This window comes from Bacillus sp. NTK074B, assembly GCF_017303375.1.
Taxonomy (GTDB): domain Bacteria; phylum Bacillota; class Bacilli; order Bacillales; family Bacillaceae_B; genus Rossellomorea.
Genome location: NZ_JAFKOH010000003.1, coordinates 1 through 405,918, shown reverse-complemented (window position 1 = coordinate 405,918; position 405,918 = coordinate 1). Strand labels below are relative to the sequence as shown.

Sequence of the window (405,918 nt, the reverse complement as noted above, 5' to 3'; positions counted from 1 at the left end):
ACATATGGAATACCATGATCTGTTAGAAAAGCTGCGAGATTCATCCAGTAATGGCCGGTAGGCTCAAAACCAACGATAACTTCCTTTTTATTATGAATACTCATTAGCTTTAAGATAGTCGCGTAAAAGCTTTCAAATCCTTGAAGAGATTGGCGGATGACAAAGCTTTTCTTGAGTTCACGTCCACGCTCATCTACGGCACAGGCGTAATGATTCCGCTTGGCTATGTCAATACCAACAACCAGTGTAGTTTCAGAAATTTGATTAATACGTTGATTTCGATTATCATGCATGTGAAGATCCTCCTAGTTATGAGCGATTGGTTAGCACCTGCATCATAACGGAGGGTCTTTTTTTATGCAATAGATGAATTCTCACCTCACAGGAATAGCTCCTGCGGGAAAAGCGGAATAGGTGAGACCCCGCAGGAGCGTCAGTGACGAGGAGGCTCGCCTTCCGCCCGAGGAAAGCGAAGTCTTGCACGGAAATCAACAGCGGTGTAACACGTAATCTTATTGTTCATCTTTAGAGTGTATAAATTTAGTTATGTCCCAGCATCTTTGTACAATTAAAATGGATTCGTCGCCCACTGAAGGGACTGTTTGATAAAGATTCTGGGATGCAGTTTCAGCTGTGATACCATATGCTCCGCCAGATCTTCAGGCTGCATGTATTTTTCCATATCAGCTTCATCGATGTGATCAGAGGTCAGATCCGTCGCCACCAGGCTTGGGTTCAAGGTCATGACACGGATATTATGTTTTCGGACTTCCTGCATGAGTGCTTCTGTCATCCCCTGGACAGCAAATTTCGACCCACTGTACGCCGTGCTTCCTGCCGTGCCTTTCAATCCGCTGCTGGAAGAGATATTGATAATGTCGCCTCGGTCCTTCTCCATCAACTGGGGCAGGACGGCACGTGTGACATAATAGGTTCCGAATACGTTGACTTCAAATGTGCGCTTAAAGTCTTCTGGATCGATTTCAAGAAATGATCCGTACGTTCCGATACCGGCATTATTGATCAAGATGTCGGCAGATCCCAATTCTTTACTGAGTTTGGCCACAGCTTGATTGACCTGGTCCATTTTGGAAATGTCCGCAACAGCCACACTCGCTTTCACACCAAGGGAACGCGCTTCCTCCGCTACTTTTTCAAGAGTGCTTTCTGTACGGGCAATCAACCCGACATGGACGCCTTCCCGGGCAAGTTCCAATGCCGTCGCTTTTCCGATCCCCCTTGCTGCACCTGTAATATAAGCCGTCTTGCCTTTGATCGATTGTGCCATTTTCATCATCCTTTCAATGGGTTCTATCGTAAGTGTAAAGTGATGGACAATGGTAGGCAACTAATATACCTGATGGGTCGTGACGAAAAAACTTCGGGAGCCCCGGAGCGTTCTCATTCACTTTTTTGTCTCAAGTACCTTTTGTCGTTCATGAATAAACTCCAGAAATAGACAAACCCGGGGAACAGGATAATGAACCCGACGATATAGGTGATGAATACCGCCTTAAAGGAATTGGGGTCTGTAAATCCAGACTGAATCGTGACTTCGGGATAGATGATATAGGGCAAATGTGCTTTACCGTATACATAACTCGCCAGTACATATTGAAAGGTTACGGCGATGACTGCGACCCGCGGCATCCCTTTCATTCCCTCTTTATTCGTCGGCAGGAATAAAGCACCTCCTGCAACGAGGAATCCGAGAAGGGAAATCAGTAAGATAGGCAGGTCTTCCATCATCCTGTCATAAATCCATGCGGCCTCATTTTTCATGGTGAACATAATAAGAAAGGCCATGACAACCGAAATGGGACCGATGATCAGAGCGTCACGCCGATACACCTTGAAGGCTTCAAATTCCTTTGAAGCTTTGGAGTAATCAGCTAGAAGCAAGGATGACAGAAACAATGTACTTGCGACGGCGAATCCGAAGAAAGCATATTCATGGGGACTACTGAACAGTTTCCCAAGGAGAAGGGTCTGGCCGTCTTCAAAGTCGATATAAGGTCCGTGAGAGATAGGTAGAACACTGATAAGCAGGCCCGGGATCAACAATCCGGTGATCCCCGTTACGTAAGTCAGCGGTTTTCTGTAATCATCCGCCACATGGGAGAATACAAGAAAGGCACTCCGCAGGGCCAGGAGCAATAGAATCAGACTTCCAGGAACGAGTAATACTGTCCCTAATGAATAGGCAGCGCCCGGGAACATACTGTATACGGCTACTACGAGGGCGACGATGAATGTGTTTGTCACTTCCCAGGTAGGAGACAGATACCGATTGGCGATATTCGTTGCCTTCGTTTTGTCATGGTTGATATAGATCATCGACCAAAATCCCGCCCCGAAATCCATCGTAGCCATGACAGCATAGATAAAGACAAATCCCCAAAGGATCGTGATGGCAATCAAAGCTTGTGTCATATCTTCACCTCCAATTCCTGCTGTTTAAGTTGATAGGGGAATATCCTTCTGATTCGATTCCGCTTTGTTAATATCCTTTTCCGGAGGATTCCGTTTAAAGTAATACAGGAGAACCAGTACGACGGAAACGGCCAAAATCGCATATACAGAGACGAAGAGAATGAAAAGGGTCCCTAAGTTACCAGAAGTGGTAACTGAATCTTCCGTGCTCAGGATGCGGTAAATCGTCCACGGTTGCCGACCTGTACAGGCGAAGATCCATCCAAACTCAATGGATAAGATCGACAACGGCCCACTCGCAACAAAAGCCCACATCAACCATTTCGGGAAACGGTCCTTTTTCAGTAACTTGTTCCATACATAAGCGACGAGGGAAAGAAGAATGAGCAGCGACCCCATCCCAACCATTGCGTTGAACAAAGTATGAACGAACAGGGGTGGCCAGTACTCTTCAGGGAAGTCGTTCAAGCCGATGACTTCTGTATCAAAGCTGTTCCCGGCCAGAAAACTGAGGGCCCATGGAATTTCAATCCCCCACTTCACTTCTTGCGTAGCAGGATCAGTGAATCCTCCTACAGAAAGAGGTGCATGTGTCTGTGTTTCGAATAGCCCTTCGGCGGCAGCCAACTTCTCCGGCTGGTATTCATGAAGCTTTTGAGCAGATTCATGTCCATTAATCGCTGTGAGAAAGGCGAAGACTCCTCCGACTAATAGGTTAATCATGAGCGATTTCCGATGAAATGTATAAATTCTTGAACCAAACGAAGATCGTAGCATTTTAAATGCGGAAACGGTGGCGATGGTAAAGGCGCCCGCTACATACGCAGACAGTGCCACGTGTCCGGCCGTCACGAAGAAGCTTGGATTAAAGAATGCTTTCCAGGGATCCACATTGGTGATTTCCCCATTGATGATTTCAAATCCGGCCGGCGTCCCTTCAAAGGCGTGGACATTGGTGATCAAGACCGCTGAAGCAAGTCCCCCTATAGCGACTAAGATTAGACTGACAATCCTCATCCAAGGGGCAATCCGATTGGCCGCATACACATAGATGGACATAAATAATGCTTCCACAAAGAAAGCGTAGATTTCAATCTGAAATGGCAGTGCCATGACGCGCCCGATGACTTCCATGAATCCGGGCCAAAGGAGTGATAATTGAACGCCGGCGATCGTCCCAGTCGGGATACCCACTCCTAACAGAACCGCGAAAGCCTTGGTCCAGCGCTTCGCCATGACGGAATAATCAAGATCATTGGTCCGTTGAAACATAATTTCTGCAACAAGAATCATTAACGGTATACCCACTCCAAGTGTGGCAAAAATAATATGAAATCCCATTGTAATCCCAAACATGGAACGAGCAATTACTAATTCATCCATTCTCAAATCTCCCTTACTAGTCTTTAACATTTCCTTATTGTCCACTTAATGGAAAATAATATGCATCATTTTTAGGAGAAAGAGAAGGTTGGATACTTATTTTAAGGAGTTGATAACATAAGTGGGGGAGTCATATATGTGCTGAAGCCGATAATATAACGCTTCTATACGTGCATAAGCGTTGAAAGATACTGCCCTGTCAGAGGTGTGATGGTGGGTTTTGAAAATACAATGATTAGTTTTGAAAATAAAGAGTCCGGATTTGATAATAAATCATTCTTTTTGATAATAAGTTGCCATTTTTGAAAATAAGTGTGGAAGAGCCCCTTACTGACCACAAAAAAGAGCAGCCACTGAGGCTGCTCTATTGCAAGGCTTGTTTCAACGTATTGATATTCCGTTCCATCAATGAAAAATAATCCTCATCCTTTTTCCGATCCTCTGCTGTCAGGACAGATAAGTTGTGCAGAGTCAGCGACTTCGCGTCAAGTTCATTTTGGACGACCTCTGTCAGACGGGAAGAGACGTTTTGTTCAAAGAGGATGTATCGAACATTGTCACTTTTCCCTTTTTCAATGATTTTTTTCAGCTCCTGCTGAGACGGTTCGTCTGCTGAATTCAGCCCGGCGATGGCTTCCTGATGCAATCCGTAGCGGTCTTCCCAATAGCTGTAGGCTGCGTGGGAAACGTAAAAGGTTTTCTTCGGCGCATTGTCCGCCATGCTTTTGAACTCAGCGTTTAGTTCGTCTAGATCACTGCTTAACGCTTCAAGATTCGCCTGGAATTCATCTTTATGTCCGGGCATTTCTTTTGAAAGAGTGTCGGCGATATTCTTTGCCATTTCTTTCGAATAAACGGGATCTAACCAAATGTGGGGATTCACATCATGGTTATGCCCATCAGCGTGTTCGTGTCCATCCCCGCTTTCGTGAGGCACTTCGATTCCTTTGCTTGTAGGTACTACGGCAACGTCTTCGTTTTCCAACAATGATTTGGATTTCTCAACGAATCCTTCAAGGCCCATTCCAACGTAGAAGAAAACATCTCCATCAGCCATCTTCATCATGTCTTTCTGGGAAGGTTCGAATGTATGTTCATCCGCACCGGGAGGGTAGATGCTTTCAACCTCCACATACTTTCCGCCGATTTTTTTCGTAAAGTCCTCTAATGGATAGACCGTGGTGTATACCTCTAATGTATCTTTCTTTTTGTCCCCATCCTGGCCGGAGTCGGTTCCACAGGCAGATAAGACGAGAATGAATGATAATAGCAAACTCATGCGAATATAGTTCAAGAGGAAGCCTCCTTTTTAACAAAATGATTTCATAACTGTAATGATTACGATTTAGCACAAAGGTTATTTTACTACCGATATGGGGAATAAGCAAGATAAATGGGATGGTTTTATAAAAAAAGTTGTTTTCACAAAGATTGTTGCTATCCGCATCCAAACTAAGATTTAGGATGCTCTGTCATTTAAGTTGTGGTGCAGGGAGGGGGATGGGAACAGTCCCTCTTTCAACGGACGTTCGGCCGAGCCTCCTCAGGAAAAACCGCTTCCGGGGCGCCCGTTTTCCGTAGGAGTCTACGCAGTTCCCTTCACCCTCTACAGTAGTAAGTAGGTGACTAGCAAAATGGTTTTTTGACCATCAGTTTAAAAGGATTAAAGGACGATTAAATAAACTCAGTCACTGCACGTGAATGAAAAAGCAGTGGTATACGCGATCTCCACATTTCTTATGTGATCGTCAAACTTTTCGTCTGTCTAGTCGATTGTAGCGGAAAGCAACCGCCACTCGCTACATCCAAAAGCAACAATGTATACGAAAACAGCCTAAAAAAAAAGACTACCTCCCGATTTGGAGCTAGTCTGAATCAGTCATCTTTTCACGCGGCCATTCATCTGGCACATGGTCGACACCACCAGGATGGAATGGGTGACATTTGACAATCCTCTTTATCGTTAACCAGCCGCCCTTTAGTGCACCGAAACGGCTTACTGCCTCGACCCCGTAATGGGAACATGTAGGGTAAAACCGGCATGTAGGGGGTTTGAGGGGGGAGATGACGCGCTGATAGAACTTGAATAGTAATAACAAAACCCTTTTCATGATCTGTCTCCTAAAAGAGATTTTCTTTTACTATATCAGAACCTGTACGGGTATTGAAAGGGATCGGCTTCTAGAAGATGAGGATAGGAGTGGAAAACTGGTTTTTTGCCTAATTCATATTAAGTTGATGAAATAACTATGAATTTACGTTATACTATGAAGTAGAAACTAAATGGGAGTGATTTTAATGCCTTCAGTAGAAAGCTTTGAACTAGATCATAATGCAGTGAAAGCACCATATGTCAGACATTGCGGTGTCCATAAAGTAGGTAGCGACGGACTTGTGAATAAGTTTGATATCCGGTTCTGTCAGCCGAACAAGCAAGCGATGAAGCCTGATTCCATTCATACTCTTGAGCATTTATTAGCCTTCACGATCCGTAAATATGCTGAGCCGTATGCTCATTTCGATATTATTGACATTTCCCCAATGGGTTGCCAAACGGGCTATTATTTAGTCGTAAGCGGTGAGCCCAAAGTGGAAGAAATCATCGACCTTTTGAATGCTACCATGAAAGAAGCGGTCGAAATCGAAGAGATCCCGGCAGCCAATGAAAAACAATGCGGCCAGGCGAAGCTCCATGATTTAGAAGGTGCCAAAAAATTGATGCGTTTCTGGCTCAGCCAAAGCAAAGAAGAATTGAAACAAGTATTCGCATAAGCACAAAGAAAATCCACCGGGAGCCGGTGGATTTTCTTTGTGCTTATTTTTTCTTTTCCTCTTCTTGCTTCATCTTTTCAAGATGAGGATTATTTTCAAGTGGATCGACTGTATGCTTAACGGTTGTATAGGCTTTGGAGGTAGTAAGGGCACTTATGAAAATCACCAGAATGCATATCACAACCGCGATGATCAGGACAAGAGTCACGGACATCATGCAACCCCCTTTTTTTCACTATTTTACCATAGAATGCTCAGACGTTCATGGAGTAAAAATAACAATATTATGTCGTTTCCTATGATTTCCAATGGATGTTTGTTAATCTGAATACAAGGAATGAATTTATTTTAGTATGCACCAAACTTAACAATCGAAGCGAGGGGGAAGTTCCCATGGAAATCTCTTCTATGATGGGAAAGCAGGTTGCTGAACTTCAAAGGACTCTCAGTTTGAATCTGCTGAAGAGCCAGATGGCGACTCAAGCTGCACAAGTCACGGTAATGATGAAGGATATGCAGCCCGCTCCGCATCCGAGTAAAGGACATGCAGTGGATGTGAAAGGATGAAAAAAGCGTTGCTCGTGGTATTCGGAGCAACGCTTTTTTTATTGTCCAGCCCCAGAGCAAGCCCCCGGACCATTTCTTAATGCAGACTCTTCTTCTCAAGTCTTACCCGTTCTTCACTGTTGGACCATTTTTCTTTCAATGTTTCGAATATGTATAGGCGGAAGAAGTATTGTAATTCTTCTGTTTCCATTTCCTGTATGAGTTCTAATAATTCATTCCTAGAGGTATCTTCTAAGATTGTAAGGGCAATGAGGTCTAAGTCTTCGTCGGTACCTTTGATTCTTCCACGGTACATTTCATAAATCTCTTCGATCAACTTCATGCGCTTCACCTCCCTTTCGTTTCATTTTACCATGAACGTTTATGAATTTCTCTACATATTATGCTAGGACAACTGTTATTTGTCTTTACCCTTTATCGTACTTTTTAACCACGGGAAGGTGTTCCGGGGTGTTTTTGATTTAATCATCCAATACCGAGGAAGGGATTGTCAAATCAATACCAACCATTAGGAAAAGGAGATGCTTTATATGGAGAAAAGCACGCTGTTCGTTGGGTCGGGTCTTAGTGCCATTATTCTTAACCTATTCGGTGAATGGGACATGCTGATCACATTTCTGTTGATTGCCGTGACCCTCGATTATGTGACAGGGATGATTGCGAGCGGTATAGAAGGCAAGCTGTCCAGTAAATTCGGAGTGAAAGGGATCGGCAGGAAAGTGCTGATTTTTTCCCTCGTTACGGTTGCCCACCTTATTGATACTATACTAACAAATCATCACTTTATTCGTAATGCCACGATTATTTTTTATTTATGTAATGAAATGATTTCGATCATTGAAAATGTCGGCCGGGCGGGAGTTCCGGTTCCGGAATTTTTAAAGAAAGCGGTTGAAGTATTAAAGAAAAAAACGAAGTGAATAGAATTTCGTCAATTGAGGAAAATGAAGGATAAGGAAAATGAAGGAGTGGGAAGATGAGCGAAGAACGTCACGATTATTATATAGAAGTAGCGACAGGTGAAATTTCCAGAAGCTCGACTGATTCCGAATGGAATTTTAAAATTTCTGCAACGGATGAAGAAATCACCCAGCTTCGGGAAGTGTTCGACTCCAATCATTCCGTCGATTGGCAGAATTTCTACAGGGCTCATGTCCCGTATGTTCAATATCATTTCGACCGGGAGAATGATGCCTATGATGAAAACCTGCAGCAGGTGTACGGGATGCTGCATCGCCTCGGGGATGAAGAGGTGAAGAAGTTCATTGAAAGTATCGGCATTCTAAATGATCACCCTCATGAAAACAGTGAGTAAGAGCGAAAAGTGTTGGTTCAGAAGTGATTTCTGTGGACCAGCGCTTTTTATGTATGGTTAGATGGAGTAAAGAACGTACGCAAGGGGTGAAGTCAGATGGAACGGTTTGTAGATGAACACGGAAAGACAGTGGAAATGTCATTTGAAAACGGACGGTTTCGCCAGGAATCAAATCATGTTCTTGTGCTATGCCGCTATGAGGGACATTGGTTGCTGACCCGGCATAAAAAAAGGGGGCTCGAGTTTCCCGGTGGAAAGCGGGAAGAGGGGGAGACCCTTACGGAAGCTGCGATACGGGAAACATATGAAGAGACGGGTGGGATCATCAAGGAACTAGTATTCATTGGAGAATATAAAGTGTATGATGACCCGCCGTTTGTCAAAACGATTTATTTTGCGGAAGTAGTAAAGCTCATCCCCAAAGAGGATTATATGGAGACAGAAGGTTCGGTCCTTTGGAGTGGGGATTTTAAAGACATTCAAGAGGATCCGTCTTTCAGTTTTATCATGAAGGATCAAGTGGTGGAGCTGGCAGTAAAAAGGTTAGCCCATCTAGATGTTAAGATTTGATCCATTTCTTCTCAAGTATTTCCACCAGTTTATACATAATCGTGGCGAATACGGCAATCACCAGGAGTGAGAGCAGGACAAGGGTAAAGTTAAAGACCTGGAAGCCGTAGATGATCATATAACCAAGTCCTTTGGCGGAAACAAGGAATTCACCCACGATGACTCCTACCCAAGACAGCCCTACATTGACTTTCAAAGTCGAGATGATTGTAGGAAAGGAGGCGGGGAGAATGACTTCTTTGAACATCTGGCCCCTTTTTGCCCCGAAGGTCTGCATCACCTTTAAGTAATTGGGATCCACTTCCCGAAAGGATGTATAGACGACGATAGTGGTGATGATGACGGAAATGACGGTCCCCATGGCAATGATCGAAGTGAAGCCCGGGCCCAGTCCCACGATCAATATCGGGCCGAGTGCCACCTTGGGCATGGCGTTCAGGATGACGAGATACGGATCCAGTACTTTTGAGAGAAACGGTGACCACCATAACAAGGCGGCAAGCATGGTACCAAGGAGAGTGCCGAGGATGAAACCTATCACGGTTTCACCAAGGGTGACGGACAGATTGGCTAACAGGGTCCCGTCTCCCATTTTCACAATGAATAATCTCCCTATTTTCGAAGGGGAACTGAAGATGAGGGGATCCACCCAGCTGTTTCGACTGGCTATCTCCCATAACGAGAAAAACACGGTGAATATGAGAGCTTGATAGAACCAAACCCACCGCTGCTCTTTTTTCAGTGAATGGATATATTCCCGATGCTTTTGATTAATGCGTTCGTGATTCAAGTTTTTCAAGCTCCTTCCAAATAGATTGGAAAAATTCCGGGTATGCTGCATGGTTCCGGACTTCAAAGGGCATCATTTCTTTTAATTGTGATGGTACTTCGAAAATGCTGTGGATATGACCCGGTTTCGTGCCGAATAAAATGATCCGGTCACTCATGGAGATGGCTTCCCCGATATCATGGGTGACGAGGATGGCTGTTTTACCGAAAGACTTCAAGGTGGAAAACACCAGATCCTCCAATTTTAATTTCGTTTGATAATCAAGAGCGGAGAAAGGTTCATCCAGGAGAAGCAAATGAGGTTCGGTGATGAGTGTACGGATCAGCGCGACCCTCTGCCTCATCCCTCCGGAGAGTTCCCGGGGATAGGATGATCCAACCCCTTCAAGCCCCATTTCGTTCAATAGCGAGTGAGCCTCGCTGCGCTTTTCCTCAGTCAGGGTGCCCATGATGGTCAACCCCAACAAAATATTCTCTTCGATTGTTTTCCAGGGAAACAGATAATCCTGCTGCAGCATATAACCCAGTTTCTTTTTCATCGTTCTTATGGGCTTATTCCTTAACGTTACCGTTCCTTCTGTCGGCTTAATGAGTCCTGCGACAATGGAAAGTAAAGTCGTTTTGCCGCATCCTGAGGGACCAATGAAAGAGACGAATTCTCCTTCATCTACCTGTAATGTGATGTCTCTGAGGGCATGGGTGGCTGTTTTCGGTGAAAAATAGGTATGGTGGACAGAATCAATTCTTAGAAAATTCACTATGATAAGCCTCCATTCTCTTTTTTTACAAGGGAAGGGCTGACGTGTGAAGTCAGCCCCCCCGATATTACTCTGCCGCTTTTTCAGCGATGGATGTGTTTACAAGCGTTTCGTGATCGACGGTTTGGGGGAGTTCTCCTGCTTCATCCATGATGGCTTGGAGATTGTTCCACTCGTCTTCGTCAAGAATCGGATCAGTGGCATAGGAACCTTGTGATTTATAGCGGTCCACAACGGTTTCAATCAAGTCCAGTTCCGTGTCTTCAAAATATGGTTGAATTACCTTGGCGATGTCGGCTGCCGAGTTTTCTTCCACCCATTGCTGCGCTTTGTATAAGGCTTTCGTGAACTTTTCCACTGTTTCTTTGTTCTCTTTCATATAGCTGTCTTTAGACATGAAAGTGGTGTAAGGAACATGGCCTGATTCCGTGCCAAAAGAAGCGACGATATGCCCTTTTCCTTCTTGTTCAAAGATGGAAGCTGTCGGTTCGAATAATTGGACGTAATCTCCAGTACCGGATGCAAAGGCGTTGGCAATGTTGGCGAAATCGATGTTCTGGATGAGATTTAAATCGTTTTTAGGATCGATGCCGTGATTCTTTAACACGAACTCACCGACCATTTGCGGCATTCCGCCTTTCCGCTGACCGAGAAAGGTGGAACCCTTGAGCAGATCCCATTCAAAGTTCTCGACTTTTTCCCTTGAAACGAGAAACGTTCCGTCGGTCTGGGTCAATTGGGCAAAGTTGATGACAGGATCATCGGACCCTTGAGCATGGACATAGATGGAGGTTTCCGAGCCGACCAAAGCAACGTCCGCACCACCCGATAATAAGGTGGTCATGGTCTTATCCCCGCCCCACGTAGTGGTCAGTTCAATGTCGATCCCCTCGTCTTTGAAGAACCCTTTTTCTATTGCCACATACTCAGGTGCGTAGAAGATTGAGCGTGTCACTTCTGCTACCCGGACCTTTTGCATGGTTTCTTCTTTTTCTCCACAGGCGGTCAAGCCGATCGTCAACGTGAAAATAAGGAGTATACCTAAACCAGTTTGAAGCCATTTTCTCAATTCAATCTTCCTCCTTTAGTTCTAGCGGATAATCAATAGTTGGGATGAGTGCAGCTGTTGCCTTGTTTATCTATCAGGCATTAGGGTAGGATGATCATAAAGCTGTTGCCTATTCAATTGGCTAAAGTATTCTATGTAAAGGATGAAAAATGTGTGATGACCCAATGCACGTTTTGAAAGGAAGAGAATATGAGAGACGGAAGTATTGTGAAAAAAATATTGTTTCCCTCTCCAAATCCACGTGTGGAATTGTATGAGGTCACTTATATATCGTCTGGGCTCAGGGTGAAGGGATTGCTCGCGGAACCTGTTCTGAAGGGGAAGCATGATGCCTTCCTATATTTAAGAGGGGGAATTAAAGGGGTGGGAATGGTCAGGCCGGCACGGATCGCCCAGTTCGCCTCCCACGGCTTCATTGTCTTTGCTCCCTATTACAGAGGGAACCTCGGTGGTGAAGGGAATGAAGACTTTGCGGGGGATGACCGGGAAGATGCACTTTCCGGGGTGGAATTGCTTAAGAACCATCCGCGCACAGACAGAAACCGCATCCATGTATTCGGCTTTTCCAGAGGGGGTGTCATGGCTCTCATGACGGGAATCGAGTGCAGCGACATCACGTCCATCGTCACATGGGGAGGCGTGTCGGATATGTTCCTTACCTATGAGGAGCGAAGGGATCTCCGCAGGATGATGAAGAGAGTGATCGGGGGCAGCCCCAATAAAGTTCCTGAAAGGTATGAATGGCGAACGCCTCTCTATTCACTCGAGAAGTTAGAGGCACCGGTATTGATCATTCACGGTGAAAAAGATCAGAACGTTTCTGTGGAGCATGCATATAGATTAGAAAAAAGACTGAAGGAGCTCGGAAAACCGGTCACGTCCCATTACTTCAAAGAGTTCACCCACTATTTTCCGCCGAGAAAGAACCAACAGATCGTTTCCCTGCTCTGTTCCTGGATGAAGGACCAATAGTCAGTGGTGTATGTTGAGATTAAAAAGGATTGAGGTCATACAAGATGGGCATGGGCTTAGAGCTTAACACGATGATTGTGACAAAAGGGAAAGAAGAAAGAAGAGAAGGGAATCTCTTTCAACTTCAAAAATCAGGATATCGTCTATTTCCGATGCATATCCCCGTTGATGTGAGAAAGTCAAAACATAGTGATCCGATCGGCTTCGGAAAGATTGAGAAGATGGAGTGGAAGGATGGGGTCACGACGATCTTCTACCGGTTGATCTCCCTGAACAGGACGAATTAACTAAAACGAGTGGCTGCAGGCAGCCACTCGTTTTAGTTAATTTTCTCATACAACAGGTAACGGTTATCCTTCGTTTGAGCAATAAGATAATCTTTATGGTCCTTCACACTATAAATAGGTGTTCCTTCTGCTAATGTATTTGCCGTAAAGTCCTTCACCGGATGATACTTGGTTTCGATCTTTTCTTTGATGGACCCGATCTTTTTCTCGAGGGTCAGCTTCTTCTCTATGGATACCTTCACATACTCCTTGTCGTTCACCACCATCATATCCCCATATCCGCATAGCTCATAGGATGCAGGCTTTTTTTCTCCGCACGCACTCAATACACATACGCATAATAGCAATACAATCAGACGTTTCATATTTCTCCTCCTTCACTGTGCACATATTCAAAAGATATTCAGGCTTGTACGTGAACATGTTTCTTTTTTTAAAAGTGTTTGATATTCCTTATGTGGGGTTTAAGAGGGAAAAAGGGTTGCAAGAAAAGGCGAAGGAGTCCGTTGAAAAAGGATCAAACCTCTACCGGTAATGATGGTTCGTATATTCTCATGTTTTAGAAAGAAATGTTGATTCTGCACGAAAGGATCATGGATCTTGAGAAAGAAGTGAAGAGCATTCAGGCCCAGTGCAAACATGTCCTCTATGAAACGGAAGCGGCGTGTACATGCATTAAATGACATTACGCAGAAAGTACCTACTATTACTATTAAGGAGATGGGACAAGGGTGATAATTCCTGTTGGCAGCCTTAATCAGCTAATATTGCCATGAAACTTATGACAAGAAAAAAAGATATGAAATATATATGCCCCGAATAATAGAAAACAATGGGTGTAAACAAAAATTAAACATTTTCTTCCCCAATGCCTTTGTTATGTGTTAACTTATTGTTATATGTAGTTTACATACAATAGGGGGATAAGATGATGAATGGAGAAAAATTACGGATGATCATCCACTGTGCCATCTTTGCAGCGATGACAGGGATTTTCGCACAGATTGAAATACCACTGCCACTCGTACCCATCAGCGGGCAGACACTGGCTGTCGGAATCACGGCTACGATCCTTGGTAGCAGATATGGAGCATTGTCATTGATTTGTTATGCGGCACTCGGTGCTGTCGGAGTACCTGTGTTTGCAGGGTTCAGCGGGGGAGCACAAGTGCTTGTCGGACCGACAGGCGGCTATATCTTCGGCTTTATCGCAGCGGCTTTCTTTACAGGTCTTATTCTTGAGAAGACGAAGTTCACCATCCCTATGGCGATGATCGCCAATACGGTTGGAATGATCATTACATTGATACTGGGCACCATTCAACTGAAATTCGTAGCGGATCTCGGCTGGAGCCAGGCGATGGCAGCGGGGGTTTATCCGTTTATCGTAGTCGGTTTGATCAAAGCGTTCCTGGCAAGCTGGATAGGAATTACGGTCAGGAAGCGGTTAGTTCAGGCGAAATTGATTCAGAATCGGAAAGTGGCCGCATAAGTAAAAGTGGATTCCTATTTTTAGGAATCCACTTTTATTATTTAGAATTTATACATGGACCAGTAACCGATATCCTTAAATCCAATCCGTTTATATATCTTTCCTGCTTCAGGATTATCATAGAAAAGGCAAAGCTCTTTTCCTTCGTTTAATACGTCTCGGCAAAGCTTCGTCATGCACTCTGTGGCATATCCCTTTTTCTTATATTCGGGGTGGGTGCAGACAGCGACGATCATGGCGGACATGCTATTTTCTGCCGTAGTGGACGCGGAAGAAACGAACTGTCCATCCTTTTCCACAAAGTAGCTGCGGGCAATCCCTTTTTCCATCCCGTGCTTTCTTTTCTCCACTGTAAAACTTCCTCCGCTGAATTCAGGGATGGCGTTTAGAAGCGCTACCAGTTTTGGTAAATCAGAGACAGTGGCCTCTTTCACATGGGGCAGGTCGTGGTCATCCATGGAAGAGGTACTGTCGCATTTGGCATAATACATATGTCTCTTCGAATCGACCCTTCTTGATAAGTAGGGTTCAACTGCAGTGACAATCCGTTTCAAACCTGAAACGATGCTGTAGTCTTCCGTCCCGTTGATAATAGTGGCGAATCCTTCCGCATCAAATTCTCCCATGGAATATGGAATGAAGTTTTCCCTGTATTTAAGGAGGATCCCCCTTAAGTTCCCTTCCTCATCAAAATCTCCCCAGATTTTCTGGAAATCCTGCTCATAGCCGAATGCTTCAATATCCCCGATGATGAATAAATTCTCAGCAGGCTGCTGCTGAATGAGCTGCTGGCATCCGTCATGATCTTTTTCTGTAAGCTGTCTGATCATCTTGATTCCCCCTGTAAAATTTAATCATTATCATACCAAAATTAGTAATATTTAGTAAAGTGTTATTTTTGAGTAAAATCAGAAAACAGAATAAGGAATTGGTAATGGTTTTAAAACCCGACTATTAGGGAAACTTAGGAGCAAGTACAGTTTTAAGGAGGAGCACATATGCTTTGGACCATCATCGGAATTTTATTAGTTCTTTGGTTACTGGGATTGATCTTTAAAATCGGTGGAGCCGTCATCCATGTTCTACTGATCATCGCCGTTGTGGTATTCTTATTCAACAGAATCACCGGCCGGAAAAAAGGGCTATAACCATAACAAAGGTCCGTCCCTCAATTTTGAGGGACGGACCTTTGTATGTCAGGTTGATTTATTTAACGGTCGGGCCGCCTTTTTGTTCGATGTCAGAAGGAACGTTCGAGAATTTCTTGAAGTTCTCGTTGAACTTGTGAGCAAGTTCTTTTGCCTTCGCTTCATAAGAGGATTCATTGGACCAGGTCTTCTTAGGCTGAAGCACTTCGTCTGGAACACCAGGGACGTGAATCGGAATGTTCAGGCCGAAGATTTCGTCTGTCGCTGTTTCAACATTGGTCAGTTCGCCTTCCAGTGCGGCTTGAATCATGGCACGGGTGTAAGAAAGCTTCATACGGTTTCCGACACCGTATTCTCCACCCGTCCAGCCAGTGTTCACTAAGAATACCTGTGCACTGTGCTCATCGATCTTCTTACCAAGCATTTCTGCGTAACGAGTGGCAGGAAGCGGAAGGAATGGAGATCCAAAGCATGTTGAGAACGTGGCTTGGGGTGACGTGATTCCACGCTCTGTACCTGCAAGCTTTGATGTGTATCCACTTAAGAAATGATACATTGCCTGTTCTTTGGTCAGCTTGCTGATCGGAGGTAACACCCCGAATGCATCAGCTGTTAAGAATACAATCGTATTTGGGTGTCCTGCGATACTCGGCTCCACAATGTTTTCCATCGCTTGAAGGGGGTAGGCAGCACGCGTGTTTTCTGTTAAAGTGTTATCATCATAATCCGGGATTCGGGACATGTCATCCAGAACGACATTTTCAAGCACGGAGCCGAAACGGATCGCATCGAATATCTGTGGCTCCTTCTCACGTGTTAACCCGATACATTTAGCATAGCAGCCGCCTTCGATATTGAATACACCGTTCGGGGACCATCCGTGCTCATCATCCCCGATCAAACGGCGGTTAGGGTCTGCGGATAAAGTCGTTTTACCGGTACCCGATAATCCGAAGAACAACGCCACATCGCCTTCACGTCCAACGTTTGAAGAACAGTGCATGGACAGGATATCGGATTCAGGAAGTACATAGTTCATCACTGAGAAGATCGATTTCTTCATTTCACCGGCATATTCCGTTCCGCCGATCAATACGATTCTTTTTTCAAATGAAACGATGATGAACGTTTCAGAGTGAGTGCCATCTACTTCCGGATCAGCCTTGAAGTTCGGTGCTGAAATGACGGTGAATTCGGATTGATGATCCTTTAACTCTTCTGTTTCCGGGCGGATGAATAATTGGTGGGCAAAAAGATTATGCCAGGCAAATTCATTGATCACCTGGATCGGTAGTCTATGTTTCGGGTCGGCACCTGCAAACCCTTTAAATGAAAATACTTGTTCTTTTTCTTTTAAGTATTCGATGACTTTCGTATATAATTTATCGAATGATTCCGATGAAATCGGCTGATTGACCGAACCCCATTCGATTTTATCTTTCGTCGTCGGTTCTTCTACAATAAATTTATCCTTAGGAGAGCGTCCTGTGTATTTACCAGTTTCTGCTCTGATTGCACCTGATGAAGTTAAAACGCCTTCATTTCGTTGAAGGACCTTTTCGACTAGTTGAGAAACAGATAATTGTTCCTGGATGTTTTGACCGTTAAGTAATTCCGTTAATTCATTAGATATGCTCACTGAATTCATTAGAACCCTTCCTTTATATAAATTTATTTAAATGGAATCGTTTACTTTACAAAAATAGTATAACACAATCGAGCTATTAGTCTATACTATTTATTTAATTTTATAATGTGTCTTCATTTTGTCACATTTTCCTTCCCGAAATAGCTTGTTTCTTCTTATATATATGTAAATGTGAAAGGAATGTTTAGCCTCATGGATGAATTAGGCTATTTTTAGACGGGCTTTGACTATTCCGGGACAGCCTCGATAGCTGGTTAAACCTGTCATTCGAAAAAAAGTTGACACCCTTTGTCCTAACCGTTATCATTGTTCCTTGAACGGATACTCTTATCCTGAGCTGGTGGAGGGAGCAGACCCTATGAAACCCAGCAACCTGCTAAATAGTGAATGGATCTCCATATCTTAAAATGATCCGATTAAGCGAAGGTGCTAAACTGAGGCAAGGTCTCTAAAACCTTGAACGATAAGAGAGAAAAGGCGCGGCTATGATCTGAAACCTTTCCTCTGAAGCTTTTCCCCGAGGAAGGGTTTTTTCTGTTTATAGTGGACCATATGCACATAAATCATGATTGATTGATAAATGAATCATGTTTACTTCATACTACTTAGGGAATGAGTACCGTATCTGTTTACTGCTTTGTTGGAATTCATTCCGACAAATATGCTTAAGGAGGAACCTTGATGTCAACTAAACGTCGTCTGTTTACATCTGAGTCCGTAACCGAAGGACATCCAGATAAAATTTGTGATCAAATCTCTGATTCAATTCTTGATGCAATTCTTACCAATGATCCGAATGCGCGTGTAGCGTGTGAAACATCTGTTACAACGGGTCTTGTTCTGGTTGCAGGTGAAATTACAACAAATACGTATGTCGATATTCCGAAAATCGTCCGTGAAACGATCCGTGAAATCGGTTATACTCGTGCAAAATACGGATTTGATGCGGAAACGTGTGCCGTTCTGACTTCCATCGATGAGCAGTCTGCCGATATCGCTCAAGGTGTGGACCAGGCGCTTGAAGCCCGGGAAGGTCAAATGTCCGATGAAGAAATCGATGCTATCGGTGCAGGAGACCAGGGATTGATGTTCGGATTCGCTTGTAATGAAACGAAAGAGCTTATGCCTCTTCCGATTTCCCTAGCGCACAAAATCTCCCGTCGTTTAACGGAAGTTCGTAAAGAAGAGATCCTTCCTTACCTGCGTCCGGATGGGAAAACGCAGGTAACCGTTGAATATGATGAAAACGATAAGCCTGTCCGCATCGACACGATCGTTATTTCCACTCAGCATCACCCAGAAGTGACGCTTGAGCAAATCCAGCGTAACTTGAAAGAATATGTCATTGATCCCGTTGTACCGAAAGAATTGATCGATGAACAGACAAAATACTTCATCAACCCGACTGGCCGTTTCGTAATCGGCGGACCACAAGGTGATGCGGGACTTACAGGACGTAAAATCATTGTTGACACTTATGGCGGATATGCTCGTCACGGTGGTGGTGCATTCTCTGGTAAGGACGCAACCAAAGTGGACCGTTCAGCGGCTTATGCAGCACGTTATGTAGCAAAGAACATTGTGGCAGCAGGACTTGCTGAAAAATGTGAAGTGCAATTGGCGTATGCAATAGGGGTTGCACAGCCGGTATCGATCTCCGTTGATACATTCGGAACAGGTAAAGTATCAGAAGACGTTCTAATTGACGTTGTTCGTAATAACTTTGATCTGCGCCCGGCAGGAATCATCAAAATGTTAGACCTTCGTCGTCCGATTTACAAGCAGACAGCTGCTTACGGACACTTCGGCCGTAATGACCTTGATCTTCCTTGGGAACGCACAAACAAAGCAGAAGTTTTAAAAGCAGAAGCTTTGGCTGAATAAGGCGAGATGGAAAAGACCAACACCTTGAAAGGTGTTGGTCTTTTTAGTGATGAATAGACCTGAGGGATTTGTCGATTTTACTCGAATGGTACATAAACCTTCAAATCGTTACAACCCAACCCTCTTTACAAGAAAATATTCCATGAGTAATCTAGGGATGGATGGGGTATCCCAAGTATAGGAAGTTAAAACGGTTTGATGTTCTTATAATACTGTCCTTTTTCTGCGTATTCCCTTGAAATGCGCTTCATTTCACTAATATCGTGTTCGTTGAGTTCCCTCACGACCTTTGCCGGCCGTCCGAAAGCAAGGGTATTAGGCGGTATGACCTTACCTTGGGGGACCAGGCTTCCTGCGCCGATAAAAGCCCCTTCCCCTATTTCTGCATTATCGAGGATGATCGATCCCATTCCGATCAATGCCTTTTTTCTTATTTTGCAGCTATGCAGAATCACCCCGTGCCCGACAGTGACTTCATCTTCAAGGATAAGAGGGTTATTTGGACTCTGATGAAGAATCGAGTTATCCTGTATATTTACTTTATCGCCGATCTTAGTGGGGGCAACATCCCCCCTGATGACAGTATTGAACCAAATACTTGATTCTTCACCAATCTCCACGTCCCCGGAGATGGTTACATAATCGGCAATAAAAGCCGACTGTGCGATGACAGGTTTTTTATCATAATATGGATAGAGCATTTTTTACTACCCCTTTCACTAATATTTATTATAATAATGGTAGCAGAATTCATTCATGGAGAGAACTACAAAGGAGGATTTGCCATGTGGAAATGGGAATCAGATCAAGAGGCAAAGGCAGTCATCGTCATTATTCATGGCGCAATGGAGCATCACGGCAGGTACGGTTGGCTCATTGAAATGTGGCGTGCATCGGGGTTTCATGTCGTCATGGGCGACCTGCCAGGTCAGGGGATGACGTCCAGAAGCCAGAGGGGACATATCGACTCCTTTGATGAGTACCTTGTAGAGGTGAAAGATTGGATCCAGGCAGCCTATCAGTTTGAATTGCCTGTCTTTGTGATTGGTCACAGTATGGGAGGGCTCATCGCCGTCCGTTTACTTCAGGAATCCCACGTGAACCTGGCGGGTGTGATCTTATCGTCACCATGTTTAGGATTGGTGAACACTCCGGCGAAACCTGTTGAGTTATTGTCACACGCTTTAAACAAAATCGCTCCTATGGTAAAGTTCCCTTCTGGACTGACTGTCGATATGGCTACCAGGAATGCAGATGTTCGTGAAATTGACAGCAATGATACCCTCTATATTACAAAAGTGTCAGTCCGCTGGTACAGAGAACTTTCCCTGGCGATGAAAACGGCTTTTTCTAATTTGGAGAAAATGCCTGATGTCCCACTACTGGTCCTGCAGGCAGGTGACGATCAAATCGTTGATAAAAAAGTCGTGAAAAAGTGGTTCAATGAATTGTCATTATCCGAAATGCATTACAAAGAATGGCCAAAATGCTATCATGAAATTTATAATGAACCTGAAAGAGAAGAAATCTTCGAGTATTCGAAGAACTTTATAGAGAGTCGGTTGAAAGCGCTGGGTTACATTTTGTAAAAGAGGTGATGGAAATGTCGATACCAAGTGATCCCTTTTCATTGATGACAAGAGTATACCGCAATGTCTTTCCAATCGTTCACCGAGAATTGGACGGCTGGAAGAAACGGGCTGAAGAGATACCCAATCAGGAACTGAGGAACCAGGCACTTGCAAGCATCGAGCATAAAACATTCCACTGCGAGGGAGGGGCGATCCTTTCCCTTTTAGCTCTGGATAAGAAGGCTGAGACGATCCGCTTCATCGTCGCCTATCAGACAATCAGCGATTATTTGGATAATTTATGCGACCGGAGTGTATCACTGGATCCGGAAGACTTTGCTTTACTTCACCGGTCCATGAGAGATTCATTGACAGCAGGGGCGGAACCTGTAAATTATTATGCGTTGAGAAGCGATCAGGATGATGGAGGGTATCTAAGGGACCTGGTTTTGACCTGTCAATCTGTTCTCGCTGATGTAAATCACTATGACAACATCAAAAAAGATCTCTTGGAACTGTGTGAGTACTATTGTGATCTTCAAATACATAAACACGTGAAGGAAGAAGAAAGAGTAGGAAGGCTTCAGGACTGGTTTGAAACCCATCGTCCCAATCTGCCTGAGATGAATTGGTATGAATTTTCCGCCTGCTCCGGTTCTACCCTGGGCATCTTTTGTTTAGTATCATACGCGTGCCGTCGGGACTTCCAGCCCTCTTATACAGAAAAGATAAAACGGGGCTATTTTCCCTACATCCAAGGTTTACATATTCTTCTGGATTACTTCATCGATCAGGATGAAGACCGGCAGGGAGGGGATCTGAATTTCTGCTTCTACTATGAGGATGACGAGCATCTGAAAGAACGGCTGCTCCATTTCCTGGCCAAAGCAGACGAACATACCCAAGAGCTTCCCCACGCTCACTTTCATCGCCTGATCAATAAAGGACTCATAGGAGTCTATCTATCAGACGATAAGGCTAGAAAACAAGCAAACGTCCAATCCTTCTCCAAACAATTCATCGGAGAAGCAGGCTGGATCACCCGATTCTTCTACATGAACGGTAAAATCTATCGGAAATGGAGAAACCGGAAAAAAACGTCATAAATAGAGTGAAAAAGAGGGACGGACCTTCGAAATATTTTCGAGGTCCGTCCCTCTTTTTGTCTTTTTCATCCATCTAAAGTCGGGCAAAGTTTTTCTAAATACGACCTTTACTACCATATTTATACATAATAATTTTGTTGAATTATTTGTAGTTATGTCAATAGTCCTGTTATCTTGTCCATTTCATATAGTTATATTTAACTGTATTCCGGTTATTTCGTAATCCTAAATAACTAATTGCCATCTGAATATATTTACTTTTCAGAATAGTAGAGTATATTGTAATTAGTGTAAATATTTAGTACATATTTAAAGGGGGAACCGTGTTTGAAATCTCGTAAAGTATTATCGATGGCCATGGTTGCGGCTCTTAGTGTAGGGGCATTTGCTGTACCTGCATCAGCTGCAACTGTAGGACCTGAGAATGTGTTAGCAAAGCCGACGTTGAAATATGATCATAAACATGGGGGGGCTTTCGATTTAGGAATCGCGAATGATGATCGCCTGATCGAGATGCTGAAGAAAGAAGGTAAGATCAAGAAGAATGCTACAGCCGCAGAAGCACAAAAGGGACTGCAGAAATTCCTTGAAGCCAAAGCAGAATCGGCTGAGAAACAAGCAGGCGAAGCTGAAGGCGACCTTCATAACGAAGAAGCAGAAGCGAAAGCAAAGCTTCAAAAATCCATGAAAGACAATGGCGTAAAGAATGGTAAAGGAAATAAACTGGGACATGCCAAGAAGGACTCTCCGGATCCAGTAAAAGAAGAAGCGTATGATGGTGAAAAGCGTACCGATGAAGTATTGGTCCTTCTTGTAGACTATCCGGACAAGCCTCATAATTCTATGACGACTGATGAAACGGATATGTATTATGAAGGGGACGATGCCTATTCCCGAGAGCATTACCAAGACATGCTATTTGGAAAAGGTGGTTGGAAAGGTCCTGACGGCAAGACATATGTTTCAATGAAGCAGTACTACGAGCAGCAATCTGGTGGAAGCTACTCAGTGGATGGGGATGTGGCAGGCTGGTATACAGCAAGTAAACCGGCAGCAGCATATGGCGGTAACGATCCACAGCCGGACGGCAGTGATGTCAATGCACGCGGCCTGATCAAAGAAGCCCTTGCTCAAGCAGCTGCGGACCCGAACGTTGATCTTTCGGAATATGACAAATGGGATCGTTATGATCTTGACGGTGACGGGAATTACTTAGAGCCGGACGGACTTGTCGATCACTTAATGGTCATTCACTCTGGTGTAGGTGAAGAAGCAGGTGGAGGATCTTTGGGATCTGACGCTATCTGGTCTCACCGCTGGAATCTTGGCAAAATCTTCCCGATTGCGGGATCTCCTACTCCTGAAGTTGATTACTTTGGTAAAGGGACGATGTACGCGTACGACTACACAATCGAACCTGAAGACGGTGCAGTCGGAGTTATGGCCCACGAATTCGGACATGACTTAGGACTTCCGGATGAATACGACACCCAATACACTGGAACAGGTGAACCGGTGAGCTACTGGTCCATCATGGCAAGTGGAAGCTGGGCAGGGGATATCCCAGGTTCAATGCCTTCCGGATTCAGTCCTTATATGAAAGAAATGCTGCAGGCCTCTGCTGTAGTGGACAATGAAGGAACTCAAGGTAATTGGCAATCTGGTGAAGAAATCAATGCAGAAGATGTTACCCGAAAAGGTGAAGAATATCTATTGGATGAAGCAGCAACAAAGGGTACCAATAACGATGTTGTAAAAGTGAATCTTCCAGACAAAGAGGTACAAGGAATCCTTCCTGAGTTTGGTGAAAAGTACTATTACAGCACAAAAGGAGACGACCTTAATACATCACTCGTTTCTCCTGAATTCGATTTAACGAATGCAACAAATGCTACATTCAGCTTCAAAACCTTATATGATGTGGAGTACGATTTTGATTTCCTTCACGTGACGGCTACAACGGAAAGCGGCGAGGAAGTAGAAATTGACACAATCGGTAACGACGATACTGATGGAGACGGCCGTGCTGAATCTACCAAAGGTCAATGGGTTGATAAGTCTTATGATCTAAGTCAATTTGCAGGCGAAAAAGTAACCCTCACATTTAACTATGTGACAGATGGTGGCCTTGCCCTTGATGGCTTCGCTTTAGACAATGCAACTTTAACGGTCGATGGAAATGTTGTATTTGAAGATGGTGCTGAAGGTAAGCCTCAATTTGCAACAAACGGCTTCGAAGTATCAAACGGAATTTCGTATAAAGAGCATTACTACCTTCTTGAATGGCGCAGTCACAATGGTGTGGATGAAGGCCTTGCCAACATCCGCCGCGGTGCAAGCTTAATGCAATTCGATGATGGTTTAGTCGTATGGTATGTGGATAAATCATACAGTGATAACTGGACAGGAACTCATCCAGGAGACGGTTTCGTCGGGGTTGTCGATGCTGATCAAAAAACCAACTACTGGAGCGACGGTTCTGTAGGATCTACACGCTACCAGGTTCACGATGCAGCATTCAGTTTGGACAAATCAGAAAAAATGTTCCTGGATTACACTGAATTACTGGGGCTGACAATGAAAGACAACCACACTGCACGTAATCCACTATTTGACGATAGGAAGGATTACAGCAACAAAGGTATGGTAGACGCTGGACGTAACGTACCGAACTACGGATTGAAATTCCGTGTAACCGGTCAAAGTTCTGACAGATCAGTCGGTAAGGTGCTAATCTACAAATAATAAGCAACCAAAGGGTGGTGGCCATTCAGGCCGTCACCCTTTAAGCATGTTAGTGGACATTTTTTTCATCAGAATTGATAATAATACACACATCAATTAAAGGAGATGTCCACTTTGAAGCTAAGTGTCTTAGATCAGTCACCGATTGCCGAAGGAATGAGCCCTCAAGAGGCTTTGAATCATACAGTGAAATTAGCACAGCATACTGAGAAATTAGGGTTTGAACGGTTCTGGGTATCAGAACATCATGATTCCACGAGCCTGGCCGGTTCATCACCGGAAGTCTTGATTGCCCATCTTGCACAAAATACATCAAGGATCCGTGTAGGTTCCGGCGGCGTCATGCTTCCTCATTATTCTTCATACAAAGTAGCGGAGAATTTCCGATTGCTTGAAGGATTGAATCCGAATCGAATCGATTTGGGATTGGGAAGGGCTCCCGGCGGAATGCCGATGGCCACAATGGCATTACATGACGGGAAGCCGAGGGATGTGAATCGTTACCCGGAACAAATAGATGACTTACTCGGCTATTTGACGGATTCCCTGCCTGATGCTCATCCATACCAGGGACTAACGGCTGCCCCAATAATCAAAACCATGCCGGAAGTCTGGATGCTCGGCTCAAGTCCATCCAGTGCCATGCTTGCAGCACAAAAAGGACTGCCTTATACATTTGCCCAATTTATCAACGGGGAAGGCGGACCTCAATATACTCAAGCCTACCGCAATAACTTTGTTCCTTCCGAGTACCTGAAGGAACCGAAGAACATCGTTGCCGTATTTGCCATCTGTGCCGAAACGGATGAAGAAGCGGAAAGAGTCGCCTCAAGCATTGATTTATCCATCCTCATGATCGAGCAGGGCATGCGCTCGAACGGAACACCAAGCCCTGAGAAAGCGGCGGCCTATCAATATACGCCGTTCGAAGCCATGAGAGTGCGTGAAAACCGCAAACGCATGGTCGTCGGAGGTCCAGAGAAAGTAAAAGAAAAGCTACTCGCACTAAGCGAGCAGTACCAAACCGATGAAATCATGCTTGTCAGCATCACGTATGACTTCCAAGATAAACTCAAATCATTCGAGCTGATTGCGAAGGAATTATTATAAAAAAAAGAGGGACGGACCTCCGCGGAGGTCCGTCCCTCTTTTATCTCTTCTCCAATGCCACGATAAATGGCGGGTTGTTAAGCTGGTTCATAAATTGATATCTCAGTACATGAACATAGTTTTGATCCAGTCGTTCAACGTAGCGAAGGATGTAATCCCGTTCCACTGCGCCTTCAGGATGGCCATGATAGATCACAAGAACAAGGATCCCTTCAGGGGCCATCATTTCTAATATCTGATTTAGGGCAAGTATGGTTGTTTTCGGACGGGTAACGATATCCTTGTCACCACCTGGTAAGTATCCGAGATTAAAGACAGCCCCCGTCACTTTGCCGTAATGCAATGGGGGGATGACGTTCATGACGGTCTCATGTCCCTGATGAAAAAGGGTCACCCGATGGGCCAAATCATGGGTATTGAGCTGTTCCCTGGTGTTTTCGATGGCTTCTTCTTGAATATCAAAACCATATACGCGTCCGTTATCTCCAACCAAGCGAGCGAGAAACAGGGTATCATGCCCATTCCCGAGAGTTGCGTCTATCGTGATATCTCCCGGTTTGACAGCCCTTTCCAGCAGCTCCCTTGCAAAGGGTAGTATTCGGTCTATTTTCATGCTTTCACATCCACTTTATAGAATTTTCCCTGCCAGCTGTCCCGGCGTTTCAGTTCATCATCAATGGCGTTTAGTACGCTCCATTTATTCACACTCCACATCGGCCCGATCATGAGGTCGATAGGTCCGTCCCCGGTTATGCGGTGAACGATCATTTCAGGAGAGATCACTTCTAATTGATCGCAGACGAGTTTGACGTAATGATCGAAGTCCATGAGGTCCACTAGTCCTTTTTCGTATTGCTTGACCATTGGAGTGCCTTTTAATAAGTGCAACAGATGGATTTTAATTCCTTGGACGTCAAGTTTTGCAACTTCCCGTGCGGTTTCCATCATCATTTCCTCATTTTCCTGGGGAAGACCGTTAATAATATGGGAACAAACACGAATTCCATGCCGGCGTAATTTATTTACGCCATCTACATAGCATTGATAGTCATGTGCACGATTGATCAGCCCCGCCGTTTTTTCGTGAACGGTTTGTAGTCCCAGTTCCACCCAAAGATAGGTTCTTTCATTTAACTCTGCCAAGTATTCAACGACGTCGTCAGGAAGACAGTCTGGGCGGGTGGCGATGGAAATGCCTACTACGCCCTCTTGTTTAAGGACAGACTCATATTTTTCCCAGAGTACTTCAACAGGTGCATGAGTGTTCGTGAATGCTTGGAAATACGCCATGTATTTTCCGTCTTTCCACTTCATGTGCATTCTTTCCTTGATGTCATTAAATTGTTTTTCTAATGGATCCACCCTGCTTCCGGCAAAGTCCCCGGAGCCTGCAGCACTGCAAAAGGTGCAGCCTCCATGAGCAACCGTACCGTCCCTGTTCGGGCAATCAAAGCCGCCGTCTAAAGCAACCTTAAACACTTTATGCCCAAAATGGTTCCGTAAATGGTAGTTCCACGTATGATATCGCTTTGAATCTGAGGCATATGGAAATGGGTTTGTCCCGATGACAAACACCTCCTATATTTCAATGTGTAAAATCCTATGTATTCGGGACGTTCAAAAAGATTTTATCATGAACAACGGGTAAAATGTATCCTGCAGAGAGAAATAGGCGAAGATTACCACTTCTGAAACAGGCAATCAAGTTCAAACTAAGATGGAGGAGAGGAAGGATAGGACCTTCCCCTTCTTGATTCCATATGTCAGGGAGGTAGTCGAAATGGCAACAAGAAATTCAATGGATGAATGCATTCAAAAGTGTGAAGATGCCATTCGTTACGCTCAAGAACAATATAAATCAGGGGCACAGCAGGAGCACTATCATGATGTAGAGTATACCCAGGCCATGCAGCAGCTGGAAGAGGCAGTGAACAACGTAGCTCACATGGCGAACAGCGCGAACTCCCAACAGCGTGAGCAATTGCATCGCATGCGACTTCAGCTTCAGACTTTGCAAAATGAGATGATCTTGTTAGATCATGACCCGAACGTCGTAGGAGGTAAATTACATTGAGTACACGTTCTGATCAAAACAATCCTGAACAAAAGACCCGGAGTGATTTCCGTAAACTGAATACTGAATTCGGTGCTGAAAAAAACCCGGTTAAAGAAGCCAAAAAGCGTTACGAAAAGCAGGGTCAGCCTGTTAAATCCAATCATCATAACGGGAAATAACCGTCACTGGCCAGGTGCTCTCCATGAGTGCCTGGTTATTTTTTTTGATTCTAAGAAATAATTCTTGCCCCCTATCCGCAAAAGGAGTAAAATCCTTTTGGGACTCGAAATAAAAGGATGGAAAGGGGGCAGAAAAATATGCCCAAATCATTATGGATGCTTGTCATAGGAATGATGGTGAATGTGACAGGTGCCTCTTTCTTATGGCCGCTTAATACCATTTATCTTCATGAAAATTTAGGGAAGTCACTGTCCGTTGCAGGAATCGTGCTGATGCTGAATGCAGGTGCAAGTGTCATCGGTAATCTGATCGGAGGAAGCTTATTCGACCGTTTTGGTGGTTATCGCTCCATCCTATCAGGGATTTCGATTACATTATTGGCCCTGATCGGCATGAATATTTGGCATGGATTTTCTTTCTATGTTGTTTTCTTGATGATTGTTGGATTTGGCTCGGGAGTTGTTTTTCCTTCCATGTATGCCATGGCAGGTTCTGTATGGCCGGAAGGCGGAAGGAAAGCATTCAATTCTGTCTATGTCGCCCAAAACATCGGAGTGGCCGTTGGAGCCGCATTGGGTGGATTCGTGGCCTCATTTTCCTTTAACTATATATTCCTGGCAAATCTCAGTATGTATATCGTCTTTTTCTTCATTGCGTTGTTTGGGTATCGGAAAATCTCGGTTGCAGGTCATCAAACATCCGTGCTGAATGAATCAAAGGTGATAAAAGATAAATCAAAATTGAAAGCCCTGCTGTTTATATGCGTGGCTTATCTATTATGTTGGATGGGGTATGTTCAGTGGCAGTCCACCATTGCGACCTACACGCAGGAAATCAATATATCTTTAAAACAATACAGCTTATTGTGGACCATCAATGGAGCCCTGATCGTTCTTTCCCAACCCCTATTATCCAAAGCGATCAAGCGTTTTGAGAACAATTTGAAGCTTCAAATCATGATCGGAACCGTTATCTTCATGATCTCGTTCGGCGTTGCATCGATCTCTGATCAATTTCAATGGTTTGCAGTTGCCATGATCATTTTGACCGTCGGTGAAATGCTCATATGGCCGGCGGTTCCGACCATCGCGAACTCACTCGCTCCCAAGGGCAGGGAAGGGTTCTATCAGGGGATAGTCAACAGCACGGCGACAGGCGGAAGAATGATCGGACCGTTCATCGGAGGGGTGCTGGTGGATCTCTTCAGCATGCAAGTGCTGTTTATGACACTGATCGGATTCTTCATTGTATCATTATTGATCACCAGTCAATATGACAGGCCGTTGAGGAAGAAAAGCACTGTACCGGTATCGATTCAACATTAAAGAAACCCCCGATGAGGAATCATCGGGGGTTTTCTCCATATAAAAAGGGCTCCCATTTCCTATGGAAGCCCACTTGCAAAAAAATTGAGGCGGATAATCAGCAAACGCCACATCGTTTGTTGTCACAGGGACGTGATCACCGACTTACACAATTCAGCTCATCGCTCTAATAGAATAGCACAGGACCTTAAAGAAAACAAGCCAATTGGTATAAATAATCATTATCTTCATAATGAACTGTTTTAAAAAGTAAGGATAGCTGTTTCTAAGAAGCATTGCTATAGAGAAACAGGAAAGAATTCCCTTTGAAATTAAGAGGACGCAGAACAGGTTTGTATCATTTCTTCAGCCAGTATTTCACCAATGGTCCGCTATCTCCAAACACTGGATCTGTTGATGGAAGTGGAACGTTTTTGATTTCAATGAGCACGCTCGGCCGTTCCTGCATGGAACCTTTTTTTACATTATAATCGTCTCCGTTCGGATAGGCGCCGGCTACTTTAAAGTCGGGGCTTGCATTCAACTTCTTGTGTCCAGTCCCGGCTGGCAGGATCAGCACATCGCCCTGACGGACCGTCACTTCTTCCCCAAGCTCCCCGCCTAATTGGACGGTTGCTTCACCTTGCATGACACCCAAAGCTTCATGGGCGTTACTATGATAATGATGATAATCATAAATGCCGTTGGTCCAGCTATTCAGCCATTGATTTCGATTGAATAACCTCTCAGCTTCATTTCCCTGATCCAGGGCGTTACGATAAATGAGTACTGGCAGGTCTGGATTATTCGGGATGATTCCATCGTCTTCGAAATAAAATAGTTTCAATTCTGCGATTTTCATCCTTTCATTCCTCCATTCATTGTTAAGAAGATTCCCTAATACTAAGGGAATTAAACCGATTGTGAACAGGTCATTGAAATTATTGACAGAAGTGATTTCTTTTCATAAAGAGGTGGCGTGAATGTGCTACTATGAAAGTATATGTTCTCTAGTAAACACGGGGGAGGCAGAAGAAGATGAGCAGCTTATTAAAAAAAGTATCGGTGGAAATGATTGAAATCATTCTTGAGAACGCTTTCGAATGGTTAGTCGTCGTTGATAACGAAGGGATCATCCTTTACATAAATGATAATTATTGTCGCTTCCTCGAGGTGGAAAGGGATAGAGCGATAGGTTCACATGTGACAAATGTGATTGAAAACACACGAATGCATCTTGTTGCAGGCAGTGGAAAAGAAGAAGTAGCGGATCTTCAGTACATAAAGGGAAATTACATGATCGCGAATCGGATCCCCATTTCTGTGGACGGCAAGGTGATCGGGGCATTCGGGTCCGTCATTTTCCGGGATACAAGTGAATGGATGCAAATGAGTTCGCATGTGAAAAATATGATGTCGAAGATTCAAAGTTACATACAGGATATCAATACCGGGGTGAAATACTCTCTGAATGATATCATCGGAGAATCTCCGGGCATGAATGAATTGAAAGACAAAGCCCAAATGATCGCTCCAAGTGACATTTCCATCCTGATCAGGGGCGAAAGCGGGACGGGAAAAGAACTGTTCGCTCACAGCATTCACCAGCTGAGTGAAAGAAGCGGCCAGCCATTCATTAAAGTGAACTGCGCGGCGATTCCGGAACACCTACTGGAATCGGAACTTTTTGGTTACGAAGAAGGAGCATTCACCGGGGCTAAAAAGGGCGGGAAAAAAGGGAAGTTCCAGCTTGCCCACAAAGGGACCCTGTTCCTTGATGAAATCGGGGATATGCCCCTTAATATGCAGGCGAAGCTTCTCAGAGTGTTGCAGGAAGGGGAAGTCGAGTCTGTCGGTTCAACACGCATTCAGCATGTGGATGTACGGATTATCGCTGCCACAAACCGTCCCCTTGAAAAAATGATGGAAGAAAAGCGATTTCGAAGTGATTTGTATTACCGTATTAACGTTGTACCTTTTCAAATCCCTCCCCTGCGTGAACGGAAAGAAGATATCGAAACTCTGGCTTCCTTCTTCCTGGAGAAATCCACAAAGTCCTCGGGAAAACGAATACAGGGGTTTGAACACGAAGTGATGCAGATTTTTCTTTCCTATAGCTGGCCGGGAAATCTGCGTGAATTGGAGAATGTCATCAACGCGTCGACCTATTTGTCCAACGGAAACGAGATCTCTCTCATATCAATCCCTTCGTATATGAAAGCTGGTAATGTATATGATGTAGACTCCAAAACGTTAAAAGAAATCCTCGAAGAAACAGAGAAATCTGTGTTGGCTCAAAGTCTTCAGACCCATCAACATGATAAACGAAAGGCAGCCGAATCCCTGGGGATAAGTAGATCAAGCATCTATGAAAAGTTAAATAAATATGAGCTGTTGTAAGATGATGATGAACAGTCCGGAAATATGGAAAACAGTCCATATTTCCGGACTGTTTTTCTTTGTGAGGAATTATGAACATTTCGTGTCTGAAATCATCTGTTAGTCCAGGATCTCGGAATATCAATGGAAAAAAAGAATGAATGAACCGTAATCTGAAAGTTGGCACAATTATTGCATGTAAAATGAATGAACGCACAATTATGAAAGGGGAACAATCAAATAAAAATGTAAGCGTCATCATCTTTGGAGAACAAAGGGGGAAATATCATGTTAAGCATGATCGGTCTTATTGGAGGACTCATTTTATTGATCTTTTTAACGATGAGGGGCATGAACATCCTGATTGTTGGTCCCATATCGGCATTATTCGTCGCAATTTTAAGCGGCATGCCTCTCTTCCCGCAATTAGCCGGTGAAGGGGAAGCGGATCTCGTCACGAACTATATGTCAGGATTCACAAGCTTTGTTGCTGCCTGGTACCTGATGTTCTTACTGGGGGCCGTTTTCGGGAAGGTAATGGAAGACAGCGGTGCCGCCGATAGTGTGTCCCGTTTTGTAGTAGAGAAACTGGGGATGAAATACGCTGTATTCGCCATCGTGCTTGCTTGTGCGGTGTTGACTTACGGGGGAGTCAGTCTCTTCGTAGTAGCATTCTCCGTATACCCAATGGCTGTCAGCTTGTTTAAGCAAGCTGATTTGCCGCGTCGCTTTATCCCGGCGGCACTGGCTTTCGGTTCTGTCACATTTACCATGACCTCGGCCGGTTCACCGGAGATTCAAAACTGGATCCCGATCGAATACTTAGGTACAACACCTTATGCAGGCTGGGAAGTCAGTTTAATCGTAGCTGTGTTTATGGCGGTGTTCGGTTACTGGTGGCTTAAGCGTATGATCACAAAAGCGGTGAACAAAGGAGAGAAATTCCGTTCCCGTGAAGAAGATCCGGTCATCGATGAAGGAAGACCGCTTCCAAACCCGTTCATGGGGCTCATTCCATTATTAGTCGTACTCATTCTTGCCTTTTCATTCCACGATTCTTTAAAGCAATCAGCTCTAATCATTGCCCTATTAGGCGGCGTGATTTCAGCATATGTGTTAAACCGTAAATATTTCAAAGGCTTCTGGGGTGCTGTTTCTGAAGGGACGGTGGGTGCATTGATCGCCATCGGGAACACTGCCGCCGTCGTTGGATTCGGCGGAGTGGCGAAAGCCGTTCCTGCCTTCACAACAGCCGTTGATGTCATGACGAATATTCCAGGTTCACCTTTAATCGGCGGAGCGATTGCCGTCAGTGTGATTGCAGGTATGACCGGTTCCGCTTCGGGTGGTCAGGCGATAGCACTGCCGATCCTTGCCCCGCATTATATGGATATGGGGGTAAATCCTGAAGCCCTTCACCGGGTAGTCGCAATCTCTTCAGGAGCTCTTGACAGCTTGCCGCACAATGGGTATGTTGTGACGACTATTCGATCGATCTGTAATGAAACACATGGGCAAGCGTATGGTGCTGTAGGTGCCTTGACAGTCATCGTTCCTCTCATTGGATTGGCACTTGCCATTGTATTATTCAGCTTGGGAGTGGGGATTTAAGTAAATGGTAGAAAATAAAGTGATATTCATAACAGGTGCTGCCCAGGGGATCGGCTACCAGATCGGCAGGGAGTTTGCGGGCGGTGGAGCGAAAGTCGTACTGACGGACCTGCAGGAAGACAGCGTACGTGAAGCTTCAGATGCACTGAAAGAAGAAGGACTTGAAGTTCTGGGACTCCGCTGTGATGTTACCTCGGAATCCGAATTAAACGAAGCAATCAGGAAAACAGTGGATCACTTCGGGAAACTGGATGTCTTGATCAATAATGCTGGACTTCAGTATGTTTCCCATATTGAAGAGTTTCCTACTGAGAAGTTCGAGCTTCTTGTCAAAGTCATGCTGACCGCGCCGTTTGTTGCGATCAAGCATGCCTTGCCCCATATGAAAAAACAAGGATGGGGGCGAATCATCAATATGGCGTCCATCAATGGATTGGTCGGCTTCTCCGGTAAAGCCGCCTATAATTCTGCGAAACATGGAGTCATCGGTCTTACAAAGGTTGCTGCACTGGAAGCGGCAGAGCATGGAATCACGGTGAATGCCGTTTGTCCGGGTTACGTAGATACGTCCTTGGTCCGAAATCAGCTGGCAGATCTTGCAAAGACCCGTAATGTTCCTTTTGAGAGGGTGATCGAAGAAGTCATTTATCCTTTGGTCCCGCAAAAAAGGTTGCTGGATGTGAAAGAAATAGCTGATTATACGATGTTTCTGTGCAGTGATGCAGCGAAGGGGATCACCGGTCAGGCTGTCGTTTTGGACGGTGGGTATACGGTTCAATAAAGTGTAGTGGAGGAACGGCCTTTTGGGGGTCGTTTCTTTTTTATGTGTGGAATTGAAATGATGTAGGGGCTGATATGATTTTTTATACGATATGGTGATTGGTTGGATTTACACTCCGAAAGGGCAGGGTTCTGTTTGAGAACAGTGCCGTAAATCTCAAACAAATGAAAAGAATCTTACTCGTAAACCAATAATTAGGCTTGCGCTTCTGTATATTTTTCACTAAAATAGTGAATACATATAATGTTTAGCTATATTAGAACGTTGATCGGGAGTAGTAATGAGAGTTTTCTGCCATAGAGAGTTGACGGGTGGTGAAAGTCAACCAGAAGCATCATGAACTCGCCCGCTGAGTTGCAAGTGTGAAGTAATAGTAAGGCTTGCCGTTTTCCGCGTTAAGGATGAATGAAGCTGAGTGCGCGTACACTAATGTGGGTGGTACCGCGGGAGAATGTACATACAAACTCTCGTCCCAAATATTTATTTGGGATGAGGGTTTTTTTGTTTTTTTAAAGAAAGACATAGGACAATCAAAGGAGGATCTCACAATATGAGTTTTAATCATAAAAGTGTTGAGACGAAATGGCAGCAGTATTGGGAAGAGAACAAGACGTTTAAAGCGACGGAAGACGAAGGGAAATCCAATTTCTACGCGCTGGATATGTTCCCGTATCCATCAGGTGCAGGTCTTCACGTAGGACATCCGGAAGGGTTTACGGCGACAGATATCCTCTCCCGTATGAAGCGCATGCAGGGGTATAATGTCCTTCATCCGATGGGCTGGGATGCATTCGGTTTACCGGCAGAGCAATATGCCCTGGATACTGGGAATGATCCGGCAGAATTCACTCAAAAAAATATCGATACGTTCCGACGTCAGATTAAGTCACTCGGTTTTTCTTATGATTGGGACCGTGAAGTCAATACGACAGATCCGGGCTACTATAAGTGGACACAATGGATCTTCACGAAGCTTTATGAAAAAGGATTAGCCTATGTGGATGAGGTTGCCGTGAACTGGTGTCCGGCACTTGGAACCGTGCTTGCCAATGAAGAGGTCATCGACGGAAAGAGTGAACGCGGAGGTCATCCGGTAGAGCGCCGTCCGATGAAGCAGTGGATGCTGAAGATTACGGCTTATGCCGATCGCCTTGTGGAAGACCTTGAAGAGGTTGACTGGCCTGAAAGCATCAAGGACATGCAGCGTAACTGGATCGGCCGATCTGAAGGGGCGGAAGTGAATTTTGCCATCGACGGACATGACAAATCATTCGATGTGTTCACGACTCGTCCTGATACGATCTTCGGTGCGACTTACGCGGTTCTTGCTCCTGAGCATCCGTTCGTAGCAGAAATTACGACAGAAGATCAGCGCTCGAAAGTGAATGAGTACATCGATAAAATTAAGTCGAAAAGCGATCTTGAACGGACAGATCTGGCAAAAGAAAAAACGGGTGTTTTCACAGGCGCTTATGCCATCAATCCCGCTAACGGCGAGAAAATGCCAATCTGGATCGCCGATTATGTTCTAATGAGCTACGGTTCCGGAGCTATCATGGCCGTTCCTGCCCATGACGAAAGGGATTATGAGTTTGCGAAAGAATTCGATCTTCCAATCGTGGAAGTTGTTGCGGGTGGCATTGTTGAGAAAGAAGCGTATACAGGTGACGGTGATCATGTGAATTCCGGTTTCCTTGATGGACTTGGAAAAGAAGAAGCGATTGCCAAAGCTATTTCATGGTTAGAGGAGAAGAACATCGGAACGAAGAAAGTCACATACCGTCTTCGTGACTGGCTATTTAGCCGCCAACGTTATTGGGGTGAACCGATTCCAGTCATCCATTGGGAAGATGGTACGACAACGACTGTTGCAGAAAGTGAGCTGCCGCTAGTTCTTCCGAAGACGACTGAAATCAAACCGTCCGGAACAGGTGAATCTCCGCTTGCGAACATCAGTGAATGGGTGAACGTCGAGGATCCTGAAACAGGCAAAAAAGGACGTCGCGAAACGAACACGATGCCACAGTGGGCTGGAAGCTGCTGGTACTATATCCGCTATATTGATCCACATAACGAAGAGGCCCTTGCCGATGCGAAGAAAATGCAGGATTGGCTGCCGGTGGATACGTATATCGGAGGAGCCGAGCATGCGGTACTTCACCTGCTTTATGCCCGTTTCTGGCATAAGTTCCTTTATGATATCGGCGTAGTTCCGACGAAAGAGCCGTTCCAGAAGCTATTCAACCAGGGGATGATCCTTGGGGAAAATAACGAAAAAATGAGTAAATCAAAAGGGAATGTCGTGAATCCGGATGAGGTGGTAGAATCTCACGGTGCCGATACTCTTCGTCTATATGAAATGTTCATGGGTCCACTGGAAGCATCCATTGCATGGAGCACAAACGGACTTGACGGAGCCCGCCGCTTCCTTGACCGTGTATGGCGCCTGCTTGTTGAAGAGGATGGCACGCTTTCCTCTAAAGTGACGGAAGTACCGAACAGTGACCTGGATAAAACGTATAACCAAACTGTTAAGAAAGTGACGGAGGATTATGAAGGTCTTCGTTTTAATACAGGGATTTCCCAGCTCATGGTATTCATCAATGATGCCTACAAAGCGGAAACCCTTCCTAAAAATTATGTAGAAGGATTCATCAAGCTTCTGTCACCGATTGCACCACATATGACAGAAGAGCTTTGGAGCAAGCTTGGTCATGAAGGAACGATCTCCTACGAAGCATGGCCGACATTCGATGAATCGAAGCTTGTGGACAACGAAGTCGAAATCGTCCTTCAAGTGAACGGTAAAGTGAAAGCGAAAGTCATGATCCCACGCGACATGACCAGAGATGATCTAGAAAAAACAGCGATGGAAAACGACGAAATCAAAACACAAATCGAAGGCAAAACCATCCGCAAAATCATCGCCGTACCAGGCAAACTAGTCAACATCGTAGCCAACTAATAATGGTGAGGGACGGACCTCGAAATCGGCCGGTTTTGAAGCGTGAAACGCTTTAAATCAGTATTTCGTAGAGGTCCGTCCCTCTTTTTGAGTCTGATGTTTTTGTTTGGGGGACAGGCTTTGGTATAATCGTGTTGAATAATGATTGAATGTAGAAAGGAAGTTGTGAAGGATGGATAGTATTAAGACGATTACGACGGATGAGTTAGAGCAGAAGTTGAAGAACGGTGAGGATCTCCTTTTGGTGGATGTCCGCGAAGATGAAGAAGTGGCAGAGGGTATGATTCCGGGAGCGAAGCATATCAAAATGGGTGAAATCCCAGAGTCATTGGATCATTTTGATAAGGACAAAGAATATATCTTCATCTGCCGTTCAGGCAACCGCAGCGGAAATGTTGCCCATTATATGCAGGAACAAGGCTATAAAGTGGTAAACATGGAAGGCGGCATGATGAACTGGGCTGGAGATACGGCAGCGAAGAAATAAGCAGTTTTTTTAGTGGGAAAGCATATCCTTTTTTATAGAAGGGTGTGCTTTTTTTTGTATTCAGAGTGAAGCGGATGGAAACCGGGCTTTTCTAAAGAGCCGAACTTGGATGGCGAAGACATGTATCGGCGAAATATCAAATTTATCGGCGAAATTTTCATTTTATCGGCGAAATTTTCATTTTATCAGCGATAATCCAAATGTATCGGCGAAACCACCACAACACCACCACATCCCCAAAACCAAAAATCAACCATCTGCGTTTAAAAATATAATATTCTGACAATACTACTACCAACTAATAATCCGGGAGGGGACCCTATGATCCAGGTAAAAGTCTTCGACTATGAGCACGAAAAAGATTTAGAGAAAGATATGAACCATTTTCTTAGTAAAATGGATGATAAAAAGATTGTCGATATTAAATATCATGTTGCAGCAATGTCGGAGGAAGTGGAGGATCAGATCTACTGTTTCTCGGCCATGGTAGTTTATAGAAAATAAAAAGGTTGATCGCTCATAGGAGGATCAACCTTTCTTTTTGCCCATTACACTTTTGCAGCATTGAATCCGGCAAGCCGACCTGTGACAAGTGCAGAGGTAATATTGTAGCCTCCCGTGTATCCGTGGATATCCAGCACTTCGCCGCAGAAAAACAAACCGTTCATTTTCTTAGAAGCCATCGTTTTCGGCTCGATTTCTTTGACGGAAACCCCGCCGCCCGTTACGAACGCCTTATCGATAGATAATGTTCCATTCACATTGAAAGTGAACTGCTTCAAGAGTTTGGCAAAATGACGGACATTCTCAGAAGAGATGTGGTCCCCTTTCTCATCTTGATCGATTTCTGCCCGCTCGAGTAAGAATAACAGGTATCGTTCAGGTACCAAGCCTTTGAAGATATTCTTCGCCGCTTTCTTACCTTCGTCCTTCACCTGTTTATAAAGAGATTGGAAGAGCTGCTCTTCGTTTTGGTCCGGCATGGAGTCGATTTGCATGGTCACGTGGGTCAGATTCCATTTCTTCATGGCCTTGACCACGTATTGACTGCATCTAAGAACAGCAGGTCCGGAAATGCCGAGATGAGTGAAGATCATGTCCATTTTATGCGTCACGATTTTCTTACCCTTAGGATTCAAGACGCTTAAATCAACACTCCGTAAAGAAAGTCCCTGCAGCTCTTTCTTCTTCACAAAAGGCTCATCCGACGTAAGGGGAACCTCTGTCGGAAACAGATCCGTGATCGTGTGCCCTGCCTTCGTTGCCCACGGGTAACCATCCCCCGTCGAACCCGTGTGAGGGACGGACTTCCCGCCGACGGCGATCACGACAGCGTTAGCAAGGATGGTTTCCCCGTCTTTTAAAAGAATGCCCACAGTCTGTCCATTTTCGTAGAGTACTTCCTCGACGCTTGTGCTTGTCCTGGTGTCGACTTCCAATTCCTTCATGCGCTTCAGAAGAGCTTCTACCACGTCCATGGCCCTGTTAGAAACAGGGAACATCCTTCCGTGATCTTCCTCTTTTAACTGAATCCCGAGGTTTTCAAAGAATGAGATGATGTCTTCATTATTAAACTCAGAAAACGCACTGTATAAAAAACGTCCGTTCCCAGGGATATGCTTAATGATTTCCTCTACAGGCAGCCGATTTGTCACGTTGCAGCGTCCGCCTCCTGAAATGGCCAGCTTTCTGCCAAGCTTTGTTCCTTTATCTACAAGGAGGACTTTCGCTCCGTTTTCACCGGCAGCGATACTGGCCATTAAGCCCGAAGGTCCTCCGCCTATGACGATGACATCGTATTTTCTTACCATTTTTCCACCAACTTTTAATATTCGCTTCAGAAATGAAGTTTCACCTTATTTTAAATGGGATGTGTTTTAAATACAACATTCGAAAAAAATTGTCATTCGATTCGTACAGTAGTAAACTACGTATAGTGTGTAAATTTCTTAGTTCATATTTATTTTGCTTGTTTAACGGGCAACAGGATATATAGAGAGGGATACTATGTCATCTAAATTAATAAGAGGAACGTTTATCTTAACGTTAGGGACCTTTATTTCGAAGTTTTTGGGTCTTTTTTATGTTATACCGTTTGATGATTTGTTGAAAGGTCATGAAGAAGGGGCATCCCTTTATCAATATGGGTATGTGCCTTATACGATCTTTCTGACTGTAGCGACTGCCGGAGTGCCATTGGCCGTTTCAAAATTCGTTTCAAAGTATAATGCCATTGGGGAATATGCCGTGGGGCGGAAATTGTTTAAATCCGGACTGGTGCTGATGACCCTGACAGGGGTCGTATCATTCCTGATTATGTATGCATTCGCACCGATTTTTGCCGAAATGACGATTAAAAGCGATGAGCAGGTCATTTCCGTAGCGCAGGTGACCACCGTCATCCGGGCAGTGAGCTTTGCACTGATTATCATTCCGTTCATGAGCTTGATCCGTGGATTCTTCCAGGGACACCAGTCCATGGGACCGACGGCGGTTTCACAGGTCATTGAGCAAATCGTCCGGATTGTCTTCCTTCTTGGTGGGATTTATGTTGTCTTGAACATACTGGACGGCACCGTGACAACGGCGATTTCCGTTGCGACTTTCGCGGCGTTTGTAGGGGGACTTGCAAGCCTTGGAGCCCTGATCTGGTATTGGTATAAGAGGAAGCCGCATTTAGATGTGCTGCTTGAAGAGGATCGTGGCAACGAAGAGATTTCGTTAAAAGCGATGTACAAAGAAATCATTGCCTATTCGATTCCATTCATATTCGTAGGTCTCGCCAATCCGTTGTTTCAACTTGTAGATCAGATCACTTTCAATACCGCCATGGCGGATATCGGGAACGCGAAAATTTCCGACCATGCTTTTGCCGTATTGAATTTCTATACGCATAAGCTTGTCATCATTCCGGTCTCATTGGCAACAGCCTTTTCCATGACGCTCATTCCGTTGATTACGACATCGTACACAAGTGGCGACCGGAAAACGATGCGCAGGAACATTGACCAGACGTTCCAGATACTATTGTTCCTGACTGTGCCGGCAGCGTTGGGACTGGCCCTTCTAGCCGAACCGATGTATACATTGTTCTATCACAGTGATGCTCTCGGAACATCGATTTTACGTTCGTATGCTCCGGTTGCCATCCTGTTCGCATTATTTGCGGTCACGGCAGCGATCCTTCAGGGGATTGATGAACAGAAGTTTACGATCTTCAGCCTACTTGTCGGCTTGCTTCTGAAGCTTGTCCTGAACATCCCGCTGATCCGCCTGTTTGAAACCCAGGGAGCCGTACTTGCGACAACAATCGGTTACACAGTGGCCATTCTGATCAATCTTTATGTGATCAAAAAATATGCCAGATATCAATTCCAATTGATTTTAAGAAGAACGCTGTTTATCGGAGCGCTGAATGCCGTCATGGCCGGGGTCGTATGGGTTCTGTATCACTTCCTTGTCAAATTCCTCAGTCCGGAAGCGGGATTCCAATCAATCGTCCTTGTAGCCATCTGCGGTGGAGTAGGAGCCCTCGTATACTTCTACCTAAGTATGAGAAGTAAACTTGCAGACAAGCTGTTCGGTGATAAAATAACCAAAATCCGCAGTAAGCTGCGTATAGGGTAGGGAAAAAGGGATGATGCATGCCGATCATCCCTTTTTCTTATTGCAAAGACACTATCGATTAGAATAACCCAGCTGTCTCTCAAGGCGTTCTACTTTTCTCTCTAAGCGGTTTACTTTGCGGTCGAGCCGTTCGTACTGCCGTTCAAGCCTGTCTAATCGATCGTTTATACCGCCACCACCATAGCCTTGACCTGGATAGCCCTGATACTGTCCCTGGCCGACGCCTGGAAGTGGAATCGGGATCAGAATGCCTCCCGACCCTTGCTGTCTATAAGGATACATAGGTTCACCTCATTTGTATTGATGAAAGTTGCTTATCATTAGTAGCCTATGTTAAGAATAGAAAGATGAGTGGGTAACAGCCCATAAAGAGACCGAACGTTATAAAAGTAAAATAGAATGAAAAACTGACGGAGCGTGAATGAAATGAGAATAGATAAAATGCTTGCGAATATGGGCTATGGAAGCCGCAAAGAAGTGAAGAAATTATTAAAGGACGGCGGGCTCCAAGTGAATGGGGAAGTCATCAAGGACGGGAAAGTCCATATCAATACAGAAAAGGATACGGTCATGTTGTACGGGGAACAGGTGGAATATCGCGAATACATTTACCTGCTGATGAATAAACCCCCTGGTGTCATCTCCGCCACTGAAGATGGGCAGGATGAAACCGTGATTGATTTGCTACAGCTGGAAGACCAAATTTTCAATCCATTTCCAGTAGGGAGACTTGATAAGGATACAGAAGGTTTCCTCCTGATCACCAATGACGGCCAATTATCCCACCAGCTCCTTTCACCCAAAAGGCATGTGCCGAAGACGTATTTCGCCGTGATCGACGGGGAAGTGACGGAAGCGGATGTAGAAGCGTTCAAAAGTGGAGTCACATTGGACGACGGCTACGAAACGAAACCAGGAGATTTAACGATCCTAAAATCGGGTCTCACTTCAGACATCGAGTTGACGATCACGGAAGGGAAATTCCATCAGGTAAAGAGAATGTTCGAAAGTGTCGGGAAGCGTGTGATCTATCTGAAGCGCCTGACAATGGGGCCGCTCGAGCTTGATGAAGATTTAGAGCTTGGTGAGTACCGTGAACTGACGGAAGAGGAAGTAACCCTTCTTAAAGAATATAAGCCGGAATGAAAAACAGGACAGCACCTTACGATAAAGGTGCTGTCCTGTTTTAGTGTGTATTAGTATTACAAGTCTGTTATTCGTTCTTTTTCAATTAAGCGGAAGCCGCCGTTGTCTATTTAAGAGGTCATTTTCACTTTTTTCTGAGTAGTTGTCCACTGACCCCGACTCGGGCTTTGTACCAAGTCATTATAGGCTAACACGTTGAGATCTCTTTGTATGGTTCGAGGAGTAATGCCAAATTCGTCTACAAGATCTTGAGTTGTTACAGTACCCTTCTGTTTGATGTACATGTATACAGCTTTGATTCTAGTGAGCATACGATTGGTTGAAGGTTTCAAAAAACCACTCCCTCATCATTTTTCCAAAGGCAAAAGACTACAAGCGTCGTTTGTGCACCTCACGTGCTACCATATGTACTATGCGCTTTAGACAACCCCTTTTCTACTTATAAAGTTATTCTAGATGTCAGACAATTACATTGTACTCCTAATCCGACAAAATTTCTAGAATATTGTCCAAATTTACAAACTATTAACGTAGTAACTTGCTGCCTCTATTCCTAGAATATGAAGAAAATGCTAAAATTATGTATTTTTTATAGTCATCCTTTTTGCGAGCCCCTGAGGTGAGAGAATGAGGTGGTCTTTACCGGTCGTCCTTGTTTGGATTTCTCTGCAAAAGAGTATAAAATGGGAGGGGAAGAAAATACATATAAAGCAGGTGGAAGTGTATGAGTATCAATTGGACAAATGAAGTCGATAAACGGAAAGATGATTTGCTTAAAGACTTGCAGAAATTCCTTCAGATTAAAAGTGTACTTGATGAAGAGAATGCGACAGAAGATGCACCTCTGGGAAAAGGGGTGAAGGAAGCCCTTTCGTACCTGCTGACACTTGGGGAGAAAGACGGTTTCACTCCTAAGAACGTCGATCATCTGGCCGGTCATTTAGAGTTCGGGGAAGGGACGGACCTCCTCGGTATCCTCTGCCACGTGGATGTCGTGCCGGAAGGGGACGGCTGGAGTGTCGACCCTTATGGCGGTGAGATTAAGGAAGGGAAGATCTATGCACGTGGAGCGATCGATGATAAAGGGCCGACGATGGCTGCCTACTATGCCATGAAGATTGTAAAAGATCTTGATCCGACCTTCAACAAGCGGATCCGCATGATCATCGGGACCGATGAAGAAAGCGATTGGAGATGCGTGGACCATTATTTCAAGAACGAAGAAATGCCGACAATGGGATTTGCCCCTGATGCGGATTTCCCGATCATCCATGCTGAAAAAGGGATCGCGGATTATGATTTGGTCCAGGTGAAGCCTGAAGAGGTGACGGAAACAGGGATCAAAGTCCTTTCCTTCGAATCGGGGCGCCGCTACAACATGGTTCCTGACTATGCAAAAGCGATCCTGGTAGTGGATGAGGATCATACGAAATGGGTGCAGAACTTTGAAATCTTCACGAAAGAAGAAGGTGTCAAAGGAAGCTATTATATTGAAAACGGAGAGTTAGTATTCCAAGTTGAGGGTGTGTCTTCACACGGAATGGAGCCTGATAACGGAAAAAACGCCGGGCTTTATTTAGCCGCTTTCCTTTCGAAACTGCCATTATCCTCTCAAGGTAAAGAGTTCTTTGACTTCACGACAAAGCACTTCTTCAAGGATTCCAGGGGGATTCAGCTCGGAGTCAGTTACACAGACGAGATCACAGGGGACCTCACCATTAACGTCGGAAAGCTTCGCTATACAGAAGCAGACGGAGGACGTCTAGGTTTGAACATGCGTTATCCTGTGACGTTCGATATGGAAAAAGGAAAGAGTATCATTGATAATGTTGAAGGGTATTCTGTAGAGAATTTCACGGACAGCAAGCCTCATCATGTGTCGAAGGATGATGAACTGGTACAGACCCTCAAGAAAGTATATGAAGACCGGACTGGTGAAAAAGGCGAGTTATTAAGCATCGGTGGAGGAACTTACGCAAGAAGTCTTGAAGCTGGAGTAGCCTTTGGAGCGCTGTTCCCGGGCCGTGAGGATATTGCCCATCAGAAGGATGAATATATGTATATAGAGGATCTCCTTAAAGCTACGGCCATTTATGCTCAGGCTATTTATGAATTGGCATGTGAATCATAAGAGATAGAGGGGGGAGAGCAGAGGATGAATACAGTATTTGTTAACGGGGAACTGATCGATCGTGATGAAGCAAAGATCGACATCGAGGATCGGGGCTATCAATTTGGAGACGGTATCTACGAAGTGATCCGGGTGTACAACGGAAAGACGTTTACCATGAAGGAACATATGGAAAGACTGTATCAAAGCGCTGAAAAGATGAAGCTGTCCATTCCCTATAAAGCGGAAGAATTCACGGCGAAACTTCTTCAGTTGATCGAACTTAACGGGGTGAAAGACGGAATTGTTTATCTGCAGGTGACGCGGGGCGTCTCACCACGTCAACATCACTTTCCTTCTGAGGACGTATTGGGAAGTGTCGTTGCCTATACAAAGGATTTCCCTGTTCCCGCCGGGCAAATGGAGGAAGGCGTGACAGCCAAGCTCGTGGAGGATATCCGTTGGCTCCGCTGTGATATTAAGAGCTTGAATCTCCTTGGCAATCTTCTGGCGAAACAAGAGGCGGCATCAGAGGGGCACTTTGAAGCGATCTTGCATCGAGGCGATACGGTGACGGAAGGTTCTTCTTCCAATGCCTTCATAGTGAAAGACGGCGTCATCTATACTCATCCCGTTACAAATCTGATCCTTAATGGAATCACGAGGAGAGTCATTGAAGATTTGTGTAGAAAAGAGGGTATTACATTCCAGGAAGAGACTTTCTCCGTTTCTGAGCTAATGGGCGCGGATGAGGCATTCATTGCCAGCACCACTTCAGAAGTGATGCCAGTCATCAGGATTGATGGACAGAAAATCGGAGAAGGAAAACCGGGTGCCGTCACTAAAACGCTTCAGGCGCTCTTCAGTGACAGAAAAGGAATGGAAGCTCGTTAAACTAGTTGGAGGCATGATATGTTGATTTGTTCACAGCCATTTATGAAGACAGAACGAAGAATAGAAGACAACCAGCAATTCACGGTAGAGACGGAGGAGCATCTGTATTTGTACAATGATCGAATCGTCACTCCTACGAAGAGCTTCACCATCAAAGATGTGATGGACATGACAAGCAAGCCATTGTCCGCATACTATACATTCTTGTATCTTCATACCATCCAAGGGGTCTGGACGTTCGTCGTAAAATCTTCTCCCGAACAATTCATCTCACATTATCATCAGATCAAATGAACATAGGAAAGAGGCTGCTCCGTCAATAGGGGCAGCCTTTTCTCATTAAAATCTGAACAGGTCACTTGATAGATAGCGCTCTCCTGTATCGCATGCGATACATACCACTACATCTCCAGGTGATAATTTCTTCGCCACTTCAATGGCAGCGTAACAGGCAGCGCCTGAAGAAGGTCCCACTAAGATTCCTTCCTCGCTTGCCATTCTCCGGGCGGTATCGTAGGCCTGTTCGTCTTCAATTTTATGAATTTCATCGTATACACTCGTATTCAGGATATCCGGTACAAATCCGGGACTCGTCCCCACGAGCTTATGCTTGCCGGGTTTTCCTCCTGAGAGTACGGGAGACCCCGCGGGTTCCACAACATGGACAGCGAGTTCAGGATAATGGTCTTTCAGCACTTCGCCTGTCCCTGTAATCGTTCCCCCGGTTCCTGCGGTTGCTACAAATGCAGATAAAGGTTTTCCTAGTTCCTTCATGGCTTCGACGATCTCAAGGGCCGTTGTTTTCCGGTGGGCATTTGGGTTTGCATCGTTTTCAAACTGCATAGGCATGAAACTGTTGGGGGTTTTCTCCGTCAGTTCCTTGGCTTTTTCGATGGCACCTGGCATTTTTTCGTCCCCTGGCGTCAATACCACTTCTGCTCCATACGCCTTGAGAAGGTTGATACGCTCTTGTGTCATCGTATCAGGCATCACGAGGATGGCGCGGTAGCCCCTTGCGGCAGCATTCATGGCGAGTCCGATACCTGTGTTTCCGCTCGTTGGCTCGATGATGGTCGAGCCTTCTTTCAATAAGCCCTCTTTTTCTGCTTCCACGATCATCTCGTAGGCCGCTCTGTCTTTGACGCTTTTACTCGGATTGTAGAATTCCAGCTTCACATACACGTCTGCACCGTCAGCAGGGTTTAATCGATTTAATTTTACGAGAGGGGTATCCCCGATCAGATCGGCGATATTCTGTACAACTTTCATGATCAACTTCCTTTCAGAAAACATTCTCTTTCTATCGTACTAATTCAAATAAATCTTATCAAATAAATAAGCTTTGTATTTCATTTTTATTGCAATTCTCACTAGTCATTCTTTCTCAAGACACATTTTGCTAAAATGAAGATAATAATAGATGACTTTTATTTTTGGCTTGTGTATAAGTGAGTAGCAGTTGATTTCCAATCAACGCAGGCTTTTTAAGCCTTACTAAACTAATACATAGCTTTTTGCAAATCAATTTACAACCCAAAGGTAATACGACAAGCAAAATAGAAAGGACGGGGAGTATGTTAAAAACTCACTATTTCTTTGCCCTTTCCCTGCCAAGTGAAACAAAACGATATTTAGATGAATGTATGCATCTGATGGAGGCTCAGAATTCTTTTAAGAAATGGGTTCATCCAGAAGACTATCATCTGACTCTCGCCTTTTTGGGAAGTGCGGAGAAACTCGGGCCGGTACTCGAAAAGGCCGGCAGTCTGCAGCTTCCCGCCTTTCCCCTGACACTGGAAAGGTTCGGTACGTTCGGGAAAAGTGATTCTCCGAGAATCCTGTGGATGGGTATCCTCTCATCAGACATGCTGCACAATGTCAGGGGCCGTGTGTATGGTGCATGTGAAGAGACGGGATTTCAATTGGATAAGAGGCCATTTTCTCCTCATATCACAGTAGGGCGGAAATGGAATGAGCAAACTCCCTTTACTGACGAGTGGCTGAATGGATTCCAACCTGCTGCGAGTCATACGTTCACAGCAACAGAAATGGTTTTATATCAAACTCATCCTGACCGGACGCCTAAGTATGAAGCCATATACACCATACCGTTTCAGGCAAATTGATCGTCACGAAAGGACCGATTCATATGGCACAGCTGATTAAGCTTCAAGATTACGTTTCACGATACGAAACGGATTTATATAGATATCCTTCCCAATTTGTCCGATTAAAAAAGCAGCAATGGGAAAAAATGAAACAACATTGGGAAAACATGGATCTGCCCACGGCGCCTCCCTCATCTGTAAAGGAGGAGGAAGAGAAAGATTCCATGAAGGGAAAGCTCTTTTCCCTTTTTAAAAAGAGAGAGGCCGGAGAAGAAGATTCTGTGCCTCAGTCCAGTGATGAAGAAATACTTTTTGAGATGGAGGGAAATCAGGATATCCACTCAGAAGAAGAATTGAAGGTTTCTTTTCTAAATCTATTATTTGATTTTCAACTGAAGTGGGCAAGCTCAACGATCATGGAGAAGTCGTATGTGGATAACAGTTATCGATATGATGAGCGGTTACGTTATCTACTCCAGCGCTTCCCTGATAATATATTTGTGATGTACAATCCCGTCCTGAAAATAAAAAATGCACCTGTTGAACTGGAAACCATTCTGATCACCCCGACAGGGATATGGTGTTTAACCTTTCTTGAATTCGAAGAGGGAACCGCCTATATCGGTTCAGGAGAACGATTCTGGGTGAAAAAATGGGGCGACATGGAAGCAAAAGTACTGAATCCCCTCATCGGACTAAAAAGGATGGAGCGCATCATCCACCAAATCATCCGGTATGCAGGGGTGGACCTTCCCATCTATCAAGCCGTCATCAGCAGGAACGGTTACATAGATTACCCACAGTCGCCGGCAGGGATCCAGTTTTTAGATAAACGGATCCATCATCAATGGTTCCAGCAACAGAGATCAAATTCTTCTCCCATTAAAAGTATGCAGCTAAAAGCGGCTCAGGCCATCATGGAGTATTGTCAAATCACTTCATTTAAAAGACTTCAGTGGGAGGAAGAACAAGGGGTATCGGATGGGGATTAAGTATAAGGCCGTCTGCATCAGCCGGTTTTGACCAGCGGGTTACAGGGTATATTCCCACTATGAATAGGGCGTCTTTGGCCTAACCAACATCAAACAAGCATATACCTTAATAGAGCAACGATAAATGAACTGGGATGCCGGAAAGGTCTTGGAGGATCTTCCCCATAAATGGCGGACCAAATGGGCATAGAGTGAATAATATAAGAACAGGATGGCGGCTCCCTTGCAGCTTATTAAACAGGAGATAGGCAAGGTCCGTTGAGTCGGAAAATGTTAAACAGAAGTAGGTGGCAGAAGTGTTAGTCATTAGCAGGCAGTATGATGCATTTTTGGATACGTTTAATACAATCACAATGATCCTTCCTTATCATTATCATGATGGGAATTCGAGCCATTTCACCCTGGTCAGGGAAGAGGAAAAGATCGCTCTTCACATCGAAGAAAAGATTCCCCTTCATGATGCCATGAAATATGTTACGACCGTTGTAAGCGAGAAGATCGTGTTAGGTGAGTTCTATGAAGTTGTAGATGAACATGATACAAAGACGGACCTTCAGACAGGGGCTGTAATACGAACAGAAGAATTTGATCAACGATACTACTACGATGGAGATGACCTGGGTGTTACATACCAGGATGGAACTACGGTCTTTAAAGTATGGTCACCAATTGCAACCGAGATGCGTTTGAAGCTCAAGTCGCCCGGGGATGAAGAAATACAGTATCCGTTTACAAGAATGGAAAACGGAGTGTGGGAATGCCGTGTGAATGCGAATGTTGAGGGATATCTGTACACGATCCTTCCGTGTATCAATCTGGTGTGGGATGAGGTGATCGATCCATATGCGAAAGCAGTCTCATTGAATAGTGAATGGGGATGTGTCGTCAACCTGGGGAATACAGATGCGAAGCCGCTCCCTCCACTTTCTTCTCCCACAGATGCTGTCATTTACGAATTGAACATCAGGGATTTTTCCGCCCAACAGGAAAGCGGAATGAAGTTCAGGGGGAAGTACCGCGCCTTTACGGAAAAAGGAACCTCCACAGCAAATGGATTTTCGACAGGGATCCAGTATTTAAAGGAACTGGGTGTCACCCATGTTGAATTGCTTCCTGTAAATGATTTTGATGGCGTCACGGATAGTCCTTCTGATACCAGTTATAATTGGGGATACAATCCTTTATTTTTCAATGCGCCAGAAGGGAGCTACAGCTTAAAGCCCGAAGATCCATATGAGCGGATCCGGGAATTGAAAGCCGTGATACAGAGTCTGCATGATGAAAACATCAGGGTCATTCAAGATGTAGTGTACAACCATGTCTTCATCCGTGAAAAATCATCGTTCGAAAAGCTCGTGCCGGGCTATTTTTTTCGTCACGATGAAAACGGCTTACCATCAAACGGCACAGGAGTAGGGAATGATTTCGCCTCTGAACGCCTCATGGCAAGGAAATTCATCGTCGATTCGGTCCTTTACTGGTTGAATGAATATGGAGTTGACGGCTTCCGTTTTGATTTAATGGGAATCCTTGACGTCGGTACCATGACCGCGATCCGTGAAGAAGTGGATAAAGTATTACCTGGGGCCATCTTGATAGGAGAAGGTTGGGATCTGAATACACCTCTTCCTCCACATCAAAAAGCCAATCTGAGAAATGCACACCAGCTTCAAGGTATCGGCCAATTCAATGATTGGTTCAGGGACACAATTAAAGGCAGCACATTTAATTTATATGATAAAGGGTTCGCTCTCGGTCATGGCCATTTGGAACAGAAGGTGGAACTTGTCCTAACGGGCAGTATCGGTTTGAAGAGCGGGGAACGGGGACTTTTTAAAGAGCCTGCTCATTCCGTCAATTATGTGGAGTCCCATGATAATCATACGTTGTGGGACAAAATGAAAGCGTGCATGAATGAAGACGAAGAAACCCTTAAGGCCCGTCATAAACTGGCGACCACAATGGTCATCTTGTCTCAGGGGATTCCCTTCCTCCATGCAGGGCAGGAGTTTTTCAGAACCAAAAAAGGGATCGAGAACAGCTACAACTCCCCCATTGATATTAATCAATTGGACTGGATCAGAAGAGAACAGTACGATGATGTGGTTCAATACGTCAAAGCCCTGATTCAGATCAGGAAAAGCCACGGGGCCTTACGGTTTCATACGTGTGAGCTGATCCGTGAGCATGTAAAGGTGTCACACAGCCAGGCAAACCTGATCCATGTTTCCTATCAAAATGTCCATCCGTACGGCCCGTGGGATGAAATACTCCTGGTCTTTCATTCGGATACGAAAGCATGTGAGCACTCCCTGCCTGAAGGGAAACAATGGAATTGTTTATCTAATGGCCACCAGGCAAGTGTAAGCGGCCTGTATGATGTAAAGGAATCTTCGATCACCCTTGAACCGGTCTCTTCCTATGTACTTGTAAGGTGACAGTTCATTCCAGTGCTTGACGAAAACGCAAGATGACGATAAAATCGTAAACAGATGGCTATTGATTTGTATTGCCCAATAGCTGTCTTTTTTATTTTATAAGACCTCATATACACATTGAAATGAAATGATACACATGAACATATAAACATGACAAAGGACCAATAGAAGGTGAATAGATTGGAACACTTATTTGACCAAGATTGGGAAATCGTCCCCGCAGGCGGTGCAACCGGAGAAGCGTTCTTTGCTCAATATCAGGAGCAAAGATTATTCCTGAAGCGTAATTCTTCCCCTTTTGTAGCTGTATTATCAGCAGAGGGCATTGTGCCTAAGCTTGTTTGGACTAAACGAATGGAAAACGGGGACGTCATCACGGCACAACACTGGTTAAATGGGAGAGAATTAAAGCCCGAAGAGATGAAGGATGAGCGGGTGGCGAGGCTGTTGAACAAAATCCATTCCTCGAAGCCTCTTTCCACCATGCTTGAGCGGTTGGGGAAAGAGCCGTTCCAACCGGAGCATATGCTGACGGAAGTGGAGACGGGTCTCGAGTTCGATCTTCTTTCACTGCCTGTCATCGGGGAAGCGCTTTTGTTTCTTCAAAAAGAACTCATGGAAGTTCAGCAAGAAGAATATGTCGTATGTCACGGAGACGTCAACCATAACAACTGGCTGTTATCTGATTACAACCAGTTGTATTTAATTGACTGGGATGGAGCGATGATCGCTGATCCTGCATTTGATGTAGGGTTACTGTTATACTGGTACATCCCTGAAGATCAGTGGGAAAACTGGCTGACGCAATATGGAGCCGAGCTGACCGATAACTTGAAGCTGCGGATGAAATGGTACGTCGTGGCTCAAACGATTTTATCCATCCAGTGGCATAAAGGGAAAGCCCGTTTCCACGAAATGAACCACTGGATTCAATACTTGCACAAAGTGATATGAATTAAGAGTGACTGTTCATATCCGTGACCCATTGGGACAGATTATCCTTATTCGTTGTAATATGGCTGGAAAGATCTGATGACGAAATCCCGCTCTGGCTGTATTGATAAATTTCCTGTAAAACGGGTTTGACGTTTTCATGGATATCAGCATTGACCATCAGCGATTTGACTAATCGTTCAACCTGCTCACATTCGGAAACCGAACCACAGCAATCCGTTGAATGATTGCTTAATATATCAGATAATAACTGCATTTGATTCTGTGAATTTAAAGGCATGGAAGTACACCCTTTCATTTTCGTAAGTTTAATGGAACCACGTACCGTCAGATTGTCCTCTAAATGACCAGAGCTGAAAAGGTAAAAGGAATTCACTGTTAGTGTGTGAATTCCTTTTTCAATTATGCGCCCTTTTTTGAGGGACGGACCTCTAGAGGAGCATTTGATTATTTGGCTCTTGCATAGGACCGAGAGTCATGGTATGTTTTTTTCGATAATAAAAAATGAGGTGTCTACATGCGTTTACGTCATAAACCATGGGCTTCTGAGAAGATCAGTGATCATCCACAGTATGTTGTGGCAGAACCCCAGGAGAAAAAAGGTCAATGGAACAAAGAATTTGGCAACGATAACCCTCTCCACATAGAGGTCGGAACAGGAAAAGGCCAATTCGTCACGGAAATGGCCAGAGCCAACCCCGACGTTAATTATATTGGAATCGAGCTTTACGAAAGTGTCATTGTCACCGCTCTTGACCGTCTGATTGAAGCTGAGCTTCCGAATGTCAAGCTGTTGAACGTCGATGCAAGGAATCTGACGGAGTATTTCGACTCTGGGGAAGTGAACAGGGTATACTTGAACTTCTCTGATCCATGGCCAAAAAACCGCCATGAAAAACGCCGCCTGACCTATAAGGACTTCTTGTCCATGTATGAAGAGATCCTGATTAAAAAAGGGGAAATCCACTTCAAAACAGATAATCAGGGGCTATTCGAATACTCACTACAGAGTTTCTCATGGTACGGCCTGCATCTGAACTTCCTAAGCCTGGATCTTCATAACAGCGACTTCGAAGGCAACATCATGACCGAATACGAAGAAAAATTTTCTGCTAAAGGCCAAAGGATTTACCGAGTCGAAGCACAGTTTCAAAATGAATAACTGATGAATCTTTCAGCCCTGATATATTTGGGGCTGTTTTTATTTATTTAAATTCCCTTTATTTAAATTCCCTTGCTATGTCATAAGAAATGATGAATCATTTTTTAAATTTCGGAATGCCCTTTAAATTCAGGCAGTTTTCGCACTGCTTAATATATCCAATCAGGTGTGTAACTTTGTGGGAAGATGCGCTCTTTATAATAGGCTGTTTTCGTAAACATTGTTGTTTTTGGATGTAACGAGTGGCGGTTGATTTCCGCTACAGGTACTCTTTTTAAACGGATGGTCACAAACCAATTTGCTCTGTCAACTACTTACTACTTTAGAGGGTGAAGGGTACTGCGTAGACTCCTACGGAAAACGGGCGTGCCGAGACCCCGGAAGCGGTTTTTCCTGAGGAGGCTCGGCCGAACGTCCGTGGAAAGCGGGACTGTTCCCTTCACCCTCTTGTACCAGAACTTAAATGACAGAGCATCGTAAATCTTAGTTGGTATGCGAATAGCAACAATCTTTGCAAAAACAGCCTTATAATAAATTGTTGTCCATTCTCTATTTCATATAAAGAGAAGGGATAGAAGTAGTCATATGATATTTTAAGTCATAGTAATAACTTAAGCCCCGTTAGTTTGTTCTCGCTGCAGGTACTGTATCATTGATCAGGCATACACCTACAAGTTGTCCACCTATTCTGATAAAATAAAAGGGTATGAACAAAGGAGGAATAAGGATGGAAACGTTGAAAGTAGGAGATCTAACGATACACTGGCTGAATGGCGGCGTGACCCACATGGATGGGGGAGCAATGTTCGGTGTTGTACCAAAGCCTCTTTGGTCAAAAAAATATGCCGTAAATGAACTGAATCAAATTGAATTACGAACCGATCCGATGTTCTTTCAGTGGAAAGGGAAAAATGTATTAATCGAATCAGGTATTGGCAAAGGGAAACTGACTGACAAACAAAGGCGCAATTACGGTGTTCATGAAGAGTCGGATGTCGAAGCTTCCCTCGCTGCCCTTGATATCTCACCAAACGATATCGATGTGATCCTGATGACTCACATGCATTTCGATCATGCGTGCGGACTGACAAAATATGAAGGAGATGATCTCGTATCAGTCTTTCCGAATGCTACCATCTATACTTCACAGGTGGAATGGGATGAAATGAGGAATCCCAATGTTCGTTCCCAAAATACATACTGGAAAGAAAACTGGGAGAGCATCGCGTCCCAAGTGACAACCTATAAAGAAGAAATGGAAGTCCTTCCAGGAATCAAGATGGTGCACACCGGCGGTCATAGTGACGGACATTCCATCATTATCATCGAGCATAATGGGGAGAAATTCATACACATGGCAGATATCATGCCGACTCACGCCCACAAAAATCCACTTTGGGTACTTGCCTACGATGATTATCCCATGGCGTCCATCGGGGCAAAAGAAAAATGGATCACCCAGGCGGTCGAAGGAGAATATTGGTTTCTCTTCTATCATGACGCGGTTTATAGAGGGATCAAGTGGAATAGAGATGGAGAAATCATTGAAAAAGTAATCAGGGAAAAATAAGAAACAGGATGGTCCCGGAACTAGCGGGACCATCCTGTTTTTTTAAGCTAACGGGTATACATCCACAACGGTTCCGGTATAAGCGTCGGCAATGAATTCATACTGCTCGAGTTCCCCGTCTTTTCGCCTGGATATACCGCCTTTATATACCTTCGTGTTCACGGAGTGTTTCCGGTAGTCTTCAGGCTTCATTCCAATCCATGATCCATCGATGTTTCCTTCTTTTTTGAAAGATAGTTTGACGTCTTTCAAAACCTTTTCGGCAGAAACCAGGCGTGAATCGTCGAGTTTCTCTTTAAGAAGGTAACCGCCGGCTGCTCCGACTCCAAGTCCAAGTATGAAAGATTTCCAGTTCATCTGTTAGTCCCTCCAAAGGCCATTTTTACATACCGGCAGTCAGGATCTATCCCTGATAAACTCCCGGCAATGATCGATATTTTTTTATCCTTAGGTACATTCTATCAAAGAAAACATCAAAAAGAGAAATGCTTTTATCTCAATTGGTGGTAAGGCGTGTGAAAGTTCTGTAAAATAAGATGATACATACTCTAGATTTTATATAAAAGGGGCATTAGACATGAAACAAGATACGTTGGAATTATTCAAGACTTTGACGGAATTGCCTGGAGCGCCGGGTAATGAACATGGTGTTCGAAAGTTTATGAAGGAACAGTTATCCCGATACTCCGATGAAATCGTACAGGATCGGCTGGGCGGGATATTCGGATTGAGAAGAGGCAGTGAACAGGATCCGACAGTCATGGTGGCAGGGCATATGGACGAAGTCGGCTTCATGGTTACATCGATTACGGATAATGGCATGCTCCGATTCCAGACCCTAGGTGGATGGTGGAGCCAGGTGCTCTTGGCCCAGCGGGTTCAAATCATCACAGACAACGGCCCGATTACCGGTGTGATCGGCAGCATCCCTCCTCACTTGCTGGGAGAAGAACAGCGAAGGAAACCGATGGAAATCAAGAATATGCTCATTGATATCGGTGCTGATGACCGGGAAAATGCACGTGAAATCGGAATTAAACCGGGTCAGCAGATCGTACCAATCTGCCCGTTCACTCCTATGGCAAATGAGAAGAAGATCCTGGCCAAAGCCTGGGACAACCGTTATGGATGCGGATTGTCCATTGAATTACTAAAAGAGCTTCAGGGTGTGACCCTTCCGAATACCCTTTATTCCGGGGCGACAGTTCAGGAGGAAGTCGGGTTGCGAGGTGCCCAGACGGCAGCCAATATGATTAATCCTGATATTTTCTTTGCATTGGATGCGAGTCCTGCCAACGATATGTCAGGTGATAAAAATGAGTTTGGGCAGCTTGGGAAAGGAGCGCTTCTTCGAATCCTCGACCGTTCCATGGTGACTCACAGGGGCATTAGGGAGTTCGTACTGGATACAGTTGAATCCAATGACATTCCTTATCAGTACTTCGTTTCCCAAGGCGGAACAGACGCCGGACGAGTGCATATGTCCAATGAAGGGGTCCCAAGTGCAGTGGTGGGGATCTGTTCGAGGTATATCCATACTCATGCATCCATGATCCACGTAGACGATTATGCAGCTGCGAAAGAGCTGATCGTCAAGTTAGTGAAGCAATGTGACCGCACGACCATTGAATCCATCAAATCGAATAGCTGATTTTTTAAAAAATGGCTGTTTTCCCAAAGATTGTTGCTATTCATATACAGACTAAGATTTGGGAATGCTCTGTCTTATAGGGTGTGGTGCAGGAGGGTGAAGGGAACAGTCCCGCTTTCCACGGACGTTCGGCCGAGCCTCCTCACAAAAGCCGAGGAGGCTCACCGCCAGCCCCGCGGAAAGCGAGCACCTGTAGCGGAAATCAACCGCCACTCGCTACATCCAAAAGCAACAATGTATACGAAAACAGCCTGAAAAATAGAGTAAAGCTGTCTCATTCAATTGCTGAGACAGCTTTTTTATAAAGAGATAAGAGGGCAAAAGTGCGCCCGACGAGAAGAGAGGTATGATTTTGTTGAAAGTAGCAATCGGAACCACCAACCCCGCAAAAGTACAGGCTATTCAAAAAGCTTTTAAGGGGCAATACGGCGAGGTTCACTTCGAGTGCCTCAAAACGGAGTCACATGTAAGCGAGCAGCCCATGTCAGACCAGGAGACGATAGAAGGAGCATTAAACCGTGCCAAAATTGTCCTTAAAACCACGGGTAGTGATGTGGGGATAGGGCTTGAAGGTGGAGTGAGTGAGTCCCTCTATGGGATGTTCGTCTGTAACTGGGGCGCACTTGTAGACCTGAATGGGACTGAAATCATCGGTGGCGGTGCCAGGATTGCCCTCCCGAAGGAAATCAGCCATGAAATAAAAGCCGGGAAAGAACTCGGCCCTCTGATGGATGAGTACACTCAAAGAACGGGAATCAGGAAGAAAGAAGGGGCCATCGGCGTGTTCACCAATGGTCTTTTAACGAGAGAGGAAATGTTCCGTCACGTTGTCGGGCTTCTGATCGGTCAGTGGCAATACCAAACAAAATAATCTTAAAGTGATTTGCCCCGGAAGGGTACTTGGCCCATACCAAATTCACCGGTCCTTCATAGGATGGAGTATATCAGACTTTCTATTATCTGATAAATTCTTTCTAAGGAGGTTAGAATTTATGGGATGCAACTATTGTAACGACCGGGTTGGCGGACGTCGCGATGATGATCACCGGGATGATTGCCGTGACAACCACTTCTGTTGTGACTGGGATAAATTCCTGTTTGGGGACAGAAGGAGATGCAACTTATTTGGTGCGAATGATGATCGCAGAAGATGTGGCTGCGGCAGGGACAACGTCAGAGGGACAGGATGCAGAGGCAGAAGAGGCGACGAAGATAATCGCAAAAGATGCGGATGCAAAAGACATAAGCGCTGCGGCTGTGGCTGCGGACTTTTCTGGTAAGAGTAGTGGAACCCCGTGTTGAATGGGGTTCTTTTTTAATACAAAAAGATCCCCTGAAATGCTTCAGGGGATTCGATTAACTATTTTACACCTTTCATCGCACGTTGGATGATTGGCGAAATGAGGAATAAAATGACCGCTAACGCGATGGCCATTCCACCGATTGAACCAAAGTAAAGTGTTTCATTTTCCGGTGAATAGAAACGGACAAGCTGAGCGTTCAGAGCCTGTGCACCGGCAGAAGCAAGGAACCAAAGACTCATCGTCTGAGCTGAGAATGCTTCAGGTGCAAGCTTCGTTGTAGCTGAAAGACCAACCGGCGATAGGCATAGTTCCCCAAGAACAACGATGAAGTAACTTAGCACGAGCCAAAGTGGATTAACAAGTGAATCTTCTCCCCCCATTTGGGCAGGTAACAGAATCACTAAGAAAGATAATCCGGCAAACAAAAGACCGAATGAGAATTTCTTCGGTATGGATGGCTGGCGGTCACCCAATTTTACCCACATCCAAGCAAATACAGGAGCTAACAGGATGATGAATAGTGGATTTAATGACTGGAACCATGCAGGAGAGATGGAAATCCCAAGGAAATCAAGCTGTGTACGCTTGTCCGCATATGCGGCAAGAATAGTGGATCCTTGTTCCTGAATCGACCAGAACATAACCGCAGAAATAAATAATGGAATGTATGCAAGTACTCTCGAACGTTCCGTCGCCGATGTTTTTGGACTATAGTACATCACAATAAAGTAAATGGTTGGAACGACGATACCAAAAATTCCGACAATATTGATGAATACCTTAAGTGTAAATAAACCAGCTGGAATCGTAGTCCCTAAAATAATAGCCAAGGCTACTGCGACAGCCCCTACGATAAGACCGTATTTTTTCTTTTCGCGGGCATTAAGAGGGTTTGGCACATATGTACCAGCAAGACCGAGGTTCTTTTTCTTTGTCAGTAGGAATACGACAAGACCTAAGAACATACCGATCGCGGCAGTTGCGAATCCCCAGTGGAAACCTTTTGATTCCATAAGACTACCTACGATCAGTGGCGCAATGAATGCACCTAAGTTGATACCCATGTAGAAGATACTGAATGCCGCATCACGACGGGGATCATTTTCACTGTACATTTCACCTACAACTGTAGAAACATTCGGTTTTAATAAACCTGTTCCGATAACAATCAATACCATTGAAACGAAGAACAGAGATAAGCTCCCTGGAAATGATAAAGCAATGTGACCAAACATGATGAATATTCCACCGAAGAAGACGGCTTTCGAAGTTCCGAATATCCTATCAGCCAACCAGCCTCCGATGACCCCGGACATATACACGAGTGAACCATAAATGGACATAATGGCTAAAGCCGTGTTTTCCTCTAGACCCAGTCCACCTTTTGAAACCTCATAGTACATGTAGAATACGAGGATGGCACGCATTCCGTAGTAGGAAAAGCGCTCCCAAAATTCAGTAAAGAATAAAGTGAATAATCCCTTTGGATGTCCGAAGAATCCTTTCTGAGGGACACTATCCACAATTTTCTGTTTATTCATTGATGACATGTTACTACCTCCCTTATTCTTTTACTATAATATTTTAATATTTTCTTAAAGTCAAAAAAAGTTTGCAAATTGTTAATAATAACATAAAAAGACTATAGATTGCCAATATTAAATTATTTTTAAATAATGAAAATTTTTAGGTCTTTGGAAGGTGTTCGCTTTTTCGGAAAAAAGGCCCTGCAGGATTGATACTGCAGGGCCTTTAGAGAAAATGATCATTCCGTTTCGAAAACATATGAAAGAGCCTTTAGTGCCTGGTCGATGGAAGAAACGGTGACGTTAGCCTTATTTGAAAGCTCTTTCAATGGGTGATGAAGTTTTTCGGGTCGTATGAGGATCAGGGGCTTTTGTAATGCAAGTGCTGTGCTGGCATCCATTGCTGTGTTCCATTGCTTGTATTCTTCGCCGAATAAAGCGACTACAACATCCGATTTTTTCATCAGCAGTTCAGTGCGGAAATTATTAATTTGTGAGGCAGCTTCATCACGGAATATCTTATTAGGCTGTTCACCAAGGATTTCTTCCCCGATTGAATCCGAGCGGTCATGATTTTCCATGGGACCCACGAAATGGATAGGGAGTCTCAGTGCTTTCGCTTTATCTTTCAATTCGTTCCTCCAGGAGCTATGTATCTCTCCGGCTAAATACACGGTAAATTCCATTCCTTTTCACCTTCCTGTTTTTAGTCATCTTATCATAAATACCCTTTCGATGATAATGTAACCACATTTCCCATGAAAAAGGTATAATTTCTTATTGGAAGGGTTGTCAATCGGGACTTTCTGAGGGTATCATAAGCGTAGGTCCTAGGCATGAAGGGAGGAAATAGGAGGATGAAGACGAAAGCATCGATCATTTTCTTTATTCTTATGCTTTTATTAGCAGGATGCAATACGACAATCGATCAAGAAAAAGAGGGGACGGCAAATGCGGTGAAGGATGCTTTGAATTCAAATGAAGCAGCCGATGAACAGGCTGGGAATATCAGCTTTTATCTGCCGTTCGGTGCTGAGATAGAAAAAGAATCTCCTTATAATATCATTATTTCAAAGGATTCTGATACGTTTATACTTTTCACAAACCCTCAAGAGGATAAGGATAGTGAACTTCTATATAAAATGGCCATCAATGACAAAGAAAGTCTCGTAAAGAATGGGACTTTCAAAGAAGACGACCGCTTAGGATACTATGTCATTAAAGAATTGCCAGATACAGAAGAATACGAACTTACCGTTGGGGTGGGCGGAACGAAAGTAACGACTCAATCACAAATGAAAGACTTGGCGGATAACGCTGAAATGATGATGAAAATGGCAGCATCAGTTAAACATAAATAGATAATATAAAGACCGGATCTTTAGTGCTGACGCAGGAAGGATTTGGTCTTTTTTTTTGCGCTACTAACTCCTCATTACGATATCTCCCTGCACAACCATCACTCCAAAATAGAAGAGCAATAGTACTTTAAAAGCAAAAAAGATAGACAAAATAAACATGTGTCTTTACACTAGTAAAAGAAAATGTACATAGAGGAGTGAAGTGCATGAAAGCATATTTAGAGAAGAAAGGTATTACGTTGTCAGCCAAAACGTATTTCATAGATGCATTAAGCTATATGGCACTGGGCCTGTTTAGTTCATTGATCATCGGATTGATCATCAAGACGATCGGAGAACAGCTTCCCCTTCCCGCAGGATTAAGTGAATTTTTCGTAGACATGGGTGGGCTTGCCATCAGCCTGATGGGCCCGGCCATTGGGGTAGCGATTGCCTTTGGTCTCGGCGCACCGCCCCTCGTTTTATTCGCTGCCGTCGTCACCGGTGCTGCCGGGGCAAGTCTTGGTGGACCTGCAGGAGCTTATGTAGCCGCAGTTCTTTCCACCGAAGTCGGAAAGCTTGTCAGTAAAACAACGAAAATAGATATCATCGTTACACCTTTTGTCACGATCCTTGCAGGCTTTACGACCGCCTATTTGATCGGACCGGGAATCGCTGACTTCATGAGCATGTTCGGCAGCTGGATCAGTTGGGCAACGGAACAAAGACCGATCATCATGGGGATCCTGGTTGCCGCCCTTATGGGTCTTGCATTGACGGCGCCGATTTCGAGTGCAGCCATTGCCCTCATGCTTGACTTAAGCGGAGTCGCTGCCGGGGCAGCGACGATTGGGTGTGCGGCACAGATGGTCGGATTTGCGGTCATCAGCTATCGGGAAAACCGGGTGGGCGGGTTATTCGCCCAAGGCATCGGGACATCCATGCTACAAGTCCCGAATATCGTCCGCAATCCCCTTATCCTCATTCCACCGACAGTGGCGGGGATGATTCTCGCTCCCATCGGCACGACAATCTGGCTGATGGAAAACAATGCAGCCGGAGCAGGGATGGGGACCAGCGGATTCGTAGGTCAGATCATGACATACAAAACCATGGGATTCAGCTGGGATGTCACTATGAAAATCCTCCTGTTGCATTTTGTTGGACCTGCATTCATAAGCCTGTTACTATCTGAATATATGCGAAAACTAGGTTGGATCAAGCCTAATCAAATGACGATAGAAACAGGGGGCAAATAATATGCGTAAACTGGAATCAGTAGAAGAATTCCATGAGTTGAAAGAAAACGGAAAGCATGTATTCATGTTTTCAGCAGACTGGTGTCCTGATTGCCGGATCATTGAACCGATCCTGCCGGAAATTGAAAGTCAGTATTCAGACTATACATTCCTATATGTTGACAGAGATCAATTCATCGACCTGTGCATTGAACTCGATATCTTCGGAATCCCGAGCTTTATTGCATACGGTGACGGTCGCGAACTGGGACGCTTCGTAAGCAAGGACCGGAAATCAAAAGAACAAATCGAGGAATTTATGAACACGTTCGCTTCATAATTAAGCAAAAGGGTTCCCTGAGTTCATGGGATCCCTTTTCTTTTTGGGCGAAATGAACAGGATCCTTTTGTAATCTCGCTGTTTTGATGTAAAATGTTATAAGTGAATGACTAACGAAGATTTAGTATCAGTACTTTCTATATAAATGTACCATCAAAGGAGGATCAGATTTGGACATAAAAAAGCTAAAAGGCATACTCCAAGAACGATTAGAGAAACCGAATCGCACGACTACATATGATCGTGATAAAGATTCACTGAGGATTGAAAACACAGAAACGAAAAAAGGCATCACCGTTGCTCTTCCGCCAATTGTATCCAAATGGAAGGAAAACAATAAATCCATCATCGATGAAGTAGTTTATTATGTAGAAGAAGCCTTAAACGTCATGGGGACAGAAGCAGACCTTGGCAACAATCAGAAAAAGGTTTTTCCTGTCATCCGCTCCACCTCATTTGCAACGGAATCCAATGAAGGACTTGCCCTTGTGACCGATGACCATACAGCAGAAACGCGAGTCTACTATGCGGTTGATTTAGGGAAAACCTATCGCTTATTGGATGAAAACATGCTAAAGGCCGAAGGATGGACGCACGAGCAAATGAAGGAAACGGCCCTCTTCAACGTCAGAAGTCTGCCGACAGGCATGAAACAGGATGAAGTAGCAGGCAACGTCTTCTATTTTCTGAACAATAATGATGGATACGATGCAAGTCGCATTCTGAATGAAGCCTTCTTAAAACAAGTAAGCAAGGATATTCAAGGTGAGATGACGGTATCTGTACCGCACCAGGATGTATTGATCATAGGAGATATCCGTAATGAAACAGGTTACGATGTACTCGCTCAGATGACCATGAGTTTCTTTACAACAGGAAATGTCCCGATTACGGCATTATCCTTTGTATATGAAGAAGGAGAATTGGAGCCGATCTTCATTTTGGCTAAAAATCGCAAGAAGGAAAGGGAGAAGAAATAATGAACGTATTTTATAACTTGGAAGGCATTGGTGATACTCTGATCGTTACACTCGATCCGGGATTTGAAGGAGACATTCTTCACGAAAGAAAAGAAGACGCTGTGCGTTTATTTGATGAGAAATCAGGGAAAACACTCGGTTATAACCTATTCCATGCCTCAAAGTATATGAATGTAAGCGAAGTGGGACCAGTCGACATGAATGATGAAAAGCTTCAATTGATCAATGAAGCCATCAAGAAGAACGGTTTCGATGAAGTACTGGAAGCAGACTTCTCACCGAAATTTGTTATCGGCTACGTATCTGAAAAAGAAAAGCATCCAAATGCGGACAAACTGAACATTTGTACAGTCGATGTTGGAGATGAAACACTGCAAATCGTTTGTGGTGCACCGAATGTTGACAAAGGACAAAAAGTCGTTGTCGCCAAAGTGGGAGCCGTCATGCCAAGCGGAATGGTCATCAAGGATGCAGAGCTTCGCGGAGTGCCATCATCAGGCATGATCTGTTCTGCCAAAGAACTGGCACTTCCCGATGCCCCCCAAGAAAAAGGGATCCTCGTTCTTGAAGATACATACCAAGTAGGTCAGCCTTTCACAGCATAAAATGTATACCTGGGTCCGGAGTGTGGGCTCAGGTTTTTTTGTTTATTTTAAATTTGTTTTTATGATTTATGAAAATAGTGGACATTTGAACGATACGACGAATGATTGGGTTATTTTACAGAGTTTCGAAGTATTAATCGATACTTTATAAGTTGATTGAAGCGGAAGGTGCTCAACTCACGCCCCGCGGAAAGCGGGCACCTGGAGCGGAAATCAACCAGCACTCACCCATTTGATAAACCAACGTATTACAATCTCTTTACACCTATGTTTGTTTCGACACAATCCTTTAACAATTCTCTTAATCTATCGAAATGACTCGAATTTTTCTCTTTACCTGATAAAATAAATAGTAAGTATGAAAGAAAGAGTGATGTTTGTGAGCTGGATTAAAAAAATATTTGGTAAATTATCAGATGATGAAGAACAATTTGAAGAGTACTATGACGAAAATGACAATGATGTTCAGCAAATCGAACCGCAAAAGACTGAACGTAAACATATAGCAGGGCCCAATCATTCAAGGGATATAGAAGCCAGGATGACATACCAATATCCAAAAGGGAATTTCCGATTCCCCCTAATATCCGATGGAGAGGCGGGGGAACGTCCTAGAAGGGAACGGAGACACCAGAAAGTAGAAGAGAAACCAAAAGAACAAAAGTCGAAAAGTCAAAACCAATCGACAAGTAAACGTAATTGGAAAGAAGAAAGCCCGGCTCCCACCGTCCACACAAAGAAAACGTTAAAAGTGGAAAAAGGAAACAGCCGACCGTTTACACCAACGGAAATTCCGTCCCCCATTTATGGTTTTAAAAATAGACCGATCAAAAAAGAAGAAAGCGTTGAATACGAGCTAAAGAAATTTTTACATAACGAAGAAGAGAAAAAAGAAGCAATCATCGACCATAAAGCCTTGGAGATAGCAGAGGACTCCGTTCCATTGGGAAATACAACTGACGAGTCAGCTGTCCAAGAAATTCGAGAAGAGCCTTCGGATATTCCTTCCATTCAAGATCAAGTGGTAAAGGGAATTCACGAGAAGGAAGCGGAATATCAGGAACCGTTGGTGCATGAAAACCACGTGGAGGAAATGGATTATCAGAATCGGGATGGGTTACAAGAAATCGGCAAGGAAGAAACGGAACACCATGAATATAAAGAGAAAGAAATGGAAGACAGTTCAAAAACCTCAGGTGAACGCATTACTCTCATAACAGACTTGACGAAAGAAGAACCTGATGTGTCCAGGGACCATGAACAGGTACATGAGGTTGATTCACCTGTTGGAACAAGCACTGATTTGGAAACGACTGATGAGGTGACGGAATCTTCAGCTCCTGAGGAGGAGACCATTGATGAAGAACCTGGTGTGGAGGGAAGTTCTCCAGAGAATGAAAGAGAAGGTGTTGAATCTAAAGAGCCAATCAAGGAAGAACCGCAAAGACGAAAGAGATCACATCTTCCTTTTAATGTACTCATGCTGAAGCAGGATAAGCGCCAGATGGATACACGTAAAGCGACAGCTGTTCCTTTCATGGAAAAGCAGAGAACGGCTGCTGAATCAGAACAGAAATCTCCAGTTCAAGAAGCTCGCCGTGAAACACCCGCGGAGGCCCCTCGTCAGTCAGACGAGAAACCGGCTCAACCAAGTCAGGTGCAGGGGGAAGAAGCGGTCAAGAGCTACAGCGAATTAAGCTCTTCATCCAAGAAAACAAGAGACTACGCCTTTCCCGAAATGGACTATCTGATGCCCCCTGTCTCCAAGGAAATGAGCGAAGAGTGGCTCGATTCTCAAAGACTATTACTGGATGAGACCCTTCATAACTTCAACGTGAAGGCGAAAGTGGTGAATGTCACGCAGGGGCCATCGGTTACGAGGTTCGAAGTTCAACCGGATCCCGGCGTGAAGGTCAATAAAATTACGAATCTGACAGACGACATAAAGTTAAGCCTGGCTGCCAAGGACATCCGGATGGAAGCACCGATCCCGGGTAAGCATACGATCGGGATCGAGGTGCCGAACAGGGAGAGCCGTCCGGTATGCATCAGTGAAGTCATTGCAAGTCCTGCGTTCCAAGAGCCGACTTCCCCTTTGACCGCCGCACTTGGACTGGATATTTCAGGCCAGCCCATCGTGACGGATTTGAGCAAGATGCCCCATGGTCTCATTGCAGGGGCTACAGGATCTGGTAAAAGTGTGTGCATCAACTCGATTCTCGTCAGCTTGTTGTACAAGGCATCACCGGATGAGCTGAAGATGCTTCTCATCGATCCGAAGATGGTGGAACTCGCACCGTATAATCGCATCCCTCACCTTGTGAGTCCCGTGATCACGGATGTGAAAGCCGCGACCGCAGCCCTGAAATGGGCCGTGGAGGAAATGGAAAGGCGATACGAATTGTTCGCCCATACAGGCGTCCGGGATATAAAGCGTTTCAATGAACTCGCAAAGCGCAATGGACAATATAGCGATATGCTACCTTATCTGGTGATTGTCATCGATGAGCTCGCTGATTTAATGATGATGTCTCCTGCAGACGTGGAAGAAGCAATCTGCCGGATTGCCCAGAAGGCACGTGCCTGCGGGATCCACTTGATCATCGCCACCCAGCGTCCGTCAGTCGATGTCATTACTGGCCTGATCAAGGCGAATGTTCCGACAAGGGTCGCATTCTCTGTCTCTTCAAGCGTCGATTCAAGAACGATCATAGATGGCAGCGGGGCAGAAAGACTGCTTGGTAAAGGGGACATGCTCTTCCTTGAAAACGGCTCATCCAAGCCTGTCCGCCTGCAGGGTACATTCGTATCCGATGATGAAATCGATGACATCATCCGTCATGTACGAGAGCAAAGAGAACCGGATTATCTATTCCAGCAGGATGAATTGATCAAGAAAGCCCAGGTCACTGAAGAAGAAGACGAACTATTTTTAGAAGCGTGCGAGTTTGTCGTCGATCAGGGTGGGGCCTCGGCCTCAAGCCTGCAGCGCCGATTCAGAATCGGTTATAACCGGGCGGCAAGATTGATGGAAATGATGGAGAGTAATGGAATCATTTCCGAGTCGAGAGGCAGTAAACCAAGGGATGTCCTCATTTCCGAAAGTGAATTGGAGACATTGGCATAGACTAGTACAAACATTTAATACATGGTATTCTGTTTATATCTGTCCAGGTTAAGGACGCATAAACAGAATACCTATTATTTTTGTGTAGGAAGAGCCATAAGGAGCACTAGAGATGAAAGAGATAGAATTGAAACTTCAAGGAAAACTCAACAGGTTGACCAATCATACATTCAAGTTTGACGAAAGAATCAAGGATGGCTGGTTTTCAGCTGTTTATTTTTTGAAAACAAAAGAAATCGCCAAGAAGAAAAAGCCGGATGCTTATGTCACCATGCAATTCTTCCAGAAGACCCACGCCGTGATATGCGGGACCGATGAAGTCATTGCCCTTTTGCACACGTTCGCTGATAATCCGGAGAATCTTGACATCCATTCTTTAAGGGATGGAGACCAGATTTCCCCATTTGAAACGGTGCTGACCATCAAGGGCCGTTATCAGGACTTTGGTTATTTAGAAGGCATCATCGACGGAATCCTTGCGAGAAGGACGTCCGTTGCGACGAGCGTTTACAATGTCATGAAAGCGGCATCCCTATCTGGTAAACAAAAGCCCGTCATCTTCATGGGTGACCGTGATGATCATTTCACCCAGCAGGCTGGAGACGGATATGCAGCCTTCATCGGGGGATCCACAGCACAGGCGACCCACGCCATGAACGAATGGTGGGGTAAGAAAGGGATGGGAACGATGCCCCATGCCCTCATTCAATTATTCAATGGCGATATCGTCGAGGCAACGAAGGCGTACAAGGAAACATTCACAGAAGACGAGCTCATCGCCCTTGTGGACTACAATAATGACGTCATCACCGACTCCCTGAAGGTCGCAAGAGAGTTTGGCCAGGAATTAAAAGGGGTAAGGGTAGATACATCAAGAATGATGATCGATAAATATTTCCTCAGGAATCAACACGTACTTGGAACCTTTGATCCACGCGGGGTCAATATGCAGTTGATCAATGCATTGAGGGATGCCCTGGATGAAGAAGGGTACAAACACGTCAAGATTGTTGTATCGGGCGGTTTCAATGAAGACCGCATCCGCCGGTTTGAGGAAAATCAGGTACCAGTCGATATGTACGGAGTAGGCAGCAGTCTATTGAAGATCCATGTCGGGTTTACAGGTGACAATGTCGTCATTGATGGTTCGCCTGAAGCGAAGGCAGGTCGAAAGCTTCGCCCGAACCCCCGTCTGGAAAAAGTAGAATTTGAATAGGTGAGAACATGCAAGAGCAGGAAAGCACGTTAGATCTTGAACAGTTCAGGCAGAAAAAGCAGAAAATCGCTGAGGGACACATCGAAGATCTCTATCGGAAAGCGTATGAATATGCGTTGAAGGAAACCAATATAAGGGAAAAAGTACGGGCTAAGATGATATTCACTAAACGCTTTCTTCACCACGATGAAGGAAGGATGAGTCCAGGAGTTGAAAAGCTGTTCCAAGAATGGTTTCTGTTCGATTATAAAACCATCTTGGGACAAACCTTATTCTTTCAATTCCTTCAGAACCATCCGTTGCATGAATCGACTAAGTTTCTTGGTGCTGTCATGTTGACAGCTGCCTGGGAACCGATTCAAGTGGTGGAAAAAGACGATCGGACAATCAATTGCCGGACGTTGATTCAAGGCGATGAGTCTTCGGTTAAAATAAACCATGTTTGTATAGAGATGGAAATTACAGAAGGCCAAGTGTACTTCGTGAGGAAAGTCCCGCTGGTGACACATCAGTGGATCATAGGTCCTGTATTTTCCATGAAATCAAGCGATGTGACACAAAATCTGAAATCGCGTTTTAGTCAAATGAATCAAAAAACTGGGGTATTATGGAGAACATTTCTAAAAGAAGAAGCCCCTCACTTTATTCTCCCCAGTCTTTCGTAGCTTGTGCATGGTCAGGGATTTTAAAAAATGATATAATGTTTCAAGTTGAAGAAAGTTCACTTTCTTCTATACTCAAAATATCGAAAGCTAAAGACCGATGGCAAAATAAATATTCATTTCATATAATGCTTTTAGATAGACGATTGTTGGAGGTTCTATTATGACGATATATCATTTCGTAGGAATAAAGGGGTCGGGCATGAGTGCGTTAGCCCAAATACTCCACGATATGGACTACGAGGTCCAAGGATCTGACGTAGATAAATATTTCTTTACACAGAAAGCCCTGGATGAATCCAATATTAAAATTCTCCCTTTCCAGAAAGAAAACATTGGGGGAGATATGCACGTGATTGCAGGGAATGCATTCCCTGATACACATGAAGAAATCCAAGAAGCAGTGGAACAAGGCCTGCCTGTGACCAGGTACCATAAATTCCTTGGTGACTTTATGCAAAAATTCACAAGCGTAGCGGTAACGGGCGCACACGGAAAAACGTCCACAACCGGATTGCTGGCTCATGTCATCAGCGGCGCAAAGCCAACTTCCTTCCTGATCGGGGATGGGACGGGAAAAGGTGAAGTCGATGCGCAGTATTTCGTATTCGAAGCATGCGAATACCGACGTCATTTCCTATCTTATTTCCCTGATTACGCCATCATGACGAACATCGATTTCGATCATCCCGACTATTTTGCCAATGTGGATGACGTCTTCTCTGCGTTCCAGGAGATGGCTATGCAGGTGAAAAAAGGAATCATTGCTTGCGGTGATGACGAGCAGTTGCAAAAGATCCAGGCTCAGGTACCGGTTGTGTTCTACGGCTTCGCTGAAGAAAATGACTTTCAGGCAAGAAACGTGTCAACGGATCCGACAGGTACATCATTTGATGTATTTGTACGTAATGAATTTTATGCTGCATTCAAAATCCCGACATTCGGTGACCATAACATCATGAATGCTTTGTCCGTCATTGCCATTTGTCACTATGAGGAACTTGATACAGCTGTCGTTCAGGAACGCTTAAGCACCTTCAAAGGTGTCAAACGCCGCTTCTCCGAAAAAGATGCCGGTTCACAGATCCTGATCGATGACTACGCTCATCATCCTACTGAAATCAAGGCAACCGTAGACTCGGCAAGACAGAAATATCCCGATAAGGAAATTGTAGCTGTCTTCCAACCGCATACATTCACACGTACGCAAACCTTCTTGACGGAATTTGCAGAAACATTGAGTCTCGCTGACAAAGTGTATCTCTGTGAAATCTTCGGTTCCGCACGTGAAAACCATGGTAAACTTTCCATCAACGATCTTGCAAGCAAAATCGAAGGATGCGAAATCATAGATGAACAGGACACGACGGCCTTACTCAAACATGAAAATGCAGTGCTAATTTTCATGGGGGCAGGAGACGTTCAAAAGTTCCAGCAGGCATATGAAGAAACGCTTGGGGAGCAAGTGAAAGAAGAAAGTTAAAGTGAAGGACCGGTTCTTTTGGGAGCCGGTTTTTTTGCGTTTGGAGATGGGTTTGAATTGAAGGATTGATAGGGAGGTTCTGGAAAATCCAGGGTGGGAATCAGCTCCAGGACACACCCCAGCTCCCAGCAACTCAACCCTTCCACCCAAAAACTGAAAAAAAACCCACCGCCCAAACCTGGCGATGGTTCAACATTCTTACTTCAAATTCTCCGGATTTAACACGTCAAGCTCTTCAATGACAAATCTTCCATCTTTTCGTATCAAGACATCATCGAAATAGATCTCACCGCCACCGTACTCAGGACGCTGGATCATGACCATGTCCCAGTGGATGTTGGAGTGGTTTCCGTTATAGGCCTCTTCGTAACATTCTCCAGGTGTGAAGTGGAAGCTGCCGTCGATCTTTTCATCGAATAGGATATCCTGCATCGGATGCTGGATGAACGGATTCACACCAATGGCGAATTCGCCTACATATCTTGCTCCTTCATCCGTATCGAAGATCTTGTTGATGCGGTCTGTGTCGTTTGCAGTCGCTTCTACAATCTTACCTTCTCTGAATGTCAACTTCACATTTTCGAAAGTGAATCCATTATAAGGTGAAGGCGTATTGTATGAGATGACACCATTCACGGAATTCTTCACAGGTGCGCTGTACACTTCCCCATCAGGGATGTTCAGTCGTCCGGCACATTTTACCGCAGGGATGTCCTTGATGGAGAAAGTAAGGTCCGTCCCTTCCCCGACAAGTCGGACCTTGTCTGTGTTGTTCATAAGTTCAACGAGGTTGTCCATGGCTTTGTCCATTTTACTGTAGTCCAGGTTGCAGACGTCGAAGTAAAAGTCTTCGAATCCTTCCGTGCTCATGTTGGCAAGTTGGGCCATGGATGAAGTCGGATAACGAAGGACAACCCACTTCTTCTTGGGAACGCGTATTTCTCTATGTACTTTCTTTCCAATCGTCTTACCGTGGATTTTCATCTTGTCGTCCGGCACATCGGACTGTTCGCTTATATTATCACCAGCACGTAAACCAATGTAGGCATCCATCTGCTCCATGACGGTGGCTTCGAAGCCTGCGATCATATCATATTGTTCTTCCTGGGCCCCCATCAATAATGCACGATCGACTGCGTGGTCCTTGATGGATACGAAAGGATATCCGCCTGCAACATATGCTTCCTTCACAAGTGCTGTTACGAGCTCCCGCTGCAATCCGAAGTTTTCAATCAATACTTTTTCTCCAGGTTGCAGTTGTACGGAATACTGAATTAAATTTTTTGCCAGTTTTTCAATGCGTGGATCTTTCATTGTTTTTCCCCCTTGTATATGGTCTATTTTATTGTACCCTAAAATGGAAGCGGATGAGAGAATCAAACGGTCAAATGCTGAAATAAGAAATTTTTTATTTTTTCATGCAGGATTATTCCTGGCGAAGGAGAAATACTAGTATAATGTTTAATTGTTTATCATAAGGGTAAAGAATTTCTATACATGGAGGTGTGTCATATGGAAATCATTCTTTATCTGAGCGTTGCTGTAATAGCCGTTGCATTTTTTATTTTAGTTTTGAGCGTTATGAAGACTTTGAAGTCCCTTGGCTCGACCCTGGACAGTGTATCGACTACATTGACCGGACTTGAAAGCCAGCTTCAAGGAGTAACAAAAGAGTCTACTGAACTACTACATAAAACAAATTTATTAGCTGAGGATATCCAGAAGAAGTCTGAGGATCTGAACACGGTTGTTTATGCGGTAAGGGATGTAGGGCATTCCATCCAGAACCTTAACAACTCGGTGAAAAAGGTGAGTACTTCCATTTCAACTGAACTGGAGCGCAACCAGGGTAAGATTTCACAGGTGGTTCAATGGGGAAATGCATTCATTGAGTTAAAGGACAAATGGAAACAAAGACAGGAAAAACAGCCAACACAACCTGATGTTGCTGATGTAGCTGTTCCAAACCAAGCATCCAAGGAAGTTCGATCTCGAGAAAAATTAGTTAAAAGAGCAAGATCTTATAACAATTAGAGAGGGGAATTTTTACATGACTCAACAGTACAATCAAAACCAGAACCAGAACCAAAATCAGGCTAACGACAGCAATAACATCAATTCAAAGGATTTTATGATCGGAACGCTTATCGGGGGAATCGTGGGTGCGGCAACAGCTCTATTATTGGCTCCGAAATCCGGTAAGGATCTTCGCAACGATATCAATGAGCAGGCTGTCGTGATCAAGGAAAAGACAGGTCAGTGGAAAGACACGGCAGTGGAAAAGAGCAATGAGCTGGCAGCGGTGGCAAAAGAAAAGTCATCTGCCCTAACAAAATCAGTACAGGAGCAATCCAACAATGTGGTTGGAAAGCTGAAAACATACCGTTCCAATAATAAAGAGCTGCAGGAAACCAATGATGAACTGCAAGCTGTTTCAGTAGGGGAGACTTCACCTGCAGAAGAAACAGAAAACGTGAATCAAAAGCTCGAAGAAACGAAAAAAGCGTTTGATGAAACTGAAAAAACATACAATCAATAATTATTGATTCCAGGGACGGTGAAGTGATATGATTACTTCACCGTTTTTTTGTTGAGAAAATAGGCCAGGATTTCAACGGCTGAAGATCACATACAGTTCTAGAAAAGGAAGGATGAACAAGATGAAAAAGATTGAAACCGTCCAGGAGTTTGAGCAGCTATCTGAAACAAATCCACGATTTTTCTTTATGAAGCACAGCTTGACTTGTCCAGTGAGTTCAAATGCATACAGCGAATACCAGTCATTTTTAAACAAGCGAGAAGAGGAAGACGGCTATTACTTAGCCGTGCAAGAGGCTAGGGAATTATCCCACCATATCGCCGAAAAATATGGCATCAAACATGAATCGCCCCAAGCCTTCCTGTTTATCGATGGTAAGCCGGGCTGGAATGCTTCACACTGGAAGATCACAGAAAGTGAATTGGATAAACTCTAAGGAATTGGACTCTGACTTATTCAGGGTCTTTTTTTGTTTTAGGAGAGCCTCTTTGGAAGAGCATTGGCAAATCATAATCAGGGAAGAAGTCATTTTCTATTGAGATTTTTTGGTAAATTCCTCCTATACGTTTATTCCTCTTCTCACAGGGAACGTAACATATAAGATAAAAAATCAAATAAATGGAGGAACAATTCATGACACAGCCTGTACCTTATGAAACCGGAACACGAAACAATACGAAAGTGAACGGTAAAAGAAATGGTAAGCTAGTAAGAGGAATCGTATTGGGAGCCGTCGTAGGTGGAGCCATCGCCATGCTTGATAAAACAACGCGAAAGAACGTGACTTCCCGAACAACTGACATGAAGGATTCCACCATGGGCATGGTTGCCAAGGTGAGAGAGAATCCATCTGGAGTCGTGAATGACTGGCAGGATCGCCTGAAGACAGCGTCCGGCGTGTTGAAGGAAGCCATCAATGATGCGCAGAGCCTGTACGAAAAAGTAAACGATGATGTCATCGATCAAGTCAATCAAATCAAAGATGATTCAACAGAAATGATTGCTACGACGAAAGAAGCGGCAGAAGAATTAAAGGATATCGGAGGCAAAGTGAAAGAGGCGGGAGGAGAAGTGACGGGAGAATCCACTTCCACTCCAACACAGCCAACAAATTCCGTATCCACAGAGGATCAACATATCCATCCAACCAACCGTACGAGCAGTATCCCCGGGCAAGTTGGATCATAATAAAAAAACTGGCATAAATGCCAGTTTTTTTGCTTTCTATCAGCGTGTGGTCTGTGGCCATATAATCTCAAGTTCGTCACCCTGATGGATTTCTTCATGAAAAGTCGTTTCCATACCATTTTTCAAAAGGACGAAACGTCCATTTGAATGAGGGGGCATATCGATTTCCACTTCGTTAAATAAGTCTTGAAAAATAAACGAGCCTGGCAGATGTTCTGTTATTTCGATCGAATCACCGTGGAATACTTGATCATCCATTTCGAGCTTCCTGCCGTTACGTGTGATCCTGGAGCCTTCTTTCTTTAGGGAGATAGCCTCTCCGTTGAACCTTATGCGAATACCGGATTCCAAGTCGATCTGTTTTTTAATGAGAAGATCCTTTACGGTGGGAGTGACAGCGGGTTTGAATGAAATCATATCCCCCTCCTGGATTTTCACAGATAGCTTAGCTTCGACCCCGTTAATGAGTAACTTACCGCTATAAGCCGGGAAGAATGTATCTACCCCGTTCATGGAGAGGCGAAATGGTTTGGTGCTCTCCAACCAATGGTTATAGCCCATGTGGGTAAGAAGATCCATCAGGGTTTCGATCAATTGTATTCGAATCACATCCCGGTCATGTATGTAGTCGTCCACTGACCCGGTCTGATTATTTCTGAAGACAAGGGGTGAGAGCAGATACGGCTTATCGTCTATTACAATTTGTTTTGAAGAAGAAGTATCTACAAGGTCTCCAATCGTAACATGCGGGGAGGAGCCGTCCCTCCCTTTCCGAACTGTGATTCTGTCATGATTCTCAATGGTTTCATCAAGCGCACTTGGCCGGCCGTTCTTCTCAATGAGAGGGGGCTCGCCATGACCACCCGGCAAAGTGATATCCTGCCCATTGACGTTTACGAAATAAGCCTTCCCTGGTATACCATGCCACTTGGTTAACTTCAGGCCAGCAGCAAGAATGCAGTCACCGACAGTCAGATCCTTCACTTCGAACAATCGGACAGGCTGGTCATTCACATGTGCCGTTACGTATTGAACAGGTGCCTGTTTCGCTGCGATGGCGATTCCGATTGGTGTGACGAGCTCCGGACCTTTTGTCACATCATCCGATAAGGTGACATTCTGAATGGCGTCCACGCCCCTTACGGCTACGCGATTGTGAGGCAGCTCCAGGGATGAAGCGAGTCTCATGGGAAGCTCGGGTGTCAAGCTGCCACCACCTACAAGCATAACGGCCTGGGGAGGCTTGCCATTATTTAATCGAAGGATTTCCTTTGAGATTTCACCGGACAGACGGTCCACGGCAGGTGAAATTTTCCCTACCACTTCTTGTGTTGCGACACTCGTTTCAAATCCGAGAATATCGGTTACCGTAATCTCATCAGAGGATCGGAGCTGCCTTTTCACCTGCTCTGCCAATGGAAAGTCGAGGAGTAATTCATGGCTGATGCTTTCCGTTATTTCGTCTCCCGCTGTAGGCACCATCCCGTAAGCGATGACGGTACCCATATTGGTGATCGCGATATCGGATGTCCCCGCTCCAATATCCACAAGAGCGACGTTCAGGCGCCGCATGGACTCAGGGATGAGCACATTGATGGCGGCAATCGGCTCCAGTGTCAGTGCTTCCATTTCAAGATCGGCACGATTCAATGCAGCAATCAGGGACTCCACGACGACACGGGGAAGGAAGGTGGCGATGATCTCTACGCTCGCTTCATCTCCCTGCTGATCGATCAGGCTCCCGATCTCCTCTCCATCCAACCGGTAAAAGAGGACGGAATAACCTACACAGTAGTAATGGTAGCCTTTCGCATTCTCTTGCTGTTCTGCTGCTAATGCCTGTGCCTGTTGAACGGCGCTCAGCTCCAGGTGCAGGATATCGTTTTTCTGAAGAAGGGGTTTTCCCTTTATTGTGGAGGTGGAAAGAGCCGTTTCCGTTTTAAGGGCACGTCCGGCTGCTGCCACACACACTTTCTGAAGGGGACCGTGTTTCTTTTCCAACTGCTTCTTGATGGAAGCGATGACCTCTGCAACAGCAGGAACGTCATGAATCTGCCCATCGAGCATGGCTCTCTTCTTATGTTCTTCTATTAATATATCTGAAACTTGAAATATTCCGTCTATTTCTTCCAAAATGATACCCACAACAGATCGGGTTCCGATGTCTAATGCAAAGATTTTTTGCTTTTTTTTCAATTCGTGTTCACCCACTTTAGCCTATTCTCATACTATACTAAATACTTTAGCGCTTAAAAGCGTCTAATTAATAAAGAATTTTATCGTGACATTTTAGATGTGTTCTATTATAATAAGTTTCAATATCAAAAATGTATCATACTTTCTTAAAACTATAACAGTTTTTACGTATGAACAGGATAAAAAAAGAAAGGGTGCTGTATTGTGAGTAATCAAGAGCTCGATCAATTACGAAAACAAGTCGACGAGATGAACTTAAAACTATTAGACACCATCAATGAACGTGCTAAACTAGTTCAGGAAATCGGGCGTGTCAAGGAGACTCAAGGAGTATACCGCTATGATCCTGTTCGTGAAAGAGGCATGCTTGACTTGATCAAGGAAAATAATGATGGTCCATTCGAACATTCGACCATTGAACATATTTTTAAAGAAATCTTCAAAGCCGGTTTGGAGCTTCAAAAAGACGATCATCGTAAAGCATTGCTTGTTTCCCGTAAAAAGAAACCTGAGGATACGATTGTCAATATCAATGGTGAAGCCATTGGAGATGGAAAACCTCATTTCGTCTTCGGTCCATGTGCTGTAGAATCGTACGAACAAGTGGCGGCAGTGGCGAAAGCCGTGAAGGCTAAAGGGTTGAAATTGCTTCGAGGCGGAGCGTTCAAGCCGAGAACATCACCTTATGATTTCCAGGGCCTTGGAATCGAAGGTCTCAAAATTCTTAAAAAAGTGGCAGACGAATACGATCTGGCTGTAGTCAGTGAAATCGTCAATCCTGCCGATATCGAACCGGCACTTGAGTACATCGACGTCATTCAGATCGGTGCGCGTAATATGCAAAACTTCGAATTGCTGAAAGCAGCCGGTTCTGTGAAAAAACCCGTATTACTTAAGCGTGGGTTAGCTGCTACGATCGATGAATTCATCAATGCAGCCGAATATATCATTTCACAAGGAAATGGTGACATCATCCTGTGTGAACGTGGAATCCGTACGTATGAAAGAGCGACAAGAAACACTCTGGACATTTCAGCTGTGCCTATCCTGAAGCAGGAGACGCATCTGCCGGTTTTCGTGGATGTTACTCACTCTACTGGACGCAGGGATTTACTTCTCCCAACGGCTAAAGCCGCTCTTGCCATCGGTGCAGACGGAGTCATGGCAGAAGTCCATCCTGATCCTGCCGTTGCCTTATCCGACTCGGCTCAGCAGATGGATCTTGATCAATTCGATCATTTCTACCAGGAGCTGTTGAAGGGCAGAACGATAGAGGTATAAAATAATTGAAAGGCTGAATCCTTTTTTGGGGGATTCAGCCTTTTTGACGGTTGAATAGAGGTGCTGGCTAAGCAGACTGATTCGGTTATCGGCGAAATTTCCATTTTATCAGCGAAAATCCCATTTTATCGGCGAAATATTGTTATTATCGGCGAAACCCCATTTTCACTTCCATGTCCACACAAAAAAGCCCAACCCAATTCCCCGCCACTGTGCTATAATAATCTTTTGCACAAAAAGCATTCACATTGCAGGAATATAAAGACTATCGTATGATTATCTACATAATTGCAGATAAATAACCTATATAGACACTAATATGAACATAAATATGTGCATTTTTTAACAAACTATTGTAATCGCTTTTTTCTTTAGGTTTATTTGGTGTAGAATAAGGTAAATGAGTAGAAGAGTAAAGGAGTGTAAGCTATGAACGTGACAATATATGATGTAGCGAGAGAAGCCAATGTATCGATGGCGACGGTTTCCCGTGTCGTGAACGGAAACCCGAATGTGAAGCCGGCAACAAGAAAGAAGGTATTGGAGGTCATTGATCGACTAGGATACCGTCCGAATGCTGTCGCAAGGGGCCTTGCGAGTAAGAAGACGACGACTGTCGGAGTCATCATCCCTGATATTTCAAATATATTCTATGCAGAACTGGCACGTGGGATTGAGGATATCGCCACGATGTATAAATACAACATCATCTTGAGCAACTCGGATCAGAATGTCGAGAAGGAACTTCATCTGTTGAATACGATGCTCGGGAAACAAGTGGACGGCATCCTGTTCCTTGGAGGACATATTTCAGAAGAACATGTCCAGGAGTTCGAACGTTCTCCTGTGCCGATCGTGTTAGCGGGTGCAGTGGAAGAAACGAACAAAATTCCTTCTGTCAATATCGATTACAAGGCGGCTTCCTTTGATGCAGTTTCTGAACTGCTTGAAAAAGGTCATAAGCGCATCGGATTCGTAAGCGGTCCATTCCACGATACGATCAACATGAAGTTCAAGCTGGAAGGATATAGAGAGGCGCTTGCCAAGGCAGGCGTTGAATACAGTGATGACCTCGTTGTAGAAGGCGAATACACATATGATTCTGGCCTTGAAGCATGGCAGAAGTTCTCTGCGCTTCCGGACAAGCCGACAGCCATCTTCGTTGGGAATGACGAGACGGCCCTTGGTGTCGTTCACGGTGCTCAGGATCAGAATGTGTCCATCCCTGAAGAAGTAGAGGTTATCAGCTTTGATAATACAAGACTGGCCCTTATGGTCAGACCTCAACTGACTTCAGTCGTGCAGCCTTTATATGATATCGGGGCAGTAGCGATGAGATTATTGACGAAATACATGAACAAAGAAACAGTGGATGAATCGACGGTTGTTCTTCCTCATCGACTTGAGCACCGTAACTCAACAAAATAAGAAGTTTGTCGATATAATGGATAAAGACAAACAGAACTTATTCTTGTAGGGAGAGTCAAAATGAAAAAGCTTGATGTTCTTACACCAATCGGGGTTGTAGTAGGGTTTCTATTCGTTGCGTTCGCCATCATTTCGAATGCAGGCGTGACCGGCTTCCGTTCCTTCATCGATCTTCCGTCCATGCTCGTTGTCATCGGCGGACTGATTGCGGCCATGTTGGTGAGCTTTTCGATGAGGGAATTGAAACAGCTGGGTAAAGTGATGAGAGAATCCTTTCGTGATGTGGAATATGATCTTCACGATCTGATTCGTACGTTCGTCACATTATCTGAAAAAGCTAGACGTGAAGGTCTTCTTTCACTTGAGGCGGAAGTGGAAATGGTCGAGGATCCGTTTATCAGAAAAGGGGTCTTGCTCGCTGTCGATGGAATCGAGCAGGACGTCATCATCGACATTATGAATGCTGAAATCATTGCATTAGAAGAAAGACATCGCAAAAACAAGAGCTTACTCGATAAAGCTGGGGAATATGCACCTGCCTGGGGGATGATCGGGACGCTGATCGGTCTTGTACTGATGTTGAAAAATCTGAATGATCCGTCGTCATTGGGCCCCAATATGGCAATTGCTTTACTGACGACCCTGTATGGATCGTTACTTGCAAATCTTGTGTTCCTTCCCATGGCATCCAAGCTTGCGATGAAGACAGAGAAAGAAGTATTCATGAAACAAATTGTGATAGAAGGCGTCATCGGGGTACAATCCGGTCAAAATCCGAAAATACTGGAAGAGAAACTAAGGGTTTTCTTATCCCGGGAAGAATTGCAGTTATACTCTCTCAAGGGAAAAGGAGGGGCACTGCAAGATGAAGCGTAGGAGGAGACCGGCATCTGAGCCTAAAGGCGCTCCGAAATGGATGGTTACGTTTTCAGATCTTATCACATTGATTCTGGTATTCTTCATTCTATTATTCTCCATGTCTCAAATCGACATCGTGAAATTCAGGACCATCGCAGATTCCTTTCAGGAGCGGCAGATTCTTGAATTTTATCCTTCTGTTATCCCTTTTGATGATCCGTCGGCAGAGCCGGAAAAGGAATCGGAGGTCTCACAACCGGAGGGAAGTGAGGATGTTCAGGATTTAAACTCTCTGCTTTCAACTATTCAAAGCTATTTGAAAGAAAATAAATTGAGTGACGTGATCGTAGCAACCAGAACGGAACGGGGAGTCGTGCTTGTACTTCAGGAGCAGGCACTGTTTGACTCCGGTGAAGCGACGGTCCTCGAGGAGGCTTATCCGTTCTTGAATAAAGTAGCTGATCTTTTAGCTGAGATCCCGAACTTTGTAAAGGTGGAAGGGCATACGGATAATCGTCCGATTGATACATACCGTTTCCCCTCGAACTGGGAGCTCTCCTCTGCAAGGGCAAGCAGTGTGATCCGTTATTTAACCCGGACCGAGAATTTGGATCCAACACGCTTCATTGCCGTCGGTTATGGGGATACACGCCCGATTGCACCGAATGATACAAGTGAAAATCTCCAAAAGAACAGACGGGTTGAAGTGATCATCACCGATCCCCAATTTGAGGAACAATAAAAAGCAAGGACTTCTATATAATAGTAGAGGTCCTTGCTTTTTTACGTTATTGATAGTTGACGACGGCAGGACTTGGATCCATTTTCAGTACCTCTTCAGGAGTGAGGACAGGCACATCTTTCTCATAGAAAATCTTGAATGCGCCATACTGTGCCGGTTCATCACGAATGTATCTCCGGTAGAGTGCCTGCTTATCCGCAGCTGCTCCCCAGCCGTCAAAGTTAATGGCGACTTCCACATTTTCAGTCGGCTCTATTGCATCTTTATTGAACAGGACGGGGCCGGTGAATTGGTGGACGAGGACCAATTTATCCGGGAGGTTGTTCTTTTCGGCAAGTTCAGAGATATACTCGACTGCCTCTTGAATGTCACGGCCATCCACTTCTCCGAGATCCTCTCCGGGTTTTTCCCCTTGGGCTACGTGGAATTCCGTGTCGATCGCAAGGTGAACATTCGGGTGCTTAAGCCATTTCTCCACCATTTTCACCTGATTCATGACTGTATCCGTTCCAAGCTGAATATCAAGCAAGACGAGGGCATCATGCTTCTCGGCAAGCTTCACATACGTTTCGATATTTTCTTCAGACGTCATCTGAACATAATCTCCATCTTTACCCGGTGCATTCTGGGCCATGGTCGTGATCAATTCAATCGTCGGTACTGCAGGACGCTCGGGGTCCAGGTCTGAATAGACTTGAGCTTGTTCTTTTAGTTTTTTTATGTATTCTTCAGGTTCCAGCTGGCCAAGAATACCCATATGCTTAGACGCGGGTGTCCCGTAATAGGTTACCAGACGATGATCTTTTAAAGGCCCGTCGGATAAATCTTCCATACCGGATGATAGGGTTTCACCATAAGGCACTTTACGCTCGGGCTGTTCCTTTTGCTCCTCCTGATTTGTCTGAGCCTGGGCTTCTTTCGTGAGGGTTTCCTTCAGTGACACGGCACCTTCATTCGGCTCAAGAGGCTTATAAGGCTGTTCAGGCTCTTGTTTCTTTTCTGGTTCTTTTTGTTTCTCTTCGCTGGGCTTCTGTTCTGAAGACGCTTCTTCTTTTTCCTTTTCTTTTTCCTTCGTCGCAGTAGGGGAGGAACAGGCTCCCAGTATGAGCGATACAGTTAACATTATCGGCAAATATTTTTTCATTGCCTCACACATCCTTTTTCTTAGAAGATTATGGAGGAGTTTAACACATTTTCCTTTAGAAGAAAGCTATGTAAACAAATTGATAGATAAATTTAATCAGAAAGTAAGTGCCAAGTCCCTGGCACATTCTGGGGAGCTTGGCACTTATTCTATCATTCTTTCTTTTCTACTGTACATGAAGAAGCCTTGACCTTCAAGGGAACGGCTGCGAGAGGGTGTTCCGTTAGCTGGTTGGCTTTTGTCTCAATGCTTGACGAATCGAATAAAGGGCTTTCTCCACGGTTCGTTTGTTCTTTTCCGTGATTTCCCCTTTTCTGGGAATCGGCTTGTAGATGTCAGGAGCATCGGTCCATTCTGTCGGCAATGGAACACCTGCTTTATTCTGCCACCGTTCGATCCATTTAGCAGGGAAAGAAGAAGTGTGGTCCATCCGCCCCGTCATTTCCATCCAGATCAGACTCCAGGCTCTGGGTACGACTCTCCATATGTCATATCCGCCGCCGCCGACGGCAATCCATTTCCCGCCGCAATACTCATGTGCAAGCTCATGAGCGATGCGGGGGATTTCCCGGTAGATTTCCATCGTAGCTGAGAGATGGGTGAGTGGATCATAGTAATGTGCGTCCGCCCCGTTCTGGGTGAGGATGACGTCGGGTTTGAAAAATTCAATGACTTCACGAAAAGATGTTTTATACGCATTGAGCCACGACTCGTCCTCGGTAAAGGCATCCAGTGGGATATTGAATGAATATCCGTAGCCTTTTCCATGACCGCGCTCATTGATATTGCCCGTCCCAGGGAAGAGATACCGTCCTGTTTCATGGATGGAAAGGGTACAAACATCGGGATCATCGTAAAAGGACCATTGTACACCATCCCCATGATGGGCATCGGTATCGACATAGAGAACCCTGGCCCCGTACTTTTCCTGTAAATAGCGAATGGCCACCGAGCTGTCGTTGTAAATGCAGAAACCCGATGCCTTGCCTTTGAATCCGTGGTGCAATCCGCCTCCGAGATGAAGGGCATGCTTCGCTTTCCCGGTCATGACGTAATCGACTGCAGTTAGCGTACCTCCCACTAAATAAGCACTCGCTTCATGCATCCCTCGAAACATCGGGGTATCCTCTGTACCGATACCAAACCCTTCTGCCTGATCTTGGGAAAGCTCTCCGGCACTTGCCCGCTTGACAGCGTTTACATAATTCGGGTCATGATTAAGGAAAAGCTCGTCATCCGTAGCCATCCGGGGAGGGACGATATCCTCCGGTCGAAGAGCATTCACTTCTTTCAGCAAATCCATCGTTAATGTGATCCGGGTTTGATTGAAGGGATGCTCATCAGAGAACCGGTACCCGAGAAGCTCATCTGAATAGATAAAGACTGCATCCTTGTTCATGATGAAATTCCCGGCATGTTTGGCCATAACACGTCATATCCTTCTTTTTTAAGATCGTTGATCACGTTCATCGGATTCATCGTGCGTACCCGGAATACAAGGATTTTAAATGCTTCGTCTTTTTTATCGGGATAGACGAGGACACTTTGGATATTGGAATTATTCCGTCTGATGATTCCTGCCACCTCATAGAGGATGCCTGCTTTATGAGGGACCTTCACTTCAATCTGAGAGCCGGGCTGATGGGCACCGGTCAATTGGATGAGCGTATACAGGAGGTCCGTTTCCGTAATGATCCCGACGAGCTTATTCTCTTTCAGGATCGGTAGGCAGCTGATGTGGTGCTCATAAAATTGGGCCGCGACCTCCTCGACAAAATCCAGAGGATGTCCTGTGATCACTTCCGTCTTCATGATGAATTTAAGAGGGTTTTGTAACTCGGAAGTACTTGGCCCATCATGAAAAATGGAAGGTGTCCCGTCTTTGACATCACGGTCGCTCACGATTCCGACGACCTCCATATCGTCATTCGTAATCGGGATATGCTTGATTTTCTTATCACGCATCAATCGAATCGCAGACTCTATCGTATCGTCGGCTTTCAATGTTTCAACTTTCGTTTTCATTATTTCTTCTACAATCATGTTCTCCACCCCTTCTAGAAAACTGGTACATTAATACATGAAACGATTCATAAACCGAAGCTGGTCGAAGCGTTGAATGGAATCGGCATCCACCCTTTTCCCGATTCGTGCCATCAGGCAGTTCGCAGGATGGGAGCTGATTTCAGGGTCATCGGTAGCGTAATATTCCAGTCCGCCGGCGTTCATCATCTTTTCCATCACTTTACGGTATTCCCATACGTTCAACCCGGTCCCTTTAAGGTCCCAGTGCCAATAATATTCAGTCGTAATGACGATGAAGTCTTCCATATGATCATCCATCATGGATACCTTTAATAGATTCTTTCCAACGGCCGCTCCGCGGAATTTGGGAATGACCTCGATGGCACCAAGCTCGATCAGATTCTCCATTTTCCCCTGTGACCACCGTTCAAGAGGATCAGGATACAAATATGTAACATACCCGACAATGGTATGGTTGTCCCGTGCAATCAGGATCCGCCCTTCCGGTAAACCAGCTATTTCCACAAGTGCCTTGTGCTGCTGGGCAGGAGGTCTGAACGCGACCAGGTCCTCGTGAAAATCAAGGCGGGATAATTCCTCTGCCGAAATCGGCCCTTCAATAACGATGTTTCCTTTTGCCGTTTTTAATTCTGTAGCATTATAGGTTTTTTTCAATTTCATATGGACACCACCTAAAGATATTCCTCCCTTCCATTATACATGAAATCGAAAATGAGAGAGCGCTTTCACTAAAAATTCAGCCGGTTTGAGGATGAATATTATAGTGGTATATTTATAGAGAATGCTATTCTACCAATGTTTTGAGAGGGAATCATAGGTTTATACTACATGGCAGATTTTTTAAAAAATTGAGAAAATATCTGATTTATACTATAATGAGATTGTAATTTCTTACATAAGGGGGATGCGGTATATGAAAGTGGAAGCGTTACCAGTGACAAAGGGAAACTATAATCTTGAAAGCTATGAAAATACGTACCAGTCATTTGATTGGAAAGATGTCGAGAAAGAATTTTCGTGGGCGGAAACAGGTCGCGTCAATTTGGCACATGAAGCCATCGACCGGCATGCAGTATCTTTCAGGAAGAATAAAGTCGCTCTTTATTACCGAGATGCAGAACGTGATGAAAAGTATACGTATTCTGATATGAAGAAGATGTCGAACAAAGCAGGTAACGTATTAAAGCGTTTCGGGGATGTGGAAAAGGGTGACCGCGTGTTCATCTTCATGCCAAGATCTCCTGAACTATATTTCTCCGTATTGGGTGCGATCAAACTGGGGGCCATCGTCGGACCGTTGTTTGAAGCCTTTATGGAAGGGGCCGTCCGGGATCGCCTGGAAGACAGTGAAGCGAAGGTACTCATCACCACGCCTGAGCTGTTGAAGAGGGTGCCTGTAAGTGAACTGCCGAATTTGAAGCATGTCTTCCTGGTTGGCAGCGATGTGGAGGAAGATGATGTCCATTTGGACTTTATGGCCAAATTTGCTGAAGCAAGCGATAAGCTTTCAGTGGAGTGGGTGGACCGGAACGATGGACTGATCCTTCACTATACGTCAGGATCCACTGGAAAGCCTAAAGGAGTCCTTCATGTTCATAACGCAATGATCCAGCATTACCAAACGTCCAAATGGGTATTGGATCTCCAGGAAGAAGACGTGTATTGGTGCACAGCGGATCCGGGCTGGGTCACAGGGACTTCATACGGTATTTTCGGTCCGTGGCTGACAGGAGCCTCTAATGTCATTGTGGGAGGTCGCTTCAAACCTGAGAACTGGTATAAAACGATTGAAGATTACGGTGTGACAGTGTGGTACAGTGCACCGACTGCCTTCAGAATGCTGATGGGGGCAGGGGATGAAGTCGTAAAACAGTTCGACCTTAACTCTCTCCGTCACATCCTCAGCGTAGGGGAGCCGTTAAATCCGGAAGTTGTCCGTTGGGGGATGAAGGTATTCAACCTGCGCATCCATGATACGTGGTGGATGACGGAAACAGGTGGACAGCTGATCTGTAATTATCCAAGCATGGAAATCAAGCCGGGCTCTATGGGGAAACCTTTCCCTGGCATAAAAGCGGCGATCGTCGATGATCAGGGAAATGAAGTGCCTCCGTACAGGATGGGGAATCTGGCCATCAAAAAAGGCTGGCCATCGATGATGAACCAGATCTGGAATAATCCACAGAAATATGAATCTTATTTCATGCCGGGTGACTGGTATGTATCAGGGGATTCTGCCTATATGGATGAAGACGGATATTTCTGGTTCCAGGGACGTATCGATGATGTCATCATGACGTCCGGAGAAAGGGTAGGACCTTTCGAGGTGGAGAGCAAGCTCGTTGAACATCCGGCTGTTGCTGAAGCGGGTGTCATCGGAAAGCCTGATCCCGTCCGTGGGGAAGTGATCAAGGCATTCATCGCTCTTCGCGACGGGTACGAAGTGACGGATGAACTCAAGGAAGAGATCCGACAGTTTGTGAAGAAGGGGCTTGCTGCACATGCGGCACCAAGAGAAATCGAATTCCGCGACAAGCTGCCGAAAACACGAAGCGGAAAAATCATGCGCCGTGTACTGAAGGCCTGGGAGTTAGATCTGCCGACAGGAGATTTGAGTACGATGGAAGATTAAGAGATGGACGAACCTATGCTAGTTAGGATAGCGGGTTTACTAGAGAGCGGCAAAACGGTCAATCGTAGACCTAGTCAAATAGGCAATCACATAATTTTACTGCTTAGTTCACTATCAGAAAAGCTTAGAGATGCTACTATCTCTAAGCTTTTTTTCAAGAATCCATCTGTAAGTTGTACAAGTTCAGAGATGCTAAAGAGAGATTGATAAATAAGCGGAGAAATTCCTCTTAATTAGTAAATAGTACTGAATATAGCTTAAATAGACGGAAATATTCCGGCTATTAACACAAAAAAAGCCCGATTATGGGTAATTTCACTACACTTAAACGGAAAAACTCCGCCTATTAATCCCGATTCAGCTCTATTCTGAAGGTTAACAGTAATATCTCCGCTTATTCTATCTATCAATATAAGCCATTATGGACGCATTCTCCAATAATCAATTCATCTCCCGTGATTTTCCATGTGAACAAGGAAACGGTCAGTATACAATTAAATCTCTCCAAATGTTGATAAATCAATAGATATGGAGAATTCAAGTGCGTTTTCTTTACATTCTCTGCTCCTATAAAGTAAATCGTTGTCCTTTAGGAGTGGGGGTTATGTGATGAGGGGAAAGGGGGGGAAGGTGAGTGTGTCGAAGGGTGGATGAACCGGAGAAATAGAAGATGAAAATCGCAAGTTGAATGTCCGGCACATACATCCCAAAACTGCCATATAAAACTCCAGATTTGCACGAATAATCGAATAAGAGCACTCATAAAAAAGCGGGAAGCGTCATGAAGACGTTTCCCGCTTTTCAACATTTTTCAGTTCTGCGCTGGTGGATCACCCGGTTCTGTCGGAGGCTCTGTTCCACCGTCGCCACCACCGCCGTCACCGCCCCCATCATCCTCAGGTGGTGGGGGTTCTGGTTTGTCCGGTTTATCCGGTTTTGGCGGAGGATCGGTTGGTTTGTCCTCCGGTGGTTTCGGGTCCGTACCCGGTTTATCGGGCTTTGGTTTAGGGTCGGGTTTCGGTTCCGGCTTTCCGATTTGCACCGCATTGGAACGGGCCGACTCTTTACCGGCCACATCGACTGCAACTACGTAGTAATCGCCATTCCCAACGGACACGGCATAGCTTGAGCCCGACTTGACGCTTCCGACTTGACCGCCGGAAGTGCTGTATACCCGGTATCCGACGACGTCGCCGCTTGCGGATGGGGTCCAGGTAATGGTGTTCCCGCTTCCGCTCGCATTGACGGTTCCAGGAGCGGCTCCGTCATCGGAGATCTTATTTTCCGCGACAAGGACATTTTTAAATCGTTCATCACCATCCGGAATCAGTTTATCTGGATTCCCCGGTACAGCTCCAAAGATGTTTTTCACAAAGTCAGGGTTCAAGATGACGCCCGGCTGTGAAAATTCGGCAGGTGTATTCGGTAAAGCGAGGTATTTCTTTCCGTTTACCATCACGTATCGGCTCATAAGCAAGCTGTCATCCGTTTTGGTCGGGACGAATTTCGCGTTGAATAAATCACTCTTCACGAGTCCTGCCTGGCTGCACGCTTCTGATGGAAGCAGACCTGAGATTGAACAGAAAGATCTTCTGACAATGCCTTCAGGCTGCTGGAACGATGCATCAGGATCGATCAGATCGGGAGCAAGGTCCCGTACATCGTTCAACAGATAAGACCACAAACGGATATTACGTAAACCGTAATGCCCGTATTGAGCACGAGATGCAGCTGTATTCAATGAAGAGGGTGTATCATAACCGAACCAGGTTCCGAAGGTGATGCTTGGATTTGTTGCCACAAACCAGTGATCTTTGTAATCCTGACTCGTTCCGGATTTACCGGCCCAGTCTGAATTGAAGTTCAGGAAGGTTTTCGCGTAACGTCCGGTCCCCAGGTTATGATCCAGGGTATCTCGCATCATATCAATCGTTAAATAAGCGGTTTGAGGACTGAATACATCCACAGGATCTGATTTATGTTCATAAACGACCGTTCCATCCTTCTCGACAATTTTGTCGATCATGAACGCATCGATGAATTTTCCTCCATTGGCGAAGGTAGTGTAGGCATTCACATTTTCTTCAACCGTGACACCTGTCGTCGTAGCTCCAAGAGTAAGGGACAGGTTATTGTCATATCGGCTAGAAAGAGAGTTGAAGCCCATTTTCATCAGAAACTCTTTAAAAGGATTCCGGTTATAAATATTCGCATATGTTCTCACGGCAGGAATATTCAAGGATTCTGCCAGGGCGAATCTTGCTGGGAAAAGTCCACGTTCCCTGAACGAGTAGTTCTCCGGCGTCCAGCCATTGATGTTAACGGCAACATCAGGAATCGGTGAACCTGGTGAAATATAGCCGTATTCCAGTGCAGGAGCATACGCGAGCAATGGTTTCATCGTAGATCCGTTCGATCGATGAGATTGGGTGGCATGGTTGATTTGTTCCAATTTGAAATCACGTCCGCCTATGAAGCTGATGATTCGGCCTGTTTTATTTTCAATCATCACGGCACCTACCTGTACCGGCTGTGGCACTTCTACATTTTCACCTGTTTCAGGATCTTTTTGTGTAATGGTTTTGGTAGGACCGTACATATCATACGCATCCTTCGTTTTTTGCATTTGATCATAAATCTTCTTGTTGATGGTCGAATGGATTTCATATCCGCTTTGCCGGACGTTGCGGTCAGCCAGCGTATGGTACTTGTCTTCGAGTTCATCATTATTCTCAAGATCCTCTTTAGAATATCCATCTTTCTTGGCAAGAACATCTTTCAAGATATCCACTGCCCTGCTTTCAAGTTCCGCTGTAAGCCAAGGATACTGCTCTTGCGGAGACGCTTTCGGCTTCACAAAATCCTTTGAGACGTCATAGGCAACGGCATCATCATACTGCTTTTTCGTAATATATCCTTCCCGGTGCATCCGGTAGAGGACCGTGTTTTTACGGTTCATCCCAGCTTCAAGATTCTCTTTCACTTCACCGTTATTTTTAAATGGTGTGTAAGAGAAAGGAGCCTGTGGAAGACCCGCGATGAACGCTGCCTGTGGAAGGGACAGGTCCTTTGCTTCCACTCCGAAGATTCCTTTTGCGGCAGATTGAACGCCTGCGATGTTTTGACCGGAAGAATTTCGTCCCAGAGTCGCTACATTCAGATAGGCTTCAAGAATTTCATCTTTATCAAAAAACCTTTCCAAGCGAAGAGCGAGAAGGATTTCTTTTGCTTTTCTCTCAAATGATACTTCATTCGTGAGGATTTGATTTTTGATCAGCTGTTGAGTGAGTGTACTCCCGCCCGATTGAGTGGATGAATTCGTGAATTCCTGGAGTACGGCACGCATGATCGCTTTCGGTACGACACCGTTATGTTCGTTGAAGTATTCATCTTCCGTGGCAATGACTGCATGTTGTAAATCCGGTGAAATATCTTTAAGCTTCACTTCTTCGCGTTCAAGATCCGTCCTGAGTTTTCCCAGATAGACGTCATCGGCGAAGTAAAGACGTGAGGTTTCCTCATAGTTGTAGATGTCCTTTTTCATTTGATCATAAGGACGGACCGGTTCTTCCTTGACGAGTGAAGCGAAATAACCCGCTCCTACTCCTCCTGCAAAGGCAAACCCAAGTACGAAAATCACGACCAGGATCAGTGATAGGTTCCAGAATACTCCATATGTAATTCTTGCTCGTTTTTGAAATTTAGTATTTGAAAAGAACCTGATTGCAGGGTCTAATTTATCGAGAAATTTGTTCCATTTTTCCTTCATATATCATTCCCCCCAGAACATTCCCATTATAGCATATTCACAAGAAGGCTGTCGTAAAAAGTCAAATAAAATGGTCTTTTATCATGCGTTTAGTTGACTATTATTTTGGAGTATGGTAAAAACCTATTATAGTGATCGACATGATAATCCGTCATAGCATCGGATTTCTGTACAATAATACATGCAATGAGAGGAATAAGTAGTCTGCCTTCCCTGTTACGAAGAGAGTCAGTGGGTGCTGTGAACTGACACAAATGGCCGATGAATTACATCCTTGAGCTTTTGCCGTGAACGTTAGTAGCGGCAAACGGTGAGAGCCGTTATCTTTATGAGTGAAGGATCTTAATCCTTAATTTGGGTGGTACCGCGCGACAGCGTCCCTGCATATATGCAGGGACTTTTTTGTTGTCTGCACGTTTAATTTGGAGGAGGAATAGAAATGGATTTACTTAAAGATTTGGAATGGCGTGGGATCACGTATCAGCAAACAGATGCAGAAGGTTTGAAGGATTTATTGGATAAAGAGAGCATTTCGATTTACTGCGGAATCGATCCGACAGCGGACAGTATGCATATCGGGCATCTGCTGCCATTTTTGACGCTTCGCCGTTTCCAGAACCAAGGGCATCGTCCACTTGTGCTGGTCGGAGGGGCCACTGGATTGATCGGTGATCCGAGTGGGAAAAATGAAGAGCGTAAACTGCAGACCATTGAAGCCATCCAGGGGAATGTAGAGAGTATTAAAGGACAGCTTCAAAGCATTTTTGATTTCGATGGAGACAATGGGGCCGTAATGGTGAATAACTATGACTGGATCGGAGCGATGGATGTCGTCACTTTCCTTCGTGATTTCGGTAAGCATGTGGGTGTAAATTATATGTTGGCGAAAGATACCATTGCGTCCCGTCTGGAATCCGGTATTTCATTCACTGAATTCACATACACGATCCTTCAGGCAATGGACTTCAATCATTTATATGACAACTACAATTGTAAGCTTCAGATTGGTGGAAGCGACCAGTGGGGGAACATCACGACAGGTCTTGAACTGATCAGACGTACCCATGAAGAAGAGACGAAAGCATTCGGTTTCACGATCCCACTCGTCACGAAAGCGGATGGAAGTAAATTCGGGAAGACAGAAAGTGGAGCGGTATGGCTCGATCCGAAGAAGACTTCTCCTTATGAGTTCTACCAGTTCTGGATCAACGCGGCTGATGCGGATGTCGTGAAGTACTTGAAGTACTTTACATTCCTTTCACATGAAGAGATCGAGACACTTTCGGCTTCTGTTGAAACAGAGCCTCATCTTCGCAAGGCACAGAAGACGCTTGGGGAAGAAATGACGAAACTTATCCACGGTGAAGAGGCACTTGATCAGGCAATCCGTATCACTCAAGCTTTATTCAGCGGCGATATCAAGTCATTATCAGCTTCGGAAATAATGGAAGGGTTCAAAGATGTTCCATCATTCGAACAATCTAAAGGAGAAGAAATCGGATTGATCGATTTACTAGTCAATGCAAAAATTTCGCCTTCCAAGCGTCAGGCACGTGAGGATGTAGGCAACGGTGCGATCTACATCAATGGAGAACGCGTAACGGACCTTCAACATGTGATGGGTGAAGATGACAAGATCGAAGGACAATTTACCATCATCCGTCGCGGAAAGAAGAAATATTTCAGAATTCAATACGTATAATAGCAAATAGAATCCATCAGTACGGTATCCGTTTCCTCCTTTGGAAGCGGGTACCGTGCTTTTTTTGTCTGTGAGGAAAAGAGTCTGAAGATCACAAATAAATGACACTATCTTCTAATTTGACGGAAAATAGTAGATTTGTTGGAGTTGTCAGCTTTGAGAATATGTGGTTTAATATCCTTAATCCTCTATTAAAACGTAACGATTACGATTAATGTTTGTGGGAAGTTCTCATCCGTCCACGTTCAACCATATATCATTCAGCTGCGTGCCAGTTGATATCACCACGAGAACAGGAAAAGAATGGACTTAACGACTTGATAGGTGCAATATGCAATTTAAATCGTAATCGTTACGATATTAGCAAAGTATAAATCGTAATGATTACGCTTTTATGGTGAAAAAGGGGAACTTTAAAAGATAGAGGTGAAGCGTAATGAAGACAAAATATGAACTGCTGTGTGCGCTGCAGGTCCTTGAATTTGAAATTTCTATTCTCGCAGATTATTCAAGAGAGTGTGATGAGTGTTACGAGTTACTGCGGGGGAAATTAGATGACCTATGCGGGTTCATTAAAAGTGAAGAAAATGATAGGAGATGGAAGGAGTGGGGATCCCTGCACGAAATCCAGGAGCTGTCGGAGAAGTTGAGGGAGACGTCTGTGAGCGCATTATGTGATATGGAAAAATATCAGTCGGTTCGTGTCGGTCAACAGAGCTTAGGGAACTATTTATCCGCCCTTTCAGAATCCGTAAGGGAAGAATATCGGCGGCTCCATGTACATGAACATTCCAAGGTGTTGTTCATCGGTTCAGGTGCGTTGCCGACAAGTGCCCTCACGATGGCGCAGGATACCGGTGCAGACGTGATCTGTCTTGACTTCGATCAAGAGGCCATCACGTTGTCAAAAAAAGTAGCCTGTATCACAGGGCTTGAATCCCGGCTGACGTTCCTGCATGGTGAAATCCACCAATATCCTGACTTGAATGACGTTACACACGTGTTTGTCGCATCCCTGGTCAGAAATAAGATGGAAGTGATTGAAGACTTGAAGAATAAGGTGAAAGAAGGCGCGAAAGTAGTCGTTCGATTCGGGAATGGTCTGAAATCCGTATTCAACTATCCTCTGGAGGAGAGGTACATGGAGGGGTGGAGTCAAACCCGTCATCAGGCGCAACACACTGATTCGATTTATGACACACTCTTATTGATCAGAACTAATGAATACGCAGGAAGGCGGTGAGAGGGTGGACCATTCATTGATCATCGGGGCAGGGCCCACGGCCGTTCAAACGGCGGTATTGGCAGGGAAGGTATGGAGGGGAGACATCTCGATTGCCTGCCGTGACAGCATTGGATCCAGGCAGCTGAAACGGTATTTGTATGAGCATCATCACACGCTGAAAGTAGAGGGGAAGGACGGGCACTCCCTTTCCGGAAAAGTGACCATTTCTCATTTTTATGAAGGATTTCATCAGGTGGAAGACCGATATTCCACGATCATTCTATGTACACCTAGTGACAGTTACGAAGAAATTCTAAATGCACTAGAGGTGCAAAAACGTAAAAGGGTGAAAACGGTCATTCTGTTGTCACCTGGATTAGGTGCAAACCAACGTATAAGCAATTTAGTGAATGATGAGAACATGGAAGTGATTAGTTTATCCAACTACTATGCTGCCACAAAATTCAAAGAGGACTCCTGCATCGCCTTTACCAAATCCGTAAAGAAAAGGATTTACGCGGCCTCGAATACGGAAGGGCCTGGATTGGACAAGGTAAGGCTGTTATTAGAATATGCCAATATTGATGTTGTGGTGAAAAACCACCCCATTGAGGCTGAGTGTAGGAATATCACGACCTATGTTCACCCTCCCTTTTTCATCAATGACTTTTCATTGAATGAGACTCTGTCTGATACAAAGTCGCTAAAGTCATTGTATAAGTTATATCCGGAAGGTCCTGTCACCCCCTTAGCCATTTCTGAGATGGTCAAGCTGTGGAAAGAATTATCGATCCTGGTAGAGAGGTTGGGAGGAGAACCTATCAATCTGCTTCAATTTCTTCATGATGATAATTATCCAGTAAAAGAGGAGGCTCTTTCACGCTCTGATATTGAGGGGTTCAGTGGATTCGAAACGACAAAGCAAGAGTATTTGTTGTACATACGTTACGCTTCCCTACTGATTGATCCTTTCTCCGTACCTGATGAAAATGGGAGATACTTTGAATTTTCCAGGGTTCCTTATCCTCAGGTATCACATAGGGAATCAGGCGAGTGGGTAATGCCGAGAATTCCAATGGAGGATTATCTGAAGCTGATGGACATCCGGTCATTAGGCCATGAATCAGGTACGAACATGCCCTTGACAAATCATTTCATACAGAGGTTTGAACAGAGAGTAACAGATTGGCAGTCGCAAACAGGAAGGACAATCAAGGGCTTCTGTAAAGGTGTGGAGGCAAGGGAGGTCCCGTCATGAAAAATGGAGTTTTGTTGGCGGTCCTATCATCGCTGACCTTCAGCATCATGAATGCATTGGTCAAAGGAGTGGGGGACTCCATCCCATCGTCTGAAGTCGTATTTTTCAGGAGTATCATAGGAGCTCTCCTCATTTTCCTTTTCATGAAAAAAAAGAGTGTACCGTTTTCCCGGAGCGGGATCCCGATGCTTATGCTAAGAGGGATGCTGGGTGCTTTTTATTTGCTGGCTTATTTCTACACCATTTCGAAGATCACATTGGCAGATGCAAGCATCTTGGCACACTTGTCCCCCTTCTTCGCCGTCCTGTTCTCCTTTTTATTCCTAAAGGAGAAAGTTCCAAAGGGGGCCCTGACGATCCTTCCACTAGTCGTGTTGGGGATTGCCCTGGTTGCGAAGCCAGGCGTATACAGTTCTTACTCTGTCCACGCATTGGTTGGGGTTCTGGGGGCATTATTTGCAGGAGGGGCAGCTGCAAGTATCCGGTACTTAAGCAAAACCCATCATTCCTATGAAATTGTGTTCTATTTCCTGGCAGCCGGTACGATTGCGGCGCTGCCGATCATGTGGGACAGTTTTGTCATTCCATCCGTAAGAGATTCACTGTTCTTACTGGCGATCGGAGTGGTTTCCCTCATCGGGCAAGTCTTCCTGACAAGGGCGTTCACCCATGAAAGTGTAGTCGTCGTTGAGGTCGCCCGTTACATTGGGATTGTCTTCAATGCCATGTGGGGGTTCCTTTTCTGGACGGAAATTCCGGATATCTACACGATTTCCGGAGGTATCCTGATTGTGACGGCGTGTATATTACTGTCACGAAAAAAACAAGAGAAGAAAACCAGGCCCGTTGTCGTGGCCGCTATATCAAAAAATAAATGATTTACTAAGAGGAGAGAAATGTAATGTCAATTAAGAAGATGGCCGGTTGGCTGATGATTGGATTCATCGTCCTGTTCACTGCCGCATGTTCATCAAATGAAAAAGCCGGTACAGAAGAAAACGAAGAAGCAAAAGAGGTAACGTTTTTATCCAATTTCCCCAGTGATACGATGGACCCGCACTTAAACTATACACCCGTCCGGGCAGGGATGGCGGAAACTTTGGTGAAGATCAATGAAGAGCTTAAGCTGGAACCATGGCTTGCAGAGAAATGGGAAAGCGGGGATGAAGGGAAAACATGGACCTTTACCATCCGTGACGATGTAACATTCCAAAATGGTAAGAAACTTGACGCTTTAGCAGTCAAGAAATCATTGGAACGAAATATTGAAGTAAGTGAAGCCATGAAATCCGCTCTGAAGATTGAAGAGGCAAAAGCCGATGGACAGACCTTGACCCTTTCCCTTGAAGAGGCGCTTCCTGAGCTGCCTTCCGAGCTTGTGCACCCGAATACGGCGATCATAGACGTGGATGAAGAAAAGGTAGATCAAAAGCCGGTCGGTACAGGTCCATTCAAAGTAACTTCCTTTAAAGCGGACAGTAAAGTCGGGCTGGAGCGCTACGAGGAGTACTGGGACGGAAAACCAAAGCTTGAAAAAGCGACCCTTACCTTTAATGAGGATGCCAATGCCCGCACGCTGGCCCTTCAATCAGGAGATGCCGATGTCGTATACCGTCCGGCCTTCGAAAGCATGGACCAACTGAAGCAGGATCACTCCATCCGAACCGATGTGGTACCGGGAATCCGGGCACAGATGCTGCTTTACAACTTTGATGGGATCTTTGGGGATAAGCATATCCGGAAAGCCTTTGATGACATGATCGACAGGGAAGAGGTTGTGAACAGTACACTCGCTGGATACGGACAGCCGGCAGGAGGGCCCTTCGTATCGGAATTGCCATTTGCTTCTAATGAATCAAAAGAATTTGATTTGAAAGAAGCAAAGAAACATCTGACCCATGCCGGTGTGGAATGGAAGGACGGCAAAGCGATGAAGGATGGTAAGGAACTTTCCCTGAAAGTCCTTACGTATTCATATCGTCCAGAGCTTCCGCTGATGGCACAGATCCTGCAATCAAATGCGAATGAACTTGGTATCGAAATCAACATTCAACAGGTTGAGAATATTGATGAAGAAATGGCTTCAAAAAACGATTGGGATATTTCCACATATAGCCTTCTGACCGCTCCGCGTGGAGACGCGAGTTATTTCCTCAATACAGCTTATATGCCGGGCGGTTATCTTTATAATGCCGCCAGGATCGACCACAAGGAATTGAAGAAGAAGATTCAATCACTGAATATGACGGTGGATCAGGAAACCAGGAAGAAACTTGCCATGGAAGCGAGTGACATCATTAATGAAGAGTTTCTCCATTCGTTCATTGTGCATCCAAGCAATGTAGTCGCATACAAAGATCATGTAAAGAACTGGGTGACCAGTAAAAGTGAATTTTATATGTTGACGAACGAGCTGGATGTAGAGAACCGATGAGATTTATCTTCAGGAGGATTATGGAGCTCATCCTGTTCCTGGTCGTTCTGTCTTTTGTCAGTTTTACATTCATTCAACTGGCTCCGGGCGACCCCCTGAATGCTATGTTGCAAACCGATGAGGTGGCTGTCTCAGATGAACAGAAGGAGGAGCTCAAAAAGGAACTCGGACTGAATGAACCGATCTATGTTCAATATGGGAACTGGATGATGAAGTTTTTTCAATGGGACCTGGGCGTATCGTACACAACGAAGCAACCGGTCATGGATGAACTGCTGGATAGGCTACCCGCCACGTTACAGCTGACGTCCATGTCCCTTTTATTCATGACGCTACTGTCTGTACCATTGGGTAGCCTGGCTGCAATTTACCGGAACAGATGGATCGACCAGTTGAACAGGATGTTCGCCCTGCTTGGCGCTTCGATTCCGAGTTTCTGGCTCGGACTGCTGCTGATCGATCTATTTTCTGTAAAGCTTGGAATGCTCCCTTCCATGGGGATGGGGACATTCGCTCATTTGATCCTCCCTTCCGTTACACTCGGACTTGCCATGTCGGCGGTCTACGTCAGAATCTTGCGCTCGAGCTTATTGGACAGTTTAGGGCAGGATTTTGTCCGTGCAGCGAGATCCAGAGGGTTATCAAGGAAACGTGTCTTTTTTGCCCACGCTTTTCGCCACAGTCTTACCCCGGTCATAACCATGTTTGGGGTGAGCCTTGGCAGCCTCTTGGGGGGGACGGTTGTCATTGAGGTATTGTTCGCGTACCCCGGGATTGGAAAACTGGTAGTGGATAGCATCTTGAAGCGCGATTATCCCATCATACAAGGTTACATCTTCTTCATGGGGATTCTTGTCATGATGATTAATCTGACGGTCGATGCTTCCTATCGCTGGCTTCATCCAGAAATCAGACTGAAGGAGGTGAAGCGGCAATGGAACGAACGGGAAAAAAGAGCCGCGGATTGATCGGAGTGATTGGTTTATTTACCATCCTTCTTGCATTGGCCCCAATCTTGAGCCCCTATGATCCGCTGCAAGTAGATCCCGGGAACAGGCTCCAGACCATGAGCAGCGACTATTTATTGGGAACGGACCATCTTGGGAGGGATATGTTATCCAGGATACTTACAGGTGCTCAAACAACAGTGGGAATCAGCTTCCTCATCATGATGATGGTCATGCTAATCGGAGTACCTGCAGGATTGATATCAGGTTATTCCGGTGGCTTGATCGACAGGATATTCATGAGAATCACGGACGCAGTGATGGCGTTTCCAGATTTTATCGTGGCGATTGTATTGAGTGGACTGCTTGGTCCTGGGATGTTGAATCTCATGTGGGCAATCGTTCTGGTGAAGTGGACGAGCTATGCCCGCCTGGTCCGGAGCATCGTCCTGTCCGAGAAGCAAAAGGACTATATGTTGATGGCGGAACTAAACGGGGTGCCTGGGTTCCGTGCGATGAGGAAACATCTTCTTCCCCATGTAGCAGGACACGTACTCGTTCTTTGTACACTGGATCTGGGGAAGGTGATCCTCATGATCGCAGCCCTTTCGTATATCGGTCTGGGGGCACAGCCCCCATCACCGGAATGGGGAGCCATGCTGAATGATGGAAGGGCTTATTTTCATAGTGCCCCGCATCTCATGTATATCCCCGGGTTGGCCATTATACTGGTTGTCCTGATCTTGAATCTGGCAGGTGACAAACTGCGAGACCATTACGATGTTAAGAAGGAGGGGGTTTGATGCTTGAAGTAACGGGATTGACCATCGCCAATAAGGATAGACTCATTGTTGATGGAATTTCCTTTACCATTACACGAGGTGAATGGTATGCCCTGGTGGGCGAGAGTGGAAGTGGGAAAAGCGTCACGGCGTTATCAATTGGAGGTATCCTTCCTGCATCGTTACAACTGAAGGCTGGAAGTATCCTGCTCAAGGGACTGGACATGCTTGAAATGAAGAAAACGTGTCTGCTTGGACACACTATATCTTATATTTTTCAAGATTATCAAAGTTCCTTTACCCCTTTTATGAAAATAGGGAAACAGTTCGAAGAGGTTCTTCGTGCTCATACGTCCTGGACAGCTACTGAAAGAGAAATGCGCTCTCTCGCAGCGCTGAAAAAGGTGAAACTTCCTGAAAAAAAGGTATACCAAAGTTATCCTTTCCAGTTAAGTGGGGGACAGCTTCAGCGTGCTGCCATTGCCATTGCCATGATGCTCAAGCCTTCTTTGCTGATTGCCGACGAAGTGACCACTGCACTGGATAGCGTCACGGCCCATCACATCCTGGAATTGTTGAATGAAATGGTAAGAGAAACAAATTGCTCTCTGCTATTCATCACTCATGATCTAAGGAAAGTAAAAAAGTATGCAGACAGAATCGGGGTTATGGAGGAAGGGAAAATAGTAGAGTCTGGCGTGGCGAGAGAAATACTGACGAAGCCATCCCACCCCTATACAAAACTGCTGCTTCAGTCACTTCCGAATCTGCCTGAGACCCGTCACCGTTTGTGGACCAGAGAAATGGAGGAGAAGGGACAGTGAGTAAAGACGTTTTAATCGCAAAAGAAATGACAAAGTCCTATCATTCCAATCTTATGGTAGTCAAAGAGGTATCCTTCTCCATCAGAAAGGGGGAATGCTTAGGTCTCGTCGGTGAAAGCGGAAGCGGGAAAAGTACGCTTGCCCGATGTTTATTGGGATTGGAGGGTTTGGATAATGGCGAGGTTCAGTTCCTTGAAAGCCCTCTTCAACAATTAAAAGGGAACCCGTTGCGGAAAGCGAGAAGGAAGATGCAGGCCGTTTTTCAACAGCCCGGTGGCTCTTTGAATCCAAAACTTAAGATTATGGAGTCCCTGATGGAACCGTGTGACATGGAGCGGGCCTTGGGGAAGCAGAAGAGAAGGAATACGGCAAAGGACCTGCTGGAAATGGTCAGCCTGCCTTTATGGACACTGGATGCCTATCCCCATGAATTGAGTGGGGGAATGACCCAGCGGGTAAACATAGCCCGCGCCATCAGCACAAACCCCGCTCTCATCATACTGGATGAGCCGACGGCAAGCCTTGATGTTTCAGTTCAGGCATCGATTCTGAATCTGTTCAAGGATCTTCAGGACGAACTGGGTATCGCTTATCTATTTATTTCACATGACCTGGCCGCTACAACATATATGAGTGACAGGATCATGGTGATGAAGGAGGGGCGTATTCTTGACTCGTTTCAGAAAGAAGAGATCCTCCTACCGGAACGAGACCTTTATACACAAGAATTAATCGGGATGTTTTTATGAAAATGAGGAAGAGGTCCGAAAGGGTCTCTTTCTGTGCGTTTGGAGCAGTTGTGGGCATACTCGGAATGACAGCATAAGCCACAAAAAAAAAACACTGCCCATAAAATGGACAGTGTCTCTTTCACAAAGATTAACGAGAGTAGAACTCAACGATAAGAGCTTCGTTAATTTCAGCTGGTAATTCAGAACGTTCAGGAACGCGTGTGAATGTACCTTCTAATTTGTCAGCATCGAAAGTTAGGAATTCAGGAACAAAGCTGTTCACTTCCATCGCTTCTTTGATGATGTCAAGGTTACGTGATTTTTCACGAACTGAGATTGTTTGACCAGGAAGAACGCGGAATGAAGGGATGTCTACGCGAGATCCGTTCACTGTAACGTGACCGTGGTTAACAAGTTGACGTGCTTGACGACGAGTACGAGCAAGACCTAAACGATAAACAACGTTATCCAGGCGGCACTCAAGCAGCGCCATGAAGTTTTCACCGTGTTTACCTTGTAATTTGCCAGCTTGGTCAAATAGGTTACGGAATTGACGCTCAGTTACTCCGTACATGTGACGAAGTTTTTGCTTCTCTTGAAGTTGTAAACCGTACTCAGAGATTTTTTTGCGTTGGTTAGGACCGTGTTGTCCAGGAGCGTAAGGACGCTTTTCTAATTCTTTACCCGTACCGCTTAGAGAGATTCCAAGACGACGGGATAATTTCCAGCTTGGGCCAGTATATCGAGCCATGAATGACTCCTCCTTTATTGTTTTTATTTTGTTGTAAAATAAAAACACCTGTGAATAAACAATTATGTGCATTTTGTTTTCATGTACCTTCGCCCTAGCAGCAGAGGGTTACAAGATACACCTCAAGTAAGTAGAGGAACAAAATACGAGCATAAAGGACTTCACTGAAGCTGCATTATTTTACACAAAGAATATTATATGACGTGAGAGAATAGAAGTCAAGGAAGTATTTCGAGATTCATAAGGACTGACGAGATTCCACAAACAAAATAGTCCATAAGTCATTTGTTGTGCTATAATGAAAGTTGAAAATTATGTTAAAAAGGTGAGCAAATTTGCCAGAATCCAATAGAGAGAAAATTCTACGGTATCTATTGATAGGACTGTGTATGCTGGTCGTTTTGGGAGGTTTCATTTATTCCTCTGACTCATCACAAAAAGTCGAGGGGAAAACACCATCCATCCAAGCTGAAGTATTGTCAATGGGAAGCGAAACTAAAAACCCTGTCATCGCAGTGGCGAAGATGGTGGAAGAGCAGCCGGTCCTTGTCATATATGAACTTGATCGTACTAAACAATATTATTTTAAAGTATTACATAGTGTGCCGTTACATAATAAGGTGAAAACAATGAGCTTGGCAAAGGAACATAATGGTATTTGGGTTCAATTGGAAGAGGGGGATTGGGCGTTATTTTCCAATTCTTTGGAGGTCGTGAAGGAAAGGAAGGATACTCCATCAGCCGTCACAACAAGCCGGAATCCTTTTGCACAGGATAAGAACGGATTCATCAGTATTCCTGGGAATATGCGATTGGACCTTTCAGACAGAAGCGGGGAACCAAACGAGATTCATTCTTTATCAGAAGACGGTTCATTATGGATGGTAGTCTTTCAAAAGGATCTGGTACTGGCCAGGAGCCAATGAAGTAAATAGTGTCACAAACCTTTCAGGTGTGGGTGAGGAAAATGTACGTAATCAAACATGCTTTGCATGAATACAAGTCAAAGTTATTCGATTTAATATATGAAGAAATGTCTCCGGAAGCAGATCAATCTGTTCAATTGCAAAAGTGGCTGACGGTCGTGAAGGATTACCTCGAAATCGATCGGGCTTTTTTGTATTTTTATACCAATTCAACCTACTACCTCTATCAACCTCATCAGAATGGAGAGGCTCCTCTTACACTTGCTGAAGCCAGAGAAGAGTATCATTTGCGTCCGGTCTTAATAGAAAAGGATGAAGTCTCATCTATTAAATTCCATCTCTCGAAGAAAGATGGAAGTCCGCTGGCGATCCTCTTGGTAAAGAAGGAGGGTGCGGGCGGATGGGCAGATGAAAGCTTGCTCCACTCTTTTTGGAAGGCAAGCAATCAGTTCTTACAGCATACAGGCGGTATCCAGACGGTCCTTGAAGACGAACGGAGATATCGGGAATTATTCAAGGTAACGGAAATCTTCCACTCGACGAGGGATGTGCGTACGCTTCTCGTGCAGATCATCGAGACGTTGAGAGAGGTATTTCCTGTGGATGAGTTCCATTTATTATTGTCAAATGACCGGTATGAGTTCGGGGAACTTCCCATCAAGAACTTCGACTTTGATCACGCCAATGAATCGGCCATGCAGGCATTTGTCAATGGTAGCATTGAATCAGGGGAGGAAGATGTCCTCTACGCGCCATTAAAAGGAAAGCAGGGTATCTATGGGGTTCTTGAAGTACAATCCATGTCCCATGCCACCTTTACGGATCATAAGATCGAGTTTATCAGACTGCTTGCTTATACGGCGGGGAGTGCCCTGGAGAATGCCAAGCTATATGAGCAGTCGAAAAGATTGATCACCGACCTGCAGCTCATCAATGAAACGTCTCATCAACTGAATTTGAATTTAAGGTTGTCGGAAACCGTCATGTTCTTAAAGAAACAGATCAAGCGGTCTTTTCATGCATCAGCGATCGGATTCGTCCTCCTTGAAAAAGGAGAGTACACCATATTAGATGAAAGCTCCCCTCTCTTTTTTGAAGAAAAAGGCAGAAACTATATTTCTTACGTAAAAGAGCGCATCGAAAAGGAAAGAGATGCCATCTTTTTGGGTGATGTCAGCGACCGTTTTGAAACCGCCGCCGACTTTCCGTCCATCATGGCAGCTCCCATGATTCAAAATGAAGTCCTGATCGGATTCTGCGTCGTCCTGCACAAGGAACCTTATATGTTCTCATTTGATATGTACAAACTGCTGCAGTCGTTCATCCATCATTCGACCCTTGCCATCACCAATGCAACCCTCCGTGAGAAACTCGAGCATATGGTCATCACGGATCATATGACCAAGCTGTTCGCACGGAATTATTTGGATGATGAAATGGAATCCTCCATGAATAAAGATGATTTGGGAACGCTGCTACTGATGGATATAGATGATTTTAAATCCATCAATGATAACTACGGCCATCAGATCGGTGATGAAGTCATCATAAAGGTGTCCAATCTAATCAAAGGCATTGTCAGCCATCATGGTTTCGTTGCCAGATGGGGAGGGGAAGAATTGGCAGCTTACCTGCCTTCCATGGGAAGGGAAAAAGGCCTGGAAATCGCCCGTCGGATCATAAAAGATATCCCATTGAAAACAAGTCCATCCGTCACCCTCTCCTGTGGATTATCCATCTGGAGGAAGAACGACGACACCTGTCCCAAATCAGTCAAAGAACTGGTGAAAAAAGCAGATGAAGCGCTCTATAGCGCCAAGAACAATGGGAAAAATCAGGTTGTGAACGATTGTGATTAAAGTAGTACCAAATAAAAGATGAATTGGGAAGAGCCATTTTGGTTCTTCCTATTTTTCTTTTCTCCGGAAATCGATCTTTTCATTATTCAAATGGTTGAATCCCTGTAAACTAGGATGTACTACAAGTTGAACACTTGTACCCAAAAATCGAACGATAACAGTCGGTCTTTCTAAAAAATGATAACCCCATTTACATTTAGGGAGTACACGATTGTAAAAGTAAGATACTATATAATACATTTAAAGGAATGTTTAGAAAGTTGATTGGAGCTCCAGGTGCTCGACTCCTGTGGGAAACGCTGGACAGCACGAAAAGCGGAGGCGGCTCGTTCAGCCCCGACAAGCATAAGATGAATGGGCTAAGAAGGCGTTCTTTTGCCTTCTTGGACCATTTAGCTTATGACCTCGAGGGGCTAGCAGCCGTAGCTGGACAGGTGAGACCCCACAGGCGCAGCCGAGGAGGCTCACCGCCAGCCCCGCGGAAAGCGAGCACCTGTAGCGGAAATCAACCAGCACCTCACTACATAAGAAACAATGTTGACTCTACAGGCTTCTTATACGTAAACCACAACTTTCTTTAGCACTTTAGTGTAACCGCTTTCTTTTTCCTCCCGGTTATCATATTCTAGAATAGTAGTTACTTAGACTTAAAGGGAATACTGGGAGGAATACTGAATGAAAGAAGAGAAACGTTTTGAAACACGGGTGATCCACGAGGGGTATCAATCGTCTCAACATTTTGATAGTTTAGCACCCCCTTTATACCAAACTTCTACTTATACCTTTGCAAATGCGAAACAAGGGGAAAATCGATTTGCAGGTGAAGAAGATGGATATATATACTCAAGACTGGGAAATCCGACAGTAGCGATATTGGAAGAACGAATGGCTTCATTGGAAGGTGGAGAGGCTGCCCTTGCATTCGGTTCCGGAATGGCGGCAGTGAGCGCGGTTCTGTTCTCACTCACCAAATCAGGCGATCATATTTTATGCTCTCAAGGGGTATATGGTTGTACGTTCGGCCTCCTTGAGCTCCTCCAAGAGAAATTTGCCATAAGGCATGATTTCTCTTCCATGGATACAGAAGAAGAGATCCGAGGCAAGATCACGGAAAACACCAGTTGCATTTATGTAGAAACCCCGATCAATCCGACCATGCAGCTCATTGATCTGGAGCTCGTTGTGAAGGTTGCAAAGGAGAAGGGCATTCCTGTCGTAGTGGATAATACATTCTGTTCTCCATATCTTCAACGTCCGCTTGAGCTGGGATGTGACATTGTCATCCACAGTGCAACGAAATACATCGGTGGACATGGGGACGTCGTTGCCGGCCTTGTCGTCGGTACACAGGAGAAAATGTCCGAAATCAGAATGACGACACAAAAGGATATCGGTGGAATCATTTCTCCATTCGATGCGTGGCTATTACTGAGGGGGTTAAAAACTCTGGCCGTTCGAATGGACCGTCACTGTGACAGTGCTGAAAAAATTGCCGGTCTTTTAGCCGAACATCCTTCTGTAGAAACCGTCATTTATCCGGGACATGAGAGTCATCCTCAGCACTTGGTCATGAAAAAACAAATGAAAAAACCGGGGGGAATGATCTCCTTTACGTTGAAAGGCTCAAAGGAAGAAGCGCAGAAATTCATGGATGATCTTGACATGATCAAGATCGCGGTCAGCCTGGGAGATGCAGAGACATTGATCCAGCATCCAGCCACCATGACTCATGCCGTCGTACCTGAAGAGTCGAGAAAGAGTATGGGAATCAATGATTCGCTTCTGAGGCTTTCGGTGGGACTTGAGGCACCGGAGGATATTTGGAGTGATCTTCTTCAGGCGTTGGATAAAGCCTAAGAAAAAACAGGGAGGACCCTCAAAAGGTTCCTTCCTGTTTTAGTTTGATTCAATCCTTCATATAAACTTGAGTGGATTTCTTTTCACTTACACTATATAGCTCGAAGATGATGCCGTAAATGAACGTGGTCAAGAAAATCGAGCTGACCATGTCGAGTACGAAGTGTTGTTTGACAAAGAGGGTCGATACAATGATCAACGATCCCATGATGGGCACAAAGACCGAGTGGAAACGGTGTTTATCTTGAATGTTGAAATTGCCCAGGACGATGGCGAAAGTCGTCAGGACATGGATGCTTGGAAACGCATTGTACGGCTGATCATGACTGTAGATCATCTGAACCAGGTCGAGAAACACTCCGCCGCCAGAAAGTTCCGGACGTGGGACCGTTGTTTGAAAATAAAAATAGATGACAAAACAAATCAACTCACCGATGACAATGATTCCGAGTGTTTTAAGGAACGTCTGGACATCTTTATACCAGAAATAGAAAAGGTATCCCAATATAAAGGCGTACCATAAAATATATGGCACAATAAACACCGGGACGAATGGGATCCACTCATCTAGTTGAGTGGATAAAGTGACTGCTTCACGGGTATCCGTATTTAATAACGTGTATATCAAGCCTAGTGCCGGCATCACCAATAAACATAATAAATAGGGTAAGTCTTTTTTCTTGGATTGCATGTTACACCTCTTTTTACCTGGATATTGTATGGGATTAAATTATGTTACGTTCTCATGTTCGTTACTCTTTTCCCTTTTTAGCAGGGAGAAAAACGTGAACTTTTTAACAAGTGCCCGAAATTCTTCCAGCACAAAAAAGCCCCGACGGAAATATCATCCTCCCGACAGGGCTTTGTCCCTATTATACAGTATTAAAGATGTCTTAAAAGCTCATCTGCAAAAATTTCCAAAAACTTCTGATCTTCTTCATCGAATCTTGCTTTCTCCGGACTATCGATATCGAGGACGCCGATCAGTTTCCCTTCTTTTACAAGAGGGATGACGATTTCCGATTCAGAGGCAGCGTCGCAGGCGATGTGACCCGGAAATTGATGGACATCCTCAATCCTCAGCGTCTTCTGATCGCTTGCAGCCGTACCGCAAACCCCTCTTCCTAAAGGAATCCTTACACAAGCAGGCAGTCCCTGGAAAGGTCCTAGTACGAGTTGATTGCTTTCTTCTTCATATAGATAAAACCCTACCCAATTGATGCGATCCATGAATTGGTTCAAGAGGGCGGAGGCATTGCTCAAGTTCGCGATCTGATTCGGCTCGCCTTCCAACAAAGCCCTTAACTGTTTTGTGACAAGACCAAAGCCCTGTTCCTTTGTACCTTGATATTTTTCTGCTTGAAACATCATAAACTCCCCCAATTCTACAGATTATGCGTTATTTCATGTCTAAGCGTTCCCATATAGCCTTCAGCAGAAAGATCCTGTCGAGAAATACTTAAAGGAAATCCATACGAAAACACGAATTCTTAGTGTAAACAATTTATAATAGAAACATCTATTGAACCATTTTTAGCATATTTCTTCATAACCTTCAATGATTTCGTTTTGTTCTGATGAAGTTTTATACAATATTTCTCGTCACTGATTTTTTCATTTGCCTACTATATTCGAAAGAAGGGGAAATATGAAAAAGCTAGATACCTCCAAGTCAACGAAAGAGTCCATTTTCAAGGCAGCTGTGTACCTTTTCTATGACCATGGTTTCGATGGGACGTCCGTCAGGGATATAGCGAAGAGGGCGAACGTGAATCCAGCTACCATTTCCTATTATTTCAAAGGCAAACAGGGTGTGTTGGAAGCGTGTTTCACCCATTTCTTCGAACCATATTTACGCTTTCTCCAGGAAGAGGTCGAAGCACTGAACTATGTCAGTGCGGATCTCTGCCTGAAGCGGGCGGTTTATAAAATATTGAAATTCCAAAGTGACCATCATCAACTGGCCCGTTTCATCTGGAGGGAGGTATCCATTGATTCACAGGTGGTCCGTGAAATCATTTCCTCCTACTTAATGAAAGAAAGGCACTATATGAAACGACTGTTTGAACAGGGAATGAAGGACCATGCCTTGAAGAAACAGCCCGTGAGCTTCCTTGTGATCCAGCTCAAATCCATGCTGACGATGCCGTTTCTCAACAGCCAGCAGTTAAGGGAAGTGTGGCAGATGTTTCCTCAGGAATACTACTTTATCGACCAATATTATAAAAACATTGATCAATGGATTGATCTCCTCCTCGTTTCGGAAGCAAAAGAGGTCATGAAGAAAGAGCTGATCATCTAAAAACAAAAAACTCTTCTCCGTCTGAAGGAGAGTTTTTTTCTTTTTAGATGTCCATCAAGGTCCGTCCCTGATCAAGCCCTTTTGCCTCATGGGCATCAGAACCGTAGACGGTCTTGATCCCTAATGCACGGGCCTCTTTCACGATATTCAGTGGAGGGTAGGACTCACCGCAATGGGGCTTAACAAATCCCGCCCCGTTATAGTCAAGCTCAAGACCTCTATCCGCCATTTCCCGGAGGATGGCGGAAATATCATCCGAAAACGAATGGGAGGCAGGAAACAGCTTCTGGAATTTCTTCACCAGAGTGATGTGACCGATTCTCTTCGGTTTATAAACACTTAAATCAGCCCTGATCGATTTCAAGACCGTCTTATAATACCGTGCATAAACCGCATCCACCGAACCGTAATCATCGACCATCGACCCAAACACATCGTGACTGAAGTCCAGACAATCCCACTTTCCATCATGCTGAAGGAAATGAACAGAAAGAATACCATCATCCATCCGTGGTCCGTAGGTTGACAGGAATTCCCTTGTTTCACTTTCGAATCCTTCAATATAATCAACCTCAAGACCCGAACGGATGAGGATCTGATCCTTATACTTCTCCTTAAGCATGTCCAATGTATCAAAGTACTCCGTAAGAAGGGACGGGTTCATCCCACTATCCTGATCGGGCGTCGTATCCGAGAACCCTTCAGGTAGCGGAGCATGCTCCGTAAACGTTATCGCACGATAATTTAATGACATCGCCCTCTCCACATACATCTCAAACGAATCCTTACTGCCATGTGGACAAAACGGCGTATGAACATGTCCATCAACCTTTGTCATGAGATTTCACTTCCTTTTGCTATAATAATCATTTGTGCTGTTAGAGAATGAACAGAATTGAAGTGAAACTTATAAGGAAAGTAAAAAATGTAAGATTAGTAGCCCCCGAAAAGATAAGTAATTTGAGACTAATAAGTTGATTGGAGTGGAAGGTGCTCGACTCCTGCGGGAAAAGCTGGACAGGTGAGACCCCACAGCCGAGGTGGCTCACCGCCAGCCCCGCGGAAAGCGAGCACCTGGCACGGAAATCAACCAGCACTCACTCATCCAAACGGTGTTGCAGAGCCAGCCCAATCAACACCAAACCCAATAATCCTATCCATTTCCCACTATTTTTGCTAAAATTGACGTTTTATCACTGAAAAATTAGAAATTAATAGTCAAAAAATGTCGTTAACATGGTATCATTATAACAATGACAAAATAGTAATGAAACATTCACATTCATATAGATGTCTAACTGAATAGTTGAACAGGGGGCTTAAGATGCAATACGTCATCGCTGGAATAATACTTATCTTAATCGTATTCCTAATCGGATTTATCTCTAGAAAAAAATATTACGCTGAAATTGATCGGTATGAAGCCTGGAAAATCGATATCATGAACAAGCCGGTTTCAGACGAACTTTCCAAAGTGAAACAACTGAATATGACGGGTCAGACTGAAGAATTGTTTGACGGCTGGAGACAGGGATGGGATGAGATTGTTGCGGTGCAGCTTCCTGATGTTGAAGAACTACTATTCGATGCAGAAGAGTACACCGATAAATTTCGCTTTAATAAAACCAAAGAGGTCCTCTCCAGAATCCATCAGGTTCTGACTGAAACCGAAGAAAAGATCGAACAGATCCTGAAAGAATTGAATGAACTGGTCGGCAGTGAAGAAAAGAACCGAGAAGAAATTCAGGCTCTTCAGGAAGAGTATCGAAACAGTAAGAAACAGCTCCTCGCCTATCGTCATACATACGGTCAAACCGCTAAACACATAGAAAATGTACTCGATAAGCTCTCTGAAAAAATCAATCAATTCAATGAACTGACTGAACAGGGGAATTATCTTGATGCACGGGAAATCGTGCTTAGCCTTGCAGAGGAAATGAAAGAGGTTTCCTACAAAATGGAGACGGTGCCGAAGCTGATCACCGATTGTGAAAACCTGTTGCCTTCCCAATTATCAGAACTAGAAGCGGGTTACATCGAGATGAAGGATCAGGGGTATACCCTTGATCATATCGAAGTGGATAAAGAAGTGGCCGCCTTAAAGGAAACCCTCCTGAACTTCAATAAGAACCTTGAAGAGTTAAAGGTTGTAGAAGTGGAAGCGGGTATACAGGAAATCAAGGTGAAGGTTGAAGACCTATATGATTTATTGGAAAAAGAAGTCCATGCCAAACATTTTGTCCAGCAGTACAGGGATCAAACGACTGAGGGGCTGATCAAGGCCAAGGAAGACAATGATGATATTCAATCGGAAGTCAGCATAGTGAAACAAGGTTACCATCTTCATGATGCTGACCTTAGCACTCCAAGGGAAATCGATAAGAAAATCATTCAGCTCTCAAAACGCCACGAAATGCTCATGAATAAAGAAGAAACGAATGCTGCTTCTTTTTCAAATTTAAGTGATGAGCTGAAGGACATCCGAAACGGTCTTGAAGAGCTGAATCAACAGCAGAGCGAGTTCTCACTCTATCTTCAGAATCTCCGGAAAGATGAACTGGCTACCAGGGAAAAAATTCAGCAGCTCAAGAAAAAGGTTGCAGAAGCAAGCCGGATGATTTCCAAGAGCAATGTACCTGGACTACCGGCGGATTACAAAGATCTTCTTGATGAAGTTCACCGGAAGATCGAGCAGGTGAATGCGAGCCTGACGGAAAAACCTTTGAATATGAAGTTCATTCAGGAGACACTGTTGGGTGCGGAAGATACCGTCGACCATTTCTATACGAAAACGGGGGACCTGGTTGAGAATGTCCTTCTATCGGAGAAAATCATTCAGTACGGAAACCGCTACCGCAGCAAGTACAACTCCGTACGTGAAGGACTCAAGACGGCTGAAGAAGCATTCCGTCAATATGATTATCGCAAAGCATTGGAAGAAGCGGCCACTACCATTGAGAAAGTCGAACCGGGTGCACTGAAGAAAATTGAGAAAATGATGGACCTAGAAGGAAAATGATAAAAAAGGACTGAAGCAGAATGTCACTCTGCTTCAGTCCTTTTTTTTTGCATTAGCGCTAGCTTGCTTCAATTATCCGTTTCGTTTGTCCGGCGAGGCTCGCGATGACGAAACCAATGATGGCTCCGATTATTGCGGGAATGAGCCAGCCGATCCCTTGAGTGTAGAATGGAAGGAATTCAAGTGATTGACTGACAGTTGTTACATCAACACCTGCCGTTTTGATTCCATCGATCAAACTGATCAACCCGGTTGGGATCAAGGCACCTACATATACGAGGGAGTAGCCGTTAAACCCGTTGTGCATGAATGATAGAAGAATCAGTACAATGGCTAATGGATAAATGAAAATCAATACCGGTAAAGATACAGCAATCAACTGAGTCAATCCGATATTGGCAATGATCATACTGAACAAAGAAATGATGATCACTAATTTCGGATAGGATACAGGAAGGATTTTTGCAAAATACTGAGAGCATGCAGAAACGAGTCCGACAGATGTTGTAATGCATGCAAACGTAATGGCAAGTCCAAGGATGATCGTCCCCATTGATCCGAATAAATGGCTCGCTGCGGCTGCCAGAATCGCTCCGCCGTTTGCCTGGGCACCGATGGAATCCGTGCTGCTTGCGCCAATATAGCTTAAGGATAAATAAACAAGAGCAAGTCCGACGGCCGCGATGAATCCAGCGATGATCGTGATCCGAGTCAGACTGGATTTACTGGTAACACCCCGGTCTTTAATCGAATTGATGACCACAATTCCGAACACAAGAGCAGCAATCGTATCCATCGTAAGATACCCATCAATGAACCCTTTGAATAGTGGACCGTCCTGATAAGATTCGTGCGGTGTACCAAATTCGCCCATCGGACTGATGATGCTTTTGACCACTAAGATTGTCAGGATGACAATAAGAGATGGTGTTAATATTTTTCCGATTCTGTCTACGAGCTTCGATGGATTCATGGCAAGCCAAGCCGTCAATCCAAAGAAAATGATCGTATAAATGAGTAAAGCAAGACCATATTTCGCTGTCTCTTCCGGTAGAAAGGGGATGACCCCGATTTCATACGCGACAGTCCCGGTACGCGGTATTCCGAAGAACGGTCCGATCGCCAAGTACATAACAATTGTAAAGATAAGTCCGAAAAGAGGATGTACCCGGTTGGCAAGGGTTTGAAGGTCACCTCCGGATTTAGCGATGGCGATGACGCCGAGTAAAGGTAGTCCTACCCCGGTTATTAGAAAGCCGAGGATTCCGGTCCATACATGTTCTCCAGCCTGCTGCCCCAGAAATGGCGGGAAAATCATATTTCCTGCACCAAGAAAAAGGGCGAAGAGCATTAATCCGATCGTTAAGATCTGGCTGAATGATAGCGCTTTCTCGTTCATATATACCCCTCCGTTTGTAATCGTTGTCATAAGCAAAAAATATCTTATCATAAGTTTGTAGAAAAATGTCGAAAAACTAAATAGTCTTACAATTTAGTATATTTAAATAACTTATGTTTTTATTTCCTTTTAGATTCTCGCAAAAATTCTGTCATTTTTCAATAATAATTTTTGGAAATTCAAAAAAATTTCCGGAATTCCTAAGTATAATATGTTTTTAGTATAATTTATCCAAGGGTAAAAATGAATTTCATTTGGGATAGGGACGATTTATGGTAAGATTAATGATTGAGTATTAAAGTCAGCGTCATTCAAAAGAAGGTGTACATCTTGATATACTTTGATAATAGTGCCACAACAAAGCCATATAAGGAAGTTCTGGACACATTTCTGAAAGTAAATGAAACGTACTATGCCAATCCGTCTTCCATCCATTCATTCGGCGGGCGGGTGGAAAAATTAGTTCAACAATCCAGGGAGCAGGTGGCTTCCCTACTTGGTATAAAAACGAAAGAGGTATTTTTCACTTCCGGCGGAACAGAATCCAATAACCTGGCGATTAAAGGAACGGCTCTGCAATACGGTCATAGAGGCAAACACATCATCACAACTAAGATTGAGCATCCTTCCGTCCTGAATGCTTTTAAGCAATTGGAAGCGTTCGGATTCAGGGCAACGTACCTCGATGTGGATGACCGGGGCAAGGTCCGTCCCTCCGATGTGAAGGAGGCCGTACAGGATGATACGATCCTTGTTTCGGTCATGCAGGTGAATAATGAAATCGGCAGCGTCCAGCCCATAAGGGAAATCGCCATGATTCTAAAAGAGCATCCAAAGGTTCTCTTTCATGTCGATGCTGTTCAGGCATGCGGCAAGGTCCCCCTTATTTTAGACGAAAAGCTCATCGACTTATGCAGCCTTTCCGCCCATAAAATCCATGGCATTAAAGGAACCGGTATGCTGTATGTGAGGGACGGACTTGAACTGTCCCCGATTCTTTCAGGCGGTGAGCAAGAAGGGAACCTCAGGAGCGGGACGGAAAACACAGGTGGTATCGTCTCGTTTGCGAAGGCGCTCAGGATCCATCTGGCAGAAAGTAAGCAGAAGCTGGATATAATGATGGGGAATCAGCAGTTTTTAAGAAGCAGGCTGAAGGAAATCGACGGTGTGACCATTCACACCCCGGTAGAGGATCATGCACCACATATTTTAAATTTTTCTGTCATGGACTTTAAAGGCGAAGTGCTCATCCATGCACTGGATCGCCATGGAGTATACGTCTCGACAACAAGCGCATGCTCATCCAAGCAAAGTAAGCCAAGTCAGACCCTCTTATCCATGGGAGTGCCGGACAACCTTGCCGGTAATTCGATCCGTATCAGCCTGTCGTTCCATAATACAATGGAAGAATGCAGAGAATTTATCGCATTACTCAAAAATGAAATAGATTTATTACACCACACAATGAGGAGATCAAGATGAAATATAATCGCATACTCGTAAGATACGGTGAAATTTCAACTAAAGGACGCAACCGTAAGATGTTCACAGCCAAGCTCCGTGAAAATATTCTGCAGGCACTGAAAGATTTTCCGACGATTTCAGTGTCAGCGAGCAGAGATCGCCTTCATATTCAATTGGGAGACGAAAACGGGGAGGAAATCATTCCGAGACTACAGAAGATTTTCGGGATCCAATCATTCAGCCCCGTTGTGAAAGTTCCTCAGGACATCGAGGAAATCAAGAAAGCGGGACTGTCCCTTGTCGAAAAGAGTTTCTCCCAAGGGAAAACCTTTAAAGTTTCTGCCCGGAGAGCGGATAAAAAGTTTGAACTCGATACAAATGAATTGAATTATGAAGTGGGATCCTACATCCTCCGCAATCTGGACGGGCTAAAGGTCGATGTAAAAAAACCAGATATCCAACTTAATGTAGAAGTGCGAAAAGAGGGAGTCTATCTTTCCTCTGAAATTTATCAGGGATCCACGGGGATGCCGGTCGGGGCGAGCGGGAAAGCGATGCTCATGCTTTCAGGAGGCATCGACAGCCCGGTAGCCGGTTACCTTACAATGAAAAGAGGTGTGGAAATCGAAGCCGTCCATTTCCACAGCCCGCCGTTTACAAGTGAACGAGCAAAGCAGAAGGTCATCGATCTTTCGAAGAAACTGTCTGCCTTCAGCGGAAAAGTCAAGCTGCATATCGTTCCTTTCACAAAAGTACAGCAAACGATCCATGATCAGGTTCCTGAAAATTACACGATGACATCAACGAGACGAATGATGCTCCGGATTGCAGACGCGATTCGTGAGAAGCACGAAGGACGTGCCCTGATCACCGGGGAAAGCCTTGGGCAGGTGGCAAGCCAGACCCTTGAAAGCATGGAGGCGATCAACGCGGTCACCAACACACCGGTGTTACGGCCGCTCATCGCCATGGACAAATTGGAAATCATCGATATCGCCCAAAAAATCGATACCCATGACATTTCCATTCTTCCATATGAAGATTGCTGTACCATCTTCACGCCACCGGCTCCAAAAACAAGACCGAAAAAAGAAAAAGTGGAGTATTACGAAAGCTTCGTTGATTTCGAAACCCTTCTAAAAGAAGCCGTAGACGGGATTGAAACAATCACAATCGATGGTTGCACAGGATCAGAGTCAGAAAAAACCTTTGACGAATTACTCTAAAAATTTAGGATAATTTACCAAAGTAATTCCTTGTATGAAGCCATGTGTTTTTACACAATCTATATTCAACAAGGAGGTGAAAACACATGGCAAACAACAGTTCAAATCAATTAGTAGCTCCAGGAGCTCAACAAGCAATCGACCAAATGAAATACGAAATCGCTTCTGAATTCGGAGTTCAACTTGGTCCAGATGCAACAGCACGCGCTAACGGTTCTGTAGGTGGTGAAATCACTAAACGTTTAGTTCAAATGGCTGAACAACAAATCGGTGGCGGATACTCAAAATAATTAAATACAATGGCTACAAAGGAGCGGGTTTCCCCGCTCCTTTTCTATTTTTTGAGAAATAAACGGTTTTATTATAAGAGGTGAGCGGTAGTTGATTTCCGCTCCAGCTATTCAGGGAGACGAGCACCTGCAGCGAGAATGAACAGAGGTGTCACAAATCAACAAAAATACGTATAAATCATTAATTTATTTTGAAATTATTTCGTTATGTCCCAACCTGATTGTCGATATCCCTCACAATTTGTCGCCAACGAATATAACCAAATAATTTAAAAAATTTAAATTATTTTGTATAATAGAGAAGTAGTACCGACAAACAAGGGGGAGTCAGACGTGAATAGGGAAGAATTGATAGCACCGGAAAAGTACAATTTGGTAGAAGAAGTAGAGAAGTTTGCAAGTGATCAAGAGAAGCTTGCGATCAAATGGGAGAATGAAGAAGGAAGCAAAGAAAACATTACATACACGCAATTATTGAAAGATGTAAATAAAATTGGAAACGTTTTCTTCAAAGAAGGCCTTGAAAAAGGGGATGTCATCCTTGTCATGGTTCCACGCCTGATCGAGGCTTATGCCGTATATCTTGCTGCACTAAAATCGGGACTCGTGGTCATACCGAGTTCAGAGATGCTGCGGACGAAAGATCTTGAATACCGCATCGACCATGGGGATGTAAAGGGAATCGTGGCATATTCACCATTTGTCGAGCAGTTTGAAAACGTGAGGGGGATGGAAAAGCTCAAGAAGTTCGTCGTGGGTGAAAAGCAGGAAGGCTGGACTGCGATTCAAGAAGAAATGAAATCCGCTTCGGACAAGTTGGCATTTGCCGACACGAAACGTGATGACATGGCATTCCTTTCCTACACATCAGGAACGACGGGTAATCCAAAAGGGGTTGTTCACACACACGGTTGGGCGTATGCTCACTTAAGAACAGCAGCCCGGGAATGGTTATGCATCGAAGAAGGGGACACCGTATGGGCGACGGCTGGCCCTGGCTGGCAGAAGTGGATTTGGAGTCCATTCCTGTCTGTCCTGGGTTCAGGTGCGACAGGTCTTGTGTATCAAGGGAAGTTCGATCCAAATAAGTACCTTCAGATGCTTGAAGATAACCTCGTCAACGTACTGTGCTGCACCCCGACAGAGTACCGCCTGATGGCCAAGGTGGATAACCTGGGAACGTATAAGCTGGATCATCTTCACAGCGCCGTATCGGCAGGAGAGCCGTTGAACAGGGAAGTCATCGATGCGTTCCAGAGACACTTTGAAATCGAAGTCCGTGACGGCTATGGACAAACAGAAAATACACTTCTCGTGGGAATCATGAAAGGCATGGAACTGAAACCGGGATCCATGGGGAAACCGACACCTGGAAATCGGGTCGAAATCATCAACGAGGAAGGCTATCCATGTGAAGCAGGAGAAGTGGGCGACATTGCCGTGCACGTTGAAACACCTGCCCTATTCAAAAATTATTATAAAGATCCTGAACGGACAGCCATGCAGTTCAGGGGAGATTACTATATTACAGGGGATAAAGCCAAGAAGGATGAAGACGGCTACTTCTGGTTCGAAGGCCGAGGCGATGACATCATCATCAGCTCCGGATACACGATCGGACCGTTCGAAGTTGAAGATGCCCTGGTCAAACATCCATCGGTTCAGGAGTGTGCGGTCGTAGGAAGTCCTGATGAAGTCCGGGGATTGATCGTAAAGGCCTTTGTTGTATTGCGTGAAGATGTGGATCAGGAGGATCCGGAACTGATTCCTGCCCTTCAGCAGCATGTTAAGGATCTCACAGCTCCTTACAAATATCCGCGTAAGATTGAATTTGTAAAAGAACTGCCGAAAACAACATCAGGGAAGATCAGAAGAATCGAACTGAGACAAAAAGAATTCAGTTCAGTGAAAAACTGATCACGGATAGGGAGCCTATAAGGCTCTCTATTTTTTATGGCTTTTCTATTTCAGAATTTTTCTATAATATGATACATTTGAGAAATAGACTTTTATGAAAGAAGGAAATGCATCATGGGTACTTTATGGAAAAATGGAATCATCTATACAATGCAGCAGGAAGGTCATCAAGTGGAAGCGGTTTTTACAGAGAACGGCCTGATCAAGGGATTGGGCACAACGGATGAATTAGAGCAGAAGTTTACGATCGATTCAGTGGTGGATCTGGAGAAGAAGGTGATGTTTCCGGGATTTGTCGATAGTCATATGCATCTGATCGGTCACGGCGAAACGTTGATGAGGCTGGATCTTTCCAGTATGAACAGCAAACGGGAAGTGCTGGACAGCATCAAGGAAAAAGCCGATGTTCTTGAGGAAGGGAAATGGATCATAGGGGAAGGCTGGAATGAAAACCTTTGGAGTGATGCCGCCGTCCTGACCAGACAGGAGATCGATGCTGTCGTCCCTCACCATCCAGTCCTATTGAAGCGGATCTGCCGGCATGCCATGGTCGTCAACTCACCGGCATTAAGAAATGCAGGAATCGATGAAGACACACCGAATCCTCCAGGTGGTTTGATTGAAAAAGCCGATGATGGATTTCTCAATGGATTACTCAAGGATAAGGCACAGGACCTGATGATCGACGCCCTGCCTTCCATCTCATCCGAGTACCTTGTGGAAGCCCTGACAAAAGGGATCGAAAGCTGCTGGGAAAATGGACTGGTCGGCGGTCACACAGAGGATTTGAGTTATTATGGAAACTTTAAGAAAACGTACAATGCTTTCCTGAAGACCATTAACGAAGGCGACAAGAAGTTCAGGGCCCATCTTCTTGTTCATCATGAAGTGATTGAAGATTGGAAGGAAGATGGCCATCATTTCCTTGGAGGGAATGAATTCATTGAATTCGGTGCCATGAAAATCTTCGCCGACGGTGCTCTAGGCGGCAGGACGGCACTCCTGAGCTACCCGTACGCCGATGATCCAAGCACGCAGGGGGTCAGCATCCACACCAATGAACGGCTTTTGGAACTGGTGAAAAAGGCAAGGAAGTATGAACTTCCCATTGCAGTACATACCATCGGGGATCAGGCTTTCGAAAATGTCGTCGATGCAGTTCTGAAGGCGCCTTCCGTTTACGGTAGACGCGACCGGCTGATTCATGCACAGATCCTTCGGAAAGAATTGATTGATAAAATCAAAGGATTGCCCCTAATCCTCGATATCCAACCAAGATTTGTAGCGTCGGATTTCCCCTGGGTGATTGACCGATTAGGTGAGGAAAACATGAAATATAACTATGCATGGAAGACGCTCCTTGAAGAAGGCATTCCGTGTGCAGGTGGATCGGATGCACCGATCGAACCGATCAACCCGCTTTGGGGCATTCATGCGGCGGTCACCCGTACCAACCCACTTGATCCTGAAAGAACGGCGTATCGACCAGAGGAAAGGCTCACGATGTACGAAGCGATTTCCCTTTTTACAAAAGGCAGCGCCTATGCCTGTCACCATGAAGACGACAGAGGGGTGATAGGTGAAGGTTACACGGCTGATTTCACCGTATTGGATATCGATCCATTCAACGTGGAAGAAGATCAATTACTCGGCAAAGTCGTCGAGATGACCATAGTGGATGAAACCATTGTCTATAAAAAATAAATAATCGTTGCCCCCAAAACTATTCACCGATATAATGAAGATATTTCGGAAATAGAAATAGTTTTGGGGGTGTTTTTTATGAAGCAAGATCAAGCCGGGATCCTGTATACGGCCTTTTCCTATTTTCTTTGGGGGATTCTGCCGATCTACTGGAAGTGGCTGAATCATGTGCCGGCTGATGAAATCCTCGCCAACCGCATTTTCTGGTCGTTCTGGTTCATGCTTCTCTTCCTGTTCGTCAGCAGGCGTTGGAAGGACTTTACCACTTATCTAAAAACATCTCTGACCAAAAAGAAGCAGCTGTTCGCCCTGCTGCTTGCTTCCATTCTGATCAGTACAAACTGGTTCATTTACATTTGGGCTGTGAATACCAATCAGATGGTGGAAGCAAGCCTCGGTTACTATATCAATCCGCTGGTCAGCGTGTTATTGGGTGTGTTCATTTTAAAAGAAAGCCTGTCGAGGGCTCAAATCGTTTCGTTCGGGTTAGCCACCATCGGGGTGCTGATCCTGACGATATCCTACGGGGACTTCCCCTGGATTGCCATCGGTCTCGCCTTCTCATTCGGACTATACGGTCTGGCCAAAAAGCTGATCCAAGTCGAATCATCCATCGGACTCACACTCGAAACGATGACTATCGCACCCGTATCCCTGATCTACCTTGCCTACATGTACAAACAAGGAACCCTGTCCCTTTTCCATGTTTCCGGAGGGACGGACCTCTTACTCATAGGGGCCGGGGCTGCAACGGCAATTCCGTTATTGTTCTTCTCAAAAGGGGCACAGCAGATTCCTTTGTACATGGTCGGATTCTTGCAATACATCGCCCCGACGATCACATTGATCCTCGGCATATGGGTGTATCATGAAGAGTTTTCCATGACCCATCTTGTTTCGTTCATGTTCATTTGGCTGGCATTGACGATCTTTACGGCTTCGCGCGTGCAGTATGCGAGGAAGCGGAGGAGAGAGGCGAGGTTGTCAGCATAATGAAGAACGCTCCAGTTTCAGGACTGGAGCGTTTTTTGGTGTGCGATTTGATGAGAGATGGTGGAAGTGGCGCGAGTTTCGGTCAGACTGGCACAAGTTTAGTGGAAAGTGGCACGAGTTTCTTCAACAGTGCCGCAACGAACGGTCAAACTGCCGCAACAACAGTCCAGACTGCCTCAATCCACCTCAGTCCGAGCACAAACTCACTCATCCGCATCCGGCTCATCCCCCTTCAACCTACAAAAACGATCGCTTCACTTTCTCCCAGAACGAGTTATCCTTCAATTTCACCGTTTTAATCACCTTATCACTCAGTTTGGCTTCAACTTTTTCCACATGTTGAATGCTCAACGCCTCATTGTCCATGCCCATGGCCGGATAGTCATTCCCATCCTGGACGATCTTCAGAACCAAACGGCGCTGTCCGCTCACGATAAAGGAAGATCCAAGGGTACGATAACGGTTGTTATTCAATGAAGCCATTTCGCTCACCTGGATACAAGGAAGCATCGGATCGACGACGGCACCGTTGACGGATTTATTATAAGCGGTACTTCCCGTCGGAGTGGCGAAAATCATGCCGTCCCCCCTGAACGTTTCGAAGTGTTTGTCGTCGATGAAAACGTCCATGACGAAAGTTTTAATGATGCCCGAGCGGATGCTGAATTCATTCAGGCAGTGGAAGGACGTCTGGTTGTCGACAGTCACTTCAATAGTGGGATATTTACGTACTTCGATCTGCTCAGTTGTCATGGCTTCGATCATTTTGGAAGTGTCATCGATATGGAAGTCACAGTACATACTTAATGTGCCGCCAGTGGAGATGCCTGCATAAAGGCAATCCTCCCTGAATCCGGTTTGACGGACAGCCTGGAGGAAGGTTCCATCGCCACCGATGCTGACGATGATATTCGCATTTTTTGAAGATTCTACTATATTGAAATCATAGCGCTTTGCCAGTTCATACAATTGATCGAGTTTTACCTGCATTCCTTCTTGATGCAGAGCATAGAAAAAGATATTTCGACGGTTATTCAACATATGTACCTCCCAGAAAGTTAAAGGATAATTTTTCCCATTTCCATGAAATTTTGCTAGAATCTAACTTAGTGAATATTCTATCATGTTTTCGCGTGAGAATGATATTCATATCCTTACATAAGATAGGGTAAACGAGGGAGGAATATACAGATGAATGCAAAAAGATGGACAGCATTAGGAATAGCTGGCGGATTATTCTTTGTTTCGGTAATCGTCAACTTTGCGACCTCTGCTGTGACAAGCGATGTTAATCAGGCATTTGAAGACATGTTCGGAGGAACGGACACTCCATTTTCCGAAGAAATCATCGATGAAGGAAACACAAATAAACGGATCGCGGTCCTGGAAGTGGAAGGGGTCATCCAGGATACGGGCGGAGCCAGTTCCTTATTTGAAAGCCCGGGTTATAACCATGAGCTCTTTATGGATAAGCTCGATGCCGTTGAAAAAGACAAGTCCGTCAAAGGGATTATTTTGAAAGTGAATTCTCCAGGCGGCGGCGTAGTGGAAAGCGCACAGATCCACTCGAAGCTGGTGGAAATCATGGAAAAGACGAAGAAGCCGATCTATGTATCCATGGGCGGAACGGCAGCTTCCGGAGGCTATTACATATCAGCACCGGCTACAAAGATTTTCGCCAGCAAAGAAACGCTGACAGGTTCACTTGGTGTCATCATGCACAGCATCAACTACTCGGAACTGGCTGAGAAATACGGAGTCGATTTCGTCACGATCAAGAGTGGACCGTATAAAGATATCATGAGTCCGACCCGTAAAATGACCGACGAGGAAAAGAAGATCATTCAATCCATGATCGACAATTCCTATGAAGGCTTTGTGGATGTCATCGCGAAAGGCCGTGATATGTCCGAAGCGGAGGTCAAGAAGATTGCAGACGGCCGTGTGTACGATGGAATCCAGGCGAAGGAAGTCAATTTAATTGATGAATTCGGTTACGTGGAAGACACAATCGCTGCGATGAAAAAAGACTATAAACTAAAAGATGCACAAGTATTTGAATACACTGCAGGTGACCCTTTCTCTGAATTCTTCAGTATGGGTGCAAGGAAAATGATGGGTCAGGATATGGAAGCGGCGGCACTGATGAAGCTCCTCTCAAATCCTGGTTCTCCACGATTGATGTATCTATACTCTGAATAAGGAAGGTGAATGACGTGAGTGAAAGCTTTGAACAAAACGAAACACGGGAACAGATCGAAGTCCGGTCATCCTCCCCTGACTATTCAGGGACAAGCGGCTATTATCTGGCGGGATTCTGGATCCGATTCTGGGCCTATCTTGTTGACTTGATCGTCATCGGCAGCATCACGCGGCTGATCGTGAATCCAATCTTTAAACTATTGGACATTTCCTTATCCGACGGCTCGATGTTTGCACCGATTTCGATTTTGACGAGCATCGTGTTCTACGGGTATTTCGTTTTAATGACGAAATACTTCAGCCAGACGATCGGGAAAATGGTATTCGGTATCCTTGTCATTGAGCTGAAAGGTGGGAAACCTTCATGGGGAACCATCCTGTTCAGGGAACTGATCGGCCGGTTCATCTCCACGACCATCTTTATTTTATATGTGGTGGTGGCGTTTACGAATAAGAAGCAGGGAATCCATGATTTGTTTGCGGATACCACGGTGGTTCAGGAAAAGAAGAAGCTGGAGTTTACTCCGGCCGTGTAAGGTATAGAAGCAAACCTGCTGATGAGGCGGGTTTGTTTTTTTTATGGGAAAATGCGCAATTACGGGTTGAAATGACGCAATGAATAAAATAATGACGCAATCACGGGACGAAATGACGCAATGAATCCCAGAATGACGCAATCACGAATCAAAATGACGCAATCAACCAACAGAATCCACCGACAGAACCATTTTTCACAGCAAATTCCACCCACCCAAGTTTATTTTCCCTCGCAAAGGCCATAATAAGAGGTTGAAGGGTGTGAATTTATGAGCTGGTGGATTTGGACGTTAATCATTATCGCTGCACTTATTATTTTTCTATTAATCATTGCGATCATCACTAAGCTGACCGTCACAATTTCCTTATACCATGGAAATGACAATGATCATTTCAAGGTGAAGCTGAGGGCCTGGTTCGGTTTGATCAAATATACCATCGACATTCCCCTGGTGAAGCTTGATGATGACGGTCCGAATGTCGTCGTGGAGCAGGAGACGAAGAAGGGGAACGAAAGCAATCCTTCTAAGGAAAAGGCGTCGAAAAAGAAAATCACGCCTCATGATTTCATTGCGAGTTTAAATGATACGAAGGAAGTCGTCCTACACGTCCAATCCATGCACCGGATCATCAGGGGGTTCCTGAAAAAAGTCAAACTGGATCAAGTCCAATGGAAGACCCTTTTCGGCACTGGGGATGCGGCATCAACGGGGACACTGACTGGAACGATCTGGGGAATGAAAGGGAGTATCATCGGAATCCTCAGCGGTTATATGCGCCTTCAATCCAAGCCGGTCATTGAAGTGACCCCGACATTTCAGCATGCGGTGATCCAAACACAATTTTCATGTATTATCCAGTTTCGCATAGGGAATGCTATCCTAGTAGGTTTCAAGATACTTCGGTACTGGAGAGGCGGCATAGCCAGATTTAAGACAAAGCCCCTTTCCACCATTTCTGGAGAAAAACATTCAGTTTAACTAGGAGGTCTTCACATGTCAGAACATCCGATTGAAGGTCTGATGACCACGGCAATGGAAAATTTAAAAGAAATGATCGATGTGAATACAATCATCGGTGATCCCGTTGAAACACCCGATGGAAGCGTCATCTTGACCGTTTCAAAAGTAGGGTTTGGATTTGCAGCAGGTGGCAGTGAATTCATCATCGACAGCAAGGGCAAGGACGACAGCGGCAAAGGAGGAGATGGCGGGAGTGACAAGTCATCGCCTAAACAGCAGCCGTTTGGCGGAGGGAGCGGGGGCGGTGTCTCCATTACTCCGATTGCGTTTTTGATCGTCAGTTCGAAAGGAATTAAGATGCTTCATTTAGATGAAAGCACTCACTTGATCGATCGCCTGCTGGACTTAGCACCGGGTGCCATCGAGAAAATTCAGGGTATGATGAAAAAGGATGACAATAAGCAGGATCACAACGGGCAGCATAATCAAAATCATAAGCTGGATCTTTAAAGGACAAAGAGCTTACTCGTCATGAGTGAGCTCATCTTTTTTTCGGGAAGGACCCTATGATTTGCTTTCCCCCTCCCTTTTTCTGTACTATGAAAAGTGTACATACCATTTATAGAGGAGGAACAAATCATGGCAAATATCACGTTCAAGAACAACCCTGTCACTTTATTAGGTAATGAGGTAAAAGTAGGCGACAAAGCTCCCGACTTCACAGTATTAGCTAATGATCTGTCAGAAGTCACACTGAATGATTCCAAAGGCAAGGTGCGTTTAATCAGTGTCGTTCCTTCCATCGATACCGGTGTTTGTGATGCACAGACTCGTAAATTCAATGAAGAAGCAACGAAATTTGATAATGTAGAAGTATTGACGATTTCTGTCGACCTTCCATTCGCACAAAAACGCTGGTGCGGAGCGAACGGAATCGAGAATGTCCAAACGCTTTCTGATCACCGCGATCTTTCTTTCGGTGAAGCATTCGGGGTTCACATCCAGGAACTTCGTCTTCTTGCACGTGCTGTATTCGTTGTAAACAGCAATGATGAAGTAACATATGTGGAATATGTGAGCGAAGCGACTGACCACCCGGATTACGATGCTGCCGTTGAAGCAGTGAAAAACGTAAAGTAATCCTGATTCAACCAGAATATTCTTTAGACATGCTGACCTGACTCTCGGATGGTCAGCATTGTTTTTTTTTACAAACGCCTTTGACAAAGGTAAAATAGATGAATGAAATTGAGATAAAGGAATGAATGCCGATGATTAATTCGCCAGTCGAATCACTATTTGGAATAATCGACGAAACGGCTACCCTGCTGCAGGAAGAACTCGCATGCAGTTATTTAGAAGCCGTTGCCGAAACAGGGGAAAACCTTTTCCAAGGGGACGTCCTTCAGGAAGAGGTCAGTGAACTGACCAAGAAACGCCTGAACAAGAAGTACGATGAAGTAAATTTTTCTCAATTAGAGAATGAAAATATCCGTAAAGCCTTTCAATTCGCGATTTTAAAAGGAATGAAGGAAAACGTACAGCCGAATCACCAAATGACGCCGGACTCACTCGGACTGTTCATCAGCTATCTGGTGAATAAATTTACGGCCGGCATGAATAAACTGACCGTTCTTGATCCGGCGATAGGGACGGGGAACCTTTTAACGACGGTGTTAAACCAAATGCCGGGTAAAGAAACCGAGTCCATCGGGGTGGAAATTGATGAGGTGCTGATCAAGCTCGCGTATGTGGGAGCCGATCTTCAGAAGCATCCATTGCAGCTCTTTAACCAGGATTCATTGGACCCCTTGTTCATCGATCCCGTCGATCTGGTTCTTTGCGACCTGCCAATCGGGTATTATCCCAACGACCTGCGCGCCCAGGACTACGAGCTGAAAGCGGACGAGGGCCATTCCTATGCCCATCACCTATTTATCGAACAAAGCCTGAAACATACCAAAGACGGAGGATACCTATTCTTCATTGTGCCGAACGGATTGTTCGAATCACCGCACAGCGGGCAGCTTCAAGGATACTTGAAAGAGAAAGCAGACATCCAGGGCTTCCTGCAGCTGCCTCTCTCCCTGTTTAAAAATAAAAACTCAGCGAAGAGCATTCTGATCCTTCAGAAGAAAAAGACAGGAATCAAGCCTCCTAAAGAGGTACTGCTTGCTCAACTGCCAAGCCTTTCTAATCAGAGAGCCCTTCAGGACATCTTGTCGAAGATCGATCAGTGGTTGGTACAGAATAAATAATTGACTGCCTTAGGGCGGTCTTTTTTTTTATTGATCTGGTGTTGGGGGTATGAAGGGGAAGAGGAGTTAAGCGACGCACTGCGTATTCTAATTTTTGTGAAAATATTTAATTTAACATGAAAACGATGTCATTTCAAGCTTTTTCTTGAAATAGGGTGGAGTCAGTGATTTAATGAGGAATTGAGAGATAAAAAACGATTCAATGAACAGAATAAAGTAAGAGTCGATAGATCGAAAACAAAAGGAGCGATACAACGTGGCAAAAAAAGTGATTGCAATTAATGCTGGAAGCTCTTCCTTAAAGTTTCAGCTTTTTGATATGCCTGAAGAAACGGTTATTACAAAAGGTCTAATTGAACGTATCGGACTGAATGATGCGGTTTTCAATATAACAGTGAACGATGAGAAACGTGAAGAAGTAACGGATATCCCGAACCATGAAGTAGCTGTTAAAATGCTGCTTGAAAAGTTGACAGGCTTTGGTATCATTGATTCACTTGATGAAATTGATGGAATCGGTCACCGTGTTGTACACGGAGGAGAGGTCTTCAATGATTCTGTTCTGATCACAGACGAAGTGATTACGAAGATTGAAGAACTATCTGATCTGGCGCCACTTCATAACCCTGCAAACTTAACAGGGATCAAGGCATTCCAAAACGTGTTGCCGAATGTTCCTGCTGTTGCAGTATTCGATACAGCTTTCCACCAATCCATGCCTGAAAGCTCATTCTTATACAGCCTTCCTTATGAGTACTATGAAGATTTCGGAATCCGTAAATATGGTTTCCACGGTACATCCCATAAGTATGTATCTCAGCGTGCAGCTGAAATGCTTGGCCGTCCGGAAGAGCAAGTGCGTCTGATTTCCTGCCACTTAGGTAATGGTGCAAGTATCGCGGCCATCGAAGGCGGTAAATCTATCGATACATCCATGGGCTTCACACCACTTGCAGGTGTTGCCATGGGAACTCGTTCAGGTAATATCGACCCGGCCCTTATCCCGTTCATCATGGAGAAAACAGGATCAACGGCTGATGAGGTATTGAACATTCTGAACAAGAAGTCCGGTATGCTTGGTGTTTCTGGATTCTCAAGTGACCTTCGTGACATTGAACAACAGGCTTCAGAGGGTAACGATCGAGCGGAACTGGCTCTTGAAGTATTCGCCAACCGTATCCATAAATACATCGGATCATATGCATCCCGCATGTACGGTGTAGACGCGATTGTCTTCACAGCAGGTATCGGTGAAAATAGTACGCTAGTCCGTGAAAAAGTCCTTCAAGGCTTGGAATTCATGGGCGTATACTGGGATCCGGCACGCAACAAAGTACGTGGAAAAGAAGCCTTCGTCAACTATCCGCACTCACCTGTAAAAGTCATGATCATTCCTACGAATGAAGAAGTGATGATTGCACGTGATGTGGTGGAAAAAGGGAATATCGGTTGATATATGAAACGGGATCACCTTGGAGGGTGGTCCTGTTTTTTTTGTTAAAAGAAGGGGAGTGTTCCTAAATTAGCCGGCGAAACCTCCTCGATTCAGACCTTTAATGGTCCTGTTTTAGCGTGGAATGTAAATTTGGAGAGGGGTTGTGGTTATAAATGGTCAAGGGAGTAGTGGCTGAGATCTCCCTCGTTGGCGAATCATGCGGGAATGGAAGGGAATCATGCCAGATTCACTATATTCGTGCGGGAATTCTGATTTTACGTGCGATATTTTAAATAATCATGCCGCAATGTCGAATTCTCTTTACGACAGGAATTCACTGACTATTCCCACCACTCACCCGAATTCTCCTCCCAGATATGATATACTATACCTAATTCAAGGAATGTAAGGAGTGGGGAGAAGTGAACTGGTCAGAACGGGATAAGCAGGTATGGCAGTCGATCAAGACGTGGAGAGAAGAGTTGTATGAATATGAAGCGAATGATTTGGAACATACATATGTGAAGTGGTTGGATTATGCGTTTGAATCGATTCCTGAAGATGTGCAGGAGCAATTTTTCCAGCGGCTGGATGGCTGGTTGTTTCATATGCACTCTCTGATACAAGGCTCACAGATGCAGAATGACGCTCGTGAACGCATCCTTGTGACGGCTCGGGCGTTTAATCAGGACATTCAGACAGTTGAGGATCTGCATTATTTAACGATTGATCAGCTTCATTACATAGCAGAACAGCATGCAGGACGCCATCGCATCTATTCGTTATTGCAAGGTGGCGTGACGGGGACCGGCGGCTTGGTGGCTCTTGGTTCGGATCTCCCCGCCATGCTCGTCATCAATCTCCGTTCGGTCCAGCTCATCGCCATCACGTACGGATTCGATGTTCAGACGCCGTTTGAAATGATGACGTCACTGAAGGTGTTCCATGCGGCCACCCTGCCGGCAAGGCTTCGCGCTCTTGCATGGGAGGATCTGATGGAGGACCTGAACAAGAAGGATTCCAATTACTTCTATGATGGTTCGGAGCAGCTGACGGACTATACGTGGCTGGAAGGATCCATGAAGCAGGCACTGAAAGCGATGGCGATCACCATGTTTAAAGGGAAGAAGTGGTCCGGTCTGCCCCTTGTCAGCATTGCCATCGGAGCAGGATCCAATTATCAGCTTTCAAGGAAGATCACGGATTTTGCGGAGAAATATTATCAGTACCGCTATTTGCGCGATAAGAAAAATGAACAATAATAAAAGGGGAATGATGTGCTCAACGCATCGTTCCCCTTTTTGTTTTTTCCGGATGGGTCCGGTACCAGAGCCATAAATCATTGATCTCTGAAGCCCGTTCGGAAATTTCATTATTGATCCTGCAGGATTGCTCGAAGTCATCTTCCTGAGCGAGTTCCTCCTGCAGACGCTCGATGTCCCCATCCATTTCCCTGATACGGTCAGGAATCGTGCCACGGACGCGCTCCCACTCAAGAAGGATCACTTCCTGTTCCTCAGAAGAATACATCGGCCATTCCTTCAACATCACAGGAAGAAGGATTCCCAGTCTGCAATCATACGAAAAAAATTCGTTCCTCATCTTCTGGATTCTCCTCACTTTTCGCTCTTCTTTCATCCTACAATATATTCTGCATGAAGCCCAGTGCGAAGCCTATGTCACACGTTGCCCATAAAATAATTATACAAATTTATGAATAAGTATTGATGTATCCCTAGTAAACTGCTAATATAAATTCATCTTAAGGAATAAATATTCATTTATATAGAAAATCAACAGGAGGAGATACGGATGAATAAAAAAGTGGTTTTAGCCTACTCAGGTGGTTTGGATACGTCAGTTGCGATTCAGTGGTTAAAGGAAAAAGGATACGAAGTCATTGCATGCTGCCTGGATGTCGGGGAAGGAAAGGACCTGGATTTTGTACAGGAAAAGGCGTTGACGGTGGGAGCTTCCAAGAGCTTTGTCATTGATGCGAAAGAAGAGTTCGCGAATGACTACGCACTTATCGCTTTGCAAAGTCATGCACTATACGAGGGCAAATATCCACTGGTCTCCGCTCTATCAAGACCATTGATTGCGAAAAAACTTGTTGAGGTCGCGGAACAGGAAAATGCAACGGCCGTGGCACACGGTTGTACGGGAAAAGGAAATGACCAGGTGAGATTCGAAGTGTCCATTGCGGCATTGAATCCTTCTTTAGAAGTGATCGCGCCTGTTCGTGAGTGGAAATGGTCACGTGAAGAGGAAATTGAATATGCGAAAGAAAAAGGAATTCCAATTCCGATCAATTTGGATTCTCCATACAGCATCGACCAGAATCTTTGGGGCAGAAGCAATGAGTGCGGAGTCCTTGAGGATCCTTGGGCTGCACCACCGGAAGACGCATATGACCTGACATCCAGCATTGAAGAATCACCGAATGAAGCGGATGTAGTTGAAATCACGTTCTCAAAAGGGGAGCCTGTGGAACTGAATCACATGGCGTATCCTCTGGAAGAAATCATTGCGAAACTGAATGTGCTGGCAGGTAAGCACGGCGTCGGCCGTATCGATCATGTGGAGAACCGCCTGGTTGGGATCAAGTCACGTGAGGTGTATGAATGCCCGGCTGCTATGACCCTTTTAAAGGCACATAAAGAACTTGAGGACCTTACATTGGTGAAAGAGCTTGCACATTTCAAACCGGTGATCGAGAAAAAAATGACTGAATTAATTTATGAGGGACTATGGTTCTCTCCATTAAATAAAGCGTTGAAGGCATTCCTTGATCAAACGCAGGTGTATGTGAATGGCGTTGTACGCGTGAAATTATTTAAAGGCCATGCCATTGTGGAAGGAAGAAAATCACCGAATTCCTTATATGATGAAAACCTTGCAACGTATACGAAAGCGGATGAATTCGATCACGACGCTGCCGTTGGATTCATTCAACTATGGGGTCTTCCGACAAAGGTGTCTTCCATGGTCAACTCTGAAAAGAAGGAGAAAGTCACTTTATGAGTAAGCTATGGGGAGGACGTTTCACTAAAAAGCCGGAAGAGTGGGTGGATGAGTTCAATGCATCCATCTCATTCGATCAGGAGCTCGTATTAGAAGACATTGAAGGCAGCGTCGCCCATGTGAAAATGTTGAAAAAGTGCGAGATCCTGACAAACAGTGAATCCAATCAGATCCTCGATGGCCTCCAAGTGCTGTATGGAAAGGCTGAAAAGAATGAGCTTCAGTTTTCAGTTGAGTATGAAGATATTCATTTGAATCTGGAGAAGCAGTTGATCGACTTGATCGGTGAGGTCGGGGGAAAGCTTCATACAGGAAGAAGCCGTAACGACCAGATTGCGACGGACATGCATCTGTTTTTAAAAAGACGGGTGGAGGAAATCGTCAAGCTCGTTGAGGACCTACAAGAAGCCATCATCGTGCAGGCGGAAGAGAATGTGGAAACGATCATTCCGGGCTATACTCATCTCCAGCGTGCCCAGCCGATTTCGTTCGCTCATCATCTGATGTGTTATTTCTGGATGCTGAACCGTGATAAGGAGCGACTAGCTGATTCGTTAAAAAGAATCGACATTTCTCCATTGGGTGCCGGGGCGCTTGCCGGAACAACATTCCCGATTGATCGTGAGTATTCAGCTGAACTTCTTGGCTTCGATTCCTGCTATGAAAATAGTCTCGATGCCGTGAGTGACCGTGACTTCATCCTTGAATTCCTGAGCAACAGCTCGATCATGATGACGCATCTTTCCCGTCTGGCGGAAGAGATGATCCTGTGGTCAACGGAGGAGTTCCGATTCATCGAGCTCGATGACAGCTTCACGACCGGAAGCAGCATCATGCCGCAGAAGAAGAACCCGGATATGGCGGAGCTGGTCAGGGGGAAGACGGGCAGGGTGAATGGGAATCTCATTTCGCTTCTCACTGTTTTAAAAGGACTGCCGCTTGCGTATAACAAGGACATGCAGGAAGACAAAGAAGGGATGTTCGATACGGTGAAGACCGTGGTGGGATCCCTTAAGATCTTTACGGGCATGATTGCGACGATGAAGGTGAACACGACAGTAATGAAGGAAGCGGTAGGGAATGATTTTTCCAATGCGACGGAGCTTGCGGACTACTTGGCTACGAAGGGGATTCCGTTCAGACAGGCCCATGAAATCGTCGGGAAGCTTGTGCTGTATTGCATTGAGAAGGGCTGCTATCTGAAGGATGTATCGCTTGAGGAGTATGGTGAGTTTTCTTCCTTGATCGAGGAGGATATTTATTCGATTTTGACTCCGTTTTCGGCTGTGGAGAGACGAAAGTCGTATGGTGGTACTGGATTTGAGCAGGTGAAGGTGCAGATTGGGAAGGGGAAGGCTGAGTTGGGATCTTTGGCTGCTCAATCTGTGTAGAAAAATTTAAAACCTTCACATTAGCGAGTGCTGGTTGATTTCCGCTGCAGGTGCTCGCTTTCCGCGGGGCTGGCGGTGAGCCTCCTCGGGCTTTGCCCTGTGGGGTCTCACCTGTCCAGCGTTTCCCGCAGGAGTCGAGCACCTTCCGCTACAATCAACTTATTGGGTCTGCCGTTTCAATACAGAAATAAGCGATTGGGGTGAATCACTATCCCTCAACCGCTTATTTCTTTTTTTGATGGATTAAAGATAATAAATCAATCTTCCACTTCTTCCGTTCTGACAACCAGTACGTCGCAGTGGGCAGCCCGGGTGATGTGTTCGGAGACGCTGCCGATGAGGAAGCGTTCGACGGCGTTGAGGCCGGTGGCTCCGCATATGATGAGGTCTGCTTTGACGTTTTTGTTTGCTTCTCTTGGGATGATCACTTTCGGGGAGCCATATTCGACATAGGTTTTGACTTTGGTCAATCCGGCTTTGCCCGCTTCTTCTTTGTACTCGTTTAATAATTCTTCAGCATACTTGATGGCTCTTTCACCTACTGTGCGGTCATAGGATTCGATGGCCGCGAAAGAGCGGGTGTCGATGACGTGGATCAGGGAAAGAATGGCGTCGTTCCGTTTGGCGATAGCAATCGCTTTCTTGAAGGCCCATTCTGCTTCCCTGGACCCATCTACAGCTACTAATATGTTGTGATATTTTAAACTCATTGTGATCCCCTCCTTAGATTCATCATACTATATTTTCCCACTTATATCTGTAGCCAATTTTCGAACAATAAAGGAGAATAGACTAATTATTTTTTAGGGGGAATCACCATGAAGAAGAGAGATCCGAAAGAACAGTTCACGTATGATGAAAACGCGAATCAACAGGTGAGCCAGCAGATCATGGATTCGTATACGAGCGGCGTCATTGACACGGAAAATGGTCAGTATGGGACGTATGAAAACGAACAATATAAAGAGTAGGTAAAGGAAAAGCTTGCAGAGACAGTTAATGTTTCTGCAAGCTTTTTTATTACTTAAGCTCCCCTGAATGAAAAGGTCCGTCCCTTCTGCTACAATACTCTTTAGTATAAAAGAGATAGGAGGTCACGGCATGAAGAAACCTGTGATCATTGTCGGGGCAGGCCTGAGCGGTCTCAGGGCCGCTTCCCTTCTCCACTCAAAAGGCGTTCAGTGTGTGGTCCTTGAAGCCCGGGGAAGAATTGGAGGGAGAGTCATCAGCGAGACCATCGGAGGGACGGACCTTGGGAAAGTAGACCTCGGACCGACGTGGTTCTGGCCTGACTATGAGCCTCTCATCACACGTCTTGTAAAGGAGCTCGGTTTACAGACGTTTCTGCAACATACGGAAGGAGCCCTTCTCTATGAGCAGTCAGAAAATGCTGTTCCGCAACGGCATGTGTTACCGGAAGGGGCTGTGCAAAGATCATTCAGGCTGCATGGGGGTGTGAAGTCACTCATTGATGCCGTCCATGATACTCTTCCGTCCGGTATTGTTCAGTTAAATACAACGGTAAAGGCAATCCGGATGGATGACGAAGGAGAAGTCACAGTCGAAGCTGGTGAACAAGGTCTGAAGAAGGAATGGAACGCAGAAGCTGTGATCCTTGCTATGCCACCACGGCTTGTGGCACGGCGTCTTGCATTCTCACCCTCTCTTCCCGAAGAACTCATGCAAAGTCTGATTGAAACACCGACTTGGATGGCGGGACAAGCGAAGGCAGTGGCCGTTTATGAAACTCCATTCTGGCGGGATGAGGGGCTTTCCGGTCAGGTGACGAGCTGGGCCGGTCCGCTTCAGGAAATACATGACGCCTCACCAGATGAAGGGGTGGGTGCTCTATTTGGATTCTCCGGGATGCCGGCTGAAACGCGCAGGGAGCTAGGTCAGGACAAAATAGTGGATCTTGTCTTGGAACAGCTGATACGCTTATTCGGTGAGCAGGCGGGTTCGCCAATCTCCCTTCTGTACAAGGACTGGTCAGATGACCCACATACTGCGGTAAAAGAAGATGCTGAACCGCTGATGAATTTTCCTGAATATGGTCCACTTGGGCATGCAGGTGTGTGGGAACAGAAAATCCTATTTGCCGGAACCGAAACAGCAGCCGAAAGTGGCGGTCATCTGGAAGGTGCTCTCCGGTCGACTGAACGTGCGGTTTCCAGATTGCTGGAGAACCAATATAAATAAAGATAGAGCCATCACATAAACTCTGTGATGGCTCTTAATCTGTCACGCCTCTTCGTATACAACCTCAACGTCCTCTTTATCCTCATGCATCTTGTATAAAGCCCCGGCAATCTTATCCCCCGAGAAATATGTGTCTTCCTGAACGAATCCGTTAATGGTCAGAGTCCCTACATAGATTCCTATCGGGGTCAGTTCCTGATTCAGGCTGTAAGCGAGGTTTCTCAAGCCCGCTTTTCCAACCGATAATGATGCAACGGCTGCACTTGGATAGAGGGCAAGTCCTCCACCTGTCAATAGGATGGATCCTGATTCTTTTTTCATGAAAGGAAGGATTTCCTGAACCGCGGCCAGTGCACCTGCCACGTTCACTTTAAAGTCATAAACGAAATCTTCCACGCTGATCTCAGTCGGTTGTCCAGGTCGGATGGAGGCTGCATTATAAAGAAGGACCTCGATGTCATCTCCAAATGCTGCTCTTACTTCAGAAAGAGCATTTTGTATGGACGATTCGGATGAAACATCTCCTTGAAATCCTTTTGCTGTGATACCATGCGCCGCTATATCACTTTCAAGCTCCTGCAGTGAAGAAAGGGTACGAGAAATGAGTGCGACCTTGTATCCTTTCAATCCAAAATTCTTCGCCGTCTCATAGCTGATCCCTTTACCGGCTCCGATGATGACAATCGTTTTATTCATAATGTATTCCTCCATTTTCATATTTGTATATGCAAATGAATGGGTAAAAATAGAGCGTAAAAACATTCTCACTCTTTTTCAAGCTTTAGACTTGCTTCATGCAGCATCCGGCTCAAATCCAGGCTGAAATCCTTCCCAAGCCTCTCGGAATAATCCTGGAACATTTCTTTGATCGACACACGAAATTCACGGTACAATTCTTCCCCTTCCTCCGTTAAAGAGATGAAGGTTTGCTTACCGGACATTTTGCGAATGACAATGTTCCGATTTTCCAGCTTATCGATGAAACGCGTACTGGTGGAAGGGGCAATGGCCAGCTTCTGACACAGCTCTTTCTGCGTGATTCCCGGTTTGAAGTGAATGACCATGATCATATAAAAGTAAGATGGAGCAAGTCCCCCGGCATCCAGGTGTTTTTCCGCAAGCTTGGTGATGCTGCGTGAAAACCGGCTTGCCGTAAAGTATAAGCAGTGAATCAGAACGTCTTCTTCCTGGTTCATCGTTCAACATCCTTTCATTTGCATATACAAATTATCACAGTGAAGAACGCCTTGTCAACATAAGCGCAGATTATGGCTGCTCTTTAGTTTTTCTATTATACGGATATCAGACTTTTACATTAAAATGAAAAGGAGATAGTGGAAAAGGGGTGTTGTGATGAGAGCAGTGATTCAATATGAATTCGGGGATTCCCATGTCCTTCAGTTAGCAAATGTGGAGACTCCGAAGATAAGTGAAGATGAAGTGTTGATTAAAACCGCATTTACGAGTGTGAATTTTGCTGATATCAAATCAAGAAGAGGCAATAAAGGAAAGGCGAATTTCCCTTTTACACTGGGTCTCGATGCAGCTGGGACCGTCGTGGAAGCGGGGAAATCTCCGGGATTTGACGCCGGGGACCGTGTCATCGCTTTTCCGATAGGTGGTTCTTACGCCGAATATGTGAAAGCCCATAAACAATTGACATTCAAAATTCCCGAGAGTCTTTCCTTTGAACAGGCGGCAGCCATGCCTACTGTGTCAATCCTGTCTTATATCCTGTTACACGAAATCGGCCAGGTGAAGAAGAATGATACGATCGTTGTCCATAGCGGGGCAGGGGGTGTCGGTTCCATGCTCGTCCAATTGGCGAAGCTTGCAGGGGTTGAGAATGTCATAGTAACCGTTGGCAACTTAGCCAAAGAAGGCTATGTCAAGAGGCTGGGAGCAGACTGTGTTTGTACATACGACACGTTTCCAGAAAAAGTGTTACAGCTGACGAACGGCAAGGGGGCACATGTCATTTTCGATTCCGTTGCAGGTGAAGTCACGACGACAAGCCTGGACTGTCTGTCACTTTACGGAACCCTCGTTCAATTCGGCAACAGCAGCGGTAGTGCGGGTCACTTTAAAACGAGCGATGTGCATTCCTCCTGTCGAAATGTAAAAGGCTTTAGCCTGGGGACGACGAGGAAACATCGACCTGAGGTGTTGGCTCCTGCAGCCGGGAAAGTCATAGACTTATTCGCATCGGGAACACTCATGCTTCCCATTGAGAAGATTTTCGATTTAAGTGAGGTGGAACAGGCTCATGATTTAATCGAAAGTCGTAAGTATGAAGGGAAAGTATTGTTACGAGCATAAATGGGGAGCCTGCTTCCACACAAGTGATGATGTACAATAAGAATTAAAGAGAAGGTGTAAAGTCTTCATTTATGTTCAACTGACAGCAGATCGTTTCTGAAAACAGCGATTGCACATAAAAATGGCCGTTCATCCAAGAAGGATAAACGGCCATTTTTGTTGAACTCCTTATAGAATCGGTAGCTCTGGTTTATGAAATAAGAACACCCAAAATTTAAGGGTTTGACTACACAAGGAGATGAAATCATGAATTCTGGACTTGCAGATCTTTTACCATTGCTGGACGCAGTTTATGTAGGAATGAGTGCAGGGAGTATAGTGATGGCCCCTAACATCGGAAAAGACTTTGTTGGTTGGAATCCTCCGAACGGCGGGGATGCAGCGCTGGGAATGGTTGACTCTTCAATATTCCCTCACCTGGACCATGAGATGCTGCCGGAAAACAAGATGTCTGATGCAGAAAAATGGGCAGTGGGCATAAAGGGTCCGGCGTATGCAATCGATGATCAGACGGCCATCAAAGTGGTGGATGGAGAAGTTTAAATCATTTCGGAGGGGAATTGGAGCCTGTTTTCCTCTTCCAAAAGGAATCATTGGGCCAATGATTAATAGGGTAGGAGTAAAGGGGACGAAATCGAAAACAATAGTCTCCGCACTATTATTTGCTGTCGTTGTAACCATAGGTTTTATCTGGACAGAGCATCGTGGCAGGATGTACAGTCTACAATACACTCCAGAGTCGAAGCATGAATTCAAGATCCCTGCACAGGTTCCGTTTGCTGAAATGAAAGTGACCGATGTCTCAGTTGGAGAAGATCAACAGGAAGCGGCCATTTCGTTACTAAACGCTGATAAAAATATAATGGACATCCGAATCACATCATCAAAACCGGAGTATGCAGCAGATAAGGTCAATAGGGTGAAAATCGGAGAGGATATGAACGGGGATTTTATCCCGGATGACTCTGGTAGAAGGGTCCTACCTGGAAGGATGAATGGTACTACGAAATAATCTATTACCCAAAACTAACCCCAAAAGAAGTGAGTAAAACGCAGTTGATTCAAATGGCAGAGTCTTTTTACTAATGAATTTCATGATAGTAATGGGAGGGGTATATATGGCGTTTGTTTCCATTTACACGATCGGCAGGTTGCGTCACCCTTATGACCACCCGTCATCTCGTGAGTTTTATGATAGAGGATTTAGAGTGATGCGTCAGGCACATGTATCAGGTATGATAAGGGAACTTTCATCAGGTGGAGTCACGTTATCTGAAGAAGGGGAAGGGAGTGGTTATCCCGTACTGACGTTAACCGTATGGGAAAGTCTTCACTCTTTATATCGGTTTACCTATTCGGGCAAGCACAGTCAGGCATTACGGAATCGGAATCAATGGATGGAATCGGAATCAAGAGAACCATCTTTCATATGCCATGTGGTGGATAGAAAATCCAGGGGATGTAACCTGGGAGGATGCTTTCAATAGATACCGTCACTTTATTCAACATGGCTCCACTCCTTTTGTTTTTGATTTTAAGAAAGCGTTTGATGAGGAGGGAAAACCGTGTAGCCTGAAATAGATGACTAGATTGAAAGGTTACGAGAGTGTAAGGAACTCGAAAACGGAGCCTCTCGGGTAGACTGAACGACCTCCAAAAAGATCTTTTCTCAATTGGGTGCAAGCTTTATCATGTCTTTCCTTTCCTAACAATTTTCAAAGCCTGTCAGTGGTGAACGTATACTAAAAGAAGGAATACCCGATGAATCATAGAATATTCAAGTAAAGTACTTTTAATAGGAAGTGTGGAAAGGGAGAAGTGGCTATGCTCTTTATGATGATTGTCAAAGCCTCGAGAAATTCGGAAGCGGGTAACCTCCCGAGTCCCGACCTCATGGAAGCGATGATGCAGTACAATAAGGATTTAGTGGAAGCAGGTGTGCGGGTGATGGCCAAGGGCCTTCATCCGAGCTCGGACGGTATTCGAATCTCGTACCCGGAACCAGGGGGAGATCCGGTCGTAACGGAGGGACCTTTTGAAGTCGATGAATTAGTCGCGGGGTTCTTCCTCATTGATGTGAAGTCGAGGGAAGAAGCGATCGAGTGGGCGATGCGCGTGCCGGATCCTCAAGGGTACGGGGAAGGCCAGGTGGAATTGCGTCAGATGTTCTAAGTAAACGATTCAAGAGGGGAGGAAAGAAAAATGGGTGAATTGATTTATCATGTTGCCGTTTCCCTGGATCATTTTATCGCGGATCAAGCATTGATAGACGGGGATATCGAACGTTCCCTGTTTCTATTTGATGGCGATCATGTACCTGATTTCCTGGAAGACATAAAGGACTATGATGCGGTATTAATGGGCAGGAAAACATATGAGTTCGGATTCCTGCTGGGGGCAAAGCCTGGTGAACCCGGGTATAAGGGAATCAAGCATTATATATTTTCAAAGTCCCTTCAATTCGACTCTAACGAAGAAGTAGAATTGATAAAGGAAGACGCCATACCCTTTATTCAGCGACTAAAGCAGCAACAAAAGGGCAACATCTGGCTCTGCGGCGGTGGAGAGTTAGCCGGGGAACTGCTCAAACATCGACTTTTAGACCGCTTAGTCCTGAAGGTCAATCCCATTCTGGTCGGGAAGGGCACTCCATTATTCGGTAGGGAAGAGCCTCGAGTAAACTTGAAGCTGTTGAACGTAAAACCATATTCCAGTGGCGTCATTAAATCGGAATATACGTTTAGTTATTCTTAAATGAAAAGAGAAAAGGAGAGAACATATCATGATCAAAGGCTTTGGAGGAATTTTCTGGAGAACCAAAAATCTGGATGAGATCAAGAAATGGTACAACGAAGTGTTAAAGCTTGATATAGAAGACTGGAATGGGACCATTATTAAATCCGATCCCCAAAATGAAACGATTTTCTCACTCTTTACAGAAGAGGACCCATACTTCCCGACAGAACAGCAGGTCATGTTAAACTTCCAAGTACATGATCTTGAAGAAACGATCGGGCATCTGAATCAAATCGGAGTGCCCCTTGCAAAGGATAAAGAAGTGGGTGAATTTGGTCAGTTTGTTTGGATTAAAGATCCTGAAGGCAGGCTGATTGAGCTTTGGGAGAAATGATGGTTACTGTTAGGAGAGTCGTAGCTTTATGGGATTAACCTCGTCACAGAAGCAGGCAATCGACTATTTTACTGCCTGTGCCCTAAAGCACAAAGCGGAAGCCAAGGCAACCATTCATCATGTCCTTGACATGTCCAATATTTCCGGTGAAGTGTTTGAACAAGCCGTTCATCATATTAAATCCAACGCCCGGATCGGTTTACATTTTCACCCGGATCGACCAGTGTCCATAACGAAGAACGTGGCAGAATCACTCCTGGATCACGGGGAATATAAGAGCCAGTTTGAAACATTGATTTCAAATGGGAAAGTCTCCCCCCATCCAGGTGGTGACCGGGATATGTGGGAGGAGAAAATGTTTGGAGGGGCTTATCAAGTCGAAAGCACATCGATGAGTGAACGGCCAAAGTACGGAGCATTGAACCTGATGTTACACCCGGATGGTCCTTCCCCACGGTTCGGTTCTTGTTACTTCTTGTTATCCCCAAGTGTCTCATCCCGATCTACCTTTACATACATGGATTCTCATCAAAACCCCTTTGAGAAGGGGACGTATCAAGAGTTTGATATGATCCTGGCTGGCCTTTTGGAAGAAATGTTTTTAAGGGATTTTGCACTGGGAGAGAAGGATTTGACTCCGACGAGATTCCTGCAACACGTTTGGAATCACCTTGAATACGGTAGAAAGGAAAGGGTGGCTCATCGAAACCTGAATCATTATATCGAATCCCAGATTCACGGGCCGATTTCTTTAAAAGAAGATGTGGAAGTGCTGGTCGCCGATCCATCTTTTAAGGATACAAAGGTCGGTGATACCCTGGAGGAAATGTCTTCCAAGTATGCCATCGATCTTCAATGGCATATGGGATTTGTCCTTCATGTAAAGGATGTCCCTTCTGATTTCAGGGGACCATCCATGCCGTCCCTGGCAAAGCGGATCGCTTATAAAGACAGGATTGATGCCCACACAATCGGGTCAGCTGTCATGAGTTTGAAACGAGATTGGGATTCCTGGAGTGATCGGGGTACGTATGAAGAGGTGCTGCAGGAATTGAAGCTATTGTGGCATGTTTTGGTGAAGTATGGAAGACCGCTCGGAAAATGATTGAGGTGATACTGCAATGAGAAAATCATACGTGCCGGTATTGGCATTAGGTTTTATTCTGATTTCTGTCTTTTTAAATGATAACTCTCTTCACAAGGTGGAGCAGTCTTGTATTGCCAACGGTAAGACGCCAAACGTTGAGAAGACTTTATTGGCAGTTAATTGGAGTTTTTCCTGTCGATGAATCAGGTCTGACTCATAGTGAGTCAGACCTCAATAATTTTCTTTATACTTACCAGCAGTCAAGAGGGGAAGGATTTAAAAACGGATGGTGTCTCCATCCTTTGGCACAATCAGCTGAGAGGCAATGCCCTTTTCAGCAGCATACTCTTTTAACTCTTCCCTGGACAGGGTCCAGTGATTCACTGCTTCCATATGAACGGCGATGATGGTCGCTTCTGGTGCAGCTTCTGCCGTTTGGAGGACGTCTTCCTTTCCCATGACGAGTGAGCCGCCTTCAAGAAATTGATTGTCACCTGCGTTGACGACGATGATGTCAGGGCGATGTGTGTCGATTTCTTCCCTCACCCCTTCATACCATACCGTGTCACCCGCTACATAAAGGGTTTTCTCGTCCTTATGGGTGAAGACCACACCGCAGACAGATCCGGTAAGGTTCAGGATTTCCCCCCGGCCGTGTTCCCCTTTTGTCTTAGCAAGATGAACGTTCTCAAAGATTGAATCTTCTTTCAGAACTTCGACATGATGGAAACCGTCTTTTCTGACGGCGGCAGCGTCCTCGTCGCTTTGTACGAATAGGGCGATATCCTTTGGCAGTGCTTCTTTGGCTGCATCGTCATAGTGGTCCAAATGGAGGTGAGTAAGGATGACGGCATCCGCACCATGAAGGATTTCCTCAAGGGGTACGGGAAGTCCGGTCAATGGGTTTTGTTGATCCTGACGAAGTGAATTCGGGAACGGAGGGTAGCTTCCTTTTTCCGCAAGGAACGGGTCGATAATGAATTTTTTTCCTGCATATTGAACGATAAGCGTGGCATTTCTGATCAGTTGGATGTTCATAAGTTATTCGCTCCTTTTCTTTATTGATTTCTGTTAACAATGTATAGTTTAAAGCATAAGAGTGAAGGTATACATAACCTGACGAAAGTGTTTTGACCGTTTTACTTTATTTTTGAAAGGAGTTTGCGGGATGCTAGACCAAACAGATTTAAGGATACTGGACGAATTGTCCCTAAACAGCCGGATTTCAATGAAGGAGTTAGGAGAGAAAGTTCATCTGACGGCTCCTGCTGCCTCTGCCAGGGTAGCGAAAATGGAAGACAAGGGGATCATTGAGGGGTATACCATTCGTTTGAACCAATTGAAGATGGGATTTTCGGTCCATGCCATGATCCATATCTATTTAAGGAGCGCCAACCATCAACCATATCTGTCATTTGTAAAAGAAAACTCTGAGAATATCCTTCACAATTATAAAATCAGCGGGGAAAGTTGTTACCTCATCGAATGTAAATTCCAGAACAATGAGATACTTGATGGCTTTCTGACAGAGCTTAGTGAGCTCGTCAGTTACAAATTATCAATCGTGATTAATTAGTAACTATTTTTTGATGTATCAGGACACACTGAAGAGTGATCTGCAGCTGGCAAATCCTTGATTAAATAATATTATCCATCATAAGATGATTCACTGAGATGGCCGACTCCTGTAAGTATCACGTTCCTTCAGTCTTGTTTACTTCGCTCTAACCAACCTAAGTTCTTCCGCCTTCGCCAACACACATTTCTTCTCATCGGAATTCAATTCGACATACTCAGAATCATAGATCCAGAATATGGTGTATACCTCATCTTCGTATTCTACAATATCGCCGAGATTATATTTCATTTTTTCTCCTTGAAGAGGATCGATCCATTCTCAGTGAACAGAGTATATTTTACCATTTCTTTTTTACTATAAAACATCCCTGTTTCTTTCTGAAAGGCGATTGAGATTGAGTTTTGTCATGAAACCGCAGGTCTACGCTGAAATTCATCCTGAATTATTCTTCTAAGAATGAAGAAAGGGGACGGGACCAAATTTTCAAACCGGTCCATTCGGTAGGGAGCAAACGCATGTTTGCCTGTGATATAATGGAAGGACACAACATAATACGGAAGATGGGGTAGCGGCTCACACTCCCGAGTGAAGGGAGGTGATACGCTAATGATTGCTGTAGGAGATGTATTGCAAATTATGATTGCCTTTGGAACATTGATTGTAGCAATTGTCGCAGTTACACAAAAAAAGAAGTAACCATCGTCCCCACCGCTCATGAGGATCATTGATGATTACTTCTGTTTCGATTGACTCTAAGTGAGCCGCTGCACTTTCCATGCAGTTTATGTTGTGGAGGAGTCCTGATTGCCGTCAGGGCTCCTTTTTTAGTGTACTTAACTACTTTTATTATATACATAAGTGGATTCGTTAGTAAAGAATAGTGAATAGATGGATGGAGCAGTGCAATAATAAAATAAAAAACATTGACAAATTCATCCTGTATCATTTACATTTGTTCTAACATATATTGGATCACTTACATTCCATGACGAGAACGAGTAGGTATGGAGTCTGATCTACAGAGAGTTGGCGATTTGGTGGAAGTCAACGTTCAGGTCATATTGAATATCCTCTCCGAGAAGCAAAGCTGAAGGCCCTTTAAGCTTTGACGGGTTTCCGCCGTTACAAGGAACGCGTATGATTGTACGTTGAATGAGCGCTGTCACGTAAACTTGAAATACAGTTTATGGATAGAATCAGGGTGGTATCGCGGGTTACAAACTCGTCCCTAACTTAGGTTAGGGGCGGGTTTTTTTTATTTGTATAAAAGAAGGTGTGATGACATGGAAAAGGTAAATGTAAACGAAAAGTCGGTCGAAAGAGAGAAGCGAATCCAGGATTATTGGAATTCGAATCATATTTTTGAAAAATCAGTGAGGAACCGTGAAGGGGAAAAGACATTCGTCTTCTATGAAGGCCCCCCGACGGCCAACGGTCTTCCACATGCCGGGCATGTCCTGGGACGTGTGATCAAAGATTTCGTCGCCAGGTATCAGACGATGAGGGGATATCAGGTGAAACGTAAGGCAGGGTGGGATACTCACGGCCTGCCTGTGGAACTCGGTGTCGAAAAGAAAATCGGCGTCTCCGGCAAGCAGGAAATCGAGGATTACGGTGTAGAGAAATTCATTGAGGAATGTAAGAAAAGTGTGTTCGATTATGAAAAGCAGTGGCGTACGTTTACTGAAGCCATCGGGTACTGGGTGGATATGGATGATCCGTATGTGACCCTTCAAAATGAGTATATCGAAAGTGTCTGGCACATCCTTTCAAACATCCATGAGAAAGGGTTGCTTTATCAAGGCCATCGGGTCGTCCCATACTGCCCGAGCTGCCAAACGTCCCTCAGCTCCCATGAGGTGGCACAAGGATATAAGGATGTAAAAGATCTGTCCGCGACGGCTAAATTCAAGGTGGAAGGAAAAGAGCAGGAATTTTTTCTCGGCTGGACGACGACACCATGGACGCTTCCTTCAAATGTAGCACTTGCCGTCCATGAAGACGTGGATTACGTGAAGGCGAGGCGTGGAGAAGAAACGTTTATCCTTGCGAAAAACCTTTTGAACGAGGTGTTGGGAGAAGACGTTGAAGTGGTCAGTGAGCATAAAGGTCGCGAATTTGTTGGCGTTTCATATCAACCGCCTTTCAATAATCTCAAGCTTACCCGCGGTCATGAAGTCATTTCTGCAGGATTTGTAACCGACGACAGCGGAACCGGGATCGTTCATCTTGCCCCGGCACACGGGGAAGATGATTACAATGCCATCAAAGAAAGTGGATTGGATTTCGTCAATATCGTCGATGAAAAAGGCTGTTACACCGGTGATTTCAAGCCTCTCCAAGGTGAATTCACCAAAGACAGCGATGTGAAGATCATCAAGATGCTGGCAGACAGCAACCTTCTTTTTTCCAAAGAAAAGTATGAGCACAGCTATCCGCATTGCTGGCGATGTGATTCACCGCTCATCTATTACGCCATGGAAGGCTGGTTCATCAAGACAACCGCTATAAAAGACACGATCATCAAGAATAACCAATCCGTCGAGTGGTATCCGGATCATATGAAAGAAGGCCGCTTTGGGAAGTTCCTCGAAAATATGGTCGATTGGAACCTGGGCAGGAACCGCTATTGGGGAACACCCCTAAACGTCTGGGTTTGCGGGAATTGTGACCATCAATTCGTCCCGGGAAGCGTTGCAGAGCTGAAAGAACATGCGAAAAGCGGCTGGAGAGAAGGTCTCGAGCTTCATAAACCGTATGTCGATGAAGTGATCGTGGAATGTCCATCCTGCTCCCATGAGATGAAGAGGACGAAAGAAGTGATCGATGTCTGGTTCGACAGCGGTTCAATGCCGTTTGCCCAGTATCACTATCCATTCGAGAATGAAGAGTTATTCCAGCAACAATTCCCGGCGGATGTGATCGCAGAAGGCGTGGACCAGACGAGGGGATGGTTCTACAGTTTGTTGACGGTTTCGTCACTCTTCACGGGGAAAGCGCCGTATAAGCGTGTCTTATCACTTGGCCATATCCTCGATGAAGACGGACGGAAAATGTCCAAGAGTAAAGGGAATGTCATGAATCCAATGGAACTCGTCGATAAGTTTGGCGCTGATGCGCTCAGATGGGCCTTGCTCGCAGACAGTGCTCCATGGAACAATAAACGGTTCTCGGAAAACGTCGTCAGTCAGGCGAAGTCGAAGCTTGTGGACACACTGAATAACGTGCATTCCTTTTACACCCTGTATGCGGTGATTGATGGATTCAATCCTGAAAAGCATGAAGCGGGTACTCCTTCCCTGCTTGATCAGTGGATGGTATCACGATTGAATACGGTCATCACAAATGTAACGGAGCATTTAGATGGGTATGACTTTACGGCAGGAGCGAGAGAGTTAACCGTCCTGGTTGATCAAGTGAGTAACTGGTATATCCGCCGGTCACGTGAACGCTTCTGGAGCGAAGGGCTGGATGAAGATAAACTGGCGGCGTACCATACGTTACATCGAGTATTGGTCAGTGTGGGTAGGTTGCTGGCACCGTTCACCCCATTCATCGCAGAAGATATTCATATGAACTTAACGGGTGAAAGCGTGCATCTGGCCGATTTTCCTAAAGCTCAACAAGGTGAGATCAACCCAGCCCTTGAATTGGAAATGGACCATGTGCTACAAGTCGTCGAGCTTGCAAGGTCCGCCCGGAATATGACAAGCATCAAAACGAAGCAGCCCCTTTCAGCACTTACGGTAGTTGGTTCAAAACAAGATACAGAATGGCTTCAGAAGTATGAATACATCATTAAAGATGAAATCAATGTGAAGAACGTTCAATTGCAGGACAACGCGGGAGATTCCGTTCAATATGAACTGAAGCTGAATTTCCCGACTGCCGGTCCGAAACTCGGGAAGCTCGTTGGAGTCGCTCAGAAGCATTTACAAACGTTATCTTCTGAAGAGGCGAACAAGGTTGTAGAACAAGGCTATGTTGAATTTGAGTCTCCTAACGGGGAGAAAGTTTCAGTTGAGATGGATGACTTGATCGTTCAACAAAAGACCCATCAAGGACTGGAAATGGCTTCAAACTCTCAATTCAGTGTGTTCCTGGATACAACGATCACAGAGGATCTGCGGAAAGAAGGGAAGGCCCGTGAGCTGGTTCGCGCCGTCCAGCAGTACCGGAAAGAGTTGAATCTGCCGGTGGAACAGCGCGTGCATCTGGTGTTGGATCTGGATGATTCGATGAAAGAGGTTGTGGAGCAATTTGAAGATTTACTGCAGGGCAGTCTCTTAATCAAGAGCATGGCGTTTGAGAAAAGAGAAAGTATGAAGACAGTCGATTTGGATGGAGACCGATTAGGGATCTTTGTAGGAGTGTAATGCAACGAAGGGCTTACCCAAAACCAGGGTGAGCCCTTTTTTAAGGAAGATTTTTCTTGAGTAACTGGATATAATTTGAAATAATTGGTAGTAAGAAGGGTGTGATTAGGTATGAAGAATTACAAAGCTATGCTATTTGATTTAGACGATACTTTACTCGATCGAAATCAGGCAGTGGATAACATATTTCATATCATGTTGAAAGAGTGTTATGGGAATGTAGAGGATATGTTGAAAACGGAGATGCTGCGTAAGTTCAAGGAGTATGATAATACAGGTTATGGTGTCAGTGATAAAACAACTGTATTTGACTCGTTTTTTGATGAATTCCCACCGATATACCGGTTGCCGGAGCCTCAAGAATTCTGGAATCAACAATTTCCTCAGTGTTTTTCGATCAGTGAGCATACCGTTAATCTGGTGAAGAGGATCCAGGAGCATATGAAAGTGGCCATCATCACAAACGGCACCGTACATAGACAAAAAGCAAAGATCATGAATTCCGGTTTACATGAATGTTTTGATGTTATCTTGATTTCCGAAGAAGTCGGATTGGAGAAACCGGATCCACGCATATTCCAACTGGCTCTGAATAAGCTTCAAGTCCGGCCTGAAGACGCATTATTCGTTGGGGATAATCTGGAGCTGGATGTGGGTGGGCCACAATGTGCTGGTCTCAAGGGTATATGGTTCAATCCAAGTGGAATGGAAAACGATTCTGATATAAAGCCAGATGAAGAGATTCAGTCGCTGGATGAACTGTTACATTATCTTACTCCTAAACAATTCACTTGATGAGGAGGGAACGCCTTGCGTATTCATTATTATCAGTTTCGCTCGTTACCCGAAGACCATACCATGAATGGAATGGGGACATTACATGGATCTATATTTGAAACTTCGAACGATTTGATCACCGAAATGGCCAATAAGCCTGAGATATTAATAGATATAGCGATGGACGATTCCAGAGTCATTGGATATAAAATAGGCTACCAACTGGACACCCACACCTTTTATAGCTGGTTGGGCGGCGTGGATCCGAACTACCGAAAACAGGGCATCGCTGCAGAGTTAATGAAACAGCAGCATCAAACGTTGAAGGAACTTGGGTTTAAGGTGGTGCAAACCAAAACCATGAATAAATGGCGAAGCATGCTGATCCTCAATATCAAGAATGGTTTTGATGTCATCGATACGTATACGAATGAGAAAGGCTTACATAAGATCATTCTGGAAAAAAAGTTATAGCAGAGCGGAGTGGGTTTATGCAAAATAGCTTGTCCACAAATGAACCACTCAATGTGAAGGAAGCAGGATCGGCCATTCGGTTTAAAACTCTATGTATCTATTTGATTCTATTGGCGGTCCCCGGTTTCTTCATAAATAAACTGCATCTTGAGGGTCCTGTATATGAAGGAGTCAAAGGTTTTATATGGTTTACGTATTTTATGGTTGTGACCCTGTCCTACAAGGAAATCAGAACCTTTATCTCTCCACTGTTGAACGTCAAAGCATTCAAGAAGCCGCGAACGTGGTTGTGGATTTTTCTCACCTTTATCATCCCTTATGCCTTATTGCACCTTTGTCTTTATTTTGAAGTGGTCCTCGACAAATACTATATTTTCTACTTCAACAACCATATGCTTCATGCAGGCAGCTGGAGACAGACGATTGACGTGGCAATCCTTACGCCGATTTCTGAAGAAATTGTATTCAGGGGTATTTTGTTGACGCTCCTATTAAGGATCATAAAACCGTTTTGGGCCATCACCATAACGTCCCTTTTGTTTGGACTCGTCCACCCTTCGGAAATTTGGGTATTCACTGTATTGGCTGGCTTCCTTTTAACGTTGACGACTTATAAAACCAAATCCATTCTTCCCGCGATGGTGGCTCATTCACTCTGGAATTTATATATGTTGCAGCTGTTTCTTTATTTTTAGATGACAGGAGGGTAGCGAATAGATGAAAAAAATATGTAGTGTACTTGGGGCCATCCTGCTAGTCGCCATACCTGGACCTAATGGAAAGAGCGTGATATCTTCAAATGAATACAATGTCTATGAATGGAGTAAAAATGATATGACAAACATAAAATGCGAAAACATGACAGATGAAATTATTCAAGACTATCAACAAGAGGGATTTGAGTTGGTCTTCCAGGAATATGTGATGGAACACTCCTTGACCGGCATCCCTCAGATCGAGACATCTTTAGGTTTGACTTTCAAGAGCTGGTCATCATCATTGGAAGAGCCGTTTTATGACATTTATCACGCATCATTCAAGGATCGTCCTGGTTTTCCGGGATGGCCGATGGAAAAATGGGTAGAGTAGACATCTGGAGACTCTGACTTTCTGCCTGACAAGTCTTATATCGTGACAGTCAATGATCAGGCAGTGGGGTTTATTACAGCCGCTCGGGACACAGGGAAGACAGGATTTATCATTCAAGTGGGTGTGATTCCGGAATGGCGCGGGAAGGGGATCGGTGCTGTTTTGACTGCTAAATGCTTAGAAGAACTCCGACAAGATGGGATGAAACCCGTCGGCCTGCACGTGAATCAAAACAACCCAGGGGCCATCAAACTATATGAACGGTTAGGATTCGAGATTGTCCGAAGAAGAGGCACATTCGAACGATCAGAAAAATGACTGAATGGCCTATTCGGCATGACATGACATGAAAGGATACGCTTTTTTAAGAGGGCTAGAATCTTAATGTACAAAAGGAGGTATCCCCTCATGAAAGATCACATCCTCGGCATACTCAAACAAATCGAAATCGATCACAACGTCAAAATGTTATTCGCCTGCGAATCAGGCAGCAGGGCATGGGGCTTTCCCTCTAAGGACAGTGACTATGACGTCCGCTTCATTTATATCCACAAACCTGACTGGTATTTATCCATCGATCAAAAAAGGGATGTGATCGAAATTCCTGCGAGGGATTCCGTCGCGATCCCGATTGACCCGCTATTGGATATGAAGGGGTGGGAGCTGTCGAAGGCACTGAGATTACTAAGGAAATCAAACCCGTCAATCATCGAATGGCTTACATCAACGATTGTGTATTGCCAACCCTACTCTGTTGTTGATCGAATAAAGGAAATGGACCAGAATCTATTTTCACCGGTCTCCAGTCTGTACCATTATGTTAAGATGGCGAAGAGGAATTTTCGAGATCATGAAGAAGGCGGGATCAAGAAATATCTGAATGTGCTTCGTCCCTTGCTGGCTGCCAAGTGGATCGAGAAATATCATTTAATCCCGCCGATTCAATTTCAGAAGCTGGTTGAAGAGCTGTTGCCGGCAGGTGAGGTGAAAGAATCAGTCGCAATGCTGTTAAAACAGAAGGTAGCCGGGGAGGAAATGAACTTAGCGCCAAGGCTCAGTAGTATAAATGAATATGTTTCTGAACAAATCCAACATGTAGAAGCGTATGGGAAGGCGCTTAAGATAGATCGTCCTGACCCAACGGAGGAACTGGACATATTGTTTAGAAATGCGTTGAGAGAGGTTTGGTACGAAGAGTTGGCGGAGTTTGTTGGTGATTCGTGATGATTGTCGTGGGATAATAATGAACCGTTTGTTGAAAAAATAAAAGAAAATAGGGTTAAAGTGAATCTAGATACGTATGAGCAAAGAGTTTCAACACGATGATAGGCTTGAAGCTCTTTTTTAATCGGCTTTGTATCTTCGGAAGAGGACGGATGGAAATAATTGCGTCATTTTCGAGCATGATTGCGTCATTTTTTAAAATATTTGCGTCATTTTCCCGTTAATTGCGTCGTTTTTTTATTTATTGCGTATTTTTCCAATTGGTACCATTTATACACGTCCCATGGCTACTAAATTCTCCTCTTCCCCTTGTCATGAACGTCACATCATATTTCCCGATAAGGAATAACCATTATTTCATTCCCACTACCCAATTTCACCCTTCCAAATCATCAAACTGCGTTATAATGGAAATATATTCTACACCCATATCCAAGATAGGGATGATCCCATGAAATTCACATTTTTAAATATTCTCCGCCTGGTCATGTTCACCATGATCAGTTACATCTATTATTCATCTGTCGATACTCCTTCAACGGCTCAAATCATCTATGTAATCATTGCGGGAATCGGATTCATACTGAATCATTTTCTGCTCGTAACCATCCGGAATCAAAGCTATTATCCTCTTGCCCTTGATTTCATCCTGATTACAGGCTTTGTATTTTTATACCCTGGATCGTCTCTTTACTTGATTCTGTTCGGGATCAATGCAGTGACATTGTTCTTATCGGCAAAGGATAACCGGATTCTATGGGGATTCAGCTTAGCTTTTTTCATTATTTGGGCAGGAGCCATGTACTATACATATCTAGTAACAGACGCGTTCTCTCTCTTGGAGAATCTCATCAATTTCAGCTTGATCGTATTCGAAGCAGTCGTTGGACGTCTCATACATAAATTGTTTCATGCACGGGACAAAATCGAAACCCAGTACGGGGAACTGCAGGAAACGCATACAGCTTTAACCGCGGCTCACGAGCAGCTGCATCTTTACTCAAAGCAGGTGGAGGAGCTGACGCTGATCCGTGAACGAAACCGGATTTCCGGGGAAATCCATGATACGGTCGGCCATAAGATGACGGCGCTGCTCGTTCAGCTTCAGGTAGCGAAAGAGCTGATGGAATCCCGCCCGGACATGAGCAAAGAGAAAATCGAACTCTGTGAGGGTCTGGCGAGGGAAACACTCCAGGAAATCCGCCTGTCGGTGAGAACCTTGAAGGATCATGACCAGCCGAAGTCATTCGTCACCACGATACGAAAGCTACTGGAAGATTATCAGGTGATGACGGGTCTCGTCGCAAGCTTTACAGTCAAGGGGGATGTGACCACCATCCCGATCTCCATCCAGCTTGATCTGACCCGGGTCATACAGGAATCGATCACCAATGCAGTCCGGCACGGAGAGGCGAAGGAATGCAGGGTCATGCTCGAAGTCACGGAATCCAGGGTGGAAATCAGTATTCAGGATAACGGACAAGGAGCGGCGGATATCCACCCGGGATTTGGCTTGAAGCATATGCGGGACAGAATCCACGAACATGGAGGGACCACCGTATTTGAAAGCATGAAAGAAGGGTTCCGTGTAAAGGCAACGGTGCCGTTAATAGAAATGAAATGGCAAATGGGGGAATCATAATGGTCAGAATTTTAATCGTCGATGATCAGGAATTAATGAGGGACGGACTTGCCACAATCTTGGACCTGAGACAGGAAATCGAGGTGGCGGGGGTTGCGTCAAACGGAAAGGAAGCGTTCGAGAAAGCCGGGGAGCTCCGGCCGGACATCGTTTTGATGGATATCCGCATGCCAATCGCGAGCGGAGTGGAAGGGACAAAGCTCATTACAACCGCCTATCCCGACATTAAGGTGCTCATGCTCACGACTTTCAACGACAGTGAGCTCATCTTTGAAGCGCTGGAAGAAGGGGCGAGCGGATATTTACTGAAAGATATGCCGACGGATGCCATCGTTCAGGCAATCATGACGGTTCAATCAGGCGGCATGGTCCTGCCGAAAGAGCTGACTTCGGATATCGTAAAGGAAATGAGACGAAATCAGCCCGCAGAACAGATCAACACAGTTCCTGAAATCGTGAAGGACTTGACGGAACGGGAGCTTGAGGTCCTGAATAAACTTGGGCTTGGATTGAACAACAAAGAGATTGCGGAAGAACTGTATATATCAGAAGGCACGGTGAAGAATCATGTTTCCAACCTTATCAGTAAGCTCGAGTTGAGGGACCGCACCCAGGCGGCGATCTTCGCCGTCCGTTACCATATTACGCATTATTGACCCATGACTTTTAGCATAGTACTCCTGTGAAATACAGCGATCAAAGCTGTATTTTTTTATGTTCAAATTCTATCGCTGGAGGGATTTGGAAAGAGTGGATCCACGCTATACTTTACGTACAGTCAAAGAAAAAAAGGGTGTGGAGATATGTTAGAGGTGAAAGAGCTGAAGAAAAGCTATGGAAATAAAGAGGTCGTGAAGAACGTGTCCTTTACGATCGAAAAGGGGGAGTCGTTCGGACTGCTGGGCCCGAACGGAGCGGGAAAATCGACGACGATCTCGATGATTTGCGGACTTGTGCCGTACGATCATGGGGAAGTACTGGTGGCGAGTCAATCGGTGAAACAATTTCCGGTGCTGATTAAAAAGAAAATCGGAGTGGTTCCTCAGGAGATTGCCCTTTACCCAACCATGTCCGCGAGAGATAATCTTTTATTCTGGGGAAAAATGTACGGACTGACAGGAGCCCACGCAAAGAAACGGGTAGAGGAAGTACTTGATATCGTTGGATTGAAGGACCGGGGAAAAGACCGGATTGAAACTTTCTCAGGGGGAATGAAGAGGAGGATCAACATCGGAGCCGCCCTCATGCACGAACCGGAGCTGTTGATCATGGATGAGCCTACGGTGGGAATCGATCCCCAGTCGCGCAATCATATTCTGGAGACGGTCAAAGCCCTTAATGAAAAAGGCATGACCATCATTTACACGAGCCACTACATGGAGGAAGTCGAGTTCCTTTGTAACCGCGTCGGCATCATGGACCACGGGGAAGTGATTGCTCTTGGGACGAAGTCGGAGCTGTGCAGCCGACTTGCGGGCAGCAGTTACATCCAGTTGAAGGTGGAAAGCTTATCAGATCAGGCGATGGACGTTTTGAAGAAAACGGCAAATGACCAAATGACCTTCCTACAAGAAAACGGCATCATCGAAGTGTTTGCCCCGAATCCCCAGGAAGCCGTCGCATCCATCATCACATCCTCCGTTCAAGCTGGATTGAAGATCGAATCCGTAGAAATCAAAGAATCGAATCTTGAGACGCTTTTCCTGCAGTTGACAGGACGAACGTTACGAGATTAGGAGGAGAAAGAGATGAGCATGTTCACCATTGCATGGAAAGATATCAAGATCCGCCTCAAGGATCGCAAGTCCTTTATCACGCTATTACTCATGCCGATTATCCTGACAGCCATTCTTGGATCGGCTTTAAGCGGGGTGTTCAGTGAAAATGGCTCACTTCCTGACCTGACTGCAGGAGTCGTCGCAACCTCACAGGATGAGCTGACAGACCAATTCCTCCACGACACTCTGCAGGGAAAAGAATTGAAGGAAAGCATCACCGTTAAGAATTTTAAAACGGAAGCTGACTTACGAAACGCCATCGAGGATGGGAAGGTGGATGCCGGCCTTGTCTTCCCTGACCGCTGGGGAGAAGGGTTATTAGATGGGGAGTTCGAACAGGTCAAAATGCTCAAAGACCCCGGCAAAGATCTTCAGTTCTCCATCCTGTCCACCATCACTGAATCTTTCACTAATCGGGTGACGACCGTATCGGCAGCCACTCGGGCCGTAGGGAAGGAACTGACCTCTGCCGTGCTGGTTTCCAACCAAAATCTCGACCTTGCGGGTACCATGAAGGATCTTTCAGGAAAATTAACTGCGGTGGCCGATTCAAACGAAAACGGGGTCGTCTCTGAAAAAGACGGTAAGAAGCCTCTTACGGGCATGCAGTACTACGCAGCCGCCATGGGTGCCATGTTTATCCTGTTCAATACGACCATGGGAGCCAAAACGATCATTCAGGAACGGAACACAGACACATTGGCGAGACTCATGATCAGTCCCATCCGCCACTCATCCATCATAGGAGGGAAGTTCCTTGGGACCCTTTCATTCACCGTCCTCCAGTTCACGGTGTTCGTCATCACCACCCACTTTTTATTCGGGGTGAACTGGGGCAGTAACGTATCGCAACTCGTACTGCTTGGCATCGCTTATTCCATTTCGGTTTCAGGTCTTGCGATGATGCTTGCCGGTTTCATGACCGAAGAAAAGACAGTGGATTCCATCGGTGGAATCGGCGTTCAGGTTCTCGCACTCCTCGGAGGTTCGATGATCCCATTGGCCTCGTTTCCAGAGGCGATGCAGCAACTCGCTGGCATCGCGCCGAATAAATGGGCCCTTGGCGGCTTACTTGACATCATGAACGGAACATCGTGGGATACCATCACCCTGCCAGTCTCAATACTTGTACTGGTAGGCCTTGCCTCATTATGGATCGGTTCACTGAGATTAAAGCTTAGATAAGGAGAGGAATCGAATGAGGAAAATCATCAGCACCGCCCGTTTTGAGATTAAACGACTCTTTCAAAAGCGCCGGACACTGCTGCATTTGTTCGGAATGCCTTTATTATTCACCTTCATCTTCGGGGGTGCCGTAACCGGAAATGGGGAGTATAAGCCTGAGATACTAGTGGTCGATGGGGACCAGTCGGATTTGTTACAGCAATGGATCAACGACATGAAAGCATCTGACGCTTTCACTTTCAAAAAGGGAAGTGCAAAGTCCGTTGCAGAACAATTTGACAACCAGGAAATAACGGGGTACATCTCTTTGGTAAAAGGGTTTGAAGATAAATTACAAAGCGAGGAAACACCCGAAATCGTCTTTGTTTCCTCGCCTTCCTTCGAAGGGGCAGCCCTAGTCGAACAACTCATCAATGACAGCATGACAAAACTGAAGGTCAGCACGGCGGCCGCAGGATTTTTCCAAGATACGACTGGAGAGAATCCAACCGCCATCCAGGAGAAAATTTCAGACGAACTAAAATCGGTGCCGGCAGCGTTTGAAACCGTCTCGGTCACCAAGAATGAGAATCTCCAAACGATGAACAATCTAACCGCACGTTCTGCAGGTTTCACGATCATGTTCGTTATGATCGCCATGCTATCGAGCACAGGAATCTTACTCGAAGCACGACAAACCGGCGTCTGGTATAGGATGATGTCCACACCTGCGACCAAATTGGAATTACTATGTGGATATATGCTGGCCTTCTTTCTCATCGGCTGGATTCAGTTCGGTATCTTAATGACACTGTCACAGAAAATCTTTCACATTGAATGGGGTAACCCGTTCGCCAACATGATTCTCGTTTCCAGCCTGCTTCTCTGCACGATCGGACTTGGCCTCTTCATCGCCGGTTTCGTTAAAACATCCGAACAGCAATCGGTCTTCGGAAATCTGATCATCATCTCCACCTGCATGCTGGCCGGCGTCTACTGGCCGGTTGAAATCATGCCGGACGCCATCCAAAATGTCGCAACATTCCTTCCGCAGTATTGGGGGATGGAAGGGTTTGCTGAGTTGACGGTGCGAGGTGGAGGGATTGCGGATATCGCTGCACCGGTCGGGATTCTGCTTGGGTTTGCGGTTGTGTTTTTAGTGGTTGGTTTGAGGAGGGTGAGGTTTGAGTAGAGTATGAATGGGATTTTAATATTCCCGTTAGACTTTCGTGATTGTGGCGACAGTCTATTCTTTTTTTAATCATCCAATATATACGAATATGGTAAAATATAACTTATAAGAAAAGAGGTGCCACTATGAAAGAAATGTTCCTTTCAATCAATCACTACCGAGTACGAGGTCATGTCTGGTGAGAAAACCATTCGCCGACTATCATTTGTCTACACGGATTAGGAAACACAAGTTTAAGTTTCATAGAGATAGCTGAAGAATTAAAAGAGGAGTTTGAGATCATTTCAATCGATCTTCCCGGACATGGGAAGAGTGATAAATTTGAAACCGATGCAGAATATGAAATGGAGAATATAACCACTTGGCTGTATGAGATTCTTATGAAAATGAATGTAGGGAGATTTTACTTTCTGGCGCACTCATATGGTGCATATAGCACTCCATTTCATGAAAAAGTATGGAGATGTTGTCATCAAAACGTCGCTGCTCGATGGAGGCTATACGACGAAGGATCATTTTTATCAAATAGTAGATGAACTCTCATCAAAACCAGATTGGAAATGGCCGAACATTAACAGTGTAGATAAAGAGATTCAATACACGGCAGAATCCTTTGACTCATTTGAATATCCAAGCTATGAAGCTTTTTATACGAAAGAAGCTACATCATACAGCGATTGGAATCTACATAAAGAGACGGCTTCCAAGGATTATGTGAAAGAAGTGGATGGAAAAGTGAAGCTCATTGTGGATGCTGAAGTTGCGGGGGCAGTCATCAAGTCTATGGCCTTTTCGCCGATTAACGAAATTTATAGTCAATTGGGGGATAATATTTTGTTACTGGTGGCGACCTTACCCCAAGAATTTACGATTATTAATGACAGATTATTAGAAGATGTGAAAAGTCATTCCAATATGGGAGTCAGGTGGGTAGAGGATGCTACTCATATGATGCATTGGGATCAAACGGAAGTGGTTGTGAAGGAAATCAGGAACTACTTTAAATAGTTAGGGAGTCGGTCGCCGATTTGGCTAACCTTACGTGAGCATCCATTCAAGCAGGGATTGATGCACTTTTTGTTGAAGTTAAAGTCAATACCAATAATGATTAAGGAGTTTATGAATGAATAGCCATATAGAAAAATATTTAAGCATAGAAGAACTACTCTCACTACCAACCTTTTCAGACACCACCATAAGCGAAGACGGTCAAAACATAGCCTTCGTCAAACAAACAGCGGACTGGAAAGCCAATACATATCAACACCATATATGGATCTATGAAAAAAGGAAGGATCCATGTTTCCGTATCGACGAAGGGGCGTCCCCATCATGGTCTCCGGATTCCAGACAACTTGCTTACCTTCATTCAGTTAATAAAAAAAATCAGATATATGTAAAGTCATTAGATGGCTCTCCCGCAGTTCAAATGACGGATGAAGGAGAGGGGATAACCCACTTCAAATGGTCTCCAAATGGGCAGGGTTTTTATTACCTTGCACAGTCCAAAGAATCGGAGGAAAACAAGACGCGCAGGGAAAGCTATGGAGATTTCCATCGCGTAGGCAGGGATTATCAGAATCACTGTCTGTATTACATTGAAATCAATGACTCCAGCAGAAAAGCACAACCACTAACGGATGGTCAGGAGTTTCATATACTTGAATATGATCTTTCAAAGGATGGAAAAAAGTGGTTTTACTGACTTCTCCAAGTCCAAACTTGGAAGAAATATATAATAGAAGTCTATCCATACTCGATATAGAAACAGGCGAGCTGCAAAAGTTGAATATCGATAGGTTGCTAGGAGGGAGCGTCTGCTTTTCTTCCGAAGGCAGCCAAATCTGTTACACAGCAAGTATTAGGGAAAAGGATCACTACAAGAACCATATTCAGGACAATACGCTGGAAATCTATGATTTGAAAACGGGGGAGTTCACCCGACCTCTGTCCAATATGGATAGTTCCGTTATTCCGGTACGGTGGACGTCTAAAGGGATACTCATTACGTGGCAGGATCAAACGAACTATTGTATCGGATTGGTAACCGAAAATGGCGTTGCTGTTGAAAATGAAGACGGTTTTGTAAAGGATGCCTCAATCACAGGGGATGGAAATCATCTTACCTATTGTAAGGCAAAACCAAATGAAACCTTCGAAATCTATGTAAATGACCAGAAAATCACAGATGAAAATCACTTTTTCAAAGGTAAGCGTCAAAGTCACAGGGAAGTCATCTCATGGAAAAGCAGCGATGATCTTGATATCGAAGGGGTCTTAACTACTCCCGCAGATTTTGATCCACATAAAGAATACCCATTATTGTTATTCATCCATGGCGGGCCGGGGTGGGCATCCTTCCCCATCCATTCAGGGTGCTTTAATGAAAAATATCCTGTGGAGCCTTTTATTGAAAAAGGTTTTATCGTGTTGGAAACTAACTACAGAGGAAGTTCAGGATATGGCAATGAATTTTTAAAGGCAAACTACCGAAACTTTGGGCTCGGTGACTACGAGGATGTGATATCCGGGGTGGATGCACTCGTTGAAAAGGGTATCGCTGATAAGGAACGAGTAGGGGTGATGGGATGGAGTCAGGGAGGATTTATTTCAGCCTTCTGCTCGATCTATAGTGATCGTTTTAAAGCGGCATCCGTCGGGGGAGCGATTACGAATTGGAGAAATCATTACGTGAATACCGATATACCATACTTTATCCGGATGCATTTAGGAGATACGCCTTGGAATGACCCTGAGGTGTATGCAAAGACTTCGCCCACGAAGTATATCCAATCAGCCTGTACTCCTACTTTGATTCAGCATGGCGACATGGATGCACGGGTCCCCATTTCCAATGCTTATGAGCTTTACCAAGGGTTAAAGGATATGGACGTGGAGACAGAATTCACTATTTTTAAAGGCATGGCCTACAGTCCTGACCAGCCTGGGATGAATGTCGCGATTATGAGAATTTGATGTGGTTTTCACATTATATACTTGGAGAAAGCGGTCGATATGATGACACAGGCTCAATTCGTTGAGGAATTAGTTGGCAGTCTTACGAAGAAAGATATTACGTTTCATGATTGCCTGCTTGAAGATAAACCGGAGACTTTTCATTTTGGGTTGAAGAGCATTCGGAAAAGTCTTCCGGAGCGTTTGTTGAAGACGAATAGGGGATTGATAAGGGATTTGGTTTAGTCAGGAATTGTTGATGGCATATCATCATTTTCATCTTCCTCAAAAAATGGGGGCGTCCATATGTTCGATAAGTTTAATTTCGATCTGATTTACTGTGAAAAAAATGATGTAACCCCTTTGGTGGTCATGATGTGTGGTGTTGCTGGTTCTGGCAAAACCACTTTTTCTAAAATATTGGAGCAGGAAGGCTTTGTCCGTCTTTCGATTGATGAAGAAATATGGACCACCAATGGCCGCTGGGGGATTGATTTCCCAATGGAAAAGATTGATGAATACAAACAAGATGCAGAAGAAAAGTTGCGAAATCAATTGATCAAGTTCATACAAGATAAACAACAGGTCGTGATTGACTTTAGTTTTTGGGACCGTGTAAGAAGGAACCGCTATAAAAAACTGATCGAGGATTCCGGAGGCAAATGGAAACTGATTTATTTAAACGTTCACCACGATGACCTTCGTAAACGACTTACAATACGTAACCAGCGTTTTGATGCAAACTCCTTCCCTATTTCAGAAGAGCTTTTAACATCATATCTGAAGGGTTTCGAGATTCCCAAAGGTGAAGGGGAGATCATAATAAATAACTAATATGGTAAGAACAGAAAGAGGGATTTAGTTGAAAACGCGATTGTTCCCACTATTATTGATCTTTACCATTCTACTCACTGCGTGTAACGCTGGAGAAAATCCCAAGGACCACCTGGGTGAAATATACACCATTGCACTGGATGCTCTCATGGAAGAGGATAAAGCCTTGAACAGTGATATGACATTCATTTCCATTGATATGAGTGATCTTGATGGCGTGGACGAGGAACAGAAAAAAACAATATTACGCCATTTCAAGGATCAATATAAGGTGGAGGTCATGGATTCCACGATGGATGATCTGGAGAAAAAAGGCTATTACAACCCCGAAAAAATGGGGCTGGAGGGTGTACTTCTTCGAATTGAAAAGGTGGATGTTAAATCCAAAGATGTATCACTTGAAGGCTCTAAATTTAAGTCAGGAAAAGGAGCAATTGGAATGAGGCTTGCAGTTGACTATGAAAATGGAGAATGGCAATTGACAGAACGGAATATAAAATGGAAAAGCTAAGGAATGTATCAGTATAAAGTTATTTTGAAGCATTTTAATATGTTTTTCTATGGGGTGTCTTATGGAACTTCTAGCTTTTTTCCTTTTTATTTTACTTATAAACTATTTTGTTATGAAAACAAATCAGATTTCAATTTGTGTTATTTCCATAGTTGTTCTACCGTTAATTCCTTCAATAGGGTTCGTTTGGTTGGCGATTGTAAATAATGATTACGGCTTTTGGCTCCAATTCCTTGAAACTGGCTCATTTATTCTTTCATTGATGTCGCTTCCAGCAATATTGTTATTGATATTTTATTTTGTTTCTATCTATAGTTTGGCCACCACCTTTTTAATAATTGAGTATTTTGTGGTGAGGAGATTAAAAAGAAGGGCCGTTCACTTTAGTAAGTGAACCTTTCCTTTTCTCATTCGTATATTTGGTAATTGGTATAGTGAAGAGCTAACGTAGGTTTTCTACCTTAATGTAAGAGGTAAGTGGTATCAGGCACCAGGCCTCTTGAGTAAATGACTCCTATAGTGGCTAATCCTTGAATGAAAAAGGATTATTGCCAGGGATTTGTACTGTTTGAAGTAATAAGCTTTTCACTTAGTTTATATAAAAATGAGAGGGAAACGTTCTGTGAATCGCCATAGGACGTTTATTATGTGTGTGATCGACTGCAGGAAAAAGCACCGAGGTGGCGATGTACTTTTATATGACTATATGAAGGAAGGATTTCCCCTTCCCTTCTCAGAATACATAGTGAAAAGGAATGAAAGGAGAATAAATATGAATGTTGAGAAACAGATATTAGAATGGTTCACTTCTTTCCACGCTCACCCGGAAGTGAGCTGGAAGGAAGTTGAAACGACGAATAAAATTGCAGGGATCCTTGATGATCTGAATGTGAGCTACAGGAGATTTTCTGATGTGACAGGGTTGATCGCTGAAATAGGTGAAGGAGATGAAGTCACGGCTGTGCGAGCGGACATCGATGCTCTGTGGCAAGAGGTGGACGGGGTGATGAAGGCGAATCATTCCTGTGGTCATGATGCCAATATGTCGATGGTTCTGGGATCGCTTCTTTATTGCCTTCAGGATCCTCCAAAGGATAAGCGGATCCGTTTCATTTTTCAACCTGCAGAGGAGAAGGGGAATGGATCGCTGACGATGATTGAGAAAGGGGCACTGGAAGACGTCCGCTATTTATTCGGGGTTCATTTGCGACCGAAGGAAGAGTTGGATCATGGGTTCTTTTCGCCTTCAGTCCATCATGGGGCAGGCATTTACATGGAAGGGAAAATAAGAGGGATTGACGCCCATGGCGCGAGACCTCATCAGGGGAAGAATAGCATCGATGTGCTGATGGCCATTCATACCTTTTTAAAAACAATCTATTTGTCTCCATTTGAGCCGTATTCTGCCAAACTGACAAAGCTCGCTGCAGGAGGGGAGAATCTGAACATCATTCCTGGAAATGCAGAGTTTGCGATCGATGTACGTGCCCAGAAGAATGAGGTGATGGAAGAGATACAGCGCCGTCTAAACGATGGGGTCGATGGCATCGCCAAGCTGTACGGAGTCACGATTGAGTATGAATGGACAGACTATACACCTGGAGCGGAAGTGTCGGAAGAGGCTGAGAGCATCACGAGGGAAGCGATTCGATCCATCGCCGGTGAAGAAGCATTGGCTCCTCCGGTCATGACTTCGGGCAGTGATGATTTTCATTTCTACACAATCAAGCACCCGGAAGTGAAGGCGGCGATGATCGGGGTCGGTGCGGATTTGACTCCCGGGCTGCATCATCCGGACATGACATTTAATGTTTCAGCGCTGAATCAAGCTGCAAAAATACTAGCGGAGACGTTAAAAAAGGCATAACTCTAATTGTAAACGGTACCAAAAACGGATTGACGACTCCAGATTCTGCCCTTATGATACTCATATAACGACTATTTAGCGACAATTATAAATAGTCAAAAAACAAAGGGATTTCAAGGGGGAATTTGGATGAAGAAAGAAATGTCTTTTTGGCTGGCAATCATACCATTGCTTGTCATGATCACCGTAATGGCCATTACAATTGTCGTGTTGGAGCAGGGGCCGCACATTCCTCTCATCATCGGGACGGTCACGGCTGCACTTGTCGCCTGGTTTGCGGGGTTCAAGTGGAAGGATATAGAGGAAGCGATGTATAAGGGGATTCGTCTTGCACTACCTGCCGTCGTCATCATCATGCTGGTGGGTTTGACGATCGGTGCTTGGATCGGCGGGGGAGTCGTGGCGACGATGATCTATTATGGTCTGAAGATGATCACACCTTCGCTTTTCCTTTTATCGATCGCTGTCATCTGTGCAGTTGTGTCGCTTGCGATCGGGAGTTCCTGGTCAACAATGGGGACCATCGGCGTTGCGGGCATGGGAATCGGCATTAGTATGGGGATTCCGGCTCCGATGATTGCGGGTGCCATTATCTCCGGGGCTTATTTCGGTGATAAGATGTCGCCGCTGTCAGATACAACGAACCTGGCTTCGGGACTGACCAATACGGATCTTTTTGTACATATCCGACATATGCTTTACACAACGATACCGGGCTTTGTGATTGCCCTCGCTGTATATGCTTATTTAGGAAGGAACTTTGGAAAAAGCGGGGTCAATACGGAGGACATTGAAAAAACAATCGGGGTTCTGCAGGACAGCTTTGTCGTTTCCCCATTTTTACTGATTGTACCACTGCTTGTCATTGTGCTTGTTGCGCGGAAGGTTCCGGCCATACCGGCTTTGATCGTGGGGATCATTCTTGGATTTGGAGCACAGGTATTCATTCAGCATGATTCGTTTGCGGATGCTGTTTCGGCTCTTCAAAGCGGATATGTGATCGAGACGGGAAATACGATGGTGGATGATCTGTTTTCCCGTGGAGGTCTCGATTCCATGATGTACACGGTCTCGATGACGATCGTAGCGATGACCTTCGGAGGGATTTTGGAACACACAGGTATGCTTCGTGCCATCGTCAACCAGATCCTTAAGGTGACAAAAACAGCGAAAGGCTTGGTGGCTTCCACTGTGGTCTCTTGTTTTGCCACAAATGCATCATGCTCTGAACAGTATATCTCGGTCGTGGTGCCTTCAAGGATGTATGCGAATGCCTATAAGGAAAAAGGGCTGCACTCAAAGAATCTGTCCCGTGCCCTTGAGGATGGGGGGACGTTGACATCCGTCTTCATCCCATGGAATACATGCGGGGTCTTTATTTTAGGTACGCTCGGCGTCCATGCATTTGATTATGCGCCATATGCGGTGTTGAATTTCGTCGTGCCGATCATTTCCATCATCTATGCCTTCACGGGCTTCAGCATCACGAAGCTGAGTGAAACCGAGATGAAGGCAATGGAGCAGGAGGATGCCACACTTTCCTCCTGATCCGCTCAATAGATGGGGAAGGTCAGTTCATAAATGGCGCGGGGCCTTCCCTGTGCATACGTCATTTCTTCTCCGATGATCTTGGCCGAACCGTTGTCGACCAGTTTTTTCAATATCCGTTCCGTGGAGCGCCGGGTGATTTGCATGTAGTCAGAAAGCTCTGCCGCCGTAAAATCACGGGATGAACGGGATTTGTAGAATTGAATGATTTTGGATAAGTTAGACGGACTTAATTTTAATTGTTTGGCAAGAGACAGCATTTCGGGAGTATCATTTTTCAGATGCTGTTTCTTGCTTTTATCAGGGTAAGGTCCTGACAACTCTTTTTCCTCATTCAGAATAAAGGCGCAGCCTTCATCAACCTTTTTGGCAAATGACAACGCGGTCTGTGCGTTTGCCTCTGCCTCCGCTGCCGTATGACCGTATCCGAAGCCTGCAAGAATAGGGTGTTCAAGGAAGTCGGTGCTGTCCATGAAATGTTCGATGCTCCCCCTATTGCTGTAAATCGTGAAGGAAGCATCGTCCTCATTTTTTTGGAGTGTTCCCTTCATCAAGCGGGCGAGCTCATGAAGACGTTCATGTTCACCATCCCATTCTTGAATGGAAAGACGGGCGGCGGCAATCGTGGCTGCTTTTCGTTTCGAAAGAAGGGATTGGGAATGAGCTTCTTCGATGGCCCGTATCAGCGACTTGGCAGGGTCGATCATTCTCATGCAAGGGATGTGCATCTCGACAAGCCGGTCATAAACCGCATGGATGCTCGTTAATACCAATTCCGTTTTGCCTTCTTGAAATAACTGCCGGTGGAAGTCTGTATAGTCGTTGATGTGAAAGTTGTGGGGGAGGTGCTCTTTATAATCCATCACATATCGGGGCGGATTCTTGAGGTGTAAGTCTGACTGGGCGTGATCGATGAGAGAACGATCCATTAAATCGATGGACACGCGATCTGGTTCAATCTCATGATGGTGCAGGATATAAAGCAGTGATGTCACAAGGGCCGTTTCATCCTGTTCCAGGTAAAGGACCGGGACAGATAGAGTGCGGCAGGCTTGTTCTGAAAAAAAGTAAGGCAGTGCACCGGAAAACAAAACGGCATCACAAGGTGTGAGGTCTTTCATAAGCATGCTTGCTTCCTGGGGTTCATCGTAAATATAGGGGACCAGTTCGATATTGTAAAGATTCGGTGCCACGGACGTCTGGACGTGTTCCATGAATTCTTTCGACCCAATCAGGGCGATTTTCGTTTTCATGACAATCTCCTTTCTGAATTAACGACTATATAACGACATTATACCAAGAGGAGATAAAATTTGTTAGTTTAAGGAGCGTTTAACATATGATCATAAAAAAAATTAACCTGTATGCGATCCGATTACCACTGAAACAGCCATTTATCATCAGTTACCATACCTATGATGATATGCCTTCTATCATTTTGGAAATGGAGACGGACGAAGGAATCATTGGATATGGTGAAGCGGTGGCTGATGAACATGTGACGGGTGAAACGTGGGAAAGTACATTTCAAGTGCTGCAGCATACCCTCGCCCCGAAACTGATCGGGGAGAATCCGTTTCATATTGAACGAATCCATGAGCTGATGGATCAAGCCATTTACAATGCCCCGACAGCAAAGGCGGCCATCGATATCGCTTGCTATGATGCTATTGGAAAAAAAGTGAATCAACCCGTTTATCAGCTCCTCGGCGGCCGTTATCATGACGAATTCCAGATTACCCATGTCCTCAGCATAACAGAGCCGGATACGATGGCAGACGAAGCAGCTAGTATGATCGAGAAAGGTTTTCAATCCTTTAAAATGAAGGTTGGAACCGATATCGACCTGGATATTGAACGAATCCGGAAGGTGAGGGAACGTGTCGGGTTGGACGTGCCGATCCGGGTGGATGTGAATCAGGGCTGGAAGAACAGCAGTCAGACGATGAAGGCCCTGCGGCATCTCCAAGATCTGAACATCGATTGGCTGGAGCAGCCCGTTTTGGCAGATGATATAGATGGGATGGCCCGGATCAAATCGAGGACGGATATCCCCCTCATGATCGATGAAGGGCTGAAAGGCGTACGTGACATGCGTGAGATCATCGGGAAGCAGGCAGCGGATAAAGTGAATATCAAATTGATGAAAAGCGGAGGAATCTACCCGGCCGTGAAGCTTGCCCACATGGCTGAGATGGCAGGGATGGAATGCCAGGTTGGTTCGATGGTCGAGTCATCGATCGCGTCAGCAGCCGGATTCCATGTGGCTTTTTCCAAAAAGGCTATCACTAGTGTAGAATTGACGGGTCCGATTAAATTTTCAAAGGACATCGGAGACCTGCATTATGACGTCCCCTATATCCGACTGTCTGAAAAAGCGGGCCTCGGTGTTAACGTAGATAAAGTTATATTGGAAGAGTTGACGGAGTTTAAAAGTATCGTAGAGTAAGGAGCATGGGATCATGGATCATCTATTTGAAGGGTTTCTTGACAATGAATCATACACTGTCCGTTTGTTAAGTAAAGAAGATATAAGTCAAGTACAGCAGCTGCAGGAGCTTGTCGTGGAGACATTGACGGAAAAGAAGAATCTCCAGCCCCTGACGTATGAGGAATTGGACTATATATTAACTGGAAACGGGCTGATGATCGGGGCTTTTACAGCGAAGGGATTAATCGCATTCCGCGCCTTGTTGATCCCCCCGATCGATGAAGAGCATCTGGGGTTGGATGTTGGACTCGAGGCAGAGGAACTGCCAAGGGTCATCTATCAGGAAATCTCAAATGTACACCCGGATTACAGGGGAAACCGCCTTCAGCAAACACTGGCTCATTTGATCATGCAGGAGCAGGTGAAGCTGGATCAAGGGTTCACCTATGTGGCGTGCACCGTCGCTCCCTTTAATATTCCCAGTTTAAAAGATAAGTTCAAGCAGGGAATGGAGATTGCTGCCCTTAAGATCAAGTACGTCGATCAATTGCGTTATGTGTTCATTAAGCGTCTTGATGGAGAGGATCGAGAGGGAGAGATCTCAGAGATTGCCAGAGTTCCGATGGGGGATGTCGAGGGTCAGCAGGCTTTATTGCAAGAAGGCTGGCGCGGCATTTCGATGGAGGAGGAAGATGATGGCGGGTATAGGGTGTTGTATGTGAGAAGGCAGTCAGTGACCTCTATTAAAATAGCTGAATTGCAGTGAAGGCAGATGAATTCATCCTTCCTTTTGAGTGTCCTCTGATTCATAAGCGGAGTTTCTCCGGTTATCCTGCAAAATAGGGCTAGGTTCGGGGGAAATAAGCGGAGTTTTTCCGTTTAAGGCAAGGGAGGATGGTTCATTTTAAAGCTTTTGGAGTAAATAGGCGGAATATTTCCGGCTATTACTCGATATTTCGCGCAGAATTCCTCCATAAGCGGAATATTTCCGCTTATGTTGGTGGTATATTTTTATAAGACTTATTGTGTATGTAGAAATCGCTGAAAAAATGCTTGGAGCATCTCTCTCCAAGCATTTTTTCTTTATAAAGTCTTCACAGGTTCATTGGACAGGATGCCTGATGGAACTTCCTTGAACATACGAGGTTTTGTCTTCAATAACGAAAACAACACACAACCCGCCAAAACAATCATACTCCCAACAGCCTGAAGCCCATTCATCTTTTCTCCCAAAAAGACAAACGCCAACAAAGCCGTGAAGACGGGATTAAAGTTCAAGAACAACCCCGACGTACTTGGCCCCAGCTTATTCACTCCCACATTCCAAAGCACCATGCAAACCACCGTGGAGATCACACCGGTATACAAAATTGATTGCACGAATGAAGCATCGACATTGGTCACACGGAAATCATGAAGATTGAAAGGCAGCAGGATAAGAAGTCCGAATATCCCTGAGTAAAGAATCGACATCATCGGTGTGACGCTCTTCATCGCCCATTTGCTGCAAACGGAATAGAAGCCCCACATCACAACGGCAGCGAGCATGTATAGATCTCCTTCGTTGAATCGCAGGGAAGAGATCATCTCCATTTTCCCTTTGGACAGGACAAGCAACACGCCAAAGAGGGACATGAACATGGAGGCAAGTTGAAAGGCGTTCATCTTTTCCTTCAGAAAAAGAAAAGAGATTCCGGCAATCGAAAACATATTTAACGTGGAAATCAGGCCAACATTCGTGGCAGAGGTTTTCTCAAGTGCCATGAATTGAAGTGCCTGAAAGAGGGCAACCCCTGTCAGCCCCATCAAACATAATGGGAGAATCGATCGTACAGGTGGAACGAGCTTCTTTTCCTTCCACCAGACCATCGGAAACAGGCAAACGATGGCGATGGCCCATCTTAATATCGTCAACGTTCCCGGGGATGCATGCTCCACAAGGGTTTTCCCTACAATGAAATTGCCTCCCCAGAGAAGACTGGTCAGTAACAATAGATAATGATATTTCACGTCATTTTAGCCCCTTTTCACAGAGCCACTGTGCACAATGACATTTACTATAAGAATAATTTTAACATTTTATCTGATTTTCAAAAGAACATATTGTATAATGATGATAAAACGAAATAATTGAAAGTATAATAGGATTTCAGATTATAAAAATTCATTTATACATCTTTTTATCAGTGGTTTTTGGAACAATTGAAAAGGGTGGTTGAATCATGGAATCAGTTGTAAGCAGGGTATTGGATCAAATGGATCTCAAGCTTTTGGATTTGCTACAAAAAGATGGGCAGTTAAGCAATCTCGAATTATCGAAGCGGGTCAATTTATCGGCCCCGGCCGTTCACGCCCGCATCAAACGGCTCGAGACGGAAGAGTATATTAAGAAACAGGTAGCCATTCTGAATCACGAAAAACTGGGGTTTGACTTACTATGCTTTGTGTTTATGAGTACGAATGAGCACCGGACAGAAAAGCTTGAAGCAGTGGAAGGGACGCTGGAATCCATGGAGGAAGTCCTGGAATGTCATTGCTTGACCGGGGAGTATGATTATCTTCTGAAAGTCGCCTGCAAGGATCGTAAGGGGCTGGAGCTCTTTATTAGAAGGTTGAATGAGATGGGGATTACGAAGATACAGACGAGTTTGGCGTTGAGGGAGATCAAGGATTCGACGGTGCTGCCGATCTTGGGGGATTAATTTAACAATGTCATCAGCATTATTCCCCCCAGGGGGTAATGCTTTTTTATATGAGAAATTCACTTCAAGCGTGACCAGTACATTTCCATTTGCGTCTAAGTGTAGAGGGAAAGGGGGAACAGTTTTGGACCAACAGGAATTAAATGAATGGTTTACCCAATATGGAGAATCAATCCTCACATACATACTTCTAATGGTACGGGATTATCAACAAGCAGAGGATCTAACATAGGAGACCTTTCTGAAAGCTTATAGAAGTAAACAGCAATTTAAACAGAAATCTTCTGTGAAAACGTGGCTATTTTCCATTGCACATAATGTGACGATCGACCACTTTAGAAAGAAGCACCCGCTGAAACACTATCTGGGCCTAACAATGGAGGAGAAAGACGGCATGCCGTTACCTGAACAAATCATCGAGATGAATGAAGAAGCGGAAGAGTTATACAGAGCGATTCAACAACTAAAGACAACGTACAAACATGTCATTATTCTAAGAAAGTTAAAAGAATTCTCAACAGCAGAAACAGCCCATGTGTTGAACTGGTCAGAGAGTAAGGTGAAAATGACGCTAAGCAGAGCGATGGTTGAACTGGAGAAGGTATTGACGAGGGGAGGCGTAATCAATGAAATCCACTGATCCATTTAAAGAATTGGAAAAACAGCTAAAGGTAACAGACGAATCAAAAGATCAGCTTCGAAGTAAAATGATGCAGAGCACAAAGGCAAAGAAGAAGATCCATTTAAAAAAGTATGGCTGGATTGTGGCAGTGTGTATGCTCTTTCTTGTTACATCTCCTTTCTACTCAACGACTATGGCAAGTATTGTGGCAAAAGTGTTACCGATCACAATTACTCCTCAGATTTCAGACGGAGAACCCAATCCCAATTTGACTTCTGACCTTTTTACACTCGTCGAAAAGGAAGGATACAGGGTTAGTTCAGTAGGAACAACACCGTCTCCTTTCACCATTGAAGTGTCACTCGTGTTGGGGGATTCCACATTAAAGCAAGCCAAAGAAGACCTTGAATCCAAGATCACCAATTATTTATATGAAATCGGGTATGATGATTACGAATTAAAGATAACGGAAGCAGCTGAAGTTCCCACTCATAAGGGAAGCGATGGCTTAAACAAGGAATATGATCAAGTACGAGAAATCGTGAAGGAAGTATTCGCTTCCTATGGATATTCCGAAGAGGCTGAATATGAGTTAGCAGGTATGAAGGGGACCGGCGCCTCAGCAGCCGTCACCATTGATATGCCGGACCATATTGAAGAATCAAAGGAAATCATTGCAGACATTGAAAAAGAAATAGAACGACAGGATCTAGATGTGAAAGATGTCGAAGTGGAACTTTCAACTTAAAGCATCGTCAGCAGGATAATCGTTGGTCCATGATCTCTTTATGATGCCATGGCAGGGAAATCGACATATAAATTGGCTGGGCTATCGTACCAGGTGAAGGATGGACACTCTTATGTTTGGATAAAAACAGATCTGGATAAACCACTTCCTCAAGAGCAGATTAAAGAAATTGAAAAAGCAGTACAAATGTATTTGGATTTACCTGAATCGAAAGAGCAAATTCGTGATGATGAGTATACGATTGAATTTTTATTGAAGAATGGGAAGGCGTTTGCGGAGATAACAGATTAATAGTCGCTTCAAATTTAAAGCAGTGGGATAAAATTAAGGGTTCAGTTTTCAGGCTAAGCACCTGATCTGATAAATAGACGGAAAAATTCCGCTTAATTAGTTATTACTATTAAAAATAGCCGAAATAGACGGAAGAATTCCGCCTATTCACCAGGAAATACAAAAATAGTTGGATTTTTTTGTGCATAAGCGGAAATCCTCCGCCTATAGATTCCAAAAACAAGGTCCGAGCTGCTTATAACCGGAAAAATTCCGCTTATAAACTCCCCTAATTTACTACGGCTAGTTCTACATTAAATATTTTTAGGGTTTTAAGGCAAGAGGGCAGTGTAATGTTCCACGAACATCCTCCCCACTAAAAACAGCATTGCGATCATAAAATAATTAGTGTACGATAAAAAGAAAATTTTAACGAACGAATCATAATGGAAAGTATAAAGGGACACTCACAAAGCGAACGGTATGATTTTTTTCAGAATAGGCAGATTCGTTTTGGGTGGGTTCCCTTTTTTGTTTAGGGAGGATGCCATCATGACGCATTACATAAATGAATTAACGGACTTCTTCTGGCAGCATGACATCTATTTCCGAATCGTGGTGAGTGCGGTGTTGGGGTTCATCATCGGATGGGACCGGTCATCTAAGAACAAGCCGGCCGGTTTGAAAACCTATACGTACGTTTCGGTGGCATGTACGTTGATCACGATCGTCTCGATTGAAGGTGCCGAAATGCTCAGTGAGCCGGATAGCGGGAAAATGATGGATCCCCTCCGTCTCGCTGCCCAGATCGTATCGGGGCTCGGGTTCTTGGGTGCAGGGGTGATCCTGAAAGATGGACTGCGGGTGAAAGGGCTCACGTCGGCTGCGATGATTTTCTACGTTGGGGGTATCGGAATCGGTATCGGAGCAGGGTTTTATTCGATTGTCATCTTCGCCACCCTTGTCACCTTCATCATGACGAGGATCGGTAACTTCTTTGAAGAACGGGAGATCAAGGCCATGAGTCTGCCGAAGCTGCGGAAGAAAAATGATGAGAAAGACGACTAAATGCAGGGTGGGAACGGATGATCTGTTCCCGCTTTTTATTTTGTAAAAGATATGTAAATAAGAAGAATTTCATTGCCAACTTTTAGTTAATGTTGTATTATTGTGAATAATCAGACATATATATTAGACAGGTTTTAGTCTAAGGGTAGAGATGCGGAGAATCCCTGTGACCAATAAAATGCATGCCACATTTTTGTGCTGCAGTTTATTGTTCATGGGTTTTTTTATGAAAAAAAAGGGGAGGAAATGACATGAAGATCAGGCTTTTATCATTCGTTTTAGTGTTGATGGTTGTGTTTGCCGGATGCAGCAGCAGTGATACCGCTGGGGGCGAAACGACTGAAATCGATTTCTGGTTCCCGGTAGCGGTGGGCGGGGATGTAGCGAAGGTCGTGGATGGGTTTGTGGCTGATTTCGAGAAAGAGAATCCCGACATCAAGGTGAATGCGAAATACGGAGGCAGTTATGCCGAAACGATGACCCAGGTAATGGCATCGGCACAGGCAGGAAATTCACCTGAGCTTGCCGTATTATTCTCCATCGACCTTTTTACGTTGCTTGAGAATGACCTGATTGAGGAATTGACGCCGATGTTCGATGGAAAGTATCTGGATGATTTCTATGATGGATTCATGGCGAACTCTTCCATCGGGGATAAAGTGTACAGCTTACCGTTCCAGCGAAGTACAATCGTCCTTTACTACAATAAGGATGCTTTCAAGGAAGCCGGGCTTGATCCGGAAGCTCCACCTGAAAACTGGGATCAGCTCGTGGAATACGGGAAGAAGCTGACGAAGAATAGCGGAAAGGACCAGTGGGGTCTTGAAATTCCAAGTACCGGCTATCAGTACTGGATGTTCCAGGCTCTGGCTCTTCAGACAGAAAAGAATATCATGTCCCAGGATGGAAAAGAAGTATATTTCAATGCTCCATATGCAAAAGAAGCAATGGATTTCTGGTTATCCCTTGGGAAGGAACATAAAATCATGCCGGAGGGTGTCATTGAATGGGCGACGGTTCCTTCAGACTTCCTGAGTGGAAAAACGGCGATGATGTATCATACGACGGGGAACCTGACCAATGTGAAGAACAATGCGGACTTTGATTTCGGTGTGTCATTCCTGCCGGCGAATGAGCAATACGGTTCCCCTACAGGAGGCGGAAATATCTACTTGTTCAAAGACCTGCCAAAAGCCAACAAGGAAGCGGCCATCAAGTTCATGAAATTCCTGACTGAACCGGAGCGTGTGGCTCAGTGGTCCATCGATACAGGATATGTCGCCACCACGGAATCGGCTTATGAGACAGACGTGTTGAAGAAATATGTTGAGGAATTCCCTCCTGCACTGGTTGCCCGCGAGCAGCTTGAATACGCAGAAAGTGAACTCGCAACCTATCAAAATGGTGAGGTGCAGAAGATCTTCAATGATAACATTCAATCGATCTTAACGGGTCAAAGTCCTGTGGATGAAGGATTGGATAACGCACAGAAGAAAGCAGAAGACGTGTTGGAGCCATTTCAGTAAAGGGCAACAGGTGAAGCATTGAATGAAATGGAGCTCAAGTGGACAGTGTACTTCCCTTGGGCTCCTTTCACAAGAAAGGTGGGACTGATCGATGACAACGAAGCATAGAAAATTCAGTTCCCGGGCAAGGAATAATCTGTTCGCCTACGGGTTGCTGTTACCTTCATTTATCTTTTTAACCTTGTTTACGTTTTATCCGACGCTCAAGTCGATTCAGTTAAGCTTCTACAGCGGTCCGATGACGAGGCTGCAATTTTCCGGATTGGAACAGTATAAGGAAGTCTTTGGAGATGAAATATTCAGGAAGGTTATCCTGAACAACATCCTCTTCATGATCGGCACCGTACCCACGAGTCTGTTCCTGGCGATGTATCTTGCCATCTGGTTGAATAAGAAAATGGCGGGAAGTGCTTTGCTCCGTACATCCTTTTTCTATCCAACGATCGTACCGCTCATTGCGGTAGCGAATATTTGGCTTTTCATCTACACCCCTCAGTATGGATTGCTTGATAACTTTCTCCATACGTTCGGCCGCGGTGATACAAGCTGGTTGGGGGATCCGGGTACCGTAATGGTGGCGATGATTGTCATGATCATCTGGAAAGATGCGGGTTTCTTTATGATCTTCTATCTGGCCGGTTTGCAGAATTTGCCGAGTGACGTGTACGAAGCTGCTGAGATGGAAGGGGCAAAACCGTTCCAGATGTTCCGGCATATCACGTTCCCACTGCTAATGCCGACGACGCTGTTCGTCATGATCGTGGCAATCACGAATTCATTCAAAAACGTCGACCACCTGTACATAACGACCAAAGGTGGGCCGGATAATGCCAGTAATCTATTACTCTACCATATTTACGAAGCGGCGTTTACGAACTGGGATCTTGGTAAAGCCGCGGTGCTGACCGTGATCCTGATCGTCATCATGCTCGGTATCACTGCCTTCAATTATTTATATCTTGATCGGAAAATCCATTATTAGGAGGGGAAGCGACGATGAAAAAACTGAACTATGGCATCATTATTGTTCTAGGGATTCTTTCATTCATCCCCCTGCTTTGGGTGGTCGTCACTTCTTTCTCTCCGGGGAATCAAGTGATTAATGGAGGCTTTCCGTTCTGGGTCACGAATCCGACGTTTGAAAACTACATCCAGGCGTGGGAGACGGCCCCATTTCTGCAATACTATTTCAATACGTTTGTGATCGTATTTGGCGTGTTGATCGTTCAAATCGTCACGGTTACCCTTGCAGCCTATGCGTTTGCACGGGTGAACTTCACCGGGAAGAATGTGCTGTTCATCCTGTTCCTGTTGCAGCTCATGATTCAGCCTGAAATCCTGCTGTTTCCGAACTACCAGGTCATCAGCCAGCTTGGACTTGTCAATACGAAGCTTGCCGTCATGATGCCGTATTGGGCTTCGGCGTTCGGAGTCTTCCTGATGCGCCAGACGTTCAAGCAGGTTCCATTTGATCTGGATGAAGCGGCAAGAATGGATGGATGTAAATGGTATCAAACCCTGTGGCATGTCTACATCCCATCGGCGAAACCGACCTATATAGCCTTTGCCCTGGTATCCGTCAGCCACCATTGGAGCAACTTCATGTGGCCGTTGATCATCACGGATTCCGTGGAGTCCCGCCCATTGACCGTCGGACTTGCGTTATTTGCACAATCCTATGAAACAGGAGCGCAGTGGGGGATGGTTGCTGCCGGGACGGTCATGGTCATCATGCCGTTGGTCATTGCATTCTTCCTTTTTCAAAAACAATTCGTATCGAGCTTTATGCACTCAGGAATTAAGTAGGAGGGAATCTGATGGACATTCATTTTTTAGGAACGGGGAGTGCGTATCCCGGTTCGGAACGCGACAATACCTCCATTTGCTTCTCGAATGATGAGTATCATGTGCTGGTCGATGTCAGCGGCAATCCTTGCAGGAAGCTGAAACAGTTGCAGATGGATTTGAGGAAACTTGATGCAGTCGTGTTCACCCATTTTCATATTGATCACATTTACGGCTTACCTTCCCTGCTATGGGGGATGTGGCTTGAGGACAGAAGAAACCCTTTAAGGATTCTGTGTGACGAGCGAAATGATAGGAAGCTCCAAGAATGGCTATCGACGATGGAAGCCGATCAATGGCCGATTGCTTTTCCGATTGAAATCGAGACATTTGATGGTGATCGGGAAACGGAAATTCTGTCTGGAGGGGGAATGACGTTTTCCTGTTTTAAGGCCTTGCATTCTGTACCCACTGTCGGGCTTGAAATACGTTGTGCCGGACGGGTGCTCGTATATTCCAGTGATTCGGAAATCAACGCACGGATTGGTGAGTATGACCATATAGATATGTTAATCCATGAAGCAACGTCTGCGAGGAAAGTGGCAGGCAACCACAGCAGTCTTGGTGAAATCGTTGAAAAGTATGACGTGGATAGAATCGGGAAAATCGTTCTTGTCCACCTATCCGACGGCGAACCGTATGAAGAAGAGGTGGAGAAGCTCAAGACTTCAAAGGTCATCATCGGCGAAGATTTGATGACACAGCACATGTAAATGAATAGGTACAAGGATAAAGATGAGGAGATTCCTTGGGTATGACGAAAAATCCAATTGTTCAATTGGAGAAATCGTCATGCTCAAGGGATTTTTTATTGTAATAAGAGAGAATGACTTGAATTTGAGAATTGTCCAGCTTCAGCGCCTAGCCCCCTCGAGACGTTTCGGTCCGAGGGGTGGACAAAGAACGACTTCACTGATCGGCCCAAAAACGTTGGTGGGGGCTGAACAAGGCGCTTGCGCTTTTCTAATTTGGAGGGGTACAGATGAAGAATCTAAAGGGGTATATTTTTGACTTGGATGGGACCGTGTATCTCGGTAAGCAATTGATAGAGGGAGCAGACACCACCATCAATGCACTTCTCAATGAAGGGAAAAAGGTGCTGTTTTTGACCAACAAGACCATTGAATCACGTCAGCGCTATGTGGAAAAGTTGAACGGGTTTAATATTCAGGCTAACCTTGAGAACATTTTGAATCCGACGGTTACGCTGATTGACTACTTACGGGAATATCATCCCCAAGCGACGTTGTATGTGATTGGTGAGCAACCCATCAAGGATGAGCTGACACTTGCAGGATTCCGGGAAGGAATGACACCTGCCGAGGTGGATATCGTCGTGCTGTCATGGGACCGGGATTTTCATTATGACCATTTGAATTTTGCCTACCAGTCGATCAAACTCGGCGCGAAAATGATTGCGACCAATCCTGACAAAACCTGTCCAGTAGAAACGGGCGATGTCCCGGACTGTGCGGGGATGATCGGCGCGGTGGAAGCCGTTGTCGGGAGAAAGATTGATGTGCAGATTGGAAAGCCCTCCATCCTGACCATCAAGGCAGCACTGAAGATATTACAACTGAAGCCGGAAGAATGCGTCATGATCGGTGATCGCTTGGAGACCGATATCCGGATGGGGATCGAAGCAGGGATGAGAACGGCCCTTGTACTGAGCGGGATCACAACGGAGGAGGATTTGAGGGGGACGGTTTGGACGCCGGATTATGTGTTGGAGTCGGTTAAGGGGTTGTTGGCGGATAAAATGATATAAGAAATAGGGAAACTGTTACGCTGGGCACCCAGTAACCAACGAGTTTGAACGTCAAATTCGTTGGTTTTTTGTGCTCCACACCCCCTTTTTGTGTTCCTACAGGGGAACTCAATGTCGTATTAACAGGGGAAGGTTTCTTACACTGCTTTTCGAGTGATTTCAGAAGAAGATCAAATGGAAAAGGTTGAGATGGAACCTCCGACTCTCAATAATTGCGTCATTTTCATTAGGGATTGCGTCATTTTCCGAATAATTGCGTCGTTTTTTTATTTATTGCGTCATTTTCGTTCGCATTTGCGTCTTTTGGAAAATAATAGAAATGAATCTTGCGCACTGAATGTTTAATGGGCTTTGCATAGACTCATTATGACCCAATTACTCAATTTTCAATGTTGTATTTTTTTACGACACTTACTACAATGGCAATCAATAAAACAATCAGGCTATTAATCAGTAAATAGTACCCAACTTGCAGACCATAAAATATGGCAAAGGGATCTCGAATAATGAAGAGTGCTAGTAATCCCCCGATGGCCGCAAATAAAACTGCTAGAAGAAGTATAGTAAAGGCAGCAGAATATAGACTCTTCTTTTTCTTATATGAAATAAATCCAAAAACATTTGATGTTACAATAAAAAGCCCCATAAGTATCATGAAGAATTTTGTCATTTCATTCTCCCTCGTGACTAATATTTATTTCTCTTTAACTGCTATGGACACATTGTCTGTGAATCCGTCATTAATACCCTCAAGAATAGAGTCTCCATTAAAGATAAAGAAGGTCAATGCCAGAATAGACAACAGAATAATAGAACCGAAGATGATGGAAGGGATCATGCCCTTTTTCTTTTCCAATTTTAAACTCCCCTTATCATAGGTTTATTAATTAGACGGAACTCCATTACAGGAAGTTTCAAATTATTCCATCTGTCTATCCTTTTGTGTCCCCACCATAACTCAACCCGCAAAGCAACGAGGGACCGGTTATTACTCTACTCTTTTAGGGGATGGTAGAGGCGGATCCGTCCCTAATTTGTCGAAAGGAAATGATAGAGACGGTAGTCTTCCCCTGCCTTTATTGCTTTTGGCAGTAATGCTCCCGAGTGCGAAAGAGTTTTTGAGAAAGATGTGTTTCGTTGAATCACTAATTTTCATTTAGTTCGCGGATTAATTCTTTGTCTTCCTCCCCAACTTGCTCCATCTTTGATGTTTTCTTTTTCAATGTTTCGACTGAGATGGATTTCTTGCCATCTAATGTAATTTCATATTGCCCATTTAAATCAGTGTATATCACTTGAAGAGATGTAATGTTGTAACTTTCCCCGAGTCTGTCTATTATTTCTTTTGTAAGTATGGAAGGCATTTTAGAACTGTCCTCGGAAGTAATTTTCTTGCGGTTGATGATCCCTAAAAGATACATTTTTTGGTACAGGGACATATTCTTTGAATATTCACCATTTGCTAAAACCGAGCTAAACAAGAATCCAGGGGGCCACTCAATATTTCCCGAGTAAGAATTTATTAATTTGTTATAATGCCCTTGAAAAGTATCATTTATCTCAGCTACTAACTTCTCATCGGTAATTAGATTACTTGAAAGGTCATAGGAGAAGTGGTTTCCTAATTGAGGCAGATGCACTTCATAGGATGAATTTTTTAAGTTGAATTGAGGTTTGGGGACACTTTCATTAAAGCCATAAACTTGCTTCACATAATCAGTGATTTTTGCTTTTGCTATGTAACTACCGAAAGGAATACCATTAAAGAAAGAGTAGATCGATATAAGAAGAAAAGTGAAAATAAATATAAATATAAAGTTGAAAATCCGTTTCTTATTCATTTAAGTCACCCCATACGATAATAGCGTGTGGATCATATATAAACCATCAGACTGAAACAAGCCTGTTAACCTCTTGGGGATTTCTTACACAGGACTGTGTTTATGAAAAGGGATATACAGAAAGAGTCCAACAAACACGAGCATAATCATGGCTAGCTATAATCCTATAAAAGCCAATAATTTTTTCTCATTCCTTTTCTTAAAGGCTAAAAAACTGAATAGCAGCGTTAATGAGATACCGGTGAATTGTAAACCTATAAAATATTTCGGGAAAATGTTCGTTAATAATGGGTGAAAAATCAACAAAGTTCCCAATCTAATAGATGCATAGCTTAACCGAGAATACCTTTTTCCTGACACGATACTCCCCCCTATTTTTATATTATTTTCTTGTTTGTAAAAATATGTATAGTGTAATTATACACTTTATGGATTCATTTACAACTAAAGTTTGGAAAAAAACCGACTCTCCATTACATAGTCGTTGTTATGTCATATTATGATCTACCCACCACCCCCTTTTGTGCTCCCACCATAACTCAACCCACAAATATTTGTGTCCCGAGCACGTTGTTTCCGAGGCGCTATTCCCGTTATAATTTTCTTAAGATTTACATTTCTTCGTTTAATCACCTTGCTCTTGAGGTAACAGTCACTATAAGGAGGTGTTGTAATCATGGAAGCAATCAGTAAGCGTTTTTTCATGTTTCTTTCTCACAATAAGGCATTGGATAAGATGGCCAAACGGTGGGGATCGAAATTTGGGGCTAACAGTCTTGTAGGGGGAGAAACCTTTTTACAAGCGATTCCATTGATTACGCATTTGAACGAGGAGGGATTCCAGGTAACGGTCGATCATCTTGGTGAGTTCGTCGATTCCACAGATGTGGTGCGGGAGAATGTCCAAGGATGTATTCAGAGTATCAGTGCCATCGCGTATCATGGCCTGGACACTGAAATTTCTGTTAAGCTGACCTCCTTGGGATTGGATATCAGTCAAGATCTTGTCTTGGAAAACATGGAGTTGATTCTGTCGAAGGCAAATGAAAGCGGAATCACGGTCACTCTCGATATGGAGGATTCCACGAGGTGCCATGCCATCCTTGACGTTTACAAGAAGCTCCGTCAAAAGTACGACAATGTGGGGACGGTGATCCAATCCTATCTGTATGTTTCAGACAAGGATGTGGATGATCTCAATGAGTATTCCCCTTATTTGAGGCTTGTGAAGGGTGCATATAATGAATCGGGTAAAGTGGCGTTCCAGGAGAAGAAAAAGGTGGATGAGAATTTGAAGCATCTCATCAAGAAGCAACTCTTGAACGGCCATTATACAGCGGTCGCAAGCCATGATGAAGCCATCATCGATTACACCATCGGATTAGTGAAAGAACACAATATCCCGAATGATCGCTTCGAGTTTCAAATGCTTTACGGAATGCGGAACCAACTGCAATCCGACTTATTGAAAAAAGGATATACCGTCCGCATATACCTGCCATATGGCGAGGACTGGTTCGGGTATTTCATGCGACGTCTGGCGGAACGGCCGGCAAACATCGCATTTGCATTAAAAGGAATCTTCAGCAAGTAACATCCAGACAGATTGAAATCAGAAAGGAATGTGAAGAGAATGAGTAACGGAATTTACAACATCCCAACACCTACAAATGAGCCTGGTAATACATATGCCCCAGGTACGAAAGAAAGAGAAACGCTAAAAGCTGAGTTAGAACGCCAAGCTGGTCTTGAGGTTGAGATCCCGGTCATCATCAATGGTGAGGAAATCAAGACAGATACAGTGAAGCAAGTCGTGATGCCACATGATCATAAACATGTGTTGGCTACCTATTCACAAGCAGGTGAAAAAGAGCTACGCGATGCAGTGGAAGCGGCAATGGCGGCGAAGGATTCTTGGTCTAATATGCCATGGCAGCACAGAGCTTCGATCTTCTTGAAAGCGGCGGACTTAATTTCTGGTCCATACCGTGACGTTATCAATGCGGCTACCATGTTAGGTCAATCCAAAACAGCGTACCAAACAGAAATCGATGCGGCACAAGAATTAGCTGATTTCTTACGATTTGGCGTGGATTATGCAAACCAAATCTATCAAATGCAGCCGGACAGCATGAAGAACATCTGGAATCGCCTGGAATACCGTGCATTAGATGGTTTCGTACTAGCAATCTCTCCATTCAACTTCACGGCAATCGGTGGTAACCTGCCGTCAGCTCCTGCAATCATGGGGAACGTAGTCGTGTGGAAACCGGCAACAACGGCTATCCTATCAAACTACTACTTCATGCGTATTTTAGAAGAAGCTGGACTGCCTAAGGGCGTTATCAACTTCGTCCCATCTCGCGGTTCTCAAGTTTCTGAAGTGGTATTAACAGATCCACGTATGTCCGGATTCCACTTCACTGGATCTACAAGCGTCTTCCAAACGATCTGGAAAACAGTAGGGGAAAACATCACTAACTACAAATCATATCCTCGTCTAGTTGGGGAAACAGGCGGTAAAGACTTTGTCTTCGCTCACGAAACAGCACAAGCAGACAAAGTAGTCGCTGCACTTGTTCGTGGTGCATTTGAATACCAAGGTCAAAAATGTTCAGCAGCTTCCCGTGCTTACATCCCGGCAAGCATGTGGGAAGAAGTGAAAAATGGTGTCGTGGAAGAAACGGCGAAGCTTAAAGTAGGTGATGTCCGTGATTTCAGGAACTTCATGGGTGCGGTCATTGATCAACCTGCCTTTGATTCCATCACAAGCTACATCGATTATGCGGCTGATTCTGAAGAAGCTGAAATCATTGCCGGCGGTACGTATGATGATTCTGTTGGATACTTCATTCAACCGACTGTTATCGTGACAACGAATCCAAACTTCAAAACGATGACCGAAGAAATCTTTGGACCGGTATTAACGATCTATGTATATCAAAACGATCAATTAGAAGAAACCCTTACTTCAGTGGATACAGCTTCCATGTACGCATTAACGGGTGCGATCTTTGCACAGGATCGTGAAGCGATCATGCACTTGGAACGCCGTCTATCTGGTGCAGCTGGTAACTTCTACATTAACGATAAACCAACTGGTGCTGTAATCAACCAACAACCATTCGGCGGTTCACGCGGTTCTGGTACAAACGATAAAGCAGGCTCTGTTTTCAACATGATTCGCTGGACCAGTCCTCGTATTATCAAAGAAAACTTTGCGCCAACAACAGACATTACCTATCCATTTATGGATGAAGAATAAATCGAACACGAAAAGCTCTCCCGTTATGGGGGAGCTTTTCATTTTTTATTGGGGGATTTAACGCTATAATAGGAGTCACAAACATTCGTGGAAAGGTAAGATTCCTATGGAAGCAATAGATATCATCCTCCAAACAGAAGACATTCACAAAGCAACGGAATTGATCAGCTCAAAACTGGGCAATCCCGTCATCATAGAAAACAAAAATTTCGAACTGATTTCATACAGTTCTTCTTCTAATAAATTCGATCAAACACAGCTAAAGACTATCCTCACGAAGAAATGTCCGGTCTTCATCATCGATCGACTGAAAAAAGAGGGCATCGTCCACCAACTCGAAAAGCATTCGGATCCGATCCGGGTGCAGGCGATGGAAGAGCTGGGATTCCACCAGCGTGTCGTCATTGCCGCGAAGTACCTGGGGAACACGATGGGATATATCTGGGTTCAGGAATCCAGCCGTCTCCTCGAAAATGAAGAGCTCGCATTCCTTGAAGAAATATCCGCACATCTTGGAAACCTGATCAATGATATGTACGCGAAGGTCAATATCAAAAAGGACAGAAAAGAAGAAGTACTGTGGCATCTCCTGCAGCACGAGTACGGAAGTGAAAGCCAGCTCCGCCATGATGCCTCCCTCGTCAAGCTGACCCTGCCGGAACGGTTCACGGTAGCGGTGTACTCCATCGCATCCTCGGACTATAAGCCTATGCTCGACCAACTGGAGAAGCTCGTCCAGGAATCCAGCTTCAACGCAAAGATTTATTCACTACGAACGGAATACCAGGTAATCCTCGTTCTCTACGGCAAAGCAGACACACCTTCTTCTTCCCTGGAACTAGCGAGAGACCTCGTTGAAAAGGTGAAAGAGCAAACAGGCGAAGAAGAATTCTACAACTTCCTGATCGGAATCGGGAAGGAATACTCTACCTTATATCAAATGAGAAAAAGCTTCCTGGAAGCATCAGAAGTCATTGAAACGGCTAACTTCATCAGCCCGCGTCCTGAATCCATGCCACGGGAATTCGCTCATCTGGGTATTTACCGGTACTTGCCAACGCTCTATGAGAAAAACACATCCAAGGATTATTACAGCGATGATCTGCTCGTATTGATCAAGAACGACGTGAAGAAACAGACCGATCTCCTGAAGACACTTGAAGTGTATTTGGCGAATGACGGAAAGGGGAAACAGACCGCTAGTGAGCTGTTCATCCATCCTAACACGTTGAATTATCGGATCAAGAAGATACAGGAACTGACGGCGATTGATTTTAATGATTTTAATATGAAGGTGTATTTGTATACAGAGTTGCTGCTGTTGAATAATGTTGAGGCTTATTATCAGCGGTATAAGGATGCTTTGAAGGGGATTTGAATTTCTAAGCATATAAACATTTAAAGAGTGGTGTATTTGCAGTGAAGAGGAACGTAAGCGTCGGATATACTGTATTCAAATCAACAGGCGTGAAGGATAGAATTACTAAGGTCGATTTAACAATAAACAAGTAACCGGTGTTATTTTATACAAGGAGATCATCTATATGACAGTACTTGTAGATTTACTTACAGATACATTCAGTGTCGAGGGAAGTATTGATGAATTAGACGGATTGGCGATGGGTTACCATTCTTATAGCGACATGTTTAAGAGCCAGGCAGCGTTTTTTGTGGCAAATCACATTTTGGGTCCGGAAAAATATTATGATGAAATGATCTAATACTTGTTAGAGTAAAGGTATCAAGCGGTTGCTATCAGCAATCGCTTTTTTTTTCTCATTTTATATGAAGCATTGGAGATAATAGTGGATACATTTGAGTAAAGAGGAGGTGTTTTTTTATGAGGTTTATTTCTACATTTATGCTCTTATTATCCTTGTGTATGATTTCCTCCTCAATAGGTTTGGCTAAAGAGATGAAGTATAACCACGACAGCATTACCATAGAGGAAGTAAAGAAAGAGGTTGACTTTCAAGTCCTTATTCCTGTAAAAATCCCTTCAGAATGGAGTTTGGAGATAAAAACATACGAACATAACGATAGAAATATGGAGACCATTAGATTGCATTATATGGATTCAACTGATGAAAACCTCATGCTGGGGATTGAGGAAAGAAAGGTCTCGGAAAATGAGATTAGACGGCTTGAAGAAGAGTTTTCAAGCAGATATAAAATAAATGTAAATGGTGTGGAAGCATATTATCAAGAATGGGCAAACAGTGGAAGGAAATTAAATGGGAAGAGAATGAGCGGTGGTCTTCTCACTTGGATTCAAGGTGAGACATATCTGCAAATGGACAGTTCTTTTTTATCGAAGAATGAGATGGTTGAAATGGCAAGGTCAGTAAGGTGAAAACCCAGGACCCTCAGGCCCGGGGTTTTGGTTTACTCAAACTGGACTCACCTTTCTAAAAGGAGTAATCTTGATTATTTGCTCCTACTCAATCCCCTTATCATCCTTCATCAACTTCTTCATATCAATCTTAAGCATCCGGTCCATCGGGTAGGTGGTGGTGTAGCGGTATTTGTTGGCACCGGATTCGAATACGACGTAGAGTTCTTTTTGTATTTCCACTATTCCCTCAGGCATCGGGATGGCTTCGACGCTCTGACGGGGTTTTGCCGTGTGACCATCCAGGAACCATAATGGAACTTGTTTTCCTTCTACAGTGGCATAGGCATGTGGTTGTTCCTTCAACGGATATTCATAGCGATACAGCACACTGTCGTTTGCCCTGCCATAGGAAGTGCTGAGGGTGACGCCATTTCTTGCTGCCTTCTGCATGATGGCTCCCTGGACTTTTCCTGTCGTCGATAAAACGTAATCCGGCACGGCGTTGACGTCAGGTGAGCCATTCCACTGCTCTTTACTCAGCATGTCGTTGTTTCGTTGTAGATCGTATCCGATCATCCATGCGTAGTGCATGTCTCCGTCCCTGTTTTCAATATGATGGGAGGGGTCGGTCGGGTAGGAGCTTGCTTCATAGAATTCCCCGACCCAGAGGTTGCCTTCATCATAGACGGTGTATGCCGCTTCGACGGGGATGGGGATCTGGTTGGTGAACTGGAATTCCCCGTTGTTTGGTGCATTGACCAGGTCGCTTAAATCGAAGCTGAATAAGTGATTCTCTGAGGCGACCCAGCCGTGATCACGACTGACGGTCACTCCGCCTGCGTGTCCGGTATACGGTGTGCCATCCGTGTTGTAGAGGACAACGGATTTCACTAATTGTCCCGTTCTACGGTCTGTAACGGTTATGGTACCCGGTCGGATCCCATCATCGACGTAGCCGATGGTAAGAAGCCAGTCTTTTTTCTGATAATAGGTCAATCCTTGTGGAACGAGCCCCTCTGATAGTCCGGCGATCACGGGGCCGTCGGTACTGATATCCCACAGGTCTTGGTAGGCGGGGTCTTTCTCATGCTGGGAACGTTCCACCTGGGTGATGAGCTGATGATCCGGTGTGACGGATACAGGATCTGATTTCTCCGATACGTTTCCAGATGTATCCTCTGCGCTTACCTGTAATGTGTATGTTTGTTGACCGACTAGCGTGTGAAGAGTAAAGTCGGTCTGTGATGGTTCGACGGAATATTCAAGCTCTCCATCTTTGTAAATGTGATAGCGATATAGATCGGTTTCGTTGGAAGCATCCCAGGTTAAAACGGCTTCTCCGTTGCCGGCAGTGGCTTCCACGTTGGTTGGTGTTTGCGGTGGTTCCTCATTTGACTCGGGACGATCCGGTGCTTGATCTTCAATGATCCATCCCGGTGTCGGACTTTGACCCGCGGCCACTTTTTCCATCGTCCTGGTATTATCCTTTGGATAGGAATAGGTGACAGTTTGTTTCAGGAAAACGTCCTCTCCTGAATAATCGGCCCTTACGACTTCGCGTCCATCAGGGTCGTAAACGGTCAGAGTATTACCGCTGTTGACCAGGCCGGCGATATCACCGAGGACGATGGTATCCTCTTCCTGAAGATACTTACTCTTGTACCCATAAAAATAGTTATAGTTGAACGCTTCAAGGGAGACCGGGTTGATGCTAGTGTTCCTGGTCCAGATCACCACCGTATCCCAAGGCTTTAAGATATGAGTGTCCCCGATTTCTTCATCCCAGTTATAGGACGCGAACCGATATCCTTTCAAATCGATTGGGTCCGGGCTGTTGTTATAAAGCTCGAAGTATTCAAATGCATCATAACCTGCATAGTTATCTGTATTCGGAATCAATTCCGTAATCAACAGGTTTGGTGTCGGTACGTTTTCACTAGGTCCTGTGACGAGTGGTTTTGTAGGTTCCGATTCGTTTCCGACTAGATCGATTGCTGTAACTTTGAAAGAGTATTCCCTGTTCAATTCCAGAGGGGATACGTTCATGCTCTTTTGGTCAGCAGGAGCGGTCCCGTAAAGCGTCCCGTTGATGTAGACGCGGTATCCGGCAAGATCACTTTCTGGACTGGCATTCCAAAGCAACTTGACATGATCCTTGCCTGGAGTTGCTTTCAATCCGGAAGGCGTGGCTGGGGCTTCACTGTCCACGGTTTCCTGTGGGATGGCCCGGACTTCTTTTGTTGCAGGGGATTCATTTCCTTCTGCGTCCACGGATGTCACCCTGAACGTATAGGCCTTTCCATTCTCCAACCCGTTTATGATTGATGTGGCAGCGTCCGTGGAAGTGTTTGATCCGTCAGATTGGTAGATTTTATAGGAAGCGGCACCATCTGTCGCTTCCCACTCAAGGGTAACCGACTGGTTGGAAGGAGCTGCGGTCAAGTTTGCAGGTGTCGCAGTGCCAGCTACCTGTCCGGTCAGAACGACGCCTGGAGTCGGCTGTTCATCATTGTTAATCTTGGTCATCACATTAGAGCTGGTGGCCTGATACGTGATGCTCCGGTTCGTGATGCCGTCGACTTCTCCATCATTGATAAGAGCGGTACTGAGGAGTGTGCCGTCTGTGTCCGCAATTCCTACCTGACGCAGGCTGCTGTCATGCAATCCCTGACCAGTTGAGGTCAGCTTGACTTCGTATACATCATCTGGCCTAAGGTACATCTCATAGTTGGAGTTAAAGTCCCATAGAGGTACATCAGGATAGGCCAATTTCTTTAACCAAAGGACGAGGGATTCTTTCGGCTGGATGATCTTATCTTCGATTGGCCAGCGGTTGGCCGGGCTTGAGAAGTTACTTGTGAAGTATTGAAGCTGATAGTCTTGCAGATTGATGGCTTCTGAGGTGGTATTATAGATTTCGACGTACTCATAGGGCTGTCCTGACCCTGCAGATTTGGTGACGATTTCCGTAATGATAAGGGGCGGATTGGTTTCTTGCGCACTTGCGTTGTGAACCTGAAGCAGTAGCAGTCCGATGAAAGCCAAAGCAATAAAGGCGGCTAGCCGGGTGATTGAGTGGTTTTTCAAGATCATTTCCTCCTTATTTTCTTGTTTATGTAAAAAAGAAAAGAGCCCCATGGCAATGGAGTGCACGATGACCGTACACACGATTGACACAGGGTTCTCCTCATCTCTACCCACTATATTCACTGTTTAAGTCCATCATACAATGGACCTAATCTTTAGGAAATGGGCATTTTGGTTTAATTTATTATATATTTAGAATTTTTAGATATATTATTGAAATGAAGCGGGAATTGGTGTATGATGAAAGGAATGATGAAGCTTGATAGGAAGAGTAAAAGAGATCCCCTATGAAGCGAATGGTATGATTTTTTTCACAATACTGTGGAGAAATCATGTATTCGTTTTGTGGTGCGGTCTCTTTTTCATTTAAGGAGGAAGAGGTCATGGGGCATTACATGAATGAAGTAACGAGGTTTTTCTGGCAGCATGATATCTATTTCCGGATTGTCGTGAGTGCTATATTAGGATTCATCATAGGCTGGGACCGGACATCCAAGAATAAGCCCGCTGGATTAAAAACATATACGTATGTATCAGTGGCCTGTACCTTGATTACGATCGTCTCGATCGAAGGGGCCGAGATGCTCAGTCAACCAGGGAGCGGAAAGATGATGGATCCTTTCCGTCTTGCAGCTCAGATCGTATCCGGCCTGGGATTCCTTGGTGCAGGCGTGATCCTGAAGGACGGATTGAGGGTCAAAGGACTCACTTCAGCAGCGATGATTTTTTACGTGGGGGGAATCGGAATCGGCATTGGAGCAGGATTCTATTCCATCGTCATCTTCGCCACAATGGTAACCTTCATCATTACGAAAATAGGAAATATCTTTGAAGAGCGGGAGATTACGATCATACGAATTCGCCTCCCGTGGATCGGGAAAAAAAGAAAAGAAGACGACGATGTAGAAAAAAAGGTAGGGACCTAAAAGGACTGGAACTCCGAGGAGTTCCAGTCCTTACTAGTCAAACATCCAGATTCCAAAGCTTCGGATCCCCGGAAGAAATAGCGAGGGCACCGGCACTCAGCCCGTTCAGAATATCCTGCTTATTACTGATCAAGCCACCAGCGATGATGGGCAGGCTCGTCATCGTAGTCAGCCTGTCAATGACAGAAGGCATCAGACCAGGAAGGACTTCAATGGCATCGGGCTTGCAGTTATGGGAAATTTCTATCCCCTTCTCAAGGGCATTGCGATCGATCAGAAAGAGGCGCTGGATCGTCATCAAGCCTTCTTCCTTCGCATACTTGATCAGATTGCTCCTCGTCGTTATGATGCCAGCCGGCTTCCATATTTCTGCTATGTATTTAATGGCACTCTTCGTATTGGACAGTCCATCGATGAAATCAATATGAATAAACGTGGTTTTACCGGCTTCCTTCAGCTTTTTCAGATAGCCGTTCATCGTAATCAAATTGCCCGTAAGGATGAAGACGATGTTGGCGTTTGACTGAATGGCCTTTTCTAGGTCTCTTTCTTCCTTGATGGAAGCGATGACCTGGGATTGAACGATGTCGATAATGTTTGGTTTCATGGACTTGGCCCCTTTTAATAGTCTGAATATTGTTTTTCTTTTAGTATAGCATAGTTATTTTTACGGGGTGAGAGGAAGAGTGGTGAAGGTTCTTACTCTACCTTTGCTTACTAATAAAAGAGGAAGAGAAGAAGGCAGGGATGACTAGTAACACTCGGAGAAGAATCATGTTCACCAGTAAAAAAGCAGAGCCTGGGAAATTCCCTAAGCTCTGCTTTACTTATTTGTTCAATTGATCTTTACGCTTTCACTAAAGATTCCTTGCCATAGAAAGCGGCTTTAAATAGCTCTTTCATTTGTTCTTGACTAGTTTCACGTGGGTTGGTGCCTGTGCATGGATCTTCCATAGCATTTTTAGCCATTATATCAACATGCTTGTTGAACTCCTCTTCGGATACACCGTAGTCCTGAAGGGTGTTAGCAAGACCGAGATCTTTGTTCAATTGATAGATATATTCAACAAGAGAATCAGTCAATTCGGTATCGTTATTTCCTTTCAGGTTCAGACGGCGGGCGATTTCAGCAAAGCGATCTTCCACGACCTCACGGTTAAACTGGATGACGTAAGGCAGGTAAATCGCATTGGCATATCCATGTGGAATGCCGAATGTTGGACCACTTTTGTGGGCAAGGCTGTGCACGTTACCGAGTACAGCGTTGGCAAAGGCCATGCCTGCCATAGCTTGAATGGTGTGCATGTTCTTAGCGGCTTCCTGGTCGCCCTGATAAGAAGCAAGAAGGTTATCCTTGATCACTTCAGCAGCACCAAGTGACAGGATATCCGTATACATAGTACGCGGTTTCGCTACATAAGCTTCGATCGAGTGCGTGAATGCGTCCATCCCTGTATAAGCAGCAATGTGCTTCGGCAGTTCTTTAATCATAACCGGATCGATAATGGCGACATCCGGCGTTAATTCGAAGTCAGCAACTGGATATTTCACGTTCGTGGTTTCATCGGCCAGAACAGAAAGGTTGGATACTTCTGAACCACTTCCGCTTGTCGTCGGGATACCGGCGAATTTCGCTTTATTGCGAAGTCGCGGCAGCTCGAATGGTTTAATGGCATCTTCAAAAGCAAGATCAGGGTGCTCATAATAGAGCCAGATCGCTTTGGCAGAATCCATCGCCGATCCTCCGCCGATTCCGATGATCCAATCCGGCTGGAACTCATCCAGCTCTTTTGCGCCCTTTTTGACCATTTCAAAGGTCGGCTCTGTATTGTAACCTTCCAGTACTTTTGTTTCTATATTGGCAGCTGCCAGGTGTTCCTGTACCTTGGTGAGGTTTCCGTTACGTTTAACAGAACCTCCTCCAATAACGAGTGCGGCTTTTTTACCTTCAAAAGACCGTAACACTTCAAGTGCATTCTCTTCGAAATAAATATCGCGTGGAATTGTAAAACGACTCATAGTAAAAATAGCCTCCTTAAGTTTCATTCATTGATTAATGTTTTTAGTGAATACATTACCCCTGCCGTTCATCGGAGGGCAATGGAATGTAATATTCCCATAAATTAAATGTATAAAACATCTTAGATTGCTCGCAAAATATCTGGAAAGATTCTTAAGGGCTTGTAGTAAGGCCGATTTCACATCTGAATGGGAGGCGGGAATGTCCATGTTACTTGCGACAAACGTAAGATCTCTCCGTTCTTTTTAAGGACGCAAATCAACTATTAGTCTCTTTATCAACCATTGCTATTTATTTATGGTTGGGCAGAATAATGGGGATATAGACGAAGAGACATCCAAATCAGGGCTGTCTTTTTTGTATTGCTCGAGAATGTTCCAATGTTTAACAAAAACACGAAAAGGATAATGAATAAATGAGAGATTGTATCGTAGAAACCAAAGAAAGGAGAATGACATGAAAAAATTACTGATCGCAGGAAATCTTTTTTTCGCCCTCTCGATCCTGGGAGCATGTGGTTCAGAAGAGGCCGAACCAGAAGAAAATACCTCAGGCGATTCGGCAGAAATGAGTGACCAACAGGATTCCCAGAAAATGGACGAGCCGGCAGCCGAATTGTTTGGCAGTGAGAAGCTGCAGGAACGAATCCAAAAGGGGATGGATCTCGATTCTTATTCTGCTGAACTGACAGCGATGGAGGAAAAAGGAGAAACTACCCTCGTCAAGAAATACAACTTGACCGGGAATGAAGAAATAAAAGCACAAATCCTTCAATCCTCAGACGGGTTTGTCGCAGTTGAAACCGACGGACTTGAAGTGACAGACGTTTCAAGCTTCAAAACCATGCAGGAGGTCGAGGATCACCTGAATGAAAAGGATATGGAAGAAGATATGAGTGAGTAAAGGTACTCCCCCAAAAAAAGCATAAGTGAAAACCGAACTAATTTACCTTCAGTGTGTCAAATTAGTTCGGTTTTTTTACGTTGTTGAAAGAGAAGGAGGCTACTTTATTTCTATATTCTGTTCCTTGCTTAAAGGGCATTCTTCCATTAAAGGGCCATTTAATGGAACAAAAGCATTCCTCAAAAAAGCAGACTTTGAAATAATGGGCATTAAGTGTGGGTGGGATACGTGATGCGTAATTAATTATTATTCGCAGTTAACTTGAAATTCCATAGGAGAGATCATTGTATTTGAACTGGTATTATTAAGTGATTTGGGCTTAAATCTAATAAGTGCAATACAAGCACAAAGCTTGGGATGCCCCAAGCTTTGTGTTTGTATTGTATTGCTAATTTACTCGTTAATTTATATCACCAAATCCTTAGTTAAATAGGACAGAAAATATAAATTTTCTGGGTTATTTCTACTACTTATTACTATTCTTTCTCTTTTTTACTCTCTTTTTCCTTTATGGCTTTAATCTTTTCTTTCGCTTCTTTCATTACCTTTTCTTTATTTTTGTGATAATATTCTCCATCCACTTTCATAAAGACTTTACCATTCTTGTCTTTGAACTCTATTTTTCCATCATATATTTCTTGTTTTTTATCAAATTGTTCTTCCGGAATCTCACTCGGATCAAAAGTAGCTGTTGCGTGTTGATAAAGAACAATTCCTGAACTCACTATAGCTAAAATGACACCTGTAAGTATTATTTTTAGTTTCTTCATACTTCTACACCCCTCACTTAGTTAATGTATGTTCTTCCGCCAGATCCTTCAAAAGAAAAATCCGTCAAAGCATCAGTTGTTGAACCGTAATCTCCTCTGATTTGGCTAAATATTTTATGCCCACTCATCTGAGTATTTTCGAAATCCCAAGTCCCTGAAGATTCAGATTTGAAATTCAAACTAAAATATCCCCACTCTCCTTGATCTAAATCTAAATGAGCGATTGCAGCCGTCAAAGTGCCGTCATCTTGAAAAACAAAACTAACCTTCGAAGGCTTAACATATGAAGAGTTGTAGCTTACATTTGGTTGATTCGTATATGCTTCCCGCCACCCTACTTTCCATTGAATACGATGACCGTCTCCTGCGTAATACCAATTACGATTTAATAAATATTCACCTGCATTTGCATATCCATCAATCTCAGTAATTGCTTGATCATCATACTGATTTACCGCATCACTTTGAAATTCACCTGCACTACCGTTCCAGTACAAGATTCCTTCAATATCCTCTGCTTGAACAGCATTCGATATAAAAAAATTCGGTACTAACAATAACGTGGCAATAATTAACTTTTTCAATTGAAGTTCCTCCCCAACATTTATGTATTTGTGTATTGTGCTTAACTCCCCTTCCTTTTTTTTCTAATTAAGCCAAATATAACTTAATTAGTTGTATTCACCGTAACAAAGTAATATTTTTGTAACAATGGGATTGGTGAAATTGGTATAAATTTCTATTAATTTAAAGTTGCCCTTTTACTGAACTTGATGTCATATGATAATTCGATATACACTTAAACTAAATGATTTTTGAAGGGATGGATTATTTGAAAAAATCTATATTGTTTGGCATTTCATTATTTTTATTGACTCTTGTTTATTCACTTGTCCAAAAAGACATATATTTTTTACTTAAGGTTAGTGGTGTAATAGGTTCTGGAGCAATTATAGTTGCTGGATTAATTACGGGGGTTTTTCAAGAGCGAGTTGCACCAGGAGAGAACTATTCTCTTGAAGATAAGAATGTCAGAAACACTAAAACTAAATGGTCTTTAATCGTATTTGTCTTTGGATTACCTTTTATATTTACACTTGTTTTAGCATTAATAATTTTTAGCTTTAATTAATATCTTCATACAAATATATAGGGTATCGTATCTAGGTGCTTTTCGTAGAGAATAATTGTCATAGGTCAGCTTTTTATGAAAACAAGGAGATGTCTTATGAAGCATTCAAGTTAGTACATGACTAATGTTCCTTTAAAGGGCAGTTTAGTTTAACAAGGATATGGATTCAACGAAGTATGTTGGGATCAGGAGGGAAGATACCTTATGCTTCCATTTTTTATAGATGTTTTCATCGGATACTATAATACTATGACTCTGCACTTTACTCTAAAAGAAGCGAAGGGTAGGTTCTTCTGCTTCAAGTTGTATTAAGGCATATACGAATTTACTGTATTACGGAGGATTATTATGTTAAATATATACCTTGTTCGGCATGGAGAAACAGAATGGAATAAAGAAAATAGATTACAGGGGTGGCAAGATTCACCACTTACAGAAAGAGGGGTCAATAATGCACTTTTATTAGGAGCAAGGTTAAAATCTATTGTCTTTTCAAAAGTCTTCTCAAGTCCAACCCAAAGAGCTTTAAACACTGCAAAACTTATCTCCTCAGACGAAATAGTGGTAATTGAGGACTTAAAAGAAATCTCCTTTGGTGGATGGGAAGGGAAAACTCAAGGAGAGATTGAAAAGGATTCTTATCAGGAATACTTCAATTTTTGGTCTAATCCGCATGAGTATAATCATGTCCCACATCAGGGGGAAAGCATTCGTGATTTTATGTTACGCACAAAACAGGCAATGAAATCAATTGTTGATTCCACCCAGAATGGAAATATATTAATAGTGACTCATGGAGCTACCATTAAGGCTATAATGTCTTATTTTTGGGAAATTCCTTTAGAAAAATTTTGGGAACCACCAATTATCCAAGGAGCAAGCCTTTCTTTAATAAAATGGGATGGGAAGGTATTTCATAAAGAGCTATTAGGTGACACAGCTCATATGGAATGAATTTTACAACATGATGATTTGTGAAAACCCGAATTAAAGGGATAAATTATTCTTAACCTCATGTGCTATGATCCAGGAGGATTAAGGCACTTTTTTGTTAAAATCTTCTTATTGAACAAACGGACAGGTTAGTTGAATAAGACAAAGATTTTAGGGTGGTCATTTCTATGTATGGGCTAATAGCTTTATTTGATGAAACAACAGAACAATTGATACAGGATATCTGGAGGGAATTAAAAGAGAGGTCTATTTCTTTTTATGCTTATGAGGTTGAAGATAGGAAGCGTTCTTTCCTCAACTCTGGTGCATTGTTCTTTTCTCCAAATGTTACAAAGGAGTTGTTTGAATTTCACGCAAACCATCATAAAGAATTTGAGAGTTTTAATGAAAATCCACATTCATTATATCTCCCCTGATAATTGGATACCACATTGTACGATTGCGAATAGGTTGTCCCAAGAAAAACTAATTGAAGCTTTTAATTATTGTTCCAAAAGACATAGCAATATACTTAGAAAGATTGTTAAGGTGGCTTTAATTGATGTTTCTAAGAAACACAAAGCACCTATAATTTATTCAAAAGAATTAAAGGATTAGCTTTGTCCTTATTAAACTAAAGGGGGCGTTTGCTGAACAAGCCGCCCTTCCTTGGTTAGGTCAGGGCATCTTCGGCTAACGGGCAGTTTAACGGAATAAAGACTTACAAGAGAATGTTAGAATTAGTTATTATAGGAGGTACTATAATGAAGCTTTATCAATTTAATAAAGATTCAGGTAAGAAAATAACGAAATTCAATTCCGATTTTATAATGTCGCGTATTACCCAAACTCATAAAGCAGCTCATATAGGATGTATGCACTTAGATGAAAACGGAATAATCGGTTATCATCAAGCTGTAGTACCTCAGCTACTTTTAATTGTAAACGGTGAAGGTTTGGTTAGAGGTGAAACAGATGAATTTATTAAAGTTCATAGTGGTGAAGCCGTATTTTGGGAGAAAGACGAGTGGCACGAAACCAAAACCGATACTGGGCTAACTGCAATTGTTATAGAAAGCGAAGAATTAACCACTGCATCATTAATGCCATTATAAATGGAACAGAGAACAAAATAGTCGAAAGATAATGAGCACCTTGTTAAATTAAAGGGGGCGTTTGCTGAAAATAGCAGACGTCCCTTTCTTTGTATAAAAAGTGCGTAATACCTGGAAAGCAGCAGATTGGTATTCGAAACATCCTTTATTAGTTATTGAGCATTTATTAAAATTATTATCTCCCCGACTTAGTGATAATGTTATAATTATCCAAAAGAAAAAATGGAGTAGATAAAATGGTAATTGAGTTAAGAAATTCTTTGATTACAAAGGCTGTTTATTTAACACCCAAGGAGTTAAATGTTTTTAAGAGTGCCATAAACTTTGCAGAACTAGCACATTTTGGACAGAAAAGGGCAACTGGTGAACCTTATGTTTGTCATCCATTTACAGTGTGTGAAATTTTGATGGATTATAAGGCGGATATAATAACTCTTACCGCAGCTCTGCTTCATGATGTAGTTGAAGATACTAATTTCTCCATAGAAGATATTGTAAACAAGTTTGGAGCCCAGATTGCCTTGATTGTAGATGGATTAACAAAGTTTGAAAAAGGTTCCATTAACAAAGATCTCTATAATGCCTCTAATTCTGAAAAGCTACTTTCAAATGCGGCCAAGGATATTAGAGTAGCGATTGTTAAAATAGCAGATAGGCTTCACAACATGAGAACTCTTGGTGTTAAAAAAAGGGAAAAGAAAGTTCCTTATGCAAATGAAACATTAATCTTTTTCTCTCCTCTTTGTGAACGATTAGGGTTATTCGAATTCCAATCGGAACTTGAGGATCTTGCTTTTAAGTATCTCAACCCCCATCGATATTTAAGTATAAAGAAATTAAAAGATAACTATGAAAAAATTCACTCTAACATTTTTAATTATTGTAAAAGAGAGATCATACACAATAATCCAATATCATTCAATGTAGAAATGAATTGGAATTCTGCACCTATCTACGTGACTTATTCAAAGCTACAAGATGGAGAGGCTCTTCCTAATCTTTACACCATGCATGTCATCACAGATACTTCAATAAACTGCTATACACTCTTAGGAATAATACATAATTCGTTCAGACCTGCTCCAAATAAATTCAGAGATGAAATTTCAGGGCAAAGGAAAATATTTGATTGCCATCTTAAAACAGCAGTCTTGGTTAATGATGTTGAAGTTAACTTTGAAATTAAAACTAAAGTCTCAATGAATGTGAGTATATTTAATTTACTTAAAGAAATTTCTGTCACAGAAATAGAAAAGCTCAGCTCCGATCTGTTAAGAGATTCCATTCAGTCAGTTAAGGCGATTTCTAATAGCCCTTTAGAATTCTACGAAATGATATCATTCGAATTATTGCAAGATGATATTACAATTTACACTCCTAAAATGGAAGTGGTTTCCCTACCTGAAGGTTCAACCGCGTTAGACTTTGCATTCTTTTTAGGCCCCACAAGAGCAACCAGGATGTGCTGCGCAAAAGTAAATGGTGAGCCAAAACATCTTTATACAAAATTAAAGGATATGGACATAGTTGAAATCTTGATGGAAGAGCAAGAAACGGTAAAAGAAGATTGGTTGAACCATGTTCAAACCTCTAAAGCAATTAATGAGATCAATAAAAAATTAAGCAACTGATTGTTTAGTACTTTGGAGATCGCTATTCCATAAACGGGCAGGTAAATGGAATAACAAGCGGCGGTATTTTAAAAGGAACCTTCCATAAAACAGAAGGTTCCTTTAATAAAGTAATATTAACCATTTTTGTTTGCCTGCATAGGAGTCTGAAAAAGCTCTTTTATCTCTGCCATAGATAAAAAGGTCAAATTTGCTCCTATTCCATCTGGGTCTTCAATTTTCATTAAATTGATATACTTTGCAAGTGAAATTTTCTTGTTGTCTTCGGCAGTATTTTCGTTTTTAACTGATATTTCAATTCTGTATCTTTTTGAAGGGTCTGGTCTATCGATTACGACTGGTTCCACCTTTCCTTCTTCATCCACGAAAACTGTTGTAATAGTGACATTCTCTTTTTGAGGCTCAACTTCATATGTTTGTATTTTGCCTAAAGGTTGATTTTCTGAATATGGTTGAATAGAAATTGCTAACTCGGTCTTTGGAGGAAGATTGGTCTTATTTCGTATTATTATGTTTGCACTCTTTATATAAACTTTAGCATCCAATTTATATTTTGAATTAGGGACCTCAACTGATTCTTCAAAAAGGATAACTCTACATCCTCCCAATAACAAACTGAAAACACTTAACAAAATAAGTGAATAAAATTTCATATTCCACCCCTTATAATAATTTTTAATATTCAGTTATATATTAACACACAATAACCTTTTTATTTCCTTTAAATTACATTTGTCTGGGGGCATCTTCAATTAACGGGGGCGATAATTAAACATTGCGCTTTTTTTGAATAAATCATTGTAAGAATTAGATGAATTTGAAATAATTGGTATTAAGTTAATGGGCGAATAAAAGCAATGTTTACTAATATATCGTGGGAAGAGGTTTATTGTTGGTAAATATTAATGATTTTCCAATAATTGAAACTGAGAGATTGATTTTGAGACAAGGAACAAATGGAGATGCAAGCAACCTTTTAAAGTACCTATCTAATAAAGATGTAGTAAAGCATATGGGATTAGAACCCTTTAATTCCATAGATGACGCTTTGGATGAAATTTCGTAGTATCATTCGATATTGGAAAAGAAAACGGGAATAAGATGGGGAATAACATTAAAGGATAAAGGAGGGGTAATTGGTAGTTGTGGTCTTTTAAATTTGGTATCAAAGCATTATCGTTCTGAAATTGGTAGTGAGTTAAGTAAAGAATACTGGAATAAAGGGATAGCAAGTGAGGCTTTTGAGGCTGTTATAAGGTATGGATTTGAACATATGAATTTACAACGGATAGAAGGGTGTTAATAGAACCTCTTAATTTACCGTCTTAAAGATTAGCAGAAAGACAGGGTTTATGAGAGAAGGACTTTTGAGAAGTTATGAATTTACTGTTGGGAAATTTGATGATTTATATATGTATTCAATGTTAAAAAGTGATTTAAATGTAAAGTGGTAACTTTGGAATGTGAATGATTACACTTAAAGAAACGGGGGCCATAATGGGAAAATTCACTTTGATCATTTCCTAATCTTTAGACAAGCTACAACTAAAGAGTATATAGGCATCATATAGCTTAAATTTTTTCCTATGTATGTGCCCTTTTTTCTAATAAATCCACATTCCACAACCTCTGGCTTGCACATAGTTTGTAAAATAGCAAATTAATCGAATAAGTGGATTGCTCAATATGATAAGATTTGAAATAATTGGTATTGTAATAGGGTTATTCATTATATATGGAGGTGAAATCACATGCCCAAAACGGACAATATGCTAGCGATTCTCTGGATGCTTCGTTCAGGTGAAAAAGTGACGGCACAACAAATGTCAGAAAAGTTAGAGTTGAATATTAGGACGGTGTATCGTTATATTGATACCATTTCTACAAGTGGCGTACCGATTGTTTCAGAACCAGGACATAATGGTGGATACTCTTTATTGAACCATTTTATTGAGGCTCCGCTTTTTTTTGATATTGAGGAGCAAACGTCCCTATTCCACGCGGCTGTGTTTGCAGAAGAAGCCGGATATTATGGAGGGGAAGCACTCGATAGAGCCATTTCAAAACTAAGTAACCACTCCAATCAAGAGCAGGAGACAAAGGTAAACCTACATGTAACGAGACTTGAAGTCATAAGCCGATCAAGTTCACACTCTATGGATCCTTTTTTAAAGGAGTTGGAACAGGCCGTAGCTGACGGGTACTCAGTTAGCATTCACTATCAAAAAGGTGGCGAAAAGCCATTACATGAGAGACTAGTCGATCCATACAGAATGATCTATTGGAATCAGAAGTGGTATGTGATTGGATTTTGTCATCTTCGGAATGATATCCGCAGTTTTAGAGTCGATCGAATAGAAAGTCTGACGCTGACTGAAAATACGTTTAACCAGCCGGAAGATTTTTCAGCACGGGACTTTTTTATAAAAAACCTTCTTCCCACAATGGAAGATAAAGAAGGGATTATTCCTTTGGTTCTTCATGGTGATAAAAGTGCATTAGATGATATTTGCCAACATTGGTTCTTAGGACATTATGTACAAGAACGGACTTCCGATCAAGCCGTGTTTCTTCTTGAAACAGACATGATCCATACATATGTACCTTATTTACTTTTACCGTACAATACATCGATTACAGTGATGGAGCCAATCAGTCTTAAGGAAAGACTGATTGAAGTTTTGACGGAATTAATAGAATTTCATCAAGTATAATGACTTCCCTGACGCTACCTGTCAGGGAAGTTTTATTATAATAGCTATATCAATGGTGATTGGAGTGTAATTGGATGCAAACACAAAAAGCTTTTCTATATGTATTTGATACAATGTCGGACTGGGAATATGGATATGTAATGGCTGAATTAAACTCAGGTAGATATTTCAAAAAAGATGCAGCACCTGTAAACGTCATGACAGTAGGGGCTACTAAAGAAATGATTACGACGATGGGAGGACTGAGTATAAAACCGGATATGTCCCTTGATGAATGTACTTTTGAGAGTGAAGATCTTTTAATTTTACCAGGAGGGACTACTTGGAGTGAAGATATCCATCAACCTATCCTTGAAAGAGCTGGCCGGGCTTTAAAGAGTGGCACGATTGTGGCTGCCATTTGTGGTGCAGTTGAGGCCCTTGCGAATAGGGGATACTTAGATACTCGAAAGCATACAAGTAATAACTTGGAATATACGAAAATGGTATGTCCCAACTATAAAGGAGAAACGTTCTATGAATCGGGACCTGCGGTAGCTGATGGGAATTTAGTTACGGCATCAGGAATAGCTCCTCTGGAATTTGCCATGGAGGTACTGAAAAAAATAGATGTGTTTACACCAGATACATTAGATTCATGGTATCACCTAAATAAGACCCATCAATCCCAATACTTCTCTCAGTTAATGAATTCGATAAATAAATGAAGGTGCTGAAAAGCTCCATTTCTCTTAAATTGAAATTTGATGAACGAATCAATCCACTCCAATAATCGGAAGCGGCCTCATATTCGTCAACTGATCAATAGACGGAAGAATTCCTCTTAATTGAGTCTGACGGTTAAAAAAAAGCTGAAATAGCCGGAAAAATTCCGTCTAATGACTCAAGAAATACAAATATAAGTGATTTTTCTTTGCGTAAGCGGAAAACCTCCGCTTATTTACTGCTAAAACTAGTTCCATCCTGAATGTAACCGGAAAACCTCCGCTTATTTTCTTTATAACCCTGTTAGGAATTTTGATTCATTTATAGAGATTTTAACGTGATCGAGTAAAAATAGTGCCATCCAAACTGGCAACTATAAAAAACAAAGAGATTCGTCGATTGACGAATCTCTTTGTTTTATCATACTAATTATTAGCTGTTTAATCACTCACCAGTTTGTTATTTTTCAGGAGAGCGTAAAACTGCTTATACTATACGAGAATAATAAGCTACATCGGCAACCCGGCCGTGTAAATGCGATTCAGGCAACACTGCCACCAAAGTAAATCCCAGTTTTTCAATTAACTTTTTTGATGGGATATTTTTATCATCTATAGTAGCAAATAGGCGTGTAAGGTGTAATGTGCTTTTACTATGCTCAATGACCGCGGAAACTGCTTCATACGCATAACCGCCTCCCCAATGCTCTCTCATGAAGCGATAACCGATTCCGCCAAGATAACCTTCTGCTATTTCTGGAATCATGACATCACCGATGAATTCATCCGTATCTTTTAAGGCAACCGTCCATTTTGTTTCAGTGCGATTCCTCACCATTTCTAACATGGAGTGTTCATCACGAGGGGGATTAAGCCCTAGAAATTCTCTTACTTCATCATTGTTCATCATTTTCATCATATTGGGAATGTCTTTTTCCGCTCTCGGACGTAAGGTCAATCGTTCTGTTTGAATGATCGGTGCTTCTTTTTTTTCCATGATGTATTCCAGCCTTTCGTCCATTATATAAATAATCTATCATATGAACCCTCACCGACACTGATTCAAAAAACCTTCATTAGGGGGCTTCATTAAATGGCCACTTTCCTATTTCACCAAATGTTTCTTATCAAGCGAAACATCATTTTTGGTATAAACAATAAGATGTTGAAAACCACTTCAGATATAAACTCTATTAGGGTATCTTTATAGAATTCTTTTCTATTTTGTTTTTTATTTTTCATTTTCTAGCTCCCAAATAATTAATTGATATATTTTCTTATCCTTATTTTACCGCAGGTTATGATATACTTTTCGAATAATTGGAGCTCATTTTAGTGTCGTTTTCTTGTTAAACCAAACGAAGCTTGATATAAAAATTGCGTGATAGCGTCTAAATGAACATGGAGGTGAACGCTTATGAAGCGAATCGTAAACGCTTGTTCTCTTGTGTTCATTTTGATTATGAGTGGATGCAACAACTTCTCCACACCGAAAATTTCAAAAGGGGAAGTATCGATTTGTTAGTTCGTTTCTACCTCTTGAAATAGACCTTATCAAGAATATGAGTGATCTATTAGAAATAATAAAGAGAACCTCTAAAAAGGATCCCCTTAATTTCTAGACTTCTTCTTTTCAATCATTGATAATAACGAATACAAGATAATTCCACAGACGATCATCAGAAGGAAAGCGTTTGTGATAAGGTTAAAATCAAGCTCATGAATGACTTGTTCTACTTCTCCGTTACCACTGACCGTAATGTATTTCCATCCATCATATTCGAGCGTAAAGAAAGAGAGAATCAAGCCTCCTATAATTCCACCGACAATTGACATCCAACCTTTTTTCATTGTTTCACCCCTTAACGTAAGTATAAAGGAACAAAGGGAGAAATATTAGTAAATTCTGTAATATTAATGGATTCCTATTCACATCTGGAAAAAAGTCCCCTCGAACACGTCCATGCCATCCATTTAAAAAGAGAACAAAATAAACAAAACGATTGCAAGCGATTACAAATCTATGTTATTTTATGTGTAACCGGTTACACACTAACCAACCAAACGAACAGGAAGTGACGCACGTGGCAACAATCAAGGATGTGGCGAGTGAAGCGGGGGTGTCAGTGGCGACGGTCTCCCGGGTGCTGAATGATAATGGCTATGTAGGAGCCGGGACGAGGAAGAAAGTGATGGGGGCCATCGAGAAGCTGAATTACAGCCCGAATGAGGTGGCACGGTCCCTGTATAAACGGGAGTCGAGGCTGATCGGACTGCTGCTTCCGGATATCACGAACCCGTACTTCCCGCAGCTGGCGAGAGGGGTAGAGGATGAAGTGAGTGAGGCCGGGTTCAGGCTCCTCCTTGGAAACAGCGACGAGGACATCCAAAAGGAGCTGGATTATATCCAGACCTTCGTTCAGAACAATGTCGTCGGCATGATTTCAGCGACCAATCATGTAGAGCATGATCAGTTATACAGTGAATTGAATCTCCCACTCGTCCTCCTTGACCGGACCACGGACAACTATCCGGCAGTGTACGCGGACGGCCGCAAAGGTGGACGCCTGGCGGCAAAGACCTTAGTGGAAAAAGGAGCGAAGCGGATCACCGTCATGAAGGGACCGGCTCACGTGAAGCCGGCACAGGACAGATTCCGGGGAGCCGTCGAGTACTTAAGCGGGACAGACGTCGATTTCACCGTGATGTCCACAACCTCGTTCTCCTTTGAAGACGCAAAGGGCTGGGCAGAGGAACTGTTCGCCACTTATTCAGATACGGACGGGGTTATCGCAAGCAATGATATCGTCGGGATCGCGATTCTCCATGAGGCATTGAGGCTCGGGAAGAAGATACCTGAAGACGTACAGATCATCGGCTACGATGACATCCCTCAGAGCAGCCTTTCCTATCCGGCGCTCTCCACAATCAGGCAGCCTGCCTACGAAATGGGGAGGCAGGCAGCGGCACTTCTGATTAAACTGATAAAAAAAGAAAAAGACATCGATACAACGGTTCAGTTTCCCGTTGAACTTATACAGCGAAACACAACACGAAAGGGATGAAGAAAGATGAAAAAAGCGAAGATTGCCGTGATCGGCAGTTCATCCATGGATCTGGTGGTCACATCAGCGAAGCGCCCCGGTGCAGGGGAAACGGTACTCGGCGACAGCTTTGACACGGTACCCGGAGGAAAAGGAGCCAACCAGGCCGTTGCAGCAGCAAGGCTTGGGGCAGACGTTTACATGATCGGGTGCGTAGGCGATGATCCTTACGGCCAAGAGATATTGGAAAACTTTAAGAGTAATGGTGTTCATACCGAGTATGTGGAACCGGTTACAGGTGAGAAATCCGGAACCGCTCATATCATCCTTGCTGAAGGGGATAACAGCATCGTCGTTGTAAAAGGGGCCAATGATCTTGTGACACCAGAATACGTCGAGAAAACAGCTGACTTCCTCAAAACATGCGATCTCATCATGATCCAGCAGGAAATCCCGGAGGAAACGGTCGAGTACGTAGCAGAACTGTGCAACAACATTGAAGTACCTCTGCTACTAAACCCGGCACCTGCACGAAAGATTTCACAGAATGTCATCGTTGGTGCCAGCTACCTGACACCGAATGAACATGAAGCAGATGTGCTCTTTAATGGAATGAAGCCGTCAGAGGCGCTGAAACAATATCCTGACAAAGTCATCATCACCGAAGGAGCAGCGGGAGTCCGCTATCATAACGGCACAAAGGAAATCCAGGTTCCTTCCTTCAAAGTGGAAATGGTGGATACTACCGGAGCAGGGGATACCTTTAATGCCGCATTCGGTACAGCTGTCGCTGAAGGACAATCAATGGAAGAAAGCCTCCGATTCGCAAACCGCGCCGCATCACTTTCCGTGACCGGATTCGGGGCACAGGGCGGAATGCCGACAAGAGACGAAGTGGAAAGGAAGCTGGTAGAATGAAACGACATGGCATTTTGAACAGTCACATAGCAAAAATACTAGCCGATCTCGGCCACACCGATACGATCGTCGTGGCCGATGCCGGTCTCCCGATTCCGTCAGACGTTGTGAAAATCGACCTGGCATTGAAACCGGGAGAGCCGTCCTTCCTTGACGTGGTCGAACTGTTAAAGGAAGAAATGGTCGTCGAAACTGTCACGCTTGCTGAGGAAGTGGAAACGAATAAAGGGGTTCAGGAACAAATGACCTCCTGGTTTGACGGGATCCAGTATGTATCTCATGAAGACTTCAAGAAAGAATCCCATAAGGCGAAGGTTGTCATTCGCACGGGGGAAGTTACACCGTATGCGAATTGCATCCTTCACGCGGGAGTCATTTTTTAAAACAAAGGGGGTAGTAGCATGCAGATCAGCATGAAGAATATCCATAAAGCATTTGGGACGAACAAGGTCCTTGAAGGCGTGGACATCGAGATCGGGGAAGGTGAGGTCCATGCCCTGATGGGGGAAAACGGTGCGGGAAAGTCGACCCTGATGAACATCCTGACGGGTCTTCACAAGAAGGATCAGGGAACGATCACCATCGACGGGAAGGACATGACGTTTGATAATCCGAAGCAGGCAGAGGAATTTGGCGTTGCCTTCATCCATCAGGAGCTGAACGTCTGGCCGGAGATGACCGTCCTTGAGAATCTGTTCATCAATAAGGAACCGGTTACACAATTCGGTCTCATCAATACGCGAAAAATGAAAGCGGTTGCGAATGAGCAGTTTAAGAAACTGAACATTTCCATCCCTCTCACAAAAGAAGCGGGACAATGCTCGGTCGGACAGCAGCAGATGATCGAAATCGCCAAGGCCCTCATGACAGATGCAAAAGTTATCATCATGGACGAGCCAACCGCGGCATTGACGGACCGGGAAATTGAAATGCTCTTCACCGTCATCCGCTCGCTCAAGAAAGCCGGCGTGTCGATTGTGTACATCTCCCACCGGATGGAAGAGATCTTCACAATTTGTGACACCATCACGGTCATGCGGGACGGACGCACGGTGGATACGACGCCGATCCCCGAGACGAATTTTGATGAGGTCGTAAAGAAAATGGTCGGACGTGAATTGACAGACCGCTTTCCAAAACGCCAACCAAAGCCAGGGGAAACAATGCTTGAAGTAAGGAACCTGACAAAGAAGGGACTGTTTGAGAAAGTCAGCTTCGAAGTCCGTTCAGGAGAAATCGTCGGCGTATCAGGATTGATGGGGGCAGGTAGAACAGAAATCATGCGCACCATCTTCGGACTCGACGGACGCTATGAAGGCGAAATCCTCGTGAACGGGAAACAGGTCACCATTAAAACACCCGATCAGGCAGTGAAGCTTGGTCTTGGATTCATCACCGAGGATCGGAAGGATGAAGGACTCGTCCTCGACTTTTCCCTGAAGGATAACATCGCCCTACCAAGCCTCTACAGCTTTACGAAGAAAGGCTTGATCAACGATAAAAGCGAACAGGACTTTGTGGAAATGCTCATTAAACGGCTGACGATCAAGACGGAATCAGCCCGGACCCACGCAAAGAACCTGTCCGGCGGGAACCAGCAGAAAGTGGTCATCGCCAAATGGATCGGCATTGGTCCGAAAGTGCTCATCCTCGACGAACCGACGAGGGGAGTCGATGTCGGGGCGAAACGGGAAATCTATCAACTGATGAACGAGCTCACCGACCGGGGTGTCGCGATCGTGATGGTATCATCCGAGCTGCCAGAGGTACTCGGAATGAGCGACCGCATCCTCGTCGTCCATGAAGGGACCATCGCGGGAGAGCTATCAAAGGAAGAAGCCACACAGGAAAAAATCATGACATTGGCGACAGGAGGTCCCGCACATGAATAACGCACTCAAAACGGATCACGTCGGCAATCTGATGCAAAAGCTCGGTCCGCTCCTCGGACTGTTTGTGCTGATTGCGACCGTATCCATCATCAACCCTAGTTTTCTAGAACCCTTGAACTTATTGAATCTATTACGACAGGTCGCGATCAACGCCCTGATTGCCTACGGGATGACCTTCGTCATTTTGACCGGGGGAATTGACTTATCCGTCGGCTCGATCCTCGCCTTATCCAGTGCCCTCATGGCCGGGATGATGGTATCGGGTATCGACCCAATCCTTGCGATCCTGATTGGCTGTATCCTCGGAGCCGTAATGGGAATGGTCAACGGACTACTCATCACAAAAGGAAAAATGGCACCATTCATCGCAACACTCGCAACGATGACCATGTTCCGCGGGTTGACGCTCGTCTACACAGACGGTAACCCAATTACGGGACTTGGCGACAGCTATGCCTTCCAACTGTTCGGAAGAGGATACTTCCTTGGAATCCCGGTACCTGCAGTCACAATGATCCTGACGTTTGCGATCCTGTGGGTCATCCTGCATAAAACTCCGTTTGGCCGAAAAACGTATGCCATCGGTGGGAATGAAAAAGCAGCCCTGATCTCAGGGATCAAAGTACCACGCATCAAAGTGATGATCTACTCCCTGGCAGGCTTACTCGCAGCACTCGCAGGAGCGATTCTGACGTCACGTCTGAACTCAGCCCAACCGACAGCGGGTACATCCTATGAACTCGATGCCATCGCCGCCGTCGTCCTAGGCGGGACAAGCCTGTCAGGCGGACGCGGACTGATCGTCGGAACACTGATCGGTGCACTCATCATCGGAACGTTGAACAACGGTCTGAACCTGCTCGGCGTCTCATCCTTCTTCCAAATGGTCGTAAAGGGTGTCGTCATCATCATCGCCGTTCTCATCGACCGAAAGAAAGCAGCGTAGGAGGGATACTATGAAAAAAGCATGGTTATTACTAATCAGTTTATCACTCCTATTCCTTGGCGCCTGCTCCCTGCAGCCGCCGGAATGGGCCAAGCCAAATAAAAGCTCGAACCCTGAAGACATCAAAATCGGACTTTCTGTTTCAACCCTAAATAACCCATTCTTCGTCTCCATGAAAAACGGAGTAGAAGACGAAGCGAAAAAACAAGGCATGGAAGTCGTCGTCGTTGATGCTCAGAACGACGCCGCCAAGCAAATCAATGATGTAGAAGACCTCATCCAGCAGGGCGTCAACGTCTTACTCATCAACCCGACGGACTCAGCGGCCATCTCAACTGCCGTCCAGTCCGCCAACAGCCTAGGCATTCCCGTCGTCACCCTTGACCGCTCAGCGGAAAAAGGAGACGTCGCCACACTCGTCAGCTCCGATAACGAAAAGGGCGGCGAAATGGCCGGAGAATACCTCGTCGAACAGCTAGGTGAAGGAGCAAAGGTTGCAGAACTTGAAGGTGTCCCTGGAGCATCTGCCACTCGTGAGCGTGGAGCCGGGTTCCACAACATCGCGGATGAAAAGCTGGATGTCGTGGCCAAGCAGACCGCGAACTTTGATCGTACCGAAGGACTAAATACAATGGAGAACCTGATACAAGGGAATCCAGATATCAAAGCGGTGTTCGCTCATAACGATGAAATGGCATTAGGAGCACTGCAGGCGATCCAGAGTTCTGGACGTGACGTTCTAGTCGTTGGATTTGATGGAAATGAAGATGCGATTACTAGCATTCGGAATGGCAACCTGTCTGCGACTGTTGCTCAGCAGCCTGAGAAGATTGGTCAGTTGGCTGTTCAGGCGGGGGCTGATGTGTTGTCAGGGAAGAAAGTGAAGGAGAAGATTCCGGTGCCGTTGAAGTTGGTGACGGAGGAGAATATAGAAGAATCTTCAGAATAGATTGTGGTGGTAAACCTCATTCGTGCATTTTTGCGAATGAGGTTTTTCGTTTGTTGATCCAAAAAAAGATTCACTTACAATACTTCACCAAAGTAAAGCTATCCAGATTACTAATCTGAGAGTTAAGTTCACATGCATGAATCACGTTATTCTCTTCTGCAAACTTATCGTACTGACTTTTCTGAATATCATCCATAAAAATACTATCATCATAGTTAAAATTAGTTATCACTAATTCAAACTCCTTGTATTTCTTATTCATCAATTCCTCATACAAATGATAAGCGTTTTCTTTATCTATATCATTCCCTGTACTGGCAATATAAACAGTAACTCTAATATCTTCATTATCTAACTCCAGTGAACTATTTAAAACATCGGTAAATGGATCAACTTCTAAATAGTATGTTTCCATAGAAAAATACTGTTGAACAGTCTCTCGTATATCAAGAAACAATCCATATTCATCCCTCATCATTCCGTCTTCTAATGAAACATTAAATTTATATCCGGTCTTTTTCGATTCGGCTTTTAATAAGTGGAAGTCAATGGGTGCACTGTAGTCAAGATAGGAAATAATCTGAAACGGTTCGTTGTATTTGGCACTCAATTTATTCACGACCACTTCTTTCACTTCATCTTCATCGTTATTCAATATATTCTGTGCTTGATGGGCTGCTAATAAAAACAGCGGGACAAAGACGATGAAGCCGAAAGCAATCATCATCGGTAAGATAACAAACTTGGTCTTCATTTCCCCCTCCAAAGGTCATGCTTGAGTAGTGTGTTCAGTATCAATATCTTCTACCACTTCTAGCGTTTTCCCTTCTTCTTAATATTGTTTGTTTTCATTCTCATCCATGTATCTTTGACAATAATCTGAAGGTAAGATCCTTAAAAAGCAGAAGGAATGACCCCATTCATAATGAAAACTTTTTTTGCGGTTTTAGATATAAGTAGATGCTCCTTTTGTAATTTTTTGGTAAAATAAAAACAGTACTGGAGCTACCTGTGGATTTCCCTGACTCCAGGGAGGGATTCGAATCTTCACCAGGGTTTTATGTAAGAGATCGTATCCGAAGGTTTAACGAGGATTGCACCATACTTGTTGGGATAGATAGAGCTGCGATATCAAGCTTGGCTTTGTTCTTTATCACTATTGAAACGGAGAGAAAAACATGCTTATCATACCATTATTTAATATATTCTTTGGTATTTTTATTATAGTGTTACTCTCGAAACTATGGGAGAAGCTAGAAGGCTGGTTCTATGGAAAACTATCTCAGAACGTAAATAAGCAAACGCTATTTCTATTCATGACGCTGGTCATCTTCATCATAGATTTCATTTTTCATTATAGCTTTATCAATACGATGTTCGTGGTGTGTTTTGTTTTATTGGTGATTAATTTCTTCTCTCCGTATTATTCAAGTCATATGTTAAACGAAGAGAGAGTATTTATGAGATATGCGATTAAGGTGTCGAAGGATACTCCCGTTACTATCTTCACACTCACTCTTACTCCGTTTTTGATTGCTTCCTTGGGAATGTTTTTGATTATGATCATCCTAACCGTCAAGCTCTATTATTGAGTTTTTACTTGGCCAGGCACTTCACGCGTCAGACCAGAAACTTATATATTTAAACGAGCTTGTCCCGTTAAGGGGCAAGCTCGTTTCCTGTCAACCAACTGATGGACTCTTCATTGAAGAGGCACGTGTTATGCTCATCGCGTGTGAGGCTCGGAACCAGTCTTTGTCGGTATAGAAGGGGATGGTGTGCTCGGTCATGTCGAGGAGCATCGACACTTCTTTGACGGTCAACAAATGAAATCACTCCATATGCGTATGATTTACCTTCGTGTTACTCGAAGGTGGTAACGTAAGAAACAGTTGAGCTCTTTGTAAATTACGTCAAATAAAAGGTAATAAGCTTCCTGGAGAGTGGACGGGGGACCGTTTCTCTTGGAAGCTTTTTTCTATTGTGTAAAGAAAAAGAAGGAATTAGCGAGGGATCGGCCACTGTTTTTCAGAAGTTTAACAGAAACCCATAATCACAAAACCACTTCTAGCGTTCAGCCTTCCTCTTCATCAATACCAACATATTTAAATAAATTTCATCAAAGGGTATCCTTTCCCTGCCAATCTCACTATATAAGGGTTGAATACATAACGAAACAGGAGTGAATCAAATGAGTAGATGGGGAATTTCATTCATTGGTTGTTTGAATGGGATAGATTTTTTCACCCATATGTATGGATTCTGTTGAATGCCATGTATGAGAGCGAAGTTCCGTTAGGGTCTGTGCTGTCTGGTGAAAGGAAATACATTCAGTCGATCGGGGAGTCGGAGAAGAATGGGTATGGGGGCGTCTATAGGTTTATGCCGTTGAGTGATTTCATTTGCCGAGATCATTTCTATTCGATGGGGATGTCTGTAATAAAGAGATGTAATGATTCTGGAATTAATCAACCTGATTCCGGAAGGTCTTCGTGCGGCGAAAAGCATGTGAATCGGGTGCGGAAATAACCTGCAAACAGACTTAAGATCTTATAGAAAGAATAGATATTAGAGAACAACAACATCAACACCACTGCCATTAGAGACACTTAGGATGTAGATAGGGAGAGGCGCTGATTGGACATTTCATTGGCAGGATGGATCATGATATTTGAGTAGTTCATCCGGAGGGATCTGGTTTTGATCACTTGGAAGAGTGTAGAGACTTCAAATCGATATCATCAATGGCTGATAAGGTCATTAGGTTGAAGGTGGGATTTTCCAGATTAATGAAGTAAAGTCGAGTGGGATACGTCCCCGTTTAACCACGTCCCCGTTTAACCATGATTCTGGGATTGACCGGCTTAATGATAAAAACTTAGGGTTGGGTAGAGTGGGGACGATTCCGTCTCTACCTTTTCCTTTAGACGACCCCCACGAATTCACCCAAAAAGTAGAGTAAGAACCGTCCCCGGTTTACACCCGGTTTGCAAGTATCAGTTATCAAGTGAGAAATTATAAAAATAAATTGAATATTCCTAAAAGAATAATTTTTATGTCGAATGTTGTGATATGATAAAAAAGGATTAAATAATATACATATTTTGTAATTTATATGTAAGTAACTTACAAAAAGGTGGGGTTTTATGGATTCAATTAAATTAGAAGATGGGATCTTCCTTCAAAGAAATGAAGGTTTCACAACAATTTTCGATTACAATAATAGTTTGTACTATAGTCTGGATGAGGTAGCTTCAGATATTTTAAAGTATCTGTTGGAAGAAGAAAGTGTGGAAGAAGCAGTGAATCAAATGATATTGACTTATGAAGTAGATCGAGAGAAATTATTGTTAGACTGCAAAAGATTAATAGAGCAGTTAGAAAATGAGAAAATTCTAAGAGTAAGCTATGTTAAATAAAATAAAAATTTACGTACTTTTCTATTACTATCATAAACTCTTAACAAAACAAGGGATGAAACCAGTGTTAGAGGAGTTAAAATTAAAAAAATATCAAAATAAAAATATTTATGAAAATGTGAGTGTAAAGGAATTGATTGATTTCTGTAATAATATAGAAAAAGTAAGAATTAAACATCCATTAAAAGAAAAGGCTCTTTGTCTTCATAAATCAGTTTTGGCATATTCACTTCTCATTCGAAAAGGGATTGATGTGAAATTATTTATAGGTATAGCTCAAGGTGAGTTTGAAGCGCATTCATGGATAGAATATAGTGGAACGGTTTTAAATGATAATCATGAATATGTTAAAAGAAAATATAGAACAATTATGGAAATATAATAAAGGAGTTATTGGTATTGGGCTCTATAACGGGTATAAAGACTAAATCACTTTCCAAATCAGAATTGGAAAAAAATATCGATGTAATGTTAAATTGCTTCAGGCTTAAAAATGAAGGTGAAGTAATATTTGATACTAATGGTTATGTAGGGATGGGTTTTATCAACGAAAGAATTGAGGATGATTCTAATTCAATCTATTATAGGGTAGGCTTTAGTGAAGTAATGATAACACTTGATGGGAAAATTGATAATAGAGAAGAAATCTTTTCTCTGTTAAAAATTTCATCGTCTGCGAAAATAACAGATAATTTATTAATCGCTTTATTATACGATAAGTTTAAAAAGGATTTTCCAAGATACTTAAAAGGTCAGTTTGCAATTGGATTATACGACATAGTTTCAGAAGAGGTATTCTTAACCAAAGATCCTATAGGATTAAAACAATTATTCTATTATATTGATTCTGAGGAAGTCAGGTGGTTTACAGAGATACTTCAATTGAAAGCGATTACAACTCTGGAAGTCAATATGAACTATTTAGAAAATTATTTAAAATCACAGCCTGCAGCATATGTAGAAACGGCTTATCGGAAGCTTTATAGAGTAGAGGCTGGAGAGATTGTGAAAATTTCAAAAAAAATTCATGTTGAACGTGCAAGGTATTACAATTTTCCTGTTGCACCGGTCGTATATAGTAGTGAAATAGACTATATAGAACATTTTCAAGAATTATTTAAAAATGCAATTAAAAAAAGTATACCTAAAAAAATACAGGACATTGGTTTTTCACTTAGTGGAGGATTGGACTCCTCGAGTATCTTTTCTTACGCTCATTATTATAAGTATATCCACCCCTCTAAAATGAATGTATTCTCTTATACTTTCTCAAACAATTTAGATGCAGATGAAAGTGAATATATAGATGAGGTACTTAATAATTATTCAGTTGAAAAAATATATAAGTTTGATTGCAATGATGAATGGTGTTTCAAAGGGGGACTTGATAGTTTTAAAGATTTTGATGAACCTTATCCCCTTTATGGATATAGTCTTTCTTCTATTATACCGAAAGCAGTGGAGGACAAAGGAATTAAAGTACTGATCAGTGGGCATTGTGGAGATCACGTTCTTATGGGGAACTTGAATTACTTATATAACTTGCTTACTACATTTAAATTATCTAGCTATTCAAAGGGTTTAATGAAATGGAGAGAATCATATTCTCTTAAATCATTATTGTTTACCTATTCCAGGAAACCAAAGGATGTCTACTTGAAATCACCTGATTGGTTAAGGTCTTCTCCATCTGAGGGGGAAATGGTTCAAGATGGAGTATGTTGGGATGATGAATCTCGTCGCAAGTACTTTGAAGGAATCGTATATCAGTCAGGCCATGAATGGGTGACACAGTATGTTTCAAAAAGATACGGTATTGAAACTAGATATCCATTTATGGATATCGATCTAATGGAGTTCTTACTGAATATTCCTGTTGACTTGAAAATCAATCCAAAATACGACAAATATATTCTTAAAGAAGCTTCAAAAGGAATACTCCCTAAAAAAATACAATATAGAAAACAAAAAGCTGGTCACAGTAATCTAATTACAAAAGGACTCCGAAAAGAATGGGGAGGGTTCCAAGAACATCTTAATCTCGAGGCGTTAAATGGAGCTGGGCTTGTAAATTCAGATGCTTTCATGAAAACAATTAAGAACTTTTATATGGGAAATATACAATATTATTCAGACATTGTACCGATCACTAGAACGTTGTCTGCTGAAATATGGCTAAAGAATCAATCATAATGACAAATTATTTATAGAGTAGTGGGCACCTACCCAAATTTGGAAGGATTGATACTAATGAAAAAACAATACACAGCACCTACATTCATCTTACTTGGAAGCGCAGTAGAATTGACAAAAGGTGGATTCATTTCTCAATACGCAGAATGCCCGGAAAGCTACTGCGAATTTTATCGCAAAGGTTAATCTCTACCCAAGTTAACTCATAACGCACCATCAATTAACTGTACTTAATAATAAGAATAACATTCGTTAAAAAACAGGTGCCCACTACTGTGTAAATAATTAGGAGAGACAATATTGAGAAAATTTATTATTTACTACTTAAGTTTATATCAAAAACAATGGATAGTGCTAGGTTTTTGTGTCTTATTGACTTCATTATTTCCATCATTCATCCCTCTAATAAATAAATTATTAATAGACAATGTTTTTTTAGACCAACGATATGACCTATTTATTAATATTGCTCTATTATTTTCGGCTTTATTAGTGATTGCATCCTTTTCCAGTTACTACCGTCATAAGACAGTACAAATTCTTAGTGAAAAAATCAAAATCGATATATCTATAGTACTATATAAAAGTATAATGATGAAAAAATTATCATATTTTGAAAAAGGAAAAACAGGTAAGTTATTATCCCTTTTTCAAGCAGATATTCCTCAGATTATACGGATTTTTAAAGACATGATTCCTACGGCTTTGCAAATTGCCTTCCAGATCATCTTTTCATCAGTGGTACTCATGTTTGTGAGTAAGGTTGCTCTTTTACTTGTATTAATCTTCTTACCTATTTCAATTTTGGTATCACAATGGTTCAAAAATAGGATCCGCTCCAGTTCACTAGAATATCAAGAAGCTCTTGAAGATATAAACAGTGACCTTCATGATAATCTAATGGGTGCTAAGGAGATTCTTCTTTATACTAGGGAAAAAGAAAACATAAAAGAAATGAACATAAAATTTAATATAAGCTTAAGACCCACCGAGAAGTTATCTAACGATCTTGGGCTTTCTAATGGCATCAATTTCTTTATTTATTGGGCTTCCTTTTTAGTGGTCCTAATAGTAGGTGGAATATTGACTGCCAAAGATACAATTACTTTAGGATCTTTGATCGCTATGGTTTCTTATTTCATGAGTTTATTTGGTCCCATTAATTTTCTGATTGAATTATATAATTCATTCCAATCTACTTTTGGTGCTCAGTCAAGGTTATCATCAGTTATTGACTATGAAGAACTATCACCTGAGGTTAAAAATAAAGATTATGAAAGAATAGAATCGATTGAATTTAAAAATGTCTCTTTTGAATATGATAGGGGTCAAAAAATATTAAATGATATTAATCTTGTTTTAGAAAAAGGTCAAATGGTATCTCTTATTGGGGAAAGTGGTGTAGGAAAAACTACTCTAGTCAATCTCATATTAAAAAATATAATGAGCTCAAAAGGTGAAATCACTTTTAACAATAGATCGATTAATAATTGGGACCAAACAGACCTTTTAAAAAGAATTTCTTTCTTAAGCCAGGACTATTATCTTTTCAACAAAACAATTAAGGACAATGTAAAGTTAGCTAACGAGGAACTCAAAGAGGAAGAATTAGTATACTTAAGTAAAAAAATAGGAGCTAATCCTTTTATTAGAAAGTTAAAAGATCAATATGCCCAAAAAGTAGGGTTTAATGGTCAAAAATTATCTGGTGGACAGAAACAACGTATTGCATTATTAAGAGCGTTAGCAAAAGACTATGACGTTCTGATTCTTGATGAGGGAACATCAAGTTTAGATGAATCTTCGGCTCAGGAAGTGGTGAATTTTCTAATTGAGCTAAAGCGTGAGGGGAAAATGATCATTCAAATCACTCATGATCTAAGTTTGGCAGCGAAATCAGATGTCATTTATGATTTAAAGAAGGGTTCTTTACATCAATATAGAACAAATAGAGTAGTATCCAATATTTAGTATTTTGCGAGGGGGATTATTATGTCTTTACATAAGCTGACCAGGAGGTTGACAGAACCACTCCTTATAGTTGTTGGTATTATCCTGGTCAGTGCAGGATCAGGTTTTTTTCAAAATCAATTTTTTTCACTGGCATCCTATGGGGAAAGCCTTATAGTGGTATTGGAGGATTTAGCTGCACCTTTGGACCTTATATATATTAATCCGGTATCAGAGGTGGAGAGGAACTTGTTTCCTATTATTTTTTATGCATTTCTAAGCAGTGCTAAAATTGTATTCCTGGGTATTTTGCTTGCTATTATCAGCTCGTTGCTTCTTCTCATTGTGTATGTTTCAGTTGGTAGTAAAGTAAGAAGGGCGATTAAATCAGTGTCAGTTTTGTTTAGTTCGTTGCCTGATATCTTTGTTATCGCAGCATTACAAACATTTGTGATATGGTTCTTTAAGAACACTGGAATATTGTTAATAGATGTAGCTTCTGTAGGTGAAAATGAAGTCATTCTTGTTCCTGCTATTACCCTTAGTATTCTCCCCACCTTTTTCTTCTTGGGTCTCATGGTTTCCTTTGTGCAGGAGGAGGAAAGCTCTTCATATGTCGAATTGGCTAAAAGTAAAGGACTGTCTAAATATCGCATCCTCTTCGTACATATGATTCGTAACATCTTGGTCAGTGTGACCTTTCATGGGAAACAGATAGTGTGGATGATGTTATCGAACCTCTTAATTCTAGAATATCTTTTTAATGTATTTGGAGTGACCTCCTTTTTATTCACATATAATACGCCATCTATATTTGCTATTACTGCGATTCTATTATTTATTCCTATTTTTGCTGTATTAAAAATTCTTCAGTTTCTTATCAAGAGACGGATAGGAAAGGAGATAAAATTGTGACCGCACGTTTAAAATATACCATTTTGGTATCCGTATGCCTGCTTTTTGTTTTAATGATGGTTCTAGGAAGCCTGTACTTTCACATGTCGGACGGAAGCATTCCTCAGACATTGCTTGAAAAGTCAAAAACTGGGGAGATTGTAGGATCTGCACCGTTTTCTCCATCTATAGAATTTCCGTTCGGTACAGACCGGGACGGTTATGATATGTTTTACAAAGTTCTAGAAGGGGCACAATATACCCTTGGTGCTGCTATCGTTATTTCTATTCTTGGTTTTATTATTTCGTTTCTATTCGGTATACTTGGAGGTTTTATAACGTCAACATATTTTGAAGTAACTCAATCGTTATTTACATCATTTTATTTTATCCCTCAATCAATCATTGCTTACAACTTCCTTTTTCCACTATTATGGGAGCCTCCACAGGGGTTTGAAACCACATTTGCTGAGAGGATTTTATGGAGCATAATCACTCTCGCTGTAATTATTGTGCCTACTACGGCTATTCTGATTTCTAATGAAACCAGGGAAATATTACAAAAGGAATTTATCATAAGTGCAAGAGTACTTGGCGGGAGTAAATTTTTCCTTTTCAGAAAACATATCCTCCCTCATCTTCAATTAAGATTATTTATTATTTTTCCTAAAATCACCATTCAAGTATTGCTTATAATGGCTCATTTAGGTTTTTTTCTCTTATTCTTTGGGGGAACAGACGTGTGCTACGGTCCTTTCTGTGACCCGCCGAAGCCCATAGTCAATGAGTGGTCAGGACTTATGGCTATGAACTTCAATGAATTATTCAACGCTTGGTGGATATTCATGGTGCCTATGATGTTCTTCTCTCTCACAATCCTTTCCTTAAATGGGATCACAAAGGGCTTAGAGGGTATATTGCATGCAGACGAGAAATTACTTAGAGAAAAACCAGGGATCCAAGAATTTCTTCATGAAGAAAGTAAATCGGCAGCTGCTTTAAATGAGGAGCACTTTCAGCCGATTCAGAAAAGGATAAGCAGTTAGGTAAGACAAGTAAACATACTTCTTGTAACTAAGGCACAAGCATAAAGATAAATGGTTGTGTCCCTTGCCTCAAAAATATATATCACTCCTGGTGAGGTCTCTGAGGTTTCAACCTCTTCATTGAGCACTCTTTTGTTTCTATCTGTGAAACTTTATGGATAAACCCCAATGTTGAAAATATAGAGATATAGGAATCAGATCCACAGGCATTGCACGACCTTAAAATAATTCCATATTTTAAATAAATAGTATTTACACACAATAAAAAAACTCCTATTGTAGAATGTTGACCTTGTTTTGTTCCCTTAAACAAACAAGTCTTCTACAAAGGAGTTTCAAATGAACAATAAAAGTATAGGTCGTGAAATGCTTATTTGTCAATGCTTATCCCTTTGCCAGTGAGTCAGACCCTTGGTGCGTTGAAGTATTAATGTACTGGGGATCCGACCCCGATTTTTTATAATTACATTGATCTAATAAAAATGAAGTTCCTACTCCCATGGAAGTATTATATTGCAGGGGAATAGGAGCTTTTTTTATTTTAAGAAGATCTTGAAATCTCATCTTGTTTTCCAGGATTACATTTTATCACCTGTATGTGTGGATTCTGTTGAATGCCATGGATGAGGGGGGAGTTCAGTTAAGGTGTGTGGTGATTGGAGAAAGGCCGTATATTCGGTCGATTGGGAAGATTCGAGAGGACCTGTTTTTTAAAGTGCGAATGAGGCCTTTTTGTAAGAGGTTGGAGTCGGAGAAGTATGAGTATGGGGGTGTCTATACGTTTAAGACGATGAATGATTTCGCTTGTGGGGATTATTTTTATTGGATGGGGATATCTGTAAAAAAGGGATGTGATGATTCTGGGATTGACCAGCTTGATTATAAAGCTGATTCCGGAATGTCTTCGTGCGGCGAAAAGCATGTGAATCGGGTACGGAAATAACCTGCAAATAAACTTAAGAATTTAGAGAAAGAAGAGATATTAGAGAACAACAACAACATAGCGACGCTAAGGATGTAGATAGGCTGGTGGCGCTGATTGGATATTTCATTGGCAGGATGGATGTAATCATGATGTTTGAGTAGTTCATACGGAGGAGTTCTGGTTCGAGCACTTGGAAGAGTGTATTTTCTACTAGGTGAAGAGGAGAATACAGGTCTATATCATCAATGGCTGTTAAGGATCATTTATCATTAGTTTGAAAATGCGCTATTCCAGATTAATGTAAAAAGTCAAATTGAACCCGTTCCCATTTATCCAAAAGACTCAGGGTTGGATCAATCACCAAGATTTAAACAAAATTACATTTTACCTCGCAATAAAATAGGTTGTCAACACATAATTTGTATTTTTATCAAAAAAATGCTATAATTATCACCTGTTGATTTTTTACATTGAACGTTTCGTTATCTATCTTATTTATTCCGAAGGGAAATTCAAACAGTTTTTGTGAGCTTTTCAGGCAATGGTACCCGAGTGTTTATACAAGGAGGACTAATATATTGAATTTAATCAATAAGAAAGTTACACATGAGCGGTTTGGTATGGGAAGCGTCGTTAATCATAATGATACGGTAGTTGAAATACATTTCGCCTCGGAAAATAAAAAATTTGTTTACCCGGATGTATTTAGACAGCACTTGAAACTACATGATAAGAGTGCTGCCAATTCACTTGAAAAAATTTTACACGAGCAGGAAATGGAACTCAAAGAGGTAGAAATGCAGAAGCAAGAGGAAAAGGAACGGCAAAGAAAACACCAGGAGCTTCGAGTGGGTCATGAAAAACTTATGAAAAATCATAAACTTCATCCCGAATCGCAGATGGTTTACAGGTGCGATACAGAAGAACAGACCAGCTCCATTTCAGATTGGACGGTTTCCTCTGGTGAAATAAAAAGTGGAAATAATAAGGGTAAGCCAAACAAACCCAGTCGCTTACATCAAAACAGTGCGGTCCTGCTGACAGCGGTCGATCCCGGCATGCCTGAAAAAGACAGACGGATATTAGGTGTCTATATGGTGAAGGATCATTTCATCGGTAAACTTTGTGAAGATGGAAATATTCCTGCCCATTCCCATTACAGACTCCAACTTACAGACGAGGAATCGAAGCAGATGCCTTTTTGGAAGTACTATGCCAATGAAAAATCCCCTCAAAAAACGACATGGAATACAGGTAAGTACCGTTATTTTGATAATTCGTGGATGGCTCAGATATTGCGTGACATCGTTTCATTGAAAAGTGACACGGAAGAACAAGAGCTGGCACAACAATTTCTCGACCACTTCTCTAAGATGAATCAAATAGTAGAGCAGGAGTTAAAAGAGCCAAATGGAGCATTATTGCGTGCTTAGATAAGAACATCGGGGGAACTGGCACATAATAAGGTGAGAGAGTGTGTTAAGTTCACTGCGAATAGTGTTAGAAAGGGACAAGGCGGCCGCCTTGTCCCTTTCGCTTTCCCTTTTAGTGGTTTTTGGACACCTTACTTGTTCCTTCGACTCCCATTTTTACCTCAGACCTCATTTTATATAGGGTGAGTTTAAAACGACTATCTGAGTTTTAATGGGAAAATGTTACTTATTCTCGATTGTTTAAGGAGATCAATCGGTTGCTTAGACTTTTTGTTACAAGACACGGTGAAACTGTATTGAATACCCAAAGGAAGATACAGGTACAGTCTTTGATTAAGCGGTTGGAGTCAGAGAAGTATAAGTATGGGTAGGTGTTTATGTTAAGGTCGACGAATGATTTTGTTTGTGGAAATTGCTTGAATTGGATGGAGATGTCTGTAAAAGAGAACGGTGTGATGATTCCGGGGACGAACAGCTTGATGACAGAGCTGTATCCGGACTGTCTTCACGTGGCGAAAAGGATGTGAATTGGGTACGGAGATGACCTGCAAGCAGACTTAAGAACTTAGAGAAAGAAGAGATCTTAGAGAACAACAACATCAAAACCACCGCCAATAGAGACGCTAAGGATGTAAATAGGCAGGAGTCGCTAATTGTGATTTATAAAAAAACGTTCAATAGTGAATCCATTCTCCGTGAAGTATCTCAAGATTTTCGTTAAAAAACTTCTAAAATAACATACAAAGCCATAAAAAGTTTTACATAGAGATCAGACCTTCGTCACCTTGAAGCGCTAGTTTACGGAAGGTCTGATCTCATTTCTTCATTGCTAATATACATATTATCATCTATTTGTCATTTGAATTTTTTTTACTTTTTACTGAGCTAACATACGACAGGAAGAAAATAAGTATCGCCACACCCAATACTAAAGCCACTTGAATGATAAAATCCATAGAAATCCCACCTTTTTAATACATAATTAATAGAGGTTTACTCTAAAAGAGCTGTGAACTTCCTGAGAGGTATAATCGTCAGAGGTTACTTGATAAGGCTTTGAATGTACTGGGGGTCAGACCCCTATGATTCAGAATTGTTACAGTTAACGTAAATGTACTGGGGGTCAGACCCCTATGATTCCTGAGCAGGCTTCTGTTCTGCCACCCTACTTCTTTTTTTACTAAACACATATATAATAGAAGTCATAATAAAACAACTAAACCCCGGCGAAAACGAATCAGGAATCACCAAATATAACACCATCCCAATCACTAAAACGTACAACGCCTCACGATTAAAATTCAACCCCCCACTCGCAAGTCTCACAAGCGCACTCTCCGAAATCCTCCCTTTCCTAATCACCAAATAATCAGCCACCACAATCGCCGATATCGGAATGATCAGGATCCCCAGATACGAAATATACTCCTGCGCATTATAAACCAGCTGCGGAAACGAACTTAAAATGATCCCAGCGATACTAAATAACAGTGCACTTTGAATCCGCGATAGGGAAGGCAGTGCATTAAGCAGACTGTATCCCCCTGTATACGCATTACTGAGATTAATAGATATCATCGATACCATCGCACAAGCTGTAATCACCAATAGAAGCAGGCTGGAGTCGGTCAGTTGGCCGGCTGCCACGAATGGATTGAGATCCTTGAACAAGCTGGCACTCAATCCTCCAAGGAGTGCGGTCATCATGAATCCGACGACGTTTCCTCCGTACAGTCCCCAGAATCCGTGGCGGTCGCTTTTGCTGTAGCGGGTGATGTCGGAGGATGCGCTGACGCCTGAGATGTATTGGACGAAGACGAGGCTTGAGTAGAATAGGAACGTTCCGATGGAGAAGGGTTCCTGGCCTTGTGTGAGTGTTGGGAGGGAATCGGCTCCTTCTGTCAGGAACAGGTAGAGGATGATTCCCTGGCCGATCACGAGGATCGGGATGAATAGTTTGGTCGCTTTTTTGACGGCTTCGAAGCCGATGAGGGCTAGAAGGGTCATGATGATGGCGAGTCCAATGGCGACGGGGATGAACGGTATTGTGTATGGTGTTACTTTTTCCACCATGGAGATGATGACGAAGGTTCCTCCGATGGTTTGGACGCTGAACCAGTAGAGGGACGTCAGGGACCGGATGGGGGATGCGATGAGCATCGACAGCCGGGTTCCGATGATGGATCTTAGGACGTATTGAGCGGGCAGGCCGTAGCGGGAGCCCGGTAGAGATAGGAATGATACGAATAGGAAGGCGACGCTTGCTCCGAGTACGGTGGCTAGAAATGCTGCCTGGAAGGATAGTCCGCCTTCAAGGACGGCGAGTGCCGGGATGAGGAAGTTTCCTGCATTCACGGAGAAGGCGAGCTGTATGATGAAGTATTCGATCCATGTGGTTGATTTTAATTCAGGCGGGACCTTTTCGAGTCCGAGCCGTTCGATCATTGGTTGTTTCATAAAATAAGTCTCCTTTAGGTATACTAGGATGCATGGTTTCTATTTTAAAGAATTTTTGGAAAAAAGCGAAGAAATAATCATTTATTTTTTTAAAGAAAAATAGAGATATTTCCAAAATTTTTTGTTAGAATGTAAGTGCTTACAGGGTGAGTAATTGCCCTTCGCTATTATATATGAATAGTGTTATATTTAGGAAGTGAATGCTCCAAGGAGCAATAGTGCATTTAGGAGGTTGGCTTAGTATGCGTATTGGTGTACCAACGGAAATTAAAAACAACGAAAATCGTGTGGCCATGACGCCGGCTGGTGTTGTGAACCTTGTTCAATTTGGACATGAGGTTTACATTGAAGCTGGAGCGGGAATGGGTTCAGGATTTACAGATGAAGATTACAAAGCAGCAGGTGGACACATCGTTGATTCTGCAGCGGAAGCATGGTCCATGGATATGGTCATGAAGGTAAAAGAGCCACTTCCAAGTGAGTACTCTTATTTCCGCGAGGGGCTTATCTTATTTACATATTTACATCTTGCTCCAGAGCCGGAATTAACGAAAGCGTTAATTGATAATAAAGTGATCGGAATCGCGTACGAAACGGTTGAACTGAATCGTGCCCTTCCATTACTGACTCCGATGAGTGAAGTGGCTGGACGTATGGCGACTCAAATCGGTGCCCAGTTCTTAGAGAAGATCCACGGTGGTAAAGGTGTATTACTTTCAGGTGTCCCTGGGGTTCGCCGCAGTAAAGTAACGATCATCGGTGGAGGGGTGGCCGGTACGAACGCAGCGAAAATGGCTGTCGGACTTGGTGCCAACGTCACGATCCTTGACCTTAACCCGGATCGCCTTCGTCAGCTGGATGATATCTTCGGCAGCGACGTAACAACGCTTATGTCCAACCCGTTAAATATCGAACAAGCTGTCAAAGAAGCAGACCTAGTGATTGGTGCTGTACTGATTCCAGGAGCGAAAGCACCTAAATTAGTAACAGAAGACATGATCAAAGCGATGACGCCTGGTTCAGTGGTTGTCGATATCGCCATCGACCAAGGCGGAATCTTCGAAACAACCGACCGCATCACAACGCATGACGATCCAACATACGTGAAGCACGGTGTTGTACACTATGCCGTTGCCAACATGCCTGGTGCCGTACCACGTACGTCTACGATCGCACTTACAAACGTAACCGTACCTTATGCGGTTCAAATCGCAAACAAAGGCTACAAAAAAGCGTGCTTAGATAACGAAGCATTATTAAAAGGTATTAACACATTGAACGGATATGTTACTTACCAGGCTGTTGCTGAAGCACATACTGTAGACTACTCAGATACTAGAACACAATTAGAGCAACAATAACAACAGGAAGCCGACTGCATGGGAATGTTAGTCGGCTTTTTTGTGTTTTATCGTAAGTTGACTAGAGTTACTGAAGCAAACTGGATTAAGTTAGTCTTCTGATTGAAGTCAACACCTGCAGCGGAAATCAACCAGCACTCGCTTAAATTTATGAAATTCGGGTATAACATAAAGTAGTATACGAGAGTAAGAAAAATAGATAAGTTTATTTGGAGGAGATGCAAAATGAAGATTTCATATCATGGACATTCAGTAGTGAAAATTGAAACAAACGGCAAAACGATTCTAATTGATCCGTTCATCAACGGAAACGAACTGACGAATCTGAAAGTGGATGACGAGAAGCCTGATGTGATCATACTGACACACGGTCACAATGATCACGTAGGTGACACGGTCGAACTTGCGAAGAAAAACGATTCACTTGTTATCGCCAACCATGAACTGGCGACCTACCTAAGCTGGCAGTTAGTGAAGACTCATCCGATGCACGTCGGGGGAGCGTATGAGTTCGACTTTGGTAAAGTGAAACTGACTCAGGCGTTCCATGGATCGGGTCTTATCACAGACGGTAACGAAATCATCTACATGGGAATGCCAGCAGGCGTTCTCTTAATGATTGAAGGGAAAACCATTTTCCATGCAGGGGATACAGGATTATTCTCTGATATGAAACTGATCGGGGAACGTCATCCGATTGACCTTGCATTCCTTCCTATCGGGGATAATTTCACAATGGGACCTGAAGACGCGGCGACGGCAGCAAGCTTCCTAAAAGCAAAGAAAGTCGTGCCGATTCACTATGATACATTCCCACCGATCAAACAGGATCCGCGGAAATTTATTGAGATGCTTGAGGATTCTGAGGGGCAGGTTATGAAGGCTGGAGATGTTATTGAATATTAAACGTGTCAAATTGATTCCCAATATTTAGGTCGGAGTCAATTACAAACATTTATAATACAGTATAAAAAACGAGGAGTGAATTTCATTGGAATTCACTCCTCGTTTTTATTGTTGTATAAGTAAATATGTAGTTCACATGAAAATTCTCTGAGTTTTCATCTATCTCTTCTACCTTTACATCCATTACGGACCACCCTGTAGACTGTATACGATATATTCTTCTTCGTTTTTCTTAAGGACGAGGAGCGTAGGGACTGTTTTTTGTTCTTCAATTAATTTCTGTCCTTCTTCTCATAGCATTACTTCCATACCATTCACTTTATCCCCGACAGGTTTTACGGGAGCATGCTTTTGATTATATTCTTTTACAGTGTAAGTATTGGGCCCATTATATGACCTTCCATTATACTTTACCATCACTTCTTCACTACAAGAAACTAATAACAACAGTACAATCATAACCAAGATCGTAACACTTATTTTTAATTTCATTGTATTAACCTTTCCGAAGTCTTGCTGAACCTATCAAGCCTTTATCAAGCGTTCAGTACGTTTACTTTATAATGTATTTTAACTTATTTTACCATGTAATTCATGAGAGTGAGCGGGACATTATGGTGAATTACCCGACAATTTCTCATATAACAAAGGTTCTATCAAGACTACAAATTGAATTATTGCACTCCAAATATGAGGTAATCAGGGCATTTGCATCACCCTTTTTCACATGTTTACACAACATCCCCCACCCACTCGCATATACATGATACAAGCCTAGAAAGGAGGGAAATGTTTGAAACAACGTTATATACTCTGTTTACTCATCACCGGGGCACTCATCTACTACGGAGCCCCACGAATGTCCATATTCGCAGAAGGCCTTCAAGGCACCTTCGCCATCGGCTGGCTCATACTGGCCACCTGCGTCATAGCCGGAAACCTCGCCGCCCTGCTTTACACACCTAAAGGAACAGGTAAGGGTAAAAGCAAGAAGTTAAAATCCAAGCCGATTCGCAAAGTGAAAGCACGGTCGTTTGGATGAGTTTTATGAAGAGAGTGGTGCTTTTTATAGGGATAAGCTACAAACCCCATAAGTAGATTGAAGCGGAAGGGGACCTCGAGGGCCTAGCCGCCGGAGCTGGACATGTGGACTACACATAAGCCCGAGGAGGCTCACCGCCAGCCCCGCGGAAAGCGAGCCCCTGCAATGAAAATCAACCAGCACTCTGTCATCAAAAGGTATAATATGCACTCAACCATCAGGGCTTTCACCACCGAAAGCCCTGATTAAATTGAAACACCACGCTTTTCACATTATAATAAACATATAAAGTAGGACGTTACAAAGAAGGGTGAAAAGCTTGGCTACAAAACACGAACAAATACTGGAGTACATAGATACCCTGCCTGTCGGAGAAAAAATCTCCGTCCGCCAGATTGCAAAAGCACTGACCGTCAGCGAAGGAACGGCATACCGGGCGATCAAAGATGCCGAAACCAAAGGCTACGTCAGCACCATCGAACGCGTAGGAACGATCCGTATTGAACAGAAGAAGAAAGAAAATATCGAAAAGCTCACCTACGCAGAAGTGGTCAATATCATCGATGGACAAGTACTCGGTGGACGATCCGGCCTGCACAAGATGCTCAACAAATTTGTCATTGGAGCCATGAAGCTTGAAGCCATGATGAGATACACGGAAGCGGGGAACCTTTTGATCATCGGTAACCGGACCCAGGCACAGGAACATGCCTTGCGTGCAGGGGCCGCCGTCCTGATCACAGGGGGATTCGATGCAGATGAAGATGTAAAGAAGCTCGCAGATGAACTCGAACTCCCGATCATCTCCACTTCCTATGACACATTTACCGTCGCCACCATGATCAACCGGGCCATTTACGATCAGCTTATCAAGAAAGAGATCGTGTTAGTGGAAGACATTTTAACGAAAGTTGATGATACGATTTATCTGCATCTTGATGACACGCTGGAAGAGTGGTACGAGAAGAATCAATACACGTTCCACAGCCGATTCCCGGTAGTGGACCGCAATCTAAAAGTCCACGGAATGGTTACGTCAAAAGACGTCATGGGGCAGGAAAAGTATGCGGGTATTGATAAAATCATGACGAAGCAGCCAATCACCGTCAGCCCGAATACGAGCGTCGCATCCGCCGCCCATATCATGATTTGGGAAGGGATCGAATTACTTCCCGTCGTCAATGAGCAGAACAAGCTTCAGGGAATCATCAGCCGTCAGGATGTATTGAAGGCCCTGCAAATGATCCAGCGCCAGCCACAGGTAGGGGAAACGATCGATGACCTCATCTCAAACGCAGTCGAAGTAGTAGGCGAAAAGAAAGACAACAAAGAAATCTACCAATTCGCCGTCACACCGCAAATGACCACAGGGATTGGGACACTCTCCTACGGTGTATTCACCACCCTGATGACCGAAGCTGCCAACCGTGCACTGAAGCCATACAAAAAAGGCGATCTCGTCATCGAAAACATGACCATCTACTTCATCAAACCCGTACAGATGGAAAGCATACTCGAAATCCATCCCAAAGTACTCGACGTCGGGAGAAAGTTTGGTAAAGTGGATGTAGAGGTATATAACGAAGGCGTACTCATGGGGAAATCCCTGATGATTTGTCAGTTGATCGATCGGCACTAGGTCTTATTATGATTAAGTGATTGAGAGTAAGTAAAATAGCAAAAACTCATGTTGATTGGAGCGGAAGATGCTCGACTCCTGCGGGAAAAGCGGGACAGGTGAGACCCCGCAGGCGCACAGCCGAGGAGCTCACCGCCCGCCCCGCGGAAAGCGAGCATCTGCAGCGGAAATCAACGACTACTCGCTCATAAAACGCATCAAATTACACCAAATAAAAAAGACTAGATAAAACATCTAGTCTTTCATACCTTATTGGTTATCCAGTTCCTTCGCTTCCCTCTGTGCGTAAGGAAGCACATGCTTATACATCTTATATCCAGCCCAGCAGCTTCCAAGTCCCAGCAGGATGAAAAGCGCGCCAATGACATAGGTCAGCGTGCCGGGGAATAAAAACAGCTGATTGATCCCGAACAGGGCAACGAACAGCCCTAGGGCAATGCTTGCTTTCGCCGATAACCATTTCTTTTCCATCGGTCGTCTCGTCCGCACTTGTCTTATTTTATAAAACACATAGAACGTAAACGTAACGACAATCAGTAATGCGAGAAAATACATAGTTTTTTGTCCTCCATCGTTGACTACTCTCGCTACTATTTTACAGATAACAGGGCAGAATGCCAAATATAAATTCCACTACAAAGGAGATTCCCATGAAAGAACAAATCCTGAACCTCATCAAACAATATGAAACCATCATTGTACATAGACATGTCCGACCGGATCCGGATGCATACGGATCCCAGGGAGGACTTGTGGAAATCCTGAAAGCTTCATTCCCGGAAAAGAATATCTACACCGTCGGAATAGAGGAAGAGACTCTTCATTACCTGAATCGCCTTGATGATATCGAAGACTCTGTTTTCGAAGGAGCCCTGATCATCGTCTGTGATACGGCCAACGAAGAACGAATCTGCGACCGCCGCTATAAACTCGGCGACAAGCTTGTGAAAATCGATCACCATCCAAACGAGGATGCCTACGGAGATCATCTTTGGATTGATACAACGGCAAGCTCCGTCAGTGAAATGATCTATGAATTTTACGAGTTCGGAAAAGACAAAGGATTGACCCTGCCTGATTCAGGGGCGAGACTATTATTTGCAGGGATTGTCGGCGATACGGGAAGATTCCTGTATCCGAGCACGACTCAGAAGACGTTTGACATTGCGGGTGAGTTGATCCGCTATGATTTTGACCGAAATGAATTATTCAATAAAATGTATGAAGTTGATTCAAACGTTACGAAGCTTAACGGATACGTGCTGCAAAACTTCGAGATGGATGGGGATGGCTGCGGCATGATGGTCATGACGAAGGATATCCTCGAAGAGCACGCTGTCGTTCCATCAGAGGCGTCACTTCTTGTCAGTACGTTGGGTAATGTAAAAGGCATGAAAGCATGGGTCTTCTTTATCGAGGAACATGATCAGATCAGGGTTCGTCTTCGTTCGAAGGGTCCTGTTATCAACACGATTGCCAAAAAGTACAACGGTGGAGGTCATCCACTTGCGGCTGGCGCATCGATTTATTCATGGGAAGAGAAAGAAGAAGTGATGAAGGATTTACGGGAAGTGTGCAGGAATCATCAATAATACAAAAAAGAGCCGGGGTTGCCGGCTCTTTTATTCGTTCAGATAAGAAACAGCCATTTGAAATGCCCTGATCCTTCTCTAAATGTAGGTCCGCTGTCCGCTTCCAGGCTTTGTCTTCTCAAGAAACCTAGGGAGCATCAATAGTAAACCATCCAATATTTGCTTCGCTTCTAGCAACTCTTCTTGGTTCACATCCAACTCTTTTCCTTCCCGGCGTGCAGTAAGCAAACTTTCACCAATCCTGGCTGCTTTCAACCGTTTTTCAAGCAGTTTTGTCTGTGCCGATCCTGACTTCATCGAAGCAAAGGCATTTTCCGATTTACGGATGACAGACTGAAACGCTTCGATGGACTGCTGCTGTTCTTTCTGTGTCAATTTTCCCATGTTGGCATCACCTCAATTATCTATATGTGAGCCACGGGTGAGCCACGGGGACAGGTCCCTTGGCTCTTTGAATCGGAGCTGCGGTGCCGGTCCCTATTGGCTCTTAAATCATCTCATTGGAGTAGTGATGTTAGATGTTTATTCAGTTGCCTCTTCTATATCTGCCTTCAATTCCTTAAACCACTTTAAATTCACTAAATGGAGAGAACGGGAATTTTCGTTCATGCGACCAAAATAATCAATCTGACCGGGTGATTCCTCAAAGGTAGCTAAGTAGTCATCGAGAAGAGCAATTCTGGCTTCTGTTTGATCAATTTGGGATTGGATTAAGTCTACTAATTTGTTTTTATCGTAGACATCTGCAAAGAGTAATGCCCCATAGACTGGTAAGTTTACATACTCGGATTTGGTACCGTATTTGACCATTAATTTATCAAATTCTTCTCTTCCTAAAGGCGTGATCTTAAAGGTGTGAATGTCACGATTGTTGTTTGGACGTACTTGTTGTGTTTCTTCTATCAACCCTTTTTCTTCAAGTTGTTGCAAATTGTAATAAAATGATCCTTTCGTATAGTTAACGATATATTTGTAATGGCGTTTTTCCATTAAACTTAATAGTTCGTATCCATGAGCGCCGGGGTTTTGAATAAGTAAGCCAAGGATAAGTAAGGGAATCAAGGATGCATCACCTTCGCCATTTGTGCTTCAAATTCAGCGTATGTGATTTTCCCAAGAGCTAAATTCATACTGTGAATATACATTTGTTCCGTTTTCGAATAGGATTGGTTGACCTTGAGTGATTGGTTTTCATCCGGAAGAGGTCCAGTGATATGACATTTTTTCGAATATGCCTCAAAGTAGCGAAACCCGAATTTGCGTTGCGAAACAGCGTTCATATGAATACCATCCGGATTGGACGTTAGGCCATCTGCCGATACAAAATAACAATTCTGCTGCTCATGAGCAAACCGACGTAATGCTGCGTTGATTTCTTGAAACTCTGATGAGTACTTTCCGAAACCTTCTTTCCCTAAGAAATGACCAAGCTCACCAATGATTAATGGTACACTTTGAAGGTTTAATTCTTTCCGTAACGTTTCAATGATATGAGATAGCTTTTCGTAATACGTCTCATGTAGAGAATGCTGGCTGTCACTTTCACCTTGATGCCAGAGGATGCCACAAATTTCACTCGTTTCAAGAGCAAATCGTGCTTCGGACAAAGCATGTCGGAAAAGAGTACCGTCAGGGTGCCAATCATCCAAGGAACTGCCACCTTCCGCACAAGGAATCAATCCAATTTCATCATCCGGGTTGGCTTTCGACCACAGGTCGGAAAAAGAGGCTGCAAGACTTACACCAGCCACAGGACGATCATAATTAATCGGCTCTGTCATCATTTGCCATTGTCCGTTTCGAAGCATTTTAATTTTTTCATTATAGATCGGTTCTACCTCATGCAAGAACCCCCGACCTGCCATATTCGATTGCCCTACCATTAAAAAAGATTTAATCATTAAAATTCATTCCTTTACACAATAGTCTAATTAGACTAAGCTAGTATAGAGTCTAATTGGACTATTGTCAATAGAATAGGGAAGGACTGATGATGTTGAAAAGTGCCAGAATGTTGAAAATCTTGATGTGTGTTGGACTATTAAGTTTAAGCCTCTTTGGACACGGGTTAAAACAGACCGAGGCAAAAGAAAAAGCAGAACAAACACAAGGTACTGGCCATAAGTTCATGCAACTAGAGAAAAAGTTCGATGCCCGCCTCGGCGTCTATGCGATTGACACCGGTACCAATCGCAAGGTATTCTATCGACCTGATGAACGGTTCGCCTACACATCCACCTATAAGGCTTTGGCTGCAGGGGCAGTGCTAAAGCAGAAATCGATGGACGAACTTGATGAGATCATCACCTACTCCAGAGAGGACCTCGTCACGTATTCACCGATTACAGAGCAATACATGGACACCGGGATGACCCTTAGGGAAATTTGTGATGCGGCGATCCGCTACAGCGATAATACCGCAGGAAACCTTTTATTAGAGGAACTCGGGGGACCTGAAGGATTCGAACATGCTCTGAGGCAAATCGGCGATCATGTCACTGAGGCTGATCGCTTTGAGACGGAATTGAACAGTGCTATCCCGGGAGACATCCGGGACACCAGTACAGCAAGAGCACTAGCCATCAACATGAAGGCTTTAACGGTCGACCACGTGCTCCCGAATGATAAGCGTTCAATCCTAACAGATTGGATGAAAGGGAATACTACTGGAGACGAACTGATCCGTGCCGCTGTACCTGAAGGATGGGAGGTAGGCGATAAAACGGGAGCGGGAGCCTACGGAACGCGAAACGATATCGCTATCGTCTGGCCGCCGAATAGAGATCCCATCATCATCGCGATTCTATCCAGCCGCGATACTGAGAATGCCACCTATGATAATGAACTTATCGCAAAGGCGGCTAAGTTGGTACTGAATTCTTTTAAGTGATTTTCCAAGGAGGAATAGCAACTGCATTCTTTGGCATTGCTACTCCTTCAGCCGCGGGGACATCTCCATTGGCTCTTTGAGTAGAAGCCGTGGTGCCTGTCCCCGTCCTCGCTTACTTACCAGAGATGACAGATACACGGAGAAATTCCGCTTATTTCGTCATTACTACATGAAAAGTTTGAAATAGAAGGAAAAATTCCGCCTATTAACCCCAAAAAATACAATATCACATGATTTTTCTGTGCATTAGCGGAAATTTTCCGCTTAATTACCCCAAATACACCTTTCATTCTGAATGTAAGCGGAATATCTCCGCTTATTTTAATTTTGAGAAACGGCTTATACCTTTGCCCAGTGCGTTTAGTAGATATTAACTTCTTTACAAAACCATAACGTTCTATTAAAAATGGGTCAAAACTACTGTGCTACCTTGAAGATGACAAAAGCACAGGGAGGTTTTCCATGTCTTTAAGTAAATGGATGTTGGCAGCAATCGCAGCTGGGGTGTTCTTCATCGGATCATCATTTGCATCATCTTCCACCGACCCTGGAGAGTATATTTCTGTGCAGCTTCTGGGTGTCAATGATTTTCATGGACAGCTGGAAACGGTTCGAACGAGGAATGGAAAGCAGGTAGGCGGTGCTGAATACTTGGCTGCCTATTTAGAAAAGCACCGGCAGGAAAACGAAAATACTTTGTTGGTCCATTCCGGCGACATGGTCGGTGCAAGCTCACCTGTGTCATCTCTTATGCAGGATGAACCTGCCGTCGAATGGATGAACGAGGTTGGATTTGACATCGGGACGTTAGGGAATCATGAGTTCGATGAAGGAACGGAAGAGATGTTCAGGCTCCTTGACGGCGGCAAACATGAGAAAACAGGTAACTTTGAAGGGGCGGCATTTCCATACACAGCTGCCAATGTTATTGATAAAGAGACAGGGAAATCCATTTTACCACCATATTTGATCAAAGAAGTCGATGGGGTGCCCATCGGGTTTATCGGAGTTGTCACGACGGAAACAAAAGATATCGTCCTGCCAAGCGGGATCGAAGGCATTGAATTTACGGATGAAGTCACGGCCATCAATCAAAGTGTTAAAGAATTGAAGGCTAAAGGAGTTCGGTCCATCGTCGTTCTTGGGCATGTTTCCGCCTCTTCAAACGAAGACGGAACAAATCCTGCTCAAGACCTTGCTGAATTTGCCCCCCGCATCGATGATGAAGTAGATATCATCTTCGGCGGTCACAGTCACGGCTTTGCCAATACGTCCGTTGACGGGAAAATGATTGTTCAATCGTACTCCTATGGAACAGCCTTTTCAGATGTAGACCTCCTCATCGACCGGGAGAAGAAGGACATCGTCAATAAGCAGGCAGCCATCATCTCCACCTATCACGATGGAATCCTGCCCGACAAAAAAATCAAAGAGATGGTCGATTCTTACTCGGTAGACAAACAGATGATGCTGGAACAGAAGATGGGTCAGGCCGAAGCTCCCATCACAAAGGACAAAACCGCCAGTGGGGAGCGGTCGATCGGAAATCTTATCGCAGATTCACACCGGGAGAACATGAACACCGACTTCGCATTCATGAATCCGGGTGGAATCCGGGCGAACCTGGATGAGGGCGAACTTACTTGGGGAGAACTGTACACCATGCTCCCGTTCGGCACCCACCTGGTTAAACTATCATTGACCGGCGCCGAATTAAAAGAAGCACTGGAACAGCAGTGGACAGGGAATTTCAAAACCATCATGCAGACATCGGGGCTCCACTACACCTACGATAAAGATGCACCACCCGGCCAAAAAGTCACAGCCATGACTGATAGAGACGGAAACGCCATTCAGTCGGACCAGACATACACCGTTGCTCTCACCAATTATCTTGCAACCGGAGGAGATGGATTCACTGCCTTTACAAAAGGCCATGATCCTGTGGAAGGTCCGCCCACATTGGACTCATTCATTACCTACATCATTGAATCAGGCGGAAGCGTAGCACCCCCTGAGACAGGGCGGATCAAGGTACAGTAAATGAAAAACAGTAGTGTGGGGGGAAATCCCCGCGCTACTGTTTTTATTTTCATTAAAAAAAGCCGCTGTGCCTGTCCCCGTGGCGCTCCCTAACCAAACTCTTATACATGAACCTGGAAAGCCACTAATAAAATATATTATTAGTACTTTTCGGGGGGAGTTCATATGGAGAACACGGTCATAAGAAACGTCAGAGTATTTATCGCCAGTCCTTTCTTCAGCGAGGAACAAGTAGACCGGGTACAAAGGCTTGAACAGTCGCTCATGCGGAATCCGTACGTGTCAGAAATCTTCTCCGCACGATTTCATCAATTCGAACATCTCGAATTCGGTTCAAAAGAGTGGAGGCGGAAAGTATTCCGCAATGATCTGAGGCATTTAAGGCGTTCCGATGTAGTAGTGGGCATCCGCGATTACGAAGGCAAGTACGTGGACAGCGGAACGGCTTTTGAAATCGGGTACGCCAACGCCATGCAAAAGCCCATCCTATTGATCAATGAAAAAAATTCCGTCATGAATTTAATGATGGCAGACAGTTTACACGCTTATTTTACGAAAGTGGAGGAACTGGCGACATATGATTTTCACCGGATGCCGAAAGCTCCTTATGAGGGGCCGGTGATATGATGTGTTGTTAACGGAATAACGAGACATCGCCTCTTTTAGAATGGAGGGAGGTGATCTTTTTCGAACTACGGGAAGACTAGATAGGGAAAGAAGATGAGAATAATGAATCAGAAGATCATGAAAACAACGATTCCAGATAAAAACAGAATCACCATACTCGATAGTTTAAGGGGATTTGCCCTTCTCGGGATTTTTCTGATTAATATAACATCAATTGGAAGTGCAGGGGGTCCACCGACGTTTGAAACTAAACACTATCTATTAGATGAATTATACAACCAATTTCTGTTATTAATGATAGAATCGAAGTTTTTTACCTTATTTTCATTCTTGTTCGGGGTGGGTTTTGCCATCCAGTTGACAAGAGCCAATGAGCAAGGAATCGATATAGTACCAAGGTTTTCGAGAAGATTAATTTGCCTTTTCCTCTTTGGGGCCATACACATTGCTCTGTTTTGGGAGGGCGATATTCTGGTCATTTATTCTGTAGCAGGAGCAGCCCTCTTATTGTTTCGTAAATGTCAGAATAAAACGCTTCTCATTTGGATTGCTTCCTTCCTTATTATCCCTATCGTAGGTGTGACGGGTACAGCCATCACAGTGGACGAATGGCTCTTACTAATTACCTCTTACAATCAGCAATTTGCTCCTATATTTTTTACGACTACGGTTTAGGATTAAAAGGACAGATTTCGTTAACAGGAACATTCATAATGGCAATCTGCATTTATTCTGTTCAATTGATAAGCAGTAAAGTGTGGCTCACTCATTTCCGATTTGGTCCGCTTGAGTGGGTTTGGAGATGTGTCACCTATTGGAAGGTCCAAGCTATTAGAAGGTAGAGGTCATTTTGGCATGATGATCGGAATTCCCGCATGATTTTATTTGAAACTTGCATGATTATGATGGAAGCCGCATGATTTTTCTGAATCCAGCACGATTGTTGTAAATCTCGCATGAATCTTCGGGATATCCCTTTTCAACGGATGATTGATGTTTAAAAACGTCCCTTGGTCTGGCCATGTGACGTTTTTTTGATGAAAGAAGATGGAATTGGGGATCAAGTACTGTTCAATTTCATTTAAGTTATTCATTAACTGAAAGAAACGATTGCTCAACAGGGAAGTATTTGAAATAATTGGGACTATATAGTTTAAATATAATGACAATTTATTCAAGGAGACGATAATGAAACCGAACAATCATCATAAAAACGATGTATACATAATATTAATGCTTACAATCGGCGTTCCGTCGTGCACCATATTACCCCAAGTGGATTTACCACCTTTCGTACTCTATCCCATACTGGCCATTGGGATCCTGCTGATCATGATTGGATTTCCTGCAGCCATTCTGAGACTACGAAATATTAATAGGTAAAGGTTGTTTAACTAGGTGGACCGTAATAGAACGGATAAAAGGAGGATTATGGATGCCTCAGAAAAATATGAAACATCGTGTGGATACTCATTGGGCTGAATTTTTCGGATGTGATGGTACACAAATGATTGCTCCTACTGTGAGTGTAATCCAGCATTCCGATAGATTAAGAGGATATAACGGAATTTACTGTTTCAACAATGGGACCTCCTGTATAATATCTTCTCCTGTTAAATATATAAGGGAGTTAGATAAGGCGGTAAATGGTCTCGGACCCGACCAAGCATTTGATTCTGAATTGCTTGGTCATTCCATTGGTGATGAACATATCAAAATCATAGGACCAGCATTTCAAGGGTATGTAGACAGTGATTCATTTATTAAACAATCTTCAACATCAGTGGTTGAACTACAGACTGAGCAACAGAAAACGTTACTTAAAGAGTTGCGTGAATCATGCACAGAAATCGAGTGGCAACACAGTTCCATAGATGAGGAGATGAGTCCCATTCTATTGCGAATACTCAATGGAAAAGTGGTCGCAGCAGGGTCATGGAGAAAAGGAGAGTCAGGATTTCTAAGTATTGGGATTATTAGCCATCCTGCTCATAGAGGTCAAGGACATGCAAAAGCAATTGTAAGTGCCCTCACCAAGCGAGGAGTAACAACTGGTGCAACGATGCACTATCAAACACTCGAATCGAATACACCATCGGTTGCCATTGCCCAGTCATTGGGCTATGTACGTTTAGGAAGAACGATGGCTATTAGATTGAGTGAATGACCCTAAGATTTTCTTATAACCCAAAGGTTCCTAGAAAGGTATTTTTCAAAAAGTAGGCGGTGTACATTTATGAGTAATCATCCCATTGTAAAACCATATTCAAATGAATATCAAGCTCAAGTCGTAGATTTAATTCTCCATATTCAGCAACAAGAATATAACATTCCGATAACCAGGAAGGATCAACCCGATTTGGTTACCATAGAGAATTTTTATCAGGCAGGTAAGGGCAACTTTTGGGTGGCAGTTTATAACGATAAAGTAGTTGGTACAATCAGTCTTTTAGATATAGGTAATAATCAAGTGGCCTTAAGGAAGATGTTTGTAGATAAGGAATTCCGGGGAGCAAAATTTAAAACGGCCAGTCTTTTATTGGAGAATGCAATTAAATGGGCAGAAGAACATTCAATAAAAGACGTGTACCTTGGAACCACACCGCAATTTCTGGCCGCCCATAGATTTTACGAAAAAAATGGTTTTACAAGTATAGCTATCGAAGAATTGCCTGAGCATTTTCCAGTCTTGCAGGTCGATAAAAAGTTCTATCATTATTCGGTTTCATAGACTAACCAATAAGCGTCTTGATGCTGAAATAAATGGAATGAAGCATGCACTACTATTATAAAGGATGTGTCACGATGGCAGTTGTAGGTCTTCTAGGAATGACTCACGATGAAGAAATGCAAATAAAGTATCATTTCCCGTTGTCACTGTTGGAAGGATTAATAGAAGAATTTAAACCTGATGTCATATGTGGAGAAGTCCACCCTTCAAGCTGGGAGCTCTATCTAAATACAGGTGAACCATTTGGCATTCTTGGGGAGACACAAAATGAGTATCCGCAATTGATATTCCCATTATGTCATGAAAGGGGTATTACATTTGTTCCAGTTAATTGGTTCGAGGAGGACGTATTTGCAGAAGGTCCCTTTGATAGGTATGACGCAGAAACAAAGAGTAAGTTAGAGGCTGAATTGCAGAATTGGAATGATCAAAAGCTGTCGGCATGGAATGAAGGGGAAATCCCGTTTAACTCATTCGAGTACGATGCGATTACGAATGAAATGTATAGCTGGTTACATTCCGTTAACCCTGACGTTCAGAATATTGTATGGAATGCCCGACACTATATTATGGCTGCACGGGTGAGAAATGCTGCTAAAAAGTACCCGGATAAACGAATTCTTTGCATTCACGGAGCTGACCATAATTACTGGTATTATCAATCGTTGAAGGCAGAAGAAGGAATCGAATTGGTTTATCCATTAAAATAATTCAATTCCCCGCGCTCCCTGTATGATAACTCGCTTCTACCCTGATACTTTTTGAAAATTCTATAATTTGGTATGATGTACGTTGTAAGCAGTAAAAGTAGAGTATACAGAGGGAGTGCTAAACAGATGGAATACATCACACTTAATAATGGGCTGGAAATGCCAATGGTAGGTACAGGTACAAATACGTATGGGAAAGAAAATCATGAGTATAACGCGGCGTTAACAAATGAAATTCCTGAACTTCTATCAGCACTTGAGTTAGGGTATCGTTCAATAGATGCAGCCATCATTTATCGAAACGAAGAACTTGTCGGAAGAGTGTTAGCAGAAAGCACAGTGCCACGAGAAGAGTTATTTATTACGACAAAAGTTCCAGGCGATGAAGAATATATTTCTTCAAAGGAAGCGACTCGGGCAGCCATCGATAACAGTCTAAAAAACTTTCAAACCGACTATCTTGACCTGCTTCTTATCCACTTTCCTATTGATGACAAAGGACAACTTCAAAACACGTGGGAAGTCTTTGAAGAATATTACGAAGCGGGGAAACTAAAAGCCATCGGCGTTTCAAACTTTGGAAAACATCATCTGGAAGAATTGAACGCATTCGCTAAAGTGAAGCCGGCGGTTAATCAAATACAAATTAACTTAACAGAACCGAACAAAGATCTCCTTGCTGTATTAAAAGAAGAGGGCATTGCACCTGTTGCGTGGGGACCTATGAAAGCCGAAGCCCATCAAAAAGAAGTTTTAGATGAAATTGGTGAATCCTATAAAAAATCTGGCGCACAAGTCTTGTTAAAATACCAAATCCAACGTGGTGTGATCGTGATTCCTAAATCTCACAACCGCGAAAATCAAGCATCTAATCTAGATCTTTTCGATTTCGTATTGTCTGCAGAAGATATGAAAAAAATTGAAAACCTATAATTCGTTTGTCCTTCATCCTAGTGATAGAGATAATATCGCTAGGATTTTGATTTATGAATAGCAATGAGATTGGTGTAGTACCGCTTTTTACAGAATGGGGATTTAAGAAATATCTGTTCAAGAAAAATTAAGCAGGGGGAACGACTCTTGATTCATTTTATAAGTCTTCTTTAGATGGTGAACTGAAAAAGCAAGGAACATATAGTCATTGGGGGAATTCAAACAGAAGCGTGTGTGGATACAACGTGTAGAAGAGCCTCTAGTTTGGATTATAAGGTCACTTTAGCTTCAGATGCACACAGCACTTTGGATTCGAAAGATATTGCTGTCCAACAAATTATGAACCATCATAATGGAGTGTTACGTTGGATTGCAGATGTATTCCCACGTAAAGATATTACGTTTGAAAGTTGATGGTGCAACGATTAAAATACAATTTTTCTGAAAGAAAGGGCGTTGACTTCCATGCGTAAATTAATCAAAGGTGATAAGGTGGGGATTTTCTCCCCTTCATCTCCAGCAACGGTTACAGCAAGAAAGCGATATGAACGGGCAAAATCATTCCTGGAGAGCAAAGGTTTATGTATCGTCGAAGGGAATTTGACAGGAAAGGCTGAAGGGTATCGCTCTGGTGCCCCTAAAGAGCGCGCAAATGAATTAAACGAGTTATTGAGGAATCCGGAAATCAAAATGGTGATGTCCACGATAGGCGGCACCAATTCTAATAGCCTTTTGCCCTATATAGATTACGAAGCGTTGATAAAGCATCCGAAAATCGTCGTAGGGTACTCAGATGCAACGGCTATACTTCTTGCTCTTTATCATAAAACAAATATCACTACATATTATGGTCCTGCACTCATTCCTTCATTTGGTGAATTCGAGCCTTTGGTTAATGATACATACCAATACTTTGTAAACTACTTTATGACTGAAAGCAGCCTTCCTTATGAAGTTCCCATGCCTCCATTTTGGTCAGATGAACCTGTTAATTGGTTGGACAAAACAAAAGAAAAAACGCTATATCGAAATGAGTGGATAACAAGAAACTCCGGAGTCGCGGAAGGTCGATTAATAGGGGGAAATGTAAATGCGATGTATGGCTTTATTGGCACCGAATATTACCCTCCAATAAAGAATGGGGATGTCTTACTGATAGAGGATTGCACGAAAGATGCGTCTATAGTCGAAAAGAACTTTGCCATGTTGAAAATGCATGGAATCTTTGAAAAGGTGTCAGGGATCATTTTGGGAAAACATGAGGGATATGACGATTTAGGAACTGGTAAGAAGCCAATCGATATTCTGATGGAACAATTAGATGATAAAGAGATCCCTGTTTTGGCTGAGTTTGATACGTGTCATACCCATCCCATGCATCCTTTGGCTATAGGAAAGAAAGTGAAATTAGATATTCAGGCAAAGTCAGTCTCTTGCGTTGAAGAGTGGATCTAGATTTACTTCATTACCATGATGGCGAGTGGTTATCTTTTGAAATCAAGTCATTAAGGGAGCGTTTGCTAAACAGGCAGCTCGCCTTTTTTTAGTGCTGAGTATATGAAACTTAAACCTGTTAGCTTCCGTCTAACCTATTAAGCAAGTATAAATATAGGGGGAAGTTGATGAAAGGGATTAAATTGATTATTTATTGTGCAGTGGGATTCTTTTTATTCACAGGATGCCAATCAAATAAGACCGATAAAGTAGAAGTGAACATAAAGGATAATGAAGAACTAAAGGAGATTGCAGATACTTACACTTATGAGGATTATAAAAAAGTGTTTGAGAAGGCAGTGTCAGAAGCGAGTGACTTTGAGGCAGATAAAGGATTAAACAAGTGGTTAATAAGGATTTTAGCACAAGAAAAATTATCTTACGAAACAGAGCTGACAGATGAACAGGTAATACAGTTAGCCGAAGGAGCAATGGAAGAAGACAAAGTATGGAAGTCAATTGCCAGAGATGATTACGGGGTTACCGTTACTGAAGCAGAAGTAGACAAATATATTAAAGAAGGTCCTGATACTTTAGATCTGCCACAGATGAAGGCATATGCAGATGCTTTAGGCTTATCCATAAAAGAACTTAACCACAATTTCGACAGAGACATTTATGAAAAGAATGCTATTTGGTTAAAGCTCAAACCTGAGCTAGAAAAGAAATACGACATCACTGATAATAATGAACAAGTTGAAAAATACGAAGAGGAAGTTGAAAATCAACTTTAATATCCCTGCTCCACTAAAGAGGCTTAACCAGAAAAGGGTGAGCTTCTTTTTAAAAAAATTGTTTCTTGAGTAAGTTGCCCGATTTTGAAATAATTGGTATGAAAGGGATGCTTCTTGGAGGTTGAAATGAATGAGGGTATATCAATTAATAGATATCGTAAGAAGGGCGTATCCCGATATCCAGATAAATGAAGTAAGGACAAATAACAAGGGGTGGGACAATGACATTCTCATTCTAAATGATCAGGTTGTTTTTAGGTTTCCAAAGACAATAGGAATAGCAGAAAAGGTGAAAGATGAGGTAGCTTTGGTAAGGCAGTTGCATTTGGCAAACCCTTTGGTGCAAATCCCTAGATATGAATCTGTTTACCTGGATGGAGAATTTAAAGGTGTGAAATATGAGTATTTAGATGGTGTAACATTAAGTGATGGTGACGTGATTAAATCCATAAAACCACAAAATGCAAAAAAATTAGGAGACTTCCTTACTAAATTACATAGTATTGACTACCTAAAACTTAAAGATACAAAGATCGTACCTATCCACACCAAAGAATATTGGGCAGACTTATATGCCTCTGTAGAAGCTTTCATTTATCCTTATCTTAAAGAGTCCGAAAAAAGAGAAATCAATTATGTCTTTGAGAATTTCTTTCATAATCCGATTTTCTCAATCCCCGAAAAAGGATTGATCCATGGTGATTTAACGATAGCAAATATCCTATTTAAAAAGGACAAAGGACTTGTCAGTGGTATTATCGATTTTACAGATGCTCAAGTCGGAGACCCCGCCTTTGACTTTGCTGGTTTATACTGGTCGTTCGGTCCGGAATTCACAAAAGAGGTCTTATCTTTTTATCAATCTGATGAAAAAGAACAGATTCTTAACAGAGTACAGTCTTTCTATGGCTTACAACCAATCTTTCATCACTTGCTCCATGCAGTTAGAGAACATCATGATGTGGATTGGGAGACAGTGCTGGACAGATTTTCATACCTTTACTCTGTAAAGTATGGTGGATTTAAATAAACCCAATCCAGTAGTCTAAGTCAGATAAGACTTTAGATAAGGTGTTGAAAGGTTTGTCGTTGAAAATCACACAAGTCTAATAAAATTGGGATATATTCACGTCAATGCAATCGGTATAATAAACAAACGAATTTTCAACAAGATTTCCAATCAGGACCATAAAGGGTCCTTATTTTTTTATGATTATTTTGGTGAATAATGGGACTTTCAGGCAGCGGCAATCGTCTGTTAAGTGAAAAATACAGTTCATGGTGGTGTGATATGACAAACAGTGCAGAACAGAATGGGCATGAAGATTGGTCGATTAGATCCCTTGTCACCCGATATGGGGAGGATGTGAAGAGGCTTATTTACTCCTATGTGAAAAGCTGGAGTGCGGCTGAGGACTTGGTACAGGAAGTGTTCATCACGGTCTTCCAAAAGATAAACACATTAGAGAAGGACACTTCGGTGAAAGCATGGATTTTTTCCATTGCGGTCAATAAGTCGAAGGATTATCTGAGAAGTTGGCATTATAGGAAGTTATTATTCACGAATACATTTTCGGCTAAAACCAATAAAGAGAGCCCTGAACAATTATTGATGGAAAAACAGCAGAAAACGGTATTGAGTGAAGCGGTTTTTGCTCTTCCAGTGAAATACAGAGAGGTCATCATTCTCTTCTATTATCAAGAGTTGAGGATTGAAGAAATCTCAACGATACTTGGCATCAATTCTTCGACGATTCGAACCAGATTGGCCAGGGCCCGTGACCTTTTGAATCAAAAGCTTGGAGGCGATCTAGATGAATACTAAACGAATTCATGATGCGATTCATAAACATTTAGGGGAAGAGAGGACCTTTTCTAAAGAGGAGATGGCTGCATTACTCGCCAAGCTGGAGAACAATCCCATTCCTCCAAAGAGAAGGTGGTTTCCTGAACTAGTCAGTTGGGGCCTTGCAGGTGTAGCGCTTCTCTTGATGATTGGGGTTATTGGGAGCCAAACCGGGCTGATCCCATTTTTAGGCGGGGAGCAGCCTGATAGACTGGATACGTCTCTATTGAAAGAAAGTGAAGTCCATGGTCTTGAAGATATGTCAGAGGAGCAGAGGGAAGAATTTCTAAAGAGGCAACCTAAGGACTATTATGCCGAGACGGTGGAGAATGCTCTTAGGGCATTGCCATTCCCATTGACCTTGCCTGAAAAACTACCCTTTGATGCGAAATTTGTGGTGGAGGGAATCAAGGACTGGCACTTCCCCTCCAATACAGATGGAAAAGACATCTCAGTGAACTTTAGCGCTTCTAATGGTCAACAGTCTATCATGATTGATGCCATTGACTTCGAACAGAATGTCGTAGAAGGGGATAGTGGGGCTGAAATAACCCATGAAGCGGTAAAACTCAAACAAGGGAGTGAAGGCGACCTGAAGTTAGACAGTAACGGAGGTCAAATCGCTTTCAAAAATAAAAATGGGGTTAATATTAAAATCTATTTTTATGATCCCTTAAAGGATTATGATACACGTAACGTATTAACGAACCTTGCGAACCAGATGGTGGTTGAATGACATGCTAGTTGAATTCAGTAAGTTTAGTGTAGTGGCTTATCTTTGATAGGATAAGCTTCTTTTTAGTTATATATTTATCTTGAGAATTTCGCTTGATTTTGAAATAATTGGTATTAAGTTTAGGTCATTTTTATAAAATTTGTAACCACAGGGACAGGTACCGTGGCTCTCAACTGCCGCCACGGTACCTGTTCCCATAGAAATTTTGCTCACAAGATCCTTTAAAAGATCTTTCGAGGAAAATGACGTTCCCGGTAGGACAGATATACCCTTAATGGCTGTTTTTGAATGTAAGGTCCAGGATCATCTTACTGGTTTTATCTGTAAACTCATAGTTATAAGACCCTTTCAAGCTCTCTAAGTCACCGTTCGCTTGGATGATTGTTCCTGGTGAATCCAGATTACCTTTATCAAATATTCCTTGCTCTAAAGCCGTAAAGGTTCCGTGTTTCCCTTTGTAAGTTCCGTGGAAATGCAGGAATCCGGAAATTTTCGAAGTGGCTAAATGACCGTCATCCATAGTCGAGTCTATATAATATAATAAGTATTCAACAAAAGCTTTTCCTTGTAATTCACCCTCAAGATCATATTCGACATGTGCAATCGTAATCGGGAATTCTTTTCTAGTATCGTCTACAGGCTTTTCATCCCATTTGCTTACTGTGAATGTTGTCTCCATGGTAAAACTCCCCTCATAATTAAATAGTCATTCATCTCCAGTATAATATCCAAATAGCACCAGTAACAATGTCAAACAGAAGTGTTTTATTAGGTTTCCTTTACTAACTTTGTGAGATGCGACACATAAAGTAACGGTGGCAATCGCTTTACATACAACCGAACCTTTCTATAGTAAGTAAAGGAAGTCGAGTTAAATAAACAAGTATTTTACGAGGAAGACCGTAAAGCCGACAACTATATCCATAATAGGGGCAGATTGTTTAAGAAGGATATTATCATCGGATGTCGTATTCAGTTAGGAGAGGTCAGCAATGAGGAGGATATTAATGCCAGTGACTAAAGATAATGTAGAATACATCATTCGAAATGTGACAGTAGAGGATGTAAAGGTCCTTTTAGATATTGAGAGATCAGTTATATCAGAAGGGAAATATTTCATCGTGGTTTCAGAAGAAGCAGAGGAGAAGCCATTACAGAAGGAGAGAGAGCGAATACAAAGGATATTGGATAATAGAAGAGAAACTCTTATTGTAGCGGAAGTAAATGGTGTAGTGGTCGGATCGATAGAATTTCGTTCACAAACCAGGAAGAGATTATCACACACCGGCTCTGTGTCAATGTCCATAAGTAAATATTACAGAGACATGGGAATAGGGAAAGCACTTCTAAAAGCATTATTAGACTGGGCAGAAGAAAACCCATTCATTGAAAAGGTAAGTTTAGGGGTCCTATCGACAAATCACAGAGCCATTTCTCTGTACAAGCAGATGGGGTTTTTAGAAGAAGGGCGTTTGATTAAAGAATACAAGTTAGATCATGGTGTATATATTGATGATGTTCTTATGTACAAGCCTGTAATGAAAGGTTAGTTGATTTCCCAAGGACGAATGGGGCAGCCATGGGGACAGGTCCATTGGCTCTCTGGAAAAAAGAGCCGCGGTACCTGTCCCCATGGTACTTTAGGAGACACACTACTCAATTAGAGTGAGCTTATCATAGGCTCTATTTTCCTATGAAGATTTCACTTGAGTAAGCAGGTGGTATTTGAAATAATTGGTATAAATTAAAGGGTAGTATAGTGAAAGTCTTTTAGGGGGATTTGTGAATGTTCATCGTAAATGTAGAAGGCGCCATTCACCGAAACGGGAAATGGCTGTTAATCCTGAGAAGTGAAAAGGAGGAACACGCTGGAGGTACTCTTTCCCTTGTTGGCGGTAAGTGTGATCAGGAAGGGGTGTCATCCGATATTCTGGAAAGGACCGTAATACGAGAAATTTTTGAAGAAGTAGGCATCAAGGTGACAGGACTTACCTATGTAAATAGTTCCTCCTTTGTGACGGAATCGGGCATCCATGTCATAGATATCGTTTTTCTGTGTCACCACAAAGCGGGGGAACCTTACGCGAAGAGCGTGGAAGAAGTCGATGATGTCGTTTGGTTGACGACATCGGAAATTCTTGATCATACGGAACTGCCTGTATATTTAAAGGAAAATATTAAACTTGCGGATAAAATGCTACAAGATCATAACCGTTGAATGTTGTAAGAGAGGGTGAAGACAGATGATCCTGGAACTGGAAAAGTCGGATTTCTATAAATGCAAGGATTTCATTCATGATGAAAGTCTCTTAGAAGCAGTCGCTGTAATCAATGGTGATCATCCTGGTCGCGTATTTGTTGATGACGTGATGGCTCCTGCCTCTGGCTTCATTTGGTTGGGGAGCCAGAATGGTTATATTTTTATGGGGGATGAAGAAAATGAGTAATTCAATGTCGAGTTAAACCATTTTTTTCATACAGTCATTAAACCGGATGCCCACAAAGTTGGTTTAACTGCTTTTGAAGCGATTGGAAATCAACCGAAATGGAATAAGACCCTGAAGAAAGTGTTTGGGGAAAATATCATTGGTTATAACCAAAAGGTTTATGAATTAATAGAGTCAGATTATAGAAAGCAAAATGAACCTGAATTAGAGCAGGGATATAAAGTAGTGGAAATCACCAGGGATATTTTAGAAAACAACAGTGTTTTCGATAATATTGATTATTTGCGTTCGAAGATCTTGGAGTTTTGGCCTTCACTGGAAAGGTTTCTAGCTGTAGGTATTGGGTATGCAGCCATTTATGGAAGTGAGATTGTGAGCGTTTGTTTTTCTGGCGTAGTCGCAGGAAATGTTCATGGTATTGACATTGAGACGTTAAAGCATCACCAGGGAAAGAAACTTGGACAAAGTGTGGCTCATTCGTTTGTACGGGAATGTTTAGAGAATCAACTTACGCCATATTGGGATTGTATGGAGATCAATCACCCTTCTGTTTTGATTGCAGAAAATCTAGGGTTTGAGAATGCAATGAATTATGTTTGGTATAGAGTCCCTTTTGATAAAGAAGATCAGAGTGTTTAAGGAGAAAATACATGATATCTACATATGTGAATTGGGGAGAAACCACAGTGAAATTAACTTGGAAATCTGATCAACAACTCCCGCCTAGAGACAGGATTACCAGCGTTCATGGCTATTGTTTTAAAGATGGTCAACTGCTATTAGTCAATGGAATATTATCATGATTGGAATGAAATCAATCAAGAGATACTTGATGATGCTTTAGGTCGATTGTCGTTTTCCAAATAGGGGGTCTGTAAGGACCATCTCGTATTACGACTTGTAAAATGTAAGAATGATGCTGGTGGACGGGAATGGCGAGACTCTAATCAAGGGAGGTTACATAAATGATGAGAAATAAACCATACAACCTTTCAGAACTATTGGCCAAAGTTAAAATAGTTAAAGGAGAAAATTTTGTAACGATTGAAAACACAAAGACTCTAACAAATTCAGAGTTACTTGAACTTATCCCATATATGATGGACCAGCCATTTATAAAAACGTGTGAAAATGTAAATATCCTTGTTGATCATCAATGCAGCAAAGAGATCTTCACCCTTTTACAAGAATACGAGTTTACGTTACATGACGAAAACGTGACTGTTCACAAAGTTCTGGAGGTTGAATCATCTAACATGAGAGATGGGTTTTTATTGAAAGACTTACACGACATTCCCCTGGCAGAATTTAAGAAGGTCTGGGAAGCTTCTATGGAAGAGTCATTCAATGCACCCTCTTCGTTAAACATCGAAGAACAGATGCGAAGCGTAGAAGTGGAGCTCGGACCGAACTATCAGAGGTCTTGTATGATCGCTTATGAAAATGATGTTCCCATCGGAGTCACCATGCCTCATATAGAGCCAGGAACGGTGGACGAGGGAAGGATTTTTTATTTCGGAATCCTTCCAAGGGAAAGAGGGAAAGGGAAAAGCAAACTTCTCCACCAACAAACGCTGGACATCTTAAAGAAAGACTTTAACGCTTCTTATTACATTGGCTCTACTGGTCACAACAACCTCCCGATGCTTAAAACATTCCAGCATAATGGATGTACGGTTATAGAACAAAATAAAGTGTTTAAAAGGAAGAATTGAATCATTGTGTCTCATTCATTGAGATACCAAATCTGAAAGTATACTGAACAATGATTTTCTAATGAAAAGGAGGTCTAAGCAATGGGCGTTAAAAATTATCTGATCGAAGGCGTTTCCTGCACTGGCAAAACAACGGTCTGTAATGAATTGCAGCGCCGCGGCTATCAAGCCATTCATGGTGATCGGGAATTGGCTTATCAAGGTGATCCGGAAACTGGTGAAAAGACCGATACTGCCTCTCATGAGAAACATATATGGGATGTAGATAAAGTAAAAGCTTTGGTCGATAACAAGAATGAGCCAGTAACATTTTTCTGCGGAGGGTCTCGTAACTTCTCGAAATTTATCGATCTATTTGATAGGGTGTTTGTCCTGGTGATTGATAAAGAAACATTGAACCGACGACTGGACGAGCGACCGCAGAATGAATTTGGCGGGAAGAAAAATGAACGGGAGCTCATAGCTCGTTTGCACGATACGAAAGAAGACATTCCGAAAAATGGAATGATCATTGACGCAACTGTACCGATTGAGAAAGTAGTCGATGCGATCATCCGTCAAACATAAGGGAACCGGCTGATGAATAGCGCAACCATGCATGGCAACCAGTAGGAGGCAAAAGATGCGAACCATTAGAATGGATCATGTCAGTATAAACGTAAACGATCTTCCAAAAGCGAAAGAATTTTTTCTTGATATAGGACTTGAAGTACCTTTGATAAAGAAACAGAAGACAACCCCTGGACGTTTTTCCTGGGGACCGTTCTATCTCTCACAGGATTGTATATGCATATGGTGGGAGCGGTTCATGTTCTCATTCTTTAAGGAGGGAAGGGTAGATGGAATTCATTAATCGCATTCAAGAAATTTTATCAATGGGACTTGCATTTGTTGTTTGTCTTGCCATACCGGCATTTATTATCTATAGAGCGATTAGAAGAAAGAAACTCCCCAGTAATCATTACACCCCTTTTGACGATATCCTCAACGGAAAAGTGAGGGATTCGGAAGAGAAGAATGATCGGAACAGGAAGGAATAGAGACCGGCATTTCACCCTATACCTAAACATTCTGGGATTTTATTGGAATTCAAAGGAAAAGTGAAGATGAAACGCGAATTACTTCATAGCCCATTCAAAAAGGAGAGGAAGATTTGACTACTTCATACATTGAACAAGTGCATTATATGAGGATTCCAGTGAAAAATGTTGAACATTCAGCACACTGGTACAGAGATGTATTAGGACTCCAGTTAGTCAACATGACGGAGGAGCTTGCTGCGATCAAAGTAAATGACGGACCGTTTTTACTCATCCTCATCCCCACTGAAGATGAAACCTTTGCCCATTTTACAGTGAATCAAGAACAGGAATTCAGCATCGGCTTTACAAGTCCAGAGCTGGCTAAGTTTCATCAACACTTGATCGATCAGGGTGTGAAGGTCGATGAGATAAAGGAAGAGAACGGCCATGCCTTCTTCCACTTTTATGATCCAGATGGTAATAAGCTGCAAGCACACTGGTAAGATCAAGCCAATTTCCGAACATAACGGAAATTGGCTTTTTTTAATGGTATTTCTAAAATATGGTTGACTATTCAGTTGAACTGTATTAAATTATTAGTAAGCTGAACTATGTAGTTGAACTGAATAAAAGGGTGAGAATATGAAACATAAATTATTGCCGCTATCTGAAACGATGCATTATATTTTACTGGCACTGCGTGAGCCCCTTCACGGCTATGCGGCCATGCAGAAGATCGAAGAAATGAGCAAAGGCACCGTGGTGTTAGCGGCCGGCACATTATACGGAGCGATTGAGAACCTGAATAAACACGGGTGGATCGAGCCTGTTGGACATTCTGGCCGGAGAAAAATCTATCAGATCACCTCAGAAGGAAACTCCATCTTGAACACGGAGCACGATAGGCTCCTGCACATTGTATCCTTGTACGAAGGAAGTGAATCGAATGAAGAAGGTTAAATGGTTCATCAGCATTGAAAAGGAAGAACGTTGGCTGAACGAGCAACTGCAAAAAGGCTACCGCTGCACAAACATCAGTGGTCTGGGCGTGTACACCTTTGAAAAGACCGACAAGAACTATGTGATGAGACTGGACTATCAGGATTATCTATCCAAGAAAAAGCTGGAGGAATACAAAGGAATCTATGAGGATTTCGGTTGGAACTACCTGAAAGGGTACTGGCTGAGTGGTATACGGTATTGGCAGAAAGAAAGTGATGATCAGAATGAAATCTTCTCTGACCGGGAGTCAAAGAGACATTATTATAAGCGGATCATGGGGTATGCCTTTTGGGTTGGCATGATATTCCTCATCTACTCTTTCAGGTACTACAGAGATCCAGGATTATATCATGACGGTCTTTGGAGTATGGAGAAAGATTTGTTTTGGAAAGCATTTCTCTTTGAAACGCCATTTGTTCTGTTGAAATTGTTTCCTGCCTTTATGTTGATGTTAATGGCTGGAGTATATTATAAGGCTTATCGGAAGTATTCGGTTTTGAAGGAGCAATAGTAGGAAAGGGGCTTGTCCGGGGAGGATGAGCCCTTTTTGTCTGAAAATTCCCCTTGAGTATGATGGGTTAATTTGGAATAATTAGAATGAAGGAGTGTTGTGAGGAATGCGGGGGAGCAGGGTGAAAAGCAAATTTCAGTTGTATATGGGTTTTTTTGTAGCATTCATTTCGTTCATTCAAGCATATAGTCAGTGGGAGGAAAGTAGAGGTTTAGCTTATTTCTTCATTCTGGGGGAGTGAGTATTTTCATCCTACACCTGCTTGCTCTGTACAGGACGGCTTTTTAGTGGAGTCAAAACCCACGGAAAGGCAAGAGCTAGTCAGTAAGGAGGGGAAAGACCTATGAATGCTGACAAACAGGATAAACACCAACAGCAACGAAGGGCGCAGAGTTTATATAGAAAGAAGAAGCATAAAAAGGGTAGAAGAAGTAGTGACAATAAATTATGGGCTGTGTTGATCGTCCTGGCTGTCGTGCTTGCCCTTTGGGTTCTGACTATTACTGAGGTGTACTATATTGATGACGACGGATCAGTCCCGAGGGTTTTACGGAAGTTGGCGGAATCATTTAATCTGATTATTTGGTCGTTTTATTAAACGGAGTAAGCCAATAAAAAAAGGAGTGTATCTACATGTTTGAACGAATAGATTCAATCTGTTTAACCGTGAGCAACCTCGAGCAATCAAGTAAATGGTATCAAGAGTTAGGGTTTAACGTGTCATTTAGTGGAGAAGGTTATCGCATATTTACGGTTGGAAATGGCGGGGTTCCGTTCACGATTGAAGAAGGAAAGGTATCTTCGAAAGATAGTCCGGTTTACCCTATTTTCTTCAGTAGTACTATTGATGAAACCTATGTAAAGCTAAAAGAAAAAGGCATAAAGGTTACGGATATAAAGTGTGATGGGGACAATACCTATTTTGATTTTTACGACTTAGATGATAATAGAATGCAAGTTTGCTATTGGGAGTGACGCACGTCATGTCCATCCATTTTTATGATCTGGGTACGATAAATGAAACGGAGCTATCTTTCGCAGTAATAAGTGCCATTTATAAAGGGAAGTGGGTGTATGTGAAGCATAAGGGTAGAACTTCGTGGGAGATCCCTGGTGGTCAAAAGGAAGCGGGAGAATCCATTGAGGAAGCAGCCGGGAGGGAGTTATATGAGGAGACCGGTTGTAGAGAAGCGGATTTAATTCCCATTTGCGATTATTCCACTGATGGTTCTCACACATATGGAAGATTATTTTTTGGCAGGATACAAGAAGTCGGGCCATTGCCAGATTCAGAGATTCATGAAGTGGAATTATTTGAAGAGCTTCCTACCAGCCTTACCTATTCAGATATCCAACCTAAACTGTTTGAAAAGACCTTTGATTTTATTCGGGATCTTGAACTTGGTTAATAAAGGTATGGCTCCCTGTTTGCACTTAAAGACAGGAGTTGGCCAGTTCAAAGGAGGAGTCATGTGGCAGCGAAAGTACTAACAACAATTCTCATGTTATTTATTGTGCTATATCTTTCATTTTTAGTGAAAAACCTTATCTTCACACTGACATTTCTGATCCTGACAGGTATGTCTATTTATTATTTGTTATATGAAAAAGAAGAGAAAGAGGACTGTGATACCTGAGAAAGTATCATGAATTAATTTAAGCATCGAGGTGATTTTAGCTTGCAAAAATGCGATAAATGTCAGACCCCATTTAGCTGGAAAGCGATTATGAAATCGTTTATATGGACATATAAACCTATCCACTGCACGAACTGCGGGACGGAGCACGATATCACCTTTCATGGAAGACTGGCTTTTGTGCTTTGTACCATACTTCCTGCAGTATTGTTCTTCAACTTCCTATCCCCATTTGAAAATTATTTTTTGACGTTTGGAATCGGTATGCTCATTCTATTGGGAGGTACGTTGATAACACCTTTTCTGGTAACTTATAAAGGTGTTGAATAGAGGCGTTTTCTTATGTTGGGTGAGGCACTCTCTTAAAAGACAAATCTAAAATATCATAAGGGGGTGTCTATGTTGAGTGAATTTCATAAAGCGATCATAAGGTTGTTTGAGAGAGTTGCATTTTTAATTATTGGCTTCCTTTGTCTGTTTCATATCTTGAAACCAGTTTACGAGCGTTTTGGCATCGAGTTCATGGGAAACGTGTGGATCAACTGGTTTGGGATCAGTTATATTCTGTATGTTTTCTATACGTTAATAGCGTCTTTCTTTATCGCAAAGGAAAATACCTTTTTCCAACAAAGGGTCTCATCCTTTGTGTTTTGGATCCTATTTATCGTGGCCAATTATGTAGTTTTTGTTCCTTTTGTGAAAGGGGAAAATCCGTTTTAATACATAAGGATCGGTTGAACATAGGAGGTGTTCTTGTTTAAGTCTTCTAATCTTTAAAGGGTGTAAAAGATGCTTAGAAGAGAGAGGCAACAAAGTTGAGTGGTTAATAATTGAATTCGGGAATAAAATAGGTTATTTACTTTTTATAGTATTATAGTGGTGAAAAGCATGGAGGGAGAAAGGTGAAATGCTGGAAATTAACCATAAGACGTACATTAAAGTACCTTTAGAAAAAGTATATCAAACGATTTCGACCTCTCAAGGTTGGAATGCCTGGTTTACAGATGATGCTAGTATAAATATCAATTCAAATGGAACTGGTCAGATACGGTTGATATGGAGAAGTAATGGACATAGAACGATTGAAGATGGCGGGTCAATAATTGAGGCAATCCCCAACCAACGATTTGCTTTTCAATGGTCACCAGGAGAAGTGATTTCAACTGTAACGTTCAAGTTTGAGCCGTATAAAGAGGGGACTTTGATCATTCTTAATGATAAAGGCTACACACACTCGGTAGAAAGCTTAAAAGCCTGCATGGGTTGTGCAGTAGGCTGGGGCGAAGCATTAACGCTACTAAAGATCTACTTAGAGCATGGAATAGTATACAAGCAGGACTTACTCTTTTTATAGACTGACAGGCCAAACATCTACTTTACAGGGGAATGAAACTTGAGACTTCTAGTATCAGGAAGAAAAAGGCTGCTTCCATGGGGTGATCATTATGTACCGTACATTCGTGCATACTTAGGAGTTATCTAAAGTCATTTTGGAGGTTTTTGGAATGGATTTTAAACAGTGTTTAGGAGTCAAGAGGATAGAAGTTACTACGTCTGATAGATAGATCAATGGCTTAAAATGACAGCGCAACCATTGGAGGAGATAATTGAATTAAACCAGCTTGGCTGAGAGATTTCATACCTTTGCCGATTTAGAATGTGAAGGATTCAGTGAACTGTATAAAAGGTTAGCATCCGAGATCGCCAAATAAATGCCTGGATATCAGACATGAGAGGGAGGAAGAATAGATGATTTTACATACTGAAATATACGGAGAAGGGGAACCTGTTGTCTTTCTCCACACGGGGCTGCAAACGGGGAGTACTGATTTTGTGAAACAAAGAGAAGTACTTCAAAAAAGCAGGAGAGTCATAGTGCCGGATTTAAGAGGACATGGAAAGTCAGTTAGTGATGACATTAGCAACTACTTTGAAAACGCTGCAGATGATTTGAAGGAAACACTTGATCATTTACAAGTGGATGAACTGGATTTGGTAGGGTGCTCACTTGGGGGGTTAGTGGGTTTACGATTTGCAAAGAAATACCCTGATCGATTACGCAGCTTAACCTTGTCTGGTATTACATCTGACAAGCCGGACAATTGGTCGGAAATGCATGCTCAAGAAGTTCAATTCCAAAGAGAGTTATTGGATAATACCGAATTCACCAAGCAACTGGACCTGCAGCACGAATCGGATTGGAGACAGTTCATCTATATGGCTCGAGACGAAGACTGGTACCCTTTTGATGTTACGTGTGACTTGGATTCTATTCTTGTGCCGATTCTTTTTATGGTGGGGGAGGGGAATCAGGCGGAAGTATCGACTGCCGCTAAGTATCAAACCATGCATAAGAACGTGCATGTATGCGTCATTCCGTTTGCATCGCATCTGGTTCATGAGGATAAACCGGATATGTATACGGGAGTACTAGGAGAGTTTCTAGGGAAGTTCAAAATCGTTTAACTGTATAGTCTTACAGCCAGGTGTGATCTTTTGTGGATTGCACCTGAATTTATTTAGCCAGTGAATACTCATTGTTCCCTTACCTGGTACGAAAGGATGAAGCGGATTTCATTCTGATTAAGGATGAAGCTTTATCGGTCGGCTGATACAGTATAGGGAGCATCCGAACAATTTTGATGGAGGGATGAATCATGTTATTTCATTACCATTTCTGGACGCCCCATGTAGAAGAAACAGAAAAGTTCTATGTGAAGAATGGATTTCGAATTTCACTCCGCACAGGGAAATATCGAGGTGATTTTCAAACATTCAATCCCCCTTTGGAGTGGGATGACTTTCGGGATAGAGGGATCAAGTTCAGGATCATCGAAGCGAGGAAAGGGGCTATCAATATTACCTTTGGATACGGTAAGAGAGTGATGTTTGACCATATTGGTTTCTTGGTGAGTCCAGTGGAACTTGATGAGATATGTCAAAGGGCCGGAGGGATGAACTGGAAAGTGAATCGTAATGAAAGGAGAACCTTTATCGGAACACCATACGGTTTCAGGATTGAACTTCAAAGCAATAAAGATGCGATTGACGGCCCCCCGGCTATTGCGAGAATGGAAGAATTAGAGTTAATCATGGAAGATGTCGAATTGGAGAAAGATCTATCCTGTTTACTTAACGAGACAATGAACCATATACAAGTAGGAAAAGGAGAAACTTCTACGATCCACCAGGCAGTGATGAGCGGAGTAGTGCCTTCAAGTCAAAGGGATCCCAATGGAGTCTATGTCGTTGGTATATGAGAGGAGAGCCTGACAGACTTGGACAAAAGGGGCCAAGCCTCTTCATCATAATCAAATGACAGAAGATGTCTTGCCCTTTATAGAACAATTGGCAAAAATAAGCGGAAGTTTTCCGGCTATATTCAGAATAGAACTTGTTTTGGAGGTAAATAAGCGGAGTTTTTCCGCCTATGAACAAAATAACCGCCCGTTTTGAAATTTATGTGCTCGATAGGCGGAATTCCTCCGCCTATTTCAGTTTATTTTAAAGAGTAATGGCTAACTAAGCGGAATATTTCCGGCTATTGATCAGCTCTGAGAATGACTCTGATCTCACACCCGATAAGGGCTTGTCCTCTTTTAATTAGATTTTGGAAAAACCCGCAAACGGGACCCTCTAGAATCAGCTGAAACGTCCCTTTTGTAGAATTTTCCTTGAGTTGGATTTTATCATTTGAAATAATTGGTATTAGGAGGGATGCATTTGTCACATTCACATTAAGACAGACAAGGTAGAGGAAGTAAACGCTGTTTTGGGCAGATGGCTTGAGGATAAACACGGCCGTAAGCCAATCAGGGGGATATTATGTTTTGGATAAAATTTATTTCAATTGCCATCATTATATTCGTTATGATCTCAACCGTTAAATACCTATTAAGAAAACTGTTTAAACTGAAAAAAGTAAAAAGAAACTTCTTTTCCTATAACCATATTAACGAGACCCATCGCAAAGTTGAGAAGTCGGTGAGAGTTTTTACTGCCATCACTTTAATGACTTTATCCTTTCTTATAATCAATCATAAAGATTATATGAATGTCTACCTGTTGGGAGTCGTTGCGTTATTCGGTTTGGACTATTCTGTAAGAGCATTCTTCGAATTAAGATATAGTGAGTACCCTAAACAAGCTATTTTAACAGTAGCTGAGATGGTCATGATGTTAACAGCGGTTATAACCGTGTTTGGATTTTGGATTATGTAGGTGAAAAAGTGCCAGTTATAAAAAGGGGGAGATGTCTATCTGGTGGAATTATTATGGAGACGCAGTCATTTCGGTGGCAGTGCTGACAGCCATTCTGATATTGATTAGCATTCATTTCTTTAGAGCGAAAAGTAAAAGAGGGTTCGGGATTCCCTTAACTATTTTAATAGCAGGCTATCTATCCTATGTTATAGGTATTGTCTTTATCCGGGGATGGAACGGTATGGGATTTATCGTTTATGGCGTGATTATTATGGGGCTTGGTCTTATCTATTACGTTGGATTTGGGGTCTATAGAAAAATCAGGTACCGTTAGCCGGGGCAGGTCCCTAACACATAACAAAATGCATAAGGCAGTGGGTGTATCTATGAGTCAATTAAAAGGAAAAAAGATATTAATAACAAGCGGGGGGACCCTTGAAAAGTGGGACAATGTTAGAGGACACACTAATCTGGCAAAAGGTACGATGGGGTGTTATTTAGCTGAAGCAGCTTTGAAACAGAGTGCAGAGGTCATTTATTTACATGGCTATTTCGCGAAGCTCCCTGAAAATCGCCATAACATGCGACTTATTCCGTTCAAGGGTATTGATGATTTAGGAGAGAAAATGAAAACCATTGTTCAATCTGAACCTGTTGACGTTGTGATCATGGCAGCTGCCGGATCAGATTGGGTGGTTGATAAAGTATTGGACCAACAAGGGAATCTAATACTGGAAACAGGAAAGATGTCCAGTGATGAACCTCCAATCATTCATTTTAAGAAGGCTCCGAAAGTATTATCGAAAATAAAAAAATGGAATCCAGCCGTGTTACTGGTGGGATTTAAGTTAGAGCATACGGATGACCTGGATTATTTATTTCATAGGGCGAACCTTCGAATGGAGACTTCCGGAGCGGAACTTATGGTTGCGAATAAAACTGGTTCTCTTTATGGGGAGGAAGTAGAGCATTTTATCGTGTCAAAAGGTGAATCCCCACAGAAGTATGCCAGCAAAAAAGATGCGGCTGAGGGTTTGATACATATACTTGCGGAATATGTGAACTAAACATTGACATGATAATTGGGACTGAAATTAAGAGACATTTCAATCCAATCAGGCGTGCTTCCAAAGGGAAGTGCGCCTGAAATAATAATATCGTCACAACCAGGCCCTCGCCAGCCGAGAAACCCCGTCAACAATCTCTTCCTCAGTCAGATTCCCCAACCCTATCTGCACATGTGGATAGACAGGCTGCTCATTAACATAGTATCTGGAACATGGATACACGACGGCGCCCTCCTCAAAGGCATCCTCCAGAAGCTGCTCTTCACTTACATCTGTTTTCACTTCAATGATGATAAATATACCTGAGTTACCACCCTTTATAGCAATGGAATCCCCAAAGTGTTTGGTTAATTCATTGAGAAGTAGATTCATCTTCCGTTTATATAAGGCCTTCATCTTCCTTAAATGGGGGTACCAATGTCCTTCATTCATGAAAGAGGCCAGTGTTCTTTGATGAATGGCAGAAGCGGTTTGCTCTAATAAAGCCATTTTCTTTCTGTATTTTGTCATCAGTTCCTCCGGTAAGGCCATGTAACTGACTCTGATGGTTGGGATCAGCGCTTTGGAGAAGGTCCCCATATAGATCACCCTTTGAGTCGAATCGATACTCTGAAGGGAAGGTACCGGTTGGTGGATGTATCGGAATTCACTATCATAGTCGTCCTCGATGATATATCCCCTCACTTCGTTAGCCCACTGGATCAATTCGACGCGTTGGCTGACCGGAAGGGTCCCGCCGTAAGGAAAGTGATGGGTAGGCGTCAGATAGACCAATTGAGTGTCCGCTGAGACTAATTGGTCGACCATGATGCCATCATCTTTCGCGGGGATTGGGTGAACGGAGAAGGACATTAAGCTGAATAACTCTCTTGCCACATCATATCCAGGGTCCTCAACGGCGATTGAACGAACACTATCTTTCAGGAGTAGTGATACTAACACTAATAACTGTTGGGTACTGCCCCCGATAATAATCTGGTCCGCACTCGTTTTGACCCCTCTGGATTGAAACAGATAATCTTCCAATTCCATCCGCAACCATCTATCTCCCTGTTTATTTCCATACGAATACATGTCCTGATCTTTCATGACTTTATTTGTGAGCGTCCTCCATTTTTTGAGAGGGAAATTCGCTTCATCCACTGTTCCAAGCTTGAAATCAATGAGCCCGGGTTTCTTTAGGGCTTCAATAGGAGCAGATTGTTTCTTTGGGTCAAAGGCAAGCATGTCATCGGAAATCATTGCTTCCACATAATAACCCTTCTTGTTTTCACTGCGGATATACCCTTCTGATTGCAGTTGTTCATAGGCAACTTGTGTCGTATTCCGACTTACATTGAGCTGTTCAGCCAAACGCCTGACGGAGGGTAGCTTCGTATTTTTATCTATTTTGCCAGAAAGAATCTGAGTACGCAAATACTGATAGATTTGATGATACATTGGGATCTGGCTTTGCCGATCGATACTGAATAAAAGCTCAAACAACTTGGTTCCTCCAATCTGTCATGTCTGTTTATTGTAAACTGACCCTTTCGGAAATGACAGTGAAAATAAATAATGAGTGGAGAAAACAATTTATGGGGGCAATCATGTGACAAAGTTTTTATTTGGATTCTGTACAATCGTGTGGGGTTTGAACTTTATTGCGGTTAAGATTCAAGGGGATCCGGTCCCTTTAGAGCTATCGTTATTTTACCGCTTGACCATCACAACCCTTCTTTTTATGCTGCTTTTCTCCATAAGGAGACCTATACACATACTAGGGAAGAAAGATTATCTGACAGTCATTCTCTTTGGCTTATGCAATTTCGCATGGAGTTATTTATTCCTTTATTATGGAACGATCATGAGTTCAGCGGCTATCGTCACGATGATCTTTTCATTGAAAGTGGTGATGACACCGGCAGCCCTTGCATTAGTGAAGAAAGAGCCTATGAGCATACGAATAGCCATTGGAGGAGCACTTGGAATCATGGGCGTGTTTCTATTGTTATTTCCAACCCTGATGGAGGCTCCTGAAACGTTATCGGTTAAAGGAATTCTCTTCGCACTGACAGGAACCATCATCAAGTCTATAGGAGATGTATGTTCCTCTATCAATTCTGACAGAGGGATTGATCCAGTTTATTCGAATGTTATCGGATTTACCGCTGCAAGCATCTTCCTTGGGTCGGTGGTGTTTATGCAAGATACCAAGATGACGTTCCCTGTGATCCCTTCCTACTGGATGGCGGTTGTGTATCTCTCATTGTTTGCTTCCTTTTTCGCCTGGCTGTTTTATTTGAAATTGGTGAGCGAAATGGGAGCCGGGAAGAGTGGCTATATGGTGGCGTTATTTCCTGCTGTTGGTGGTGCTGCCTCAGTCATCATTGGTGAGACGGAACTGAACGTATGTTTAGTGGCGGGATGCTTGGTATCGTGCCTGGGGGCTTTTATTGCATTGAAAGCTAATAAGAAACAGACAGAAGGGGGAAATAACATTGGGTGCTATCACCATCAAACAATTAGTAACCGATGAGGAGTGGATACATTCATTTGAGGTCATGAAACAGTTAAGATCAGATTTGACGCTTGAAAGGTATATGGAGCTTGCTCATGATATGAGGAAAGGGGGGTATCTATTGTTTGCATTGTTTGTTCAGGATGACATCGTCTCCTTGGCCGGTGTACGAAAATCGATTAATTTCTATAACAAGCATCATTTATTCGTCTATGATTTGGTTACAAGTCCGACTCAGCGATCAAGGGGTCACGGGGAGAGGTTGTTGGAATACATCCATTCCTATGGGAAAAGGGCTGGAGCAGAGTACGTCGCGTTAGAGTCAGGGATCATGAGAAGTGAGGCTCACCGCTTTTATGAAAACAAGATGGGATATGAGAAGTGGTGTTATTCTTTTAGGAAAAAAATCTAACAGTGTGGTGAGAAATGGATATGTTGGCGAGAGAATAAAATACTGTCTTCTTCTGTAAAGTAATCATTTGTATGGTGGTTTCATACTCTGCTTCATATTGCAAAAAGTAAAAAGGTTTGTAATAATGGGTATTTGTGGAAAGTGAAATTTATTCAATTAATAGGTTGTGAATGGAGGTAAAGGCAAAAATGAAACATTATTTAACAAAGTAAAATTCACGACTGGAGTTGCTTTAATTGTTTGCAATAATAAATTCGCAGACTTAGTACACGGTAATATGAAAAACTAGAATAAGAACCCTTTCCAGTTGAACACTGCTCCAAAAAAAATCATAGAAAGTGGTGGTTTTATGTTTTTACTGGTATCCGCACAATCAACATCCACCATCAATACAGGTGATATTATTTTTCAGATATTTTCTTTTCTATTTCTTTTGGCTATTCCAGCAGTCATTATTTTATTAGTAGTTGTTTTAAGAAAAAAAAATAATAGGCTGAAACGTGTTGAGGAAAAAGCAGATAAACTTCTGAAAGATAAGGAAAGGGATAAACGATAATACTCTGCACACAAAGAATTTCTCCTTCTTGCTAAAAAGACTCGAACATGACGAGTCTTTTTTATTTCATTATTTATTACCTAAGAAATACATCCCCTTCCCCCCAACACCGAATTATATAAGGTAAAAAAATTTTCTTTTTTAAAAACTTTTTTCATATTCCATACGAATATATGGATAGAAGGCAGTGAGAGTATGAACATAGAAGAACGATGGATTAAAAGAATAAAAAAAGGCGGAAGCCAGGATGCGGCTAATGAATTGATTTCGAAGTACTACAGGGAAATGTACGGGTTCGTCTACAAACAGACAATGGACTCGGAACTTTCCTATGATCTGACCCAGGAAATCTTTATCAGTGCCCTTAAATCAATAGGGAATTATGATGCCAAGAAGGCTTCATTCCGTACTTGGCTTTATAAGGTTGCTTCAAACCGTGTGGTGGATTACTTTCGTTCCCGAAATTATCAATATAGGAAACTGACTGAACCGTTGGAGGGGAAGGACCTTGAAGAAAAAGGGGAGTTGACCATTCGACTTGAGTATAAAGAGGAAGTCGAACAAGTTGTAGAGACCGTCAGCAAGCTTGATACGGGTATGCAACAGATAGTCAGATTGAAGTTGTTTGGGGAATATACGCTCAAGGAAATTGCGAATCTCTTGGAAATCCCCCTTTCCACTGTGAAGACGAGATACTATGCCGGGATCAAATTAATTAAAAAAGAAATGGAGGTGCATCTACATGACTAAAGAAAAATTCCGTATTCAAATGCCTGAAGATGAGAGGGTTGAAAGGGAAATCCACACCATCATCCGGTTAGGAATGAAGAAAAAACAGTCCTTTCCCCAGTTTATGTGGAAGATGCAGAAGGAGCTGGGGTTCCGGTATCTGTTTGTAAGTCAGAAGGACGGAATCATCATGACAATGTCCATCATGCTGATCCTCACGCTCTTCGTTTCTATGATGACAGAAGGAGCGGGTCCAGGGGAAAGCATCTATGGAGCGATATTTATGATATCACCGCTGCTCTTTATGGCATTATCCCTATATGATCTTTTTGTGAAAAAGCAGAGCGAAGTGTTTGAAGTGGAGATGACGGCTAAGTTTAACCTTTATCAGGTATCCGCTTTTCGAATGCTTCATTTCAGCATCCTCTCTATCCTGATGAACACACTTATTATTGCTTGCTTGATATGGAGTGGTCACTCAGTTGAAATCTTAAGAGCACTTCTGATTTCTACAGCGTCTTTGTTTTTGTTCTCATCATTTTATCTGGTGGTCTTCATGAAGGGGAATTCAGGAATTTCAGTACTGAAGGTCGTTGCTGGGTGGTTGATCGTCAATATCGTACCAAATGGGATTAATCCCGAAGTATACTGGCAATTTCTAAATTCCCTCCCTGCGTTTGTATACGGAATCGTACTGGCAGGAAGCATTGCCTGCTATTTATATTACTTGAGTAAGCTGGTCCGCATGAGGCCGGTGGAGGGAGTGTTGTGACATGTTAGTCGTGAAAGATGTAAGGAAACAATACGGTGATTTTACAGCCCTGGATGAAATCAATCTTGAATTTGGACGGGGGATTTACGGACTTCTTGCTCCGAATGGTGCCGGTAAAACGACGTTGATTAAAATGCTCGTCACCCTCATTTCCACTACAAAAGGTGAAATTCTTTACAACGGAACAAATATTGTTGAGCTGGACGAAGAGTACCGGGATATCCTTGGATATTTGCCGCAGCATTTCGGCTTTTATAAGCACTACACACCAAAGAAGTATTTAATGTATCTTGCTGCATTGAAAGGGATGGATAAGAAGACGGCCACATCCCGGATTGAGGAGTTGTTGGAAAGTGTGGCACTGAAGGATGTCGGCGATAAGAAAATGAGGAAGTTTTCTGGTGGGATGATCCAGCGAGTAGGCATCGCCCAGGCCCTCCTGAATGATCCGAAGATTTTGATCTTGGACGAACCGACAGCAGGATTAGATCCAAAGGAACGGTCTCGCTTCCGCCGGATTCTGACCAGTCTGTCCAGAGATCGCTTGATCATCATCTCCACTCATATCGTATCTGACATCGAGTCCATTGCGAATCAAGTCATTATGATTAAGAAACAGAAGATTTTATTTAACGAATCTGCACGTGCTATTTGTGAAACCCTGAAGGAGGAAATTTATGAAACGCTGATTTCCAATGAAGAGCTTGAAGCCTTCAGGAATAAGTACGTGCTTCTTGGTGAAAAGCAGGAAGAGGGCAACGTACGGGTGCGCTTTGTACATAAAGGGGAACGTAATCAGGACTGGATAAGCGTCTCACCACACCTTGAAGATGTCTTCTTGTATGAATACCGAGATCGATTGCAGGAAGAAGGATAAGTGTACATGCGAATGATAATGTTGGAATGCAAAAAGGCCCTCTCTTCTCCGATCATCCTTGGGCTACTTCTCCTATTCCTTGGTTGGAACGTCTTTTATATCTTTGACATCTCTGAATTCAAAGAAGAGCTCGGTGTGGTGAATGAAATTTCGGAAACGTACGGTGCCAACATAACGGAGGATTCACTAAAAGAACTCAATCAGGAGATCTCATCTGACTTGGAAGGGTTAAATGCTATTACTCAAAAGAAGTCAGGTGAGAGTTATAAGCATGCCGGCGACTTGTTTGCAGACTTGAATAACGGAGTTCACCCCCTTTACACCGATGATGAACTCCAGTCTTTTTATCTTATTCATCTTAAGGAAATGTATTCGAATCGTGCACGGTTCATGGATCAGTCCTATGCTACATTCGATATTAAAAAGATGGGTGAAAACCAAATCGATGGATTTGGTCTGACGGATGCTGCGGCCAACATGGTGAGGAACGAGTTTGATGCATTCTCAGGTAGATTTGAAGAATTAAAGGAGAATGGAGAATACAAAGAGTGGTTTTTCGAAGGACAGCAATATGCGATCCACGGCCTCCTATTTAAGAAGGTGTTTAGGCATATCATCATTGAGTCTATGATTATTGTTGTCCTTTCAACGGCACTTATTGCCAATTTCGAATTCGAGAATGGAACGGGACTTGTTACTTTTGTAACGAAGAGAGGCAGGAAGTTGATGATCGATAAGCTCAACGCTGCTTTAATGACATCTTCTATCATGACATTCATGATACTGTCCGTGACGCTCGGCACGTACTTTCTCCTATTTGATTATTCTCATCTTTGGAAAAGCTCGATCAACAGCGGCTTTAATTGGGAGACTCAGTTTCCATATGTTTCATGGTGGGATTTGTCCTTTAGCACCTATTTGATTCTGGCCGTCATGGTTACATATGTGTGTATGCTATTGTTCACTGTCCTCACCTTCAATCTTTCCATCAAGTTGAAAAACAGTTATTTCACCATGATTGCTTTCTCAGTCTTCTTCATCTTAATGATACTATTACAAGGCTTCGTTCCGGGTTCCTCCGTATTCAAGATCCTCACGGGGTTCAACTTGTCGGTACTCGTCCTGAATCCACATCAATGGTGGATGGCGACAGGTGGTTTGACGATGTTCAAATACTATGAAGTCCAGACGCTCATGGCGTGGACCGTGTTCATTGCGGTGTTTTGCTATGGTTCCATGAAAAAATTTATGAAGGAAGAGATCTTATAAGGAGAAATGTTATGAACATTGTTTGGATGGAAATAAAAAAAATTTTCAATTGGAAGATCCTACTCGTGCTCATGTTTATTAATGTGGTGCTCTACTATTTTTTGATTCATTTTCATATTGAAGTCTTTCCAAATGGTCGGCCGGCACTGGATTCTTACCGGATTGGGAGCGAAATGGTCGACGAGTACGGACCCAGCATGAATGAATCCGAAAGATCCGACTTTCGAGAGCGATACAAAGTGGAAGTCCAAAAAGCAGATGAGTTTATCCAGACAAGGGAGGATTTCAAAGAAGCAGGAATACAATCGTACGCTGATTTCAAAGAGTATCATGGAAAACTGCATGATAAAATTTTCTTTGAAGAGGGGGTAAACCTGTTCTGGGAGCTTCAGGTGCGGGAATCCTTACTTGAGTTCCAACGTAATCAAGAAATGATGATGAAAAATAAATTCAGCATGGCTAATGCCTCTCAGAAAAAGCAGTTGAGAAGCTTGCAAGAGTCGAGACAGGTTAATCTTTATCCAGAGGTATCTTTAACGAACATGGAAGAAATCTTCAGAGGCATTGCCACCGTTGTTTTGATAAGCGTGGTTCTCGTTGTTTCACCTGTGTTCCTTAGTGACAAAAACAAGAGGATGCCGGAACTTCAGTACACCACGAAGACAGGAAGACACGTGTTCCGAAGAAAAATGGCAGCAGGCATGTTATCGGCTTTCATTGTAATGACTGTTTTACTTGGCGTCTATTTAAGTTTATATTCCTTAAATGATCCTTCAGCTTTTTTTGACATTCCTATCAATTCATTCATTGGCAGCCACTATTGGTATGACATGACGTTTATCCAATACATTGTTCTATCCATTATCGCTATTTATGTAGTAGGATTTATTCTCTCAGTGGTTTCCTTGGCAATATCGAATCTTGTCCCGAACTTCATTAGTCTGATTGGGGTCCAGGTTCCTCTCATATTAGCTCTTCTCATATTTGGATTAAAATATATGATTTCTCTGATAGTGAGCTTGTGGCTCCCCGTGTGGCTGGTCCCGGTACTTTATGGAATCTTTACTGTACTGGCCGTCTTGATTGCCAGGTGGTTATGGTTGAGGGAGAAGAAGGTGGATATTGTGTTATAGGTATGGATTTAACGAAATAGATTGAACCAGGCAGCTGTTTCTAACAGAAGAAAAAATACCTGGAGAATGGGGAATAGCAGTCTAACTTGATATGAGTTAGGCTTGCTATTTTTCTATGTTTAGTAAATGAACAAATAGTTAATCTCTATATAGATAATTGATGATATGATTGAAAATAATGGGTATTCCGTTTGGTGGATAACAAGAGCAAAATATGAAAATCGAAACATTTACAAGTGAAGGAGCGTCTAATGTATAAAGGCTTTAAAAAAGGAGGCTCCATGAAGAGATTAGCGATCATCACGGTAGGTAAAACACATAGCGGAAAAACGACTTTCGCAAAGACTTTAGAAAATAAGTTAAACCATTCATTCATAATGGAACAGGACAATACGGCTGATTTTCTTCATACATATTATCAAAAGCTATTACCCAAACAAGGAGCTAATACTTTAAAACATTCAATCTCTAAGGTGATTGTGGACTACGCTAAAGAATATACGGACTGCCACATTATCGCCTGCAGTGCTAATCGCACCAGAAAAGGGAGAACGTATTTGCTGGAAGACATATATGATAAACATGAGTTTGTCAGGATTCTGGTTCACTTTGATATCCCGGACATTGATCCGGCTAGTGTCTATTTTTAATTATTGCACAGTAGTTTAGTTTAAGTAGGTCAGGGTCCTGTAGTAAAACTTTATAAGAACATCACTGGGGAGATATTAAATGATTAAAGGAATATATGATTTTATAAGTGAAGCACAGTTAAAAAAGTATGCAGAACTTGCTGTGCGAGCTGGCGTGAATCTTCAAAAAAATCAATTATTGATTATTCATAGTGATATACAAAACGCTGCGTTTGCACGTCTAATCCAAACGGCAGCCTACGAGGCAGAAGCTTCAAATGTGTTTATAGATTGGACAGATGAACAGTCTGCCAAAGAATTCTACCTACATGCAGCAGATAGTGTCATCGATCACTTTCCTGATTGGCAGGCTGCCCGCATTAAGGAGTGGGACGATGCAGGTGCTGCTTACATCCATATTATATCTGAAAACTTAGAAGTCTTTAAGGAGGTTGCTACAGAAAGAATAAGTCGTTTTCAGAAAGCTTCCCGCACCAAATTGAAGGAGTATCATGCGAAAATCAGATCACACGAGGTACGCTGGTGTCTTCTGGCTGTTCCGTATGAGGCATGGGCAGCTAGAGTATTTCCCTACCTAAGTACAGAAGAAGCTATACAAGCATTATGGAGATTAATTTTAAAAGGATCTCGTGCAGATGGGGAAAATCCTCTAAAAGAATGGGAGAGTCACCATAGAGCCTTTGAGTCTTGCAAAAAAGTCCTAAACGAGAGCCAATTTAAAGCCTTGCATTTTACAAATAGCCTTGGAACTGATTTATTAGTCGGTCTGCCTAAAGATCATCTTTACATCGGTGGTGGTGTCACAGATAAAAATGGAATTCCTTTCTTTCCGAACATTCCCACTGAAGAGATATTTACTGCCCCACATAAACACAAGGTGAATGGCAAATTGGCAGGTACTAAACCGCTTATCTATGGGGGAAGTGTCATTGATGATTTTTATCTGATTTTTAAAGATGGACGGATTACCGATTATTATGCCGCTAAGGGACAAGAAGTGTTGCAAAATCTCATCGAAACAGACGAAGGTTCACATTATCTAGGTGAAATTGCCTTGGTCTCTAATAAATCCCCCCTTGCTCAGGCAGATACTCTTTTTTACAATACCTTGTTCGATGAAAATACTGCCTGTCATATTGGAATCGGAAATGCATCTCCATCCAATTTTCAAAATGGTATTGACCAATCTGAGGAAGAATTGAAGGCAGCTGGTCTGAATACTTCGCTTTTGTTAGTCAATGTGACCTTTGGTACCGAAGATATGAAAGTAGTGGGAATTAAAGAAGGTGGAACTGAAGTCCTGCTAATGAAGGATGGGGATTTCCAATTCTAAATCGGCTTCAACTTAAAAACAGAGAAAACTAATTTCTGGTGGATTATATACTTAGTGCTAGTTATAGTGAAAACAAACTGTCAGTATTCCTGTAACAAATGAAGATTTAGGGTTATGTTTGTGAAAGGATGTACTTAAACAAACGGGGAATAACCGGAGATGTGTTAATTGTTTAAACTACAGTTCTTATTCAATGGGAGGTTAATTGAATAAAAAAAGAGTATATAAAATAATCTACTATTAATAGAGAGAAGGAAAATAAATGAAAAAAGAGTTTCCGATAATTGAAACCGAAAGATTAATCTTAAGAGAAGTAACTACCGAGGATGCCAACGATATGTTTAATTACTTATCTGATAAAGAAGTTGTAAAGCATATGGGGCTAGAGCCTTTCCAAACAGTTAAGGATGTTTGGGATGAAATTAATTGGTATAACTCTATTTTCAAAGAAGGCACTGGCATTAGATGGGGAGTTACTTTAAAAGATTATGGAAACATGATAGGAAGTTGCGGCTTTCTGAATATGGTTACCAAACATCATCGAGCTGAAGTTGGCTTTGAATTAAGTAAAGATTACTGGGGGAAAGGAATAGCTAGTGAAGCATTAGAATCAGTTGTTAAATGTGGGTTCAGTCACTATCAGTTAGAAAGAATTGAAGCTTTGATAGAACCTGCAAATCTCCCGTCACAAAAATTGGTAGAAAAGCAAAGGTTTACAAGAGAGGGGTTGCTAAGACATTATGAATATTCTTGTAGTAAATTTGATGATTTGTATATGTACTCAATCTTGAAAGGAGACCTAAACCTTAGTTGAATAAGACTTCTTCAAAATTTGAAAAATAGCCGATTCCTGTTTGGGAATCGGCTATTTTTGTTTTTTCATTATTTTATGTTTTCTTCAAACAATTCTTCAAAGTTATCAGGTATGGCGTGGCCCATTCCTTCAATAACTATTAATTTATAAGGAATATTGTATTTTTCAAAAATAGGTAATGCATCCAACACGTTATGATAAAAATAATCTTTATCTCCTGTGATAATTACCAATTTAATCTTTTTTATTTGATGATTTTTCATTTTTTTTTCAAGAGTTTTTAGGTCAGATAGAGTGGGCACTATCGCAATTACTGTATCGTAATGTGTATTGGGTTCTAGGTACATTTTAATCGCTGTATCTGCTCCTTGGGAGGCTCCGAATATAATCCTATTTTTAATAGTCGTTTCAAACCTATCTTTTAGTTCCATTTGTGCATGATCGATATCCGTTTTAGCCTGATCGTAATTATCCCAATGATAGCAGCCATTACTAAACAATTGAGAGGATTGAACGAAGGAAAATAGATATTTGTCCTTTAATTTGTCTGTAACTATTTGCTCTGAAAAGTCTAAGGCATTTGAATTTTTCCAGTGTAAAGCTGTGACAGAAGTTTCAGATTTATTATTTCCTAAAGTATGAAGTAACGATCTTGAATTTCTTTTATGAAAATGATATAATTCTTCGCTTCTTTGAATGATTTCTGCAAACTCTTCTGATTCCTGAATTAAGGACAAATCAGAATCATTTGTTAATATGCTTGGATTCCAGTAAGAACCTTTATTTAATACTTCCTTTAGTTCTGAGAGAGCTTTCTCTTTATTATCTTGTATACAATGAATACCTGCTAGCCAATGTCCTATTCGATCAGCTTTATTTGTAAAAATCTTCTTCGCATTCTCTAAATCCGATATTGCCTCTTTATACTTCTCTTCTTTAATTAAGTCGATTGCAAATTTTTGTAATATTAAAAAGTCTAAAAAAGTATTTTTCATATTTTCTCTCCCCTTTTAATTATAGAGTAATTCAAATTACTCTATAACGCAATGAAAATGTAGATTTCGCCTCAATGAAATAATGTGCGGGAGAATAGTTAAGGGTATCTTTTCACTTAAACTAATGGGACATTAACTGAAGACCAAATTGAAGATAAAGTCGTACAGCCTTTTGCAAGCGGTTTTGAAGTGTGAAATGAAGGAAGAATTTCACAAATAAGAGGAGTACAAACGATATTTCAACCCCTCTCTTTATTCAATTGCACCCTAAACAAGGATTTCCACAATATATTGATTTAACCTACTCGATATTGTTAAAGAATCCAAAGCCAGAATTCATCACTATGAGTATCATTAAGCCTTATATGTTGGGTTCGAGCATCTCAAAACGGAATCCATTAATCGATGCGGTAAGGCTCTTTTATTGGGGGGTCTTGATGAAATTAGAAAAATTTGAAATAATTGGTGTTCGGAGTTAGTGTGATTTATTGAAAGGGGGATTCCTATGAAGCAATTCTCGCTCAACAACGTTTCTCAAATCTTTTTAGGCGTATGCATTGTAGCGGGAGCATGGATGATTTCAGATGCCATATATGAAAACGGCTCCCAAAAGACGAATGAACGAGTTTCCGTGAGCATGAATACAACAGAGCAACCTCAGTTGATGAATGGTTTGGAATTAAAAAGGTACTTAGGCATAAATGACGAGCAATTAAACATGATTTATCCCAGAAAAGAAGATGGTGTAGTGACAAGCAATATTCCTTACATAGAATTGGGGTATGAATACTATTTCCCCGTTAAAGCAATTGACCGATGGTTAGCGGATATGGAAGTGGAAACATTTCGGGATAAGAGGGATTAACCTGTTTAGACCATTCACATGCTGCCGTTTTACAATATGGTGTATATGAATGGTCTTTCATAAGACCGTTTTTCTATCGCTCCTCCTCTCCTTGTTTAAAGATTCACAGAAAGGCTAACAACATTGTTCATGGTAAACAAAAAACAGTTAGAAAAGAGGATGATGACCATTAAAAAAATTGTTTCACTTACTATACTCACACTCATCGCCCTATTGTCCGCATGTTCCAATCCTCCCACCTTTGAAGAATTCTTCGATGATAAAATGGAAGAACTATCAAAGGACCGTGATAATCAAGATGATTATTCCTACTCTCTCGTTCATAAAGAGGAAAGTGTCGTCCAATCAAATGACGCGATTGCCGTATTCACAGAACATAATCCACGTGGGGAGCAGATCTTCATCGCCTATTTTACACAAGAGGATGGCGAATGGGAGTGGAGACATACAAAAGGAGCAGAATGGGATACACCTGTAAAGTGGTCAGCCATGCACCAGGAACCGTATATTTATTCCGGGGCAATTAGTGATTCTTCGATTAAAGAAGTATTTGCAGGAAGAAAGAAAGCCAACATTATCGAAGTGGAAGGTGATAAACGGTTTTGGTATGCCGTCAGTGATGAAAAGGATGTAGAAGTGAAGATGGTGATGGAAGACGGAACACAAGAGGTTGTGGAGGAATTAGATGATGAGATGTTAAAGGAATCGACGGATCGGTCTAATAAAAGGTAAAAGATTAGTAGAGGAGGGGTTCAATGAATCTTAGACTATATCGGCTCATTCATCTTGTCATAACCGGAGTCATCACGATACCCATTACTCTTTTTATGGCAAGTGGAGGGTTAGGGGAGAATTATACCGATCATACATTTCTTTACCCTGGGTTTCTACTCATTATAGGAGTATGGATCATCGGTTCTGTGCTTTCTTTTATTAGAAAATCAGCAGTATTGGGCTTAATCATCAGTGCTTTACCGGCATTGTACTTCATTGGGAACATTCTTTTCATATTCATATAAAGACGATTATTTAAAGATAAACCAAGACGGGTGTCATCATGGAGGAGAATAGATTGAATTTACATATCAGAGAAGCTACCAAAAACGATTATGATGCAGTTCATCGAATACAAAGACAAGTGCACGAAATGCATACAGAGAAAAGACCAGATCATTACCGGATGGCAGACACCACGTTAGACCAGGAGTATTTTAACAGTTTAATGGATGGAGAAAACACGAATGTATTCGTATTAGAAGAAGAACAGCCCATCGCCTATACCATCATCACGGTCAAGAATACCGCTGAAAGGCCTATCCTGATTCCTAAGAAAGTGGTCTATATGGACGACTTTGGTGTGGATCAGACGTTCAGAGGAAAAGGCTTGGGGAAAAGGTTCTTCGGGGAAGTAGTGGAGTACGCTAAGACGATTGGTGCAGATTCACTGGAGTTAGGCGTGTGGGAGTTTAACGAAGATGCGATTAAATTCTATGAATCCATGAATCTAAAGACTAAATCAAGGCTGATGGAAATCCGTTTATAAGATTCTCTCAAGCTTTCAGAATTAGGGGAGGGACTTCAAATTGGGGAGCCAAGGGGACAGGTACGTTGGGTCAATGATGAAAATCGTCCATCCCGTCCCGAGGTTTTCCTGAAATAATATCACGCCCTCAAGATTTCACCCCATACACACCCACCGTATGATACCCACGCGAGATGGGTCCTTCCAGTACGCAAAGATCCTTAAACTTCAATTGTTCCATTAAGGGGATCCATTCATCTCGGATCATCTTCTTGATTGAATCCCAGTCTTCGCCGTCTTTTCCATCGCAAAGGGTCATCAGGACGGTCCCGCCAGTAGTCAGGACCCTGTGTATTTCGTTATATGATTTGAACAGGTCCTCCCAAAAATAAATGGAATGGATACTGAACACGGCTGTGAATTGTTCGTGAGGAAAGGGCATTTCTTCAACCGTTCCGTGAACAAAGGACAATTTCTTTTGTCTGATGGCTTTTCTGTTGCGGAATGCAGCTGACTGGAGAAGGGTTTCTGACAAGTCTAAGCCGGTCATTGTATGACCATTATTCAATGAAGCAATCTGTTTCAATGCAAATCCTGCGCCACATCCAATCTCAAGGATCCGTTCATTCTCCTGAAGCTGTAGTTGTTCAATGGTCCAAAGGGTTTCAGGCTTATGCTGGCGGATCATATTCTCCCCGATCACCCAGCCGAGGACTCCAGATGGCCGGCCGTACTGATGATCGAGGATGTGTTGGAATGTTTCTTTCACATTCACAGTAAATCCCTCCTTTTGTTCACTCTGTCTTTCCACTATAATTTTCTTATACCTATTAAACAATCCTATTTTATATATAGTTGCTATTAAATATTTTTATAGATAAGGAGGGTTAGGATGGAAATCAATCAGCTGATTGCATTTGAGCTCGTAGCGAGGCTCGGTTCATACAGCAAGGCTTCTAGATACCTGGATGTATCACAGCCTACTGTCAGTTTGCGGATAAAAGAGTTAGAGAAAGATGTCGGGGGATACCTTTTTGTCAGGGCAGGGAAACAGATGGTGCTGACGGACCTCGGGAAAGGGTTCCTACCCTATGCCAGGCAGGCTCTTGAAGTGCTGCAGAAAGGGAAAGAAAGGGCGCTGTCCATAAAGGATGGGAAAAGAGGGGAAATCACAATTGGAACCCTTCCAACCTTCACATCCGGACATTTCACTGCGATCGTGAGGGAAATGTACGGTACTTTTCCAGACATTCACATAGCCATCCACACCGGCCATAACCAACAAATCATCGACATGCTCTATGATGGAAGCATCAACATGGGGATGATCACTTCTCCGTTTTTCAATAAAGATCTGAAAAAGCTTTATACGATAAAAGAACCTCTCGTCTTCGTCTCACGTCCTGAGCAGGCGTTGAAGAGTGAATATAACATCGAGGATGTCTTTCTCACAGGCAAACCGTACATCCTGACCGATTGGAGCGAGGAGAGTAAGCATTGGCAGAGAACCCATATGTCATTAGGGAATGACTCCATTGAATTACCGCCTGCCACTGCTCTGGATTTTGTCCGGCATCACAGTGGAACCGCGCTTCTTACGGAAACGATGGTTTCTGCTCATATCAAAGAGGGAACATTGGTCAGACTCGAACCATATGGTATGCCGAATCTCTGCAGGGAGATTGCCTTAGTGAGTCTGGAGCGTGAACAAAACCTGACGCCGGCTGCCCGGCGCTTTCTGGATACAGCGAGATCCGGGTCATGGGGACAGGTTTAGAGCGGGTAACTTCCCCGCTCTATTGGTAAGAATTTAATTCCTCAAATAATCCGACCAGATTCCCGTATGGATCACTGAATGTACACCAGGCTGCGGGTACACCTTCTCGAGTCTGGACTTCCTCTATCACTGCGTTCAGTGATTTCATCAATCTCTCACGTTCAGAATAAATGTCTTGAACACCGAATCGCAAAGGTCCATTTCCAATCGCAGGCTCTCCTTTAGCCACTTGCAGCCAGGTGTTATCCACCATTTCCCACTCGGCAAAATCCTCATGGGGGATGAAGTCAGGTTCCCGATTGAAGAGGGTTGTATACCAACTCAATCCTTCATAATAATTTGTGACGCGAATTTGAAAGGTCACTCCTGTCATTTTATTCATGCTATTTCCTCCCTATCTATTATTATCTTCAATGGTATCGGAGTGATGAAAGACCGTATTGTAAAAATCGGACACTTGAAGCTGAGATGGACTTTTTCCTGTCCGCTTCTTGAAATCCTTTATGGAGTGGGATTGATCAAAGTATCCATCAGTAAGATCCGTTCTGTAAGGATGGTGCACCCACTCGTTCAAAATGGATTGAAATCGTATGATTTGACTGAACTTTTTAGGGCTCAATCCAATGCGTTCTTCAAACATGCGAGTCATCGTTCTGGTGCTGATCACTTCTTTTCTTGCTATTTCCTCGACGGTCTTTGTCCCACGGCCAGACACAATGGTAGAAAGAATAATAGGAAGCGTGGCATCCTGTCTTAAAGGCAATGTATCTTTCAATGCTTTGGAGAAAATATCATCGCAACACGCAATCATCTCTGTTACATGATTTGTATGCAGTAATTGATCTTCAAGTTTTCCTATTAAAGATTGGTTGAGGTGATTCAAATCGATCATCGAACGAGCGGTAACCTTCGCCTTCTCCCTTATAAAGTAAGCAGAGCTCCCCGGATAAAAACGGATGCCGAAGGTGATTTTATTAGGATTATGTTGTTCAGTGGCGTGAAAATATTCATCAAAGATTCCGTAGTACGTTACCGAACTGGTTTGGCTCAGACGATCGTATTCAAATACGATATCGGTACAGCCATCTGGAATGATGTCGTACGAATACCGGGGGACCTGCATCTTATAGGGGAAAGCTAGCCAGTAGCAGCAAATGTAGAGGCGAAGAAACGGTGCCGGTTGGAATTCCTTATATTTCGTATAGGGGCTCGGCATAATCATTGGCCGGAAAAAATCAAAACGTGTCATAGCTTGCACTTCTTCCTTTCCATTCGTCTACTAGTCTTCTATAGTACATTCAAGTAAACGCTCCATTCTCCTGCCATATCTTTCACACCTCATGGCATCTTTTCACCTGGTTAAGAATAAAGTGGAAACAAAAAGGGTGGTTCGGTTTATGAGCAATTTTCGCGAGTTGTGCACGGAATTTGGTAAGATTCTGAATGGGAAAGCAAAGCTGAAGAATGGTGTATGTTCCGTATCCATCGACAGAAATCTGTATGTGACGATTCAAGGAAGGCCAAGCAGAGGCGAGCTGAAGGCGGGGTTCTCATTCGAGTCACTGGATCAAGAAGGTCGTGCATTGAACCTTGGGGAGGTTGTCCTGTTGGAAGAAGAGATCCAGGGATTTTCGAAAGTGCTGATCCAAAACGGATTGAGGATCAGCGCTCTACATAATCATTGTGTCTTCACCCATCCTGTTATCATGTACATCCATTTTCAATCCGTTGACCCTCCACTCCAGTTTGCCCATAAAGCGGCCGAGGCACTTTCCGTTCTAAAAAAATGAAGCGTTCTCCCCGGTTGTTTTTCTCTTTTTCAACACGCCCCTACATTTTCGAAACCTTTCTCGTCCATAAGCCGTATATATACTAGAACAACCGTTTGATGAGTCGGCTCAAATCGGTGCGGCCAAGGATCTGTAGTGGATGACGATCTGCATGATCCCGATTCTATAAAAATATGTAAAGTTGACAGAATAATTGAAACTATTCCAATTTGGTATCCGTCTAATGAATAGTGTATAAGATAAAATATCCAAAAAAAAAACGATACAGACAAAACAGACTGGGGGAAACATGAATGTGGGAACAAAAGCTGATTCAGACAAACCGGGGGAATTTTGAAATCTTTGAAGCGGGTAACGGGGAACCTTTATGCGTGACGCATCTTTATAGTGAGTTTAACGAGCACGGGTATCATTTCGCTGATCGATTTGTCGAGGATTTTAAAGTGTACCTGGTGAACCTCAAAGAAACAGGGAATTCCACTGAAGTGACACACGAAGACGAGCTGAGCATGAGTGAAACAAGCAAAGATTTAGAAGCGATTCGCAAGGCTCTCGGGTACAATCACTGGAACTTTGCAGGTCATTCAACCGGTGGAATGCTCGGGCTGCACTATGCCGCTGATCATCCTGATTCAGTCAAACGATTGATTGTAGGCGGTGCGTCCGCTACAAATGAATACATGGAGCATCAGGACAGTATCTATTGTGACAAGAATCCTGATAATGACCGTTTGAAAGAAATCGTTTCCGTCCTCTATTCTGAAGATGCAAGCAAAGAAGAGAGACTGGAGGCAGGGAAGACGTGGAGGGAAATGTCATTGAATGATCCGGAAAGATACGATGAATACTTGGCCAAGCCGAGCAGTGGCAAAGTGGTTCGAAAACGTCTGGATTACTATTCTAAGACGGAACTTCCGGCGTACGATATTAGAGAAACCATTTCGGAAATCACGACTCCGACAATCATTTTTTGCGGGAGACACGATGCCCAATGCCCGTTTGTGTTTTCTGAAGAAATCTTTCATCTAGTTCCTAATTCAACTTTTTATATTTTCGAGAATAGCAATCATGCGCCTCATGTAGAGGAGCAAGATAAATTCAATGAAATGGTGAAGGATTTCAGCTGTTTGGTGTAAACGTCAATCATTCATCTCGGGGAGTTCTCCATATGAGCACACAGGAGGTTTCAAATGGACAAGCGGGTTTCAGTTTGACTTTGAAATCGACTTTACCAATGGTGGTGGCATTCAAGGAGAGGTGTTTCATCTTGATATTGACGGGGATGACATTCGGATCAAGAACTCGCCCAATACATCGTGGAAGAAAGGAGATTACGAATGGTGGGAGAAGTAAAAATACTAAATAAGAAGATCGTCCGGGAGCAGCATAAACGGACGGTTGAAGAGAATTGACTCATACACATATTGAGTGAAAAGGTGCATTTCTTCATTGTGAAATGCACCTTTTCCATTTAAGTAGGGCTGAATAAAGTAATTGTAGGAATGAACTTTTTTTGAAATAATTGGTATGGAGTTAAAATGGATAAGGGAGTAGAAGCTATGGTGAAACGACCGGAGATAAATGAGTACCCATCGTATTATAAAGAATATGTGAACCATGTACCAGAAGGGGATCTGCTTCAAATTCTTGATATACAACTAAGAGAAACCATGAATCTGTTAAAAGACTTAAGCGGAGATGCAGCAGAGTTTCACTATGCTCCCGACAAATGGACCATCAAGGAAGTCATCGGTCATATAACCGATACGGAGCGTATTATGAACTACCGCCTTCTCTCCATTGGAAGAGGGGAGAAGGAGATGCTGCCTGGCTATAATGATGACGAGTACGTGAAAAGGGCAACATTCAATCGGTTTTCATTGCAAGAATTATTACATACACAATCTCTAGTGCGCCAAAACACTATGAATCTTCTAAGCAGCCTGGATGATGAAGCCTTACTTCAAAGGGGAAAAGCGAACGGCGGAGAAGTGACGGCCCGAGCGATTGGATATATTATTGCCGGGCATGAGCTTCATCATCGGGGCTTGATTGTAGAGCGGTATTTGGATTCGGGTAGATTTAAAGGGAAAGGCAATAAAAATGGCTGAATCATTACTATTTTTTATGAACAGCAGTCGTCTTCTTTGATTTTATAGAGGATTTCTAATTGTACATAAAAAGCGAAAAATGATTAGCCAAGGGAACCGTTCACAACTTTTGAAAATATCAGAATGGAGGAAGGGGGAAGAGGTTAATGATCAAACCAAGTGCTTTACAAAAAGGTGACCAGGTGGCGATTATTGCACCTGCCGGACCACCAGACAAAGACCATCTGATGGAAGGAATAAAAGTCCTTGAGCGGATGGGGCTTCATGTCGTCATTGGACGTCATGTATTTGATACGGAGGAGGACATAGCCGCTCTGGATCAGAAGCGGCTCGCTGATTTACACGAAGCCTTTATGGGTCCTGCTATTCGTGGAATCTTTTGTGCTAATGGAGGGTTTGGTACAGCTAGAATCGCCCCCATGATTGATTATGAAAAGATACAGAGAAATCCTAAAATCTTTTGGGGATATAGCGATATTACCTATCTGCTAAATGCTATCCAAAAAGGCAGTAATCTGGTTACTTTCCACGGACCAATGGTGGCGTCCGATCTAAATGATGGAGTACGAACTGAAGAGACTGAATCTTCTATATCGTCTTTGTTTACGAAGGAGTCGCTAAGTTTCGATTCGAGGAATTCCCCCCTCAACACGCTCGCGGGTGGTACAGGAGAAGGACGTTTGGTTGGAGGGAATCTCACTTTGCTCACCAATGGGATGGGGACGCCTTATCAAGTTCATACAGACGGAGCGATCCTCCTAATTGAGGATGTAGAAGAACCTGCTTTTAGAGTTTATTTGATGCTTACTCATTTAACAAGCGGGTGTTTTCGATGCGGTTGAAGGTGTGGTCATTGGCCATTTCGAAGCGGAATCAGACGAATATGAAAAAATAAGAGCCGTTTCCAGTGAAGACACAGATGGAATAGCGGGTTTACTTGTGAAATCTTATAAAATCAATCCGGCTTATAAACAAATTGGGTCTAAAGAAGATTATATACTGCACGTAAAAGAGTTTTTAGACGAACATAAAAACAACAGCATCATGGATGAGGCTTCTAGAGTGGTTGTCGACGAGAGCACAAACAATATTGTTGGGGTCTGTCTGCACATGGAGTTTGAACAGTATCCTCTGATCATGAGTTTAGTTGTTGACCCTGAACACCAAAAAAGGGGCATTGGACGATATTTGTTAACCCATTCAATCAGCAGCTCGGATAAAGAATACCCGGCTACCCGTTTATCTGTTATCAGGGATAATCATGCCATCAAGTTTTATGAAGATGTAGGATTTATTCGGAATCGGTCTTTAACGGATATGTACCTTTGATACATTTTAGGGTAACCCATTTATAGAAGAAGCCCGGAAAGTGAGAGAATGTAAGATAAATGAAGATACATATGTGGACGACATTCTTATGTATAGGTCGGTTTGATAATAGGAGGAGTCGGCGATGAATTCAGGTTTAGAGATTGCCCCATATGATCAACAGTGGGCAGAAGCATTTCAAACCATTAAACTTGTTATCAGTGAAGCATTAAAAAACTTAGTCATAGATATCGAACATGTAGGAAGCACCTCAATACAGGGCCTTGGCGCGAAACCGATATTAGACATCGATCTTGTCATAGCTAACGATCAACTCTTGCCTGAAGTGATTAGTAAACTTGAAGAACTCGGTTACTTTCACCAAGAAGAATGAAGCTATGAAGGTAGAGAAGCCTTTGGCAGAAAAGACAGCTTTACTCCGTGGGATGGAACAGGTACGCGCTGGATGCATCACCATCTTTATGTATGTCACCAAGATAGTGAAGAACTTGCGAGGCACTTAGCTTTCAGGGATTATTTGCGCAATAACCCAGAGTACATAATCGAATATGAAAAGATTAAAAGGGATTTAACAAGGTCGGTAAGTGATCGACAGGCTTATACGCGAGGCAAGGGGAAATTTATTAATAGAATGTTAGAGAAAGCAACACTTTAAGAAAAAGGAGAGGTCACTTGAACTATTTTATAGGTATCAATCCACCAGAAGAATACAAAAGCAGGATCTCAGCTTTTCGAAATAAATGGAAGAACAATTTCATTGATGACATCGTTGAACCGCATATCACCTTAAAAGCACAGGGCGGATTAAAAGAAGGAACTTCGCCTATTGAAGTTCCTTCTTACAATCATGGAAGCAGAACAAACTTCCAATAAGCATAACAGATAAACGTACAAATCCATGAAACAAACCCAAAGACGGTGACAATAGTGGTTTCAGACCACCCATATTTTATGCCATAGTGATAATGGATCGGGGTAAACCTGAAGATCCGTTTGCCTGTCGTTTTAAACGAGGTCACTTGCAAGATGACCGACAACTGTTCTGCAAAATAGATAAAGAATAAAACGGGAATGAGGATTTCGACTTTCTCAATGACAGCTAGAAAAGAAAGGGAGCCCCCAATCGCTAATGAGCCCGTATCACCCATAAAAGCTTTGGCAGGAAAGATATTATAAATAAGAAATCCGAGTAAGCATCCAATCATGATTAAACAGAAAAGCTTTACCTCACTACTGTCTGAAATCATAAAAAAGAAAAAGTATGTTGGGATAGCGACAACCCCTAACAGCCCGTCCAATCCGTCTGTAAAATTAATCGCATTGGCAGAGGCCACCACAAATAATGTGATGACAATGAGATACAGAGCCATTGGAAGATCAATAGAGAAATCTTGATAGATACCAATTGTCGTATCTATACCCATTTCATTCATCACATAGTAAAGCAGGGCACCTGTGAAAAGAAATTGGAAGATAAGCTTCGTTCTACTTGATACACCGCCAGGGTCTTGACGGGACGCTTTCCAAAAGTCGTCGAGAAAGCCAATGAAGCTGAATAGGATGTAGGTAATGGCCAAGAAAAACATCAATGGGGTAGGTGAAAAAAATAAAGATACGATAATTCCTATAAAGAGAATGATTCCAAACATTAACGGCGTACCTTTTTTTATTTGATGATTGGAAGGAAGTTCTTTTCGTATTGGTTGAAGGAGCTTTAATTTTCTTAGGAGTGCAATGAACAAAGGGGATAGAGCTGAGACTAATACAAAAGCAATCATAGCCGGAATTAATTGATCTCTCACTTCGTATCTTCTCCTATTCTATTTATTAGTCTATACATAAGTTCTATGAATAGTGTGGATATCCTCTAATCTATTCTGGTATTAACTGATATTGCGAGGCGTTTTTTGGTTTCAGCTGCTGATTTTATTGCTGTAATCAGCAGCTGATTATAAGCGAATCTTCAGCAGCTGAATTACTTACAATCAGGAGGTACACCTTGAAGATTTACAATCAGCCATTAAATAAACTACTATCTCTTACCATGTGCAGCTTTTTGGCAAACACCATTTTTATCATGTTTGAGGGAGATTTTGAACTATTAGGATATATAATCTATCTGCCAATCACTTTCTTGACTATGCTCATTGTTGGGCTACCGATATCACTATTTATGGATTGGCTTCTTCTAAAGAGAACTCGTTTTATTTGGAACTCACTTTTGCTGCATTCTATAATGTATTTCTTATTAATATTGGTACCGACAGGAAATCTGAAAGTGATACTTGAATGGGATAGTTACTCATTATTCTATTTTCTACTATTCTCGTTTATACCTGTCCTTTTTTGGATAATAAATTATTCTATCTCACGTTCGGTCATGAGGAAGGTTAGATGAAAGTATCTTTAAGGGATCGATTTGGTTGGATTCAGCTGCTTAAATTATGTGAATTGACAGCAGGTGAATTTTTCAATTAAATCAGCAGCTGAAAATATGCGAATAATCAGCAGCTGAAAAATTCAATCATCCGGTAACTAAATCAAAAACCAAAAGGTGCTTATCCAGAACAGGATAAGCACCTTTTTTTATAATACCCTCAGCGCATCATAATTTTATTACTGAGCGACCTTCTCCTCGCTCTCCAACTGCTGAGCACGTTGCCGCTTAGACTTCCTGAAATACAGCAATTCATAAAACACAGGAACAACAACAAGCGTCAGCACCGTAGCACCTGCAAGACCACCGATGACTACAACAGCAAGCGATTTCGATACGAGACTTCCATCTTCCGTGTGACCGAAGAGAAGCGGTAGCATGGCACAGATGGTCGCAATCGCCGTCATGACGACCGGACGGAGGCGGGTGCCACACGCTTCTAAGATTGCGTCACGTATGATCATCGTCTCCTCATTCTGCTTGACGCGGTCAATCAAGACAATGGCGTTCGTCACAACAATCCCAATCAGCATCAACGCTCCAATAAGCGCAGTTGCGTCTGCAGGAACACGGGCAATGAGCAGTCCGAGGACGGCCCCGATTGAGGCGAGCGGCAAGGTGATCAAAATGGCCAGTGGTGCTTTCAACGTCTTAAATGTTAGGACCATGATCAGGTAGACGATCATGATGGAAGCAAGCATCGTCATGCCTAGGTCCTTAAAGTCGTCTGCCTGTTGGGCTGCTGCGCCACCGGTATCAAGAGAGACGCCTTTTGGTAAATCGATCCCCTTGATTTCGGAATCGATATTTTTCGAAATGACCGATAGTTCTTCAGGATCGACTTCTGCTGTGATCCGGACATATAAGTCTCCGTCTTTATGCAGGACGGTACTTGGTTTCTCTTCTTCCGTGATGGATGCCACTTCTGTAAGAGGCTGGATGCCTTCGTTTGTGGCGATCGTCAAGTCTTTCAAATCGGATGTGGATTCAGGATTGACTCCTGCGTCCAGAAATACAGGTGTCGTTACATCATCCAGGTTGATGGCTCCTATCGGCTGTGGGTTCAATAAAGAACGGATTTGCATCGCCGTTTGCTGGGCATTCGCTTTCTCCGTGTTGACGTTCACGGTGAAGACTGGAGACGTTTTTTCCTGGTTGCTCGAGACTTTCTTCACTCCATCTACATCTTTGATCTGATCCATGATCGTTTTGGACGTGGTCAGAAGTTCATTCGTGTCATTTCCGACGACGTCATAGGTGATGCTGGAGTTGGATGAGCCTCCGAAGATGGACGATGGTGATGCCGTGATGGTCACACCTTTTTCATCCTTTTTCGTGGCATTCACTTTTTCAATGAAGGTTTCCGCATCGGATCCCTCTTTCATGATGACGGTGTAGAAAACCGTGTCTGGGTCACTAACTGCTCCGTATTGAGCATTTTCTTCACTGGATCCGTATTGTGTAATTAAATAGTCGTATCCTTTAAATTCCGAAATGGTGTCTTCGAAGTCTGTCATACGCTGCTTCATGGTATCTTGCGGCGTAGCACTCGGGAATTCCATCGTGACTGCTACAAACGATGCGTCATTCGCGCTCGTTGCTGCTTTCGGTAAAGTGATATAAAGAGCGATGGACCCTCCAAATACAAGAATGGCTAATAGGATCGGAACCCATTTATGATTGAGTGACCATCGCAGCACATTTACATAACGGTGCGGCGTGTGATGTTTTGGCAGAGTTGTATTTTTCAACATGCCACGGCTTAACAATGGCACGACTGTAACGGCTACAAGCAGGGAAGCGAGTAACGAATACGTAACAGTCAAGCCGAACGGAAGCAGGAACGCTTTCAACGATCCGTTGACGAGTCCCATCGGCAGGAACACAGCCACTGTAATCAGAGTGGATGACGTAATTGCACGGGAAACTTCCTGTGTCGCGAGCAGCACATTCTGTTTGGTCAGTTTCTCATTCTGGCTGCGCCTGAATATATTCTCGACGACGACAATGCTGTCATCGACCAGTCGTCCGACCGCCACCGCGACTCCTCCCAGTGTGAGGATGTTCAGTGTGACACCGGATAACCAGAGCAGGAATAGCGTGATACAGAGTGATAATGGAATGGAGACGACGGTAATCAGGGTCGGCTTGAATTTTCTTAAGAATAAAAGAATCACAAGCGTTGCGAACAATGTACCAAGTGCTACTTCGCGTACCATACTGTTGACTGAGTTCTCCACCATTTCCCCTGTGGTGAACAGCGTTGTCGCTTCGACACCGTCATAGTCCTTGTTGATTTGATCGACCGTGTCTTTTACTTCTTCTCCAGCTGTAACGGCACTGGCATCACTCTCTTTGAATAGGACGATGGCCAGGGCCTCTTTTCCGTTTACACGAGTGATGGTGTTTTCTGCTTGCACTTTTTCAATGGTTGCGATGTCTTTCAGTTTGACGACAGGAGCATTCGGGACTTGTAACGGAACGGACAAGTTCTTCAATGCGTCAACGGAAGTCAAATTGTCCGTAACGTTGATCGTACTCTTCTGACCATCGATCGTGGTGCTTCCGGCAGAGGCAGATACATCCTGCCCTTGAAGTACTCCCATCACCGCGTTAACCGGGATATGTAACTTCTCGAGTTTGTCTTGATCAAGATTGATCTGTACCCGGGCACTATTTTCACCGGCTAGAGTTACTTGAGACAAGCCGGATTGATTCTCAAACAGCGGCTTGAATTCGTCATTGACGAGATCCAGGTTCTCTTTCGTCAATCCGTCATCAAATGTCACCGATACTTGGCCGATTGGAATCATCGAGGTATTCAGCTGGGAGATTTGTGGTTCTCCGATTCCCTCGGGCAGCCGTATCCCTTTGATGGCATCCTCCACTTTATTTTTAGCTTCTTTCATGTCGCTTTTTGAATCAAAGTTGATAGTAACCTGGGAATATCCCTCCCCGGTCGTGGACAGGATCGATGTTTTTCCTGAAATGGATGCGACGGCCTGTTCCACGGGTTCCGTGATGTTGGTTGTCATGGAGCCTGCGTCATACCCCTGCCCCAGGGTGACGACTGTTACTTGTGGATTATCCGCTTCAGGCAAGAATTCCATTGGCAGACGGAAATAACTAATAATGCCGATAAGCAACGTGATGATAATAAATAGTGTCATGGCTGCCTTATTGCGGAATACCCAATTGGTTATAGCTTGCATGTGTTTCCCCCCTATTACTGATTTGGTTGTGAACCTTCTTTTCTAAGATACTGTAATACGGACGGTATCACAGCCACCTTCAGGCCAATATTCACCTAGGTCTTGAGACGTAATTCATCGTGCCACAAAATTCATTTTACGGAGGAGCAGGGCAAGGTATTCTTAAATACGTGTAAAAATTATGTAAGGGCCTGCTCTGTGTAAAAATATTCCTGTCACAATATAGTATTATAGTATGAATGGTAGGAAGTGGAAATGGTGAATTTCAAATTGATAAAAGTTTTACAAACCGATTGTCTATTGAAAGAGTTTTTGGAATAATTGGAATAGATTGGATCGAAGAAAAGAGGGACAATGTGAAAAAGAGGAGAAAGGTTTTAACAATAGGTTTACTGGTTGTTGTGGTGTTGTTGGTCCTGCCGCCAATACTTGCTCCAAGGGTCCATCATGCTGATTCACCGAGGTCTGCTTTGAGAGAAGCGATTTACAAGGATGGCCACCCTTATCAAAGCTTCTTTGCCTTCATTAAAAAAGGCGAGTATCAGGATCAAGAATATGGACAGCAATACGATGTGTACTGGTATGACTATAATAGTCCGACTGGTGAGACGGCCACTATTTGTTATACAAAGCTGAAAGAGAGTGAGAAGTATGAAGTGGCTTGTGGGACAGGGCCCTAGGTGGGTGTACATGATTTAAGGGCAAGACGTCATTCACGTTCTGGTGGATGGGGAGCTGCCGTTTTTGGTAGTGTGATTGGGCTTTGAAATTTTTAGTGATGAAATTTGTAATGCGAGGTGCAATGCGGTGGAAGTAAGACTGGCAGAGTCAAAGGACATAGAACAGTTAATCAAGATGAGATGGGATAATACGATTGAATTTGACGAAAGCAAAAAGCATGAGTCGTACGACGAGTTTGCGGAAGAATGCCGACGCTTTTTAGAAGATGCTCTAAGAAATAATCAGTGGTTCATTTGGGTTGCTGATGATCAAGGAACACTGGCGTCACATATTTACATTGAATTGGTCCATAAGGTCCCGAGGCCAGGAAGAATAACGAGACCATTTGCATATATGACAAACGTGTATACGATTCCTGAATACAGAAATGCTGGCGTTGGAAGTAAAGTGGCGCAAAACATAAATACGTGGATAAAAGACAGAGAATACGAGTTTGTAATCGTTTGGCCAAGTGATGAGTCGGTGAATTACTACAAGAAGAATGGTTACGTCCACTGTACTGAGCCTATGGAGTACTTTCCGACATAGGCGGATTTCAATGATTTACTCAAGAAAGGAACAACAAACATGACACAAGCACTCATTTTCGACATGGATGGAACACTCTTTCAAACAGACAAAATATTAGAAGCTTCTCTGGATGATGCCTTTGAACGGTTACGATCATTAGACCAATGGGATGAGGAAACACCGATCCAGAAATACCGGGAGATCATGGGTGTCCCATTGCCAAAGGTATGGGAAACATTGCTGCCCAACCATTCCTCAGAAGAAAGAGCTCAGACCGATGCCTTTTTCCTGGAAAGGTTAATTCTAAATATCAGGGAAGGAAAAGGTGCCCTATACCCTCATGTTCAGGAGGTTTTCAGCCATTTAATAGAGAATGATTACGTCATTTACATAGCCAGTAACGGGTTAGCTGAATATTTGAAAGCGATTGTCGATTACTATGGCCTGGACAAATGGGTGTCTGAAACTTTCAGTATTCAGCATATTGAATCAATGAATAAGTCAGATTTAGTCCGGCGTATTGTAGAGAAATACGAAATGACGAGTGGAGCTGTGGTAGGGGACCGGTTATCGGACATCCACGCTGGGAAGGACAATGGTTTGCTTTCCGTTGGCTGTCGCTTTGACTTTGCCCGGGAAGAGGAGCTTGCTCAGGCTGATGTGGTCATTGAGGATTTATTGGAATTAAAAACGCTGTTTCCTGGAAATAAACAAGGAATCAATTGAAATCGTTGAGAAGAATAATGAAAGATATGGGGAATGTACCGCTTACCGATTTATAATAACACCACCCGAAAAGCAGATTCTCGCATTACCCCGATGATCTTTCAAGACCTCAAACTCAAACCTGCTAGATATGAGTGCAGAGGTGAAGCTACAGTTATGAAATTGAATTTAGATGAATCTGAATGCAGGAATTTCTTTTTAGTGGATTAAATTTATGAATGGAGTGATATAGTGGGGGTTTATTATTTTGCTATTCTTTTTATCGGAGTTTTTCTGATCGTTGGAGCAGTTTTACAGGCGTTTAGGCAGGGGTTCATTCTAAAGCCAAAGGTGTTCTTCTATGGTTTAGTGGGTGCTGCGTTAATTGGATTTTCTATTTTTATGTTTACACCTGGAAGTGCGGATATGGTTGCTGATCTTTTAGGGTTGGCTAATTAATCAGATTAGAAGGGTTACTCACATTCAGCAACACTATAGTAAATAGTTGAAAGGGGTAGATCAACCATGGAAAAAGTCACACCATTTTTAATGTTTCAAAATGGAAATGCCGAGGAAGCAATGAACTTTTATACATCATTGATTGAAGATTCATCCATTACTAATATAGCCAAATATGGTGCAAATGAAAGCGGAGTTGAAGGGACGGTCATGCAGGCGACGTTCACGTTGAAGGGGCAGGAATTTATGTGCATTGACAGTAATGTGAAGCATCAGTTTGATTTCACTCCTTCTTTTTCTGTCTTTTTGACATGCGATACGGAAGAAGAACTTGAGATGATCTATGAGATTGAATGAAGGTGGTCAAGCGCTTATGCCACTTGGAGATTATGGATTCAGTAAGAAATTTGGCTGGCTGAATGACCGTTTTGGGGTATCATGGCAGATGAATTTGCCTAAATGATAAGTGAAGTGGAAGACGTTCTAGTGGAGGATCTTTAATGCTAAAAAGAAAGTTTGGTAACCGTGCCGATTGGAAGCGGGTAACAGAGAGAAAATACGCTCAAACCCGACTTAACACGAAGGAATTCCAAGGGTGCATCACTCTGTTAAATACAGTGAAAGTGAAGGAGCCATTAACCACCCGGTATGGAGACAAAGATATATACATCGTTGATAACGGATATATGTGGCTCCAGCACTTTCCCAGGGGGAAACATCATTCTCTTACTACTATGTTTGATGCGAGTGGGGAGATCGTACAGTGGTACATAGATGTATGCCTGGAAAATGGAGTGGATGATGGTGTTCCTTGGATGGATGATCTCTTCTTGGATATAGTGGTGCTGCCCTCTGGGGAAATCCTTCTGCTTGATGAGGGTGAGCTGGAGCAGTCATTTGAAAACAGACAGATTACTGTAAGCATGTATAATGTAGCTTTGAGAGAAAGTAGAGAGATTATGAAGCAACTGCAAAATGATGAATTTGTGTTGCTAAAACTTGCTCGAGAACATAAGAGAATATTAGAGAAAGAACTTACCTAATAACCTTAAATAGAAAAAGAAAATGGAAGTTAAGAAAGGTTAGCCCCCCTCCTCTAATATAAGAGGGACGGACCTTGATTCTCAATAAAATAGAGGGACGGACCTTGCATTGCAAGGTCCGTCCCTCTTCCTATAGTGGCGGAAGGTCAAATTTCCCTTCTTCAAACAGTTGTTTGAGCATGTGTTTGGTGTAGCCGGCTGCCTGGGAGAATTGGATTTTGGCAGGCATTGGTGCTTCGTCGGCGTCAACGACGACGTCGATGATGCATGGCTTTCTTTGTTGTATGGCTTTTTGGAGTGATGGCAGGATATCCTCCGGGCGTTCGACGCGGTATCCGACTCCACCGCAGGCTTCAGCGTATTTTGCGAAGTCAGGGTTCTGTAGGTTCGTGCCGAATTCGATATTCCCCATTACTTCCTGTTCGAACTTGATCATGGCAATCTTATGGTTGTTTAGAATCACGACGATGATGGGTAAGTCATATTTGACTGCCGTTACGAAGTCGGCCATGGTCATGGCGAATCCGCCGTCGCCGCAAATGGCAAACACCTGTCGATTGGGATAGGCGATTTGACCGGCGATGGCACCAGGCAGACCGCAGCCAAGCGTCGCGAGCCAGCTTGAGATGACAAAGGATTGATTGGTAATTGGGAAGTGTCGCGCCATCCACACCGTTACGTTTCCAACATCCACAGACAGGATGGCATCATCGGAAGCAACTTCTTTCAATGCATGAATCAGTCGCTGAGGCTTGAGAGGAACCGATCCGTTCTCTTCTTGTGCCTCTAGCTTCTCCCACCATTTGTTCGTTCGTTCCTGATTTTTCTCGAGAAATTCCCGATTTTCATTTCTTGCAACATGCTCAGTCAGCCATTTAAGGGAGGTACCGGCATCACCTGCAAGACCGACATCCACCGGGTAGCGCTTCCCGATTTGGGTGGGATCGATATCAATATGAATCGTCTTGGCACTGTCAGGCAGGAACCCCGTGAACGGGAATGAAGTACCGATCATCATGAGCATATCGGCTTCCTGCATGGCTTCATAAGAAGGCTTGGTCCCGATCAGACCGAGACCTCCTAAACAATACGGATGTTTATCAGGGATGACCCCTTTACCAGGGAGGGTCAACACGATCGGTGCCCCGACTCTTTCAGCAAAGGATAATAATGTTTCCCGATGCCCATGAACCCCTTTTCCGGCAAGGATGATCGGCTTTTCAGCTCCCTCAATGATCTCTTTCGCTCTTAGTAAATCCTCAGGAAGCGGTGAGATGTCTTGCTTTACAGCAAAATGGGCCGTTACGCGAGCTTCATTCCCCACTTCAAAACGGGGTATGTCATCCGGAATCGTCAGCACGGATACCCCTTTTTTCGCATAGGCCGTCCGGATTGCTTGATTCACAACGGCAGGGAGCTGCTCAGCAGACATGATGCGCTGATTATAGACGGCGACATCGTCAAACATCCTCTCAAGGTTCACCTCTTGAAAGGAGTCCGTCCCTAACAGGTCCGTTTCCACTTGGCCGGTGATGGCCAATACTGGAGCTTTATCGAGCTTGGCATCATACAGGCCGTTCAGAAGATGGATCGCCCCTGGACCGGCAATCGCCGTGCAAACACCCAGTTTCCCCGTTAATTTTGCATACGCAGCAGCGGCCAATGCCCCTGCTTCTTCATGTCTGACTTGAATGAACTTAATTTTATCCTGTTTCTTCCGAAGTGGTTCAATAATCGAATTGATGGAGTCACCCGGCATACCGTAAATATGGTCGACTCCCCATTCGATCAAGAGTTCAATTAATTTTTCACCAGCGTTCTGTTTAAACATCACACCGTCTCCTCTCCAAAATTGGTTAGTCTTATTTTGGTACAATACTTCCTAAATTACTCAATATTTCTAATCCAACATGCACATACTGAAAAAAACGACCTGGGGTGGTATAGATGAAGAAGCTTGTGTTGATCCGACACGGCGAGAGCCAATATAATCTTGAAAACCGGTTTACCGGCTGGACCGATGTGGATTTGACCGATGACGGCTATAACGAGGCTAGAAAGGCAGGAGCGGTCCTGAAGCAACACGGGTTTGATTTTGATGTTGCCTACACATCTGTCTTAAAACGTGCCGTCCGGACATTGTGGATCACTTTGCACGAAATGGATCTGGTATGGATCCCCGTCCATAAATCATGGAGATTGAATGAACGGCATTATGGTGGTCTTCAGGGACTGGATAAAGATGACGTGACGGAGAAATTTGGAGAAGAACAGGTGCATGAATGGAGACGATCAGCGGATATCCGGCCACCAGTGATTTCAGAAGAGGGTCATCAAGGGAATCTTTCTGATCCCAGATATGCATCTGTACCTAAGGAGGATATGCCCTTATCGGAAAGCCTACTTGATACGGAAAAAAGGACACTTGTCTATTGGCATGAAGAAATTGTCCCGAGCATCCGGAACAATCAGCGTGTCATCATCTCAGCGCATGGAAATACGCTCAGGGCACTCGTTAAATATCTTGATCACATACCTGACGACGGAATCGTCAGCCTCAACATTCCAAATAGCATCCCCCTTGTGTATGAATTGGATGACGAATTGAAGCCCATCAGGCACTATTATCTGGATGATGAGGGAGAGGTACCCCATGAGAGAATTCCTCGGCATATGGATTTGGATGATAGGGAGAATTGGGATTGGATGGGGTGAGTGCATTTGAACGGATCTAGGTACTTGATATGTTCAAAGAAGAAGATGAACGATAAACCAAAAGCGAAATGGTCAGTGGCCCAGGCTGCTGACCGTTTTCTTTATCATTATATAGTCATGTTCCAGCTACCCTTATATTATTATTTTAAATGAAAAAGATCTAACCTTGTCTAAATAAGACTACTTTTGTAAGCGCATTCATTTTTGTGCGACATTGTATTGAAAATTCTGATTATTAACTTATACTGAATATTGTAACAAAAATGATATTCGGAGGTTGATGATTTGAAGAAGTTCCGCCAGGTTTTTATCAGTATGATTTTGCTGTTTGTGATCGTTCCTTGGTTTCCTGCCCCCACTTTAGCTGCCTATGATGGACAAACCCTGGACACCGGTATCTACTGGTTCGGTTCGGGAAATGTTTCGCAAAAATTTATTGATGGGCAGTCGAATGCATACTTCAATGCAAACAGGCCAACTGTCATTTACATTCACGGTTGGCAAAATGGTTCCACCGCATACTTGAAACGTGAGTCATTCAATCCTAAACAAAATGATCCAATCAATGGACCGGACGTAAACACTGTGGACTACTGGGTTTCAAAAGGCTGGAACATAGGGATCTTCTATTGGAGTCAGCTCGCAGACGAAAGTGAAGTGAAGGATGCTGAAGCTAAGATTTGGTCAACCTCCGGCCCACAGGGCATGCGTTGGCGGAAGAAAGACGGAACATACAGCACAGAGGGATCACCAACCGTGTCAGCGGCCCAGGTGTTTGTCAATACGTACAAACAAGCCATGCAGGGCTTCACCGGAAGCGAGGTACGCCTCGCGGGACATTCACTTGGAAGCCAAATGGTCACAAATGGTGCTAAATTGATCAGCGACCAGGTGGACAGCGGTAAGATGGCATCAAACTTGAGGCCGAAGCGGGTAGCTCTCCTTGATCCGTTTTGGTCAAAAGATGGAAAAAGCTATTTAGGCGGTAAATGGACCGGAGAACTCTCCCGTGAATACGTCACGCAGTTGAAAACAAAAGGGGTGGTATTTGAACAATATAAGTCAAGTGCCATCACCGATGTAGGACTCGGAGACAGTAATAACGGTATGACCCAGCTGACGGCGTTCGCCGAGCTGAAGCCCTGGTATGTATCTGCCTTCGACCAAGTCGGCAAGCACGGTGCAGCACGTGATTGGTACTTCTATTCCATGAGCTCCGCGGCACCGCTCGAAACTAGGAATGGTGTAGCCACCGGGCTGACCGGACCTTCTGCCGCCACGGCTACCACTCGCATTCAAACGATGATGAACTCCAATAACAGATGGTACCAGAATGCAGGACAGTACAGTTCCAATCCTGCTGATGATAAGTTCGAGGTGACTGCGCGCTAATCTGAGGTCTACAACTTGTTATGAGAGTCCAATGTGAAAACATGTGGGCTCTTTTTTTGAGAGTTCTTTTATAAGAGGGGTTATGACTGAGTTTATCAGTGAGCATCCATGGACCATCACGATGGGAAAGCCTTCTCCGATGATTTTATGATGAATAGCCATGAAAATCCCCTCCTTCTAATCAATTAAAAGTATATGTTATTTTCTGGATTAATCAAAGGATACTCCGCTATGCTTGTTGAATGCAGTTAAGGATAGTTTTTTCTGGAAAAATTGAAACCAGAATCTGTTTGATTCGTCTTAGCATTAAAGGGAATGAGGTGAGGATCGTGTGAGGAAGGTCAAGAATGCAGAGAACTCAGACCGTGATGCGTGGCTTGAAAGCATCATGGATGAGTACGGAGAACGGCTGACGAAATTGGCTTATAACTATGTGAAAGACTGGAGTCTGGCTGAAGACATCGTGCAGGAAGTCTTCGTTACATGCTTCAGACATTATGAAAAAATAGATGAGATTCATTCATTTAAAGCGTGGATCTATCGACTCGTCATCAATCGGGCGAAGGATGTCCTGAAGAGTTCGGCGTTTAAGAGAGTGGTGATGAATTCGAGCCTGTTTTCTGTTTTTACTTCACAGGAAGCGTTACCGGAAATGAGTTTAGTGAAACGAAGTGAGGAAGAGGTTCTTTCAAAGAGCGTTCTGGACTTACCCCTTAAATATAGGGAAGTGATTATTCTTTATTATTATGAAGAATGTTCCATCGATGAGATACAAGGGCTATTGGGCCTTAACGGAAACACAATCAAAACAAGGTTGAATAGAGGCAGAGGGAAGCTCAAAGAAATAATGGAAAGGTGGGAACAGGATGGAACGTAAGCTTGCTGAGTTAAAGAGAGCAATGGATACTACGACGCATAAAGGCCGGCATTTCACGGATATCCAAAAAAGCAAGATTCGTCATGCCGTTCACAATCCAGTGGCAAATAAAAGCCCAAATCCACTCATTATTTACATCATGACGGCTGTGGCCCTTTGTCTAATTGGCTTCTTTGTTTCAACAGAACTGTGGGTGAAGGAGAGTGGCGGGAGTAACGGGGGTCGGGATCCGTGGAAAGTCCATCACGAGTATAAAGAGAATGACAAAGTTTTATTTAGCATCTTACCTGACCCCGAGCTGCAGGCGGGTAAGGCATATGGATATATTTTTAGTTTCAAAGAACCTTTTGACACGTATAAAGGAAAAGAACTCTCTATTTCTGCGATTCAAAAAAATACAGGAGAACGAGTAGAAGTGGTGGCCCCTCAAACAATCACACAGCCTTCAAAGGGGTACTCAAGCTTGCAGCGCTTCACCACTAGTTTTCAGGTTCCTGATAGCGGGATATGGAAATATGAAGTCTACCTTGACGACAGGGGGTACGGTGAAGTGGTGGTCAACGTAAATGAAAACGTGGAGCCCCATGTCACGTTACCTGATGATATCCCTTCCTACGTTCAAGAGAGTGATGTTGATGCGATCAATTGGGATCAAAAAGCGACCACCTTTGGACAGAATATGATCGGGAATGAAGGGAAGTCCGGTATCATCGGGGCCGATATGCCAAGCCTGTCCGGTCAAAAATGGATGTGGCATCTTTGGAATACGGACGCTTCAGATCTGACTGTTGTTGGTTATCATAAAGACTCAGGTACCGTATACCCCGTATTAGATAATGGTGAGAGTTGGACGATCCGTCTCGGCGGGAAGAATAACGGTGCGGATGTTCATGCTCCGTCGTCTGTGACGATTCCTAAAAGCGGAGAGTGGGCGTTTTTGTTGTATGCTGATGGCGAATTGTTTGATGTGGTTGTGATGGAAATTACTCATTGAGAGTTGAAATTAATGTTTAGTACTCTGTTTTTCCGTTATGATTGTCTGTTTTAGCTAGAAATAGGGGCCGGGACATGCCACAGGGTTGGTTTTTTTATCTTTTATCTTCTGGAAAGGAGAATCATGCGGGTTTTGAAAGAAATCATGCCAAATGAAAGATAATCGAGCGAGATCTGGATTTTTCATGTGAGAATAAGAATAATCATGCGAGATTACAAATAATCATGCCGGGATGTCGAATTTTCTTTAAACGAAAGCACATCCCGCGCAAGATGTTTGAATCAACCTGTGTAGAAAACAACCTTCTCAACATCCCGAATCCATTCCCCAGCTTCAGCCCCATCCGGATTCCCGATCCAAAGATCCCTTTTCATATCAGTAAGAGATGTACCCCTTAACCAAACGAGTTTACCAATGGATGGGATATACTGCGGGGCATAATCACCGAATCCTTCAGGGGGACTCGTAATTTTTATTTGTTTCTTTGAAACCATATTCAAGGTGTAAAGAGCAGGCAGCGGGTGCTTGCTGAAATCGTTTGTCCATGCCTGTTCCTTAAGTCTCGAAACCACAAGCGTCTTATCGGACATCCAGTCAAAATCAAGATCAGCGTAATGAGCGGGTGTATACGTTCCTGAAACCGGCATTTCCTTTACCTTAAGGTCCTTATTTTTAAAACCGAATACGATTCTCCCACCGCCTGCGATGTAAGCTAACGTATCTGTTGAAGGTGACCATTTTGGCTGGCCGACATCCAAAATCATCTCGTCCAACACCTCGAAATTTTTCCCGTCTTTATCAATGGCACACACCATATTGCTGTCCATGGACCACGAAGCGGTTGGAGACACAACGAATGAAATCCACTTGCCGCTCGGCGAATAGGTGAGTTGCTCGGCATAGACCGCAATCAGTTTGTTTTGATCATTTGTACCGATTTCCCGTGGGAGAGTAAAGAATGGCTTCACTCCTCCAAAAAGAACAATATCCTCATAGTTATCGCCGACTTTCTTTATGAACAAGGACGCGCTAGACCATCCATCCGGATTGAGGGTTCCAGATGATGATAGAAGGAATCCACTGCCGTCCGGAAGCCACGTGTAGTCACTGACCCCGGTGGCGATGTTGTAGAATCGGTTGAGGTCTGAAATATCTAAGATTCCGTTCTTTATATAGGAGAGATGGTTTTTATGGGGAGCCCATTCCGCCGAATGGCCGCTATCCGAAATTCTCTTCTTATTACGGGTTTTGAGATTGTATGTCCATAGCTCAGACTGCCCCTCAGTGGAAGCCTCTACTTGATAGGCAAGCCACGTGCCGTCTTTTGACCATTTGGGCGGAGAGTGGATATTTCCTGAATTCGTTATTTGTTTTTCTTTATTATTTTGTAAGATCCACACATCACCATTTCTGATAAAAGCAGCTATTACCTGACTTTCCACAGATGCGGAGGAGGCTGCAGGAAATAAAAGAGTAAGGATAACGCTGATGAGGAGGGCTTTTTTCATTGTGATTCTCCTTTACTGATATTCTCTTACTATTTTCCAGGATGGCTTACATTATGTGTAGCGTGAAATAGAGGAGTTTATTCCTTTATGGTGAAGTACTATTGGTGGAAGATCATTTTGAAGGAGGAAGATGAAAATGACTCGAACGGACCTGCTCTTACGAATGCTCGACACGACATACGACCAGGAAAGCTGGTATGCCCCATTCAAACCGGCAATCGAAGGGCTCACCGCAGAACAAGCTTGTTGGAAGCCGGACGGGGAAGCGACCAAAACGATCTGGGAAAATGTGAACCACCTGATTTACTATAAAGAGAGATTGACGGCCAGGTTGGAAGGGCGTGAATGGACAAACACTCTTGACGGCAATGATACCTTCTACCTGACTGAACAAGTTCATGACGATAAGGAATGGCGCGAAGTCGTTGCACGTGTTGAAACCGCACATCGAGGATTAAGAGAAGCGCTCAGAAAAACAACAGAAGCAAAGATCGAAGAAGATTCTCTCGAAGAAAAGCTTCTGGATATCATGCTTCATGATGCGTATCACACGGGGCAAATCATGCAGTTGAGGAAGATGCAGGGTTCGTGGCCGTCGCAGAGATGAATATGGTTGGAATGCTGGGGATCTAATAAGGATTCTCAGCTTTTTTATATATTAATAATTGTTTTATATCGTTTGTTACGATATAATCTTCATAAACGATATAAGAGGTGTGGCTATGAATGATAAAGCGAAGTTACTAAATCAATATTGGACCGATATTTATTTCCACCTGCACTATCCCCATCAAGATAAGATCTCTCACCAGGTGGTACGTATTCTGCAACTTGTTGACAAGAAATCAGATGTTGGAGTAAATGAAATCTCATTAAGCCTGCAGATCTCTCACAATACTGCATCAGAACATGTAAAGAGAATGATTGGAAAGGGGTATCTAAGGAAAGGGAGAGACCCCCTTGATGAACGAAGAGTAATTCTGAGCTTAACAGAACAAGGTGAAAAAGTCCTACATAGGAATACAAGCTTGGATGAAAAGAAATTGGCAAAGATTCTGGAACAGCTGAACGGCGAAGAAGAGAAGCTTGTAAAAGAGGCTCTTCAACTATTAAGTCAGAGGGCGAAAGAATGTATGTAATGGCAAAAATAATTGCATCTGCAGTCGTGATAGGTGTGGTAACTGAAATTTCCAGAAGATTTCCTTCATATGGCGGAGTGATTGCAGCATTGCCTTTAGTAAGTTTATTAAGTCTAATATGGTTGTACATCCAAGGAGAACAAACCACTGAAATTGGCAAATTTGCATTAGGCGTGCTTTGGGGATTTCCGGCCATCGCGATTCTTTTAGTCATCGTTTATATTGGGGTTCAGCACTCAATTAACTTATTTTTATCTATTGGAATCGGAGTATGTGGGTGGGGGATGTTTTTATTTTTGCAAGACCTTGTGTTGAAAAAAATCTTATAAACCAGTGATACTTAACTAGAGGGATGGACAGACTCTTCACTAAAATAATCTACCCCCTCTAAAAAAGTCACCAACTCATTCAACGTCCCCAACGACTTCAAACCCTTACTTATCTCCGTCATAACGGGAGCAGTCTTTTTCCATTTTGATGAGTTGGTGCCTCTTCATTTCATTCAGTTTGTCCTTTTGTTATCGTGCTCCCTCATCATCAGCTACTCCTTCAGAATGTGGATCGGCACATTATCTTTCTGGCTCGGAAGAACTGGCGGTGGCTTTATCCTGTTTTCGAGTATATGGACGATGGGAAAGTATCCGGTTGATCTATATCCATCGATGATTAAGTGGCTGCTCTATACCCTGGTTCCTGTTGGTATTGTGGCAGCTGTTCCGACGTATGCTCTGTTTCATGGGGTTTCATTGGTTCAGATGGTGGGATTGTTATTGGTGACTTTAATAGTCTCGCTATTTACGAGATTCTTTTGGATGAAAGGGCTGGGGAGGTATTCAAGTGCTACTTCTTGAAGTTACCTATTGTTAGGAATTAGAAATTAATGGATAATGGTTTCAGAGTATATTGAGAACAAGTCCAAGGAGTGGATCAATATCATTATTCGCCCTATAGAATTTCACATTCGTCATCTACCTTATATCATAAGGTCAGCAAGAGAAGAAGATGCTCGGAAACTGTCAGAAGTCCGGCTCCAGGCAGACGGGGAAACCGAAAACATGGACAGGGAAAGAGGAGAGGCGTACATAGATGAAGAGGGCTTCATTCAACTCATCAAAGAAGATTCAGAGAGTCCGAGAAATCTCTTCCTGGTTTGTGAAGTCGGGGACAGGATTGCCGGTTTCTCCAGATGTGAGGGGACAACACTAAAGCGGGTCGCTCATAAGGTAGAGTTTGGGGTATGCGTACTGCAGGAATTCTGGGGATACGCTATCGGGAAAAATCTATTAAAAGAGAGCATGCGCTGGGCAGATGACAACAACATCAAGAAAATGACTTTGAATGTGCTTGAAACCAATGAAAAAGCCATCATGCTTTATAAGAATAACGGTTTTGAAGTTGAGGGAGTTTTGAAAAGAGATAAATTATTATCGGATGGGCGTTACTACGATACCTTGGTGATGGGACGGTTTCATTCGTAAGGAGTGATTATGGTGAATCTGACTTTAAAGGAAATCAATGCTGACAACTGGGAGGAATGTATAACCCTGTCTGTTTCTGAACTTCAAAAGGATTTTGTGGCAGATAACGCTTATTCATTGTTGCAGTCAAAATACGTAGTCGATCAATATCCCCTGGCCATTTATGATGGGGAGGATATGGTAGGGTTTGTCATGTATGGGATAGACCTTGAAAGCAAGCGGATGGAAATGAGCCGGCTCATGATTGATCAGATACATCAGGGAAAAGGGTATGGGAGAACCGCAACACAATTGCTTTTGGAACGGCTGACACTTGCATACGGAAGTATTGAGCTATTCACAAGTGCTGAACCGGAAAATGAGAGAGCGATTGGGCTGTATGAGAGTTTGGGGTTTGAGAAGACGGGTGAAATAATGTGGGGGGAAGTTGTGTTGAAGAGACAGCTTTAGTATTCAGGTATTCAACGTTGTTCATACTCCTCGTTTCTCACCCATAGACACAACTTGAATTCTGTAAAACATTTCGAAGGGATGATAAGCCAATGAAAAAATATAGCCTTCTTTTATTTGACCTGGATGACACGTTGCTTGAAAATACCTCATGGTTTGACGATGGGCTGGTTCAGACTCTTGCCGAACACCCAAAGACAAAGGGAATGGATGAACAACAATTTCTGAAGAAAATAAAACAACCTCCAAGATCTCTAATCGATAAACTTGTAAGTGGTGAACTAACTACATTTGAATTTAAAAGAGAAAGATGGAAGAGTGCTCTTGATTCCTTTGAGGTGAAAGTAGACATTGAGGAAATCGATCAGCTTGAATCACTTTTTCTTAACGCAAGTATGAACTGTATTACTGCCGATGAGCCCGTATTAAATTTGATGAATGAACTGAAGAAGAATTATGAAGTAGGAATTGTTACAAACGGACTTTATGACCCTCAGCAAAAAGTAATCAACATGGGATTAGGGGATATCTTCACTCAAAATAAAATCATTCATGCAGAGCCATTAGGTATTAGAAAGCCTGATTCAAGGATTTATACTATTGCTCTAGAAGCATTTAATAAGAAACCTGAAGAGACGATATTCATAGGTGACTCGTGGACGCATGATGTAGTTGGACCCATGGAGGCCGGAATGGAAGCGATATGGGTCAATTTTAGAGAGGAAGAAAAACCAACGGACCATACTCCGTATGCCATTGTGTCTTCTATTATGGAAATAAGAGATATTTTGGTGAGTAGCAGTGGGCATTCACATAACTTGTAGAAGCAATACGGTTAATGAGATTCGGGTTAGAACAGAGTTGGATTTTTTGATAAGAAAGTATATTTAAAGAATTATTTCTTTACAAGGTTGTCATCATTAACGAATCTGCCTATTATCTCATCATCAATTGGCTCGAACTTAATGAACTTTCTGTATTGCTGGAGAAAAGCGAGTACGAACAAGTAGTGAATTGTTTACAGAGAGATCAATATAGATGGATTTATCACATTGTTGTCTCGATTCACGACGTTATAAAGGAGGTTCTAGATAAGTATGGGATTCATTAGACAAGTCGAAAGGAGAAAAAGATAGTGGTAAATGAAGAACTAAAAAAGAAACTTCAACAACTGGAATTGGATCTCTTAAAACCTGAAATCCGTGCATCCAAAACAGAGCTTACCCGGATTCTTGCAGATGATTTTTTTGAAATAGGCAGTTCCGGTAAGATTCTTTATAAAGATGAGGAAATCAGTGATGGAGGCATAGGGTCAGTACGGATGACAATGGACCACTTCGACATCCATCCCTTATCCGATGAAATCGTATTGGCTACCTATAGAATTTGCAATGAGGAAATGCAGCAACACTCATTAAGGAGTTCCATTTGGAAAGTGATAGATGAAAGATGGCAGATGGTTTTTCATCAGGGTACCAGGGTTAGTAATGAACGTTAATCTATTTATAGGGGTGAAAATATGCTACGTGCAAAGCCAAGATTGGTTTTAAAGGTGGATGATCTTGAACGGTCTCTTTCATTCTATCGTCAAGTATTTGGTTGGAGTGAGGAGTGGCGAAAGGGATCTGTTGCCCAGTGGAATTTTCCAAGTGGGGGAGCTATATTATTTTCAGAGGGTGACAATGTTGATTTCAAGCAGTATACGGATGTTGCGTTTGTAAAACCTGATCCCGGGCAGCGATTTTATATAATGGGTGAGGAAGTGGAGAAACTGAAGGAGACATTCAAGGGAGAAGAGCTTGATTTTGAACTGGAAGTAGATCCCGGGTTTGGTCAATTAATCATGGTAAAGGATCCAGATGGCTACATTGTCTCCCATTGGGAAGAACTGTTTATGGCAGATAAAGAGATACTGTCTCTTTATCAAGATGGAATCGAAAGGATTGATACCGCTCTAAAGGGACTATCTGAAGCTGATTTAGATCTGGTTAGGGCTGAAGGGAAATGGTCCATCCGCCAAACCGTTCTGCACTTCATTGATTCGGATCTCACGATGTTCCATCGCATAAAGTTTGCCCTTGCTGAAGATGGCAGGAATTATAAAAACAATCCATACGATCCTAATGAATGGGAATCGGGTACCCATTATACACATCGATCTATTGAGACGGAAGTTGCCTTGTTTAAATTGATAAGGCACCACATACTCAATCTTTGCGAGAGTATACCTGACCCCCTTAATAGAAAGATTCAAACAGAAGACCAGGGTGAACTCACCGTCAGGAGAATGATCAAAATGGTAGCAGGTCATGCTAAAGGTCATCTTGAACAGATTGAAGAAACAAGGAACATTCATCATGTGTGAGGAGTGGAGAAGCTTATCCCTATCGAAGGAGAAGCTTCTTCTTTTTACAACTAATCATTGAGTTGCTGTCAGTAAACTGGAATAATTGGAATTGTCAGTAATAAGACTGTTGGTACAGGAGGAAACAAATGAAGTACAAAATCGTTTTCTTTGACATCGATGGAACGATTACACACCACGAAACTGGAAACATATTAGATGAAACGAAAGATGCCATACGGACTCTAAAGGACAAAGGGTTCAAACTGGTGGCAGCAACAGGCCGGCCATTATCCATGTGCGGGGAAATAAAAGACTTAGGAATCGATACGTTCATCACAGCAAATGGCGGATATGTGAAACATGGAGAAGAAGTCATTCATAAGGTTCCCATGGACCGGAATCTGGTGAAGGAGATTGTGGGGTTTGCCCATGGCAAGCATGGACTTTCTTTCTATACAGAACGTTTCAGTATGAATGGGGTAGAGGAAGAAGAAATAGCCAGGGCATTGAAGGAAACGTTGTCGTTGGATGAATATCCAGAGAGGGACGATCTTATTGGTGAACAGGATGTCTACTTGATGTGTTTATTTGCACGTGATGAAGTGGTGAAATCCTATCAGCAGAAGTTTCCACACTTAACCTTCAGAAGATGGCACCCATACGTTTTAAACGTATTACAAGAAGACGTATCAAAGTCACTGGCCATAAAAAAAGTATTAGCATACTACGGTCTTCATCCATCAGAAGCCATCGCTTTCGGTGACGGGGACAATGATGTGGATATGTTGGAATTGGTGGGCCTTGGTATTGCCATGGGGAACGGTAGTGACAAATTGAAAAGGGTAGCGGATTATGTGACCAAAAAATCCAGTGAAGATGGAATCACGTTTGCATTGGAGAGGTTTGGTGTTATCTAGTTCATGCCTGCTTAAATGGAGTGGATTGGTTTGATAACCTTATATATTACAAGACACGGAGAAACCGAATGGAATACGGAAAAAAGAATGCAGGGGTGGAGTGATTCAAATCTCACGGTAAAGGGAGGGGAACACGCAGCACTGTTAGGAAACAGACTGAAAGAGGTCTCGTTCGATGCCATCTATTCAAGTCCAAGTAAAAGAACGGAACTGACGGCAGGCTTAATAAAGGGCGACAAGGATATCCGATCACTCTGGATGAGAGACTGAGGGAAATCAATATGGGGATTTGGGAGGGAGAAACGGTTTCACATATTAAGGATCATCATCCAGATGAGTTTCACTCATTTTGGAATACCCCCCACCTATTTCAACCACTTGGTGGGGAACGCTTTGAGGAGGTGAAGGCCAGAGTATTGAATTTCATTAACTCGATTCGTGAGATCCACGGTTCTGGGAATCTCTTAGTCGTTACCCACTCTGTTGTCATCAAGACATTATTAGCTTATTTCAAAAACCTTCCCTTAGAGAGATTATGGGATCCACCATTCATTCACGACAATAGTCTTACGGTCGTTGAGCTATTGGAAGAGGGATGCGAGATTGTGATGGAGGGGGATTTATCACATAGGGAATATTCTAGTTAAGGGGATGAGTATATGCTGAAGAAAATACTTTTCTTAGTTGGAACGATACTTCTCTTAGCAGCCTGCAGCACGAAAGATTTCTCTTTCTCGGGTGAATCTGATCACTGGCAGGCGGACCTGACCGTCAACCAGTCCAGTGATTTTGAAAAACAGGATTTTGTGTTGAAGTACAAAGGGGATGATATTGATTCTGTGGGGAAGGTTGCTTATGACGTAGAAGAAATTGGTGGATTTGGCAGAACGGGTGAGATCCTTGAAGAGAACGGTGTGATCCGCGACAGCAGTGGATCCGGTCCCACCAATGCCAAAATGAGTGAAGATACTGAGGTTGAGGTCACGGTGAAGTGGGATGGTCAGAAGGAAACATTTACTTTAGCAAAAGATTAAAAGAAGGTTGGATTGTATGTCAGAGAAAACGTTTCACATGAGATTGTGGCTGATAGCCGTACTGGGCTCAATCTCCTTGTTTATAGTGACGAAGTGTATCTGGAAAGAAGTGTCGGATGTATTCTTACTGGTTTATTTAATTGTTGGATTTCTGGTGAATGCTGTTATTTCCAAAATCAGAAATCTGAGGGCGGGGAAGCAGTGGTAAAGAATATTCGACAAACAGGTTAAATAATTTTGAATCAGGTTGAATTATGACTATTCCGGATAAATTAGTTTGATAACAAGTTGAATCATTTCAAAGTCGGATAAATAGTTGTTCAAACTGGTCGAATTCGTGTAATTGGCTGGTTTTTTCAAGTCAATTGCACCCTTACTTCGTCATGATTCATGTCATAAGGAGGGAAATCATGAACTACGTCAAAGATCTGCGAAAACTTGTAGGTACCAGACCCTTAATTCTCCCTGGGGCTGTCGTCATCATCCTAAACGAACAGCATGAAGTCCTTCTTCAGCACCGGACCGATGGTGGCTGGGGACTCCCCGGAGGATTGATGGAGCTGGGTGAAAGTTTAGAGGAGACGGCAAGGAGAGAAGTGAAGGAAGAAACTGGTCTTGAGGTCGGGGAGCTGACCCTGGTCAACATCTTCTCCGGACAGGATTATTATTTCAAGGTATCGAATGGGGATGAACTGTATTCCGTCACCGCTGTCTATGTCACAGAGGACGTGAGCGGAAAGATAGAAGTGGATGAAACGGAATCGGTTGCAGTCCAATTTTTCAAACTGGATGACCTGCCGGTAGGGTTAACGGATGAATATAAAAGATATCTCATATCATACATAAAATCAGGGGTGCAAGCATGATTGCTTCAGATAGCATTTTAAACACATGGAACAAGTTTAATGATTTCCCAATGGAGACATTAACGAAAGTCTGGTTTTATCAACAGGGAAGCGTGATGAAACAACGTGATGTCTCTCTCATGCGTGAGCATCGGGAACAGTTCGGGATGTCCGGGAATTGTTTCGATCTTGCACTCTGGTTACTCGATGAGTTTAAAAGGGATGGGATCGAGGCGTACCCAGTTGGTCATAACCTTGGTTCTGAAGAGGCCCACGCGGCCGTCATTGGGCTGAATGAAAAAGGGGAGCGATATCTTTGTGACCTTGGCGATCAATGGTTGAATCCAATATTACTAGATACGAAGAGTCCCCAGTATATTAAAGAAAAATTAGAGGGTTTCTTTCCAGCTGCAGGGGTGCAGGTTCTCGATCACCCTGCAGGAATCGAAATCCATTATCATCGACCGAATGGGAAGGTATCCGGACAAGTTTTCCAGACTGAACGAATTGATATGGATACCTTCCTGAAGGCAGCGGAACATTCTCAACATTTGATAAAGAACCACCCATTACTGGAGTGCAGGATCCCGTACAAATCAGAAATCGCTCACTGGAAATTTTATAACTGGGAGAGTTTTCTGAGTACAACAGAAGGTCTTATGAAGGATACAAAGCTTGAGATGGTGGAAGAATGGGCTGAAAGAATTCATGGGAAAACGGGATACAACGAAATTATTTTAAAAGAAATATTAGACCACTACAGAAGCATTCGAGTTTGAAAGGGAATATGCAAATGAAAACAACACAAGGTCCAAACGTAACATTAAGAGAACTAACAATGGATGATGCAGAAGACCGGTACCTATGGTGCCTGGATAAAGAAGTAACCAAGCACTTGAACATGCCAGCCAAATATCCTCCCTTCAGCCGGGAAGAAACCCTTGCCTGGATTGACATGTGCATCAACAAATCCAATGGATATGAACAAAAAGCAATCATGATGGAAGATGGCAAACACATCGGATGGATCGATTTGAAAAATATTGACCGCTTAAATAAGCATGCAGAACTGGGTATCGCAATCGGGGATAAAAACTACTGGGGCAAAGGTTACGGATTGGGTGCCATGCGTGAAATGCTTCATTGGGGATTCGAGGAACTCGGGATGAACAAGATTTGGCTCAGAGTGGAGATCGATAATGAAAAAGCCATCAAGTCTTATAGGAAAATGGGATATGTGGAAGAAGGCATATTAAGGCAGGACAGGTTGAGAAACGGAGAGTTCGTGGATCGGTTACGTATGAGTATTCTTAGGGAGGAGTTTTTCCATGAAGGCAAATCATCAAAAGTATAATGAATTCATTGAAATTGCCAGGAAGCTAAATGGTATTGGCATTACACCACTACTGATGGGCTCGGTCGGATTGGAAGTGGTCACCGACAGGAGTTGGGACGCACAGGACCTCGACATACATGTGCCCGGTGATAAGAGGGGCTGGGAAGTTCCTGCTGAAACATCCATACATAACTGGAGTGAGATTGTAGAGATCATGGAGTCAATGGGCTATACGCTGATTGATCTGCATGAACATGAATTTTCGAAGGAGGGGCAATCTGTGGAATTCGGAATCATTAACACGTTGCCGGACTTCTCTGGGGTGAGAATAGAAGATTTAGAGATTCATCGAATAGGAGAAGTGAACTATTATCTGTTGAATCCGGAGCAGTATTTACGTGTGTACGAGGCTTCCTCCAAAGACAGCTATCGGGCAGATCAGAATAATCATAAGGATTTGGGGAAGATCGAGTATTTGAAAAACTCTTAAATCATATATGTTACAGTAAATATAAGACAAGTCCTAAATACTGGAGGTTTCTACATTCTTATCTCTTTCTTTAGGTGCACTGCAACCTGCTGCTAATTCCATGACTGACACTAAGATCAATAATGTTATAGCTAGTTTCTTCATACTTAACTCCCCCTTACTTGTCTTTACGGATAGATATGGGAATGGTTTCAATTTTATGAAGCTGAAAATCGCGAACCGGATTTTCAGCTTCTTTTCTATTGTTATGAAAGTAACGGGCCCTATTGCCCCTTTTTATTTCATTGTCGAAAAATTACAAATAATTTACTTTTCATTAAACATTTTCCGTTATGATAAACGTGTCTAATGCTGATGGATTTTAGCGAATGCGAGATTGGGAGGCTTAAAGATGAGGAGATTCAAGAAGAAGGTTTGGCCAGTGGTTTTATCCATTGCCGTCGCGGGAAGCGTCATTTTACCGAATATGGCAGAAGCGTTGGGAGAGTTTGACCTCCAGTCACAGGTAGTGCAGGTTCCTATTAACGAGTACCGTGCTGATCTTGCTCCAGGTGTCATGGAGAAGCATTACAGCTTTGAGGGAAGTGACGGGAAGAAGATTGAGAGTTTTGTAGTGGATGTGGATATACAGAATCCGAGTGTCTCCATTGAAGCGGGAACTCCGAATGACGGGACGGCGTTTGGACTTCAGCCTGTCAGGCAGCGGGGAAGTGCCGCAGATGGGGAGAACCATAAAGTGGTGGCTGCCGTGAATGCCGATTTTTATAATATGGCCACAGGGGAACCCACAGGCATTGTGTTCAAGGATGGAAAGGCTATCAAATCTCAGCTTCGTCAGGGGTGGGGATTCTTTGGTGTGAAAAAGTCCGGTGAAGCCGTCATCGGAAGCACGGCCGAGTATGATGGGGTCAAGGATGATTTGCAGGAAGCCCTCGGTGGGAATGCGATCCTCGTCAAGAACAGTAAAGTCTACCAAACTCCCCAAACGGGAGCGGATAAAGAGCCTCGGACGGCTGTCGGAATCAAGGCTGATGGAGATGTGTTCTTCGCAGTGATCGACGGCAGGCAGGAGCCGTATTCCAGCGGCATCTCCATGCCTGATCTAGCTCAACTGATGATTGATTTAGGGGCGGTTTCGGCTCTCAACCTGGATGGTGGAGGGTCCTCTACTTTTACCACCCGTACACTCGGAGGGGATGATCTCGAGGTTGATAATATGCCTTCTGACCGCGGTGAGAGAAGTGTGGCCAACTCATGGCTGGTAGTGTCAAAGGAGCCTTCGGATCATCTCTTCCATTCAGCCTACGTCTCCCCTTATGACACATCCTTCACTCCTGGATCTACCGTCCAGTTCAGTGCAAAAGGGAGAGATAAGGCGATGGCATCTGCTCCTCTGCCAGACTCTGAGCTGACGTGGGAACTATCAGATCCGTCATTTGGAACCATTGATGAAAATGGGGTCTTCCAATCAAACGGAACAACAGGTCAGTTGCACGTCGTGTTGAAGCATCAAGGGAAAGAGGTGGGTAAAAGCATCATTGAAATGGCCACACCTGATGCCATCTCTTTTTCTTCACCGGAACTGACAGCAGCCAGAAACAGTGACATTCCATTGGGATTGACCACCACATTTGAAAAGCGGGTAGTCGATTGGAACCTTGAGGACATCGAGTTTGATATTCCAGAAGGACTGGGTACGATTGATGAGGAAGGTGTCCTCCACACGAAAGACCAAAGTGCAAAAGGAACGATTACAGCCCGATTGAAAAATACCGACCTGAAAGCTACTGTGAAAATTGCAGTAGGGACGCTTCCAAAAGTGTTGTTTGACTTTGAGAGTGATTTAGGTACGTGGAAGACTTCGACGGCGAATCGGGGAGAGAAGGGGACATTGAATCTATCAACCTATCCTGCTCCGGTCCGATTTGGAGATTATTCATTAAAGCTTGACTTTGATTTCATCGATGCCCAAACCGGAACGACCCTTGGAGTGTATGCCGGGCCGGGAGTGAATACGGAGATTGAAGGAGATCCACAGAGCATTGGAATGTGGGTGTATGGAACACCTGAAGCCGAGGGGTATTGGCTTAGAATGATGATTGTGGATGGAAACAATAAGAATCAAACGATTAACCTTACCGGTGAGAAGCCGGGGATCGATTGGACCGGATGGAAATACATCGAAGCCGATATCCCGGACTCTTTTACAGGGCCTTTTAAACTATCTGGCACGCAAGCAATCCGAATGATGTCCACGAAGTCCGGTATAACAGGACCTATGACAAAGGGATCTCTCTATGTCGATAATATCCGTGCGGTTTACGGAGAAAAAGTCGATGATTTATATCCACCGGTCATCGAGTCCGTTAATGCAGAAGAGAAGGAATATACAACGGGCTCAGTGAATTTAAAAGCAAACGTGCATGAGTATGAAGACGATCCATTCAAAACAGGTATCGATTGGGATAAGATCAAATGGTTTGTGGATGGTAAGGATTACTCCAAGCGAGAGGGCCATTTCTCTTATGACATGGACGGCTCTATGTCCCTGAGCGGATTACAGTGGGCAGATGGTACCCATCAATATACCCTGATGGTGCCTGATAAATTTGGGAACCAGTCGGTGAAGACGGGCTACTTTACCGTGAATACTGGAGCTGCCAAGATTGAGATCATGCAGGATCAAGAAAAAGCACTCTTAGGGGAGGCATTGGAACTGACGGTGAAAGCGACCAATCCAGCTGATATCTCTGAATCGATGTTGAAACTGCAAGTGGATAAAACGTTCCCAGTGGCTGACGTTACATTCGGAGAAGGATTCACGGGAAGTACATTCAACTATGACAGTGAGTCGGGACTTCTTACCATCCATCTGATGAATAACGGGGAAACAGAAAATACAGCCGATGCGGCAAAGATCCACATCTCCATTCCACCATCAACAGGGGAAGGCAGCAAGCTGAACGTAGACATGACACAGGGGGAAATCGCCTATGCCCAGCCTGTTGAAGAGACGTTCATCTCCACCTATTCAATGAAGCCTTTAAGTGTTGAAGTGGACGCAGCGTTAGAAGTGGAAGCAGATCCAATAGTATTAGGTAAACCTACAACGATGAAGGTAATGGATCAGGAGGGGAATCCTGTAAGCGGAGCAGAGATCTTCGCCTCTACCGGAGATGAGCCTTTCTCGCTTGGGAAAACGGGGGAAGACGGATCACTCGTTGTGGATTCCATTACAAATGAAATAAGTGACATCACCCTTTACTCTGTAAAAGACGGTCACTATTCATTTAAGCTTGATACACAAACCTATCCGGCATTAGTGGAAGGAGAAGAGCTGAAAAATATCATCTCGCCCACAACAGAGGATCCTTATAAAGACAAGACGTTCACTTGGATGTCCAGTCCCCTTGGCAATGAAGAAGCTCCTTTCATCCAATATGCCAGGAAAAAGGATTACGACAAAAAGGGGGACAAGAGCCTAAAAACGGAAAAAGGCTCGTGGAGCGATGAGGTGTTCAATGGAGAACTGGACATTACGAAGAATGGCATCGCTCGGGTCAATCAAGTCACCCTGAAGAAACTTAAACAGGACACGACATATGTGTACCGGGTAGGAAACGGAGAAATCTGGAGTGACATGCAGGAATTCACCACGTTAAAACGAAGCCATTCCTTCGAATTTGCCGTACTGGGTGACACACAATCGCCGTCGGACTTGAGTTTGTTTGATCAGATCCTATCGAAGGTCAACGACCAGGACCCGGCGTTTATGATCCACGTTGGCGACATGATCGATGAAGCTTCTAAATTCAATCAATGGGATGACACATTAGGGATTATGAGTCAGTATGAAAACATCCGAACCACGAATCTTATCGCGGCTCTCGGGAATCATGAATACATGGGAGACAATGACGCAAGTCTGGCCAAAGCGATTCTTGGCTCACCTGAGAATGGCCCTGATGCTGACAAAGGTGGTACGTATTCGGTTGATTATCAAAACATGCACATCAGTGTGCTTGGATTTACCAGTGACAGTGAAGTACTGGATCAACAACTTGAATGGCTGAAGACAGACATGAAGAATTCGGATAAGCCTTGGAAAATCCTTGTGACCCATAAGCCTCCTTATTACACTAATCCATTTGGAGGCAATGAAATCATGAAGGAAAAGCTGCCTCCAGTGGCCGATGAACTCGGGATCGACATCGTCTTCTCCGGACACGACCATGCGTACGGCCGGACGAAGAAACTTAAAGATGGCCAAGAAGATGAAAATGGAACCGTCTATGTAGTGGCCGGGACCACCGGCAGAAAGCACTATGATGCAGTGGCAGACGAGAAATTTGAATACGTCAATATGGAAAACATCGCCGTGTATATGAGTGCGAAGGTGGAGAAAGATACCATCACCTTTACGACCCGTACATCCGATGGTGATGTGATTGATGAATTTTCGGTTTTGAATGAGGAGTACTAATCTTGTTAGAAAGCGGGAAATGGTGGGTCAAGCATCCTAAAGCAGGGTGCTTGACCTTTTTGTGTTACATAAAGAAAAGTCGATATGGGGGGATATTATTTGGAAAACAGGGTGATTCCAGATAAAAAAGTACCCGCTAATAATGGATATTTATGTTAAAATGAATGCACTTATTATTTTCTGGAGGAAGAATCATGAACGATGTTTCAAAAGGTCTCCTATTCGTATTAGGAGGGATTGTCTTCATGCTATTATCTTTTATTCTCCCGCTCCCGACGCCACTGTGGGCGGTCGTCCTGAGTGCGAGTATCGTACTAAACTGTACGGGGACTGTGTTTCTGATCAGGTTCAATAAGAGTTCTGATGGGAAGAAGGATTTGGGATAGAGGAGTGAGCTGAGAGGTTCACCCATTTACAGCAGAGGCTCAGTTTTCGGGTGCATTTTTTTAAGGGACAAATTTATGATGATAGACAGTAAGAGTTCGGGAGATCAGGTTAAGTCCTAGAGTTGATCAATAGACGGAGTAATTCCGCTTAATTAGTCATCGCGGTAAAAAAAGGAGTAAATAGACGGAAAAATTCCGCCTATTTCCTTAAAAATACAAAATATCGGAAATTTTTCAGTCCATAAGCGGAAAAACTCCGGTTAATTACCTCAAAACACGTTCCATTCTAAATTTAACCGGAGTAATTCCGCTTATTTCTGTTAGAGGTTCTTCAATAAAAGAGTGCGCTGAAGGATTGTGCATTCCTCATAAAGAAACACGCCAACTGGTGCGAGTTCTATTTTTTTACAATTTCCAAAAAACATCGAACCCTTTTGCTGGTTTGCTAGTAATAATAGTAAATCATTAATAGATAAAGGGGGAGAAGAGTTGAATAAGTATAATTTACTAATCATGTTTGGACTTTTGGCTCTAGTGCTCAGTGGATGTGCTGCTTCAAAAAAAGAGGTGAAAATCGCAGGCTATGTGAAGACGGTCGGCAATACCGTTTCAGTTAACGGGACTAGCATCCTGGAAGCAGACTCAAAGATTAAGATAGAGCTGAAGGATATTGAAACGGATGCCGTTCTGGAGGAAGCTGTGGCAAAAGTGAATAAGGACCATACTTACAGTGCAAGTTTCAAAAGAGATGAAAAAGCCGAAGAACATAAATTAGTTGTCACGTTTAATCCAGATGACCAGCCTGACGCTATACAGAACATTTACGGTCGCCATGGTGAGAATATCCGGGAGGGATCACCGGGCTTGGTAAGAATCCGTAAAGACGGCGATGAATATGCATGCATACAAATGTTTGATTTTATTTATAAGGTTGAGAAAGGGAGTCCGAGACAAAACACCTTCTTGCTGGATTACTTTAATCATCCCGGTGGCGGAGGGGAGTGAGTCTTTGTTTATTGAAGAAGCAACAGCCGAAGAGATTTTCAGAACATATAGAGAGTATGTTTACCGAACAGCGCTGCTTATGACGAAATCCAGGAGTTTAGCAGATGATATCACCCAAGAGACGTTCATCAGACTCTTAAGTCATTACGATAAGTACGACGACACAAAACCAATCAAACCTTGGATCTACACCATCACCATGAATGTGGCCAAGACGGTTATGAACAAACAAAGAATCATAAAATGTTTTTCGTTCTTTTCTGATGACATCCTACATGATCGGGTAGATTCGGTCGAGCAGAGTTTCTTGAAATCAGATGATAACAGAGAACTGTGGAAGATCGTTCATTCTCTTTCATGGAAAAGTAAAGAGATCATTGTCCTCCACTTTTACTCGGGGTTCACGTTGAAAGAATGTTCTCAGATTCTCGGGATACCAATCGGGACAGCGAAATCCAGGTTGAATACTGCACTGAAGCAATTGAGGCGTCTCGAATCGCAAGGGGAAATTGACCTTACAAAGGCGGGATTATATGAAGAATGATAAATTGAAGACATTATTTAATCATGTAGATGTACATGAAAAGTCAACGGTGGAATTTCAAACAGTATGGAGGAAAGCGCATAGAAGGGACTGGAAACTACGAGTCTTCCAATCGGCGGGTCCTAATATTGCCTTTTTTATGATCATTCTGATTATGACCCCTCTTGCAGGATACTACTTCATAACTCCAGAAACGGATACACAACCGGCTCAGTCAATGGTTGATCATGAAGCAAGTTACGAGATGTCAGGGAAGGTGTATAATTTCCCTAACCAAGTCGTTATAAAGGGAGAAGCCTCATTACCGGAAGGGGCAATGCTTGCAATTGAGCAATACAAAAGAGATGGTGTCACGCTTATTAGTAAAGGCAAAGTGACGACAGACTCAGATGGCTATTTTCAATTTACGACTGACCGGCTTCAAAGAGATAAAGAATATATCGTCAAGGTGATGCTCTATCCTCATTTACAAAGTAATTCCATTAAGGGAATAATTGGTGAAAGGGGAGATAAGTTGAACGATTTCAAGAATGGGGAGCTTGCATTCCACTATCGTCATGATGGAATAGAATATTCTGGGCTGAAGTTAGTAGGTTTAGTGAATAAAATGGAGGATACGGACGAAAAAGTGATTTCGGAATTCTTAATGAGCGAAAAAGAGTTTGATGCCCCATACTAAGCTCTTCTTCCTTAGGCAGTTTAACACCAAAAAAATAGCTTACCAACAAAATCAGTAAGCCCAAAAAGGAATTTTTCAATTTACTAAGGGGTCCTAGCTTTAAACCACTTTCTTCAAGATGAAGAATATGTGTTTAGTATACTATTTAATTTAAGTGAGTAAAGGGGTTATGCTTAGATGAATATTTTTTCTCCCCTTTTTTTGTAAGACCCTTATATTAAAATAGCTATGCTTGAATTGAAATTCATTTTTTCAGTGGAGGAATGTGTATGATCATCAGAAAACAAAAGACAGATGAAGAACTTCCAATGGACCTGCTTCTGTTGGCAGATCCTTCAGAGAAGATTGTAAAAGAATATACTTCCAGGGGAGAATGCTATGTAGCGGAGCTTGAAGAGCTCATAATTGGAGTATATGTCCTACTCCCAACAAGACCTGAAACCATCGAGCTCGTAAATGTGGCCGTTGCAGAAGAGAGGCATGGTCAAGGAATTGGTAAACAGCTGGTCATGGATGCCGTGAAGGTTGCAAGGGAGCAAGGGTACAAAACCATTGAAGTCGGGACCGGGAATTCAGGCGTTAGCCAATTGGCCCTTTATCAAAAATGTGGTTTCAGGATCGTTGGGGTAGATCTGGACTTCTTCGTCAGACATTATCCAGAAGAAATAGTTGAAAATGGCATCCAGTGCAGGGATATGATCCGGTTGTCTCAGGATATATAGAAAGAGACCCTTCCGAGTTGGATAGGGACTCTTACAGTTTATTAAGGAATCAATAAAATCTTCCCAGTGCTTTTCCTGCTTTCCAAATACTCATGTGCTTTTGCACCCTCGCTTAAAGGAAAGACCGTTGGTTCAGAGACCTTTAACTTTCCTTCTTGGGTCCAACCGAACAATTCGTGGGAACGGTTCACCCGTTCTTCGTGAGACGTCAATACATTCCATAAGTCCCCGCCGGTCAGGGTTTTCGAGGTGTCCATCAGCATCCGGGGATCTACGGAAACAGGATCGCCTCCTGCCATACCGAAGAAGACGACTGTCCCACCGATGCGAGTTGATTCGAAGCTGTCCATCAGAGTCGAACCGACTGATTCATATACGACGTCCACGCCGTTACCATCTGTCACATCCTGCACGCTCTGTTTCCAGTCTTCATTGTATAAAAACATATGGTCCGCTCCAACAGCCAGCGCTGCCTGTCTTTTTTCTTCCGTAGACGTTAACCCGATGACTGTGCCGCCCAATATCTTAATGATCTGGACAAGCAACTGCCCGACGCCGCCTGCAGCTGCATGGACTAAAACGGTATCCCCACTTTTGATACTATAACTGTCTTTCGTTAAGTAATGAGCTGTAAGTCCTTGTAACAAAAGGGATGCAGCTGTTTCATACGATGTTTCATTCGGCAATGGGATGGCTTTATCCTTCGGGACGGCCACCAGTTCCGCATTCGCATAAGGTACATCGGCAAAAGCGATGCGGTCCCCAACAGCTATTCCTTGCACGTTGGCTCCAATCTCTTTGACGACGCCTGCCCCTTCATACCCACAAATGTACGGTGGATCTCCTGCTAAGTGATAATTCCCTTTTCTTCTATATACATCGGCGAAATTCAGACCGATTGCCTTCATTTCCACTAACATTTCATCCGGTCCTATTTGGGGAGAATCAATCTCCTGATAGTGGAGGACATCCGGTCCACCAAACTTTTCAAATACAAGTGCTTTCATTATGTACTCTCCTCTTTAACATCATTCTCTTTTAGTGTAACCAGTTGTTTGGTTTTTGACTAGGGAAGAGCTTATTCATATAAAGCCCACGACTAATGGGATGTAATGTATAATACTGGAATAGAGCGTCGGTTTAATGATTTACAGCAATTCATAGTTCTCTATTGTTTTAACTTTTATAAAAAAATGAAAGCCAATTCGTCTTTTCGGTTGTCTAATTGATGAAAGAAGATAATAAGGGGTGAAGAACATCGATCGATTAGTTAAGAAAGCTCAAAAAGGCGATGATAAGGCGTTTTTAAAGCTCTTTAAACTTAGAATATGGGGATAAATATGGAAACATTGATTATTCAGAAGTTCCTGCTAAACAGCTGGCTGAATTGAAAAATACTTTATATGAGATACAGCCATTCTTTGATCGACTTAATGGACAGAAATCAAGCAAAGAAGTATTGTCATCAAACGAATATGAAGAATATATCGAAGCAATCATGGTATATGAGCAAACGATGGCCAAAAGTGGAATGAAAGAATCCGATGAAATCGATAAACTTTCTGATGATCAAAGAGCAATTTTTATAGAAGCTCAACATGTACTTAGAAAAGTAAATGAAAAACAATTAGATCAGTAATGTATCTAAATTCAATAAAGCATAATGCTTAGATGATGGAGACAGATTTATAAGCGGAGAAATTCCGGTTAAGGCAGCTGGAGGAGGGTTACAACGCTGATTTAAGCGGAAAAATTCCGCTTAACGGGCTCAATATGGAACAATATTCAACGAATATCGTTCCATAAGCGGAAAAACTCCGGCTAATTATCGTGAAATAGCCAGATTTTCCGGTTTAGACGGAATTTTTCCGCTTATTTTCAAACGCCAGGGGAGCGGTTCTCCGCTGATCGTTAGAACTGATAAAAAAAGCTCGAAGCATAAGGCTCCGAGCTTTTTTACGTGTTCATTTCACTGCTGAAATGTTCTACTGATTCTTCTGAATTTCACTGTGCGAGAAGCAATGCTAATTTAAAGTTTTCACTTTAAAACTAGGGTACTTCCAGGTGCCTATGCCACTTCAAAGTGCGTTCTTCCCAAAAAGTTAGCCAGCCCTCATAATTCAATTTAGCTTTTCAAACGGTACCTGCTTATTTTCATCGAAGAGGTTTGAAAGGCATATAGGCACTTGCGGGTCACTAGGTTACAAAAAAGTACCTACATGACTTTAAAGTGCGTACTTCTCATAAATAGTTGTACCCATTATCATATGTGTACAGAGAAACGGAAGGCGCCTTCGTTTCTCATTTCATTTAAATCTTAAGGAGGAAGTTACGTTATGAGTTCAACTTCAGCTACTATACATCAGTCAAAAACGAAAGGCGGCACGCCGGCGTTACTTGCCCTTGCCATCAGTGCCTTTGGAATCGGAACGACAGAGTTTGTTCCCGTTGGATTATTATCATCGATTGCCGATGATTTATCGATATCGATCACACTCGCAGGATTATTAATTTCGGGTTATGCCATTGGAGTCGCCATCGGGGCACCGGTGTTGACGGCATTGACCAGTAAGATGAGCCGAAAATCGTTGCTCATGTCCTTGATGCTCTTATTCATTGTCGGAAATTCGGTTGCAGCCATGTCCACAAGCTTTGGACTATTGCTCGTAGCCCGTTTTATCACAGCATTTTCACACGGTATTTTCTTCTCGATCGGATCGACGATTGCGGCAGATCTCGTACCTGCCCACAAGCGGGCCAGTGCCATTGCCTTTATGTTTACAGGATTAACGGTTGCGACCGTTACAGGAGTACCACTTGGAACATTCATAGGACAGGCATTCGGATGGAGAGCCACATTCTGGGGAGTTGCCGTTCTCGGTATTGTCGGAATCATTGCCAGTTCCATCCTTGTACCGAAAAACTTGAAAGAAGCACCACCAGCCAAGTTCAGTGAACAATTGAAGATTCTAACAAACGGCCGATTATTATTAGCTTTTGCCATCACAGCCCTTGGATATGGCGGAACGTTCGTCGCGTTCACTTATTTAACACCTTTATTGCAAGATGTAACAGGTTTCAGTGCCAAATGGGTGAGTATCATCCTTCTTGTATACGGAATTGCCGTAGCCATCGGAAATGTTGTCGGTGGGAAAGCTTCTGACAAGAGTCCGTTAAAAGCATTATTCTGGATGTTTGTTATGCAAGCCATCATTCTAGTAGCTCTTACATTTGCAGCACCGTTTAAAGTGGCAGGACTTATCGCGATCTTCCTGATGGGATTATTCGCCTTCATGAACGTGCCTGGACTGCAGATCCTTGTGGTGAACTTGGCAGAGAAATATGTCCCTTCAGCAGTCAATGTCGCTTCTGCCTTGAACATCGCGGCATTTAACGTCGGAATTGCCATCGGTTCCTTCATCGGCGGACTCATCGTGGATGGAATCGGTTTGATTCATACGCCGTGGATCGGTGCCATCATGGTGGCAGGAGCGGTTGCGTTGACCGCATGGCTACGAGGAATTGAACGGAAGACAGTCGGTTGAGGTGATTCCTTATTTTTTGGGGGTTCCCAGATAAATGAAATTAACCATTTAGAAGGCAATCTTCAATTTAAGACGTTAAAAGAAATACAGCTCTTTCATTGGTATGAAGCCTATAGAAAGTAAATGTAAGGAACATTTCAAAAATACGAAATGTTCCTTTTTAAACATGCTATAATATGATTGGATAAAAAAGGGAGTTGTCGTCGTGGAATTTATATCGTTACCGGTCATATCAATTGCACTTTTCATATTAATCATACATAGCATCGAAACACTTGCTTATGCGGTAAGATTATCCGGCGCAAGGGTGAAGTTGATTGCCTCAGGTCTTTCCCTGTTCAATATGATGGTCATTGTGTCACGAATGTCGAATATGATGCAGCAGCCATTTACAGGGGGTCTCACCGATGCTGCGCCTGATGGTCGAAAATTAGAAGTGGTGGAAGAGCAGTTCAGGGTGCTAATCGGTGCCTCGACTTTAGGGACGCTCCTTGGGATCGTGTTACTTCCCACCTTTGTTGCTTTGTTTTCAAGGGGGATTATCCATTTATCCGAGCAGGGAGGTTCTGTGCCAAGGTTAATCAAGCTTGGGTTTAAGAATGATCTATATAAAAGAGGAATGAATCATTTTGCTAAACCAGGTAGAAGATATTTGACGGGAATCAATTTCAGAGCCATTCCAAAAAGGTTGTTTTTCATCAATATGGTCATTACAGCAGTTTACACGATTGGCGTTCTTTCAGCGCTATATGCTGCGCTTCTCGTACCAGATCGATCAGGCAGTGCGACCATGGCTTCAGGCTTGATCAATGGTATCGCAACAATTTTATTGACACTGTTTATTGACCCTAAGATTTCCGTCCTTGCCGACGATGTAGCGAACGGTAAGGGGAATTACCAAGAGTTAAAAGGTCTTTCCATCATGATGGTCATCTCCCGACTGTTCGGGACAGTGCTCGCTCAACTTATTTTCATCCCGGGTTCATATTATATTGCCTGGATGTCTCAATTTTTTGTATAATAGCAAACCGTTTGTAAATCAATTTTAGAATATATAGGGGGAGTCTATGAAACATTCAAAATGGTTATGGATATTTGCCATCATCTTGGTCTTTCTTACAGCATGCAATGAATCCAATCATACCGCAGAACCTACCGCAAAACCTACTGAAGAAAACGATTCTGAACTGAATGCGGATGTAGAGGACATGCATGGCGGGATTTCAGGATTGGATAAAATGGAGAACTATTTTCAACAGGTAGAGAAGCAGAAAAAAGGAGATTTGAGAGTCGTATCTTACACGATCGAGGGAGATCCCATACTCACGGATTTAGCTTACGATGGGAAACAAATAGAGGTAAAACATGACTCAACGAGAGATCAATATGGCAGTGGCGGTGTGGATACCTTTCAATGCGGAAAGCTAAAAAGGGAAGAAAACCCTACCAATCTGTCCTATTATCTGACAGATTGTGAAGGGGTAAAGGGGGGAACATGGGGGGTTCTGGAGACTTCTTATGACGTCAATCGCCAGGATGTTTTTGAAGTGGAGTTAAGGTACGGCCCCAAAGAAGGAGAAAAACAAACGATCAAACTGAAGGATGAGGATAAGCAGGAGGTCTACAAGCAGTTGATGCTGGCGAATTATTTAAACTCCAAGCCAACGAGTGATGAATGTCCTGAAGGAAAACAGGCGGACAACTATTTGATGAAAGTGAAGATCAATGGGGGAAACCGCACGCTTAACTGGAATGCCTGCGGTTCTCATGAAAGCTCCAAGCCGTTCACTGATATTGCAGAGTATATCATCCATGCATCCAAACATCCCACTAAAGCAAGTGAAGATGTCCTCTACGGTTACATTTTAGAGGTGAAGGAAAATCAGATACTGATTGGACAAGATTTGACGGCCGTCGATTTAGTATCGCTGGAAAAGGTAAAAGGGGAAGATTTATCAAATTATGACATTACCTTTTTATATGTAGAAACAGAGGAAGCCCAAGAATTTTCGAAGGGAGACAAAATTGTCATGAAAGTGGATAAAGTGTTGGAGGAAGGTTCTCCTGGAAGGGTCGTGGCAAGTGATATTCAGAAGATAACTGAATAGATATAGGTAAGGATCAACCTTCTCTAATTGTTATCCTACGAACATATTGAGATGTTCAACCGGATTTGAAATAATTGGTACAGGAGATGGGTAGGAATACAGTTGAAAAGGTACATCAAGGATTCTCCATAGGGGGGGATAAAACGAGAGGGATGTTTTATTAGTTTGGATCTTGGTGAAAGGGCGTGTACTTGATGGTACATACAGTTACGAAAGGTGACTTGCGCGGCACGGCTTCCGGTGTTCTATTCATGGCGTTTTTCGGTACTCTATGGGCGTATACAGGTATCATGGGGCTGCAGGGATGGGGGAGTCCCTGGTTATTTCCCGCTGCTTTAGCAGTCGGTTTGGCGTTGGTCATCAGTGGCTTCTCATTGGTCTCCGCGTCTAAGGGGTTTCCCAAAGGGACGTCCAGCCACAGCGGGATTGATGGCAGGAAAATGAGGATGTGGTTTAATATCATTTTCGCCGGTGAGGGGATAGCGATCGGAATTGCGATTGCCGTATGCAATGCCGTTGGTCGCACGGAAATGATTCCGATTGTCATAGCTATCATCGTCGGTCTTCATTTTCTGCCTCTTGCACGACTATTCCGGGTCCGTATTTATTATTATACGGGCAATTTACTATGTGTGGTCCCTGTGATTACCTGGCTGTTCATACCTGAGACCATGACGTTTGGTGGTCATGAGATGAATGCCTATATGGCTGTCGTTGGCTTAGGGTCTGCGTTAATTTTGTGGGTGACGAGCCTGATGATATGGATCACAGGAAGAAGATTGATGGGTCTTGGTACTGGCCCAATGACTTATGATGCTAAATGAGATAAACGACTATTTCGCAGAGGCGGTTACAGAAACCAACCAGGTTTTTTACTTGAATCAAGGGAAATTGAAGGTCGTTACAACGTGTTGAAGATTCCTGATGTACCGCTTGAATATGGAACCGGAAGGAGAGCCCTTTTTATAAAAAAAGGGCTCTCCTTCCAGTTATGGTAATCGATTTCCTTGCACCAATTCAAGAAAAGACTGATAATCAGCATTCACTTGATCCGCGTAGGCCCCTGCTAAATCAACCACAGTCGTCTTAAATTGCGGCCATAAATCGATCGCTTGCAAAGCACCATCCTCGAAGTTGTAGGATATGAATTGGTCCTGATAATCCCGATCTGCACGGGAATGGGCGTAGGCAAGAGCTTGTGCCGAGTATTTTACAAAACTGTCGAGATCTGCTTTACTGTTGAAATCAACAGGATCCAAACCATGCTTCCAAGGCGAGATCCTGCGGACAAGATACGATTTACTTTCACCGGTCATGATGCCCATGTGATCATCCACCTGGTCTTGGAGTCCTTTATAAGCGACCCGTGCAGTATCTGCCGTACCTCTTAGTTGATTATGGTAGATAGAAGCATCCGTAAGGGGATTGACGAACATATTCGGTTTCAACTGTTCTTTGATCTCCAGAAGCTGGTCATCGTTTGCAGCGCTGGTCGGTCCTTCAATTAGCACATAGTATTTCTCTACCCCTAAGCTTCCAAGTCCTGAATGAAGGCGGCGGGCACGATCCTTTACATCGAAATAATGGGTATCCCAGCTGCTTACCTTATCTGAAATATCCTGAAGGTAGGAAGACCAATGTCCTTCCAAATCTAGTAAATCACTTCCGTCGACGGCAGATAAATCAGGATTGGACCAATCGAATTGACGCTTTCCGCTGCTATTGATGACCGTCCATTTATCTAATGCGTGTGAAGCGCTTCGGGTAATGACATCATCCATCTCGTCATCAATGAATCCTGTCACGGTCGCTTTATCCATCTTCACCTGCGTTTCTCCGGCATTTCCGTTCACACTTGTCAGCGTATCCTGATACTCCGTCAAAAACGACATAGCCAGATCATCAGCATCTGCTTGAGACAGGCTCCAATCCAATTGATCCTTCAATAGATAAATGCTGGTCGTATAGCGTAGTAAATCCCAATAGAATGGCCCTATGTACGAATCATCGAAATCATTCAAGTCGAATACAATATCGCCTTCGTCATTATCAAAGAACCCTATATTTTGTGTATGGAAATCTCCTGAAAGCCACGTATTCACATTGTTGGTTGTAGACCATTCATTCGGAATTCCGATTGTCCCGTTATCAAGGTCTTGATAATAGAGAAAGTTCGTGGCGCGGTAAAATGCAAAAGGTGAATCTTCCATCGCCTGGTATTTCTCCGTTTTCACTGCGTCATCTGATATGAACGCATTGGCGTTCGAGATTTCCTGTTGGAGGTGGTCTGTGCGTGCAGAATTGTTTGTCATCGCTAATCCGTTACTGGGTCCGGCCATAAGAATGGCCGTCATACTTATGCATGCTAAGGCACTGCGTTTCATGAAATGTTAGGCTCCTTCTTTATTGATTTCAAATGTATTCAATGAAACCCTATCATAGAAAAAAGCATACATATTTGTATTTACATAATCTTTACCGTATATATGGAAAGCTTTAATATTTCAACTCCACCATATCTCCTGTAAGTGTTCTTTGAAATGAAGTACAGCTTGAAGATTCAAAATATTTATGAAATAATTACCATTATTGATATGAGAAAGGAATGGAACCATGATCCCGATTATTTTCCTGAATCCATTTGATCATTAGGCCTCATTCATCGTGTGGAAACCGCCTTAATAATAGTAAATAACAATCGTTTATTTGCTGAACATTAAAGGAGGATTTTCATATATGAATAAACAATTAATGATTTTATTGACAGGCAGAATCATCACGAATTTTGCGGACAGCTTTTATATGATTGCGACGATCTGGTACGTTAAATCGGTCACGGCTTCGCCTTTACTCATCGGATTGACAAGTGCCGTGGCCATATTGCCTGTCACGATTCAATTTCTATACGGACCGATTATTGACCGGTTTTCAAAGAAGAAGATTCTGTTTGTCGCCATGCTGGGCCAGGGGGCACTGGTCAGCTTGATTTCTATCTTGTATTATACGAATCTCTTATGGCTGCCACTTCTGTTCACATTGATGTTTGTGGCTCTTTCGTTGTCAGAATGTACATATCCGACTGAAAGTGCCCTGATTGAGAGCCTGACTCCCCGTGAACATCTGACAAAGGTGAACTCCATTTTCTCCTTTTCGTATCAAACCCTTGATATTATTTGTGATGCGGTATCCGGGATTTTGATCGCCTTTGTGGGATTGGGTTTGATTTATGTGACGAACAGCGTTTTATTATTGGGGACCGGGCTGCTGTTTTTATTTTATTTAAACGTACCCAAGTCGGAGAGGGAAACGGAAGAACGAACGGGTCATTTTATCACACAATACAAAAATGATTTTATAGATGGCTTTCTTGTTGTGAAAAAACGTCATACTCTTCTAAGCATCGTGTTCGGCATTATTGGGATGAACGTGATGGCAACCATGGGGATTGCCATGCTACCGGTCATCTCGGAATCTTCTGCTGAATACGGATTCTGGCTGACGGCCATGTCGTTAGGCACTCTCGCCGGGACCATTCTGTCCAGTAGATTGGAGAGTATTTCGCTGAATCGCATCCTGCCTCTCCTTTCCCTGTGGTCGGGACTCACCTGGATGCTGGGCTTTGTAGTCAAGGACGTTACGGTACTTCCTTATTTCCTGTTTGCCCTATCCTGGATGGGGATCGGGATCATAGGGATTTATGTCCAGACGCTGATACAGGTCAACCTGCCGAAGGGATATATCGGAATCGGATTTGCCTTCATTTCATCGCTGCTCGGGTCTTTGAGTCCATTGGGGTATCTACTTGGCGGTGTGATCGGCGAGTTCACTTCCGTAAGATTTCCCTTGGTGTTATCAGGCTTCGGTTATCTGGTCTTTGCCGTATACTTCATGGTCAATCCGAGGTTGAGGAGTTTAAACAAGCCGTTAAACGTCCGTTTTGAAGAATTGTGATCTACCAGGCTTCCCATTTCGGGAAGCCTTTTTAAAGCTGAAGAGAGGTGGAAGGATGAAGAAATGGGAAAGAACATTACTGCATACATCTCGTGGAGGATTTGAAGTATTCTTCAAGGGACAGGGAGATCCTCTATGTGTCACTCATCATTATTCAGAGTTCAATGAGACAGGGGACTATTTTGCAGAGACGTTCACACGGACCAATCAGGTTTTCTTGATCAATTTACGGGAAGCAGGTCATTCGGAGAAAGCGAATGAATCCTATCAGCTGAGTATGTTGGAAACCATCTTTGATCTGGAAGCGGTCAGGGACGCATTAGGATTCCGGACCTGGGGATTCGCTGGTCATTCAACCGGAGGGATGTTGGGAGTCCTGTACGGGATTCAAGCCCCGGAAAGCCTCGAATTCACTGTGATTGTCGGCGCTGCAGCAAGGGAATATATGACGTTCTCGGAAGATTGTATCTATAACCCGGCACACAATGATTTTGAAAGAATGCAGGAACTGATTGAAGCGTTGAAGCAACCAGATTTATCCCTTGATAAGAGGAAAGAGCTATCCATAGAAAGAACGACATTATCATTACATATGCCTGAGGACTATCCAGAGCTTTTTAACCTTAGGATCCATAAAGGAATGTCTACTCCACGCATGAACTTTTTTATCCGAGAATTACAAGTGTTTGATGTGACGAGGAAGTTGGGTTTCATATCCGTCCCCTCCCTTATCATGTGCGGTAGGTACGATGTGCAGTGTCCTTTGAAGTATTCCATTGAAATGGCTGAAGGAATACCAGACTCCAGGTTGGTAATTTTCGAGAGGAGTAACCATTACCCGTTTCTTGAAGAAGCAGGCCGGTTTCACGATGAGTATGAGTCATTTCTAGAAAGGAAGAAGTAGAATGAAAGCCAATTATGAAACTAGAATAAGAGAAGTCTATCCGGATTTTTCGATTACTCACTGTGAGGTGAACCAAATCGGTCAGAATAATGATGTTCTGATCGTGAACCGGTCTCTTGTCTTCAGGTTTCCAAAATATATAGAAGGAATCAGGAAACTCAAGACTGAAACGAAAGTGTTGGAAAGAGTAGAGGGGAATCTTTCATTACGTGTGCCCTTTCCCCTTTATCAATCCGTGGAGCATGAGGAAGTCGGGAAAGTGTTTACGGGATACAAGATGATTGAAGGGGAACCCCTTTGGCCGTCAATATTCAAGAAAAATGAAGGGCATAGTCAAAAAATGGCTTCACAATTGGTGGGTTTTTTGACCGAATTGCATTCCCAGTCTGTAGAAGGATTAGAGATTGAGAGAAAAAGTATCAATGAGATCCGTACTTCGATTGTTGATTTATATGATCGGTTTAGGGAAAAGCTCTTTCCACATATGAATGAAAAAGCAAAGATGGAAGTCCGCCTGCATTTCGACTCATTTCTCTCAAATGAAGATCTCCTCGACTTCCAACCTGTCCTCATTCATGGAGACTTTGGTGCTTCAAATATTCTGTGGCATCCAGCACGTCATGAGGTTTCAGGTATCATCGATTTTGGCGAAACGGAGGTTGGAGACCCGGCCTATGATTTTGCAGGACTATTATCCAGCTACGGTGAACGGTTTGTCAGAGATTGCCTGACAATATATCCCGGTGGAGATCAGATAGTTGAAAGAATGAACTTTTATCGAGGAACTTTCGCCTTGCAGGAAGCGCTCCACGGAGTTGAGAATGATGACCGAAAAGCCTTTGAGAATGGGATGAAGGGATATCGATGATTCGCTTTGAAATAAATCACATGGGTCAATGGGAAGTGGAGCAGGGGATCATGAATTCCAATCCGGCTTACAACCGTTTATCCAAAGATAAAGAGACTGTCGAGTATGATGATATTTATTCCGAGCATACAGAAGCTGTAAAACGGGGTATTATCCGCCTCCTTATTATAAAGGACAGTGAATACATAGGACTGGTCGATTATACGTTAAACAATCCAAAAGATCGGACTCCCTGGATCAGTTTATTTGTCATTCATAAAAGGTTTCAGGGCGCAGGTCATTCCAAGGCAGCTCATGAACAGCTGGAGCATTTAATCAGGAATGAAAGTCCAACCAAATTGCGTTTGGCGGTCCATAAAGAAAATGATCTAGGAATCAGGTTTTGGAAAAAACTTGGCTATGAACCGTTTAAAGAAGTGGTGTATGAAGGGAGGTTGCATTGTTGTATGGAGAAGATTTTGTAATGGAGGAGCTCGTATCAAGGGGTATTCATCCTGACATCAAAACCTTATTGTCATATGCAACCTCCCATGAGAACGCAGATGGAGAATATGCTGCTTACCAACACGTCAACAGGCGAAAGCTATTCGGATCGAGAAAGGGAGAGTCCATCATTGGATGTATCGGGATTGAATGCCTGGATGATGGCAGATGTGAAATTAAACATGTAGCCGTGATGCCAGACCGCCGTGGTGAGGGTGTTGGAAGAAGGATGATTGATTTAATCCTCGAGCGTTATCCCTTTTCGAGCATGGTTGCCGAAACAGATCTGGATGCTGTGTTGTTTTATAAGAAGATAGGATTTGAGATTGAGAGTTTGGGGGAGAAGTATCCTGGGGTGGAGCGGTTTAGGTGTGAAAGGGTGTTGGAGGGATGAACATGAAGGAATGGATAGTAACGGTAGAGGACCACACCTTTACAATATATGAAGTAGGTGCCAAACACCTCCCCACTCTTGTATGCCTCCACGGAATGACAGGGGACGCCAGTAGTTTTAATGAACTTGCCGGATATCTCCGCAACGATTTTCATCTCATTCTATTGGACCTTCCGGGACATGGAGAAACCGATACTCTGAAAAGCGAAGAAGACTACCTTTTTTCATCACTTGGGGAACGGATTATGGGTGTCATCAGTAGAGTGACGACTGAACCAGTATATGTATTGGGTCATTCATGGGGAGCAGATCTGTCACTGCATACCGCCAAGCAGTACCCGCATCAAATAAAGGGACTTATTTTAATAGACGGAGGGTATGTGTTCCCTGAAATGGTTGAGGGATACACGAAGGAAAAAGCTCATTCGGATTGGGTGGAATACATAGATTCCAGCAGATATCAATCCTGGACTGATGTAGTGAACATTTATCAGGAGTACACGACAAGACCTTGGGATCCTCAACTAGAAGAGATAATTTCTTCAAACTTTGTAGTTGTGGATGACCATTACCAGTTAAGAGCGGATCGGGACAGTCTTTTGGCGACGATTAAAGCTTTTTATCATGAACCGTGCTCCACCACCTATCAAGAGATTGAGTGCCCTGTGTTATTCTTTCATGCTACGATTCCCGTCTCAGATCCTGCAAGGCAGAAAGCCATCGAGAAACTGCATCAATCGGTCAGGAGGGTGAAGGTAGTCGGGATCGAGAATACGAAACATAATGTGCACTGGGATTCTCCTGAACGGGTGGCGGGAGAAGTTCTGGGGTGGGTGAATGAATAAATCCCCTATATAAGTTCGGCATTCAACTTAAATAGGGGAGAGATCATTTATTCTTTTAAATCAATAACGATGCTGTCGAGTTGAATTTCGCTGTGGCCTTTTCCCGACCCAAGACTGGCGATTTCAACGGGCTCGATTATGAGCTTAGTGGCCCCTTCCTGTATGGTACCGAAAGCCGTTGTTCCTTCCAGCGATTTTCCGTTATCCTCTGAGAATCCGCCGCCACCCGTTCCATTAAGGTAGACATGACCGAGGTCATCCGTCACTTTGAATACTGGTGATACTTCCGGCCACTTCTCGAGAAGTTTTCCTGATACTTCCTGCTCATATGCGATCACCGTCGAAACATCTGTAAGCTCAACGGATTTTAACGTAAAGTTAATATCATGCGTTTTAGTTGTTTCATTTATCAGCCTCACATCTCCATCCAGTCGTTTTAATGAAAAGGCGAAGGACCAGTCCCCGTCAACCTCTAGATCATTGGACGTGCTGTAAAGTGTCTGTGGTTCCCAAGTGACCTCCACCGTTTCCGGAAAATCGCTGCCTTTAAAACTTGGGGTAATGGTGGCCAGGCCGACATACCGGTTATCGCTGATCTTCGTGAGTTGACTGCTTCCACCGCTTCCGTTTGCCCCTTTGACGTCGAACCAATGTCCCCCACTGAGGATGTCTTCCCCGAAGTCTTTATCCGTTTCAATCGCATAGGAGACGGTAATATTCGTGCCGTCGTACACGGCGTTGTCGATCAGGACGGTCACCCCGTTACTCGTTTCTGTCAGACCGATGTCAGTCGAGAACTCGTCAAATTCTTTATAGGTGTCGTCATTGCTGAAGTATTGAATGACATTATCCATAAAAGGGATTTGGTCTGCGAAAGAGGGATAGGCATAGCCTGCAGCAGTGGTTACCCCGATCAGCATGGCAGACGCAACGGCCATATTCTTCCAAATCCCGGTCTTCTTTCCACGTGATTTTAATACATGTTGTTTGACACGCTTTTTCTCCAGGCTTGTCACTTCTTCCAATTCAAGAGAATCAATATCTAACTCTAACCATTCTTTCATACTCATACTAGCCGCTCCTTTAACTTCATGTTAGACGCTAACTTTTTCTTCCCGCGGTACAAGCGGTTATCCACTGCCGCTTTTGAAAGGTTTAACTGATCTGCAATTTCCATATTGGTCAGCCCCAGAAAATATTTCATCATGAAGATGTCCCGGTCCAGCTCCTCCAGTTGACTGATGGCAGCTAATAATTCGTGTTTTTCTTCCTTCTGCAATACGGATGTATCGGTTCCGGGAGTACTCGATTTGGCAAGGAGGGATTCGTCCTGCTGTTCACGGTCGTTTCTTTTTTCTGACTGACGGTATTGATCGATCGCTTTGTATTTCGTGATCATCCCGATCCACTTTTTGAAATCTTCTGCCTCGCCTTTAAATTGATGGGAATTTTGCCAGACGGTGAGGAAGACATCATTGATACATTCATCGACATCCAGACGATTTCGATTGTGTAGAATTTTTGTAGCAATTGTTTTCACAAGTGGCATGTAAGCATCGATGATATATTCCAATGCATCCTCTTTCTTCTTTTTTAACCTGGTGATGAAATTGGTCGGTGAACTTTTCATTTGATTCGCTCCTTATATGGTTGAAAGGCCTTTACATTATGTACAACGAATGGAAGTAGAAAAGATTCTCATCGTTAATGGAATTTTTTTGATTGATACATTTTAGTATACAGTGAAGGCTCACTGAGCGGTGGGTTTTGGACAATTGTGTAAAAAGACGCAATTGTCAGTGGAAATGACGCAATCAAGGTCGGTTTTGACGCAATTATCAAAAAAATGACGCAATAAAATAAATTTTGACGCAATCCCACTGAAAAATGACGCAATCACCTCACGAACGAAGGATGAATCCCATCAAGAAGCCGCTCAGAAAGGCTCACTGAACCGAGATCTCTAAAAAAGAACTCAAAAAAGAACCCGCCACCAGACAGGTTCACCCAACAAATCTAATCATCCTCATACTTCAATTCCAACGTAATCTGCGTAGTCGTAAAAAAGTACATTTCCTTCACTTTCAATCGAAAGTTCTTATCATTCAGCTTGACGGTTTTATTTTCAATGATTTTCTTGATCAGTTCTTTATTTCCGTACACCGATTCCAGGTCCTTGGTCAACAGGCTCCGCAAGTCTTCACTCAGCTTGTCCTCGGTTTCGTGAATGCTGAGCAGTTCCACCTTCGTTTTGGTCGTATTGATGATCTTGATTTTGACTTCTTGTATCACGAGCTCGTTTTCATTTTCATGGTTTAATTGCTTGTATTCTTCCTGTAAGTAGGACAGGGTGTTCTTCAATTTGCTGATATCGTTTTTCTGTTCTTCAATCTTAAGGGCCTGTTTTTCATGCATGGTGCCAAACATGAAGAGGAAGATCATCCAACTGATAATGCCTCCTACGACCATTCCGGCGAAGAACCGCTGCCAGGAGGGGAGCCGGTAAAAGGGTGGGATCCTCATGACGGCATATGCTCCTGCGTCAGCCAGGTGATGATCATGGCAGCCGTGTTGGCCCCTCCAAGAGCAGACAGGATCCACAGGAATTGTTTGAGGAGCTCTTTCGTCTCTCCGTTCAGGAAGCCTTTTTCAAAGCTGTAAACTGTATCGAATGTGCCGCCGATCGCGGCGATGATGGCCCAGATGCGCAGGAAATCGGATAGTCGTCTCATTTCAATGAACAGGGGCTGCCCCATGGCAAACGAGGCCAATCCGCCGAGCAGGGACCCTCCAAGCAGTACTCCCATAGCAATAAAGAAGCTTTTGAATAATTCGGGAAAGAAAGCTTCTGCCATTTCATCATCTCCATCTATTACGTGTCTTTACGATAACTATATGGGATTGGGGGACAGGATATGAGGGAGAACATATTTTCTTTTTTGACGTTTCTTACCTATAATAAAGGTATATTGAGAAAAAGGTTGTGCATAACATGTCATTTGTTCATTTACAAGTAGCAAGTGCTTATAGTCTCTTGTCTAGCACGATTTCGATAAATGGACTTGTACATAAAGCGAAAGAATCGGGGTTTAAGGCGCTTGCCTTGACCGATCGAAATATGATGTATGCCGCCATCCCATTTTATAAGGCGTGTATAAAAGAAGACATCAAACCCATCATTGGATTGACCGCGGATATTGCCTCAGAGGAAGGTTCCCATCCCCTTGTTCTCCTTGTGAAAAATCAAACGGGTTATCAGAATCTATTGAAAATCTCGAGTGCCATCGGGGCGAAGTCGAAGGAGGGACTTCCGTTGAAGTGGCTCGCTTCTTATAGTGATGGACTAATTGCCATCACACCAGGCGTCAAAGGTGAGATCGAACGTCTGTTACTGGAAGGGAGATATGACAAAGCCAAAGAATGCATCCACACGTATCAAAAAGTGTTTGGCAGAGATTCCTTTTATTTGAGTATCCAGAAACATGGGATATCATTTGAAGATACTTTGATCCCATTCCTGCAGCAGTTGTCCGGGGAGACCGGGACGGATATGGTTGCCACCAATGACGTGCAGTATCTCGAGCAGGAAGACCATTTTGCCCATGAGTGCATGGCGGCGATCCGTGACGGGGTGAAGCTTTCGGAGGATGACCGGGATGTGCTTGGCTCAGAGGAGTATTACTTTAAGGGCAAGGAGCAGATGGTGGAGTTATTCCCGGATCACATCACGGCTCTTGAGAATACGATGAAGATAGCGGACCGCTGTCACTTGACCATCCCTTTCCATCAGCAGCTCCTTCCGAAATATCCGTTGCCGGAGGGAGTTACTGCCCTTCAGGAATTGACCCATCTCTGTGAAAAAGGATTAAGTGAGCGGGTGGAAACGATTTCTGATGAGTACATTGAACGTCTCGATTATGAGCTGGACGTCATCGGCAGGATGGGTTTCAGTGATTACTTCCTGATCGTGTGGGATTTCATGAAATATGCGAAGGATAGAGGAATCCTGACCGGGCCGGGACGTGGATCGGCAGCCGGTTCTCTTGTCTCGTACGCGTTGAATATTACGGATGTGGATCCCATCGAGCATCAATTACTGTTTGAGCGATTCCTGAATCCGGAACGGGTATCCATGCCCGATATCGATATTGATTTCCCTGATCACAGGCGGGATGAAGTGATTGAATATGTGGAAGGAAAGTACGGGAGTCTCCATGTCGCCCAGATCATTACGTTCGGGACATTCGCAGCCAAAGCGGCGCTTCGCGATACGGGTCGGGTGTTCGGACTCAATATGAAAGAGCAGGAGCAGGTCTCGAAGCTGGTTCCCAATCAGCTCGGAATCACCCTGAAGGAAGCGTATGAAAAGTCGAAGGGATTCCGCGACTTTGTGACGGGCTCTGATCACTACAAGAAATTGTTTCAGACGGCCCTTAAGCTTGAAGGGCTTCCAAGGCACACCTCAACCCATGCGGCGGGAGTCGTGATGAGTGAAGCACCCTTAGTACAGTGGGTACCGATCCAGGGGAGTTCATCGGGGATTCATTTGACCCAATACTCCATGGATATATTAGAAGAGATCGGCCTCTTGAAGATGGATTTCCTCGGACTTCGCAATTTGAGTATATTGGAACGAATCGTAAAGAATGTTCAAATGGGAACCAATAAATCGTTCTCCATTGATACGATCGCGATGGATGATGCCAAAACCTTCGAACTATTGAGTAAAGGACAGACGAACGGGATCTTTCAGCTTGAGTCTGAAGGGATGCGGAATGTCTTAAAACGCCTGAAGCCGAGCTCCTTTGAAGATATCGTCGCGGTCAATGCCCTGTACCGTCCGGGTCCCATGGAGAATATTCCGACCTATATCAATCGGAAACATGGAAAAGAACAGGTGGAATATCCGCATCCTGATTTGAAGCCGATTCTTGAAATGACGTACGGGGTCATCGTGTATCAGGAGCAGATCATGCAGATCGCTTCGAAAATGGCCGGGTTCTCCCTGGGCGAATCCGATCTCCTCCGAAGAGCCGTTTCCAAGAAGAAAAAGGATGTCCTTGACGAGGAGAGGGCGCATTTTGTATCGGGATCCATCGGTAAAGGCTATAGGGAAGACGTCGCTCACACGATCTACGATTTGATTGTCCGTTTTGCCGATTACGGTTTTAACCGGTCACATGCGGTAGCCTATAGTATGATCGCCTATCAGCTCGCTTACCTGAAAGCCCATTATCCTGCGTTCTTCCTCTCATCACTCCTGACATCCGTCGTAGGGAATGAAACAAAGGTGGCTCAATACATTCGGGAAGCCACACAGTATGGAATAAAGATCCTTCCTCCGTCCATCAACAGCAGTCAGTTTGTCTTTACGGTGGAAGGGAAGGATCGGATTCGCTACAGCATTGGTGCAATCAAAGGAATCGGGGCGGCTGCTTTAAAGGAAATCATCCGTGCGAGAAAAGAAAAGCCGTTTCAGGATTTGTTCGATTTCTGCATGAGGGTGTCTTCGAAGACAATCAACCGGAAAATTCTTGAGAATCTCGTTCTCTCCGGGGCATTCGATGAATTTGGCATTGATCGTGCGACATTGCTTGCTAGCCTGGACGTGGCTGCTCAGCATGCGGAGCTTGTAAACCCCGAAGACGATCCCGACTTGTTCCATGAAGAAGAAGCCTTTATGTTAAAGCCTAAATATGTGGAAGTGGAAGAGATGACCATCGATACAAAGCTTCAGTTTGAGAAGCAGGTTCTCGGACTGTATTTATCGGATCACCCTGTTTCCCCTTATCGCCTTCTATTTAAAGGACTCGGGCTGAAGCAGATAGCCGATCTTCAGAAAGGAACGAAACTCACACTCGGTGGTTATATAACCGGAGTGAAGTCGATCCGGACTAAAAAGGGGGAAGTGATGGCTTTCCTGGAGATCGGGGATGAAAGCGGTGAGATGGAAGCCGTGGTCTTCCCGAATGTTTATAAAAATAATATGCCTCTTTTAAAAGAAGGGAATATTCTCCTATTCGGGGGGAATGTAGAAGATCGCAACGATAAGTTGCAGTTCATCGTAAACCACCTGGAAACGATGGAAGATGTACAGGCACGGGTGAAAGAGAGCAGCCAAAAGCTCTATTTGAAAATTGCATCGGATCAGGATCAAGAGGCTTGTATGGAAGAAATCCAGCGCATCATCAGCCTTTTCAAAGGGAAGAATCCGGTCATCGTTCACTATGAGAATGCCAAAAGAAGTATAAGGCTTCCGGATCACCTGCGCATCAGTCCGTCTCAGGAGGCTCTTAGGGAATTGTACCGGATTCTCGGAGAGGCCAATGTCATATTGCAATAACACACTTTACTAAAACCATATTTTATATTATTGTTTAATAGAAAAAGGTGGTCTGACCACCTCTGACCTTATTATTTTTACTCTATATTTTTACATTTAGAAGATACGCCTGCGGGCGGATCGATCCATAGTCTGTAAAAGAATCAGAAGGAGTGAGTCAATTTGTCATTACGTGAAGAAGCTCTGCATATGCATCGAGTGAATAAAGGGAAATTAGAGTCTAAATCAAAAGTGGAAGTCCGGAACGCGGATGACTTGAGTTTAGCTTACTCCCCTGGGGTGGCGGAACCTTGCAAGGAGATCTATGACAAGCCGGAAACGGTCTATGATTACACCATGAAAGGAAATATGGTTGCGGTCGTTTCTGATGGTACAGCTGTACTGGGTCTTGGAAATATCGGACCGGAAGCGGCTCTTCCTGTCATGGAAGGAAAAGCGGTTCTATTCAAGAGTTTTGCAGGGGTGGATGCATTCCCGATTTGCTTGAATACAACGGATGTGGACAAGATCGTTGAAACCGTCAAGCTTCTTGAGCCGACATTCGGTGGCGTGAACCTTGAGGATATCGCTGCACCGAACTGTTTTGAAATCGAAGAACGGTTGAAGAAAGAAACCAATATCCCGGTTTTCCATGATGATCAGCATGGTACGGCGATTGTAACCGTGGCGGGACTTGTGAACGCTCTCAAGATTGTCGGGAAGAAGATGTCCGAGATCAAAGTCGTGGCAAACGGAGCCGGTGCCGCCGGTATGGCGATCATTAAACTCCTTTACCGCTATGGCGTGAGGGATATTATCATGTGTGATTCCAAAGGTGCGATCTACGAAGGTCGTCCCGAAGGAATGAACGGCACGAAAGACGAAGTGGCGAAATTTACAAATCGTGACCACATCAAGGGCGGTCTGGCAGAAGTATTGAAGGAAGCCGATGTATTCATTGGGGTATCCGTAGCTGGTGCCTTGACCGAGGAGATGGTTTCTTCCATGAAGCAGGATCCGATTATCTTTGCCATGGCGAACCCGGTACCTGAAATCATGCCTGAGCTTGCAAAAGCGGCAGGAGCCAAGGTTGTGGGTACAGGCCGTTCCGATTTCCCTAACCAGGTGAATAATGTCCTTGCCTTCCCGGGGATCTTCAGGGGTGCACTGGATGTCCGTGCGACTCACATTAATGAAAAAATGAAGCAGGCTGCCGTTGAAGCGATTGCCGCCCTCATCACCGAAGATGAATTGAATGCGGATTATGTCATTCCTGCACCGTTTGATAAGCGTGTAGCACCTGCCGTGGCCGCTGCCGTAGCGAAGACGGCAATGGAGACAGGAGTTGCCCGCTTGAAGGTCGACCCTGAGGAAATCCGTAAAAAGACAGAAGATCTAGCGGTTATCGGGAAGAGTGAATGATGGCAGAAGTGAACTCTCTCCATACACACGCTAAGGTATATATTGGAATTGTTCACCAGCTGAGAGAAATGATATCAAAGGACTGCCTCAAGCCCGGAGATAAGATTCCATCCGAGAGGGAGCTGTCCGAACGATTGAATGTCGGACGCTCTTCCGTCAGGGAAGCACTCCGGGCCCTTGAGCTGTTGGGTCTGATTGAAACACGCCGGGGAGAAGGCACCTTTTTGAGGGATTTCAGGGATCATCACCTGATTGATCTACTCGGCATGTTCATCCTCCAGGACGACATGGCCCAGGAAGACATCCTTCAAACGAAAATGATGATTGAAAAAGAAGCGCTGATAGCTTTGTTTGTAGATAAAAGGAATACAAATTCCTTAAAACAGAAAGTGTCCGAATGTGAGAGTCTGGACGACGTATTCAGGGAGATTGTGATGATCAGCTCGAACTTTCTATCACAGCGTATCTGGAATATCCTGAATGATTTTGAAACTTTGATCTGCGGTGAGAAGAAGCTTACTGAAGATATGAGGGAAGAGTTGATCAGGATGCTCCACGGCATCGATCATGGCGAGAAAGAGACTGTGCAAGAGGCATATAGAAGGGTTAGGGAAATTGTCGATGAAGATGCGACAATTTCCAACATCTTTTTTTAAGCACTTCCATTAAACTGATAGTCAAGCAGTTTTATATCATGCATTTACTATAGAGAAGCGAATGGGCAGCTGTCGTGTAAGGGAATATTTCCCGCTGAAGTTAGCTACTGTCATTCGGTAAGGAGGTTTCACCTTGCTAAAGGAACTTTTTAACAAATCGAAAAAGAAAAAATATGCAACGATTCCTTCTGAAGCGGCCAAACATGACGTTCCGGAAGGCATCATGACAAAATGTCCTGACTGCAAAAAAATCATGTATACGAAAGAACTTCAAAAGAACTTAAAGGTGTGCATTCATTGCGGATATCATCATGGCATGAGCTCACCCGAGAGAGTCGATAGTTTTATAGACGAAGGCACGTTCAAGGAGCTTGATCAGGACCTGACTTCCGGGAATCCACTGAACTTTCCTGATTATGAGAGTAAAGTGGAAAAAGACCGTAAAAAGACGGGGATGAATGAGGCCGTACTGACAGGAACCGGGAAGGTGAACGGGATCGAAGTGGTAACAGCCATCATGGATTCCCGCTTCAGAATGGGAAGCATGGGGTCCGTGGTCGGAGAGAAAATCACGAGAGCCATTGAAGAAGCCGATAAACGGAAGGTTCCGTTCATCATCTTCACGGCTTCAGGCGGGGCACGGATGCAGGAAGGGGTCTTATCCCTGATGCAGATGGCCAAGACCAGTGTAGCCCTGAACCGTTTGAGCGAGAATGGGGGACTTTTCATTTCGATCATGACCCACCCGACGACAGGCGGTGTTTCCGCAAGCTTCGCGTCAGTCGGCGACTATAACTTCGCCGAACCGGGAGCATTGATCGGCTTTGCAGGCAGACGGATCATCGAGCAGACGATTCGTGAGGACCTGCCTGAGGATTTCCAGACTTCCGAATTTTTACTGAAACATGGACAACTTGACGGAGTCATCTCGAGACTCGAGTTAAAAGAGAAAATCGGTACAGTACTTGATATACATCAGTGGGACGGTGATCTGCCATGGTAAATGAGATGGAATTTGAAAAACCGGTGGTTGAGCTCAAGAAGAAAATCGCCGAATTGAGGGAGTTCACTCAGAATTCGGACGTCGATCTATCGAAGGAAATCGAGAAGCTTGAGAGCAGGCTGACGAAGCTCGAAAATGATATCTACGAAAACATGAAGCCATGGGAAAGGGTTCAGGTGGCACGTCATCCGAACCGTCCGACCACGCTTGATTATATCAGTTATCTCTTCACGGACTTCATCGAAATGCACGGAGACCGTCTGTATGGTGATGATGAAGCGATCGTATCTGGCGTCGGGAAGTTTCACGGTGTCCCTGTGACAATCATCGGTCACCAAAGAGGGAAAGACACGAAAGAGAATATCCGCCGTAACTTCGGGATGCCTCATCCTGAAGGCTACCGGAAAGCGTTACGCTTGATGAAGCAGGCGGACAAGTTCAACCGGCCGATCATCTGTTTTATCGATACAAAGGGGGCATACCCTGGGAAAGCCGCAGAAGAGCGCGGCCAAAGTGAAGCCATTGCACGGAACCTTGTTGAAATGGCCGGTCTGACCGTTCCCGTCATCTGTGTTGTCATCGGCGAAGGTGGCAGTGGCGGTGCATTGGCCCTTGGAGTGGGAAACCATATTCATATGCTTGAAAACTCCACATACTCCGTCATCTCTCCTGAAGGGGCAGCGGCGATTCTCTGGAAGGATTCGACCCAGGCGAAACGCGCGGCTGAATCCATGAAGATTACAGCACCTGATTTAAAGGAGCTTGGAATCATCGATGAGATCATTACGGAAGTAAAAGGCGGTGCACACAAGAACGTAGAGGAGCAGGCGAAGTATATCAATGACGTCTTGAAGAGCTCCCTGAAAGAATTGATCCCGATGAAAAAGGACGAATTGATCCAGCATCGCTATGAAAAATTCAAGGCGATGGGTGAATATTCCGTTTTAAACGATCGAATCGGGGTAAAATCATAACGTACGATGGACTGACAAATAGGAATGACCTTTTGTCAGTCTTTTTCATTCAAATCGTTAAGAATAAACGGTTTGTGACGATTTATTGAAGGTTTTAACAATTAAAACGCTTCCATTTAATAGAGTATTTCGTCTTTTGCGTTTCCATCCAGTAACTTGTTGAGAACCTTGAACCTTCGTGTTATTTTAGAAATAATCCAAAGTCTATTGGTCCATAATAATGTAATGAATGCAAACCGAGAATTTCTTTTTCTTTGATTTATGTGAAACGATTAACAATACCATTCCATTACATATAAAGGCATATTTCTTAATGAGGTGATCGTAGTGAAAAAAATTGGTGTATTAACAAGTGGTGGAGATTCACCAGGTATGAATGCAGCCGTCCGTGCAGTTGTGCGTAAAGCCATCTTCATGGATATAGAAGTATACGGTATATATCAAGGGTATAACGGATTAATCAACGGGAACATAAAGAAGCTCGAGCTTGGTTCCGTCGGTGATATCATTCACCGCGGCGGAACGATGCTGTATACAGCCCGCTGTGAAGAATTCAAAACAAAAGAAGGTCAGAAAAAAGGGATCGAGCAATTAGAAAAACACGGCATTGAAGGACTTGTTGTCATTGGTGGAGACGGTTCTTACCAAGGTGCAAAAGCCTTAACGGAATGGGGTTACCCATGTGTCGGTGTACCTGGTACAATTGATAATGATATTCCAGGGACTGAGTACACAATCGGTTTCGATACAGCCCTTAACACGGTTATCGATGCCGTCGATAAAATCCGTGACACGGCGACATCCCATGAGAGAACGTTCATCATCGAAGTGATGGGACGTAATGCAGGGGACATTGCTCTTTGGGCAGGACTTGCCGGTGGGGCTGAAACGATTCTGATCCCTGAAGAGAAATTCGATCTTGATGACGTCGTGAACCGCTTGAAAAAAGGACAGGAACGCGGCAAAAAGCACAGTGTCATCATTGTCGCAGAAGGTGTCATGTCCGGGAATGAATTCGCCAACCGCTTCACAGAAGCAACTGGAATGGATACACGGGTTTCCGTTCTTGGTCATATTCAGCGCGGTGGAACGCCGACTGCTGCAGACCGTGTATTAGCGAGCCGCCTAGGGGCTCACGCCGTTGAACTATTAGCTTCTGGTAAAGGCGGAAGAGCGGTAGGAATTGAGAAAAATCAGTTAGTTGATTACGATATTATTGAAGCACTTGCCAAGCCACATGTCATTGATTTAAATATGTACAGACTTTCCAAAGAGCTTTCAATCTAAATTAGTTGTAAGATTTCAGGAGGTAGAGAAAATGAGAAAAACGAAAATAGTATGTACGATCGGTCCTGCCAGTGAAAGTGTAGAGAAGTTATCACAACTGATCGAAGCAGGGATGAACGTTTCCCGCTTGAACTTTTCACATGGTGACCATGAAGAACACGGACAGCGTATCATCAACATCCGCGAAGCAGCTGAAAAAGCCGGCAAGACAGTCGGGATTCTGCTTGATACCAAAGGTCCGGAAATCCGTACGAACAACATGGAAGGTGGGGCTATTGAACTGACTCAAGGTTCAAACGTCATCGTATCCATGAAAGAAGTACAGGGAACAACTGAAAAATTCTCCGTTACATACGAAGGATTGATCGAGGATGTTCACATAGGTTCTAAAATCCTTCTGGATGACGGATTGATCGGTTTAGAAGTTACGGAAATCGACAAAGCGAACGGTGAAATCCACACATATGTTGCCAACAGTGGAACACTTAAAAATAAAAAAGGTGTTAACGTACCTGGTGTATCGGTGAACCTTCCAGGGATCACCGATAAAGATGCCAGTGATATCGTATTCGGTATCGGACAAGGCGTAGACTTTATTGCGGCTTCCTTCGTACGTCGTGCATCCGACGTTCTGGAAATCCGTCAATTATTGGAAGAACACAATGCATCTCATATCCAAATCATCCCTAAAATCGAGAACCAAGAGGGTGTAGACAATATCGATGAAATCCTCGAAGTTTCTGATGGTTTGATGGTCGCACGTGGAGATCTTGGTGTTGAGATCCCTGCGGAAGAAGTACCACTGGTTCAGAAGATGCTGATCAAGAAATGTAATTCACTAGGGAAGCCTGTCATCACAGCGACTCAAATGCTTGATTCTATGCAGCGCAACCCAAGACCGACAAGAGCGGAAGCAAGTGACGTAGCCAACGCCATCTTTGATGGTACGGACGCCATCATGCTTTCTGGTGAAACGGCAGCAGGTTCATATCCTGTTGAAGCGGTTCAAACCATGCATAACATCGCATCAAGAGCAGAAACGGCCCTTGATTACAATGCGATCCTATCTTCACGCAGCAAAGACAGCGAGCACAACATGACGGATGCCATCGGGCAATCTGTCGCTTACACGGCTCTTAATCTTGATGTGAATGCCATCGTCGCTCCTACTGAGAGTGGTCACACGGCACGCATGATCTCTAAATACCGCCCGAAAGCACCAATCGTAGCCGTGACGGGTACAGATTCTGTATCACGCCGCTTGGCGCTTGTATGGGGTGTTTACCCTACTGTCGGACGCAAAGTAACGACTACAGATGAAATGCTTGATATGGCTGTAGAAGAAAGCGTCAATTCAGGCATGACGAAGCACGGAGACCGCATCGTCATCACAGCAGGTGTTCCAATCGGTGAATCCGGAACAACTAACCTGATGAAAATCCACGTGGTAGGCGACATCGTAGCAAAAGGCCAAGGAATTGGCCGTAAATCGGCTTACGGTAAAGCCGTTGTGGCGACATCTGCCGAGGAAGCTGTCAAGAACACGACAGAAGGTTCTGTCCTTGTGACAATCGGCACGGATAAAGAAATGATGCCAGCCCTTGAGAAGTGTTCTGCCCTGATCGTAGAAGAAGGCGGACTTACTAGTCATGCAGCTGTTGTAGGAATCAACCTGGGAATCCCTGTAGTGGTCGGTGTTGACCACGCCACTTCTTTATTCAAGAATGGCCAGGAAATTACAGTGGATGCTACACACGGCGTGATTTATAATGGGTATGCAAGTGTATTGTAAGTAGATATTTGTGGGAAACCAGAGCTTTTTGTGGGCTCTGGTTTTTTTATGTATATTTAGTGGTATGGTGTGGATTGTAGGCTATGGCACAAGTTTTGGTGAGAGTGGAACGAGTTCGGGTAAAAGTGGCACAAGTTTAATGATAATCAGTTGTAACGAATGGTGAAAGTGCCTGAACATAGACTCGAACTGCCGTAAACAGAGCAGAAGCTGCCAGCATAATACATGAAATCTCTAATATGCTATAATAGATAGAAGAAAGCACTCTAAATCAAATGGAGGAATCCATCATGAGATATATGCTATTACTATTGATTATCATACCTGCCCTTGAAATCGGCTTATTGGTTCTTTCCGGACAGGCCATTGGTCTTGTTCCGACAGTGTTGTTGATTATTACGACCGGGATTCTCGGAGCGTACCTTGCAAAGAAGCAGGGAATCGAGACCATCAGAAAGGCTCAGCGGGATATGCAGTATGGGCAGTTGCCTGGAGACGCCATCATAGATGGTTTGTGCATTCTGGTTGGAGGGGTCGTTCTGTTGACGCCTGGTTTCATTACGGACGCTCTTGGTTTCTTATTACTGCTGCCGGCCACAAGGAAATTGTTCAAACCATTTATCTACCGATTATTCAAGCGATGGATCAATAATGGGAATGTCATCATATACAGATAGAGAAAAAGCACTGCCCAGTGATGATAACGGGTTTACTTGTGAGGTGCAATGCGGTAAATTCTTGGCCAAATCAAATAAGGAATCAAATAAAATTCACAACCAAAAAAGCTTAGAGATGCCCATATCTCTAAGCTTTTTTTTAATTTCTTTTTTTCAAGAAACCACCAGTATGTTGTACAAGTTCAGTAGATGCTACATCTAAATAAGCGGAAAAATTCCTCTTAATTAGGAAGTAGTAATGAATATAGCTTAAAAAGCCGGAATATGGGTGGTTTTTCTTTACGTAAGCGGAAAAATCCCGCCTATTTACCCTGATTCAAGCTCTGTTCTGAAGGTTAACCGTAATATCTCCGCTTATTCTATCTATCAAAAATTAGCCACTAACGAAAGCACCAATCATGCACACACTCTCTAATAATCAATTCATACCCTGTAAATTATATTGAGAATTCAATGCCTGCACCTCACAAGTAAAACCGTTGCCAGGGATGAGCAGTGCTCTTCCTACTTTACTCCCATAATGAACTTCCACGTATCTTCAAACACACCTGCACGCTTCAAAGTGGAAAGGATCACGAGCACTACTGGTCCAACAATCAAACCTAAAAAACCTATTAATTTAAAACCGACAAACAGTGCAATCAAAGTGGCAAGGGGATCGAGCCCGATGCTTGAAGACAATACTTTCGGTTCCATGATTTGACGTTGGACGACGACGACCATGTAGAGAACGGACAGCCCGATTCCGAGGCCCACGTTGCCTGTGATGAATTCATAGGCGATCCATGGGACGAATACCGCACCGGTTCCGAGATAAGGCAGGATGTCAACGAGACCTGTCACGAGGGCGATGGTAATTGCGTAATCTACTCTCAAGATGATCAATCCGACGAGGACGATGATTGCGGTGATCGAGATGAGAGTGAATTGGGCACGGATGAAACCGAACAGGGCCCGTTTTAAGTCGATGAATACTTTTCTGCCGCTGCTCATGGCTTTCCCTGGAATGATTTTTTCCGCTTTCGCAGATAATGTATACCAATCCTTACTGATAAAGAACGTGGCCAGTGCGGCGAAGATCAGGACGGATGCGGCATTTGGGATCCACGAGATCAGCTGGGGCAGTTTGGTGAAAAAGTTTTGCAGGAAATCACCTGCAGATGTGGCAATTTTAGTTCCGGCAGTCTGGATATTTTCTAGAATCGTGTCCTGTTGTCCGGCTTCAAGGTTTTTAAATAACCCGGAGAGTTGATTATAAAGCGGGATGACCTGGCCGACAATGATATCCTCTGCATATGTAACAAGGGTTTGAACATGCTTAGGAAGTTCTTCTGCTAAGTAATTGGCACCGGAAACAATTTCAGCAATCAATAATGTGATGAGCCCGGCAAATATGGCGACGATCAGAATGAGGGAAAGGGTCACTGCCCAGATTCTTGGAAGCCACTTTTCAAGTCCGTTCACCAGGGGATTGATCAGTAAGGCTATGGCAACGGCAATGATGAATGGATATGCTAGCTTCCACATGTAATAGAGTGAAATTAATGAGAGAATGATGATCGCTACCACGACCAGAAAGCGGATGGTTCGATAAACATAATCTAAATTCAAAGGCTTCCCTCCTACCGAGTCTAGTACTTCTATTTTATCGGAGACAGGAAATGAAAGGAAGATATATTTACTGTGGTTTCAGTATTTTGTGACAGGTGGATAAAGTTGATATGGTAGGATAATGTTTAGAGTATATAAAGGGAGGGGAGGGGTAGGGTATGACACAGCCGTTCATGTTTTTATTGCTTTTATTGGGAATCGGTTTGATGGCGAAAAACCAATCCATTATTATAGCCGTAGCATTTTTGATTGTTCTTAAGGTACTTGGGATGGATGGAAGAGTATTCGCAACCATTCAGTCGAAAGGGATTAATTGGGGTGTCACCGTCATTACGATTGCGGTACTCGCACCGATTGCAACAGGGGAAATCGGCTTCAGGGATCTGTTGGATTCATTGAAATCCCCTTATGCATGGATTGCTCTCGCGTCTGGTATGGCAGTGGCCTTAATTGCAAAGAACGGATTGATCCTTTTGGAGGATGAACCTCATCTCACGACTGCACTGGTTCTTGGAACCGTCCTCGCTGTGGCTTTGTTTAGAGGGGTTGCAGTGGGACCACTGATAGGCGCGGGCATCGCCTATCTCGTACTGAAAGTGTATGAATTTTTCCTTTGAAGTGCCGCTCGGGATCACACCGAGAGGTTGCTTTTTTGGTATGGTTTATTTTTCTAGAAAAATAATTTTTATAGAAATTGGTGCGTTTTCATTCACAAAAGTCAGATAATTGTTTATAATAGGAAATGTAAGCGCATCCCAAGCTCTCGTGTTATTATTGGAAGAGCCGGGAATCATTTTTTGTATAGGAATTGAGCAATCGCTCAACGTGTTTCGTTACGTTCTTTTTAAACAAGCCTACTAGATTTAATAGATCGTTTTGTAGGGTTTTATACTCATATGAAAATGGGTAAAAGAGAAATACTTAACAAAAGGAGAGGTTATTATGACAGCAACTCGCGGATTAGAAGGAGTTGTAGCAACAACATCATCTATCAGTTCGATCATTGACGACACTCTTACATATGTTGGCTACAACATTGATGACTTAGCAAACAATGCAAGCTTCGAAGAGGTAATCTACCTATTATGGCATCTGAAATTGCCTAACGCATCGGAACTACAGGAATTTACAGAGCTGTTGGCAGCTAACGCTGAACTGCCTAAAGAAGTGCTTGAGCATTTCAAGATGTATAACATCAAGGAAGTCCATCCGATGGCCGCTTTACGTTCTGCCGTTTCCTTACTTGGCTTATATGATGACAAAGCAGACGTGATGGAAGACAAGGAAAACTACTTGAAAGCTGTTCGCCTTCAAGCGAAGATCCCGACGATCGTTACAAGCTTTTCCCGCATCCGCAACGGTCAGGAACCGGTTGCCCCACGTAAGGACCTGGGCTTTGCCGCTAACTTCTTATACATGCTGACAGGTAAAGATCCTGAGCCTATTGAAGTTGAAGCATTCAATAAAGCACTTGTCCTGCATGCGGACCATGAGTTAAACGCCTCTACTTTCACAGCACGTGTCTGTGTGGCAACTCTATCAGACGTCTATTCAGGTGTTACGGCTGCAATCGGAGCTTTAAAAGGGCCGCTACACGGTGGGGCAAATGAGCAGGTTATGAAGATGCTTACTGAAATCGGTTCTGTCGATAAAGCAGAAGAATATATCCTGGACAAGTTAGAGAAAAAAGAAAAAATCATGGGCTTCGGTCACCGTGTATACCGTCAAGGGGATCCACGTGCCAAGCATCTAAAAGAAATGTCCAAAAAATTAACTGAATTAACAGGACAAAGTAAATACTACGAAATGTCCGTTAAGGTTGAAGACGTATTTACGTCAAACAAAGGCTTGCCGCCAAATGTTGATTTCTACTCGGCATCTGTCTACCACAGCTTAGGCATCGATCATGATCTATTCACGCCGATCTTTGCGGTAAGCCGTGTATCCGGCTGGTTGGCGCATATCCTTGAACAATATTCCAACAACCGCCTGATCCGCCCACGTGCTGATTATGTGGGGCCTGGCAAGCAGGAATATGTACCTGTCGATCAAAGAGGGTAATCATCAATATTTACAAATAGTAAAAATATTGGTGTAATAATAAGAGAAGGGGAATGACTCAACATGCTTAACTTATGGGTCATCCCCTTTGATAATGAAAAAATGGAGGTTACATAATGACACAAGGTGAAAAAATTACAAACCAGAATGGCCAACTTAATGTGCCTAACAATCCAATCGTCCCATTCATTGAAGGTGACGGAACGGGTCCAGATATTTGGGCAGCAGCCAAGCGCGTCCTGGATGCTTCTGTAGAGAAAGCATACAAAGGTGAACGCAAGATCTCATGGAAAGAAGTATATGCTGGGGAAAAAGCATTCAACAAAACAGGGGAATGGCTTCCAAACGATACGCTTGAAGCAATCCGTGAATACTTCATCGCAATCAAAGGTCCACTTACGACTCCTGTCGGCGGCGGAATCCGTTCATTGAACGTTGCCCTTCGCCAGGAATTGGATCTATTCACATGCCTGCGTCCAGTACGCTACTTCGAAGGTGTTCCTTCACCAGTTAAGCGTCCTGAAGACACTGACATGGTCATCTTCCGTGAAAACACTGAGGATATCTATGCAGGTATCGAGTACGCTAAAGGTTCTGATGAAGTGAAGAAATTAATCAGCTTCCTGCAAGACGAAATGGGCGTCAACAAAATCCGTTTCCCTGAAACATCCGGTATCGGAATCAAGCCTGTTTCTGAAGAAGGAACAAACCGTCTTGTACGTGCTGCGATCAATTACGCAATCACTGAAGGCCGTAAGTCCGTAACGCTTGTTCACAAAGGGAACATCATGAAGTTCACTGAAGGAGCATTCAAAAATTGGGGTTACGAGCTTGCTGAGAAAGAATTCGGCGATAAAGTATTCACTTGGGCTCAATATGACAAGATCAAGGAAGCTGACGGATTGGAAGCGGCTAATAAAGCTCAATCTGATGCTGAAGCAGCAGGTAAGATCATCGTGAAGGATTCAATCGCTGATATCTTCTTACAACAAATCCTTACTCGTCCAGCTGAGTTCGATGTAGTCGCAACCATGAACCTAAACGGAGATTACATCTCTGATGCACTTGCTGCTCAAGTAGGTGGAATCGGTATTGCTCCTGGTGCAAACATCAACTACGAAACAGGACATGCGATCTTTGAGGCAACTCATGGAACGGCTCCTAAATATGCAGGTATGGATAAAGTGAATCCATCTTCTGTCATCCTTTCTGGTGTGTTAATGCTTGAACACCTAGGCTGGACAGAAGCTGCTAACCTGATCTCTAAATCAATGGAAAAAACAATCGCTTCTAAAGTGGTAACCTATGACTTTGCCCGTCTGATGGATGGAGCAACAGAAGTGAAATGCTCTGAGTTCGGTTCTGCTTTAATCGAAAACATGGAAGCATAATAATGGAAGATAAGGATGGGGTGCTTCTGACAGAGGCACTCCTTCCTTTACATAAAGACATGAATAGGAGGAATCATGATGGCCATTAAACGTAGAAAAGTATCTGTTATCGGTGGAGGTTTCACCGGGGCGACCACTGCACTGATGCTCGCTCAGAAAGAACTTGGAGATGTGGTTTTGGTTGATATTCCGCAAAACGAGGATCCAACGAAAGGGAAAGCGTTGGATATGCTGGAAGCGAGCCCTGTCCAAGGATTTGATGCAAACATCATCGGTACATCCAATTACGAGGATACAAAGGATTCGGATATCGTCGTCATCACAGCTGGAATTGCCCGGAAACCGGGTATGAGCCGTGATGACCTGGTTCAGACCAATCAAAAGGTCATGAAATCAGTCACTCAGCAAATCGTGAAGCACTCACCTGACTGCTACATCATTGTATTAACGAACCCAGTGGATGCCATGACCTATACCGTGTTCAAAGAATCCGGCTTTCCAAAAGAGCGTGTGATCGGACAATCGGGCGTATTGGATACGGCCCGTTTCCGGACGTTTGTCGCACAAGAACTAAACCTTTCCGTAAAAGATATCACAGGATTTGTTCTTGGTGGTCACGGTGACGACATGGTTCCTCTTATTCGCTACTCCTATGCAGGAGGCATCCCGCTAGAGACGTTGATCCCGAAAGACCGCCTTGACGCCATCGTAGAGCGCACCCGCAAAGGAGGGGGCGAGATCGTAGGACTTCTCGGTAACGGAAGTGCCTATTATGCTCCAGCCGCCTCACTCGTCCAGATGGTCGAAGCCATCCTTAAAGATCAGCGCCGGGTCATCCCGGCCATCGCCTACTTAGAAGGCGAATACGGATTCGAAGGCATCTACCTCGGTGTCCCGACCATTCTCGGTGGAAACGGTCTCGAAAAAATCATCGAACTCGAACTGACAGAAGAAGAGAAAGCTGCCCTGGCCAACTCCGCTGACGCAGTGAAAAACGTGATGTCTTCATTGGCTTAATAGATTTAATGTTTTCAGAACTGGCTTCCATTTGGGAGGTCAGTTTTTTTTATGATAGCTTGGATATTTAATTGTAAATAAAAGATTTTAAACAAATTAGAAATAGATTTTACAAAGTTTGTTTTGCTAAAAGAATTTAATATTTATTACTACTTTAAAAGTAGTATGCTCAGAAAGTTGATTGGAGCGGAAGGATGCTCGACTCCTGCGGGAAAAGCTGGAAAGGTGAGACACCGCAGGCGCAGCCGAGGAGGCTCACCGCCAGCCCCGCGGAAAGCGAGCATCCTGGAGCGGAAATCAACCAGCACTCTCTCCGTTTTCAACAGCTACCATCCTAATCCCAAACGAGATTTTAAAGAGAAAATGAAATTGTCTTTCCCTGCGTAAAAACTCTTTGTATGGAAACCCTAAAAATGATAAAATACTAATAGACAGACAATAAAAACAATTTTTATTATTTAAAATTGTAATCGTTTACATACTCGGAGGTGCTTCTTATGCTATTGGGGAAAAAGAGAAAACTTGGAAGAAAAATCGAAGAAATGACCGTGGGTGAAAAACTGACCCTGACAGAAAAAATTGAAGACAACGAACTGCTTCTATACCTTGGGCTCACAAATGACGCCAATCCATTATACATCCAGCACGATTATGCTTCACAGACGCCATTTAAAAAGCCGATCGTTCCATCCATCATGCTGACGGGAATCATTACATCCGCTGTTTCGAAATATCTTCCCGGCCCGGGCTCACATATTGTAGAGCAGAATATTGAATTTCCGAAACCGGTCTATCATTACGCCACGGTACAATTCCTGTTTGAAGTGACAGACGTAAATCCAAGTAACCACTTGGTGACGATTCAAGTTTCGGCCACAAATGAAGAGGATGAAAAGGTAATCAACGGCACCATCAAAGTTTGTCCTCCTCACCGCCTGGAAAAAATGAATAGTCATGCATTAGAGAACTTTTAATGTCGAAAGAGCTATGTGATCATAGCTCTTTTTTTATGCATGCAATTGATAAATAACCTTAGTAAAGCGCATCCTATTAAAGAAATAGTATGAGAGAGAAGAAAACTAAAAAGTGTTAAATCTCTTTAAATGATGGTAAGCCTCAAGATTTATATTATAATGAAAGTACAATTACATAAACGTTTGGATGTTGGGGTTAATTTTCTTTTGTATGGAGGCACATTAAATGAGCAAAAAAATCTTGGTAGTGGATGATGAACAATCGATCGCAACACTCTTAAAGTATAATCTTGAACAATCAGGTTATTCGGTTATAACGGTCCATGATGGTGAAGAGGGAAGGGATGCAGCGATTGAACAATCCCCGGACCTGATCATACTGGATTTGATGCTTCCTACTATGGACGGAGTAGAGGTATGCAAGGATCTCAGACAACGAAAGATCAATATTCCTATTTTGATGTTGACGGCCAAGGATGATGAATTTGATAAGGTTCTTGGCTTGGAGCTTGGTGCGGATGATTATATGACAAAGCCGTTCAGTCCCCGTGAAGTGGTGGCAAGGGTGAAAGCGATCCTTAGACGCAGCCAGGCGATGCAGGAAGCCGCTGAACCGGTTGCACCGGAACCGACAGATTATAAGGAAGTCGGGGAACTGAAGGTGTATCCCGAACAATATGAAGCGTACTTTCAAGGTGAGCTGCTGGAATTGACACCAAAGGAATTCGAGCTCCTCTTATACTTAACGGATAATAAAGGGAGAGTGTTGACGAGAGATCAGCTCCTAAGTGCGGTTTGGAACTATGATTTCGCTGGAGATACGAGGATTGTGGACGTTCATATCAGTCACTTACGGGAAAAAATTGAATCAAATACGAAGAAACCGACCTATATTAAGACCATTCGCGGCCTCGGATATAAATTGGAGGAGCCAAAAACTCGATGACCAAATTTAGAACAAAGCTCCTATTTGCTTTAATTACGTTGATCATCGCTGTTTTGATAGGGCTTGGGCTGCTTTTGGGACAAATCTTCAAGAATTTTTATTTAGATACGTTCAACTCTAGGATCGAAAAAGAGGCAAGGTTGCTGGCCAGCTCCATTGAAGAGAACGGAACACCGAAAGAAATCAATCCGGACATGATCCAGGAATTGAGTGACATATTGGATGTTCGGATCACGATCCTCGATAAAGCAGGTAACGTAGTACATGATACAGAGGCGTTGGAATCGTATGTCGGCCCACAGCAAGAGAGAATCGTAAAGGAAATCCATAATAATTGGGATGTTAAGCATAAGCATAAAAAGCTGGTTACGTCTGAAAACGAATTTAGATTTTATTGGTACCCGTTAAAAGATGCTAATGATCAGATGATGGGCCTCCTCGTCATGAGTGCAGAGGTGGATGCCCTCGAGAAAGGGACCCAGCAAATCTGGTTTGTTCTGTCCATTTCCCTTGGCCTTGCATTGGTCCTCATCATCATCCTGGGATCCCGGATTACAGTAAGATACACCAAACCCATTGAGTCTGCCACCAATGTATCCATCGAGCTGGCCAAAGGAAATTACCGGGCGAGGACCTACGAAGATCGATTGGATGAAACGAGTATGTTAAGTACTTCCATCAATATTCTGGCAAGGAACCTTCAAGAGATGGTGAATGCCCAGGATATGCAGCAGAATCGATTGACGACCCTGATTGAAAATATGGGAAGTGCCCTTCTTTTAATTGATCACCGCGGCTTTGTCGTATTGACGAACAAAACGTTCAGGGATTTCTTTAGTCTAAAGGAAAGTCAATTGAAGAAAGTGCGATATCATGAGGTCATTCACTACCAGGAAGTCAATAAGCTTGTGGAAGAAATATTCATGACAGAAGAACGATTACGTAAACAGATACTCCTCCCCCATAAGCTTGATCGAAAGCATTATGAAGTGTACGGAGCCCCTATCATCGGGAACAATGACGAATGGAAAGGGATTGTCGTTGTATTCCATGACATTACCGAACTTAAAAAGCTCGAACAAATGCGTAAAGATTTTGTGGCGAATGTCTCACACGAGCTGAAAACGCCAATCACTTCGATCAAAGGATTCTCTGAAACGTTGTTGGACGGAGCGATGAATGATCCGGAAACCCTGAAATCATTTCTGGACATCATCCTGAAGGAAAGTGACAGGCTGCAATCCCTCATCAAAGATCTGCTGGAATTGTCCAAGATTGAGAAGCAGGGCTTTGAGCTGAATGTCGAGCAAGTGGAAGTAGCAGGGCTGATTGAAGATGTAATGCCGATATTAAAAGAAAAGGCGAAGCCGAAAGAGATATCACTTCAGTCCGATTTCGATTCAAGAGGACTGGCTGAAGTGGATTCATATCGATTAAAGCAGGTTTTCATCAATTTGATCAGCAATGCCATTGTGTATACGCCTAAAGGCGGTGATGTGTGGATAACTCTTGAGGAAGATCAAGGCAAAGTATATGTTAGAGTGAAGGATAATGGCATGGGAATAAGTCCTGAAGAGCTGCCCCGTATCTTTGAACGGTTTTATCGGGTCGATAAAGCGAGAAGCCGTAACTCCGGTGGTACCGGTCTTGGGCTTGCCATCGTCAAGCATATCATTGAAGCACATGAAGGGGATATTAAAGTGGAGAGTGAATTGAATCAAGGAACGACTTTCACCGTCTCACTGAACAAGCAGTTTTCATCCTGATGTGCTATCTGCAGGAATACTTAGTTTGATTTCACCTATTTTACATTGTTTTTACAATCGCTTTAAATAAAATTTACAATCAGGTGGTACGATACTAAGTGAAACCCCTTCATCCAAGGTGTTAAGAAAAGGCGAGAACCAACCCCGTTCTCGTCTTTTCGCTTTTTTTATTTTTGTTAGCGCTATCATTCTCGTCTTTGTCATCTTCTTTTCATATTGTTGAAACCTTTTTGACATATGTCCGTATATCTTAGTAGGTGAAAAATAAGATATAGAGACAGAAAAGGGAGGGTGCATATGAGTTTGAAGCGTGTTTATACTTTGGCAGGAATGGTGCTTGCAGCCATCATTCTAATAGTTGTACTTTTTACTTCCTGGTATACCGTTGATGAATCAGAGCAGGCACTGGTATTGACGTTCGGGGAAGCGGGGGAGCCTGTTGTTGAGCCTGGACTGCATTTCAAGATGCCTTGGCCGATGCAGTCAGTGGAAGTGTTGTCCAAAGAAACCTTCAGTCTTCAATTCGGATATGAAGAAAAGGACGGAAAGATCAAAGACTTTCCGAAAGAAACCAAGATGATTACAGGAGATGAATACATCGTCCTCGCAGATCTAGTAGTTCAATGGAAGATTACGGATCCGGAAAGCTATTTATTCAACTCCGATGATCCAAAGGAAATCCTTTACGATGCGACTTCTTCTTCACTAAGAAGTATTATAGGCAGCTCATTGATCGATGATGCCTTGACGTCAGGGAAAGCGGAAATCGAGGCGGATGTCAGGGATTTGTTGACAGGATTGATTGATGATTACGATATAGGTATTTCCATCCTTGCTGTGAAATTACAGGATGTTGAGCTTCCGAATGCAGAGGTGCGATCTGCCTTCACAGCCGTAACAGATGCAAGGGAAACGATGAATACGAAAATAAATGAAGCAAAGAAATATCGAAATCAGCGTACAAACGAAGCCCAGGGTGAAAAGGATGCGATCATTTCAGGGGCCAAAGGGGATAAAATTGCCCGTGTTGAGCAGGCGCGTGGAGATGTGGCTGTCTTCGATAAACTGTACAATGAGTATAAATCCAATCCTGAAATAACAAGAAAACGTCTCGTCTTGGAGACATTGGAAAATGTTCTGCCGGATGCAGAGATTTATATCATGAAGGATAGTGGAGAAACGCTGAAATACTTCCCTATCCGACAAATGGAGAATCAGAATCCTCCGGTGAAGCAGGAAGGAAGTGATGAGAATGAGTGATCAAAACGTGTTTGACATCAATACAAAGAAGAAAGAGCCCATCGAGTGGAGACGCTATACTAAATTAGGGATCTTTCTTGTGATTCTCATTGCCGCACTGCTTCTCCTGTTCACGAGCCTTTTCATTGTAAAAGAGGGAGAATACAAAGTCGTCCGTCAGTTTGGGGAAGTGGTCAGAATTGATAAAGAACCGGGGTTGAAATATAAGATTCCGTTCATCCAGTCAGTCACGACGCTGCCGAAGCATCAAATGACGTATGACGTAACAGAAGCCGAAATCAATACCAAAGATAAAAAGCGCATGCTCATCGATAATTATGCCGTATGGCGCATTGAAGATCCTTTGAAAATGATCAAAAATGCACGAACGGTCATCAATGCCGAGACGAAGATGGAAGAATTCATCTATTCGGTTGTCCGGTCAGAACTCGGTCGACTTGAGTATGATGAAATCATTAATGATGAGAAGTCTTCACGTGGAAGCTTGAATGATAAAGTGACAGCTAAAGTGAATGAGTTGTTGAAGCGTGACGGATACGGCATTGTCGTTCAGGATGTCCGCATGAAACGAACCGATCTGCCTGAAGCAAATGAAAACTCCGTCTACACACGGATGATTTCAGAACGTGAATCGAAAGCCCAGGAATATCTGTCCATGGGGGACGCCCAGAAACAAAGGGTTACGGCTGAAACCGACCGTGAAGTGAAGGAGCTTCTTGCAAAGGCCGGGGCGGATGCCAATGTGATCCGTGCCGAAGGAGAAGCAGAAGCCGCGCAGGTGTATAACAAATCGTTCTCGAAAGATCCAAGTTTCTATGATCTGTATAAGACCCTTGAAACGTATAAGAAAACAGTGGATGATAAAACGGTTATCATTCTACCATCCGATTCTCCGTACGCGAGGTTGTTGATGGGGTATACGGAATAAGAGTCAGGAACTCTTGGAGAGTGGCCTCGTCCATTCTTCAAGGGTTTTTTTGGTTTTCTAAGCGTGGGTTGGGAATGTTTTCAGGGCGTTCTCATTTTTCGTCACACTCGGCACGAGTTCCATTAGAAGTGGGACAAGTTATGCCGATCTCATAGAATCTCAATATCAGTGTCCGTTAAGATACAATGGACGCTGATATTGAGACCCCCATCTACTACCCCGATCTCCAATCACTCTCTTCCTCGATGAAATAAGTGCCCCGTTTTTCCTTTCATTCCTCAACGTGATAGAATAAACCTATAGAATCAGAAGCCTTTACAGGAGGTACTTACATGTCCAAAAAATTAGTCTTGATTGACGGTAACAGTATTGCTTACCGTGCATTCTTTGCCCTTCCACTATTAAATAACGACAAGGGTGTACATACAAACGCGGTATATGGCTTCACGACCATGCTGCAAAAAATACTGGAAGATGAAAAACCATCGCATATCCTTGTAGCCTTTGATGCTGGTAAAACGACATTCCGCCATAAGACATTCACGGAATATAAAGGAGGCAGACAGAAAACTCCGCCTGAACTTTCTGAGCAATTCCCTTATATCCGTGAACTATTGGATGCATACGGGATCAAACGCTATGAAAAAGAAAACTATGAAGCGGATGATATCATCGGAACTCTTTCCCTTCAGGCGGAATCGGACGGGTTTGAAGTGAAGGTATATTCCGGAGATAAAGATTTAACCCAGTTGAGCTCGAAAAACACCACGGTCTGTATCACACGAAAAGGGATTACGGATATTGAAGTATATACACCTGAGCATATTAAAGAAAAATGGGAAATCACCCCTGACCGCATCATTGATATGAAAGGCTTGATGGGAGATAGTTCCGATAATATCCCTGGAGTACCGGGTGTCGGAGAGAAAACGGCTATCAAGCTCCTGAAGGAATTCGATTCCCTCGAAAAGCTTCTGGAATCTATTGATAAAGTGGGGGGAAAGAAACTGAAAGAGAAGCTTGAAGATAATAAAGAACAGGCGATTATGAGTAAAGAACTGGCTACGATCCTCCGGGAAGCTCCCATCGAGATAACGGTTGAAGAACTGAACTATGATGGATGGAATGAAGGGAAGCTGAAGGAAGTATACCGGGATCTTGGGTTCAACTCCCTCCTGGAGAAAATGGGTGAGTCCACGATTGAAGAGCCGGAGGAGCTGGATGATATCTCCTATGAAGTGGTGGAAACCATTCAAGAAAAACATCTGTCTAACGAGAGTTCTTTATACATTGAAATGCTTGAAGAGAACTATCACCTCGGGGACATCATCGGGTTTAGCCTACACAATGAAAAGGGAACGTTTTTCTTCAGCCTGGAAACGGCTGTGAATTCAGATGCCTTCAAAAAGTGGGCAGAAGACGAGTCTGCCTTGAAATATGTGTACAATTCGAAGGAGACCGTCGTTGCCTTAAAAAGACAGGGAATCGATATAAAGGGAATCGAGTTCGACCTGTTGCTGGCTTCCTATATTATCAATCCTTCTGAATCAAGCGAAGACTTTGCATCCATTGCCAAAGGGCATGGTCAGCCTTCTATTGAATCGGATGAAATGGTTTATGGCAAAGGAGCCAAGCAGAAAGTGCCTTCCACTGAGGTACTGTCTGAGCATCTTGCACGAAAGGCATCGATTTTGCACGAGTTAAAAGATACATGCATGAAAGAACTGGAAGAAAACGAACTTTACGATTTATATATGAAGTTGGAATTACCACTCGCTTTGATTCTTGCTGAAATGGAATTCACCGGTGTGAAAGTCGACCAGGAGCGTTTGGAAACCATGAAGGAAGAGCTTGCTCATCGTCTGGAAGAATTGGAAAAGAACATTCATGAACTGGCTGGGGAAAGCTTCAATATCAATTCTCCGAAGCAGTTGGGTGTGATTCTATTTGAAAAACTGGGTCTTCCGGTTGTAAAGAAAACGAAAACGGGATACTCCACTTCGGCAGACGTTTTGGAAAAGCTGCAATCGAAGCATGAGATCATTGATCATATCCTTCATTACCGCCAATTAGGGAAACTGCAGTCTACTTATCTAGAAGGGTTATTGAAGGTCGTTCATAAAGATTCGGGTAAGATCCATACCCGTTTCAACCAGGCTCTTACCCAGACGGGCCGTTTGAGTTCAACGGATCCGAACCTTCAAAACATCCCGATCCGTCTTGAAGAAGGAAGAAAAATCCGTCAGGCTTTCATTCCTTCAGAAAAAGGATGGGTCATGTTTGCTGCCGACTATTCTCAGATCGAACTAAGGGTACTCGCCCATATTGCAGGTGACGAGAAGTTGGTAGAAGCATTCAGAAATGATATGGATATCCATACGAAGACGGCCATGGACGTCTTTGGAGTGAGTAAGGAAGAGGTCACGTCCAATATGAGAAGGCATGCGAAAGCCGTCAATTTCGGTATCGTATACGGAATAAGTGATTACGGCTTATCACAGAGCCTTGATATTACACGGAAAGAAGCAGGGGAATTCATTAAGAAGTATTTGGAAAGCTTCCCTGGCGTGAAAGAATATATGGATGATATCGTCCAGGATGCGAAACAGAAAGGGTATGTGACGACTCTGATGAATCGCCGCCGTTACCTTCCTGAAATCACGAGCCGTAATTTCAATTTACGAAGCTTTGCAGAACGTACTGCGATGAATACACCGATCCAGGGAAGTGCAGCAGATATCATCAAGAAAGCCATGATCGATATGGCGGCACGATTGAAGGAAGAAAATCTTCAAACCAAAATGTTATTACAGGTGCATGATGAATTGATTTTTGAAGCTCCTGAAGACGAAATTGAAATGTTGAAGAAAATTGTACCTGAAGTGATGGAGAATGCCATGGAGCTTGAAGTTCCGCTGAAGGTGGATTATTCGTATGGTCAAACTTGGTACGACGCGAAGTAGTACGATTCAGAAGGAGGTGCCCCGTTGCCTGAATTGCCTGAAGTAGAAACGGTCAGAAAGACATTGGAGCTTCTTGTGCTGGGAAAGAAAATCAAAGATGTCAGTGTCTTTTGGCCGAAAATGATTAAAAATCCAATCGAAACGGATGAATTCATTGATAGTCTGAGAGGTCAGGAAATCCTTGAAATGAGAAGAAGAGGGAAGTTTCTCATCTTTTACTTAGATGATGTTGCCCTCGTTTCCCATTTAAGGATGGAGGGAAAGTATAACCTCTCGGATCAAGAGGACCCAATCGAAAAACATACCCATGTCATCTTTCACTTTACGGATGGGACGGAGCTCAGATACCGGGATGTCCGGAAGTTTGGGACGATGCATCTGTTCAAGAAAGGGGAGGAGCTGCTTCACCTTCCCCTTCTTCAACTGGGTCCGGAGCCTTTTCTTTCTGAATTCACTGTGGACTACCTGGCTGGAAAACTTGGCAGGACGGACAGAATCGTGAAGGCGACTTTACTGGATCAGACGATTCTTGTAGGTCTTGGGAATATTTACGTGGATGAAGCCTTATTCCGTGCCGGCATTCACCCTGACAGGAAGTCCAAGTCCCTGTCACAAGAAGAGATGGTACAGCTTCACAGGGAAATCATTCACACCTTGACTGAAGCGGTGGAAATGGGAGGCAGTACGATTCGGTCTTACGTGAACTCACAGGGCCAGATGGGGATGTTTCAACAGAATCTCTATGTTTACAGCAGGAAAGATGAGCCGTGCCGGAATTGCGGTACGCCCATCGAGAAGAAAGTATCGGCCGGGAGAGGGACGCATTATTGTCCCCGATGTCAGCGGTAGAAAGAAGGATTAACATTTGATAAGCCCTTACCATATAGTATTGTAATGATTTTTGGGAGGGCTATTAGATGAGTGAAACAATCTCCTTATTACTGCTGGCGTTTGCTGTGAGTCTCGATAGTTTTAGCACCGGTTTAACTTATGGATTGCGAAAAGTGAAAATCCCTACAAAATCAATCAGCATCATTTCGATCTGTTCAGCGAGCTCATTATTGCTGGCCATGCTACTCGGTCAAACCATCGGGTCCATCATCACCCCGGTCTGGGCAGGGAGGATCGGCGGACTGATCCTTGTCGTGATCGGTGCAGCGGTTCTGTATCAGTTCTTCAGACCGGAAAAGGAAACGATCGTATCACATGAAAAAACTTTGATCAATTTTGAAATTAAATCCATAGGTGTAGTCATTCAAATATTAAGAAGGCCGCTTACGGCGGACTTTGATAAATCCGGTACGATTACGGGCATCGAGGCATTCATGTTGGGGATTGCCCTGTCGCTGGATGCCTTCGGTGCCGGGATCGGTGCCGCGTTATTACATTTCTCGCCAGTCATGCTCGCCCTTGCGATCTTTGTGATGAGCTTTACATTTTTATTTTCCGGATTGAAGATGGGGGAATTTTTCTCTCACCTTCGCTGGATTCACCGGGTCTCGTTCCTTCCGGGCGTTCTGCTCATCCTCATCGGGATCCTGCGGTTTTAATGACTGGTACCTGAAAGGATTCGATTATGGCAGCTATTATAGGATTGACAGGTGGAATTGCGAGCGGTAAAAGCACCGTTTCCACCATGTTGAATGAAAAAGGATATACAATCATCGATGCAGATCTGGCTGCCCGCATGGTCGTAGAGGTCGGCCAGCCGGCCTATCTTGCCATTGTGGAGGAATTTGGTGACAGCATCCTTCACGAAAATGATTCAACCATCAACCGTGAAAAACTCGGTCAAATCATCTTCAACTCCGAAGTAAAAAGGAAAAAACTGAATAGCATCGTCCATCCTGCGGTGAGAGGCATGATGTTGCAGCACAAGGACGAAGCCATAGCGGCTGGCAAACATACAATATTCCTGGATATACCCCTACTATTCGAGAGCGACCTGACGTGGATGGTAGAGCGGACCCTTCTGGTATACGTGAACGAGGAAACACAGCTATCACGCTTAATGGAACGGAATCATTTTAATCGTGAAGATGCAGAAGCACGAATCGCTTCCCAGTTCCCCCTCAAAGACAAAATCAACCTGGCCGACGCAGTCATCGACAACAACGGCTCTCTGCAAGAAACAAAAGAACAACTTGAAGCCCTATTAGCAGAATGGGACCTACAACCATAGCATGTCAAACGACCGACAAGAAGCCTCTTGTCGGTTTTTTATTTTGTCTAATCCAAACGGCATATCTTTATTAGGATTATATGATATTTTAATTGATACGATCATGACACTCATGTCGAGTGCAGCGGAAGGCTGCTCGACTGCGGGAAAAGTGGGACAGTTCGAAAAGCGGAGACGGCTTGTTCAGACCCGACAAGCATAAGATGAATGGAACGGGAAGGCGTTGTTTGCCTTCATGGGCCATTCATCTTATGACCTCGAGGGGCTAGCCGTCGGAGCTGGACAGATGAGACCCCACAGGCGCAGCCGGGGAGGCTCACCGCCCACCCCGTGGAAAGCGAGCAACCTGGAGCGGAACTCAACCAGCACCTGCTCTGTGAGAAAATGGATGAATAGAACCCTGAAAACACGTATGTTTCCAATCCACAAAAATATACATACAATAAGCCTATTTGTCAGAATTATAAAACATTTAAAATCCGCAAAATACTTATTAACTAATTCTCCGAATATGTTATACTATTTTTAGAAAATAAACATATAAGTATAACATTAATATAGAGGGGAGCCGGATTTATGAAGGCGAAAATTGCAATCAATGGTTTTGGACGTATTGGAAGAATGGTTTTCAGAAAAGCAATATTAGAGGAAAACTTAGAGGTTGTAGCCATTAACGCAAGCTACCCAGCTGAAACGTTAGCTCATTTAATAAAGTATGACACAAATCACGGTACATTCCAGGCAGACGTCGTGACAGAAGATGATGCCCTCATCGTCAACGGAAAACGTGTCCTGTTATTAAGTAATCGTGATCCTAAAGCATTACCTTGGAACGAGTTGAATATCGATATTGTGATCGAAGCGACTGGTAAATTCAATTCAAAGGACAAAGCAAGCCTTCATCTAGAAGCTGGAGCCAAAAAAGTCATCCTGACGGCCCCTGGTAAAAATGAAGACGTAACGATTGTGATGGGCGTAAATGAAAGCGCATTAAATATAGAAGAACACAGCGTCATCTCAAACGCTTCCTGCACGACAAACTGTTTAGCTCCTGTTGCAAAAGTGCTGGATGAGCAGTTTGGAATTGAAAACGGTCTCATGACGACCGTGCATGCGTACACAAATGATCAAAAAAATATCGACAATCCACATAAAGACTTACGAAGAGCAAGAGCGTGCGGACAGTCGATCATCCCGACAACAACGGGTGCTGCAAAAGCATTATCATTGGTCCTTCCACAGCTGAACGGCAAGCTTCACGGAATGGCTTTGCGTGTACCGACTCCTAACGTTTCATTAGTGGATTTGGTCGTTGATGTGAAAAGGGACGTAACCGTGGAAGAAATCAATGATGCATTCATCACGGCATCTCTCGGTTCCCTGCATGGAGTGCTTCAATACACGACAGAACCACTCGTCTCAATCGACTTTAATACAAACCCACATTCCGCCATCATCGACGGACTGTCCACGATGGTCATGGGCAGCCGTAAAGTGAAAGTCCTTGCCTGGTACGACAATGAATGGGGCTACTCATGCCGCGTCGTAGACCTTGCTAAATTCGTCGCCAGCAAAATGAACGCCAAACAAGAAGTCAACGTTTGAAAGAACCAACATAAATCATAAAGTGACAAGTTAGAACGTGCCTTATTCAGGTGCGTTCTTTTCTTTTTCTTTACTTTATATAATAATTTGGCATTGGAAAGCTAAAGGTGATAAATCTGGATCCTAAGTCAGAAAGATTGTTTAGAAGTGTATTCATACCTGAAATCTTATTTGAATCTATCTGTCAAACCGTATAACTAATGTAGTATTTCAGAGTGGATTGAAGCGGAAGGCACTCGACTCCCTGCGGGAAATGCGGGACAGGTCAGACCCCGCAGGTGTGAGCGAGGAGGCTCACCGCCCGCCCCGCGGAAAGCGAGTGCCTGTAGCGGAAAGGAACGGTCATCGAAGATAGCGCGATCTCTCTACAAGACACTTTATTTAAAAAGGTGAAAATGATATTCATCTTATAAGGTTAAAAAACTTTATAAAAATTTATTGCAAAAGAGTTTTAAACAAAGTATACTATTTTTCGTGAACTTCTTATTAGCAAATGAATACTGATTTAGCTACTTAAAGGGTTAGGACCTCTTCGGACTAACTTTCCCCCGTGGTAGTTAAGATTTTGCCAAAGGATTCGTTCATTTTGACGAAAAAAATCATGTCAAAGGGGGAAATACGAAAATGGAAACAATGGGACGTCATGTAATCTCTGAATTATGGGGTTGCGATTTTGAAAAATTAAACGATGTAGTTGGAATTGAGAAAACATTCGTAGATGCTGCGCTTAAGTCAGGTGCAGAAGTACGTGAGGTAGCTTTTCATAAATTTGCGCCTCAAGGTGTGAGTGGAGTGGTGATTATCTCGGAATCACATTTAACGATCCACAGCTTTCCTGAACATGGTTATGCCAGTATTGATGTATATACTTGCGGTGATTTAGATCCTAATATCGCTGCTGAATATATTGCAGATGCTCTTGGTGCTGACACACGCGAAACGATTGAATTGCCGCGTGGAATGGGTCCTGTGCAAATGAAAAAGTCTCAGGCTCAAGCCCTTTAATTCATAATAACTCAGAAGAGATGCGTGTTTTATGCATCTCTTTTTTTGTGCCCGTTTTTCACCTGTACACTTTTGGGTTTTTCAATTGTGACATTTCGTGTAAAATAAGGATAACTAAAGGGAGGAACTTGATATGAGTGGAATACGAACCCTATTGAAACGATTTCAATCAGAATGTGAAACATCCGATCAACATGAAGATAAAGAGCTGAAATCCCGTTATTATAAATCCATGCATCAAGGTGCATTTCATGCAGTACTCGGATTATTTTCGTCGTCTGAGTATGAGGTGGTCTCACAGTCGAAGGACCGGGGGGAAATAACGGTCCGGAAAAGCGGGACGCCCCAATTGTTCATCGTGGCCACTGTGATTACAGTGAGGCCCCTCGAAACAGCAGTGGACTTCAAGGTCAGTGCCGATAAAGGAAAGATCTTTGGTACATACACAGTTTTAAAAGCGCAGATCAGCCATTATTATCACCAGCTTGATAGTGAATTGACGAAAGTGAAATAACGGTAAATCCTTCAGATGCTTGTGAAAGTCGCCGCTTTTTTATATGATGAAGGTAATAGTTTGTAATAACGGAGCTGATATTATGAAATGCCCGTCTTGCCAGCATAATGGTACACGAGTAGTGGACTCCCGTCCTGCTGATGAAGGACGTTCAATCAGAAGAAGAAGAGAATGTGAAGTGTGTAATTTCCGCTTTACAACGTTCGAGAAGGTTGAAGAGCTTCCCTTAATTGTGGTCAAAAAAGAAGGGGTAAGAGAAGAGTTTAGTCGAGAAAAGATTTTGAGAGGGCTGATCAAGGCCTGTGAGAAACGCCCTGTGCCCCTTGAAAGATTAGAAAAGATCTCAACAGATATTGAAAAAGACCTTCGGAACCAAGGTGCCTCTGAAGTGGAATCTGTCAAGATCGGAGAAATGGTCATGGATCATCTTGCCAAAGTAGATGAAGTGGCATATGTCCGTTTTGCATCCGTATACCGACAATTTAAAGATATTAATGTATTTATAGATGAATTAAAAGAATTGATAAAAAAAGAGTAGAAGAATGAGCTGAAGATGGTATTCTTTAGCTCTTTTCTCTTTATGTATTGAAAGGTAGAATCCAACTATGATGAAGAAGCATTGGAATGAAATACAGCCGATCGATCACTATTCGGTAGGAACTAATGGGATGCTTCAGGAATATGACCGTAAAATCATCACATTTTTGTACCAGCCTCTGATCGGTTCCGTATGCTACAGCCTCTATATGAGTTTGTGGGGGGAAGTAGAGGAAAACCGCCTATGGTCGACGGATTCCACCCATTACCATCTCATGAACGTCCTGTCCGTCAACCTTCAGGACGTCTATGAAGCCAGGATGAAGCTTGAAGGGATCGGATTGTTGAAGGTGTATGAAAAAAAGGATGATGAAGACCGGCAATTCCTTTATGAACTGCAGCCGCCCCTTTCCCCTCAGGAATTCTTTCATGATGGAATGCTGAATGTATATCTATACCGCAAGATCGGCAGGACCCATTATCTTCGTTTAAAGAAGTTCTTTACAGATGTGTCCGTCGATATGAATCAATACACCAACATTACCCGTTCGTTTCAGGATGTGTTTACGTCGGAACAGATCAACTTCCTTCATCATGATGCCAATGTGGATTCAGAAACCGGCTCTGGTGAACAATATATGAAATACGGTAAAAATGATGGACTTGCCTTGGACGAAGTCGATTTTGATTTTCAACTGCTCCTTGCCGGGTTATCCGAATCCATGGTCCCGCGGAAAGCATTTACACAGAAAGTGAAAGAAACGGTGTTGAAGCTGAGCTATCTATATGGAATCGATCCTCTTCAAATGAAGAATATCGTCTTAAGTTCACTGGATGCAGATGACGCGATCGATATTGAATTACTGCGGAAAACCGCCCGGGACTGGTACGGCATGCAAACGGGTGACCAGCTGCCGGACCTGACGGCGAGGATGGAAGCGAAGAAACCTGCCGTCCGGGATAAACCGCTCTCTCAGGAAGAGGAGCTCATTGACTATCTGGAAACGACATCCCCGAAGGATGTTCTATCGGATATATCTAATGGTGGTTCTCCTTCAAAGGCGGACCTCCAGGCTGTGGAAGAAGTGCTCATGTCCCAGAAGCTCCCGATCGGAGTCATGAACGTGCTGATTCAGTACGTGTTATTGAAGACAGACATGAAGCTGACAAAAGGATACATGGAGAAGATCGCTTCCCATTGGTCCAGGAAAAAAGTGACGTCGGCAAGTGAAGCGATGGAATTGGCGAAGAAGGAACATAAGCAATACCTCGAGTGGGCGGAAGGTAAAAAAGAAACCAAATCGAACAGGCGGAGAAAGCCGATTCGCATTGAAAAGCTTCCCGACTGGTTTAAGGAAGAGGAAACTCCTGAAGAATCCGATTCCTCTTCTGACGGATACGATTTTGAAGCAGAAAAGAAAAAACTCGAAGAAGAGCTTAAAAATTTTCGGAAGTAGGTGAACAAAACGGTGGAAAAAATCAATAACACCTTAAAAAGGTTGGCGACTTCTGGTTCGTTTCAACAACGATATGAGCAAATGAAAAAAGAGATCTTAGAAAACAATGATGTAAAAGATTTTATCCGCAGGAACGAAGGTCTTGTAACAAATGAAATGGTCAACGAAAGCCTGATGAAGCTGTATGAATACATTTCCCAAAGCAAGGAGTGCCGATATTGTCCTTCTTTGCAGGAGTGTAAGAATATGATGGAAGGATATGATCCTCACCTGGTGATCAGGGGCAATACCATCGATATCGACTATCATCGCTGTCCGCGTAAAGCCATCCATGATGAAAGAACGAGTGCCCAGCGTCTGATCAAAAGTCTTTATGTACCCAAGGATATTTTACAAGCATCGTTCCAGACCCTGGACCTTGATTCGAAAAGCCGTCTGGAAGCTGTGCGATTGGCGAAAAATTTCGTGGAGACCTATACAGAAGGAACAAAAATGAAGGGTCTTTATTTTTACGGGAAGTTTGGAGTCGGGAAATCCTATCTGTTAGGAGCCATGGCCAATGAGCTTGCCGAGAAAAAGATTGGCTCTTTGATTGTATATGTTCCGGAGTTCTTCAGGGAGATCAAGCAGTCACTCGGTGATAATTCGGTGAATGAAAAGCTTGAAATGGTGAAGTCAGCACCAATCCTTATGCTTGACGATATCGGAGCGGAAACGATGTCGAGCTGGGGAAGGGACGAGATCCTCGGTACGATCCTTCAATATCGGATGCTTGAGAACCTTCCGACTTTCTTCACTTCCAACTTCAATTTTAATGAGCTTACCCATCACCTGACCTACAGTCAGCGTGGGGAAGAGGAGAAGTTGAAGGCTGCCCGGATTATGGAGCGGATTAAGTATTTGTCCAAGCCTGTGTTGATTGACGGCAGGAATAGAAGAGAATAGATGGATGGAGAGGAAATCCCATGCGGTTTCCTTTCTTTTTTTGTGGAACTGGTTGAGGTGGCGTGTTCGTGATTTACATTTTTTGTTAAATGGCTGGATTTGTAGGATATCGGCTGGATTCTCACAGAAAACCGCTGGATTATGTTAGATTTCGGCTGGATTTTCGTGCTAAACGGCTTGTTTTACAGTGAAATCGGCTGGATTGGTTGTAACGAACGACCGGATCAACGCCAATCCAGACGAGAATGCCTCACTAAACAGACAAATCCACCACAATCCAGACGAGAATACCTCCCGAAGCCTCCGTTATTATCCCAACCAAGATCAACCACTGCATCCCCCAAAATCCCATGACTGAAACGGAAACTTTTACAACCAACACATCTTCAGCAATCTTGCCCCACGGAAAAGAAATTCCCTCATCAACTTCTAATTTAAACAAGCCTCCCATATATATAAATCAGGGAATTGGGTTTAAGGAGGCGAGAAAGTTTGATTGAATTTATTTTCAAGCAAAAAAACGATGCGATAAAGCTTCAGGGATACCTCAATAAAGAATTCATCCAATCATGGTTCCATGAAACGCTCTTTCAACATAAAACGCACTATAATCTGACGATAGACGTTTCCCCCTTCTTTAATGAAAGAGAAAAGCTGTTCAAGGGTGTCTCTAATTTCGTCATCAATGATAAATGCATGGACTGGTCCGAATCGGTCCTCAGGGAAAACTATTTCTATGAAGATGTGGATGAAATCAATCAAATATTAGAAATCGTATCAGAATTGAGATTGGGGGAACGTCCGGAATTAATGGAACTGGTCGGGGAATGGGATGAAGCCGGCTACGTCCTTGACAGCTTGGAACCATTGATGGAAGGGAAGGCCCCCATATCATTCGATTCCTTTAGTAAATTCAGGCTGAAGAAGCTTCAGGAGAGACTTCAGTTGATGGTGGATCTCGCCATAGATGAATACAAGATGGAGCAGGAGTATCAAATGTTCGTTCATATGCTGCGGGAGTATCTGGCATCAAGGGAGCAGAAGATGCGTACGATTCATTTATACTCGACGGGCTTTGGTTTTCGGTTCTTTGATGAAGACATGAAGGAAGTGGCTCGCGGGGATTTGACGAAGCTGATTGATAAGCGTCTTCTCACAAATCACCCGTTATACGTTGATTCGTTCACCATTGCGCCGTTATTATCCCTTGCCCCTGAGAAGATATATGTTTATGGGCAAAGCGACCATCAATTGATCAGGACCCTTCAAAATATTTTTGAAGAGCGGGTCGACCTTTTGCCTGCGAGTTATTTTCCCGACACTCTCCTTTATCCTTCATGGGATATTGCAAATGAATAGGCTTGCTTTTCAAACCATAACCGATTATAATACCTACATAATAAGTCAATAAATAAAGGTTATGATGAGGACAACAATATTTCGATTCCATTCACAGAGAGGGAAGTCACCTGGCTGCAAGCTTCCTAATTCGGTAGTGATATTTACCACCTCGGAACTTCAATTATGAACTGAATCATAAAGGATTCACAGTAATGATTGACGGCTAAATGTCGTTATTCGTTTTCAATGAAGTCATTGTCTTTAATTAAGACAGTGAGAAGTTGGGTGGAACCACGAGTTTACTTATTAACCTCGTCCCTTCAAACGTGAAGGGGCGGGGTTTTTTATGTTTTATAACGATACTTTAAGGAGTGAAATCACATGTCAGAAGTAGTGAAAATGCAATTCCCTGATGGAAATGTCAAGGAGTTTCCTAAGGGGACAACAACTGAAGAAATTGCTGCGTCCATCAGTCCAGGACTGAAGAAGAAGGCGCTGGCTGGTAAAATAAATGGCGAAATGATCGACCTGCGCACAGGGATTCAGGAAGATGGAGCGATTGAAATTGTTACACCTCCTTCATCGGATGCCCTTGAAGTCCTTCGTCACAGTACGGCCCATTTAATGGCGCAGGCCATCAAACGTTTATATCCTGAAACCAAGCTTGGAATCGGTCCGGTTATTGAAGGCGGATTCTACTACGATATCGATTCAGAGCACACGTTCACTCCGGAAGACCTGCCGTTGATCGAGAAGGAAATGAAGAAGATCACGGGTGAAAACCTGGAAGTGGTACGGAAAGAAGTCAGCCGCGACGAAGCGCAGAAAGTGTACGAAGAAATCGGGGATGAGTATAAGCTTGAACTGCTTGAAGCCATTCCTGAAGGAGAGCAGGTTTCCATTTATGAGCAGGGTGAATTCTTCGACCTATGCCGTGGAGTCCATATCCCGTCTACTAATAAAGTCAAAGAATTCAAGCTGTTAAGCATTGCCGGTGCTTACTGGCGTGGAAACAGCGATAATAAAATGCTTCAACGTATTTACGGTACGGCGTTCTTCAAGAAAGAAGACCTTGAGGAGCATCTTCGCCTTCTTGAAGAAGCGAAAGAGCGTGATCACCGTAAGATCGGGAAAGAATTGAACCTATTCATGAACTCACAAAAAGTGGGACAAGGGCTTCCGATGTGGCTGCCAAAAGGTGCAACGATCCGTCGTATCATCGAGCGTTACATCGTGGATAAAGAAGAGCGTCTGGGCTATGACCACGTCTACACTCCAATCATGGGTAGCGTTGAGTTGTACAAAACAAGCGGTCACTGGGATCACTATCAGGAAAACATGTTCCCGGTCATGGAAATGGACAATGAAGATCTTGTTCTTCGCCCGATGAACTGCCCGCACCATATGATGATTTACAAAAACGGCATCCACAGCTACCGTGAGCTCCCGATCCGTATCGCAGAGCTTGGAACGATGCACCGTTACGAATTGTCTGGAGCCCTTTCCGGCCTGCAGCGTGTACGTGGGATGACTCTGAATGATGCCCATATCTTTGTACGTCCCGATCAGATCAAGGAAGAGTTCAAGCGTGTTGTACGCCTTGTTCAGGAAGTATACAAAGACTTTGATCTGAATGACTATTCATTCCGTCTTTCTTACCGTGACCCTGAGGATACAGAGAAGTACTTTGATGACGATGAGATGTGGAACCGTGCACAAGGCATGATCAAAGAAGCGATGGATGAACTGGACGTCGAGTACTTTGAAGCAGAAGGGGAAGCGGCATTCTACGGCCCTAAACTGGACGTTCAGGTGAAGACGGCACTGGGGAAAGAAGAAACATTATCCACAGTTCAATTGGACTTCTTACTTCCAGAGCGCTTTGACTTAACATACGTTGGGGAAGACGGGAAACAGCATCGCCCGGTTGTCATCCACCGTGGGGTTGTTTCTACAATGGAACGCTTTGTGGCATTCCTGATCGAGGAATACAAAGGAGCATTCCCGACATGGCTCGCTCCTACGCAGGTTCAGGTGATCCCGGTTTCTCCGGATGTCCACTTCGACTACGCGAAAGAAGTGAAAGAAAAGCTTCAGGCTGAGGGCCTTCGTGTGGAGATCGATGACCGTAATGAAAAAATCGGCTACAAGATCCGTGAGTCACAGATGAGTAAAGTCCCTTACATGCTGGTTGTTGGAGACAATGAAATCAAGGAAACGGCCGTCAACGTCCGTAAATACGGAGAACAGAAATCAGAAACGATCTCCCTTGACGAATTCATCGCCCACATCACAAAAGAAGCAAACCGATAAAAGCGGAAGAGGGACGGACCTCCAAATGGTCATTAAGGTTTACAATAATCTTTCCGTTGGAGGTCCGTCCCTCCTCCAATAAATTTCAAAAAAACTGTTGCACTCTCCTTAGATGTCTGATATTATGAAATACGTTGTGATATTAAATGATTATTTGACAGCGGTATTGTCATGTGATATAGTATCTAAGGTGAATTGAATACAGTTTGGTACAAGCAGAAGCTACCCGCTTCTCACCTGAATAACGCGTTAAAGCTGTTTACAGGTATGTGATTGACTATTAAAGCTATGGATATATGCTTAATAATCAGGTGCGGGTGTTTCGACACTCGCATCTTTTTTTGTGTGTTGCACTCAAGAAGAGAAGCGAGTACGTCAACCAAAGCCGTGTATTCTTTTAATAAACCTTGGAGGTGGCTAATTATTAGCAAAGACATGATCTTAAACGAAACGATTCGTGCCCGTGAAGTACGTCTTATCGATCAAAACGGTGAGCAACTTGGAATCAAATCCAAGAATGAAGCTCTTGAAATTGCTGAACGTGTAAACCTTGATCTTGTTCTTGTTGCTCCAAATGCAAAACCACCCGTTGCTCGTATCATGGACTACGGTAAGTTTAAATTTGAACAACAGAAGAAAGAAAAAGAAGCACGTAAGAATCAGAAGATCATCAATCTTAAAGAGGTGCGTTTAAGCCCGACGATTGATGAACATGATTTCAACACAAAGCTTCGTAACGCTCGTAAGTTCCTTGAAAAAGGAGACAAAGTAAAAGCGTCAATCCGATTTAAAGGTCGTGCGATTACGCACAAAGAAATTGGTCAACGTGTTCTGGATCGCTTCAGTGATGAGTGTAAAGATGTAGCAACCGTTGAATCAAAACCGAAAATGGATGGTCGCAGTATGTTCCTGGTGCTTGCACCAGTCAACGAAAAATAAAGGACCCGAGGAGGAAAAGCATCATGCCAAAAATGAAAACTCACCGCGGCTCAGCTAAGCGTTTCAAGAAAACAGGTTCTGGTAAACTTAAACGTTCACACGCTTACACAAGCCACTTATTCGCAAACAAATCTACTAAAGCAAAGCGTAAGCTACGTAAAGCGGCTGTTGTCTCTAAAGGAGATTTCAAACGCATTCGTCATATGCTTGACAACCTAAAATAAGAAGTAATAGAAACAGGAGGGAATTATTATGCCACGCGTAAAAGGCGGAACAGTAACACGCAGACGTCGTAAAAAAGTTCTTAAATTAGCCAAAGGTTATTTCGGTTCAAAACATACTTTATATAAAGTAGCAAATCAACAAGTCATGAAATCATACATGTATGCTTATCGTGATCGTCGCCAAAAGAAACGTGACTTCCGTAAACTATGGATCACACGTATCAATGCGGCTGCACGTATGAACGGTCTTTCTTACAGCCGTTTAATGCACGGATTGAAACTTGCTGGTATCGAAGTAAACCGCAAAATGCTTGCTGAGCTTGCGATTTCTGACGAAAAAGCATTCAACCAATTAGCTGACGCTGCTAAAGCTCAACTAAACAAATAATACCTGCTGACGAAAACAGCAGACCAAAAGGACTGGCCACTGGCCGGTCCTTTCTTCGATCATTCACAGTGGAAAGCAGGTAAAAATCATGGATGGATTATCATGGATTTTATATCTATATGCCATTATCATCAACATCATCGGGTTTACGGTAATGGGAAGGGATAAAAGAAAAGCACAGCGGCACGAATACCGTATCAGTGAACGGGTATTGTGGCAGGTTGCCATTTTAGGGGGGAGCGTCGGGGCTTACATAGGCATGAAGGTGTACCGTCATAAAACCAAGCACAAGCAGTTTGCCATCGGCTTTCCGCTACTCGTGATGCTCCATTGCGTGCTGTTCATCTGGTTGAATGCGAACCTCTGAAACCAAAGTTTTCATTCTTTAACCCGTCTATTCTACATACTATATAGAGAGTGTGTAGAAACAGCTTAGAAAAGCAGAAGGAGGTCGCGTTCGCCATGGACGAACGGTTGGTTGCTGCATTCGCCCTGATGGAAGCAAGCGGGTATATGGCTCCTGTTCTGTTTATCTTGTTCCACGTCCTGAGGCAGTTTTTGTTCATTCCCGTCGCCCTTGTCTGCATGGCAGGAGGGGTTCTGTTCGGAAGCCTCTTCGGCACTCTGTATTCATTGATCGGATTAACGCTCTTATCTGTGTCTTTTTATTTTATCATTAAAGGTTTCAAATCGTTTTACGAAAAGCTTCTACGTCTGAAGGAAAAGTGGTTCGGCCGTAACGCGACCCTTACTACAGGGCAAATTGCTGTTCTCAGGCTGATTCCATTTGTCCATTATCAGCTCTTAAATCTATGTCTGCTCGAACGGAAGAAGGAGCTCAAGCCCTTCATCCGTGCCTCCGTCCTTTCAAACATTCCCCTGGCGTTCTTTTACACGGTATTTGGCCAATACATCAAACAATTTTCCCCACCCATTCTCGTCATGATCTTCCTTGCACTCATCGTCCTATTTTACCTATTAAGAGAAAAAGTGCGCGTCATTCAATGGAGAGAGTTTTTTCCCGGTAAATAAAAAATCAAAAAACGACCAGCTGAGCTAGTCGTTTTTTTGTTGGGCGTTTTGAAGGAATTCGTGGATCGGACTTTTCCAGTCCAGTTTGGCATTGGGGTATCGTTCTTTGATTTCGTTCTGCAAGTATTCGAAGTCCTCCCTGGTGAGGCCTTTAAGGGAAGAGACATTTTTCGTCCATACAAAAATCGATACCACGTCGAAGGACTGGTCAGTAGCCCCCAGATATTTTTCCCCTTCGAATCGTGCACCTTTATAGGTTATGTGAAAATTCTTACGGACATTTTCCTGATCATCGAGAAAATAAAAACGTTTCTGCTCTTGGGCAAGCTCGAGTTTTCGCTTTGGGTTCATAATGTATTTCACACTGCTGTATAAAAGATAGATAATAAGGAGAAAAATCACTAACCGAATTAACCAAAGCATAACCATTACCTCCATAGGCATATTTCTTCCACTATTATGTACGATTAAAACAGAAAAAGGTTTCATATTATTTAAAATTTGTTTGAAAATTTGTCATACTAAGAGAGAGTGATATAAATACAGACATCATAAGGGGGAGAATGACAATGAATATTGAGAAGTTATTGGACATGCAGAAGAAACTTGATCAGCATATCGAAAAAGAACATGGTTTAGAAAAGGAAGACCTGGTCGACAAGAAGATCCTTGCTTTACTTGTAGAGGTAGGGGAACTGGCGAATGAAACAAGAAGCTTTAAGTTCTGGAGTACGAAACCTTCTTCCGAAAAGGAAGTGATCCTGGAGGAATTCGTGGACGGTGTACACTTCATTCTTTCACTCGGGATTGAAATCGGCATCCGGCAATTTGATTTAGGGGAGACGAATTATACGAACGATGATGTGACCAAGCAATTCATGGATGTCTTTAAATACGCCAATCATTTTGCCGAAGAACGTTCGGTTGAACATTTCCAGGAATTATTCAGACACTATGTGTACCTCGGGGAACTACTCGGATTTTCCCATGAAGAGGTGTTTGATGCTTATGTGAAAAAAAATGAAGTGAATTATAACCGTCAACAAGAAGGATATTAAGAGAAAGCTTCATCTCTATGAATAGTGAAGAAGATTCAGCAAATTTTGATGAATCACACATGTTTTAGTATAATTGAAAAGTATAATCATTTAGGGGGTCGAAATAATGGCGAAATTAGACGAAACTTTGACAATGCTCAAGGATTTAACCGATGCCAAAGGGGTACCGGGTAATGAACGAGAAGTACGTGACGTCATGAAGAAATACATAGAGCCGTTTGCAGATGAAGTGACAACAGATAATCTTGGAAGCCTGATCGCTAAGAAAGTCGGCGATGAGAATGGTCCCAAAATCATGGTGGCTGGCCATCTTGATGAAGTAGGGTTTATGATCACACAGATCGACAGCAAAGGATTCCTTCGCTTTCAAACCGTAGGAGGCTGGTGGTCTCAAGTTATGCTCGCCCAGCGTGTGACGATTGTGACCAGCACTGGGGAGGTGACAGGTGTGATCGGTTCCAAACCACCCCATATCCTGCCTCCGGAAGCGCGGAAAAAACCGGTTGATATCAAAGATATGTTCATTGATATCGGTGCGTCAAGCCGTGAAGAAGTACAGGAATGGGGAGTGAAGCCGGGAGATATGGTCGTCCCTCATTTCGAATTCACGGTGATGAACAATGAGAAGATGCTCCTTGCGAAAGCATGGGATAATCGGATCGGATGTGCGATTGCCATCGATGTATTAAGAAATCTGAAAGATGAGAAGCATCCTAACATCGTCTATGGTGTCGGTACCGTACAGGAAGAAGTCGGTCTTCGTGGAGCGAGGACGGCGGCAGCGAAGATCCAGCCTGACATCGGATTTGGTGTGGATGTCGGAATCGCCGGCGACACACCTGGTGTTTCTGATAAGGAAGCGTCAAGTAAGATGGGGGAAGGTCCACAGATCATCCTTTACGATGCGTCCATGGTTTCCCACAAAGGTCTTCGCGACTTTGTTACGGATACAGCGGATGAGCACAACATCCCGTACCAGTTCGATGCCATTGCAGGGGGTGGGACGGATTCTGGAGCAATTCATTTAACAGCCAACGGAGTCCCTGCTTTATCCATTACGATTGCAACACGCTACATTCATTCCCATGCAGCCATGTTGCATCGTGATGATTATGAAAACACAGTGAAATTGATTACAGAAGTGATCAAGAAGCTCGATAAAGAGACAGTGGCAAACATTACGTTTGATTGATTTTATTGAGAGGCCCTTATAAAGGGTCTCTTTTTACGTGCATTTAAAAGGTCGTTTCATCCGATAAGGTCGTGTCGTCGGAAAAAGTCTTTTTCATGATGTGAACCCGGAAGGCATAAAACAAGGGCAACCCCTATTCAGGATTGCCCTTGTTTCTAATGCATTTGCTGCAATGATTCCTCTAATGTTTCAAGGACCATTTTTTGTTCCTGCGGATCTGCGTTTTGCCAGAAGACTTCAAGCAGTACACCGAGGCCTGGAAGGGTTTTTTCTTCTCCTCCCTGGATGGCGTCGACGATGGTGTCTCTCAGTTCGTCCTGGTTATTACCAGATACGTTGTGTATGATCGCTTTACGTAAATTAAGATTCATCACACATTTCTCCTTTTTTCTAGGATAAGGAACTCATTGTTATCTTGTCTCAAATTGAATTTATTATGTAGGAAAGTTAAGGTATAATGAGACGTTGAATAGGAATTTAAAGGAGCGGATACGATTGAAGTATATTCAATCCTCAAAAAACCCTGTAGTTAAACAGTGGAAGAAATTATTGACCAAAAAAGAACGGGATCTCACCCGTACATATATCATTGAAGGCTTTCATCTTGTGGAGGAAGCGTTAAAACAGGAAGATACAGTCTTAGAGATCATCCTTGTAGAAGGAGTCGACATCCCTCAGAAGTGGAACGTGGACTCTGTTTCCATCTCGATGGTGTCCGATGAAATCGGGAAAGTCCTGTCTGATACGGAAACCTCACAAGGGATCTTTGCCATCTGTAAGCAAAAAGAGGGTGAGCATATCATCGACCAGGCAGCAACGCTGATGCTCCTCGATGGCCTGCAGGACCCAGGTAACATCGGAACCATCATCCGTACAGCCGATGCAGCCGGGATTGGTATGGTTGTGTTAGGAAAAGGGACGGTGGATCCTTATAATCCTAAAGTACTGCGCTCCGCACAGGGAAGCCATTTTCATATTCCCATAGTCAGGAAAGACCTACACGAAGTCATTCCACTGTTGAAGGAACGGGACATTCCTGTATACGGGACAGCCCTTGAGAATGGCGTAGAATACACTACGGTCAAGCCGCACTCTTCTTATGCCCTCATCATGGGGAACGAGGGAAATGGAATGTCGAATGACCTTTTAACAGAGACCGACCAAAACCTCTACATCCCCATTTACGGTAAAAGCGAATCATTAAATGTAGCGATTGCAGCAGGTGTTTTGCTGTACTATTTCAAAAATGGGCAGTGATTTCCGTGAAAAGGTTTGAAATCTGCCGGGAAATTCACTATAATAATGCACATATAACTTAAAAACGTTGAAAGAGGAAAGTAGCACATGACCTTCTTTAAGGGAGAGGATGCCCTCAGACTGCAAGCATCCTTAAGAAAACATGATGTGAATATTTCACCTCTCGAGTTGGCATCGGGACCATGATACATGTAAAGATGCTCCGGCATAAGCCGTTATCCGAATGAAGTGAGTATATCCATCTGTGGATATGCTTATAAGGGTGGTACCGCGATCTAAACCTCGTCCCTTTTTGGGATGGGGTTTTTTTATTTGTTTAAAATCGGGAATGCGCCCCTTCGGACGATATACATTAAAGGAGGAAGAACAATGGAGGACAAATTACGATCCCTTCAACAAGAAGCCATCGAAAAGGTAAATGAAGCTCAAGACCTGAAAGAATTGAATAACATCCGTGTTGCCTATTTAGGGAAAAAAGGACCCGTAACAGAAGCATTAAAAGGAATGGGTAAACTGTCAGCGGAAGAGCGTCCTAAAATGGGGGCACTTGCCAATGAAGTACGTGGTGCGATTACGGAAACGATTGAAGCGAAGCAGGCCATACTCGAAAAAGAAGCGGTTGAAAAGAAGCTTCAGTCCGAAACGATTGATGTCACATTACCAGGTCGCCCTGTGAAAAAAGGGAATCACCATCCCCTTACGATGATTGTGGAAGAGATCGAAGACCTGTTCATCGGCATGGGTTACACGGTTGCTGAAGGACCTGAAGTTGAAAAAGATTATTACAACTTTGAAGCCCTGAACCTTCCGAAAGGACATCCGGCCCGCGACATGCAGGATTCTTTCTATATAACGGAAGAAACACTGTTGCGTACCCATACTTCACCAGTTCAGGCAAGAACGATGGAACTCGCCAAAGGAAAAGGCCCGATCAAGATTATCTGTCCAGGTAAAGTGTACCGTCGCGATACGGATGATGCGACACACTCACATCAATTTACTCAAATCGAAGGTCTTGTCATTGATGAGGACATCCGCATGAGTGATCTAAAAGGAACGTTGAATGTGTTTGCCAAGAAAATGTTTGGTGAAGACCGTGAAATCCGCTTACGCCCAAGCTTCTTCCCATTCACAGAGCCTTCTGTCGAGATGGATATCTCATGTAAGATTTGCGGTGGAAAAGGCTGTCGTGTATGTAAAGGAACAGGATGGATTGAAATACTCGGCGCAGGGATGGTTCATCCGAATGTTCTTGAAAAGGCAGGATTCGATTCAAAGAAATACACTGGATTCGCATTCGGTATGGGACCGGAGCGTATTGCCATGCTGAAATACGGAATCGATGATATCCGTCATTTCTACACAAATGATACGCGTTTTGTCACACAGTTCGGAACACAAGAGTAATCGAAAATCGGGTAGGAGGTACTAACACATGTTTGTTTCATATAAATGGTTGGAAAATTATGTAGACTTATCAGGCACAACACCTGAAGAGCTGGCAGAGAAAATTACAAGAAGCGGGATCGAAGTCGAAGGGGTCGAACGGATCGGGGAAGAAATCAAAAACGTGGTCGTCGGCCATGTCCTGCAGTGTGAACCACATCCCGATGCGGATAAGTTAAATAAATGCCTGGTGGATGTAGGGGAAGAAGAACCCGTCCAAATCATCTGTGGGGCACCGAACGTAGCACAGGGTCAGAAAGTGGCTGTGGCAAAAGTGGGAGCGGTCCTTCCTGGCAATTTCAAAATCAAGAAAGCAAAGCTTCGCGGTGAAGCATCCCACGGGATGATCTGTTCCCTGCAAGAGCTTGGGGTAGAAGGTAAACTTGTACCGAAAGAACATGCAGAAGGAATTTATGTATTCAGTGATGATGCAGAAGTCGGCCGTAGTGCGGTTGAATTATTGAACCTGGATGATGCAATCCTCGAACTTGGCTTGACGCCAAATCGCTCAGACTGCCTAAGTATGCTTGGTGTCGCGTATGAAGTGGCAGCCATTTTGGATCGTGATGTAAAGCTTCCTGTAACAAATCTATCTGAAACTAGTGAAAAAGCATCGGATTATGTAACGGTTAAGGTAGAAGCCAAAGAAGATAATCCTTTATATGGTGCCAAGATCATCAAAAATGTCAAAATCGGACCATCTCCACTTTGGATGCAAAATGCACTGATTTCAGCGGGAATCCGTCCTCATAATAATGTAGTCGATATTACGAACTACGTGCTGTTGGAATATGGCCAACCGCTCCATGCTTTTGACTATGACCGCTTTGGTTCAAAAGAAATCCTGGTCCGTCGTGCAAAAGATGGTGAAACCTTCGTCACACTGGATGATGCGGAAAGAACCTTATCAAGCAGCCAGCTTGTTATCACCAATGGGACGGAACCTGTTGCCCTTGCCGGAGTGATGGGTGGAGCGAATTCAGAAGTCCAGAACGATACGACCACTGTTCTTCTTGAAGCAGCTTACTTCACTGGAGCCATCGTAAGGGGTGCCTCAAAAGACCACGGGCTCAGAAGCGAAGCGAGTACCCGCTATGAAAAGGGAGTAGACCCCAACCGTGTCCTGAAAGCAGGGGAAAGAGCGGCTCAATTAATGGCTGAATATGCCGGTGGGGAAGTCCTTGAAGGCACTGTCTTGGTGAACGAAATGGATGTAGAACCTGTCAAAGTTGAGATCACACTTGGAAAAATCAATTCTTCACTCGGAACAGATATCACAGTAGAGACAGTGGAAGATATCTTCCGCAGACTTCAATTTGGTATTGAAGTGAACGGAGAAACATTTGCCGTGACAGCTCCTACAAGAAAAGGAGATATCACCATCCCTGAAGATTTACTTGAAGAGGTGGCACGCCTTTATGGCTATGATCATCTTCCTCTTACTCTTCCAGAAGGAGAAGGAACGCCTGGGGGTCTGACACTGCATCAGCTGAAGCGCCGCACGGTCCGTCGTTATCTTGAAGGGGCTGGATTGTTGCAGGCCATCACGTATTCATTGACAAATGATAAAAAAGCAACCCAGTACGCATTGGACATGAGAGAACCTGTCCGTCTATTAATGCCGATGAGTGAAGAGCGCAGCAACCTTCGCTTAAGCATCATTCCGCAGCTTCTGGAAGTGGTATCATATAACAAAGCCCGTCAAAACGATTCTCTTGCCTTCTATGAAGTCGGATCGGTTTTCTTGAATGAATCAGGGGAAGAGCTTCCAAAGGAACAGGAGCATATCGCAGGAGCTCTTACAGGGCTTTGGCATCACCATGCTTGGCAGGGAGAGAAGAAGCCTGTTGACTTTTACGTGGCCAAAGGGATCCTTGAAGGAATGTTCGAAGAAATCGGTGTATCCGAAGCCATCACTTACCGCCAGGCGACTGTAGAGGGAATGCACCCGGGCCGTACGGCTGAAATTCTTTTGGATAACGAAGTGATCGGTTTTGTCGGAGCAGTTCATCCGGAAGTGGAAAAAGAATTGGATCTGAACGAAACGTACGTGTTCGAACTGAAAGCATCACCTGTGTTCCATTATGAAAAGCCGGCCCTAAGCTATACGCCGATCCCTCGTCATCCATCGATCACACGGGATATCGCACTTGTTGTGAATGTGGATGTAAAAGCAGGGGAACTGCAATCCATTATTAAAGAGGCTGGAGGGAAACTTCTGAAAGAAGTGGCCGTCTTCGATCTTTATGAAGGGGAGCGTATGGAAGAGGGCAAGAAATCACTTGCATTCTCCTTGAAATACTTCGATCCGGCGAAAACCTTGACGGATGAGGAAATAGTCAAGGTACACGATAAGGTACTTGCAACCGTGAGAGAAAAAGCAGGAGCCGAATTAAGAGGGTAATTCAATTCCTGGAAAGAGATGTCAGACTGAGTCTGGCATCTTTTTTTGGTTTGTTCGGGGATTATGGAATTGGAGTATTTGGGAGCATTCATGAGGTAAAATAAGGCTGAAATTCAGCAGCTGAATATTTTCCACTATTCAACAGCTGAACAAAACCATATAAATAGCCGCATCGCTTTACCCGATGCGGCTCTTCCTTATTTCCTTGCTAACTTCATTGCCTTCTCGCTATTCGCAAAATGCCATTTGGTCATCGATTTTAATTCCTCGATCCCTTTTCCCTTGATGATCTTGGCAGCGGCGACATCCACATGTTTCCCCGCGCCTTTTGGGATTTCAACGCCAGCTTTTGCACTCAGCTTGTCCATTTCTTTCAGGAATGCATAGCGTGCGATGATCGATGCTGCTGCAACGGCAAGATGGATGCTTTCTCCCTTGGTGCTGAAGTATACCCGGTCTTTTTGAATTTTCTGTTGAGCTGACACGTGCTTGAAGTATGTATTTTTTTCAACAAATTGATCGATTAATATCCCCTCGGGTTGTTCCGGCGCCATTTTTTCCAATAGATTCAGGATGGCTTTGTTGTGAAGGAGAGCTTTCATCTTTCCCTGTGTCATCCCTTTTGCCTGCATATCATTGTATTTTGGATTGTGCAGGATGAGGAGGGAATAAGGAATGGTGGAAATGAGATCCCTGGCAATACTGATGATTTGGGGATCCGATAGATTTTTGGAATCCTTCACCCCGAGTTCTTTCATGAGGGGGATATGCTCTTTCTTCACATAAGCACTGACGACAGTGATCGGTCCGAAGAAGTCTCCTGTCCCGACCTCGTCTGAACCGATGACAGACCAATCGGCAAAGTTCTCAGGCAGATTCGTCGCTCCCTTGGTCGGGGACTTCACCTTCTGCGTCACGGTATTTCCCCAATGACTCGCTTCACCTTCTCCGTTTGCTCCCTGAAACAGCACTTTACCGGATTTATAAGCGGTTACCGTACAGCCTGATGGCTTTGCTACAAATACGGCACCGGGTGGCAGCTTTTCGACCAACACCTTTTGATAATGATCTTTCATTTTCTCGATTGTTCCTTTGGTTGTTTGTATGACGGTATTGGCCATGTTTCTCTCTCCTTATGACAAAAATCTTGAATTTAATAAAAATGTGAGCTATTATGACAAATTCCTTCCATAATCAAAAAGTTTCGTGGTATGATTATGTGTAGGATTCTAATGAATGGGGGGCTTTCAGGTTGTCTGATGAACAAAAAAATCGTACCACTGTAGACATATATGGACAACAATATACGATTGTTGGGACTGAATCCACAAGTCAAATCCGATTCGTTTGTTCGAAAGTTGATGACAAAATGAGAGAGATCAACTCCATGAATCCATCTCTCGACACAAGCAGATTGGCGGTTTTGACAGCGGTGAATGCCGTAAACGATTATCTCAAACTTCAAGAACGGGTTGAAGAGCTTGAACGGGAAATTAAACGGTTAAAGGATTGAAATAAAGATGTTGGACTTAGCTTTGTTAGTCATCCTGGTGATAGGGTTTTTAATAGGATTAAAACGTGGATTCATCCTTCAGGCCATCCACATATTCGGTTTTATCGTTTCTTTCATTGTAGCATACATATATTATGATCAGCTTGCTCCGAAGTTGACTTTATGGATTCCTTATCCTGTACTGGACGAGCAATCCACACTGAATATGATATTTGAATCGACCCATTTGGATCAAGCATACTACCGAGTAATTGCGTTTGCGCTGATTTTCTTCGCAACACGCATCATACTGCAAATCATTGGATCAATGCTCGACTTCGTAGCACATCTTCCACTATTAAAGCAGTTGAATGTTCTTGGCGGGGGGATACTGGGCTTTATTGAAGCATACTTAATGATTTTCATTCTATTATATATTGCTGTATTATTGCCGATTGAGTCGGTTCAATCACTCATCAATCACTCGTTCATAGCACAAGGGATGGTGAAACATACTCCTGTTTTCTCTGATATGGTGAAATCATGGTGGATTGAATACGTAGCCTGATATAGGGCTGACTATAAGTATGCAACTCACATTCGTAAGGGTCCCCTTAACGGATTTGTTCATCTTATAAGTCAGTCTTTTTTCTTTTTATAGCAATTTTGCTACTATAATAGGTGGAGCGTAAAGACCTTATTCATTAATTCTAAGATAGAGGGTGAATCTCTTGAATAAAAAAGATATTATAAAATTATTAGAACAAATTGCAATATATATGGAATTAAAAGGCGAAAATTCGTTTAAAACATCTGCCTACCGAAAAGCCGCTGCGGCCCTTGAGAATGATGACCGCAGCTTACAGGAAATCAGTGATTTCACTAAGCTCCCAGGCATCGGAAAAGGGACGGCCGGTGTTATTGAAGAGTACATAAAAGAAGGGACCTCTTCTGTTCTTGAAGATTTGAAAGAGGAGGTTCCCAAAGGATTGATCCCTCTTTTGCAGTTACCAGGGCTTGGGGGGAAGAAAATCGCCAAACTTTACAGTGAGCTTGGAGTCAAAAATATAGAAGAGTTGGAAGAGGCCTGTAAAGAGGGAAGAGTACAGGCTCTTGCAGGATTCGGGAAAAAGACGGAAGAAAAGATCTTAGCGTCGATCGAACAGGCCGGGAAAAGACCTGACCGTCTCCCAATCGGCTTTATGATGGGGATTGCACAAGAGATTGAAGGGTATCTTGCTGAAATCGACAGCATCCACACGTATTCGAGAGCCGGCAGCTTAAGAAGGATGAGGGAAACCATTAAAGACCTTGATTTCATTCTGTCGACAGAACACCCTCATAAGGTGAAAGAAGAACTACTGAAACTGCCGAATATCATTGAGACCATTGCGGCAGGGGATACGAAAGTTTCATTGACCCTCTCTTACCAATGGGATGTCAGCATCGATTTCCGAATTGTAAAACCGGAAGAATTTGCCACGACCCTCCATCATTTCACGGGATCAAAGGATCATAATGTCCGCATGCGTCAGCTGGCGAAAGAACGTGGAGAGAAAATCAGTGAGTATGGGGTAGAGAATAGTGAAACAGGTGAAATGACAACCTTTGAAACCGAGGAAGAATTTTACCATCACTTCAATCTTCCCCTGATTCCACCGGAGCTTAGAGAGGATGGAAAAGAAGTGGAAGAGTTCAGTAAGGATTATCCTCTTCTTGCGTTGGAAGATATGAAGGGAGACCTTCACATGCACTCCACTTGGTCTGATGGTGCCTATTCGATTGAGGAAATGGTAGAGGCTTGCCGTGCGAAAGGGTATCAATATATGGCCATCACCGATCATTCCCAGTATTTGCGGGTGGCCAACGGTCTTACAACAGAACGGTTATTGAAGCAGATCGAGGAAATAAACGAAATCAATCAGAAGTATGATGATATAGAAGTCCTTTCCGGTATCGAGATGGATATCCTTCCTGATGCGACCCTGGACTATGATGATGACATTCTGGAAAAGGTGGATCTGGTGATCGCCTCCATTCATTCAAGTTTTTCACAGTCTCAGGAGAAAATCATGGAGAGGCTCTCAACAGCCTTGAAGAGTGCTCATGTGGATATCATCGCTCACCCCACTGGCAGGATCATTGGCAGACGGGAAGGCTATGACGTCGATATGGATCTTCTTATTCAGCTGGCGAAAGAAACAGGTACGGCTCTTGAGCTGAATGCAAACCCGAACCGCCTGGATCTTTCTGCTGAAAATATCCGAAAAGCACAGGAGCAGGGTGTGAAGCTCGTTATTAACACAGATGCCCACAGTATCGACCACCTCGAATTTATGGAGGTTGGTGTGGGGACGGCCCGTAAAGGTTGGATCAAGAAAGATACGGTCATCAATACTTGGGATAAAGAGGAGTTCATACAATTTATTAAGCGAAACTGAAAAAAGGTGGAATACATTCCGTGAATTCTAAAGTACTAAAGACATTAGAGTTTGATAAAATTAAAGAATTATTAAAGCAATTCGCAGCGTCTGCACTCGGTCACGCAAGGGTATCTTCCCTCATGCCGTCAGTGGAATATGAAGAGATCACAGCTCTTCATGAAGAGACGGATGAAGCCATGACCATTCTCAGGTTAAAAGGTCACGCACCACTTGGCGGGATCTTTGATATACGTCCTCACGTGAAGCGGGCTCAAATAGGCGGGATGCTTTCACCAGCTGAATTTGTCCAGGTGGCGAGTACGATACGGGCAAGCAGGAAGCTGACACTGTTTGTAGAAGAACTCCTTGAGGAAGAAGTAGAGATTCCACTTTTACAGGAGAAAATGGGGACGGTCATCCCGCTTCCTCAACTGGAGCAGGAAATACGAAAAGTGGTGGATGATAACGGTGATATCCTTGATTCAGCAAGTGAAACTCTGCGTACGATCCGCGCACAGCTCCGCGCTAATGAAGGCCGGATCCGGGAGAAGCTGGAACGGATGATCCGTTCTTCCAACGCACAAAAAATGTTATCAGATGCCATCATCACCATCCGGAATGATCGGTACGTCATACCGGTCAAACAAGAATACAGGGGTCAATACGGGGGGATCATCCATGATCAATCCTCCTCAGGGCAGACGCTGTTCATTGAACCGGAAGCGATCGTTCAGCTGAATAATCAGCTGAGGGAGTATCGATTAAAGGAACAGACGGAAATTGAAAAAATTCTGCAGGAGCTGTCTGAGAAAGTTCAGGAATTTGGGGAAGAACTGCTCCTGATCGTCAACGTCCTGTCAGACGTGGATTTCATGTTTACGAAAGCGAAGTTCGGACGGTCCATCAAAGGGTCTAAACCAACCATCAATAACCAACGCAGGGTGAAGCTGAATAAAGCAAGGCACCCACTGCTGCCCATTGATGAAGCGGTTGCCAATGATATCGAACTCGGGAATGAGTTTTCCTCCATCGTCATCACCGGTCCGAATACCGGTGGTAAAACCGTTACGCTGAAGACACTTGGTTTAACAAACCTGATGGCACAGGCTGGTTTACCAATCCCTGCTCTGGACGGATCCGAAGTAGGCGTATTTCGTACCATCTACGCCGATATCGGGGATGAGCAATCGATTGAACAAAGCTTGAGTACCTTTTCTTCCCATATGGTCAATATCGTGGACATCCTGAAAAAGGTCGATCATGAAAGCCTCGTGCTGTTCGATGAATTAGGAGCAGGGACGGACCCTCAAGAAGGTGCGGCACTGGCGATCTCCATCCTTGATGAAGTCCATGGAACAGGGGCAAGAGTCGTAGCGACCACCCACTACCCCGAGTTGAAAGCATATGGATACAATCGGGAAGGAGTCGTAAATGCCAGTGTGGAATTTAATGTAGAAACGTTAAGTCCAACGTACAAACTTTTACTTGGGGTACCTGGAAGAAGTAATGCGTTTGATATTTCCAGGCGTCTTGGTTTGTCAGATGGGGTCATCCAACGGGCGAAGTCCCATATTGGTACAGACAGTAAAGAAGTCGAGAATATGATTGCCTCCCTCGAAGACAGCAGACGTCAGGGTGAACGGGAGCTTGAGGAAGCTCATGAGCTTTTAAGACAGGCAGAGAAGATGCATAAAGATATGCAGAAGCAAATGATGGAGTACTATGAAAAGAAAGATACCCTTTACGAAAAGGCACAGCAAAAAGCCAGTGAAGTCGTTGAAAAGGCGAAGGCGGAAGCTGAGCAGGTGATCAAGGACCTGCGGAAAATGCAGCAGGAAAAATCCGCCCAGATTAAAGAGCATGAATTGATCCAGGCAAAAAAGCAGCTTGAGGATGCCGCTCCGAAGTTGAAAACGGGACAAAAGAAGATAGCCACAGGTGCAAAACAGGAATTGAAACCTGGTGATGAAGTCAAGGTGTTGAGCTTTGATCAAAAGGGTCATTTGGTCGAAAAAGTGTCGGCAAAGGAATGGCAGGTTCAAATGGGAATTATGAAGATGAAAGTGAAGGAATCAGATCTGGAATTCATCCAGTCCCAGCAAAAGGTTGAAACGAAGCCCCTCGCTACCGTAAAGGGGAAGGATTTTCATGTCAGCCTTGAACTTGACTTGCGCGGAGAGCGTTTTGAAAATGCATTATCAAGAGTAGAGAAGTATATCGATGACGCGCTGCTTGCCGGGTATCCCCGCGTTTCCATCATCCATGGAAAAGGGACAGGTGCTTTAAGACAGGGAGTACAGGAGTATCTTAAAAATCACCGCTCGGTCAAAAACATCCGTTTTGGGGATGCAGGTGAAGGTGGAACGGGAGTAACGGTCGTTCAATTCAAGTGATTGAAAAAAGGATTAAAGGGAGCTTTTCAATGGAGAACTTTTGGGAAAATGAATTTGTTCAAACGGCGGGGAATTACAGTGTGGTCATCCTTTGCCTGGTATTGTTCTTGGCGATTTTTGAACTGGTGACCAAGTATCGGAACTGGGAAGAAATTAAAAAAGGGAATTTGGCTGTGGCGATGGCGACAGGCGGGAAGATATTCGGGATCGCCAACATTTTCAGGCACTCGATCAGCCACAATGATACCATTCTTACCACGATAGGATGGGGTGTTTTCGGCTTCATTTTATTGTTGATCGGATATTTCATTTATGAATTTCTGACACCCAAATTCAGGATCGATGAAGAAATTGAAAATGATAACCGGGCGGTAGGCTTCATTTCGCTGGTCATCTCAGTCGGATTATCCTATGTTATAGGAGCCGGTATATCGTAAGGAGAGGGAATATGGAAACATTGGCAAAGGTTCTGCTTACCCTGTGCGGGGTATTTATAGTGGTTGGGATCATCTACATGCTGTTCTTTACCTGATCAGACCCTACGGACATAAAAAGGTAAATATCATCCCGGAATAATAATAATGTACAAACAGACTGTCATATGGTTGAATAGGCAGTCTTTTTTCTTTTATAAAAGTGATCTTTCACGAAGGGCAAGCTTTACAGAATAGTAAGAAAGTCGGGCCGTCATTTATTTCAAATTGTAACTGGAGTCCCCTTATATTATAATAATAAATAGAAGAAATTTTCTAATAATTTTGAAGGAGGGATTACCATGAATCAACCATGGCTTGCTGAATATCCTGCGGAAATACCAAAGGAGCTTAATCTTGTTGCAAAACCTTTGCAGTCCTATTTGACTGAAGCCGCATCTCTTTATGGCGAAAGGGCAGCGATTCATTTCATGGGCAAAGAGATAGGATATAACGAACTGTATGAATCGGCTCTTACATTCGCCGGCTATCTTAAGACACTCGGGATCAATAAGGGCGATCGGGTGGCGATCATGCTTCCCAATACTCCTCAATCGGTCATCGCCTATTACGGCATCCTTTATGCAGGAGGAGTAGTGGTACAAACCAATCCATTATATATGGAAAGAGAAATTGAATATCAAATGAAAGATTCCGGGGCCAAGGTGATTTTGACATTAGACATCCTTTATCCGAGGGTATCAAAAGCAATGAAAAACACCGACCTTGAGCACATTATTGTAACCGCTATCAAAGAGTATCTTCCTTTTCCCAAAAATCTCATTTATCCATTCATCCAGAAGAAACAATACGGCATCGTTGTGAAAGTGGAACATTCAGGTCGAAACCATTTGTTTACGGAGATCATGAAAACAGCAAAAGGTGAAGTGGTGCCACAAGAAGAATTCGACTTTGAAAATGATCTGGCCCTCCTTCAATACACTGGAGGCACGACAGGTTTCCCTAAAGGTGTCATGCTGACCCATAAGAATCTGGTGGCGAATGCTTCCATGTGTGATGCCTGGCTTTATAAGTGTAAAAAAGGGGAAGAGAAGATGCTCGGAATCCTTCCATTCTTCCATGTCTATGGCATGACTGCCGTACTGATTCTTTCTGTCATGCAGGGATATAAGATGATCCTGCTCCCTAAATTCGATGCAGAAACGACGTTGAAAACAATTCATAAGCAGAAGCCTACCCTTTTTCCAGGTGCCCCGACGATCTATATCGGACTGTTGAATCATCCGGAATTAAAGAAATATGATCTGTCGTCCATTGATTCATGTCTCAGCGGAAGTGCTCCATTACCGGTGGAAGTGCAGCAGCAATTCGAGGAAGTTACGGGTGGTAAGCTCGTTGAAGGATATGGCTTAACCGAATCATCCCCCGTCACTCATTCCAATTTCCTATGGGATAAAGAGAGAATAAAGGGAAGCATCGGTGTACCATGGCCGGGTACAGACAGTGCCGTGTTTTCAATGGAAACGGGAGAACCCCTTCCTCCAAATGAAATGGGTGAAATCGTCGTCAAAGGTCCCCAGGTGATGAAAGGATATTGGAACCGTCCTGAGGAAACTGAACAAACGTTAAAGGACGGATGGCTCCTGACGGGAGATATCGGGTATATGGATGAAAAGGGCTATTTTTACGTAGTAGATCGTAAGAAAGATATGATCATTGCCGGCGGCTTTAATATCTATCCCCGGGAGATTGAAGAAGTCCTATACGAACATCCTGCCATTCAGGAAGTGGTTGCAGCTGGCGTCCCTGACCCTTATAGAGGAGAGACCGTGAAGGCATATGTAGTATTGAAAGAAGGAGAATCCCTGACTGAAGAGGAGCTCAATGAATACTCCCGCAAGTACTTGGCTGCCTATAAAGTACCGAGAATTTATGAATTCAGGAAGGAACTGCCTAAAACAGCTGTCGGAAAAATCCTCCGGAGATCCCTTGTGGAAGAAGAGCGCCAAAAAATAGAAAACCAACAAAAAACAAGTTAATATGATTTTCATTGAGCTTTCTCTTTTTGGATTCGAATGGGACAAGGATCTATTCTTGACAATCCTTGAGAAACCTTTTATTATAAAAATATGAATGAATGGTCATTCATATTTTGTTAAGGCAGGTCAGAACATATGAAACGAAATAAACCTAAATACATGCAAATTATCGATGCTGCTGTCATTGTGATAGCTGAAAATGGCTATCATCAGGCACAGGTCTCAAAGATTGCAAAACAGGCAGGTGTCGCCGACGGTACCATCTACCTTTATTTTAAAAACAAAGAAGACATCCTGATTTCTTTGTTCAAAGAAAAGATGGTTCTCTTTGTCGAAAAAATTGAGGAAGTTATTGCAGGAAAACAGACAGTTTCAGAGAAATTATTAGTGATGATTGAAAATCATTGTAGGATTCTGTCGGATGATCATCATCTGGCCATCGTCACACAGTTGGAACTAAGACAATCCAATAAAGATATCCGTTTGAAAATCAATGATGTATTAAAGGGGTATCTTGAATTAGTCGATAAAATTCTGATCAGTGGTATTGAATCAGGAGAGTTCTCAAGTGACCTGGATGTTCGCCTCGCCCGTCAAATGATCTTTGGAACATTGGATGAAATGGCGACAACATGGGTGATGAACGATCAGAAATATGATTTGGTAGCTCAAGTCCCTGCTATACACAAACTATTACTTCATGGATGTGGCGGCAGGAACTAACTTCGTTTAGGGGGATGAGAGATGGAAAGTTTATCATGGGTCTTAGAAGGACAGGTAGCAACGGTCCTGATTCAAAGACCACCAGCTAATGCACTCGCAAGTGGACTCATCAGGGAGATCGATTCCGTTCTTGATGAGCTTGAAACGAATAAGGATGTCCGGGTCATCTTGCTGAAAGGTGAGGGCCGCTTTTTCTCGGCGGGTGCCGACATTAAGGAATTTACGACGATAGAGAGCGGAGAAGAATTCTCTAAGCTTGCCAAAAAAGGTCAGGACGTTTTCGAACGGATGGAGAATTTCTCAAAGCCGATCATTGCAGCCATTCACGGTGCTGCTCTAGGCGGCGGATTGGAGCTTGCCATGGGTTGTCATATCCGATTGGTGAGTGAAAATGCGAAACTCGGATTGCCTGAACTGCAACTTGGACTTGTTCCCGGATTTGCAGGTTCCCAGCGCCTTCCTAAGCTGGTTGGGAGAGCGAAAGCAGCAGAAATGCTGTTGACGAGCGAGCCGATCAGCGGAACAGAAGCCGTTCAGTGGGGTCTTGCCAATAAGGCTTACCCTGAAGACCAGCTATTCGACAAGGCAAAGGAAATGGCTGATAAGATTGCCAAGAAGAGCCCGGGGGCCATGAAGGCTGCCATTGAGTTATTAAGTTATACGAAAGATGACCGTTTCTATGAGGGTGTTATGAGAGAATCGGATCTATTCGGTGAAGTATTCGTATCCGCTGATGCCAAAGAGGGTATTTCAGCCTTCGTTGAAAAGAGAGAACCACACTTTAAAGGCTAGAATACATTCTAGTAATATAGTAAACTCTTAGTGAGGGGCAGTATTGCATGTCAATGCTGCCCATTCAAAGGGGTTAAATTGTCGAAATCTTTTTAAGGGAAAGAATGTTTACATTATTAGGAGGGACTTACGAATGAACATCTATGTACTTTTGAAAAGAACGTTTGATACTGAGGAGAAAATTTCGATCCAAAACGGTCAAATTGCCGAAGACGGAGCTGAATTTATCATAAATCCTTACGATGAATATGCAGTGGAAGAAGCCATTCAAGTCCGTGATGCACATGGCGGCGAAGTAACAGTCGTGACAGTTGGCGGAGAAGAAAGTGAAAAGCAATTGAGAACGGCTTTAGCAATGGGTGCTGACAAAGCAGTCCTTATCAATACAGAAGACGATCTTGATCATGGAGATCAATTCACGACAGCGAAGATCCTGGCTCACTATTTAAAAGAACAGGAAGTCGATTTGATCCTTGCAGGTAATGTTGCCATTGACGGTGGATCTGGACAAGTTGGGCCGCGTGTGGCAGAACAGCTTGATATCCCTTATGTAACAACCATCACAAAATTGGAAATCGATGGTGAAGCGGTAACGGTCACTCGTGACGTAGAAGGAGATTCAGAAGTCATTGAAACATCCCTTCCACTGTTAGTGACAGCTCAACAAGGGTTGAACGAACCGCGTTATCCATCTCTTCCAGGAATCATGAAGGCGAAGAAAAAGCCTTTAGATGAAGTGGAATTGGATGATATCGACTTAGATGAAGATGAAGTTGAAGCGAAAACCAAAACAATTGAAATCTACCTTCCACCGAAGAAGGAAGCCGGAAAAGTGTTAGAAGGGGAACTGGATGCTCAAGTATCAGAGCTTGTTTCACTTCTTCGCAACGAAGCAAAAGTTATATAAGTGAGAGTCACAGTAATAACTAACATTCAGGGGGTAATTTAACATGGCGAGAAAAGTATTAGTACTTGGAGAAGTTCGAGACGGATCATTACGTAATGTTTCCTTTGAAGCGATTGCGGCGGGTAAAACAGTATCTGAAGGTGGAGAAGTCGTCGGAGTTCTTATCGGGAAGAGTGTAAGCGCTTTAGGTGAAGAGATGATTCAATATGGTGCGGACAAAGTAGTGGTCGTGGAAGACGATAAGCTTGAGCAATATACGTCTGACGGTTATTCACAAGCCATCATTTCAGTCATTGAGGAAGAGAAGCCTGAAGGCATCATCTTCGGTCATACGGCACTTGGAAAAGACCTGTCCCCTAAAGTGGCAAGTAAACTTAGCACAGGTTTGATCTCAGATGCAACAGATCTTGAAGAAGCCGGCGGTAACCTCGTCTTCACAAGACCGATTTATTCAGGTAAAGCATTTGAAAAGAAAATCGTGACAGACGGAGTGATCTTTGCAACAATCCGTCCAAATAACATCGAGCCTTTGGCGAAAGATGAGTCACGTTCAGGTGACGTTACATCTCATTCTGTCGATATTAAAGATTTGCGCACCATTATTAAAGAAGTTGTACGCAAAGCAAGCGAAGGCGTGGACCTTTCTGAAGCGAAGGTCATCATCGCCGGTGGGCGCGGAGTAAAGAGTGAAGATGGATTCAATCCTCTTAAAGAACTTGCCGATGTACTTGGTGGGGCGGTAGGAGCATCTCGTGGAGCTTGTGACGCAGACTACTGTGACTACTCCCTCCAGATTGGTCAAACAGGGAAAGTCGTAACGCCTGACTTGTATATTGCTTGCGGTATTTCCGGAGCCATCCAGCATTTAGCCGGTATGTCCAACTCTAAGGTCATCGTAGCAATCAATAAAGATCCTGAAGCCAATATCTTCAACGTAGCGGATTATGGAATCGTCGGAGACCTGTTTGAAGTAGTACCAATGTTAACGGAAGAATTCAAGAAATTAAAAGTATCCTCTTCTTAATCCTTCCAAGCGTTTAAAGGAACGATTAAAGGGTATTAGAATAATATGAATACAAATAAGGACGTAGCTGAATCACGGGCTGCGCCTTATTTTTTCTCTCAAGGTATATTCCGTTTTCCAAAGGGAATATTACCTACGAGCAGAAAGATAGCATCCAAAAAAAAACGGTGATATAATTACGTTACATTCAAAGATTTTAGGAGGCGCATATAAATGGCAATTACACATGCTACTGATCAATCATTTTCGACTGATACAAATTCTGGACTGGTACTGGCAGATTTCTGGGCACCTTGGTGTGGACCTTGTAAAATGATCGCACCAGTTCTTGAAGAACTTGATAGCGAAATGGGCGACAAAGTGAAAATCGTCAAAGTTGACGTTGATGAAAACCAGGAAACAGCAGGTAAATACGGGGTTATGAGTATCCCGACTTTAGTTGTCCTTAAAGACGGAGAAGTTGTAGACAAAGTAATCGGTTTCCAACCTAAAGAAGCACTTGCTGAATTATTAAATAAACACGTATAAGAGCATACGCGAAACACCGGGGCTGAAGTTCAGCTCCGGTGTTTTTTTGTTGATATAAATGCAATTGCTGTCATGACGAATAGACGAAATATCCGTAAAAAGGGAGGTAGTGCCGCGACGAACGATGAAAGTGCCGCAACAATGCCCGAAACTGCCGCAACCACTTATCATTTTCCCACAACAAAATTAATTTTCAAAATACGTTGACTGTGAGAATCATTCTCGCTATAATTTAAATGGAATTGAAAATCATTATCATTTAATCAGTCGGGGGTATATACATATGAGAAAGAGAGATTTAACGAAAATATTTGCTGCATTCTTATTAACGGGTTCTGTCCTGGCAGGGTGTGGAACAGATGATAAAAACAGCAATGAAAAAACAGCTTCATCAGATGAGTCGAAACAAGTGGAAAAGGAAGATGAAACCGAAGAGGCAACTGTTGATTTCTCTGCTTCATTCGAGGAAGCAAAGGCAGAGCTTTCCAAAGCGAAGGAAGATCAGGATGTCGATTTTGATAAAGTGACTTCCATCTATCAGGACGATTTGCAGGAACTTGTGCAAAAACGTGATCAGGAATTTGAAGATACGGTTGATGAACATATTTCCACTGCTCTTGAAGCAGGGAAGGATGGTTCCCTTGATCAAGTGGTCGTAGCACAATTATTTGATAAATTAATGCAAAAAGTATTTTACACTACCATGAAACATGAATTCACAGAAGTAGCCGAGAACTGGGGCAATACAGAAGAAGTGAATGAAGAAATAGAAGAGGCGAAGGAATTCTATGAAATTCTAGAACCGACTGTTGAAAAGCGGGATCAGGCATATGGAACAAAGATGATCGACGCCATTAATGGTGGATTCTCCGAAATGGAGAAAGCGGTTGAAGAGGATGATGAACTTGGTTTCCAACTTGGAAAACAAGTAGTGGATAAGACGCTCATGAAGACGTTTTATCTTGCTGCAGGGGCCCTTCCGAACGGATATGCCATGAAAGCCTCTGAAGAAGCGAAGGAAGATGCCGAAGCGGCTAAAGCAGAACAGGCAGAAGGATGGGCATTCTATCAATCTCTTGCTAGTTATCTATCAGGCAACGCTCCTGAAGAAGCAGAAATGATCAACAACCAATTCGATTTACAAACGGACGTGAAGACGATCGACCCTGAAGCAGTGAATCATGCTTTCGTTCGCGGATTCTCTAAAATTGCCTTACATGAGTATGAAGAGAGCGAAGAATACTGGGGAGAAGATAAATCTGCAATCACGGCATTGGAAGGTGCTTTGTTTATTGATTTGATCTCTTCTGATATTAAGAGCCTGATGGGTGATGAATCATATGAGTCCTTATCGAACAATGCTCAAAGCTACTTAGAAGCTGTTAAGTCACAAGATAAAGAAAAAGCAGAAGGCTTCCGAAAAGACATTGAAAAAATGTTGAACGATGTGATGGCGAAAGCGAATAAATAGTCATTTGGGTTGACCCTTTATAAGTGTTTGAAGTCCTTCTTTCATCATAGATGGAGTTTCGATCACAATGGGGGTCAACCCTTTTTCACTTTCTCCCTTCGATAAGGTACAATATAGAAGGATTAAATCGGTATGGTACGAGGTGTAAGAAATTGAAGATTATTGTTACAGGCGGTGCCGGGTTCATCGGGAGCCATTTATCAAGAAAGCTTATTGAAGAGAAGCATGAGCTGTTGATCATAGACAGCTTTCACCCCTATTATTCCCCGGAACGAAAGAAAAAGCAGTTATCCTTCGTAAAGGAAATGGGGACATTCAAATTTGCTCAAAAAGACTTGCTGCTGGATGAAGACGAGCTTCAAGAGGTGTTTCACGAATTTAAAGGTGACTGTGTCGTGCATCTGGCAGCAATACCAGGAGTATCGCACTCGTTGAATGCTCCTCACGAATACGTCGATTATGATATTAAAGCGACAATCAATACGCTGAGGATGGCTGGAGAGAGCGGTATCCGTAAGTTTGTCTTCGCATCTTCCTCCTCTGTTTATGGAAATACGAACCATAAACCTTCACGGGAAGAGGATGCGACGGGGGCGGTAGTGTCACCGTATGCAGCAGCAAAGTATAGCGCCGAATCGTTTTGTAAAGCGTATGCGTCCATTTATGGGTTGGAGTTGACGATCCTCCGTTTCTTTACCGTGTACGGTCCTTGGGGAAGACCCGATATGGCCATTTATTCTTTTATCAAAAAGCTTATGAATGGTCAGGAACTTCCCATCTTCGGATTGGAGAACACACGGGATTATACGTACATAGATGATATTGTGGATGGAACATATAAGGCGATCAGAACTGATGAATCAGGTACGTTCAATCTTGGAAACGGAGACCCGATTTCCATGGAACGCCTGATTTATGAATTGAGAAATCATTTCCCATCCCTTAAGCTGAGTGTGACAGATCGGAGACTTGGGGATGTCACATCTACGTGTGCGGACTATTCGAAAGCCCATGGTGTTCTCGGGTATTCTCCCTTGTTTTCCTTTGAGGAAGGAATCAGAAGAACGGTTCAGTGGATGAGGGAACATGAAGAAATCGTACTATAAGTTTGCAAAAAACGGCGTGCGGATCGTATTGACGGGTGTCTTTTTCATCTTACTCTATTTCTATTTTGATAAAGAATATATGATGAAAACCTTACAGCAGGTGCTCCATCATCCCGTCATTGTGTTAGTTGTACTCGGAATCTATTTTTTTTCGTTCTTCCTGAAGGGAATGGCATGGAAACTCTACTTGAATGATGGGGTTCGATTATCGAGTTGTTTGATCGGACTGTTTTACAGTTTGCTGTTTAATCACTTGTTCCCCTTGAAAGTGGGGGACTGGCTGCGGGTCATGGTGATGAATCAACGAGAAAAGCATATTAGCGTTGAAAGGTCCTTTCATTCCGTTGTGGTTCTGAGGGTAATGGATACTTTATTGCTTTTAGTCCTGGCAGGATGCGGGCTTTTCTTTTTCCCCTTCGCATTAAAGCTCCCGGGCTTTTTAACGGTCGGATTGATCATCTTTTTCATAGTGGCCGCATGGGTACTCCTTCTATTCATCTCAACTGAAAGTCTTTCAAGACATCTCGGGATATTGAAGGATGCGCTGTCAGGCGGCAGGGGACTTTTGGTAACGGGCTTCATACTTTTGAGTTGGGTATTGGAAGGGGCCATTCTTTACGGGGTATCCATAATTGTACTCGAGCCTTTATCTATGGGAGCGTCTATTTGGGTCAACAGTGTCACAATCATTGGTCAGTTATTTCAATTTGCCCCTGGAGGACTGGGGACCTATGAATCTGTTATGAGTTATACCTTGCTCTCTGCTGGTATCCCCCTTGGGAAAGGACTATCCATGGCTATTTTGAGTCATGGATTAAAGTTTATTTTCTCATTTGCAGTTGGAGGAATCGTAATCGCCGTATCACCTGTTTCGATCAAGAAAGTGAAACAGTGGGGCAGGATGAAAGGATGAATGAAATGAAAAGCGCATCGAAATTCGAAAAAACGGCGGCAAGATGCTGGAATCTGCTGAACGAAGGGAAGCCATTCACCCCTATTTTTGTTGTAGGGACTATGACGATCTTTCATTTTCAGGGATTGCTGCAAGGGGAATGGTTCGCATTCCTTATTAGCTTGCTGTTTACACTTCCCCTATTTATTTTATATTTCTATTATGATTTTCCTTTGTTTTTACGAAACTATTTATGGATCCCGGTCATAGGGTATCTTCTTCTCTTTGAATCACCGGATTTAGCACTGTGGGCACTTGGGATTGGCCTATATTTCTTCTTTACGGTCTTTTTCTGGGGAACGTTTTATTATCATCTTCGGATTGGGACGGACTGGCTGAATTTCACCCGGTTTTGGAAACTGGTGTTGAAGAACAGTGACTCAACGAGCGGAAATGCCCAGGAACAGCTGCCGAAATTCCTACTCTTGCTCTCGGTATGGGATGGAATGATGACGAATTTGTCCACGGGGGAATTACTTCCTGCGACCCATTATTTCATCTTTTGCGGTGTGGTTTTCGCTTTGGCGTTCATTCTCCACCATTATCTGTTTGACTGGAAGCCGAAGCAGTATGATTCATTTACAGCAGGAGAGACAGGAGGCGAATCACTCAATGATAAAGTGGTTGTCATCGTGATTGACGGGATGAGAAAGGAACGGTTTTATGAAGCAAATACGCCGTATCTTGATGAATTAATGGAGAAGGGAACCGAGTATTTGAATATGGAGACCGTGTATCCTGCGAGAACCGTTGTCTGCTTCTCTTCCATGTTTACGGGGACGTATCCGAAAGAACACGGTATGAAATCGAATATGGTCTGGAAGCTTGGCATCAAGGTGGAAAGTATCTTTGATTCTTTACGTAAAGTAGGGAAAAAAGGGAAAATGCTCGGGATTGCCCACCTGGTGGATTCGTTTGGCAAAGATGTTGAAACGGTCACTGCCGTGATGCATAAAGACAAAGCAGACCGAAATATTATCAATAAAGCAAAAAAAATCATGGGAGAGGAAGATCCTGATCTCTTCATTGTCCAATTAATCGGCACGGATCAAATTGGGCATAGTAGGGGTGTCTTATATGATGAATATATTGAAAAGATTGAAGAAGCGGATCGTTTAATACAGGAATATGTGGAGTGGCTGGAATCTGAAGGGAAGATGGAAAATACGACCCTTATGATATGTGCCGATCACGGACAGGCAGATGGAATCGGTGGACATGGTCATCTTGATGAAGGAGAGAGGTTCGTTCCTTTCTTTATGGTTGGGCCAGGGGTCAAACCTGGTGAGAAGATACAGGAAAAGCACAGTCTTGTTTCCATGGCACCAACGATCGCCCATTTATTAGGGGCTCCTTTTCCGGGAAACAGCAGAGGACCTGTATTAAACGAGGCCCTAAAGGAGAGTTGGAAGCAACATGAATAAACAGAAAGTCATTGTCTTCATGCCAGCCCATAATGAAGAAGAGTCGATCGGGGACGTCATCAGGCGGGTCCCCCGTTCCTTTCATCCTTCCGTTGAGGTGGAGGTGCTGGTCATCAATGATGGTTCAACGGATCGTACGGTTGAATTGGCACAGGAGGCGGGTGCCGATCACATCGTAACATTCAAGCATAACCGCGGTTTGGGGAATGCCGTGAGGGAAGGGTTGAGAGCATCCGTTGAACTGGGTGCCCATATCGGTGTCATGATAGATGCAGATGGAGAATACCCGCCTGAGCAGATTCCGGATCTATTACAGCCGCTTTTCAACGGAGAGGCGGACTATACGATGGGATCGAGATTCCTTGGTACCATCAACGGAATGAAGCTCCACCGACGCTTAGGAAATTACTGCTTTACAGCACTGCAATCTCTTTTGCTCAGAAAGTGGATTTATGATGGTCAATCCGGAATGCGGGCGTTCTCGAAACAGGCGATGGAACATGCAGAAATCATCCATGATTACAATTATGCCCAAGTGCTGACCTTGAATCTTGTACGGAAGGGGTTCAGGGTGAAGGAAATCCCGATATTGTACCATGTACGGACAACGGGACGCTCCTTCATAAAGTTCAAATCTTATATGTCTTCTGTTCTACCTGCCATTTGGAAAGAGATGCAAAAGCCTGTAAGGAAAGTGTATGTAGAAGAGCAGGCCCATTTCATCCCATCTGAAGAAGGAATGAATCATTTCGCTAAATAAAACAGGATAAGGTTTGTCTATATCGTGAAAAATAAGTACTCTCCATGTTGTGAGAGTGCTTATTTTTTATTGACAATACGAATGATAATCATTATCATTGAAAACAGGAGGGAATCATAGATGAAAAAAATATTTATTACCAGTGCACTCATAAGTTTACTACTTAATATTATGCTAACTTCCCAGGCAGCCGCCTATTCATACGGTGACCCAAGTGAAGAGAAAATAGCAGAAGCATATAAAGAAATCATGATCAAGCTAGATGAAAACCCTCCAAATTATTCTGAGTCCAAAAAGATTTATGAAACGGTCCAAGAAGAAGTGGATCAGCATATGGGTGAAAAACCTTCCAAGGTCATTCTTCAAAACCTGGATGAGAAAGAAAAAGAACAAGCTATCGAAAATTTAGATGAACTCCTTGTCCTCAATATTGCGAGAAGACTTGAGAGCATTGATAAAAACTTCTCTGAATATGATACTAGTAAGCGATTACTGGCAAAAGGATTTGCTACATATAAAACGCTGTCTCCCAAGGTAGAAGGGGAAAATCCTGAATTGGATCAAAAAATCCGTACACAGTTCGATCAAGCGTTGGAATCATTGGGGAATCCAGGGTTGTTCGGCGTCGGTACCAAGGAATCCGATCAGAAAGCGTTTAAACAAAGTAAACAGATCATAGTGGATTCTCTTCAAAAAGAATTTAACATCAAGAGTCTTGAAGTAGGGCATTTTGCTGAAAGTGCCACCGAAGAGGCGAGTCAGAAACAGGAGTGGACGGATATTTCCAACCTGAAGAACTGGCTGCCCATCATCATCATTGCGGGAGTTCTGGCAGCTGCCATCATCTATGCAGTCAGAAAACGTAAATAAGTTCAAGAAATCATAAACCGTTTTAGCTGGTAAGGGGGAACTAACGTGGAATTACAAGCTTTGCTGATCACCTTTCGTGAAGTCCTCGAGGCTTTATTGATCATCGGGATCATCACCACCTATCTGAAGAAAACGAACCATGGCCAGTTTACAAAGTATGTCTGGCTTGGAGCTGGGTTAGCGATTTTGGCCAGTGTCGGAGTAGCGATGCTTTTTCAGGTTGTTTTTACCGGATTTGCCGCAATGGGAAGCGAGATGTACTTAAAGATCGGCATTATGCTGGTCTCGTCCGTTCTCCTCACACAAATGGTCTTCTGGATGGCCAATCACAGCCGCGACCTTAAAGGGAATATGGAAGGGAAGATGAATCATTTTATTTCGACAGGAAACATTGTCGGCATGGTGATCCATTCCTTTCTGGTTGTTCTGCGTGAAGGGGTAGAGACAGTCTTTTTCTTCGCAGCCATCACAGGTGGTGATATTGGAGCGGCCATGCAGGGATGGGGAGCAATCACCGGTGTGGTTATCGGGAGTATTGTCGCGTACTTATTCTTTAAAGGCACAATGAGAATTTCATTGAAGAGCTTCTTTAAAGTGACGGGTGCATTCATCATCCTGATTTCTGCCGGACTTCTTGTTCAGGCGATTTCCATGATGCAGGATATTGGATTGATCGGCAGTGTCATTCCACATCTTTATGACCTTACCTGGATCCTCCCTGAGCATCCGATCGACTATGCCCATTTCTTACGTGATACAGGAGCTGCACCGCTACTATCGGGTGACGTCGGGATTTTCCTTAAAGCACTGTTCGGATATTCTTCCATGCCTTCGATTGAAGAGGTGATGGCCTATATCGGATATTTCGTCGCCATCTACTTGCTGACTTCCACTAAGCCTAAAACGGTGAAAGCAAAGGAAGAGGTTCAAGCCGGTGTGAAGGACTTGAGCCCCCAAGCTAAGTAAAAGGATGTAAGGACCAAACATCATTGCCTTAAAGATTGAACACCTTTTTCGAAAGGTGTACACTCTATAAAGGAATGTATGTTTGGTTCTTTTTGTATTAACACGTATGAGGGTGAAGTTGGTGAGAGAGAAGATCAGGAAATATGGAAGTTGGTCAAATGGGATCGGGTCATTGGCCATCATGTCGGTTTTTATTCTTCAGGTAATTTGGGTACCAGCATACGCGTCTACGTGGGATATGGTGGATTTTGCCCTCGGTGTGATTCATTTTGATATGTACCAGATGCAGCCGCATTTTCCCGGATACCCTTATTTTATCCTTGGGGGAAAGGCTTTTCATATGCTGGTAGGAGATCCAGTGCAAGCCCTGAGCCTATTTAATATTTTTATGTACGGAAGTGCCGTCATCCCTCTTATTTTATTAGTCAAAAGGTTGGTCCGTCCTTCCTATTCAGTAGTGGCGGCGGCGTTTATTTACACAAGCAGCTTTACGGTCCTGATGGTGAACCAGCCCATGTCCGAGGGAGCTGCTATGGGCATGATGTGGTGGTATATATGGAGTTTGGTGTGGGCGAATGAAAGATCGCATAACGGATTTCTTATCCTGCCACTGTTCCTGTTCAGCCTGCTTCTCGGTATACGATTATCATATTTGGCCCTCGGATTCGGAATCCTGCTGGTACTGTATACTAGATGGAAATCAGGACTGTTTAAGATCATGGATCTATTCGTTTATAGTCTTATCACGATTCTCTTTCAGCTCGTGTGGGTTGCTGGCATCAGCATGTCAGAAGGTGGTCTTGACAGTTTTCTGCGATTGGCCCTGTCTTTCACGAACGGCCATTTTCAGGAATGGGGCGGAGCAATCGGTGCCTCGGATCTCAGCTTGTTGGACAGAACGGGAAAGCTGCTCTTCGTGAATACGGTATGGGTCGGGGGAGCAGGGGAATCGGTTATCCTCCTATTCCTTTTGGGTGGAAGTTTCATTCTACTATGGAGAGCTAAGCTCGGGAACCGTCAGATGATCATCCTGCTGGTCCTTCTGGCAGTCAGTTACTTTCTATGGGCTTTATTTGCCCAGAATGTGATGAAACCGCGCCATGCACTGCCTTTGATTGGCATATCGTGGTTCTTCATTACGGTGCTGCTGTTTTCGAGAAAAAGGACAATGGCAGGCTCTCTATTCCTGATCTTGTTTCTCCTGCTTCAAGTTTCCCATACAAGTAAGCTATTATATACCTATACGTCGGAAATTCCGTCTGTGTATCAAATGGCCGATTATTTGGAAGAAATAGATCAACCCCTTGTTGTTTACACATGGGAAGAGTCAAGGGTGCTTGAATATCTTGACGTCCCTTTTATTCATAAAAAAGTGCAAACCTATGAGGTGTTTGCCAATGATGCAGGATATTATCCTGATCGGGATATCTATCTGACCGATAAAGTGGTGCAAGGTTTCAAAAACCAGGGGATTTCGGTGAATGATTTTATAAAAATAGAAAAACATTTTCATTCAAGTGAGCTCATCGACCCAATTTATCATGACCTTACACTGTATAAATGGGAGAAATCAAGGAAGGAGGAAGAATGATGAATCAGAATATCACGAATAAACTAGCGCTGCTTCCAGATCAGCCGGGATGTTATTTAATGAAGGACAGACAAGGGACGATCATTTATGTTGGAAAAGCGAAAGTGTTGAAAAACCGGGTCCGCTCTTATTTCACCGGTTCTCATGATGCAAAGACCCAGCGCCTCGTAGGTGAAATCGAGGACTTCGAATACATCATGACATCATCGGATCTGGAAGCCCTTGTGCTTGAAATGAATTTAATCAAAAAATATGACCCTAAATATAATGTCATGCTAAAGGACGATAAGAGTTATCCGTTCATTAAATTAACGAATGAACGTCATCCGCGACTTATCACCACGAGAAAGGTACAGCGGGGGAAAGGGAAATACTTCGGTCCATATCCAAATGTTGGCGCTGCAAATGAAACGAAAAAGCTTCTCGACCGATTATATCCATTGCGGAAATGCTCGACCCTCCCTGACCGTGCCTGTCTTTACTACCATATGGGACAGTGCCTTGCTCCTTGTATTAAAGAGGTAAGCAAAGACACGTACCGTGACATGACAGATGAGATCGCCCGATTCTTGAACGGGGGATACAAAGACATTAAGAATCAGCTGACGGTTAAAATGAATGAAGCATCAGAAAATCTGGAATTTGAAAGGGCAAAGGAATTCCGGGATCAGATCCTTCACATTGAAGCCACAATGGAAAAACAAAAAATGACGATGACAGATTTTACAGATCGTGATGTGTTCGGATATTCCGTTGATAAAGGCTGGATGTGTGTGCAGGTGTTCTTCGTCAGGCAAGGGAAGCTCATCGAGAGGGATGTCTCGCTTTTCCCCCTTTATAATGAACCTGAGGACGAGTTCCTGACATTCCTTGGCCAGTTTTATTCAAAATCCAACCATTTTAAGCCGAAGGAAATTTTCTTACCAGAGGAAATTGATATGGAGCTCGCTGAAAAGCTTCTTGAAGTGAAGATGACTCAGCCGAAACGCGGGAAGAAGAAAGAGCTCGTGAAACTGGCCGAAAAAAATGCGGAGCAGGCACTCGGAGAGAAGTTTGCCCTTATTGAAAGAGATGAAGACCGGACGATTAAAGCCATTGAACGGCTTGGGGAACACATGGGGATATATACCCCATTCCGGATCGAAGCCTTTGATAACTCCAATATTCAGGGATCGGATCCAGTTTCGGCCATGATCGTCTTTTTAGACGGGAAACCGGCAAAGAAAGAATATCGTAAATATAAGATCAAAACCGTGAAAGGTCCCGATGATTATGATTCCATGCGGGAGGTAGTGCGCAGAAGATATACGAGGGTGTTGAAAGACGGACTTCCTTTACCGGACCTCATCATCATCGATGGAGGAAAAGGACAAATCGAAGCCGCGAGGGACGTCATCGAAAATGAATTGGGACTCGACATCCCCATCGGCGGTCTTGCCAAAGACGACAAGCACCAAACCTCGGAACTCCTATACGGGAACCCGCTGCAAATCGTTCCACTCGAAAAGCGGAGCCAGGAATTCTACCTCCTCCAACGGATCCAGGACGAAGTTCATAGATTTGCCATCACCTTCCACCGTCAACTAAGAGGGAAAAGCGCCTTCCAATCCATCCTAGACGAAATCGACGGCATAGGACCGAAAAGGAAAAAACAGCTTCTTAAACACTTCGGATCCATGAAGAAAATGAAAGAAGCGACCATTGAGGAGTTTATAGAGATTGGAATGCCTGAAGCTGTTGCAAAGATATTGGTGGAGAAGTTGAAGTAGGAAGTGTTAGATATAGGAAATATTGATCATTAGGTTTATATAACATGAGAGTACGGGTTATTGGTTGGTTTAGAAGAAACTATTGAAAAAGCAGAGTTGATTGGAGCGGAAGGTGCTCGACTCCTGGGGGAAACGCTGGACAGGTGAGACCCCACAGGCGAAGCCGAGGAGGCTCACCGCCAGCCCCGCGGAAAGCGAGCACCTGCAGCGGAAATCAACCACAGCATGCTCATCCAAAGCATCTTAACAAAAACACAATAAAATGAAAAATTGACTCAATTAAACATTGAATCAACATTTCCCCTATGCTATAATTAACGAAAATTTATATCATTATCACTTTAAAAAGTGGTGATAGAGGTGCGAACTTCAAGAGTACAGGCAAAGAGGAGTATGAGCTCCATTGAGATGCCTGGAAAGGGGAGAGTCGCCGAAGTGGTTATGCTCTCATATCATATCCGCTGGTTCTACGTTTAAGAAATGTAGGATTGTCAAGATGATTCAATCTTGGAGAGCTATCTCACAATGCCGATGAACCTATTTGTATGTTCTGCTGTATGTTCATAAAGCAATGAGATATTATTCTCATTGCTTTTTTTATTATCAGCGCAGGAGTTCCTGTTCTAAGGACGTCTAGGATGATTGTGATTGTACTCTTCATCATCAAAAAGAGTAGCGAATATGCACTCAGAAAGAGGGAGAAGTCGTGAGTATTATTGTTCAGAAATTCGGTGGAACTTCAGTGGGATCTGTGGAGAGAATTCAAAATGTTGCGTCAAGGATCATTGAAGAGAAGGAAAGGGGAAATGACGTGATGGTCGTCGTTTCTGCCATGGGGAAAACGACAGATACACTTGTAGGGCTTGCAAGGGAGATCACCTCGCAGCCGAGCAAAAGGGAAATGGATATGCTGCTCTCAACCGGGGAACAGGTGACCATTTCACTTCTGACCATGGCCCTCATCCAATCCGGACATGACGCAATTTCCTTTACCGGATGGCAGGCCGGGATTGAAACGGAGTCTGTTCACAGCAATGCAAGGATTACCAATATTCATACCGACAAAATGTCTTCTCACCTTCAGGAAGGAAGAGTGGTCATCGTAGCAGGATTTCAGGGGATGACTGAAACGGGTGAAATCACAACTCTTGGCAGGGGAGGGTCAGATACCACGGCGGTTGCCATTGCGGCTGCCCTCAAAGCTGAACGATGTGATATTTATACAGATGTAGACGGGGTATACACGACAGATCCACGTTATATAAAAGGAGCAAGAAAGTTACCGTCGATTTCCTATGATGAAATGCTCGAGCTTGCGAATCTCGGGGCGGGAGTCCTGCATCCAAGGGCAGTGGAGTTTGCCAAGAATTATCAAATTCCGTTAGAAGTCAGATCAAGCATTGAAAGAGTGGAAGGAACGTATATTGAGGAGGAAGCAAGCATGGAACAGAACCTGATTGTAAGAGGTGTAGCGTTTGAAAATGAAATTACAAGGGTCACTGTATTCGGACTGCACAACGCTTTAACAGGACTATCATCCGTATTCACCACGTTAGCTAAAAACCATCTGAACGTAGACATCATCATTCAGACCCAGACAGAACAGAATACAACCAATCTATCCTTCTCCATCAAGGAACAGGATCTTGAAGAAACCCTTGCCGTTCTTGAGCGAAATAAGGAACAGCTGAATTTCACCCATGTCGAGCATGAAAGCGGGCTTGCGAAAGTATCGATCGTAGGTTCCGGCATGATTTCGAACCCCGGAGTTGCAGCGGAAATGTTTGAAGTTTTGGCGCAGCATGACATTGTCGTGAAGATGGTCAGTACTTCTGAAATCAAAGTGTCTACAGTGGTGGATGGGGAGAATATGCAAAAGGCAGCCCGTGTCTTACATACTGCCTTTAACCTAGATGCGGTGAAAATGGAAGAAATCACGTTGTAAAATCATCATAGAAAAGGGTTGCCCTGACATTCAGGGCAGCCCTTCATTAGGAATCAGACTACTCAAGCAGGTCTTTGTCGTCCCATCGTACGACCACTTTAACCGATTGACTCCGTTTATGTAGTTCGTCAGCAGCTTCTGCCACGCATTTTCTTTGCATTTGAATTTGTTCCGCAATAAAGCCGGTTTCCAGTTTGAAATTTACATCCGTTTTCAAAGATAGACGTCGTTCGATCACTGGACCGTTCAGTTCAAATGTCATTTCATTCTTTTTCTGTTCCAGAAGTGTAAGGGAACCCCAGCCGGCCTCATTGAAAAAAGAGGTTATTTCCTCTGTGGACTGCAGGGGGAATTTCCGGGAGAGGTGTTTTCCGCCCCAGTAAAGAATGTCAGGTGTATGCTTCCCTAAAATCTCTGGAATTAATATGTCGCGCAGCATTTCATATCCGAAAATTGGAACGGATGGTTCATGCAGTTCTTCCTTTTTTTGTTCCAAATAAATCCCCTCTTTCTATAAAACTATTATATACATGAAGAGGCGATTTATCATCCCATACTCTGAAAAAATGACCTTGGGATATTTTGGTGATATAATTTTTACTGTATATTTATTAGAATTTTCGAACATATTCATGTGCAAAACCTCGACTTTTTTGTTATCGATATATTAAAAATATTTTTGCGGTATTGTCGAATTTATGTATACGTTTTCTTGACGCTTCCACTCCTTGGGAGTAAAATGAACATGTCACATTATTGTTACGATATAAAATATGTATCGTCGTCTAATACGTTATAAGATTCATTAGAAAACGAATTCATATTTTATCATTAAGGGGGGTAAATCATGGCTGGAAATCGAGAATTTAATTATCGCAGGCTTCATTCATTGCTAGGTGTTATTCCAGTTGGATTATTTTTAACACAACATTTAGTCGTGAACCATTTTGCCACTGGTGGGGAAGAGTCATTCAATCAGGCGGCACACTTTATGGAAAGTCTACCTTTCCGTTATTTCCTTGAAATCTTTATCATCTTCCTTCCATTGTATTTCCATGCGATTTACGGAATTTACATTGCATTCACTTCAAAGAATAATGCAAGTAAGTTTGGATATTTCCGTAACTGGATGTTTTTACTTCAACGTGTTTCCGGAGTGATCACATTCATTTTCGTCACATGGCATATTTGGGAAACAAGAGTCGCGGCAGCATTTGGAGCTGAAGTGAACTTTCAAATGATGGAAAACATTTTATCAAATCCACTGATGCTGGGATTTTATGTGCTGGGTGTACTTTCAACGATTTTCCACTTTGCAAATGGATTATGGTCATTCTGCGTTAGCTGGGGACTTACGGTTACACCACGTTCTCAATTAATTGCTACATATGTTACGATTGGAATTTTTGTAGCGTTATCGATTGTCGGTATGCGTGCAATCTTTGCCTTCGTATAAGCAGAAAATATATACGAGTCTGATAGATTAACTAAGTGCTCTCGAAGTATGGTAGGAAAAGGAGTGAGTCACGATGAGTAAAGGCAAAATCATCGTTGTCGGTGGCGGATTAGCCGGCCTGATGGCCACAATTAAAGCAGCAGAAAAAGGAACGCAAGTCGATTTATTTTCACTCGTACCCGTTAAGCGTTCTCACTCTGTATGTGCACAAGGTGGTATTAACGGAGCCGTTAATACAAAGGGAGAAGGAGACTCTCCTTGGGAACATTTTGATGATACGGTATACGGTGGGGATTTCTTAGCGAATCAACCGCCTGTTAAAGCAATGACGGAAGCAGCACCAGGGATTATTCATTTACTTGACCGTATGGGAGTTATGTTTAATCGTACACCGGAAGGATTACTGGATTTCCGTCGTTTCGGGGGAACACAGCATCATAGAACCGCTTTCGCCGGGGCCACGACCGGTCAGCAATTATTATACGCTCTTGACGAGCAGGTACGTCGTCACGAAGTAGCAGGTTTAGTCAGCAAGTTCGAAGGTTGGGAATTCCTTGGAGTCGTCATTGATGATGAAGGAGTCGCAAGAGGGATCGTCGCTCAAAACCTTCAAACAATGGAAATCAAATCCTTCGCAGCCGATGCCGTTATTATGGCATCAGGTGGACCGGGAATTATTTTCGGAAAGTCTACAAACTCTGTCATCAATACAGGTTCAGCCGCTTCGATCGTGTATCAACAAGGTGCTTACTATGCAAATGGTGAGTTTATCCAAATCCACCCGACAGCCATTCCAGGAGACGATAAGCTTCGCCTCATGAGTGAATCGGCACGTGGTGAAGGTGGTCGTGTCTGGACGTATAAAGATGGTAAGCCTTGGTACTTCCTTGAAGAGAAGTATCCTGCATACGGAAACCTTGTACCGCGTGATATCGCCACACGTGAAATCTTCGATGTTTGCGTAAACCAGAAGCTTGGTATCAATGGTGAAAACATGGTTTACCTGGATCTATCCCATAAAGATTCAAAAGAGCTTGACATCAAGCTTGGCGGAATCATTGAAATCTACGAGAAGTTTATGGGTGACGATCCTCGTAAAGTACCAATGAAGATCTTCCCTGCGGTTCATTATTCTATGGGTGGACTATGGGTCGATTATGACCAGATGACCAATATTCCTGGATTATTCGCAGCCGGTGAGTGTGATTATTCTCAGCACGGTGGAAACCGTTTGGGAGCAAACTCATTACTATCCGCGATTTATGGTGGTATGGTTGCCGGTCCTAATGCCATTAAATATATTGAAGGTCTTGAGAAAACAGTTGAATCCGTTGATTCTTCGGTGTTTGACCGCTATGTGAAACAGGAAGAAGAAAAGTGGAACAACATCATGTCTTTGAATGGCACGGAGAATGCGTATGTCATTCATAAAGAGCTTGGAGAATGGATGACGGATAATGTTACGGTCGTTCGTCATAACGATAAACTGAAACAAACGGATGAAAAGATCCAGGAACTGATGGAACGTTACCAAAATATCAATATCAATGATACCGCTAAATGGAGCAACCAAGGGGCGACATTCACTCGTCAATTGTGGAACATGCTTCAGCTTGCGCGTGTTATTACAATTGGTGCATTAAATCGTAATGAGAGCCGTGGAGCCCATTACAAACCTGACTTCCCTGAACGTAATGACGAAGAATTCCTGAAAACGACGATGGCGAAATACAATGCTGCGACGAACACTCCGGAATTCCATTACGAGGAAGTTGATACTTCACTCATTGCACCACGTAAGCGTGACTATTCTAAGAGTAAAGGGGGAACGAAATGATGAGTGAAAATAAAAAAGTCCGTTTTATCATTACTCGTCAAGAAAGCCCGGAAACTGCCCCTTTCCAAGAAGAGTTCGAACTTGATTATCGTCCGAATATGAACGTGATTTCCGCATTGATGGAAATCCGTCGTAATCCGGTCAATGCAAAAGGGGAACATACCACTCCGATCAACTGGGATATGAACTGTCTGGAAGAGGTATGTGGAGCATGTTCTATGGTGATCAACGGAAAGCCAAGACAATCTTGTACGGCATTGGTCGATCAATTAGAGCAGCCGATCCGTCTTGAGCCGATGCGCACTTTCCCTGTCGTTCGCGACCTGCAGGTAGACCGCAGCCGCATGTTCGACAGTCTGAAGAAAGTAAAAGCATGGATTCCGATTGATGGGACATACGATCTTGGTCCTGGACCCCGTATGCCGGAGAAGAAGCGTCAATGGGCATATGAATTATCAAAATGTATGACTTGCGGTGTATGTCTGGAAGCATGTCCAAACGTAAACAGTAAATCAGACTTTATCGGTCCGGCTCCATTATCACAAGTACGCCTGTTCAATGCGCATCCAACTGGTGCCATGAATCAGGATGAGCGCCTTGAATCGATTATGGGTGACGGTGGACTTGCCAACTGTGGGAACTCTCAGAACTGTGTTCAATCATGTCCTAAAGGAATCCCTTTGACGACTTCGATTGCGGCACTGAACCGTGAAACTACTTTCCAAATGTTCAAAAACTTCTTCGGAAGCGACCATATGGTTGATTAATATTTTCTAATGAAAAGCACTTTCCTTCGGGGGAGTGCTTTTTTTGTTTAAGAAAAAGGTCTATTTGATGAGTGGTCGTTAAAAAAATAGACCGTTCCTTTCCGCTGCAGGCATTTGCTTTCCGCGGGGAGGAAGTCGAGCCTCCTCGGGCTTGCACTGGCCCCATAATATTGGACACTTTATTTCTAAGCAGCTAATTCAGTACTTACTCGATAAGCTACTGGACTT

At 43.5% G+C, this 405,918-nt stretch carries 409 protein-coding genes, 10 pseudogenes, 2 riboswitches and 5 other annotated features; of the genes and pseudogenes, 333 read left to right on the top strand and 86 right to left on the bottom strand.

What is annotated here, in order from left to right; translation table 11 throughout:
- The 6 genes from JI667_RS08040 to yidD form a co-directional block, all read right to left on the bottom strand.
- On the bottom strand, positions 1-293 hold a 293-nt coding region (locus tag JI667_RS08040; protein WP_206851808.1), incomplete at its 3' end, for an IS110 family transposase.
- Positions 294-568: 275 nt separating this feature from the next.
- A complete protein-coding gene (locus JI667_RS08035; RefSeq protein WP_206851800.1) occupies positions 569-1,288 on the bottom strand; it encodes a 3-ketoacyl-ACP reductase in 720 nt (239 codons plus the stop codon).
- Positions 1,289-1,401: 113 nt separating this feature from the next.
- Positions 1,402-2,433 carry a cytochrome d ubiquinol oxidase subunit II gene (locus JI667_RS08030; protein WP_206851798.1) on the bottom strand — a complete coding sequence of 344 codons (1,032 nt, stop codon included), beginning with the start codon at positions 2,431-2,433 and terminating at the stop codon, positions 1,402-1,404.
- A 24-nt stretch (positions 2,434-2,457) separates the two neighbouring features.
- Complete coding sequence (locus JI667_RS08025) at positions 2,458-3,816, bottom strand: cytochrome ubiquinol oxidase subunit I (RefSeq protein ID WP_206851794.1); 1,359 nt, start codon at positions 3,814-3,816, stop codon at positions 2,458-2,460.
- A 364-nt stretch (positions 3,817-4,180) separates the two neighbouring features.
- The gene (locus JI667_RS08020; RefSeq protein ID WP_244668243.1) at positions 4,181-5,110 is read right to left on the bottom strand and encodes a metal ABC transporter substrate-binding protein; all 930 of its coding nucleotides are present in this window, start codon (positions 5,108-5,110) and stop codon (positions 4,181-4,183) included.
- 571 nt (positions 5,111-5,681) lie between these two features.
- Positions 5,682-5,927 (bottom strand): membrane protein insertion efficiency factor YidD, encoded by a 246-nt coding sequence (yidD, locus tag JI667_RS08015; RefSeq protein WP_206851793.1) that lies wholly within the window; start codon positions 5,925-5,927, stop codon positions 5,682-5,684.
- 187 nt (positions 5,928-6,114) lie between these two features.
- Between yidD and JI667_RS08010 the strand changes: the two genes are divergently transcribed.
- Complete coding sequence (locus tag JI667_RS08010; RefSeq protein WP_206851792.1) at positions 6,115-6,588, top strand: S-ribosylhomocysteine lyase; 474 nt, start codon at positions 6,115-6,117, stop codon at positions 6,586-6,588.
- Positions 6,589-6,631: 43 nt separating this feature from the next.
- Here the strand turns inward: JI667_RS08010 and ytzI are convergent, their stop codons facing one another.
- Entirely contained in the window at positions 6,632-6,805 is a 174-nt protein-coding gene (gene ytzI, locus JI667_RS08005; protein ID WP_244668242.1) for a YtzI protein, read from the bottom strand.
- Positions 6,806-6,981: 176 nt separating this feature from the next.
- On the opposite strand from ytzI, the gene JI667_RS08000 reads away from it, so the two are divergent.
- Positions 6,982-7,155 (top strand): hypothetical protein, encoded by a 174-nt coding sequence (locus JI667_RS08000; RefSeq protein ID WP_206851790.1) that lies wholly within the window; start codon positions 6,982-6,984, stop codon positions 7,153-7,155.
- Positions 7,156-7,231: 76 nt separating this feature from the next.
- Here the strand turns inward: JI667_RS08000 and JI667_RS07995 are convergent, their stop codons facing one another.
- The gene (locus JI667_RS07995; protein WP_044340349.1) at positions 7,232-7,477 is read right to left on the bottom strand and encodes a DUF6154 family protein; all 246 of its coding nucleotides are present in this window, start codon (positions 7,475-7,477) and stop codon (positions 7,232-7,234) included.
- Positions 7,478-7,685: 208 nt separating this feature from the next.
- On the opposite strand from JI667_RS07995, the gene JI667_RS07990 reads away from it, so the two are divergent.
- The 3 genes from JI667_RS07990 to ytkD all read left to right on the top strand — a co-directional run bounded on the left by JI667_RS07990 (position 7,686) and on the right by ytkD (position 9,040).
- Positions 7,686-8,075: a phage holin family protein gene (locus tag JI667_RS07990; protein ID WP_206851788.1), complete on the top strand. Its 390-nt coding sequence runs from the start codon at positions 7,686-7,688 to the stop codon at positions 8,073-8,075.
- A gap of 56 nt (positions 8,076-8,131) precedes the next feature.
- Positions 8,132-8,470, top strand: a complete 339-nt coding sequence (locus JI667_RS07985) for a hydrolase (RefSeq protein WP_206851787.1) — start codon at positions 8,132-8,134, stop codon at positions 8,468-8,470.
- Between the two features lie 96 nt (positions 8,471-8,566).
- Positions 8,567-9,040, top strand: a complete 474-nt coding sequence (ytkD, locus tag JI667_RS07980; RefSeq protein WP_206851785.1) for an RNA deprotection pyrophosphohydrolase — start codon at positions 8,567-8,569, stop codon at positions 9,038-9,040.
- Here the strand turns inward: ytkD and JI667_RS07975 are convergent.
- From JI667_RS07975 to JI667_RS07965, 3 genes are all read right to left on the bottom strand, one after another.
- Complete coding sequence (locus JI667_RS07975) at positions 9,030-9,830, bottom strand: ABC transporter permease (RefSeq protein WP_244668241.1); 801 nt, start codon at positions 9,828-9,830, stop codon at positions 9,030-9,032. The two genes, ytkD and JI667_RS07975, sit on opposite strands and share 11 nt — an antisense overlap.
- Positions 9,811-10,587: an ABC transporter ATP-binding protein gene (locus tag JI667_RS07970; protein ID WP_206851779.1), complete on the bottom strand. Its 777-nt coding sequence runs from the start codon at positions 10,585-10,587 to the stop codon at positions 9,811-9,813. The genes JI667_RS07975 and JI667_RS07970 overlap by 20 nt, the downstream gene beginning before the upstream one ends.
- A gap of 67 nt (positions 10,588-10,654) precedes the next feature.
- Complete coding sequence (locus tag JI667_RS07965) at positions 10,655-11,656, bottom strand: ABC transporter substrate-binding protein (protein WP_414635224.1); 1,002 nt, start codon at positions 11,654-11,656, stop codon at positions 10,655-10,657.
- 189 nt (positions 11,657-11,845) lie between these two features.
- On the opposite strand from JI667_RS07965, the gene JI667_RS07960 reads away from it, so the two are divergent.
- Entirely contained in the window at positions 11,846-12,628 is a 783-nt protein-coding gene (locus JI667_RS07960; protein ID WP_206851777.1) for an alpha/beta hydrolase family protein, read from the top strand.
- A gap of 44 nt (positions 12,629-12,672) precedes the next feature.
- Positions 12,673-12,915, top strand: a complete 243-nt coding sequence (locus tag JI667_RS07955; RefSeq protein WP_206851776.1) for a DUF2584 domain-containing protein — start codon at positions 12,673-12,675, stop codon at positions 12,913-12,915.
- Positions 12,916-12,947: 32 nt separating this feature from the next.
- On the opposite strand, the gene JI667_RS07950 is transcribed toward JI667_RS07955, so the two are convergent.
- Positions 12,948-13,280: a hypothetical protein gene (locus JI667_RS07950; protein ID WP_206851774.1), complete on the bottom strand. Its 333-nt coding sequence runs from the start codon at positions 13,278-13,280 to the stop codon at positions 12,948-12,950.
- Positions 13,281-13,846: 566 nt separating this feature from the next.
- On the opposite strand from JI667_RS07950, the gene JI667_RS07945 reads away from it, so the two are divergent.
- Positions 13,847-14,407 (top strand): biotin transporter BioY, encoded by a 561-nt coding sequence (locus tag JI667_RS07945; protein WP_206851880.1) that lies wholly within the window; start codon positions 13,847-13,849, stop codon positions 14,405-14,407.
- 41 nt (positions 14,408-14,448) lie between these two features.
- Here JI667_RS07945 and JI667_RS07940 read toward each other — a convergent pair whose 3' ends face one another.
- A complete protein-coding gene (locus JI667_RS07940; RefSeq protein WP_206851772.1) occupies positions 14,449-15,237 on the bottom strand; it encodes a GNAT family N-acetyltransferase in 789 nt (262 codons plus the stop codon).
- Between the two features lie 168 nt (positions 15,238-15,405).
- On the opposite strand from JI667_RS07940, the gene JI667_RS07935 reads away from it, so the two are divergent.
- Positions 15,406-15,555, top strand: a complete 150-nt coding sequence (locus JI667_RS07935; RefSeq protein WP_106298475.1) for a lmo0937 family membrane protein — start codon at positions 15,406-15,408, stop codon at positions 15,553-15,555.
- A gap of 58 nt (positions 15,556-15,613) precedes the next feature.
- Here the strand turns inward: JI667_RS07935 and pckA are convergent, their stop codons facing one another.
- Positions 15,614-17,203 (bottom strand): phosphoenolpyruvate carboxykinase (ATP), encoded by a 1,590-nt coding sequence (pckA, locus tag JI667_RS07930; protein ID WP_206851770.1) that lies wholly within the window; start codon positions 17,201-17,203, stop codon positions 15,614-15,616.
- Positions 17,204-17,527: 324 nt separating this feature from the next.
- Positions 17,528-17,673, top strand: a riboswitch (SAM riboswitch).
- A gap of 211 nt (positions 17,674-17,884) precedes the next feature.
- On the opposite strand from pckA, the gene metK reads away from it, so the two are divergent.
- Positions 17,885-19,087, top strand: coding sequence for a methionine adenosyltransferase (gene metK / locus JI667_RS07925; RefSeq protein WP_206851768.1), 1,203 nt, complete (start codon positions 17,885-17,887; stop codon positions 19,085-19,087).
- Positions 19,088-19,272: 185 nt separating this feature from the next.
- Here metK and JI667_RS07920 read toward each other — a convergent pair whose 3' ends face one another.
- Positions 19,273-19,788 carry a gamma carbonic anhydrase family protein gene (locus tag JI667_RS07920; RefSeq protein ID WP_206851767.1) on the bottom strand — a complete coding sequence of 172 codons (516 nt, stop codon included), beginning with the start codon at positions 19,786-19,788 and terminating at the stop codon, positions 19,273-19,275.
- An 84-nt stretch (positions 19,789-19,872) separates the two neighbouring features.
- Between JI667_RS07920 and JI667_RS07915 the strand changes: the two genes are divergently transcribed.
- The 4 genes from JI667_RS07915 (at position 19,873) to JI667_RS07900 (ending at position 25,619) form a co-directional block, all read left to right on the top strand.
- Positions 19,873-20,676, top strand: coding sequence for an alpha/beta hydrolase (locus tag JI667_RS07915; RefSeq protein ID WP_206851765.1), 804 nt, complete (start codon positions 19,873-19,875; stop codon positions 20,674-20,676).
- Between the two features lie 14 nt (positions 20,677-20,690).
- Positions 20,691-21,764, top strand: coding sequence for a tetraprenyl-beta-curcumene synthase family protein (locus JI667_RS07910; protein WP_206851764.1), 1,074 nt, complete (start codon positions 20,691-20,693; stop codon positions 21,762-21,764).
- 327 nt (positions 21,765-22,091) lie between these two features.
- On the top strand, positions 22,092-24,509 hold the full coding sequence (locus JI667_RS07905) for an immune inhibitor A domain-containing protein (protein WP_414635223.1): 2,418 nt from the start codon (positions 22,092-22,094) through the stop codon (positions 24,507-24,509).
- A 105-nt stretch (positions 24,510-24,614) separates the two neighbouring features.
- A complete protein-coding gene (locus JI667_RS07900; RefSeq protein WP_206851763.1) occupies positions 24,615-25,619 on the top strand; it encodes an LLM class flavin-dependent oxidoreductase in 1,005 nt (334 codons plus the stop codon).
- A 40-nt stretch (positions 25,620-25,659) separates the two neighbouring features.
- On the opposite strand, the gene JI667_RS07895 is transcribed toward JI667_RS07900, so the two are convergent.
- Together JI667_RS07895 and JI667_RS07890 are read right to left on the bottom strand one after the other, a co-directional pair.
- Positions 25,660-26,232, bottom strand: a complete 573-nt coding sequence (locus JI667_RS07895) for a class I SAM-dependent methyltransferase (protein WP_206851762.1) — start codon at positions 26,230-26,232, stop codon at positions 25,660-25,662.
- Complete coding sequence (locus JI667_RS07890) at positions 26,229-27,185, bottom strand: TIGR01212 family radical SAM protein (RefSeq protein WP_414635227.1); 957 nt, start codon at positions 27,183-27,185, stop codon at positions 26,229-26,231. The genes JI667_RS07895 and JI667_RS07890 overlap by 4 nt, the downstream gene beginning before the upstream one ends.
- 214 nt (positions 27,186-27,399) lie before the next feature.
- On the opposite strand from JI667_RS07890, the gene JI667_RS07885 reads away from it, so the two are divergent.
- The 3 genes from JI667_RS07885 to JI667_RS07875 all read left to right on the top strand — a co-directional run bounded on the left by JI667_RS07885 (position 27,400) and on the right by JI667_RS07875 (position 29,180).
- The gene (locus tag JI667_RS07885; RefSeq protein ID WP_206851760.1) at positions 27,400-27,693 is read left to right on the top strand and encodes a YtzC family protein; all 294 of its coding nucleotides are present in this window, start codon (positions 27,400-27,402) and stop codon (positions 27,691-27,693) included.
- Complete coding sequence (locus JI667_RS07880) at positions 27,690-27,854, top strand: glycogen biosynthesis protein GlgD (RefSeq protein WP_206851759.1); 165 nt, start codon at positions 27,690-27,692, stop codon at positions 27,852-27,854. Before JI667_RS07885 ends, JI667_RS07880 begins: the two co-directional genes overlap by 4 nt.
- 138 nt (positions 27,855-27,992) lie before the next feature.
- Positions 27,993-29,180 (top strand): MDR family MFS transporter, encoded by a 1,188-nt coding sequence (locus tag JI667_RS07875; protein ID WP_206851758.1) that lies wholly within the window; start codon positions 27,993-27,995, stop codon positions 29,178-29,180.
- A 337-nt stretch (positions 29,181-29,517) separates the two neighbouring features.
- Here the strand turns inward: JI667_RS07875 and JI667_RS07870 are convergent, their stop codons facing one another.
- A complete protein-coding gene (locus JI667_RS07870; RefSeq protein WP_206851756.1) occupies positions 29,518-30,021 on the bottom strand; it encodes a cupin domain-containing protein in 504 nt (167 codons plus the stop codon).
- Between the two features lie 176 nt (positions 30,022-30,197).
- Between JI667_RS07870 and JI667_RS07865 the strand changes: the two genes are divergently transcribed.
- From JI667_RS07865 to JI667_RS07840, 6 genes are all read left to right on the top strand, one after another.
- On the top strand, positions 30,198-31,559 hold the full coding sequence (locus tag JI667_RS07865) for a sigma-54 interaction domain-containing protein (protein WP_206851754.1): 1,362 nt from the start codon (positions 30,198-30,200) through the stop codon (positions 31,557-31,559).
- Positions 31,560-31,826: 267 nt separating this feature from the next.
- Positions 31,827-33,149: a GntP family permease gene (locus JI667_RS07860; RefSeq protein ID WP_206851752.1), complete on the top strand. Its 1,323-nt coding sequence runs from the start codon at positions 31,827-31,829 to the stop codon at positions 33,147-33,149.
- Positions 33,150-33,153: 4 nt separating this feature from the next.
- A complete protein-coding gene (locus JI667_RS07855; RefSeq protein WP_206851751.1) occupies positions 33,154-33,930 on the top strand; it encodes a 3-hydroxybutyrate dehydrogenase in 777 nt (258 codons plus the stop codon).
- A gap of 255 nt (positions 33,931-34,185) precedes the next feature.
- Positions 34,186-34,408, top strand: a binding site (T-box leader).
- 72 nt (positions 34,409-34,480) lie between these two features.
- Positions 34,481-36,895 carry a leucine--tRNA ligase gene (gene leuS / locus JI667_RS07850; protein ID WP_206851749.1) on the top strand — a complete coding sequence of 805 codons (2,415 nt, stop codon included), beginning with the start codon at positions 34,481-34,483 and terminating at the stop codon, positions 36,893-36,895.
- Positions 36,896-37,067: 172 nt separating this feature from the next.
- Positions 37,068-37,382: a rhodanese-like domain-containing protein gene (locus tag JI667_RS07845; protein WP_206851747.1), complete on the top strand. Its 315-nt coding sequence runs from the start codon at positions 37,068-37,070 to the stop codon at positions 37,380-37,382.
- 321 nt (positions 37,383-37,703) lie between these two features.
- Entirely contained in the window at positions 37,704-37,886 is a 183-nt protein-coding gene (locus JI667_RS07840; RefSeq protein ID WP_034765594.1) for a sporulation protein Cse60, read from the top strand.
- A 44-nt stretch (positions 37,887-37,930) separates the two neighbouring features.
- On the opposite strand, the gene JI667_RS07835 is transcribed toward JI667_RS07840, so the two are convergent.
- Positions 37,931-39,193, bottom strand: a complete 1,263-nt coding sequence (locus tag JI667_RS07835) for an NAD(P)/FAD-dependent oxidoreductase (RefSeq protein ID WP_206851746.1) — start codon at positions 39,191-39,193, stop codon at positions 37,931-37,933.
- A 196-nt stretch (positions 39,194-39,389) separates the two neighbouring features.
- On the opposite strand from JI667_RS07835, the gene JI667_RS07830 reads away from it, so the two are divergent.
- Positions 39,390-41,009, top strand: a complete 1,620-nt coding sequence (locus JI667_RS07830) for a putative polysaccharide biosynthesis protein (protein ID WP_206851745.1) — start codon at positions 39,390-39,392, stop codon at positions 41,007-41,009.
- 51 nt (positions 41,010-41,060) lie between these two features.
- On the opposite strand, the gene JI667_RS07825 is transcribed toward JI667_RS07830, so the two are convergent.
- A complete protein-coding gene (locus JI667_RS07825) occupies positions 41,061-41,291 on the bottom strand; it encodes a hypothetical protein (RefSeq protein WP_244668240.1) in 231 nt (76 codons plus the stop codon).
- Between the two features lie 144 nt (positions 41,292-41,435).
- Between JI667_RS07825 and JI667_RS07820 the strand changes: the two genes are divergently transcribed.
- Entirely contained in the window at positions 41,436-42,155 is a 720-nt protein-coding gene (locus JI667_RS07820) for a pseudouridine synthase (RefSeq protein WP_206851744.1), read from the top strand.
- A 110-nt stretch (positions 42,156-42,265) separates the two neighbouring features.
- Here the strand turns inward: JI667_RS07820 and JI667_RS07815 are convergent, their stop codons facing one another.
- On the bottom strand, positions 42,266-42,487 hold the full coding sequence (locus JI667_RS07815) for a DeoR family transcriptional regulator (protein WP_206851743.1): 222 nt from the start codon (positions 42,485-42,487) through the stop codon (positions 42,266-42,268).
- 392 nt (positions 42,488-42,879) lie between these two features.
- Here JI667_RS07815 and pepV point away from each other — a divergent pair, with 392 nt between their 5' ends.
- From pepV to JI667_RS07800, 3 genes are read left to right on the top strand one after another with little or no spacing between them, the layout of a single operon-like run.
- Entirely contained in the window at positions 42,880-44,286 is a 1,407-nt protein-coding gene (gene pepV / locus JI667_RS07810; RefSeq protein ID WP_206851742.1) for a dipeptidase PepV, read from the top strand.
- Between the two features lie 24 nt (positions 44,287-44,310).
- Entirely contained in the window at positions 44,311-45,159 is an 849-nt protein-coding gene (gene dat, locus JI667_RS07805) for a D-amino-acid transaminase (RefSeq protein ID WP_206851740.1), read from the top strand.
- Positions 45,160-45,177: 18 nt separating this feature from the next.
- The gene (locus tag JI667_RS07800; protein WP_206851739.1) at positions 45,178-45,453 is read left to right on the top strand and encodes a hypothetical protein; all 276 of its coding nucleotides are present in this window, start codon (positions 45,178-45,180) and stop codon (positions 45,451-45,453) included.
- 45 nt (positions 45,454-45,498) lie between these two features.
- On the opposite strand, the gene cysK is transcribed toward JI667_RS07800, so the two are convergent.
- Complete coding sequence (gene cysK / locus JI667_RS07795) at positions 45,499-46,431, bottom strand: cysteine synthase A (RefSeq protein ID WP_206851877.1); 933 nt, start codon at positions 46,429-46,431, stop codon at positions 45,499-45,501.
- A gap of 302 nt (positions 46,432-46,733) precedes the next feature.
- Here cysK and thpR point away from each other — a divergent pair, with 302 nt between their 5' ends.
- The 4 genes from thpR to JI667_RS07775 all read left to right on the top strand — a co-directional run bounded on the left by thpR (position 46,734) and on the right by JI667_RS07775 (position 51,651).
- A complete protein-coding gene (gene thpR, locus JI667_RS07790) occupies positions 46,734-47,285 on the top strand; it encodes an RNA 2',3'-cyclic phosphodiesterase (protein ID WP_206851738.1) in 552 nt (183 codons plus the stop codon).
- Between the two features lie 23 nt (positions 47,286-47,308).
- Complete coding sequence (locus JI667_RS07785; RefSeq protein ID WP_206851737.1) at positions 47,309-48,259, top strand: nuclease-related domain-containing protein; 951 nt, start codon at positions 47,309-47,311, stop codon at positions 48,257-48,259.
- Positions 48,260-48,555: 296 nt separating this feature from the next.
- The gene (pulA, locus tag JI667_RS07780) at positions 48,556-50,697 is read left to right on the top strand and encodes a type I pullulanase (protein ID WP_206851735.1); all 2,142 of its coding nucleotides are present in this window, start codon (positions 48,556-48,558) and stop codon (positions 50,695-50,697) included.
- 180 nt (positions 50,698-50,877) lie between these two features.
- Positions 50,878-51,651: a phosphotransferase gene (locus tag JI667_RS07775; protein WP_206851733.1), complete on the top strand. Its 774-nt coding sequence runs from the start codon at positions 50,878-50,880 to the stop codon at positions 51,649-51,651.
- A gap of 1 nt (position 51,652) precedes the next feature.
- Here the strand turns inward: JI667_RS07775 and JI667_RS07770 are convergent, their stop codons facing one another.
- Positions 51,653-51,931 (bottom strand): YtzH-like family protein, encoded by a 279-nt coding sequence (locus JI667_RS07770; protein ID WP_206851731.1) that lies wholly within the window; start codon positions 51,929-51,931, stop codon positions 51,653-51,655.
- Positions 51,932-52,168: 237 nt separating this feature from the next.
- Here JI667_RS07770 and trmB point away from each other — a divergent pair, with 237 nt between their 5' ends.
- Entirely contained in the window at positions 52,169-52,813 is a 645-nt protein-coding gene (trmB, locus tag JI667_RS07765; RefSeq protein WP_206851728.1) for a tRNA (guanosine(46)-N7)-methyltransferase TrmB, read from the top strand.
- A gap of 727 nt (positions 52,814-53,540) precedes the next feature.
- The gene (locus JI667_RS07760; protein ID WP_206851727.1) at positions 53,541-54,383 is read left to right on the top strand and encodes a YtnP family quorum-quenching lactonase; all 843 of its coding nucleotides are present in this window, start codon (positions 53,541-53,543) and stop codon (positions 54,381-54,383) included.
- 42 nt (positions 54,384-54,425) lie between these two features.
- Here the strand turns inward: JI667_RS07760 and JI667_RS07755 are convergent, their stop codons facing one another.
- Positions 54,426-54,740: a PepSY domain-containing protein gene (locus JI667_RS07755; RefSeq protein ID WP_206851726.1), complete on the bottom strand. Its 315-nt coding sequence runs from the start codon at positions 54,738-54,740 to the stop codon at positions 54,426-54,428.
- 220 nt (positions 54,741-54,960) lie between these two features.
- Here JI667_RS07755 and JI667_RS07750 point away from each other — a divergent pair, with 220 nt between their 5' ends.
- The 3 genes from JI667_RS07750 (at position 54,961) to JI667_RS07740 (ending at position 57,336) form a co-directional block, all read left to right on the top strand.
- On the top strand, positions 54,961-56,034 hold the full coding sequence (locus JI667_RS07750; protein WP_206851722.1) for a M42 family metallopeptidase: 1,074 nt from the start codon (positions 54,961-54,963) through the stop codon (positions 56,032-56,034).
- Positions 56,035-56,386: 352 nt separating this feature from the next.
- Positions 56,387-56,905, top strand: a complete 519-nt coding sequence (locus JI667_RS07745; RefSeq protein ID WP_306465445.1) for a DUF84 family protein — start codon at positions 56,387-56,389, stop codon at positions 56,903-56,905.
- Positions 56,906-57,069: 164 nt separating this feature from the next.
- A complete protein-coding gene (locus tag JI667_RS07740; protein ID WP_206851721.1) occupies positions 57,070-57,336 on the top strand; it encodes a hypothetical protein in 267 nt (88 codons plus the stop codon).
- A gap of 58 nt (positions 57,337-57,394) precedes the next feature.
- On the opposite strand, the gene JI667_RS07735 is transcribed toward JI667_RS07740, so the two are convergent.
- Both JI667_RS07735 and JI667_RS07730 read right to left on the bottom strand, forming a co-directional pair.
- Positions 57,395-58,888: a peptide MFS transporter gene (locus JI667_RS07735; RefSeq protein ID WP_206851720.1), complete on the bottom strand. Its 1,494-nt coding sequence runs from the start codon at positions 58,886-58,888 to the stop codon at positions 57,395-57,397.
- A gap of 215 nt (positions 58,889-59,103) precedes the next feature.
- Positions 59,104-59,550 (bottom strand): YtoQ family protein, encoded by a 447-nt coding sequence (locus tag JI667_RS07730; protein WP_206851719.1) that lies wholly within the window; start codon positions 59,548-59,550, stop codon positions 59,104-59,106.
- Between the two features lie 171 nt (positions 59,551-59,721).
- Here JI667_RS07730 and JI667_RS07725 point away from each other — a divergent pair, with 171 nt between their 5' ends.
- The 9 genes from JI667_RS07725 (at position 59,722) to murC (ending at position 69,855) form a co-directional block, all read left to right on the top strand.
- The gene (locus tag JI667_RS07725) at positions 59,722-60,225 is read left to right on the top strand and encodes a hypothetical protein (RefSeq protein ID WP_206851718.1); all 504 of its coding nucleotides are present in this window, start codon (positions 59,722-59,724) and stop codon (positions 60,223-60,225) included.
- Positions 60,226-60,431: 206 nt separating this feature from the next.
- Positions 60,432-61,463 (top strand): PTS transporter subunit IIC, encoded by a 1,032-nt coding sequence (locus tag JI667_RS07720; RefSeq protein WP_206851717.1) that lies wholly within the window; start codon positions 60,432-60,434, stop codon positions 61,461-61,463.
- Position 61,464: 1 nt separating this feature from the next.
- Positions 61,465-61,782, top strand: coding sequence for a thioredoxin family protein (locus JI667_RS07715; RefSeq protein ID WP_206851715.1), 318 nt, complete (start codon positions 61,465-61,467; stop codon positions 61,780-61,782).
- Between the two features lie 170 nt (positions 61,783-61,952).
- Positions 61,953-62,762: a DUF1444 domain-containing protein gene (locus JI667_RS07710; RefSeq protein WP_206851714.1), complete on the top strand. Its 810-nt coding sequence runs from the start codon at positions 61,953-61,955 to the stop codon at positions 62,760-62,762.
- Complete coding sequence (gene ytpR, locus JI667_RS07705; protein WP_206851713.1) at positions 62,762-63,367, top strand: YtpR family tRNA-binding protein; 606 nt, start codon at positions 62,762-62,764, stop codon at positions 63,365-63,367. The genes JI667_RS07710 and ytpR overlap by 1 nt, the downstream gene beginning before the upstream one ends.
- Positions 63,368-63,746: 379 nt before the next feature.
- On the top strand, positions 63,747-66,494 hold the full coding sequence (locus JI667_RS07700) for a DNA translocase FtsK (protein ID WP_206851712.1): 2,748 nt from the start codon (positions 63,747-63,749) through the stop codon (positions 66,492-66,494).
- Positions 66,495-66,606: 112 nt separating this feature from the next.
- The gene (locus JI667_RS07695; protein ID WP_206851711.1) at positions 66,607-67,710 is read left to right on the top strand and encodes a nicotinate phosphoribosyltransferase; all 1,104 of its coding nucleotides are present in this window, start codon (positions 66,607-66,609) and stop codon (positions 67,708-67,710) included.
- Between the two features lie 8 nt (positions 67,711-67,718).
- Positions 67,719-68,375, top strand: a complete 657-nt coding sequence (locus JI667_RS07690) for a hypothetical protein (RefSeq protein WP_206851710.1) — start codon at positions 67,719-67,721, stop codon at positions 68,373-68,375.
- A 160-nt stretch (positions 68,376-68,535) separates the two neighbouring features.
- Positions 68,536-69,855: a UDP-N-acetylmuramate--L-alanine ligase gene (gene murC / locus JI667_RS07685; RefSeq protein WP_206851709.1), complete on the top strand. Its 1,320-nt coding sequence runs from the start codon at positions 68,536-68,538 to the stop codon at positions 69,853-69,855.
- A gap of 198 nt (positions 69,856-70,053) precedes the next feature.
- Here murC and JI667_RS07680 read toward each other — a convergent pair whose 3' ends face one another.
- On the bottom strand, positions 70,054-71,169 hold the full coding sequence (locus JI667_RS07680) for an aminopeptidase (RefSeq protein ID WP_206851707.1): 1,116 nt from the start codon (positions 71,167-71,169) through the stop codon (positions 70,054-70,056).
- 198 nt (positions 71,170-71,367) lie between these two features.
- Here JI667_RS07680 and JI667_RS07675 point away from each other — a divergent pair, with 198 nt between their 5' ends.
- The 4 genes from JI667_RS07675 to JI667_RS07660 all read left to right on the top strand — a co-directional run bounded on the left by JI667_RS07675 (position 71,368) and on the right by JI667_RS07660 (position 73,582).
- Positions 71,368-71,889 (top strand): DUF948 domain-containing protein, encoded by a 522-nt coding sequence (locus JI667_RS07675; RefSeq protein WP_206851705.1) that lies wholly within the window; start codon positions 71,368-71,370, stop codon positions 71,887-71,889.
- Positions 71,890-71,905: 16 nt separating this feature from the next.
- Positions 71,906-72,394 carry a YtxH domain-containing protein gene (locus tag JI667_RS07670; RefSeq protein WP_206851704.1) on the top strand — a complete coding sequence of 163 codons (489 nt, stop codon included), beginning with the start codon at positions 71,906-71,908 and terminating at the stop codon, positions 72,392-72,394.
- Positions 72,395-72,515: 121 nt separating this feature from the next.
- A complete protein-coding gene (gene ytxJ / locus JI667_RS07665) occupies positions 72,516-72,830 on the top strand; it encodes a bacillithiol system redox-active protein YtxJ (RefSeq protein ID WP_206851703.1) in 315 nt (104 codons plus the stop codon).
- Positions 72,831-73,027: 197 nt separating this feature from the next.
- Entirely contained in the window at positions 73,028-73,582 is a 555-nt protein-coding gene (locus tag JI667_RS07660; RefSeq protein ID WP_206851702.1) for a YtxH domain-containing protein, read from the top strand.
- 39 nt (positions 73,583-73,621) lie between these two features.
- Here the strand turns inward: JI667_RS07660 and JI667_RS07655 are convergent, their stop codons facing one another.
- Positions 73,622-75,778, bottom strand: a complete 2,157-nt coding sequence (locus tag JI667_RS07655; RefSeq protein WP_206851701.1) for a cell division FtsA domain-containing protein — start codon at positions 75,776-75,778, stop codon at positions 73,622-73,624.
- A 204-nt stretch (positions 75,779-75,982) separates the two neighbouring features.
- Here JI667_RS07655 and JI667_RS07650 point away from each other — a divergent pair, with 204 nt between their 5' ends.
- The 4 genes from JI667_RS07650 (at position 75,983) to motS (ending at position 80,087) form a co-directional block, all read left to right on the top strand.
- Positions 75,983-77,059, top strand: a complete 1,077-nt coding sequence (locus JI667_RS07650; RefSeq protein ID WP_206851700.1) for a bifunctional 3-deoxy-7-phosphoheptulonate synthase/chorismate mutase — start codon at positions 75,983-75,985, stop codon at positions 77,057-77,059.
- A gap of 429 nt (positions 77,060-77,488) precedes the next feature.
- Positions 77,489-78,487 carry a catabolite control protein A gene (gene ccpA, locus JI667_RS07645; RefSeq protein ID WP_206851698.1) on the top strand — a complete coding sequence of 333 codons (999 nt, stop codon included), beginning with the start codon at positions 77,489-77,491 and terminating at the stop codon, positions 78,485-78,487.
- A 60-nt stretch (positions 78,488-78,547) separates the two neighbouring features.
- Positions 78,548-79,363, top strand: coding sequence for a flagellar motor protein MotP (gene motP / locus JI667_RS07640; protein WP_206851694.1), 816 nt, complete (start codon positions 78,548-78,550; stop codon positions 79,361-79,363).
- Complete coding sequence (motS, locus tag JI667_RS07635; protein WP_206851688.1) at positions 79,353-80,087, top strand: flagellar motor protein MotS; 735 nt, start codon at positions 79,353-79,355, stop codon at positions 80,085-80,087. The genes motP and motS overlap by 11 nt, the downstream gene beginning before the upstream one ends.
- A 46-nt stretch (positions 80,088-80,133) precedes the next feature.
- Here the strand turns inward: motS and JI667_RS07630 are convergent, their stop codons facing one another.
- The 4 genes from JI667_RS07630 to JI667_RS07615 all read right to left on the bottom strand — a co-directional run bounded on the left by JI667_RS07630 (position 80,134) and on the right by JI667_RS07615 (position 83,937).
- Positions 80,134-81,231, bottom strand: a complete 1,098-nt coding sequence (locus JI667_RS07630) for a hypothetical protein (protein WP_206851686.1) — start codon at positions 81,229-81,231, stop codon at positions 80,134-80,136.
- Between the two features lie 223 nt (positions 81,232-81,454).
- Positions 81,455-82,630 (bottom strand): acetoin utilization protein AcuC, encoded by a 1,176-nt coding sequence (locus JI667_RS07625; protein WP_206851875.1) that lies wholly within the window; start codon positions 82,628-82,630, stop codon positions 81,455-81,457.
- Complete coding sequence (locus tag JI667_RS07620; RefSeq protein ID WP_206851684.1) at positions 82,627-83,274, bottom strand: acetoin utilization AcuB family protein; 648 nt, start codon at positions 83,272-83,274, stop codon at positions 82,627-82,629. The genes JI667_RS07625 and JI667_RS07620 overlap by 4 nt, the downstream gene beginning before the upstream one ends.
- A gap of 30 nt (positions 83,275-83,304) precedes the next feature.
- Positions 83,305-83,937 carry a GNAT family N-acetyltransferase gene (locus tag JI667_RS07615; RefSeq protein WP_206851682.1) on the bottom strand — a complete coding sequence of 211 codons (633 nt, stop codon included), beginning with the start codon at positions 83,935-83,937 and terminating at the stop codon, positions 83,305-83,307.
- Positions 83,938-84,190: 253 nt separating this feature from the next.
- On the opposite strand from JI667_RS07615, the gene acsA reads away from it, so the two are divergent.
- Positions 84,191-85,909, top strand: coding sequence for an acetate--CoA ligase (gene acsA, locus JI667_RS07610; RefSeq protein ID WP_206851680.1), 1,719 nt, complete (start codon positions 84,191-84,193; stop codon positions 85,907-85,909).
- 811 nt (positions 85,910-86,720) lie between these two features.
- On the opposite strand, the gene JI667_RS07605 is transcribed toward acsA, so the two are convergent.
- Complete coding sequence (locus tag JI667_RS07605) at positions 86,721-89,678, bottom strand: transglycosylase domain-containing protein (protein ID WP_206851678.1); 2,958 nt, start codon at positions 89,676-89,678, stop codon at positions 86,721-86,723.
- 177 nt (positions 89,679-89,855) lie between these two features.
- Positions 89,856-90,063: a binding site (T-box leader), on the top strand.
- A 54-nt stretch (positions 90,064-90,117) separates the two neighbouring features.
- On the opposite strand from JI667_RS07605, the gene tyrS reads away from it, so the two are divergent.
- The 9 genes from tyrS (at position 90,118) to JI667_RS07560 (ending at position 99,599) form a co-directional block, all read left to right on the top strand.
- The gene (tyrS, locus tag JI667_RS07600; RefSeq protein WP_206851676.1) at positions 90,118-91,380 is read left to right on the top strand and encodes a tyrosine--tRNA ligase; all 1,263 of its coding nucleotides are present in this window, start codon (positions 90,118-90,120) and stop codon (positions 91,378-91,380) included.
- Positions 91,381-91,816: 436 nt separating this feature from the next.
- Positions 91,817-92,623, top strand: a complete 807-nt coding sequence (locus JI667_RS07595; RefSeq protein ID WP_206851674.1) for a nicotianamine synthase family protein — start codon at positions 91,817-91,819, stop codon at positions 92,621-92,623.
- A gap of 4 nt (positions 92,624-92,627) precedes the next feature.
- Complete coding sequence (locus JI667_RS07590) at positions 92,628-93,863, top strand: opine metallophore biosynthesis dehydrogenase (protein ID WP_206851672.1); 1,236 nt, start codon at positions 92,628-92,630, stop codon at positions 93,861-93,863.
- Entirely contained in the window at positions 93,860-94,741 is an 882-nt protein-coding gene (locus tag JI667_RS07585) for a DMT family transporter (protein WP_206851670.1), read from the top strand. Before JI667_RS07590 ends, JI667_RS07585 begins: the two co-directional genes overlap by 4 nt.
- A gap of 23 nt (positions 94,742-94,764) precedes the next feature.
- Positions 94,765-96,297: a nickel ABC transporter substrate-binding protein gene (gene nikA / locus JI667_RS07580; RefSeq protein ID WP_244668238.1), complete on the top strand. Its 1,533-nt coding sequence runs from the start codon at positions 94,765-94,767 to the stop codon at positions 96,295-96,297.
- Complete coding sequence (nikB, locus tag JI667_RS07575) at positions 96,294-97,265, top strand: nickel ABC transporter permease (RefSeq protein ID WP_206851669.1); 972 nt, start codon at positions 96,294-96,296, stop codon at positions 97,263-97,265. Before nikA ends, nikB begins: the two co-directional genes overlap by 4 nt.
- Positions 97,232-98,047: a nickel transporter permease gene (nikC, locus tag JI667_RS07570; RefSeq protein WP_206851668.1), complete on the top strand. Its 816-nt coding sequence runs from the start codon at positions 97,232-97,234 to the stop codon at positions 98,045-98,047. Before nikB ends, nikC begins: the two co-directional genes overlap by 34 nt.
- Positions 98,047-98,850 (top strand): ABC transporter ATP-binding protein, encoded by an 804-nt coding sequence (locus JI667_RS07565; protein WP_206851667.1) that lies wholly within the window; start codon positions 98,047-98,049, stop codon positions 98,848-98,850. The genes nikC and JI667_RS07565 overlap by 1 nt, the downstream gene beginning before the upstream one ends.
- A 26-nt stretch (positions 98,851-98,876) precedes the next feature.
- A complete protein-coding gene (locus JI667_RS07560) occupies positions 98,877-99,599 on the top strand; it encodes an ABC transporter ATP-binding protein (RefSeq protein ID WP_206851873.1) in 723 nt (240 codons plus the stop codon).
- Positions 99,600-99,729: 130 nt separating this feature from the next.
- On the opposite strand, the gene rpsD is transcribed toward JI667_RS07560, so the two are convergent.
- Complete coding sequence (rpsD, locus tag JI667_RS07555; protein WP_034765742.1) at positions 99,730-100,332, bottom strand: 30S ribosomal protein S4; 603 nt, start codon at positions 100,330-100,332, stop codon at positions 99,730-99,732.
- Between the two features lie 335 nt (positions 100,333-100,667).
- Between rpsD and JI667_RS07550 the strand changes: the two genes are divergently transcribed.
- The 3 genes from JI667_RS07550 (at position 100,668) to megL (ending at position 104,974) form a co-directional block, all read left to right on the top strand.
- The gene (locus JI667_RS07550) at positions 100,668-101,258 is read left to right on the top strand and encodes a hypothetical protein (protein WP_206851666.1); all 591 of its coding nucleotides are present in this window, start codon (positions 100,668-100,670) and stop codon (positions 101,256-101,258) included.
- A gap of 41 nt (positions 101,259-101,299) precedes the next feature.
- Positions 101,300-103,117, top strand: a complete 1,818-nt coding sequence (locus JI667_RS07545) for a diguanylate cyclase domain-containing protein (RefSeq protein WP_206851665.1) — start codon at positions 101,300-101,302, stop codon at positions 103,115-103,117.
- Positions 103,118-103,792: 675 nt separating this feature from the next.
- A complete protein-coding gene (megL, locus tag JI667_RS07540) occupies positions 103,793-104,974 on the top strand; it encodes a methionine gamma-lyase (protein WP_206851663.1) in 1,182 nt (393 codons plus the stop codon).
- A gap of 49 nt (positions 104,975-105,023) precedes the next feature.
- Here the strand turns inward: megL and JI667_RS07535 are convergent, their stop codons facing one another.
- Together JI667_RS07535 and JI667_RS07530 are read right to left on the bottom strand one after the other, a co-directional pair.
- Positions 105,024-105,665 carry a phosphatase PAP2 family protein gene (locus tag JI667_RS07535; RefSeq protein ID WP_206851662.1) on the bottom strand — a complete coding sequence of 214 codons (642 nt, stop codon included), beginning with the start codon at positions 105,663-105,665 and terminating at the stop codon, positions 105,024-105,026.
- Between the two features lie 191 nt (positions 105,666-105,856).
- Positions 105,857-106,342: a GAF domain-containing protein gene (locus tag JI667_RS07530; protein ID WP_206851871.1), complete on the bottom strand. Its 486-nt coding sequence runs from the start codon at positions 106,340-106,342 to the stop codon at positions 105,857-105,859.
- 280 nt (positions 106,343-106,622) lie between these two features.
- Here JI667_RS07530 and refZ point away from each other — a divergent pair, with 280 nt between their 5' ends.
- Positions 106,623-107,276, top strand: a complete 654-nt coding sequence (refZ, locus tag JI667_RS07525; RefSeq protein ID WP_206851661.1) for a forespore capture DNA-binding protein RefZ — start codon at positions 106,623-106,625, stop codon at positions 107,274-107,276.
- 43 nt (positions 107,277-107,319) lie between these two features.
- Here refZ and hisJ read toward each other — a convergent pair whose 3' ends face one another.
- Positions 107,320-108,114 carry a histidinol-phosphatase HisJ gene (gene hisJ / locus JI667_RS07520; RefSeq protein ID WP_206851657.1) on the bottom strand — a complete coding sequence of 265 codons (795 nt, stop codon included), beginning with the start codon at positions 108,112-108,114 and terminating at the stop codon, positions 107,320-107,322.
- A gap of 486 nt (positions 108,115-108,600) precedes the next feature.
- Between hisJ and ezrA the strand changes: the two genes are divergently transcribed.
- A complete protein-coding gene (gene ezrA, locus JI667_RS07515) occupies positions 108,601-110,295 on the top strand; it encodes a septation ring formation regulator EzrA (RefSeq protein ID WP_206851656.1) in 1,695 nt (564 codons plus the stop codon).
- Positions 110,296-110,353: 58 nt separating this feature from the next.
- Here the strand turns inward: ezrA and brnQ are convergent, their stop codons facing one another.
- Entirely contained in the window at positions 110,354-111,694 is a 1,341-nt protein-coding gene (gene brnQ / locus JI667_RS07510) for a branched-chain amino acid transport system II carrier protein (protein ID WP_206851653.1), read from the bottom strand.
- A gap of 330 nt (positions 111,695-112,024) precedes the next feature.
- On the opposite strand from brnQ, the gene JI667_RS07505 reads away from it, so the two are divergent.
- From JI667_RS07505 to rarD, 6 genes are all read left to right on the top strand, one after another.
- Positions 112,025-113,176 carry a cysteine desulfurase family protein gene (locus JI667_RS07505; RefSeq protein ID WP_206851652.1) on the top strand — a complete coding sequence of 384 codons (1,152 nt, stop codon included), beginning with the start codon at positions 112,025-112,027 and terminating at the stop codon, positions 113,174-113,176.
- Positions 113,173-114,384 (top strand): tRNA uracil 4-sulfurtransferase ThiI, encoded by a 1,212-nt coding sequence (thiI, locus tag JI667_RS07500; protein WP_206851651.1) that lies wholly within the window; start codon positions 113,173-113,175, stop codon positions 114,382-114,384. The genes JI667_RS07505 and thiI overlap by 4 nt, the downstream gene beginning before the upstream one ends.
- 86 nt (positions 114,385-114,470) lie before the next feature.
- Positions 114,471-114,674 (top strand): alpha/beta-type small acid-soluble spore protein, encoded by a 204-nt coding sequence (locus JI667_RS07495; RefSeq protein WP_034765764.1) that lies wholly within the window; start codon positions 114,471-114,473, stop codon positions 114,672-114,674.
- A gap of 333 nt (positions 114,675-115,007) precedes the next feature.
- Entirely contained in the window at positions 115,008-116,591 is a 1,584-nt protein-coding gene (gene mbcS, locus JI667_RS07490; RefSeq protein WP_206851650.1) for an acyl-CoA synthetase MbcS, read from the top strand.
- Between the two features lie 114 nt (positions 116,592-116,705).
- On the top strand, positions 116,706-118,295 hold the full coding sequence (locus tag JI667_RS07485) for an amidohydrolase (RefSeq protein ID WP_206851649.1): 1,590 nt from the start codon (positions 116,706-116,708) through the stop codon (positions 118,293-118,295).
- Between the two features lie 78 nt (positions 118,296-118,373).
- Positions 118,374-119,288: an EamA family transporter RarD gene (gene rarD / locus JI667_RS07480; RefSeq protein WP_206851647.1), complete on the top strand. Its 915-nt coding sequence runs from the start codon at positions 118,374-118,376 to the stop codon at positions 119,286-119,288.
- Between the two features lie 237 nt (positions 119,289-119,525).
- On the opposite strand, the gene JI667_RS07475 is transcribed toward rarD, so the two are convergent.
- Positions 119,526-120,326: an NAD kinase gene (locus JI667_RS07475; protein WP_280515472.1), complete on the bottom strand. Its 801-nt coding sequence runs from the start codon at positions 120,324-120,326 to the stop codon at positions 119,526-119,528.
- A gap of 153 nt (positions 120,327-120,479) precedes the next feature.
- Here JI667_RS07475 and sppA point away from each other — a divergent pair, with 153 nt between their 5' ends.
- The 8 genes from sppA (at position 120,480) to JI667_RS07435 (ending at position 127,944) form a co-directional block, all read left to right on the top strand.
- Entirely contained in the window at positions 120,480-121,490 is a 1,011-nt protein-coding gene (gene sppA / locus JI667_RS07470; RefSeq protein ID WP_206851642.1) for a signal peptide peptidase SppA, read from the top strand.
- Positions 121,491-121,543: 53 nt separating this feature from the next.
- Positions 121,544-122,026 carry an RDD family protein gene (locus JI667_RS07465; protein ID WP_368077890.1) on the top strand — a complete coding sequence of 161 codons (483 nt, stop codon included), beginning with the start codon at positions 121,544-121,546 and terminating at the stop codon, positions 122,024-122,026.
- 270 nt (positions 122,027-122,296) lie between these two features.
- Positions 122,297-123,007 (top strand): DUF2953 domain-containing protein, encoded by a 711-nt coding sequence (locus JI667_RS07460; protein WP_206851639.1) that lies wholly within the window; start codon positions 122,297-122,299, stop codon positions 123,005-123,007.
- A 15-nt stretch (positions 123,008-123,022) separates the two neighbouring features.
- Positions 123,023-123,499, top strand: coding sequence for a GerW family sporulation protein (gene ytfJ, locus JI667_RS07455; protein WP_206851637.1), 477 nt, complete (start codon positions 123,023-123,025; stop codon positions 123,497-123,499).
- 129 nt (positions 123,500-123,628) lie between these two features.
- Entirely contained in the window at positions 123,629-124,129 is a 501-nt protein-coding gene (tpx, locus tag JI667_RS07450) for a thiol peroxidase (protein WP_206851628.1), read from the top strand.
- A gap of 134 nt (positions 124,130-124,263) precedes the next feature.
- Positions 124,264-125,247: a class I SAM-dependent methyltransferase gene (locus JI667_RS07445; protein WP_414635226.1), complete on the top strand. Its 984-nt coding sequence runs from the start codon at positions 124,264-124,266 to the stop codon at positions 125,245-125,247.
- A 256-nt stretch (positions 125,248-125,503) separates the two neighbouring features.
- Positions 125,504-126,700 carry an acetate kinase gene (locus JI667_RS07440; protein WP_206851625.1) on the top strand — a complete coding sequence of 399 codons (1,197 nt, stop codon included), beginning with the start codon at positions 125,504-125,506 and terminating at the stop codon, positions 126,698-126,700.
- Positions 126,701-127,104: 404 nt separating this feature from the next.
- Complete coding sequence (locus JI667_RS07435; RefSeq protein ID WP_206851624.1) at positions 127,105-127,944, top strand: EcsC family protein; 840 nt, start codon at positions 127,105-127,107, stop codon at positions 127,942-127,944.
- A gap of 19 nt (positions 127,945-127,963) precedes the next feature.
- Here JI667_RS07435 and JI667_RS07430 read toward each other — a convergent pair whose 3' ends face one another.
- Positions 127,964-128,284 (bottom strand): hypothetical protein, encoded by a 321-nt coding sequence (locus JI667_RS07430; protein ID WP_206851623.1) that lies wholly within the window; start codon positions 128,282-128,284, stop codon positions 127,964-127,966.
- Positions 128,285-128,494: 210 nt separating this feature from the next.
- Between JI667_RS07430 and JI667_RS07425 the strand changes: the two genes are divergently transcribed.
- Together JI667_RS07425 and argH are read left to right on the top strand one after the other, a co-directional pair.
- Positions 128,495-129,706 carry an argininosuccinate synthase gene (locus tag JI667_RS07425; RefSeq protein WP_211201228.1) on the top strand — a complete coding sequence of 404 codons (1,212 nt, stop codon included), beginning with the start codon at positions 128,495-128,497 and terminating at the stop codon, positions 129,704-129,706.
- A complete protein-coding gene (argH, locus tag JI667_RS07420) occupies positions 129,703-131,097 on the top strand; it encodes an argininosuccinate lyase (RefSeq protein ID WP_206851622.1) in 1,395 nt (464 codons plus the stop codon). Before JI667_RS07425 ends, argH begins: the two co-directional genes overlap by 4 nt.
- 257 nt (positions 131,098-131,354) lie before the next feature.
- On the opposite strand, the gene JI667_RS07415 is transcribed toward argH, so the two are convergent.
- Complete coding sequence (locus JI667_RS07415; RefSeq protein WP_206851621.1) at positions 131,355-131,807, bottom strand: universal stress protein; 453 nt, start codon at positions 131,805-131,807, stop codon at positions 131,355-131,357.
- Positions 131,808-131,915: 108 nt separating this feature from the next.
- Between JI667_RS07415 and JI667_RS07410 the strand changes: the two genes are divergently transcribed.
- Both JI667_RS07410 and JI667_RS07405 read left to right on the top strand, forming a co-directional pair.
- Positions 131,916-132,068 carry a hypothetical protein gene (locus tag JI667_RS07410; protein ID WP_206851620.1) on the top strand — a complete coding sequence of 51 codons (153 nt, stop codon included), beginning with the start codon at positions 131,916-131,918 and terminating at the stop codon, positions 132,066-132,068.
- A gap of 130 nt (positions 132,069-132,198) precedes the next feature.
- Positions 132,199-133,296, top strand: a complete 1,098-nt coding sequence (locus JI667_RS07405; protein ID WP_206851619.1) for a flavin monoamine oxidase family protein — start codon at positions 132,199-132,201, stop codon at positions 133,294-133,296.
- 42 nt (positions 133,297-133,338) lie between these two features.
- Here the strand turns inward: JI667_RS07405 and JI667_RS07400 are convergent, their stop codons facing one another.
- Positions 133,339-133,992, bottom strand: coding sequence for an SDR family NAD(P)-dependent oxidoreductase (locus JI667_RS07400; RefSeq protein ID WP_244668237.1), 654 nt, complete (start codon positions 133,990-133,992; stop codon positions 133,339-133,341).
- 68 nt (positions 133,993-134,060) lie between these two features.
- The gene (locus JI667_RS07395; protein ID WP_206851611.1) at positions 134,061-134,492 is read right to left on the bottom strand and encodes a MarR family winged helix-turn-helix transcriptional regulator; all 432 of its coding nucleotides are present in this window, start codon (positions 134,490-134,492) and stop codon (positions 134,061-134,063) included.
- Between the two features lie 157 nt (positions 134,493-134,649).
- Between JI667_RS07395 and JI667_RS07390 the strand changes: the two genes are divergently transcribed.
- From JI667_RS07390 to JI667_RS07355, 9 genes and pseudogenes are all read left to right on the top strand, one after another.
- Positions 134,650-135,615, top strand: coding sequence for a quinone oxidoreductase family protein (locus JI667_RS07390; RefSeq protein ID WP_206851609.1), 966 nt, complete (start codon positions 134,650-134,652; stop codon positions 135,613-135,615).
- A 252-nt stretch (positions 135,616-135,867) separates the two neighbouring features.
- Positions 135,868-136,158: pseudogene (locus JI667_RS07385) on the top strand (Type 1 glutamine amidotransferase-like domain-containing protein); the annotation flags it as partial.
- A 58-nt stretch (positions 136,159-136,216) separates the two neighbouring features.
- Positions 136,217-136,627, top strand: coding sequence for a hypothetical protein (locus JI667_RS07380; protein ID WP_206851602.1), 411 nt, complete (start codon positions 136,217-136,219; stop codon positions 136,625-136,627).
- A 106-nt stretch (positions 136,628-136,733) separates the two neighbouring features.
- Positions 136,734-137,102, top strand: coding sequence for a DUF3291 domain-containing protein (locus tag JI667_RS07375; RefSeq protein WP_244668236.1), 369 nt, complete (start codon positions 136,734-136,736; stop codon positions 137,100-137,102).
- The gene (locus JI667_RS22665) at positions 137,050-137,196 is read left to right on the top strand and encodes a DUF3291 domain-containing protein (RefSeq protein ID WP_244668235.1); all 147 of its coding nucleotides are present in this window, start codon (positions 137,050-137,052) and stop codon (positions 137,194-137,196) included. The genes JI667_RS07375 and JI667_RS22665 overlap by 53 nt, the downstream gene beginning before the upstream one ends.
- A 243-nt stretch (positions 137,197-137,439) precedes the next feature.
- Positions 137,440-137,787 carry a YciI family protein gene (locus JI667_RS07370; RefSeq protein ID WP_206851601.1) on the top strand — a complete coding sequence of 116 codons (348 nt, stop codon included), beginning with the start codon at positions 137,440-137,442 and terminating at the stop codon, positions 137,785-137,787.
- Between the two features lie 30 nt (positions 137,788-137,817).
- The gene (locus JI667_RS07365; RefSeq protein WP_206851600.1) at positions 137,818-138,369 is read left to right on the top strand and encodes a dihydrofolate reductase family protein; all 552 of its coding nucleotides are present in this window, start codon (positions 137,818-137,820) and stop codon (positions 138,367-138,369) included.
- A 28-nt stretch (positions 138,370-138,397) separates the two neighbouring features.
- The gene (locus JI667_RS07360) at positions 138,398-138,745 is read left to right on the top strand and encodes a VOC family protein (protein ID WP_206851598.1); all 348 of its coding nucleotides are present in this window, start codon (positions 138,398-138,400) and stop codon (positions 138,743-138,745) included.
- A gap of 28 nt (positions 138,746-138,773) precedes the next feature.
- Complete coding sequence (locus JI667_RS07355) at positions 138,774-139,850, top strand: DUF3626 domain-containing protein (protein ID WP_206851596.1); 1,077 nt, start codon at positions 138,774-138,776, stop codon at positions 139,848-139,850.
- A gap of 258 nt (positions 139,851-140,108) precedes the next feature.
- Here the strand turns inward: JI667_RS07355 and JI667_RS07350 are convergent, their stop codons facing one another.
- On the bottom strand, positions 140,109-140,870 hold the full coding sequence (locus JI667_RS07350; RefSeq protein ID WP_206851594.1) for an MBL fold metallo-hydrolase: 762 nt from the start codon (positions 140,868-140,870) through the stop codon (positions 140,109-140,111).
- A gap of 130 nt (positions 140,871-141,000) precedes the next feature.
- On the opposite strand from JI667_RS07350, the gene JI667_RS07345 reads away from it, so the two are divergent.
- Positions 141,001-141,408: an Lrp/AsnC family transcriptional regulator gene (locus JI667_RS07345; protein ID WP_206851592.1), complete on the top strand. Its 408-nt coding sequence runs from the start codon at positions 141,001-141,003 to the stop codon at positions 141,406-141,408.
- A gap of 138 nt (positions 141,409-141,546) precedes the next feature.
- On the opposite strand, the gene JI667_RS07340 is transcribed toward JI667_RS07345, so the two are convergent.
- Positions 141,547-141,699: a hypothetical protein gene (locus tag JI667_RS07340; RefSeq protein WP_206851591.1), complete on the bottom strand. Its 153-nt coding sequence runs from the start codon at positions 141,697-141,699 to the stop codon at positions 141,547-141,549.
- A 318-nt stretch (positions 141,700-142,017) separates the two neighbouring features.
- Between JI667_RS07340 and JI667_RS22660 the strand changes: the two genes are divergently transcribed.
- The 21 genes and pseudogenes from JI667_RS22660 to nhaC all read left to right on the top strand — a co-directional run bounded on the left by JI667_RS22660 (position 142,018) and on the right by nhaC (position 162,842).
- Positions 142,018-142,107 (top strand): putative holin-like toxin, encoded by a 90-nt coding sequence (locus tag JI667_RS22660; protein WP_219927342.1) that lies wholly within the window; start codon positions 142,018-142,020, stop codon positions 142,105-142,107.
- 280 nt (positions 142,108-142,387) lie between these two features.
- Positions 142,388-142,644: a binding site (T-box leader), on the top strand.
- 50 nt (positions 142,645-142,694) lie between these two features.
- A complete protein-coding gene (gene ileS, locus JI667_RS07335) occupies positions 142,695-145,787 on the top strand; it encodes an isoleucine--tRNA ligase (protein WP_206851590.1) in 3,093 nt (1,030 codons plus the stop codon).
- A 111-nt stretch (positions 145,788-145,898) separates the two neighbouring features.
- Complete coding sequence (locus JI667_RS07330; RefSeq protein WP_244668234.1) at positions 145,899-146,582, top strand: HAD family hydrolase; 684 nt, start codon at positions 145,899-145,901, stop codon at positions 146,580-146,582.
- A 15-nt stretch (positions 146,583-146,597) separates the two neighbouring features.
- Positions 146,598-147,038 carry a GNAT family N-acetyltransferase gene (locus JI667_RS07325; RefSeq protein WP_244668233.1) on the top strand — a complete coding sequence of 147 codons (441 nt, stop codon included), beginning with the start codon at positions 146,598-146,600 and terminating at the stop codon, positions 147,036-147,038.
- A 17-nt stretch (positions 147,039-147,055) separates the two neighbouring features.
- Positions 147,056-147,733 (top strand): CPBP family intramembrane glutamic endopeptidase, encoded by a 678-nt coding sequence (locus tag JI667_RS07320; protein WP_206851587.1) that lies wholly within the window; start codon positions 147,056-147,058, stop codon positions 147,731-147,733.
- 22 nt (positions 147,734-147,755) lie between these two features.
- Complete coding sequence (locus JI667_RS07315) at positions 147,756-148,127, top strand: hypothetical protein (RefSeq protein ID WP_206851585.1); 372 nt, start codon at positions 147,756-147,758, stop codon at positions 148,125-148,127.
- 21 nt (positions 148,128-148,148) lie between these two features.
- Positions 148,149-148,445 (top strand): GNAT family N-acetyltransferase, encoded by a 297-nt coding sequence (locus JI667_RS07310; protein WP_244668250.1) that lies wholly within the window; start codon positions 148,149-148,151, stop codon positions 148,443-148,445.
- A 90-nt stretch (positions 148,446-148,535) separates the two neighbouring features.
- Positions 148,536-149,351 carry a nucleotidyltransferase domain-containing protein gene (locus JI667_RS07305; protein ID WP_206851581.1) on the top strand — a complete coding sequence of 272 codons (816 nt, stop codon included), beginning with the start codon at positions 148,536-148,538 and terminating at the stop codon, positions 149,349-149,351.
- A 451-nt stretch (positions 149,352-149,802) separates the two neighbouring features.
- Positions 149,803-150,993, top strand: coding sequence for a sensor histidine kinase (locus JI667_RS07300; RefSeq protein WP_206851578.1), 1,191 nt, complete (start codon positions 149,803-149,805; stop codon positions 150,991-150,993).
- A complete protein-coding gene (locus JI667_RS07295) occupies positions 150,993-151,649 on the top strand; it encodes a response regulator (RefSeq protein ID WP_206851576.1) in 657 nt (218 codons plus the stop codon). The genes JI667_RS07300 and JI667_RS07295 overlap by 1 nt, the downstream gene beginning before the upstream one ends.
- Positions 151,650-151,796: 147 nt before the next feature.
- Entirely contained in the window at positions 151,797-152,729 is a 933-nt protein-coding gene (locus tag JI667_RS07290) for an ABC transporter ATP-binding protein (protein WP_206851573.1), read from the top strand.
- A 12-nt stretch (positions 152,730-152,741) separates the two neighbouring features.
- Positions 152,742-153,956, top strand: coding sequence for an ABC transporter permease (locus tag JI667_RS07285; RefSeq protein ID WP_206851571.1), 1,215 nt, complete (start codon positions 152,742-152,744; stop codon positions 153,954-153,956).
- Positions 153,957-153,969: 13 nt separating this feature from the next.
- Positions 153,970-155,127 (top strand): ABC transporter permease, encoded by a 1,158-nt coding sequence (locus tag JI667_RS07280; RefSeq protein ID WP_206851569.1) that lies wholly within the window; start codon positions 153,970-153,972, stop codon positions 155,125-155,127.
- A gap of 200 nt (positions 155,128-155,327) precedes the next feature.
- Complete coding sequence (locus JI667_RS23145) at positions 155,328-155,663, top strand: alpha/beta fold hydrolase (RefSeq protein ID WP_206851857.1); 336 nt, start codon at positions 155,328-155,330, stop codon at positions 155,661-155,663.
- Positions 155,575-156,135 (top strand): hypothetical protein, encoded by a 561-nt coding sequence (locus JI667_RS07270; protein ID WP_206851567.1) that lies wholly within the window; start codon positions 155,575-155,577, stop codon positions 156,133-156,135. Before JI667_RS23145 ends, JI667_RS07270 begins: the two co-directional genes overlap by 89 nt.
- Positions 156,136-156,250: 115 nt before the next feature.
- A pseudogene (locus JI667_RS07265) lies at positions 156,251-158,168 on the top strand (S9 family peptidase).
- Positions 158,143-158,328: a hypothetical protein gene (locus tag JI667_RS07260; RefSeq protein ID WP_206851564.1), complete on the top strand. Its 186-nt coding sequence runs from the start codon at positions 158,143-158,145 to the stop codon at positions 158,326-158,328. Before JI667_RS07265 ends, JI667_RS07260 begins: the two are co-directional and overlap by 26 nt.
- Positions 158,329-158,388: 60 nt before the next feature.
- Complete coding sequence (locus JI667_RS07255; protein WP_206851561.1) at positions 158,389-158,916, top strand: AAA family ATPase; 528 nt, start codon at positions 158,389-158,391, stop codon at positions 158,914-158,916.
- Positions 158,917-158,944: 28 nt separating this feature from the next.
- On the top strand, positions 158,945-159,427 hold the full coding sequence (locus JI667_RS07250) for a peptide ABC transporter substrate-binding protein (RefSeq protein ID WP_206851560.1): 483 nt from the start codon (positions 158,945-158,947) through the stop codon (positions 159,425-159,427).
- Between the two features lie 772 nt (positions 159,428-160,199).
- Positions 160,200-161,294 carry an amidohydrolase gene (locus tag JI667_RS07245; protein WP_206851558.1) on the top strand — a complete coding sequence of 365 codons (1,095 nt, stop codon included), beginning with the start codon at positions 160,200-160,202 and terminating at the stop codon, positions 161,292-161,294.
- Between the two features lie 129 nt (positions 161,295-161,423).
- Positions 161,424-162,842: a Na+/H+ antiporter NhaC gene (gene nhaC / locus JI667_RS07240; RefSeq protein ID WP_206851556.1), complete on the top strand. Its 1,419-nt coding sequence runs from the start codon at positions 161,424-161,426 to the stop codon at positions 162,840-162,842.
- A gap of 5 nt (positions 162,843-162,847) precedes the next feature.
- Here the strand turns inward: nhaC and JI667_RS07235 are convergent, their stop codons facing one another.
- Positions 162,848-164,095, bottom strand: a complete 1,248-nt coding sequence (locus tag JI667_RS07235) for a transcriptional regulator (RefSeq protein ID WP_206851554.1) — start codon at positions 164,093-164,095, stop codon at positions 162,848-162,850.
- Between the two features lie 86 nt (positions 164,096-164,181).
- Between JI667_RS07235 and JI667_RS07230 the strand changes: the two genes are divergently transcribed.
- Complete coding sequence (locus JI667_RS07230; protein WP_206851552.1) at positions 164,182-165,291, top strand: mandelate racemase/muconate lactonizing enzyme family protein; 1,110 nt, start codon at positions 164,182-164,184, stop codon at positions 165,289-165,291.
- A 13-nt stretch (positions 165,292-165,304) separates the two neighbouring features.
- Positions 165,305-166,039 (top strand): GNAT family N-acetyltransferase, encoded by a 735-nt coding sequence (locus JI667_RS07225; RefSeq protein WP_206851549.1) that lies wholly within the window; start codon positions 165,305-165,307, stop codon positions 166,037-166,039.
- 317 nt (positions 166,040-166,356) lie between these two features.
- On the opposite strand, the gene JI667_RS07220 is transcribed toward JI667_RS07225, so the two are convergent.
- Positions 166,357-167,283 carry a DMT family transporter gene (locus JI667_RS07220; protein WP_206851548.1) on the bottom strand — a complete coding sequence of 309 codons (927 nt, stop codon included), beginning with the start codon at positions 167,281-167,283 and terminating at the stop codon, positions 166,357-166,359.
- Between the two features lie 212 nt (positions 167,284-167,495).
- Here JI667_RS07220 and JI667_RS07215 point away from each other — a divergent pair, with 212 nt between their 5' ends.
- From JI667_RS07215 to JI667_RS07170, 10 genes are all read left to right on the top strand, one after another.
- On the top strand, positions 167,496-167,975 hold the full coding sequence (locus JI667_RS07215; protein WP_206851546.1) for an Lrp/AsnC family transcriptional regulator: 480 nt from the start codon (positions 167,496-167,498) through the stop codon (positions 167,973-167,975).
- A 241-nt stretch (positions 167,976-168,216) separates the two neighbouring features.
- Positions 168,217-168,615, top strand: a complete 399-nt coding sequence (locus tag JI667_RS07210; RefSeq protein ID WP_306465446.1) for an RNA polymerase sigma factor — start codon at positions 168,217-168,219, stop codon at positions 168,613-168,615.
- Complete coding sequence (locus JI667_RS07205; protein ID WP_206851543.1) at positions 168,602-169,345, top strand: hypothetical protein; 744 nt, start codon at positions 168,602-168,604, stop codon at positions 169,343-169,345. The genes JI667_RS07210 and JI667_RS07205 overlap by 14 nt, the downstream gene beginning before the upstream one ends.
- 48 nt (positions 169,346-169,393) lie before the next feature.
- Positions 169,394-169,636: a hypothetical protein gene (locus JI667_RS07200; protein ID WP_206851541.1), complete on the top strand. Its 243-nt coding sequence runs from the start codon at positions 169,394-169,396 to the stop codon at positions 169,634-169,636.
- Between the two features lie 531 nt (positions 169,637-170,167).
- Complete coding sequence (locus JI667_RS07195) at positions 170,168-170,683, top strand: MgtC/SapB family protein (RefSeq protein WP_206851540.1); 516 nt, start codon at positions 170,168-170,170, stop codon at positions 170,681-170,683.
- 251 nt (positions 170,684-170,934) lie between these two features.
- Positions 170,935-172,209, top strand: a complete 1,275-nt coding sequence (locus tag JI667_RS07190; RefSeq protein ID WP_206851537.1) for an ABC transporter substrate-binding protein — start codon at positions 170,935-170,937, stop codon at positions 172,207-172,209.
- A 91-nt stretch (positions 172,210-172,300) separates the two neighbouring features.
- Positions 172,301-173,191 (top strand): carbohydrate ABC transporter permease, encoded by an 891-nt coding sequence (locus tag JI667_RS07185; protein ID WP_206851535.1) that lies wholly within the window; start codon positions 172,301-172,303, stop codon positions 173,189-173,191.
- Between the two features lie 14 nt (positions 173,192-173,205).
- The gene (locus tag JI667_RS07180) at positions 173,206-174,015 is read left to right on the top strand and encodes a carbohydrate ABC transporter permease (RefSeq protein ID WP_034756365.1); all 810 of its coding nucleotides are present in this window, start codon (positions 173,206-173,208) and stop codon (positions 174,013-174,015) included.
- An 11-nt stretch (positions 174,016-174,026) separates the two neighbouring features.
- Positions 174,027-174,767 (top strand): MBL fold metallo-hydrolase, encoded by a 741-nt coding sequence (locus JI667_RS07175; RefSeq protein ID WP_206851533.1) that lies wholly within the window; start codon positions 174,027-174,029, stop codon positions 174,765-174,767.
- A gap of 269 nt (positions 174,768-175,036) precedes the next feature.
- The gene (locus JI667_RS07170) at positions 175,037-175,822 is read left to right on the top strand and encodes an HAD-IIA family hydrolase (protein ID WP_206851532.1); all 786 of its coding nucleotides are present in this window, start codon (positions 175,037-175,039) and stop codon (positions 175,820-175,822) included.
- A 379-nt stretch (positions 175,823-176,201) separates the two neighbouring features.
- On the opposite strand, the gene JI667_RS07165 is transcribed toward JI667_RS07170, so the two are convergent.
- From JI667_RS07165 to JI667_RS07155, 3 genes are all read right to left on the bottom strand, one after another.
- Positions 176,202-176,492 carry a 3-isopropylmalate dehydrogenase gene (locus JI667_RS07165; RefSeq protein WP_206851528.1) on the bottom strand — a complete coding sequence of 97 codons (291 nt, stop codon included), beginning with the start codon at positions 176,490-176,492 and terminating at the stop codon, positions 176,202-176,204.
- A gap of 24 nt (positions 176,493-176,516) precedes the next feature.
- Entirely contained in the window at positions 176,517-176,678 is a 162-nt protein-coding gene (locus tag JI667_RS07160; RefSeq protein WP_206851526.1) for a hypothetical protein, read from the bottom strand.
- A gap of 289 nt (positions 176,679-176,967) precedes the next feature.
- On the bottom strand, positions 176,968-177,663 hold the full coding sequence (locus JI667_RS07155; protein ID WP_206851524.1) for a hypothetical protein: 696 nt from the start codon (positions 177,661-177,663) through the stop codon (positions 176,968-176,970).
- A gap of 676 nt (positions 177,664-178,339) precedes the next feature.
- On the opposite strand from JI667_RS07155, the gene JI667_RS07150 reads away from it, so the two are divergent.
- The 5 genes from JI667_RS07150 to JI667_RS07130 all read left to right on the top strand — a co-directional run bounded on the left by JI667_RS07150 (position 178,340) and on the right by JI667_RS07130 (position 183,281).
- On the top strand, positions 178,340-179,257 hold the full coding sequence (locus JI667_RS07150; RefSeq protein ID WP_206851522.1) for a proline dehydrogenase family protein: 918 nt from the start codon (positions 178,340-178,342) through the stop codon (positions 179,255-179,257).
- Between the two features lie 39 nt (positions 179,258-179,296).
- Entirely contained in the window at positions 179,297-180,928 is a 1,632-nt protein-coding gene (gene pruA, locus JI667_RS07145; protein ID WP_206851521.1) for an L-glutamate gamma-semialdehyde dehydrogenase, read from the top strand.
- Positions 180,929-181,034: 106 nt separating this feature from the next.
- The gene (locus tag JI667_RS07140) at positions 181,035-182,306 is read left to right on the top strand and encodes a PucR family transcriptional regulator (protein WP_206851519.1); all 1,272 of its coding nucleotides are present in this window, start codon (positions 181,035-181,037) and stop codon (positions 182,304-182,306) included.
- Positions 182,307-182,472: 166 nt separating this feature from the next.
- On the top strand, positions 182,473-182,649 hold the full coding sequence (locus tag JI667_RS22585; RefSeq protein ID WP_211201227.1) for a hypothetical protein: 177 nt from the start codon (positions 182,473-182,475) through the stop codon (positions 182,647-182,649).
- Between the two features lie 119 nt (positions 182,650-182,768).
- A complete protein-coding gene (locus JI667_RS07130) occupies positions 182,769-183,281 on the top strand; it encodes a DUF4367 domain-containing protein (protein ID WP_206851517.1) in 513 nt (170 codons plus the stop codon).
- A gap of 84 nt (positions 183,282-183,365) precedes the next feature.
- Here the strand turns inward: JI667_RS07130 and JI667_RS07125 are convergent, their stop codons facing one another.
- Entirely contained in the window at positions 183,366-186,440 is a 3,075-nt protein-coding gene (locus JI667_RS07125; protein ID WP_206851514.1) for a lamin tail domain-containing protein, read from the bottom strand.
- A gap of 305 nt (positions 186,441-186,745) precedes the next feature.
- On the opposite strand from JI667_RS07125, the gene JI667_RS07120 reads away from it, so the two are divergent.
- Positions 186,746-187,276, top strand: coding sequence for an MgtC/SapB family protein (locus JI667_RS07120; protein WP_206851856.1), 531 nt, complete (start codon positions 186,746-186,748; stop codon positions 187,274-187,276).
- Between the two features lie 37 nt (positions 187,277-187,313).
- Here JI667_RS07120 and JI667_RS07115 read toward each other — a convergent pair whose 3' ends face one another.
- Complete coding sequence (locus JI667_RS07115) at positions 187,314-187,883, bottom strand: glycerol-3-phosphate responsive antiterminator (RefSeq protein ID WP_206851512.1); 570 nt, start codon at positions 187,881-187,883, stop codon at positions 187,314-187,316.
- 239 nt (positions 187,884-188,122) lie between these two features.
- The gene (locus JI667_RS07110) at positions 188,123-189,295 is read right to left on the bottom strand and encodes an iron-containing alcohol dehydrogenase (RefSeq protein ID WP_206851510.1); all 1,173 of its coding nucleotides are present in this window, start codon (positions 189,293-189,295) and stop codon (positions 188,123-188,125) included.
- A gap of 457 nt (positions 189,296-189,752) precedes the next feature.
- Here JI667_RS07110 and JI667_RS07105 point away from each other — a divergent pair, with 457 nt between their 5' ends.
- Positions 189,753-190,199, top strand: coding sequence for a hypothetical protein (locus JI667_RS07105; RefSeq protein ID WP_206851508.1), 447 nt, complete (start codon positions 189,753-189,755; stop codon positions 190,197-190,199).
- A 476-nt stretch (positions 190,200-190,675) separates the two neighbouring features.
- On the opposite strand, the gene JI667_RS07100 is transcribed toward JI667_RS07105, so the two are convergent.
- Both JI667_RS07100 and JI667_RS07095 read right to left on the bottom strand, forming a co-directional pair.
- Complete coding sequence (locus tag JI667_RS07100; RefSeq protein WP_206851506.1) at positions 190,676-190,969, bottom strand: hypothetical protein; 294 nt, start codon at positions 190,967-190,969, stop codon at positions 190,676-190,678.
- Between the two features lie 17 nt (positions 190,970-190,986).
- On the bottom strand, positions 190,987-191,553 hold the full coding sequence (locus JI667_RS07095; protein WP_206851504.1) for a hypothetical protein: 567 nt from the start codon (positions 191,551-191,553) through the stop codon (positions 190,987-190,989).
- 248 nt (positions 191,554-191,801) lie between these two features.
- Between JI667_RS07095 and JI667_RS07090 the strand changes: the two genes are divergently transcribed.
- From JI667_RS07090 to JI667_RS07070, 5 genes are all read left to right on the top strand, one after another.
- Positions 191,802-192,101, top strand: coding sequence for a DUF5316 family protein (locus JI667_RS07090; RefSeq protein WP_206851503.1), 300 nt, complete (start codon positions 191,802-191,804; stop codon positions 192,099-192,101).
- Between the two features lie 348 nt (positions 192,102-192,449).
- The gene (locus JI667_RS07085; RefSeq protein ID WP_206851501.1) at positions 192,450-193,055 is read left to right on the top strand and encodes a histidine phosphatase family protein; all 606 of its coding nucleotides are present in this window, start codon (positions 192,450-192,452) and stop codon (positions 193,053-193,055) included.
- A 167-nt stretch (positions 193,056-193,222) separates the two neighbouring features.
- Complete coding sequence (locus JI667_RS22655; protein WP_244668231.1) at positions 193,223-193,471, top strand: hypothetical protein; 249 nt, start codon at positions 193,223-193,225, stop codon at positions 193,469-193,471.
- A gap of 327 nt (positions 193,472-193,798) precedes the next feature.
- Positions 193,799-194,149 carry a cupin gene (locus JI667_RS07075; RefSeq protein ID WP_206851499.1) on the top strand — a complete coding sequence of 117 codons (351 nt, stop codon included), beginning with the start codon at positions 193,799-193,801 and terminating at the stop codon, positions 194,147-194,149.
- Between the two features lie 236 nt (positions 194,150-194,385).
- A complete protein-coding gene (locus JI667_RS07070; RefSeq protein WP_206851497.1) occupies positions 194,386-195,780 on the top strand; it encodes an HD domain-containing protein in 1,395 nt (464 codons plus the stop codon).
- A gap of 116 nt (positions 195,781-195,896) precedes the next feature.
- Here the strand turns inward: JI667_RS07070 and JI667_RS07065 are convergent, their stop codons facing one another.
- Positions 195,897-196,433, bottom strand: coding sequence for a hypothetical protein (locus JI667_RS07065; protein ID WP_206851496.1), 537 nt, complete (start codon positions 196,431-196,433; stop codon positions 195,897-195,899).
- 248 nt (positions 196,434-196,681) lie between these two features.
- On the opposite strand from JI667_RS07065, the pseudogene JI667_RS07060 reads away from it, so the two are divergent.
- The 3 genes and pseudogenes from JI667_RS07060 to JI667_RS07050 all read left to right on the top strand — a co-directional run bounded on the left by JI667_RS07060 (position 196,682) and on the right by JI667_RS07050 (position 199,201).
- Positions 196,682-197,234, top strand: a pseudogene (locus JI667_RS07060) (GNAT family N-acetyltransferase).
- 297 nt (positions 197,235-197,531) lie between these two features.
- Positions 197,532-198,494: a helix-turn-helix transcriptional regulator gene (locus tag JI667_RS07055; RefSeq protein WP_206851494.1), complete on the top strand. Its 963-nt coding sequence runs from the start codon at positions 197,532-197,534 to the stop codon at positions 198,492-198,494.
- A 74-nt stretch (positions 198,495-198,568) separates the two neighbouring features.
- Complete coding sequence (locus JI667_RS07050) at positions 198,569-199,201, top strand: type 1 glutamine amidotransferase family protein (protein WP_206851493.1); 633 nt, start codon at positions 198,569-198,571, stop codon at positions 199,199-199,201.
- 484 nt (positions 199,202-199,685) lie between these two features.
- Here the strand turns inward: JI667_RS07050 and JI667_RS07045 are convergent, their stop codons facing one another.
- Positions 199,686-200,195, bottom strand: a complete 510-nt coding sequence (locus JI667_RS07045; protein ID WP_206851491.1) for a GNAT family N-acetyltransferase — start codon at positions 200,193-200,195, stop codon at positions 199,686-199,688.
- A 614-nt stretch (positions 200,196-200,809) separates the two neighbouring features.
- Positions 200,810-201,049: a hypothetical protein gene (locus JI667_RS07040; protein ID WP_206851489.1), complete on the bottom strand. Its 240-nt coding sequence runs from the start codon at positions 201,047-201,049 to the stop codon at positions 200,810-200,812.
- A 233-nt stretch (positions 201,050-201,282) separates the two neighbouring features.
- Here JI667_RS07040 and JI667_RS07035 point away from each other — a divergent pair, with 233 nt between their 5' ends.
- Genes JI667_RS07035 through rbsB form a run of 6 tightly spaced genes read left to right on the top strand, consistent with a single transcriptional unit; the run spans position 201,283 to position 206,947 of the window.
- Complete coding sequence (locus tag JI667_RS07035; RefSeq protein WP_206851488.1) at positions 201,283-202,263, top strand: LacI family DNA-binding transcriptional regulator; 981 nt, start codon at positions 201,283-201,285, stop codon at positions 202,261-202,263.
- Between the two features lie 6 nt (positions 202,264-202,269).
- A complete protein-coding gene (gene rbsK / locus JI667_RS07030) occupies positions 202,270-203,160 on the top strand; it encodes a ribokinase (protein ID WP_206851485.1) in 891 nt (296 codons plus the stop codon).
- Positions 203,157-203,543 carry a D-ribose pyranase gene (rbsD, locus tag JI667_RS07025; RefSeq protein ID WP_206851478.1) on the top strand — a complete coding sequence of 129 codons (387 nt, stop codon included), beginning with the start codon at positions 203,157-203,159 and terminating at the stop codon, positions 203,541-203,543. The genes rbsK and rbsD overlap by 4 nt, the downstream gene beginning before the upstream one ends.
- A gap of 18 nt (positions 203,544-203,561) precedes the next feature.
- Positions 203,562-205,052, top strand: a complete 1,491-nt coding sequence (locus JI667_RS07020) for a sugar ABC transporter ATP-binding protein (RefSeq protein WP_206851471.1) — start codon at positions 203,562-203,564, stop codon at positions 205,050-205,052.
- Entirely contained in the window at positions 205,045-205,998 is a 954-nt protein-coding gene (rbsC, locus tag JI667_RS07015; RefSeq protein ID WP_206851469.1) for an ABC transporter permease subunit, read from the top strand. The genes JI667_RS07020 and rbsC overlap by 8 nt, the downstream gene beginning before the upstream one ends.
- Positions 205,999-206,008: 10 nt before the next feature.
- Entirely contained in the window at positions 206,009-206,947 is a 939-nt protein-coding gene (rbsB, locus tag JI667_RS07010) for a ribose ABC transporter substrate-binding protein RbsB (protein ID WP_206851467.1), read from the top strand.
- A 70-nt stretch (positions 206,948-207,017) separates the two neighbouring features.
- Here rbsB and JI667_RS07005 read toward each other — a convergent pair whose 3' ends face one another.
- A complete protein-coding gene (locus tag JI667_RS07005; RefSeq protein WP_206851466.1) occupies positions 207,018-207,701 on the bottom strand; it encodes a hypothetical protein in 684 nt (227 codons plus the stop codon).
- A 424-nt stretch (positions 207,702-208,125) separates the two neighbouring features.
- Here JI667_RS07005 and JI667_RS07000 point away from each other — a divergent pair, with 424 nt between their 5' ends.
- From JI667_RS07000 to JI667_RS06965, 9 genes are all read left to right on the top strand, one after another.
- Positions 208,126-208,539, top strand: a complete 414-nt coding sequence (locus JI667_RS07000; protein ID WP_206851465.1) for a hypothetical protein — start codon at positions 208,126-208,128, stop codon at positions 208,537-208,539.
- 1,554 nt (positions 208,540-210,093) lie between these two features.
- Positions 210,094-210,366: a PqqD family protein gene (locus tag JI667_RS06995; protein WP_206851463.1), complete on the top strand. Its 273-nt coding sequence runs from the start codon at positions 210,094-210,096 to the stop codon at positions 210,364-210,366.
- Positions 210,356-210,748, top strand: a complete 393-nt coding sequence (locus tag JI667_RS06990; protein WP_206851461.1) for a lasso peptide biosynthesis B2 protein — start codon at positions 210,356-210,358, stop codon at positions 210,746-210,748. The genes JI667_RS06995 and JI667_RS06990 overlap by 11 nt, the downstream gene beginning before the upstream one ends.
- Before the next feature lie 17 nt (positions 210,749-210,765).
- Positions 210,766-212,559, top strand: a complete 1,794-nt coding sequence (locus JI667_RS06985) for an asparagine synthase-related protein (RefSeq protein WP_206851456.1) — start codon at positions 210,766-210,768, stop codon at positions 212,557-212,559.
- A gap of 57 nt (positions 212,560-212,616) precedes the next feature.
- Positions 212,617-212,745: a hypothetical protein gene (locus tag JI667_RS22880; protein WP_280515468.1), complete on the top strand. Its 129-nt coding sequence runs from the start codon at positions 212,617-212,619 to the stop codon at positions 212,743-212,745.
- Between the two features lie 114 nt (positions 212,746-212,859).
- Positions 212,860-214,530, top strand: coding sequence for an ABC transporter ATP-binding protein (locus JI667_RS06980; protein WP_206851454.1), 1,671 nt, complete (start codon positions 212,860-212,862; stop codon positions 214,528-214,530).
- A 21-nt stretch (positions 214,531-214,551) separates the two neighbouring features.
- Positions 214,552-215,424 (top strand): ABC transporter permease subunit, encoded by an 873-nt coding sequence (locus tag JI667_RS06975; protein WP_206851452.1) that lies wholly within the window; start codon positions 214,552-214,554, stop codon positions 215,422-215,424.
- 206 nt (positions 215,425-215,630) lie between these two features.
- Positions 215,631-216,449, top strand: coding sequence for a hypothetical protein (locus tag JI667_RS06970; protein WP_206851450.1), 819 nt, complete (start codon positions 215,631-215,633; stop codon positions 216,447-216,449).
- Between the two features lie 1,503 nt (positions 216,450-217,952).
- A complete protein-coding gene (locus JI667_RS06965) occupies positions 217,953-218,807 on the top strand; it encodes a malate synthase (RefSeq protein ID WP_206851448.1) in 855 nt (284 codons plus the stop codon).
- Positions 218,808-219,938: 1,131 nt separating this feature from the next.
- On the opposite strand, the gene JI667_RS06960 is transcribed toward JI667_RS06965, so the two are convergent.
- Positions 219,939-221,264 carry a purine-cytosine permease family protein gene (locus JI667_RS06960; protein WP_206851447.1) on the bottom strand — a complete coding sequence of 442 codons (1,326 nt, stop codon included), beginning with the start codon at positions 221,262-221,264 and terminating at the stop codon, positions 219,939-219,941.
- Positions 221,265-221,506: 242 nt separating this feature from the next.
- Here JI667_RS06960 and ald point away from each other — a divergent pair, with 242 nt between their 5' ends.
- The 4 genes from ald to JI667_RS06940 all read left to right on the top strand — a co-directional run bounded on the left by ald (position 221,507) and on the right by JI667_RS06940 (position 226,212).
- Entirely contained in the window at positions 221,507-222,625 is a 1,119-nt protein-coding gene (gene ald, locus JI667_RS06955; protein WP_034756596.1) for an alanine dehydrogenase, read from the top strand.
- Between the two features lie 225 nt (positions 222,626-222,850).
- Positions 222,851-223,531, top strand: a complete 681-nt coding sequence (locus tag JI667_RS06950; protein WP_206851445.1) for a metal-dependent hydrolase — start codon at positions 222,851-222,853, stop codon at positions 223,529-223,531.
- A 793-nt stretch (positions 223,532-224,324) separates the two neighbouring features.
- Positions 224,325-224,573 carry a hypothetical protein gene (locus JI667_RS06945; RefSeq protein WP_206851444.1) on the top strand — a complete coding sequence of 83 codons (249 nt, stop codon included), beginning with the start codon at positions 224,325-224,327 and terminating at the stop codon, positions 224,571-224,573.
- A gap of 319 nt (positions 224,574-224,892) precedes the next feature.
- Positions 224,893-226,212: a DRTGG domain-containing protein gene (locus JI667_RS06940; RefSeq protein ID WP_061809475.1), complete on the top strand. Its 1,320-nt coding sequence runs from the start codon at positions 224,893-224,895 to the stop codon at positions 226,210-226,212.
- Between the two features lie 249 nt (positions 226,213-226,461).
- Here the strand turns inward: JI667_RS06940 and JI667_RS06935 are convergent, their stop codons facing one another.
- Positions 226,462-226,767 (bottom strand): YtpI family protein, encoded by a 306-nt coding sequence (locus JI667_RS06935; protein ID WP_206851443.1) that lies wholly within the window; start codon positions 226,765-226,767, stop codon positions 226,462-226,464.
- 95 nt (positions 226,768-226,862) lie between these two features.
- Between JI667_RS06935 and JI667_RS06930 the strand changes: the two genes are divergently transcribed.
- On the top strand, positions 226,863-227,804 hold the full coding sequence (locus JI667_RS06930; RefSeq protein WP_206851442.1) for a DHH family phosphoesterase: 942 nt from the start codon (positions 226,863-226,865) through the stop codon (positions 227,802-227,804).
- A 78-nt stretch (positions 227,805-227,882) separates the two neighbouring features.
- Here JI667_RS06930 and JI667_RS06925 read toward each other — a convergent pair whose 3' ends face one another.
- The 3 genes from JI667_RS06925 to JI667_RS06915 form a co-directional block, all read right to left on the bottom strand.
- Entirely contained in the window at positions 227,883-228,188 is a 306-nt protein-coding gene (locus JI667_RS06925; RefSeq protein WP_206851441.1) for a hypothetical protein, read from the bottom strand.
- Positions 228,189-228,326: 138 nt separating this feature from the next.
- Positions 228,327-228,866 carry a PadR family transcriptional regulator gene (locus JI667_RS06920; RefSeq protein ID WP_206851440.1) on the bottom strand — a complete coding sequence of 180 codons (540 nt, stop codon included), beginning with the start codon at positions 228,864-228,866 and terminating at the stop codon, positions 228,327-228,329.
- Positions 228,863-229,705 carry a sialate O-acetylesterase gene (locus JI667_RS06915; RefSeq protein WP_206851439.1) on the bottom strand — a complete coding sequence of 281 codons (843 nt, stop codon included), beginning with the start codon at positions 229,703-229,705 and terminating at the stop codon, positions 228,863-228,865. Before JI667_RS06915 ends, JI667_RS06920 begins: the two co-directional genes overlap by 4 nt.
- A gap of 95 nt (positions 229,706-229,800) precedes the next feature.
- On the opposite strand from JI667_RS06915, the gene bla reads away from it, so the two are divergent.
- From bla to JI667_RS06830, 16 genes are all read left to right on the top strand, one after another.
- The gene (gene bla, locus JI667_RS06910) at positions 229,801-230,694 is read left to right on the top strand and encodes a class A beta-lactamase (protein ID WP_206851855.1); all 894 of its coding nucleotides are present in this window, start codon (positions 229,801-229,803) and stop codon (positions 230,692-230,694) included.
- 462 nt (positions 230,695-231,156) lie between these two features.
- Positions 231,157-232,737, top strand: a complete 1,581-nt coding sequence (locus JI667_RS06905; RefSeq protein ID WP_244668230.1) for a bifunctional metallophosphatase/5'-nucleotidase — start codon at positions 231,157-231,159, stop codon at positions 232,735-232,737.
- A gap of 165 nt (positions 232,738-232,902) precedes the next feature.
- The gene (locus tag JI667_RS06900; RefSeq protein WP_206851438.1) at positions 232,903-233,364 is read left to right on the top strand and encodes a nucleoside 2-deoxyribosyltransferase; all 462 of its coding nucleotides are present in this window, start codon (positions 232,903-232,905) and stop codon (positions 233,362-233,364) included.
- Between the two features lie 102 nt (positions 233,365-233,466).
- Complete coding sequence (locus JI667_RS06895; protein ID WP_206851437.1) at positions 233,467-234,039, top strand: DUF418 domain-containing protein; 573 nt, start codon at positions 233,467-233,469, stop codon at positions 234,037-234,039.
- A complete protein-coding gene (locus tag JI667_RS23140) occupies positions 233,973-234,206 on the top strand; it encodes a DUF418 domain-containing protein (RefSeq protein ID WP_206851435.1) in 234 nt (77 codons plus the stop codon). Before JI667_RS06895 ends, JI667_RS23140 begins: the two co-directional genes overlap by 67 nt.
- Before the next feature lie 346 nt (positions 234,207-234,552).
- The gene (locus JI667_RS06885; RefSeq protein WP_206851433.1) at positions 234,553-234,747 is read left to right on the top strand and encodes a hypothetical protein; all 195 of its coding nucleotides are present in this window, start codon (positions 234,553-234,555) and stop codon (positions 234,745-234,747) included.
- Positions 234,748-234,799: 52 nt separating this feature from the next.
- Positions 234,800-235,531: a GNAT family N-acetyltransferase gene (locus JI667_RS06880; protein WP_206851431.1), complete on the top strand. Its 732-nt coding sequence runs from the start codon at positions 234,800-234,802 to the stop codon at positions 235,529-235,531.
- Between the two features lie 69 nt (positions 235,532-235,600).
- A complete protein-coding gene (locus tag JI667_RS06875) occupies positions 235,601-236,095 on the top strand; it encodes a GNAT family N-acetyltransferase (protein ID WP_206851429.1) in 495 nt (164 codons plus the stop codon).
- Between the two features lie 74 nt (positions 236,096-236,169).
- A complete protein-coding gene (locus JI667_RS22650) occupies positions 236,170-236,805 on the top strand; it encodes a hypothetical protein (RefSeq protein WP_244668229.1) in 636 nt (211 codons plus the stop codon).
- Between the two features lie 126 nt (positions 236,806-236,931).
- Positions 236,932-237,738 carry an aldo/keto reductase gene (locus JI667_RS06860; protein WP_206851428.1) on the top strand — a complete coding sequence of 269 codons (807 nt, stop codon included), beginning with the start codon at positions 236,932-236,934 and terminating at the stop codon, positions 237,736-237,738.
- Positions 237,739-237,972: 234 nt separating this feature from the next.
- The gene (locus JI667_RS06855) at positions 237,973-238,152 is read left to right on the top strand and encodes an isochorismatase (protein WP_368077888.1); all 180 of its coding nucleotides are present in this window, start codon (positions 237,973-237,975) and stop codon (positions 238,150-238,152) included.
- A gap of 51 nt (positions 238,153-238,203) precedes the next feature.
- The gene (locus tag JI667_RS06850) at positions 238,204-239,193 is read left to right on the top strand and encodes a S66 family peptidase (RefSeq protein ID WP_206851426.1); all 990 of its coding nucleotides are present in this window, start codon (positions 238,204-238,206) and stop codon (positions 239,191-239,193) included.
- A 167-nt stretch (positions 239,194-239,360) separates the two neighbouring features.
- Positions 239,361-239,966: a hypothetical protein gene (locus JI667_RS06845; protein WP_206851424.1), complete on the top strand. Its 606-nt coding sequence runs from the start codon at positions 239,361-239,363 to the stop codon at positions 239,964-239,966.
- Between the two features lie 130 nt (positions 239,967-240,096).
- A complete protein-coding gene (locus JI667_RS06840; RefSeq protein ID WP_206851422.1) occupies positions 240,097-240,996 on the top strand; it encodes an aminoglycoside phosphotransferase family protein in 900 nt (299 codons plus the stop codon).
- A 261-nt stretch (positions 240,997-241,257) separates the two neighbouring features.
- Positions 241,258-241,791, top strand: coding sequence for a sigma-70 family RNA polymerase sigma factor (locus JI667_RS06835; RefSeq protein WP_206851421.1), 534 nt, complete (start codon positions 241,258-241,260; stop codon positions 241,789-241,791).
- Entirely contained in the window at positions 241,781-242,548 is a 768-nt protein-coding gene (locus tag JI667_RS06830) for a hypothetical protein (protein WP_206851420.1), read from the top strand. The genes JI667_RS06835 and JI667_RS06830 overlap by 11 nt, the downstream gene beginning before the upstream one ends.
- Positions 242,549-242,819: 271 nt before the next feature.
- Here the strand turns inward: JI667_RS06830 and JI667_RS06825 are convergent, their stop codons facing one another.
- On the bottom strand, positions 242,820-243,227 hold the full coding sequence (locus tag JI667_RS06825; protein WP_206851419.1) for a DUF3224 domain-containing protein: 408 nt from the start codon (positions 243,225-243,227) through the stop codon (positions 242,820-242,822).
- Between the two features lie 328 nt (positions 243,228-243,555).
- Here JI667_RS06825 and JI667_RS06820 point away from each other — a divergent pair, with 328 nt between their 5' ends.
- The 22 genes and pseudogenes from JI667_RS06820 to JI667_RS06715 all read left to right on the top strand — a co-directional run bounded on the left by JI667_RS06820 (position 243,556) and on the right by JI667_RS06715 (position 256,152).
- Positions 243,556-244,098, top strand: coding sequence for a GNAT family N-acetyltransferase (locus tag JI667_RS06820; RefSeq protein ID WP_206851844.1), 543 nt, complete (start codon positions 243,556-243,558; stop codon positions 244,096-244,098).
- Positions 244,099-244,334: 236 nt separating this feature from the next.
- The gene (locus JI667_RS06815) at positions 244,335-244,766 is read left to right on the top strand and encodes an NUDIX hydrolase (RefSeq protein ID WP_206851418.1); all 432 of its coding nucleotides are present in this window, start codon (positions 244,335-244,337) and stop codon (positions 244,764-244,766) included.
- A 25-nt stretch (positions 244,767-244,791) separates the two neighbouring features.
- Positions 244,792-245,634, top strand: a pseudogene (locus tag JI667_RS06810) (GNAT family N-acetyltransferase).
- A 326-nt stretch (positions 245,635-245,960) separates the two neighbouring features.
- Positions 245,961-246,710, top strand: coding sequence for a GNAT family N-acetyltransferase (locus JI667_RS06805; protein WP_206851417.1), 750 nt, complete (start codon positions 245,961-245,963; stop codon positions 246,708-246,710).
- Between the two features lie 81 nt (positions 246,711-246,791).
- Positions 246,792-247,277: an AAA family ATPase gene (locus tag JI667_RS06800; protein WP_206851416.1), complete on the top strand. Its 486-nt coding sequence runs from the start codon at positions 246,792-246,794 to the stop codon at positions 247,275-247,277.
- Positions 247,278-247,332: 55 nt separating this feature from the next.
- Entirely contained in the window at positions 247,333-247,563 is a 231-nt protein-coding gene (locus tag JI667_RS22645; RefSeq protein WP_244668228.1) for a hypothetical protein, read from the top strand.
- A complete protein-coding gene (locus JI667_RS06790; RefSeq protein ID WP_206851415.1) occupies positions 247,550-247,750 on the top strand; it encodes a hypothetical protein in 201 nt (66 codons plus the stop codon). Before JI667_RS22645 ends, JI667_RS06790 begins: the two co-directional genes overlap by 14 nt.
- Before the next feature lie 113 nt (positions 247,751-247,863).
- On the top strand, positions 247,864-248,235 hold the full coding sequence (locus JI667_RS06785; protein ID WP_206851414.1) for a VOC family protein: 372 nt from the start codon (positions 247,864-247,866) through the stop codon (positions 248,233-248,235).
- 139 nt (positions 248,236-248,374) lie between these two features.
- Positions 248,375-248,692, top strand: a complete 318-nt coding sequence (locus JI667_RS06780; RefSeq protein ID WP_206851411.1) for a PadR family transcriptional regulator — start codon at positions 248,375-248,377, stop codon at positions 248,690-248,692.
- On the top strand, positions 248,679-249,245 hold the full coding sequence (locus tag JI667_RS06775) for a DUF2812 domain-containing protein (protein WP_206851409.1): 567 nt from the start codon (positions 248,679-248,681) through the stop codon (positions 249,243-249,245). Before JI667_RS06780 ends, JI667_RS06775 begins: the two co-directional genes overlap by 14 nt.
- A 343-nt stretch (positions 249,246-249,588) precedes the next feature.
- Positions 249,589-249,843 carry a hypothetical protein gene (locus JI667_RS06770; protein WP_206851407.1) on the top strand — a complete coding sequence of 85 codons (255 nt, stop codon included), beginning with the start codon at positions 249,589-249,591 and terminating at the stop codon, positions 249,841-249,843.
- A 35-nt stretch (positions 249,844-249,878) separates the two neighbouring features.
- Positions 249,879-250,220, top strand: coding sequence for a VOC family protein (locus JI667_RS06765; protein WP_206851404.1), 342 nt, complete (start codon positions 249,879-249,881; stop codon positions 250,218-250,220).
- 8 nt (positions 250,221-250,228) lie between these two features.
- The gene (locus JI667_RS06760; protein WP_206851395.1) at positions 250,229-250,654 is read left to right on the top strand and encodes an NUDIX hydrolase; all 426 of its coding nucleotides are present in this window, start codon (positions 250,229-250,231) and stop codon (positions 250,652-250,654) included.
- A 63-nt stretch (positions 250,655-250,717) separates the two neighbouring features.
- A complete protein-coding gene (locus JI667_RS06755; RefSeq protein WP_206851393.1) occupies positions 250,718-250,882 on the top strand; it encodes a hypothetical protein in 165 nt (54 codons plus the stop codon).
- Positions 250,883-250,924: 42 nt separating this feature from the next.
- The gene (locus JI667_RS23135; protein ID WP_206851388.1) at positions 250,925-251,212 is read left to right on the top strand and encodes a TIGR04104 family putative zinc finger protein; all 288 of its coding nucleotides are present in this window, start codon (positions 250,925-250,927) and stop codon (positions 251,210-251,212) included.
- A 69-nt stretch (positions 251,213-251,281) separates the two neighbouring features.
- Positions 251,282-251,602: a hypothetical protein gene (locus JI667_RS06745; protein WP_244668227.1), complete on the top strand. Its 321-nt coding sequence runs from the start codon at positions 251,282-251,284 to the stop codon at positions 251,600-251,602.
- Positions 251,603-251,789: 187 nt separating this feature from the next.
- Positions 251,790-252,236, top strand: a complete 447-nt coding sequence (locus tag JI667_RS06740) for an SRPBCC family protein (protein WP_206851387.1) — start codon at positions 251,790-251,792, stop codon at positions 252,234-252,236.
- 395 nt (positions 252,237-252,631) lie between these two features.
- Positions 252,632-253,348 (top strand): alpha/beta fold hydrolase, encoded by a 717-nt coding sequence (locus JI667_RS06735; protein WP_206851386.1) that lies wholly within the window; start codon positions 252,632-252,634, stop codon positions 253,346-253,348.
- A gap of 191 nt (positions 253,349-253,539) precedes the next feature.
- Complete coding sequence (locus tag JI667_RS06730) at positions 253,540-254,142, top strand: VOC family protein (RefSeq protein WP_206851385.1); 603 nt, start codon at positions 253,540-253,542, stop codon at positions 254,140-254,142.
- Positions 254,143-254,707: 565 nt separating this feature from the next.
- Complete coding sequence (locus tag JI667_RS06725; RefSeq protein ID WP_206851383.1) at positions 254,708-255,103, top strand: DUF4181 domain-containing protein; 396 nt, start codon at positions 254,708-254,710, stop codon at positions 255,101-255,103.
- A 31-nt stretch (positions 255,104-255,134) separates the two neighbouring features.
- Positions 255,135-255,419, top strand: coding sequence for a hypothetical protein (locus tag JI667_RS06720; RefSeq protein ID WP_206851381.1), 285 nt, complete (start codon positions 255,135-255,137; stop codon positions 255,417-255,419).
- 52 nt (positions 255,420-255,471) lie between these two features.
- Positions 255,472-256,152, top strand: a complete 681-nt coding sequence (locus JI667_RS06715) for a phosphopantothenoylcysteine decarboxylase (RefSeq protein ID WP_206851379.1) — start codon at positions 255,472-255,474, stop codon at positions 256,150-256,152.
- Positions 256,153-256,245: 93 nt separating this feature from the next.
- Here the strand turns inward: JI667_RS06715 and JI667_RS06710 are convergent, their stop codons facing one another.
- On the bottom strand, positions 256,246-257,637 hold the full coding sequence (locus tag JI667_RS06710) for a PLP-dependent aminotransferase family protein (protein WP_206851377.1): 1,392 nt from the start codon (positions 257,635-257,637) through the stop codon (positions 256,246-256,248).
- Between the two features lie 106 nt (positions 257,638-257,743).
- Here JI667_RS06710 and JI667_RS06705 point away from each other — a divergent pair, with 106 nt between their 5' ends.
- From JI667_RS06705 to JI667_RS06655, 11 genes and pseudogenes are all read left to right on the top strand, one after another.
- Positions 257,744-258,670, top strand: coding sequence for a DMT family transporter (locus tag JI667_RS06705; RefSeq protein WP_206851375.1), 927 nt, complete (start codon positions 257,744-257,746; stop codon positions 258,668-258,670).
- On the top strand, positions 258,633-259,064 hold the full coding sequence (locus JI667_RS06700) for a GNAT family N-acetyltransferase (RefSeq protein ID WP_244668226.1): 432 nt from the start codon (positions 258,633-258,635) through the stop codon (positions 259,062-259,064). The genes JI667_RS06705 and JI667_RS06700 overlap by 38 nt, the downstream gene beginning before the upstream one ends.
- Before the next feature lie 349 nt (positions 259,065-259,413).
- On the top strand, positions 259,414-259,620 hold the full coding sequence (locus tag JI667_RS06695) for a hypothetical protein (RefSeq protein WP_206851373.1): 207 nt from the start codon (positions 259,414-259,416) through the stop codon (positions 259,618-259,620).
- Positions 259,621-259,815: 195 nt separating this feature from the next.
- Positions 259,816-260,370 (top strand): RNA polymerase sigma factor, encoded by a 555-nt coding sequence (locus tag JI667_RS06690; protein WP_206851372.1) that lies wholly within the window; start codon positions 259,816-259,818, stop codon positions 260,368-260,370.
- Positions 260,363-261,121: a hypothetical protein gene (locus tag JI667_RS06685; protein ID WP_206851370.1), complete on the top strand. Its 759-nt coding sequence runs from the start codon at positions 260,363-260,365 to the stop codon at positions 261,119-261,121. Before JI667_RS06690 ends, JI667_RS06685 begins: the two co-directional genes overlap by 8 nt.
- A gap of 1 nt (position 261,122) precedes the next feature.
- Positions 261,123-261,998: an ABC transporter ATP-binding protein gene (locus JI667_RS06680; protein WP_206851368.1), complete on the top strand. Its 876-nt coding sequence runs from the start codon at positions 261,123-261,125 to the stop codon at positions 261,996-261,998.
- A 6-nt stretch (positions 261,999-262,004) separates the two neighbouring features.
- Complete coding sequence (locus JI667_RS06675) at positions 262,005-263,267, top strand: hypothetical protein (protein WP_206851367.1); 1,263 nt, start codon at positions 262,005-262,007, stop codon at positions 263,265-263,267.
- 11 nt (positions 263,268-263,278) lie between these two features.
- Positions 263,279-264,400: a hypothetical protein gene (locus JI667_RS06670; protein WP_206851366.1), complete on the top strand. Its 1,122-nt coding sequence runs from the start codon at positions 263,279-263,281 to the stop codon at positions 264,398-264,400.
- Positions 264,401-264,681: 281 nt separating this feature from the next.
- Positions 264,682-265,023: pseudogene (locus JI667_RS06665) on the top strand (ATP-binding protein); the annotation flags it as partial.
- Between the two features lie 106 nt (positions 265,024-265,129).
- The gene (locus JI667_RS06660) at positions 265,130-266,383 is read left to right on the top strand and encodes an aminopeptidase (protein WP_206851364.1); all 1,254 of its coding nucleotides are present in this window, start codon (positions 265,130-265,132) and stop codon (positions 266,381-266,383) included.
- Positions 266,384-266,645: 262 nt separating this feature from the next.
- On the top strand, positions 266,646-267,197 hold the full coding sequence (locus tag JI667_RS06655) for a GNAT family N-acetyltransferase (RefSeq protein WP_206851363.1): 552 nt from the start codon (positions 266,646-266,648) through the stop codon (positions 267,195-267,197).
- Positions 267,198-267,265: 68 nt separating this feature from the next.
- Here the strand turns inward: JI667_RS06655 and JI667_RS06650 are convergent, their stop codons facing one another.
- A complete protein-coding gene (locus JI667_RS06650; RefSeq protein WP_206851362.1) occupies positions 267,266-268,192 on the bottom strand; it encodes a hypothetical protein in 927 nt (308 codons plus the stop codon).
- Positions 268,193-268,697: 505 nt separating this feature from the next.
- Between JI667_RS06650 and JI667_RS06645 the strand changes: the two genes are divergently transcribed.
- The 4 genes from JI667_RS06645 (at position 268,698) to JI667_RS06630 (ending at position 270,600) form a co-directional block, all read left to right on the top strand.
- Positions 268,698-269,057, top strand: a complete 360-nt coding sequence (locus JI667_RS06645; protein ID WP_206851361.1) for a hypothetical protein — start codon at positions 268,698-268,700, stop codon at positions 269,055-269,057.
- Positions 269,058-269,216: 159 nt separating this feature from the next.
- Positions 269,217-269,789: a hypothetical protein gene (locus JI667_RS06640; RefSeq protein ID WP_244668225.1), complete on the top strand. Its 573-nt coding sequence runs from the start codon at positions 269,217-269,219 to the stop codon at positions 269,787-269,789.
- Positions 269,790-269,812: 23 nt separating this feature from the next.
- Complete coding sequence (locus JI667_RS06635; protein WP_206851360.1) at positions 269,813-270,076, top strand: hypothetical protein; 264 nt, start codon at positions 269,813-269,815, stop codon at positions 270,074-270,076.
- Positions 270,077-270,129: 53 nt separating this feature from the next.
- Entirely contained in the window at positions 270,130-270,600 is a 471-nt protein-coding gene (locus tag JI667_RS06630; RefSeq protein WP_244668224.1) for a GNAT family N-acetyltransferase, read from the top strand.
- Between the two features lie 127 nt (positions 270,601-270,727).
- Here JI667_RS06630 and JI667_RS06625 read toward each other — a convergent pair whose 3' ends face one another.
- Positions 270,728-271,354, bottom strand: a complete 627-nt coding sequence (locus tag JI667_RS06625; RefSeq protein WP_206851358.1) for a class I SAM-dependent methyltransferase — start codon at positions 271,352-271,354, stop codon at positions 270,728-270,730.
- A gap of 117 nt (positions 271,355-271,471) precedes the next feature.
- On the opposite strand from JI667_RS06625, the gene JI667_RS06620 reads away from it, so the two are divergent.
- Positions 271,472-272,356: a LysR family transcriptional regulator gene (locus JI667_RS06620; RefSeq protein ID WP_206851357.1), complete on the top strand. Its 885-nt coding sequence runs from the start codon at positions 271,472-271,474 to the stop codon at positions 272,354-272,356.
- 19 nt (positions 272,357-272,375) lie between these two features.
- Here the strand turns inward: JI667_RS06620 and JI667_RS06615 are convergent, their stop codons facing one another.
- On the bottom strand, positions 272,376-272,738 hold the full coding sequence (locus tag JI667_RS06615; protein ID WP_244668223.1) for a VOC family protein: 363 nt from the start codon (positions 272,736-272,738) through the stop codon (positions 272,376-272,378).
- A 12-nt stretch (positions 272,739-272,750) separates the two neighbouring features.
- The gene (locus JI667_RS06610; protein WP_206851356.1) at positions 272,751-273,605 is read right to left on the bottom strand and encodes a DUF6597 domain-containing transcriptional factor; all 855 of its coding nucleotides are present in this window, start codon (positions 273,603-273,605) and stop codon (positions 272,751-272,753) included.
- A gap of 148 nt (positions 273,606-273,753) precedes the next feature.
- Here JI667_RS06610 and JI667_RS06605 point away from each other — a divergent pair, with 148 nt between their 5' ends.
- The 7 genes and pseudogenes from JI667_RS06605 to JI667_RS06575 all read left to right on the top strand — a co-directional run bounded on the left by JI667_RS06605 (position 273,754) and on the right by JI667_RS06575 (position 278,459).
- Positions 273,754-274,146 (top strand): DUF1259 domain-containing protein, encoded by a 393-nt coding sequence (locus JI667_RS06605; RefSeq protein ID WP_206851355.1) that lies wholly within the window; start codon positions 273,754-273,756, stop codon positions 274,144-274,146.
- Between the two features lie 293 nt (positions 274,147-274,439).
- Entirely contained in the window at positions 274,440-275,282 is an 843-nt protein-coding gene (locus JI667_RS06600) for an alpha/beta fold hydrolase (protein ID WP_206851354.1), read from the top strand.
- A 423-nt stretch (positions 275,283-275,705) separates the two neighbouring features.
- On the top strand, positions 275,706-276,257 hold the full coding sequence (locus JI667_RS06595) for a DinB family protein (RefSeq protein WP_206851353.1): 552 nt from the start codon (positions 275,706-275,708) through the stop codon (positions 276,255-276,257).
- A 146-nt stretch (positions 276,258-276,403) separates the two neighbouring features.
- Positions 276,404-277,099: a S66 peptidase family protein gene (locus JI667_RS06590; protein WP_206851887.1), complete on the top strand. Its 696-nt coding sequence runs from the start codon at positions 276,404-276,406 to the stop codon at positions 277,097-277,099.
- A gap of 4 nt (positions 277,100-277,103) precedes the next feature.
- Positions 277,104-277,586, top strand: coding sequence for a GNAT family N-acetyltransferase (locus JI667_RS06585; protein WP_206851838.1), 483 nt, complete (start codon positions 277,104-277,106; stop codon positions 277,584-277,586).
- 124 nt (positions 277,587-277,710) lie between these two features.
- Positions 277,711-278,241: pseudogene (locus JI667_RS06580) on the top strand (GrpB family protein).
- Between the two features lie 17 nt (positions 278,242-278,258).
- Positions 278,259-278,459 carry a hypothetical protein gene (locus JI667_RS06575; protein WP_206851351.1) on the top strand — a complete coding sequence of 67 codons (201 nt, stop codon included), beginning with the start codon at positions 278,259-278,261 and terminating at the stop codon, positions 278,457-278,459.
- On the opposite strand, the gene JI667_RS06570 is transcribed toward JI667_RS06575, so the two are convergent.
- Positions 278,432-279,364, bottom strand: a complete 933-nt coding sequence (locus JI667_RS06570; RefSeq protein WP_206851836.1) for a phospho-N-acetylmuramoyl-pentapeptide-transferase — start codon at positions 279,362-279,364, stop codon at positions 278,432-278,434. The two genes, JI667_RS06575 and JI667_RS06570, sit on opposite strands and share 28 nt — an antisense overlap.
- 838 nt (positions 279,365-280,202) lie before the next feature.
- Complete coding sequence (locus JI667_RS06565; protein WP_206851349.1) at positions 280,203-283,235, bottom strand: efflux RND transporter permease subunit; 3,033 nt, start codon at positions 283,233-283,235, stop codon at positions 280,203-280,205.
- 356 nt (positions 283,236-283,591) lie between these two features.
- On the opposite strand from JI667_RS06565, the gene JI667_RS06560 reads away from it, so the two are divergent.
- From JI667_RS06560 to JI667_RS06535, 6 genes and pseudogenes are all read left to right on the top strand, one after another.
- Positions 283,592-283,915 (top strand): hypothetical protein, encoded by a 324-nt coding sequence (locus JI667_RS06560; protein WP_206851346.1) that lies wholly within the window; start codon positions 283,592-283,594, stop codon positions 283,913-283,915.
- Between the two features lie 127 nt (positions 283,916-284,042).
- Positions 284,043-284,504 carry a GNAT family N-acetyltransferase gene (locus JI667_RS06555; protein ID WP_206851344.1) on the top strand — a complete coding sequence of 154 codons (462 nt, stop codon included), beginning with the start codon at positions 284,043-284,045 and terminating at the stop codon, positions 284,502-284,504.
- Positions 284,505-284,528: 24 nt separating this feature from the next.
- Positions 284,529-285,212, top strand: a pseudogene (locus JI667_RS06550) (HAD family hydrolase); the annotation flags it as partial.
- Positions 285,213-285,443: 231 nt separating this feature from the next.
- A complete protein-coding gene (locus JI667_RS06545; RefSeq protein ID WP_206851340.1) occupies positions 285,444-285,650 on the top strand; it encodes a hypothetical protein in 207 nt (68 codons plus the stop codon).
- A gap of 66 nt (positions 285,651-285,716) precedes the next feature.
- Positions 285,717-286,113 (top strand): annotated as a pseudogene (locus JI667_RS06540) (VOC family protein).
- Positions 286,114-286,150: 37 nt separating this feature from the next.
- Positions 286,151-286,693 (top strand): DUF402 domain-containing protein, encoded by a 543-nt coding sequence (locus JI667_RS06535; protein ID WP_206851338.1) that lies wholly within the window; start codon positions 286,151-286,153, stop codon positions 286,691-286,693.
- Positions 286,694-286,823: 130 nt separating this feature from the next.
- Here JI667_RS06535 and JI667_RS06530 read toward each other — a convergent pair whose 3' ends face one another.
- Entirely contained in the window at positions 286,824-288,524 is a 1,701-nt protein-coding gene (locus tag JI667_RS06530; protein ID WP_206851336.1) for a pyruvate oxidase, read from the bottom strand.
- Positions 288,525-288,640: 116 nt separating this feature from the next.
- Here JI667_RS06530 and gpmA point away from each other — a divergent pair, with 116 nt between their 5' ends.
- From gpmA to JI667_RS06510, 4 genes are all read left to right on the top strand, one after another.
- A complete protein-coding gene (gene gpmA / locus JI667_RS06525) occupies positions 288,641-289,408 on the top strand; it encodes a 2,3-diphosphoglycerate-dependent phosphoglycerate mutase (RefSeq protein ID WP_206851334.1) in 768 nt (255 codons plus the stop codon).
- A gap of 285 nt (positions 289,409-289,693) precedes the next feature.
- Positions 289,694-290,800 (top strand): hypothetical protein, encoded by a 1,107-nt coding sequence (locus JI667_RS06520; RefSeq protein ID WP_206851333.1) that lies wholly within the window; start codon positions 289,694-289,696, stop codon positions 290,798-290,800.
- A 331-nt stretch (positions 290,801-291,131) separates the two neighbouring features.
- The gene (locus JI667_RS06515; protein WP_206851332.1) at positions 291,132-291,677 is read left to right on the top strand and encodes a sigma-70 family RNA polymerase sigma factor; all 546 of its coding nucleotides are present in this window, start codon (positions 291,132-291,134) and stop codon (positions 291,675-291,677) included.
- Entirely contained in the window at positions 291,667-292,671 is a 1,005-nt protein-coding gene (locus tag JI667_RS06510; RefSeq protein ID WP_206851331.1) for a hypothetical protein, read from the top strand. The genes JI667_RS06515 and JI667_RS06510 overlap by 11 nt, the downstream gene beginning before the upstream one ends.
- A gap of 281 nt (positions 292,672-292,952) precedes the next feature.
- Here the strand turns inward: JI667_RS06510 and JI667_RS06505 are convergent, their stop codons facing one another.
- A complete protein-coding gene (locus JI667_RS06505) occupies positions 292,953-294,179 on the bottom strand; it encodes a PD40 domain-containing protein (RefSeq protein ID WP_206851330.1) in 1,227 nt (408 codons plus the stop codon).
- A gap of 136 nt (positions 294,180-294,315) precedes the next feature.
- Between JI667_RS06505 and JI667_RS06500 the strand changes: the two genes are divergently transcribed.
- The 23 genes and pseudogenes from JI667_RS06500 to JI667_RS06390 all read left to right on the top strand — a co-directional run bounded on the left by JI667_RS06500 (position 294,316) and on the right by JI667_RS06390 (position 312,034).
- Entirely contained in the window at positions 294,316-294,786 is a 471-nt protein-coding gene (locus JI667_RS06500) for a DinB family protein (RefSeq protein WP_206851329.1), read from the top strand.
- 115 nt (positions 294,787-294,901) lie between these two features.
- Positions 294,902-295,318 (top strand): MarR family winged helix-turn-helix transcriptional regulator, encoded by a 417-nt coding sequence (locus tag JI667_RS06495; protein ID WP_206851328.1) that lies wholly within the window; start codon positions 294,902-294,904, stop codon positions 295,316-295,318.
- Complete coding sequence (locus JI667_RS06490) at positions 295,309-295,647, top strand: DUF3147 family protein (RefSeq protein ID WP_206851325.1); 339 nt, start codon at positions 295,309-295,311, stop codon at positions 295,645-295,647. Before JI667_RS06495 ends, JI667_RS06490 begins: the two co-directional genes overlap by 10 nt.
- 156 nt (positions 295,648-295,803) lie before the next feature.
- Positions 295,804-296,169, top strand: coding sequence for an ABC-2 family transporter protein (locus JI667_RS06485; RefSeq protein ID WP_206851324.1), 366 nt, complete (start codon positions 295,804-295,806; stop codon positions 296,167-296,169).
- An 81-nt stretch (positions 296,170-296,250) separates the two neighbouring features.
- Entirely contained in the window at positions 296,251-296,796 is a 546-nt protein-coding gene (locus JI667_RS06480) for a GNAT family N-acetyltransferase (RefSeq protein WP_206851835.1), read from the top strand.
- Between the two features lie 9 nt (positions 296,797-296,805).
- Entirely contained in the window at positions 296,806-297,246 is a 441-nt protein-coding gene (locus JI667_RS06475; RefSeq protein WP_206851321.1) for a GNAT family N-acetyltransferase, read from the top strand.
- 92 nt (positions 297,247-297,338) lie between these two features.
- Positions 297,339-298,070: an HAD family hydrolase gene (locus JI667_RS06470; protein ID WP_206851318.1), complete on the top strand. Its 732-nt coding sequence runs from the start codon at positions 297,339-297,341 to the stop codon at positions 298,068-298,070.
- Positions 298,071-298,378: 308 nt separating this feature from the next.
- Complete coding sequence (locus JI667_RS06465; RefSeq protein ID WP_414635225.1) at positions 298,379-298,744, top strand: DUF4440 domain-containing protein; 366 nt, start codon at positions 298,379-298,381, stop codon at positions 298,742-298,744.
- A 21-nt stretch (positions 298,745-298,765) separates the two neighbouring features.
- Positions 298,766-299,611, top strand: coding sequence for a DinB family protein (locus tag JI667_RS06460; protein ID WP_206851314.1), 846 nt, complete (start codon positions 298,766-298,768; stop codon positions 299,609-299,611).
- A 128-nt stretch (positions 299,612-299,739) separates the two neighbouring features.
- A complete protein-coding gene (locus tag JI667_RS06455) occupies positions 299,740-300,510 on the top strand; it encodes a Cof-type HAD-IIB family hydrolase (RefSeq protein WP_206851313.1) in 771 nt (256 codons plus the stop codon).
- A 15-nt stretch (positions 300,511-300,525) separates the two neighbouring features.
- Positions 300,526-301,157: pseudogene (locus tag JI667_RS23130) on the top strand (histidine phosphatase family protein).
- Between the two features lie 12 nt (positions 301,158-301,169).
- Positions 301,170-301,544 carry a hypothetical protein gene (locus JI667_RS06445; protein WP_206851311.1) on the top strand — a complete coding sequence of 125 codons (375 nt, stop codon included), beginning with the start codon at positions 301,170-301,172 and terminating at the stop codon, positions 301,542-301,544.
- A gap of 16 nt (positions 301,545-301,560) precedes the next feature.
- Positions 301,561-301,752: a hypothetical protein gene (locus tag JI667_RS06440; protein ID WP_206851309.1), complete on the top strand. Its 192-nt coding sequence runs from the start codon at positions 301,561-301,563 to the stop codon at positions 301,750-301,752.
- 202 nt (positions 301,753-301,954) lie between these two features.
- On the top strand, positions 301,955-302,410 hold the full coding sequence (locus JI667_RS06435; protein ID WP_206851307.1) for an NUDIX hydrolase: 456 nt from the start codon (positions 301,955-301,957) through the stop codon (positions 302,408-302,410).
- Positions 302,407-303,168, top strand: coding sequence for a hypothetical protein (locus JI667_RS06430; RefSeq protein ID WP_206851305.1), 762 nt, complete (start codon positions 302,407-302,409; stop codon positions 303,166-303,168). Before JI667_RS06435 ends, JI667_RS06430 begins: the two co-directional genes overlap by 4 nt.
- 14 nt (positions 303,169-303,182) lie before the next feature.
- The gene (locus JI667_RS06425; RefSeq protein ID WP_206851304.1) at positions 303,183-303,743 is read left to right on the top strand and encodes a GNAT family N-acetyltransferase; all 561 of its coding nucleotides are present in this window, start codon (positions 303,183-303,185) and stop codon (positions 303,741-303,743) included.
- The gene (locus JI667_RS06420) at positions 303,718-304,215 is read left to right on the top strand and encodes a phosphoribosylanthranilate isomerase (RefSeq protein WP_206851301.1); all 498 of its coding nucleotides are present in this window, start codon (positions 303,718-303,720) and stop codon (positions 304,213-304,215) included. Before JI667_RS06425 ends, JI667_RS06420 begins: the two co-directional genes overlap by 26 nt.
- Positions 304,216-304,606: 391 nt before the next feature.
- Positions 304,607-308,698 carry a phosphodiester glycosidase family protein gene (locus JI667_RS06415; RefSeq protein ID WP_206851300.1) on the top strand — a complete coding sequence of 1,364 codons (4,092 nt, stop codon included), beginning with the start codon at positions 304,607-304,609 and terminating at the stop codon, positions 308,696-308,698.
- 194 nt (positions 308,699-308,892) lie between these two features.
- The gene (locus tag JI667_RS06410; RefSeq protein ID WP_206851289.1) at positions 308,893-309,084 is read left to right on the top strand and encodes a hypothetical protein; all 192 of its coding nucleotides are present in this window, start codon (positions 308,893-308,895) and stop codon (positions 309,082-309,084) included.
- 489 nt (positions 309,085-309,573) lie between these two features.
- Positions 309,574-310,089 carry a hypothetical protein gene (locus JI667_RS06405; RefSeq protein WP_206851287.1) on the top strand — a complete coding sequence of 172 codons (516 nt, stop codon included), beginning with the start codon at positions 309,574-309,576 and terminating at the stop codon, positions 310,087-310,089.
- Positions 310,090-310,093: 4 nt separating this feature from the next.
- The gene (locus JI667_RS06400; RefSeq protein ID WP_244668222.1) at positions 310,094-310,633 is read left to right on the top strand and encodes an RNA polymerase sigma factor; all 540 of its coding nucleotides are present in this window, start codon (positions 310,094-310,096) and stop codon (positions 310,631-310,633) included.
- Positions 310,623-311,312, top strand: coding sequence for a hypothetical protein (locus JI667_RS06395; protein WP_206851284.1), 690 nt, complete (start codon positions 310,623-310,625; stop codon positions 311,310-311,312). The genes JI667_RS06400 and JI667_RS06395 overlap by 11 nt, the downstream gene beginning before the upstream one ends.
- Before the next feature lie 269 nt (positions 311,313-311,581).
- Positions 311,582-312,034: a GNAT family N-acetyltransferase gene (locus JI667_RS06390; RefSeq protein WP_206851281.1), complete on the top strand. Its 453-nt coding sequence runs from the start codon at positions 311,582-311,584 to the stop codon at positions 312,032-312,034.
- A 41-nt stretch (positions 312,035-312,075) separates the two neighbouring features.
- Here the strand turns inward: JI667_RS06390 and JI667_RS06385 are convergent, their stop codons facing one another.
- The gene (locus tag JI667_RS06385) at positions 312,076-313,041 is read right to left on the bottom strand and encodes a quinone oxidoreductase family protein (RefSeq protein ID WP_206851280.1); all 966 of its coding nucleotides are present in this window, start codon (positions 313,039-313,041) and stop codon (positions 312,076-312,078) included.
- A 323-nt stretch (positions 313,042-313,364) separates the two neighbouring features.
- On the opposite strand from JI667_RS06385, the pseudogene JI667_RS06380 reads away from it, so the two are divergent.
- The 5 genes and pseudogenes from JI667_RS06380 to JI667_RS06360 all read left to right on the top strand — a co-directional run.
- Positions 313,365-313,673: pseudogene (locus JI667_RS06380) on the top strand (DUF3600 domain-containing protein); the annotation flags it as partial.
- A gap of 697 nt (positions 313,674-314,370) precedes the next feature.
- Positions 314,371-315,579 carry an MFS transporter gene (locus tag JI667_RS06375; protein WP_206851278.1) on the top strand — a complete coding sequence of 403 codons (1,209 nt, stop codon included), beginning with the start codon at positions 314,371-314,373 and terminating at the stop codon, positions 315,577-315,579.
- A gap of 205 nt (positions 315,580-315,784) precedes the next feature.
- Complete coding sequence (locus tag JI667_RS06370) at positions 315,785-316,600, top strand: lipid II flippase Amj family protein (protein WP_206851276.1); 816 nt, start codon at positions 315,785-315,787, stop codon at positions 316,598-316,600.
- Positions 316,601-316,646: 46 nt separating this feature from the next.
- Positions 316,647-317,687 (top strand): DUF4362 domain-containing protein, encoded by a 1,041-nt coding sequence (locus JI667_RS06365; RefSeq protein ID WP_206851273.1) that lies wholly within the window; start codon positions 316,647-316,649, stop codon positions 317,685-317,687.
- Between the two features lie 194 nt (positions 317,688-317,881).
- Positions 317,882-318,511, top strand: coding sequence for a DUF7010 family protein (locus tag JI667_RS06360; RefSeq protein WP_206851272.1), 630 nt, complete (start codon positions 317,882-317,884; stop codon positions 318,509-318,511).
- A gap of 165 nt (positions 318,512-318,676) precedes the next feature.
- On the opposite strand, the gene JI667_RS06355 is transcribed toward JI667_RS06360, so the two are convergent.
- Positions 318,677-320,071 (bottom strand): DUF2252 family protein, encoded by a 1,395-nt coding sequence (locus JI667_RS06355; RefSeq protein WP_206851271.1) that lies wholly within the window; start codon positions 320,069-320,071, stop codon positions 318,677-318,679.
- 352 nt (positions 320,072-320,423) lie between these two features.
- Between JI667_RS06355 and JI667_RS06350 the strand changes: the two genes are divergently transcribed.
- From JI667_RS06350 to JI667_RS06325, 6 genes are read left to right on the top strand one after another with little or no spacing between them, the layout of a single operon-like run.
- The gene (locus JI667_RS06350) at positions 320,424-321,638 is read left to right on the top strand and encodes an MFS transporter (protein WP_206851270.1); all 1,215 of its coding nucleotides are present in this window, start codon (positions 320,424-320,426) and stop codon (positions 321,636-321,638) included.
- Positions 321,639-321,693: 55 nt separating this feature from the next.
- On the top strand, positions 321,694-322,542 hold the full coding sequence (locus JI667_RS06345; RefSeq protein ID WP_206851269.1) for an alpha/beta fold hydrolase: 849 nt from the start codon (positions 321,694-321,696) through the stop codon (positions 322,540-322,542).
- A gap of 1 nt (position 322,543) precedes the next feature.
- On the top strand, positions 322,544-323,410 hold the full coding sequence (locus JI667_RS06340; RefSeq protein ID WP_206851268.1) for a phosphotransferase family protein: 867 nt from the start codon (positions 322,544-322,546) through the stop codon (positions 323,408-323,410).
- Positions 323,407-323,874: a GNAT family N-acetyltransferase gene (locus JI667_RS06335; protein ID WP_206851266.1), complete on the top strand. Its 468-nt coding sequence runs from the start codon at positions 323,407-323,409 to the stop codon at positions 323,872-323,874. Before JI667_RS06340 ends, JI667_RS06335 begins: the two co-directional genes overlap by 4 nt.
- Positions 323,853-324,287, top strand: a complete 435-nt coding sequence (locus tag JI667_RS06330) for a GNAT family N-acetyltransferase (protein ID WP_244668221.1) — start codon at positions 323,853-323,855, stop codon at positions 324,285-324,287. Before JI667_RS06335 ends, JI667_RS06330 begins: the two co-directional genes overlap by 22 nt.
- Before the next feature lie 2 nt (positions 324,288-324,289).
- Entirely contained in the window at positions 324,290-325,132 is an 843-nt protein-coding gene (locus JI667_RS06325; protein WP_206851264.1) for an alpha/beta fold hydrolase, read from the top strand.
- 47 nt (positions 325,133-325,179) lie between these two features.
- Here the strand turns inward: JI667_RS06325 and JI667_RS06320 are convergent, their stop codons facing one another.
- The 4 genes from JI667_RS06320 to JI667_RS06305 form a co-directional block, all read right to left on the bottom strand.
- Positions 325,180-326,202, bottom strand: coding sequence for a DUF4179 domain-containing protein (locus JI667_RS06320; RefSeq protein WP_206851262.1), 1,023 nt, complete (start codon positions 326,200-326,202; stop codon positions 325,180-325,182).
- A complete protein-coding gene (locus JI667_RS06315; RefSeq protein ID WP_206851260.1) occupies positions 326,199-326,762 on the bottom strand; it encodes a sigma-70 family RNA polymerase sigma factor in 564 nt (187 codons plus the stop codon). The genes JI667_RS06320 and JI667_RS06315 overlap by 4 nt, the downstream gene beginning before the upstream one ends.
- Positions 326,763-327,148: 386 nt before the next feature.
- Positions 327,149-327,655: a sporulation membrane protein YtrI gene (gene ytrI / locus JI667_RS06310; protein ID WP_206851258.1), complete on the bottom strand. Its 507-nt coding sequence runs from the start codon at positions 327,653-327,655 to the stop codon at positions 327,149-327,151.
- Complete coding sequence (locus tag JI667_RS06305; RefSeq protein WP_206851254.1) at positions 327,652-327,987, bottom strand: YtrH family sporulation protein; 336 nt, start codon at positions 327,985-327,987, stop codon at positions 327,652-327,654. Before JI667_RS06305 ends, ytrI begins: the two co-directional genes overlap by 4 nt.
- A 137-nt stretch (positions 327,988-328,124) precedes the next feature.
- Here JI667_RS06305 and dnaE point away from each other — a divergent pair, with 137 nt between their 5' ends.
- The 8 genes from dnaE (at position 328,125) to JI667_RS06265 (ending at position 339,265) form a co-directional block, all read left to right on the top strand.
- Positions 328,125-331,475 carry a DNA polymerase III subunit alpha gene (gene dnaE, locus JI667_RS06300; RefSeq protein WP_206851253.1) on the top strand — a complete coding sequence of 1,117 codons (3,351 nt, stop codon included), beginning with the start codon at positions 328,125-328,127 and terminating at the stop codon, positions 331,473-331,475.
- A 162-nt stretch (positions 331,476-331,637) separates the two neighbouring features.
- Positions 331,638-332,876: an NAD(P)-dependent malic enzyme gene (locus JI667_RS06295; protein ID WP_206851252.1), complete on the top strand. Its 1,239-nt coding sequence runs from the start codon at positions 331,638-331,640 to the stop codon at positions 332,874-332,876.
- Positions 332,873-333,532: a FadR/GntR family transcriptional regulator gene (locus JI667_RS22875; protein ID WP_206851251.1), complete on the top strand. Its 660-nt coding sequence runs from the start codon at positions 332,873-332,875 to the stop codon at positions 333,530-333,532. The genes JI667_RS06295 and JI667_RS22875 overlap by 4 nt, the downstream gene beginning before the upstream one ends.
- 133 nt (positions 333,533-333,665) lie before the next feature.
- On the top strand, positions 333,666-334,535 hold the full coding sequence (accD, locus tag JI667_RS06285; protein ID WP_206851249.1) for an acetyl-CoA carboxylase, carboxyltransferase subunit beta: 870 nt from the start codon (positions 333,666-333,668) through the stop codon (positions 334,533-334,535).
- Entirely contained in the window at positions 334,529-335,509 is a 981-nt protein-coding gene (gene accA / locus JI667_RS06280; protein ID WP_206851248.1) for an acetyl-CoA carboxylase carboxyl transferase subunit alpha, read from the top strand. Before accD ends, accA begins: the two co-directional genes overlap by 7 nt.
- A gap of 327 nt (positions 335,510-335,836) precedes the next feature.
- Entirely contained in the window at positions 335,837-336,796 is a 960-nt protein-coding gene (pfkA, locus tag JI667_RS06275; protein ID WP_206851247.1) for a 6-phosphofructokinase, read from the top strand.
- Between the two features lie 31 nt (positions 336,797-336,827).
- A complete protein-coding gene (gene pyk, locus JI667_RS06270; RefSeq protein ID WP_206851244.1) occupies positions 336,828-338,588 on the top strand; it encodes a pyruvate kinase in 1,761 nt (586 codons plus the stop codon).
- Between the two features lie 290 nt (positions 338,589-338,878).
- Positions 338,879-339,265: an FxsA family protein gene (locus JI667_RS06265; protein ID WP_206851241.1), complete on the top strand. Its 387-nt coding sequence runs from the start codon at positions 338,879-338,881 to the stop codon at positions 339,263-339,265.
- 504 nt (positions 339,266-339,769) lie between these two features.
- Here JI667_RS06265 and ytvI read toward each other — a convergent pair.
- On the bottom strand, positions 339,770-340,876 hold the full coding sequence (gene ytvI / locus JI667_RS06260; RefSeq protein WP_206851240.1) for a sporulation integral membrane protein YtvI: 1,107 nt from the start codon (positions 340,874-340,876) through the stop codon (positions 339,770-339,772).
- Between the two features lie 158 nt (positions 340,877-341,034).
- Here ytvI and JI667_RS06255 point away from each other — a divergent pair, with 158 nt between their 5' ends.
- The 19 genes from JI667_RS06255 (at position 341,035) to dnaI (ending at position 362,427) form a co-directional block, all read left to right on the top strand.
- Positions 341,035-341,493, top strand: coding sequence for a DUF441 domain-containing protein (locus JI667_RS06255; protein ID WP_206851238.1), 459 nt, complete (start codon positions 341,035-341,037; stop codon positions 341,491-341,493).
- A 325-nt stretch (positions 341,494-341,818) separates the two neighbouring features.
- Positions 341,819-342,937 (top strand): citrate synthase, encoded by a 1,119-nt coding sequence (citZ, locus tag JI667_RS06250; RefSeq protein ID WP_206851236.1) that lies wholly within the window; start codon positions 341,819-341,821, stop codon positions 342,935-342,937.
- 116 nt (positions 342,938-343,053) lie between these two features.
- Positions 343,054-344,328, top strand: coding sequence for an NADP-dependent isocitrate dehydrogenase (icd, locus tag JI667_RS06245; RefSeq protein ID WP_206851234.1), 1,275 nt, complete (start codon positions 343,054-343,056; stop codon positions 344,326-344,328).
- 78 nt (positions 344,329-344,406) lie between these two features.
- Positions 344,407-345,345 (top strand): malate dehydrogenase, encoded by a 939-nt coding sequence (gene mdh, locus JI667_RS06240; RefSeq protein ID WP_206851828.1) that lies wholly within the window; start codon positions 344,407-344,409, stop codon positions 345,343-345,345.
- A gap of 497 nt (positions 345,346-345,842) precedes the next feature.
- Positions 345,843-346,319 carry a MaoC family dehydratase gene (locus JI667_RS06235; protein WP_206851232.1) on the top strand — a complete coding sequence of 159 codons (477 nt, stop codon included), beginning with the start codon at positions 345,843-345,845 and terminating at the stop codon, positions 346,317-346,319.
- Between the two features lie 226 nt (positions 346,320-346,545).
- Positions 346,546-347,265 carry a response regulator transcription factor gene (locus JI667_RS06230; RefSeq protein WP_206851230.1) on the top strand — a complete coding sequence of 240 codons (720 nt, stop codon included), beginning with the start codon at positions 346,546-346,548 and terminating at the stop codon, positions 347,263-347,265.
- Positions 347,262-349,031: a two-component system histidine kinase PnpS gene (gene pnpS, locus JI667_RS06225; protein WP_206851229.1), complete on the top strand. Its 1,770-nt coding sequence runs from the start codon at positions 347,262-347,264 to the stop codon at positions 349,029-349,031. The genes JI667_RS06230 and pnpS overlap by 4 nt, the downstream gene beginning before the upstream one ends.
- Positions 349,032-349,328: 297 nt before the next feature.
- Complete coding sequence (gene hflK / locus JI667_RS06220) at positions 349,329-350,291, top strand: FtsH protease activity modulator HflK (RefSeq protein WP_206851224.1); 963 nt, start codon at positions 349,329-349,331, stop codon at positions 350,289-350,291.
- Positions 350,284-351,219, top strand: a complete 936-nt coding sequence (gene hflC / locus JI667_RS06215; RefSeq protein ID WP_206851221.1) for a protease modulator HflC — start codon at positions 350,284-350,286, stop codon at positions 351,217-351,219. The genes hflK and hflC overlap by 8 nt, the downstream gene beginning before the upstream one ends.
- Before the next feature lie 332 nt (positions 351,220-351,551).
- Positions 351,552-354,182, top strand: a complete 2,631-nt coding sequence (gene polA / locus JI667_RS06210) for a DNA polymerase I (protein ID WP_206851220.1) — start codon at positions 351,552-351,554, stop codon at positions 354,180-354,182.
- Positions 354,183-354,206: 24 nt separating this feature from the next.
- The gene (mutM, locus tag JI667_RS06205; protein ID WP_206851219.1) at positions 354,207-355,031 is read left to right on the top strand and encodes a DNA-formamidopyrimidine glycosylase; all 825 of its coding nucleotides are present in this window, start codon (positions 354,207-354,209) and stop codon (positions 355,029-355,031) included.
- Between the two features lie 68 nt (positions 355,032-355,099).
- On the top strand, positions 355,100-355,732 hold the full coding sequence (gene ytaF, locus JI667_RS06200) for a sporulation membrane protein YtaF (RefSeq protein WP_206851218.1): 633 nt from the start codon (positions 355,100-355,102) through the stop codon (positions 355,730-355,732).
- A 26-nt stretch (positions 355,733-355,758) separates the two neighbouring features.
- Positions 355,759-356,364, top strand: coding sequence for a dephospho-CoA kinase (gene coaE, locus JI667_RS06195; RefSeq protein ID WP_206851217.1), 606 nt, complete (start codon positions 355,759-355,761; stop codon positions 356,362-356,364).
- Between the two features lie 576 nt (positions 356,365-356,940).
- A complete protein-coding gene (locus JI667_RS06190; RefSeq protein ID WP_206851216.1) occupies positions 356,941-357,969 on the top strand; it encodes a glyceraldehyde-3-phosphate dehydrogenase in 1,029 nt (342 codons plus the stop codon).
- A gap of 624 nt (positions 357,970-358,593) precedes the next feature.
- A complete protein-coding gene (gene speD, locus JI667_RS06185; protein WP_098354611.1) occupies positions 358,594-358,974 on the top strand; it encodes an adenosylmethionine decarboxylase in 381 nt (126 codons plus the stop codon).
- A gap of 133 nt (positions 358,975-359,107) precedes the next feature.
- The gene (locus JI667_RS06180; RefSeq protein ID WP_206851215.1) at positions 359,108-359,488 is read left to right on the top strand and encodes a cytosolic protein; all 381 of its coding nucleotides are present in this window, start codon (positions 359,108-359,110) and stop codon (positions 359,486-359,488) included.
- A gap of 82 nt (positions 359,489-359,570) precedes the next feature.
- The gene (nrdR, locus tag JI667_RS06175; RefSeq protein WP_206851214.1) at positions 359,571-360,026 is read left to right on the top strand and encodes a transcriptional regulator NrdR; all 456 of its coding nucleotides are present in this window, start codon (positions 359,571-359,573) and stop codon (positions 360,024-360,026) included.
- Positions 360,027-360,096: 70 nt separating this feature from the next.
- Positions 360,097-361,482 (top strand): replication initiation and membrane attachment family protein, encoded by a 1,386-nt coding sequence (locus tag JI667_RS06170; RefSeq protein ID WP_206851826.1) that lies wholly within the window; start codon positions 360,097-360,099, stop codon positions 361,480-361,482.
- A 12-nt stretch (positions 361,483-361,494) separates the two neighbouring features.
- The gene (gene dnaI, locus JI667_RS06165; protein ID WP_206851213.1) at positions 361,495-362,427 is read left to right on the top strand and encodes a primosomal protein DnaI; all 933 of its coding nucleotides are present in this window, start codon (positions 361,495-361,497) and stop codon (positions 362,425-362,427) included.
- A 253-nt stretch (positions 362,428-362,680) separates the two neighbouring features.
- Here the strand turns inward: dnaI and JI667_RS06160 are convergent, their stop codons facing one another.
- Entirely contained in the window at positions 362,681-362,869 is a 189-nt protein-coding gene (locus tag JI667_RS06160) for a hypothetical protein (RefSeq protein ID WP_206851212.1), read from the bottom strand.
- A gap of 50 nt (positions 362,870-362,919) precedes the next feature.
- Between JI667_RS06160 and ytxC the strand changes: the two genes are divergently transcribed.
- The 7 genes from ytxC (at position 362,920) to JI667_RS06125 (ending at position 368,664) form a co-directional block, all read left to right on the top strand.
- Complete coding sequence (gene ytxC / locus JI667_RS06155) at positions 362,920-363,786, top strand: sporulation protein YtxC (RefSeq protein WP_206851211.1); 867 nt, start codon at positions 362,920-362,922, stop codon at positions 363,784-363,786.
- Between the two features lie 363 nt (positions 363,787-364,149).
- Positions 364,150-366,081: a threonine--tRNA ligase gene (thrS, locus tag JI667_RS06150; protein ID WP_206851210.1), complete on the top strand. Its 1,932-nt coding sequence runs from the start codon at positions 364,150-364,152 to the stop codon at positions 366,079-366,081.
- A 207-nt stretch (positions 366,082-366,288) separates the two neighbouring features.
- Positions 366,289-366,428: a sequence feature (ribosomal protein L20 leader region), on the top strand.
- A gap of 73 nt (positions 366,429-366,501) precedes the next feature.
- Positions 366,502-367,020 carry a translation initiation factor IF-3 gene (infC, locus tag JI667_RS06145; protein ID WP_167562127.1) on the top strand — a complete coding sequence of 173 codons (519 nt, stop codon included), beginning with the start codon at positions 366,502-366,504 and terminating at the stop codon, positions 367,018-367,020.
- Between the two features lie 23 nt (positions 367,021-367,043).
- The gene (gene rpmI / locus JI667_RS06140) at positions 367,044-367,244 is read left to right on the top strand and encodes a 50S ribosomal protein L35 (protein WP_032087387.1); all 201 of its coding nucleotides are present in this window, start codon (positions 367,044-367,046) and stop codon (positions 367,242-367,244) included.
- Positions 367,245-367,272: 28 nt separating this feature from the next.
- Positions 367,273-367,632, top strand: a complete 360-nt coding sequence (gene rplT, locus JI667_RS06135; protein WP_034757014.1) for a 50S ribosomal protein L20 — start codon at positions 367,273-367,275, stop codon at positions 367,630-367,632.
- 88 nt (positions 367,633-367,720) lie between these two features.
- Entirely contained in the window at positions 367,721-367,999 is a 279-nt protein-coding gene (locus JI667_RS06130; RefSeq protein WP_206851209.1) for a DUF1294 domain-containing protein, read from the top strand.
- A 95-nt stretch (positions 368,000-368,094) separates the two neighbouring features.
- Positions 368,095-368,664 (top strand): TVP38/TMEM64 family protein, encoded by a 570-nt coding sequence (locus JI667_RS06125; RefSeq protein ID WP_206851208.1) that lies wholly within the window; start codon positions 368,095-368,097, stop codon positions 368,662-368,664.
- Between the two features lie 24 nt (positions 368,665-368,688).
- On the opposite strand, the gene JI667_RS06120 is transcribed toward JI667_RS06125, so the two are convergent.
- Positions 368,689-369,087, bottom strand: a complete 399-nt coding sequence (locus tag JI667_RS06120; RefSeq protein WP_206851207.1) for a sigma-w pathway protein ysdB — start codon at positions 369,085-369,087, stop codon at positions 368,689-368,691.
- A 146-nt stretch (positions 369,088-369,233) separates the two neighbouring features.
- On the opposite strand from JI667_RS06120, the gene JI667_RS06115 reads away from it, so the two are divergent.
- Complete coding sequence (locus JI667_RS06115; protein ID WP_206851206.1) at positions 369,234-369,722, top strand: dUTP diphosphatase; 489 nt, start codon at positions 369,234-369,236, stop codon at positions 369,720-369,722.
- A 106-nt stretch (positions 369,723-369,828) separates the two neighbouring features.
- Positions 369,829-370,914, top strand: a complete 1,086-nt coding sequence (locus JI667_RS06110) for a M42 family metallopeptidase (RefSeq protein ID WP_206851205.1) — start codon at positions 369,829-369,831, stop codon at positions 370,912-370,914.
- Positions 370,915-371,069: 155 nt separating this feature from the next.
- Here JI667_RS06110 and sspI read toward each other — a convergent pair whose 3' ends face one another.
- A complete protein-coding gene (sspI, locus tag JI667_RS06105) occupies positions 371,070-371,285 on the bottom strand; it encodes a small acid-soluble spore protein SspI (RefSeq protein ID WP_206851204.1) in 216 nt (71 codons plus the stop codon).
- Positions 371,286-371,409: 124 nt separating this feature from the next.
- Between sspI and JI667_RS06100 the strand changes: the two genes are divergently transcribed.
- The 3 genes from JI667_RS06100 (at position 371,410) to pheT (ending at position 376,021) form a co-directional block, all read left to right on the top strand.
- Positions 371,410-372,171, top strand: coding sequence for a TrmH family RNA methyltransferase (locus JI667_RS06100; RefSeq protein WP_206851203.1), 762 nt, complete (start codon positions 371,410-371,412; stop codon positions 372,169-372,171).
- A 58-nt stretch (positions 372,172-372,229) separates the two neighbouring features.
- Positions 372,230-372,464: a binding site (T-box leader), on the top strand.
- A 76-nt stretch (positions 372,465-372,540) separates the two neighbouring features.
- Positions 372,541-373,578: a phenylalanine--tRNA ligase subunit alpha gene (gene pheS, locus JI667_RS06095; protein WP_206851202.1), complete on the top strand. Its 1,038-nt coding sequence runs from the start codon at positions 372,541-372,543 to the stop codon at positions 373,576-373,578.
- A 28-nt stretch (positions 373,579-373,606) separates the two neighbouring features.
- Complete coding sequence (gene pheT, locus JI667_RS06090) at positions 373,607-376,021, top strand: phenylalanine--tRNA ligase subunit beta (RefSeq protein WP_206851201.1); 2,415 nt, start codon at positions 373,607-373,609, stop codon at positions 376,019-376,021.
- A 197-nt stretch (positions 376,022-376,218) separates the two neighbouring features.
- Here pheT and rnhC read toward each other — a convergent pair whose 3' ends face one another.
- On the bottom strand, positions 376,219-377,142 hold the full coding sequence (gene rnhC / locus JI667_RS06085) for a ribonuclease HIII (protein ID WP_206851200.1): 924 nt from the start codon (positions 377,140-377,142) through the stop codon (positions 376,219-376,221).
- Between the two features lie 131 nt (positions 377,143-377,273).
- On the opposite strand from rnhC, the gene zapA reads away from it, so the two are divergent.
- The 21 genes from zapA to JI667_RS05980 all read left to right on the top strand — a co-directional run bounded on the left by zapA (position 377,274) and on the right by JI667_RS05980 (position 401,630).
- Positions 377,274-377,534, top strand: a complete 261-nt coding sequence (gene zapA, locus JI667_RS06080; protein ID WP_206851199.1) for a cell division protein ZapA — start codon at positions 377,274-377,276, stop codon at positions 377,532-377,534.
- Between the two features lie 7 nt (positions 377,535-377,541).
- Positions 377,542-378,081 (top strand): CvpA family protein, encoded by a 540-nt coding sequence (locus JI667_RS06075; protein WP_206851198.1) that lies wholly within the window; start codon positions 377,542-377,544, stop codon positions 378,079-378,081.
- A gap of 163 nt (positions 378,082-378,244) precedes the next feature.
- Complete coding sequence (gene polX / locus JI667_RS06070; RefSeq protein WP_206851197.1) at positions 378,245-379,954, top strand: DNA polymerase/3'-5' exonuclease PolX; 1,710 nt, start codon at positions 378,245-378,247, stop codon at positions 379,952-379,954.
- Between the two features lie 20 nt (positions 379,955-379,974).
- Positions 379,975-382,329, top strand: a complete 2,355-nt coding sequence (locus JI667_RS06065) for an endonuclease MutS2 (RefSeq protein WP_206851196.1) — start codon at positions 379,975-379,977, stop codon at positions 382,327-382,329.
- Between the two features lie 29 nt (positions 382,330-382,358).
- Positions 382,359-382,766 carry a DUF350 domain-containing protein gene (locus tag JI667_RS06060; protein WP_098354631.1) on the top strand — a complete coding sequence of 136 codons (408 nt, stop codon included), beginning with the start codon at positions 382,359-382,361 and terminating at the stop codon, positions 382,764-382,766.
- Positions 382,767-383,104: 338 nt separating this feature from the next.
- The gene (locus tag JI667_RS06055; RefSeq protein WP_211201225.1) at positions 383,105-384,802 is read left to right on the top strand and encodes an AMP-binding protein; all 1,698 of its coding nucleotides are present in this window, start codon (positions 383,105-383,107) and stop codon (positions 384,800-384,802) included.
- 135 nt (positions 384,803-384,937) lie between these two features.
- The gene (locus JI667_RS06050) at positions 384,938-385,525 is read left to right on the top strand and encodes a TetR/AcrR family transcriptional regulator (RefSeq protein WP_206851195.1); all 588 of its coding nucleotides are present in this window, start codon (positions 384,938-384,940) and stop codon (positions 385,523-385,525) included.
- Between the two features lie 21 nt (positions 385,526-385,546).
- On the top strand, positions 385,547-386,317 hold the full coding sequence (locus JI667_RS06045) for an enoyl-CoA hydratase (RefSeq protein ID WP_206851194.1): 771 nt from the start codon (positions 385,547-385,549) through the stop codon (positions 386,315-386,317).
- A 133-nt stretch (positions 386,318-386,450) separates the two neighbouring features.
- The gene (locus JI667_RS06040; protein ID WP_206851193.1) at positions 386,451-387,224 is read left to right on the top strand and encodes an electron transfer flavoprotein subunit beta/FixA family protein; all 774 of its coding nucleotides are present in this window, start codon (positions 386,451-386,453) and stop codon (positions 387,222-387,224) included.
- 43 nt (positions 387,225-387,267) lie between these two features.
- Positions 387,268-388,248 carry an electron transfer flavoprotein subunit alpha/FixB family protein gene (locus tag JI667_RS06035; protein WP_206851192.1) on the top strand — a complete coding sequence of 327 codons (981 nt, stop codon included), beginning with the start codon at positions 387,268-387,270 and terminating at the stop codon, positions 388,246-388,248.
- Positions 388,249-388,461: 213 nt separating this feature from the next.
- Positions 388,462-388,776 carry a thioredoxin gene (gene trxA, locus JI667_RS06030; protein ID WP_201716625.1) on the top strand — a complete coding sequence of 105 codons (315 nt, stop codon included), beginning with the start codon at positions 388,462-388,464 and terminating at the stop codon, positions 388,774-388,776.
- A 283-nt stretch (positions 388,777-389,059) separates the two neighbouring features.
- Complete coding sequence (locus JI667_RS06025) at positions 389,060-390,247, top strand: hypothetical protein (protein ID WP_206851191.1); 1,188 nt, start codon at positions 389,060-389,062, stop codon at positions 390,245-390,247.
- Positions 390,248-390,399: 152 nt separating this feature from the next.
- Positions 390,400-391,353 carry an NAD-dependent epimerase/dehydratase family protein gene (locus JI667_RS06020; protein ID WP_206851190.1) on the top strand — a complete coding sequence of 318 codons (954 nt, stop codon included), beginning with the start codon at positions 390,400-390,402 and terminating at the stop codon, positions 391,351-391,353.
- Positions 391,334-392,266: a lysylphosphatidylglycerol synthase transmembrane domain-containing protein gene (locus tag JI667_RS06015; protein WP_206851189.1), complete on the top strand. Its 933-nt coding sequence runs from the start codon at positions 391,334-391,336 to the stop codon at positions 392,264-392,266. Before JI667_RS06020 ends, JI667_RS06015 begins: the two co-directional genes overlap by 20 nt.
- Positions 392,267-392,271: 5 nt before the next feature.
- Entirely contained in the window at positions 392,272-393,729 is a 1,458-nt protein-coding gene (locus JI667_RS06010; protein WP_206851822.1) for an alkaline phosphatase family protein, read from the top strand.
- Positions 393,722-394,489, top strand: a complete 768-nt coding sequence (locus JI667_RS06005) for a glycosyltransferase family 2 protein (RefSeq protein WP_206851188.1) — start codon at positions 393,722-393,724, stop codon at positions 394,487-394,489. The genes JI667_RS06010 and JI667_RS06005 overlap by 8 nt, the downstream gene beginning before the upstream one ends.
- A 120-nt stretch (positions 394,490-394,609) precedes the next feature.
- Positions 394,610-395,359 carry a hypothetical protein gene (locus tag JI667_RS06000; RefSeq protein ID WP_206851187.1) on the top strand — a complete coding sequence of 250 codons (750 nt, stop codon included), beginning with the start codon at positions 394,610-394,612 and terminating at the stop codon, positions 395,357-395,359.
- Positions 395,360-395,404: 45 nt separating this feature from the next.
- Entirely contained in the window at positions 395,405-396,325 is a 921-nt protein-coding gene (locus tag JI667_RS05995) for an FTR1 family iron permease (protein ID WP_206851186.1), read from the top strand.
- Between the two features lie 121 nt (positions 396,326-396,446).
- Entirely contained in the window at positions 396,447-397,916 is a 1,470-nt protein-coding gene (locus tag JI667_RS05990; protein WP_206851185.1) for a hypothetical protein, read from the top strand.
- Positions 397,916-399,685 carry an excinuclease ABC subunit UvrC gene (gene uvrC, locus JI667_RS05985; protein ID WP_206851812.1) on the top strand — a complete coding sequence of 590 codons (1,770 nt, stop codon included), beginning with the start codon at positions 397,916-397,918 and terminating at the stop codon, positions 399,683-399,685. Before JI667_RS05990 ends, uvrC begins: the two co-directional genes overlap by 1 nt.
- Positions 399,686-400,032: 347 nt before the next feature.
- Positions 400,033-400,211, top strand: a riboswitch (Lysine riboswitch).
- A gap of 180 nt (positions 400,212-400,391) precedes the next feature.
- Positions 400,392-401,630 (top strand): aspartate kinase, encoded by a 1,239-nt coding sequence (locus JI667_RS05980; RefSeq protein ID WP_206851184.1) that lies wholly within the window; start codon positions 400,392-400,394, stop codon positions 401,628-401,630.
- Between the two features lie 58 nt (positions 401,631-401,688).
- On the opposite strand, the gene JI667_RS05975 is transcribed toward JI667_RS05980, so the two are convergent.
- On the bottom strand, positions 401,689-402,126 hold the full coding sequence (locus JI667_RS05975) for a YslB family protein (protein WP_244668220.1): 438 nt from the start codon (positions 402,124-402,126) through the stop codon (positions 401,689-401,691).
- Between the two features lie 351 nt (positions 402,127-402,477).
- Here JI667_RS05975 and JI667_RS05970 point away from each other — a divergent pair, with 351 nt between their 5' ends.
- From JI667_RS05970 to sdhB, 3 genes are all read left to right on the top strand, one after another.
- On the top strand, positions 402,478-403,086 hold the full coding sequence (locus tag JI667_RS05970) for a succinate dehydrogenase cytochrome b558 subunit (protein ID WP_034757098.1): 609 nt from the start codon (positions 402,478-402,480) through the stop codon (positions 403,084-403,086).
- A gap of 73 nt (positions 403,087-403,159) precedes the next feature.
- Positions 403,160-404,923 (top strand): succinate dehydrogenase flavoprotein subunit, encoded by a 1,764-nt coding sequence (gene sdhA / locus JI667_RS05965; protein ID WP_206851183.1) that lies wholly within the window; start codon positions 403,160-403,162, stop codon positions 404,921-404,923.
- Entirely contained in the window at positions 404,923-405,690 is a 768-nt protein-coding gene (sdhB, locus tag JI667_RS05960) for a succinate dehydrogenase iron-sulfur subunit (protein ID WP_060671328.1), read from the top strand. The genes sdhA and sdhB overlap by 1 nt, the downstream gene beginning before the upstream one ends.
- Positions 405,691-405,918 lie beyond the last annotated feature (228 nt).

Bases quoted from the DNA above. Each gene is read 5' to 3' on its own strand.
- JI667_RS22880 (WP_280515468.1), top strand. From the start codon at position 212,617: ATGAAAAAACAATACACAGCACCTACATTCATCTTACTTGGAAGCGCA.
- leuS (WP_206851749.1), top strand. From the start codon at position 34,481: ATGAGTTTTAATCATAAAAGTGTTGAGACGAAATGGCAGCAGTATTGG.
- JI667_RS06720 (WP_206851381.1), top strand. From the start codon at position 255,135: ATGTCTATCTGGTGGAATTATTATGGAGACGCAGTCATTTCGGTGGCA.
- JI667_RS07075 (WP_206851499.1), top strand. From the start codon at position 193,799: ATGAAGCTTTATCAATTTAATAAAGATTCAGGTAAGAAAATAACGAAA.
- JI667_RS06715 (WP_206851379.1), top strand. From the start codon at position 255,472: ATGAGTCAATTAAAAGGAAAAAAGATATTAATAACAAGCGGGGGGACC.
- JI667_RS06885 (WP_206851433.1), top strand. From the start codon at position 234,553: ATGAAACCGAACAATCATCATAAAAACGATGTATACATAATATTAATG.
- JI667_RS07000 (WP_206851465.1), top strand. From the start codon at position 208,126: ATGCTTATCATACCATTATTTAATATATTCTTTGGTATTTTTATTATA.
- ytkD (WP_206851785.1), top strand. From the start codon at position 8,567: ATGGAACGGTTTGTAGATGAACACGGAAAGACAGTGGAAATGTCATTT.
- JI667_RS07390 (WP_206851609.1), top strand. From the start codon at position 134,650: ATGAGAGCAGTGATTCAATATGAATTCGGGGATTCCCATGTCCTTCAG.
- JI667_RS07695 (WP_206851711.1), top strand. From the start codon at position 66,607: ATGAAAGAGATAGAATTGAAACTTCAAGGAAAACTCAACAGGTTGACC.
- JI667_RS07195 (WP_206851540.1), top strand. From the start codon at position 170,168: ATGACGCATTACATAAATGAATTAACGGACTTCTTCTGGCAGCATGAC.
- JI667_RS06350 (WP_206851270.1), top strand. From the start codon at position 320,424: ATGAATAAACAATTAATGATTTTATTGACAGGCAGAATCATCACGAAT.
- megL (WP_206851663.1), top strand. From the start codon at position 103,793: ATGAAAGAAGAGAAACGTTTTGAAACACGGGTGATCCACGAGGGGTAT.
- JI667_RS06570 (WP_206851836.1), bottom strand. From the start codon at position 279,364: ATGATTGCTTTTGTATTAGTCTCAGCTCTATCCCCTTTGTTCATTGCA.
- JI667_RS07690 (WP_206851710.1), top strand. From the start codon at position 67,719: ATGCAAGAGCAGGAAAGCACGTTAGATCTTGAACAGTTCAGGCAGAAA.
- JI667_RS06320 (WP_206851262.1), bottom strand. From the start codon at position 326,202: ATGAGTATGAAAGAATGGTTAGAGTTAGATATTGATTCTCTTGAATTG.
- JI667_RS07315 (WP_206851585.1), top strand. From the start codon at position 147,756: ATGAAAAAAATATGTAGTGTACTTGGGGCCATCCTGCTAGTCGCCATA.
- JI667_RS07215 (WP_206851546.1), top strand. From the start codon at position 167,496: ATGGAATCAGTTGTAAGCAGGGTATTGGATCAAATGGATCTCAAGCTT.
- JI667_RS06040 (WP_206851193.1), top strand. From the start codon at position 386,451: ATGAACATCTATGTACTTTTGAAAAGAACGTTTGATACTGAGGAGAAA.
- JI667_RS07225 (WP_206851549.1), top strand. From the start codon at position 165,305: ATGGATCATCTATTTGAAGGGTTTCTTGACAATGAATCATACACTGTC.
- JI667_RS07950 (WP_206851774.1), bottom strand. From the start codon at position 13,280: ATGAAACGTCTGATTGTATTGCTATTATGCGTATGTGTATTGAGTGCG.
- JI667_RS07845 (WP_206851747.1), top strand. From the start codon at position 37,068: ATGGATAGTATTAAGACGATTACGACGGATGAGTTAGAGCAGAAGTTG.
- JI667_RS23140 (WP_206851435.1), top strand. From the start codon at position 233,973: ATGGCTCTTACTAATTACCTCTTACAATCAGCAATTTGCTCCTATATT.
- JI667_RS06445 (WP_206851311.1), top strand. From the start codon at position 301,170: ATGCTGAAGAAAATACTTTTCTTAGTTGGAACGATACTTCTCTTAGCA.
- JI667_RS06730 (WP_206851385.1), top strand. From the start codon at position 253,540: ATGTTATTTCATTACCATTTCTGGACGCCCCATGTAGAAGAAACAGAA.
- yidD (WP_206851793.1), bottom strand. From the start codon at position 5,927: ATGAAAAGGGTTTTGTTATTACTATTCAAGTTCTATCAGCGCGTCATC.
- JI667_RS07110 (WP_206851510.1), bottom strand. From the start codon at position 189,295: ATGAGTCGTTTTACAATTCCACGCGATATTTATTTCGAAGAGAATGCA.
- coaE (WP_206851217.1), top strand. From the start codon at position 355,759: ATGGCAGCTATTATAGGATTGACAGGTGGAATTGCGAGCGGTAAAAGC.
- JI667_RS07680 (WP_206851707.1), bottom strand. From the start codon at position 71,169: ATGAAAGATCCACGCATTGAAAAACTGGCAAAAAATTTAATTCAGTAT.
- JI667_RS07755 (WP_206851726.1), bottom strand. From the start codon at position 54,740: ATGAACTGGAAATCTTTCATACTTGGACTTGGAGTCGGAGCAGCCGGC.
- JI667_RS07750 (WP_206851722.1), top strand. From the start codon at position 54,961: ATGAAACAAGATACGTTGGAATTATTCAAGACTTTGACGGAATTGCCT.
- JI667_RS07855 (WP_206851751.1), top strand. From the start codon at position 33,154: ATGGTAGAAAATAAAGTGATATTCATAACAGGTGCTGCCCAGGGGATC.
- pheT (WP_206851201.1), top strand. From the start codon at position 373,607: ATGTTTGTTTCATATAAATGGTTGGAAAATTATGTAGACTTATCAGGC.
- JI667_RS06050 (WP_206851195.1), top strand. From the start codon at position 384,938: ATGAAACGAAATAAACCTAAATACATGCAAATTATCGATGCTGCTGTC.
- sdhA (WP_206851183.1), top strand. From the start codon at position 403,160: ATGAGTAAAGGCAAAATCATCGTTGTCGGTGGCGGATTAGCCGGCCTG.
- JI667_RS06500 (WP_206851329.1), top strand. From the start codon at position 294,316: ATGACTCGAACGGACCTGCTCTTACGAATGCTCGACACGACATACGAC.
- JI667_RS08030 (WP_206851798.1), bottom strand. From the start codon at position 2,433: ATGACACAAGCTTTGATTGCCATCACGATCCTTTGGGGATTTGTCTTT.
- JI667_RS07205 (WP_206851543.1), top strand. From the start codon at position 168,602: ATGAAATCCACTGATCCATTTAAAGAATTGGAAAAACAGCTAAAGGTA.
- JI667_RS06000 (WP_206851187.1), top strand. From the start codon at position 394,610: ATGAAAAAAATATTTATTACCAGTGCACTCATAAGTTTACTACTTAAT.
- JI667_RS06930 (WP_206851442.1), top strand. From the start codon at position 226,863: ATGAAAGAACAAATCCTGAACCTCATCAAACAATATGAAACCATCATT.
- JI667_RS06640 (WP_244668225.1), top strand. From the start codon at position 269,217: ATGATGACCATTAAAAAAATTGTTTCACTTACTATACTCACACTCATC.
- JI667_RS06620 (WP_206851357.1), top strand. From the start codon at position 271,472: ATGGAAATCAATCAGCTGATTGCATTTGAGCTCGTAGCGAGGCTCGGT.
- JI667_RS06305 (WP_206851254.1), bottom strand. From the start codon at position 327,987: ATGGCAGAAGCTTTCTTTCCCGAATTATTCAAAAGCTTCTTTATTGCT.
- JI667_RS06680 (WP_206851368.1), top strand. From the start codon at position 261,123: ATGTTAGTCGTGAAAGATGTAAGGAAACAATACGGTGATTTTACAGCC.
- rpsD (WP_034765742.1), bottom strand. From the start codon at position 100,332: ATGGCTCGATATACTGGCCCAAGCTGGAAATTATCCCGTCGTCTTGGA.
- JI667_RS22645 (WP_244668228.1), top strand. From the start codon at position 247,333: ATGCGAACCATTAGAATGGATCATGTCAGTATAAACGTAAACGATCTT.
- JI667_RS06645 (WP_206851361.1), top strand. From the start codon at position 268,698: ATGAAGCAATTCTCGCTCAACAACGTTTCTCAAATCTTTTTAGGCGTA.
- JI667_RS07185 (WP_206851535.1), top strand. From the start codon at position 172,301: ATGACAACGAAGCATAGAAAATTCAGTTCCCGGGCAAGGAATAATCTG.
- JI667_RS07915 (WP_206851765.1), top strand. From the start codon at position 19,873: ATGTGGAAATGGGAATCAGATCAAGAGGCAAAGGCAGTCATCGTCATT.
- JI667_RS07230 (WP_206851552.1), top strand. From the start codon at position 164,182: ATGATCATAAAAAAAATTAACCTGTATGCGATCCGATTACCACTGAAA.
- JI667_RS06850 (WP_206851426.1), top strand. From the start codon at position 238,204: ATGCGTAAATTAATCAAAGGTGATAAGGTGGGGATTTTCTCCCCTTCA.
- JI667_RS07720 (WP_206851717.1), top strand. From the start codon at position 60,432: ATGAAAGCATATTTAGAGAAGAAAGGTATTACGTTGTCAGCCAAAACG.
- JI667_RS06790 (WP_206851415.1), top strand. From the start codon at position 247,550: ATGGAATTCATTAATCGCATTCAAGAAATTTTATCAATGGGACTTGCA.
- hisJ (WP_206851657.1), bottom strand. From the start codon at position 108,114: ATGACAAAGGTTGATGGACATGTTCATACGCCGTTTTGTCCACATGGC.
- hflK (WP_206851224.1), top strand. From the start codon at position 349,329: ATGAGTTTGAAGCGTGTTTATACTTTGGCAGGAATGGTGCTTGCAGCC.
- JI667_RS05970 (WP_034757098.1), top strand. From the start codon at position 402,478: ATGGCTGGAAATCGAGAATTTAATTATCGCAGGCTTCATTCATTGCTA.
- JI667_RS07370 (WP_206851601.1), top strand. From the start codon at position 137,440: ATGCTCTTTATGATGATTGTCAAAGCCTCGAGAAATTCGGAAGCGGGT.
- JI667_RS07280 (WP_206851569.1), top strand. From the start codon at position 153,970: ATGAGGAAAATCATCAGCACCGCCCGTTTTGAGATTAAACGACTCTTT.
- JI667_RS06685 (WP_206851370.1), top strand. From the start codon at position 260,363: ATGACTAAAGAAAAATTCCGTATTCAAATGCCTGAAGATGAGAGGGTT.
- JI667_RS06805 (WP_206851417.1), top strand. From the start codon at position 245,961: ATGATGAGAAATAAACCATACAACCTTTCAGAACTATTGGCCAAAGTT.
- JI667_RS06230 (WP_206851230.1), top strand. From the start codon at position 346,546: ATGAGCAAAAAAATCTTGGTAGTGGATGATGAACAATCGATCGCAACA.
- JI667_RS07865 (WP_206851754.1), top strand. From the start codon at position 30,198: ATGAGCAGCTTATTAAAAAAAGTATCGGTGGAAATGATTGAAATCATT.
- nikA (WP_244668238.1), top strand. From the start codon at position 94,765: ATGTCAATTAAGAAGATGGCCGGTTGGCTGATGATTGGATTCATCGTC.
- JI667_RS06590 (WP_206851887.1), top strand. From the start codon at position 276,404: ATGATCAAACCAAGTGCTTTACAAAAAGGTGACCAGGTGGCGATTATT.
- JI667_RS22655 (WP_244668231.1), top strand. From the start codon at position 193,223: ATGTATGGGCTAATAGCTTTATTTGATGAAACAACAGAACAATTGATA.
- JI667_RS06035 (WP_206851192.1), top strand. From the start codon at position 387,268: ATGGCGAGAAAAGTATTAGTACTTGGAGAAGTTCGAGACGGATCATTA.
- JI667_RS06900 (WP_206851438.1), top strand. From the start codon at position 232,903: ATGGAGAACACGGTCATAAGAAACGTCAGAGTATTTATCGCCAGTCCT.
- JI667_RS07045 (WP_206851491.1), bottom strand. From the start codon at position 200,195: ATGGAAAAAAAAGAAGCACCGATCATTCAAACAGAACGATTGACCTTA.
- JI667_RS07120 (WP_206851856.1), top strand. From the start codon at position 186,746: ATGAATGAAGTAACGAGGTTTTTCTGGCAGCATGATATCTATTTCCGG.
- JI667_RS07860 (WP_206851752.1), top strand. From the start codon at position 31,827: ATGTTAAGCATGATCGGTCTTATTGGAGGACTCATTTTATTGATCTTT.
- JI667_RS06760 (WP_206851395.1), top strand. From the start codon at position 250,229: ATGTCCATCCATTTTTATGATCTGGGTACGATAAATGAAACGGAGCTA.
- JI667_RS06565 (WP_206851349.1), bottom strand. From the start codon at position 283,235: ATGCAAGCTATAACCAATTGGGTATTCCGCAATAAGGCAGCCATGACA.
- JI667_RS07630 (WP_206851686.1), bottom strand. From the start codon at position 81,231: ATGAAAAAATATTTGCCGATAATGTTAACTGTATCGCTCATACTGGGA.
- JI667_RS06635 (WP_206851360.1), top strand. From the start codon at position 269,813: ATGAATCTTAGACTATATCGGCTCATTCATCTTGTCATAACCGGAGTC.
- ytxJ (WP_206851703.1), top strand. From the start codon at position 72,516: ATGAAAAAGATTGAAACCGTCCAGGAGTTTGAGCAGCTATCTGAAACA.
- JI667_RS07365 (WP_206851600.1), top strand. From the start codon at position 137,818: ATGGGTGAATTGATTTATCATGTTGCCGTTTCCCTGGATCATTTTATC.
- JI667_RS22665 (WP_244668235.1), top strand. From the start codon at position 137,050: ATGTGGTGGATAGAAAATCCAGGGGATGTAACCTGGGAGGATGCTTTC.
- JI667_RS06315 (WP_206851260.1), bottom strand. From the start codon at position 326,762: ATGAAAAGTTCACCGACCAATTTCATCACCAGGTTAAAAAAGAAGAAA.
- JI667_RS06935 (WP_206851443.1), bottom strand. From the start codon at position 226,767: ATGTATTTTCTCGCATTACTGATTGTCGTTACGTTTACGTTCTATGTG.
- JI667_RS06775 (WP_206851409.1), top strand. From the start codon at position 248,679: ATGAAGAAGGTTAAATGGTTCATCAGCATTGAAAAGGAAGAACGTTGG.
- JI667_RS06975 (WP_206851452.1), top strand. From the start codon at position 214,552: ATGTCTTTACATAAGCTGACCAGGAGGTTGACAGAACCACTCCTTATA.
- JI667_RS06770 (WP_206851407.1), top strand. From the start codon at position 249,589: ATGAATGCTGACAAACAGGATAAACACCAACAGCAACGAAGGGCGCAG.
- JI667_RS06025 (WP_206851191.1), top strand. From the start codon at position 389,060: ATGAGAAAGAGAGATTTAACGAAAATATTTGCTGCATTCTTATTAACG.
- JI667_RS07340 (WP_206851591.1), bottom strand. From the start codon at position 141,699: ATGAAATATAATCTCGGCGATATTGTAGAATACGAAGATGAGGTATAC.
- JI667_RS06950 (WP_206851445.1), top strand. From the start codon at position 222,851: ATGAAGATTTCATATCATGGACATTCAGTAGTGAAAATTGAAACAAAC.
- JI667_RS07255 (WP_206851561.1), top strand. From the start codon at position 158,389: ATGTTCGATAAGTTTAATTTCGATCTGATTTACTGTGAAAAAAATGAT.
- thpR (WP_206851738.1), top strand. From the start codon at position 46,734: ATGTTAAAAACTCACTATTTCTTTGCCCTTTCCCTGCCAAGTGAAACA.
- rplT (WP_034757014.1), top strand. From the start codon at position 367,273: ATGCCACGCGTAAAAGGCGGAACAGTAACACGCAGACGTCGTAAAAAA.
- JI667_RS06695 (WP_206851373.1), top strand. From the start codon at position 259,414: ATGTTTTTACTGGTATCCGCACAATCAACATCCACCATCAATACAGGT.
- JI667_RS07825 (WP_244668240.1), bottom strand. From the start codon at position 41,291: ATGTATCCTTATAGACAGCAAGGGTCGGGAGGCATTCTGATCCCGATT.
- JI667_RS06740 (WP_206851387.1), top strand. From the start codon at position 251,790: ATGCTGGAAATTAACCATAAGACGTACATTAAAGTACCTTTAGAAAAA.
- JI667_RS06830 (WP_206851420.1), top strand. From the start codon at position 241,781: ATGAATACTAAACGAATTCATGATGCGATTCATAAACATTTAGGGGAA.
- rarD (WP_206851647.1), top strand. From the start codon at position 118,374: ATGAAGCAAGATCAAGCCGGGATCCTGTATACGGCCTTTTCCTATTTT.
- JI667_RS07260 (WP_206851564.1), top strand. From the start codon at position 158,143: ATGATGACACAGGCTCAATTCGTTGAGGAATTAGTTGGCAGTCTTACG.
- JI667_RS06960 (WP_206851447.1), bottom strand. From the start codon at position 221,264: ATGAAACAACCAATGATCGAACGGCTCGGACTCGAAAAGGTCCCGCCT.
- ytfJ (WP_206851637.1), top strand. From the start codon at position 123,023: ATGTCAGAACATCCGATTGAAGGTCTGATGACCACGGCAATGGAAAAT.
- JI667_RS22650 (WP_244668229.1), top strand. From the start codon at position 236,170: ATGGCAGTTGTAGGTCTTCTAGGAATGACTCACGATGAAGAAATGCAA.
- ytpR (WP_206851713.1), top strand. From the start codon at position 62,762: ATGAACGTATTTTATAACTTGGAAGGCATTGGTGATACTCTGATCGTT.
- JI667_RS07375 (WP_244668236.1), top strand. From the start codon at position 136,734: ATGGCGTTTGTTTCCATTTACACGATCGGCAGGTTGCGTCACCCTTAT.
- pheS (WP_206851202.1), top strand. From the start codon at position 372,541: ATGGAGGACAAATTACGATCCCTTCAACAAGAAGCCATCGAAAAGGTA.
- JI667_RS06670 (WP_206851366.1), top strand. From the start codon at position 263,279: ATGAACATTGTTTGGATGGAAATAAAAAAAATTTTCAATTGGAAGATC.
- JI667_RS07660 (WP_206851702.1), top strand. From the start codon at position 73,028: ATGACACAGCCTGTACCTTATGAAACCGGAACACGAAACAATACGAAA.
- JI667_RS06410 (WP_206851289.1), top strand. From the start codon at position 308,893: ATGAACGATGTTTCAAAAGGTCTCCTATTCGTATTAGGAGGGATTGTC.
- JI667_RS06655 (WP_206851363.1), top strand. From the start codon at position 266,646: ATGAAAAAAGAGTTTCCGATAATTGAAACCGAAAGATTAATCTTAAGA.
- JI667_RS07940 (WP_206851772.1), bottom strand. From the start codon at position 15,237: ATGATCAGACAGCTTACAGAAAAAGATCATGACGGATGCCAGCAGCTC.
- JI667_RS07985 (WP_206851787.1), top strand. From the start codon at position 8,132: ATGAGCGAAGAACGTCACGATTATTATATAGAAGTAGCGACAGGTGAA.
- nrdR (WP_206851214.1), top strand. From the start codon at position 359,571: ATGAAATGCCCGTCTTGCCAGCATAATGGTACACGAGTAGTGGACTCC.
- JI667_RS07320 (WP_206851587.1), top strand. From the start codon at position 147,056: ATGCAAAATAGCTTGTCCACAAATGAACCACTCAATGTGAAGGAAGCA.
- JI667_RS06365 (WP_206851273.1), top strand. From the start codon at position 316,647: ATGAAACATTCAAAATGGTTATGGATATTTGCCATCATCTTGGTCTTT.
- JI667_RS06610 (WP_206851356.1), bottom strand. From the start codon at position 273,605: ATGACACGTTTTGATTTTTTCCGGCCAATGATTATGCCGAGCCCCTAT.
- trmB (WP_206851728.1), top strand. From the start codon at position 52,169: ATGCGTTTACGTCATAAACCATGGGCTTCTGAGAAGATCAGTGATCAT.
- JI667_RS07055 (WP_206851494.1), top strand. From the start codon at position 197,532: ATGCCCAAAACGGACAATATGCTAGCGATTCTCTGGATGCTTCGTTCA.
- JI667_RS07960 (WP_206851777.1), top strand. From the start codon at position 11,846: ATGAGAGACGGAAGTATTGTGAAAAAAATATTGTTTCCCTCTCCAAAT.
- JI667_RS07020 (WP_206851471.1), top strand. From the start codon at position 203,562: ATGCAGATCAGCATGAAGAATATCCATAAAGCATTTGGGACGAACAAG.
- JI667_RS07560 (WP_206851873.1), top strand. From the start codon at position 98,877: ATGACAAAGTCCTATCATTCCAATCTTATGGTAGTCAAAGAGGTATCC.
- JI667_RS06825 (WP_206851419.1), bottom strand. From the start codon at position 243,227: ATGGAGACAACATTCACAGTAAGCAAATGGGATGAAAAGCCTGTAGAC.
- JI667_RS07460 (WP_206851639.1), top strand. From the start codon at position 122,297: ATGAGCTGGTGGATTTGGACGTTAATCATTATCGCTGCACTTATTATT.
- JI667_RS07735 (WP_206851720.1), bottom strand. From the start codon at position 58,888: ATGTCATCAATGAATAAACAGAAAATTGTGGATAGTGTCCCTCAGAAA.
- JI667_RS07150 (WP_206851522.1), top strand. From the start codon at position 178,340: ATGGAAGCAATCAGTAAGCGTTTTTTCATGTTTCTTTCTCACAATAAG.
- JI667_RS06895 (WP_206851437.1), top strand. From the start codon at position 233,467: ATGAATCAGAAGATCATGAAAACAACGATTCCAGATAAAAACAGAATC.
- JI667_RS06345 (WP_206851269.1), top strand. From the start codon at position 321,694: ATGAAGAAATGGGAAAGAACATTACTGCATACATCTCGTGGAGGATTT.
- JI667_RS07935 (WP_106298475.1), top strand. From the start codon at position 15,406: ATGCTTTGGACCATCATCGGAATTTTATTAGTTCTTTGGTTACTGGGA.
- brnQ (WP_206851653.1), bottom strand. From the start codon at position 111,694: ATGAACGAGAAAGCGCTATCATTCAGCCAGATCTTAACGATCGGATTA.
- JI667_RS06915 (WP_206851439.1), bottom strand. From the start codon at position 229,705: ATGATTAAATCTTTTTTAATGGTAGGGCAATCGAATATGGCAGGTCGG.
- JI667_RS06510 (WP_206851331.1), top strand. From the start codon at position 291,667: ATGGAACGTAAGCTTGCTGAGTTAAAGAGAGCAATGGATACTACGACG.
- JI667_RS07920 (WP_206851767.1), bottom strand. From the start codon at position 19,788: ATGCTCTATCCATATTATGATAAAAAACCTGTCATCGCACAGTCGGCT.
- JI667_RS07345 (WP_206851592.1), top strand. From the start codon at position 141,001: ATGCTAGACCAAACAGATTTAAGGATACTGGACGAATTGTCCCTAAAC.
- JI667_RS07395 (WP_206851611.1), bottom strand. From the start codon at position 134,492: ATGAACCAGGAAGAAGACGTTCTGATTCACTGCTTATACTTTACGGCA.
- rbsK (WP_206851485.1), top strand. From the start codon at position 202,270: ATGAAAAAAGCGAAGATTGCCGTGATCGGCAGTTCATCCATGGATCTG.
- JI667_RS06995 (WP_206851463.1), top strand. From the start codon at position 210,094: ATGGATTCAATTAAATTAGAAGATGGGATCTTCCTTCAAAGAAATGAA.
- JI667_RS07245 (WP_206851558.1), top strand. From the start codon at position 160,200: ATGAATGTTGAGAAACAGATATTAGAATGGTTCACTTCTTTCCACGCT.
- JI667_RS07885 (WP_206851760.1), top strand. From the start codon at position 27,400: ATGGCAACAAGAAATTCAATGGATGAATGCATTCAAAAGTGTGAAGAT.
- JI667_RS06905 (WP_244668230.1), top strand. From the start codon at position 231,157: ATGTCTTTAAGTAAATGGATGTTGGCAGCAATCGCAGCTGGGGTGTTC.
- JI667_RS07585 (WP_206851670.1), top strand. From the start codon at position 93,860: ATGAAAAATGGAGTTTTGTTGGCGGTCCTATCATCGCTGACCTTCAGC.
- JI667_RS07130 (WP_206851517.1), top strand. From the start codon at position 182,769: ATGAGGTTTATTTCTACATTTATGCTCTTATTATCCTTGTGTATGATT.
- JI667_RS07400 (WP_244668237.1), bottom strand. From the start codon at position 133,992: ATGAATAAAACGATTGTCATCATCGGAGCCGGTAAAGGGATCAGCTAT.
- JI667_RS07405 (WP_206851619.1), top strand. From the start codon at position 132,199: ATGAAGAAACCTGTGATCATTGTCGGGGCAGGCCTGAGCGGTCTCAGG.
- JI667_RS07565 (WP_206851667.1), top strand. From the start codon at position 98,047: ATGCTTGAAGTAACGGGATTGACCATCGCCAATAAGGATAGACTCATT.
- tyrS (WP_206851676.1), top strand. From the start codon at position 90,118: ATGGATTTACTTAAAGATTTGGAATGGCGTGGGATCACGTATCAGCAA.
- JI667_RS06845 (WP_206851424.1), top strand. From the start codon at position 239,361: ATGAAAGGGATTAAATTGATTATTTATTGTGCAGTGGGATTCTTTTTA.
- JI667_RS06970 (WP_206851450.1), top strand. From the start codon at position 215,631: ATGTTTTACAAAGTTCTAGAAGGGGCACAATATACCCTTGGTGCTGCT.
- mdh (WP_206851828.1), top strand. From the start codon at position 344,407: ATGGCCATTAAACGTAGAAAAGTATCTGTTATCGGTGGAGGTTTCACC.
- uvrC (WP_206851812.1), top strand. From the start codon at position 397,916: ATGAATCAGAATATCACGAATAAACTAGCGCTGCTTCCAGATCAGCCG.
- JI667_RS22585 (WP_211201227.1), top strand. From the start codon at position 182,473: ATGACAGTACTTGTAGATTTACTTACAGATACATTCAGTGTCGAGGGA.
- JI667_RS07085 (WP_206851501.1), top strand. From the start codon at position 192,450: ATGTTAAATATATACCTTGTTCGGCATGGAGAAACAGAATGGAATAAA.
- JI667_RS07545 (WP_206851665.1), top strand. From the start codon at position 101,300: ATGTACGTAATCAAACATGCTTTGCATGAATACAAGTCAAAGTTATTC.
- JI667_RS06430 (WP_206851305.1), top strand. From the start codon at position 302,407: ATGATTGCTTCAGATAGCATTTTAAACACATGGAACAAGTTTAATGAT.
- JI667_RS06425 (WP_206851304.1), top strand. From the start codon at position 303,183: ATGAAAACAACACAAGGTCCAAACGTAACATTAAGAGAACTAACAATG.
- JI667_RS06010 (WP_206851822.1), top strand. From the start codon at position 392,272: ATGAAAAGCGCATCGAAATTCGAAAAAACGGCGGCAAGATGCTGGAAT.
- JI667_RS07485 (WP_206851649.1), top strand. From the start codon at position 116,706: ATGGGTACTTTATGGAAAAATGGAATCATCTATACAATGCAGCAGGAA.
- ytzI (WP_244668242.1), bottom strand. From the start codon at position 6,805: ATGATGTCCGTGACTCTTGTCCTGATCATCGCGGTTGTGATATGCATT.
- ileS (WP_206851590.1), top strand. From the start codon at position 142,695: ATGGAAAAGGTAAATGTAAACGAAAAGTCGGTCGAAAGAGAGAAGCGA.
- trxA (WP_201716625.1), top strand. From the start codon at position 388,462: ATGGCAATTACACATGCTACTGATCAATCATTTTCGACTGATACAAAT.
- JI667_RS06340 (WP_206851268.1), top strand. From the start codon at position 322,544: ATGAAAGCCAATTATGAAACTAGAATAAGAGAAGTCTATCCGGATTTT.
- JI667_RS07895 (WP_206851762.1), bottom strand. From the start codon at position 26,232: ATGAAAATAGACCGAATACTACCCTTTGCAAGGGAGCTGCTGGAAAGG.
- accA (WP_206851248.1), top strand. From the start codon at position 334,529: ATGGTAAATGAGATGGAATTTGAAAAACCGGTGGTTGAGCTCAAGAAG.
- JI667_RS06815 (WP_206851418.1), top strand. From the start codon at position 244,335: ATGTTCATCGTAAATGTAGAAGGCGCCATTCACCGAAACGGGAAATGG.
- JI667_RS06170 (WP_206851826.1), top strand. From the start codon at position 360,097: ATGAAGAAGCATTGGAATGAAATACAGCCGATCGATCACTATTCGGTA.
- JI667_RS06435 (WP_206851307.1), top strand. From the start codon at position 301,955: ATGAACTACGTCAAAGATCTGCGAAAACTTGTAGGTACCAGACCCTTA.
- motS (WP_206851688.1), top strand. From the start codon at position 79,353: ATGAAGCGTAGGAGGAGACCGGCATCTGAGCCTAAAGGCGCTCCGAAA.
- acsA (WP_206851680.1), top strand. From the start codon at position 84,191: ATGAAAGTGGAAGCGTTACCAGTGACAAAGGGAAACTATAATCTTGAA.
- polA (WP_206851220.1), top strand. From the start codon at position 351,552: ATGTCCAAAAAATTAGTCTTGATTGACGGTAACAGTATTGCTTACCGT.
- JI667_RS06605 (WP_206851355.1), top strand. From the start codon at position 273,754: ATGAGCAATTTTCGCGAGTTGTGCACGGAATTTGGTAAGATTCTGAAT.
- dnaE (WP_206851253.1), top strand. From the start codon at position 328,125: ATGTCATTTGTTCATTTACAAGTAGCAAGTGCTTATAGTCTCTTGTCT.
- hflC (WP_206851221.1), top strand. From the start codon at position 350,284: ATGAGTGATCAAAACGTGTTTGACATCAATACAAAGAAGAAAGAGCCC.
- JI667_RS06505 (WP_206851330.1), bottom strand. From the start codon at position 294,179: ATGAAAAAAGCCCTCCTCATCAGCGTTATCCTTACTCTTTTATTTCCT.
- metK (WP_206851768.1), top strand. From the start codon at position 17,885: ATGTCAACTAAACGTCGTCTGTTTACATCTGAGTCCGTAACCGAAGGA.
- JI667_RS07800 (WP_206851739.1), top strand. From the start codon at position 45,178: ATGTTGATTTGTTCACAGCCATTTATGAAGACAGAACGAAGAATAGAA.
- JI667_RS07955 (WP_206851776.1), top strand. From the start codon at position 12,673: ATGGGCATGGGCTTAGAGCTTAACACGATGATTGTGACAAAAGGGAAA.
- JI667_RS06880 (WP_206851431.1), top strand. From the start codon at position 234,800: ATGCCTCAGAAAAATATGAAACATCGTGTGGATACTCATTGGGCTGAA.
- JI667_RS07200 (WP_206851541.1), top strand. From the start codon at position 169,394: ATGGCAGGGAAATCGACATATAAATTGGCTGGGCTATCGTACCAGGTG.
- JI667_RS07380 (WP_206851602.1), top strand. From the start codon at position 136,217: ATGATTAATAGGGTAGGAGTAAAGGGGACGAAATCGAAAACAATAGTC.
- rpmI (WP_032087387.1), top strand. From the start codon at position 367,044: ATGCCAAAAATGAAAACTCACCGCGGCTCAGCTAAGCGTTTCAAGAAA.
- nhaC (WP_206851556.1), top strand. From the start codon at position 161,424: ATGAAGAAAGAAATGTCTTTTTGGCTGGCAATCATACCATTGCTTGTC.
- JI667_RS07615 (WP_206851682.1), bottom strand. From the start codon at position 83,937: ATGAAATTGAAAAAAACCTATAATGCTACAGAATTAAAAACGGCAAAA.
- JI667_RS07070 (WP_206851497.1), top strand. From the start codon at position 194,386: ATGGTAATTGAGTTAAGAAATTCTTTGATTACAAAGGCTGTTTATTTA.
- JI667_RS08035 (WP_206851800.1), bottom strand. From the start codon at position 1,288: ATGGCACAATCGATCAAAGGCAAGACGGCTTATATTACAGGTGCAGCA.
- JI667_RS07115 (WP_206851512.1), bottom strand. From the start codon at position 187,883: ATGAAACCAAACATTATCGACATCGTTCAATCCCAGGTCATCGCTTCC.
- JI667_RS07425 (WP_211201228.1), top strand. From the start codon at position 128,495: ATGAATAAAAAAGTGGTTTTAGCCTACTCAGGTGGTTTGGATACGTCA.
- JI667_RS07300 (WP_206851578.1), top strand. From the start codon at position 149,803: ATGAAATTCACATTTTTAAATATTCTCCGCCTGGTCATGTTCACCATG.
- JI667_RS07625 (WP_206851875.1), bottom strand. From the start codon at position 82,630: ATGAACAAGGATGCAGTCTTTATCTATTCAGATGAGCTTCTCGGGTAC.
- JI667_RS07170 (WP_206851532.1), top strand. From the start codon at position 175,037: ATGAAGAATCTAAAGGGGTATATTTTTGACTTGGATGGGACCGTGTAT.
- JI667_RS06495 (WP_206851328.1), top strand. From the start codon at position 294,902: ATGAATGATAAAGCGAAGTTACTAAATCAATATTGGACCGATATTTAT.
- JI667_RS07140 (WP_206851519.1), top strand. From the start codon at position 181,035: ATGGAAGCAATAGATATCATCCTCCAAACAGAAGACATTCACAAAGCA.
- JI667_RS06835 (WP_206851421.1), top strand. From the start codon at position 241,258: ATGACAAACAGTGCAGAACAGAATGGGCATGAAGATTGGTCGATTAGA.
- JI667_RS06735 (WP_206851386.1), top strand. From the start codon at position 252,632: ATGATTTTACATACTGAAATATACGGAGAAGGGGAACCTGTTGTCTTT.
- JI667_RS07105 (WP_206851508.1), top strand. From the start codon at position 189,753: ATGAAAAAATTACTGATCGCAGGAAATCTTTTTTTCGCCCTCTCGATC.
- thrS (WP_206851210.1), top strand. From the start codon at position 364,150: ATGTCAGAAGTAGTGAAAATGCAATTCCCTGATGGAAATGTCAAGGAG.
- JI667_RS06005 (WP_206851188.1), top strand. From the start codon at position 393,722: ATGAATAAACAGAAAGTCATTGTCTTCATGCCAGCCCATAATGAAGAA.
- JI667_RS06600 (WP_206851354.1), top strand. From the start codon at position 274,440: ATGTGGGAACAAAAGCTGATTCAGACAAACCGGGGGAATTTTGAAATC.
- nikB (WP_206851669.1), top strand. From the start codon at position 96,294: ATGAGATTTATCTTCAGGAGGATTATGGAGCTCATCCTGTTCCTGGTC.
- JI667_RS06015 (WP_206851189.1), top strand. From the start codon at position 391,334: ATGAAGAAATCGTACTATAAGTTTGCAAAAAACGGCGTGCGGATCGTA.
- JI667_RS06255 (WP_206851238.1), top strand. From the start codon at position 341,035: ATGACACAGCCGTTCATGTTTTTATTGCTTTTATTGGGAATCGGTTTG.
- JI667_RS07830 (WP_206851745.1), top strand. From the start codon at position 39,390: ATGTCATCTAAATTAATAAGAGGAACGTTTATCTTAACGTTAGGGACC.
- JI667_RS07355 (WP_206851596.1), top strand. From the start codon at position 138,774: ATGGGATTAACCTCGTCACAGAAGCAGGCAATCGACTATTTTACTGCC.
- JI667_RS07620 (WP_206851684.1), bottom strand. From the start codon at position 83,274: ATGATTGTAGAAGAAATAATGAAAACGAAAGTTGAAACATTGAAAGCC.
- pyk (WP_206851244.1), top strand. From the start codon at position 336,828: ATGAGAAAAACGAAAATAGTATGTACGATCGGTCCTGCCAGTGAAAGT.
- JI667_RS06360 (WP_206851272.1), top strand. From the start codon at position 317,882: ATGGTACATACAGTTACGAAAGGTGACTTGCGCGGCACGGCTTCCGGT.
- tpx (WP_206851628.1), top strand. From the start codon at position 123,629: ATGGCAAATATCACGTTCAAGAACAACCCTGTCACTTTATTAGGTAAT.
- JI667_RS06690 (WP_206851372.1), top strand. From the start codon at position 259,816: ATGAACATAGAAGAACGATGGATTAAAAGAATAAAAAAAGGCGGAAGC.
- thiI (WP_206851651.1), top strand. From the start codon at position 113,173: ATGAAATATAATCGCATACTCGTAAGATACGGTGAAATTTCAACTAAA.
- JI667_RS07910 (WP_206851764.1), top strand. From the start codon at position 20,691: ATGTCGATACCAAGTGATCCCTTTTCATTGATGACAAGAGTATACCGC.
- JI667_RS06055 (WP_211201225.1), top strand. From the start codon at position 383,105: ATGAATCAACCATGGCTTGCTGAATATCCTGCGGAAATACCAAAGGAG.
- JI667_RS06860 (WP_206851428.1), top strand. From the start codon at position 236,932: ATGGAATACATCACACTTAATAATGGGCTGGAAATGCCAATGGTAGGT.
- JI667_RS06190 (WP_206851216.1), top strand. From the start codon at position 356,941: ATGAAGGCGAAAATTGCAATCAATGGTTTTGGACGTATTGGAAGAATG.
- JI667_RS07990 (WP_206851788.1), top strand. From the start codon at position 7,686: ATGGAGAAAAGCACGCTGTTCGTTGGGTCGGGTCTTAGTGCCATTATT.
- ccpA (WP_206851698.1), top strand. From the start codon at position 77,489: ATGAACGTGACAATATATGATGTAGCGAGAGAAGCCAATGTATCGATG.
- JI667_RS07900 (WP_206851763.1), top strand. From the start codon at position 24,615: ATGTCCACTTTGAAGCTAAGTGTCTTAGATCAGTCACCGATTGCCGAA.
- JI667_RS07760 (WP_206851727.1), top strand. From the start codon at position 53,541: ATGGAAACGTTGAAAGTAGGAGATCTAACGATACACTGGCTGAATGGC.
- JI667_RS08010 (WP_206851792.1), top strand. From the start codon at position 6,115: ATGCCTTCAGTAGAAAGCTTTGAACTAGATCATAATGCAGTGAAAGCA.
- JI667_RS07290 (WP_206851573.1), top strand. From the start codon at position 151,797: ATGTTAGAGGTGAAAGAGCTGAAGAAAAGCTATGGAAATAAAGAGGTC.
- JI667_RS06060 (WP_098354631.1), top strand. From the start codon at position 382,359: ATGGAGAACTTTTGGGAAAATGAATTTGTTCAAACGGCGGGGAATTAC.
- JI667_RS06115 (WP_206851206.1), top strand. From the start codon at position 369,234: ATGAATATTGAGAAGTTATTGGACATGCAGAAGAAACTTGATCAGCAT.
- sspI (WP_206851204.1), bottom strand. From the start codon at position 371,285: ATGAATCTTAATTTACGTAAAGCGATCATACACAACGTATCTGGTAAT.
- pckA (WP_206851770.1), bottom strand. From the start codon at position 17,203: ATGAATTCAGTGAGCATATCTAATGAATTAACGGAATTACTTAACGGT.
- JI667_RS06820 (WP_206851844.1), top strand. From the start codon at position 243,556: ATGCCAGTGACTAAAGATAATGTAGAATACATCATTCGAAATGTGACA.
- sdhB (WP_060671328.1), top strand. From the start codon at position 404,923: ATGAGTGAAAATAAAAAAGTCCGTTTTATCATTACTCGTCAAGAAAGC.
- JI667_RS06325 (WP_206851264.1), top strand. From the start codon at position 324,290: ATGAAGGAATGGATAGTAACGGTAGAGGACCACACCTTTACAATATAT.
- JI667_RS07040 (WP_206851489.1), bottom strand. From the start codon at position 201,049: ATGAAAAAAGGTTGGATGTCAATTGTCGGTGGAATTATAGGAGGCTTG.
- JI667_RS07740 (WP_206851721.1), top strand. From the start codon at position 57,070: ATGATGATCACCGGGATGATTGCCGTGACAACCACTTCTGTTGTGACT.
- JI667_RS07270 (WP_206851567.1), top strand. From the start codon at position 155,575: ATGAAAAAGTATGGAGATGTTGTCATCAAAACGTCGCTGCTCGATGGA.
- JI667_RS06110 (WP_206851205.1), top strand. From the start codon at position 369,829: ATGGCGAAATTAGACGAAACTTTGACAATGCTCAAGGATTTAACCGAT.
- JI667_RS07050 (WP_206851493.1), top strand. From the start codon at position 198,569: ATGCAAACACAAAAAGCTTTTCTATATGTATTTGATACAATGTCGGAC.
- JI667_RS06990 (WP_206851461.1), top strand. From the start codon at position 210,356: ATGTTAAATAAAATAAAAATTTACGTACTTTTCTATTACTATCATAAA.
- JI667_RS06780 (WP_206851411.1), top strand. From the start codon at position 248,375: ATGAAACATAAATTATTGCCGCTATCTGAAACGATGCATTATATTTTA.
- JI667_RS07770 (WP_206851731.1), bottom strand. From the start codon at position 51,931: ATGCCTTTAAATTCACAGAATCAAATGCAGTTATTATCTGATATATTA.
- JI667_RS07870 (WP_206851756.1), bottom strand. From the start codon at position 30,021: ATGAAAATCGCAGAATTGAAACTATTTTATTTCGAAGACGATGGAATC.
- JI667_RS07285 (WP_206851571.1), top strand. From the start codon at position 152,742: ATGAGCATGTTCACCATTGCATGGAAAGATATCAAGATCCGCCTCAAG.
- JI667_RS22875 (WP_206851251.1), top strand. From the start codon at position 332,873: ATGATGGCAGAAGTGAACTCTCTCCATACACACGCTAAGGTATATATT.
- JI667_RS07330 (WP_244668234.1), top strand. From the start codon at position 145,899: ATGAAGAATTACAAAGCTATGCTATTTGATTTAGACGATACTTTACTC.
- ezrA (WP_206851656.1), top strand. From the start codon at position 108,601: ATGCAATACGTCATCGCTGGAATAATACTTATCTTAATCGTATTCCTA.
- JI667_RS06475 (WP_206851321.1), top strand. From the start codon at position 296,806: ATGGTGAATCTGACTTTAAAGGAAATCAATGCTGACAACTGGGAGGAA.
- JI667_RS07530 (WP_206851871.1), bottom strand. From the start codon at position 106,342: ATGTTTCAAGCAGAAAAATATCAAGGTACAAAGGAACAGGGCTTTGGT.
- JI667_RS06660 (WP_206851364.1), top strand. From the start codon at position 265,130: ATGATTAAAGGAATATATGATTTTATAAGTGAAGCACAGTTAAAAAAG.
- JI667_RS06470 (WP_206851318.1), top strand. From the start codon at position 297,339: ATGAAAAAATATAGCCTTCTTTTATTTGACCTGGATGACACGTTGCTT.
- JI667_RS06745 (WP_244668227.1), top strand. From the start codon at position 251,282: ATGTTGAGTGAATTTCATAAAGCGATCATAAGGTTGTTTGAGAGAGTT.
- JI667_RS06235 (WP_206851232.1), top strand. From the start codon at position 345,843: ATGCTATTGGGGAAAAAGAGAAAACTTGGAAGAAAAATCGAAGAAATG.
- JI667_RS06875 (WP_206851429.1), top strand. From the start codon at position 235,601: ATGAGTAATCATCCCATTGTAAAACCATATTCAAATGAATATCAAGCT.
- rnhC (WP_206851200.1), bottom strand. From the start codon at position 377,142: ATGGCCAATACCGTCATACAAACAACCAAAGGAACAATCGAGAAAATG.
- JI667_RS06840 (WP_206851422.1), top strand. From the start codon at position 240,097: ATGAGGGTATATCAATTAATAGATATCGTAAGAAGGGCGTATCCCGAT.
- JI667_RS07155 (WP_206851524.1), bottom strand. From the start codon at position 177,663: ATGAATAAGAAACGGATTTTCAACTTTATATTTATATTTATTTTCACT.
- JI667_RS08000 (WP_206851790.1), top strand. From the start codon at position 6,982: ATGGAAATCTCTTCTATGATGGGAAAGCAGGTTGCTGAACTTCAAAGG.
- rbsC (WP_206851469.1), top strand. From the start codon at position 205,045: ATGAATAACGCACTCAAAACGGATCACGTCGGCAATCTGATGCAAAAG.
- JI667_RS07295 (WP_206851576.1), top strand. From the start codon at position 150,993: ATGGTCAGAATTTTAATCGTCGATGATCAGGAATTAATGAGGGACGGA.
- speD (WP_098354611.1), top strand. From the start codon at position 358,594: ATGGAAACAATGGGACGTCATGTAATCTCTGAATTATGGGGTTGCGAT.
- JI667_RS06125 (WP_206851208.1), top strand. From the start codon at position 368,095: ATGGACGAACGGTTGGTTGCTGCATTCGCCCTGATGGAAGCAAGCGGG.
- JI667_RS07670 (WP_206851704.1), top strand. From the start codon at position 71,906: ATGACTCAACAGTACAATCAAAACCAGAACCAGAACCAAAATCAGGCT.
- JI667_RS07065 (WP_206851496.1), bottom strand. From the start codon at position 196,433: ATGAAATTTTATTCACTTATTTTGTTAAGTGTTTTCAGTTTGTTATTG.
- murC (WP_206851709.1), top strand. From the start codon at position 68,536: ATGACGATATATCATTTCGTAGGAATAAAGGGGTCGGGCATGAGTGCG.
- JI667_RS06530 (WP_206851336.1), bottom strand. From the start codon at position 288,524: ATGTTTAAACAGAACGCTGGTGAAAAATTAATTGAACTCTTGATCGAA.
- JI667_RS06650 (WP_206851362.1), bottom strand. From the start codon at position 268,192: ATGAAAAATACTTTTTTAGACTTTTTAATATTACAAAAATTTGCAATC.
- JI667_RS07005 (WP_206851466.1), bottom strand. From the start codon at position 207,701: ATGAAGACCAAGTTTGTTATCTTACCGATGATGATTGCTTTCGGCTTC.
- JI667_RS06375 (WP_206851278.1), top strand. From the start codon at position 314,371: ATGAGTTCAACTTCAGCTACTATACATCAGTCAAAAACGAAAGGCGGC.
- motP (WP_206851694.1), top strand. From the start codon at position 78,548: ATGAAAAAGCTTGATGTTCTTACACCAATCGGGGTTGTAGTAGGGTTT.
- rbsD (WP_206851478.1), top strand. From the start codon at position 203,157: ATGAAACGACATGGCATTTTGAACAGTCACATAGCAAAAATACTAGCC.
- nikC (WP_206851668.1), top strand. From the start codon at position 97,232: ATGGAACGAACGGGAAAAAAGAGCCGCGGATTGATCGGAGTGATTGGT.
- JI667_RS06355 (WP_206851271.1), bottom strand. From the start codon at position 320,071: ATGAAACGCAGTGCCTTAGCATGCATAAGTATGACGGCCATTCTTATG.
- JI667_RS07430 (WP_206851623.1), bottom strand. From the start codon at position 128,284: ATGAGGAACGAATTTTTTTCGTATGATTGCAGACTGGGAATCCTTCTT.
- JI667_RS07305 (WP_206851581.1), top strand. From the start codon at position 148,536: ATGAAAGATCACATCCTCGGCATACTCAAACAAATCGAAATCGATCAC.
- JI667_RS06765 (WP_206851404.1), top strand. From the start codon at position 249,879: ATGTTTGAACGAATAGATTCAATCTGTTTAACCGTGAGCAACCTCGAG.
- refZ (WP_206851661.1), top strand. From the start codon at position 106,623: ATGAAAAAGCTAGATACCTCCAAGTCAACGAAAGAGTCCATTTTCAAG.
- citZ (WP_206851236.1), top strand. From the start codon at position 341,819: ATGACAGCAACTCGCGGATTAGAAGGAGTTGTAGCAACAACATCATCT.
- JI667_RS07190 (WP_206851537.1), top strand. From the start codon at position 170,935: ATGAAGATCAGGCTTTTATCATTCGTTTTAGTGTTGATGGTTGTGTTT.
- JI667_RS07165 (WP_206851528.1), bottom strand. From the start codon at position 176,492: ATGACAAAATTCTTCATGATACTTATGGGGCTTTTTATTGTAACATCA.
- JI667_RS07605 (WP_206851678.1), bottom strand. From the start codon at position 89,678: ATGAAGGAAAAATGGAACAAATTTCTCGATAAATTAGACCCTGCAATC.
- JI667_RS07725 (WP_206851718.1), top strand. From the start codon at position 59,722: ATGAAGACGAAAGCATCGATCATTTTCTTTATTCTTATGCTTTTATTA.
- JI667_RS06335 (WP_206851266.1), top strand. From the start codon at position 323,407: ATGATTCGCTTTGAAATAAATCACATGGGTCAATGGGAAGTGGAGCAG.
- sppA (WP_206851642.1), top strand. From the start codon at position 120,480: ATGAATGCAAAAAGATGGACAGCATTAGGAATAGCTGGCGGATTATTC.
- icd (WP_206851234.1), top strand. From the start codon at position 343,054: ATGACACAAGGTGAAAAAATTACAAACCAGAATGGCCAACTTAATGTG.
- JI667_RS07535 (WP_206851662.1), bottom strand. From the start codon at position 105,665: ATGCAATCCAAGAAAAAAGACTTACCCTATTTATTATGTTTATTGGTG.
- JI667_RS07175 (WP_206851533.1), top strand. From the start codon at position 174,027: ATGGACATTCATTTTTTAGGAACGGGGAGTGCGTATCCCGGTTCGGAA.
- JI667_RS06800 (WP_206851416.1), top strand. From the start codon at position 246,792: ATGGGCGTTAAAAATTATCTGATCGAAGGCGTTTCCTGCACTGGCAAA.
- JI667_RS07595 (WP_206851674.1), top strand. From the start codon at position 91,817: ATGAAGACAAAATATGAACTGCTGTGTGCGCTGCAGGTCCTTGAATTT.
- JI667_RS07495 (WP_034765764.1), top strand. From the start codon at position 114,471: ATGGCAAACAACAGTTCAAATCAATTAGTAGCTCCAGGAGCTCAACAA.
- JI667_RS06440 (WP_206851309.1), top strand. From the start codon at position 301,561: ATGTCAGAGAAAACGTTTCACATGAGATTGTGGCTGATAGCCGTACTG.
- JI667_RS07995 (WP_044340349.1), bottom strand. From the start codon at position 7,477: ATGAAGTTGATCGAAGAGATTTATGAAATGTACCGTGGAAGAATCAAA.
- JI667_RS06395 (WP_206851284.1), top strand. From the start codon at position 310,623: ATGAAGAATGATAAATTGAAGACATTATTTAATCATGTAGATGTACAT.
- JI667_RS07100 (WP_206851506.1), bottom strand. From the start codon at position 190,969: ATGAAGAAACTAAAAATAATACTTACAGGTGTCATTTTAGCTATAGTG.
- pruA (WP_206851521.1), top strand. From the start codon at position 179,297: ATGAGTAACGGAATTTACAACATCCCAACACCTACAAATGAGCCTGGT.
- JI667_RS22660 (WP_219927342.1), top strand. From the start codon at position 142,018: ATGATTGCTGTAGGAGATGTATTGCAAATTATGATTGCCTTTGGAACA.
- JI667_RS07410 (WP_206851620.1), top strand. From the start codon at position 131,916: ATGAAGAAGAGAGATCCGAAAGAACAGTTCACGTATGATGAAAACGCG.
- JI667_RS06180 (WP_206851215.1), top strand. From the start codon at position 359,108: ATGAGTGGAATACGAACCCTATTGAAACGATTTCAATCAGAATGTGAA.
- JI667_RS06460 (WP_206851314.1), top strand. From the start codon at position 298,766: ATGCTACGTGCAAAGCCAAGATTGGTTTTAAAGGTGGATGATCTTGAA.
- ald (WP_034756596.1), top strand. From the start codon at position 221,507: ATGCGTATTGGTGTACCAACGGAAATTAAAAACAACGAAAATCGTGTG.
- JI667_RS06390 (WP_206851281.1), top strand. From the start codon at position 311,582: ATGATCATCAGAAAACAAAAGACAGATGAAGAACTTCCAATGGACCTG.
- dat (WP_206851740.1), top strand. From the start codon at position 44,311: ATGAATACAGTATTTGTTAACGGGGAACTGATCGATCGTGATGAAGCA.
- JI667_RS06535 (WP_206851338.1), top strand. From the start codon at position 286,151: ATGCTAAAAAGAAAGTTTGGTAACCGTGCCGATTGGAAGCGGGTAACA.
- JI667_RS07875 (WP_206851758.1), top strand. From the start codon at position 27,993: ATGCCCAAATCATTATGGATGCTTGTCATAGGAATGATGGTGAATGTG.
- JI667_RS06725 (WP_206851383.1), top strand. From the start codon at position 254,708: ATGTTTTGGATAAAATTTATTTCAATTGCCATCATTATATTCGTTATG.
- JI667_RS06415 (WP_206851300.1), top strand. From the start codon at position 304,607: ATGAGGAGATTCAAGAAGAAGGTTTGGCCAGTGGTTTTATCCATTGCC.
- JI667_RS06455 (WP_206851313.1), top strand. From the start codon at position 299,740: ATGAAGTACAAAATCGTTTTCTTTGACATCGATGGAACGATTACACAC.
- JI667_RS06420 (WP_206851301.1), top strand. From the start codon at position 303,718: ATGAAGGCAAATCATCAAAAGTATAATGAATTCATTGAAATTGCCAGG.
- JI667_RS06120 (WP_206851207.1), bottom strand. From the start codon at position 369,087: ATGCTTTGGTTAATTCGGTTAGTGATTTTTCTCCTTATTATCTATCTT.
- JI667_RS07840 (WP_034765594.1), top strand. From the start codon at position 37,704: ATGATCCAGGTAAAAGTCTTCGACTATGAGCACGAAAAAGATTTAGAG.
- JI667_RS06675 (WP_206851367.1), top strand. From the start codon at position 262,005: ATGCGAATGATAATGTTGGAATGCAAAAAGGCCCTCTCTTCTCCGATC.
- JI667_RS07730 (WP_206851719.1), bottom strand. From the start codon at position 59,550: ATGGAATTTACCGTGTATTTAGCCGGAGAGATACATAGCTCCTGGAGG.
- JI667_RS07785 (WP_206851737.1), top strand. From the start codon at position 47,309: ATGGCACAGCTGATTAAGCTTCAAGATTACGTTTCACGATACGAAACG.
- JI667_RS08025 (WP_206851794.1), bottom strand. From the start codon at position 3,816: ATGGATGAATTAGTAATTGCTCGTTCCATGTTTGGGATTACAATGGGA.
- JI667_RS07360 (WP_206851598.1), top strand. From the start codon at position 138,398: ATGATCAAAGGCTTTGGAGGAATTTTCTGGAGAACCAAAAATCTGGAT.
- argH (WP_206851622.1), top strand. From the start codon at position 129,703: ATGAGTAAGCTATGGGGAGGACGTTTCACTAAAAAGCCGGAAGAGTGG.
- pepV (WP_206851742.1), top strand. From the start codon at position 42,880: ATGAGTATCAATTGGACAAATGAAGTCGATAAACGGAAAGATGATTTG.
- JI667_RS07235 (WP_206851554.1), bottom strand. From the start codon at position 164,095: ATGAAAACGAAAATCGCCCTGATTGGGTCGAAAGAATTCATGGAACAC.
- JI667_RS07715 (WP_206851715.1), top strand. From the start codon at position 61,465: ATGCGTAAACTGGAATCAGTAGAAGAATTCCATGAGTTGAAAGAAAAC.
- JI667_RS06385 (WP_206851280.1), bottom strand. From the start codon at position 313,041: ATGAAAGCACTTGTATTTGAAAAGTTTGGTGGACCGGATGTCCTCCAC.
- JI667_RS06615 (WP_244668223.1), bottom strand. From the start codon at position 272,738: ATGAATAAAATGACAGGAGTGACCTTTCAAATTCGCGTCACAAATTAT.
- ytaF (WP_206851218.1), top strand. From the start codon at position 355,100: ATGAGTGAAACAATCTCCTTATTACTGCTGGCGTTTGCTGTGAGTCTC.
- rbsB (WP_206851467.1), top strand. From the start codon at position 206,009: ATGAAAAAAGCATGGTTATTACTAATCAGTTTATCACTCCTATTCCTT.
- JI667_RS06265 (WP_206851241.1), top strand. From the start codon at position 338,879: ATGAGATATATGCTATTACTATTGATTATCATACCTGCCCTTGAAATC.
- JI667_RS06490 (WP_206851325.1), top strand. From the start codon at position 295,309: ATGTATGTAATGGCAAAAATAATTGCATCTGCAGTCGTGATAGGTGTG.
- JI667_RS07820 (WP_206851744.1), top strand. From the start codon at position 41,436: ATGAGAATAGATAAAATGCTTGCGAATATGGGCTATGGAAGCCGCAAA.
- JI667_RS07180 (WP_034756365.1), top strand. From the start codon at position 173,206: ATGAAAAAACTGAACTATGGCATCATTATTGTTCTAGGGATTCTTTCA.
- gpmA (WP_206851334.1), top strand. From the start codon at position 288,641: ATGAAGAAGCTTGTGTTGATCCGACACGGCGAGAGCCAATATAATCTT.
- JI667_RS06925 (WP_206851441.1), bottom strand. From the start codon at position 228,188: ATGGGAAAATTGACACAGAAAGAACAGCAGCAGTCCATCGAAGCGTTT.
- JI667_RS06075 (WP_206851198.1), top strand. From the start codon at position 377,542: ATGTTGGACTTAGCTTTGTTAGTCATCCTGGTGATAGGGTTTTTAATA.
- JI667_RS07350 (WP_206851594.1), bottom strand. From the start codon at position 140,870: ATGAACATCCAACTGATCAGAAATGCCACGCTTATCGTTCAATATGCA.
- JI667_RS07675 (WP_206851705.1), top strand. From the start codon at position 71,368: ATGGAAATCATTCTTTATCTGAGCGTTGCTGTAATAGCCGTTGCATTT.
- ytrI (WP_206851258.1), bottom strand. From the start codon at position 327,655: ATGAGGATCCCACCCTTTTACCGGCTCCCCTCCTGGCAGCGGTTCTTC.
- JI667_RS06130 (WP_206851209.1), top strand. From the start codon at position 367,721: ATGGATGGATTATCATGGATTTTATATCTATATGCCATTATCATCAAC.
- pnpS (WP_206851229.1), top strand. From the start codon at position 347,262: ATGACCAAATTTAGAACAAAGCTCCTATTTGCTTTAATTACGTTGATC.
- JI667_RS07415 (WP_206851621.1), bottom strand. From the start codon at position 131,807: ATGAGTTTAAAATATCACAACATATTAGTAGCTGTAGATGGGTCCAGG.
- JI667_RS07945 (WP_206851880.1), top strand. From the start codon at position 13,847: ATGAATGGAGAAAAATTACGGATGATCATCCACTGTGCCATCTTTGCA.
- JI667_RS06045 (WP_206851194.1), top strand. From the start codon at position 385,547: ATGGAAAGTTTATCATGGGTCTTAGAAGGACAGGTAGCAACGGTCCTG.
- JI667_RS06595 (WP_206851353.1), top strand. From the start codon at position 275,706: ATGGTGAAACGACCGGAGATAAATGAGTACCCATCGTATTATAAAGAA.
- JI667_RS07835 (WP_206851746.1), bottom strand. From the start codon at position 39,193: ATGGTAAGAAAATACGATGTCATCGTCATAGGCGGAGGACCTTCGGGC.